At 66.3% G+C, this 456,466-nt stretch carries 430 protein-coding genes, 2 tRNA genes, 1 other RNA gene, 9 pseudogenes and 1 riboswitch (1 of these 443 cut by a window edge); of the genes and pseudogenes, 212 read left to right on the top strand and 230 right to left on the bottom strand.

Annotated features, from left to right (window positions below; all coding sequences use genetic code 11):
* Positions 1-18: 18 nt before the first annotated feature.
* The gene (locus ACQP0C_RS31700; RefSeq protein WP_433725918.1) at positions 19-1,011 is read left to right on the top strand and encodes a D-alanyl-D-alanine carboxypeptidase family protein; all 993 of its coding nucleotides are present in this window, start codon (positions 19-21) and stop codon (positions 1,009-1,011) included.
* Positions 1,012-1,175: 164 nt separating this feature from the next.
* Here the strand turns inward: ACQP0C_RS31700 and ACQP0C_RS31695 are convergent, their stop codons facing one another.
* On the bottom strand, positions 1,176-1,625 hold the full coding sequence (locus ACQP0C_RS31695; RefSeq protein WP_433725916.1) for a hypothetical protein: 450 nt from the start codon (positions 1,623-1,625) through the stop codon (positions 1,176-1,178).
* Positions 1,626-1,813: 188 nt separating this feature from the next.
* Complete coding sequence (locus ACQP0C_RS31690; protein ID WP_433725914.1) at positions 1,814-3,037, bottom strand: cytochrome P450; 1,224 nt, start codon at positions 3,035-3,037, stop codon at positions 1,814-1,816.
* A gap of 206 nt (positions 3,038-3,243) precedes the next feature.
* Between ACQP0C_RS31690 and ACQP0C_RS31685 the strand changes: the two genes are divergently transcribed.
* Both ACQP0C_RS31685 and ACQP0C_RS31680 read left to right on the top strand, forming a co-directional pair.
* Positions 3,244-3,939 carry a helix-turn-helix domain-containing protein gene (locus tag ACQP0C_RS31685; protein WP_433725912.1) on the top strand — a complete coding sequence of 232 codons (696 nt, stop codon included), beginning with the start codon at positions 3,244-3,246 and terminating at the stop codon, positions 3,937-3,939.
* A 173-nt stretch (positions 3,940-4,112) separates the two neighbouring features.
* Positions 4,113-5,498 carry a flavin monoamine oxidase family protein gene (locus ACQP0C_RS31680; RefSeq protein ID WP_433725910.1) on the top strand — a complete coding sequence of 462 codons (1,386 nt, stop codon included), beginning with the start codon at positions 4,113-4,115 and terminating at the stop codon, positions 5,496-5,498.
* A gap of 30 nt (positions 5,499-5,528) precedes the next feature.
* Here the strand turns inward: ACQP0C_RS31680 and ACQP0C_RS31675 are convergent, their stop codons facing one another.
* Together ACQP0C_RS31675 and ACQP0C_RS31670 are read right to left on the bottom strand one after the other, a co-directional pair.
* Entirely contained in the window at positions 5,529-5,975 is a 447-nt protein-coding gene (locus ACQP0C_RS31675; RefSeq protein ID WP_433725908.1) for a hypothetical protein, read from the bottom strand.
* A gap of 241 nt (positions 5,976-6,216) precedes the next feature.
* Entirely contained in the window at positions 6,217-6,897 is a 681-nt protein-coding gene (locus ACQP0C_RS31670) for a TetR/AcrR family transcriptional regulator (protein ID WP_433725906.1), read from the bottom strand.
* A gap of 67 nt (positions 6,898-6,964) precedes the next feature.
* Here ACQP0C_RS31670 and ACQP0C_RS31665 point away from each other — a divergent pair, with 67 nt between their 5' ends.
* Positions 6,965-8,074 (top strand): FAD-dependent oxidoreductase, encoded by a 1,110-nt coding sequence (locus ACQP0C_RS31665; RefSeq protein WP_433725904.1) that lies wholly within the window; start codon positions 6,965-6,967, stop codon positions 8,072-8,074.
* A gap of 30 nt (positions 8,075-8,104) precedes the next feature.
* On the opposite strand, the pseudogene ACQP0C_RS31660 reads toward ACQP0C_RS31665, so the two are convergent.
* Together ACQP0C_RS31660 and ACQP0C_RS31655 are read right to left on the bottom strand one after the other, a co-directional pair.
* Positions 8,105-8,234 (bottom strand): annotated as a pseudogene (locus tag ACQP0C_RS31660) (alpha/beta hydrolase family protein); the annotation flags it as partial.
* 30 nt (positions 8,235-8,264) lie between these two features.
* Complete coding sequence (locus tag ACQP0C_RS31655) at positions 8,265-8,846, bottom strand: helix-turn-helix domain-containing protein (protein ID WP_433725902.1); 582 nt, start codon at positions 8,844-8,846, stop codon at positions 8,265-8,267.
* Between the two features lie 138 nt (positions 8,847-8,984).
* Between ACQP0C_RS31655 and ACQP0C_RS31650 the strand changes: the two genes are divergently transcribed.
* Genes ACQP0C_RS31650 through ACQP0C_RS31640 form a run of 3 tightly spaced genes read left to right on the top strand, consistent with a single transcriptional unit; the run spans position 8,985 to position 11,159 of the window.
* Entirely contained in the window at positions 8,985-9,611 is a 627-nt protein-coding gene (locus tag ACQP0C_RS31650) for a class I SAM-dependent methyltransferase (RefSeq protein ID WP_433725900.1), read from the top strand.
* 24 nt (positions 9,612-9,635) lie between these two features.
* A complete protein-coding gene (locus tag ACQP0C_RS31645; protein ID WP_433725898.1) occupies positions 9,636-10,121 on the top strand; it encodes a DinB family protein in 486 nt (161 codons plus the stop codon).
* Positions 10,122-10,142: 21 nt separating this feature from the next.
* Positions 10,143-11,159, top strand: coding sequence for an alpha/beta fold hydrolase (locus tag ACQP0C_RS31640; protein WP_433725896.1), 1,017 nt, complete (start codon positions 10,143-10,145; stop codon positions 11,157-11,159).
* Between the two features lie 381 nt (positions 11,160-11,540).
* Here ACQP0C_RS31640 and ACQP0C_RS31635 read toward each other — a convergent pair whose 3' ends face one another.
* Positions 11,541-12,236, bottom strand: coding sequence for an SDR family NAD(P)-dependent oxidoreductase (locus tag ACQP0C_RS31635; protein ID WP_433725894.1), 696 nt, complete (start codon positions 12,234-12,236; stop codon positions 11,541-11,543).
* Positions 12,237-12,342: 106 nt separating this feature from the next.
* Between ACQP0C_RS31635 and ACQP0C_RS31630 the strand changes: the two genes are divergently transcribed.
* On the top strand, positions 12,343-12,951 hold the full coding sequence (locus tag ACQP0C_RS31630; RefSeq protein WP_433725892.1) for a TetR/AcrR family transcriptional regulator: 609 nt from the start codon (positions 12,343-12,345) through the stop codon (positions 12,949-12,951).
* A 271-nt stretch (positions 12,952-13,222) separates the two neighbouring features.
* Here ACQP0C_RS31630 and ACQP0C_RS31625 read toward each other — a convergent pair whose 3' ends face one another.
* On the bottom strand, positions 13,223-13,597 hold the full coding sequence (locus ACQP0C_RS31625) for a winged helix-turn-helix transcriptional regulator (protein WP_433725891.1): 375 nt from the start codon (positions 13,595-13,597) through the stop codon (positions 13,223-13,225).
* Between the two features lie 94 nt (positions 13,598-13,691).
* On the opposite strand from ACQP0C_RS31625, the gene ACQP0C_RS31620 reads away from it, so the two are divergent.
* A complete protein-coding gene (locus ACQP0C_RS31620; protein ID WP_433725889.1) occupies positions 13,692-14,039 on the top strand; it encodes a VOC family protein in 348 nt (115 codons plus the stop codon).
* Between the two features lie 25 nt (positions 14,040-14,064).
* Here the strand turns inward: ACQP0C_RS31620 and ACQP0C_RS31615 are convergent, their stop codons facing one another.
* Positions 14,065-14,784 (bottom strand): MerR family transcriptional regulator, encoded by a 720-nt coding sequence (locus tag ACQP0C_RS31615; RefSeq protein WP_433725887.1) that lies wholly within the window; start codon positions 14,782-14,784, stop codon positions 14,065-14,067.
* 28 nt (positions 14,785-14,812) lie between these two features.
* Entirely contained in the window at positions 14,813-16,240 is a 1,428-nt protein-coding gene (locus ACQP0C_RS31610; protein WP_433725885.1) for a serine hydrolase domain-containing protein, read from the bottom strand.
* A gap of 193 nt (positions 16,241-16,433) precedes the next feature.
* Here ACQP0C_RS31610 and ACQP0C_RS31605 point away from each other — a divergent pair, with 193 nt between their 5' ends.
* A complete protein-coding gene (locus ACQP0C_RS31605; RefSeq protein ID WP_433725883.1) occupies positions 16,434-17,132 on the top strand; it encodes an AIM24 family protein in 699 nt (232 codons plus the stop codon).
* Positions 17,133-17,203: 71 nt separating this feature from the next.
* Here the strand turns inward: ACQP0C_RS31605 and ACQP0C_RS31600 are convergent, their stop codons facing one another.
* Complete coding sequence (locus ACQP0C_RS31600; RefSeq protein ID WP_433725882.1) at positions 17,204-18,550, bottom strand: family 1 glycosylhydrolase; 1,347 nt, start codon at positions 18,548-18,550, stop codon at positions 17,204-17,206.
* A 308-nt stretch (positions 18,551-18,858) separates the two neighbouring features.
* Here ACQP0C_RS31600 and ACQP0C_RS31595 point away from each other — a divergent pair, with 308 nt between their 5' ends.
* Entirely contained in the window at positions 18,859-19,491 is a 633-nt protein-coding gene (locus ACQP0C_RS31595) for a glyoxalase (RefSeq protein ID WP_433725880.1), read from the top strand.
* Between the two features lie 35 nt (positions 19,492-19,526).
* Here the strand turns inward: ACQP0C_RS31595 and ACQP0C_RS31590 are convergent, their stop codons facing one another.
* Positions 19,527-21,185, bottom strand: a complete 1,659-nt coding sequence (locus ACQP0C_RS31590) for a bifunctional 3'-5' exonuclease/DNA polymerase (protein WP_433725878.1) — start codon at positions 21,183-21,185, stop codon at positions 19,527-19,529.
* 230 nt (positions 21,186-21,415) lie between these two features.
* Here ACQP0C_RS31590 and ACQP0C_RS31585 point away from each other — a divergent pair, with 230 nt between their 5' ends.
* Both ACQP0C_RS31585 and ACQP0C_RS31580 read left to right on the top strand, forming a co-directional pair.
* Positions 21,416-21,859, top strand: a complete 444-nt coding sequence (locus ACQP0C_RS31585) for a DUF6294 family protein (RefSeq protein WP_433725876.1) — start codon at positions 21,416-21,418, stop codon at positions 21,857-21,859.
* Between the two features lie 141 nt (positions 21,860-22,000).
* Positions 22,001-24,880: a BTAD domain-containing putative transcriptional regulator gene (locus ACQP0C_RS31580; RefSeq protein ID WP_433725875.1), complete on the top strand. Its 2,880-nt coding sequence runs from the start codon at positions 22,001-22,003 to the stop codon at positions 24,878-24,880.
* Here ACQP0C_RS31580 and ACQP0C_RS31575 read toward each other — a convergent pair.
* From ACQP0C_RS31575 to ACQP0C_RS31505, 15 genes are all read right to left on the bottom strand, one after another.
* Positions 24,798-25,337: a phage tail protein gene (locus tag ACQP0C_RS31575; protein ID WP_433725873.1), complete on the bottom strand. Its 540-nt coding sequence runs from the start codon at positions 25,335-25,337 to the stop codon at positions 24,798-24,800. The two genes, ACQP0C_RS31580 and ACQP0C_RS31575, sit on opposite strands and share 83 nt — an antisense overlap.
* Positions 25,334-27,310, bottom strand: a complete 1,977-nt coding sequence (locus tag ACQP0C_RS31570) for a putative baseplate assembly protein (protein ID WP_433725871.1) — start codon at positions 27,308-27,310, stop codon at positions 25,334-25,336. The genes ACQP0C_RS31575 and ACQP0C_RS31570 overlap by 4 nt, the downstream gene beginning before the upstream one ends.
* Entirely contained in the window at positions 27,307-27,729 is a 423-nt protein-coding gene (locus ACQP0C_RS31565; protein ID WP_433725869.1) for a GPW/gp25 family protein, read from the bottom strand. The genes ACQP0C_RS31570 and ACQP0C_RS31565 overlap by 4 nt, the downstream gene beginning before the upstream one ends.
* Before the next feature lie 5 nt (positions 27,730-27,734).
* Complete coding sequence (locus ACQP0C_RS31560) at positions 27,735-28,016, bottom strand: PAAR domain-containing protein (protein ID WP_063041004.1); 282 nt, start codon at positions 28,014-28,016, stop codon at positions 27,735-27,737.
* Positions 28,017-28,038: 22 nt separating this feature from the next.
* Positions 28,039-29,868 carry a VgrG-related protein gene (locus ACQP0C_RS31555; protein WP_433725867.1) on the bottom strand — a complete coding sequence of 610 codons (1,830 nt, stop codon included), beginning with the start codon at positions 29,866-29,868 and terminating at the stop codon, positions 28,039-28,041.
* A gap of 6 nt (positions 29,869-29,874) precedes the next feature.
* Complete coding sequence (locus ACQP0C_RS31550) at positions 29,875-30,624, bottom strand: LysM peptidoglycan-binding domain-containing protein (RefSeq protein WP_433725865.1); 750 nt, start codon at positions 30,622-30,624, stop codon at positions 29,875-29,877.
* A gap of 1 nt (position 30,625) precedes the next feature.
* Positions 30,626-31,063 (bottom strand): phage tail protein, encoded by a 438-nt coding sequence (locus ACQP0C_RS31545; RefSeq protein ID WP_063041010.1) that lies wholly within the window; start codon positions 31,061-31,063, stop codon positions 30,626-30,628.
* A gap of 27 nt (positions 31,064-31,090) precedes the next feature.
* Positions 31,091-31,762 (bottom strand): hypothetical protein, encoded by a 672-nt coding sequence (locus tag ACQP0C_RS31540; RefSeq protein WP_433725863.1) that lies wholly within the window; start codon positions 31,760-31,762, stop codon positions 31,091-31,093.
* Between the two features lie 1,755 nt (positions 31,763-33,517).
* Entirely contained in the window at positions 33,518-33,724 is a 207-nt protein-coding gene (locus ACQP0C_RS31535; RefSeq protein WP_433725861.1) for a DUF6760 family protein, read from the bottom strand.
* Entirely contained in the window at positions 33,673-34,119 is a 447-nt protein-coding gene (locus ACQP0C_RS31530) for a hypothetical protein (protein ID WP_433725860.1), read from the bottom strand. Before ACQP0C_RS31530 ends, ACQP0C_RS31535 begins: the two co-directional genes overlap by 52 nt.
* On the bottom strand, positions 34,119-34,562 hold the full coding sequence (locus ACQP0C_RS31525) for a phage tail protein (protein ID WP_433725858.1): 444 nt from the start codon (positions 34,560-34,562) through the stop codon (positions 34,119-34,121). The genes ACQP0C_RS31530 and ACQP0C_RS31525 overlap by 1 nt, the downstream gene beginning before the upstream one ends.
* Before the next feature lie 23 nt (positions 34,563-34,585).
* Complete coding sequence (locus ACQP0C_RS31520; protein WP_433725856.1) at positions 34,586-36,127, bottom strand: phage tail sheath family protein; 1,542 nt, start codon at positions 36,125-36,127, stop codon at positions 34,586-34,588.
* A gap of 257 nt (positions 36,128-36,384) precedes the next feature.
* Positions 36,385-36,888: a hypothetical protein gene (locus tag ACQP0C_RS31515; protein ID WP_433725854.1), complete on the bottom strand. Its 504-nt coding sequence runs from the start codon at positions 36,886-36,888 to the stop codon at positions 36,385-36,387.
* Between the two features lie 142 nt (positions 36,889-37,030).
* Positions 37,031-37,900 carry a helix-turn-helix domain-containing protein gene (locus ACQP0C_RS31510; protein WP_433725852.1) on the bottom strand — a complete coding sequence of 290 codons (870 nt, stop codon included), beginning with the start codon at positions 37,898-37,900 and terminating at the stop codon, positions 37,031-37,033.
* On the bottom strand, positions 37,897-38,424 hold the full coding sequence (locus tag ACQP0C_RS31505; protein ID WP_433725850.1) for a DUF6879 family protein: 528 nt from the start codon (positions 38,422-38,424) through the stop codon (positions 37,897-37,899). The genes ACQP0C_RS31510 and ACQP0C_RS31505 overlap by 4 nt, the downstream gene beginning before the upstream one ends.
* 506 nt (positions 38,425-38,930) lie before the next feature.
* Here ACQP0C_RS31505 and ACQP0C_RS31500 point away from each other — a divergent pair.
* Together ACQP0C_RS31500 and ACQP0C_RS31495 are read left to right on the top strand one after the other, a co-directional pair.
* Positions 38,931-39,221, top strand: a complete 291-nt coding sequence (locus ACQP0C_RS31500) for a hypothetical protein (RefSeq protein WP_433725848.1) — start codon at positions 38,931-38,933, stop codon at positions 39,219-39,221.
* Positions 39,222-39,907: 686 nt separating this feature from the next.
* Positions 39,908-40,834 (top strand): reverse transcriptase domain-containing protein, encoded by a 927-nt coding sequence (locus tag ACQP0C_RS31495; protein WP_433725846.1) that lies wholly within the window; start codon positions 39,908-39,910, stop codon positions 40,832-40,834.
* Between the two features lie 63 nt (positions 40,835-40,897).
* Here ACQP0C_RS31495 and ACQP0C_RS31490 read toward each other — a convergent pair whose 3' ends face one another.
* Genes ACQP0C_RS31490 through ACQP0C_RS31480 form a run of 3 tightly spaced genes read right to left on the bottom strand, consistent with a single transcriptional unit; the run spans position 40,898 to position 43,718 of the window.
* Positions 40,898-41,887 (bottom strand): tyrosine-type recombinase/integrase, encoded by a 990-nt coding sequence (locus tag ACQP0C_RS31490; protein WP_433722439.1) that lies wholly within the window; start codon positions 41,885-41,887, stop codon positions 40,898-40,900.
* Complete coding sequence (locus ACQP0C_RS31485; RefSeq protein ID WP_433722437.1) at positions 41,887-42,816, bottom strand: tyrosine-type recombinase/integrase; 930 nt, start codon at positions 42,814-42,816, stop codon at positions 41,887-41,889. The genes ACQP0C_RS31490 and ACQP0C_RS31485 overlap by 1 nt, the downstream gene beginning before the upstream one ends.
* Positions 42,813-43,718: a site-specific integrase gene (locus ACQP0C_RS31480; protein WP_433722436.1), complete on the bottom strand. Its 906-nt coding sequence runs from the start codon at positions 43,716-43,718 to the stop codon at positions 42,813-42,815. The genes ACQP0C_RS31485 and ACQP0C_RS31480 overlap by 4 nt, the downstream gene beginning before the upstream one ends.
* A gap of 170 nt (positions 43,719-43,888) precedes the next feature.
* On the opposite strand from ACQP0C_RS31480, the gene ACQP0C_RS31475 reads away from it, so the two are divergent.
* Together ACQP0C_RS31475 and ACQP0C_RS31470 are read left to right on the top strand one after the other, a co-directional pair.
* Positions 43,889-44,500: a group II intron maturase-specific domain-containing protein gene (locus ACQP0C_RS31475; protein WP_433725845.1), complete on the top strand. Its 612-nt coding sequence runs from the start codon at positions 43,889-43,891 to the stop codon at positions 44,498-44,500.
* Positions 44,501-44,517: 17 nt separating this feature from the next.
* Positions 44,518-44,874, top strand: a complete 357-nt coding sequence (locus tag ACQP0C_RS31470) for a hypothetical protein (RefSeq protein ID WP_433725843.1) — start codon at positions 44,518-44,520, stop codon at positions 44,872-44,874.
* A gap of 510 nt (positions 44,875-45,384) precedes the next feature.
* Here the strand turns inward: ACQP0C_RS31470 and ACQP0C_RS31465 are convergent.
* The 8 genes from ACQP0C_RS31465 to ACQP0C_RS31430 form a co-directional block, all read right to left on the bottom strand.
* Entirely contained in the window at positions 45,385-48,687 is a 3,303-nt protein-coding gene (locus ACQP0C_RS31465; protein ID WP_433725841.1) for a phage tail protein, read from the bottom strand.
* A gap of 26 nt (positions 48,688-48,713) precedes the next feature.
* Positions 48,714-49,427, bottom strand: coding sequence for an eCIS core domain-containing protein (locus ACQP0C_RS31460; protein ID WP_433725839.1), 714 nt, complete (start codon positions 49,425-49,427; stop codon positions 48,714-48,716).
* Between the two features lie 6 nt (positions 49,428-49,433).
* Positions 49,434-51,521 carry a PASTA domain-containing protein gene (locus tag ACQP0C_RS31455; protein ID WP_433725837.1) on the bottom strand — a complete coding sequence of 696 codons (2,088 nt, stop codon included), beginning with the start codon at positions 51,519-51,521 and terminating at the stop codon, positions 49,434-49,436.
* 112 nt (positions 51,522-51,633) lie between these two features.
* Positions 51,634-53,676 (bottom strand): ATP-binding protein, encoded by a 2,043-nt coding sequence (locus tag ACQP0C_RS31450; protein ID WP_433725835.1) that lies wholly within the window; start codon positions 53,674-53,676, stop codon positions 51,634-51,636.
* Entirely contained in the window at positions 53,673-54,296 is a 624-nt protein-coding gene (locus ACQP0C_RS31445; protein WP_433725833.1) for a DUF4255 domain-containing protein, read from the bottom strand. Before ACQP0C_RS31445 ends, ACQP0C_RS31450 begins: the two co-directional genes overlap by 4 nt.
* Before the next feature lie 13 nt (positions 54,297-54,309).
* Positions 54,310-54,924, bottom strand: a complete 615-nt coding sequence (locus tag ACQP0C_RS31440; protein ID WP_433725831.1) for a response regulator transcription factor — start codon at positions 54,922-54,924, stop codon at positions 54,310-54,312.
* A gap of 234 nt (positions 54,925-55,158) precedes the next feature.
* Positions 55,159-55,635, bottom strand: a complete 477-nt coding sequence (locus tag ACQP0C_RS31435; protein ID WP_433725830.1) for a hypothetical protein — start codon at positions 55,633-55,635, stop codon at positions 55,159-55,161.
* Positions 55,636-55,659: 24 nt separating this feature from the next.
* Positions 55,660-55,857 carry a hypothetical protein gene (locus ACQP0C_RS31430; RefSeq protein ID WP_433725828.1) on the bottom strand — a complete coding sequence of 66 codons (198 nt, stop codon included), beginning with the start codon at positions 55,855-55,857 and terminating at the stop codon, positions 55,660-55,662.
* Between ACQP0C_RS31430 and ACQP0C_RS31425 the strand changes: the two genes are divergently transcribed.
* From ACQP0C_RS31425 to ACQP0C_RS31395, 7 genes are all read left to right on the top strand, one after another.
* On the top strand, positions 55,841-57,325 hold the full coding sequence (locus ACQP0C_RS31425) for a peptidoglycan DD-metalloendopeptidase family protein (RefSeq protein WP_433725826.1): 1,485 nt from the start codon (positions 55,841-55,843) through the stop codon (positions 57,323-57,325). The genes ACQP0C_RS31430 and ACQP0C_RS31425 overlap by 17 nt on opposite strands.
* Positions 57,322-57,831 carry a hypothetical protein gene (locus tag ACQP0C_RS31420; RefSeq protein ID WP_433725824.1) on the top strand — a complete coding sequence of 170 codons (510 nt, stop codon included), beginning with the start codon at positions 57,322-57,324 and terminating at the stop codon, positions 57,829-57,831. The genes ACQP0C_RS31425 and ACQP0C_RS31420 overlap by 4 nt, the downstream gene beginning before the upstream one ends.
* Before the next feature lie 10 nt (positions 57,832-57,841).
* The gene (locus tag ACQP0C_RS31415; RefSeq protein WP_433725822.1) at positions 57,842-58,336 is read left to right on the top strand and encodes a hypothetical protein; all 495 of its coding nucleotides are present in this window, start codon (positions 57,842-57,844) and stop codon (positions 58,334-58,336) included.
* A gap of 163 nt (positions 58,337-58,499) precedes the next feature.
* Positions 58,500-59,747: a cytochrome P450 gene (locus tag ACQP0C_RS31410; RefSeq protein ID WP_433725820.1), complete on the top strand. Its 1,248-nt coding sequence runs from the start codon at positions 58,500-58,502 to the stop codon at positions 59,745-59,747.
* Between the two features lie 48 nt (positions 59,748-59,795).
* A complete protein-coding gene (locus ACQP0C_RS31405; protein WP_433725818.1) occupies positions 59,796-60,662 on the top strand; it encodes an LLM class F420-dependent oxidoreductase in 867 nt (288 codons plus the stop codon).
* Positions 60,663-60,928: 266 nt separating this feature from the next.
* Complete coding sequence (locus ACQP0C_RS31400; protein WP_433725816.1) at positions 60,929-61,864, top strand: LysR family transcriptional regulator; 936 nt, start codon at positions 60,929-60,931, stop codon at positions 61,862-61,864.
* 284 nt (positions 61,865-62,148) lie between these two features.
* Positions 62,149-62,745, top strand: a complete 597-nt coding sequence (locus ACQP0C_RS31395; protein ID WP_433725815.1) for a hypothetical protein — start codon at positions 62,149-62,151, stop codon at positions 62,743-62,745.
* A gap of 2 nt (positions 62,746-62,747) precedes the next feature.
* Here the strand turns inward: ACQP0C_RS31395 and ACQP0C_RS31390 are convergent, their stop codons facing one another.
* The 7 genes from ACQP0C_RS31390 to ACQP0C_RS31360 all read right to left on the bottom strand — a co-directional run bounded on the left by ACQP0C_RS31390 (position 62,748) and on the right by ACQP0C_RS31360 (position 70,560).
* A complete protein-coding gene (locus ACQP0C_RS31390) occupies positions 62,748-64,448 on the bottom strand; it encodes a hypothetical protein (RefSeq protein WP_433725813.1) in 1,701 nt (566 codons plus the stop codon).
* Between the two features lie 201 nt (positions 64,449-64,649).
* Positions 64,650-65,051, bottom strand: a complete 402-nt coding sequence (locus ACQP0C_RS31385) for a hypothetical protein (protein ID WP_433725811.1) — start codon at positions 65,049-65,051, stop codon at positions 64,650-64,652.
* 398 nt (positions 65,052-65,449) lie between these two features.
* Positions 65,450-66,262 (bottom strand): carbohydrate ABC transporter permease, encoded by an 813-nt coding sequence (locus ACQP0C_RS31380; protein WP_433725809.1) that lies wholly within the window; start codon positions 66,260-66,262, stop codon positions 65,450-65,452.
* Positions 66,252-67,193 carry a carbohydrate ABC transporter permease gene (locus ACQP0C_RS31375; protein WP_433725807.1) on the bottom strand — a complete coding sequence of 314 codons (942 nt, stop codon included), beginning with the start codon at positions 67,191-67,193 and terminating at the stop codon, positions 66,252-66,254. The genes ACQP0C_RS31380 and ACQP0C_RS31375 overlap by 11 nt, the downstream gene beginning before the upstream one ends.
* Positions 67,194-68,045: a metallophosphoesterase gene (locus tag ACQP0C_RS31370; protein ID WP_433725805.1), complete on the bottom strand. Its 852-nt coding sequence runs from the start codon at positions 68,043-68,045 to the stop codon at positions 67,194-67,196. It lies immediately after the preceding gene.
* Positions 68,042-69,415, bottom strand: coding sequence for an ABC transporter substrate-binding protein (locus ACQP0C_RS31365; protein ID WP_433725803.1), 1,374 nt, complete (start codon positions 69,413-69,415; stop codon positions 68,042-68,044). Before ACQP0C_RS31365 ends, ACQP0C_RS31370 begins: the two co-directional genes overlap by 4 nt.
* 38 nt (positions 69,416-69,453) lie before the next feature.
* Positions 69,454-70,560 (bottom strand): ABC transporter ATP-binding protein, encoded by a 1,107-nt coding sequence (locus ACQP0C_RS31360; protein ID WP_433725801.1) that lies wholly within the window; start codon positions 70,558-70,560, stop codon positions 69,454-69,456.
* A 305-nt stretch (positions 70,561-70,865) separates the two neighbouring features.
* On the opposite strand from ACQP0C_RS31360, the gene ACQP0C_RS31355 reads away from it, so the two are divergent.
* On the top strand, positions 70,866-71,558 hold the full coding sequence (locus tag ACQP0C_RS31355) for a hypothetical protein (protein WP_433725799.1): 693 nt from the start codon (positions 70,866-70,868) through the stop codon (positions 71,556-71,558).
* Positions 71,559-71,842: 284 nt separating this feature from the next.
* Here ACQP0C_RS31355 and ACQP0C_RS31350 read toward each other — a convergent pair whose 3' ends face one another.
* Positions 71,843-72,187 (bottom strand): winged helix-turn-helix transcriptional regulator, encoded by a 345-nt coding sequence (locus ACQP0C_RS31350; RefSeq protein ID WP_433725797.1) that lies wholly within the window; start codon positions 72,185-72,187, stop codon positions 71,843-71,845.
* 76 nt (positions 72,188-72,263) lie between these two features.
* Between ACQP0C_RS31350 and ACQP0C_RS31345 the strand changes: the two genes are divergently transcribed.
* Positions 72,264-72,614 carry a DoxX family protein gene (locus tag ACQP0C_RS31345; RefSeq protein ID WP_433725795.1) on the top strand — a complete coding sequence of 117 codons (351 nt, stop codon included), beginning with the start codon at positions 72,264-72,266 and terminating at the stop codon, positions 72,612-72,614.
* A gap of 449 nt (positions 72,615-73,063) precedes the next feature.
* Here the strand turns inward: ACQP0C_RS31345 and ACQP0C_RS31340 are convergent, their stop codons facing one another.
* Positions 73,064-73,891, bottom strand: a complete 828-nt coding sequence (locus ACQP0C_RS31340; protein WP_433725793.1) for a class I SAM-dependent methyltransferase — start codon at positions 73,889-73,891, stop codon at positions 73,064-73,066.
* 71 nt (positions 73,892-73,962) lie between these two features.
* Between ACQP0C_RS31340 and ACQP0C_RS31335 the strand changes: the two genes are divergently transcribed.
* Both ACQP0C_RS31335 and ACQP0C_RS31330 read left to right on the top strand, forming a co-directional pair.
* A complete protein-coding gene (locus tag ACQP0C_RS31335) occupies positions 73,963-74,565 on the top strand; it encodes a TetR/AcrR family transcriptional regulator (protein ID WP_433725791.1) in 603 nt (200 codons plus the stop codon).
* Between the two features lie 365 nt (positions 74,566-74,930).
* Entirely contained in the window at positions 74,931-75,299 is a 369-nt protein-coding gene (locus tag ACQP0C_RS31330; RefSeq protein WP_433725789.1) for a hypothetical protein, read from the top strand.
* 207 nt (positions 75,300-75,506) lie between these two features.
* Here the strand turns inward: ACQP0C_RS31330 and ACQP0C_RS31325 are convergent, their stop codons facing one another.
* Entirely contained in the window at positions 75,507-76,739 is a 1,233-nt protein-coding gene (locus ACQP0C_RS31325; RefSeq protein WP_433725787.1) for an ROK family protein, read from the bottom strand.
* Between the two features lie 147 nt (positions 76,740-76,886).
* Here ACQP0C_RS31325 and ACQP0C_RS31320 point away from each other — a divergent pair, with 147 nt between their 5' ends.
* The 10 genes from ACQP0C_RS31320 (at position 76,887) to ACQP0C_RS31275 (ending at position 87,915) form a co-directional block, all read left to right on the top strand.
* Positions 76,887-77,936 (top strand): substrate-binding domain-containing protein, encoded by a 1,050-nt coding sequence (locus tag ACQP0C_RS31320; protein ID WP_433725786.1) that lies wholly within the window; start codon positions 76,887-76,889, stop codon positions 77,934-77,936.
* Positions 77,927-79,447, top strand: coding sequence for a sugar ABC transporter ATP-binding protein (locus ACQP0C_RS31315; protein ID WP_433725784.1), 1,521 nt, complete (start codon positions 77,927-77,929; stop codon positions 79,445-79,447). The genes ACQP0C_RS31320 and ACQP0C_RS31315 overlap by 10 nt, the downstream gene beginning before the upstream one ends.
* Positions 79,444-80,502 carry an ABC transporter permease gene (locus ACQP0C_RS31310; RefSeq protein WP_433725782.1) on the top strand — a complete coding sequence of 353 codons (1,059 nt, stop codon included), beginning with the start codon at positions 79,444-79,446 and terminating at the stop codon, positions 80,500-80,502. Before ACQP0C_RS31315 ends, ACQP0C_RS31310 begins: the two co-directional genes overlap by 4 nt.
* A 33-nt stretch (positions 80,503-80,535) precedes the next feature.
* Positions 80,536-81,423 carry an SMP-30/gluconolactonase/LRE family protein gene (locus ACQP0C_RS31305; protein ID WP_433725780.1) on the top strand — a complete coding sequence of 296 codons (888 nt, stop codon included), beginning with the start codon at positions 80,536-80,538 and terminating at the stop codon, positions 81,421-81,423.
* The gene (locus ACQP0C_RS31300; RefSeq protein ID WP_433725778.1) at positions 81,420-82,034 is read left to right on the top strand and encodes a bifunctional 4-hydroxy-2-oxoglutarate aldolase/2-dehydro-3-deoxy-phosphogluconate aldolase; all 615 of its coding nucleotides are present in this window, start codon (positions 81,420-81,422) and stop codon (positions 82,032-82,034) included. The genes ACQP0C_RS31305 and ACQP0C_RS31300 overlap by 4 nt, the downstream gene beginning before the upstream one ends.
* Positions 82,035-82,110: 76 nt before the next feature.
* A complete protein-coding gene (locus tag ACQP0C_RS31295) occupies positions 82,111-83,040 on the top strand; it encodes a sugar kinase (RefSeq protein WP_433725776.1) in 930 nt (309 codons plus the stop codon).
* 10 nt (positions 83,041-83,050) lie between these two features.
* Positions 83,051-83,806 (top strand): SDR family NAD(P)-dependent oxidoreductase, encoded by a 756-nt coding sequence (locus ACQP0C_RS31290; protein ID WP_433725774.1) that lies wholly within the window; start codon positions 83,051-83,053, stop codon positions 83,804-83,806.
* Entirely contained in the window at positions 83,803-84,948 is a 1,146-nt protein-coding gene (gene dgoD, locus ACQP0C_RS31285; RefSeq protein WP_433725772.1) for a galactonate dehydratase, read from the top strand. The genes ACQP0C_RS31290 and dgoD overlap by 4 nt, the downstream gene beginning before the upstream one ends.
* A gap of 120 nt (positions 84,949-85,068) precedes the next feature.
* On the top strand, positions 85,069-87,024 hold the full coding sequence (locus tag ACQP0C_RS31280) for an amino acid transporter (RefSeq protein WP_433725770.1): 1,956 nt from the start codon (positions 85,069-85,071) through the stop codon (positions 87,022-87,024).
* A gap of 339 nt (positions 87,025-87,363) precedes the next feature.
* The gene (locus ACQP0C_RS31275; RefSeq protein ID WP_433725769.1) at positions 87,364-87,915 is read left to right on the top strand and encodes a hypothetical protein; all 552 of its coding nucleotides are present in this window, start codon (positions 87,364-87,366) and stop codon (positions 87,913-87,915) included.
* Positions 87,916-88,065: 150 nt separating this feature from the next.
* On the opposite strand, the gene ACQP0C_RS31270 is transcribed toward ACQP0C_RS31275, so the two are convergent.
* Positions 88,066-89,013, bottom strand: coding sequence for an alpha/beta hydrolase (locus ACQP0C_RS31270; RefSeq protein WP_433725767.1), 948 nt, complete (start codon positions 89,011-89,013; stop codon positions 88,066-88,068).
* Positions 89,014-89,876: 863 nt separating this feature from the next.
* Here ACQP0C_RS31270 and ACQP0C_RS31265 point away from each other — a divergent pair.
* On the top strand, positions 89,877-90,671 hold the full coding sequence (locus ACQP0C_RS31265) for an alpha/beta fold hydrolase (protein ID WP_433725765.1): 795 nt from the start codon (positions 89,877-89,879) through the stop codon (positions 90,669-90,671).
* Positions 90,672-90,755: 84 nt separating this feature from the next.
* On the opposite strand, the gene ACQP0C_RS31260 is transcribed toward ACQP0C_RS31265, so the two are convergent.
* Positions 90,756-91,379, bottom strand: coding sequence for a TetR/AcrR family transcriptional regulator (locus ACQP0C_RS31260; protein ID WP_433725763.1), 624 nt, complete (start codon positions 91,377-91,379; stop codon positions 90,756-90,758).
* Positions 91,380-91,495: 116 nt separating this feature from the next.
* Here ACQP0C_RS31260 and ACQP0C_RS31255 point away from each other — a divergent pair, with 116 nt between their 5' ends.
* Together ACQP0C_RS31255 and ACQP0C_RS31250 are read left to right on the top strand one after the other, a co-directional pair.
* Positions 91,496-92,548 carry an aldo/keto reductase gene (locus ACQP0C_RS31255; protein WP_433725761.1) on the top strand — a complete coding sequence of 351 codons (1,053 nt, stop codon included), beginning with the start codon at positions 91,496-91,498 and terminating at the stop codon, positions 92,546-92,548.
* 186 nt (positions 92,549-92,734) lie between these two features.
* Entirely contained in the window at positions 92,735-93,676 is a 942-nt protein-coding gene (locus ACQP0C_RS31250; protein WP_433734714.1) for an acyl-ACP desaturase, read from the top strand.
* Positions 93,677-93,803: 127 nt separating this feature from the next.
* On the opposite strand, the gene ACQP0C_RS31245 is transcribed toward ACQP0C_RS31250, so the two are convergent.
* Positions 93,804-94,838, bottom strand: coding sequence for a PucR family transcriptional regulator (locus ACQP0C_RS31245; protein ID WP_433725759.1), 1,035 nt, complete (start codon positions 94,836-94,838; stop codon positions 93,804-93,806).
* Positions 94,839-94,933: 95 nt separating this feature from the next.
* On the opposite strand from ACQP0C_RS31245, the gene ACQP0C_RS31240 reads away from it, so the two are divergent.
* Positions 94,934-95,830: an alpha/beta hydrolase gene (locus tag ACQP0C_RS31240; RefSeq protein ID WP_433725757.1), complete on the top strand. Its 897-nt coding sequence runs from the start codon at positions 94,934-94,936 to the stop codon at positions 95,828-95,830.
* 65 nt (positions 95,831-95,895) lie between these two features.
* Here the strand turns inward: ACQP0C_RS31240 and ACQP0C_RS31235 are convergent, their stop codons facing one another.
* Positions 95,896-96,840: an SDR family oxidoreductase gene (locus ACQP0C_RS31235; protein ID WP_433725755.1), complete on the bottom strand. Its 945-nt coding sequence runs from the start codon at positions 96,838-96,840 to the stop codon at positions 95,896-95,898.
* 101 nt (positions 96,841-96,941) lie between these two features.
* Between ACQP0C_RS31235 and ACQP0C_RS31230 the strand changes: the two genes are divergently transcribed.
* Positions 96,942-97,526, top strand: coding sequence for a TetR/AcrR family transcriptional regulator (locus tag ACQP0C_RS31230; RefSeq protein WP_433725752.1), 585 nt, complete (start codon positions 96,942-96,944; stop codon positions 97,524-97,526).
* A 99-nt stretch (positions 97,527-97,625) separates the two neighbouring features.
* Here ACQP0C_RS31230 and ACQP0C_RS31225 read toward each other — a convergent pair whose 3' ends face one another.
* From ACQP0C_RS31225 to ACQP0C_RS31215, 3 genes are read right to left on the bottom strand one after another with little or no spacing between them, the layout of a single operon-like run.
* Positions 97,626-98,069, bottom strand: coding sequence for an SRPBCC family protein (locus ACQP0C_RS31225; RefSeq protein ID WP_433725750.1), 444 nt, complete (start codon positions 98,067-98,069; stop codon positions 97,626-97,628).
* 31 nt (positions 98,070-98,100) lie between these two features.
* On the bottom strand, positions 98,101-98,442 hold the full coding sequence (locus ACQP0C_RS31220) for an ArsR/SmtB family transcription factor (RefSeq protein WP_433725748.1): 342 nt from the start codon (positions 98,440-98,442) through the stop codon (positions 98,101-98,103).
* Positions 98,439-98,891, bottom strand: coding sequence for an SRPBCC family protein (locus tag ACQP0C_RS31215; protein WP_433725746.1), 453 nt, complete (start codon positions 98,889-98,891; stop codon positions 98,439-98,441). Before ACQP0C_RS31215 ends, ACQP0C_RS31220 begins: the two co-directional genes overlap by 4 nt.
* 237 nt (positions 98,892-99,128) lie before the next feature.
* On the opposite strand from ACQP0C_RS31215, the gene ACQP0C_RS31210 reads away from it, so the two are divergent.
* The 4 genes from ACQP0C_RS31210 (at position 99,129) to ACQP0C_RS31195 (ending at position 102,774) form a co-directional block, all read left to right on the top strand.
* On the top strand, positions 99,129-99,590 hold the full coding sequence (locus ACQP0C_RS31210) for a hypothetical protein (RefSeq protein WP_433725744.1): 462 nt from the start codon (positions 99,129-99,131) through the stop codon (positions 99,588-99,590).
* A gap of 226 nt (positions 99,591-99,816) precedes the next feature.
* Positions 99,817-101,238 carry an amidase gene (locus ACQP0C_RS31205; protein ID WP_433725742.1) on the top strand — a complete coding sequence of 474 codons (1,422 nt, stop codon included), beginning with the start codon at positions 99,817-99,819 and terminating at the stop codon, positions 101,236-101,238.
* An 18-nt stretch (positions 101,239-101,256) separates the two neighbouring features.
* Positions 101,257-101,424, top strand: a complete 168-nt coding sequence (locus tag ACQP0C_RS31200; protein ID WP_433725740.1) for a hypothetical protein — start codon at positions 101,257-101,259, stop codon at positions 101,422-101,424.
* A 111-nt stretch (positions 101,425-101,535) separates the two neighbouring features.
* The gene (locus ACQP0C_RS31195) at positions 101,536-102,774 is read left to right on the top strand and encodes a cytochrome P450 (RefSeq protein ID WP_433725738.1); all 1,239 of its coding nucleotides are present in this window, start codon (positions 101,536-101,538) and stop codon (positions 102,772-102,774) included.
* Positions 102,775-102,784: 10 nt separating this feature from the next.
* On the opposite strand, the gene ACQP0C_RS31190 is transcribed toward ACQP0C_RS31195, so the two are convergent.
* Positions 102,785-103,672, bottom strand: coding sequence for a LysR family transcriptional regulator ArgP (locus ACQP0C_RS31190; RefSeq protein WP_433725736.1), 888 nt, complete (start codon positions 103,670-103,672; stop codon positions 102,785-102,787).
* Between the two features lie 65 nt (positions 103,673-103,737).
* Between ACQP0C_RS31190 and ACQP0C_RS31185 the strand changes: the two genes are divergently transcribed.
* The 5 genes from ACQP0C_RS31185 (at position 103,738) to ACQP0C_RS31165 (ending at position 109,251) form a co-directional block, all read left to right on the top strand.
* The gene (locus ACQP0C_RS31185; RefSeq protein ID WP_433725734.1) at positions 103,738-104,367 is read left to right on the top strand and encodes a LysE/ArgO family amino acid transporter; all 630 of its coding nucleotides are present in this window, start codon (positions 103,738-103,740) and stop codon (positions 104,365-104,367) included.
* A gap of 127 nt (positions 104,368-104,494) precedes the next feature.
* Positions 104,495-105,331, top strand: a complete 837-nt coding sequence (locus ACQP0C_RS31180) for a hypothetical protein (RefSeq protein WP_433725732.1) — start codon at positions 104,495-104,497, stop codon at positions 105,329-105,331.
* 101 nt (positions 105,332-105,432) lie between these two features.
* On the top strand, positions 105,433-106,194 hold the full coding sequence (locus tag ACQP0C_RS31175) for an N-acetylmuramoyl-L-alanine amidase (RefSeq protein WP_433734713.1): 762 nt from the start codon (positions 105,433-105,435) through the stop codon (positions 106,192-106,194).
* Positions 106,195-106,309: 115 nt separating this feature from the next.
* The gene (locus tag ACQP0C_RS31170) at positions 106,310-108,574 is read left to right on the top strand and encodes an MMPL family transporter (RefSeq protein ID WP_433725730.1); all 2,265 of its coding nucleotides are present in this window, start codon (positions 106,310-106,312) and stop codon (positions 108,572-108,574) included.
* Complete coding sequence (locus ACQP0C_RS31165) at positions 108,571-109,251, top strand: TetR/AcrR family transcriptional regulator (protein ID WP_433725728.1); 681 nt, start codon at positions 108,571-108,573, stop codon at positions 109,249-109,251. The genes ACQP0C_RS31170 and ACQP0C_RS31165 overlap by 4 nt, the downstream gene beginning before the upstream one ends.
* 24 nt (positions 109,252-109,275) lie before the next feature.
* On the opposite strand, the gene ACQP0C_RS31160 is transcribed toward ACQP0C_RS31165, so the two are convergent.
* The 4 genes from ACQP0C_RS31160 to ACQP0C_RS31145 all read right to left on the bottom strand — a co-directional run bounded on the left by ACQP0C_RS31160 (position 109,276) and on the right by ACQP0C_RS31145 (position 112,980).
* On the bottom strand, positions 109,276-110,682 hold the full coding sequence (locus ACQP0C_RS31160) for a DUF2252 domain-containing protein (RefSeq protein ID WP_433725726.1): 1,407 nt from the start codon (positions 110,680-110,682) through the stop codon (positions 109,276-109,278).
* Complete coding sequence (locus ACQP0C_RS31155; RefSeq protein WP_433725724.1) at positions 110,613-111,137, bottom strand: anthrone oxygenase family protein; 525 nt, start codon at positions 111,135-111,137, stop codon at positions 110,613-110,615. The genes ACQP0C_RS31160 and ACQP0C_RS31155 overlap by 70 nt, the downstream gene beginning before the upstream one ends.
* A 6-nt stretch (positions 111,138-111,143) precedes the next feature.
* Entirely contained in the window at positions 111,144-112,025 is an 882-nt protein-coding gene (locus ACQP0C_RS31150; RefSeq protein ID WP_433725722.1) for an SDR family oxidoreductase, read from the bottom strand.
* A gap of 211 nt (positions 112,026-112,236) precedes the next feature.
* Positions 112,237-112,980: a glucose 1-dehydrogenase gene (locus ACQP0C_RS31145; protein ID WP_433725720.1), complete on the bottom strand. Its 744-nt coding sequence runs from the start codon at positions 112,978-112,980 to the stop codon at positions 112,237-112,239.
* Positions 112,981-113,073: 93 nt separating this feature from the next.
* Here ACQP0C_RS31145 and ACQP0C_RS31140 point away from each other — a divergent pair, with 93 nt between their 5' ends.
* Both ACQP0C_RS31140 and ACQP0C_RS31135 read left to right on the top strand, forming a co-directional pair.
* A complete protein-coding gene (locus ACQP0C_RS31140) occupies positions 113,074-113,256 on the top strand; it encodes a hypothetical protein (protein WP_433725718.1) in 183 nt (60 codons plus the stop codon).
* 77 nt (positions 113,257-113,333) lie between these two features.
* Positions 113,334-114,302 carry an alpha/beta fold hydrolase gene (locus ACQP0C_RS31135; RefSeq protein WP_433725716.1) on the top strand — a complete coding sequence of 323 codons (969 nt, stop codon included), beginning with the start codon at positions 113,334-113,336 and terminating at the stop codon, positions 114,300-114,302.
* On the opposite strand, the gene ACQP0C_RS31130 is transcribed toward ACQP0C_RS31135, so the two are convergent.
* Entirely contained in the window at positions 114,299-115,696 is a 1,398-nt protein-coding gene (locus ACQP0C_RS31130) for a WS/DGAT/MGAT family O-acyltransferase (RefSeq protein WP_433725714.1), read from the bottom strand. The genes ACQP0C_RS31135 and ACQP0C_RS31130 overlap by 4 nt on opposite strands.
* A gap of 776 nt (positions 115,697-116,472) precedes the next feature.
* Between ACQP0C_RS31130 and ACQP0C_RS31125 the strand changes: the two genes are divergently transcribed.
* The 3 genes from ACQP0C_RS31125 to ACQP0C_RS31115 all read left to right on the top strand — a co-directional run bounded on the left by ACQP0C_RS31125 (position 116,473) and on the right by ACQP0C_RS31115 (position 120,315).
* Complete coding sequence (locus tag ACQP0C_RS31125; protein ID WP_433725712.1) at positions 116,473-117,375, top strand: metal-dependent hydrolase; 903 nt, start codon at positions 116,473-116,475, stop codon at positions 117,373-117,375.
* A gap of 11 nt (positions 117,376-117,386) precedes the next feature.
* On the top strand, positions 117,387-118,478 hold the full coding sequence (locus tag ACQP0C_RS31120; RefSeq protein WP_433725710.1) for a PDR/VanB family oxidoreductase: 1,092 nt from the start codon (positions 117,387-117,389) through the stop codon (positions 118,476-118,478).
* A 64-nt stretch (positions 118,479-118,542) separates the two neighbouring features.
* Positions 118,543-120,315, top strand: a complete 1,773-nt coding sequence (locus tag ACQP0C_RS31115; protein ID WP_433725708.1) for an SDR family oxidoreductase — start codon at positions 118,543-118,545, stop codon at positions 120,313-120,315.
* 6 nt (positions 120,316-120,321) lie between these two features.
* Here the strand turns inward: ACQP0C_RS31115 and ACQP0C_RS31110 are convergent, their stop codons facing one another.
* Positions 120,322-120,828 (bottom strand): hypothetical protein, encoded by a 507-nt coding sequence (locus ACQP0C_RS31110; protein WP_433725706.1) that lies wholly within the window; start codon positions 120,826-120,828, stop codon positions 120,322-120,324.
* 1,033 nt (positions 120,829-121,861) lie between these two features.
* Here ACQP0C_RS31110 and ACQP0C_RS31105 point away from each other — a divergent pair.
* Together ACQP0C_RS31105 and ACQP0C_RS31100 are read left to right on the top strand one after the other, a co-directional pair.
* Entirely contained in the window at positions 121,862-122,860 is a 999-nt protein-coding gene (locus ACQP0C_RS31105) for a zinc-binding dehydrogenase (protein WP_433725704.1), read from the top strand.
* 66 nt (positions 122,861-122,926) lie between these two features.
* Positions 122,927-123,076 (top strand): hypothetical protein, encoded by a 150-nt coding sequence (locus ACQP0C_RS31100; RefSeq protein ID WP_433725702.1) that lies wholly within the window; start codon positions 122,927-122,929, stop codon positions 123,074-123,076.
* Between the two features lie 2 nt (positions 123,077-123,078).
* Here the strand turns inward: ACQP0C_RS31100 and ACQP0C_RS31095 are convergent, their stop codons facing one another.
* Positions 123,079-123,510: a nitroreductase family deazaflavin-dependent oxidoreductase gene (locus ACQP0C_RS31095; RefSeq protein WP_433725700.1), complete on the bottom strand. Its 432-nt coding sequence runs from the start codon at positions 123,508-123,510 to the stop codon at positions 123,079-123,081.
* A gap of 303 nt (positions 123,511-123,813) precedes the next feature.
* Here ACQP0C_RS31095 and ACQP0C_RS31090 point away from each other — a divergent pair, with 303 nt between their 5' ends.
* Together ACQP0C_RS31090 and ACQP0C_RS31085 are read left to right on the top strand one after the other, a co-directional pair.
* Positions 123,814-125,028, top strand: coding sequence for an IS110 family transposase (locus ACQP0C_RS31090; protein ID WP_433725698.1), 1,215 nt, complete (start codon positions 123,814-123,816; stop codon positions 125,026-125,028).
* A 138-nt stretch (positions 125,029-125,166) separates the two neighbouring features.
* Positions 125,167-125,240, top strand: a tRNA-Ile gene (locus ACQP0C_RS31085).
* Positions 125,241-125,441: 201 nt separating this feature from the next.
* On the opposite strand, the gene ACQP0C_RS31080 is transcribed toward ACQP0C_RS31085, so the two are convergent.
* Entirely contained in the window at positions 125,442-126,239 is a 798-nt protein-coding gene (locus ACQP0C_RS31080) for a tyrosine-type recombinase/integrase (RefSeq protein ID WP_433725696.1), read from the bottom strand.
* Between the two features lie 836 nt (positions 126,240-127,075).
* On the opposite strand from ACQP0C_RS31080, the gene ACQP0C_RS31075 reads away from it, so the two are divergent.
* The 5 genes from ACQP0C_RS31075 to ACQP0C_RS31055 all read left to right on the top strand — a co-directional run bounded on the left by ACQP0C_RS31075 (position 127,076) and on the right by ACQP0C_RS31055 (position 132,386).
* Positions 127,076-127,420 (top strand): WXG100 family type VII secretion target, encoded by a 345-nt coding sequence (locus tag ACQP0C_RS31075; protein ID WP_433725694.1) that lies wholly within the window; start codon positions 127,076-127,078, stop codon positions 127,418-127,420.
* Positions 127,420-127,725: a WXG100 family type VII secretion target gene (locus ACQP0C_RS31070; protein WP_433725692.1), complete on the top strand. Its 306-nt coding sequence runs from the start codon at positions 127,420-127,422 to the stop codon at positions 127,723-127,725. Before ACQP0C_RS31075 ends, ACQP0C_RS31070 begins: the two co-directional genes overlap by 1 nt.
* A gap of 6 nt (positions 127,726-127,731) precedes the next feature.
* Positions 127,732-128,265, top strand: a complete 534-nt coding sequence (locus ACQP0C_RS31065) for a hypothetical protein (protein ID WP_433725690.1) — start codon at positions 127,732-127,734, stop codon at positions 128,263-128,265.
* A 514-nt stretch (positions 128,266-128,779) separates the two neighbouring features.
* Positions 128,780-131,479, top strand: coding sequence for a hypothetical protein (locus tag ACQP0C_RS31060; RefSeq protein WP_433725688.1), 2,700 nt, complete (start codon positions 128,780-128,782; stop codon positions 131,477-131,479).
* A 10-nt stretch (positions 131,480-131,489) separates the two neighbouring features.
* Positions 131,490-132,386, top strand: coding sequence for a phosphotransferase family protein (locus ACQP0C_RS31055; RefSeq protein ID WP_433725687.1), 897 nt, complete (start codon positions 131,490-131,492; stop codon positions 132,384-132,386).
* Positions 132,387-132,738: 352 nt separating this feature from the next.
* Here the strand turns inward: ACQP0C_RS31055 and ACQP0C_RS31050 are convergent, their stop codons facing one another.
* A complete protein-coding gene (locus tag ACQP0C_RS31050) occupies positions 132,739-135,804 on the bottom strand; it encodes a hypothetical protein (RefSeq protein WP_433725685.1) in 3,066 nt (1,021 codons plus the stop codon).
* Positions 135,805-135,943: 139 nt separating this feature from the next.
* On the opposite strand from ACQP0C_RS31050, the gene ACQP0C_RS31045 reads away from it, so the two are divergent.
* Positions 135,944-136,174, top strand: a complete 231-nt coding sequence (locus ACQP0C_RS31045) for a hypothetical protein (protein WP_433725683.1) — start codon at positions 135,944-135,946, stop codon at positions 136,172-136,174.
* Between the two features lie 824 nt (positions 136,175-136,998).
* Positions 136,999-137,595, top strand: coding sequence for a tyrosine-type recombinase/integrase (locus tag ACQP0C_RS31040; RefSeq protein WP_433725682.1), 597 nt, complete (start codon positions 136,999-137,001; stop codon positions 137,593-137,595).
* 37 nt (positions 137,596-137,632) lie between these two features.
* On the opposite strand, the gene ACQP0C_RS31035 is transcribed toward ACQP0C_RS31040, so the two are convergent.
* Positions 137,633-138,181 carry a hypothetical protein gene (locus ACQP0C_RS31035; RefSeq protein ID WP_433725680.1) on the bottom strand — a complete coding sequence of 183 codons (549 nt, stop codon included), beginning with the start codon at positions 138,179-138,181 and terminating at the stop codon, positions 137,633-137,635.
* Between the two features lie 519 nt (positions 138,182-138,700).
* Between ACQP0C_RS31035 and ACQP0C_RS31030 the strand changes: the two genes are divergently transcribed.
* Both ACQP0C_RS31030 and ACQP0C_RS31025 read left to right on the top strand, forming a co-directional pair.
* Positions 138,701-139,030 carry a hypothetical protein gene (locus ACQP0C_RS31030; RefSeq protein ID WP_433725678.1) on the top strand — a complete coding sequence of 110 codons (330 nt, stop codon included), beginning with the start codon at positions 138,701-138,703 and terminating at the stop codon, positions 139,028-139,030.
* A 505-nt stretch (positions 139,031-139,535) separates the two neighbouring features.
* Positions 139,536-140,321 carry a hypothetical protein gene (locus ACQP0C_RS31025; RefSeq protein ID WP_433725676.1) on the top strand — a complete coding sequence of 262 codons (786 nt, stop codon included), beginning with the start codon at positions 139,536-139,538 and terminating at the stop codon, positions 140,319-140,321.
* Positions 140,322-140,534: 213 nt separating this feature from the next.
* On the opposite strand, the gene ACQP0C_RS31020 is transcribed toward ACQP0C_RS31025, so the two are convergent.
* The 3 genes from ACQP0C_RS31020 to ACQP0C_RS31010 are packed head-to-tail and all read right to left on the bottom strand — an operon-like array spanning position 140,535 to position 143,772.
* Positions 140,535-141,773, bottom strand: coding sequence for an MFS transporter (locus ACQP0C_RS31020; protein ID WP_433725674.1), 1,239 nt, complete (start codon positions 141,771-141,773; stop codon positions 140,535-140,537).
* Positions 141,766-143,556, bottom strand: a complete 1,791-nt coding sequence (locus ACQP0C_RS31015) for an HEXXH motif domain-containing protein (protein WP_433725672.1) — start codon at positions 143,554-143,556, stop codon at positions 141,766-141,768. The genes ACQP0C_RS31020 and ACQP0C_RS31015 overlap by 8 nt, the downstream gene beginning before the upstream one ends.
* A gap of 15 nt (positions 143,557-143,571) precedes the next feature.
* Positions 143,572-143,772 (bottom strand): hypothetical protein, encoded by a 201-nt coding sequence (locus tag ACQP0C_RS31010; protein WP_433725670.1) that lies wholly within the window; start codon positions 143,770-143,772, stop codon positions 143,572-143,574.
* A 177-nt stretch (positions 143,773-143,949) separates the two neighbouring features.
* Here ACQP0C_RS31010 and ACQP0C_RS31005 point away from each other — a divergent pair, with 177 nt between their 5' ends.
* The 7 genes from ACQP0C_RS31005 (at position 143,950) to ACQP0C_RS30975 (ending at position 151,563) form a co-directional block, all read left to right on the top strand.
* A complete protein-coding gene (locus tag ACQP0C_RS31005) occupies positions 143,950-144,363 on the top strand; it encodes a hypothetical protein (protein ID WP_433725668.1) in 414 nt (137 codons plus the stop codon).
* Between the two features lie 164 nt (positions 144,364-144,527).
* Positions 144,528-144,683 (top strand): hypothetical protein, encoded by a 156-nt coding sequence (locus ACQP0C_RS31000; protein WP_433725666.1) that lies wholly within the window; start codon positions 144,528-144,530, stop codon positions 144,681-144,683.
* A 67-nt stretch (positions 144,684-144,750) separates the two neighbouring features.
* Positions 144,751-145,989 carry an FxsB family cyclophane-forming radical SAM/SPASM peptide maturase gene (locus ACQP0C_RS30995; RefSeq protein WP_433725664.1) on the top strand — a complete coding sequence of 413 codons (1,239 nt, stop codon included), beginning with the start codon at positions 144,751-144,753 and terminating at the stop codon, positions 145,987-145,989.
* Positions 145,990-146,005: 16 nt separating this feature from the next.
* The gene (locus ACQP0C_RS30990; protein WP_433725662.1) at positions 146,006-147,799 is read left to right on the top strand and encodes an HEXXH motif domain-containing protein; all 1,794 of its coding nucleotides are present in this window, start codon (positions 146,006-146,008) and stop codon (positions 147,797-147,799) included.
* 91 nt (positions 147,800-147,890) lie between these two features.
* Positions 147,891-149,057: an FxsB family cyclophane-forming radical SAM/SPASM peptide maturase gene (locus ACQP0C_RS30985; protein WP_433725660.1), complete on the top strand. Its 1,167-nt coding sequence runs from the start codon at positions 147,891-147,893 to the stop codon at positions 149,055-149,057.
* A gap of 77 nt (positions 149,058-149,134) precedes the next feature.
* Positions 149,135-150,442, top strand: coding sequence for an acyltransferase family protein (locus tag ACQP0C_RS30980; protein ID WP_433725658.1), 1,308 nt, complete (start codon positions 149,135-149,137; stop codon positions 150,440-150,442).
* A 248-nt stretch (positions 150,443-150,690) separates the two neighbouring features.
* Complete coding sequence (locus tag ACQP0C_RS30975; protein WP_433725656.1) at positions 150,691-151,563, top strand: SDR family oxidoreductase; 873 nt, start codon at positions 150,691-150,693, stop codon at positions 151,561-151,563.
* 214 nt (positions 151,564-151,777) lie between these two features.
* Here the strand turns inward: ACQP0C_RS30975 and ACQP0C_RS30970 are convergent.
* From ACQP0C_RS30970 to ACQP0C_RS30950, 5 genes and pseudogenes are all read right to left on the bottom strand, one after another.
* A pseudogene (locus ACQP0C_RS30970) lies at positions 151,778-151,873 on the bottom strand (YnfA family protein); the annotation flags it as partial.
* 26 nt (positions 151,874-151,899) lie between these two features.
* On the bottom strand, positions 151,900-152,211 hold the full coding sequence (locus ACQP0C_RS30965; RefSeq protein ID WP_433725654.1) for a hypothetical protein: 312 nt from the start codon (positions 152,209-152,211) through the stop codon (positions 151,900-151,902).
* Positions 152,201-152,653 carry a MerR family transcriptional regulator gene (locus ACQP0C_RS30960; RefSeq protein ID WP_433725652.1) on the bottom strand — a complete coding sequence of 151 codons (453 nt, stop codon included), beginning with the start codon at positions 152,651-152,653 and terminating at the stop codon, positions 152,201-152,203. The genes ACQP0C_RS30965 and ACQP0C_RS30960 overlap by 11 nt, the downstream gene beginning before the upstream one ends.
* Entirely contained in the window at positions 152,650-152,988 is a 339-nt protein-coding gene (locus ACQP0C_RS30955) for a hypothetical protein (RefSeq protein WP_433725650.1), read from the bottom strand. Before ACQP0C_RS30955 ends, ACQP0C_RS30960 begins: the two co-directional genes overlap by 4 nt.
* A 137-nt stretch (positions 152,989-153,125) precedes the next feature.
* On the bottom strand, positions 153,126-153,398 hold the full coding sequence (locus ACQP0C_RS30950; protein WP_433725648.1) for a hypothetical protein: 273 nt from the start codon (positions 153,396-153,398) through the stop codon (positions 153,126-153,128).
* An 841-nt stretch (positions 153,399-154,239) separates the two neighbouring features.
* On the opposite strand from ACQP0C_RS30950, the gene ACQP0C_RS30945 reads away from it, so the two are divergent.
* Both ACQP0C_RS30945 and ACQP0C_RS30940 read left to right on the top strand, forming a co-directional pair.
* Complete coding sequence (locus ACQP0C_RS30945) at positions 154,240-155,292, top strand: zinc-dependent alcohol dehydrogenase (RefSeq protein ID WP_433725646.1); 1,053 nt, start codon at positions 154,240-154,242, stop codon at positions 155,290-155,292.
* A gap of 41 nt (positions 155,293-155,333) precedes the next feature.
* Complete coding sequence (locus ACQP0C_RS30940) at positions 155,334-155,786, top strand: PaaI family thioesterase (RefSeq protein ID WP_433725644.1); 453 nt, start codon at positions 155,334-155,336, stop codon at positions 155,784-155,786.
* Positions 155,787-156,018: 232 nt separating this feature from the next.
* On the opposite strand, the pseudogene ACQP0C_RS30935 reads toward ACQP0C_RS30940, so the two are convergent.
* The 3 genes and pseudogenes from ACQP0C_RS30935 to ACQP0C_RS30925 form a co-directional block, all read right to left on the bottom strand.
* Positions 156,019-156,328, bottom strand: a pseudogene (locus tag ACQP0C_RS30935) (IMP dehydrogenase); the annotation flags it as partial.
* Between the two features lie 173 nt (positions 156,329-156,501).
* Positions 156,502-157,653: a lipocalin-like domain-containing protein gene (locus ACQP0C_RS30930; protein WP_433725642.1), complete on the bottom strand. Its 1,152-nt coding sequence runs from the start codon at positions 157,651-157,653 to the stop codon at positions 156,502-156,504.
* Positions 157,650-157,970, bottom strand: a complete 321-nt coding sequence (locus tag ACQP0C_RS30925; RefSeq protein ID WP_433725640.1) for a putative quinol monooxygenase — start codon at positions 157,968-157,970, stop codon at positions 157,650-157,652. Before ACQP0C_RS30925 ends, ACQP0C_RS30930 begins: the two co-directional genes overlap by 4 nt.
* A 60-nt stretch (positions 157,971-158,030) precedes the next feature.
* On the opposite strand from ACQP0C_RS30925, the gene ACQP0C_RS30920 reads away from it, so the two are divergent.
* The 10 genes from ACQP0C_RS30920 to ACQP0C_RS30875 all read left to right on the top strand — a co-directional run bounded on the left by ACQP0C_RS30920 (position 158,031) and on the right by ACQP0C_RS30875 (position 166,267).
* Positions 158,031-159,017: a GlxA family transcriptional regulator gene (locus ACQP0C_RS30920; protein ID WP_433725638.1), complete on the top strand. Its 987-nt coding sequence runs from the start codon at positions 158,031-158,033 to the stop codon at positions 159,015-159,017.
* 383 nt (positions 159,018-159,400) lie between these two features.
* On the top strand, positions 159,401-160,198 hold the full coding sequence (locus ACQP0C_RS30915; RefSeq protein WP_433725636.1) for a crotonase/enoyl-CoA hydratase family protein: 798 nt from the start codon (positions 159,401-159,403) through the stop codon (positions 160,196-160,198).
* Between the two features lie 247 nt (positions 160,199-160,445).
* The gene (locus ACQP0C_RS30910; RefSeq protein WP_433725634.1) at positions 160,446-160,613 is read left to right on the top strand and encodes a hypothetical protein; all 168 of its coding nucleotides are present in this window, start codon (positions 160,446-160,448) and stop codon (positions 160,611-160,613) included.
* Between the two features lie 95 nt (positions 160,614-160,708).
* A complete protein-coding gene (locus tag ACQP0C_RS30905) occupies positions 160,709-161,497 on the top strand; it encodes a hypothetical protein (protein WP_433725632.1) in 789 nt (262 codons plus the stop codon).
* A gap of 146 nt (positions 161,498-161,643) precedes the next feature.
* Positions 161,644-161,982, top strand: coding sequence for a hypothetical protein (locus ACQP0C_RS30900; RefSeq protein WP_433725630.1), 339 nt, complete (start codon positions 161,644-161,646; stop codon positions 161,980-161,982).
* Positions 161,983-162,389: 407 nt separating this feature from the next.
* Positions 162,390-162,518, top strand: coding sequence for a hypothetical protein (locus ACQP0C_RS30895; RefSeq protein ID WP_433725628.1), 129 nt, complete (start codon positions 162,390-162,392; stop codon positions 162,516-162,518).
* A gap of 48 nt (positions 162,519-162,566) precedes the next feature.
* On the top strand, positions 162,567-163,160 hold the full coding sequence (locus ACQP0C_RS30890) for a DUF3159 domain-containing protein (RefSeq protein ID WP_433725626.1): 594 nt from the start codon (positions 162,567-162,569) through the stop codon (positions 163,158-163,160).
* A gap of 221 nt (positions 163,161-163,381) precedes the next feature.
* Positions 163,382-164,008: a hypothetical protein gene (locus tag ACQP0C_RS30885; RefSeq protein ID WP_433725624.1), complete on the top strand. Its 627-nt coding sequence runs from the start codon at positions 163,382-163,384 to the stop codon at positions 164,006-164,008.
* Positions 163,999-165,540, top strand: a complete 1,542-nt coding sequence (locus ACQP0C_RS30880; protein WP_433725623.1) for a hypothetical protein — start codon at positions 163,999-164,001, stop codon at positions 165,538-165,540. The genes ACQP0C_RS30885 and ACQP0C_RS30880 overlap by 10 nt, the downstream gene beginning before the upstream one ends.
* A gap of 262 nt (positions 165,541-165,802) precedes the next feature.
* Positions 165,803-166,267 (top strand): hypothetical protein, encoded by a 465-nt coding sequence (locus ACQP0C_RS30875; RefSeq protein WP_433725621.1) that lies wholly within the window; start codon positions 165,803-165,805, stop codon positions 166,265-166,267.
* 143 nt (positions 166,268-166,410) lie between these two features.
* Here the strand turns inward: ACQP0C_RS30875 and ACQP0C_RS30870 are convergent, their stop codons facing one another.
* From ACQP0C_RS30870 to ACQP0C_RS30860, 3 genes are read right to left on the bottom strand one after another with little or no spacing between them, the layout of a single operon-like run.
* A complete protein-coding gene (locus tag ACQP0C_RS30870; protein ID WP_433725619.1) occupies positions 166,411-168,051 on the bottom strand; it encodes an AMP-binding protein in 1,641 nt (546 codons plus the stop codon).
* Complete coding sequence (locus ACQP0C_RS30865; protein WP_433725617.1) at positions 168,041-168,982, bottom strand: SDR family NAD(P)-dependent oxidoreductase; 942 nt, start codon at positions 168,980-168,982, stop codon at positions 168,041-168,043. The genes ACQP0C_RS30870 and ACQP0C_RS30865 overlap by 11 nt, the downstream gene beginning before the upstream one ends.
* Positions 168,979-170,280, bottom strand: a complete 1,302-nt coding sequence (locus ACQP0C_RS30860; protein WP_433725615.1) for a TetR/AcrR family transcriptional regulator — start codon at positions 170,278-170,280, stop codon at positions 168,979-168,981. The genes ACQP0C_RS30865 and ACQP0C_RS30860 overlap by 4 nt, the downstream gene beginning before the upstream one ends.
* Positions 170,281-170,359: 79 nt before the next feature.
* Here ACQP0C_RS30860 and ACQP0C_RS30855 point away from each other — a divergent pair, with 79 nt between their 5' ends.
* Positions 170,360-171,544 (top strand): lipase family protein, encoded by a 1,185-nt coding sequence (locus ACQP0C_RS30855; protein ID WP_433725613.1) that lies wholly within the window; start codon positions 170,360-170,362, stop codon positions 171,542-171,544.
* A 279-nt stretch (positions 171,545-171,823) separates the two neighbouring features.
* Positions 171,824-172,204: a phage tail protein gene (locus tag ACQP0C_RS30850; protein ID WP_433725611.1), complete on the top strand. Its 381-nt coding sequence runs from the start codon at positions 171,824-171,826 to the stop codon at positions 172,202-172,204.
* 75 nt (positions 172,205-172,279) lie between these two features.
* On the opposite strand, the gene ACQP0C_RS30845 is transcribed toward ACQP0C_RS30850, so the two are convergent.
* From ACQP0C_RS30845 to ACQP0C_RS30835, 3 genes are read right to left on the bottom strand one after another with little or no spacing between them, the layout of a single operon-like run.
* On the bottom strand, positions 172,280-172,960 hold the full coding sequence (locus tag ACQP0C_RS30845) for a GntR family transcriptional regulator (RefSeq protein WP_433725609.1): 681 nt from the start codon (positions 172,958-172,960) through the stop codon (positions 172,280-172,282).
* The gene (locus ACQP0C_RS30840) at positions 172,947-173,678 is read right to left on the bottom strand and encodes a maleate cis-trans isomerase family protein (protein WP_433725607.1); all 732 of its coding nucleotides are present in this window, start codon (positions 173,676-173,678) and stop codon (positions 172,947-172,949) included. The genes ACQP0C_RS30845 and ACQP0C_RS30840 overlap by 14 nt, the downstream gene beginning before the upstream one ends.
* A 14-nt stretch (positions 173,679-173,692) precedes the next feature.
* A complete protein-coding gene (locus tag ACQP0C_RS30835) occupies positions 173,693-174,433 on the bottom strand; it encodes a maleate cis-trans isomerase family protein (RefSeq protein WP_433725605.1) in 741 nt (246 codons plus the stop codon).
* An 85-nt stretch (positions 174,434-174,518) separates the two neighbouring features.
* Between ACQP0C_RS30835 and ACQP0C_RS30830 the strand changes: the two genes are divergently transcribed.
* Both ACQP0C_RS30830 and ACQP0C_RS30825 read left to right on the top strand, forming a co-directional pair.
* Entirely contained in the window at positions 174,519-175,484 is a 966-nt protein-coding gene (locus ACQP0C_RS30830) for a D-2-hydroxyacid dehydrogenase (RefSeq protein WP_433725603.1), read from the top strand.
* A 28-nt stretch (positions 175,485-175,512) separates the two neighbouring features.
* The gene (locus tag ACQP0C_RS30825) at positions 175,513-176,898 is read left to right on the top strand and encodes an amidase (protein ID WP_433734712.1); all 1,386 of its coding nucleotides are present in this window, start codon (positions 175,513-175,515) and stop codon (positions 176,896-176,898) included.
* A gap of 4 nt (positions 176,899-176,902) precedes the next feature.
* On the opposite strand, the gene ACQP0C_RS30820 is transcribed toward ACQP0C_RS30825, so the two are convergent.
* Positions 176,903-177,397: a DUF3830 family protein gene (locus ACQP0C_RS30820; RefSeq protein WP_433725601.1), complete on the bottom strand. Its 495-nt coding sequence runs from the start codon at positions 177,395-177,397 to the stop codon at positions 176,903-176,905.
* Positions 177,398-177,413: 16 nt separating this feature from the next.
* Entirely contained in the window at positions 177,414-178,661 is a 1,248-nt protein-coding gene (locus ACQP0C_RS30815; protein ID WP_433725599.1) for an aspartate aminotransferase family protein, read from the bottom strand.
* A gap of 128 nt (positions 178,662-178,789) precedes the next feature.
* Here ACQP0C_RS30815 and ACQP0C_RS30810 point away from each other — a divergent pair, with 128 nt between their 5' ends.
* From ACQP0C_RS30810 to ACQP0C_RS30780, 7 genes are all read left to right on the top strand, one after another.
* Positions 178,790-180,262: an NAD-dependent succinate-semialdehyde dehydrogenase gene (locus ACQP0C_RS30810; protein WP_433725597.1), complete on the top strand. Its 1,473-nt coding sequence runs from the start codon at positions 178,790-178,792 to the stop codon at positions 180,260-180,262.
* Entirely contained in the window at positions 180,259-181,368 is a 1,110-nt protein-coding gene (locus ACQP0C_RS30805; protein ID WP_433725595.1) for a tartrate dehydrogenase, read from the top strand. The genes ACQP0C_RS30810 and ACQP0C_RS30805 overlap by 4 nt, the downstream gene beginning before the upstream one ends.
* A 179-nt stretch (positions 181,369-181,547) precedes the next feature.
* Positions 181,548-182,435 (top strand): ectoine/hydroxyectoine ABC transporter substrate-binding protein EhuB, encoded by an 888-nt coding sequence (gene ehuB / locus ACQP0C_RS30800; RefSeq protein ID WP_433725593.1) that lies wholly within the window; start codon positions 181,548-181,550, stop codon positions 182,433-182,435.
* 4 nt (positions 182,436-182,439) lie between these two features.
* Entirely contained in the window at positions 182,440-183,165 is a 726-nt protein-coding gene (locus ACQP0C_RS30795) for an amino acid ABC transporter permease (RefSeq protein ID WP_433725591.1), read from the top strand.
* A complete protein-coding gene (ehuD, locus tag ACQP0C_RS30790; protein WP_433725589.1) occupies positions 183,165-183,833 on the top strand; it encodes an ectoine/hydroxyectoine ABC transporter permease subunit EhuD in 669 nt (222 codons plus the stop codon). Before ACQP0C_RS30795 ends, ehuD begins: the two co-directional genes overlap by 1 nt.
* Positions 183,834-183,837: 4 nt before the next feature.
* Positions 183,838-184,602, top strand: coding sequence for an ectoine/hydroxyectoine ABC transporter ATP-binding protein EhuA (gene ehuA, locus ACQP0C_RS30785; RefSeq protein WP_433734711.1), 765 nt, complete (start codon positions 183,838-183,840; stop codon positions 184,600-184,602).
* Between the two features lie 25 nt (positions 184,603-184,627).
* Entirely contained in the window at positions 184,628-185,365 is a 738-nt protein-coding gene (locus tag ACQP0C_RS30780) for a glutamine amidotransferase (RefSeq protein WP_433725587.1), read from the top strand.
* Here the strand turns inward: ACQP0C_RS30780 and ACQP0C_RS30775 are convergent.
* Positions 185,362-186,483, bottom strand: a complete 1,122-nt coding sequence (locus tag ACQP0C_RS30775; RefSeq protein WP_433725585.1) for a thioesterase domain-containing protein — start codon at positions 186,481-186,483, stop codon at positions 185,362-185,364. The two genes, ACQP0C_RS30780 and ACQP0C_RS30775, sit on opposite strands and share 4 nt — an antisense overlap.
* A gap of 312 nt (positions 186,484-186,795) precedes the next feature.
* A complete protein-coding gene (locus ACQP0C_RS30770) occupies positions 186,796-187,641 on the bottom strand; it encodes a helix-turn-helix domain-containing protein (protein WP_433725583.1) in 846 nt (281 codons plus the stop codon).
* A gap of 195 nt (positions 187,642-187,836) precedes the next feature.
* Here ACQP0C_RS30770 and ACQP0C_RS30765 point away from each other — a divergent pair, with 195 nt between their 5' ends.
* The 3 genes from ACQP0C_RS30765 to ACQP0C_RS30755 all read left to right on the top strand — a co-directional run bounded on the left by ACQP0C_RS30765 (position 187,837) and on the right by ACQP0C_RS30755 (position 191,497).
* Positions 187,837-188,583, top strand: coding sequence for an NADPH-dependent F420 reductase (locus tag ACQP0C_RS30765; protein ID WP_433725581.1), 747 nt, complete (start codon positions 187,837-187,839; stop codon positions 188,581-188,583).
* A 420-nt stretch (positions 188,584-189,003) separates the two neighbouring features.
* Positions 189,004-190,266 carry a cytochrome P450 gene (locus tag ACQP0C_RS30760; protein ID WP_433725579.1) on the top strand — a complete coding sequence of 421 codons (1,263 nt, stop codon included), beginning with the start codon at positions 189,004-189,006 and terminating at the stop codon, positions 190,264-190,266.
* Between the two features lie 10 nt (positions 190,267-190,276).
* Positions 190,277-191,497 carry a cytochrome P450 family protein gene (locus ACQP0C_RS30755; protein WP_433725577.1) on the top strand — a complete coding sequence of 407 codons (1,221 nt, stop codon included), beginning with the start codon at positions 190,277-190,279 and terminating at the stop codon, positions 191,495-191,497.
* Between the two features lie 82 nt (positions 191,498-191,579).
* On the opposite strand, the gene ACQP0C_RS30750 is transcribed toward ACQP0C_RS30755, so the two are convergent.
* The 5 genes from ACQP0C_RS30750 to ACQP0C_RS30730 form a co-directional block, all read right to left on the bottom strand.
* Positions 191,580-192,566: a potassium channel family protein gene (locus tag ACQP0C_RS30750; RefSeq protein WP_433725575.1), complete on the bottom strand. Its 987-nt coding sequence runs from the start codon at positions 192,564-192,566 to the stop codon at positions 191,580-191,582.
* Between the two features lie 57 nt (positions 192,567-192,623).
* Positions 192,624-193,382 (bottom strand): hypothetical protein, encoded by a 759-nt coding sequence (locus ACQP0C_RS30745; RefSeq protein ID WP_433725573.1) that lies wholly within the window; start codon positions 193,380-193,382, stop codon positions 192,624-192,626.
* Between the two features lie 180 nt (positions 193,383-193,562).
* Positions 193,563-195,242, bottom strand: a complete 1,680-nt coding sequence (gene glpD, locus ACQP0C_RS30740) for a glycerol-3-phosphate dehydrogenase (RefSeq protein ID WP_433725571.1) — start codon at positions 195,240-195,242, stop codon at positions 193,563-193,565.
* A 53-nt stretch (positions 195,243-195,295) separates the two neighbouring features.
* Positions 195,296-196,816 (bottom strand): glycerol kinase GlpK, encoded by a 1,521-nt coding sequence (gene glpK / locus ACQP0C_RS30735; protein WP_433725569.1) that lies wholly within the window; start codon positions 196,814-196,816, stop codon positions 195,296-195,298.
* Positions 196,817-196,850: 34 nt separating this feature from the next.
* Entirely contained in the window at positions 196,851-197,666 is an 816-nt protein-coding gene (locus tag ACQP0C_RS30730) for an MIP/aquaporin family protein (protein WP_433725567.1), read from the bottom strand.
* A gap of 257 nt (positions 197,667-197,923) precedes the next feature.
* On the opposite strand from ACQP0C_RS30730, the gene ACQP0C_RS30725 reads away from it, so the two are divergent.
* The 5 genes from ACQP0C_RS30725 (at position 197,924) to ACQP0C_RS30705 (ending at position 202,890) form a co-directional block, all read left to right on the top strand.
* The gene (locus ACQP0C_RS30725; RefSeq protein WP_433725565.1) at positions 197,924-198,688 is read left to right on the top strand and encodes an IclR family transcriptional regulator; all 765 of its coding nucleotides are present in this window, start codon (positions 197,924-197,926) and stop codon (positions 198,686-198,688) included.
* A gap of 66 nt (positions 198,689-198,754) precedes the next feature.
* Positions 198,755-200,278 carry a glycerol kinase GlpK gene (glpK, locus tag ACQP0C_RS30720; protein WP_433725563.1) on the top strand — a complete coding sequence of 508 codons (1,524 nt, stop codon included), beginning with the start codon at positions 198,755-198,757 and terminating at the stop codon, positions 200,276-200,278.
* A gap of 57 nt (positions 200,279-200,335) precedes the next feature.
* A complete protein-coding gene (locus ACQP0C_RS30715) occupies positions 200,336-200,572 on the top strand; it encodes a hypothetical protein (RefSeq protein ID WP_433725561.1) in 237 nt (78 codons plus the stop codon).
* Positions 200,573-200,677: 105 nt separating this feature from the next.
* Positions 200,678-201,526, top strand: coding sequence for a DUF5995 family protein (locus tag ACQP0C_RS30710; protein ID WP_433734710.1), 849 nt, complete (start codon positions 200,678-200,680; stop codon positions 201,524-201,526).
* Between the two features lie 44 nt (positions 201,527-201,570).
* Positions 201,571-202,890: a vWA domain-containing protein gene (locus ACQP0C_RS30705; protein ID WP_433725559.1), complete on the top strand. Its 1,320-nt coding sequence runs from the start codon at positions 201,571-201,573 to the stop codon at positions 202,888-202,890.
* Between the two features lie 48 nt (positions 202,891-202,938).
* Here ACQP0C_RS30705 and ACQP0C_RS30700 read toward each other — a convergent pair whose 3' ends face one another.
* Positions 202,939-203,214 carry a hypothetical protein gene (locus ACQP0C_RS30700; RefSeq protein ID WP_433685834.1) on the bottom strand — a complete coding sequence of 92 codons (276 nt, stop codon included), beginning with the start codon at positions 203,212-203,214 and terminating at the stop codon, positions 202,939-202,941.
* Positions 203,215-203,369: 155 nt separating this feature from the next.
* Here ACQP0C_RS30700 and ACQP0C_RS30695 point away from each other — a divergent pair, with 155 nt between their 5' ends.
* The 4 genes from ACQP0C_RS30695 to ACQP0C_RS30680 all read left to right on the top strand — a co-directional run bounded on the left by ACQP0C_RS30695 (position 203,370) and on the right by ACQP0C_RS30680 (position 207,354).
* Complete coding sequence (locus tag ACQP0C_RS30695; RefSeq protein WP_433725557.1) at positions 203,370-203,666, top strand: hypothetical protein; 297 nt, start codon at positions 203,370-203,372, stop codon at positions 203,664-203,666.
* Between the two features lie 111 nt (positions 203,667-203,777).
* Positions 203,778-205,181, top strand: coding sequence for a DUF1254 domain-containing protein (locus ACQP0C_RS30690; protein WP_433725555.1), 1,404 nt, complete (start codon positions 203,778-203,780; stop codon positions 205,179-205,181).
* Between the two features lie 12 nt (positions 205,182-205,193).
* A complete protein-coding gene (locus ACQP0C_RS30685) occupies positions 205,194-206,615 on the top strand; it encodes a DUF1254 domain-containing protein (protein ID WP_433725553.1) in 1,422 nt (473 codons plus the stop codon).
* Positions 206,616-206,628: 13 nt separating this feature from the next.
* On the top strand, positions 206,629-207,354 hold the full coding sequence (locus tag ACQP0C_RS30680) for a hypothetical protein (RefSeq protein ID WP_433725551.1): 726 nt from the start codon (positions 206,629-206,631) through the stop codon (positions 207,352-207,354).
* On the opposite strand, the gene ACQP0C_RS30675 is transcribed toward ACQP0C_RS30680, so the two are convergent.
* Positions 207,355-207,798: a group II truncated hemoglobin gene (locus ACQP0C_RS30675; RefSeq protein ID WP_433725549.1), complete on the bottom strand. Its 444-nt coding sequence runs from the start codon at positions 207,796-207,798 to the stop codon at positions 207,355-207,357.
* A 313-nt stretch (positions 207,799-208,111) separates the two neighbouring features.
* Here ACQP0C_RS30675 and ACQP0C_RS30670 point away from each other — a divergent pair, with 313 nt between their 5' ends.
* Positions 208,112-209,341: a cytochrome P450 gene (locus tag ACQP0C_RS30670; RefSeq protein ID WP_433725547.1), complete on the top strand. Its 1,230-nt coding sequence runs from the start codon at positions 208,112-208,114 to the stop codon at positions 209,339-209,341.
* Positions 209,342-209,349: 8 nt separating this feature from the next.
* Positions 209,350-210,075, top strand: a complete 726-nt coding sequence (locus ACQP0C_RS30665) for a TetR/AcrR family transcriptional regulator (protein WP_433725545.1) — start codon at positions 209,350-209,352, stop codon at positions 210,073-210,075.
* On the opposite strand, the gene ACQP0C_RS30660 is transcribed toward ACQP0C_RS30665, so the two are convergent.
* Together ACQP0C_RS30660 and ACQP0C_RS30655 are read right to left on the bottom strand one after the other, a co-directional pair.
* Positions 210,065-210,826 (bottom strand): SDR family oxidoreductase, encoded by a 762-nt coding sequence (locus ACQP0C_RS30660; RefSeq protein ID WP_433725543.1) that lies wholly within the window; start codon positions 210,824-210,826, stop codon positions 210,065-210,067. The genes ACQP0C_RS30665 and ACQP0C_RS30660 overlap by 11 nt on opposite strands.
* A 193-nt stretch (positions 210,827-211,019) precedes the next feature.
* Positions 211,020-212,819 (bottom strand): TerD family protein, encoded by a 1,800-nt coding sequence (locus tag ACQP0C_RS30655; protein ID WP_433725541.1) that lies wholly within the window; start codon positions 212,817-212,819, stop codon positions 211,020-211,022.
* A 655-nt stretch (positions 212,820-213,474) separates the two neighbouring features.
* Between ACQP0C_RS30655 and ACQP0C_RS30650 the strand changes: the two genes are divergently transcribed.
* The gene (locus tag ACQP0C_RS30650) at positions 213,475-213,966 is read left to right on the top strand and encodes a hypothetical protein (protein WP_433725539.1); all 492 of its coding nucleotides are present in this window, start codon (positions 213,475-213,477) and stop codon (positions 213,964-213,966) included.
* 240 nt (positions 213,967-214,206) lie between these two features.
* Here ACQP0C_RS30650 and pabB read toward each other — a convergent pair whose 3' ends face one another.
* Positions 214,207-216,294 (bottom strand): aminodeoxychorismate synthase component I, encoded by a 2,088-nt coding sequence (pabB, locus tag ACQP0C_RS30645; RefSeq protein WP_433725537.1) that lies wholly within the window; start codon positions 216,292-216,294, stop codon positions 214,207-214,209.
* Between the two features lie 89 nt (positions 216,295-216,383).
* Here pabB and ACQP0C_RS30640 point away from each other — a divergent pair, with 89 nt between their 5' ends.
* The 3 genes from ACQP0C_RS30640 to ACQP0C_RS30630 all read left to right on the top strand — a co-directional run bounded on the left by ACQP0C_RS30640 (position 216,384) and on the right by ACQP0C_RS30630 (position 219,423).
* Positions 216,384-217,439 (top strand): phosphotransferase family protein, encoded by a 1,056-nt coding sequence (locus tag ACQP0C_RS30640; RefSeq protein ID WP_433725535.1) that lies wholly within the window; start codon positions 216,384-216,386, stop codon positions 217,437-217,439.
* Positions 217,440-217,533: 94 nt separating this feature from the next.
* Complete coding sequence (locus ACQP0C_RS30635) at positions 217,534-218,118, top strand: DinB family protein (RefSeq protein WP_433725533.1); 585 nt, start codon at positions 217,534-217,536, stop codon at positions 218,116-218,118.
* A 174-nt stretch (positions 218,119-218,292) separates the two neighbouring features.
* The gene (locus tag ACQP0C_RS30630; protein ID WP_433679734.1) at positions 218,293-219,423 is read left to right on the top strand and encodes an NDMA-dependent alcohol dehydrogenase; all 1,131 of its coding nucleotides are present in this window, start codon (positions 218,293-218,295) and stop codon (positions 219,421-219,423) included.
* 191 nt (positions 219,424-219,614) lie between these two features.
* Here the strand turns inward: ACQP0C_RS30630 and ACQP0C_RS30625 are convergent, their stop codons facing one another.
* On the bottom strand, positions 219,615-220,805 hold the full coding sequence (locus ACQP0C_RS30625) for a serine hydrolase domain-containing protein (protein WP_433725531.1): 1,191 nt from the start codon (positions 220,803-220,805) through the stop codon (positions 219,615-219,617).
* Between the two features lie 85 nt (positions 220,806-220,890).
* Between ACQP0C_RS30625 and ACQP0C_RS30620 the strand changes: the two genes are divergently transcribed.
* Positions 220,891-221,721, top strand: coding sequence for a serine hydrolase domain-containing protein (locus tag ACQP0C_RS30620; protein ID WP_433725529.1), 831 nt, complete (start codon positions 220,891-220,893; stop codon positions 221,719-221,721).
* Positions 221,722-221,842: 121 nt separating this feature from the next.
* Positions 221,843-222,376 (top strand): DUF3145 domain-containing protein, encoded by a 534-nt coding sequence (locus ACQP0C_RS30615; protein ID WP_433725527.1) that lies wholly within the window; start codon positions 221,843-221,845, stop codon positions 222,374-222,376.
* A gap of 132 nt (positions 222,377-222,508) precedes the next feature.
* Here the strand turns inward: ACQP0C_RS30615 and ACQP0C_RS30610 are convergent, their stop codons facing one another.
* The 8 genes from ACQP0C_RS30610 to ACQP0C_RS30575 form a co-directional block, all read right to left on the bottom strand.
* Positions 222,509-222,982: an SRPBCC family protein gene (locus ACQP0C_RS30610; protein WP_433725525.1), complete on the bottom strand. Its 474-nt coding sequence runs from the start codon at positions 222,980-222,982 to the stop codon at positions 222,509-222,511.
* A gap of 492 nt (positions 222,983-223,474) precedes the next feature.
* Positions 223,475-224,416, bottom strand: a complete 942-nt coding sequence (locus ACQP0C_RS30605) for a sigma-70 family RNA polymerase sigma factor (protein ID WP_433725523.1) — start codon at positions 224,414-224,416, stop codon at positions 223,475-223,477.
* Positions 224,417-224,426: 10 nt separating this feature from the next.
* The gene (locus tag ACQP0C_RS30600) at positions 224,427-225,617 is read right to left on the bottom strand and encodes an NAD(P)/FAD-dependent oxidoreductase (protein WP_433725521.1); all 1,191 of its coding nucleotides are present in this window, start codon (positions 225,615-225,617) and stop codon (positions 224,427-224,429) included.
* Positions 225,618-225,788: 171 nt separating this feature from the next.
* Positions 225,789-226,598 carry an IclR family transcriptional regulator gene (locus tag ACQP0C_RS30595; RefSeq protein WP_433725519.1) on the bottom strand — a complete coding sequence of 270 codons (810 nt, stop codon included), beginning with the start codon at positions 226,596-226,598 and terminating at the stop codon, positions 225,789-225,791.
* 22 nt (positions 226,599-226,620) lie between these two features.
* The gene (gene pcaC, locus ACQP0C_RS30590; RefSeq protein ID WP_433725517.1) at positions 226,621-227,007 is read right to left on the bottom strand and encodes a 4-carboxymuconolactone decarboxylase; all 387 of its coding nucleotides are present in this window, start codon (positions 227,005-227,007) and stop codon (positions 226,621-226,623) included.
* Between the two features lie 69 nt (positions 227,008-227,076).
* Positions 227,077-228,258, bottom strand: a complete 1,182-nt coding sequence (locus tag ACQP0C_RS30585) for a thiolase family protein (protein ID WP_433725515.1) — start codon at positions 228,256-228,258, stop codon at positions 227,077-227,079.
* Positions 228,259-228,358: 100 nt separating this feature from the next.
* Entirely contained in the window at positions 228,359-228,733 is a 375-nt protein-coding gene (locus tag ACQP0C_RS30580) for a DoxX family protein (protein ID WP_433725513.1), read from the bottom strand.
* Positions 228,734-228,742: 9 nt separating this feature from the next.
* Positions 228,743-230,491: an FAD-dependent monooxygenase gene (locus ACQP0C_RS30575; RefSeq protein WP_433725511.1), complete on the bottom strand. Its 1,749-nt coding sequence runs from the start codon at positions 230,489-230,491 to the stop codon at positions 228,743-228,745.
* 138 nt (positions 230,492-230,629) lie between these two features.
* Between ACQP0C_RS30575 and ACQP0C_RS30570 the strand changes: the two genes are divergently transcribed.
* Positions 230,630-231,235, top strand: coding sequence for a TetR/AcrR family transcriptional regulator (locus ACQP0C_RS30570; protein WP_433725509.1), 606 nt, complete (start codon positions 230,630-230,632; stop codon positions 231,233-231,235).
* 86 nt (positions 231,236-231,321) lie between these two features.
* Here ACQP0C_RS30570 and ACQP0C_RS30565 read toward each other — a convergent pair whose 3' ends face one another.
* Together ACQP0C_RS30565 and ACQP0C_RS30560 are read right to left on the bottom strand one after the other, a co-directional pair.
* Positions 231,322-231,957 (bottom strand): TetR/AcrR family transcriptional regulator, encoded by a 636-nt coding sequence (locus ACQP0C_RS30565; protein ID WP_433725507.1) that lies wholly within the window; start codon positions 231,955-231,957, stop codon positions 231,322-231,324.
* A 77-nt stretch (positions 231,958-232,034) separates the two neighbouring features.
* Entirely contained in the window at positions 232,035-232,697 is a 663-nt protein-coding gene (locus tag ACQP0C_RS30560; protein ID WP_433725505.1) for a TetR/AcrR family transcriptional regulator, read from the bottom strand.
* A 124-nt stretch (positions 232,698-232,821) separates the two neighbouring features.
* On the opposite strand from ACQP0C_RS30560, the gene ACQP0C_RS30555 reads away from it, so the two are divergent.
* From ACQP0C_RS30555 to ACQP0C_RS30535, 5 genes are read left to right on the top strand one after another with little or no spacing between them, the layout of a single operon-like run.
* On the top strand, positions 232,822-233,955 hold the full coding sequence (locus tag ACQP0C_RS30555) for a VOC family protein (protein ID WP_433725503.1): 1,134 nt from the start codon (positions 232,822-232,824) through the stop codon (positions 233,953-233,955).
* Positions 233,952-234,890, top strand: coding sequence for a fumarylacetoacetate hydrolase family protein (locus ACQP0C_RS30550; RefSeq protein WP_433725501.1), 939 nt, complete (start codon positions 233,952-233,954; stop codon positions 234,888-234,890). Before ACQP0C_RS30555 ends, ACQP0C_RS30550 begins: the two co-directional genes overlap by 4 nt.
* Positions 234,887-236,788 carry an acyl-CoA synthetase gene (locus tag ACQP0C_RS30545; protein WP_433725499.1) on the top strand — a complete coding sequence of 634 codons (1,902 nt, stop codon included), beginning with the start codon at positions 234,887-234,889 and terminating at the stop codon, positions 236,786-236,788. The genes ACQP0C_RS30550 and ACQP0C_RS30545 overlap by 4 nt, the downstream gene beginning before the upstream one ends.
* A 52-nt stretch (positions 236,789-236,840) precedes the next feature.
* Positions 236,841-238,442: a bifunctional 3-(3-hydroxy-phenyl)propionate/3-hydroxycinnamic acid hydroxylase gene (locus ACQP0C_RS30540; protein WP_433725497.1), complete on the top strand. Its 1,602-nt coding sequence runs from the start codon at positions 236,841-236,843 to the stop codon at positions 238,440-238,442.
* Between the two features lie 21 nt (positions 238,443-238,463).
* Positions 238,464-239,396, top strand: coding sequence for an alpha/beta fold hydrolase (locus ACQP0C_RS30535; protein WP_433725495.1), 933 nt, complete (start codon positions 238,464-238,466; stop codon positions 239,394-239,396).
* 60 nt (positions 239,397-239,456) lie between these two features.
* Here the strand turns inward: ACQP0C_RS30535 and ACQP0C_RS30530 are convergent.
* A pseudogene (locus ACQP0C_RS30530) lies at positions 239,457-239,618 on the bottom strand (helix-turn-helix domain-containing protein); the annotation flags it as partial.
* Between the two features lie 45 nt (positions 239,619-239,663).
* Positions 239,664-241,166 (bottom strand): class I adenylate-forming enzyme family protein, encoded by a 1,503-nt coding sequence (locus ACQP0C_RS30525; RefSeq protein ID WP_433725493.1) that lies wholly within the window; start codon positions 241,164-241,166, stop codon positions 239,664-239,666.
* Between the two features lie 277 nt (positions 241,167-241,443).
* Between ACQP0C_RS30525 and ACQP0C_RS30520 the strand changes: the two genes are divergently transcribed.
* The 3 genes from ACQP0C_RS30520 (at position 241,444) to ACQP0C_RS30510 (ending at position 243,479) form a co-directional block, all read left to right on the top strand.
* Entirely contained in the window at positions 241,444-242,085 is a 642-nt protein-coding gene (locus ACQP0C_RS30520) for a TetR/AcrR family transcriptional regulator (protein ID WP_433725491.1), read from the top strand.
* A gap of 163 nt (positions 242,086-242,248) precedes the next feature.
* A complete protein-coding gene (gene fabG / locus ACQP0C_RS30515) occupies positions 242,249-243,010 on the top strand; it encodes a 3-oxoacyl-ACP reductase FabG (protein WP_433725489.1) in 762 nt (253 codons plus the stop codon).
* A gap of 16 nt (positions 243,011-243,026) precedes the next feature.
* Positions 243,027-243,479: a MaoC family dehydratase gene (locus tag ACQP0C_RS30510; protein WP_433725487.1), complete on the top strand. Its 453-nt coding sequence runs from the start codon at positions 243,027-243,029 to the stop codon at positions 243,477-243,479.
* A gap of 70 nt (positions 243,480-243,549) precedes the next feature.
* Here ACQP0C_RS30510 and ACQP0C_RS30505 read toward each other — a convergent pair whose 3' ends face one another.
* From ACQP0C_RS30505 to ACQP0C_RS30485, 5 genes are all read right to left on the bottom strand, one after another.
* Entirely contained in the window at positions 243,550-244,605 is a 1,056-nt protein-coding gene (locus ACQP0C_RS30505) for a phosphotransferase family protein (RefSeq protein WP_433725485.1), read from the bottom strand.
* Between the two features lie 15 nt (positions 244,606-244,620).
* The gene (locus ACQP0C_RS30500; RefSeq protein ID WP_433725483.1) at positions 244,621-245,850 is read right to left on the bottom strand and encodes an acyl-CoA dehydrogenase family protein; all 1,230 of its coding nucleotides are present in this window, start codon (positions 245,848-245,850) and stop codon (positions 244,621-244,623) included.
* Positions 245,851-245,908: 58 nt separating this feature from the next.
* Positions 245,909-246,541 carry an HAD family hydrolase gene (locus ACQP0C_RS30495; RefSeq protein ID WP_433725481.1) on the bottom strand — a complete coding sequence of 211 codons (633 nt, stop codon included), beginning with the start codon at positions 246,539-246,541 and terminating at the stop codon, positions 245,909-245,911.
* A complete protein-coding gene (locus ACQP0C_RS30490) occupies positions 246,538-247,347 on the bottom strand; it encodes an SDR family oxidoreductase (RefSeq protein ID WP_433725479.1) in 810 nt (269 codons plus the stop codon). The genes ACQP0C_RS30495 and ACQP0C_RS30490 overlap by 4 nt, the downstream gene beginning before the upstream one ends.
* Positions 247,348-247,579: 232 nt before the next feature.
* Positions 247,580-248,071, bottom strand: a complete 492-nt coding sequence (locus ACQP0C_RS30485; protein WP_433725477.1) for a MarR family winged helix-turn-helix transcriptional regulator — start codon at positions 248,069-248,071, stop codon at positions 247,580-247,582.
* 205 nt (positions 248,072-248,276) lie between these two features.
* Here ACQP0C_RS30485 and ACQP0C_RS30480 point away from each other — a divergent pair, with 205 nt between their 5' ends.
* Entirely contained in the window at positions 248,277-250,487 is a 2,211-nt protein-coding gene (locus tag ACQP0C_RS30480) for a hypothetical protein (protein ID WP_433734709.1), read from the top strand.
* Between the two features lie 235 nt (positions 250,488-250,722).
* Here ACQP0C_RS30480 and ACQP0C_RS30475 read toward each other — a convergent pair whose 3' ends face one another.
* Positions 250,723-254,148: a protein kinase domain-containing protein gene (locus ACQP0C_RS30475; RefSeq protein WP_433725475.1), complete on the bottom strand. Its 3,426-nt coding sequence runs from the start codon at positions 254,146-254,148 to the stop codon at positions 250,723-250,725.
* A 243-nt stretch (positions 254,149-254,391) separates the two neighbouring features.
* On the opposite strand from ACQP0C_RS30475, the gene ACQP0C_RS30470 reads away from it, so the two are divergent.
* The 3 genes from ACQP0C_RS30470 (at position 254,392) to ACQP0C_RS30460 (ending at position 258,133) form a co-directional block, all read left to right on the top strand.
* Positions 254,392-254,790 carry an EthD domain-containing protein gene (locus ACQP0C_RS30470; protein WP_433725473.1) on the top strand — a complete coding sequence of 133 codons (399 nt, stop codon included), beginning with the start codon at positions 254,392-254,394 and terminating at the stop codon, positions 254,788-254,790.
* A gap of 103 nt (positions 254,791-254,893) precedes the next feature.
* Positions 254,894-256,147, top strand: a complete 1,254-nt coding sequence (locus tag ACQP0C_RS30465; protein WP_433725472.1) for a TetR/AcrR family transcriptional regulator — start codon at positions 254,894-254,896, stop codon at positions 256,145-256,147.
* A gap of 156 nt (positions 256,148-256,303) precedes the next feature.
* Positions 256,304-258,133 (top strand): acyl-CoA dehydrogenase, encoded by a 1,830-nt coding sequence (locus tag ACQP0C_RS30460; RefSeq protein ID WP_433725470.1) that lies wholly within the window; start codon positions 256,304-256,306, stop codon positions 258,131-258,133.
* 174 nt (positions 258,134-258,307) lie between these two features.
* On the opposite strand, the gene ACQP0C_RS30455 is transcribed toward ACQP0C_RS30460, so the two are convergent.
* Positions 258,308-259,705, bottom strand: a complete 1,398-nt coding sequence (locus ACQP0C_RS30455; protein WP_433725468.1) for a wax ester/triacylglycerol synthase family O-acyltransferase — start codon at positions 259,703-259,705, stop codon at positions 258,308-258,310.
* Between the two features lie 266 nt (positions 259,706-259,971).
* Between ACQP0C_RS30455 and ACQP0C_RS30450 the strand changes: the two genes are divergently transcribed.
* Complete coding sequence (locus tag ACQP0C_RS30450) at positions 259,972-262,191, top strand: MMPL family transporter (protein ID WP_433725466.1); 2,220 nt, start codon at positions 259,972-259,974, stop codon at positions 262,189-262,191.
* Positions 262,192-262,407: 216 nt separating this feature from the next.
* Here the strand turns inward: ACQP0C_RS30450 and ACQP0C_RS30445 are convergent, their stop codons facing one another.
* The 7 genes from ACQP0C_RS30445 to ACQP0C_RS30415 form a co-directional block, all read right to left on the bottom strand.
* On the bottom strand, positions 262,408-263,793 hold the full coding sequence (locus ACQP0C_RS30445) for a C13 family peptidase (RefSeq protein WP_433725464.1): 1,386 nt from the start codon (positions 263,791-263,793) through the stop codon (positions 262,408-262,410).
* Positions 263,794-263,819: 26 nt separating this feature from the next.
* On the bottom strand, positions 263,820-264,173 hold the full coding sequence (locus ACQP0C_RS30440; RefSeq protein WP_433725462.1) for a hypothetical protein: 354 nt from the start codon (positions 264,171-264,173) through the stop codon (positions 263,820-263,822).
* 550 nt (positions 264,174-264,723) lie between these two features.
* Positions 264,724-266,433 carry a pentapeptide repeat-containing protein gene (locus ACQP0C_RS30435; RefSeq protein WP_433725460.1) on the bottom strand — a complete coding sequence of 570 codons (1,710 nt, stop codon included), beginning with the start codon at positions 266,431-266,433 and terminating at the stop codon, positions 264,724-264,726.
* 197 nt (positions 266,434-266,630) lie between these two features.
* A tRNA-Val gene (locus ACQP0C_RS30430) sits at positions 266,631-266,702 on the bottom strand.
* A 32-nt stretch (positions 266,703-266,734) separates the two neighbouring features.
* The gene (locus ACQP0C_RS30425) at positions 266,735-267,214 is read right to left on the bottom strand and encodes a peroxiredoxin (RefSeq protein ID WP_433679687.1); all 480 of its coding nucleotides are present in this window, start codon (positions 267,212-267,214) and stop codon (positions 266,735-266,737) included.
* A gap of 72 nt (positions 267,215-267,286) precedes the next feature.
* The gene (locus tag ACQP0C_RS30420; protein WP_040688342.1) at positions 267,287-267,709 is read right to left on the bottom strand and encodes a DUF3052 domain-containing protein; all 423 of its coding nucleotides are present in this window, start codon (positions 267,707-267,709) and stop codon (positions 267,287-267,289) included.
* A gap of 158 nt (positions 267,710-267,867) precedes the next feature.
* Positions 267,868-268,425: a hypothetical protein gene (locus tag ACQP0C_RS30415; protein ID WP_433725458.1), complete on the bottom strand. Its 558-nt coding sequence runs from the start codon at positions 268,423-268,425 to the stop codon at positions 267,868-267,870.
* 297 nt (positions 268,426-268,722) lie between these two features.
* Between ACQP0C_RS30415 and aceE the strand changes: the two genes are divergently transcribed.
* The 8 genes and pseudogenes from aceE to ACQP0C_RS30375 all read left to right on the top strand — a co-directional run bounded on the left by aceE (position 268,723) and on the right by ACQP0C_RS30375 (position 278,264).
* Positions 268,723-271,542, top strand: a complete 2,820-nt coding sequence (gene aceE, locus ACQP0C_RS30410) for a pyruvate dehydrogenase (acetyl-transferring), homodimeric type (protein WP_433734708.1) — start codon at positions 268,723-268,725, stop codon at positions 271,540-271,542.
* Between the two features lie 11 nt (positions 271,543-271,553).
* Positions 271,554-272,888 carry a PucR family transcriptional regulator gene (locus ACQP0C_RS30405; protein ID WP_433725456.1) on the top strand — a complete coding sequence of 445 codons (1,335 nt, stop codon included), beginning with the start codon at positions 271,554-271,556 and terminating at the stop codon, positions 272,886-272,888.
* A gap of 128 nt (positions 272,889-273,016) precedes the next feature.
* Positions 273,017-273,931, top strand: coding sequence for an ACP S-malonyltransferase (locus tag ACQP0C_RS30400; protein ID WP_433725454.1), 915 nt, complete (start codon positions 273,017-273,019; stop codon positions 273,929-273,931).
* Positions 273,932-274,055: 124 nt separating this feature from the next.
* Positions 274,056-274,355, top strand: coding sequence for a meromycolate extension acyl carrier protein AcpM (gene acpM, locus ACQP0C_RS30395; protein ID WP_040688302.1), 300 nt, complete (start codon positions 274,056-274,058; stop codon positions 274,353-274,355).
* A 10-nt stretch (positions 274,356-274,365) separates the two neighbouring features.
* A complete protein-coding gene (locus ACQP0C_RS30390; protein ID WP_433725452.1) occupies positions 274,366-275,616 on the top strand; it encodes a KasA/KasB family beta-ketoacyl-ACP synthase in 1,251 nt (416 codons plus the stop codon).
* Positions 275,617-275,748: 132 nt separating this feature from the next.
* A complete protein-coding gene (locus tag ACQP0C_RS30385) occupies positions 275,749-277,182 on the top strand; it encodes an acyl-CoA carboxylase subunit beta (protein ID WP_433725450.1) in 1,434 nt (477 codons plus the stop codon).
* Positions 277,183-277,331: 149 nt separating this feature from the next.
* Positions 277,332-277,607: pseudogene (locus ACQP0C_RS30380) on the top strand (cation:dicarboxylate symporter family transporter); the annotation flags it as partial.
* 186 nt (positions 277,608-277,793) lie between these two features.
* A complete protein-coding gene (locus ACQP0C_RS30375; protein ID WP_433725448.1) occupies positions 277,794-278,264 on the top strand; it encodes a winged helix-turn-helix transcriptional regulator in 471 nt (156 codons plus the stop codon).
* A 385-nt stretch (positions 278,265-278,649) separates the two neighbouring features.
* Here the strand turns inward: ACQP0C_RS30375 and ACQP0C_RS30370 are convergent, their stop codons facing one another.
* Together ACQP0C_RS30370 and ACQP0C_RS30365 are read right to left on the bottom strand one after the other, a co-directional pair.
* Complete coding sequence (locus ACQP0C_RS30370) at positions 278,650-279,345, bottom strand: nitroreductase (protein ID WP_433725446.1); 696 nt, start codon at positions 279,343-279,345, stop codon at positions 278,650-278,652.
* A gap of 376 nt (positions 279,346-279,721) precedes the next feature.
* Positions 279,722-279,946 carry a hypothetical protein gene (locus ACQP0C_RS30365; RefSeq protein WP_433725444.1) on the bottom strand — a complete coding sequence of 75 codons (225 nt, stop codon included), beginning with the start codon at positions 279,944-279,946 and terminating at the stop codon, positions 279,722-279,724.
* Positions 279,947-280,002: 56 nt separating this feature from the next.
* Here ACQP0C_RS30365 and ACQP0C_RS30360 point away from each other — a divergent pair, with 56 nt between their 5' ends.
* Genes ACQP0C_RS30360 through ACQP0C_RS30350 form a run of 3 tightly spaced genes read left to right on the top strand, consistent with a single transcriptional unit; the run spans position 280,003 to position 283,955 of the window.
* Positions 280,003-280,926 carry an SGNH/GDSL hydrolase family protein gene (locus tag ACQP0C_RS30360; protein ID WP_433725442.1) on the top strand — a complete coding sequence of 308 codons (924 nt, stop codon included), beginning with the start codon at positions 280,003-280,005 and terminating at the stop codon, positions 280,924-280,926.
* Positions 280,923-282,161 (top strand): acyltransferase family protein, encoded by a 1,239-nt coding sequence (locus tag ACQP0C_RS30355; RefSeq protein WP_433725440.1) that lies wholly within the window; start codon positions 280,923-280,925, stop codon positions 282,159-282,161. Before ACQP0C_RS30360 ends, ACQP0C_RS30355 begins: the two co-directional genes overlap by 4 nt.
* An 18-nt stretch (positions 282,162-282,179) precedes the next feature.
* Complete coding sequence (locus tag ACQP0C_RS30350) at positions 282,180-283,955, top strand: Eco57I restriction-modification methylase domain-containing protein (protein ID WP_433725438.1); 1,776 nt, start codon at positions 282,180-282,182, stop codon at positions 283,953-283,955.
* A gap of 30 nt (positions 283,956-283,985) precedes the next feature.
* Here ACQP0C_RS30350 and ACQP0C_RS30345 read toward each other — a convergent pair whose 3' ends face one another.
* The 4 genes from ACQP0C_RS30345 to ACQP0C_RS30330 form a co-directional block, all read right to left on the bottom strand.
* A complete protein-coding gene (locus tag ACQP0C_RS30345) occupies positions 283,986-284,606 on the bottom strand; it encodes a TetR/AcrR family transcriptional regulator (protein WP_433725436.1) in 621 nt (206 codons plus the stop codon).
* A gap of 168 nt (positions 284,607-284,774) precedes the next feature.
* Positions 284,775-284,951 carry a hypothetical protein gene (locus tag ACQP0C_RS30340; RefSeq protein ID WP_433725434.1) on the bottom strand — a complete coding sequence of 59 codons (177 nt, stop codon included), beginning with the start codon at positions 284,949-284,951 and terminating at the stop codon, positions 284,775-284,777.
* Positions 284,952-285,126: 175 nt separating this feature from the next.
* A complete protein-coding gene (locus ACQP0C_RS30335; RefSeq protein ID WP_433725432.1) occupies positions 285,127-285,642 on the bottom strand; it encodes a gamma carbonic anhydrase family protein in 516 nt (171 codons plus the stop codon).
* Entirely contained in the window at positions 285,639-286,622 is a 984-nt protein-coding gene (locus tag ACQP0C_RS30330; RefSeq protein ID WP_433725430.1) for a helix-turn-helix domain-containing protein, read from the bottom strand. The genes ACQP0C_RS30335 and ACQP0C_RS30330 overlap by 4 nt, the downstream gene beginning before the upstream one ends.
* Positions 286,623-286,694: 72 nt before the next feature.
* Here ACQP0C_RS30330 and ACQP0C_RS30325 point away from each other — a divergent pair, with 72 nt between their 5' ends.
* The 3 genes from ACQP0C_RS30325 to ACQP0C_RS30315 all read left to right on the top strand — a co-directional run bounded on the left by ACQP0C_RS30325 (position 286,695) and on the right by ACQP0C_RS30315 (position 290,209).
* Complete coding sequence (locus ACQP0C_RS30325; protein WP_433725428.1) at positions 286,695-287,462, top strand: MBL fold metallo-hydrolase; 768 nt, start codon at positions 286,695-286,697, stop codon at positions 287,460-287,462.
* A gap of 75 nt (positions 287,463-287,537) precedes the next feature.
* On the top strand, positions 287,538-288,653 hold the full coding sequence (gene ald / locus ACQP0C_RS30320) for an alanine dehydrogenase (RefSeq protein WP_433725426.1): 1,116 nt from the start codon (positions 287,538-287,540) through the stop codon (positions 288,651-288,653).
* A gap of 38 nt (positions 288,654-288,691) precedes the next feature.
* The gene (locus ACQP0C_RS30315) at positions 288,692-290,209 is read left to right on the top strand and encodes a serine hydrolase domain-containing protein (protein ID WP_433725424.1); all 1,518 of its coding nucleotides are present in this window, start codon (positions 288,692-288,694) and stop codon (positions 290,207-290,209) included.
* Positions 290,210-290,260: 51 nt separating this feature from the next.
* Here the strand turns inward: ACQP0C_RS30315 and sigJ are convergent, their stop codons facing one another.
* A complete protein-coding gene (gene sigJ / locus ACQP0C_RS30310; protein ID WP_433725422.1) occupies positions 290,261-291,211 on the bottom strand; it encodes an RNA polymerase sigma factor SigJ in 951 nt (316 codons plus the stop codon).
* 449 nt (positions 291,212-291,660) lie between these two features.
* On the opposite strand from sigJ, the gene ACQP0C_RS30305 reads away from it, so the two are divergent.
* Positions 291,661-292,572: a cobalamin biosynthesis protein gene (locus tag ACQP0C_RS30305; RefSeq protein ID WP_433734707.1), complete on the top strand. Its 912-nt coding sequence runs from the start codon at positions 291,661-291,663 to the stop codon at positions 292,570-292,572.
* A gap of 19 nt (positions 292,573-292,591) precedes the next feature.
* On the opposite strand, the gene ACQP0C_RS30300 is transcribed toward ACQP0C_RS30305, so the two are convergent.
* Both ACQP0C_RS30300 and ACQP0C_RS30295 read right to left on the bottom strand, forming a co-directional pair.
* Entirely contained in the window at positions 292,592-293,452 is an 861-nt protein-coding gene (locus ACQP0C_RS30300; protein ID WP_433725420.1) for an SURF1 family cytochrome oxidase biogenesis protein, read from the bottom strand.
* A 215-nt stretch (positions 293,453-293,667) separates the two neighbouring features.
* Positions 293,668-294,129: pseudogene (locus ACQP0C_RS30295) on the bottom strand (low molecular weight protein-tyrosine-phosphatase); the annotation flags it as partial.
* A 17-nt stretch (positions 294,130-294,146) separates the two neighbouring features.
* Here ACQP0C_RS30295 and cobC point away from each other — a divergent pair.
* From cobC to ACQP0C_RS30255, 8 genes are all read left to right on the top strand, one after another.
* A complete protein-coding gene (gene cobC, locus ACQP0C_RS30290; protein WP_433725418.1) occupies positions 294,147-295,211 on the top strand; it encodes an Rv2231c family pyridoxal phosphate-dependent protein CobC in 1,065 nt (354 codons plus the stop codon).
* Between the two features lie 342 nt (positions 295,212-295,553).
* Complete coding sequence (locus ACQP0C_RS30285; RefSeq protein WP_433725416.1) at positions 295,554-296,675, top strand: Nif3-like dinuclear metal center hexameric protein; 1,122 nt, start codon at positions 295,554-295,556, stop codon at positions 296,673-296,675.
* A 133-nt stretch (positions 296,676-296,808) separates the two neighbouring features.
* Entirely contained in the window at positions 296,809-297,453 is a 645-nt protein-coding gene (locus ACQP0C_RS30280; protein ID WP_433725414.1) for a hypothetical protein, read from the top strand.
* A 348-nt stretch (positions 297,454-297,801) separates the two neighbouring features.
* Positions 297,802-298,539, top strand: a complete 738-nt coding sequence (locus ACQP0C_RS30275; protein ID WP_433734706.1) for a zinc ribbon domain-containing protein — start codon at positions 297,802-297,804, stop codon at positions 298,537-298,539.
* A gap of 94 nt (positions 298,540-298,633) precedes the next feature.
* Complete coding sequence (locus ACQP0C_RS30270; protein ID WP_433725412.1) at positions 298,634-299,920, top strand: bifunctional RNase H/acid phosphatase; 1,287 nt, start codon at positions 298,634-298,636, stop codon at positions 299,918-299,920.
* 315 nt (positions 299,921-300,235) lie between these two features.
* On the top strand, positions 300,236-302,710 hold the full coding sequence (locus tag ACQP0C_RS30265; RefSeq protein ID WP_433725410.1) for an FAD-dependent monooxygenase: 2,475 nt from the start codon (positions 300,236-300,238) through the stop codon (positions 302,708-302,710).
* A 183-nt stretch (positions 302,711-302,893) separates the two neighbouring features.
* Entirely contained in the window at positions 302,894-310,132 is a 7,239-nt protein-coding gene (locus ACQP0C_RS30260) for an amino acid adenylation domain-containing protein (RefSeq protein WP_433725408.1), read from the top strand.
* A gap of 195 nt (positions 310,133-310,327) precedes the next feature.
* Positions 310,328-311,023: a S1 family peptidase gene (locus tag ACQP0C_RS30255; RefSeq protein WP_433725406.1), complete on the top strand. Its 696-nt coding sequence runs from the start codon at positions 310,328-310,330 to the stop codon at positions 311,021-311,023.
* Here the strand turns inward: ACQP0C_RS30255 and ACQP0C_RS30250 are convergent.
* Positions 310,963-311,844 carry a helix-turn-helix domain-containing protein gene (locus tag ACQP0C_RS30250; RefSeq protein ID WP_433725404.1) on the bottom strand — a complete coding sequence of 294 codons (882 nt, stop codon included), beginning with the start codon at positions 311,842-311,844 and terminating at the stop codon, positions 310,963-310,965. The genes ACQP0C_RS30255 and ACQP0C_RS30250 overlap by 61 nt on opposite strands.
* A gap of 130 nt (positions 311,845-311,974) precedes the next feature.
* On the opposite strand from ACQP0C_RS30250, the gene ACQP0C_RS30245 reads away from it, so the two are divergent.
* Positions 311,975-312,388, top strand: a complete 414-nt coding sequence (locus ACQP0C_RS30245; RefSeq protein WP_433725402.1) for a hypothetical protein — start codon at positions 311,975-311,977, stop codon at positions 312,386-312,388.
* An 8-nt stretch (positions 312,389-312,396) separates the two neighbouring features.
* Here the strand turns inward: ACQP0C_RS30245 and ACQP0C_RS30240 are convergent, their stop codons facing one another.
* Both ACQP0C_RS30240 and ACQP0C_RS30235 read right to left on the bottom strand, forming a co-directional pair.
* Positions 312,397-312,765: a GNAT family N-acetyltransferase gene (locus ACQP0C_RS30240; RefSeq protein WP_433725400.1), complete on the bottom strand. Its 369-nt coding sequence runs from the start codon at positions 312,763-312,765 to the stop codon at positions 312,397-312,399.
* 90 nt (positions 312,766-312,855) lie between these two features.
* Positions 312,856-313,281 carry a hypothetical protein gene (locus ACQP0C_RS30235; RefSeq protein WP_433725398.1) on the bottom strand — a complete coding sequence of 142 codons (426 nt, stop codon included), beginning with the start codon at positions 313,279-313,281 and terminating at the stop codon, positions 312,856-312,858.
* A gap of 275 nt (positions 313,282-313,556) precedes the next feature.
* On the opposite strand from ACQP0C_RS30235, the gene ACQP0C_RS30230 reads away from it, so the two are divergent.
* Entirely contained in the window at positions 313,557-313,976 is a 420-nt protein-coding gene (locus ACQP0C_RS30230) for a pyridoxamine 5'-phosphate oxidase family protein (RefSeq protein WP_433725396.1), read from the top strand.
* 3 nt (positions 313,977-313,979) lie between these two features.
* On the opposite strand, the gene ACQP0C_RS30225 is transcribed toward ACQP0C_RS30230, so the two are convergent.
* From ACQP0C_RS30225 to ACQP0C_RS30205, 5 genes are all read right to left on the bottom strand, one after another.
* Positions 313,980-314,558 carry an NUDIX hydrolase gene (locus tag ACQP0C_RS30225; RefSeq protein WP_433725394.1) on the bottom strand — a complete coding sequence of 193 codons (579 nt, stop codon included), beginning with the start codon at positions 314,556-314,558 and terminating at the stop codon, positions 313,980-313,982.
* A 47-nt stretch (positions 314,559-314,605) separates the two neighbouring features.
* Complete coding sequence (locus ACQP0C_RS30220) at positions 314,606-314,890, bottom strand: hypothetical protein (protein WP_433725392.1); 285 nt, start codon at positions 314,888-314,890, stop codon at positions 314,606-314,608.
* Positions 314,891-314,943: 53 nt separating this feature from the next.
* Positions 314,944-315,954 carry a YncE family protein gene (locus tag ACQP0C_RS30215; protein ID WP_433725390.1) on the bottom strand — a complete coding sequence of 337 codons (1,011 nt, stop codon included), beginning with the start codon at positions 315,952-315,954 and terminating at the stop codon, positions 314,944-314,946.
* A 95-nt stretch (positions 315,955-316,049) separates the two neighbouring features.
* A complete protein-coding gene (locus ACQP0C_RS30210) occupies positions 316,050-317,678 on the bottom strand; it encodes an RNB domain-containing ribonuclease (protein ID WP_433725389.1) in 1,629 nt (542 codons plus the stop codon).
* A gap of 18 nt (positions 317,679-317,696) precedes the next feature.
* The gene (locus ACQP0C_RS30205) at positions 317,697-318,029 is read right to left on the bottom strand and encodes a hypothetical protein (RefSeq protein ID WP_433725387.1); all 333 of its coding nucleotides are present in this window, start codon (positions 318,027-318,029) and stop codon (positions 317,697-317,699) included.
* A 431-nt stretch (positions 318,030-318,460) separates the two neighbouring features.
* Between ACQP0C_RS30205 and ACQP0C_RS30200 the strand changes: the two genes are divergently transcribed.
* On the top strand, positions 318,461-318,850 hold the full coding sequence (locus ACQP0C_RS30200; protein WP_433725385.1) for a hypothetical protein: 390 nt from the start codon (positions 318,461-318,463) through the stop codon (positions 318,848-318,850).
* Positions 318,851-319,053: 203 nt separating this feature from the next.
* Here the strand turns inward: ACQP0C_RS30200 and ACQP0C_RS30195 are convergent, their stop codons facing one another.
* The 4 genes from ACQP0C_RS30195 to ACQP0C_RS30180 all read right to left on the bottom strand — a co-directional run bounded on the left by ACQP0C_RS30195 (position 319,054) and on the right by ACQP0C_RS30180 (position 322,453).
* On the bottom strand, positions 319,054-319,971 hold the full coding sequence (locus ACQP0C_RS30195; RefSeq protein ID WP_433725383.1) for a slipin family protein: 918 nt from the start codon (positions 319,969-319,971) through the stop codon (positions 319,054-319,056).
* Between the two features lie 101 nt (positions 319,972-320,072).
* Positions 320,073-320,488: RNase P RNA component class A (gene rnpB / locus ACQP0C_RS30190), an RNA gene on the bottom strand.
* Positions 320,489-320,718: 230 nt separating this feature from the next.
* Complete coding sequence (locus tag ACQP0C_RS30185; RefSeq protein WP_433725382.1) at positions 320,719-321,642, bottom strand: NADP-dependent oxidoreductase; 924 nt, start codon at positions 321,640-321,642, stop codon at positions 320,719-320,721.
* 73 nt (positions 321,643-321,715) lie between these two features.
* A complete protein-coding gene (locus tag ACQP0C_RS30180; RefSeq protein WP_433725380.1) occupies positions 321,716-322,453 on the bottom strand; it encodes an SDR family oxidoreductase in 738 nt (245 codons plus the stop codon).
* Between the two features lie 105 nt (positions 322,454-322,558).
* Between ACQP0C_RS30180 and ACQP0C_RS30175 the strand changes: the two genes are divergently transcribed.
* Positions 322,559-323,398 (top strand): LysR family transcriptional regulator, encoded by an 840-nt coding sequence (locus ACQP0C_RS30175; RefSeq protein ID WP_433725378.1) that lies wholly within the window; start codon positions 322,559-322,561, stop codon positions 323,396-323,398.
* 43 nt (positions 323,399-323,441) lie between these two features.
* Here the strand turns inward: ACQP0C_RS30175 and ACQP0C_RS30170 are convergent, their stop codons facing one another.
* The gene (locus ACQP0C_RS30170; protein ID WP_433725376.1) at positions 323,442-323,636 is read right to left on the bottom strand and encodes an integrase core domain-containing protein; all 195 of its coding nucleotides are present in this window, start codon (positions 323,634-323,636) and stop codon (positions 323,442-323,444) included.
* A gap of 219 nt (positions 323,637-323,855) precedes the next feature.
* Between ACQP0C_RS30170 and ACQP0C_RS30165 the strand changes: the two genes are divergently transcribed.
* Together ACQP0C_RS30165 and ACQP0C_RS30160 are read left to right on the top strand one after the other, a co-directional pair.
* A complete protein-coding gene (locus ACQP0C_RS30165; protein ID WP_433725374.1) occupies positions 323,856-324,743 on the top strand; it encodes an alpha/beta hydrolase in 888 nt (295 codons plus the stop codon).
* A gap of 162 nt (positions 324,744-324,905) precedes the next feature.
* Positions 324,906-325,424 carry a TrmH family RNA methyltransferase gene (locus ACQP0C_RS30160; protein ID WP_433725372.1) on the top strand — a complete coding sequence of 173 codons (519 nt, stop codon included), beginning with the start codon at positions 324,906-324,908 and terminating at the stop codon, positions 325,422-325,424.
* 36 nt (positions 325,425-325,460) lie between these two features.
* Here the strand turns inward: ACQP0C_RS30160 and ACQP0C_RS30155 are convergent, their stop codons facing one another.
* Positions 325,461-325,772, bottom strand: a complete 312-nt coding sequence (locus ACQP0C_RS30155; protein WP_433725370.1) for a hypothetical protein — start codon at positions 325,770-325,772, stop codon at positions 325,461-325,463.
* A 686-nt stretch (positions 325,773-326,458) separates the two neighbouring features.
* On the opposite strand from ACQP0C_RS30155, the gene ACQP0C_RS30150 reads away from it, so the two are divergent.
* The 4 genes and pseudogenes from ACQP0C_RS30150 (at position 326,459) to ACQP0C_RS30135 (ending at position 328,180) form a co-directional block, all read left to right on the top strand.
* Complete coding sequence (locus ACQP0C_RS30150; protein ID WP_433725368.1) at positions 326,459-326,800, top strand: hypothetical protein; 342 nt, start codon at positions 326,459-326,461, stop codon at positions 326,798-326,800.
* Entirely contained in the window at positions 326,769-327,299 is a 531-nt protein-coding gene (locus tag ACQP0C_RS30145; RefSeq protein WP_433725366.1) for a DUF6879 family protein, read from the top strand. The genes ACQP0C_RS30150 and ACQP0C_RS30145 overlap by 32 nt, the downstream gene beginning before the upstream one ends.
* Positions 327,296-327,487: pseudogene (locus ACQP0C_RS30140) on the top strand (helix-turn-helix domain-containing protein); the annotation flags it as partial. The gene ACQP0C_RS30145 and the pseudogene ACQP0C_RS30140, both read left to right, overlap by 4 nt.
* A gap of 111 nt (positions 327,488-327,598) precedes the next feature.
* The gene (locus ACQP0C_RS30135) at positions 327,599-328,180 is read left to right on the top strand and encodes a DUF5753 domain-containing protein (protein ID WP_433734705.1); all 582 of its coding nucleotides are present in this window, start codon (positions 327,599-327,601) and stop codon (positions 328,178-328,180) included.
* Between the two features lie 11 nt (positions 328,181-328,191).
* Here the strand turns inward: ACQP0C_RS30135 and ACQP0C_RS30130 are convergent, their stop codons facing one another.
* The 5 genes from ACQP0C_RS30130 to panB form a co-directional block, all read right to left on the bottom strand.
* Positions 328,192-329,148 carry a CHAD domain-containing protein gene (locus tag ACQP0C_RS30130; protein WP_433725364.1) on the bottom strand — a complete coding sequence of 319 codons (957 nt, stop codon included), beginning with the start codon at positions 329,146-329,148 and terminating at the stop codon, positions 328,192-328,194.
* Positions 329,149-329,151: 3 nt separating this feature from the next.
* On the bottom strand, positions 329,152-330,114 hold the full coding sequence (pip, locus tag ACQP0C_RS30125) for a prolyl aminopeptidase (protein WP_433725362.1): 963 nt from the start codon (positions 330,112-330,114) through the stop codon (positions 329,152-329,154).
* Positions 330,114-330,572 (bottom strand): hypothetical protein, encoded by a 459-nt coding sequence (locus ACQP0C_RS30120; protein ID WP_433725360.1) that lies wholly within the window; start codon positions 330,570-330,572, stop codon positions 330,114-330,116. Before ACQP0C_RS30120 ends, pip begins: the two co-directional genes overlap by 1 nt.
* A 119-nt stretch (positions 330,573-330,691) precedes the next feature.
* Positions 330,692-331,552 (bottom strand): phosphotransferase, encoded by an 861-nt coding sequence (locus ACQP0C_RS30115; protein ID WP_433725358.1) that lies wholly within the window; start codon positions 331,550-331,552, stop codon positions 330,692-330,694.
* Between the two features lie 7 nt (positions 331,553-331,559).
* Entirely contained in the window at positions 331,560-332,417 is an 858-nt protein-coding gene (gene panB, locus ACQP0C_RS30110; RefSeq protein WP_433734704.1) for a 3-methyl-2-oxobutanoate hydroxymethyltransferase, read from the bottom strand.
* A gap of 286 nt (positions 332,418-332,703) precedes the next feature.
* On the opposite strand from panB, the gene ACQP0C_RS30105 reads away from it, so the two are divergent.
* The 3 genes from ACQP0C_RS30105 (at position 332,704) to ACQP0C_RS30095 (ending at position 338,834) form a co-directional block, all read left to right on the top strand.
* A complete protein-coding gene (locus ACQP0C_RS30105; protein ID WP_433725356.1) occupies positions 332,704-334,239 on the top strand; it encodes an alpha/beta hydrolase in 1,536 nt (511 codons plus the stop codon).
* 137 nt (positions 334,240-334,376) lie between these two features.
* Positions 334,377-335,717, top strand: coding sequence for a glutamine synthetase family protein (locus ACQP0C_RS30100; protein ID WP_433725354.1), 1,341 nt, complete (start codon positions 334,377-334,379; stop codon positions 335,715-335,717).
* A 105-nt stretch (positions 335,718-335,822) separates the two neighbouring features.
* Positions 335,823-338,834 carry a bifunctional [glutamine synthetase] adenylyltransferase/[glutamine synthetase]-adenylyl-L-tyrosine phosphorylase gene (locus ACQP0C_RS30095; protein WP_433725352.1) on the top strand — a complete coding sequence of 1,004 codons (3,012 nt, stop codon included), beginning with the start codon at positions 335,823-335,825 and terminating at the stop codon, positions 338,832-338,834.
* 31 nt (positions 338,835-338,865) lie between these two features.
* Here ACQP0C_RS30095 and ACQP0C_RS30090 read toward each other — a convergent pair whose 3' ends face one another.
* Positions 338,866-339,198, bottom strand: a complete 333-nt coding sequence (locus tag ACQP0C_RS30090) for a winged helix-turn-helix transcriptional regulator (protein WP_354952459.1) — start codon at positions 339,196-339,198, stop codon at positions 338,866-338,868.
* A gap of 121 nt (positions 339,199-339,319) precedes the next feature.
* On the opposite strand from ACQP0C_RS30090, the gene ACQP0C_RS30085 reads away from it, so the two are divergent.
* Together ACQP0C_RS30085 and ACQP0C_RS30080 are read left to right on the top strand one after the other, a co-directional pair.
* A complete protein-coding gene (locus ACQP0C_RS30085) occupies positions 339,320-339,658 on the top strand; it encodes a hypothetical protein (protein ID WP_433725350.1) in 339 nt (112 codons plus the stop codon).
* A complete protein-coding gene (locus ACQP0C_RS30080; RefSeq protein WP_433725348.1) occupies positions 339,658-340,299 on the top strand; it encodes a cysteine hydrolase family protein in 642 nt (213 codons plus the stop codon). Before ACQP0C_RS30085 ends, ACQP0C_RS30080 begins: the two co-directional genes overlap by 1 nt.
* Here ACQP0C_RS30080 and ACQP0C_RS30075 read toward each other — a convergent pair.
* Positions 340,253-340,594, bottom strand: a complete 342-nt coding sequence (locus ACQP0C_RS30075) for a hypothetical protein (protein ID WP_433725346.1) — start codon at positions 340,592-340,594, stop codon at positions 340,253-340,255. The genes ACQP0C_RS30080 and ACQP0C_RS30075 overlap by 47 nt on opposite strands.
* 120 nt (positions 340,595-340,714) lie before the next feature.
* A complete protein-coding gene (locus ACQP0C_RS30070; RefSeq protein WP_433725344.1) occupies positions 340,715-341,929 on the bottom strand; it encodes an IS110 family transposase in 1,215 nt (404 codons plus the stop codon).
* Between the two features lie 272 nt (positions 341,930-342,201).
* Here ACQP0C_RS30070 and ACQP0C_RS30065 point away from each other — a divergent pair, with 272 nt between their 5' ends.
* The gene (locus tag ACQP0C_RS30065; protein WP_433725342.1) at positions 342,202-343,146 is read left to right on the top strand and encodes an endonuclease/exonuclease/phosphatase family protein; all 945 of its coding nucleotides are present in this window, start codon (positions 342,202-342,204) and stop codon (positions 343,144-343,146) included.
* Positions 343,147-343,295: 149 nt separating this feature from the next.
* A complete protein-coding gene (locus tag ACQP0C_RS30060; RefSeq protein ID WP_433725340.1) occupies positions 343,296-344,738 on the top strand; it encodes a metallopeptidase in 1,443 nt (480 codons plus the stop codon).
* Here the strand turns inward: ACQP0C_RS30060 and ACQP0C_RS30055 are convergent.
* Genes ACQP0C_RS30055 through tsaA form a run of 5 tightly spaced genes read right to left on the bottom strand, consistent with a single transcriptional unit; the run spans position 344,735 to position 349,973 of the window.
* Entirely contained in the window at positions 344,735-345,184 is a 450-nt protein-coding gene (locus tag ACQP0C_RS30055) for a 6,7-dimethyl-8-ribityllumazine synthase (protein WP_433725338.1), read from the bottom strand. The genes ACQP0C_RS30060 and ACQP0C_RS30055 overlap by 4 nt on opposite strands.
* A gap of 9 nt (positions 345,185-345,193) precedes the next feature.
* Positions 345,194-346,081, bottom strand: a complete 888-nt coding sequence (locus tag ACQP0C_RS30050; protein WP_433725336.1) for an alpha/beta hydrolase — start codon at positions 346,079-346,081, stop codon at positions 345,194-345,196.
* Positions 346,078-347,838: a M20/M25/M40 family metallo-hydrolase gene (locus tag ACQP0C_RS30045; protein ID WP_433725334.1), complete on the bottom strand. Its 1,761-nt coding sequence runs from the start codon at positions 347,836-347,838 to the stop codon at positions 346,078-346,080. The genes ACQP0C_RS30050 and ACQP0C_RS30045 overlap by 4 nt, the downstream gene beginning before the upstream one ends.
* A complete protein-coding gene (locus ACQP0C_RS30040; protein ID WP_433725333.1) occupies positions 347,835-349,496 on the bottom strand; it encodes a CocE/NonD family hydrolase in 1,662 nt (553 codons plus the stop codon). The genes ACQP0C_RS30045 and ACQP0C_RS30040 overlap by 4 nt, the downstream gene beginning before the upstream one ends.
* 57 nt (positions 349,497-349,553) lie before the next feature.
* Entirely contained in the window at positions 349,554-349,973 is a 420-nt protein-coding gene (gene tsaA, locus ACQP0C_RS30035; protein ID WP_433725331.1) for a tRNA (N6-threonylcarbamoyladenosine(37)-N6)-methyltransferase TrmO, read from the bottom strand.
* Between tsaA and ACQP0C_RS30030 the strand changes: the two genes are divergently transcribed.
* The gene (locus ACQP0C_RS30030) at positions 349,972-350,235 is read left to right on the top strand and encodes a hypothetical protein (protein ID WP_433725329.1); all 264 of its coding nucleotides are present in this window, start codon (positions 349,972-349,974) and stop codon (positions 350,233-350,235) included. The two genes, tsaA and ACQP0C_RS30030, sit on opposite strands and share 2 nt — an antisense overlap.
* Here ACQP0C_RS30030 and ACQP0C_RS30025 read toward each other — a convergent pair.
* A complete protein-coding gene (locus tag ACQP0C_RS30025) occupies positions 350,205-350,546 on the bottom strand; it encodes a VOC family protein (RefSeq protein ID WP_433725327.1) in 342 nt (113 codons plus the stop codon). The two genes, ACQP0C_RS30030 and ACQP0C_RS30025, sit on opposite strands and share 31 nt — an antisense overlap.
* 87 nt (positions 350,547-350,633) lie before the next feature.
* Here ACQP0C_RS30025 and ACQP0C_RS30020 point away from each other — a divergent pair, with 87 nt between their 5' ends.
* The 4 genes from ACQP0C_RS30020 to ACQP0C_RS30005 all read left to right on the top strand — a co-directional run bounded on the left by ACQP0C_RS30020 (position 350,634) and on the right by ACQP0C_RS30005 (position 353,426).
* Positions 350,634-351,482 carry a sigma-70 family RNA polymerase sigma factor gene (locus ACQP0C_RS30020; RefSeq protein WP_433725325.1) on the top strand — a complete coding sequence of 283 codons (849 nt, stop codon included), beginning with the start codon at positions 350,634-350,636 and terminating at the stop codon, positions 351,480-351,482.
* A gap of 92 nt (positions 351,483-351,574) precedes the next feature.
* Positions 351,575-352,036 (top strand): DoxX family protein, encoded by a 462-nt coding sequence (locus ACQP0C_RS30015; RefSeq protein ID WP_433725323.1) that lies wholly within the window; start codon positions 351,575-351,577, stop codon positions 352,034-352,036.
* Between the two features lie 153 nt (positions 352,037-352,189).
* Positions 352,190-352,639, top strand: a complete 450-nt coding sequence (locus ACQP0C_RS30010; protein ID WP_433725321.1) for a TY-Chap domain-containing protein — start codon at positions 352,190-352,192, stop codon at positions 352,637-352,639.
* A 43-nt stretch (positions 352,640-352,682) separates the two neighbouring features.
* The gene (locus tag ACQP0C_RS30005; protein ID WP_433725319.1) at positions 352,683-353,426 is read left to right on the top strand and encodes a DUF4191 domain-containing protein; all 744 of its coding nucleotides are present in this window, start codon (positions 352,683-352,685) and stop codon (positions 353,424-353,426) included.
* A 50-nt stretch (positions 353,427-353,476) separates the two neighbouring features.
* Here ACQP0C_RS30005 and ACQP0C_RS30000 read toward each other — a convergent pair whose 3' ends face one another.
* Entirely contained in the window at positions 353,477-353,857 is a 381-nt protein-coding gene (locus ACQP0C_RS30000; protein WP_433725317.1) for a YrdB family protein, read from the bottom strand.
* 84 nt (positions 353,858-353,941) lie between these two features.
* Positions 353,942-354,472, bottom strand: a complete 531-nt coding sequence (locus ACQP0C_RS29995; RefSeq protein WP_433725315.1) for an RDD family protein — start codon at positions 354,470-354,472, stop codon at positions 353,942-353,944.
* Positions 354,473-354,725: 253 nt separating this feature from the next.
* Between ACQP0C_RS29995 and glnA the strand changes: the two genes are divergently transcribed.
* Positions 354,726-356,162 (top strand): type I glutamate--ammonia ligase, encoded by a 1,437-nt coding sequence (gene glnA / locus ACQP0C_RS29990; protein WP_433679614.1) that lies wholly within the window; start codon positions 354,726-354,728, stop codon positions 356,160-356,162.
* Between the two features lie 299 nt (positions 356,163-356,461).
* Here glnA and ACQP0C_RS29985 read toward each other — a convergent pair whose 3' ends face one another.
* The 4 genes from ACQP0C_RS29985 to ACQP0C_RS29970 form a co-directional block, all read right to left on the bottom strand.
* Entirely contained in the window at positions 356,462-357,073 is a 612-nt protein-coding gene (locus tag ACQP0C_RS29985) for a hypothetical protein (RefSeq protein ID WP_433725313.1), read from the bottom strand.
* A gap of 196 nt (positions 357,074-357,269) precedes the next feature.
* Positions 357,270-357,938 (bottom strand): class I SAM-dependent methyltransferase, encoded by a 669-nt coding sequence (locus ACQP0C_RS29980; protein WP_433725311.1) that lies wholly within the window; start codon positions 357,936-357,938, stop codon positions 357,270-357,272.
* 46 nt (positions 357,939-357,984) lie between these two features.
* The gene (locus ACQP0C_RS29975) at positions 357,985-358,194 is read right to left on the bottom strand and encodes a hypothetical protein (RefSeq protein WP_433734703.1); all 210 of its coding nucleotides are present in this window, start codon (positions 358,192-358,194) and stop codon (positions 357,985-357,987) included.
* A 497-nt stretch (positions 358,195-358,691) separates the two neighbouring features.
* Positions 358,692-361,490, bottom strand: coding sequence for a LuxR C-terminal-related transcriptional regulator (locus ACQP0C_RS29970; protein ID WP_433725309.1), 2,799 nt, complete (start codon positions 361,488-361,490; stop codon positions 358,692-358,694).
* 163 nt (positions 361,491-361,653) lie between these two features.
* Here ACQP0C_RS29970 and ACQP0C_RS29965 point away from each other — a divergent pair, with 163 nt between their 5' ends.
* The 3 genes from ACQP0C_RS29965 to ACQP0C_RS29955 all read left to right on the top strand — a co-directional run bounded on the left by ACQP0C_RS29965 (position 361,654) and on the right by ACQP0C_RS29955 (position 363,638).
* A complete protein-coding gene (locus tag ACQP0C_RS29965; protein WP_433725307.1) occupies positions 361,654-362,010 on the top strand; it encodes a VOC family protein in 357 nt (118 codons plus the stop codon).
* A gap of 61 nt (positions 362,011-362,071) precedes the next feature.
* A complete protein-coding gene (locus ACQP0C_RS29960) occupies positions 362,072-362,530 on the top strand; it encodes an iron chaperone (protein WP_433725305.1) in 459 nt (152 codons plus the stop codon).
* A 292-nt stretch (positions 362,531-362,822) separates the two neighbouring features.
* The gene (locus ACQP0C_RS29955; protein WP_433725303.1) at positions 362,823-363,638 is read left to right on the top strand and encodes a tyrosine-protein phosphatase; all 816 of its coding nucleotides are present in this window, start codon (positions 362,823-362,825) and stop codon (positions 363,636-363,638) included.
* 347 nt (positions 363,639-363,985) lie between these two features.
* Here ACQP0C_RS29955 and ACQP0C_RS29950 read toward each other — a convergent pair whose 3' ends face one another.
* The gene (locus tag ACQP0C_RS29950; RefSeq protein WP_433725301.1) at positions 363,986-364,525 is read right to left on the bottom strand and encodes a hypothetical protein; all 540 of its coding nucleotides are present in this window, start codon (positions 364,523-364,525) and stop codon (positions 363,986-363,988) included.
* A 44-nt stretch (positions 364,526-364,569) separates the two neighbouring features.
* Positions 364,570-366,777 (bottom strand): elongation factor G-like protein EF-G2, encoded by a 2,208-nt coding sequence (locus ACQP0C_RS29945; protein ID WP_433725299.1) that lies wholly within the window; start codon positions 366,775-366,777, stop codon positions 364,570-364,572.
* A gap of 147 nt (positions 366,778-366,924) precedes the next feature.
* Between ACQP0C_RS29945 and ACQP0C_RS29940 the strand changes: the two genes are divergently transcribed.
* The 4 genes from ACQP0C_RS29940 (at position 366,925) to ACQP0C_RS29925 (ending at position 368,162) form a co-directional block, all read left to right on the top strand.
* A complete protein-coding gene (locus ACQP0C_RS29940) occupies positions 366,925-367,260 on the top strand; it encodes a hypothetical protein (protein ID WP_433725298.1) in 336 nt (111 codons plus the stop codon).
* Positions 367,261-367,414: 154 nt separating this feature from the next.
* Entirely contained in the window at positions 367,415-367,621 is a 207-nt protein-coding gene (locus ACQP0C_RS29935; RefSeq protein ID WP_433725296.1) for a hypothetical protein, read from the top strand.
* A complete protein-coding gene (locus tag ACQP0C_RS29930) occupies positions 367,618-367,974 on the top strand; it encodes a hypothetical protein (RefSeq protein WP_433725294.1) in 357 nt (118 codons plus the stop codon). Before ACQP0C_RS29935 ends, ACQP0C_RS29930 begins: the two co-directional genes overlap by 4 nt.
* Complete coding sequence (locus ACQP0C_RS29925; RefSeq protein ID WP_433725292.1) at positions 367,971-368,162, top strand: hypothetical protein; 192 nt, start codon at positions 367,971-367,973, stop codon at positions 368,160-368,162. The genes ACQP0C_RS29930 and ACQP0C_RS29925 overlap by 4 nt, the downstream gene beginning before the upstream one ends.
* A gap of 140 nt (positions 368,163-368,302) precedes the next feature.
* Here the strand turns inward: ACQP0C_RS29925 and lipA are convergent, their stop codons facing one another.
* The 5 genes from lipA to sucB all read right to left on the bottom strand — a co-directional run bounded on the left by lipA (position 368,303) and on the right by sucB (position 373,742).
* Positions 368,303-369,319, bottom strand: coding sequence for a lipoyl synthase (gene lipA, locus ACQP0C_RS29920; protein WP_433725290.1), 1,017 nt, complete (start codon positions 369,317-369,319; stop codon positions 368,303-368,305).
* Between the two features lie 88 nt (positions 369,320-369,407).
* On the bottom strand, positions 369,408-370,142 hold the full coding sequence (gene lipB / locus ACQP0C_RS29915; protein ID WP_433725288.1) for a lipoyl(octanoyl) transferase LipB: 735 nt from the start codon (positions 370,140-370,142) through the stop codon (positions 369,408-369,410).
* Between the two features lie 213 nt (positions 370,143-370,355).
* The gene (locus ACQP0C_RS29910; RefSeq protein WP_433725286.1) at positions 370,356-370,889 is read right to left on the bottom strand and encodes an N-acetyltransferase family protein; all 534 of its coding nucleotides are present in this window, start codon (positions 370,887-370,889) and stop codon (positions 370,356-370,358) included.
* A 117-nt stretch (positions 370,890-371,006) separates the two neighbouring features.
* On the bottom strand, positions 371,007-371,912 hold the full coding sequence (locus ACQP0C_RS29905; RefSeq protein ID WP_433725284.1) for a TIGR01777 family oxidoreductase: 906 nt from the start codon (positions 371,910-371,912) through the stop codon (positions 371,007-371,009).
* Between the two features lie 21 nt (positions 371,913-371,933).
* Entirely contained in the window at positions 371,934-373,742 is a 1,809-nt protein-coding gene (sucB, locus tag ACQP0C_RS29900; RefSeq protein ID WP_433725282.1) for a 2-oxoglutarate dehydrogenase, E2 component, dihydrolipoamide succinyltransferase, read from the bottom strand.
* 259 nt (positions 373,743-374,001) lie between these two features.
* On the opposite strand from sucB, the gene ACQP0C_RS29895 reads away from it, so the two are divergent.
* On the top strand, positions 374,002-374,364 hold the full coding sequence (locus ACQP0C_RS29895) for an oxidoreductase (RefSeq protein ID WP_433725280.1): 363 nt from the start codon (positions 374,002-374,004) through the stop codon (positions 374,362-374,364).
* A 177-nt stretch (positions 374,365-374,541) separates the two neighbouring features.
* On the opposite strand, the gene ACQP0C_RS29890 is transcribed toward ACQP0C_RS29895, so the two are convergent.
* Complete coding sequence (locus ACQP0C_RS29890) at positions 374,542-376,089, bottom strand: leucyl aminopeptidase (protein ID WP_433725278.1); 1,548 nt, start codon at positions 376,087-376,089, stop codon at positions 374,542-374,544.
* A 203-nt stretch (positions 376,090-376,292) separates the two neighbouring features.
* Between ACQP0C_RS29890 and gcvT the strand changes: the two genes are divergently transcribed.
* Both gcvT and ACQP0C_RS29880 read left to right on the top strand, forming a co-directional pair.
* The gene (gcvT, locus tag ACQP0C_RS29885) at positions 376,293-377,393 is read left to right on the top strand and encodes a glycine cleavage system aminomethyltransferase GcvT (protein ID WP_433725276.1); all 1,101 of its coding nucleotides are present in this window, start codon (positions 376,293-376,295) and stop codon (positions 377,391-377,393) included.
* A gap of 57 nt (positions 377,394-377,450) precedes the next feature.
* On the top strand, positions 377,451-378,551 hold the full coding sequence (locus ACQP0C_RS29880; RefSeq protein WP_433725274.1) for a branched-chain amino acid aminotransferase: 1,101 nt from the start codon (positions 377,451-377,453) through the stop codon (positions 378,549-378,551).
* Between the two features lie 13 nt (positions 378,552-378,564).
* Here ACQP0C_RS29880 and ACQP0C_RS29875 read toward each other — a convergent pair whose 3' ends face one another.
* The 6 genes and pseudogenes from ACQP0C_RS29875 to ACQP0C_RS29850 form a co-directional block, all read right to left on the bottom strand.
* Positions 378,565-379,278 (bottom strand): MBL fold metallo-hydrolase, encoded by a 714-nt coding sequence (locus ACQP0C_RS29875; RefSeq protein WP_433725273.1) that lies wholly within the window; start codon positions 379,276-379,278, stop codon positions 378,565-378,567.
* A 130-nt stretch (positions 379,279-379,408) separates the two neighbouring features.
* Complete coding sequence (locus tag ACQP0C_RS29870) at positions 379,409-380,158, bottom strand: adenosylcobinamide-GDP ribazoletransferase (protein ID WP_433725271.1); 750 nt, start codon at positions 380,156-380,158, stop codon at positions 379,409-379,411.
* A 121-nt stretch (positions 380,159-380,279) separates the two neighbouring features.
* Positions 380,280-381,359, bottom strand: a pseudogene (cobT, locus tag ACQP0C_RS29865) (nicotinate-nucleotide--dimethylbenzimidazole phosphoribosyltransferase); the annotation flags it as partial.
* 325 nt (positions 381,360-381,684) lie between these two features.
* Positions 381,685-382,239: a bifunctional adenosylcobinamide kinase/adenosylcobinamide-phosphate guanylyltransferase gene (cobU, locus tag ACQP0C_RS29860; protein ID WP_433725269.1), complete on the bottom strand. Its 555-nt coding sequence runs from the start codon at positions 382,237-382,239 to the stop codon at positions 381,685-381,687.
* A 50-nt stretch (positions 382,240-382,289) separates the two neighbouring features.
* A pseudogene (locus tag ACQP0C_RS29855) lies at positions 382,290-382,424 on the bottom strand (NAD(P)-dependent oxidoreductase); the annotation flags it as partial.
* Between the two features lie 79 nt (positions 382,425-382,503).
* Positions 382,504-383,487 (bottom strand): helix-turn-helix domain-containing protein, encoded by a 984-nt coding sequence (locus ACQP0C_RS29850; protein WP_433725267.1) that lies wholly within the window; start codon positions 383,485-383,487, stop codon positions 382,504-382,506.
* A gap of 86 nt (positions 383,488-383,573) precedes the next feature.
* Between ACQP0C_RS29850 and ACQP0C_RS29845 the strand changes: the two genes are divergently transcribed.
* Positions 383,574-383,732, top strand: a complete 159-nt coding sequence (locus ACQP0C_RS29845) for a hypothetical protein (RefSeq protein WP_433679588.1) — start codon at positions 383,574-383,576, stop codon at positions 383,730-383,732.
* A 62-nt stretch (positions 383,733-383,794) separates the two neighbouring features.
* On the opposite strand, the gene ACQP0C_RS29840 is transcribed toward ACQP0C_RS29845, so the two are convergent.
* A complete protein-coding gene (locus tag ACQP0C_RS29840) occupies positions 383,795-384,466 on the bottom strand; it encodes a DUF3043 domain-containing protein (protein ID WP_433725265.1) in 672 nt (223 codons plus the stop codon).
* 173 nt (positions 384,467-384,639) lie between these two features.
* Here ACQP0C_RS29840 and ACQP0C_RS29835 point away from each other — a divergent pair, with 173 nt between their 5' ends.
* Together ACQP0C_RS29835 and ACQP0C_RS29830 are read left to right on the top strand one after the other, a co-directional pair.
* On the top strand, positions 384,640-384,990 hold the full coding sequence (locus ACQP0C_RS29835; protein WP_040688522.1) for a HesB/IscA family protein: 351 nt from the start codon (positions 384,640-384,642) through the stop codon (positions 384,988-384,990).
* A gap of 205 nt (positions 384,991-385,195) precedes the next feature.
* Complete coding sequence (locus tag ACQP0C_RS29830) at positions 385,196-386,164, top strand: carbohydrate kinase family protein (protein WP_433725263.1); 969 nt, start codon at positions 385,196-385,198, stop codon at positions 386,162-386,164.
* Between the two features lie 94 nt (positions 386,165-386,258).
* Here ACQP0C_RS29830 and asnB read toward each other — a convergent pair whose 3' ends face one another.
* Entirely contained in the window at positions 386,259-388,202 is a 1,944-nt protein-coding gene (asnB, locus tag ACQP0C_RS29825; RefSeq protein WP_433725261.1) for an asparagine synthase (glutamine-hydrolyzing), read from the bottom strand.
* Positions 388,203-388,731: 529 nt separating this feature from the next.
* On the opposite strand from asnB, the gene ctaC reads away from it, so the two are divergent.
* Together ctaC and ACQP0C_RS29815 are read left to right on the top strand one after the other, a co-directional pair.
* Positions 388,732-389,784, top strand: coding sequence for an aa3-type cytochrome oxidase subunit II (ctaC, locus tag ACQP0C_RS29820; protein WP_433734702.1), 1,053 nt, complete (start codon positions 388,732-388,734; stop codon positions 389,782-389,784).
* Between the two features lie 13 nt (positions 389,785-389,797).
* The gene (locus ACQP0C_RS29815; RefSeq protein ID WP_354961057.1) at positions 389,798-390,214 is read left to right on the top strand and encodes a cytochrome c oxidase subunit 4; all 417 of its coding nucleotides are present in this window, start codon (positions 389,798-389,800) and stop codon (positions 390,212-390,214) included.
* A 65-nt stretch (positions 390,215-390,279) separates the two neighbouring features.
* Here the strand turns inward: ACQP0C_RS29815 and ACQP0C_RS29810 are convergent, their stop codons facing one another.
* The 19 genes from ACQP0C_RS29810 to ACQP0C_RS29720 form a co-directional block, all read right to left on the bottom strand.
* Complete coding sequence (locus ACQP0C_RS29810; protein WP_433725259.1) at positions 390,280-391,005, bottom strand: SUKH-4 family immunity protein; 726 nt, start codon at positions 391,003-391,005, stop codon at positions 390,280-390,282.
* Between the two features lie 111 nt (positions 391,006-391,116).
* On the bottom strand, positions 391,117-391,941 hold the full coding sequence (locus ACQP0C_RS29805) for an SDR family NAD(P)-dependent oxidoreductase (protein ID WP_433725257.1): 825 nt from the start codon (positions 391,939-391,941) through the stop codon (positions 391,117-391,119).
* A gap of 146 nt (positions 391,942-392,087) precedes the next feature.
* Positions 392,088-393,365, bottom strand: a complete 1,278-nt coding sequence (locus ACQP0C_RS29800; protein ID WP_433725255.1) for an FAD-binding oxidoreductase — start codon at positions 393,363-393,365, stop codon at positions 392,088-392,090.
* Between the two features lie 52 nt (positions 393,366-393,417).
* The gene (locus ACQP0C_RS29795; RefSeq protein WP_433725253.1) at positions 393,418-394,977 is read right to left on the bottom strand and encodes an alkaline phosphatase D family protein; all 1,560 of its coding nucleotides are present in this window, start codon (positions 394,975-394,977) and stop codon (positions 393,418-393,420) included.
* A gap of 73 nt (positions 394,978-395,050) precedes the next feature.
* Positions 395,051-395,515: a nitroreductase/quinone reductase family protein gene (locus ACQP0C_RS29790; protein ID WP_433725251.1), complete on the bottom strand. Its 465-nt coding sequence runs from the start codon at positions 395,513-395,515 to the stop codon at positions 395,051-395,053.
* A gap of 162 nt (positions 395,516-395,677) precedes the next feature.
* Positions 395,678-395,917: a hypothetical protein gene (locus ACQP0C_RS29785; RefSeq protein ID WP_433725249.1), complete on the bottom strand. Its 240-nt coding sequence runs from the start codon at positions 395,915-395,917 to the stop codon at positions 395,678-395,680.
* On the bottom strand, positions 395,914-397,539 hold the full coding sequence (gene qcrB / locus ACQP0C_RS29780; protein ID WP_433725247.1) for a cytochrome bc1 complex cytochrome b subunit: 1,626 nt from the start codon (positions 397,537-397,539) through the stop codon (positions 395,914-395,916). The genes ACQP0C_RS29785 and qcrB (ACQP0C_RS29780) overlap by 4 nt, the downstream gene beginning before the upstream one ends.
* 297 nt (positions 397,540-397,836) lie before the next feature.
* Positions 397,837-398,706, bottom strand: a complete 870-nt coding sequence (locus tag ACQP0C_RS29775) for a hypothetical protein (protein WP_433725245.1) — start codon at positions 398,704-398,706, stop codon at positions 397,837-397,839.
* A gap of 182 nt (positions 398,707-398,888) precedes the next feature.
* Positions 398,889-399,563, bottom strand: coding sequence for a phosphoribosylanthranilate isomerase (locus tag ACQP0C_RS29770; protein ID WP_433725243.1), 675 nt, complete (start codon positions 399,561-399,563; stop codon positions 398,889-398,891).
* A 66-nt stretch (positions 399,564-399,629) separates the two neighbouring features.
* Positions 399,630-400,355, bottom strand: coding sequence for a lysophospholipid acyltransferase family protein (locus tag ACQP0C_RS29765; protein ID WP_433725241.1), 726 nt, complete (start codon positions 400,353-400,355; stop codon positions 399,630-399,632).
* Positions 400,356-400,568: 213 nt separating this feature from the next.
* Positions 400,569-401,582: an ROK family protein gene (locus tag ACQP0C_RS29760; protein ID WP_433725239.1), complete on the bottom strand. Its 1,014-nt coding sequence runs from the start codon at positions 401,580-401,582 to the stop codon at positions 400,569-400,571.
* Positions 401,579-402,046, bottom strand: coding sequence for a hypothetical protein (locus ACQP0C_RS29755; RefSeq protein WP_433725237.1), 468 nt, complete (start codon positions 402,044-402,046; stop codon positions 401,579-401,581). The genes ACQP0C_RS29760 and ACQP0C_RS29755 overlap by 4 nt, the downstream gene beginning before the upstream one ends.
* Entirely contained in the window at positions 402,043-403,296 is a 1,254-nt protein-coding gene (locus tag ACQP0C_RS29750) for an ArsA family ATPase (protein WP_433734701.1), read from the bottom strand. Before ACQP0C_RS29750 ends, ACQP0C_RS29755 begins: the two co-directional genes overlap by 4 nt.
* A gap of 38 nt (positions 403,297-403,334) precedes the next feature.
* Positions 403,335-403,772, bottom strand: a complete 438-nt coding sequence (locus tag ACQP0C_RS29745; RefSeq protein WP_433725235.1) for an SRPBCC family protein — start codon at positions 403,770-403,772, stop codon at positions 403,335-403,337.
* Positions 403,773-403,815: 43 nt separating this feature from the next.
* Positions 403,816-404,199: a polyketide cyclase / dehydrase and lipid transport gene (locus ACQP0C_RS29740; RefSeq protein ID WP_433725233.1), complete on the bottom strand. Its 384-nt coding sequence runs from the start codon at positions 404,197-404,199 to the stop codon at positions 403,816-403,818.
* A 196-nt stretch (positions 404,200-404,395) separates the two neighbouring features.
* A complete protein-coding gene (locus tag ACQP0C_RS29735) occupies positions 404,396-405,523 on the bottom strand; it encodes a glycosyltransferase family 4 protein (RefSeq protein ID WP_433725231.1) in 1,128 nt (375 codons plus the stop codon).
* A 62-nt stretch (positions 405,524-405,585) separates the two neighbouring features.
* A complete protein-coding gene (locus ACQP0C_RS29730; RefSeq protein WP_433725230.1) occupies positions 405,586-406,581 on the bottom strand; it encodes a hypothetical protein in 996 nt (331 codons plus the stop codon).
* A gap of 6 nt (positions 406,582-406,587) precedes the next feature.
* Complete coding sequence (locus tag ACQP0C_RS29725; RefSeq protein WP_433725228.1) at positions 406,588-407,613, bottom strand: NlpC/P60 family protein; 1,026 nt, start codon at positions 407,611-407,613, stop codon at positions 406,588-406,590.
* A gap of 243 nt (positions 407,614-407,856) precedes the next feature.
* Positions 407,857-408,432: a C40 family peptidase gene (locus tag ACQP0C_RS29720; protein WP_433725226.1), complete on the bottom strand. Its 576-nt coding sequence runs from the start codon at positions 408,430-408,432 to the stop codon at positions 407,857-407,859.
* Positions 408,433-409,035: 603 nt separating this feature from the next.
* Between ACQP0C_RS29720 and ACQP0C_RS29715 the strand changes: the two genes are divergently transcribed.
* Together ACQP0C_RS29715 and ACQP0C_RS29710 are read left to right on the top strand one after the other, a co-directional pair.
* Positions 409,036-410,802, top strand: a complete 1,767-nt coding sequence (locus ACQP0C_RS29715; RefSeq protein ID WP_433725224.1) for a DEDD exonuclease domain-containing protein — start codon at positions 409,036-409,038, stop codon at positions 410,800-410,802.
* A gap of 5 nt (positions 410,803-410,807) precedes the next feature.
* A complete protein-coding gene (locus ACQP0C_RS29710) occupies positions 410,808-411,083 on the top strand; it encodes an Lrp/AsnC family transcriptional regulator (protein WP_433679564.1) in 276 nt (91 codons plus the stop codon).
* An 81-nt stretch (positions 411,084-411,164) separates the two neighbouring features.
* Here ACQP0C_RS29710 and ACQP0C_RS29705 read toward each other — a convergent pair whose 3' ends face one another.
* From ACQP0C_RS29705 to ACQP0C_RS29695, 3 genes are all read right to left on the bottom strand, one after another.
* Positions 411,165-411,455 (bottom strand): hypothetical protein, encoded by a 291-nt coding sequence (locus tag ACQP0C_RS29705; protein WP_433725222.1) that lies wholly within the window; start codon positions 411,453-411,455, stop codon positions 411,165-411,167.
* Positions 411,456-411,606: 151 nt separating this feature from the next.
* The gene (gene trpD / locus ACQP0C_RS29700) at positions 411,607-412,668 is read right to left on the bottom strand and encodes an anthranilate phosphoribosyltransferase (RefSeq protein WP_433725220.1); all 1,062 of its coding nucleotides are present in this window, start codon (positions 412,666-412,668) and stop codon (positions 411,607-411,609) included.
* A 71-nt stretch (positions 412,669-412,739) separates the two neighbouring features.
* Positions 412,740-413,165, bottom strand: a complete 426-nt coding sequence (locus ACQP0C_RS29695) for a hypothetical protein (RefSeq protein WP_433725218.1) — start codon at positions 413,163-413,165, stop codon at positions 412,740-412,742.
* Between the two features lie 255 nt (positions 413,166-413,420).
* Here ACQP0C_RS29695 and ctaE point away from each other — a divergent pair, with 255 nt between their 5' ends.
* The 4 genes from ctaE to qcrB (ACQP0C_RS29675) all read left to right on the top strand — a co-directional run bounded on the left by ctaE (position 413,421) and on the right by qcrB (ACQP0C_RS29675) (position 417,801).
* Entirely contained in the window at positions 413,421-414,032 is a 612-nt protein-coding gene (ctaE, locus tag ACQP0C_RS29690) for an aa3-type cytochrome oxidase subunit III (protein ID WP_433725216.1), read from the top strand.
* 168 nt (positions 414,033-414,200) lie between these two features.
* Entirely contained in the window at positions 414,201-414,983 is a 783-nt protein-coding gene (gene qcrC, locus ACQP0C_RS29685) for a cytochrome bc1 complex diheme cytochrome c subunit (protein WP_354961034.1), read from the top strand.
* A gap of 23 nt (positions 414,984-415,006) precedes the next feature.
* Positions 415,007-416,182, top strand: a complete 1,176-nt coding sequence (gene qcrA / locus ACQP0C_RS29680) for a cytochrome bc1 complex Rieske iron-sulfur subunit (protein ID WP_433725215.1) — start codon at positions 415,007-415,009, stop codon at positions 416,180-416,182.
* Complete coding sequence (gene qcrB, locus ACQP0C_RS29675; RefSeq protein ID WP_433725213.1) at positions 416,179-417,801, top strand: cytochrome bc1 complex cytochrome b subunit; 1,623 nt, start codon at positions 416,179-416,181, stop codon at positions 417,799-417,801. The genes qcrA and qcrB (ACQP0C_RS29675) overlap by 4 nt, the downstream gene beginning before the upstream one ends.
* 63 nt (positions 417,802-417,864) lie before the next feature.
* On the opposite strand, the gene ACQP0C_RS29670 is transcribed toward qcrB (ACQP0C_RS29675), so the two are convergent.
* On the bottom strand, positions 417,865-418,374 hold the full coding sequence (locus tag ACQP0C_RS29670) for a polyadenylate-specific 3'-exoribonuclease AS (protein WP_433725211.1): 510 nt from the start codon (positions 418,372-418,374) through the stop codon (positions 417,865-417,867).
* Positions 418,375-418,481: 107 nt separating this feature from the next.
* Between ACQP0C_RS29670 and ACQP0C_RS29665 the strand changes: the two genes are divergently transcribed.
* Positions 418,482-419,867 (top strand): class II 3-deoxy-7-phosphoheptulonate synthase, encoded by a 1,386-nt coding sequence (locus tag ACQP0C_RS29665; RefSeq protein ID WP_433725209.1) that lies wholly within the window; start codon positions 418,482-418,484, stop codon positions 419,865-419,867.
* Between the two features lie 80 nt (positions 419,868-419,947).
* Here the strand turns inward: ACQP0C_RS29665 and pknB are convergent, their stop codons facing one another.
* Complete coding sequence (pknB, locus tag ACQP0C_RS29660) at positions 419,948-421,918, bottom strand: Stk1 family PASTA domain-containing Ser/Thr kinase (RefSeq protein WP_433725207.1); 1,971 nt, start codon at positions 421,916-421,918, stop codon at positions 419,948-419,950.
* Positions 421,919-422,069: 151 nt separating this feature from the next.
* On the opposite strand from pknB, the gene ACQP0C_RS29655 reads away from it, so the two are divergent.
* The gene (locus ACQP0C_RS29655; RefSeq protein ID WP_433725205.1) at positions 422,070-422,438 is read left to right on the top strand and encodes an Rv2175c family DNA-binding protein; all 369 of its coding nucleotides are present in this window, start codon (positions 422,070-422,072) and stop codon (positions 422,436-422,438) included.
* A 1-nt stretch (position 422,439) separates the two neighbouring features.
* Here the strand turns inward: ACQP0C_RS29655 and ACQP0C_RS29650 are convergent, their stop codons facing one another.
* The 4 genes from ACQP0C_RS29650 to ACQP0C_RS29635 form a co-directional block, all read right to left on the bottom strand.
* Positions 422,440-423,399, bottom strand: a complete 960-nt coding sequence (locus ACQP0C_RS29650; RefSeq protein ID WP_433725203.1) for a phytoene/squalene synthase family protein — start codon at positions 423,397-423,399, stop codon at positions 422,440-422,442.
* Entirely contained in the window at positions 423,396-424,979 is a 1,584-nt protein-coding gene (locus ACQP0C_RS29645) for an alpha-(1->6)-mannopyranosyltransferase A (protein WP_433734700.1), read from the bottom strand. Before ACQP0C_RS29645 ends, ACQP0C_RS29650 begins: the two co-directional genes overlap by 4 nt.
* A gap of 201 nt (positions 424,980-425,180) precedes the next feature.
* Entirely contained in the window at positions 425,181-426,764 is a 1,584-nt protein-coding gene (gene crtI / locus ACQP0C_RS29640) for a phytoene desaturase family protein (protein ID WP_433725201.1), read from the bottom strand.
* A 22-nt stretch (positions 426,765-426,786) separates the two neighbouring features.
* The gene (locus tag ACQP0C_RS29635; protein ID WP_433734699.1) at positions 426,787-427,935 is read right to left on the bottom strand and encodes a polyprenyl synthetase family protein; all 1,149 of its coding nucleotides are present in this window, start codon (positions 427,933-427,935) and stop codon (positions 426,787-426,789) included.
* Positions 427,936-428,109: 174 nt separating this feature from the next.
* Between ACQP0C_RS29635 and ACQP0C_RS29630 the strand changes: the two genes are divergently transcribed.
* Positions 428,110-429,171 (top strand): methylenetetrahydrofolate reductase, encoded by a 1,062-nt coding sequence (locus ACQP0C_RS29630; protein WP_433725199.1) that lies wholly within the window; start codon positions 428,110-428,112, stop codon positions 429,169-429,171.
* Between the two features lie 179 nt (positions 429,172-429,350).
* Here the strand turns inward: ACQP0C_RS29630 and ACQP0C_RS29625 are convergent, their stop codons facing one another.
* Both ACQP0C_RS29625 and ACQP0C_RS29620 read right to left on the bottom strand, forming a co-directional pair.
* Entirely contained in the window at positions 429,351-429,803 is a 453-nt protein-coding gene (locus tag ACQP0C_RS29625) for a hypothetical protein (RefSeq protein WP_433725197.1), read from the bottom strand.
* 37 nt (positions 429,804-429,840) lie between these two features.
* Positions 429,841-431,268: a helix-turn-helix domain-containing protein gene (locus tag ACQP0C_RS29620; RefSeq protein ID WP_433725195.1), complete on the bottom strand. Its 1,428-nt coding sequence runs from the start codon at positions 431,266-431,268 to the stop codon at positions 429,841-429,843.
* A 258-nt stretch (positions 431,269-431,526) separates the two neighbouring features.
* On the opposite strand from ACQP0C_RS29620, the gene ACQP0C_RS29615 reads away from it, so the two are divergent.
* The 3 genes from ACQP0C_RS29615 to ACQP0C_RS29605 all read left to right on the top strand — a co-directional run bounded on the left by ACQP0C_RS29615 (position 431,527) and on the right by ACQP0C_RS29605 (position 432,727).
* Positions 431,527-431,910, top strand: a complete 384-nt coding sequence (locus ACQP0C_RS29615) for a hypothetical protein (RefSeq protein ID WP_433725193.1) — start codon at positions 431,527-431,529, stop codon at positions 431,908-431,910.
* A gap of 17 nt (positions 431,911-431,927) precedes the next feature.
* Positions 431,928-432,305: a hypothetical protein gene (locus tag ACQP0C_RS29610; protein WP_433725191.1), complete on the top strand. Its 378-nt coding sequence runs from the start codon at positions 431,928-431,930 to the stop codon at positions 432,303-432,305.
* Between the two features lie 98 nt (positions 432,306-432,403).
* Positions 432,404-432,727: a hypothetical protein gene (locus ACQP0C_RS29605; protein WP_433725189.1), complete on the top strand. Its 324-nt coding sequence runs from the start codon at positions 432,404-432,406 to the stop codon at positions 432,725-432,727.
* A 217-nt stretch (positions 432,728-432,944) separates the two neighbouring features.
* Here the strand turns inward: ACQP0C_RS29605 and ACQP0C_RS29600 are convergent, their stop codons facing one another.
* From ACQP0C_RS29600 to ACQP0C_RS29545, 12 genes are all read right to left on the bottom strand, one after another.
* Positions 432,945-434,096, bottom strand: coding sequence for an LLM class flavin-dependent oxidoreductase (locus ACQP0C_RS29600; RefSeq protein WP_433725188.1), 1,152 nt, complete (start codon positions 434,094-434,096; stop codon positions 432,945-432,947).
* Complete coding sequence (locus tag ACQP0C_RS29595) at positions 434,093-434,899, bottom strand: DUF1684 domain-containing protein (RefSeq protein WP_433725186.1); 807 nt, start codon at positions 434,897-434,899, stop codon at positions 434,093-434,095. The genes ACQP0C_RS29600 and ACQP0C_RS29595 overlap by 4 nt, the downstream gene beginning before the upstream one ends.
* Complete coding sequence (locus tag ACQP0C_RS29590) at positions 434,896-436,263, bottom strand: NtaA/DmoA family FMN-dependent monooxygenase (RefSeq protein ID WP_433725184.1); 1,368 nt, start codon at positions 436,261-436,263, stop codon at positions 434,896-434,898. The genes ACQP0C_RS29595 and ACQP0C_RS29590 overlap by 4 nt, the downstream gene beginning before the upstream one ends.
* A 43-nt stretch (positions 436,264-436,306) precedes the next feature.
* A complete protein-coding gene (locus ACQP0C_RS29585; RefSeq protein WP_433725182.1) occupies positions 436,307-437,446 on the bottom strand; it encodes an LLM class flavin-dependent oxidoreductase in 1,140 nt (379 codons plus the stop codon).
* A 55-nt stretch (positions 437,447-437,501) separates the two neighbouring features.
* Positions 437,502-439,178: a dipeptide ABC transporter ATP-binding protein gene (locus ACQP0C_RS29580; RefSeq protein ID WP_433725180.1), complete on the bottom strand. Its 1,677-nt coding sequence runs from the start codon at positions 439,176-439,178 to the stop codon at positions 437,502-437,504.
* Entirely contained in the window at positions 439,175-440,047 is an 873-nt protein-coding gene (locus tag ACQP0C_RS29575) for an ABC transporter permease (protein WP_433734698.1), read from the bottom strand. Before ACQP0C_RS29575 ends, ACQP0C_RS29580 begins: the two co-directional genes overlap by 4 nt.
* Before the next feature lie 113 nt (positions 440,048-440,160).
* The gene (locus ACQP0C_RS29570; RefSeq protein WP_433725178.1) at positions 440,161-441,165 is read right to left on the bottom strand and encodes an ABC transporter permease; all 1,005 of its coding nucleotides are present in this window, start codon (positions 441,163-441,165) and stop codon (positions 440,161-440,163) included.
* A 2-nt stretch (positions 441,166-441,167) separates the two neighbouring features.
* A complete protein-coding gene (locus ACQP0C_RS29565) occupies positions 441,168-442,787 on the bottom strand; it encodes an ABC transporter substrate-binding protein (protein WP_433725176.1) in 1,620 nt (539 codons plus the stop codon).
* A complete protein-coding gene (locus ACQP0C_RS29560; RefSeq protein WP_433725174.1) occupies positions 442,784-443,935 on the bottom strand; it encodes an LLM class flavin-dependent oxidoreductase in 1,152 nt (383 codons plus the stop codon). The genes ACQP0C_RS29565 and ACQP0C_RS29560 overlap by 4 nt, the downstream gene beginning before the upstream one ends.
* 6 nt (positions 443,936-443,941) lie before the next feature.
* Positions 443,942-444,916, bottom strand: a complete 975-nt coding sequence (locus ACQP0C_RS29555) for an ABC transporter substrate-binding protein (protein WP_433725172.1) — start codon at positions 444,914-444,916, stop codon at positions 443,942-443,944.
* An 18-nt stretch (positions 444,917-444,934) separates the two neighbouring features.
* Entirely contained in the window at positions 444,935-445,738 is an 804-nt protein-coding gene (locus ACQP0C_RS29550; RefSeq protein ID WP_433725170.1) for an amino acid ABC transporter ATP-binding protein, read from the bottom strand.
* Positions 445,735-446,757 (bottom strand): amino acid ABC transporter permease, encoded by a 1,023-nt coding sequence (locus tag ACQP0C_RS29545; protein ID WP_433725168.1) that lies wholly within the window; start codon positions 446,755-446,757, stop codon positions 445,735-445,737. The genes ACQP0C_RS29550 and ACQP0C_RS29545 overlap by 4 nt, the downstream gene beginning before the upstream one ends.
* Before the next feature lie 10 nt (positions 446,758-446,767).
* A riboswitch (SAM riboswitch) is annotated at positions 446,768-446,861 on the bottom strand.
* A 326-nt stretch (positions 446,862-447,187) separates the two neighbouring features.
* On the opposite strand from ACQP0C_RS29545, the gene ACQP0C_RS29540 reads away from it, so the two are divergent.
* A complete protein-coding gene (locus tag ACQP0C_RS29540; RefSeq protein WP_433725166.1) occupies positions 447,188-447,901 on the top strand; it encodes a hypothetical protein in 714 nt (237 codons plus the stop codon).
* A gap of 180 nt (positions 447,902-448,081) precedes the next feature.
* Here ACQP0C_RS29540 and ACQP0C_RS29535 read toward each other — a convergent pair whose 3' ends face one another.
* The 5 genes from ACQP0C_RS29535 to ACQP0C_RS29515 form a co-directional block, all read right to left on the bottom strand.
* The gene (locus tag ACQP0C_RS29535) at positions 448,082-449,248 is read right to left on the bottom strand and encodes a glycosyltransferase (protein WP_433725164.1); all 1,167 of its coding nucleotides are present in this window, start codon (positions 449,246-449,248) and stop codon (positions 448,082-448,084) included.
* A gap of 219 nt (positions 449,249-449,467) precedes the next feature.
* Positions 449,468-450,133 (bottom strand): LppM family (lipo)protein, encoded by a 666-nt coding sequence (locus ACQP0C_RS29530; RefSeq protein WP_433734697.1) that lies wholly within the window; start codon positions 450,131-450,133, stop codon positions 449,468-449,470.
* A gap of 99 nt (positions 450,134-450,232) precedes the next feature.
* Entirely contained in the window at positions 450,233-451,144 is a 912-nt protein-coding gene (locus ACQP0C_RS29525) for a carotenoid biosynthesis protein (protein WP_433734696.1), read from the bottom strand.
* Positions 451,145-451,284: 140 nt separating this feature from the next.
* Entirely contained in the window at positions 451,285-452,853 is a 1,569-nt protein-coding gene (locus tag ACQP0C_RS29520) for a phytoene desaturase family protein (protein WP_433725162.1), read from the bottom strand.
* Positions 452,854-453,062: 209 nt separating this feature from the next.
* Positions 453,063-453,680, bottom strand: a complete 618-nt coding sequence (locus ACQP0C_RS29515; protein WP_433725160.1) for a GNAT family N-acetyltransferase — start codon at positions 453,678-453,680, stop codon at positions 453,063-453,065.
* Positions 453,681-453,851: 171 nt separating this feature from the next.
* Here ACQP0C_RS29515 and ACQP0C_RS29510 point away from each other — a divergent pair, with 171 nt between their 5' ends.
* The 4 genes from ACQP0C_RS29510 to rsmH form a co-directional block, all read left to right on the top strand.
* Positions 453,852-454,292: an SAV_6107 family HEPN domain-containing protein gene (locus ACQP0C_RS29510; RefSeq protein ID WP_433679528.1), complete on the top strand. Its 441-nt coding sequence runs from the start codon at positions 453,852-453,854 to the stop codon at positions 454,290-454,292.
* 122 nt (positions 454,293-454,414) lie between these two features.
* A complete protein-coding gene (locus ACQP0C_RS29505; protein ID WP_433725158.1) occupies positions 454,415-454,837 on the top strand; it encodes a DUF3040 domain-containing protein in 423 nt (140 codons plus the stop codon).
* A gap of 448 nt (positions 454,838-455,285) precedes the next feature.
* Positions 455,286-455,717, top strand: a complete 432-nt coding sequence (gene mraZ / locus ACQP0C_RS29500) for a division/cell wall cluster transcriptional repressor MraZ (protein WP_330253784.1) — start codon at positions 455,286-455,288, stop codon at positions 455,715-455,717.
* 216 nt (positions 455,718-455,933) lie between these two features.
* On the top strand, positions 455,934-456,466 hold the 5' portion of the coding sequence (gene rsmH / locus ACQP0C_RS29495; protein ID WP_433725156.1) for a 16S rRNA (cytosine(1402)-N(4))-methyltransferase RsmH. It continues 445 nt past the right edge of the window; 533 of the gene's 978 nt are visible here — the first part of the coding sequence; its start codon is at positions 455,934-455,936; its stop codon lies beyond the right edge, outside the window.

Raw genomic sequence — 456,466 nt, 5'->3', positions numbered from 1 at the left:
CCAGGATTAGCTGATTGCATGCTGCTGCCGAAGCGGCGCGGTAATTCGGTCGGTGAAATCCCGCTGATTGACAGGAGAGCACGGCAGAATGCGGCCATGCTGACATTTGCCCGATTGTTGCAGGTCGTCGTCACCGGGGCGCTGGTTGTGGTAGCCGGTCATGGCGTCACGGCCGCCCCCGCCGTGAGCGAGGCCCATATTCAGTTGCCTTGGCTGACTTCTGAGCCGGACGCAGTGCAGGCGTCGGGAGCGGCGCTGGCAGACGGAATCACCGGCACACTGCTGTGGTCGCGAGAGCCGAACACCCCGGTTCCGATAGCCAGCATCGCGAAGGTGATGACGGCACTGGTCGTGATCAATGCCGGCGACCTCGATCGAACCATTACCGTGCCGCAAGAAGTCATCGCCTACGACACCGAGTACGGCGGAAGCACCGCAGGCCTGGTCCCCGGCGAGGTGCTCACCGCGCGACAGCTCCTCTACGCGATGATGCTGCCGTCCGGCTGCGATGCCGCCTATACCCTTGCCGAGGCGTACGGGCCCGGCCAAGACGGTTTCATCGCCAAAATGAACGACACCGCGCGCCAAATGGGCCTGGCGGGAACATATTTCACCGACCCCAGCGGGCTGCCCGCCCCCACCGACTACTCCACCTACTCCACACCGGCGGACCTGGTGGCTCTGGGCCTGCGCGCGATGAGCCTGCCGGTGTTCCGCGACATCGTCAGGTCGCAGAGCTATCACCTGCCCGCCGGCCCTGGCAACCGCGATCACCTCTGGCAGACCACGAACAGGATGCTGCACGACTATCCCGGCACTATCGGCATCAAAACCGGATCCACCGACGCTGCGGGAACCTGCCTGCTGTTCGAGACGGTCAGGGCGGGAATACCGCTGATCGGTGTGGTCCTGCACAGCTCACCCGACAGCGCCGTCGCCGCAAAGAACGACGCCGAGCGCATGCTGAACTGGGCCTATAACCCGATCTTGAGCGCGCTGCCGATCGGTTAGCGCCGAATGCGGCTTCAACGCCTGTGGGCCCACATGACCTAGCGGCTCATGGGGCTCGTGTCCGATGAACATGCTGACCAAGCTGCAGCGGAAAGGCGTACACCTCACCCACCACCTGAGTTGTCGAGACAAGCGTGCCGGGTTATTGGCATGTCAACAACCTGCTACCTGTCGACGCTGTCGGCGAGACCGAGTCGAACGTCCATCAAGCGCTGCGGTTTCGCGGTCCCGAACGCGTAATACCGCAATCCGTTCGGAGTCTCGGCCGCCACCCGCACCGCTGCCCGGGTGATCGCGTTGATCTCCTCGGCCGCGGCGACACCCGGCGGAAAGTCACGAAACACTATCTCGCCACCCTCTATGGTCTCCACCCGGCTGCGCGTTGCCTCGAACCACCCCTGAGCGACGAAACCTTGCTCGTCCGCCGGAACGATCACCCACACGATGCCAGTCGCATGCGGATGCAGCATCGGCAAATCGGCAGCGAGTGAAGCGAACAGCCGCTGCACATTTCGATCGAAGGACTCCCAGTCGGTGGCCTTCGGATCCGACGGAAACCACATCCGTCGATATCGGCGCGACTCGTCGTGCCATCCGGGTGGATCCGCCAGCACTCCAACGGCTCCCAATCCACGTCCCACTTGGCGTTGAAACCGTCCTCGTTCTCCTTCGCCTCGGTCGGATACAGATCCATTTCCAGCAGACCTGTCCCCAACCGCGCACCCCGCGACAGCATCAGCGTCGTCGCGCTCCACCGCCGGGTGGCGAAGGCCTCGGGACCGCCGACATTCGGGCGATTCTCCTACCAGGTGACCGGAAGCCGTTGCACACCATGAACGCCGATGCCGTCCGGACGCATCCGGATCTCGTCCGCGGGCACTGCAAGCTGCAGGGTTGGAAGCCGGGATATCAAGGCGGGCAGTGCGGTTCGCATTTCGATCCGGGCCAGGTGCTGGCCCAGGCACTGATGGATGCCATATCCGAAACCCAGGTGTCCCACCACATTACGCCGCAGATCGAGACTGTTCGGATGGTCGAATTTGGCCGGATCGCGATTGGCTGCCTGCAGCGAGAGCGCCACTGTCTGACCGGCTCTGATCACCTGTCCACCCAGTTCGACATCCTCCAGGGCGGAACGGGTCAAGGTGTGGACGATAGCCAGGTAGCGCATCAGCTCCTCGACCGCTCGATCGGCGAGATCGGGATCGGCGCGCAGTGCGGCTAGCTGGTCGGGGTGGTGCAGCAGCGCAAAAGTGCCCATTGCCAACATATTCGAAGTTGTCTCGATTCCGCCGATCAGCAGCAGCACACCCACTCCGGTGAGCTCACGCCCCGCGAGATCGGTGCTGGTCAAATCGCTGAGCAGGTCATCGGTCGGTTCGGCGCGTTTGGCGGCGACCAAGTCCCGCATGTATTCCTGTGACTCCTCGATGGCGGCGATACCCTGTTCGAGAGGCACGTCCGGATCGCTCAGCTCGGCGACCAGATTGGCCACCAGATACTGGAACCGATCCCGATCGGCTTCGGGCACACCCAGTAGTTCACAGATCATCAGCGCCGGAACCGGATAGGTGAACGACTTCACCAGATCCACCGGACCACCGGTTCGTTCCATCGCGTCCAGGTATTCGGTGCTGATCTGTGCCACCCGCTCGGTGAGCAGTTGCATCCGTCGGGCGGTGAACTTGCTGGTCAACAGCTTTCGGTAGCGGGAGTGCTCGGGTGCGTCGAGATTGAGGAAGTCGCCGGGCGGTGCCGGGGGCAGTGGGCCGAGATCGGCCAGCGCAGAGTGCATGAGCTCGGATCGCGCACTGAAGCGCGGATCGGCCAGGATGGCGCGCACAACGGCATGCCCGGTCGCCAGCCAGCCGTGGTGGCCGTCCGGAAATATCATGCGGGTCAGCGGATTTCGCTCACGAAACTGCGCCAGTTCGGTGGGTGGATCGAGGGGCGGTCCGGGGGAGGGGTTGTAGGCAACGAGAAGGCGGTGGTCAACGACTCGGTCATCGGATTCCTTCTGGCGCACGAGTTTCAGTTTGAACCGAACGCTAGGCTGCATTCAGAGACTACTCAACATGGACCGCGCAGTAATTCATGATTACTGCAGATAGATGCGATTTCATCCGTGCAATGACCTTGCCGTCGAACGCAACATCGGGTACCCGACATGCAATGAGATGTCGCTGAACGCATACTGACACCGCGCGACGAACCCGAAGGAGTACTGCACCGATGCCAGGAGGCAGGCTCACCCTGCACGAGCGGGAATGCATCGCGGCCGGACTGGCCGATGGGCTGGGATATACCGAGATCGCGCGCCAGCTCGAGCGGCCGGCCTCCACGATCAGCCGAGAGGTGACACGCAACGGCGGCCCCGGCCGTTATCGCGCCGACCGAGCTCACCGGGCCACTGCGGTGCGGGCACGGCGAAGCAGAGCGACCACAGCGCAGCAATCGGGCCCAGCTTCAGCGGGACTCACGGTCGACAACGATGCGGTGCGCGATTTCGCGACACACTTCACCGAGTTGTTCGTGAACGACGGTATGCCTCGGATGCAAGCGCGGGTGCTGACTTGTCTGCATCTCACCGACTCCGGCAGTCTCACCGCCGCTGAATTAGCGCGTTGGCTCGAGGTGAGCCCGGCCTCCATCTCCACCGCCGTCGGCGCGCTGGAGAAACGGGATCTTATTCGCCGGGAACGTGATTCGCGACGCCGCGATCAATACTGTATCGACGACGACACCTGGTACCGCACCACGCTGAACCTGGCCCGCGCCACCGAAGAACGGGTCAAGGCGGCTCGTCGCGGGGCCGAAATACTCGGTGTGGCAACGCCTGCGGGCGCCCGGCTGAACGAGATAGGACGATACCTCGACTACGTCGGGCGGGAGATGGTCCTGGTCGTCGAACGCTGGCACCGCTCGTGAGCGAGGTTCGATGGTGGAATATTCTGTGTCGCCGCCGGGATTGCTATAGAATTGCTGGATAATTCGAGCCTGATCGAAGGCGATTTTGCACCTGTTGTGTCGAGGGTGCGGCAAGCAGTGCGCGTGGCCGCACGGCGGCTTTGCGCGGAACTTCAACACGAGGGCGGCGTTCCATGACAGACGTCGACTATTGCGTAGTTGGTGGGGGATTTGCGGGATTGACGGCCGCGCTGCGGCTGAAACAGGCGGGTCGTTCGGTGGCGCTGCTGGAAGCTCGCGACCGGCTCGGCGGGCGCACGTTCACCGAGGTGCGCGCGGACGGGTCCTGGATCGATCGTGGTGGCGCGTGGATAGGGCCGGGGCAGGACCGGATCTATGCATTGATGAACGAGTTCGGGGTCTCGAGTTACCAGCAGTACACCGACGGCGAGGCCATGATGATGGTCGACGGCAAGCAGCACCGCTATACGGGCACGATCCCGTGGACGATGAGCCCTTGGGCGGCGATGAACCTCGGTGCGGTACTTCTCGAGCTGGGACATATGTGCAAGTCGATTCCCCTCGAAGCTCCGTGGTCGGCGAAGAATGCCGACAAGTGGGATCGGATCAGTCTGGCGCATTGGCTGGACAGCAACACTCTGTCCAAGCCCGCCCATGACCTCCTCGAGACCGCGATCGCCGGCTGCTACACCTGCGACGCCTCGGAGGTGTCGTTGCTCTTTGTGCTGTACCAGATGGCATCGGGCGGCGGGCCCGGCTTCGTCCTGGGAGTCAAGGACAGCGCTCAGGATGCTCGACCGGTCGGAGGCATGGGTGCCATCTCGGGGCCGATGGCGGCCGAGATCAGCGATTCGATCCACCTGTTGCAGCCGGTCCGGCGCATCCGTCAGGACGTGGACGGGGTGACGGTACGCTCCGACGAGTTGACCGTGCGGGCACGCCGGGTGATCGTGGCGGTTCCCCTTGCGATTGCAAGCCAGATTCTTTACGAGCCGATGCTGCCGGTCGATCGTTCGTTCTTGCATCAGCGGATGCCGAGCGGCTCGATCTTCAAGATTGCGGCCGTGTATGACGAACCGTTCTGGCGTAGTGACGGGTTGTCGGGACAGTCGGTCGCCCCGGGGTCGCCGGCGACCATCACTATCGATGCCTGCACCGACGCCGCGCGACCCGGGATCCTGTGTGTGATCACCGAGGGGCCGATCGCGCGGCAGATCGGACAACTCGATGAGCCTGAGCGGAGGACGGCGATACTCGGTGCGCTCGTCGAGCGGTTCGGCGACAAGGCTCGCTCGCCCGTCGACTACATCGAGCAGAACTGGAGTGGCGAGCGCTACTCCGGTGGCGGGATGCTCAGTCACGCACCAACTGGTGTGCTGACACAGTTCGGCCATGCCCTGCGCAAACCGTGCGGCCGCGTCCACTGGGCCGGAACCGAGAGCTCTGCGGTCATGTGTGGTTGGGTCGATGGAGCCATTCGCTCGGGTGAGCGGGCAGCGAGCGAAGTAATGGAACACGACACCGTGACCGTGGCCGGAGGAAGGTCAACTGATCGTTGAAGCCCATGTGCGACAGGGCTGGTGCACGTTCTAGGCGAGCTTCGTGTAGGTCAGGTCGAAGTCCGTCTTCCAGGTCCTTCGGTCCTCGGCCAGCTCCCAGCGCCCCTGGATCGTGGTTCCGTCGTCGGAAAATCTGCCGGTGAATCGCTGTGCGAAGGGCTCGCCGTCGCGCTGCAGTGTCCAGATGCCGTCGGTCAGGGTCATTTCGTAGATGCGCTGAACGTCGCGGTCGTCGGTGTAGAGCTGGTAGTAGGTGTCGCTCATGCCATCGCAACCGATGATCGCGACACCGTCGGGAGCCTCGGGCAGGTCGATATGCCAGCGCTGGACCAACAGCGGTGTGCCCGTGAGCCATTCGAAGGTGACGCGGCCCGCACCCGGCCACGGCGGCCCGCCGGGAGGTCCGGCCTGCATCGTCCATTCCCCGACGAAGACCTCCAGACGCTTGCGTGCCGATTCGTTGGCGGACGGGTTCATCGCGCTCTCCTCTCGGATGGGTCACTGATATCGACGCCGCGAGACGATCGGACTCATCGGTGCCCAAGGTTGCAGCTGAAATCGAGATCGTAAAGGTGCGGTCGGAGAGGTCGCGGTTCGCGATCGGAGTCAGCTGTGTCCGGCGAGGTTCGGACGAAGTTGCCGAATCCGATTCTGGATGATGTTGGTGTGTCGCAGAATCGGCGGCGATGACGACCGGACTCCACGAATCCGGCGCGCGTCAGCCCGAGATGTGCGCCTCGATTCCGTCGAGGAGGAAGTCGAGGCCGGTCCGGAAGGTTTGGTCGGCGTCCAGATGGGCGCCGTCGCGTACGACCGTGGCCAGCGCGGGGAATCGGCCTGTTGCGAACGTCCGTTCCAGATAAGGCCCGAAGGTGGCCTGCCACTGCTGCTTGTCCATCCCGGTGGCCCGCTCGGCGCGCCGCTCGGTGCTCTCCCGGCGCACCGCGCCGATCACGTACGCATTGACCGCGTCGACCACCGGCATGACGGTGTCCACGTCGACGCCGCCCATTGCGGCCACCACAGCCTCGCCTCTGGCCAGCGCGTTCGGCCCGAGCTGGGGCCGCCCACCGATCAGGTCGGCAAGCCATTCGTGCTGGTGAGCGGCTTGTCGGGTGGTTTCGGCAAGGGAGCGCAGCACCTCTCGCCAACCGTGTCCGGCCGGCCGGATCTCGGCGTAGACCGCATCGACCATCAGGTCGAGCAGTTCGTCCTTGGTGGCGATGTAGCCGTACAGCCGCATCGGCCCAACGTCCAGCGCGGCGGCGACCTTGCGCAGTGACACCGCCTCCAGGCCGTCCGCGTCGGCCAGCCGGATCGCCGCTCCTACGATCCGCTCCCGGCTCAGCGGGGCCAGCACCGGTCGATTCGGTGGCTCTGGCCGCTCCCACACCAACATGCCGCTGACGATACATCGAATGGTGCGATACAGTGTATTGGAGAATACGCTGTATCGAAGGGGAATCATGACCATCGCCATCGTCGGAGCCGGACTGGGCGGCCTGACCCTCGCCAGGGTGTTGCACGTGAACGGCATCGACGCCGTCGTGTACGAGCGTGAACTCTCGCGCGTCGCACGTGGTCAGGGCGGCATGCTCGACATACATTCCGGGCAGCGAGCGCTGCGTGCGGCCGGCCTGATCGACCAGTTCCACGCGATCGCCCGCGGCGAAGGGCAGGACATGCGCCTGCTGGAGCCGGACGGCACCTTGCTGCTCCAGGAGGACACGCCCGACGACGCCCCGCTCGAGCGACCCGAGGTCGACCGCGCCGATCTGCGCAACCTGCTGCTGGATTCCCTCCCCGAAGACGTGGTGCGCTGGGGGCACGCATTCGAATCCGCCGACAGCGGCCTGCTGCACTTCGCCGACGGCAGCAGTGCGACGTATGGCCTGCTCGTCGGCGCGGACGGCGCGCAGTCCCGGGTCCGCGCGCTGCTCACCGACGCCCGCCCGACGCATATCGGCCAGAACGTCGTCGAGGTCGGCATTCCCGACATCGACCGCACGCACCCCGACCTCGCGGCGATGGTCGGGCGCGGCAACTACTGGGTGCTCGGCAACGGGCTATCCCTGGCGGCGCAACGCAACGGCGACGGCCGCGTTCGCATCGGCCTCAGCTTCTATAACACCGCCGAGGACTGGTTCGCTACCAGCGGGATCCCGTTCGACGACCCCGCCGCCGCCCGGGCGCGGCTGATCGACCTGCTGCCCGGCTGGGACGCACGGTTCACCGCGCTGATCGCGGCCTGCGACGACACGATCGTGCCGCGCTCGATCACCACGCTCCCGGTCGGCCTGACCTGGCCGTCGACGCCAGGCGTCACGCTGCTCGGCGATGCCGCGCACCTGATGCCGCCGGTGGGCGAGGGCGCCAACATGGCGCTGCTCGACGGCGCCCTGCTCGGCCTTGCGCTGGCCGCGCACTCGGACGACTTTCCCACCGCCGTCAAGGAATACGAACGCGAGATGTTCGAACGCACCAGCGCTGCCGCCCGGATGTCCGCACGCATGCAGGAAGTCCTGACATCGCCGGACGCCAGCCGGAGAATGCTCGCGTTCTTCCAGCCGAGCTGAAATGTAGCCGGTTACGGTCGGACCGTGGCGGGCTGCGACGAGGTTGTCGGACTCGGCGCGGACCACGCGAACGTCGTTGGCGCCCTGGATCACCAGCAGCGGGGTGCGGATTCGGTCCCGTGTGTGATGGTGAGCGGGCGAGCGTGTCGGCTTCCTGTTCGGTCGGGATCGAGCCGGCTCCCGGGGGAACTCACCGACGCGGGTCGGCGCGTACATGCGATCGCAGACCCTGCAAGCCGAACAGGATGAGCAGCTCGACCGTGGCGCCGTCGGCGCTGCCCAGCCAGTGGGGTACGGAGGTATCGAATTCCGCGGCCTCGCCGGGCGGCAAGGTCAGGTCGCGCTCGCCGACTACCAATCGGAGGCGGCCGTTGAGAACATACAGCCACTCGAAGCCGTCGTGCGTCTGCGGCGTCGGCTCCAGCGGTGCCGGACGCGCGGGAATGATCATCTTGAACGCGTGCACCCCGCCAGGCCGCCGGGACAGTGGCACGAAGATCATCCCGAACCGCCGGATCGGTTTCAGATGGATTCGGGGATCGCCGGTGCGGGGCGCACCGACGAGGTCGTCCAGCGGCACGTCGTAGGTGCGAGCGAGCGGCAGCAGCAACTCGAGGGTTGCCCGGCGCTGCCCGCTCTCCAGCCGGGACAGCGTGCTCTCGGAGACGCCGGTCGTCGTCGCGAGGTCGGCGAGGGTGATGCCGCGCTCGCGCCGTAACGCGCGCAGCCGCGGGCCCACCGCGTCGAGCACGTCATCGGTTTCGGGGTCCATGCGCCCATCTTGCCGGAACCGCAAGATTGCGTGCCAGATCGTGCTTTGCCGGATGAGACTGAGTCCTACCCACCCCGCCGTCTCCGCAAGCTCCGACGGCTTGCCATCCCCGAAGCCATTCCGACAGTAGGAGTCTCGATGACCACCGCCGATGCGGTCACATTCTGGAACGGCGTATATGCCGACCGGCCAGCACCCGCGGACCCGCGCCCGAATGTTCTTCTCGCCGAGACGGTTCCGGATGTGTCACCCGGGGACGCACTGGACCTCGGCTGCGGCGACGGCGGCGACGCGTTGTGGCTGGCCCAGCGCGGTTGGCGGGTGACCGCCGTCGACATCTCGGCCGTGGCGATCGAGCGGCTCGCCGGCCTCGCCCGCGCGCAGGGCTTGGACGACCGGATCGCCGGCGAGCGGCACGACCTGCGCGAGTCCTTTCCCGCGGGGCGGTTCGACCTGGTCTCCGCTCACTACCTGCACACCCCGTTCGACTTCGACAGAGTCGCCGTCCTGCGCCTGGCCGCCCACGCGTTGCGGCCGGGTGGGCGGCTGCTGGTCGTCGACCACGGCTCGACCGCGCCCTGGTCGTGGAATCAGGATCCCGATGTCCGGTATCCGTCCCCGCACGAGGTCGCGGCCGGAATCGACCTGGACCCTGCGACGTGGACGGTCGAGCGCGCCGACGCGCCCCGCCGTAGCGCGACGGGCCCGGACGGGCGCATCGCCCAGGTCACCGACCACGTCCTGCTCATCCGCCGCACCGCCTGACCCCCACCCGAGAAGGAGATCACCGTGCCGACCACCAAGCGCCGCAACGACACTCCGCCGCCCCAGACCGAAAGCAGCGAGGCCGAGGTGCTGCGCGGCTTTCTCGACTATCTGCGGGCCGCGATCGCCGCGAAGGTCGAGGGCGCCCCCGAACCGCAGGTGCGAACGGCCGCGGTGGCGTCGGGTACGAACCTGCTCGGCCTGCTCCGGCATCTCACCTTCGTCGAGCGCTCGATGTTCCTCGGGGACCGGGTCACCAACTGGCAGGCGACGTTTCAGGCCGCACCGACCGACACCGTGGCCGACGTCGTAGCCAGCTATCGCGAGGCGGTCGAGCGGGCCAACGAAATACTCGACGGCTGCACCGATCTCGGCGCACCGGTTCCGCGGCCGGGCCGTCCCGCTCCCAGCCTCCGCTGGGCGCTCACGCACATGATCGAGGAGACCGGCCGTCACGCGGGCCACGCGGACATCCTCCGCGAACTGATCGACGGCACGACCGGCCGCTGACACCACCCAGGACAGGACAACATGATCACCGCAACCCGGCCGCACGGCTTGCTCCGCGCCACGCGCGCGGTCGCCACCATCGCACTCGCGATCCTGCTCATGATGGGGACCGCGGCCTGCTCCACGACAATCCCCGCCGTCCCCTCCTACGCCGCCGCAACGCACGGGGATCCCAAGTTCGAGAACGCTTTTCAGCACAAGTTCGTCGACGTCGACGGCGTTCGTCTGCATTATGTGACCGGCGGTAGCGGCTCGCCGGTGGTGCTGATCCACGGCTGGCCACAGACCTGGTACGGCTGGTGGCCGATCATGCCCGCACTCGCCGAACACCACACCGTCTATGCCGTCGACCTCCCCGGGCTGGGCGACAGCACCGGCGCACCGACCGGCTACGACAAGGCCACCCTCGCGCGGTACGTGCACGCCCTGATCGCCGATCGGCTCGGCGTGCGAGATGCCCGCGTTGTCGGACACGACTTCGGGGCCGCCGTCGCCTTCGAGTACGCCGCCCAGTTCCCTGCCGATACCGCACGTCTCGGCTACCTCGACCTACCGCTGCCCGGCCCCGCGATCGATGCACGCACCTACCGCTCATTGAGCTGGCACATCGCCTTCCACTCCCAGCGGCGGGTGCCCGAAGCGGTCGTCGGCGACCACGTCCGCGAGTACCTGGCCATGTTCTACCCGCAGGTTTCCTTCGGCGGCACGGCATTCGGCGGCACCTCGCAGCGGTCCCCGTTCACCGACGCCGAGATCGATGAATTCGCACGCACTTACAGTCGGCCCGAGGCCCTGTCGGGCGGCTTCGAGCTCTACCGCGCCCTCGACACCGACGTCCGCGACACCGCAGCAGCAGCGCCGACACCTGTCCCGACCCTGCTCATGACCGCCCAGGGGCAACTCGACGCAGTCCGAGCCACCATCTCCCCGCGCCTGACCAACATCGCGCGAGCCGTGGACGTCCCGCACGCGGGGCACTGGCTCGTCGAGGAGAATCCCCAGTTCGTCACCGCGGAACTCGAGCACTTCCTCGACTGACGACGCCCGGTCCGGGTGGCAACTACGTCGCGTCAGCGGACAGATGTGGCGGCAGGGCCGCGCGAGCCACAGTGGAATCCGCGCAACATGCCCGGCCGTTCATCGAAAGGACCGTGACATGACCGACATCCGATGCCCCCGGATGCGCCACGCCGCCCGCGCGTTCGCAGCTATCACGGCCGAAGTCGCCGCCGGGCCCGAAGGAATTCGACTGCGGGGCGGGGTTTCCGCTGCCTCGCACCCGGCGACCAAAGGCTCGACAAGTCGATGACCGCCTGTCCGACAGCGTATCTCGCGTCACAGCCGGTGGTCGATAGTGCCGAATACGGGATACCGGTGCTCGGCGGATGGCTCGACAGCTCGATCAGCGCAGGTGTGGCTCTACCACGGGACGGTCCGGCCGTGCCGATCCAGGAACTGCAGGCCGGGTGCGCCGGCCTGGGTCTCGAGGACATCGGCGACGGCCGGGATGCTCTCCTGCGGGGTGAGAGGCGCGTCGGGTCCGCCGAGCCGGGTCCGGTTGTGGCCGGGGTCGATGAGCAGTTTGGTGTGTCCGTCGCCGGTATGGCGGGTGGCGTAGCTGCGCATCAGCTGGTTGAGCGCGGCCTTGCTGGCCTTGTAGAGCTCATAGCCGTCCTCGGTGTTCCGCGAGATGCTGCCCTGCTCGGAGGACATGACCGCGACGGTTCCGCCGGGCACGACGAGCCCGCGCAGGGCCTCGAGGACGCGCAACGGGCTCAGTGCGTTGGTGATCATCACTTCGGCGAACATGTCGGTGGGGACCTCATCGATCGGCAGATTGCCGCGGTCGATGGCGGCGTTGACGAAGAGTAGGTCGAGTCGGTGCCCGTCCAGTCGCTCGCGCAGCGCGGCCACCTGTTCGGAGCTGGTCATCTCCAGCGTTTCGATATGCAGCCGTCCATGGGAGGCGTCGGAATTCACTGGCAGCTCGCCGCCGCCGCGGCGCGTGGTGGCGATGACTCGCCAGCCGCGTCGAACGAGCTCGCCGGCCAGGACAAGGCCCAAGCCTCTGGAGGCCCCGATGACGAGCGCTTGACGGGGGGACGTGGTGGTCATTATCTGCTCCTACCTGAGGAAATATTAAATAGACGCAACGTTGCGTCTAGACAATATCATTACGCCGCTGACCGGTCGCGGCATCGCCGACCGGTAAGGTGACCCCATGCCCGCCCCGGACTCCCAGCCCAGGACGCGCTCGGGCAACCGTCGCGACGAGGCTGCGCGGCTGGCCGTGCTGCATGCCGCGGACGATCTGGTCGTCGAGCACGGCTTCGGCGCCCTGACCATCGAGGCGATTGCGCGTCGTGCCGGCGTCGCCAAGCAGACGATCTACCGCTGGTGGCCCTCGAAGGTCGAGATCCTGCTCGACACGCTCATCGAAGACAGCGACAAGCACCTCCCCGTCCCAACGGATAAGCCCACAGCAGAAAACATCCGCGCGTACATCCGCGGCTTCGCCCGATTCCTCACCCGCGAGCCTGCCGGCAAGGTCCTGCTCGCACTCATTGCCGAGGCGCAGCACAATCCCGGCACGGCCGAGAGCTTCCACACGCGCTATCTCGATCCGCGCCGCGCTCTAGAACGCGACATGCTCACGCGCGCAATCGCCGCCGGTGAGATCTCGCCCGAACTCGGCCTCGACGCCACTCTCGATGCCCTGCTCGGCCCGCTCGTCTATTGCGCTCTGACCGGGGCGAGCATCCCTCGTGCGCTCACCAGCCGCCTGGTCGAGGACCTGCTGAAACCCCTGCTTTCAGCTCCTCCCAAGTGAGACGGTGCCCTCTCGTTCCCATTGGCTATCGCGCTCGTACCGCACGTTATTCAGCTTCCAGCGCTTGCCGAAGTCGGCGCTTCGCTGTGCGCGTACAAGCCCATTGCATGCCTTGTCCACTGCGACACGGAACATCCGCACATGCCACGGGGCGCGCCGGTTAGCCGTGCGAGATGCGCTGCGGCACAAAAGATATCCGGTCATGGCTCGTAGCCGATTACCGCGCGTTGAACGGTGCTGGTGGCTGGCGCGGTCGAGGGACGCGGGTGGGTCAGTGAGTTGTTCGTGGACCGGCACGATTTGCGGGTGCATCGAGTAGTCGGTCCAGGTGGGTGCGCGACCAATCGCACAGCGCGTGGATCGCGTCCACAAGCCTTGTTCCGGCCTCGGTAAGGGAGTAATCGACGCGAGGATTGGCGGTACCGTGGTCGTATCGGGCTATGAGACCATGGTTTTCGAGCTCGCGCAGGGTCTGCGTGAGCATCTTGTAGCTGATGCCGTCGACTGCGCGATGCAGCTCACGGAAGCGGCGGCGGCCCGCACCGATCTCCTCCAAGACCTGTAGGCCCCACTTCGTCGACACCACGGCGAACACCCGCAGTGCGATATCGCGTGCGCGCTGCTCTTCGTCGTCGTCGCCGAGCATCGGGAACCACCGCTCACTTTCAAGTGCGTACTGCTGCCGCCGATAACTTCACCGTAGCGTCTCGGACATGCAGATCCTGAAGACCTAGGCCCGCTTGTTCGTCGCTGACCTCGACACTGCCCTGCCGATCTACGAGGGTATCGTCGGTGCCCCAACGGATCTGCGGTTCAGCTTCGAGCAGACGGAGATCGCGGCGGTCGGCGATTTTCTGCTGATCGCGGGCTCACCCGAACATATCGACCGCTATCGCTCGACAGTCGGGCCGGTGATCGTCGATGACCTCGACCAGTTGATCACTCAACTCACGGCATCAGAAGCCGCCGTGACCGGTGGGCCGTTCACCAGCGAAACCGGTCGATTCGCCTACCTTCGCCACCCTGATGGGACAGATGTCGAATACGTCGAATGGTCGCCGCAGGTGCGGACCCGCGTGCTCGGCTGAGCTCGGGGCGGCCGAGCAGGGGGACCTACTCCTTTATGAGTTGGTTGAGGCGGTCCCAGGCCGGGGAGGTGGCGCCGGGCTGGGACTGGGCGGCCAGCCGGGCGATGCTGGGATTGTGGACCGGGCGGGGTTCGGAGTTGGTTTGGTGGGTGGCGAACCAGGTTCGGGTGCGTTCGGCCAGGGCGGGGAGGCGGGGGTCGGTGGGGGACCAGTTGTAGGCGGCGTCGTAGTCGAGGTAGAGGGCGCGGACTTCGGGGTGGGTTATGAGTTCACGTTTTTCGGCGAGCCAGACCGTGGCGTCTTCGGGGGAGGCTGTTTGCATGAGGATCCAGCCGTCGCGTTCGAGCTGTATGCGGTGTTCGCTGATGCCGAGTTCGCGTAGGTCGTCGAGGTAGTCGGCGACTTCGGGGGAGACGAAAAGGCGGTCGCCGCCGCGCAGTTGGGTGAGGTGTTCGCGGGTTCGCCGCAGCTGCGCTATGCGGTCTTCGAGGTTGTGGTCGATTTCGGCGATGGCGGCGGTGAGCGCGTCCGGGTCGGCATCGAGGAGCTCTTTGATGCGGGCCAGTGGTACGCCCGCATCGGCGAGGGTTCTGATCTTGACGAGGTCGATGGCGTGCTGGGCGGTGTAGCGCCGGTAGCCGGACGAGTCGCGGTCGGGCTCGGCGAGCAGACCGCGCTCGTGATAGTGGCGGATGGTCTTGGTGGTCACTCCGGCGTAGTCCGCGAGCCGGCCGATCGTGATCATGCTGGATATCCTTGCACCGGCGGTTGGATCATTCCGAATGGTCGCGTCGGGTCAGGCGGCCGCCGCCGTTGCGCAAGCGCGCTCGGCCGTCGCGGATGTCGTGATAGGAGACGAGCAGTAGGCGCAGGTATCCGTCGAAGGTCTCCAGTGGGTATCCGGCGGGTGCGAAGAGACCGGGTCGGATCGGCACGTAGCGCTGCGGCGGGGCGGCGGTCGTACCGCCGGCGAACTCGGTGAAGATGTGCCGCTGCGATTCGTCGGCGGGTTCGTAGGTCATCCGTTCCTCGAGCTGGCCGTCGACAATGCTGACGTCGATGCGGAGCTGGTTGGAACGGTAGGTGCCCACATAGGGGGTGAGGTCGACGTCGGGCTCCGATTCGGTTATCAGAGTGGGGATCTGGATGCCGAGGTGCTCGCGCAGCAGCCACTGCAGGATCTGGTCCTGCAGCATGATCGCCCCGGAGGTATTGCCGAAGGCGGTGAAGACCAGGTCGTGTTCGGGCACGACACACAGGATGGACACGCCGCCCGGCGATGCGCCCGACATGGCCAGGACGGTGGTGTCGCCGAACGGATACCGCACCCAGCCCAGGCCCATCGGGGGGACGTTCGGGGTGGCCATATCGTGGGAGACCTGTTGCATCAGCGCGGCCGACTCCGATGACAGGACGCGCGTGCCGGATGGGGAAACGCCGCCCGCGAGGTGGGTGCGCCCGAAGGCGAGCAGGTCGGCGATGGTGCCGATTGGCGTGCCGCCCGCTGGTCCCCAGGTGTCGGGCAGCATGAACATGCGAGTCGGCCTGGCCGCCATGGTTTCCGGGTCCGGGAAGTGGCCGATCGCGGTGCTGCGCAGGATGGCCTGCTCGGCCGAGGTGCTGGAGTCCTTCATGCCGACGGGTGCGTAGATATCGCGCTCGAGCAGATCCGGGAAGGCCAGCCCGGTCACCACTTCGAGCAGACGGCCGGCAACGATCATGCCGCCATTGGAGTAGCTGAGCTGCTCGCCGGGTTCGAACAGGGTGCCGCAGTTGCTCGCGAGTCCGTTGACGTAGGTCCGCAGGGCGTCGCGGCCCTTGGCATCGGGGAAGAACAGATCCGCATCGATGCCATTGGTGTGCGAGATCAGGTGCCGGACCAGGATCTTGTCCGCGCCCGATGCGGTCAGGGCGAATTCGGGAAGGTACTGCACGACCGGAGTCTCGAGGTTCAAGAGCCCGCGCTCGACCTGCCGCAGGACCAGCGTGGTGGTGAGGACCTTGGTGACCGAGCCGAACAGGAATCCGGTGTGCTCGAGCATCGGTGCGCCGGTGGCAAGGTTCGCGGTGCCGTGCGCGATGACGATCTGCTGGTCGGCGTGGTAGACGCCAGCGACGAATCCGGGGATGCTATTGGATTCGCAGTAGGCGGCGGCCTGTTCGCGGATCCGGGCTTCGACGAGATGCAGTGCGTTGTTCATGCGAACCATCGTCGAACCTTGCCCCAGGGGCAAGGTCAAGCCTTAAGCCTCTGTTCATCCGGTACGGCGCCTCGCCGCCATCGGTAGCCCGGTATCCGGGCATGGGCCGACACGGTGGACGTTGAGCGCCTACGCTGGTGGATGTCGTTGTAGTCCAAGGCATCACGATGCCTCGCCGGAACCGGAGCGCCGGGTGGACGCAAGAATTATCGGCACCGTGATGCCGGTCCGCGAGGTTTTGCTCACCCCGGGTGAGGGGCTGGTCGCCGAGGCCGGGCAGTTGTCCTGGATGACCGACTCGATCCGGCTGCACACCTCATCTCGGCTGTCGAGTTCGGGCGGACTCTTGGGGGCGGTCAAACGCGCCGCCGCCGGGGCAGGCTGGTACATGACCGAATACACCGCGTCCAAGTATCCGGGCCGGGTCGCATTCGCGGCGAAACTGCCCGGCCAGATCCTGCCCATCGGACTGGAACCCGGCACCGAGTATCTGGTGCATCGACACGGATTCCTGTGCGGCACCGACGATGTGCGCGTCACGCTGAGCTTTCAACGCCGCCTCGGCGCCGGGATCTTCGGCGGCGCCGGGTTCACCCTGCAGCGCTCGAGCGGCACCGGGCACGCCTGGGTCGAGTTGTCCGGCGAAGTGGTGCAATACACTCTCGCACCCGGTGAAACGCTGCGCGTGCATCCCGGCCACGTCGGAATGTTCGACGCCACTGTGGGATTCGATATCACCCTGCTGCGCGGCATCCGCAATATTCTCTTCGGCGGTGATGGCCTGTTCCTTGCCGCGCTCACCGGCCCCGGACGCGTCTGGCTGCAATCACTGACCATCAGCAACCTCGCGCACGCCCTGACGCCATACCTCTCGCAGCCCAACGCGAACTGACCAGGGGGCGAACCGGAAAACGGATCTCGGGCCCGGTGGCCGCGCCGACAGCCGAGTCCGCAGTGTGCACGTTACGGGTTTGCGACCGGGGTCAGGCAGCTGGCCGGAGGGTCGACGAGCACGCAGATCGCTGGGCCGCGGGTGGGACGATAGTCGGCGGGCAGACCGCCCGCGGCAATGATCTGGGTGTAGGTGCCGACCGCATCGGTCGGGCGGCGAGTGAGAGTCGGGTCGGTGCGCACATCCACGGTGTAGAGGCCGAATCGTGGTGTGTAGCTGCCCCATTCGTAGTTGTCGGTGAGGCTCCAGTAGTTGTAGCCGATGACGTTCATGCCATCGGCAACAGCGCGCTGGATCCAGTAGATGGTGTCGCGAAGGTGATCGCTGCGGGTGTAGCCGTCGGCTCGGGGCATGCCGTTTTCGGTGGCCATACCGTTCTCGACGACGTAGAGCGGTTTGTTCGGAAAACGGCGCGAATAGTACTGCAGCGCATAGTAGATGCCCTCGGTGCGCACCGGCAGCTCCCAGATGCGCTGTCCGGGCAGCTCCGGCATCGCCGATCCGACGGCTCGGGTGATGGAACTCAGCAGCGACTGCACCGGATCGTAGGCGGAGTAGTAATCGACGCCCACGTAGTCGAGCCGGTCCGCGATGCGATCGATCAACCCGCCGTTGACCTGAGCCTCAGAGCCGGCCACATAGCCGACGTTGCTGGTCACCTGGGCGCCGGGCTGGATCCGGTGGATGTAGTCGTAGATGGCGTTGTGGGCCTGTGTGACCCGATCGAGCATCTCGTCCGCATTCGCGGCGCCCCGGCGGGTCTCGTGCACGATGTAGGCGACCGGCTCGTTCACGGTGACCCACAGTGGATTCCGGGATGCATAGCGATCGACGACCGTGCGCATATTGGCCAGCCAATCCCCGACCATGCCCGGGTTGCCCCAGCCGCCGCGGTCGGCGGCCCAACCGGGATAGACCCAGTGGTCCAGCGTGATCATCGGTCGCATCCCGGCCTGCACGATCTTTGCGATCACCGCGTCGTAGAAGCCGAACGCGGCGGCATCCCAGGCGCCCGGCGCGGGCTGCACACGAGCCCATTCGATCCCGATGCGGAACACCTTCACACCCAGCGCGGCCGCCGAGTCGATGTCGGCGGCGTATCGGTCGTAGAAGTCGACCGAATCGTGTAATTCGTCGGCGCCGGAGTTCGCGATGTACCGCGTCCAATTGCTGTCGGGCGCATGGCCTTCGGACTGGAATCCGGAGGACGCGACACCCCAGAGGAAATCCGGGTCCAACACCGGCAGGGCGGTGTTCGACCGGATCGGCGCGATGGCCGAGGAGTGCGTGCACAGCAACAATGTCGACGCGGCGGCGGCGAGCGCGGCCAGGACGTACCGATGGAACCGGGATCGCATCAACTCAGGTTAACTCGATCACCGTCAGCGATGGACAGATCATGAATGTTGGGCGACAAAACCCGGTGCGGCCATCCGTTTGCCTTTGATCCGTTGGGGTTTCGTATCGACGCGTTCGACCGGTCCGTTGTCCTTTGCCGGATGATGGCGCGGGAGAGAGTGATTCGCGCTGTCCCCGCCGACTCGGCCGGGGTCGTCGGTGGTTGCCTGGGGCGCCACGGGGATACGAACAGCGCCGTCGAGGGACAGATGAAAGCGATCAGGAATCGAGAAGCGCTGGCTATCGGGCGGAAAATAACGTTACTGCCATGAACATCACCATTGAACAGGCCGCTATCGAATCCGTCATCCTCGAGGCGCCCGACGCCGCGGCCGCCGCGGCTTTCTACGCCGCCGCATTCGGTCTCGGCGACAGGCTGCAGATGCGCAGTTCCGAGACGCCGACCAGCGGCTTTCGGGGCTTCATCCTGTCGCTCGTGGTATCGCAGCCGAGTACCGTCGACAGCCTCATCGGTACCGCTGTCGAGGCGGGTGCGACGACACTGAAGCAGGCCAAGAAGAGCTTCTGGGGGTATGGCGGCGTCGTGCAGGCTCCGGACGGGGCGATTTGGAAGATCGCGACGTCGGCCAAGAAGGACACCGGTCCGGCCACCCGCGAGATCGACGATTTCGTGGTCCTGCTCGGGGTCGACAATGTCAAGGCGACCAAGCAGTTCTACGTCGATCGCGGATTGACCGTTGCGAAGAGTTTCGGCAGCAAGTATGTCGAGTTCGATGCGGCGCCGTCGTCGGTCAAGTTGGCGCTGTACGGGCGGCGGGCCGCTGCCAAGGATGCGGGCGTTCCCGCGGAGGGCACCGGGGCGCACCGGATCGTCATCGGCGGTGGTATCGGGCCCTGCACCGACCCGGACGGGTTCGCATGGGAGGTCGCACCGGCCTGAGGCCGGTCGGGCGGGGAACGATTGCGCGCGCATCCTCACTTGGCGTCCCAATAGCACTGCACCACCGCTGTCGTGAACGGGAACCGCACCGGTGTCGGCCCGAAGGCGATTCGGCCCGCGTTCTGCGCTGCGGTTGCGATCATTTCGGCGACCGTCGCGGCTTCCTCGGCCGGGCAGTGCACGATTACCTCGTCGTGTTGGAAGAAGACCAGTTCGGCGCGGAGCCCGGCGCGAGTCATCGCATGACGCACACCCGCCAGTAGCAGCAGGGCCCAGTCGGCGGCGCTGCCCTGCACCACGAAATTACGGGTGAAGCGACCGCGGGCGCGCGTTGCGGAGGTGTTGCCATACTCGCCGAGCTGCTCCTCCTCGTGGGATGGGTCGGGCGATGCGACGGAGGCCGGCGGGCAGGTGCGCCCCAGCCAGGTACGCACCAGGCGGCCCTCCTCGCCGGCGCGAGCCGCGTCGTCGACATACGCCATCGCGGCCGGATAGCGTCGGCGGAGTTCGGCCATGTGGGTGCGGGCATCGCCGGAGGTCTGGCCGTAAATGGCGCCGAGCAGGGCGATTTTGGCCTGGGCGCGGTCGCCGCCGAAGACACTCTCCGCCAGCGCCGCATACAGGTCTTCGTCGCGACCGGCCACCTGCATCAATCCCGGGTCGCGGGAGATCGCGGCGAGTACTCGCGGTTCCATTTGGTCGGCGTCGGCGACTACCAGACGCCATCCCGGGTCCGCGCGTATCGCCTGGCGGATCACTTTGGGGATCTGCAGGGCGCCGCCGCCGTTGGTGGTCCAGCGGCCGGAAACCGTTGCGCCGGGCAGGTATTCGGGACGAAAGCGGCCGCCGTGTACCCACTGCTCGAGCCAGGACCAACCGTGGGCGGTGTACAAGCGGTACAGCGATTTGTAGGCGAGCAATGGCGCTACCGCGGGGTGATCGATCTGCTGGAGCTCCCATTTTCGGGTGGAGGACAATGAGATTCCGGTGCGGGCGAAGGCTCGAATGATGTCGTTGGGCAGGTCCGGCCGGACCCGCACACCTGCCCCGAAGGCGTGCGACACTTCGTCGGCCAACTCCGCCATCCGGCGCGGCTCCAGCCCGCCGGGAAAGCGTTCACCCAGTAGCTTGTCCAGCAACTCGCGATGGACGTCGGCGCGCCAGGGTATCCCGGCTCGGGACATCTCGGTGGCAACCAGCATGCCCGCCGATTCGGCGGCGAGCAGCAGCCGCATGCGTTCCGGATTTTCGGTCTTCGCCGTACGCGCCAGCTGGTCCGCGTAGACCTCGAGTAGGGCGTCGAACTCGTCCGTGCCGGGTGGCAGCGGTACCGGGCCGGAATCGAATAGTGACGGCTGGGTCTGCGCGGCGCGTGCGGGCGCATCCGGTGGGACGGGCAGGTTGTGCAGTCGCGCCCAGGCGGCCGCCAGCGAGTGGGCCTGGCCCGACTGGCCCTGCTCATGGCCGATCAGCAGAGCCTCCGCGGCCTGCACGTCGTAGCAGCGCTCGACCGGCACGCCGACCCCGAGCAACGGTCGATAGATCTCGGCCGTGGATCGCCAGACCCAGCGCTCGACTTCGGGGCGCGTGCGTACGGCCTCGGCCAGTGATGGCTCGTGTAGCACTGGTCCGGCGGGTCGACCGTCCTGATCGAGCGGACACAGACGGGCACCTCCGTCGTCTGTTTCCGTCACCGCCCATCGCACGTCCCCGAGTCTTGCATCGGCATCCGACATCCACCTCGAACCGACTCGGCAATCCCTCGGTCATCCTGTGTCGACGTCGATACGAAGCGCCGTGGACCCGAGGGCAGTGTGCATCGAAGTCCTTTGCGGTGCAACGCAATCGGCGTACCGACGGATGAGTAGGGGATTGAGTAGTTCGGTCGATGTCGAGGGTGCTGCCCGGCTCGTACCTTTTCGGCATGACTAATTCTCAGCGGGTGATCAGAGCAGTTTTCGCAGTGGTGATCGCGGCGGCCGTGCCCATGGGGTTCGCTGGATCGGCGCAGGCGGAGGAGTCGTTCACGTGGGAGTGGAAGCACGATCGGCACGCCGGAGACTGCACTATGTTCGCCGGAGCCAAGTGGACGTTGAACGATAAAGGGAAGGCCGAATTCGAGGCTGTCGTGACGAGCGGGAGCAATTTCGACGCCTGGCTGATGTGGGTGCAACTGCGGGACGAGCAGGGCAATGTGCTGGGGTGGATGCGCAACGCCGATCGGTTCCTGCCGGATCCGGGGGACCGCCGCAAGTTCGTGATGGGCCTGGACGATAAATCCCAGCGATACGTGTGGACCGCGCACGGCGAGTTCGACAGCGTGCTGTGGCCGAAGGTCAGCCAACTGCATCTCGACGATCGTTGCTGACCCATTCGACCACGGCACCGGGCGCAGGTAGATCCCCATCGATTCGCCTGGCAAATTGGCGTAGTCCATTACCCGTGTCCGCGTGCTCGACTCGGCGCAAACTCGGAGATAACACCGCGGCTGGCTGGGAGGAGGTGCCGCGTGCTCGACTCTGCTGCCACGGCATTGCCCGGGGGTCCTGGACTGCAGCGGCCCCGGTTGCTGCGCCGGATGGCGAACGCCGACGTCACGGTGGTCATTGCGCCAGCGGGTTCCGGTAAGACGCACCTGCTCCAGCAGTACGCCGCGGTCGGTGGTGAGCCGGTGGCCTGGTGTCGGGCCGATCCGGACGATGTCGACGCCGATCGCTTCCTGCGGCGGCTGCGAGCGGCGGCGGACAACGACCCGCGAACCCTGATCGTGGATGATTTCCACTTCGTCGTCGGCGGACCGGCCGAGTCGGCTTTCGAGCGGTTCGCATTGTCCGGCTCGCAACGCGTGCGCGTCGTGCTCGGCTCCCGGGTCCGTCCCAGCATCAATCTGATGCGCGCCGAAATCGGCCGGGTGACAGTTCTTTCCGGGGATGATCTGCGGTTCCGCTCCTGGGAGGTCGAGGAGCTGTTCGCGGATGTCTACGGCCGTCGCCTGCCGCCGGACGAGGCGGCGGCGCTGTCGCGGTTCACCGACGGCTGGGCGGCGGGGCTGCACCTGTTCCACCTCGGCACGCAGACGCTCGGCGCGGGTGCCCGGCGCGCGGCGATCCGCGCGCTGAGTGGTAGAGCGCGCTATCTACAGGGCTATCTCGCCCGCACCGTACTCGGTGAGCTGCCCGCCGAATTATGTGAATTCTTGCGGCGCACCCATGTTTTCGAGACGCTGACCGCCGAGCGCTGCGACCGCCTGCTCGGTCGAAGCGATTCCGCGGCGCTACTGGCCGAGCTGGAGCGGCGCCAGGCGCTGACCAGTTCGGACGATGACGGTCACAGTTTCCGCTACCACGAGGTGCTGCGTCAGCATCTGGCGTCGGCGCTGCGCGAGGAACTCGGCGCGGCCGAGGCGACCCGCTGGTGCCGGAAGGCCGCGACCCAACTCGAGGACGAGCACGCGTATCCGGAGGCGGCGCGGCTGTTCGCGCGCGCGGAACACTGGACCGAGGTGGTCAGGCTGCTGAATACCTATGGGGGACGGGTGGTCGGCGATCCGCAGAGCCCGGTGTGGTGTGCGGGGCTGCCGACATCGGTGGTCGAGCAGGATCCGTGGCTGTCGCTGGCGACCGCGCGTCGGGAGGTGGCGGCCGGAAGTCTGCGGCGGGGGTCGCAGCGGTATCGGCATGCCGAGCGGTTGTTCTCCGAGCCCGAGCTGCGTGCAGCGGCGGCACGGGAACGGCGGCTCGTCGATATCTGGCTGGCCGCCGCGCCCCAGGCCGAACTGCACTGGCTCGATCGGATTCGTGCGGCGTCGATGCGTCGTCCACTGGACTATGTCGACTATGACATCGGTTGTGCCGGTGATGCTTTCGCGCAGATCTGCGCGCTTGTGCTGGCCGGTCATGTGCGCCGGGCCGATCAGCGCGCCCAACTGTCGGTCGGCGACGCGGCGGACCCGATACTCGAGCTGTGGACGCAGTTCGTCGGCATGCTCGCGGCCATGGTCTGCGGTGAGAACATCGGCACGCGGATCGAGCAGCTGGCGGCCGAAGCCGAATGCCTCGGCGCGACCGTCGTGATGCGGCAGTGCCGTGTGTTGTCGCAGCTCGGCGCTGCTGCCAAGGTCATTGCGGAATGCGATGCCGCGGGCGATCAATGGGGAGCCGTGCTGGCGGCCGCGGTGGCCGCGTATGGGGCGCTGGTGGCGGGCGAGTCGTCCATGCCGCTGTGGCAGGCGGTTGCCGAACGGTGCGCCCGGCTGCGGGCCGATACGCCGAAGGCGTGGGCGCTGGCGTTCGAGGCATTGGCGGCCGCGGCCGAAGGCGCGGGTGCTGCCGAAAGCAAGGCGATCCGCGCCGAGGCATTCGCCCGGACGACCGGCGTCCCCGGTGCCCGCGCCATCGCCCTGCTCGCCAATGCCGCCCGGACCGATAATGTCGCCGCCACCCCATTCGCCGCCGCCCCATTCGCCGCCGCCCGCGCACTCGCCGCAGAGATCGGGATGCCGCTACCGCAGACACTCGTCGACCGCGTCAGCGATGCGGAGCCACCGACGAACCCTCCTGTGGTGCTGCCGATTTCGGACGGTGCGGTGCTGCGATTGCGCTGTCTGGGCACCTTCGTCATCGAGGTCGACGGCACCGAATTGGATCCGCGGACGCTGCGGCCACGGGCGGCAGCGACTCTGCGATATCTGTCGATGCGGGCCGGGCGGTGGGTGCATCGCGACGACCTGGCCGCGGCACTGTGGCCGGATCTTCCCGCGACGCAGGCACGGCAGAGCCTGCAGGTGAGCGTGTCGGCGGTGCGGGGCTTTCTCGAGCCCGGCACCGGCCGCGGCAAGTGGACGCTGCTGATGCGGCGGGACGAGACGTATTCGCTGGTCCTGCAGGGTCGTAGCGCCGCCGATGTGGTCACCTTCGAGACATCGCTCGAGACCGCCCGATGCGCACTGCAGGTCGGCGACGAGGACCGGGCATACAGTGCGCTCACGACGGCGCTGGCCGAATACCGCGGCGAACTCCTTCCTGCCGATGGGGCCGCCGAATGGGTGGTGGCCGAACGCGATCGACTTCGAACGCAGGCGTCCCTGGCCGGTGTCACCCTCGCCGAATTCGAATTGGGTCGCGGTCGGGCTGGCGCCGCGATCGATGCGCTGCGACACAGCCTCGGCATAGACCCCTATCTGGATCGCGCCTGGCGCCTGCTGATTTCGGCCTATCAGCGCGCGGACGATCTGGCCGCCGCGGAGCGCGCTCGCCGCGATTACGCCAAGATGCTCGCCGAATTGGGCGTCCACACCACGAATTCGGTCACCGTCCTTGCCGGGCCAGCTCGAACGGGATATGCGCCGGGCACATCGCCTCGACCGCGCGTGCGATCCGCTGCCGGGTGACCGTATCCCAGCGGTCGGCGGGTACCAGCACGACCAGGCGCGGCACCGGCTCACCCGGTGCGGTCGTATCGGGAGTGCGCGACCACCGCGCGCCACCGCTTTCCACCACCTCCACCTCGCAGTCGCAGACCCTGCGGATGTGCTCCCGCAACGCCGCGACACCGCCGCGGCGGGCGTGCAGGCCGACCGCGGCCGCGACAACGGCACGCAACCGATTCGGCGGCCACTGTTCATCGGTATCGGCATCGACCCAGCCCGCCAGCCAGCCGAGGAAGTCGGCGGGGGCGAGCGCGGGATCGATATAGGTGTAGAGGGCGTCGAGAGTGATGAAGACCGGGGCGAGGACATCGTCCATTCCGGCCGTCCACCGCTGGACGAACGGATCGTCCAGGTAGATGCCGGGCAGGAATTCGCCGAGCGGATGCGCCGACGGCAGTCCGGCGACGGTGCCTCTCATGACGTCACCTTGATCTGATGCTCGAAGGAGTACACCAACCCGTTGGGCGGCAAGGCGATTCGCTGAGTGGCCTCACCGCGCGTTCCATTGATCGGATCGGCGGGATAGAGCCGCAGGTCGTCGATCTGCTCGACGCCCTCGACTGCCTGCAGTACCGCGTACAGCTCGCCGGCCTGCACCGCTCTGCCGAGCGGCCAGCCCTGGCCGCTCGGGCCCGCTGTCACCGGGTGCAGATAGCTGTTGAGCGCTCGGATCGCACCGGCACGGACCCGGCCCGGATCGCTGGTCGCGCGGGCGCGCACCGCGCAGACCACGGTCACCCCGCGGTAGCGCGGCGGTTCGACGACCAGGCGGGCGCCGATCATCCGCCGTTCGTCCAGATACGAGACGACGCGCTGGAGCAGCTCATCGGAGGGCTGCAGCCGCTCGAACGGCACCGTCGCCGCCTCGTCGCTATCGATCTCCGGAACGATCAACACCCGAACCACCGCCGCGTCCTGACCTGTGCCCGCAAGGCAATGGGCGCGCGCGACGCGCGGTGAGGAAGCTAATGCGAGTAATTCGTAATCCCTTGTGGTGACGGCACGTTCGCGGGTGCGCAGCATCATCGGCGCGCGCAGTTTCGCATTCTCGACCGTCTCACCGTCCACACCGCCGGTGCCGGGTCGCCGGTTCTCGATGCGTGTCACGTAGGGCAGCGAGCTGCGCAGTGACCGGACGGCGCCGCGCGCCACATTGCCGCGACGTCCGCCGCCGGTCCGATAGACCGGCACCCGGATCGGTGCGCCCTTCGGCGGCACCGCACCATATCGGGTGATCGAGCCGTCCGGCTGGCGCACGGCGGGGCCGAAGACGATGGTGCCCGCGGCGGCGTCGAGGGTGAAGTGCCGGTCATCGGGTCGGCTCTCGCCGAAGTGTTCGACCCTGGTCCACCGTTGCCAACCATCGCCCGCGGCGACTTCGACGACGATATCCTCTTCGGGTTCGGCGACGACCGGGCGGTGCTCGAGCGGAAACTCCTGTGCCGCAACGCCTTCGGACATGCCGATGATCTCGTCGCGCACGACCTCGGCGTAGCGGGCATCGACCGTGCCGCCGATGGTGAAGGCGGAGGCGGCGAATACCCGCGGTGCGGCGGTGTACGGCGGCTGGCCGGGCCGTACCGGCACCACCCGGCAGCGCAGCCAGCCCGCCGTGCGCCGCTGAATCGGTGATGCCCGATGCGTGGGTGGCACATGCAGGACGATATCGCCGGGACGGTTGAGCCCGCCGGTCCCGTCGCGTTCGAGTTCGCAGCCGACCCAGTGGCGTCCGTCCCAGGCCTCCCACAGCAGCGGCGGTTGCCGCGGATCGACGCCGACACCCTCGACGCGGCAGTCGAATCGCAGGACAACCGCGCAGGAGGGCACCGGATTGGACAGGCCGAGGTACATCCTGTCGTCGGGGACGGGAGTGGGGGAGAAGCAGGCGAATTGCGCACCGGTGGTCAGCTCGTCGGTGCGGTCGAGCACCGGCCCGTCGGCTCCCCCGGTCGCGATCGCGGTCAGCGTGCACGGCACGATCGGCAGGTCGCGGCTGGTCGCGAAGACGACGGGTTCGATCGGCTCGCTGCGCCATTGGTCGGGTCTGCTGATGTTCTCGCGGTCGGTGGCGGTCTGCGTGCCGATGGGTACCAGCACGACCTCCTCGCGCGGTGCCGACAGCCAGAAGGTGACCGCGACGGTGGCGGCCGCCGGTGGGAACAGCCGGATCCCGAGCAACTCCAGAAACTTCAGATAGAGCCGGTCCGGCACCCGATTGAGCCGGTAGAGCAGTTGGTCGACCACCATGGCGTAGGTTTCCAGCAGGGTGACACCGGGATCGGAGACATTGTGATCGCTCCACTCCGGACAATGCTGCTGGACATAGCGTTTCGCGTCGTCCACCAGTGCCTGGAAGCTTCGGTCGTCGAGGTTGGGTGCGGGCAGCGTCATGACGCACCTTCCGACTGTTCGGCGTGCTGTGGGATGACATAGAACGGGAATACGAGGTTGCGCGGGTCGTTGCGGCCTCGGATGCTGTACCGGATATCGATGTAGAGCGTTCCGCTGTCCACATCGTCGAAGCGCACCTGCACGGTATCGATGTCGATGCGCGGCTCCCAGCGTTCCAATGCGGCCCGCACCTCGTAGACGATCTGCCCGGCGGTCGCGGCATCGGCCGGTGCGAAGGCGAATTCATGGATGGCGCAACCGAATTCGGGGCGCATCGGACGTTCGCCCGGTGCGGTGCCCAGGATCAGGCGGATGCTCTCCTTGATCTCCTGGTCCGCGCCGACCAGTGCGATGGCGCCGGTGTAGTCGGTCCGCATGGGGAAGAATGCCCATCCGGCGCCGATGAACTGTTCGGACATGGCGCTCATCCTCCGATCAGGACGGTCGGGCAGCCCATGGCGATCGGCGCGCCACACGCCGACAGATCGCCGACGCGGGCGGCGGGCATCCCGCCGATCAAAACCGTCGGGCAGCCGGGACCCGCGATCGCCGATGGTGGGTGCACGGCCGGTGGCGGAAATGAGCAGATATGCGGTGTGCCGACGGTGGCCGCGGGCATCCCGCCGATCAGCACCGTTGGCACACCGGGCGGTCCGATCACACCGGGATGCGCGGTCGGATCCGCGACGCGAGCGGCGGGTGGCATATCGACCACGTCCCTTCCGTCCTCAGTTGATCCGGACCATGGCCGCGCGCACGGTCGCGGTCGCTCCGGCGGTCAATTCCGCGGTGGCACTGCCGTTTACCGATACCGTCGCGCCCCGTACCTCGACCCCCGACGTGCTGGAGACCTTTACCGCACCGCCACCACCGTCGAGGGTGATCCCGGACTTCGCCCCGAGTGAAATGTCATTGCCGGTGAGTTTCAGTGTTCCGGTGCCCGCGTCGATCGTGACCCCCTTGCGGGCCGTGACGGTGACGGTTCCGTCGCTGTGCACGGTGATCGTCGTCTGCTGCTGGTCCAGGTCGAGCGTGAGTTTCTGATCGCCGGTCGCCACATGGACGCCCTGTGCGCCCGCCGACTGCTCACGGAATTCGACGCGGTGGCCGGTGCGGGAGACGATCGAGCGCCGGTTCACCGCGCCGCTGGTGCGGTCCACCAGATCGCCCGCACCGGACGGGGGTGTGTCGACGCCGTTGTACAGGCCGCCGATGACGTACGGACGTCGAAAGTCCCCGTGCTCGAAGGCGACGAGCACTTCGTCGCCGACCTCGGGCAGCAACAGCGCCCCGCGTTCGTGGCCCGCCCCATGCTGCACGGTCCGGGCCCACACGCTGACGAACCCTTCGGCCAGCCATGGAAAAGTGACTCGGACCCGGGCCATATTCGCCGGATCGTTGTTATCGCTGACCTGTCCGATCACCACGCCGGTGAAGGCCCCGCGCGTCGGATTCTGTGCCGCACCACTGACCAGCCCGGCGAGTGTGCGATCGCGACGGCCGCTGACAATGACGCTGGTCGTATATCCGGTCTCCGGATCGAAGGTGTGCCGGGACGCGGTCACGGTGTACTTGCCCTCGAACGGTTTACCGGCATTGGCCAGCGCGACGGCAGTCCCCGCGCGCACCTTCGGGTTGCCGCGCAGTACCGCCTCCAACTCCGTGAATCCACTCGCGACCTGTTCGGCCAATGCCTTGCAGGCGACGTCGACCTCGCCCTGGGTGCCATACGGTGCCTGCGCGCCAACAAGATTCGGTGCCTTGAACAGCTGCGCGAGCTCGTCCGGCCGCACGCCGTTCTCGGCCGTCACGGTTTTTGCCGGGGCCTCGGCGACGACGGCTCGCTTGCGCGTCACATCCCAGCCGCGCACCTGAACATTCGGCACTTGGTCGGCCGAGGTGACAATGGCCCGCAGCCGCAGGACATTCCGGCCCAGCTCCAAGACCAGCGGCTCCTCGGTCGCCTTGGCCTGGGTCCGCGGCGCGGTGCCGGCGGTGGTGGGTTTGCCGAAGTCGAGTTTGCCATCGGTGACCGCCACCTCGACGCCGGTATCGGCCGCGAGCTGGCGCAATAGCTCCCAGTCGCTGACATTGCCCTGCGAAATCTGTTCCAGGACTGGGCCACCCGCGTCGATCTTGCCGATACCGACACCGGCATTGCCCGCGATCCGGCGCGCGACATCCGCGGCCGACATGTGCTCGAAGCCGGTGACCCGGCGTCCCCGCTGCAGCCGATGCGATTTGTCGAGCCCGCGCACCGTGGTGAAGGTGCCGGTGCCGTCGAACTCCTTCTCGATCGCAGTGACCTCGGCCGAGAGCAGCGGCACCGGGGTGTTCGCCTCATTGGAGGCGACGCCGAGTTCGACCGGCGCGCCGATCGTGATATTCGCCTTCTCCAGCACAATGTTCTGCGGGTCGCGGAAGCGCAGTATGAAAAGATCTGGTGCGCTGCGATTGTCATCGACAATGCCCTGGGCGAGCAGTGCCGTGATTTCGGCGGGCAGTGGCGTTCCGGCGATGCGCACGAGGAGTTGGTTGGTGAAGTCCTTGGCGGGCATGGTCGACTACCCCAACTCTTCGGCGGCCGGGATGAGTAAGGCCGTGCCTGGCCGCAGCCGCATCGGATCATCGATATCGTTGGCCGCGGCGATGGCGCGCCAGCGGGCCGGATCGCCGTATTCGCGCCAGGCGATCGACGCGAGGGTATCGCCCGCGATGACGGTGTGCACCGTGCGTGCCGTCAGGGCGCCCGAGGTCGGATTCTGTTTGGGCTGATCGGCGGCGATCTCCTCGATGGTGACCGTCGCGGTGCCGCGAATCGGCAGGCCACCGGCGGTGAACAGGGTGTATTTCACGGCCACCGAACTCACATACGCCGTGAATCCGGTCAGCCCGCCCCAGTGGAAGATCACCCACGGCGGGCTCGACTTCTTCTTGTCGTGGCTCTCATCGGTCGGCACGCAGCAGGCGAACAGCCGCTCGACGGTATCGACCACCTTGGTGTCCTGCTGTGGGCCCGCGTCGAGAAACATTTCGAGAGTGAGTTTCGCGGGGTCGGCGCCCTTGAATTCGGGTACGCCGCTCTTCTTATTGCCCTTCTGCGCATCGCGATTCCACTTGGCGGACTTGGTGACCGACAATTCCTTGGGATTGAACTGGAAGTCGATCTGACCGCGTCGCGGGCCCGGTTGCAATGAACCCTTTTCCACCGGCGGGTCGCGCAACTCGAGAAATGCGTGCTGCAATTTCGGTCTGCCGCTACCGGATCGGGGATCACCGGTGCTGCTGGCCGCGAACGCGATGGGCGCGGGCATATCAGGCCTTTCCCGGTTCGACGAAGCCGTGGTGGGTGATCTCGATGGTCTCCACGGCGACCTTCGGTGATTCGGCGTTGAGCGAGGGACCGGTCCAGCGGACCGGCATCACGCCGAGCAGACCCCACTGCGCCACCACGGTGCCGTCGGCGGTCATGGCCCGGATCTGTCCCGTCTTCGCGCGCACACCCGTTGCGACACTGCCGAACCAGGCGGCGACCTTCGCGGTATCCGGGGTGACCGGGCGGCTCAGTTTGATGGTGGAGAACTTGATTCGGGTCGGCAGCTGCCAGACGTAGCCGTTATTGCCGCCCTCCTCGCGCTGTTCCATCACCACTTCGCAGCCGAGGCCCTCGCAGCTGTTGAACGCGCCGAGGCTCATATTGTCGATCGTCACGACGAAGCAGACGCTGACCGCGGGGTCGAGATCGGTTGGCATGACGGGTCTCCTCGGGTGTCAGCGGGTTCAGAGGGTGAGGTCGAGAGCCGTGCCCGCGCGCTCTCGGTCGAGGCGCAGTTCGGCCTTGAGTTTGCGGACGATCGGCTCGTACAGGCGGCCGACGAGAGCGTCGATATCGGTTGGCGAGGTTCCGGTTGGCGTGGCTGTCTCGTGGGTGGGAGTCGAGCCTGCGGACATGGAACCTGTCGATGCGTTGCTCGGTGGCTCAGCGGTGGGGGGTAGCAGGGACACGGTGGGTTCGGTGGTCTTCGGCGGTTCGGTGGTGGCGTCCTGCACGGATGCGGCGGCGGTCAGGGGTGGTGTCGACGCCGTTCGGTGCACTGTTCGCTGCAGTTGCATCACGGACCACACCGGCGCTTCCGGGACAGCACTCGGCATCGACCCCGGCGAGATACTGGGGAGTGTCGCGGGCGGACCACCGGCGGTAGCAGGCGCGTCGAACGGACCGGCCTCGGACGCGGTTGTGGTCGTGCGGCGAGAGAAAACGGTCGGGCTGCCGATATCGATGATGCGCTGAAGGCCGCGCGTCGTGTGTGACGGCTCCAGCGCGCCGGGACGCGGGCGAGATGCGCTGGTGCACGGTCCCGATGCGGGTGCGTTCGTCGCGGACAGGCGTTGTGCCATGGCCGGGGCGCCGACGGCGGTACTCGCACCTGCTACCGGCTGCCATTCCGCCATGCGCTGCACCATCGTGGGCAGGGCGAGCGTGCCGACTGTTCCGACAACGTGGGGGGTGGTTGTGCTCGAGGGTTCGGTGGGAGTGGGCTCCGACGCGGGGATCAGTAGAAGCGGAGCCGATGGGGTTGGCGAGTTCGTCTCGAACTTCGCTGAGCCGCCCCAGTATTCGGGGGCGACCGACTCGGTTGCGGTCCGCTGAACCGAGGTCCCGGCGCGGGGTGCGAGTGGATCTGCCGAAGGCGCAACCGGATGCCGAGTCTGGCGTTGCAGGGCGCGGGTCGCCAGTAATGGTGTGATGAAGGACGGTGACGTGGTGGATGTAACCGATTGGGCCGCACTTGATTCAAACCCGACCGTCGCGTCGGATCGCAAGCCGGACGCGAGGTGGGACTCATCCTGAGGTGTAGGCCCTTTGGCGGGTTCGGATGCGGTTCCAGGGCTTGTGTCGGGCCGGTCGGCGGACTCCCAAGCGGTGCCATGGCGTGTGGCTGCCGCAGACCATTCGGCGGACTCCGATACGGCTTGCGGGCGCGTGGTGGTCGTAGGCCATGGGGAGGGCTCGGGGGCGGCTTCAGGTCGCGGGGCGGAGCGAGGAGGTGCAGCGGGTGCTGGCATCGGGTGGCCCACCGAGATCGCCGGATCAGTTGTTCCGATGGTCGGTACCGATTGTCCGGACTCGCTTGGCGGCCCGACGATTTCGGCGAGATCGTCGCCAGCATCCGCGCGCTGGATCGTTGTCGACTCGGAGGCACCCGCGGCATCGGGCATCGTCGGCGGCAGGTCCGTCGCGGTTCGCGCGTCGGCGAATGGTTCGACTGCGCGATGGCTCGAATTCTGGGTGTCGCCGACGTGGCCGCGCTGGACAGCGGGCATTTCGGCAGGCGGCAAATATGCCCGGGCAGAATCGCTTTCGCCGGTGGACCGTTGGATGAAGGGAGCCGCTGGCGTCCAGTGCGCGGGTCCGTTGGCTTCCGGCAGAGGAGCGCCGAGTCCGAAGCGTCGCGGACGCGAGGCCGACTTCGAGGACGAGCGCTGTACCGGCATCGAGATCGAGCGCTGTACCGGCGATGACTCGGGACGCGGTGTCACCTGCGTGTGCTCAGGCGGCCGCATGTAGTCGGTCGCGGTGGGGACCGCTGGCCCATCACCGTCCGAAGTCGGCGGCAGCGACTCCGGCGATTCCGAATCATGTTGCGCCACTGACGTATCAGTGTCGGCAGTCCGATACTCCTGCGGTACGGCAGTGGCGGCCGGTGACTCCGACGTCGATGATGTCGCAGGCACAGCGGGAACCGACCGAATCTCCGGTTCGAACATCGGCCCGGCCGATACCAACTCGTTCGAAGGCTGCTCGATGCGGGCCACGGTCAGCGGATCTGCCGAGCCGGACGGTGTCGTAATGACGCGCTGCACCGGTTCGGGGGCCGCGAACTCGCGCCGCACCGGTTCAGAAGCCGCACGGTCCTGGTCCGAGTGGCGCTGCACCGCAACGGGATTGCGATCGAGACCGACCACAAGTCCGGACGGTGCCTGCGGGCTGACCGCATGCACCATCGGTCCCCGAAAGGATGGATCCTGGTGCGACACCAGTCCGTCCGCGAATCGGACCGGGCCGGTGACCAACGGTGGCGCGGCAACAACCCGCTGCACGGGCGGCATCGTCCGCCAATCACTCGGCCGCACAATAGGTTCCGGCTCACGCATCGGCTCGGCGCGCCGCCAGGGCAATAACCGTTCCCACCACCCCATCGCTGATCACCTCCCTCGGATTCGGCTATTGATGCGGTCGATCTCATCGGCGAAGCGGCGCCGATCCGGATGCTCCAGGTCGAGTATTTCGGCCAGCGGCCAATGGAAGTGGTAGGCGACGTACGAGATCTCCTGGAGCAGTGGGTCGACCCCGTACGTCGCTATTCCCCCACGCGGCTGCCCGCGAGGTCGATGGTGAATTCGTGCGCGCACTCCGGACAGGTGACCGCGGCCCGACTGTGTCCCTCGGCATTGATCCGCTGGTACAGATCCTGGAGGAAGGCCAGGTCGGAGGCGAACAGATCCTCGACAATGCCCGCGTGGATATCGGTGAGTGTGCCGAGCCGGGTGATCACCCGCGCGATCAGCACCACCGACAGATATGCGGGATTCTCCCGGACCCGATCGTCGCGCAGCGGCACCAATTCATCACGCGCGGTGGCCAATCGCATGGTGCCCGTGCGATGCACAGTCCCCGACGGATCCAGATAGCCGCGGGGCAGGACGAACGGGAATTCGGTGCGCATTGCCGGCTCCGGCGCGGACTCGGCCCGCGCGTCCACCGCCACCGCGCCGAGCCGCTCGACCCCACTGTGCACGCGCCGCATTACTCGACCTCGAGATTCTCGTAGGTAATGACCAATTTCTCGGTGAGCACGCTGGTATCGCCCGCCTTCAGCGAACCGATCTCGAGCGACTTCGGCCAGGCATTGGTCAGCTTGTAGCGCTTCAAGGCCTGACCCTCGTAGTCGTAGACGATGATCGCCCCGCCCTTGCGCGCGGCGCCCATTTTGCCGAATCGCGAATCCTTGACCCACTTTTCGAAGCTGTTGTCACCGGTGAGACCGCGCGTCAGGGTGACTTCACCGGCCTTGTACCGGCCGGGCAGCTTCTTGATGACGTACTTGCCGTCGGCGGTGTTCTGTTTGAGTTCGATGACGTCCTGTTCGAGTTTGAGGCCCGACACTTCCGAAATCTGTTTGATCACAACACCATCGATCTCCAATCCGAAGGAATGGCCGACCGACGTGTCGAGGTCTGGGAGCGCCATGGTGTCCTACTTTCTGTGGGTGGTCATTCGTTGACGAGGCTGGTGCCGCCGGAGATCTGCGCCAGGCGGAAGACGACGAATTCGGCGGGTTTGACCGGGGCGACACCGATTTCGCAGACCACCTGGCCCACATCGATCGCCTCGGCCGGATTGGTTTCGCGGTCGCATTTGACGTAGAACGCCTCGTCGGGTGTGAGACCGAACAGCGCACCCTTACGCCATTCGTTCACCAGGAAGGCGCTGATGGTGCGCCGGATACGCGCCCACAGCGCATCGTCATTGGGTTCGAATACCACCCACTGGGTGCCGTTCAGAATGGATTCCTCCATATAGTTGAACAGCCGCCGGACATTCAGGTACCGCCAGGCCGGATCCGAGGACAGCGTGCGCGCACCCCAAACCCGGATTCCGCGACCAGGGAATGTGCGAATGCAGTTGATGCCCAGTGGATTCAGCAGATCGTGTTCGGGCTTGGTGAGCTGTACACCGAGGGTCAGTGCGCCGCGGACGACCTCATTGGCCGGGGCCTTGTGCACACCCCTCGATTCGTCATTGCGCGCCCAGATCCCGGCGATATGGCCGCTGGGCGGAACGAAGCGACCGGTGCCCGCCGACGGATCGAAGACCTTGACCCATGGGTAGTACAGTGCCGCGTATTTCGAGTCGTACCCCGCCTTTTCGACGCGCCACTCCTTGACCTGTTGCGGACCGAGCGCGGGCGGCGGATCCAGGATCGCCACCCGATCACCCATCAGCTCACAGTGCGCGATCATGGCGAGCTGCACGGCCTGCACCGACTCGAGATCGATCGCGCCCCGCTCATAGGCGCTCATGAGATCGGGCACCGCGACCATCGTCACCTCATCGATCGCCGCCAGCCCGGAGAAGCCGGTCCGATCGCCGACATCACCGACGTAGTCCTCGGCGCAGACTCGATCCGGCGTCGGCGCGGGCGCCGGTGGCATCACGAGGGTCACGCTGCCGAAATCCGGACGGGCCAGTGCGCCACTGGAACTCAGTTCCTCGATCGTGATGAGCTTCGACTGTGCGCGCACGGCCGTCACCACATTGTCCTTACCGCGTTTGGTGGTGACCGGTCCGATGGTTTCCTCGACCTTCGCGCCGCGCTTGACCAGGATCGTGAACTGATCCTCCGGCGCGCCATCACCCGCCGCCGCGACCTCGACGCTGATATCGGGTTTCAGATCGCCGGGATCCAGGGCCGCGACCCGATACCCGCCGAGTTCTGCCTGACGCACATCAGCGGGAAGCTCCTTGTTTCCCTTGCCATTTCCGTTGCCGTCCACGCCGACCCGGATCACATAGCAGGCGCCACCCCCATTGGCGAAGAACCCGTACACCGCGTGCGCCAGATAGCTTCCATCGACGAAATCGCCGAACTGCTGACTGAACTGGCTCCAGTTGGTGATGAACGTCGGCTCGTTGAACGGCCCGCGCTCGGCGAACCCGACGAAGGCCGCCACCGCCGTACCGACCCCTTCGATCGGTCGCGACCCGGCCTCCACCTCCTCGACATACACGCCAGGCGACAGATAGGTGGGCATTGGGCCTCCTCGCTTCGGGGTGAACTATTCCCACCTAGCGTCGTACGACCGTCGCTTCCGCAGTACGCCCACGCGGCGAGCCGATGGGGAACGGCGGATTGCCCGATCGGGCAGTCAGATGCGGAGGCTCCTGTACGTCGATGGCCCGGCCGCCGCTGGAGTTGCAGGATCACTGGATACCGCCATACGCGTTGCGTCCCAGGGTGACTTGTCATGAGGCCGCAGGTAGTCAGCCTGGGAAAGGGGACCGTTCGCGGTCAGAGCCTTTGGGGCTCGTAATTGCCGTAGATGCCCCAGTCTTCGCCGCGCAGGTATGCCTGGTGTTGTGCGTCGGCTCGCGCAGCTGTTTCCTTGGCCACGTCGGCTTGTTTGTGCCGTCGCCACTTGATCAACAAATATGTGCACCACCCAGCGACGAGCAGGCCGAACAGCCCGGAGGGCGGATTCACCGCGATGTTGGCGATGAACGCGACGATACCGCTGGCTACACCGAGCCACGCCGCGCGCTTCGGGTACTGCTTCGCCAAGTTGATGAGTTGCTGCACGAAGACCGGCTGTGAGTCTGGTTTCAGCCACCAAATCAGCAGGCACAGCCACGGCGCGATGAGGAACAGCAGGATCCAGGCGCCGACGCGTTGGCGACCAGCTCGAGGTTGTTGACGTGGTCCGGGGTGGTGATCAACTGTGCGGCGGGGACTGCCCTTCCACGACTCTCCGATCGAGACATGACCGGCACCAACACTGTATTCGTGGGTGGACACCCGGACTCTCATGCCGCTTACGTGTCCATTGAGACCGACCCTCGCCATACAGGATGAGTCGCTCGAGAGCCTTGCTTTGTTGCAGTTCTCTGACTGCTTTGCCCTCCTTCCTACTTGCGCCCTTTCAGCGAGCTCGGTCCAGTCAAGGGCGCTCCGGCCCTTGACTGGACCGAGTGGAGCTGCGCCGTCGCTCCAGCGCGGCGGCGATCAGGGCGCGGGCTTGGTCGCCGTAGACTGCTTGTTGGTGGAGTCCGGCCCAAGCCTTCTCGTAGTACGAGAGTTCCGATGGTGTCGTGACCGTCAGTTCCGCGCTGATCGTCTCAACCAACGCCATGCGCGCGTCATAGATAACGAACCCGGTTGTCGTGTACAGGAATCTGTATCCGATCGGCACGATGCCGAGTATTAAGCGCGGATTGCCGAATCCGACGTCGAGCAAGTGCTGTAACTGGCTGGTCTGCACATTCTCATCGCCCACCTGCATGTACATCACTGGCTCATGAATCAGCATCGAGAACGTCGTGTTCCCCTCACACAACGCCTTCTGCCGTTCCAACCGCGCGGCGACCGCATCGTCCAGGTCGTCACGGGTGCCGAGGAAATCGATGCAGGTCGACAGAATCGCCCGCGCGTACGCCTCGGTCTGCACGAGCCCCGACATGACTACCGGAGAGTAGATGCGAACCGAGTGGGCGCGTGCGTCCAGCTCGACGCCGCGGCGTTGGCGGCGCGCATGACCGACCGCCGCTAACCGCTTCCACTCCGCCCACTGTGCCTGCACGTTGCGCAGGGATGCGATGAGATCCGGTAACGCTAGTTCGGCGTCGCAGAGCCGACACCATACTTCGAGATCGGCCTCGGATGGCTGGCGTTCGCCACGTTCGAGACGGCTGGTCTTGGACCAGTGCCAGCCTGCGGCCTCGGAAAGTTGCCGACCATTGAGCCCGGCGTCCTTGCGTAATTCGCGTAGTCGGGCGCCAAGGGCTTGCCGGGCTCGGTCGACCGAAGTCACTTGCTCACGTACTCCTCAAAGCGGGTTGCCGCCACCCACATCCGGTCACGAATCGACCGTGCATGAGCAACGATTTTCGGGTCGTCGGTCAGTGCCGATCCGACCCAATATTCGTTGTCATCGAACAGACTGAACGCAACTCGATCATCATCGAGTACCCAGAAGTCCTCGGACGCCGCGGCCTCTGGATCCGCAGCATGGCGCGCCAGATAGCGAATGTCCTCACCTGCGGCAGTGTTGTGTTTCGCCAGTGCCAGTAGATATCTGGTATAGAGGGTGTGCGGTTCGCTCACGATACGAACGCGCTGGACGGCGACGCCACGGCCCGTTGTGGAGCGAATGAGGTTGGACCAGTTGGCGAACCACTCTCCGCCCACGTCGGTTGTTTCGTCGGCACGAAAGCGGCTGAGCGATTCGGTTTCGCTCGCCGAGGCGTAGTCGTCGCGGGTCTCCAGATGGAACGCGCGAGATTTGACGGTGGCGAACAGGTCCGGGAACGCGGCGTTACCGGGGATCAGCCGCATCCGGGTACACCTCCTCGCGCACAGGGACCTCAACGGCGGTTTCGTGTCCGGGGATCGCCATGGCTGCTAGCACCTGAGGGTCGGTAACCGGGTCGCCGTTCAACCAGAAGGTACCTCGACCTGTATCGATGAGTCCGGTCAGACATGTCCCTGGCTCGGTCCATTGCAGTAGACGGTGAGGTATCTCGATGCGGTCCGGGGCTTCGGTCTTCCATCCCTGGACAAGAAGCGTGCGGCGATCGGTGCCGTAGAGGCGAGGTGAACCACCTTCGCCGGTCGGACCACCCAGAAGGCGAATGTCCATTGTGATCAGCTTTCGTTGACAAGTGGTGTCGAGCTACCTGTTGATAGTCGCACCTAACCTGTTGAAATACAGCAGAATCGGCACTCTTTGGCACTTTCATTGCTTGCGAAATGACCGGACTCTAACGTCCGAGGTGGGCGCTCGGGGCTGGTGCTGGTCGTCCTGGTCCTGAGTTGCCTCACCATCGACGACGGAGGGTGAGATGGCGCTCACTGAGACACAGGCCAAAGTGTTGGCCGCGCTGGCGATTCTGGACCCTGCGCGAGCGCTGACCGTGCGCGAACTGTGCGGGCACGCTGGCCGTGCCGAGGCTGCCACGCGTGCAGCGCTGCAAGGGCTCGCCGATTCCGGTCTCGCCCATGGTTCCCGCACGGTCCCGGTCGGGTGGCGGATCACCGATCGCGGGCGGTCGGTGATCAACGCACGGCCATACCGAGAATTCCTGCCGCGCAACAGCATTGCCACCGTGAGCACGAACGAGGCAAGCCGGTGAGGGCAACACCTACCGCGATCGGTTACCTGCGTAAGGATGTCTCGGGCGTCTCCCAGGAGTGGGATGAGATCCAGGTGCGCCGTGAGGCGCTGTTATCCATATTGGAGGTGCGATGACTCCGAAGTGATTGTGTCGCAGCATGATCGCTGTAGCTGAGGGCAGTCTGATCCGGGAGACGCCGGGGAGGATGGGAGCAGCCCTGACAACGCCGGGAGGTGTCAGCACTGCCGAATGGTGCCGGTCCGGCAAGCGTGGGACAAAGGTGGACGCAAGGAACCAGTGTGTTAAGCCCCTCAAGCGTCCCGTCAGCTCGAAACTCGGTGGATCTGGGCTGAATTGCGGTGCGCACCGTCGCTGGCGAATCGTTTGCGGCGGGAACTCCTGTGGCCGGCGTTTGGGTGTCGGCAGGGAGGTCACGGTGAAGGTCTGCGGCGTAGCCGTGACGATGCCGCAGGGGCATAGCTGGCCACCTCCTGTCCCGAATGGATAGCAGTGAACACGGGAACCACCCCGTTACGCCCGTGAACGGTCACGGCCAGTGATCGGTTACGGGCAGGCTCGTCGTCGGCAGAGGGAGCGTGGGTGGGGCGGAGGGGTCGTAGTAGTCCGAGGCCGGGAAAGCCGGTCACATGGCGAAGGACCCCAGTGGATGTCGCGGTGAGGAGCCGTAATGGACGGAGGCACTTGTGAATACGGGTGAGTCGTGGCCGGACTTCGACGAAGCCTGGTCTCGGGTACGTCGGATGCAGTCCAAGCTGCACTGGTGGTCGACCCGTGAGGCGGGTCGGCTGTTCGATGACCTGCACAACCTTGTGTATGACCCTGCGTTTCTGGTGCATGCCTGGGAAAGGGTTCACGGCAACAAGGGTGGACGAACAGCGGGTGTCGACGGGGTAGTTCCCCGCTCGATCCCGAAGGAGTCGATCGTATTGCTGTCGCAGCTGCGGACCTCGCTGAAGGAACGGACATTTCATCCGAACCTGGTGCGGGAGAAGCTGATCCCGAAACCGGGCAGTCCCACCAAGAAGCGCAGGCTGGGGATACCGACAACAGCGGACCGGATAGTACAGGCGTCGCTGAAGTTGGTGCTCGAGCCGATCTTCGAAGCCGATTTCCAGCCCAGCTCCTACGGGTTCCGGCCGAGAAGACGTGCTCAGGACGCGATCGCCGAGATTCACATGCTCGGCACCCATGGCTATCAGTGGGTGTTCGAGGCCGATATCGAGGCATGCTTCGACCGGATCGACCACACCGCTCTAGTGGATCGAATGCGTCACCGGATCGCGGACAAACGCGTTGTGGCCCTGGTCAAGTCTTTCCTCAAAGCGGGAATCCTGTCCGAGGACGGAATCGACCGGGACCCCCAGATGGGAACACCGCAGGGCGGGATCCTCTCGCCGCTGCTGGCCAATATCGCACTCTCGGTCCTCGACGACCACTTTCAACATAAGTGGGACGCCGCTGGCGGTGGAGTGCGATATCCAGAATCGCGGCGGGCGGCCCTGCGCAGGAAAGGATTCGCGACATACCGTCTCGTCCGTTACGCCGACTTATGCCGACGTCGGCATAAGTCGGCTTATGGGGACCGGTGGGTTATGCCGACCGTGGCGTGAGGGTGCTGGATAGGCGAGGTGGTGGGGCTGGTTGGTCGGCATAACCCGGCCCTTGTGATCGGGTCAGAGGTTGTCGAGGAATTCGAGCAGGGTGTCGGTGGCGTGGTAGCGGCCGGGGCTGGTGTTGGGTGGTGTGAGGCGGGCGAGGGCTTTCTCCTTGATGGTCATGTCGGCGTGCAGGTAGGTGTGGGTGGATCCGGGGTCTTCGTGGCCGAGCCAAAGCGCGATGACTGAGGTGTCGACCCCGGCGTGCAGCAGCGCCATGGCCGCGGAATGTCGCAGGGTGTGCGGGGTGACGGTCTTGCTGGTCAGGCTTGGGCAGCGGGCTGTGGCGCGGCGGGTGTGTTTGGTGACCAGCTTGGCTACTGCATCTCGCGAAAGCGGTCGGCCCTCGCGGGTGGTGAACAGCGGATCGGTGGGTGCGCCGTGGTGGTCGGCGAGCCAATCGTGCAGGGCGGCGATGGTGTGGCGGGTCAGCGGGGTGGCGCGGTCCTTGCGGCCTTTGCCATGGCAGCGGACATGAGCACCGTGGTTGAGGTGAATGTCGTTGCGTGTCAACCCGATCAGTTCGGAAACGCGTAGCCCGGTCTGGCAGGCCAGCACCAGCAAGGCGTGATCGCGGCGCCCGAGCGAGGTGTTGCGGTCGGGTGCGGCGATCAGGGCGTCGATCTCGTCGGTGGTGAGGTAGCAGAGGATGGGCCGGTCACGACGTTTGGGTGGGATGGCCAGCACTCGGGCGATGTCGGCGGCGTGTTCGGGCGCGTGCAAGGCGGCGTAACGGAATAGCGACCGGATCGCGGCCAGCCGTGTGTTGCGGGTCGCGGTGCTGTTGGACCGCTCCGTTTCGAGATGGGTCAGGAAAGCGGTGACCAGCGTGGCATCGAGCTGGCCCAGGTCCAGGCCGCTGGGTGCGGTTGCTGTTGCGCGGGAAGCGAATTGCAGCAACAGCCGCCATGCGTCGCGGTAGGCGGCGATGGTGTTTGGTCCGGCGCGGCGCTGCCGCAGGAGTTTGTCGGTGAAAAATGCTTGCAGGATCGGAGCCAGCGCGGTCATCACCGTTCATCCCCAACGGTTTCCAGGCGTTGCGCGGCCAGGGTGAGTAGTTCGGGTATCTGCTGCTGATACCAATAGGTCGATTTCGGGTCGACGTGGCCGAGCCAGGTCGACAGGATCGGCAACCGTGCTTGAACGTCGCCGCCGGCGCGGTAGAAACCGATCATCGTGGCGACGGTGAACGTGTGTCTCAGGTCGTGCAGCCGGGGCCGTCGCCCTCCGGGTGGCGCCGTGATGCCGGCTGCGTCGATCAGGCCGGTGAAGGTGCTGGGGATATTGTCGGCATCCAGGCGAGTGCCACGGGTGGACACGAAAAAGCAGGGGCCGGACCGGTTCGGGCACCACCGCTCGCGCTGCTGTCGGTAGTCCCGCAAAGCAATGACGGTGGAGTCGTGCAGGAACAGGCGCCGGGACTTGCCGAACTTGGAATCCAGGATCACCAATGCCGCTCGATCGAGGTCGACGTGTTCGTCGTCGAGGCGGCAGGCTTCGCGTTTGCGCATGCCGGTCACCGCGAGCAGGCCGATCAGTGTCTGCCAGGTCGCCGCGCGCAGCGGTGGCCGCAACTGCCCGGCGGCGTCGATGAGGGCTGCGATCTCAGCGGGTGAATACAGATACGGTGCAATCCGGCATTTGTGGTGCGGCAGAGCATCTTCGGGTGGGACCTCGCTGTCTGGGTCGAGGGTCTGGTAGTGGCGGGCGAAGATCCGCACCGTCATCAACCGGCGTGCCAGGTAGGCGTCGTGGCAGCTGCCGCTGCCGGTCGTGGTCGCCCATTCCAGCGCCAGCTCGCTGGTGATGCGATCACTTCCGGCCGACTCGCAGTAGCCGATGAACGACATCAATTGCACCGCTTGAGTTGTCAGCTTGAACCCCAGCGCCCGTCGCATGGCTAGATAGTCCTCGGCGGCTCGGCGCAACACGCTCATGACCGCACCTGGATCGGCCAGGGCTGCGCCAGCGGGCGCAGCGCATTCTCGTCGACCTTCGCGTAAATCGCCGTGGACAGGTCACTTCGGTGCCGCAGAACCTGCCCGACTTCCGGCAGCGACGCTCCCGCCCGGAGCATGTCGCTGGCCAGCGAATGACGCAGACGGTGCGCACCCACCCGCGCCATGCCCGCGTGCGCGCAGGCACGACCCATGATCGCCCGCACCGCCGCCGCGTTCAACGGCCGATAGGGTCTGCGGATCGTGCAAAACACCGTCGCCACCGCGCAGGCCGGTCGGCCGTCGGTCAGATACGCCACGATCGCCTCACCGACATCGACCGGCAAAGGCAGCCGGTCGATCCGGTTGCCCTTGCCACGGATGGTGACTTCTCCACTGCGCCAGTCGATATCGTCCAACTCCAAACCGGCGGCCTCGACCCCACGCAACCCCAACCGGGCCAGCATCGTCAAGATTGCGCGATCGCGTCGGCCCACCACCGTCGCCCGGTCACATCCGTCCAGCAACCGCGCCACCACCGGCGCGTCCAGACCGCGCGGCAGCGACGCCAACCGCCAGCCCGCCACCCCCGGAACCGCGCCCACCAGCGGCGCCGGGATCCGTCCGGACACGTGCAGGAACCGCAGCAGAGCGCGCAGCGAGGTCACCATCGCCTTCGCCGACCAGGTGTTGCAGTCGCGGCAATAATCGACCATAAATGTGGTGATCCGACCCGAATCCAGCTGCCGCACAGCAGCATCCACTGGCCCAGGCAAACCGGCCAGGAACTTACCCGCCTGAGTCCCATAACAACGGACCGACTCCCGCGACAGCCCCCGGTCCACCGCCAGCCACGAACGGAACTCCGCTACCAGCACATCCACCGACATCTCGGCACCCATGTGATCTCTCCCGTCTCGAGTGGTTGTCCTCCTCCAACCACTCGAAACCCGCCACCATCACGATCACAAGGCCCAGATTATGCCGACCAACCAGCCCCACCACCTCGCCTATCCAGCACCCTCACGCCACGGTCGGCATAACCCACCGGTCCCCATAAGCCGACGACTTCGTGGTCCTGATAAACGGGACAGAGCACCACGCCCACGAGATCAGGACCGAGGTCGCCGAGCTACTACGGCCGATGGGATTATCGCTGTCACCGGAGAAAACCCGTGTCGTGCACATGGATTCGGGGTTCGACTTCCTTGGCTGGCGCATCCAGCGCCGGAAGAAGGCGGGCACGAACCGCACGATGATCTACACATACCCCTCGAAGAAGTCGCTGCACTCGATCGTCGGGAAGGTCAGATTCATCACCCGCAGGCAAGGGTCACCCTACAAGACGCTCGAGGCGCTCCTCCAACACCTGAACACTGTCGTTCGGGGCTGGTGTCTCTATTTCCGACACGGGGTCTCCAAAGCCACCTTCAGCTACCTGGCCTACTACACGTGGTGGGCCGTGGCCCGATGGCTCAAGAAACGACACCCGCGCCTGGGTTGGCGAAAGATCAAACGCCGGTTCCTCACCGAGAAACCGGATCAACGCCCAGAAGAGAATGGGACCGTGCTCTATAACCCCAGCGATATCGCCATCGAGCGATACCGATACCGGGGCAACACGATTCCGACACCGTGGAGTGCCCGCGCCGAGCAACTCGAACAAGCAGCCACACCAGCATGATGTCCATGGAGAGCCGGATGCGGGGAAACTCGCACGTCCGGTTCGGAGGGCGGTCCTGGGAAACGGACCCGAGGCAACCCGGGCACCGCGCCCAGGGCCGACCCTACATCCGCAGCCGCGCACAGCGTCTCGGCTACGACCTCGCCAAGATCGTGACGTTCAGCGCACGAACCGTCGACCCAGAGGGACGGCTGGTGAACGTGGTCCAAGCGCTCGATGTCGACACGGTGATTGCGCCCAGCCTCGAACACTTCGACGGCCGAGTGCCCGAACGGCTCGTACGAGGGTGCGAGCTGAACACCGTGAACCCCGAGGCGACATATGCGCCGCACGCCCCGTTCCAGTTCGTCGACGCGGACGGCGACGGTGCATAACCCCTGCCAAAGCAACGACGCTTGAAGGGAGGTAACCAAAGATGGTGGCACGAGTGGAGGAACCAGGGCCTGACGACAACAACCACGACAACTGGCGATAACTGCCGCCGAGTCACACGTTGCAGCTCTGAAGAACAGAAGCGGCCCGGCCCTCACACACGAGGGTCGGCCGCTTTGGAATCCCTGATGGAGAAATACAAGTCAAGATCATCAGAGCCGTCCTCGCGGCGTGCGCTATCACCGTATCGATGTTCGGTGCGATCTCCCCGCCAGCCGACGCGACACCGGTCAACGGGTCAACGGTCGGTGTCTGCTCGGGCACGTCGACCCCAACAACGACAACAGCGCGTGCAAAGGCGGCGACTCCGCGAACTGGCCGGAGTCGGAGGCGAATCCGGACGGAAGCCCGAAACGGTTGTGTTCCCGGCTCAACAACGGTCTTGCGCAACGAGACTCGGCCCTTGTCGAGGCTCACGTTGGGGAAGTCAGGGCCGCCGAAGCGGCATCCGGTCATGCAATGCCACCGGCTGCCTTGATTTCCTTGTACAAAGTGATTGCGGCGTTCACCAGGCCTCCTTGCGACGACTGACAGCTCGCACAGTGGGGATAGGTGCGCGTCGCAATGTTGGCGTCATAGATACCAGCCTTGATCAGCAGATCTTTCGGGATTTCTTGTAGCAGCCTCGACGGTGGTATGTGATCTACTGTCCAATTCCCGGAGACGCGGGGAACCGGATTAGCACAGTGATGACAGATGACACCACCATGCATGGTGGCGAGGTTCTGCATCGCCCGTCTCTCACGCCGGTGCGGCGGATTGCTTCCGACCACATCTTGCTGACTGATCTCGGTCTCCTCGTCGGAATCCGAAATACGTAGCATTCGTTGCTGAGTCAGCGCGATCAAGGCCGGTCCAGCATGTGGCCCCGGTCTGAAGATCGGGTTATCGAGGCGCTTGATCAACTCGGCGATCTTCATTGACACAGGGTCCGCAAGTGTAACCACTTGTCCGGTTGCCGTCGGTGTGCTCTGCGACCGCTGCAGCCATGTGAACCGTTCGCGCGTGACAGCGGGTCCATGCACCGTCGGACTGTTCGCACCGACGATATGTACGGTCTCCGAAGTGGCGGTCCGCGAATCGATGGCGAGATCCAATGTCTTTACCTGCCGAGTCTTCTTTATAGCCGCCAACCGCGAGCGAATGGACTTTTCGTCGGCACCCTTCCCATGCAGGACTGCTTGGCCCTCTGCCATCGCCGCGTCCAATGCAGACTTCCGTTCCTCAGCCGATCGTGGATCCGACGCCTTCGAACCTTTCAGCTTCCCGAGGAACTGCTTGCCATACTTCACCGCGCCAGCAACGAGCTTGTCGACCACCGATCCGACCGGCTTCTGCACCGTCTCCAGGATCTTCTTGATCTTGTCGGCGATGCCGCCGAGGCCGAGCAGGCTGGCCAGGCCGCTGATGAGCATGGGGACGGTCTTGGAGAGGGTGCCTTCGATCAAGGCGGCTACCTTGCCGACGCCGCCGGAGGCGATGGATTCGACCGAATCCAGTACCGAGTCGACGAATTCCTTGAGGCGCTCGGCGTTGTCGACGAACCACATGACCGCGTCGTAGATCATCTTGCAGGCCTTGATGAAGGCGGCCGCGGGGTTGAGCAGTGAGATCAGCCAGGTGATTCCGGCGGTGATCACCTTGGTGATCACGAACTCTCGAATCTGGCCCATTACTTGCTCTTTGAGGTCGGTGATCTTCTGTGCGATCCACTTCCACAGTCCCGGAATGCCTTCGGTGACGATCGCCTTGACGAAATCGACGGCGCCCTCGATCTTCTGCATGGCGGGCTCGCCGACGACCTTCACGATGCGTGCGCGAATCGAGTTCCAGGTCAGGCCGAGCAAGGAAAGCAGCAGCGTAATAATGCCTTTGAGGTCGAACTTGGCCGGGATCTCGATGCCGGCCTCGGCGAGGGCACCGAACAGCCAGCCCTGCAAACCTTTCTTCAGGTGCGTTCCGATATTCGACATGAAGTTGCTGATCCCGGCCTTGACCGCGTTGACGAAGTTGCCGAGGAAGGCGATCGGATCCTTGATGATCTTCTCGACCGCACCCGCCGCCCGTGCCAGCACGCCGAGCAGCATGTCCTTCAGCTTCTTGATGGTCTCGATCGCGCCGCCGACCGCATCGATGGTCTTGCCGACCAACCCCTTGTTCTCGTCCTGGAGTTTCTTGATCTCCTCGTCGATCCCGTCGCGAGCCTCGGCGTAGCGGGTTGCCAGGTCGTCCACCAGCGACTGCTGCTTCTCGTCGACGGATTTCTCCAATTCGTCGAACTGCGAACCGATTTCGCCGACCGCCCGGCCCGCGAGCTTCTGCAGATTCGTCGGCTGCTCGGCGACGAACTTCTGGACCTGGGTGCGCCCCTGCGCGATCCGATCCTTGGCCCGGCCGAGTTCGGTGCCGACGGTGTCGGCGATATCGGCGATGACCGCCGACATCCTGGTCTCGTAGAGCTTCTTGGATTCCAGAAAGAGGTTGTTCGCCTCCGCGGGCATATCGAGGAGCAGATCCTTCACCCACAAGGTCGGTCCGAGCGGACCGCCGTAGCGGCGCAGCTTGTACTGCCACATCCGCTCCTTGTGGTCGGCGGTGAACGCCTCCTTGGCCTGTCGCTCGCCGTCCTCGAACTTTTTGGCCACCAAGCCGTCCAGGTCGGCGAGAATCTTCTCCACCTCGGTCTTGGTGGCGTCGAAGATCTTCTTGATCTCCCCGGTGATGCGCGCGCGTTCGGCTTCGTCCTCGGCCTTGGTGGCATCCTTGCCCGCCCCTGCGGCATGCAGCGTGGCGGCCTTGGCCGAACCCATCGCGGCCAGACCGCCTTTCGCGCTGGCACCCGCCTGATCCTTGGCCGCGGCGAGGGTCGCGGCTTCCTGCTGCCGGAATTGCGCGGGTGCGGTGGCGTCGTGGGCCCGCAAGTCCTGTTTGGCGGCGAGTGCGCCGGTGAGTTCGGGCTCATTGGATTTGGCGAGTTGTTCGTCGGTGACCCCGGCCTCGGCCATTTTCGCATCGGTTTCGCAGCTGCCCGCGCCGAGCCGGACCTGTTCGGCGGGTGCGGGTTTCGGTGCCGCCGCCGCGGGATCGGGTGCGACAGGCTGGCGGGTCGGCGGCGCGGCGGGCATCGCTGTGACCGGTTTGTCCTTGGCGATCGAGGTATCCGGCGTCGCCTTGGTGGTGTCGGCGACATTCTTCGCCGCGGCTTCCTTGCCCGCGCCGACCTTGCCGAGCACCTCGTTCTTGACCTGGTCGGCCTTGCCCGAGGCCGCGAATTTATCGGCCTCGTCCAGGTTCTTGGGCGCCTTGGCCGCGATGGCGGCCTTGACCGCGGCGATGAATCCGGCCTTGTCGAAACCGGCGGGTTTCGCCGCCGCCATGGTGGCGGTGTGTGCGGCCTCGGCCTGTGCCTGCTTATCGTCGGCCGGTGCCGTCGCGGCGTCCTGTGCCGCCTTGACCTCTTTTGCTGGGGCCGGATGTGCCTTAGCCGCAGCCGATTCCGCCGCGATGTGATCGACCGCCGCGGCGAATTTCGGATCCTGTCGTGGTGTCGTCGGTGTCGGAGCGACCGTGGGCGCAAGACATGCCGACGCGCCTTCGCCCGCGCTGAGCCGCTGGGCGAACAGGGCAGCGACGGCGCCGTTGCCTGCGGTGGCCTGTAGCCGCTGCATCGCGTTCGCGGTGCCGACCGACCGCACCGGAGTCGCCGGATTATGCGGGGGACGAGGCGGTTTCGGCTTGCGGGCGGGCTCGGGCATGATCTGACTCCGATCGAATCACCGGCCTACGCCGACTCCTGTTCCTCATCACTCTCGGCGCGCTGGACATACGTCTGCGCCGTCGGCTCCTCGTCCTCCTGTTCGGCGGGCGCTTCGGTCCGCTGGACTTGCGCGGATTCATCGGCACAGCGCTGCACCGCAGGCGCTGCCGATGGCGCGGACATGACCCGGTCGGCATTGGCGACGGCCTCGCGTTCGAATCGGTCCGACGGATCGCTGACCTTCACGCCGCCACCGGCGTCGGTGCCGTCGACCGGCCCGCTGCGCTGCTGCACCACGTGGGTGAGTTCATGGGCGAGGGTGTGCCGTCCGGCGGCCGAGGACGGATCGTAGGTGTCGCGCTGGAAGACGATATTGGACCCCACCGTGTAGGCGTGGGCATTGACGGATTTGGCCGACTGATGCGCGTGGTCGTCGGTATGCACCCGCACATCGCCGAAATCCTGACCGAATCGGGACTCCATATCGGTGCGCACCTCCGGCTCGAGCGGGGCGCCGCCGCCGGATCCGATGACACCGTGCACCGGCGACTGGTCCTCGAACAACGTTGTGGTACCGGCGTTTCCGGCAGTGCGCTGCAATCCCAGCAGTCCGCTCGGTGATACCGCCTCCAGGCGTCCCGACAGCGCCGCGCGCAGTTGCGCCGCGGTCGGGTCCTCGACGCGGCTCGACTTGGGGCGAACCGTTTCCTCGGCGGTCTCATGGTCGTGTGCGCGCATGATTCCTCACTTCACGTGTCGATCTTTGTCGGCTGTGTTATCCGTCGCGGCGTCGTTCCTGGATTGCGGTAGCACGCAGACGTGGTCGTCTTTCACCGCTTCCCGCCACACATAGCCCGAGATGCAGGTATCCGGACCGAAGGTGTGATCGGTGGTGCTGACCCGCGACGGCGCTTGACTGTTCTCGGTCTTGGTGCGGTCCGCGATCGTCTGGGTGACACATACGTGGTCTCCAGGGGTGGCGAGCCGGAAGACGAAGTTCGCCTTGCACGGCGGCCCCTGTGAGACGGTCACGGTGACCACGGTGCCCTTGGCGACCTCGGTCTGGGCGGCGGGGTCGGTCGATATCACGGCGCCATCGGCGATCTTGGCGTCGGGCCGTTCGACCACCTTGGTCTTCAGCCCGGCGGCGGTCAATGTGGACAGCGCGTCCGCCTGCGGCTTCTTGGTCACATCGGGGACCGGAATGGGCGCCGGACCGGTCGAAACGCTGACCTTGACCGTGGCTCCCTTGTCCGCCTTGGATTTCGCGGCGGGATCGGTGGCGATCACCTTGCCCGACGCGACGGTGGCGTTGGACTGTTCGACGAACTCGGGGGTCAAACCCGCGGCCTGGATCTTCTCGGTCGCTTCGGCTTTCGACTTTCCGACCACATCGGGTACCTCGATCTGTTCCTTGCCGCCGGTGTCACCCGTCCCGCCTTTCCCGCCGGTGGGCGGCGGTGTAGTCGGCGTGGGACCCGTCGACACCTGGATCACCACCTCGGTGCCGCTCTCCTTTTTCTGCCCGGCAGCCGGATTACTGGAGATCACCAATCCCTTTGCGATGGCCTGATTCGCCACGGGGAATGGCCGCGGCTTGAATTGCGCCGCTGTCAGCGCGGCCTCGGCATCGGCCTGCTTCAATCCCTCGACATTCGGCACCTCGATCAGGCATCCGCCGTCGCACGGCCCGATCGAGACGAACAACTGGACCGGCTCACCGTGTTTCAACTCGGCACCCGCATCCGGTTTCGATTCGATCACCTGACCCAGCGGCACCGTCGGATCGGTCCGCTGCACAATGACCGGTCGATATCCCGCGTTCTGCAGAGTCTGCTCGGCGGCGAGCTGGATCATGCCGGTGGTCCCCGGCACTGTGTCCTTGTGGTCGGGCCATATTGCGATCACAGCAATCGTCAGGGCGAGCAGTACGGCCGCCGCGGTCGGCACCCACCACGGCAAGATCGGAACCTGATTCCGCACACCGTTGAGCCCGATCGGGGGAGCGCCGTCGGCCGGGCTCACCTGGGCGGTGAAGGCGTGGGATTCGGTGCGGCCGAACCATTTGCGCGATCCACCGACGAGCACCGGCGTCTCGGCGCTCGCACCCGGTGGCAGGGTGGCGATGGCCTGGGGCGGTTGGAAGGTGAGCGCACCGGCCCGATCGGCGAGCACCACCTGTACACCGAGCGGCACATTGCCGAGATTCGTGGTCACCACGGTGTGCCGCGCGGGTTTGCGCCCGCGACTGGTTTCCGGTTGCAACGCCGCCTTCAACTCGGTGAACGAACCGATGCTCACCGTGCCGGAGACCTTGTCCTCGACCCTGGCGTTCACCCGGGACCGCGCGCCGAGGACGAACGGCGCCCGCCCGGCCTCGACTGCGGCATCGCGCGGCGGCGCGAACCGGAGCACGGCGGTGACCTTGGCGTCCGGAAATACGCTGAGCACAGCGGGTTCCAGATGCGCGAACGGCCGCAGCGGACCGGCGACACCCAGTTCGAATTCCTCCACCCGCGTCCCGGTGTTGTGCACGGTCACCGTGCTGACCACGGCCGCGCCCGGATCGACACTCAACTCGGTCGGCTCCATGGTCACCCGCACCCCGAACCGCTGCGGGCTCGACGGCGTCGCCGGACCGCTCGGTTGTGCGGGCGGTCCGGGCAAGACCCCGGCCGTCTGCGCCCCGACCCGCGTTCGGTTCGGCGGCTGGTGCGCCGCCGGATCCGAGAACGCCGATGTCGCCCAGCCCAGGTACGTGCGGCACTGCGGATTCACGCAGAATTCGGCATTCTCGGAGTTGGGCTGTCCGCAGTTCGAACATTCGCGCACGGCCTATCTCCTTCCGTCACGTGAATCGAGTATGCGTGGGGGCGCACCCGCGAACAGTTGACCGGCGTGACGGCGAAAGGGCAGCCAATGCTGCCCTTTCGGGCAATCGGCACTAGCGCAGCGCTTGGTGGTATTCGCCGAATTCCGTTGCGAGGGTTAGCCTTCCGAGCTTGCGATACTCCCGGTGCACACCGGCGACGAGGTCGGCGGTGCGCAGTTCCCGTCCGGCGTCCGCGGCCAGATAGGCGGCGGTGACGACCGCGGAGCGGATATTGCCGCCGGACAATTCGAAACCGCGGGCGCAGAAATCCAGGTCCAGATCGGCGGCCCGGGGAATCCGGGTGCCGATGCATCGCTCCCACAGGCTGCGTCGCGCGCTCTCATCGGGCAGCGTGTAGTTCACCACGACATCCAGCCGCCGGGTGAACGCGTCGTCCAGATTCGCCCGCAGATTCGTCGCGAGAATGGCGAGTCCGTCGAAGGATTCCATGCGCTGCAGCAGATAGGCGCTTTCGATATTCGCATAGCGGTCGTGGGAGTCGCGGACCTCGGTGCGACGGCCGAACAGGGCGTCGGCCTCGTCGAACAGCAGCACCGCGTTCACACCCGCCGCCGCGACGAAGATGCGCTCGAGGTTCTTCTCGGTCTCACCGATGTATTTGTCGACGACCGTCGCGAGATTCACGGTATAGAGGTCGAGTCCGAGATCCGCGGCGATCACCTCCGCCGACATCGTTTTGCCGGTGCCGGAGTCGCCCGCGAACAGCGCGGTGACACCCCGGCCGCGCCCGCCGCCCGGTCGCATCCGCCACTCGTCGAGTACGAGCGCGCGCTGCCGGGCGCGCAAGGCCACCTCGCGCAGTTGGTCGAGTACCGGCCCGGGCAGCACCAGATCCGGCCAGCCGACGCCCGGCTCGATCCGGCGGGCCAACCGCTCGAGGCCGGCTCCGTTCTGCGCGCGGGCGCCCCGGCGCAGATCCGCCGCCGTGACCGGCCGCCCGGACAGTTCGGCAAACGCCGCGGCCGCCGCGGCGGCCCGCGCGACCTGTTCGGGGGTGAGTACGAATTGCATGGTCGCGGCCGCCGGGTCGAGTCCGTCGGGCAGCCGGTCATCGAGGGTGCTGCGCCACATTCGGGTGCGGTCCTCGGCATCGGGCGGCTCGATATCGAAGGTCAGCGGCTGACGGGTCACCCATTCCGGATCCCACACCGCCGCGCCCACCAATACGACGCAGGTCGGCGCCTCTGCGATCGCCCGGATGAGTTCGGGTCGTTCGGCGAGGACATCGATACCGGCCGCGATCAGCACCGCTGCGGTCAGTCTGGCCTCCAGGACCGCCGCGGACAGCAACTCCGAATGTTCGGCGACCCGGTGCAGATCGATGATCAGTGCGGCGCGGCCGTGGTGTCGCGCGGCGGCGACAGCGGCGGCGACACCGCCCCCACCGGGACGTTCGCGCAGATAGAGCAGCGGTGTCCGGGTGCGCAGCGCCGCGACCAGGCGCGAATCCGCGGTATCGGGGCACGGCGGCGGTGCTGCGATCGCTCGGCGGAGTTCGGGTTCCGGTGTGTCGTCGCCGAGGAGGTACCCGACCACCCGGTCCGGTACCCGCAACGTCCGCGACAGCAATGGCCGGTCCGCGTCGTCGACCACGACCAGACCTCCGTGCACCAGCGCACCGGTCGCGGCGAATCTGGCGCGCCCTTCGGCCGCGCCGGCGGGTACACCGCAGAGCGAAAGGGCAAGGCCCACAGTCGCTCTGCGTCGGGTCACGTCATCATTGAGATAGCCGTAGAGCCATTCGAATCTGGCATCCACATCGGGAGCGAGCGCGACGAGCAGGATTTCGGTATCGAGGGCATCGAGTCCGAACGCGACGACCACCTGCGCGAGCCGCACGTCCTCGCCCTCGGCGCGCGCCGCCGCGGCCGCGGTCTCGGCGTCGGCGATTCGCTGTGATTCGGGTTGATCCGGTCCGACCGGCTCGTAGTGGGTCCGCAGCAGGCGCTCGACCGCGTCATCGGAGAGATACAGACCGCGAAAGGGGTCGTCCGGCTGCGGGTCGCCGATGCGACGCTGTGCCACCGCGCGGCGCACCCTGGCCTCGACAATTCCCAAGCGGGCGAGCAGATATCGCAGACCCGACGCGGTCACCGTGGCACCGCCCCTCGGGCGCGGCGTGGCGAATCCACGGTCGCGCCGTCGCGGTCCTGCATGCCGACGGTGACGCCGTCGGTGGCGGGCGGCGCGGCGGGCAGCCGTCGGCCGCCGTCCGCGGGTGCGGTGACGACCAGATCCAGTGAGGGCTTCAACTCCCCGCCGAGCGCCGACCAGACGTCGGCGAAGGAGCGGTCCTCCGGCGGTGGCAACGCGATATTCAATGCCACCGGCAATCCGATATCGGCCAGCGTCCCGGTCAGCGAGTCGGTGGGAATCCGGTCGTGGCGCAGGAAGCACCACAGCAGCGCCGAGAGCAGTCGGTGCTCATCCTCTGGGCGCTGGGTCCACGCCGTGATCAGATAGGAGAGTTTGAAATACCGGGGACCCTGATGCCGGTTCACCACGACGCCGTGATCGTCGTACTCGTTGATCAGGCCGCGCTGTCGCCGCCGCAGATCCTCGCGGATGTCATAGAGAAACATATTGACCGTCGGCGAATTGCGCCGTGCGGCCCAGTCTTTGGTCGGCGCGTCGAATACCACATCGACCTCGTTGCGATCGACGGCGTCGGCTCCGATCAGCATCCGCAGCGCCTCGTCCACCTCGACGAACATCGTGCCACCAGCCTTAGATCAGGCCCTGGCGCAGCGCGTAGGCCACGGCATGGGACCGGTTGCGCAACTGCAGGCGGCTGGTGATGTCGTGCAGCGCGTTCTTGATCGTGCGCTGCGAGTAGCACAGCTTGGCGGCGATCTCGGCCGTGTCATCGCCCTCGGCGACCAGGCGCAGAATCTCGATCTCCCGGTGCGATAAGCCGGTCAGGCTGAGCCCGCGCGGGTGCAGCACCTGGCGCTGCAATCGGCCGACCTGATCGAGCAACCGGCCGAGCAGATCGGGTGGCACCGTGCCTTCGCCGCGTGCCGCGGCACATGCCGCACGGGCCAGGCGCTCGGCCGATGCGTCCTGTCGGCGTACCAGTCCGGCGATCCCGGCTTCGACCGCCGCCGCCAACCCCTTTTCGTCGAAATCGGACGCCACCAGTACCGGACGGCAGCTGCCGCGTTGCAGTCGGCGCAGCGTCTGCAGGGTGGACTCGTCCACCGTATCCGCGACAACCAGGGCGACCACGGCCCGTGCCGGATCGTCGGCGACGAGTACCTCCGTCCGCGTCCGCAATTGGGCAATGAGACCGGCACGCGAGATCGGATCGCGCGCGTCGACGTAGACAGCGGTTCTGTCCATCGGAGCACACCTCTCGAAATGACTGGGCTTCGAGCGCTCTCGATGCCTGGAACTCGAGCATCCGCGGACTTCTAACCGTGCACTCATCAAGAACTAAACGTGCAGGTCGTTGCCCATTCGGGCACGGTATTCGAGGGCATCGGCGCAGGTCGGGGGCGGTGGGATCGGCCGCGCCGGCAGTCGGGGCCGTCGCATGGTGTCGGATCGGGCAGGTGCGCCAGCACGGACGCGCGGTCACTCTGATGTCCATTCCGCATTCGATAGCGCGGGGGACACCTGGATGAGACCGATTCGACATAACCGCGAGCCGCACCGCCGACCGGCGTGGCTCCTCGTCGTGGCGGCCACGACGGTCGTGGTCGCCATGATGGCGGCTGCGGGTCTGCTGTCCGGGAATCGGATCGGGTACGCCGGTGCCGCACCGGTCGGTACCACACCGCCCAGCGCGCCTCCGGTCACTGTGGTACCGGAAACCACTGTGGTACCGGAAACCACTGTGCCGCCGGTTGTTCCGTCGTCCGCCGGTAAGACCAGGCAGGTCGAACCGTCGACCGAGGAATCCACCGGGCCGACGGCCACAGCGCCGACCAGCACGACCACCGCACCGTCGAGAACGACGGCTGCCGCCACAACGCCATCGTCGTCGCAGACATCGTCCACCACCGCGACCAGCACACAGCAGACGACAACGACCACGACGTGCGTCAGCACGACCGGACCGCCCACGACGACCGGTCAGCCATGCGAAACCAAGGCATCGGCGTGCCCGACCACGCCGCCGCCGAGCGCCACCACCTCCGCCGCCCCGTGTGTGGACGGCCCATCGGCCGGTGCCTCCTCGACGACGTCCACCGTGGTGACCGCGACGGAGTCGGTTTCGACGACGACCACCACCACCACCACCGTCGACCGCCCGGTGGCAAAGGAGGCCATCGACCCGCAGATCCCGCCACCGCCGCCCAACCAGCCCGCACCCGAACGCACGGTCCCGGATGATCTGTCCCAATCGTCACCGTGTGCGGTGATCACCGGCCCGATGGCCAAGGGCCAGTACACGGTTTCGTCGCCGTTCGGTCCGCGCGGTGGTGAATTCCACCGCGGCATCGATCTGGCCGCGCCGGAAGGCACCCCGATCTACGCGGCGCTGGACGGGAAGGTGGTGGCGTCCGGACCGGCGACCGGATTCGGCAACTGGATCGTCATCGATTCGACGACAGCGACCGGTCAGGTCTCGACCGTCTACGGACACATGTACGACAACGGTCTGCACGTCCACACGGGCGACCTCGTCAAGTCGGGCCAGCACATCGCCGATGTCGGCAGCAATGGCCAAGCCTCCGGCCCGCATTTGCATTTCGAGCTGTACCAGGGTCTGCGGCTGGGTAATGGCAAGGCCGTCGATCCCGCGCCGATGCTCGACCAGGCCGCCCCCGCGGCGTCGCAGTCGGCGTTGAAGATAGCCCATGCGATCGCCGACTGTGCCGTGCGTCCCGGTTCCGGCCTCGCCCCCGGCAAGGTCCCACAGGAATTCGTGCCGTGGCTGCTCAAGGGTGCCGCCGAATGCCCCAACAGCGGCATCACCGCGCCGCTGCTGGCCGGACAGCTCAAGGCGGAGAACAACTTCAACTTCGGTGCGAACGCCCCGGTGTCGTCCACCGGTGCCAGGGGCCCCGCCCAGTTCATGCCGGGCACCTGGGAGACCTGGAAGGTCGACGCCGACAACAACGGTGTCGCCGATATCAACAGCATTGCCGATTCCGTTGTGGCACAGGCGCATTTCATGTGCAAGAACTGGCAGGACACCTCGGCCGGGGTGAACAGTGGCTCGCTGCACGGCGATGCGGTCGACCTCGCGCTGGCCGCGTACAACGCGGGTTTCGGTGCGGTCCAAGCCGCGGGCGGCATGCCCTCCGGTGGCGATTACACCACCCAGACCCGGCCGTACGTGCGCACCATCCGGGAGCTCGAACGCCAATTCGCGGCGACCGACTTCACCTCGATGAATACCGCGGATCAGCAGACCGACCTGGCGGCCAAGGCGGTGCAGGCGGCCAAGCAGTATCTCGGCACCGCGTACGCCTGGGGCGGCGGAAACACCAAGGGCCCCACCCGCGGTGGCTTCGACGCGCCCGGGCTGGCGAGCTACGTGACCTACGTCGCGACCAGCGGCGCCACCACGCTGGCGCGCACCGTCCAGCAGCAATGGGCCCAGGGCCACGAAATCGCCGTCGACCAGGCCAAGGCGGGCGATCTCGTATTCAGCGATTGGAATTCGAACGGAACACCGCGCCATGTCGGCATCGCGATCGGCGGCGGACGGATGGTGCACGCGTCGAGCACCGACGGCACGGTTGTCGAGGCCGCCATCGGCGCGGATGCCAAGGTACGGAGCGTGTCATGAGTATTCGCCGAATCCTGTTCGCCCTGCTGATCGCGGCCCTCGGTATCGTGGCGATCAGCGGATGCGGTGCGACGGTGCCCGGTCTGGCACTGCCGGCCCCGCTCGGTGCCGCCGATACCGCGGACCCGAATGCGGTGCTGCGTGACGGCTTTTCGACAATGTTCGGCTGGCGGCCGCAGACCGACAGTTCACCCGATGACGCCTACGCCCGTGCCCGTCCATATCTCACCGACCAGCTCGGCGCCCGCGCCCGCGACGCCACCTCGGGCGGGTCGAAGACCCAGTGGAAGGCATGGGCCGAGGCCAAGGCGAAGGTCAGGGTCACCGTGCAGATCACGACCGATGAGCATCCGCCGGATCAATCCGCCCGCATCGATCGCGTGCTGCTGATCGGCCAGGCGATTACCGACGCCGCGGCGAAATCCATAGAGAACATCGAAATCACGGTCTGGGCAACAGTAGTGCGGACCGAACAAGGCTGGCGCATCCATGAGATGCGCTTCTGAGGAGGCTGCCATGTCCATTCTGCGCTACGCATTCATGGTGCTCGCATCCCTGGCCGCGACACTGTGCGTCGCCTGTTCCTCGACCCAGACCGGGCACGATGTCGAACCCGCCGACAAGGCGGCGATCGAAACGATCACCTCCGGACTGCAGACCATGTTCACCTGGCACCCGGGCCCGGATACCAGCAGACGCGACGCCTTTCGACGCGCGGCGCCCTGGCTCTCGGACAATTTCGCGGGGACCGCGACCACCACATCCGAACGCGGACCCGGTGTGCAATGGGACGAGTGGGCGCGCATGCACGCAACCGTGGAAGCCACCGTGCTGATCCTCGGCACCGAGCACGGTGCGGACACCGACCAGCGGATCGACCGGCTCGCGATGATCACCCAGGATGTCAAGGCGCCCAACGGGACCGTCATCGACTCCATCGACCTCACCGCCAAGGTGACCCTGCGACGCTCGGACGGCGGCTGGCGCATCGACTCGATCGAATTCGTCTGAGGGTCAGAGCTACCGCATCGCCGGGCTTTCGAACGAATTCAGCGGTGCCGACGCCCTGCGGATGGGGCACGCGGGCCGAGGGTTTCGATATTCGGGGTGCACGCGCTGTGCCGGGTGCATAGGCTCACGAGGCTAATTGTTCGAAACGCCTGGAGTTTTCTCGATGACGATGCCGTCACCAGCGCACAGTCGCGCTCCGCTCACCTCGCCGATCGACACGGATGGACCCCGGGTGTCGCTGTACACGCCGGAGTTCGCGGCGGATCCGCACCGGGCGTATGGGGAGATGCGGCAGCGCTATGGGGCGCTGGTGCCGGTGGACCTGGCGCCGGGGGTGCCCGCGACGCTGGTGGTCGGCTATTACACGGCGTTGCGGATTTTCAATGATCCGGACCACTTTCCGGCGGATCCGCGCGCATGGCAGAAGAATGTGCCTGCGGAGTGTCCGGTATTGCCGATGATGCAGTGGCGGCCGAATGCGCTGCGCAATGCCGGTGACGCGCATGCCAGATATCGGCAGACCAATCTCGCGGGTCTGGAGAAGGTCGATCAGTACGGCCTGCACGATACGGTGGCCAGGCTGGCGGTGCCGCTGATCAATGAGTTCTGTGCCAACGGGTCCGCGGATCTGGTGCGCCAGTACGCATTTCCGCTCGCCTTCGCGGTGTTGAACGCCATGCTCGGGTGTCCCGCCGAGATCGCGCAGCAGGCCGCGACCGGGATGGCGGCGATCTTCGAGGGTGTCGACGCCGAACATGGCAATCAGTTGCTCGTCGACGCGATGTTGGAGTTGACCCAGCTCAAGAGGGTCGAGCCGGGCGACGACATCACCACACGGATGCTGCGACATCCGGCGGGGCTGAGCGATAACGAGATGGTGCACCAGTTGGGCACGCTGTACGGCGCGGGCATCGAGCCGCAGCAGAATCTGATCGTCAATACCCTGCTGTTGATCCTGACCGATGAGCGCTTCGGCGGCAGTGTGCTGGGCGGCACCCTATCCACCCGGGACGCGCTCGACGAGGTGTTGTTCAACGATCCGCCGATGGCGAATTTCTGTATCACCTTCCCGCGCCAGCCCATCCTGATCGACGATGTCTGGCTACCCGCGCACCAGCCCGTCGTCATCAGCATTGCCGCCTGCAATACCGATCCGGCGATTACCGGGAACCAGTACGCGGGCAATCGAGCCCATTTGGCCTTTGGCGCCGGACCGCATGTGTGTCCCGCGAATTCCATCGCGTATCTGATCGCCCAGGACGCCATCGACCAACTGCTCGACGCATTGCCCGAGATCCGCCTCGCGGTCCCGCCCGATGAACTGACCTGGCGACCGGGCCCGTTCCACCGGGCATTGACCGCGCTACCGATCGTTTTTCCCAAATCGCCGCCACTGCCGCAACCGTCCTAGGACCGACCGTGCCTCCCCGGCGCGCGCTGGTCGTGCCACGCTCGGCCTATGCGACTGAGTATTTCCCTCGCCGACTTCACCTGGCCGGATTCACCTGATGCGATCGGCCCGCGGGTCGACCGGATCGTGCGCGCCGCCGATCAGGCCGGGCTCGACTCGGTATTCGTCATGGATCACCTGTTCCAGATCGGTCCGAACGGCCCGGCCGAACACGACATGCTCGAGGCCTACGCCGCACTCGGCTATATCGCGGCTCGGACCGAACGAATTCGGTTCGGCGCCCTGGTCACCGCCGTCAGCTACCGGGATCCGGGTCTGCTGGTCAAGAGCGTCACGACCCTCGATGTGCTCTCCGGCGGTCGCGCCTGGCTCGGCATCGGCGCGGCATGGTATGCCGAGGAATCCGCGGGGCTCGGCCTGTTCTTTCCGCCGCGATCCGAGCGGTACGAACGACTGGAGGAGACCCTGCGGATCGCGAAGCAGATGTGGGCGGGTTCGGAAAAGCCGTTCCACGGAAAGCATTACACGCTCGAACGACCGCTGAACGTGCCCAATGCGCTGACCCGCCCGCATCCGCCGATCATGATCGGCGGCCAGGGCGAGCGCAAAACGCTGCGCCTGGTCGCGCAGTACGCCGACGCCTGCAATCTCTTCGGTCCATCCGCAGAGGTGGTCGCGGCCAAACTCGCCATCCTGCGAGGACATTGTGAGGCCGTCGGCCGACCGTACGAGGACATCGAGAAAACGATGGTCGCGTACTACTACCCGGATAAACCGATTGCGGAGCAAGCGGATTCGTTCGCCCAATTCGCCGAAGTCGGCATCCAGCACGTCGTACTCGGCCGCTCCGGCCCGTTCATGGACGAGGACATCGAGAAGATCTCCGAATTGGTGCGCGCGGTCAGCGACCTCTGACCCTCCGGACCCCGAAGCACCGACCGCAGCTCACCGATGTCCGGATGTCGAGCAGCGCCGCCGCCCGGCCGATCAGCGGTGCTGGCCATGACTTCGAGGCGGGCGAAGCGGTGGATGGTCGGGCACCGCATAGCACATCCGCGATCGCCACCAGGAGCAGTTCACTCGGCGGCAATGGTTGCGGTGATATCCGTGCGATCGCGGTTCATCCTCGGTTATCCGGCTCCGCTAGCGTTTTCGGGTACGCGGGATAAGGAGCCGGGCGCATGGAGTTCCGACATCTGGTTTCATTCATCACCATTGCCGAAGAGCTGCATTTCGGCCGTGCGGCGCAGCGCCTGCATCTCACGCAGCCCAGTCTCAGTGCCCAGCTGCAGAAGCTGGAGAAGTCGCTCGGCGTGCAACTGGTCGCGCGCAACTCCCATGAGGTCAAGCTGACCCCGGCGGGCCGGGAATTCGAGAGTCAGGCCCGCATCATCGTGGCCCAGATGGACCGGGCCGCCCAGGTCGCCAAGGCGACCGCCGAGGGGCGCGCGGGCACCCTCAATATCGGCTACAACCTTCCGGCCAGCAGACATGTCCTGCCGGACGCGCTCACGAGGATGACCGAACGGCATCCGGATATCGTGGTGTCGCTGTGGGAGAAGCGCACCGGCCCGCAGCTGGCTGCGCTGTCGGACGGCTCGCTCGATGTGGCGCTGGTCTACGGACATCCCAGCACCCCCGATTTCCGATATCGGCGACTGCTGCACCGGATTCCGCTGGTGGCGGTGGTCGGGCGCAGACATCGGTGGGCCGATCGCCCCGGGGTGCCCTTCGCCGAATTGGCAGGGCAGGAGTGTGTGCTGTTCGCTCGCGAACAGTGTCCGGCCATGTACGACGCCATCTTTCGGGCCGCCGCGGACACCAGGATCGCGCTGGCCGTCGCGCATACCGCCGATGATCCCGGCGCGACCGCACATACGGTCTCGGTGCGACCACTCGTCGGATTCGCCTCGCTGCCGCGCGCCATCTCGATGGGTATGGGTGCGCCGGAAAGCAGTTCGGTGGTGGCGGTCAAACTGTTCGATCCGGTGCCGACATTGGATCTGTACGCGGTGTGGCGTGCCGACGAGTCGAACCCGGCGGTCCCGTTCTTCCTGAACTGCATCGATTCCGCCGAACCGGCCCACCTGGATATTGCCGGCGCGCTATCGGCCTGAATCCTTCGATAGGCCATGGCCCGCCGTTTCATGGTCCGGCGCAGCAGCTTTCGGCGCGTCTCGGGACGGGCGGATGCCGGAATCCTTCCCGTAGACTCGTTGCCGGACTGGTATGAACCCGTAGCTGGCCACCAACTCTTCACCCAGGAGATTGCCCAGATGTCGCTGGATCCCAATGCCTCCGAGATCGCGCCCGATACCGCAGGCGCCGCGGCGGCTTCCCCACGGATGCCGGAACCCGGGCGCTCCCCGCAGCCGGTGCCGCCTATCGAAACGGAGGGGCTATGGACGCGTGGGGACGATTCGGACTTGGGACAGTTTTACGCTGGCCACTCCTGACGCCACAGTCACCCGCCATTGTCGCGGGACTCCAACCGAATGAGACCGTTCGGATCGTCGAACAAGACGATCTCGCGGCGATGTCGGATTACCTGGACAAAGAAATCGAGACCGCATGGCAGCGCAAGGCGGCTTTCGAGTCCAGGGCCTTCCCTCTGGTCACCATGAACGTCGGCCTGCTGACGATCTATCTGACCTTGATGAAGGTGCTCGACCTGAAGATCGTGACATCCGGGTTCTGGCCGACCATCTGCGCGGTGGGAGTTGTTGTCGCGGCGGCGGTTTCGATTCTCTGCGCCGCCTTCATCGCGATGCCCGCAAACTATCCGGGCTACACTCCGGTGGGCTTTCTCAAGCTCTACCGGGAAGTTCTGAACAACAAGCAGGCCAGTCATCCCCAGCGGGTGGTCGAGGCCAAGATCAAGACCTACGACATCATCTGCGCCGTGAATCAGAAGCGGGCGAAAATGGTGTTCACCTCATTCATTTCCATGTCCGTCCTGGCCTGCCTGTTGATAATTTCCGCGATCGTCGCCCTCTAGGCTCAGCCGGCGGAAAAGCTCATTGCCGACTTCCAATGCCAATGTCGGCGCGCGTAGTCGTGATTGTCGCTGTGTCGATTCCATCGGCCGGTGCGGTACGGCTCCAGTGCCGAGGGAAACCAGCCCTGGTTGACATCGCTCTGCGCATAGTCATCGTACTGCGTGCTGCAGACCGCCTGTCCGGGTATGTGCACGACCAGTGGCAGCAGACTCGTGGTATCCAATCGTCCGTCGATGGTCACCGCGGTCGAGTCGAAAGCAATCGTTGCCAACACACTTGGTTCGCGCTTATCGCGCAGCTTCCGGTCGATGGCCTCACTGACCCAGACGTACTTGGGCATCTGGGTGTAACCCAGGGCCCGCGCCAGTGCCTTCTCGCCGTTCAGCCGTCGGGCGATGCTCTCCTTGAACTCCGTGCCCGCGGTGATGTAGGTGCGTATCGCGAGCTCTCCGATGCGCTCACCGGAAATCTGATCGACAAAGGACTGCAGCCGTTCGCGATACAGGTTCGCATGGCCCGCCAGACGTCTGGGCAGCCGCCAGCTTGCCAAGGCCCCGAGCCGGTCCTCGGCGACGACCTTCAGCCAATCGGCGGCGGCCTGTTCGGCGGCGGTGCCGGAAAGCCAAATGGACCGCGGCAGCGGAACTACCACCGATGCCTGCCTGGATTTGTCGGGGTGGACGAATTCGTTGACCAACTCCTCGAGCATGACCACCTGGTAGGGCCCGGTCTGGTCGTCGCACACGATCAGCGCCACGACATCGGATGTCGCGTCGTCGAGGGCGTATTCCTCGCCGGACTTCGGTCGCTGCTGTGTCGGATCGAGATCCTGTCGGCGCAGGTAGCCGACGGCGACCTGGGCATGGGCGACGCCGCTGCGTTCCTCCGGTGCGCGCAGCAGAATCACCGGCAGCGCCGAATTGAGGTATCGGCATACGCACGTACCGAGATTCTCGCCGACCCAAAGGCGTTGCAGCGCAATGGCTACGCCTGCCCTCCTGACCCGGTTCGGATCGGTTTGGAGGCGGTTCGCTTCGGCTTCGAGCTGCCGCGTTTCGGCGGTGAAGCTCAGCCGATGACTCCAGTTCAGATTGATGCGTTTGCACAGTGAGTCGGCGTCCAGCACTTCGGGCGGGAGATCGACCGCGCGCAGCGTGGCGGTCAGCATATTTCGGTTGAGTCCCTGCGATGGATACGAGCGACTGAATGCCGCGGTCTTGTCGCTGATGCCATGGAACTGTGCCGATGCGCGCCGCGGGACGGCCCCACGCAGCACCGCCGAGTAGTGGCAGACCCACGCCGTAATGTGCGCGCAGGTCATCAGGTGTCCGTCCTGCTCCATGAACGGGACGCCGACCACCCGTTTGGCGACACCGAAGATCTGGACATCCTCGCCGACCGCGGTGCGGACCTTGTCGGCGAGCGTCCGGTCTCCCGCGATCTCGGCGACGGTGAGTTCCGAGGAGACCATCGACCGGCCGATCTTGCCGGGAAACTGCGGTCGCAGAACGGCGTATCCGTAGTAGATCGAACCCCGGCGCGCGACGAAGTCGCGCAGATGTGAGTTGCTTTTCGGTATCCGGCCGTTGAAGAAATGTACCCGTGCGGTGTCCGAGGAGCGCGAGCCGAAACGCGCATCGTGTACCTTGCTGAACTCGCTCCGGAAATCCAGGTCGAAGTATTCGTTTTCGACAATGACCACGTTCGATTTCGTGCAGAACACCTCTAGCAGTGTTCGCGCCGGTTGATCGTTCCCCTTGTACGCAGAGCCCGGTCTGAGCTGTAGCTGCTCCAGCAAATGATCGACCGGATCGCGGCACAGTTCATATATTTGCCCGAACGCGCACTCGTTGAGCTGCGTAACGTTCTCGCACAAGAATTTCCACCCCTGAGTAAATCTTGGTCAATAATCCGTTTCCGCATCATTGTCGACGGAAACCGGTGCGTGTGTGCCGATCGGCGAGTTCTGCTGGATCTCGGAGGTTCGGCGATAGGCTTCGTACACCCGGTCCAATACATTCTGGCCGAATTGCCGAACGACGCGCTCCTGGCGTCCCGCGGTCAATTGCATGGGAGTCATCGGCTTGTATCGGGTGTAGAACAGGTCGCTGTATTTCGGCAGCCGACCATCGGGCCCGAGGTTCATATGGATCTCTTCTTCTGCTGAGGCCTCCGATGAGCTCTCGGATGGATTTCCCTGGCGACCGTTCATGCCGCCCCCCTGGATCGAATAGCTACGAGCAATTTTGAAAGCATTTCGTTTCTCCTTACCTGACAGTGTAAATCGGGACACGTCGGCGTGCAAGGCGAAACATGCCTTCTAGCTGGACTTTTGCTCCCATCGCGCTCCTCCGTCCGGTGGCATCTCCTGCTGTATGTTCGATCCCGAACCGGTCCTGGACGGGGCCGTACTGATTACGCAGGCGAGTTGCTCGGGCCGCCTCGGAGGTACTCGGCTCGCAACGATGTCGCGGACCGAAAGCAGACCAAATGTTCTCTTTGCGGAGGGTGTGGGAGGCGTCACGACAATCTGCTCGTGCCGTAACCGGTGGGCTCCTGACGTTGCCGCCGAGCATGGGAGGGGAAACCCCGAATGCCGTCATGGACTACGAGTTTGCGCCGCCGCGCGCATATTCGTGGTCGTATCGACGAACAATTCCGCAAGTTGGTTTCTCACCCAAACCGACTGTTACGTGGGAAATGTTACTTCAGCCCCGACCGCACGAAGGCATTCACGATGTGACGCTGCAGGAGCAGGTACATCAACAGCACGGGCAGGCACGCCAGGCTGGCGAGGGCCATCATCGGGCCCCACTGATCGCCCTCGGTGCCCATGAAACTGCGCAGGCCGAGTTGGAGTACACCATTGGATCGGCGCAGTACGACCGCGGGCCAGAGGTATTCGTTCCAGGCATTGATGAACAGCAGGATGGCCAACGCGGCGAGGGCGGGGCGCAGATTGGGCACCACGACGGTCCAGAGGATGGACCAGGAGGAGCGGCCGTCGATTTTGGCGGCGGCGATGAGTTCCTTGGGGAAGCCGGCCATGTGCTGGCGCAGCAGCAGTACCGCGAGCGCCGAGCACAGGGTGGGCAGGACCACGCCGATCAGCGAGTCGACCAGGCCGAGCCGGGTGAGCAGCACATAATTCGGCAGCATCGTCACCTGGAACGGAACCAGCCAGGTACCGACGAACGCGAGGTACAGGATCCGTTGGCACGGAAAGGTATACATCGCGAACGCATAGGAGGCGAGCAGCGCGACCAGCAGCTGCCCGGCCGCGGACAATGCCGCCACGAAGAAGGTGTTGCCGATCAATCCGAGCACATCGACCTTTTCGGCGGCATCGGTGTAATTGGCGAACGAGATCGGCCATGGGAACGGCGAGAGTGAGCCGACATCCTCGGGGCGGCGCAGCGAGGTGGCGAACAGCCAGTAGATCGGGAATACGCACACCACCGCGGTGACCGCGAGCAGCGCATGGCTGCCCGCGGTACGCAGACGGTCAATCATCATGGAAGGCAACCTTTTCCGCGATCCACACCAGAATCCCGGCGAGCACACCGAATCCGGCGAACAAGAGCACTCCGGCCGCGGCGCTGAGCCCGGCGTCGAAGCTGTGGAAGGCGTAGTCCCACAGCAGGTAGTAGATATTGGTGGTGGCCTGCGCCGGCCCGCCCTGCGTCATCGAATCGATCAGCGGGAAGGTCAGCGTCGGACTGAGCAGAACGGTGGTCAGCACCAGGAACAGCAGGGTGGGGGAGAGCAGCGGCAAGGTGATCCAGCGCCGGATCTGGCCCGGGCTCGCACCGTCCACCTGCGCCGCCTCTTCGTAATCGCCGCTGATACCGGCCGATCCGGCCCACACCACCAGCACCGCGAAGCCGAGCAGCTGCCAGCCGGTGATCCCGATAATGACGGCGTGCGCGGTGCCCGCGTCGTACACCCAGTTCCGATCCGAGCCGAGTACCCGGTCGACGAAACCCGTGCCCGGATGCAGCAACCACCGCCACACCGCCGCCGCCGCAACGGGAGCCACCAGAAACGGCACGAATATGAAGGCGTGATAGATGGTCCGGCCGCGCACTCTTCTGCTGGCGAATGCGATGAACACCGGCAGCACCACGGTGAACGGCAGCATGCCCGCGATCAGTATGCCGGTCCTTTCGACCGAATCCCAGAAGGCCGGAAGTTGCACCAGCCGTTCGTAATTGCCGGTACCGACCGGCTTCATCGGCGCGGTCGGCAGCAGATTCCACGAGTAGGTGGACAACTCGAATGCCTGGACCAGCGGCCGGTAGGTCCACACCACCAACAGGAACAGGGCGGGCGCGAGATAGAGGTAGGGCACCAGCAGCCGCCTCGCCCGGCGACACCGGGCGGGGCGGCGGGATTGCGGAGCCGGTGCGATATCCGCTGCCGCGGTCGGTATTTCGACGACGAACATCTACCGGGCCTCGGCGGCCAGTGCCGCGAGCTGCTCGAGCACATCCGCTTCGGCTCTGTCGTAGACGGTTTCGGCGGGCGTCGCCTCGATCGCGGTGGCCACCAAGGTTGTACCGAGCACATCGATGCGGCTGTAGCCGAATCCGTTCAGGCCACGGTGGCGCCCGCGTGGCGCGATCGGATCGATCCGATACGCCATCGCTGGCCCGATCCACACCGGAATGCCGCCAAGGGCCGCCGCAGCGGTCACATGGTTGTGCCCGCAGATGATCAATCGCACATCCGATCCCGTGAGCACCTCGCCGAGCAGCTCCGGCTGCTCGAGCCGCAGATATTCGGTGGCGGCCACCGGGGACGGGATCGGCGGATGGTGCAGGACGAGCAGTGTGCCGCGCGGCGCGGGTTCGCGCAGCTGATCGGCCAGCCAGTCCAGCTGTTCGGGTTCGAGCCGTCCATCGTGCCGGCGCGGTGTACTGCTGTCCAGTGCGATGATCCGCAAACCGGCGATCTCGACCACCCGGTCATGGGTGGCATCCGGATCGACCGAATCCAGGCCGAGCAATTCGATCCCGAAGGCCACGCGCTCATCGTGATTGCCCATCACGTACACCGGCTGCGCGCCGAGTTCGGCGGCCGCCGGCTCCACCGCGTCGCGCAGCCGCCGATAGGCCTCCGGTGATCCGTTATCGGTCAGATCGCCCGACAACACCAGTGCGTCGATGCGTTGGCGCGAGTCCAGCAGCTGCTGCAGCACCTGGGTGAGGTTGGCATAGGTGTCCACCATGCCGTGCACCCGTTCACCGGCGGGCCGGATGTGGGTGTCGGTGAGCTGGACGACGGTCACCGAACTCATGACGCGGGCAGCAGTTCGGCGCCCTGTTCGCGGGCGGTGGCCAAGGTGGACTGCGGATCCTTGCCCTGGAAGACGATCGATTCGACCGCATCCATCATGCCGTCACGGATCTGCAGATAGTTGGTGCCCGGCATGGAGATCCACGGCTCCATATTCGCCAGCTGCGCGACATTCGGTGCCAGCAAGGGATTCTGCTCGGACCAGGTCTTCAGTCCGTTCGGATCGTCCAGCAAACCGGTACGCAGGGGCAGGTATCCGATGCCCTGCGAGATCTTGGTGTAGGCCTGCTCGCTGGTGAGGAATTCGATCAGCTTCCACGACGCTCGCTGCTTGGCCGGGTCATTGGACAGAATATGCAGCGACGCACCGGAATTCGTCGGCACGGTGGGTTTGCCGGCGAAGCTGGGCATGGGCGCGGACCGCAGGTCCCATTTGTCCTTGGCGCCGGTGATGAAGGTGCCCTGGATGGCGCTGGTCTCCAGGATCATGCCGATCTCGCCGCGCGCGAAGGCCTCATAACCCTGCTTCTGGTTGAGCTTCGGCATACTGCCCGCGTCGACGAGTTGCTTGCTCGTCCGCGTCACTTCGACCGCGGGGGCGTCGGCGAAGGACAGCGTCCTGCGGTCTTCGGAGATGACCCGACCGCCATTGGAGCGCACCAGCGACTGGAAGCACCAGTCCTTGGCGGTCTTGGTCAGACAATCGATGTACACGCCGCCCTTGCCGGTCTTCCCGGTGATCGCGGCGGCTGCCTCGGCGACCTGCTGCCAGGTGACGGGTGGTTTCGCCGGATCGAGCCCGGCCTCGGTGAACAACGAGGCGTTGAAGTACAGGACGGGCGTGGAGAAGACGAACGGGACGCCATAGGTGTGGCCGTTCCAGTCCGCCAGGGTCCGCGCTTTCGGGGCGTACGGGTACGTGGCCCCGTCGAAATTGTGCTGGACCTCCTGTGCGGAAACCAGGGTGTCCAACGGCTTGGCGCCGAGCTGGTGGATGGTGTAGTCCAGATCGCTGAAGCCGAGCTGCGCGACATCCGGCGGGGTGCCGGCCACCAGCTGGTTCTGAATGCTGGAGATGGTGTCGGTGGCCGGATTCGGGCTATTGCCCTGCGGCTTCTGCGCGGTGACCTTGATATTCGGGAACTTCTTGCCGAAATCGGCGAGCAGCGCGTTGAAGGTGTCGGTCCAGGCCCCGGCGAGTCCGTAGTTATAGGACTCGAACACGATGGACACCTGCTGATCCGGCTGCAGTTCCGGGATCTGGGCTGTATCGGCATTCGAATCGGTGGTGGTGCTCCCGAGGCCGCCGCAGGCGCTGAGCGCGACGGTGGTTGCAAACACCAGGCCCAGCACGGGCACGGTGCGTTTCACGGTGGTTCTCCTCATCGGTGACGGGTGGTTGTGAAGAATCAGGCTGCTACCGAATCCCGTTGTGGCTCTTGCCAAGTCAGGCGCAACCCGGACTCCGGGTGGAACAGGTGCAGGTGTGCGGGATCGACGCGCAGCCCGATGGACTCCTCGGCGCGCACTCCGGCCGGGCGCGGTGCGCGGGCGCACAGCGTGTGCGCACCTGTGCTGAAGTGGATCAGTTCCTCGCTGCCCAGGTTCTCGACCATCGTGACCCGGCCGCGAACGGTGGGGTCGGCGGGGTCCGGGCGTAGCTGCTCGGGGCGGATTCCGGCGACGACGTCGATGTCGTCGCCGAAATCCGCTGCGGTGATGGCCAATTCGGCATCGATGCCATCGGCCACCAGGTACAGGCGGTCTTCGCGCCGGGTGACGACCGCGGGAAACAGATTCATCGGCGGGGCGCCGAGGAATCCGGCGACGAAGGTCGAACGCGGCCGATCGTAGAGTTCGGTCGGCGTGCCGAGCTGCTCCAGCCGACCGTCGTTGAGCAGCGCGATCCGATCTGCCATTGTCATGGCCTCCACTTGGTCGTGGGTGACGTACAGGAACGTCGCGCCCAGCCCGCGATGCAGCGAAATCAGTTCGGCCCGGGTGGCACTGCGCAGTTTCGCGTCCAGATTCGACAGCGGTTCGTCCATCAGGAAGGCACCCGGATCGCGAACCATCGCGCGGGCCAGGGCAACTCGCTGCCGCTGCCCGCCGGACAGTGCGGCGGGTTTGCGACCCAACAGCTCGGCAAGTCCGAGCGTCGCCGCCACCGCCGAAACCCGCTCGGCGATCTGCGCGCGCGGTGTGCGCCGTGCCCGCAGCGGAAAGCCGATATTCTTCGCCACCGTCAGATGCGGATACAGCGCATAACTCTGGAACACCATGGCCAGGTCGCGCCGCTGCGGCGCTTGATCGGTGATATCGGTGTCGCCCAACAGGATTCGGCCGCTCGTCGGATCGTCCAAACCCGCGATCAGCCGCAGCAGGGTGGATTTGCCGCAGCCGCTCGGTCCGAGCAACACCATGAACTCACCGTCGGCGATATCGAGGCTCACCTCCCGCACCGCCCAGGTCGCGCCGAATTGTTTGGATACCTGATCGATACGCAGTCTCGCCACCGGATCTCCTCGGTCCACCAATCGCGCCGCAGTGGTCATGACGTCAGTTTCGGTGGCCGCGCCGTGTTCGAGTCGCGTCGATAGTCAATGTCGATTGTGCGAATCAACTGCACATTCGTCCGGTGCGGACCGGCTACATCTCGGCGACGGTAGTCGCGAAGTCGAGATAGCCGAGGGCACCGGGTGACCGAGCTTGCTCGCCCGCTGACCGGCGAACTCTGACCTGTCGGCGCGATCCGCGACCGGCATGCGGCGCGTGTTCGCGCGCGCGACCTCCGCTGGAAACCCGAGAGGAACAAATAAGGATGAGGAAAATCGTTGCGGCGGCCGCCGGATTGGTCGCCGCAGTCGGCATCGCCGCCGGTACCGCCGGTGCCCAGCCCGAAGGTGCGGACGCCGTCGGATTCATCGCTGCCACCACCGACACCCAGACCATCATCAATACCGACGCAGGGGCCATGGTCGTCGAGGACGGTGTCTTCGAGATCAAGGCCAGCAACGGAACCGTCCTCACCGGCATGCCGCTGAAGTTCCGCGTCGATGACTTCGAATTCCCGATCGCGGCCGATATCGCCGACCGCACAGCGACTCTCACCCCACAGTTCGATATGGCGCACGCGACCTACAAGCCGGTCGCGCTGCCTTTCGAGGACAAGGCCCCGTGGAAGAACGAATACGACCGTGAACAGGCCGCCTGGTCCCGCATGACCAGCACCATCACCATGGGCGCCACCATCGGCACCCTGGTCGGCGGTCTCGGCGGCGGCGCCGTCGGCTGCGTCCTCGGCGGTATCGCCGGTATGACCGTCGCCTCGGCCACCATCATCGGCCTGTTCGGTCCGTTCATCCCGGCCGCGGCCATCGGCTGCCTCGGCGGCATCATCGCCGTCGGCGCCCTCGGCACCCTCGCAGGCCAACTCCTGGTGACCGCCCCGGTAGCCATCGGCGCCGCCATCCAGTACTTCTCCACGGTCAATACGCCTTTCCAGGGTCATTGATCTGCCCTCCGGGCTGGCCGGTTCGGTCAGCCCGGTATGCGGCTACTTACAGGTCGGCCGATCGTGATTGCCGGACGTTCGGAACGGAACGAACGCGGTCGCTCACAATTTCGGCGCATACCGTGCACATCGCCGATGTTCCGGTTCATGCTCGCCAAAACCCCACGGTCCGTACAGTTTTCGCCACCGCGATACGACGCCGCAAGAGCGAGCTCCACACGCACTAGGAGATCACTCGGCCGCGCGGAAACGATCAGCGACACATGGTGTGGGCTGTGTGGAACCTAGTGCGTCTGGTTCGCGGCTGCCGATTCCTGGAAGTCGAGGAGTGCTTCTCCATGCGTCTGCGCCCACTCCGTCAGCATCGCTATCGGTTCCTGGAGCGTCCGGCCGAGCGGGGTCAGGCTGTATTCCACCCGTGGGGGCGCTTCGGCGTACCGCTGTCGATCGATGAGGCCGTTGCTCTGCAAGCGGCGCAGGGTCTGGGTCAGCACCTTCCGCGAGATACCGCCCGACAAAGCGACAAGTTCACTATGCCGCTTGGGGCCATCCGCGAGCGCGTACAGGGTGACTACGGACCACTTGTTCGCGACGATCTCGATTGCTGTGCGGGCGGGACAGTCGGACATGAACATGATTCCAGCAGGGGGCCTCACGGTCCGAAGGTTACCAAAGGGTACCTATCGGATTCCTAGCGTAGCCGTCATGCACATCGCAGCCCTGATCTTGTCTGTCCTGCTCGCTTTGGCCATGCTCCAGTCCGGAGCGATGAAGTTCTTGCGCCCCGCGTGGATACGCCAATTCGCCGAAGCGGTCCACCTCACCACCTCCCAGCTCACCGCGCTCGGGAGCCTGCAGATCGCCGCGACGGTCGGTCTCCTCTGGGGAATCTGGTTCCCGCCCTTCGCGATCGCCGCCGCGATCGGACTGGTGCTCTATTTCACCGGCGCGATCATCGCCCACCTCCGCAGCGGCGACCGGAACATGCTGGGAGCCTTGGTCTTCCTCGCGCTCTCGATCGCGACGTCAGTCGTGCTCGTTCTCAATGTCGCCTGAACTCTAGGAGCCCAACCTCGTAGTCTCGGTTGTCCGCCTTCAAGTCGCGCGCGATGTCCGAACACCCTGGAATCGGCATTACAGGGCGTTGGCAGAGGCGGTTAGCAGCCACACCTGGAGGGGCCAAGTGTGGCCGGTTAGGAGTGCGATTCCGGCGTCCACGTGGCTGGGAGGACATCTCACTCAGCACCAAGGGCCTTGGTCGTCGGTGGGACCGCTGGGTTCGATGGCAAGCCCCGCAGGGGTACGGCAGCACCCTGGAACCCATCATGGCTACGGCAATTGAACGTCCGGAAATGCCGATTTGCGTGCGTGATCGAGGGTGGAGATTCCAGGCGGTGCCGAGTGCTCGACTGCGTTTCGGTCACGGCGCGGTCGAGTGCGTCTGGTCACCGGGTTCGGCAAGCGAGGAGGCCGATTTCGGCCGCGCGGGGGCCAGATCGAGCTTGTCAGAAGGTGCCTGCGCGTACGGCGGTCGCGGCCAGAGTGGTGTAGTCCATCGTGAAGGATCCACCCAGGGCGTCGATGGCGTTGCCGGTCGCGTCCAGTATCTCGGCCAGCTGATCCGGACGGAGCCGGGTGAGACCGCCGGTGGTGGGGAGCAGTTCCAGCCATTGGTCGCGCGTATAGGACTGCTGCCAGTCGAATCGCCACTGTTCGGGATCTCCGAATTGTTCGGTCTCGCGGATCTGGTCGGCGAATTTCTCGTATCCCGCTGCGTAGAGTTCCAGGGGACGTCGAGCTGGTTGGCCGCTGAGCGGGGAGTCCGGCGCCACCCGCCGGTAGGCAGCGGCGAACGGTTCTGCCACCTCGACGGGTGGCTCGTACACGTGACCGAAGATCGCCAGTCGTCCCCCTGGGCGCAACACGGCGGCTGCCTTCGCGGCACCGGCAACCGGATCCACCCAATGCCACGACTGAGCGGCGATGACCGCATCGAAGATCCGGTCGCCCGGCTCCCACGCTTCGAAGGTCGCCACCTCGACCCGCAGGCCGCGGGCTCGCGCGAAGTCGGCCATTCGCGCATCGGGTTCGACGCCGAGCACCGTGCACCCTGCGGCCTGGAACTGGCGGGCCGCGAGGCCGGTACCGCAGCCGATGTCGAGCACGTCCGTCCCGGGGCTCCCGGCGAGGATCCGCGCCACCAATGCGTCGGGGTAGTCGGGTCTGGCCTGGTCATAGCGCTGTGCGTCCACGCCGAACGACGTGGCCATCGGCTGGGACTCCCCCGGCTGCGCTGCGGGCGGTGCTGGTTGCTCTCGCGGTATTATGGGCATTCGCCCACCTTAGTGGGCGCATGCCCACTGCGCAATAATGCCTCTGGATCGACGCACGAAAGGATCTGCGAGTGCCAACTGGGGTGCACCTTCGCGACGCGCGGCAGCAACTGTTCGACGCCGCCGAACGCGTGCTGCTGCGCGACGGGCCGAACGGACTGACCAGCCGGGCCGTCACCGACGAGGCGGGCTGCGCCAAAGGCGTTCTGCACCGGCACTTCACCGACTTCGACGCCTTCCTCACCGACCTCGTGCTCGACCGGGCCGCGCAGCTCGAGGCGCAGGCGAGTGCCTTGCGTGCCGCTGCCGGCACCGGCACGGTGACCGCCAATCTGACCGGCGCGCTGACCGTTGTGTTCGGGCCGGTTCCGGTGGCGATCATCCCGCTCATCACCTTCCGTGACGAGGTGCGCGCTCGACTACGGCGAGCGCGAAGCGGCGGCGGCATAGCGATCCTCGCCGAGGCGACAACCGCGATCTCCACCTATCTGACCGACGAGCGCGAGCTGGGCCGCATCGCCGCCGACGCCGACATCGACTCGCTCACTCTGTCCCTCGTCGGCGGCGGGCATCTGTTGTTCACAGACCGCGATTGCGGCCCGCCGACCACGGCGGCGGTCGACAAATTCGTGACAGCGGTCATCTCCGACGCCGTGCAACGACGACCGGCCTGAGCATCCACCAGCGTCGACAACAGGTGCCAACCAACTTGCCGACCACCAGCCCGCCAGCCAGGCAAGGTGTACGAGGCAGGACACGGGAACCTTTGCTGCTCAGAACATCCGGGAATGCCGCTGATCGCGTCGTCCGAAACTGCTAGAAGGACCTGAATTGCCCTGCGGGCCCGGAGCGCACCAAGCCGATGATGAAATCCACTGCTGCACAATCACTTCGGCTGAGCCGGCCACGCACGTGATGCGGCTCCCTTCGGGCCGAGTCAGGTTCGAGAGACAGCGTCGGGCTGCCGCCGAACCCGATGGCGGCCTAGGAAGTTCTGTTAGCCTCGAGGAAAGGGAGAACTTTCACGGGGGTGGAATCAATGATTCGTCTTACCGCACGCATGCTGGTATCGGCCGGAATGTGCTGTGCTGCAATGGGGGCGCTCGCGCCGCAGGCAATCGCACAAGATCTGGCGCCCGGCGTCCACTGTGACGGGCTCGCCTGCAACAACGACAACGACGAGGCCTACGTCATATTCGGCACGTTCACCTGTGTGACCACAATGTGGCCGCCCAATGGCACCGCGCCGGAGTACTACTACGAGAACACCCCCATCACCCAGGACATCGAACCGCATAGCGCCGTAACGATTCCGCTCGGCTGCGGCGGCGGTGCGGTGGTCGGTTGGGGCCTGACCAGCGCGGTCCCGCGCGCGAGCCTCCCGCGAACCGGCTCCGCGGGATTCTGACCGAAGGCCATGGCGCTGCCGCCGTTACGGCCGGACTCGGTCGGGACCTAGCCCACTCGGCGGTGTCGCGGGCCGGCTACGTCCTGTACCAGAACACGATCCGGCCGCGGGTGAGGTCGTAGGGGTTGCCGGGCCGCAGTAGAGCTGTCGACGGTCGTGGGCTCGAGGCCCGGCTGTCCGGAGACATTGCCGCGCCTGCGAATCGACCTACGTACTCGACGTGCGGATGGCGCGACGGGCGGCTATGGAGCCGAAGGTTTCGCGGTCGGCGAGGAAGCCTTCGAGGGCGAAGGTTGCGGCGCCGAGGCTGGAGGGGTTGTGGGGGAGGGTGCACAGTTGCAGGGTCACTGCGGCGAATGGATCGGACATGGCGTGGTGGGCGGCGACTCGTCGGGTTACTTCCAGTAGGCGTTCGCCGAGGACGTTGGCGACCAGGTCGCCGAAGACCATGGTGCGGGGGTTGAACAGATTCACCAGGTTGGCGACGGCGACACCGAGGTAGTGGCCGGTCTTTTCGATGACTTGGACGGCGGTGGCGTCATTGCGTGCGGCCGCGGCGGCGATGGCGGTGATGGTGGCCGCGTCGTCGGGGCCGAAAAGTGAGCTGGCCGGATCCGATTCGCGCAGGGTCTGCACGATGCCGGGGGCGCTTACGTACGCCTCGACACAGCCATGACGTCCGCAGCGGCATAAGCGTCCATCGAGGACGAGGTTGGTGTGGCCCCATTCGCCCGCGCTGTTGGTGACGCCGCGGTAGAGCGTGCCATCGATGACGACACCGATGCCGACACCTGCGCGCAGCGTCACGACGATCAGATCGTCCACATCGCGTCCGGCCCCGAACCAAAGATGCGCCGCCGTACTGGCTTTCAGCGGATTGTCCAGGTACAGCGGATGCGGCAGGCGCGGCGCGAGCAGTGACTTGAGCGAAACGTCGTGCCAGTGCCAGTACGGCGAGAACACCGAGACCCCGCCCTCTGGCTCGACCAGACCGGGCACGCTCAATCCGACGCCGAGTACCTTGTCGGCATCGTCGGCGGTCAGCTCGCGGATGCCGCGGATAATGAGTTCGGCGACATCGTCGGGCCGGGTGGCCTCGGGATCGACGGGTATCTCGACCGAGCGCAGCACGGTCATGGCCAGGTCGAAAAGGTCGAAGTGGATGCTGGTTTCGGCGATATCGACGCCGACGAGCATGCCGCGCTCCGGATTGATCGCCAGCTGGGCGCGCGGCCTGCCGACGCCCGGCGCGTCATAGCCGAGTTCGGCGAGCACCCCGACGTCCAATAGCTCGGCGATCATATTGCCCACCGTCGCGAACGAAAGCCCGGTCGCTCGGGCGATCTCCTGACGGCTGGTGTGGCCCTCAGCGGCGTATACCGCCTGCAGCACGTAGAAGCGGTTCCGGCGTCTGATGTCGCGCGCGGTCAGCTGGTACACGGTCGGGCCATCTCCTTCCGATTGATATTCGCAGACGCTACCCGAGCGCTTCGGCCAACAGTATTTACAACTATTAGTGGAAGTCTTACTGTAACCCAGGTCACCACCAGACGCCGAGTGCGCGGCAGATCACACAAGGAGCGCCCCATGTCCTGGACCCACCAAAGCCGTTGGACCAGAGCCGTTTTCTGCGGGGTATCGCTCGCACTAGCCGTGTCGGCCTGCTCATCCGGCAAGGACGACAACTCGAAGGCGACCGGGCCGCAACACACCAGCGGCCCGATCAGCCTGGTGTACGCCCAGAAGCAGGGCGATCAGGAGTACTTCATCGGCGAGGCCGATGGCGCCAAGGCCAAGGCCAAGGAGTTGGGCATCGATCTGAAGGTGGTCAATCTCGGCAATGACGCGAACAGGGCTGTCACCGAGGTACAAAACGCGGTCAACCAGAAGGCCAGCGGCGTGATCGTGGTGGTACCCGATCCGTCGGTCGGCCCGCAGGTCGCGCAGCTGGCGAAGGCCGGTGGCGTCGCGCTGCTGACCTCCGATGACCAGGTCTGTGCGAACGGTCCGGACCCGGCGTCCTGCGCCAAGGACAATCTCGTGCCCCGGGTCGGCTTCAGCGGCACCCAGATGGGCACCGAGGTCGGCACCCGCGCCGGTCAGGACTTCAAGAAGGCGGGATGGAAGCCGGAGGAGACCGCGATCATCGACGCCTGGAAGCAGGATGTGACCGTCTGCACCGACCGAGTGAAGGCCAATCAGAAGGCATTTCGGGAGGCCGCCGGTGTGGATGTCAAGGTGATCGAGGTCGGCACCGATAACACCCCATCGGATGCGCAGAACAAGATCTCGGCAACGGTGTCGGGCAACCGGTCGGTGAAGAACTGGATTGTCATGGGCTGCAATGACGAGAACGTCAGCGGCGGTGTCGCGGCCATCCAGAACGCCGGATACGCCGCCGACAATGTGCTCGGTGTCGGCCTCGGCGCCTATCTGGCCTGCAAGGAATGGCGCGGCGGTAAGCCGACCGGATTCAAGGCGGCGCTGTTCATCAATGGCAAAGACGTTGGCGCGCTGTCGGTTCAGACGATCTACGACTACCTGAAGAACGGCAAGCAGATGCCGCCCGAGGCGTACGCGCCGACCAAGATGGTCGATTCGACCAACTGGCAGCAGGCGGGCGTCACATGCAGCTGACCGGACTGCGGGTGTCCGGGCTGAGCAAGAGCTTCGCCGGGGTGCCGGCCCTGCGCGAAGTGAGCCTGGATTTTCCCGCTGGTGCGGTGACCGCGCTGATGGGTGAGAACGGGGCCGGTAAATCCACCCTGATCCGCATCCTCGGTGGCGATCACCGCCCGGACAGTGGCCATCTCGAGTTGGATGGTGTGCGACTCGAGATGGACACCCCGGCCGCCGCGCGGGCGGCCGGGATCCGGGTGATCGGCCAGGAGCCGGAGATCGTTCCGCATGTTTCGGTCGCCGAGAACGTCTACCTCGGTGCGCTGCCGCGGCGCCGGGGTCGCCTGCTCGACCGGGCGGCACTGCGCGAGCGCATGCGTGCCGACCTCACCCGACTGGGGTTCGATCGTGATCTCGATCCGGACACCGTCGGTTCGAAACTCACTGCCGCGCAACGTCAATTGGTGGAGATCATGCGGGCGCTGACCACCGACGCCAAGGTGATCGCATTCGACGAGCCGACCTCATCGCTGTCGGACCATGAGACCGAATCGCTGTTCGCGCTGATCGGCCGATTGCGGGAGCAGGGCCTCGCGGTCATCTATGTATCGCACCGGATGCGGGAGATCTTCCGGCTGGCCGACCGGGTCGCGGTGCTGCGCGATGGCGCGCTCGTCGGCGAGCGGGCGACCGGCGAGACCACCGATCGCGAGATCGTCCGGATGATGGTCGGCCGGGATCTGTCGACGTTGTTCGCGCGCAAGCACGCTACGCCGGGGCGGGTCGTCCTCGATGCGGATGCGGTCACGACCGACGATGTGTCGGAGGTGAGCCTGCGGGTGCGCGCCGGCGAGGTGGTCGCGCTGGCCGGACTGGTCGGCGCGGGCCGCTCGGAGCTGGCCGGTGCGCTCGCCGGTGATCTGCCGATCCACTCGGGGGAAGTGCGGGTGGACGGTAAGAAGCTGCGCCTACGGCAGCCGCGGGATGCGGTGCGGGCCGGATTGGGATACGCGCCGGAAGAGCGCAAGGCGCAGGCGCTGCTGCTGCATCGCGGCGTGCGCGACAATATTTCGCTCGCGATGCTCGACCGGTTGCGGCGGCTGCGGTTCGTCCGGCGCGGCGCGGAACGGCGGCTGGCACGGCAGTACGTCGAATCACTGAGGGTGCGAACACCTTCCATCGAGCAGGAGGTGCGCAAGCTCTCCGGCGGCAATCAGCAGAAGGTGGTGCTGGCCCGCTGGCTGGCGCGCAAACCCAAGGTGCTGATCCTCGACGAACCGACCCGCGGCGTCGATGTCGGGGCGAAGGTCGAGATCTATCACATCATCGAGGAACTGGCCGAATCCGGTGTCGCGGTGCTGGTGATCTCCTCCGAACTGCCCGAAGTGCTCGGCCTGGCCGACCGGATCGTCGTCATGCAGCACGGCCGGGTCACCGGCGAGCTGGACCGGGGCGAGGCCAGCGAGGAGGCGATTCTCGCGCTGGCCATGGCCGCAGACCTGTCGCATACATCTCGAGGAAACCCATGACAGACCAACAACTCTCACTCCCGGTGGAGACCGCCGCCGCCGCGCCGCCCTCGACCCTGGCGCGCGGTGCGGCCACACTCGCGCCGCGGCGTCTGGTGCAGGCGATCGGCAGCGGCAATCTCAGTCTGATCGGCGCGCTCGCTGTGGTCGTCGCGATCTTCGCCTGGCTCAACGACGGCTACCTCGATCCGGCGAATCTGGCCGGAATCGGCGAAGCGGTCACGGTTTTCGGTCTGCTCGCCGTGGTGCAGACCGTGGTGATCATCTGTGGCGCACTCGATATTTCGGTCGGCTCGCAGGCCGGTGTCGCGTCGGTGATCAGCGCGATGGCGTTCACCGCGACCGCCGACAATGCCTTCCTGGGCATTCTGGCGGCAATCGGTGTCGGGCTGGTGCTCGGGGCGATCAATGGGCTGATCATCGTCTACGGTCGCGTCAATCCGGTCATCGCGACGCTGGCCACACTGGCCGCGTTCAAGGGTGTCGCGCAGTTGATATCCGGCGGTAAGGCACAGGGTTTCGTGCTGGGCAATGATGTGTTCATCTTCATCGCCCGCGGCAAGATTCTCGGTTTACCGGTGCCGGTGGTCATCCTCGCGTTGGTCGCGACCGGCATGCATGTGCTGCTCAAATACACCGATATCGGCCGCAATATCTACGCCATCGGCGGAAATGACACGGCCGCACGGCTTTCCGGAATCAATATCAACAAGTACCTCATCGCGGTATTCGTGCTGGCCGGTGCGGTGGCGGCCATCGCAGGAATCATCCTGACCGCGCGGACCGGTTCCGGACAGCCGGTCTCGGGTAGTGAAGGGCTCGAGCTGAAGGCGATCACCGCGGCGGCATTGGGCGGATGTGCGTTGAAGGGCGGCAAGGGCACCATCGGCGGCACGCTGCTCGCGGTGGTGCTGCTCGGTGCCTTGGACAACGGGCTCAATGTGGTTGGGGTGAATACGTTCTGGCAGAACGTCGCTCAGGGTTCATTGCTGGTCGCCGCGGTCGTCATCCAGCAGCGGCGCAGCGGGGAACGCGCGGTCGGGCTCCCGACGTAGCCCGCCGTTGCCAACTCACACCAGGAGCAAACAATGATCGAACTGCAAGCCGAACGGTGCTCGCCGCGGCCGGGCCGGCTGTGTGAAGGACCGGTCTGGGATGACCGCACCAATGAGCTGCTGTGGGTGGACATTCCGGCCGGGCGCATCCATCGTGCCGTCCTGCGCGACGGCGACCTCGAACGCCGGTCCACCGTTGCGGTGGGCAGGCGGGTCAGCGCGGTGGTGCCGTGCGCATCGGGCGGGCTGATCGCGACCGCCGTCGATACCTTTCTGCACATCGCCGATGACGCAACGATCACCGAGGTCGCGGCACTTTCCCTGCCCCAGGACGGGGTGCGGCGACGCATGAACGACGCCAAGGCCGACCCGCGCGGTCGGCTGTTCGCCGGCACCATGTCCGAGGACGAAATCGTCGGCACCGCCGCGCTGTATCGTCTCGACCCCGATGCGACGGTGCGCATGGTGCGCGAGCAGGTGACGATCTCCAACGGCCTCGGCTGGAGTCCGGACGGCGCCACGCTGTACTACGCCGACAGCCCCACGCATCGGGTCGATGCCTTCGACTACGACATGGCCACCGGCACTTTCACCGGCGGCCGGACCTTCGCGGAATTCCCGGACGGTCTACCCGATGGTCTGACCGTGGACACCCGGGGATTCGTCTGGGTCGCGGTCTGGGGCGCCGGACAGGTGCGCGCGTTCGACCCCGCGGGCCGACCGCATGCGGTCATCGATATCGGCCCGGCGCAGGTCTCCAGTTGCGCCTTCGCCGGACCGGATCTGGATGTCCTCGTGATCACCACCGCCGCGGAAGGTTCCGCGGCTGCGGGTGCTGGCTCGCTGTTCACCTGCAGGCCCGATGCGACCGGACTCCCGACGAATACGTACTCCGACGCGAGGTTGGTGCGCAACCCATGACCATCGATCACGGCCTGCCCCTGGAGCCGCCGGTGATCGCGATCCTGCGTGCCCCGTCGGCCACCCGGTTCGCCGAGGTGACCGCCACCCTGCACGAGGCGGGCATTACCGCGGTGGAGTTCACGCTCAATACCCCCGGCGCCCTGGACGCATTGCGCGACAGCTCCGGATTCGCCCACCCGGTCGGCGCGGGCACGGTACTGACCGCCCTCGATGCCACACGAGCTGTGGACGCCGGTGCGGCATACCTGATCACGCCGACGGTATGTCCCGAGGTGATCGCCGAGGGCCGCCGCATGGGCGTCCCGGTGATCTGTGGTGCGTTCACACCCACCGAGATCCACAGCGCCTGGGCCGCGGGCGCCGCCATGGTCAAGGTGTTCCCGGCCTCGGTCGGCGGTCCCGGATATCTCGAGGCGATTCGGGGTCCGCTGCCGCAGATCCCGCTGGTGCCGACGGGCGGAATCGGGCTCGCCGATGCCAGAGCGTATCTGGATGCCGGTGCCAAGGCGCTCGGCATGGGCTCGCCGCTCGTCGGTGACGCGTGCACCAGCGGTGATCTGGATGCGTTGCGCGAGCGCGCGGCCGCTGTGCGGAAGGCGTTGCTATGAGGGCTGTTTCGCGCAATTCGATTGCGGTCATCGAAGCTGTCAGCGCGCGAAGGTCGCTGCTGTGACAGGAGGATTGGTGACACTCGGCGAAGCACTCGGTGTCGTCGCCGCCACCGAGTCCGGTCCGTTGGCCCCCGGTGCGGCACTGCGCATGGATTTCGCGGGCGCTGAAGCGACGGTTGCCATCGGCGTCCGCAGGTTGGGCCACGACAGCGCATGGGTGGGTAGTGTCGGTGCCGATGCCATCGGCACCATGGTGCTCGACCGGCTCCGCGCCGAACGCGTCGATACCTCGCGATGCCGGATCGATCCGGAACTGCCCAGCGGTCTGATGCTGCGCGAGCGCCGCACCGCCGACCACATCCGAGTCACCTACTACCGCAAGGGTCTCGCGGGTTCGCGACTGTCGGCAGCCGATATCGACCCCCTCCAGATCGCCGCCGCGCGCATACTGCACCTCACCGGAATCACCCCAGCCCTGAGCCCATCCGCCCGCGACGCCGTCCACACCGCACTCGACGCCGCCGTCGATGCCGGAGTGACCGTTTCACTGGATATCAACTATCGCCGCGCACTGTGGTCGCAAGCCGATGCCGCGGTGGAGCTTTCGAAGCTGGTCTCCCGAGCCGACATCGTCTTCGGTGGCACCGATGAAGCGGCCCTGCTCGTCCCGGCCGCGAGCCCGGCCGCCATGGCGGAATCCCTTGCCGCACTCGGCCCTGCGCAGGTCGTGATCAAACTCGGCGCCGAAGGCGCACTCGCACTGCACAATGGCGAGCTGATCCGGCAGCCCTCGGTGGCGGTACGCAGTGTCGACCCGGTCGGGGCGGGCGACGCATTCGTCGCGGGCTACCTCGCCGGAGTGCTCGACAATGGGTCCGCGCGACACCGCCTGCGATTGGCCGCCACCTGTGGCGCATTCGCCGTATCCGTACCCGGTGACTGGGCAGGACTGCCGTCGCGGCACGAACTCGGCCTGATCACCGGCGCCGACATCAACCGATGAGGGGAAGAGCATGAGTCGTCTGGCAGACCGGGTCGCGGTCGTCACCGGGGCCGCATCCGGCATCGGTGCGGCCACCGCCCACCGGCTCGCCGCCGATGGCGCCATGGTCGTCATCGCCGATATCGCCGAACCGGCGGGCCGCGAGGTTGCCTCGAAGATCCGCGCGGCGGGCCATCGGGCCGAATTCGTCAGCTGCGATGTGTCCTCGGAGGAGTCCTGGATCCAACTCCGGCATCGGGTCAACGCGTTGTTCGGACCGCTGGACTTCCTGTGCAGCAACGCATCCCAACAGGCCACCGTCGCGGCACACGAGCTGACCCGCCAGGCTTGGGATGACGGTCTCGCGGTCAATCTGACCCCGCTGTTCCTCGGCCTGCGCACCTTCATCGACGATCTGCGCGACCGCGGCGGCAATGTGGTCGCGATCTCCAGCGTGCACGCACAATTCGGTTTGCCCGGCTATCCGGTCTACGCCGCTGCCAAGGGCGGGTTGACCGCACTGGTCCGACAACTGGCCGTGGAGTACGGACGCGCCCGCGTCCGCGTCAATGCCGTGCTGCCCGGCCCGATCCTCACCCCGGTATGGGACGACGTCGACGAGGCGGGGCGGCGGCTGTCCGCCGCGGCCACCGCCCTGGACCGGATGGGCGCGCCCGAGGAGGTGGCCGCCGCCGTCGCCTTCCTCGCCTCCGACGACGCCTCCTTCATCACCGGCGCCAACCTGGTCGTCGACGGCGGCTGGAGCGTGCGAAAGGAGTCCCGGTGAAAATCACCGCACTCACCACCTACCTGGTCGCGCCGCGCTGGTGCTTTCTGAAGATCGAGACCGATGAGGGCATTACCGGCTGGGGTGAGCCGGTCATCGAGGGCCGCGCGCACACCGTCGCCGCCGCCGTCGACGAATTGGCCGACTATCTCATCGGCAAGGATCCGATGAGCATCGAGGCGCACTGGCAGGTCCTCACCAAGGGCGGCTTCTATCGGGGCGGGCCGATTCTGTCGAGTGCGGTGGCCGGCATCGACCAAGCGCTGTGGGATATCACCGGTAAGGCGCTCGGCGTGCCGGTGTGGCAGTTGCTCGGCGGCGCGGTCCGCGATCGGATCCGGGTGTACAGCTGGATCGGCGGCGACCGTCCCGACGATGTCGCCGAGGCCGCGCTGGAGCGAAAGGCGCAGGGCTTCACCGCGATCAAGATGAACGGCTCGGCCGAACTGGAGGCGATCGATACACCACGCGCGACCCGGGAGATCGTCGATCGGGTGGCCGCGGTGCGCGCGGCGACCGGTGACGAGTTCGATATCGCCGTCGATTTCCATGGCCGCCTATCGATTCCGATGGCGCGGCGGGTGCTGCCCCTGCTCGAGCCGTATCTCCCGTTCTTCGTGGAGGAACCACTGGTCCCGGAATGCAGTGCGCAGATCGGCGAGATCACCCGCGCGACGAGCATTCCCATCGCGACCGGCGAAAGACTGTATTCACGCTGGGATTTCAATGCTGTCCTCGATCAAGGCATTGCCGTCGTGCAACCCGATCTATCGCACGCCGGCGGCATTTCCGAGGTCCGGCGCATCGCCGCACTGGCCGAAAGCCGGGATGTCGCCTTGGCCCCGCATTGTCCGCTCGGCCCGATCGCCCTCGCCGCGAGCCTGCAGGTCGGCTTCACCACCCCGAATCTGCTCATCCAGGAACAAAGCCTCGGCATCCACTACAACACCGGCTCCGATCTCCTCGATTACCTGCTCGACCCAACCGTTTTCGCTTACCGCGACGGTTATGTCGACCTGCTGCGTGCCCCCGGCCTCGGCATCGAGATCGATGAGCAAGCGGTGGCGCGTGCCGCCGAGCGGGGCCATCGATGGCGCAACCCGATCTGGTATCGAAAGGACGGGTCATTCGCCGAATGGTGATGTGGCACTGGCGTGGCGTGGTATCGCACCGGGCCTCGTTGTCCGAGGCAGAGTTCCCGTAGATTTGCGCGGGGTCGGAGATCATCCGGCACAACCGGACGAATCTCGCAGGGGAATGTCATGACCACAACCCAGGAGCGAACGCGCTCGCCCTTCTCATCCTGGCTATTGCAGGGCGCGACCGACGAGCGGTATTCCCAGCATGCGGGTCCGATGCGCAAACCGGGCGATGCCGAACACGAGCGGTCCTGGTGGCAGGTGATGTGCCTGACCGGTGTCGACTACTTCTCGACCCTGGGCTATCAGCCCGGTATCGCGGCCGTCGCGGCCGGTGTGCTGTCACCGCTGGCCACGCTGGTGCTGGTCGCGCTGACGCTGTTCGGTGCGCTGCCGGTGTATCGGCGGGTGGCGCGGGAGAGTCCGCACGGCGGCGGCTCCCTGGCCATGTTCACCCAGCACCTGCCGCGCTGGACCGGCAAGATCTTCATCCTGGTGCTGCTCGGATTCGCGGCCACCGACTTCGTCATCACGATGACGCTGTCCGCCGCTGACGGTGCCGCGCATATCGTCGAAAACCCTTATGTCCCTGCGGCTCTGCGCGACCATAATCTGCTCATCACACTGGTCCTGCTGGCATTGCTCGCGGCGATCTTCCTGAAGGGCTTCGCGGAGGCCATCAAGATCGCGGTGGCACTGGTCGCGGCGTATCTATCGCTGAATGTTGTTGTCGCCGTTGTCGGTTTGTATCAGGTACTCACGGCGAGTGATCTGGTGGTGGACTGGACGCATGCGTTGACCGCCGAACACGGCAATATCGCGGCCATGATCGGCATCTCGCTGTTGGTGTTCCCGAAGCTGGCACTCGGGTTGTCCGGATTCGAGACCGGTGTCGCGGTAATGCCGCAGATCAAGGGCGCGCCAGGCGATTGCGATGACGATCCGGTCGCACGCATCGCCGGTGCGCGCCAGCTGCTGACGACCTCCGCCCTGATCATGAGCACCTTCCTCATCGTGACCAGCTTCATTACGGTCGTGCTGATTCCGGAGCAGGAGTTCGAAACCGGCGGATCCGCGAACGGTCGGGCATTGGCCTTCCTGGCGCACAAATACCTCGGCGATGTCTTCGGCACCGCCTATGACGTCAGCACCATCGCGATCCTGTGGTTCGCCGGTGCGTCGGCCATGGCCGGACTGCTGAATCTGGTGCCGCGCTACCTACCCCGGTACGGCATGGCGCCGGAATGGGCACGCGCGGTGCGGCCCCTGGTGCTGGTATTCGCGGTCATCGCCTTCGGTATCACGTGGTACTTCGACGCCGATGTCGACGCGCAGGGTGGTGCGTACGCGACCGGTGTGCTCGTGCTCATCACCTCCGCCGCCGTCGCGGTGACCCTGTCCGCGGCGCGAAAAGGCCAGCGCAACAAGGTGATCGGCTTCGGCGTGATATCGGCGGTCTTCGTCTATACCACCATCGCGAATATCTTCGAACGCCCCGAGGGTGTGCAGCTGGCATCGCTGTTCATCGTCACGATCATCGCGGTGTCCTTCATCTCGCGCGCCCGGCGCTCCTTCGAATTGCGTGCCATCGAGGTGACTTTCGACGAAACCGCCGCCGCGATGATCGATCGGGCCGCGGCCGAGGGCATGATCCGCATCGTCACCCACGATATCGACCAGCGTCGGCCCGAGGAGTACCGGGAAAAAGAGGCCGACCAGCGTCTGGAGAGCCACATTCCCGCCGACGCCCCCATCCTGTTCCTGGAGGTCATCGTCCGTGACGCCTCCGATTTCAGCACCGACCTGCGAGTGACGGGCCTCGAAGTGGCGGGCTATCGAATCCTGAGCGTCGAAGCCACCGCCGTCCCGAACTCCATCGCCGCGATCCTGCTCGCCATCCGCGACCGCACCGGCCTGGAACCACACGTGTATTTCGAATGGACAGAGGGCAATCCGCTGGTCAACCTGCTGAAATTCCTCTTCGTCGGTGAGGGTGAGGTCGCACCGGTGACCCGGGAGATCATCCGCCGAGCCGTGCCGAATCCGGCCGAACGCCCGCACGTCCACGTCGACAGCTAGCCCATCATTCAACCCGCTCAGTCAGCAGGGGAGCGTATTCGGCGCTCGGCAGCCTGATCACCTGGCTTGCGGCATCATTCCGCCTCGTCCCGCTCGCCGCCGTTATTGCAACGGATGAAAATCGGCGCCTGGGTAGCTCACGCGTCGATTCCGCATCGTTTTCCGCGACACGCGCGGAATACGGGAAATTCGGGCAAATCCCTAGGGGGAGAAAACAGACCAAAATTTGGAAATTTGGTACCCATCGACATTCGTTGATCATGCGGCGCATGATTGTACTTGTCTGGGTGTCATTTGTCGGGGGAAACGTTAAAGGAATCGGCAAGGATTGGAAGGCAGATGTTCATCAAGAAATTGCTCGCGACCGCGTTTATGGCCGTCGCGGCAACCAGCATAGCCACGGCCACCGCACATGGCGAGGCCGCGCTGGCGGATGTCAGCTTCACCGCTTCGGATGGCCCGATCGCCTACACGACGAGTCTCGCGGCCGATCACACCAGCGCTCTGGTGACCCTCGCCTCCGGCAGATTCGTCCTCGCGCCGGATGCGGTCAATGTGCTTGCGGACGACGGCGCGATAGTCGGCACCATCCCGACGACACTGCGCACCGACGCGGGGCAGGCGCTCGCGGTGACACCGGGGTTGGACAGCACCAGCACGCAACTGACCCTGACACCGGTCGGCGGGCCGTCCGATGAGGTCATCACGTCGCAGAATATGCCCGGTGTGCATCAGGCATGGGGACCGATTTCCATTGCCGTCGGTGCGACCATCGGCTGCCTGGTCGGCGTTGCGATCGGGATCTGGTTCTTCCTGGTCGGAGCCATCCCCGGATGCGCAATCGGCGCAGCCGTCGGCGCCGCGATCGGCTTCTTCTCACCGTTCCCGTGATCGGTGGATCAGCGCAGGTAATCGAACACAACGATCCGCGGCCGGGCGACCATTGGCCGCCCGGTCTGCTTCTGTCTGCGCCCGTCGAGGAAACCTGAGCGCGTCGTTAACCGACCGCGGGTTCCCCGGCTCGGCACTCGTGTGTGACCGTTACACGCCGAGCGCATCGAGAATCATCGGCCGCGCCGTCGCGAGCGCTTGCTGCCAGTAGGGCCAGGTGTGTGTTCCGTTGACGATGTCGATTCGGGCGGCAATTCCCAACGCCGCCACGCGATCGCGGAACATTTGGGCGGATATCTCTGTGATCGTCTCCAGGCCCATCGCGTTCATCGTATTGCCCACGCCATACGGAAGGTCGAGTGGACCCGGCATCCCGTTGCCCGTCCAGAGGTAAATCGGCATTCCGCGCAGCAATTCGGCCTGCTCGGTGGCATCATTTCGGTTCCATGCGGGATCGTCGACCGGGCCCCACATATCGTCGAGATTGAAGTTGCCCTCGTCCACCATGGCGGCGCGCATCGCCTCGTTCCAGAGCGGAAATGTCGGGTGCACGAATCCCGAAAAGGATCCGGCGAATTTGAACTGGTCGCGATGGTGACCGGCCAACGTCAGTGCGGCACTTCCGCCCATGGAGGCGCCGACAATGGCGTTGTTGGTACGTGACACACCGAATCCTTCCAGGAAGGCAGGCAGTTCCCGGGTGAGGAAGGTTTCCCACTTGTACGTGGTCGCTTGATTGTTGGTACTACTCGGTCGATACCAGTCGGTGTAGAAACTCGACCTACCGCCGACCGGAAACACCAACGTGATGTTGTCGCCCGCGAACTGGCGCAGCGCATCGGTGTCCGTCGTCCACTGACTGTGGTCGTTCGGCGCGCGCAGACCGTCGAGCACATAGAGTGCCGCGCTCCCGCCGCGCGCCGCCCACTGCACCTGGAGTTTGATCGGCCCCATACTGGACGGCGCGAAGAGTTCCTCGAAACTGCCTGCTGACGTGCGCACTATTTCTGTGTCCGGCGGCTCGGCGACAGCCGCTGCCGCACCGATCCATGACACCAGCACAGCCGTCGCCGTGACAATGCCGATTCTGCTCAGCAAACCATGAACTCCCCGCTCGCCCCTTGTTCGCGCTGCCACGTCCACTCGCACCTCCTGCTCGTTTTCTGACAAGTTGCCGAACGGACCCGAATTCCGCCGCCATCCAGGCCGGTTGCTTCGTGTGCCTGTACCCCCGTGCGCCCGGAATCGGGGAAAGCCATTATAGATTGTGCCCGCATTTGCTCTCGAGGCTGGGAAATCCGGATCAAATGACCTGGATCAGCGGCACATTCGTTACCATTCGGCGGCAGTTACGGATGGGATGCGGCAGCTGCCTGTATGCCGAATTGATCGCCAGAGAAATGGTTGGGCAGGATGACCGAACGAAATTCCGCTCTGGATGAAGTTCTCGGCCATCGACGCGCCCGGACACCGCGATCGGCCGCGATCGGTGCGAGACCGGCCGCGATCGGCCGCGATCGGTGCGAGACCAAGGGTGGGTCGACCGGCTGGCTCGAAAACGACGGTATGACACTGCGATACGCGCCGACACCCGGTTGAGCTATACGATCCCGGCGAGTCGGCTCGTGTGGCGGACGGTCGTCGGCGCGGTAACGCGGATCGGTCTCGAACGGGCCCGTCACGAAGGGCTGCCGTCGCTGCTCGCACGCCGGGTCCACCACGCTGCGGCCACGGACCTGCGCGCACACGTCGGTTAGCGCGCGAACTTCGCGTAGTAGCCGCCGGAGGCCGTCACGCCCTTGGGGACATGGTGCCGTGTGCGCGGAAGCCGACAACAGGCGGCTCTGACCAGCGAGAAAGATCGCGACAACCCAGCGTATCGCTGCTGTGTCGAACTAGGCCGAATGCCACGGATCCGACAAACAGCCCGCGCTGACAGCGATCTGAATAGACTTGGGCCCGTGCGGAAAACGGCGAAGGTCAACGATGACCAACTGGTGAGTTTTATCGATCACGGCGGCACCGGGCCTGCGGTGTTACTGCTGCACAGCTACCTCATGGACGCCGATATGTTCGCCCCGCAGGTGCGGGCATTCGGCGGGGCGTTCCGGCTCATCGCGATGGATGAGCGCGGCCACGGTGGTACTCCGGCCGAGGCTCCGTTCACCTATTGGGATGTGGCGCGCGACGCGCTCGGCCTGCTCGACGAACTCGGGGTGGCCCGGTGCGCCGTGATCGGCACGAGCCAGGGCGGGTTCATCGCCCTGCGCATGGCACTGCTGGCACCGGAGCGGGTGGCCGCACTCGCGCTGCTCGGCACCTCGGGCAGCGCCGAGGATCCGCAGGTGGCCGCCGGGTACCGCCAAGCGGCCGCCGCGTGGCGCGAAAACGGTCCGACCCAGGAACTGCTCGATCTCAATGCCGCGATCTGCCTGGGCCAGCACGACGCGACCGAGTGGCAGGCCAAGTGGCGGCGGTTGTCCGGGGACCACATCGACCGCGTGCTCACCCCACTGGTCGAGCGGGACAGCGTGCTCGACCGCGCGCCGGAGATCGCCTGCCCGGCACTGGTTCTGCACGGTTCGGCCGACGCCGCCTATTCCGTCGACCGCGCTCGTGAGCTGGCAGCGGCCCTGCCCAACGCCGAACCTCCAGTGATCATCGACGGCGGCGCGCATTTCCTGAGCCTCACCGACGCCGAAGCCGTCAACCCACACCTGCGGGCATTCCTCGACCAGGCACTGCACGTCGAATAGGGCGGCTCTGGGGTCCGCATCGTCGGTCAACTTCGGCAGCGCGAAAGGCGGTCGGCCGCTGGCACCCTTATCGGGGTAGCTGCCTCAGGTCGCTCGACCGCCAGGGGCGCCGTATCGCAACCCGTCGATGAGCAGGTCGACCATGCGCTGGGCGTGGTCGTTATCGGCGGGTAGGCACAGGTTGGCCACCGCTTGCAGCAGATCGTAGGGCTCGATATCGGCGCGGATCGCACCTGCGGCCGCCGCCGATTCGAGCAGCGACCCGAGAGCCGGCACCAGGTGCTGCTGGAAGTAGGCGGGTAGGGGCTCGAAGGCGGGATCTCCCGAGTGCAGCGCCGCGGCGAGTCCGCGTTTGGTCGCGATGAAGCTGGTGTACCGATGCAGCCAGCGCACCAGTGCCGCATCGGGCTCGTACTCGGCCGCCAGGGTGGGGGCCGCATCGGCGCAGGCGTCGACCTCCTGTTGAAAAACGGCCACGACCAGGTCGGAGCGCTGTGGGAAGTGGCGGTAGATGGTGCCGAGGCCAACGCCCGCCCTGGTGGCGATCTCGCGCACCGGGGCGTCCACGCCCGAGACGGCGAATACAGCCTTGGCCGCGTCCAGCACCGCGGTGATATTGCGCTGCGCATCGGCGCGTACCCGACGTCCCGACGCACTCCGCGCCGTACCGGGTGCGCCCGGGGTGTCGCCATGCTCGATCTCGCTCACTCCGCTCCTCCTCTTGCCATACCGGAACAATGTTCCGTATAGTTCTGGAACATCGTTCCGCTTGATTGATGATAGGGCACGCGGCGCCGACCGCCGACCCCGCCATGAGGAGAACCATGAACTACCGCACGCTGGGCCGAACCGGTATCAAGGTCAGCCCGTACTGCCTGGGCGCCATGATGTTCGGCGCCGTCGGCAACCCCGACCACGACGACTCGATCCGGATCATCCACAAGGCCCTGGACGCGGGCATCAACTTCATCGACACCGCCGATTTCTACTCACGCGGTGAGTCCGAGACGATCGTCGGCAAGGCCATCAAGGACCGCAGGGACAATGTCGTGCTCGCCACCAAGGCGCACCTCCCCATGGGAGACGATCCCAATCAGCAGGGGAATTCGCGGCGCTGGCTGGTGCGCGCACTCGACGATTCGCTGCGCCGACTGCAGACCGATCATGTCGACCTGTTCCAGGTCCACCGTCCGGATCCGTCGGTCGATGTGGAGGAAACGCTCTCGGCGCTATCCGATCTGGTCCGCAGCGGCAAGGTTCGGGCCGTCGGCGCGTCCACCTTTCCCGCATCGGACATCGTCGAGGCGCAGTGGGTCGCCGAGCGTCGTGGTCTGCAGCGCTTCCGCACCGAACAGCCGCCGTATTCGATCCTCAATCGCGGCATCGAGCGCGAGGTGCTGCCGGTCTGTCAGCGCTACGGAATGGGCACGCTGGTCTGGAGTCCGCTGGCCGGGGGCCTGCTCACCGGCCGCTACCGCAAGGGTCAGCAGTCCAACAGTCATCGGGCCAGCTTCGGCTTCCGACATCTGCGCGACGAGCGTCGGCTCGACGCTATCGAGCAACTCATCCCCGTCGCCGAGGCGGCCGGGATGTCGTTGACGCACCTGGCGACGGCATTCGTGATCACCCACCCGGGCGTGACCTCGGCGATCATCGGCCCGCGCACCATGGATCAGCTCGACGACCTGCTCGCCGGTGCCGAGACCATCCTGAGCGATGAAGTCCTCGACCGGATCGACGCCATCGTGCCGCCCGGCACCGATATCGGAATGCTCGACATGGCCTACAACCCGCCCGCCGTCGAACGGGCCCGCCTGCGCCGCCGCCCGACCGACGAGCGCGCCGCCAGCGCGGATATCGTCCCCAGCTACCAATGATCCCCAGCTACCGGTGATGCTCCCGCCACCGCACTTTCCTTCGGTCGGTCACCGGGTTGATCGACCGGACCCGTGTACCAACCCGATCGCGCTCGTCTAGGGTTGGGGGCGGTTAGCTCGCACAGTCAAAGATGCATGAACAGCGGTACGTTCCGTGGTCATTTCCACCGAATCGAAAGGCGCTGCATAGCAATGGATTTGACGCAGATCGAGTTACTCACCGAGTTGGAGCCGGTGGTCGCGACCAATGTCGACCGGCATTTGGCCACGGTCAAGGACTGGTGTCCGCACGATTACGTGCCCTGGGATGAGGGCCGCAACTTCGCGGCAATGGGTGGCCAGGATTGGGATCCTGAGCAGTCACGGCTCTCGGAGGTCGCCAAGGTCGCGATGGTCACGAATCTGCTGACCGAGGACAACCTGCCCTCCTACCACCGCGTGATCTCGGAGAACTTCTCGCAGACCGGTGCGTGGGGCACCTGGGTCGGCCGCTGGACCGCGGAGGAAAACCGCCACGCCATCGCCATGCGCGACTACCTGGTATGCACCCGCGCCGTCGATCCGGTCGCCTTGGAGAACGACCGGATGGTGCATCTGACTCGCGGTGTGCACGCGCCGCCCGGCTTCGGCGGGGTGCTCGATCAGGTCGCGTATGTGACGTTCCAGGAGCTGGCCACCCGGGTCAGCCATCGCACCACGGGCCGTGTCTGCGACGACCCGATCGCCGACCGGATGCTGCAGCGCATCGCGGCCGATGAGAACCTGCACATGATGTTCTATCGCAATATCACCGGCGCCGCGTTCGACATCGCTCCCGACCAGACGATGGAGGCCGTGACCGGCGTCGTGAAGACCTTCGCCATGCCGGGTACCGGCATGCCGAACTGGCGTCGCAATGGCGTGTTGATGGTCAAGCACGGGATCTACGATTTGCGCCAGCACTTGGACGAGGTGCTGTTGCCGGTCCTGCGAGTCTGGGATGTCTTCAAGCGAACCGATTTCACCGCGCGCGGCGAGCGCAGCCGCGAAGAACTCGGCGAATACATCGACAAACTCGGTTGCGATGTCATCCGCTTCGAAGAACAGCGCGACCGCATCCTCGCCCGCGAGGCGGCACGAGTCGGGTAACCCACCCTGGATGTCACGGTCACTCGCGACCGTTCCGATCCGGCCGCACAGCTGTCGGCGCGGAGCGTGGGCTGTGGCGGTCTCGATGGTGTCCGAGGACGCCCGCCGACCCGACAGTGTGCAGTGCTCAGTCGTCGAGCAGCCGCCATGCGGTGAGGGCGAGCCTGGCCCGTATCAGTCCGGTGGGGTCGGTGAGTTCGAAGCCGAGGGTCTTGCCGATCTGTTCGAGGCGGCGGGCGACGCTACTGTGGTGCAGGTGCAGCGCCTCAGCGGCCCGGCGTAGTGAGCCGGTTGCGCAGTAGGCGTCCAACGTATCGAGATCGTCCGGGCTGTCGGCCATTCGGGCGATCGCGGCCACGTCGGCGTTGTCGCGCGCGTCGTCTCGGGGGACCTGTGCGAGCAGCGCCAGCGCGCCCAGATGGTCGTAGTGGACGATCGGTTGGCGTGCGGTGCTGAAGCGCAGGGCGGTGCGGGCTTGCTGCCAGCAACGGTCGGGACCGGCGGTGGCGCCGATGCCCGCGCGGACACCGGCCGGAAACCGGGACGGATCCACGGTGGTGGCCAGGATGACGCCCACATCGGCAACGGGGGCCGCCTTGACCGGGCGGTTCGGGCAGATCAGGCCACCGATGCGGTCGAGCGGAAGCCGCGACCGTACGGCGATGACGCGGAGCGCAACATCGGCGGTGAAACCCAGGAGCCGCAGCGCTCGAGCCCTGGCCGCATCATCGCTGTCGGCGCTGATCACCAGTTCGACCAGGGCCGGGTCGGCCATGGTGGTGCGGGCCGGGCCGTAGCGCTCGACGACCGCCGCGACGGCGATGGCGAGCCGGTCCAGCAGCACGTCATCGAGCGACCCGGAAGGGCCGGTGCGCTCCAGCCACACCGTGCCGATCTCCTCCTCGTCCAGTGTGATCGGCGTCGTGGTGAACACGGGAGGCGGCGGCGCCGATGCTGCACGGCCGTCGGGCGAGAACCGGATCACCTGTCCCGTGCCGTGCAGCCGGACTCCGGCCACACATTCGGCCATGCCCGCCGAGGCTCGGGTGAGCGCGGGGAGATCCACCCGTCGGCGCATCAGCGTGTCGTAGAACATCACAACGCGAAGCGCGCCTTCGGCTTCGGTATCCAACTGCGACAGCCGACGGACCAAGGCATCCATCCCAGGAGGATATGCGGCGATTGTCGCGTGGCGGGGCCGGAATGCCCGACAGCTGGCGGATGATCCGGCGATAGCCGATCGCGAGGATAGTTGTCATGGATCCCGAACTCGAACCGTTCCTCCCACTGTTTCCTCCGGTCGACCTGACCGATCCGCCCACCGCGCGTAAGCATCTCGCCGAATTGGCCGCCGCGATCCCGGCGCCGGACACCATGCATATGGAGATCGAAAATCGCACTGTGCCAGCCGATTTCGATGTTCCTATCCGGATCTATCGGCCGCACGCGGCGCACGGCGCCATTATCTGGCTGCACGGCGGCGGATTCGTCATGGGTGATCTGGACACCGAACATCCGAGGGCCGGGCTGCTCGCGAACGGCTCCGGCGCGACGGTGATCGCGGTGGACTACCGGCTGGCTCCCGAAAACCCGTTCCCCGCCGCGCATGACGATATCTACGCGGTGCTGAACTGGACGGCTGAGCACGCGGCCGAACTCGGCATCGACCCGGCGCGGATCGCGATCGGCGGCCACAGCTCGGGCGCGGGCCTCGCGGCCGCGGTGGCATTGCGCGCACGTGACCAGCAGGGGCCGCCGATCCGCTTCCAACTGCTCAACCAGCCCGGCCTCGACGACCGGCAGCAGACGTGGTCGCAGCGGAACTTCACCGATACGCCCTTCGTAACTCGCGACAAAGTCACCCAAATGTGGGGGCACTACCTGGGCTCCCAACCCGCCACGCCGTACGCCGCCCCGGCACGGGCCACCGATCTGTCCGGCCTGCCACCCGCCTACATCGCCACCGCGGAGTTCTGCCCGAATCGCGACGAAGATATCGACTACGCGCTGCGCCTGCTGCAGGCGGGCGTGTCGGTCGAGCTGCACCAGTGGTCCGGCACCTTTCACGGGTCGCAGGCGATTCTGTCCGCGGAGGTGTCCCAGCGGCAGAACGCCGAACTGGCCGCAGCCCTGCGCCGAGCGTTGGCCGCGTGAGGTGATCGGCGACGTCACCAGCCACTTCGCCACGGCCATCGGTACTTCGGCGAGCGGCTGGTTCGTCAGATCTGCGCCGAGTGCGTGGTGAAGTAGTTGCCCTCGTCGAACTCGGCGAGGAGGCCGGGGTGGGTCGGTTCCCAGCCCAGGACGCGGCGGGTGGTGAGGCTGGACGTCGGGAGGTCGCGAGCGATCACCATCGTGAGGAATTCGCCGAAGTACGCCTGCAGCCGATCCGCCGGGACGCTCTCGGTGGGCAGGCCCAAATGGTCGCCGATGCTCTGCGCGATATCGCGCAGCGGTATGCCGTTGTCTGCGACCGCGTGCCATCGAGAGCCCGCCGGTGCTTTCTCCAGCGCCAGGCAGAACAGGTGGGCGGCGTCGAGCGTGTGCACCGCGGGCCACCGGTTCGCTCCATCTCCGGGGTATCCGGCGAAGCCCTTTTCCTTCGCGATGGCGATGAGCATCCTGGCGAGGCCGACACGGTCCAGCGTGCTGTGCGTGATGGGCGGGATCCGTACGACCGAGGACCGCACGTCCCGCTGCGCGAAGCCGACCACGGCGATCTCCGAGTCGATACGGCTTTGGGGCGTGCCCGCGTCCGCCGCCGTGCTGGGCGTACCCGCGTCCGCTTCCGTCAACGGACGGCCCAGCTCACCGAGCGTGCCCGTGCCCGACGCCGTGACCAGCGGTTTCCCGGTTCCCGCGAGTGCGTCGGCGAGTGCTTGCACGGTGGCGAGTTCCGTGGCGACCGCGGCGGCGACGTGGCCGGAGAGCATCTGATCGTGTTTGAACGCGACGTGGATGACGCCGTCGGAATCCGCGGCCGCAGCTTTGAGCCCGTCGAGATCGTCGAGGTCGCCTCGGCGCGCGGTCGCGCCGAGCGCGGCCACGGTCGCCGCGGCCGTATCCGATCGCGCGAGGCCGACGACCTTGTGTCCGGCGGCAATGAGTTCGGAGACGACGGCCGAGCCGATATGGCCGGACGCGCCGGTGACGAAAACACGCATGGGTGACTCCTGGGTGCGATGGCAGGCCGAGTCAGTGATGAGACTCGGTCCCATCACCCTAGCAAGTGATGCGACTTGGTGCCATCACTTAGGATGGCGCCATGGGCAGATGGGAACCGAATGCGCGGGAACGCCTGGAACGCGCCGCGCTGGACCTGTTCGTCGAGCGCGGGTACGACGCCACCACAGTCGCCGAGATCGCGGACCGTGCCGGTCTGACCAAGAGCACGTTCTTCCGTCACTTCGCCGATAAGCGTGAGGTGCTCTTCGGCGGACGGGACCAGATGGCCGATCGCTTCGCCGAAGCGATCCGAACCGCCGCGCCCGAGGTGACGACCGTCGGGTGTCTCGCCGCGGCATTGGAGTCCGTCGCCCACACGTTCACCGCGGACCGCCACGATCTCGCCCGGCAGCGGCAGGCGGTGATCGCGGCCAATAGTGAGTTGCGGGAACGCGAGTTGCTCAAGCGGGCCGGCCTGGGTTCGGCCATGGCCGACGCCCTGCGCGCACGCGGAGTCGACGATACGACCGCGCGCCTGGCCGCCGAGATGGGCGTGCTCGCGCTCGCCACCGCCTTCGCGCGCTGGACAGAGCCTGCCAATCGGGAGCCCTACACCGAGATCGCGCACTCGATATTGCGTGACTTGCAAACGCGCGCAACTACTCTCGGCTCGGAAGTTTCGTGACCAGCGTGAGAGGTCCGGTCGGGCAACCGATATCCGAGATGACCGGTTGTCCGCTGCCGCCCCTGCCGCGACGGAATTCCCTGCGGCAGGGGCGGAATGTCAGTTCCAGTTGTCGATCTTGACGTCGTGCGGATCCGGAGCGCCCTTCCCGGTTTCGACCAGTGACTTCAGGCTCATCAGGAAGACCGCCCACTTGGTGCTGCAGTGGTGCATGAATTCCACCGGCTCTTTCCAGCCTTCGTGCTTGAAGAGAATGACGGTGTAGTCGTCGACTTGCTCGAGATCCCAGCGAACGTGTGTGCCGATCCACTCCTGCGGTCCGTCGACTGCCTCCCACAGCACGCGCTTGCCCTGCTCGAGCTCGAGGACCTTCATATCGAATCCACCGGCGGCGAACCGGAATTGGAGCACGCCGCCGATATCGTTGCCCTTACCTTGGGTGTCGGTCGTCCACCAGGCGGAAAGTCCCTCGGGGGTGGTCAAGGCCGAATAGACCTCGGCCACCGGCGATTTGATTCCGACCTTGTGCAGGATGTCCACCATTTCGATACCTCTTTCCTTGGTTCACGTGAATTCACAGCTGTGTGTCTTTGCTGCGCTGAATGGCCTCGGCGATCTGCTCGATCCGCCGGAGTCTGGCGTCCCACGCCGCCCTCACCGAGGACAATTGCGCGACCGTGCGGGCAAGTTGCGCCTCGTCCACCCGGTACCTCCGTTCTCGCCCGGCGGGCGTGGCGTGCACTGAGCCGACCTGGTTGAGCACGCCGAGATGTTTCGCGATGGCTTGTCGTGTCACGGGCAGTTGCCTGCTGAGGCCGATGGCCGTGCCACCGCCATCGGCTAGATGCGGATCGAGTCGTCGACGGGGCGGATCTCCGACCGCGGACCACAGGTCGTCGTCGACGACGGTGGTCATCGGGTCGGCACCAGCCGCGCGAGGTACTCCCCTAGTCGGGGCACAAAGGTGTCCCAACCGCTGCTGTGGTCGCGGTACACGTCCTCCAGTTTCGCTGCCTCCCAGCCCATTTCGCGAAATCCGGTCTCGGTGAGCCGAATTCTGGTGCCCGTCCCCGACGGGGCGAGCTCGAAGGTGACCAGCAGCGTATCGGCGGAGTCGTCGACCTCGTCGCCGGGATAACACCAGCGGAACGAGAACAATCGAGGCGGCTCGGCCTCGAGGACGGTAATCGGGACGACCTGCGCCCTGTCACCCCAGATGAGCTTGCCGACCGCGCCGGGCCTGGCCTCGACCGAGGCATCGTCGGTCCACCATTCCGAGATGTGCTCGGGGCTGCTGACGACCTCGAAGACCACCTCGGGCGAGGCGTCGACGTGGATCTCTCGTTCGATGATTCCGTACTCCATACCTTCCTCCATGTGCAATGTTTGGTTGCGCATGACGGTAGTCCAGAATCTCCACATGCGCAACCATTGGTTGCGTATGTCCGGGGGGTGTGAAGTGTGCTCGGCCTTGATCAAAGATCGGAGACCGCTCCCGGCGTTAAACTGCTGATCGAGTCGGTGCGTGGCATCGCGAGTTCGACAACGTCGAGCGTGCCCGGCTATGTCGGTTTGCTGTCCCCGTCGCAGGGAGGTGGTGCCGTGTCAATTCGCGCGAGTGTGCTGGTGGCGGCGGTTCTGTGTGCGTTGCCGGTGCTGGGCGCGCCCCAGGGACATGCCTACCCGCCCAGCGAGGGCAGTGGGGGTTGTCGGCAAGGCGGCACGATGACCGGCCGGTTGGTGCCGGGCACCGGTAGCGCTGGACAGAATATTCGGCGCGAGGCCACCCTGTGGGAGTGTGTCAGTTCGCTGCTTCCGGGTATCGGGGCCGGACAGTTCAGTGTGACGATTCCGTGGAACGCACCCGGTGCGACCAGTGCGGCCACATTCGCATGGTCGGATGGCAGCGTCAGTGCGGCGACCGGTTTCGGCAATGGCTTGTGGTTGATCATCGACGGCCCGGCGAGTGGCCACGCGATCCAGGTGGATGTCGCCGACACTTGGAACGGCTGGTACTTCAGCTATGCCGATGTCGTCGTCACCTCGGCGACCTTCCTGTCCTGAATCTGGTCGCAGGCGGGTGCGGTGCGCTACGGTTCGGGGTGGGCCGAGGCTGGGTTGTGTTGCGGCAGGGGTGATTCGGGACGTACCCGCGGTGAATGTCCACTCTTCGAGAGCGCATCGGGGGGCAGGCAGTTGTGTCGGGAACTGTGAAGAGTGTGTATTCCGAATTCGCCCGCCGGGCGCAGCCGACGTGGCAGGATCGGCGTGGACGACGGATGGGGATGTGATGACTGAAACTGATTCGACGGCAACGGCATTCACAACGATCGCGGAGGCGGCGGCCCGGCTGCGGCGGGGCGAGGTGAGTGCGGCGGAGTTGGTGGAGGGCGCGCTGGCCGCCGCGGATGCACATGATGAGAAATTCGGGGTGTTCCTGGCTCGGTTCCAGGAGCGGGCTCGGGCGCGCGCCGCCGAGGTGGACCGGAAGATCGCGGCGGGGGAGCCGCTGGCGCCCTTGGACGGGATTCCATTGGGGGTCAAGGATATCTACGCGCACTCGGCGGGGCCGACCACGGCGCAGAGCCTGGTCTTGGATCCGGAGTGGGGGAAGTCGGTGGGGGATGCCACGGTGGTGCGGCGGCTCGAGCAGGCCGGTGGGATCGTGGTCGGGAAGACCACCACCATGGAGTTCGCGATCGGAGTCCCGGATCCGGAGAAGCCATTTCCGATACCGCGGAATCCGTGGGACGTGCAGCGCTGGGCGGGCGGGTCCAGTTCCGGATCTGCCAGTGGCCTCTTGACCGGGGCATTCCTGGGTGCGGTCGGCACCGATACCAGCGGCAGCCTCCGAATTCCCGCGGCCTTCTGCGGAATCACCGGATTCAAGCCGACATTCGGGCGGGTGCCGAAATCCGGTGTGGTGCCGCTGGCCTACACCCTCGACCACGCGGGGCCGTTGGCGCGCACGGCCGCCGACTGCGCCTTGCTGCTGGAGGTAATGGCCGGCCACGATGCCGACGATCCCTACAGTTCGAACGAACCCGTCGCCGACTACACGGCCGCGCTCACCGGTGACCTGCACGGCATCACCATCGGCGTGGACGACCTCGATCGCTTCGTCGGCGACGGACGGGATCCGCAACAGCCGCAACGGTTCTCGGCGGCCATCGATGCCCTGCGCGAAGCGGGCGCCACCATCGTGCCGATCGAAATACCCATGTACGTGGAAACGACGGCGACCGCCCTGGTCGTGCTGGCCGCCGAATCGGCCGCCTACCACCGGCCGACCCTGCGCTCCCGCTACCAGGACTACGCGCGCGGCAGTCGCGTGGTCTTCGCCGCGGGCAGTTCCGTCGGCGGCGCGGATTACGTTCAGGCCCAACGGGTTCGGCATGTCGCGCAGCGGCGGATGGCGGAGCTGTTCACGAAGGTGGATCTGGTGGTCACCCCGACCGGGCACCTCGGCGCCCCGCGCATCGACGCGATGGAGCAGCTGAACCCGGTGAGTGTGCTCGCGGGATTGCATACGCCGTACTGGAATTCGCTCGGCAATCCCACCATCGCGGTGCCGATCGGACCCACCGCCGACGGCGTGCCCTTGTCGATCTCGATCAGCGGCAAGCACTTCGACGAGGCGACGGTGCTGCGCGCGGGCGATGCCTATCAGCGGCGCACCGATCACCACCGCCGTACACCCACGCTGTCCTGAAGTGTGAAAGGTATTTCCATGAGTACCGATTCGACGTGGCCTGCCTCCGATGAGGAGAACGCGGCCATCGCCATGCTAGAGCAGCTCCTGCAGGGGATGGCGGGTCTGCTGCACTCGGTCGAGGACGCCCGATATATCGACCCCAGCGGCGGCTATGTGCCGTACCGGGGAGTGACGCCGAGCTGATTCGACATCCATACGCCGCAGGGGTGGGGCGGTGAATTCGGCTCTACCTCCGCGGTATTCGACGTAGACGGCATGCGCGTCGAATCTGTTCCACCGTTTGGAGTTAGTTTCGTGACCACCCCGCAGTCTCCCTCCTGTCCCGTTCCGCACGGCTCTCCGATCAATACCCACGGCGAACGCGCTCCGCTCTACACCCCGGAGTTCGCCGCCGATCCGCACCGCGCCTATCGGGAGATGCGCCGGAACTACGGTTCGCTGGTGCCGGTGGAGCTGGCTCCCGACATCCCCGCGACCCTGGTGGTCGGCTATCGCGTCGCGGTGCGCATCCTGCATGATCCCGAGCGCTTTCCGCGGGATCCGCGCACCTGGCAGCGCGATGTTCCGCCGGATTGTCCCGTCTTGCCCATGATGGACTGGCGCCCAACTCTTTTGCACAGCAATGGCGCGGTGCACGCCCGATACCGGGAAGCGGTGAACGCGGCCATCGAGGGGGTCGATCTGCACGCGCTGCACACCACGGTGGCGCAGATCGCCGTCCCGCTGATCAATGCCTTCTGCCGGACCGGGTCGGCGGATCTGATCGCCCAGTACGCACTTCCGCTCGCCTTCACCGCGATCAATGCCGTCCTCGGCTGTCCGCCCGAAATCGGCGGGCGCACCGCGCTCGGTTTGGCGGCGATGCTGGATACGGTCAATGCCGCCAAGGGAAACGAACTCGTACACGAGGCGCTGACCGAGCTGATCGCACTGAAGAAGGACGAGCCCGGTGACGACATCACCACGCGACTGCTGCGGCATCCGGTCGGCCTCGACGATCAGGAGGTACTCGAACATGTGATGCTGCTCTACGGCGCTGGCATCGAACCGGCACAGAATCTGATCGCCAATACGCTGCTGCTGATGCTCACCGACGACCGCGTCGCCGACAATATGCTCGGCGGCAGCTTGTCCACCCGTGACGCCCTGGACGAGGTGTTGTTCACCGATCCGCCGCTGGCGAACTACTGCATCACCTATCCGCGCCAGCCCATCCTGATCGACGAAATATGGCTGCCCGCACACCAGCCCGTCCTCATCAGCATGGCCGCCTGCAATAACGACCCCGTAATCGGTGGGGAGCACACCGGGAACCGCTCGCATCTGGCGTGGAGCGTGGGCCCGCACGCCTGCACCGCAAAGTCCATGGCTTACTTGATAGCTCAGGACGCCATCGATCAATTACTCGACGCAATACCGGAATTGCGACTGGCTACTCCGGCGGCCGAGCTCACCTGGCGGCCCGGCCCGTTTCACCGGGCGCTGACGGCACTTCCGGTGACATTCCCCAAAACGCCAGCGTGGAGCGTCTGAACCAGACGATTCAGCGCAGCGCATCGGCCGCGGCCGCCGCGATCGCCGCCGCGACCGCACTGAGCGCGGGAGAATCGACCTTCCACTGTTGCCAGTACAGCGGAACATCAATATAGGAATCCCCATCGATAGGCGCCAGGTCGCGCCCGGCCCGACCACCGCGAGTCTGCAGATCCGGCAACATCCCCCACCCGAGCCCGATCCGGATCGCCTCGGCGAACCCGGCCGATGAGGGCACATAGTGGCGTGGCGGATCGACCGGCTGCCTACACCGACGTCGCAGATGCCGGTCCTGCAGATCGTCCTTGCGATCGAAGAGCACCACCGGCGCGGCGGCATACGCCCGGGCGGTCGGCCCATCCGCGAACCAGGTCCGCGCGAACCGCGGATTCGCCATGGGCCGATACCGCATCGCACCGAGCTTGTCGACCCGGCAGCCCTGTACCGCCGCCGCGGTGGCGGTAATCGCCGCCATCACCGTCCCATCGCGCAGCAGCCGAGTCGTGTGCTCCTCGTCCTCGCGATGTATCTCGAAACACACACCGGCGGGTGCGCGTCGTAGCGCGGGCATCACCCACGTTTCCAGTGAGTCCGCATTGACGGCGATCGGCACCCGGATCGGCAGATCCGCGGGTCGATCGGCGTCCCCGAGTTCGCGTGCGGTGTCACCGGCGAGCAGTTCGATCTGCCGCGCCAGCCGCAGCACCGCGAGTCCGGATTCAGTGGGGCGCACCGGTTTTGTGCGCTGCAGCAGAATGCGACCGGCCGCATCCTCCAGCGCCTTGATGCGCTGGCTGACCGCCGATGGCGTCACGCGCAGGCTGCGCGCGGCCGCGTCGAAGGTGCCCTCGGTGACGGCCGCGTTGAGTGCGCGGAGCTGATCCAACTGCAGGTCCATTAAGAAATCGTAAAGGTACTTCAGAATCTTTAGCTGGTCTGGTGAACTGTGCGGATCTAGCGTCGATGTATGTGACGGCAGCATCGGCGGCCCTGGCGGCCATCTCGGGACTCGGCTTCGGACTTTCCTTGATCGTGGCGATCGGCGCACAGAACGCCTTCGTCCTGCGGCAGGGTCTGCGTGGGCAGCATGTGCTGGCGGTGGTCGCGGTCTGCACGGTGTCCGACGTGGTGCTGATCGCCGCCGGAGTCGGCGGGTTGGGAGTCGTCGTCCAGTCGGCCCCGGTGGCGCTGACGGTCATCCGCTACGCCGGTGCGGCCTTCCTGATGGGCTACGGGCTGCTCGCGGCGCGGCGCGCCGTCGCGGCCGCATCGCTGAGCACCGAAGCCACCGGCGCAACCGTCGCGCTCGGCGCGACCGTGCTCACCTGCCTGGCACTGACCTGGCTCAACCCGCACGTCTATCTGGATACGGTGCTGCTGCTCGGCTCCTTCGCCAACACCTACGCCAGCCCCGACCGCTGGTTCCTCGGGGCGGGCGCGATGCTCGCCAGCGTGCTCTGGTTCACCGCACTGGGCTACGGCGCCCGCAAGCTGGGCCCGCTGTTCGCCCGTCCGAGCGCGTGGCGAGTCCTGGATTCGGTGATCGCGGCGGTGATGTTCGCCCTTGCGCTGGGCCTATTGTTGACCAGCTAGGCCCGCTGTCCCGGGCTGAGCTTGCGGAAACGCTGCAACGCCGGGGGACCGGATCGCGATCAGTACGTGACTGGTTCGGCGGTGCGGGGTGGGGGTGGCCGCCCCAGGCGTGAGAGGTGGGCAGGCAGTGAGTTATCCGTACGGCTATGGGGAGCAGCCGCCACGGCAGGATCCGGCGGCGTGGGGGCAGCCGGTGGGCGATCCGACGCAAACGGGCTGGGATCACACCGGCTATCCGCTGGGGTATCCCGTCGCGCCGACGCCGGGCCAACCGCCGCGGCCTCCGAAGTCTGGGACCGGGGCGCTCGTGACGGTGGCGCTCGGGCTGGTCGCGGTGCTCGCCGTGGTCAGCGTCGTCCTGATCGTCTTCGTCGGCCGCGATAGGGGCCGACCACAGGCAGCCGATGCCTCCGTCACCGTCGTCCCGGCGACGAGTGCGCCGCGCTCGACCACCCAGCGCTCGACCACCCAGCGACCGACCACGACGACACCACGCTCCGGTCAGCCGTCCTCGGGCAAACTCACCTACAACGACTTCGCGAAGGACTGGAACTTCACATTCGACAATGTGGAATTGCACGCCGATTGGGTCGAGGGCCGCGATCACGCCAGCTGCCGGGATTTCGAGGTGGACGGCAAGCTCACCGGATTGGGCTGTCAATACGCCGCTGAACTGGTATATCGGGCCGAGGGCGGCGGACTGAAGATCACCGAGTTCCTCATCGCCATGTCGGATGAGGGACAGGCCGCCGCCGCGCTCGGCAAGTTCAGCGACGCGGATCTGCACCTGCGCTCGGGCACCTATATCGATCATTTCGTCACGGGCAAATGGCGCGATGGGAATGCGAAGCAGTTCGTCGTGGTCACCGTGGCCACGGCCACCGGGGCAGTCGATGTGGAGACGGTCAAGAAGTATCTGCAGTACCGACACGCCGATACGCTCGGCGCGCTGGCGTTGCGCTAGAGATCGCTGGGCTGATGAAGCGTTCGCAAGCCTGTGGCAGTGTCGAAGTCATGCGACTCCGAAGCTGGAACACGACCGCCGCGATCTGCGCGTGGGGCCTGCTGCTCGGCGGATGCGCACACAGCGCGCCCACGCCGAGCGGGGCATCGCGTACGACGTCTTCGGGAGCGACGCCTACGCAGGCGGGACCGATATCGACCCCCGCGCGCTTCATTTCCGATGACCGCGTTGTCGTCATCGACCCCGGACACAACGGTGGCAACGCCGCAAACTCCGGGGAGATCAACCAGCAGGTGCCCGATGGTCGCGGAAAGACCAAGGCGTGCAACACCACCGGCACCTCGGCCCTCGACGGATACGCCGAACACGAATTCACCTGGGATGTCGCCAATCGTGTTCGGGACGCATTGGCCGCCCGCGGTATTCGCGTCGTCATGACCCGAGACGACGATGCGAGTGTCGGCCCGTGTGTCGACGAACGCGCTGCCATCGGAAACCGCAGTGGCGCGGCGGCTGTCGTCTCGATCCATGCCGACGGCGCCGCCGCGGGCGCACACGGCTTCCACGTCGCCTATTCGTCGCCACCACTGAATTCCGCACAGGAACAGCCGTCCCAGCGACTGGCGACAACGTTGCGCGACACCATGCTTCGTTCCGGTTTCACCCCGTCCACCTATGTCGGGTCGGACGGTATGAACCCGCGCGCCGATCTGGCCGGACTCAATCTCTCCGAACGCCCGGTCGCGCTGGTCGAATGCGGAAATATGCGCGACCCCGGCGATGCCGCGCTGATCGAATCTCCCGACGGCCGGGCTCGCTACGCGGACGCCATCGCCACCGCCATCGCCGCCTTCCTCGGATAGGCCACTCTCGTGATCGGGATCACTATCCGTGCGGAGGTCGGCCCCTATACCTCTTGAGATAACGGCGTTACGCTAACGCTGTTACCTCGAGCGCAGTCGAACAGGGGAGTCGCTCATGCTCGTACGGATCGCCCATCTGGCCACCCGGCATCCACGCACGATCCTGCTCGCCGCCGCACTGTTGGCCGTGCTCTGCGGTGTATTCGGCGCATCGGTGACCTCGCATATGCAGACCGGCGGCTTCACCTCGAGCGATGCCGAATCGTCGCGGGCCGCCGAACTCATCGCCGATAACTTCGGCGGCGCCGAACCCAATCTCATCCTGCTCGTCCGCGACGATACGGGCGCGGACAGCCCGGCCGCCAAGGCCGCGGGCGCGAAGGTCGTCGATACGCTGCGCTCGCGCGGTGACGTGATCGGCATCCAGTCCTACTGGAGCACCCCGCAGCCGCTGTCCACCGCACTGCGCAGCGAGGACGGCAAGAGCGCGCTGGTGATCGGCTACATCACAGGAGGCGAGACCGCGGCGCAGAAGGTCGCCGGTGAGATCGCCGAACAAGTGGTCGGAACCGATGACGGCGTCAGGATCGATCAAGGCGGGCTCAGCTCGATCTACCACGACGTGAACGGGCAGATCACCCACGATCTCGCGGTTGCCGAGGCGGTGGCCATCCCGCTGTCGTTCATCGTGCTGATCCTGGTATTCGGCAGCGTTGTCGCGGCCTTCCTGCCGCTGGCCGTCGGCATTTTCGCGATCCTCACCACGTTGGCGATCTTGCGCACCCTCACGGTGTTCACCGATGTCTCGATCTTCGCGCTGAATATGACCACGGCACTCGGTCTCGCGCTCGCGATCGACTACAGCTTGTTCATCGTCAGCCGCTACCGTGAGGAACTCGGCAACGGCCTCGATGTCGAGGCGGCCGTGGTACGCGCGGTGCAGACCGCCGGACGCACCGTCCTCTACTCGGCGCTGACCGTCGCGCTGTCGGTGGCGGCGCTGGGCGTGTTCAATCTGTACTTCCTGAAATCCTTTGCCTACGCGGGCGTTGCGGTCGTCGCCGCGGCCGCTGCCGCCTCGATCCTGATCCTGCCCGCGGTCCTGATGCTGCTCGGACACCGCGTCAACGCGGGTGACCTGCGAAAGCCATTGGGACGCTTGCTCGGTCGGACGCCGCGCGCGGATCTCGCACCCGAGCAGACCTTCTGGTACCGCACGGTGCAGCGGGTGATGCGCAATGCCGCACCGGTCGCCATTGCGATCATCGTGCTGCTGCTCGCGGTCGGATCCCCATTCCTCGGCGTGAAATTCGGCTATCCGGACGATCGGGTGCTCAATGCCAGCGCGTCCGCCACCAGTCGCACGGTCGGCGACGCACTGCGCGGCGACTTCCGATCCAATGCCGCCACCAATGTCACCGTGGTGCTCGACGGTTTCCGCGGAAACTCCACCGCCATCGGTGATTACGCCGCTGCGCTGTCGAAGGTGCACGGCGTGACCGGAGTGCTCTCCGGTGCCGGCGTGTATTCGGGCGGGTCCAAGGTATCCGCCGGACCTGCGCAGATGACCAACGACACCGGCGCATTCCTCACCGTCGCGACCACAGTCGATCCCTTCACCGCCGCGGGTGAGACGCAATTGGCCCAACTGCGCGATGTGCCGAGTCCGGGGCCCGCCCTCTTCGGCGGGGCCGCCGCGGTCAATGGTGATGCCCTCGACGCACTGGGCGCGCGATTGCCGCTGGCCGGTGCGCTCATCGTGCTGGCCACCTTTGTCGTGCTGTTCTTGTTCACCGGGAGTGTGCTGCTGCCGCTGAAAGCCCTTGTCCTCAACACGCTTTCGCTGACCGCGGCGTTCGGTGCCATGGTATGGATCTTCCAGGAGGGGCATCTGTCCGGTCTGCTGGGCAGCGACGCGACGGGATATCTGGTCCCGACCATGCCGATCCTGATGTTCTGCCTCGCCTTCGGCATGTCGATGGACTACGAGGTGTTCCTGCTCTCGCGCATCCGCGAGGAGTGGTTGGCCTCCGGGCGTACGGCGGCGGACAGCAACCACGCTGTCGCGCTCGGTGTCGCGCGCACCGGCAAGATCTTCACCGCCGCCGCACTGTTGATGGCCATTGTGATGGCCGCCATGGTCACCTCGAAGGTATCGTTCATCCAGATGATGGGCCTCGGACTGACCTTGACGGTGCTCGCGGACGCCACGCTGATACGCGGCCTCCTGGCGCCCGCACTCATGCGAATGCTGGGCACCGCGAACTGGTGGGCGCCCGCGCCACTTGCCGAGTTGCACGCCAAGATCGGGTTGCGCGAGGACGAATCCGCGCCCAGCGCACCCGAATCCGACGAACACGAACTGGCCGGACGCACGTGAATTTCACCCGTCGGCAACGCTCCGCGCGCGGCACGGGTGAGGGGCTGCGCACCGAAATCATAGATGCCACAAAGGATTTGCTGGCTCACACCGGTCAGGTGGACGCGGTCTCCATCCGCGCCATCGCAAAGATCGTCGGTGTCACCCCGCCATCGATCTACCGCCATTTCGCGGATAAGGATCAGTTGATCGATGCGGTGGTGGCACAGGTATTCGAGGATCTGGACGCGGTGCTGTCGGCGGCAAGCGATCCGAACGAGTCGCCGATGGAGCGGCTGCGCCAGCAGGGACTGGCCTATGTGCGCTTCGCCAGAGAGCATCCCGAGCACTACCGGCTGGCGACGGCGCCCGGCGAGAGCGCTGGCGCGGTCGATCAGGTGTTGACCAGTAGTGCTTTCGGGCATTTCGCGGCGACCGTCACCGAATGCATGAACCTCGGCGTGATGACCCCCGGCGATCCGGTGCCGGTGGCACTGGAACTGTGGTCGAGCGCGCACGGAATCGCCTCGCTGCTGATCGCGAAACCGTATCTGCCGTGGGGCGATCTGGATGCGTTCACCGATCGCGTACTGCGCTCGGTCTGCGTCGGGCGGGCCGTCATCGATAACGTCCTCGGCGAAGACGTGACCCCTGATGGCGTCGCGCAGTGGCTCGAGGCGAACCGTCGGCAAGCCTGAAGCCCTTGGGAGATGCCGTTCTCCTCAGCCCTCGGCGGCCTCGATCCGCCCCGACGCGATCGCCGCGAGCAGCGCGTCATGGTCGGCAATCGTCTGATCCGCATATGCGATGGCGAATTCGCCCATCGCGCGTTCGAAGGCGTCGCTGGCACCGAGATATGCGGCGATCGCGACGCGGCCACCGGACCGTGCGTGCGCCCGAGCCAAGGTATGCCCGCACAGCGTGGCGTAACCGCGGAGTACGGCGCGGCTCATGTTCTCGACGACCGCCGAGCCCTTCATATCCCGCAGCTGGCGCAGGTAATAGCTGCGCTGATCCGACCCACTGGCCCAGCCGAGAAATATATCGCTCGCCGCCTGAATCAGCCTCTGCCCGTTGACAACCCGATGTCCGTGATGATGGAACTCGCTCGGCTTCAAATGCGGCGCGAGCACCGACTCCTCGGCCTCCTTCACCTGGATGAACAGCGGACTTCCATAGTGCTGCCCCGCGAGCAGCACAATGAAGCACCGCGTCCCGACGCTGCCGACACCGACGACCTTGCGCGCGATATCGAGTATCCGATGCCGTTCCAGCAGTACCCGCCGGTCCTCGCTGAGCGTTTCGCGATAGTCGGTGAAGAGTTGGTCGATGACCGCCGCGTCCGGCTTTTCGATCGGCACCAATAGCGGCGGCTGACTCCGAATGCGCGGCGTGCCATCCGGCCCCGGCTCGGTGAGCTTGTCGAGCGCCTGCAAACTGGTACTGGCCCGAGCCTTGCTGATCGCTTTCTCAACACCCTTGCGCCGCTTGCGCGCTCGCACCAAGGCCACCGCCGCCTCGGCTTCGACCCGCTCGTACCACACGCTCATCTCATCGAGTTCGGCCAGTCGACGCATGGTCACCCGGTATCTTCGAGCCGCCGCGAGTACCGCCGCCTGCGCATCGGAAGCACTGAACCCGTTCGCCCGCGCGGCCACCGCGACACTCGCGACCAGTCGCTTCACATCCCATTCGAATGGCCCGGGCAATGTCTCGTCGAAATCGTTCAGATCGAATACCAACACCCGCTCCGGCGAAGCGTACAACCCGAAATTCGACAAATGCGCATCCCCGCACAACTGCACGTCCAACCCGGTATTGGGCCAGGCGGCCAGGTCGGCCGCCATGATCGCGGGCGCACCCCGCAAGAACGCGAACGGCCCCGCCGCCATCCGCCCGTACCGAATGGGCACCAACTCCGGCACCCGACTCGCCGCCTGACGCTCGAGCACCCCGATCGGATCCCCCCGATCCGCCGCGGCCTCCCATACCCCCAGCGACGACCGAGAAACCCGGCGCCGAGCCGCCCGCCCAACCTCAATCGAGGCCCGCGCGGTCGTCACATTGCTCGGCTCCGCCACTTGCCCAGTCTCACCCCGGAACCCCGCCCACAGCAACCCCCCGGCCATCTCTGGAATGTCATCGCCGCCGTCAGGATGAAGGCGAGGGTGGCGGCGACGGTGCGGATGGCGTGGGAGAGCTGCCAGTGGTCGCGGATGGTCGCCCAGTCGGCGGGCGGGGTGGCGGGGATCCAGTCGCGTTGGTCGGCGTTGATGGGAAGGTTGACGATGATTGTCAGGATCAGTACCGCGGCAAGTAGGGCGAAGGCGATGATCGGTAGCCAACGGGTGCGGCCCGGCTCGCGGAAGCGGGTGGCGATGATCAGGGCAGTGGCGATGAGCGCGGGCAACAGGGTGACCGTGGCCAGGACATCGAGGCCTTCCAGTTCGATCTGGCGGACCTGGGTGTAGACGGTCGCGGTGGCGTCTCGCATGGATAGTTCGACGACCAGTACCGCGATCAGGAATCCGGCGAAGATGCCGCTGAATATCAGGGCGGTGAGGTGGGCGAGGCGAGGGATCATATTCGCTCAGTTCCGGAAGGCGGCCGTGTGATCGGCAGCCCAGTCGGCGAAGGTTCTTGTCTGGCCGAGGATTTTCTCGAGTTGGTCGGTGACAGGAGCGGGTTGGCCGACGCCGTTGGCGTAGCGGGTCAGCAAGGCGTCGACGAAGGCCTCGGGGAAGCCGCGCCCGAGCATGCCTTGCCGCACCACCGCGGCCGGGACTTCCTCGTAGTGCAACGGCCTGCCCAAGACGTCGCCGATGATGCGGACCATATCCGTGTGGGTAAGTGATCGGGGGCCGGTCAGTTCCTGCCGTTGGCCCAGCAGGTCATCGGTCAGGAACGCATGCGCCGCGGCGGCGGCGAGGTCGCGTTCGTGCAGCGGGCTCTCGGCGAAGTCCGCGTACGGTCCACGCACCACGTCACCGGCTCGAATCTGGGTATCCCATCCGCTCTGCAGGACATTGACCGCAAAGCTGCTGGCGCGCAAGCTGACCCACTCCAGACCGCTTGCGATGACCGCCTCCTCGGCCTCCTTGTTCCGGTCGCCGCGGTAGCGGGACGGCTGCGCACTGAGCGGGTCGTCGATATTGATGGCCGAGAGCGCGACGAGTCGCCGCACGCCATGTTCGCTGGCCAGTTCCGCGAAGTCGGCTGCCGCGTCGCCCACCGCGCGCGGGTGCAGGAACGCCGCCGAGACGCCGTCGAGGGCGCCGGCGAGTGTGTCAGGTCGGGCCGGATCACCCGCCACCACATCGACACCAGGGGGCAGCGCCGCCTTGTCGGGGGATCGGGTGACCGCTCGAACCCGCACCCCTTGTGCGGCGAGCAGTTCGACGAGTGGACGGCCTATGGTTCCGGTGGCTCCGGTGACAAGGATCATGACGCTCTCCAAATCTTCGAGTTCCATATCGTATGAATCTCATATTATATTACCTGGAGCATCATGAAATATGATTTCCGTAACATCTCGGTTCGGCCGTATCGGACCTCGGCGTCTATTGGGACGGGTGTGACAGTGGGTGCTATTGGGGCGAGGCGCGGACGCGCCGGTGAATGCAGACGGTTGGAAGGTTCGTCCGAGCGACGGCGACCGTGGGCGGCCGCGCCCACAGGACCGCTCAGGAGAAGGTCTTGTGCGGTACGCCCACGGTGAGGCCGCCATCGATGACGAATTCGGCGCCCGTCGAATAGGAGGATTCGTCGCTGGCCAGGTAGGTCACCAGGGCGGAGACCTCGGATGGGTCGGCGGCGCGGCCGAGCGGGATCTGCAGGAAGTCTTCCGGGATGCCCTCGGTCATCGGGGTGCGGATCAGGCCGGGATGGATCGAGTTCACGCGAATTCCATACTGCGCCAACTCGAGTGCGGTGGATTTGGTCAGGCCGCGGACGGCGAATTTGGTGGCGGTGTAGCCGTGTAGGCCCGGACTGCCGCGCATGCCCTCGACCGAGGAGATATTGATGACCGAACCGCCGCCCGCCTCGATCATCGCGGGTGTCGCGGCCTGCATGCCGAGGAAGGTGCCGGTGAGATTGATATCGACGATCTTCTGCCACTCGGCCAATTCGAAGTCGACGAGCAGGTTGCCATTGACGATGCCCGCATTGTTCACCAGGACGTTGAGCGAACCGAACCGCTGTACCGCCTCGGCGACCGCGTCCTGCCACTGCTGCTTTTCGCGCACATCGAGGTGTACGTAGGCGGCTTTGTCGCCGATTTCCTTGGCGAGTGCGGTGCCCTCGTCGTCGAGGAGGTCGCCGAGCACCACCCGTGCGTCCTCGGCCGCCAGTGCCCGCGCGTGCGCTGCGCCCATACCGCGCGCCCCGCCGCTGATCAATGCCACCTTGCCGGTCAACCGCCCCATCGCGGCCTCCTCTCGATTCCGTCAACTTACTGAAACACGTTACAGAGGATTGGCTGATCCGTTTCTGCATCGGTTCGGCCAGTGGAATCGGGGATGGTGTGCACCCTAAAGGTTCGCTTCCCGTCGCCGGTGCCCGCTGGTTCCCGCATCCGCGGCCGGGCCGAGACCGTGAGCGTCGACGAGGTTCGCGGCGGCCTGCGGATCGTCATCCGGGCGACCATCGAGCGCGAGGGCGGCTATAAGCCCGCATGCATCGCCGACCGCGCCCTGGCCTGAGTTCTGCCAGGTCCTGTGGCATCATCGATATAGAACGCGTTCTAGTAGTGCTGCGGACCGCGCCGAGGAGGCCGACGATGACGAATCCGAATCCGGACGCGGCGGTCGCGATGCGACGGTTCTCCCGGCGTTCGGGAGTGCCCGATATCGCGCAGGTGCCCGGCGGACGGCTCGTCGACTTGCCGGGCCGGGGCCGCACCTATGTCGTCGATATGCCAGGACCCGAAGGCGCGCCGACCCTGATCCTGCTGCACGCCACCGCCTGCACGGGCTACCTCACCTGGTTCCCCGCGCTCGACGCGCTGGCCGAGCGCTACCGGGTGATCGTCTTCGACCAGCGCTGGCACGGCCGCGGCATCCGCTCGGCGCGGTTCTCGGTGCGCGACTGCGCGGACGACGTCGTCGCCATTGCCGATGCGCTCGGCGTCGAGCGGGCCATGCTGGCCGGATATTCCCTCGGCGGTGTCGTCGCCTTGCTTGCCGCGCACCGGCATCCGGATCGGGTGAGCGGTCTGGTGTTGTGCGCGACACCGTATCGATTCCAGGAAAAGCTGCGCGAGCGCGCCTTTCACCTGACATTCGGCGCATTGGCCGCAGCCATCGGCCCGTATTCGTACCGTCGCGCCGAGGAGCATGCCGGTCAGCTACCCGATATGCCGGAACACACCTGGTCACCGGGAAAGCTGAATCGCTGGGCGCTCAATGAATTTCGCAGCAGCAGCGGCTGGGCGATGACACAGGTCATTGCCGAGGTCGGCCGATTCGATTCGACCGCTTGGCTTGCCACGCTGACCATGCCGACCGCGGTCGTGATCACGACGCGGGACCGGGCGATTCCGGTCTATCGGCAGTTGGAGATGGCGACCATGATTCCCGGGGCGAGCATTCATCTGGTCAAGGCCGGTCACGCGTCCTGCGTGCTCGAGGCCGACCGCTTCGTGCCGGTGCTGCTGGAGGCTTGTGCCGCTGTCGCCGCGAGACGGGCGAAGACTTCGAATGCGGCCCTGTTCGGCGGCGATGGCGAACAGGGCAGCGGTGTGGGTTAACCCAGATCGCGTGCCGCGGTCAGCAATTCATTGACGACGCCGGGGACCGCATCGGCGATCGTCTGCAGATCGGGCACCAGTTCCCGGCAGGCGATGAAGCCGAAGTCCAGATCGCCGTTATTGGACAGGACGGTGACCGTCAGTCCCGCGCCGTGGAAAACCGGCCCGAACGGATACATGGCCTCCACCTGGTGGCCGAGGAAGTACAGCGGCATCGGCGGGCCGGGAACATTCGATACCACCAGGTTGTGCACCACCGGGTGGCGCTCGGCCAGTTTCAACGACGAATAGACCCGTGCTGCCAGCTGAAAGGTGTTCGGCGGGGCGTACTTCGACCAGTCCATCAGGAAGTCCGCGCCGACCAGGGCGTGTTCTTCCTTGGCGTCGCGATTGGCCTCGGCCACGTGTCGCAGCCGCTGCACCGGATCGGCGATATCGGTGCCGAGGTGCGAGAACAGCGAGGAGACCTTATTGATGCCCGCGGTGTGCCGTGAGGTGTCGTGCACCGAAACCGGTACCGAGGCGATCAGGGATTTGTCGGGCAGCTCATCGTGCTTCTCCAAATAGGAGCGCAGTACGCCCGCGACGATGGTCAACACCACGTCGTTGACCTTCACATCGAAGGTGGTCTTGATCTCCTTGATCGCGCCGAGGTCGGTCTCGGTGAAGGCCACCGCGCGATCCGGGCTGATCGCGCCGTTGAAGGGGGTGCGCGGTGCGGTCAGCGGTAATGCCATGCCCGCCTGGTTGTTTCGGCGCCGCTGCGCGAAACTGGCGACCAGACCGAGGGTTTTCGGCACCATACCGACCAGACCGAGCTTATTCGGCAGATTCACGACCGCCTCGGCCGCCAGCTTCACATCGCTCGGCTGGGGTTCGGGCCGCCATTGCGCGGCCGGTTCGGGCTTGCTCAGGCCGGGCTCCAGATCGCACAGGTGCATCATCATGTTGGTGCCGGTGATGCCGTCGACGGCGGCGTGGTGGTACTTGCAGATGACCGCGATCTTGCCGTCTTCGAGTCGGTCCACCACATGCATCTGCCACAGCGGGCGACTGCGATCCATCGGCACACTCGCGATCTCGCCGACCAGGTCCGCAAGTTCGTGGCGTCCGAACGGGCGTGCGGTCTCGATCAGTCGAATGTGGTGGTCGAGGTCGAAGTCCGGGTCTTCCACCCAGACCGGATGATCGAGGTTGAACGGCACCTCGTGGATCCGCCGCCGCATCTGCGGTATCAGCGGCAGTCGGCGGCCGAGTTCTGCTTTGAATGTTTCGAAGGTGTACTGCGTGCCCCCTGCAGTGGGATCCAGGATCAGCAGCGCGCACACGTGCAAGTGCTGGGTCCCGGTCTCGAGGTACAGGAAGCTGGCATCCAATCCCGTTAGTCGCTCCATAGCAAAAGACTACTAGAACGTGTTCTAGCGCACCTGGCAAACGAAGGGATATCGGTCACAGTGAAGTCCTCTATTGTCAAGTGAGCTAGCGTCGTTGAACCAATTCGAGGTGTCATCACGGTGTCAGTGCGGATCCGTGCGATGTGGGCGCCGACACATATAGACCCTGCGCATCTCGCGATCCATACACCATCGTGATCCATCAGCACTGCCGTCCGCCGCGCGACACCCGAGGGCGCGCATGCTCCCCGTGGACGTGTGATCACCATGCGCTCATGCGGGTAAATGTCGAGAGTGCAACTGTGCCAGCGCATTCTCGCCTGATTGTCGGTGTGGGTGTGCGCGCTGGGGTGGTTTGTTGGTGGTGGGGGATTGTGTCGGGCGGTTTGTTGGGGTGGCGGGTCGGGTTGGTGGGGAAGTGGGCGGTGATGTTTCGGGGGTGATCGGCGGCGGTTCGATCGAGGGTCTTTTGGGGATGAAGGAGCTGCCTTGGTTGCTGACTGCGACTGGCTGTTGAGGGGAGGGTGCCCTTGGGTAGGTCCGCATCTGGTCGGGAGGGGCGGGGTGCCTGCACGGCTTGAACGGTGTTCAAGTTGGTTGCTATGGTGCGGCTATGGCGTTGGAAACCGGGCTGCGACGGCCGCTGCGTACATGTGTGTTACTAAAGGTTTCATATATGTGTATGATCATTGCTACGGCCATGCAGGAAGGTAGGCAACGTCGCGGTCGTGGCTCGTTGTGGGCTGTGGCGTGGCCGGTGAGATCGAGGAGTATCGATGAAGCTACTTCGTAGGGCGCAGCAGCGGGCGGACGTCGATCCTGGCGAGGTTGCCCTCAATGCGCGCAATGTGCGATTCGCCTGGGCGGATACTCCTTTGCACTGGATGTCCGCGGAACCCATTGCGTCACATCTGATCAACGCGCTGAACCTGTTGCTGCCCGAGGGCGAGCGCATGTTCTGCGCGGCATATTCCGAGGCGCTGCCGTATGTGAAGGACGAGAAGCTGCGTGCGGCCATGCTCGGCTTCATCGGCCAGGAGTCCATGCATGCCGAGACGCACGACAAGGTGCTGTACGAGGTGCTCGCCGCCAACGGTATCGATCCGGAACCCTATGTGCGGCAGGCGGAATACCTGTTCCGCAAATCGCTGGGGCCCAAGGATGTCGACGGGGTGGCGCAGCGGCAGGTGATGGTGGAGCGGCTGGCCTTCATCGCCTGTCTGGAACACTTCTTCGCCTACCTCGGGGACTGGGTGCTCAATGCCGACCTGGAGAAGTTCGGCGCCGATCCCCGGGTGGCGGACCTGTTCCGCTGGCACGGCGCCGAGGAGGTCGAGCACCGGCACGTAGCGCACGATGTGGCCGTCTACTTCGGCGTGGGCTATGTGCGGCGCGCGGCGATCATGATGATCGTCTTCCCGATCTTCATCACGCTGGTGGTTCGCGGCACCAAATTCATGGTGCATCAGGATCCCGCGCTGCCCGACCTCGGCTATCCGCGGTTGCTCACTCGGGTCTTCGGTTCGATGTGGCGTGGTGCGCTGCCCGGCGTGCCCTCACTGCTGTGGAGCGCGCTGACGACTTTCAAACCCGGCTACAACCCGGAATCGGTCGGATCGACGGCGCAGGCGGTGGCGTACCTGGCCAAATCCCCTGCGGCGCAGGCGGTCGCGTCTTGAACTGGCGGCCGATGCCGGAGCGAATACCCGTCGACCTGTTCGGTAGGCGCGATCAGGATCGGGCGGTCCGGGTGCTCGATGCGGTCGCCTCGGCGCGGCTGCGCTGGAGCACCATCATCAACCGCCGTGACCTGTCGCCGCGGGCCGATGATCACCGGCTGCCGCTGGTGGTGACCGGGCGCCGCATCGAGGCGCACGATCAGGATGTGGTGAGTCTGCGGCTGGAATCTCCTGACGCGCAGGAACTTCCGCCGTGGCGGCCGGGCGCGCATCTGGATCTGGAGCTGCCGTCGGGTCGGTTGCGGCAGTACTCGCTGTGCGGCGATCCGGCCGATACCCGTGCCTATCGCATTGCGGTGCGTCGCATTCCGGACGGTGGCGGTGGTTCGGTCGAGGTGCACGACGAGCTGCCCGTCGGCTCGCGGATCGTGGTGCGCGGTCCGCGCAATGCCTTTCCGTTCGCGGTGCCCGGTCACGGATCACCCGCCACCCGTTTGCATTTCATTGCGGGCGGCATCGGGATCACACCGATTCTGCCGATGGCCCGGCTGGCGCTGCGGCTCGGTATCGAGTGGTCGATGGTGTACACGGGGCGCAGCCGCGACACGATTCCGTTTCTCGACGAGATCGCGGGATTCGGGGATCGGGTCACGGTGCGCACCGACGATGAATACGGATTGCCCGATGCCGCTGCCTTGCTCGCCGGTGTCACCAGCGATACCGCGGTGTACTGCTGCGGACCGGTGCCGATGAACGCCGCGGTAGCCGCCGCGGTGCGCGAAATGCCCGGTGTGGAACTGCATTCCGAGCGTTTCTCGCCACCACCGATCGTGGACGGTGTCCCGTTCGAGATCGAGTTCGCCGCCACCGGTGCGGTTGTCGAGGTGCCCGCGGACAAGTCGGCGCTGGAGACCATTCTGGAGAGTCGCCCGGATCGGCCGTACTCCTGCCGCCAGGGCTTCTGCCGGACCTGCAAGGTGCGGGTGCTGTCCGGCGAACCCGAGCATCGCGAGACGGTGCTCACCGCGGCCGAGCACGAGGCGGGGGAGATGCTGGTCTGTGTATCGCGGGCGCGGGGTGGGCGCTTGGTGCTCGATCTGTAAGTGGCCGGAGCAAGCGAACCACGGGCACCGCGCCGGTGGCAGGAAACTTCGAGGAGATACGTCAATGACGACGACCGATCTGGCTTCGGCCGAGACGCGGCGAACGGTGCGCAGCGGCGAATTCGATATCGCCGTCTTCGAATACGGTGATCCGAGCGCGGAAACCATCGTGCTGGTGCATGGTTGGCCCGACACCCATCACCTCTGGGATGCGGTGGTGCCGCTGCTGGCCGGACGCTTCCATGTCGTCAGCTACGACACTCGAGGCCACGGGGATTCCACCCGCACCAGGCGCGCCGAGGACTTCCGCCTGGACGAGTTGGCCAGCGACTTCTTCGCCGTCGCCGATGCGGTCAGTCCGGACCGGCCGGTGCACGTGCTCGCGCACGACTGGGGTTCGGTGCAGGTGTGGGAGGCGGTATGCGAACCGCGGGCCGCCGCGCGAGTCGCCTCGTTCACCTCGGTCTCCGGGCCGAACCTCGACCACCTCGCGAAGTGGGTGCGCGCCAGGCTGTCCCGGCCGACCCCGCGCAATCTGTGGCAGCCGCTCACCCAGGCGCTGTCGTCGGGATACACGGTCTTCTCCATGACGCCCGGACTCGATCAGGTGTTCCGGGTGGTGGCGCACGAGAAGCGCTGGCAGCGCATCGTGTCGATCATGAACGACACCGCACCGTCGAATATCGTTCTCGGCCCGACCTTCCGCCGCGACGCGGTCGAGGGTCTGCTCATCTACCGGGCCAATATCCTGCCGCGGCTGCTCGCTCCGCGCGAGCGCCGCACCGAGGTGCCCGTGCAGTTGATCGTCGCCGGGCGCGATGTCGCGGTGCGGCCCGCGGGCTATGACGATCAGCACAAATGGGTTTCACGGCTGTGGCGGCGCGATGTACCCGCCGGGCACTGGATGCCCTTCTCCCATCCGGAACTGCTCGCCACCGCGACCACCGAACTCATCGATGCGGTCAACGGCGGTGCGGCACCGCGTGCGCTGCGCCGCGCCGAAGTCGGGCGCAGCCGAAGGCCATTCGAGGATCAGCTCGTGGTGATCACCGGCGGCGGCAGCGGCATCGGTCGTCAAACGGCGTTGGCGTTCGCGCGCCTCGGCGCGGAAATCGTGCTGTCGGATATCGATCTGGACGCCGCCAAGGAGACCGCGGAGCTGATCGGCGCGGAAAGCGGTGTGGCCCATGCCTATCGGCTCGACGTCGCCGATGCGGACGAGATGAACGCGCATGCGGCGGAGGTAATCGCCACGCACGGTGTGCCCGACATTCTGATCAATAACGCCGGAATCGGGCAGGCCGGTGGATTCTTCGATACGTCGGCGGCGGAGTTCGACCGGGTCATGCGGATCAATCTCGGCGGTGTGGTGAACGGCTGCCGTGCCTTCGGGGCGGCGATGGCCGAGCGCGGTCTCGGCGGGAATATCGTCAACCTGTCCAGCATGGCCGCCTACAGTCCGCAGCAGGGGTTCAGCGCGTACTCCACCAGCAAGTCGGCGGTGTTCATGTTCTCCGATTGCCTGCGTGCGGAACTGGCCGGGCGCGGCATCTCGGTGCACACCATCTGCCCCGGCATCGTGCACACCAATATCGTTTCCAACACCAGATTTTCGGGTGTCAGCGCGGAGGAGGAGAAGCGCAAGCAGGAGCGGTACGACAGGCTGTACCGGGCGCGGCGCTACGGGCCGGAGAAGGTGGCGGCGCAGATCGTGCGCGCGGTCGAACGCGACCGCAGCGTCGTTCCGGTCACCCCCGAGGCCCGGCTGCAGTACCAGTTCAACAAGTTCGCTCCGGCGATCGTGCGGTTCTTCGCCGCGCGGGTCAAGCTCACCTGAACCGAATTACGAAGGCGTCCTGGCGAGTTCGGCTTCGATGGCCGCTACTCGCTCGGCGCCGATTCCCCACGGATGCTCGACGCCGACAACGCTGTCGAGGTCCCAGAGCACACACTCCTCGACGGGCTCGGCGACAATCGACCAGGCGACCACCGTTCGGCCGAGTTGTTCTGCCATGGAGCCGTGTGAATTGCCCTGCGTCGGTACGCCTTCCGGAAAGTGATGCAGGAACCGGCCGTAGGCTGCGGAACAGAATGCGGCATACATCTGGGTGCACAGGATGAAGCCGTGCCAGGCCTCGTCGACCGCATGTGACGGCATTCCGATCACCTGACCGTCACGCATCGCGGCGCCGCAGCAACGCAACCACTGCCGCAAACCGGTCTCCACCAGCTCACGCGGTTGCCACGGGCTGGTCTTGAAGACCGCATCGGGGAACTCGAGTGCGGCCACCGCCTTGTCGACAGCACGGAGGTCTATCCGGCGGGCACGGTTTCTTGGACGCAAAAGCACCACGATTCACTGTACGGCGATGTGGGAATGCCGTGCGAGAGGGATCCGCATGGTGGAGATCGAACTTTTTCGCAGGCTTTGATGCAGGTGCAAGCGATACCATTCGGGAATGCTGGTCCTCTTCGTTGTGCTGCTGGCCATTCTCGTGATCGGAGGTGGCGTCGCGGCGTTGATCGCGGTCCTGATCACGCGAGCGACGAGAAGGCCATTGCCGCCGGGGCGGCGCGGGTACATGGGCCACGGCGGGAGCGATAGCTCGCCGTGGGAGTACGGAGCCGCCGGATTCGAGTCGGGGTCCTTCGGTGGCTATGACCCGGGCAGCGGTGGGCATGGACATGGACACGGGCATGGCCATGGGCACGGACATGACAGTGGCAGCGGTTGCGGCGGGGGCAGCAGCTGCAGCGGCGGTAGCAGCGGTTGCGGTGGTGGAGGCAGCAGCTGTGGCGGCGGGAGCAGTTGTGGCGGGGGAGGTTCCTGAATGACGGCGCTGGTTCTGGTCGTCCTGATCACGGTCGCAATCATGGGCGGTACCGCGACCTTCGTAGCACTGGCGTCCAACTGGTCGAGTCGCCCCCGCCGGGGAGCCGGGTGGCTCGGTGGATCCAGTTCGTCATGGTCAGCGGGGGATGCCGGTAGCGGTGAGTCGGGGAGCGGGGGTAGCTGCGGCGGCGGCGACGGGGGTAGCTCGTGCGGCGGCGGTAGCGGCAGCAGCTGTGGTGGTGGAAGCAGCTGCGGTGGCGGCGGAAGCAGTTGCGGCGGAGGCGGCTCCTGACCGGGTGGTGTCGTCGCGCACCATGATCCGCCGCTCCAGAGCCACATTCATGCGCACGCTCTGCTCTGGTACCCGGAGGAGGGGATCCGCAGATGGGTTGCGGGTCCTTGGTCTGCGGGTGTTGGCACGTCGGGCGAGTTCGATTCCCGGCTGGGCGCATCCGCCCATAGCGTAATCTTCGCGTTCCTCTTGACCTCAACTCTGCTTCAGGTTCCAGGCTGGTCGCTGTCGGATCGAGCGAAAATGTTGGAGGTTGTTATGCGCGCTGTGCACGCTGCGGAATTCGGTGGGCCCGAGGTGCTTTCGGTACGGGAGGTGCCCGGGCCGGTGGCCGGGCCGGGACAGGTGGTCGTCGACGTCGCGGCAGCCGATGTGATGTTCTTGGATGTCCAGCTCCGAAGTGGTTGGGGTACAGAGTTTTTCAAGATCGAACCGCCTTATGTGCCGGGTGGAGCCGTCGCCGGGGTCGTCGCTTCCGTGGGTGCGGACGTCGACCCGAGTTGGGTCGGCAGGCGCGTCACCACCCAGACCGCCGCGAGCGGCATCGGTGGTGGGCAGCCGATCGGCGGGTACGCGGAGCAGGCCCTTGCCAACGCCGAGACCCTGGTGCCGGTGCCCGATGGGTTGGGCCTTGCGCAGGCGGTGGCACTCGCCCATGACGGCAAGATGGCGCTCGCGGTCTTCGATCGGGCCGCCGTTCGGCCCGGCGAATGGGTGCTGATCACGGCGGCCGGTGGGGGATTGGGCACCCTGTTGATCCAACTCGCCCGCGCGGCCGGTGCGAATGTGGTGGCCGCGGCGCGCGGAAGCGCCAAACTCGAGCTCGCGTCGCGACTCGGCGCACATGCTGTCATCGATTACTCCGAGCCCGACTGGTCGGCCAAGGCGCGCGCCGCGACTGGCGGACAGGGTGCGAACGTCGTATTGGACGGGGCGGGAGCCGCACTGGGCGCGGGTGCGATCGAGGCGGCGGCGAACGGCGGGCGATTCCTCGGATATGGCGCTGCCGCAGGACAATTCGCCGACTTCGATCGAGAAGCGGTGGCAGCACGCGATATTGGCGTGCTCGGTCTGTTCGACCTGACCGCCAACGACGATATCGATTGGCACGTGTTGGCCGAACGTTCACTTGCCGAGGCGGTGGCGGGACGGCTGGAAGTTGTTATCGGCCAATCCTTCCCGCTTGAACAGGCTGATCGCGCCCACGCCGCGATCGAATCTCGAACGGCCATCGGACGCACGGTTCTCACTGTCTGAACAACCTTGCGTGACAACTTGTCTCACATATTGGCGGGCACCCTGGTTCGGCGCTAGGGTGCCCGCGTGGAAACACTGATTATCGTTGTTGTCATCTTTGCCGTGTTGGGTCTCGTCGCTTTCAGCGTGCAGTTGGCCAGCCGCCCGCCGCGCGACGAATTCCGCTGGGACCGTGGCGATGTCGACGATGACTACGACGGCTGGGAGAGCGACTGAACTCAGCCGACCGGAGTCAGTACCACTACCGCGATCGGCCGCTCGGTCATCTTCTGATACGCGCTGTAGCGCCCCTGATTGACCTTGTCGACAATCGCCCAACGTCGAGCGTAGTCCGGATCGTCGGGCAGCGTGGCCCGCGCAACCGCCGCCAGCTTGCGCCGCCCGACCTGAATCTCACACTCCGGCTTCGCTTTTACATTCGCCAACCAACCCGGTGGCCGCGGCGATCCCCCATTCGACGCGGTCACCAAATAATCCGCCCCATCCCGCCCGTAGGTCAGCGCCGAAGTCCGCGGCTGCCCGGTCTTGCGCCCCACCGTCCGCAACAGCAACGTCGGATTCCCGAACAGCAGCCGGTGCCCCACCACCCCACCGCTGTTCTCATAAACCCACTGATGCACCTTCAGCACATTCGCGAACACACTCGCCACAACCAACCCTCCAGCCTGGTTCCGGGGTTACACCCCCACCCTAATGGGAGTTGATCGGCGAGCCTACCGCCGGTAGTGGTCGGTGGTGGGCAAGCTGATCGCCCGAGCCGCTGGTCGGTGAGTACTTCCTCCACCAGGAACGAGTGTGGGATTCCTAGGGTTAGATCGTGCCCCGGCCGGTCGGTGAGGCTTCCTGAAGCGCTGATGGGATGTCGTGCAGAGTTGAGCACTGATCCATTAGGTCGCCGCCGGGTTGCCTTGGGCTCCAAAAGGTTCGAACGATCAGCGTTGAGGAGGTGATCGATGATCTTCGTAGGCGATGACTGGGCCGAAGATCATCACGACATCCATGTGATGGACCAAGACGGCAAAAAGCTGGCAGCACGCCGGCTACCCGAGGGATTGGCCGGTATCGGTGGGTTACATGACCTGCTCGCCACCCATGCCGCCGAACCCGGGCAGGTGGTGATCGGGATCGAAACAGATCGTGGCCTCTGGGTCGACGCACTGGTCGCGGCCGGTTACCAGGTGTATGCGATCAACCCTCTCGCGGTCACCCGCTACCGCGCCCGTCACCACGCCTCAGGCGCCAAGTCCGATGCCGGTGATGCGAAACTGCTCGCTGATCTGGTCCGCACCGACCGGCACAACCACCGCCCGGTCGCCGGGGACAGCCCCGTAGCCGAGGCCATCAAAGTCCTGGCCCGCGGGCACCAGAACCTGATCTGGGCCCGTAACCGGCACACCAACACACTGCGCTCGGCCTTACGCGAGTACTACCCCGCCGCCCTGGCAGCGTTCGACGACCTCGCCGACCGTGACGCCCTGGCAGTCCTCGCCCGCGCGGCCACTCCCGCCCAAGGCGCCAGATTGAGCCTGTCAGCGATCCGAGCCACACTCAAACGCGCAGGCCGCCAACGCAATATCGATACCCGCGCCGAGCAGATCCAGACCGCACTACGCACCGAACACCTGCACGCAACCGACGCGGTCACTACCGCGTTCGCCGCGACCACCCACGCCACAGTCGGCATCATCACCACGATCAACACCCAGATCCACGAGCTCGAAACCGTGCTCGCAACCCATTTTGAAACACACCCGGACGCCGGCATCTACCTCTCCCTGCCAGGACTCGGTGTCATCCTCGGCGCCCGGGTGCTCGGTGAGTTCGGGGACGACCCGAACCGCTACACCACCACCAAGTCTCGCAAAAACTACGCCGGAACCTCACCCTTGACCATCGCCTCCGGCCGAAAACGCGCCGTGCTGGCCCGACATGTCCGCAACCGACGCCTCTACGACGCCATCGACGCCTGGGCCTTCTGCGCCCTCACCCGAAGCCCCGGCGCCCGCGCCTACTACGACCAGCGACGCACCGCCGGAGACCTGCACCACCAAGCCCTGCGCGCCCTCGGAAACCGCCTCGTCGGCATCCTCCACGGATGCCTTCGCCACCACACCCCCTACAACGAACACACCGCCTGGGCACACCGGCAAAACACACAAGCCGCTTGACAACCTACGCACCTGGGATGTCTAACCGCGCCAGGGCCGTCCGCCCGTCACCCCGCCACCGCGTTCCGCAGTATCCGAGTGGTGCCCGCCCCCACCCACCCGGTAGCATCCCCAACGCTGTCGGTATCCACCGAGCACGGGGCGGTAGCTCAGTCGGTTAGAGCCGTGGACTCATAATCCATTGGTCGCGGGTTCGAGCCCCGCCCGCCCCACAAACCCCCAGGTCAGGGGCTTGCAGTCGATGCATGGGCGGTGCTTTGACCGCCCAGGTCACCACTTACTCACCTTTTTCAAAAAGCCGGCACATGCTGCTCCCTCCAGCTCCCGACACCCTATCCGGCCAGGGCATCGGGAGCTGGTTGTTTGCTATCCCGTGGTGACCGACGTCGGCATCGCCGGTCACTTCTCAAGGGTCACGTTCGGCTGATCGCGGCAGTCCCGTCTCGCTCATCCGGCAGAGCGAATGCAGCGAAGCGATTCCGGGCGTCCGGACCTTGATGGGTGCGCTGGACATAGTGCCTTCGTGTCACCGCCTCGGTGTTGCCGAGTTGGGCGGCCGCGACACCGATATCGGATTGCCCACCATCGGCGTCTTCGGCCAGATGCGTGCCGACAGTCTTGCGCGCCGCATGAGGGTTCTGGGGTATCCCCGTGACGCCAATACGGTCGAGTGCCCGCTGCAGTTGCTTGCGGGCATTGCGAGGATCGCGCAGCGTCCCTCGTTGGGATGGGAACACGAGATCTTCGGGCTCATGCGGCACCAGGTCGCGGCGGGCGGTCAGTCTCTCTACGGCCCATTCAGGCAGCAGCAGGCGGCGTTTGCCGTTCGGGCCGCCCTTGGGGTGCGGTTGGATGATCATCCCGCCGCCGCGTATACGGACGACGGTCCCTTCAACGAGCACCGTGGGCTTGTTGGGGTCGAGGTCGAGGTGCTTCCACTTGAACGCCATTGTCTCGCCGATCCGGCATCCGGTGGCCAAGAGGATATCGACCAGATCGGCGATACCGTTCGCGACGGCGAGTTTGTCGCTACGCAGCCCGCTTCGGATGCGTTGCACCTCGGTCAGCGACCACGCCACAACCGGTTTGTCGTCGACCTGGATCGGTGCGAGCAGTTTGATGATATTTCCGGCACTGGCGCCGTATCGGCTTGCCAGCGTCCACATTCCGGACAAGCAGGTCTTCGCGAGTTTCGCGGTCGGCCTGCCCACCTCATCTGCAATGTCTTCGAGTAGCCCTTCCAGCACCTGAGTGGAGCACTCGGCGATGGTCAGCTTGCCGAGTCTGGGGACGATGTGGAGGCATCAGGCATCTCGCCGTCGCGCGCGACAGCGCGATTATTCATTTGTACTCCCGTAGATATCAATTCCGGGTGCTAGCCCGACTTGTGCACTCCAATTCTACTGGGAGGCAGATAATTACGCGGTTTGTGACGCGCTCATACAGTGGAATAGGTTGTTAATGCTTGCAATCTGTGGATGTTGCGACCACCCCGATCGTCTGAATCTTCAATGGGGGCTGGGGATGTCGGTTCGTCGCGGCCGACGCGCGGATGAGATCGGACACGAGCTTGCGCTGTTCGCGGCCGAGGAGGGCGGCCTCTGGTGGTGCGACGAAGGCTCATCGATCTCGAGTGTGATACCGGACCAGTGCGCGTTATCGCGCATGTCCAATGATGCAGTTCGCGCGCCGTCGTCATGTGTGACCAGGCGCTGATCGGCGGAGCCGAAAGCTGAGGGCTGGCACAGAATCGGTCATGATCACCATAGCCGCAATAAGCAAGCTATGGGGGCGGAAACCGTGAGGTCATGCGCAATCGCACTACTCGGTATCGCCGCGACGCTAACAGTGATGGCCGGGATCTGGGGTCTGGTGGTTGGATACCACGATTTGACATCGAACCCGAACGCCACTCCGACATGTGACGACAAGGCTGCCCATTTCTACACCGTCCATAGTGTGAGCGAAGGCACATCCCGACCAGGGAGCCGACCAATACCCACTCGCGTCTAATCTGTTGATCCGCACCAATGTTCGAGGAGGTTGCATGACAGGCCAACCCGGCTCGACCCCCAACGATTTCGCGGTGGTCCCCGACGAAGTCGCCGACGCTGGCCGGTACGTCCAGCAGGTCGCTGAATCGCTCGTCAACGGCTTGAACTCGATCGATGCGGACATCACAGCACTGTTGTCCAATTGGCGCGGCACCTCCGCCGATTCGTTCAGCGCGGGGTGGACAGAAACCAAGCAGGGCGCCGACACCATCCTCGACGCTTTAGCCGGTATGGCCGAACTGCTCGGTGTCGCGAGCCGGACCCTGGACGATCAGGACAGGGCGCGGGCAGACACCACTCTCGCGTTCACCGGGTCGCTGGACCTTCCGGAGTTGTGATGGTCGAGAACGCACAGCCTTTCCGTGTCGATCTCGACGAGCTCGAGCAGATGGTCGCCCGGGTCTCGGGGTTCATCGGTTTCCTCAACGACAGTCTCGACGGGTTGCAGCAGCGCATTTCCACTGTGCAGCAGAACTGGAACGGTGCCGCCGCAGATGCGCAGGCCGAGGCTTTTCGCGAGTGGCACACCGGGGCGACCGATGTTTCCGAGGGTATCGACACGATGCGCCAAGCCGTCCGGGATGCGCATGACCGGTACACGGCCGCCATCGCCGCGAATCTTGCGATGCTGGGCAGGTCGTAGGACTCGATGACGACGTTGGTAGTCGATCCCGCGGTGTATTCCTCGGCTGGCAAGACACTGTATTCCTACGCCGCCGCGTGCCGGCGGATCTTCTCCACACAGATCGCCGCGCTGAGCGAAACCGCCAATATGGGCGGCAATGTGGGCGAATCCAAAGCGTGGGCCACGTCCTATGATTCGACCGTCACCACGGCGAGGAGTATGACCGAGCTGCTCGTCACCGCGATGGGCAACTACGCCGGGATACTGAACCAGCTCGGCTACAACCACGCCCTCGCGGATTACGTTGCGGGAACCGGCCGCCCGGAACCGACGAAACCAGCGGATTTGTTGCCGGCATGGTCGGTATGCGTTGCGCCGCCGCCCTCGGCAGGCGGGCCCGGTAGTGGCCCGCGCACGCGGGGGTGCGCCGTCCGAAATGACGACGACCTCCCCTCCGGCTTCGCGCAGATGTGCCTGAGGTCCTTGCTGAACAAATTCTCCTGCTGGATCTTTACTGGATCTTTTGGTCCGAATACACCCGAAGACGACGGCAGGTAGCTGCATGGTCAGGACTTGAGTCTGTGCAGGTAGATGTAGGAAACCGAAGCCATCCGAAGGTGGCTGTATCACTGTCTGTCACAACCCAGAGATCTCAGGTCCAGATTGCCTCAAGGAGCGAAGCCGCTGTGCCCTGCATACATGAAGCGAGGACCGTACGGAACTCCGTATTTACTCCTTACTTTCAGCCGAATTTGCCCTAATCCAATGCGGCGCAGCATGATTCGACAGGTAATGCCATTGAAATCTGTTGTATGTTAGTCGAATTAGGATCGGGAGCGGCCGATAGCGAACGGCAGCAGGCGAATCGTGAGTTCATCGTTGGCTTGACGCGGCCGATGGGTCGGCGGAAGTGCAAAGCGAAGCCACTGCTGACCAGGACAGGTGCATGCAACGGGTGCCGCCAAAATTGTTCGTACGCTACAGGATTCGTTGTCCAGCGATGGATGTGCATCTTACAATGCAGTGAGGCCGTCCAGGCGGTCCTGTAAGCACTGGTGTCAGGGGGTTCACGGTGTCACCGCAATCGGATCTGCGCTCGCTGTTCAGCCCGGGACGCGACGGCGTGGACGCGCAGGACGTTTTCGCCAATCGCCATGATGAGTGGCGGGCGACGACCGACAGTCTGCTGGCGCACTGGGCCGCGGTGCGAGCGCCGGGCTTCAGTGTGGAGGATTTCGCCACTCCGCGCCGCAATGTGCTCGTCTTCTACGGCGTCGGCGGCATCGGGAAAACCACTCTGTCCAAGCGGCTGGAAACGCACCTGAGGACTGGTTCGGAGTCCGTGGGCACGGAATGGGGGCCGGTACCCGCGGAGGTCGGCCGCGTGCTGCCGATCCGGATCGATCTGTCGCGGCAGGGCGGAGTCCAGTTCGAAGATGTCATCCTGGCCGTGCGGTTGGCGGTGGCGCGGGTGGGGCATCCTATGCGGGCGTTCGATCTTGCGTTGCGGCGGTATTGGGAGGTCAATCATCCTGGTGAGTCGTTGGAGGGATATCTGAGCCGCAACGGATTTCTGCGCCGGGCAGGTGAGGTGACCGATCTTCGGGAGCAGATGCGTTCGGTCGCTGAGGATGTCGTTCAGGCGTTGACGTTGCCGACCGTGGCCGGGGTGGCCGCGACTACCGCGGTGCGCGAAATCGTGCGGGCGTTGCGGCAGCGACGCAGTGCCGTGCGGGCCTTGGCGCGCTGCACCAGGTTGGCCGACCTGTTGGAAGCCGATCAGGATGCGGAGACTCTGAGCTATTTCCCGCATCTGCTCGCCTGGGATTTGGCGCAGGTGCCGGTCGATCGCTCTGGTGTGCTGGTGGTCCTGTTGGATACGTTCGAAGAGGTCGGGGACCGCGGTCACCGAGACCTCGAGCGGCTGTTCCAACGGATGGTGTGGCTGATGCCCAATGCCTTGTTCATCGTCACCGGCCGCAACCGACTGCAGTGGGACGACCCCTCGCTGGAGGGGCAACTCGACCAAGCCGGACCGTTCCCGTGGCCGCAGCTGGCACCGGCGGCGTCAGCGGATCCCCGCCAGCATCTGGTCGGTTTTTTGTCCGACGACGACCGGGAGCACTATCTGCGCACCCGGCTGACCCGCAACGACGAACCGGTTATCCCGCCACAGGTGCGGTCCGAGATCGCTTCTCGCTCTTACGGTCTGCCGCTGTTCCTCGACCTGGCCGTGATGCGGTTCCTCGACATCCTCAACCGCACCGGCACTGTGCCGGGACCAAATGAATTCGATCATGACTTTCCAGCATTGGTCGCCCGGATCGTGCGTGACCTGACCCAGGGAGAACGCACGGTCCTGCGGACGGTCACCCTGCTGGACTCGTTCACCGTCGACCTGGCCACCGCCGCAGCCGGACTCGACAGCGACGCCTCTGCCCTCAACCTCGTCGAAAGACCGTTCGTCGGTAACGATCCCGCCGCGCCGTGGCCGTATCGGCTGCACGATCTGATCAGGTCCGCGGTCCGCGAAGCCGACGCAACCAGCGAAGACCGCTGGTCGCCGAGCGACTGGCGCCGCGCCGCGCAACGCACCCTCGACGCGGTAGGCACCCAGATGCCCGCGCCGGGCGGCTACCAACATCGACGCCAGCTGATGGCCTGTCTGACACAGGGACTACGGATCGCCTGCGAGTTCCAACTCGAACCAGGCTGGATCGTCGACGCCGCGTGGCGGTACGTGATCGAGTCGGTCTGGGAGCCCATCGACACCCCAGACCCCCGCACTCGAACCGACAACGAGCCCGACACTCCTTGCGCCGCAGTCGCGTTGGCTCGGGTCCTGCATTCGGTGTCCCGGGGGCAACGCGCACACCGGCAAGACACCGCCGACGAACTCGAAGCCGTTCTGAGCCTCGGTGTCCTGCCAGAATCCGCCGAAGACATCGCGCACTACTTCCTGGGTGAAAGCCTGCGCCATCTCGGACGCTACGAAGCCTCGGCGCAGCACATGAGCCATGTCGCGGCCGGGCACAGTCCAATGGCCGGCGAAGCGCGCCGCGGACTCGCCCACATCGCCCGACACCTCGGAGAATTCCCGACCGCCCTCGACACCATCGAGGCACTCGACCACGACACCCATTACTACCGGGCACTCGGCCACCTGTGGTGGACACAAGGTGATCTCGCGCTGTCATGCTCCACCTACGGCACCGCACGCGAACTGGCACTCGCCGACCACAACCCCGGACATGCTGCGCTCGCCCAAGCCGGGCTCGCGTTCGCCGCGGCACTCGGTGACCGCACTCGCGCCGACCAGCAGATCGAGCTGGCCCGCAACCTGCTCGACAACGTCAAGCAGAACTGGTCGGAAACACAGGTTCATACCGCCCGCCTGCTACGAGACGCGGGCTCGGACGCACACGTGCCCGCCCGCGCCAGCGAGCTCGAACGCGACGCCACCGAGGCCGGTCTCGGGTCCGCGCTCGCATACATCCGGTTCGCCCGCTGCTTCCACCACGCTCTACGCGCAGAAAACGACCAACTCCACATAGCCCGCGATCAGCTCCAACTCAGCGTCGATCACGGCGAATACGCATACCTCGTCGAAATCACCCACTTCTTCGACGGCACCGAACCCGACCCGGAACTGCCGCGCGCAAACTGGATCGACGGACCCGACACCGTGGCAGGCCGATGGCAGAGACTGATCGCCGAACGACGCGCCGCACTCGGCTACGAACCCAATACCCTTCCACCCCAACCGAGTTAGACTCGCGCAGATGACCGTCGACCTCGACGCCCCCTTCTCCGACACCACAGCCCGCCGCGCCCTCGAACTAGCCGGTACCTGCCTCGGTGTAGCCACCGACGACGCACAGCTGATCCGGATGGGCGAGAACGCTATCTACGCGCTCCCGCACGTCGATGTCGTCGCCCGCATCGCCCGCGGCGAGCAACGCCGGGCGCGCGTGGAGAAGGAACTGGCCGTTGCACGGTGGCTCGCCCGACACGACTTCCCAGCCGTGCGGGTAGCCGAACAATTCGAACAGCTCATCCCCGCCGACGGCCGCCTGATCACGTTCTGGCAGCTGGTCGACATCACCGGCGAACCGACCGAGGTCGAGCTGGCGGTCCTGCTTCGTGACTTCCACACCCTCCCCGAACCCGGGTTTCCGCTACCGACATTCGACCCGTTCAGCGCCGTGCCGGCCCGGTTGGCCAATCCCGGGAACGCCGATCCCGCCGCGGTCGAGTTCCTCACCGAGCTCTACTACACACTCCGAACCCGTTATGCGGAACTGGAACTCACCACCCCGCACACGGTGATCCACGGAGACGCACACATAAACAACGTCATTCCCACTCCTTCGGGCCCGATACTGTCGGACTTCGAAGCCGTCGCCCGTGGTCCCCGGGAGTGGGACCTGACCACCGTCGCCATGACCGTCGACCGATTCGGTCTGCCCCGCACCACCTATCAGGCATTCGCCGACACCTACGGCTACGACGTGACCGGCATCCCCGGGTATCCCGTCCTATGCGCTGCCCGAGAACTCACCATGGTCACCTGGCTCATGCAGATCATCGACGTCAGCCCGCAACACGCTCAGGAGTTCGCCCACCGCGTCGACTCCCTGCGCAGCGGCGACCAACAACAGCGATGGCACATCTTCTAAGCCCCCGGCGACGCTAAGGAACAGTCTGCAGCCATCGGTGCAACCGGTCACGATTCCGGTGTCCCCGCGCACGCGGGGATGATCCCGGACCTTGAACGGACGGGTTGCCGAACCGCTCGTGCTCCCCGCGCACGCGGGGATGATCCGCACCAACGTCTTCAGCCGGGCCGCTGGCGCGAGTGCTCCCCGCGCACGCGGGGATGATCCGCCGAGTGCGGTTCCGAATGTCGGGTGGACAGGGTGCTCCCCGCGCACGCGGGGATGATCCCTCGTCAGTCGCCCCTGGACAATCACAGAAACTCCACACTTTGAATCAGATTCGCCCACATTCACCCGGATTCGGCGGCATGTCTCAGTAGGGAGAAATAGGCCTTGACCAGGTGATACGAGTTCGGTTGGTCGAGGTCAGCGAAATTTGAATATGGGTCAGGTCGTCCCATGTCCATGTTGCCGCTTCGGCGCCATCAGGCTCTCGTCCGAACCAGAACTTGCCCGGATCGTCCCCACGCATTCTCAGGAATTGCTGGAACATGCCAGCAGCGGGCAATCGGGCTGCGAGGGTTTCGAGTTGGTCGGTCAGTCCTGTGTCGCGCAACGTGTCCAGTAGCCGGGCCACGTCGCCGGCGTTGTCGAGCGGTATGTCGGTGGCGGTTCGGGTGGCGAGGGTTTCGAGTTGTTTGGTCAGTCCCATGTCCCGCAACGTGTCCAGCAGTTCGGCCACGCTGCCCGCGTTGTCGAAGAGTGCATCGGTGGCGGTTCGGGTGGCGAGGGTTTCGAACTGTCTGGTCAGTTCCGTGTCGCGCAACGTCTCCAGTAGCCGGGCCACGTCGCGGGCGTTGTCGAGGGGTGTATCGGTGGCGGTTCGGGTGGCGAGGGTTTCGAGTTGTTCGGTCAGTCCCGCATCCCGCAACACGTGCAGCAGCACGGCCACGCCGAACATGCTGTCGACGGGTGCGTTGGTGGCGGTTCGGGTCGCGAGGGTTTCGAGTTGTTCGGTCAGTCCCGTGTGCCGCAACGCGCGCAGTAGCTGGGCTACGCCTGACGGGTTGTCGAGGGGTGCGTTGGTGGCAGGTGATCGGGCTGCGAGGGTTTCGAGTTGTTCGGTCAGTCCCGTGTACCACAACGCGTCCAGCAGTTCGGCCACGCCGCCCGCGTAGTCGAGGGGTACTTTGGTGGCGGCTCGGGTCGCGAGGATTTCGAGTTGTCTGGTCAACCCTGTATCCCGCAACGCGCCCACCAGCGCGGCTACGCCGCCCGGGACGTCGACGGGTGCGTCGGTGATGGTTCGGGTCGCGAGGATTTCGAGTTGTCTGGTCAACCCTGTATCCCGCAACGCGTCCACCAGCGCGGCTACGCCGCCCGGGACATCGACGGGTGCGTCGATGGCGGTTCGGGTCGCGAGGGTTTCGAGTTGTTCGGTCAATCCCGCATCCCGCAACGCGTCCACCAGCACGGCGCCGTCGCCCGGGTCGTCGATGGGTGCGTCGGTGGCGGTTCGGGTGGCGAGGGTTTCGAGTTGTTCGGTCAGTCCCATGTCCCACAACGTGTCCAGCAGTTCGACCACGCCTAACGGGTCGTTGAGGGGGGTGTCGTTGCCGGTTCGGGTCGCGAGGGTTTCGAGTTGTTCGGTCAGTCCCATGTCCCGCAACACGTTCAGTAGCCGGGCCACGCCGCCCGCGTAGTCGAGGAGTGCATCGTTGGCGGTTCGGGTCGCGAGGGTTTCGAGTTGTTCGGTCAGTCCCGTGCCCCGCAACGTGTCCAGTAGCTGGGCCGCGCCGCCCGGGTCGTCGAGGGGGGTGCTGGTGGCGGTTCGGGTCGCGAGGGTTTCGAGTTGTTCGGTCAGTCCCATGTCCCGCAACGCTTCCACCAGCCCGGCCACGCCAGTGGGGTTGTCGAGGTGTGCGTGTGTGGCTGCCCAGGTCGCTGGTCGCTCGTCGCGAGCCTGCATGTACCTGAATGCGCGGATCAGTTGTGTGGCGGCGTCGATGTCACCGTGCTGGGTGGCGTTCTTCCACAACTGGGTGGCATCACGGTACAGGCCCCGGACCCACGCGGTGTTACCGAGGGCAGTCAGATCGCCGGGGTGGGCGTGGGTGGCGGCGGCCTCCCAGAACGGGATCGGAGGAATCTTCTCGGCGCGGGCGATGCGGCCGTGTTGTTCGAGGTAGTCGGCGAGCTGATAGAGCGGGCCGCTGCTGGCGGCGTCGTAGCCGGGCGTGCCGGTGCGGGAGGAGACGGGGCGGGGACGTATCCGGGTCAGCGGCCCGCGGGCTCCGCGGCATGGTTGGCTGGTTTCGGCGAGGGCTCTCTCGAACCAGTCCTCACCGAGTGCGTCCCAGTCGTCGCCGGCCATGTACGCGTGAGCGGCGGTCTCGAGGAGCGCGTGGGGCAGGGCGTTACGGTGGCCCATGCGGCGGGCGTCGATGGCGACCTCCACGATCGCCCTCGCCGCCGCCGATAACGAGAACCGGTAGCGTGCCACCAATTCCGGGCCACCGGCCAGATACTGGGTGACCCGCCCATCGCTGGAGCGCTCGAGCGCCATCGCCCACCGCGGATCACTCCCGGCGGCGGCACCCGCAGCGTCCAGATCAGCGCCGGTGAAGCAGTCCGCAACCTCGATCGCACGCTCTTGCAGGAGGGCTCGTGCCTGCGATCCTTGCACGCGGCACAGAGTGTCGTGGTGGAGCGGCCACAGGGTGCCTACGATCAGCACCGGTGCCCGATCACGGTCGGTGAGCAGATCACGCAACGCGGTCGCGGCCTGCTCGTCACCACCGCTGCCGTGGCCAAGGTATTCCTGGGTTTCGTTGAGCCACACCACTGTTCGTGGCCCCACCCGTCCCAACTCTGTTGCCAGCGCGTCACGACGTGTCGGGCTGGAGGGGTGCCACAACCGCCAACCACCCGCGGTGCGCAGCGGTGCCAGCGCCTCCCACAGCGCGCGGGTCTTGCCCGCCGAGGACCCCGCCACCAGGACCGCCATCGCACTCACACCGCTTCTCGCGTGCTCCACGACCTTCGCTAGCTTCCGGTCGTGAGCCCGGGGCACGTACGGCGGCAGGGGCGGCAGAACAGTCTTCGTGTCGAGGGTGATCGGGCGGTGCACCTCCAGCACGAACGGATCATCGATCTGCTCCAACGGCCAGCCGAGACCATGGGCGTTGTCGGATTTCGCGCGGGTGTGGGCGTGGCGCCACGGTTCCAGCGCGCTGGCGTGAATGCCGTAGGTGAGCAGGACCGCGCGCAGGGTCTTCCACTGTGGGAAGGATTTGCCGGCGGCCATGTCGTGGATCGTGGCCTGCCCCACCCCCGAAGCGGCAGCGAGATCTAGGTAGCTGCGTCCGTCGGCCTCGTACAGCGCGTGCAGGGCCGACGTCAGAGCGGCCCGGGTGCTGATACCCACTGGATCGACCATCGTCCCCTCGTGTCACTCCTGGCTGGCGGTGTTCGGTTCGTTCGGGCGACGGACCTGAATCCGCTCATCTTGCAGGTGATCCCGGTGGTTTGCCAACACCGGATGCACCGATCGGCCCCGCCCACCGATCGTTGCTGCCATGACCACCGACATCCTCACCGCCATCGGCGCACTCGTGGTGATCCTGCAAGCCGCCACCAGGATTCCTCGCGCACTGACCGAACTACTGCGCGACCTCGCGTCCGTCGTCGCCGCGGTCCGCGACCTGCACACCACCCTCACCACCCACCAACGCTACCCCTCGTCTCGCAACCGAACAGCACGCACCTCAGCCCGAATTCGGTCACGCACCAGCAAGAAACGAACCTGATCCGCTACAGCGGTGTAGTCGCGAGTACCGGAGTCGCCTATCGCCGCGTGATTCGGACATCCGAAATCGGCGGGGGAGCACCATCCACCCCAGATAGTCGTCCGCATTCGGTCCGCAGTTGACCCAACCTCAGCCAACCGGCCAACGCTCTATACCGCTATTTTCCCAGGTCGACTCACAGTGCCAATGTCAGCCAACAGTGACGGCGCGCTTGGTGTTGTGGTGGTACCTGGTTGCGCGGCGATGATACTCGCTATAGCTGCCAGCGCGATGAGCACGGCGACCAGCCCCCCGAGGATTCATCTCATGCGGCCGATTGTGTCACCAATCCGGGTCCACCACGCTGGGAATTACGTTGCGGCCCAGGCGGTATCCGGCTCGCCTATACGGAAGGCGCTGCGAGGGGCCGCTATCGGGGCTTGGGATTGATTGGATAGCACTTTGATTGCTCGTCTGCGCAGAGCTAGACCGAGGGCGGCGGCGGATTGAGGCTGCGAGCGGGCGGTCGCTCCACAGTTATCGCTCAGGTGGTCACCATTTACTCTCTATTTTAATCCGAATACGACCGAAATCGATCGAATGTCAACGCATTCCAGGTTCTCGCCCCCTTGGAATATTCGTGCAGCTAAACCGGTAGAATCGAACGTAGCCGAATTCGGTCGAATCAGATTGTGAGCCGTAGACTGCGAATCCATTGGTCGCGGGTTCGAGCCCCGCCCGCCCCACAAACCCCCTCTGACCAGGGGTTTTTTGTTTTTCATGAGAGGTTTCGATCTAGAACAGCGCTCGTCCACGAATAGATTATTGCGGCAGCATAGGACGGCATGGGGACCGTTTCGCTGGACGACATCCGCGAGTTGCGCGACGACTTCGCGACCGAGCTTCGGCGGAAGAACCGCGCCGAAAAGACGATCGACGTCTATGTGGTCCACATCGGCTACTTCGCCGATTACCTGACCTCCGAAACTCTGCCGACGAATGCACCCGAGATCACCCGTGACCACATCGGCGGGTACATCGAGACGCTGCTGTCAAGGACGAACCGCCGCACCGGTGAGCCGTTGTCCCCGCAGTACGCGCGCAGCCAGTATCGGAGCCTGCAGCAGTTCTTCAAATACCTTGCGGCCGAGGAGATCATCGATTCCAATCCGTTCGACAAGTTGAGTCTGCCGGACGCTCCGGACAAGCTCGTGCCGGCACCGAGTCTCGAATCCCTGCGCGCCCTGCTCGACCAGTGCGCCGGAACCGACTTCGATTCGCGGCGGGACAACGCGATCATCCGTCTGTTCGCGGACACCGGGTGTCGCTGCGGTGAAGTCGCCAACCTCGGTCTAGACGATCTCGACTTCGTGGAAGACAGCGCGCTGGTCGTTGGCAAGGGGGGCCGACCACGATCGTCGCCGTTCGGCGACAGCCGTTGAGCGGGGATCGGGTGATCGACGAGTGCGTGGCGACCGGCTAAGTGCCTTGAACAGCGCGTTCAGCAGCGTTCATGATCGCGGTGATCTTCTGCGGGATCGAGTCATCGAGCTCAACCAGCTTCGCGTGGCAGGCGGCTAGCACCGCGATTGCGCCGTCCCGGTCGCTTCGCAGGTCTCTGATCCCGTCGCAAACTGTGTCGTCGAGCCGTTGAAGCGACCGAGAGATGGGACGCAGTTCGTCGTAGACCGTTGCGTTGAGGCCGGCGACGATGGCCATCGCTGCCATCATCCGGGGATTGATCTCTGCGGTGACGTCGTGGTAGCGCTTGGTCCTGGCATCATCAACGACCGTGGGATCGTTCTTCGCGAAAAAGCAGACGTCTTCGATCGCGCCGAAGAACGCGTAGAACTCCACGAAGACTGCGGCGGCTTCCTTGCGGAGTGCGGCGATGTAGGTTGTGCGCCGGTTCTCCTCCTGCCGCGCGGCCTCATTGCGGACCGCAACAAGATTCGTGATGACCGATCCAGCTATCGCCGAGATTGCGCCAATAGCCGCTCCGAGTAGGGCAATGGTGGCCTGGTCCACTCGTGGATTCTACGTAAGCGGATTCGTCTCCTGGGCTGCTTCACCTCACCGTGTGTCGCAACTGTTTCCGGTGGCCAGACCGGGACTCGAACCCGTTGATCAAGAGTCAGCTGGCAGTAGCCGAGTTTCGTGGGGGACAGCGCGCCCGCGGTCGGCACCGGCGCGATGGAGGAGAACATCGAATTGCTCGCGCTCACAGTCTGAATCGCGGATCGTATCGGTCGGGTCTGGGATCATCGGGGTATGACGGCGGGGATCGGCGTGGGAGTTTGTGGTCGGCAGTCGTTCGCGAATTCTGGTGGCGTGTCGCTACCTGTCCGACGGTCGAGATGTTCGTGAATAACGACAGCGAAAGTGATAGACGCCTGGCCGAGCGTCTGTCGCCTTCGCAGACATCCGGTACGCCGAGTGTCGATACCGAATGCGCGACGTCCGGGTGTGGGGTGAGGTTCGACTGTGACATGATCCGAGGCATGACCGTACGTCGAAAGGCCGATGCCGCGTAGGCGTCCCGGCGCGATGCGCGCCGAATCCGGGTACATCGAGTGGGGCGTCCGATGGCCGTTTGTGCCCATTCCGGGCATGTCCGAGCGGGCGTTGTCAGATATCCGCTTCGCCGAAATACGCGGGAAACCTTGGTTGTGGGAGGGGATCACTGTTGCCGCGTTGCGGCAGTATCGGAAACTCCTGCGACGACCGGGCCGGATTCCGTTCCCCGACAGGACTTTCTGCCTGTGCCCAATCTGCACGATCGACGGTGCGCGCAGCGCAAGACAGGTGCTCGACGAAGTGCTGTCGCAGTTGCCGCCGCGCGCGGACCGAGTTGAGGCGGCAAGTAGCCGCTGTTGAGCGACGGTATCTGTACAGCATCGCCGATCACGACGATCACTCAGGCGGCACCACCGCAATCCATTCGGACCGTCAGGTTCGCTGACCGCCGTCGTAACTCCTGAACAACCGCTGCCCGGATTGGTGGACAGAGCCACCACCGCGGCCGCACCGGACCGATTCAACTCAGGCATGTAGCAGGCGGGCGACCGAGGCCACCGATTCGTCGGGCGGGCGAGTATCGCTCGGGGCTTGGCGGATCTGCTCGGCCGGCGGGCGGCCGGCCCAGGCGTTGCCCGCGGGCGCGTGCGGCGGCCAGGCCCTCGTTGGTGCCGTCGACGATGAGCCCGCCGGGCGAGGGCGCGACCAGGGCCTCGGCCCGCGCGGGGCCTGGTGTCGATAAAACGGTTTTCGACACCTGGGGCAACCACCCGTCGGTGGCCGACGGCACAATCGAGGAAAGCCGAAGGGGCGACCTCCGCCGTGTGAGTACATCGACACGGCGCCCGCGGATACCATGCGCGACGTGAGCACTCCCGAAAGACCGTCATCGGAGCACGTCAGCAGGTCCGCTGCGACCCACGCATACTGGACCGACGCTGCTATCGACCAGATGAGCGATCGTGAATGGATCGAAAAATATCCCGGAGTGGGTATTGACGCTCATCTTGGCTCCATGCCTGAACTTGAACGAGTAACTGACCTGCAATGGGGCATACGGCGATTGATTCTGGCGTGTGTCGGGTTTGCCGCAGCCGACGATCGAGAGATCGGATTTGTGACGACGCAAAGCCTCGAGTCCGGAGGGCGGACCGGCTTACGGGTTGTTACAGCAGAAACGATGGCGCGTCGGTCGTTGCGGATCTCCAGCAGTATTTCCGTAAATCCGTGGGTGGAGGTCATCTCACTAGCGGCTGCGGGCGGAACTGGTGCGCTCGCAGCCGCCGTTGCGCGAGGCTTCCGAATTATTCCCGCTATGATCGACCTGGGCTGCCGCATCTCGAACCTGGACCTCGAGCGCCGGGTTCAACGCGAGGAATTTCGGCGGCAGCATGATGAGCAACAAATACTGCGTGCGGAGTTGCGAAATCGTCGCGCTGAACTTGACGATGAGTTTCTCGAGATGCTCTTACACAACAACTTGCCCGCAGCGAGAAGGCTGATAGAGGCATTACTGGAAATCAGCCCCGATGCGGCTGGCGTCGCCACCTTTCCGCTGACTCCGGACGATATCGCGAGAATGCAGCGCCACGCGCTCCGAGCTACTGAGCATTCCGGAGAAATCGAAGGCGACCGCTTCGGGCATGCCTGAGACTTGTCTCCTGTCCTACGCCAACGGTTCCTCGGTCGCGTCCCCGGAACACGACTGCTTGATCGAGGTCCGACACGTCGATGACGATGTGGCACAGTCGACTTCGATGGCTCACGGCCCGAAGCGTAACGGGGCGAAGCTCGGTATCAAGCCGGTAGGAGAGCCGACCGGCGAGCGGCACTGCTGCGCCGCTGGGACGAGCGGGCTCTCGTCTCAGGAATCGGGTGATGTCAGCGCAAGCGGTAGATCGCGAGAGCGGGTGGTGCGAGTACTTGCGTATGCGGCGAGTGTGAACATGGCCGTGAGTGCTGACCATCGCGTGGCGACGGCGCCCACTGTCGACAACAGATAGCCCGCCCCGAGCGCGCCGAGCGCGACCGCGCCATTGCAGAACAGTGCCATCGTCGCGACCGCGCGACCGAGCGTCTGTTCGGGGATCACATCGAGCCGGGTTATCGTCAACGCGACGTTGCTGACGACCCCCACGCCGCCGATGCCACACCAACATGCGGCCAGCACAAAGGGATTGGCGCTGAACGCCATGGGAACGAGCAGCGCCGTCCATGCCCACAGCGCGCCCCGATAGACATTGCGGGGGGCGAAGCGAGCGGTGAGCCGTGATGCCGCGGTGGCGCCGAGTACTCCGCCGACGCCCGCGGCGCCGAGCACCACGCCGACGGTCCATGCGGGACCGTCGCCGTTCTTCAGTTCCACCAGTATCAGTAGCAAGACGAGCTGAATGACGATATTCGACAGTCCGATCATTGCCGTCGACGTCCGCAGGAAAGGTTCGGTCCATACGATACGGAAGCCGTCGGTGATGGTGCACCGGACCGAATGACGCTCGGACTCGGCGGCTTTCGGCGGTGCTGGCGAGTCCGGACGGATCAGCAACAGTGCGACGAGGCAGTAAAGATACGACACGGCGTCGGCGATGAACGGCAGCCAGCGGGCCACGCCGTAGACCGCCGCACCTGCTGCTCGTCCGACCAGGATGGCGATCGGTTGTTCGGCCTCGAGGAACGAGAACGCGGCGGGTCGCTGTGCGTGCGGCACCACGTCGCGGATCGCGCCCAGCTCACTGAGGCCGACGAAGACGTAGACACTGCCCTCGATGAACGCTGTGACACCGACTATCAGCGCGAGGCTCGGGAGCTGGGCAGCGACCGCTCCGGCAGCCAGGCAGGCCGCGATCAACCCGGTGATCTGGCATATCACCAGGGTCCGGATCCGGTTGGAATAGTCCGCGACGATGCCGGCCGCGATCTGGAAGATCAGACTCGACAGGCTCAACGCGAAACCGACCCATCCCGCCGCGGCGGGCGAGCCGGTCACCGCGAGAACCAGCATCGGGTAGGCGATTCGGACGCCGTGGAATCCCACCAGCGATGTCGCGTTTCCGGACCACAGCAGCAGGAAGTTGCGGTTGGTGTGGATTCCCGATCTACCCATGAGTGCGCGGATACCTCGACAACCACCGCACCAGATCGACGATCTCGACACCTTCGGCATCCGCCAGCAGTACCTGGCACAGGTGGGCGGCGACCTCGGCCCTGTCATCGAGAACGCTGAAGTCATCGTCCGGGTGCAGCTTCGGCAACGCCAGCGCCAAGCCCGCCCACAACTGTGGCCGCAGCGGGTCGACGTGCAGCTCCTCGGTGTACAGCGCGACCGCCGCAGCCAGGTCACCCGCCAGATAGGCCCGGTCGCCGCGCGGTTGCTCGGGGATCGACAGAGCTTCGGCCGCAGCGTCGTCCAGCAGCTTCAGTTGCGCTGGAAGGTGCAGGCGGCGATGGTCGTTCGGCACGGCCCGCTGATCCACCTGATCCGCGGGCGGCAGGCCGTCGGGCCGTGGCGCCTGCGCGATCCAGCACGCGGACAGCTCGGCGATGCCGCCGATGTCCGGTGTCAGGTTCCGCACCTGCCAGAACGTTCGATGCGCTATCGCCACCTCGGACGCGGCGACGCCGACCGCCGTGGGCACGTCCTCCTCGCCCCAGGGGCGCATTTCAGCACTGAGCGCGTTCAGGAAATGCGAACCCGCCTCGGTGAGCAGGCTCGAGGTCGATGCCTGCGCCACGGCACCTGCCACCTGCAGACGCCACAATTCGAAATCGACGTTCGCCTGCATCGACCGGTGGCAGTCGGCGTGACGATGTATTCGCCAGAAGTCGGTGACTCCGAAGAACGCGTAGATCCCGTGCAGCAGGCCCATGATCGGACGCGGGTCGTCGCGCCACGGCGCGTAGAACCGGCACACCGGATCGGGATCGAACAGCACGATCTGATCGGTCAGCAGCGTGAACTTCGTGTGCTGGACCTCATGGATCAGCGTGAGCGCCAGCTGGCATGGGTCCGCGGGGGCCGTGGTGTAGACGCAGCCGACTCCGTTGAATGCGGTGTGGCTCGTGCTCGCCGCGAGCGGTTGTGTGCTCAGCGGCGCCAAAGATTGCAAGCAACTGCGCATCGGCACGAGGTACCGGTCGAAGTCGCGGCGCAGTAGTTCCCAGGCCGCCGCGAAATCCTGCTGCCACGTGCTGGTTTGGGCGGTCGTGAGCCGGGGTGGCTGCTGACCGTCCAGCAAGTGTCGGAACGGGTCCAGGTCGTCCAGGAACACCTCCCGTTCCGCATCCGCCCCCCGCAATCGCCGCAGTGGCAGCCAGGCGGGATCGGACTCGTCATCCCGGGACGGGACGAGAACTGTGCTGGCGCCCCGGGTGAAGCGCAGTGCGCCGTCGCGTGTCCAGTGCAGTTCGCAGTGCCCGTTGTCCCCGGCAGGGCCGAGCTCGGCCCTGCCGATCCCGGGCAACATCACCACGCCGTTGCGCACTATGACGTTGATGGAACCTTCGGGTAGACAGGCGATGGCGCCTGCCGCGGCGAGCCAGCCCAGGTAGCCACAGTCGGCCCACAGTGGGGTCGGCGCGTCTTCGGGCTCGGCATCAAGGCGCTGCAGGACATGGGCGAGCCACGGGCCGACGTGCGGGTACGACAATAACGTCACGACCTCGGCCGGATGGGATCGTTGCAGTTCGGCCAGCGTCTGGTAGGCAAGGGAAAGTCCTGCGGCGTCGGCGATTTCGGGGCGCGACGTGGTTTCGGCGATGAGTGTGCGCAGCAGGATCAGCCGCATCAGTAGCGCGCCTTCGGTCAGCGTCGCGATGGCCGCCTCGGTTCCGTGGCCGGAACTCAAACTGGCCGTGACATCGTCGATCCCGGTGGCTGTCGTTGGCATGTGGGTGTCCCGTCGCTAGGTGTTGATGGCAGCGTCGATGTCTGCACGGACACGAGATTCGATGTGGTAGATCAACTTCTTCAGGTCGGCGCAATACACCGAGGGGTTGCGGAATCGGTCACACTCGCGATACCGATGCGCGTACTCCCATTCACGGATAGTGAAGTTGCCGATCGTGCAGTTGAATAGTCGACCGACAATTCCGGCTACAGCCATGGGAGATTACCTTCGCCGGACGACATGACGTCGACCCTGCTCGCTGAAGCCTATTGCAAGACAACGGGATTCCTGGCAGTCGCAACTCCCATGGTTGGGAATCGGGAGTTCTCGAGAGAGCATCAGCGAACGCGGGCACGGCAGCGGATGCCCTGATCCACGGGAGGGGATCTGGCTGTGGCAATAGAAATTCCGAGCGAAGTTGCGTTCTTCCTCAATATTTGTGGCGCGCTTGCCGACCGGTTCGGCGACCGCGTCGGTCCGGTCGCCGTGGGATCGGGAACTTTGTCCGACGGCACCGGCGGGCGGCCGAGGGGTGTCGGCTTCGTTGCGGCGCTGGCGGATTGGTTGCACGAGATGATCGAGGGCGCACCCGCGGACTTGGGCGGCACAGAGCTGGCGGCTGCTCATTGCCCTGCACACCGTGCCGCTGCGCTGACATGCGGCAGGCGCTACCGGCCGATTGGCGGATTGTCTGGCGGTATGCGACTTTCTGTCGAACTGGGCGGGTTCACCCTTGCAAGCCGAAATCCTTTGAAGCAAAGCAGGTTTAGTGCGAGATGCCCTTCCCAGCAGCGGGAACAGGCGTGAGCGATCGCACGTTTCGTGCGATTACGATCCCTCTCGGGACGACAACCGGTCACCCATTGGTAGATATCCCGTTTCACTTGTCGGCATTGTCGAGCCGATCAATTCTTGCAACGCCTGGCAATTTGCCGCGCCGGTACGGGAATACAGAAAAGGAGGTCCCATAAATGGGAAAACTCGATGAACTCGCCGCACTCGACCCGGAAGAGCTGGCCACCCGCTGCACTCCGGCCATGCGAGCCGCCCTCGAGCGCTACGCCAAGGGTTCGCGGGACAGGGCCCCTGGCGGGTTCAAGTCGTTCATCAACAACCCCACCAAGTGATCACGCGGCCACGGGCGACTCGGTAGCAGCGCGCCCGTGGCTGTTCCCGCAGCTCGAGGGAGCGAATATGGAGTCCGGCCCGGTGCCGTTGGGCGTTCCCGTGGTGCAAACGTCTTGGCCCGCACATGGATTGGATGTCGACGGGCTGCGCCGCAGTGGCTGGGAGCCGCTGCCGTTCACGGAATTCGTTGTCAAGATCCACAGCCGTTGCAACCTGGCCTGCGACTACTGCTACGTCTACGAGATGGCCGATCAGAGCTGGCGCGATCAGCCGAAGACCATGAGCCGCAGGGGTTTCGACGAGGCCGTTCGGATGATCGCCGATCATGCTCGCCGCTTCCAGCTGCCCGCGGTGGATCTTGTGTTCCATGGCGGTGAACCGCTGCTGGTCGGACATCGCGATCTCGAATACTTCGCCCGGTCGGCGCGCGAATCGCTGGAGCCGATCACCGAGGTGCGGCTGGGCGTGCAGACCAATGGCATGCTGCTCGACCTGGAGTTCTTGCGCATCTGCGCGCGTTGGAATGTTCGCGTCGGAGTCAGCCTCGACGGCGACGAGAGCGGTAACGACAGGCATCGCCGGGATCGGCGGGGCGCCGGGAGCTACACGCGCGTCGCGGCCGGGATCACGCAACTGACGGCGGACGAGAACCGGCACCTGTTCGCCGGCCTGCTCTGCACCATCGATGTGGCCAATGACCCGGTGCGGACCTACGAAGCGCTGCTGGCCTTTCGACCCCCGGCGGTCGATTTTCTGCTTCCGCACGGCAATTGGATGACGCCACCACCGGCGTCGACCGCCGACCACACCGCGACCCCCTACGCCGACTGGCTCATCCCGGTGTTCGATCGCTGGTTCCGGGCGCCGGAGTTGGAGACCCGGGTCAGGATCTTCGATGACATCATCGACCTGCTGCTGGGCGGCTCCGTGGCATCGGAATTACTCGGGCTGGCCCCCATTCAGCTGGCCGTGATCGAAACCGACGGCACTGTGGAGCAGGTCGACGAGTTGAAGTCGGCCTTCGCGGGGGCCACCAAGTTGCGCACCGCGAACGTGGGCAATCCACTCGACCTCGCACTGCTGGAACCCGCGATCGTCGCTCGTCAGATCGGCGCGGACGCCCTGAGTGAAACCTGCCGGGCATGCTCTGTCCACAGCGTCTGCGGCGGCGGACATTACGTGCACCGGTATCGCGCCGACAACGGCTTCCGCAATCCCTCCGTGTATTGCGCCGACCTGACGAAGCTGATCCACCACATCGGAGCACGGGTCCGCGCCGACCTCGCCACCGCCGCCGATCACTGACGACAGGAGTGCAACCATGTCCGCCCCGACCATCGGTACCGACGATGCAGCGGCCGAGCTGTTCACTGGTTACGGCACGGAGTCAGCCGTCGTCCGGATGACTTCGGACATGCTGACCGTACGACTCGTACTACTACGCGCGCTCATCACCGAAGTCACCGCTCACCAGCCGGAAATCGATGCCGCCGCCGGCCTTTCCGATGCCTATCGGGTCCTGACCGAGCTGGAGGAGTCACATCCGGCCGCGGTCGAGGCACTGCTGGTCTACCCGCACACCGGGGTTTGGCTCGGCCGCGTGCTCCAGCGCGTGCGCAACGCCTCCGACGATCGGGAACCGACTCCGTTGTGGGCCGACTGCGGCTACCTCGGCTGGTTGGCGGCGGCCGCCGTGGTCACGAATCTGCCCAGCGGATCGATGCGGGTTGTCGTACGCAACGGCGAAGTCATGCTGCCCGGGATCGGGATGGCGCGGGTTGGATCCGCGGGCGACTACGGCCACTGCAAGCTGACCTGGGTGGCTGGCGCGATACGCATCGTCGCTGACGGCAGCGCCCCGATCCGGGTGGCATCGCCGGCGGACGAGTCCGACCCGGCGTGGCTGCCGCTGCGGCGGGTGCACGGCGGCAACGGCGAACCGGAGGTCGTCCTCGATGATCTCGATCCGTTCCGCGACCTGCCCTCGGGTACGGCACCGCGGCTCACGACCGACGAATTCGGCACTTGGCAAAAGGATTTCGCGCAGGCCTGGCACCTGCTGCAACGAGACTTCCCCGGCTATCTGACGCCGATGCGTGCCTGCCTGCGGCTACTGACGCCGCTCACCGCGCGACCGGTGGCGGCGACCGTCGGCCACACCGCCTTCAGCGGGACCGGCTGTGTGTACATCACGGCCCCGAAGGACTCTTGCGAAATGGCGGTGTCGCTGATCCACGAGATCCAGCACAGCAAACTCGCCATGCTCGCCGATCAGGTGCTGATAGTGGATCCCGACCCGACGTGTCGCTTCTACGCGCCGTGGCGCGATGATCCACGGCCGATCCTCGGTCTGATGCACGGGATCTACGCCTTCTTCGGGGTCACCGACTTCTGGCGGGTACACCGGCACGCCGACTGCCACCGATCGATGCGGGCGCACATCGAATTCGAGCGCTGGCGTACACAACTGGCGACCGCGATGGTGGAGGCATCGGGTTCGGGCCTGTTGACCGAGCGTGGCGAGGAGTTCATGAGCGCGCTGACCGCAGGCGTCCGGCTGTGGGCCGACGAGGACGTGCCGGCTCAGGCGCGCGACGCGGTGGCCGAGATTCTGGTAGCACATCGCACTTCTTGGCAGGTCCGCAACCGTACATCCAACGACGCCGAGCTGGCCGAGCTGGCACAGCTGTGGGTCGCGCGAGCGGCACCTCCGGCGATACTGCCGTCCGTACGGTACGTGGATCAGGAGACGATCCCGGATCGCCACCGCGATCTGCATATTCCGGTGCGGCTGAGACTGCACGACCCGGCCGCCGTTTCGAGCGTCGCGCCCGCTGATCTGCCCCGCGGCACCCGCGCCTACCTGGCCGGCGAGCCAGCCGAGGCCGTCGAGTTGTACGCCCTGGAGCTGCGCGTCGACCCGCTGCTCCCGCAGCTCTGGGCCGGTATGGCCCTGAGCCTGCCGGAACTGTTCCCCGACAACGACTTCGGCGTTCTCGATGATCGGGCCGAGGTGGCGGCGCGCCTGTACCAGCGGCTGCTGTCCGAGGGCATCGAGACCGACGTGGTCGAGCTGGTGCGGTGGTTGTCCGACCGCCCACGCACCGATATCTGAAACCAGGAATCGAGAACACACAATGGAACCGACATCGGTGGCACTGGGGCTGCCCGCAGTGCGGAAGTCATGGCCCGAAACGGGACTCGACGTGGCCGCATTGCGGCGCAACGGATTCGAGCCCCTGCCGTTTACGGAATTTCTCCTCAAGATTCACAGCCGATGCAATCTGGCGTGCGATTACTGCTACATCTACGAAATGGCCGATCAGAGTTGGCGGGAGCAGCCGAAGGCGATGCGCCGGGAGGTTTTCGACGACGCCCTCCGAACAATCGCCGATCACGTTCGCAGGTTCGGCCCTCCCGCGGTGAGCCTCGTCTTCTTCGGCGGCGAGCCGCTCATGGCGGGTCATGCCGATCTCGAGTATTTCGCATCGCACGCGCGGGCGGCGCTGGAGCCGATTACCGCTGTCACCCTCACTCTGCAGACCAACGGCGTGCTGCTCGACGACGAGTTCCTGAGAATCTGCGACGACTGGGACATCAGCATTACCGTCAGTCTCGACGGTGATGAGCACAGTCACGACCGCCATCGCCGGGACCGCCGTGGCGCTGGGAGCTACTCTCGGGTCGCTGCCGCCCTCGAGAAATTCACGGCCGGCGATCGGCGGCATTTGCTCAACGGTCTGCTCTGCGTCATCGACCTCGCAAACGACCCCTTGCGGGCCTATGAAGGATTGCTCGCGTTTGCGCCCCCGGCAGTCAATTTCGAGATTCCACTGGGCAATTGGACGACGCCGCCCCCCGGGTTTTCCGCCGATCCCGGAGTCACTCCGTATGCGGACTGGCTGATCACGATCTTCGACCGCTGGTATGGCGCGCCGCAACTGGAGACGCGGATCCGAATGTTCGAGAACATCATGGACCTGCTGCTGGGCGGGACGGTGGAATCGGAGGTATGGGGCCTCGGTCCCACCCGCATAGCGGTGATCGAAACCGACGGCAGCGTAGCGCAGATCGACGACTTGAAGGCGACCTTCTCGGGTGCGACCAAACTGCCTGCCGGCCAATACAATCCGCTCGACCGGGCAATGCTGGAACCCGAGATCGTAGCGCGCCAGATCGGCGTGGACGCGCTCAGCGACACCTGCCGCGCCTGCTCGATACACACTGTGTGCGGCGGTGGACACTACGTCACGCGATACCGTGAGGGCGACGGCTTCCGAAATCCCTCGGTGTATTGCGCCGACCTGACCAAATTGATTCGCCACATCGAATCGCGGATGCGCGCCGACGTCGCCACGGCACTCCACGGGTGACCACTGCCAGGGATACGAGGCCGGTTTGCACGCCACATATTCACCACGCGTTCAGCCGGGGCGAGTAATCCGAAGTCATGGTGACCCAGCCCGACCGGGCGATGCGGTCCAATGTGCTCGAACGCGATTGGACCATCGATATTGTGCGCGTCTGCTCGATCACGGTGGTGGTTGTCGTGCACTGGATATCGATCAGGGTCACCGTGGTCGATGGCACCGTTCGCGGCGATCCGGCGCTGCACGGGCGACCCATCTGGGCACTGACCTGGCCGCTGCAGGTGATGCCGATGTTCTTCCTTGCGGGCGGATTCGCCAACACCGTGATCGTCGACCGATACCGTGCCCGAGCCCGAACCTATGGGGACTACCTCGGGTTGCGGGCGCGGCGGCTGACCACCCCGATGATCGCGCTGATCGCCTTCATCGTCGCACTCGATGTCGGCCTCGACGCCTTCTCCGAACGGGCCGCCGCGGCGACCGCCGATGTCGTTGCCAGCCCGCTGTGGTTTCTCGCGGTGTACCTGATCGCGGCCATGGTCGCGCCGTTTGCCGTTCGCGCACACGATATTTCGGCATTGCTGGCGCCGGTGGTGTTGCTGGGCTGCTCATTCGCGGTGGACGCGCTACGCTTCGGCGGGGTGGGCCGGTTCGCCGAATGGAATCTGATATTTGTCTGGCTGTTCTGCCATCAGCTCGGAATCCTCTACGCCCGTGGGACATTGGGTCCTATCGGGGACGGCCGTGTACTGCTGATAGCGGCGGCGGGTATCGGCGTGCTGATTGTCATGGTGGTGCCAGGACCGTACTTTCCGACGATGCTCGGGCTGGCCGATGCCCCGGTCTCCAATCTCGCACCGCCGACGACGGCGCTGTCGGTTCTCGCGGTGACGCAGTTCGCGGCGCTGACACTGGTATCCCGCCGGCTGACCGGCTGGGAGCCGCGCGGACGCGCCCGCCGTGTGATCACCACCGGGGCAACGCAGTTGATGAACATCTATCTCTGGCATATACCGGCAATGGCCATCGTGACAGGGGCAGCGTTTGCAGCTCCGATGTTGCTACCCAGCGATGCCGGCACCTGGTGGGCCGCACGCCCGCTGTGGATCGTCGCGGCCGCGGTCGTACTGTTCGGATTCGTCCGGATCACCGATCGGTGGGACGCGTTCTGTGCCCGATACGCCGCCCGCACCGCAACAGTTCCGGTCCTTGCAGGCTCATTGTTAGCGGTAGCGGGCATATTCGCGATCTGGCGCCACGGCCTTTCGCCATATGGGATGGCTGGTCTCGCCGCGCTCACCGTCGTCCTCGCCACCGCACTGCTCACCACGACCCGGCGAATCGCCCCGCCCGCTGGCTACCGCCCGTCATCCGCGCGGACCGGATAACGGCTTTCGGATGCGCGAGCCGAAGGAGATCTCGATGGGTCCAGCTGTGCGGCAGCCCCGAATGGCTCGCCGAACTCACGCCATCCCATCTTCGTGATTCAAGCGGGAGCAATGACTGATTCCTGGGGTGAGCATGAACGAGAGGCCGGTGCGGGCGGTGAGTCCGGCGGCCTCGTTGGTGTCGCCGAGGTCGAAATAACGAATTCTCGTGATGTGACGAGATGGTCTTTACCGGAAGTGTTCATGTCATGAGCAGCACAGAGATTCGCCCCGCCCGCCCGACCGTTCTCGTTACCGGCGCGACCGGCGCCGTCGGCCGCCACCTCGTCACCGCCCTCCTCGCCCGCGGTGCCGCAGTCCGCGCCCTGACCCGCAAGCCAGAGGACGCGAACTTGCCGGCGGCGGTCGAGGTCGTCGCGGGCGACCTCGCCGACGCCTCGACCCTGGGCCCGCAGGTGTTCGACGGCGTCGATCGCGCCTTCATCTTCCCGGCACGCGGCATCGACGTCTTTCTCGACGCGGCCGTCGCCGCCGGCGTGCACCGCTTCACGGTCCTGTCCTCGCTGGCCGCGGCGATGGAATTTCCCCGTGACCACGGCTCGGCAAGTCAGCTGCACCACAGCGCAGTCGAAGCCGCCGTCACCGATCGCACCGACGCGTGGACGATCCTGCGCCCCGGCACCTTCGCCAACAACCTGCTCGAATGGCGGTGGCAGATCAGCTCGGGCGCACCCATCCGCGCAGCGTACCTGGCATCCGCGCAGGCACCGGTGCACGAATACGACGTCGCCGAGGCCGCCGCCGAGACGCTGCTGTCCGACGACCACATCGGGCAGATCATCCCGATCACCGGCCCGCAGGCACTCACCCGCACCGAGCAGGTCGCCACGATCAGCGCCGCACTCGGACGACAGATCCCGCTGACCGAGATCACCCCGGACGAATTCCGTGCCGAGACAGCGCAATTCATCCCCCAGCCGATCATGAAGATGCTGCTCGACTACTGGAGCGACACTCTCACCACCCCCGACCAGGTACGTCCCGCCACCGCCGTGACCGGCAAGCCTGGACGCACCCTGGCGCAATGGGCCACCGATCACCGTGCCGACTTCGGCGCCTGACCACTGCACCGACCGTGCGGCCCGGCCACCCAGCCGGGCCGCACGGTGTAGTCATGCCGGGGGCCTACGACGGGAATCTGGACAACCGGACCTGTTCGTCCAGCAGATCACCGGTCAAATGATCGTCGCGACAGTGGGATAACTGCTGACGGAACCGGCCGCTGATCAGACACAACGATCGGCGGCCGGTCTTGTCCGGCACGCTGGACCGCCCGAGCCACGAATGTCGTTGTGCGCTATTCAGCCACGCGCCACCGATTTCGGCGACAGCGGCCAGAACGAACAGCAGGATCGAACGCGACACGGTCATAGCCGTCGAACCCTACGAAACCGTGGTCAGCGGGCCGCGGCGGTAGTGCATCCGCACCCTTCCGACTCGGAGCCCTCGGCGGCGGTGCCGCCGCAACCGCTATCGCTGCCGCATCCGGAGCGGCGACTGCGGGCACGGGCCCAGAACCATCCGGCAACCCCGCCGATGATCAAGGCGAATCCGAGAGGTTCGAGCCACGACAGGCTCAGCAACGCGATCCCGCCCGAGGCGAGGCCGGCCGCAGTGAGCAGCGGCGCCAGACAGCAGCCCACGCAGATCAGGGTGCCAAGCCCGATCGGCGCCCACCACCGGCGGGTCTTGGTGGTTTCAGCAGTCACAACGCCCTCCGCCGCCGGTGGTGGTGTCGTTCTCGCCGGTAAACGGGATTGGGCAGCACGGGCTTTCGCTGCACGCCAGGAGGTCGTCGCATCCGGCGGCCAGCGCTGCGACCAGGGTGTCGCGCACCGTGGCGAGCTCGGCGAGTTCGGCATCGACCTCGGCCAGCTTCGCGCTTGCCCGCGCGCGCAGGCCAGCGTCAGCGCGGCGCCCGGGCAGCTGGGTGGCCGCGATCAGGTCACCAACTTCGTCAAGGGTGAACCCGAGACGCTGAGCGGCCTTGATGATCCGCAACAGAGCAACCGTCTGCTCCGGGTAGAGCCGATGCCCGCCCAGGGAACGATCCGGCTCGCTGAGCAACCCGCGCCGTTCGTAGTAGCGCAGCGTCTGCACATTCACTCCGGCAGCCGCAGCGACCTGCCCGGTGCGCAACCCCGTGCTCATCGGCCCGCCAGCGCGGCTATACGCTGCTCGAAGGCATCGAGCACAGCGATGTAGGCCGGCGGTACCTCGACGCGCATCACCGGTCCGGCCTCGCCGGTGTCGAAGGTGAAGGAGAAGAACGAGCAGCATCCGGACTCCCGTGCGGCCAGATCCCGCCCCAGTGGTTCGGCGCCGCCTGCGAGGGCCAGCTCGAGCCGGGTCCGCTCCGGGCGCGTGGACCCGCGCACCGAGGAGGCGAAAAAGCTGTCGAACTCGGCCACCCTCATCGGCTGTTCGACGGTCGGCAGTGTGCACGAGTCCGGCACCCAGCCCTCGGAGTCGAGATTGATCGTCATAGCCCCACGGTAAACCTGTACCCAGGTACCGAATGCAAGCCCAAAACGGGGCAACGATGCATTATTGGGCGTCAGGTGGGCAGGCTGACACGGAACTGAACCCAACGCCGATCTCCAGCCCGCGCAGATCCGTTCGGTCAGTCACTGCCCCAATCACCACTGCCCCAATCGCCACTGCCCCAATCATCGATGCCCCAGTTATCGATGCCCCAATTGCCGATGCCCCAATCGCCACTGCCCCAATCGCCGCCGTCCCAAGGGGGATCAACCTGCATCGCACCGGGTACGTGCGTCGGCGCAGCCATGGTAGGAACCGCGGCCGCCGTCATCGGAACCGCTATGGCGGCTCCAACGAGTGCGACCTTCGCGAGCAGCAGGCACATGGCGGTTCGGTGCGTCTTGTTGGTCATCGTCATCACCTTCTTCCGGCGAGTTCGTCGCACGGACATGACCCGCCGATTTTCGATTTGCTAGACATTCGCCAATACGTCTGATGTTAGGCAGCCTGCACCGTCGTCGCCACCACGCGATAAGCCCGATTACACTCCTGGTGCGGTCGGGATTTGCGTCCCCCGGGATCAGTACACATGGTCTATCTGTGACCGGCCGGCTGTCCGACGCGGTGTGCACAGCGGCTTCGCGCTCGACTTCCCGCGCACGAAATCGCGTGCCGACTTGTCGAATGGGTTGACGTCGATGATGTCACCGAGGTGGGTTGGGGTGATGCCGGGTGCCGACGTAGGCAGCTGCCGCAATTCGAGGAACTCCGCTGCACACCTCGCCCTCTGACCGATCAGCTATGTGTAGCGGTCGTGGCGGAGCATCGCGCCATAGTCGATGCGATGCACTGCCCGGAAGCGCGGGACAGTGGTGAGGATTCCCGGCGGTCGGCCACGGCTCGGCTGGTACTCCGATATGGATCTGACACCGCCGCCGCAACGCTACGGTGGTGCAGCCGCCTACATTGTCGCAAACGTTAGCTCTTTTGTCGCAATCTCACTCATGCCATGGTTAGCGTCATGAGCGTGGAAGCGAAACACGAATAGTCAACTCGTTCAGCATCACTGCGGTGAACGTCGAGGCGTGCGACGGACACGGCACACGTCCATGCCGCGCATCCACCGATCAGCACTGATCGCGCGTGACCGAATGCCTTACCCCAACCGCAGTGTGCAGCCTCTATCCGAGGCTGCGCGCACTGCGGCCCACCAGTCCGGCAATGCCGCCGGACCGAGAAGAAAGCTGCGATGCATGCGAGCGCTCTACTACGACGGAGCCGGAGGCTTGGAATGGCGCGACGATCCCGAGCCGGTGATCCGAAGCCGGACCGACGCACTGATCCGGCCCATCGCGGTCTCGCCCTGTGATCTGGATCAGCGAGTGATCCGCGGGTCGGTGCCCCTGCCGGGCGTCGACGCTCCGTTCGCCATCGGCCATGAAGGTGTCGGGGAGGTCATCGATGTCGGGGACGCGCTTACCGGGATCGCCCCGGGTGACCTGGTCGCGATCCCGTATCACGTGTCCTGTGGGAACTGCGACCGGTGCCACGCAGGCCTGCCACTGTACTGCCGGGCAACCGCCGCCCACGGTGTGGCGGCGTACGGAATCCCGTTCGGCGGCGGATACGGCGGTTTGTTCTCCGAACTCGTGCGCATCCCGTTCGCGAACTATGCACTGCTCCCGCTGCCGCCGAACGTGTCTGCGCTGCACGCGGTTTCGGCGGGCGACAACCTCGCGGACGCATGGCGCTCGGTGGTTCCGCACCTGCGCCGCGATCCCAGCGCCGATGTCCTGGTGATGGGCTCCGGCGCCATCGGTCTCTACAGTGCCGATATCGCACGCGCCTGCGGCGCTCGCCTCGTGCACTATGTCGACCCCGACGAAGGGCGGCGCCGCACCGCCGCCGAGTTCGGCGCTCGGACCAGTGCGCCCGAAGAGTTCGATCCGAACGACCACGAATACCAGATCGCCCTCAATCACAGCGGCGGGTCACGCCGTGCCTTGCGCAACGCGATCTTGGCAACGGCGCCGGGCGGCTATGTCGAGAGCAGCTCGTTCTATTTCGCGGATATCGAACTGCCGGTACCGGCGATGCATATGAAGGGCATCCACTTCTGCAGCGCTCTCAGCAACGCCCGCGCACACATGCCCGAGGTGCTCAACCTGCTGTCCAGCGGCCGCTTGCATCCGGATCGGATCATCACCGATGTGATCGCGTTCGACAGCGCCGACGAGGCGATGCCGACTGCCGGGTTCAAACCCGTCTTCGTTCGTAGCTCCAGCACCGGCATCGAGGACATGTGAGCGCGCTCGAAGACCACCCCGACACCGACAGGACGACAAGCATGACCGCCGCCGACTTCACCGCCATGACCGGACTCGAACTGATGCGCTGGGCCCAGCGGGAGCGGCCTGCCGACATTCCGTCCATCGGCCGCCTTATCGGCATCACCATCGAGGAGGTCGAGGAGGGGCACGCGACGATGTCGGTACAAACCAAACCCGACTTCTCCAACCCCCTCGGCCAAGTCCACGGCGGCATCGCGGCCACTTTGCTCGATTCGGTCATGGCGTGTGCCGTGCACACCACCCTTCCGGCCGGAGCTCGGTACACCACCCTCGAGCTGAAGGTGAACTACATCCGCTCGGTCGCGCTCGATGCCGGTCGAATCACCGCTGAGGGCAGGGTGATTCACGTCGGGCGCACGGTGGCCACCGCCGAGAGCAAGGCCCTCGATGACAGCGGCAAGCTCGTCGCGCATGCCACCACGACCTGCATGATCTTCCGCTCCCAGTAGACCGGCCCGGGTGTGCGGCGACCGATCGCCGCGCACCCGGCAGGCCGTCTCCACGACTATCGCAGCGGCGCACGTCTCTGACGAATTCCGCTATGGCAGTGCCGATCTCATCAGTGCACGACAGTCTCCTCCGGCCCACAACGCCAACCGTCCGCCGATACCGCGATGACGGGCGGGTGGGAATCGGCGAACCCTCGGTGATGTCGCACCCGATCGTCGGACCCGGCATGAGTCAGGGGCGGATGAGGACTTTGAGTGCTGTGCGTGTGTCCATGGCGCGGTAGCCGTCGGCGATGTGGTCGAGGCCGGTCTCGTGGTCGAAGACTCTGCCGGGCTCGACGCTGCCGTCCAGTACGCCCGGCAGTAGGGTCTCGATGTAGGCGCGGACCGGCGCCGACCCTCCGGTCAGCGTGATGTTGGGGGCGAACAGGCTGGCGAAACCAATTGGGGCGCTCTTATATTGCGGAACGCCGACACGGCTGATCACGCCGCCGGGGGCGAACCACACCGACAGCCTGCTCGTAGGCGGCGTGGGCGATGGCCGCATTCGCCTACGACTTCGCCTGCGGCCGTGGCAATTTGGTCGCCGATGCGCGGTCTGCTGCGTTTCGTCGATTCTCCCGAGTTCGCCGCAGTAGGTGAGCGTGCGCGCCCACCTACTGCGGTGATGTCGCGCCGAGGCGGTGTTATCGCTGACCGCGGGTCGGTCTGCCGGTCAGGCTTGGTGGCCGATGATGAGGGGCCGCTCCTCGCTGACCGGTGTCACATCCACCGGTGGGTGGGAGCGTTCACCGAAATACAGCAGTTCCCACACGGTCTTCGCGCTGAGCGCTTCGGCGTGACCGTCGCGGGTTTGAATGAGATCGACATCGCCGAGGAATCGGTGGTATGCGCCGTGTTGGCCGAAATCGATCCGGAAGATGTCCGCGGTGTAGCGGAACGTGACGGTGTAGGTGGTGCCGGATTCCTCGATCGAGTACTGCACGCGCCTGTCGACCGGCACACCGCTGTCGGGATGGATCGACCGGTCGGCGGTGACCACCTCGACGCCGTCGCCCACTCTGGCCGCCACGATCTCGCTGCCTCTGGCGATCAGCAGCACGGGAACCGTTGTGCCGCCGTAGTTGTCGTTGACGACGAAGGTCAGTGACACGATAGTGTAGTCGCCCAGAAGCGCTCTGCCCCAATACCAATGATCGAGAACCTTGCGCGGAGCGATATTGCCCCAGTTGTGGTCGTGATAGCCGAGCCCACTCGATGCGGTGGTGCGACCGTCGACGGTCAGCGTGGCCTCGACCGCGCCGCGCGCCACGACCGGCAGCCACGCGATGTAATGCTCCTCGTCGGCGCCGAAGTACAGGAAACCCGACTCCGGCCGCCACGGCGGCACCTGTGGCGTGAGGGTGAGGTCCACGGTGAACTCGTCGAGCTCGACGTGGATCTCATAGTGCCGGTCCTCGATGCGAAACACGTTGGGGCCGATGCGCACATCGCAGGCGTCGGTCGCGGCGGAGAACTCCGTCGGCTTTCCGAGGTAGGTCTTCTCGAGCCGACTGCCGTCGGCGCGGGTCAATGTCACCAGCACGAACGGGGTCAGGGGCGCCTTTGGTGACACATAGGGGGGTTTGGTGTGGAACTCGATGGTCAGGACCGAACCATCGTCGAGGTGGCCATCGAAGTACCACCACTCGAAGGTCCCATCGGCCGCGCCGGTCCGCAGACCGTCTTCCCAGCCGTGGATCACTCCGGGAGTTTCGTTGGTTCGTTGATAGTGGCTTTCGGTCCGGCCGACAACGGCTTTCATCCCGCGCTCCTCATCTCGGGCGGCCACGTTCGGCGCGGCCGCGACGGCGACGGCGTCGATCACGCCGACTCGTTCTTGACCGCGATCACCGACAGTGGCGACACGACCGGAGGTTCGGCGAGCAGTTCGGCGCCCTCGCCGAGGATCAGCTTCGCGGCCTGACCGGCCATGTGGGCCTGCTGCGCCTCGGGTGAGACGAAGATATCGACCAGATGGAACGTCGACGGCTCGGTCGCCGATCGGCCCGCCAGCCACACCGTTGTCCCGGCTTCGGCTCGGATGTGCGGCAGGGCACGTTCGAGGACTTCCGCGAATGCGTCGGCCTTGTCGTCAGCGGTTGTGAAGGTGACCAGGATCGCTGTGTTGGTGCTCGTTGTCATGACCGTGACTCTAGGAGCGCGAATAGTCACGATTGCGACAAATCAGCTACTCTTTGCGACATGAGGATCGGCGTTGCCGCGATCATGGGCGGCTGGGACTCCGGCCTGACCACTGTGCTGGATGTGCTGCGGACCGCCGAGGCGGCCCGTGAACGCGTCGATCGCGACATTCCCGCAATCTCGGTACAGGTCGCCGCGGCCGTTCCGACGCCGGTGCCCACGCAGGGCGGGCTGCTGGTCCCGATCGACTTCACCTTCGACGATGCTCGGATGGATCAACTCGACGTGCTGGTGGTGCCCGCGATCGGCGCGAACAGTCCGCCCGGTGTGATCGATGCGTTGATGCGCCCCGACATCTCCGGTTTGCGCGCTCGACTGCGGGACTGGGCCGACGAAGGGCGTCAGCTCGCGGCCGCCTGTACCGGCACGCTGCTGCTCGCGGAGTCGGGGATCCTCAACGGGCGCCGGGCAACCACCAGTTGGTGGCTCAGCACCGAATTCCAGCGACGCTATCCGCGGGTTGAACTCGACATGTCCCGAATGGTGGTGCGGGACGGGCACATCACCACCGCGGGCGCGGCGTTCGCTCATATCGATCTGGCGATCAATCTCGTCGCCCGGGTCAGTTCGCAACTGGCCGAGTTCACGGCCGCGACACTGCTGATAGACCAGCGTCCGGCCCGCAGCGTCGACTCCGCGCTGGGTTACCTGTCGACTGCCGATCGGCTGATCACCGACTTCGAAACCTGGGCGCGGCTACACCTGGCCGAACCGATCTCGGTTGCCGATGGCGCGGCGGCCATCGGCACGACCCGCCGCACACTGGAACGTCATATCCGGCAGCGACTGGGCACCACCCCCAACGCGCTCGTCCAACAGATGCGCGCCGAACGGGCTCGACATCTGCAGCGCACCACCAACCTGACCCTCGCCAAGATCGCGCCGATGGTCGGGTATCAGAGCACCACCGCACTGCGCAAGGCGCTCAATGCCAGCCAAGGCCGCGACAACGCGGAAGCGCAACCGTCGGTCGTCTCCCACAACTGAGCGCGCAACTTCGCTGCCCGCCGAACCGGCCACCGCCGTGCGGCGACACCATGACCATCCGGGTAAGCCACTGTCGCATAGGGATATTCGAGCAACTGAACCGGCATCGATTGTCCAGGTGGACTTTTGGGAGTGCTGGCGCGGTCGCCGCGGCGTACTTCGCGCGATGGCACGAACGCGGTGAGGAATCCGCACACCGATATGTCGCAAACGTTGCTTGCCATGTCGCATCAGTGACCTTTGTGCTGCGTAGCGTCGACCGCGATGACGAGTGGGTGGGTGTCGCAGTGGCTGGACCACGCGCTCTTCTACTCGACCAGGAAACAACGGTGCGCGCCGGGCTACGGCGAACACCAACGACAGCACGGATCGGAGTTCAGGCATTGATCAAGAATTTGCGGCCCAGCGAGGTACTCAGCGTCGAGAAGTCGGGTCGCGTGCTGCTGATGGGCCTGAACCGGCCCGCCAAACGCAACGCGTTCAATATGGACCTGCTGCGGGCGCTCGCAAACGCGTACTACGTGCTCGACACCGACGAGGACCTGCGCTGCGGTGTCCTCTACGGCAACGGCGACAACTTCACCGGCGGACTCGATCTCGCCGATGTGCTGCCCCAGATCGTCGATGACAATGTCGATTGGGCCGAAGACGAACTCAACCCGGTCTCCACCACCGGCCCGGCACGAACAACTCCGGTCGTCGCCGCCGTGCACGGATGGTCCATGACCATCGGCATCGAACTGCTCCTGGCAGCCGACGTCCGAATCGCCGCCGCCAATGCCCAATTCGCCCAGATGGAGGTGCAACGCGGAATCTTCCCGCTCGGGGGCGCCACCTACCGGCTGCCGCGGGAAGCCGGGTGGGGCAACGCGATGCGCTGGCTGCTCACCGGAGATCCGTTCGACGCGAACGAAGCATTGCGTTTGGGGGTCGTCCAAGAGGTCGTCGACACCGGCCAACAGCTCAGCCGCGCAATCGAACTGGCGCAACGAATCAGCGAGCAAGCCCCTCTCGGAATCCGCGCGACCATGGCCTCGGCTCGGCTCGCACTCACCGACGGTGAAGTCGTCGCGGGCGACGCGATCCGAGATGAGCTGCGCCGCCTATCCACCAGCGACGACGCCAAAGAAGGCATGCTGTCATTCCTGGAGCGCCGTCCCGCCCAGTTCACCGGGCGTTAAGGGCTCGCGGCTGTCGGGTACTCGCGCGGCCGCCAAATCCCGCGCTCTCTCATTCGGGACAGGCAGCACATGCTGGACGTCCGGTTCGGTGCAGAATCTTGCCCGGTGCTGCCGCTGCATGTCCAGATCCTGCTCGCCCCGCGGATTCCGGGGTCAAAATTGGCACACGGTCGTTGTTCAGCATCATTCCCGCTATCAGGTCGCGTTTCATTGTCGATGACCGAGTTCGACCTGATGAGGAGTAGCTGTGCAGAGCGATGTGAAAGTGAAAGAAGCCAAAGGACGTTTCGTCGACATGTTCGACGCCGCAGTCACCGAATTGAAAGAAGACCGTGATGCGGTGACCGATGTGCGGGAACGGCGCCGCACTGGGCGTCCGATGATGCCGCGGATGACACCGGACAACAACTGGTGAGCAGAACACCTTCGGTGGGGCAGGGATTGCCTTTCACCGGCGCGACGATAGTTTCCTATCTGCAGAAGGAAGTTCATTCACTGTACGGTGCGGCGTTGCCCACCAGTCGAATCGAATTGTTCGGCGTGGAGAGTGGCTATTTCCTTCTTCCGATGCAGATGGCGGCTGAGCGTGGTGTCGGCGAGGCAACCCTGTTCGACATGGCAGTATGCGCCGGATATGGACACGCGTTCCACCGGTTGGTGGATTGGCATGTGGACGAGTTGGCGATGACCTCCGATGATGCGCTGCTCCTCGCGCCGCTGGCCGAGCAATACGAGGAACGGCTCGCACGGTTGGCCGGTCCGGCGCTGCGCACGTTGAACGGCTATCGGCAGGACTACTACCGGCGTTTCGTGGAGGCGCGTGAGCGCGAGCGCGAACGTGCGCGAAGCGGTCATGTCTTCGGTAGCGACGATATCTTGGCCTTGGGGGATAAGTCGGGCCCGCTGATGGTGTTGTTCGATCTGGCGGATGTGTTGTCGCCGGATGGGCCGACCTTCCACCGCCAAGAGTTCTATTGCAGCCTCCAATTGTTGGCGGTCGGACTCCAATTGGAGGACGATGTCCACGACTACGCCGAAGATTTCGCATCCGCGAACATCACCTATCCCATCGCCAGAGCGGCTGAACTCGCAGGAGTCGCACCGACCGCGCAGGATTTGACGGCGGACGACATCGGCGGACTCATTCGCCTACTGGAGGTCGATGCGCATTGCCACCGGTTGGCCGCGACCGCATTCCGAGAATCCGCGGAGCTAGCGGTCGGGGCAGGATGGAAACCGTTCGCCGATATAGCGTCGAGTTGCGCGGCGCGGGCGGCGGAGCTGAGCAGGTCGGATTGAGCACCTTCGCCACGGTCTTGCTCAGCCAGAGCCCGCGGCCCTGGAATCCGCGGCGTGTCAGCATTGTCAGCACGGCCTTCGCGACGATGTGCCGGACCCGATACTCCCATGCGTCCCTCGAGGTGGACGGCGTCACGTTCACATACATGACGTCGGGACTGAAGGTCCGGCCTCGGCCGGTTTTCGACAAGCGGATGTTCGAGGTATGTGAGATCGGTTGCGCACCAGTCGATATGCAGGTGGTTGCCGCGGCGGCGGGACCGGGTACGGCCTATGACTGGGGCGCGGTGTCGCGCGGTATTCCGTTCCTGTTGGCGGGGCGGGCACTGCCGTATCAGCCGATCCGCGGCGACCGGTATACGTGCACGTCGTTCGTTGCGTACGCGTGTGGGTTGCATCCGATAGGTGCGCGGCAGGTCAACAGGTTTACGACGACGGCGGATATCGAGGCCGCGTTGTGCGGCATCGGTAGGCCCGCCCCGTGACGATGCATCGGTCGAGCGGCGATCAACCAGCCACCTCGATACCGGATATCGTTGGATGGTTTCGGGGCAGGGTCGGCACGACGATGCTGCTGACTGCTACGCCGGCTCATCCGAATCGCCTGGTGCGCAGCGTGTCCGGTAGCCGGTACGGGCACGCTATCGCGGTTGTCGACGGTTGCGTCGATCGCGCGGCAGCGTTCGGTCCCGGCGGGTTCACCCTGGCCCCTGTCGAGGACTACTTGCATGCTTCCCTGTCCTGCGCGACAGTCGAATTGGACTGCCGCATGGATATTGGCGAACTTTCGGCATGCCGACGATACGACTACGCGACATGCCTGGTCGGCGGGCTCACTTACCGATGGGGTCGGGTGCCGCACTGGTCGCCGCGACGGGAACACTGGACATGTGTGACCGCGTTCGGACCGGCGCTGGGCATCGAACTGAACCGCTTCGCGGTGCCCGATGTCTTCCTGTCCCTCGGTATGCCGAGGCATTTCGTCCGGGTCGAGGGTGACCGCTTTCGTTCGGCGGGCTGATCGATGCAATCGCACCAGCGGAATGCACTCGCTCGCGTCTACGAGCGCATGGGAGGACTGGCGGGGCTGGTCTACTCCAGCCTCCCGACCATCGTCTTCATAGTCGTCAACCTGACGCTGGGCTTGGTGCCCGCCGTCGTGGTCGCGATTTCCGCAGCTACCCTGATCTTCCTGTGGCGAGTCCGTCTCCGGGATTCATGGCGGGGCGCCATGCTCGGCCTGATCGGGGTGGGCATCTGCGCCGCCACCGCCTACGTGACCGGTTCAGCCCGAGCCTATTTCCTGTACGGAATCTATGGCAGCCTCCTGTACTGCGCGATCTTCACCGTATCCATCCTGGTGCGACTCCCCATGGTCGGCATCATCTGGTCCGCCCTGGCCGGTGGCGGCATCGCTTGGCGCCGCAACAGCGCAATCATCCACCGATACGACATCGCCACCGCCGCATGGGCTCTCATCTACGGTGGACGCTTCACCGTCCAATCCCACTTCTACCGCACAGGCGCCGATCTTTGGCTCGCGATAGCCCGCCTGGCCATGGGTTGGCCGCTCGGCGCGGTCGGCATGTTCATCACCGTCCTCACCATCCGCCGCGTAGACCAACTCCTCGCCCCAGCCGACCCCGAACAGATAGTCGAGTAGAACTGCGCCGCAACACTATTGGACGGGACCGCCCCGCAGACTGGGCAACACCGCGAGCAGATCCTTGCCGCGGATGGCGGCTAACCGTGCGCTTGTCCGCACCCTGCAACTCGGGTTGCCGAGGGGTGTCAGTTGCGCTGGGTCGGCATTACAGGTTGACATTCCATGTCGAGTTGTAACATGCTTCGGGCGTTCGTGGTTCAGGAAGGGGACCGACGCTGATGACCGAGCATGCCCAAGCGGCGCTTCAGTTGGTTCGAGACAGCGGCCAGTTCAAGTGGTATGTCATTGCGCTGCTGCTCGTGGTGATCTACGTGTACGCCACCGAGGTCGAGCGGCGGAATTGGAATGTGTTCTTCGCCGGGCTCGCGCTGTGGGGTATGGACGGGTTCAACGAGATATGGAACTCCGTGGTCTTCCATGCCACCGGTCGCGCACCGGTCTGGGGCGCGACCGGGCCGACCGCTTATCAGCTGCTCATCGGCCTCAATATCGAGATCTGTTTTATGTTCGCGATCATGGGTGTGGCCGCGGCGAAGATGTTGCCCCCCAAGCAGACCCGCATTCTCGGAGTGCCGAACCGGCCGGTGCTCGTCGCGGTGAACTCGGCCGCGGCCGTGCTGGTCGAGGTGCTGCTCAATAAGATCGGTGTGCTCACCTGGGATTGGTCCTGGTGGCAGGCGAGCTTTCCGCTTCTCATCTTCTTGATCGGATACGTTCCGTTCTTCGCCGTCTGCTTCTGGGTCCACGACCTGGCCACGGTGCGCGCCAAAGTACTCGCCGTAGGCGCGATCCTGGGTGTGGATGCCACGGCGATCATCGTTTTCGGAGCACTGGGGTGGCTGTGAAGGTGCGCGCGAACAACAAGGCTGTTCTCGCTGCTGTTGCGGGACTGATCGTCGCGAGTCTCACGGCGAATCCTGGTGCGAGCGCCGATGCCGATAGTTGCACGCTGGTCGGCACGGTGGGGACACCCGAAGTGGCCGAGGACGACAGCAACGCCGGACTCGATGCGATGCCCGTCGCGGAGACCGCACCGCCCGCCGAGGTATACCTGCGCAGTTCCACCGAATCGTTCAATCGCCGTTGGTCTTTCGCGGCTCGCGATGGTCATATCTATGTCAAGGAAGCCGAGGTGAGTGGTGGGTGGCGGCACCTGCCGCTGCCCAGCTGCCTCGAGGGCCGAATCTCGGGCGTCTCCGCCGATGACGACGAGGTCATGGCCATCGATCGCGACGGCCGATTCTTCACCATGGACCACGCGCTGAGCGCACCGAACGACTGGAACTGGAGCAGCCGCTACGGCAACCCGCTGTGGACCGGCCCGGGCAACACATTGCCTGCGGGCACCCTCGACTGGAGTTGGTCGGTGCTGTCGCCGAACGAGGACCGGCACTGGCGCGACACCGCCGACAATGATCATTCCGTCGGCGGCGCGAAGGTCTCGCATGTCTTCGCACTGACCGATGGCGGCCGCCGGATCCGATACATCGACCCATGGCTGCCCGTCGACCACGGCTATGAAATGGCCACCCCGGCCCGCGGGCGATTCCGCGCCGTCGCGCTGTCCACGAGCGGATCAACGACATTGGTGGTCAACCGCTTCGGCGATCTCTACACCCGGCTGTACGACTTCGACATCTCCGGTGCGGACAAGGTCTTCTTCCGCTACTCCTACGACGATCAGCGGGGGCTGCCAGCGGCTGCGGACATGTTGTCCGAACGCATCGACACCCACTACGCCGCGATCCAGCTTCCGGCTCCCGAGTGGGTGCGCCAACCCAAGATCCCCGGCGATATCACCGACCGCGTCTCGGTACACAAAACCGGCATCGGATCGGACGCGCGTGAACTACGCGTGGAAGGAGTCAGCGGCAACCGCACGGGCTATTGGACGAAAACGCTCACCGCCTCCGCATGGACCTTCGTTCCCACCGATCAGCCGCTGACCGGGCATCGGCTCGACAATTCCGCCGCGGACCGAACCGTCGACGAGTCCGCCTCGCCCACAGGCGATTCGTATGCCGGAACGTCGGCGGCCGGGTGGACCGCACGCATCGAATCCTTCGATGTCGCGGTCACTCCCACGCCGCTGCGGCTGAGTTTCAGCGACGGTTCACACCTGGATCTCGTGCTGCACACCGTCGACGGGTTGCGGCAGTCACCGCGGCAATCGGGAATCAGCACGCAGTCGAGGCATTTCGACGGCACCATCGAAGTTCCCGACCAGGTACTGAATTCGCTCGCCACCGAACCTGCTTCGGTGCGCGAATTCCTGACGACCACACTGGGGGCGCGCCGCTTCACCGACACCGCCGTCGAGGTCACCACCGGTGAGTTCCGAATTAGCGAAATCGGTCTCACCATGGCCCACCAGTGATGCGCAATTGCGCGGTGGCCGCGCGGGCAGTCCCTTGCCCAGGTCGGTCTGAAGGTACGCCTCCAGCGCCGTTGTCGAGATAGATGAGCGCACAGCTGCTCGGGCAACCTGCGGCGAAGGGATATCCCGCAGTGGATCTGCATCCGCCCACAAGTTGCTCGCGGTGATCCTGCTTGTTGCCGCTCTTGCCGTCTCCGGAGCTGTGTCCGGCGATAGTGGGAAATCCGAATCGAGATCGGCAGCCGATCGCGAGAATTGAGTCATGTCGACAGGAGTCGTTTCAACGTTGGTTACGGGTCTGCTGCCGCTACTCGGCGCGGGGCTCGGCTCATCGGCAACGCTTATGGTGCAACGGAGTTCGGCGCGTGCCGCGAAGCTAAAGTTCCTCGCGGAGAGTCGCCTTGCCCGCAGAGAGGAGGTGAAGTCAGCGATCATCGACTACCTCGAGACAGCACAGCGACTGCAGGGCGAACTCGATATCCGAGAGCGCGGAGGTACCCCCGCCGATCTGAAGCGACTGATCGAAAGCGTGTGGCTGGCAGAGAAGCGGGTCGAGATCATATGCTCAGATGCTTTGCGGGACAGGGTAGTTGCCCATGCGCGGGGATTGCACGACGCCGTTCGCGACCCCGCGACATACCCCGACTGGTGGTCTCACTGCGCGTCCCTCCAATGCGACCTCCTCGCAGAAGCAAAGGCAGAGCTGATACCCGAACACGATTGGTGAATCCGTTCAGCAGACGAACAACGGCATCATCGACCAGCCGCGCTCACCAACCGCGCGCGGTTGCGGCTGGTGTTCGGGCAAGGCGACAGATGTGGGGGAGTAGCCGAGGATCGTGATGGTGCGATGTGGCCGCGCGCACACTGCTATCCAGCGATGGTTCTTCTGTGACTTTCCAGCTCGCGGCGCAGGATCTTGCCGCTCGGGTTGCGCGGAATCTGTTCGAGCGCAATGAATTCCTTGGGCACCTTGTAGCGTTCGAGTCGTTCGCGGATGTGCGTTTTGAGTTCGTCGGCGGTCGGTGGGGTGCGACCGGCGGCGGTGGCGAAGTAGGCGCGCAGCACTTGTCCGAATTCAGGGTGCGGCACGCCGATTACGACGACGTCGGTGACGGCGGGGTGTTCGGCGATGACATCCTCGACCTCCTTGGGGTAGATGTTCTCGCCGCCGGAGACGATCATGTCGTCGTCGCGGCCGTCGATGTAGATCCGGCCTCGGGCATCGAGATGTCCCATGTCCCCGGTGTTCACATAGCCGTCGACCACTTCCTTCGTGGGGGTCGTCGACGTTGCGTCGGATACATAGCCGTGGTAGCCGAGTCCGCCGCGCACGAAGATGCTGCCGGTCTCACCGATCGCGGCGGGGGTGCGGTCCGCGCGCAGGATGCGCACCGAGACGCCGATGGCCGGGCGTCCCGCGGTCTTCGGTGATTCGGCCAGATCCTCGGTGGTGGCGATCGAGACCATGCCGGCCTCGGTGGAGCCGTAACCGTTCACCAGGATGGGACCGAAGGCAGCGATGAACTGGCTGATCGTGGCAGGCGCGATCGGCGCCGCTCCGGTGACCGCCAAACGCAGTGAGCCGGTGCGGAATTCGCGACGCCGCTGTTCCGGTATCCCCACCAGGCGCTGCACCATCACCGGTACCCCGACGAACACCGTGGCGCGATGGTTCTGCACATCGGCGAGTGCCTGCTCGGCGTCGAAGCGCCGGTGCGTGATCACCGTCGTGCCGAGGGCCAGCGCGCCCATCATGATGGCCAGTCCGAAACCGTGGAAGAACGGTGGGGCCATCACTATCACGTCGCGGGAGTTGAATCGGGTGGCCGACATCGCGGTGGCTACCATCTCCAGCACCGTGCGCTGGCGCAGCGGCCGGGACACGCCTTTGGCGAGTCCGGTGGTGCCCGAGGTGAGCAGGGTGATCTTCACCGGATGACGCACCGGTGGTGCGGCCGGATGTGACTGTCGGGCAAGGGAATCCAGTGATAGCGGCGCCTCGGTGTCCTGCCAGGCCCGGACCCGGGTGCCAGGAAATCCGCAGGCGTCGATCGCTTCGTCGTACTCCTGGTCGTGCACCAGGATGTCGGGACGGTGCCGCTCGAGAATCTGGGCGAGCTGTGCCCGCGGTAGATCGGTATTGAGAAAGACGAGTTCGCAACCGAGTTGGGCGCCGACCACCGACGCCTCGATGAAGCCACGGTGGTTGCGGCACAGGATGGCCAACGTCGCCGCGCCCGGATGGCGGTTGTGCAATGCCGCGGCGATCGCGTCGGCGCGATGCTGCAACTGTCGATAGGTAATCGCACCATGCTCGTCGATGACGGCGCGGCGATCGCCGTAGCGGGCCGCCGATATGGCCATAACGGTGGCGATCGAGGGCCCGAATCGCCGGACCGCATCGGTGATCCGGACCGCCGTGGTGAGGCCGACCGGGCGCAACGCACCCGAAGTCGCCAGTGGGACAACCGCATTCCGCCATTGGAAGCCGGTGTGGTCAGGCGACATCGTCGTCTCCCTTCTCGACACTGGCCAGCGAGGCCGCGGTGTCGCCGAGGAAGCGGTAGATGAAAGTGGTGAGCAGTTCGATCGGGGTGCGCAGCAATGGCACCAGCACCGCGAGTGGCCAGCCATAGACCGGGGTCAGGGTGCGCGGCTTCTTGACGATCGCCTTGGCGATGACATGCCCCGCCTGGCGGGCGGACTGCCCGGGCAGTGCGGAAATCCAGCCGCTGGGTGCGCTCATTCGGGTGAACATCGAACCGGCGTAGAAGGTCGTCAGCGTGACGCCGTCGGGGCGGGCCTCCATCCCGACCGCCCGCATCCAGATGTCGAAGGCCGCCTTCGAGGACACATAGAACCCCCACTTCGGGGTGACCGGAAACATGACGGCCACGGTGGAGACGTTGACGATGTGGCCGGATCCGCGGGCCCGCATGCTCGGCAGCAGCGCCAGCGTCAGCCGCATCGGTCCGAGGTAGTTGGCCGAAGTTGTGGTGTTCAGATCCTTGGGTCGGTCATAGGACAGGTGGATCGACCGCCGCAGCGATTTGCCCGCGTTGTGCACGAGGTAGTCGACGTGGCCGAACTGGGTCAGCACCTCATCGGCGAAGGATTTGATGGAATCCTCGGATGCGAGATCGAGGGGGATGGCGACAGCGCTTCCGCCCGCGGCCTTGATCTCCGTCACGATGGTCTGCAGTTGTTCCGCCGACCGCGCGCCGAGGACGACGGTGGCGCCCGCAGCGCCGAGCATTCGAGCGGTGGCTTCGCCGAGACCGTAGGACGCGCCGGTCACCACCGCGATCTTGCCAGCGACCTCGCGGCGCAGCCGGCCCGGGTTGCGCAGCCCGCGCGGGCCTACCAGCCAGGCGACGCCGCGCCCTATCGGTCCGGCCGCGAGCCAGTTGTTCGGTCCGTTGTCCAGAGATGTGGTCACTCTTGGTGCTCCGTCTGCTTCGTGGGTTGGGCGTGCTCGAGGAGCGCGTTGATCGCGCGGGAGGAAAGTGGGGTGCCGGGGTCGAGCGTGAGGATCGACTGTCCGATGGTGTACAGGCTCGCGACCAGTAGCTCGCGCAGTTGCACGCGACTGATGTCGCGGGTGCGTAGCCAATCGGCAACGGCGCCTTCGACAAAGGCCATCCAACCTGCCATCGCGGTACGCGCGAGTGCGGTACCGGCACCGCCGGTGAGTTCCTGCATCATCGCCGTGACGAAGCGATCGATGTGCCGATGGTGCATCGCCCGCAGATCGTCGTCGGTCACCTGCGTCGACAGCGCGAGCGGTGAGCCTTGCCTGGCTTCGGCCTGATCGATGTAGAGGTCGAGACCGCGAATGAGCCGGGGAACGGCCGGACCGCGCAGCGCTTGGAGTTCATCCCAGAAGTCGCTGTAGACGGCGTCGGCCGCGGCGAGGTAGAGGCCGCGCTTGCCACCGAAGTGATAGTTGATCAGGCCTATCGCGGTGCCTGCCCGCTGCGCGATCTCGGTGGTCGATACCTCGTCGAAACGCTTCGAGCCGAATACTTCGATCGCGGCATCCAGCAGGGCCGAGCGTGATTCGTCGCTGCGTGCGGTTCCGCCGCGGCGCTTTGAACGTTTTTCAATATCGGTGGGCGACCGCTCGCTTGGTTGAACAGTTTTCAACTCGGTGGCGTTGGCCGCGGCGAGCAGAGCGGGCAGTAGCCTCGCGACGGGACCGGTCGAGATCGTCGGATCGATCGTCCGTTGGATGCTCAGCCCCAGACCCATGCTGAACACCGCCTGTGCGGCGTCGGCCGAGAAGTCGGACGAGCCGTTGCCGGTTACGGCGGCCAGCAGCTCGGCGATCGCCGACCGCAGCGCGGCCAGGTTCGCCGCGATCTGGTCGCGCAGCCGAGGATCAGCACGGCTGGTCAGCGTGAGTTCGAACGCGAGCTGGGTGAATCCGACATCGTCGATGCGCTTGCGCGCCCAGTGCGTCAATGCGGCGATGCGGTCCTCGGCCGAACCCCGCATCTCGGCCACGGCGGTGATCTCCGCGAGCGCCTCGGTATGGATCAGTTCGAGAACTTCCAGGCAGAGCTCGTTCTTATTGCGGAAGTTGGAATAGACCGCGCCCTTGGAGTAGCCCGCCGCCTCGGCGACCCGCGCCAGCGAGGTATTCGCCATGCCGTCGGCGATGAACAGATCGCGGGCGGTTCGGGCCAGGTCGGCGCGCGTTCGCGCCTGGCTTTCCGGTCGCGTCATTCTTGACATGAATTCAAGATACCACTGGTATCTGGATTCTGTTAGTCTGCTCAATACAATTCCAGCAGTCCCGATCGGAGGTGCAACGATGCGACTCTCGACGATCCCGAACCCGTTGAGCCTGCGAGGATCAGCGCGCAAGCACGAGGAGTTCTATCGCCCGCCGTCGTCGATCGATGGCGGGCCCGGTGACCTGCTTCGGGCCGAGCCCGTCCGAGTGAAATTGCTGCCGGGTGTGCGGCTGTGGGTGCGGGCTTGGCGAGTGCTGTATCGCAGCAGTTCGGCAACGGGTGCGCCGATCGTGGTGTCCGGAACCGTGCTCGTGCCGCACCGGCCGTACCAGGGGCCGCGACCGTTGATCGGCTATGCCATCGGCACTCAGGGACATGCGCAGCACTGTGCGCCGTCGCTGCAGCTCGTGGCCGGTCTGGAATACGAAACCCCGCTGATCACAAGGATATTGGGGCGCGGCTGGGCGGTCGCGCTGACAGACTACCCGGGGCTCGGTACGGGCGGCGGTCACCCCTACATCGTCGGCCGCGCCCTCGGTCCGGCGGTCCTCGATTCGATGCGGGCCGCGCGCAATCTCCCCGACACCGGACTTGCCGAGGACGGCCCTGCCGCGCTGTTCGGATACTCCGAGGGTGGCACCGCCGCCGCTTGGGCCGCGCAGTTACAGCCCGCCTACGCGCCCGATATTCCGCTGGTCGCGACCGCGGTGGGCGGTGTCTGCGCCGACCTCGAATACGCCGCCGACTTCCTGACCGGTGGCCGATTCGCCTGGCTGCAGGCGTATGCGGCGGTCGGTCTCGATATCGCCTATCCCGAGTTGCGGCTGGCCCGCTACCTCAACCAGCACGGCCATCGCATGTATCCGAAGCTGATCGACACCCATATCGTCGGACAGATAGTCGCCCGCATGCCATACAAATTCGACCGGGCGCGCTATGTGGTCACCGATCCGCTCAGCGAACCCGACTGGCTGGCCCGCATGCGCGAGAATCGGCTCGGTGCGCTGGCTCCGGCCGCGCCGGTGCTGCTCACCCACGGCCGTGCCGATCAGGCGGTCGGTTACGGGCAGGCGCCGCGGTTGCGTGAGGACTGGTCGCGCCTCGGCGTCGATGTGACCTTCCGTGGCTATCGCGGACTCGAACACCTCACTGCCGCGGTCGCGCACATCCGCACCGCGCTGCCATGGCTCACCGCGCACATCGCCGACCATCGCGCGACCGGCTTGGGGACGCCCCCGATTACGGGCTTCGAAACCGCATGACGATCGGGCGGGCGGGTTGGGCGGGGGCGCCGGACAGGATGTCGATCGCGCTCCGGTTCTCGAATATCTCGGCGCTACCTCTCTGGGGATATGTCCGTTCCGCTGCGGAGTCGCCAGTTATAGCCAGATGATATGCGAATGCGATATGGGCATCGCGCCCACGGTCCCGGCCGAGTTCGTTGTGTTCTCCATGACGTAGACGATGGCGCGACAGTAAATGCGGGTCTCGTCCTTCAGGTGACGAGGTCTGCTCAGCGCCCCGACAGACAAGGAGTTTCCATGGCTATCGGCGACACCATGAGTGGATCCACCTTCGTTATCGATCTGGGAATGTTCCCGGTGGAAACGGTTCAGCAGATCAGTGAGCTGGATTCGGCGCCGGTGCGCGGTGGTGCGATCACGATCATCCGCGGGTTGGACCGCAGCAAGGTGTTCACCGACTGGATCCACGCAACCTTCACCAAGGGTGGCGCGGATGGTGCGCGCCAGGACATCACGGTGACGGTGATGGACCCGAACAAGAATCCGGTCAAGCGGATTCGCCTCTCGGGCGCATGGGCGTCGGATTGGCATGGCCCGTCACGACGGGCCGGGGCGGACGAGTTGGCGACCGAAGAGGTGACGATCGCCTACGAGGGCGTCGAGGTCGAGAACGCCTGACTTTCGTTGCGCGCGGCTGACGAGGGCCGTGGTGCGCAATGACGCACCACCCTCGCCGGCTCGCGGCCATCTGGACTACGTAGCGGGCTCTCCGCCGGAGTGTTGACGGCGCAGCCGCTGGACCGCGTCGTCCATATGCTCGACCAGCAATGCGCGGGCGCGGGCCGCCGGTCCGGATCCGATCGCATCGCGCAACTCGACGTGCTCTTGGGCCTGCTCGCGCAGGTCTGGGTACGTTGTCTGCAAGGCGCCCAGGCACATTCGGGTCTCGATGAGCAGGGTGCGGGCGGCGCGGACGAGCCGTGGGCTGCCCGCGCTCTCGACGAGGGCCTCGTGGAAGGCTTGGTCGGCATCGGAAACTCCTGCGGTGTCGCCGGTTTCGGCGCATGCGCGCATGCTGGTCACACTGGGTTCGAGGGCGGTGTAGGCGATATCGCGGCGGCCGTCGAGGATCAGCGCGAGCGCGCCGCCTTCGAGGGCGGTTCTGGCTCGGTAGATGTCCACGACGTCGTCGATGGTGAGTTCGATGACGAAGATGCCGCGGTTGCGGATGCTGTAGAGCAGGCCCTCGGTGAGCAGTCGCTGCATCGCCTCGCGCACCGGACCGCGCGATACCCCGAATCGTGTTGCGAGATCGGCCTCCCCGAGCTGCGCGCCGGGCCCGAGGTTGCCGCGCATTATCGCCTCACGCAGCCGGTCGGCGATCATTTCCGCCGTCGACTGCCGGTTCACCGGCTCGAAATCAACGACCGACATAGGTGTGCCTTTCCGAGAAGAGGGAGCCGAGCGTCGCGGTGGTCGGCACTTCGCCGATGAGCCGCAGACCCTCCCAGATGGTGACCTGATTGGCGGTCAACACGGTCTTGCCGAGTGCGGCCTCGAGTTCCGGGAGCACCGCGATGGTGTGCATGGCGGTGTCGGGAATCAGCAGGGCCTGCGCGTCCGGGTGATCGTTGGCCAGCGTCAGTTCGCGCACCTGCGCGGCGCTCAGCGTGCCGACCTCGGCGGCGGTGTCGATCCCGGCGCTCGACTGTGCGACCACCTCGATTCCGGCGTCGGCCAGGAAGTCGACGAACAGTCGCGCGACATCGTCCGGATAGCTCGCGGCGACCGCGACGCGCCGCACGCCGAGCGCCCGCGCGGCCGCGACGAAGGCGAGGCTGGTGCTCGATGCCGGTACCCCCGCGGCCGCGGCCAGCGCCCGCACCTGATCGCGCGCGCCCTGCGGCCCGTACACGAAACTGCCCGAGGTGCAGGCCCACACGACCGCCGCGGGCCGTTCGGGCGCGAGCAGTTCGGCCCCGTGCCGCAGCTTGTCGGGACTGCCCAGATCGAGCAGTTCGGCAATGGCGTGCAGATCGGTGCCGTAGATATGGGCCACCGGCAGTCGGGTGCCGAGGACCGCGGCGGCCAGCGGGTAGTCGTCCTCGGCCGCATGGTCGGGATAGATGAAGCCGACGGTGGGTGCCTGCATGCCTGTTCTTCCGTTCAGAAAACGTTGAGTAGCCACTTTCCCGGACCCATCATCGGCAGCTTCATCCGGCCCAGGCAGGCCCACATGGTGAGCTGATTGGCGGTGAGCACGGGTTTGCCGAGCGCCCGTTCGAGTGGCTCGATGACGTCGTAGGTCGGCAGGTTGGTGCAGCTGACGAAGATGGCCTGGGCGCGCGGATCGTCCGCGCCGACAATGCGTTCGGCGATGGTGCGGTAGTTCACCTTCCAGATGCCGCCGCCCAATCCGAGGTGGTCGGACCGGATGACGGTGCAGCCCGCCTCGGCGAGGAAGTCGTGCAGTTTGCCGGTGAGTATTTCGTCGTAGGGGGTGATCACCGAAACCCTACTGAGGTCCAGATGCCGGATCGCCTCGACGAGCGCGCCGGAGGTGGTGACGGCCTCCTGTGCCCCCGCGCGACAGATGGTGTCGCGCAAGGACTTCTCGTAGGCTAGACCTCTGATGAAACTGCCCGAAGTGCACAGGTAGGCAACGACTTCCGGTTCCACGTGCAGCACGTCGCGGGTCGCGGCGGTCAGATGCACGGGATTGGAGACCAGTTCGGCCATCGCCATCGAAACCGGGACCGGTTCGTACGGGGTGCGGGCCAGATGCAGGCTGACGTCCAAGGGCGCCCAGCGCCAGAGCTCACGTTCGAGCGCGAGGTCGAACGGTGCGATGATCCCGATACCCCGTTGTGCTACGGGCCCTTCGATATCGGGAAAGCCGAGTTCCAATGCGGCCCCTCTCGCGCTCAGCCGTCAGACCTCCGAGAACGATCGGATTGTTGACAATCATACGATGCGATTTTAGTGTGTCAATGTGGAACAGGGCCCGATTGTCACCGTCCTGCACAGTGACAGTGTGCCCGACGCGGACCTCATGGCCGCCGTGGCCGAACGAGCCGAAGTGCGCTACACGGAGGCGTCCGGACTCGCCGACGCGCTGCGCGGCGCCGAGGTGCTGTTCGTCTACGACTTCCTGACTCGCGCGGTGCCCGGCGCCTGGCACGCGGCCGATCGGCTGCGCTGGCTGCACATGGGTTCGACCGGGGTGGACCCGGTGATGTTCCCGGAACTGCGGGAAAGCGCGGTCGTGGTCACCAATACCCGCAGCGTATTCGATACTGCCATAGCGGAATACGTGCTCGGTCAGATCCTCGGTTTCGCCAAGGATCTGACCGGATCGCTGCGGCTACAGCAACGGCAGCAATGGCGGCATCGGGAATCCGAACGCGTCGCGGGTGCCACCGTCGTGATCGTCGGTACCGGTTCGATCGGCCGAGCCATCGCGCGATTGCTGCGTGCCGCCGGGATGAACGTGCGGGCGGTGGGTCGGCGCGCGCGGGCCACCGACCCGGATTTCGGGGCCGTGGGCACCGATCTGATCGCGGAACTTCCCATTGCCGACTACGTCGTCGCGGTCGCACCGTTGACGCCGCGGACCCGGGGAATGTTCGACGCCAAGGCATTTGCCGCGATGAAACCGCATGCCAGGTTTGTCAATGTCGGCCGTGGGGAACTCGTTGTGACCGACGACCTCGTCGACGCGCTCCGTTCCGGATCGATCGCCGGGGCGGCACTCGACGTGGTGGATCCGGAGCCGCTACCGGCGCGGCATCCGCTCTGGGATCTGCCGAATGTGCTTATCACTCCGCACAATTCGGGTGACTTCAGCGGTTGGCGAACCGAGGTGGTCACCGCATTCACCGCCAACTTCGACAAATGGATCGCCGGTCGGCCGTTGGACAACGTGGTCGATAAAGCGCTGGGGTACGTGCCCGGCTGAAGGAGCCAATGCCATGAGTTACCCCCGTATCAACAGCAGCACCCAACCGGCCGAGATGACCGCCGTCGAGTTGGTCTCGGCCTATGCGGCCGGCACCCTCTCGCCGGTCGAGGCGACCGAGGCGATCCTGGAGGCGATCGCGGCGCGGGACGGCGAGTTGAATGCCTTCTGCCTGGTCGACCCCGATCGTGCGCTGGTACAGGCCAAAGATTCGCAGGCGCGGTGGAATTCGGGCTATGCCCGTGGGCTGCTCGACGGTGTGCCGATATCGATCAAGGACATCTTCCTGACCGAGGGCTGGCCCACCCGGCGCGGCAGCACATCGGTCGATCCGAGCGGTCCCTGGCAGGTGGACAGCCCGGTCGTGGCCCGGCTGCGCGAGGACGGCATGGTGTTCCTCGGGAAGACGACAACGCCCGAAATCGCTTGGAAGGCGGTCACCGACAGCCCGCTGACCGGTATCACCCGCAACCCGGCCGATCCCGCAACCACCTCGGGCGGCTCCTCGGGCGGCAGTGCGGCCGCGGTGGCGGCCGGCATGGGGCCGGTATCGGTCGGCACCGATGGCGGCGGCAGCATTCGCATTCCGGCCGCGTTCTGCGGCATTGTCGGCTTCAAGCCGACGCACGGCCGGGTGCCGCTGTATCCGGCGAGTCCGTTCGGTCCGCTCGCGCATGCGGGGCCGATGACCAGGACGGTCGAGGACGCGGCACTGCTGATGGACATTCTGTCGCTGCCCGATCCGCGCGATCCGAGCGCGCTGCCGCCCACGGTGACCACCTTCCGCGGCCAGATGTCGCGCGAGGTGCGGGGGCTCACCGTCGCCTATTCGCCGACCCTTGGTTATGCCGAGGTCGATCCGGAGGTTGCCGCGGTGGTGGACGCGGCGGTGCGGCGGTTGGCCGAGGCCGAGCTACGGGTCGTGGAGAAGGATCCGGGCTTCGCGGATCCGCGCGACGCATTCGAGGTGCTGTGGGCCGCCGGTGCGGCCACCATGCTGGCGAAGTTCCCGGACGATACGCGCGAACAGGTGGACCGAGGGCTGCGCGCGGTCTGGGAGCGCGGCGAATCCATCAGTGCCGTCGACTATCTCGACGCCCGCGACGTCGCCGCCCAGCTCGGCATTGCCATGGGCGCGTTCCACAGCACCTATGACGTGCTGATCACCCCGACAATGCCGATCACCGCATTCGAGGCGGGCCATGATGTCCCGCCCGACAGCGGGCTGGACGGTTGGCCGCGATGGACGCCGTTCACCTATCCGTTCAATATGACCCAGCAACCCGCGATCAGCATTCCCGCCGGCACCACCGCCGCCGGGATGCCGGTCGGACTGCAGATCGTCGGGCCGCGCCATTCCGATGATCTGGTCCTGGCCGTCGCCCGTTACGCCGAGTACGTCCTGGGGTCGTAGCCGGTCAGGCGCGGGTGAATGCGAGGGTTTCGCCCTGGACGCCGTGCAACCAGAGGGTGTTGCAGGCGTCCGCGATATCGGACAGCCCCGTCTCGATGGTGGCGAAGACATTTCCGGGCACCCAGCCCAGGTCGCCATTGATGAGCAGGTTGTTGCGGCCGTAGAACAGCGCGAGATCGGTGGCGCCCTGCTCGTGGTGCGCAGCGGTGCCGGGCTCGTAGCCGTAGGCCGGGTTGCCGATCTCCCACGGTTCGAAATCGAACAGGCAGACATCGCCCGGAATGGGTGTGACGGTCGGGTTTTCCCGATGTGGTGCCGCGGCGATCCGTGGCACCAGCGTGTACACCTCATTGCGGGCGTACTTGGCGTGGAACGCGTCGCCCTCCCGTGGCAGGGCATCCCACACCGCGGCACAGGTCTGTGGCGCCTCGGCGTCGAGCAGCCGGGCGCGGCAGCTCACGCCCGCCTTGGTCAGTGTGATGGTGATGTAGCGGGGCATCGGTCGGTCTCCTAGGTCATCCGGGGAGTTCGGCGAGAACGGTGGACCAGATCGCGAGCGCGTCGTCGACCTGGGTATCGGTCACGATCAGCGGTGGAATCATCCGCACCACGTTCATATGCGCACCGCAGGTGAGCAGCAGCAGGCCCTTGTCCACCGCGAGCCGCTGCGCCGCTGCGGCCGTCGCGGTATCGGGTTCGCCTGTCGCGGTGGTGAATTCGGTGCCGCAGAGCAGTCCGAGGCCGCGCACGTCTCCGATCGCCTTGGTGGCGCTGTCGCGCAGTCCGGCCAGCAGTTGCGCACCGCGCGCGGCGGCGTTGTCCACCAGACGCTCCGATTCGATCACCTCGAGGGTGGCGATCGCCGCCGCACACGACACCGCATTGCCGCCGTAGGTTCCGCCCTGGGATCCCGGCCATGCCTTGCTCATCAGCTCGCGTGACGCCGCGATACCGGATAGCGGGAATCCGCTGGCCAGGCCCTTCGCAATGGTGATGACATCGGGGCGGACGCCGAAGTGCTGATGTCCGAAGAACTTTCCGGTCCGGCCGAAACCGGTCTGGATCTCGTCGAAGACGAGCACGATGCCGTGCCGGTTCGCGCGCTCGCGCAGTCCGCGGAAGAACGTGCTGTTGCCGGGGACGTATCCGCCCTCGCCGAGCATCGGTTCGACGACGAACGCGGCGGTGTCGGCGGGGGAGGTGACGGTGGCGAAGAGGTAGTCCAGTTCGCGCAGCGCGAAGGCGGTGGCCTCGGCCTCGGTCCAGCCGTAGCGGAACGCGGTCGGGAACGGCGCGACGTGCACACCGGACATGAGCGGACTGAATCCGGCGGAGAAGCGGGTGCCCGAGGTGGTCATGGTCGCGGCCGCGACGGTGCGGCCGTGGAATCCACCATGGAAGACAATGACATTCGGCCGTCCGGTCGCCTGGCGGGCCAGGCGCAGCGCGGCCTCGACCGCCTCGCTGCCGGAGTTGGCGAAGAACAGCGTATCCAGGCCTTCCGGTAGCACGGTGGCGAGCCGCTCGGTGAGTTCGAGCAGCGGTCGGTGCATGACGGTGGTGTATTGGCCGTGGATCAGACTGGCGACCTGCGCCTGGGCCGCCGCGACCACATGGGGGTGGCAGTGCCCGGTGCTGGTCACGCCGATACCCGCGGTGAAGTCGAGATAGCGGCGGCCGTCGGTGCCGTAGAGGTAGCAGCCCGATCCGTGGTCGACGACTACCGGGGTGGCCTGCTTGAGAACGGGGGATAGCTCGGTCATGGTGGTCCGCCTCCCAGGCGTGCATCCGCTGATATCTATTGTCGGATTGTTGACAATATGCATAACATGGGCGCGGGGGTCGCAGCAATGGCCGGAGGCTGCGTCATGACGGAAAAGGAGTCCGCGCCATGCTCACCGAGACCACCCTGACCGCGGCCGAACGCGCCGCGATCGATTCGGTGCCGACAGATCTGTTCATCGACGGCCGATGGCGCGCCGCGACGGGCACGCTGCCGGTGACCGATCCGGCGACCGGGCAGTTGCTCTGTGCGGTGGCCGATGCCGATCCCGGCGACGGGCTGGACGCCCTGGCCGCGGCCGATCGGGCACAGGCGGACTGGGCGCGGACGTCGCCGAGGCAGCGCAGTGACATCCTCATGCGCGCGCACCGGGCACTGCTCGCCGATACCGAACGGCTCGCGCTGGTCATGACGCTGGAAATGGGTAAGCCGCTGGCCGAGGCGCGCGGCGAAATCGCCTATGCGGCAGAGTTTTTCCGCTGGTTCGCCGAGGAGGCGGTGCGCCTCGACGGCGGGTATATGCCCGCCCCGGCGGGCGATTCGCGCTTCCTGGTGACCAGACAGCCGGTCGGTCCCAGCCTGCTGATTACGCCGTGGAACTTCCCGCTGGCCATGGGCACCCGCAAGATCGGTCCCGCACTGGCGGCCGGATGCACCTGTGTGGTGAAACCCGCTGAGCAGACACCACTTTCGATGCTGGCGCTGACCGGCATCCTGGATCAGGTCGGTGTGCCCGCCGGTGTCGTCAATGTGCTCACCACCGCCGACCCGGGGGCGGTGATGACACCGTTGATCCTGGACAGCCGCTCGCGCAAGCTGTCGTTCACCGGTTCCACCGCCGTGGGCAAGCTGCTGCTCGAACAGTGCGCGCGGACGGTCATGCGCACGTCGATGGAACTCGGTGGCAACGCACCGTTCATCGTGTTCGATGACGCGGATCTCGACGAGGCCGTCGAGGGCGCGCTCGCCGCGAAGATGCGCAATATCGGGCAGGCGTGCACCGCCGCGAATCGAATCTTCGTGCAGCGCAGCATCGCTGATGAATTCGCCGCCCGGCTCGCCGACCGGCTCGCGCCGCTGCCGATGGGGCGGGGGACCGAGCCGGGAGTCGTCGTCGGTCCGCTGATCGATGCCGACGCGGTGGCGAAGGTGAAGCGATTGGTGGCCGATGCGGTCCGCCGCGGCGCCACGGTGCGCATCGGCGGTGAGCCGCTGGACGGGCCGGGGAACTTCTATCCCGCGACGGTCTTGACCGGTGTGCCGGATGACGCCGAGATGTGTCGGACCGAGATTTTCGGACCGGTCGCGGCGATCGGCGCCTTCGATACCGAGGCCGAGGTCATCGCGCGGGCCAACAACACACCGTATGGATTGGTCGGCTATGTCTTCACCGAGAATCTGCGGCGCGGACTGCGGGTGTGCGAGGCACTGGAAACCGGCATGGTCGGGCTGAATCAGGGAGTCGTGTCGAATCCCGCCGCGCCATTCGGCGGTGTGAAGGAATCGGGGCTGGGCCGGGAGGGCGGACGCACCGGAATCGATGAATTCCTGGAGACCAAGTACATCGGAGTGCGGCTGTGACGGCGGGGTCGCCGCCGAACGGCGGTGGGCGCTATCGCATCGCGACCATTCCCGGTGATGGCATCGGCGTCGATGTCACCGCCGAGGCCGTCGCGGTGCTCGACGCGGTGCTGGCGGGTATCGAATGGACCGAATTCGACTGGTCCTGTGCGAAGTACCTGCGCACCGGAACGATGATGCCCGCCGATGCGCCCGAGCGACTGGCCGGGTTCGACGCGATTCTGCTCGGTGCGGTCGGCTTTCCCGGTGTGCCCGACCATATTTCGCTGTGGGGATTGCTCATTCCGCTGCGCCGCGCCTTCGGCCAGTACGTCAACCTGCGCCCGGTGCGGCTGCTGCCGGGCACCGAATCGGCCTTGCGCGACCGTACCGCCGCGGATCTGGACATTCTGATCGTGCGCGAGAACTCGGAGGGCGAATACTCCGCGATCGGCGGCATGCACCATCCGGGTCGACCGGACGAATTCGTGCGGCAGGAAGCCATTTTCACGCGGGTCGGCTGTGAACGGATCATTCGCTACGCCTTCGAATGCGCTGCCGAGCGCGACGGCCGAGTGTGCTCGGCCACCAAATCGAATGGCCTACTGCACTCGATGCCCTACTGGGACAGCATATTCGAACGAATCGCCGCCGAATATCCGCAGGTGGAGACCAGGCAGATGCATGTCGATGCGCTGGCCGCCGAAATCGTGCTGCATCCGGATCGGCTCGATGTGATCGTGGGGTCGAATCTGTTCGGCGATATCCTGTCCGATCTCGCCGCCGCGGTGACCGGTGGGCTCGGCCTCGCGCCATCGGGCAATATCAATCCCGAGCGGACGGGGCCGTCGATGTTCGAGGCGGTGCACGGCAGCGCGCCCGATATCGCCGGGCAGGGCATTGCGAATCCGGTCGCGCAGATCCTTGCCGGGGCCATGCTGCTGGAGCATCTGGGTGAGCACAGTGCCGCCGCCGCGGTGGATCGCGCGGTCTGCGATGTCCTGCGCGAAGGTCGTATTCGCACACCGGATCTCGGGGGCACCGCGACGACGAGTGAGTTCGGCAGTGCCATCGCGCGGCGTGCGGCCGAATTGGTGAACAACGGTTCGGTGCTCGCGCAACGATAGATCGGCACTGCCGATATGGTGCTGTCCTGGTGTACGGCAACGGCTTTCGGAATGCCTCCCTTCGAAAGCAGGTAATGTTTCACCGGATTCGTCATGTGACCGCAAAGAATTCGACCGGACGATCGCAAAGTTCATTCGCAACCATGGGTCGACTCGTGTGTCTGCGGAAGGACGGGGTCATGAAGATCGAATTCGGGGGTGCGCGCAGTCGGTTGCGTCGCGCCGTGGCCGCCGCGGTGGCCGCGGCCAGCCTGGTGGTGGTAGCGGGCTGTGGCCTGGGCGGCGACGACGCGGCGGCGGTGACCTACGAGGACGCGAAATCGTCCGGCAAGATCAAGGTCGGCTTCGCCAATGAGGCGCCGTGGGCCTTCCTCGGCGCCGACGGTCAGCTGACCGGATATGCGCCGACCGTCGCCCGCGCGGTATTGCAGAAGCTCGGTATCAATGAAATCGAGGGTGTCGTCACCGATTTCGATGGACTGATCGACGGTGTCCGGGCGAAGAACTACGCATTCGTCGCGGCCGGGATGTTCATCAACCCGAAGCGGTGCCAGAGCTCGGCGTTCGCCACGCCCGACTACCAGGTGGGTTCGGCATTCCTGGTGCCGGAGGGCAACCCGCGCCATATCACCCGCTTCGAGGACATCACGCGGGAGAACGTCCGGATCGCCACCCTCGGTGGTGCGGTCGAGAACGGCTACGCCCAAACCTCCGGCGTGCCATCCCAACTCGTCGAGCCGATGGCCAAACAGGACGACATCCTGCGGGCCGTGCGCAATAAGGACGTCTACGGTGCGGCGATGCTCGATGTCACCGCCTCCTGGCTGGTGAAGAACAACGCGGACGCCAAATTGGAGGTCGGCCCCTCCTTCCGATTCGGCAACCGTCCGGATGTGGGCACCTTCAACTTCCGCATCGGCGACGATAAATTCCGCGAGGACTTCAACCGTGAGCTGCGCGCACTGCACGAAAGCGGCGAATGGCTGAAGCTGGTGGAGCCGTTCGGTCTGACCAAGGCGAACGAGGCGGACCCGGCGGCGACCGCCGAGCAGTACTGCACGGCTTGACCTCGTGTCCGCGCATTTCTCGACCTACCTCGAGCGGGTACTCCAGGGTCTTCCTTTCACGCTGTGGGCGGCGGTCGGCGGTATCACGCTGACCATCGTGCTGTCCTTCGCCGCCGGTATCGCGATGCTGTCGCCGTCTCTGCCGGTGCGATTCGTCACGCGCGTTTATGTCGAGGGATTCCGGGGCAGCTCGGAAGTGGTGCAGCTGTTTTTCTTCGCGGTGGCGATACCGATCTTCTTCGGGGTATCGCTGGGCGCGACGGCGAAGGGGCTGCTGGTCATCGGCATAATCGTGCTCGGTCTCAACCACGGCGCCTATGGCGCCGAAATTGTCAGGGGTGCCATCGGATCGGTGCCCAAGTCGCAGGTCGAGGCCGCGATCGCGCTGAATCTGTCACCGGCGCAACGCATGTGGCGGGTGATTCTGCCGCAGGCCGTGGTGGAGATGCTGCCGTCGTTCAATAATCTGTTCATCCAGCTGGTGAAAGCGACGGCGTTGCTGAGCTTCATCGCGGTGCCCGAGGTATTCAAAAAGGCCGATGAACTGCGTGCGGTGCCCGCATTCTCCCGTGAACTCGGTGTCATCTACGCGATCCAGTTGGTGGTGTATCTGCTCATCGCGGTGGTCGTCACGGTGATCATGCGAGTACTGGAGCGACTGGCGGCACGGCGGGTCGGGCGGCGGCCGAAGCGGTCGAGCGTCGGACTTTCGGCGCGGGTGGGGGTCTGATGGAGAAATGGCGGTGGGACCGCTTTTTCGATGCCTTTCCCTTCATCTGGGACGGGCTGCTCGTCACCATCGAGTACACCCTGCTCGGCTCACTCGTCGCCTATGTGCTCGGACTGGTTTTCGCGGTGGTCCGGCGGCTGCGGATTCCGGTGGTCGATCAGCTGCTGTGGGCGTTCATCGAATTCATTCGCAGCACACCGCTTCTGGTGCAGATCTTCGTGCTCTATTGGGTGGTGCGTCCGGATCTGCTCGGTGGTCTGGCCATCGACACCCAACGTCTGGTGGTCGGTGTGACCGCGCTCGGCGTGCACTACGCCTGCTATACCTCGGAGGTGTTCCGCGCGGGCATCGATGCGGTGCCCGCGGCGCAATGGGAGGCGGCCACGGCCCTGAATCTGCCGCGCACCCGCACCTGGATCGATGTGATTCTCCCGCAGGCGGTGCCGCGGGTGCTGCCCGCGCTCGGCAACTACACGATCGCCATGTTCAAAGAGGTGCCGCTGCTGTCCTCGATCGTCATCCTCGACATGGTCTATCAGGTCAAAACCGAATATGCCGCCGATACCGGTGGCGCCGGGCCAGAGGCCTGGTTCGCGGCCGGTCTGACCTTTCTCGCACTGAGCTATCCGTGCTCGATCCTGGTACGAAAGTTGGAACGACGTGTCTGAACCGATGATCCGGTTCACCGGTGTGGAAAAGCGCTATGGCGCGACGGTATGCCTGAACGAACTCGATTTCTCCATTGCGCCAGGCGAATTCGTCACCTTGATCGGACCGTCCGGCTCGGGCAAGACCACAATTCTGCGCCTGCTGATGGCGCTCGAACGAATAGACGCCGGGACCATCGAGGTCGGCGGAGAGTTCCTGAGCCACCAGCAGCGCGGCGGCAAACTGGTGCCCGCCGGTACGGCGCACCTGCGCCGGATGCGCCGCAAGATCGGCATGGTATTCCAGCAGTTCAATCTGTTTCCGAATATGACCGTGCTGCGCAATGTCACCGAGGGACCGATCCGCGGTCTCGGCGAATCGAAGGATGCCGCCGAGGAGCGGGCGCGGAAGTTACTCGAACTGGTCGGGCTCACCGACAAAATCGATGCCCGCCCGGCCCACCTGTCGGGCGGCCAGCAGCAGCGAGTGGCCATCGCGCGGGCGCTGGCCATGGAACCGGAAGTGCTGCTGCTCGATGAGGTGACCTCGGCGCTCGACCCGGAGCTGGTGACCGGAGTACTGCACCTGCTGGCCGATATCGCGGCCGATACCGAGATCACCTTCCTCTGCGTCACCCACGAAATGCGTTTCGCTCGCAGGGTTTCCGATCGGGTCATGATGTTCGACGCCGGTCGCGTACTCGAGGACGGTGACCCGGAGAAGATCTTCACCGATCCCGAGCAGGACCGAACCCGTGAATTCTTACAGGCGGTGTTGGATGAAAACTGACACCCGATCTTCCACAATTTGATGCATGACCAAGCCGTGTCTAGTCCTGCAGCTGCGACCCGAGCGAGCCGCCGCGGACGATGAATACCGTGCCATGCTGCGCGCCGCCGATCTCGATGCGGGCGACACGGTGCGGGTGCTGATGGATCAGGACTTGCCCGATATCGAGCTGGACGATTTCTCGGCGGTCATCGTCGGCGGCGGGCCGAGCAATGTCAGCAGCCCGGAATCCGAGAAATACGGGTACCAGCGGAAATTCGAGCCCAGGCTGAAGAAGCTGATGACCGAGATCGTCGGCCGGGATTTCCCGTATCTGGGCGCCTGCTATGGATTGGGCATCCTGGCGGATGTGCTCGGCGGCCGGGTGAGTGAGCAGCGATACGGTGAGGCGGTCGGGGCCCAGACCATCGAAGTGACCGAGCAGGGGCGCGTCGACCCGCTGCTACAGGATGTCGCGGAATCGTTCCGGGCGTTCGTCGGGCATAAGGAAGCCTGCCAGGACGTCCCACCCGGCGCGGTACTGCTGGCCGGATCGGCCGATTGCCCGGTGCAGATGATCCGCGTCGGCCAGCATGTGTACGCCACCCAATTCCATCCCGAGCTGGACGGTGACGGACTCGCGCTGCGCATCGAAATCTACCGGCACGCGGGCTATTTCGAACCGCATGAGGCCGAGGACCTGATCGCGCTCGGTCATCAGGAATCGGTCACCGTCCCGCGCGAGATCCTGCGCCGGTTCAGCGCGCGATACTGCCGCGGCTAGGGGCGCACCCGCTGCGCACCCGCATGCTGCTCCAGCACTCGTCCGATCTCGGGCAGCACCTCGGGCGCGGTCATCTGATCGTGGGTGGCGGCGAGTGGGTAGGTGGTGACGGTCCCGGTGACATACCGGCGCCAGCGGCGCGCCGCGGCTCGCGGATCGGCCTTCGCCACCCCATCGGATTCCTGTGCGGCGCAGAACAGGATCAGGTCGCCGTCGTATCGGGGAGCGCGATAGTCCGAGACCATCTGCACCGACGCGTTATAGGAGGCCGTCAGCCGCTCGAGATCGGTGCTGGTGACTTCGAGCGTGCCCGCCAGGCCGGCGCGCAGTTCGGCGACGGCCGCGTCGGAACTCGGCGCGGTCGAGTCGACGTGCACGCCGAATACCGGGCCGAATTGGTGCAGAAACTGTCCAGGGGTGAGTGGATCGGGCGGCTCGAGCCGCCGTATCCCCAAGTCGGTATCGAGCAGCACCAACTGCACGGGCTCGCCCGCCAGGCATAGTGTGGCCGCGATCTCGTGCGCGACGAAACCACCGAAGGACCAGCCGAGTAGGTGGTACGGGCCGCGCGGGGCGATCTTGCGGATCTCGCGCAGATAGTGCTGGGCGGAGCGGCGGATGGTCGCGGGGCCGGAATCGCCGGGCTCGCCCGCCAGATCCAGCGATTGCAGACCATAGATCGGGCGGTGCGGGTCGATATGCGCGCCGAGCCCGGCGTAGCACCAGGCCAGGCCGGAGGCTGGCGCCAGACAGAACAGTGGGGGCAGGTCGACCTCGTCCGTCCTGGCCCGGATGGGCAGCACCACCTCCAATGCCGTGCGCATCGCGACGCTCGGTTCCGGCGCACCCACGGTGCTGCCCGCGATGCGTTCGGCCAGCCCGGCGACGGTCGGATCGGCGAACATCGCAGGTACCGCGATATCGGCCGTCAGTGCCTCGCCGAGCAGCCGGACCACTCGCGCCGCACTGAGTGCGTTACCGCCGAGGGCGAAGAAGTCGTCGTTCAGGCCGATGTGATCGGTGGGCAGCCCGAGCACATCCGCGTAGGCGGCGGCCACGACTCGCTCGGTCCACGTCACTGCCGGACGGAACTTCGTCTGCACCGCACGCACCCGCATCGTGGGATCCGCACCCCCTGCCAGGTGATCTGTGCTTGCTATGTGGTCGGTGGCTGCCTGTGCAAATCGGTGGTCCTGCATTGTTCCTCGCTCGAGCTGTTCCCAGCCACAGACCACCGGGTGTGAACACCACACTCCCGTAATCGCGGCATTCAGTTCTCACGCGCATCGCATACCGACGCCGGTGTCGGCATGGTTGCTCCGAGGGGGTTGACGATCCCCGACCGGACCCAGGCGCCCGCCCTACGCGGACGGAGCCCCAACTTCGTTCAACTTTCGATCGGCCCATTACCGATCTTGTGTTACAGGTCACTAGATATTCAAGGGGCGATGTGTCCGCAGTCTCCGCAGTGCCTGCTCCGATGCCGACCCCGGCTCTGCCGCGAACAGGTCGAGTCCACAGCATGACGGTGCGTCGGGGAGTGCGATGAGTTCGCCGTGCAGGGTCAGTTCACCCACCAGCGGGTGGTGCAGCACGTACGTCCGGTCGCGGACCTGCGCCACCGGGTGTTGCGCCCACATCCGTGCGAAGTCCGCACTCAGCTCCCGCATCTGGTCTATGTGTGCCGTGAGTGCGGAGTGCCCGCGATGGCGTCCGAGCAGGACGCGCAGATGGGCCACCTGCTCGCGCGCCGTTCGCTCCCAACCGGTGCCGTGTAGTTCACGCTGATGGGGCTCGCAGAAGAGCAGGTGCGAGAGGGTGCGGCGGTCCTCGGGCAGCGCGGCGAACTCGCCGAATACGGCCGCGGCCAGATGATTCCAGCCGATGATCTGGGTGTGGCGACCGACCACGAGTGCCGGTGTCATGACGAATGAGTCCAGCAGATAGCGCAAGCTCGCCGGTACCTCCGCCGAGGCCGTGTCGTGCGCACATGGTGGTGGATGGCGTGCGATCCGCTGCAGATAAGCCGATTCGTCGGTGTCCAGGCGCAGTGCCGCCGCGATGGCGGACAACACCTCGTCCGAAACGCTATCGCTCTTACCCTGTTCCAGACGGGTGTAGTGAGCGATGCTCACACCCGCCAACCGGGCCAGTTCTTCGCGCCGCAGGCCCGCGACCCGGCGCACTCCGCCATAGTCGCGCAACCCGACGTCTTCGGGGCGCAGGCGGGCCCGGCGCGATTTGAGGAACCCACTCAGCTCGGTCCGGTCGTCCACTCGACAACTCTACGTCCGGGTGTGCGGTGGTCAGGTACGGCGATACCACGAAGCCATTGCCGTCGGGGCGAATTGGGTGATCACGCCGTGAGTACGCAGAACTCGGGCCTGGTCGGGCGGGACCCAGCAGTTCCAGGCTGTCAGGCGAGCCAACGGCTCGCATCGCGGCACCTACATCACGGAACGGAGACACCAGTGCCCCACACGCTCGGACTCATCGGCAGCGGAATGATCGGTTCTTCCATTGCGCGCCTGGCCATCTCAGCCGGGCTCGAGGTGGTGCTCAGCAATTCGCGAGGCCCCGAGACCCTCGCTGACCTCGTCGCCGACCTGGGCGGCGGGGCCCGGGCAGCCACACCGGCCGCAGCGGCACGTGCCGCGGACCTAGTGGTAGCGGCCATCCCGCTGACCGCCCACCAACAGCTCCCCACCGAAGCTCTGGCCGGAAAGACGGTCATCGACACCGCGAACTACTACCCCGAACGAGACGGCCACCTGCCCGAACTGGATACGGGCGCACTGACTTCCAGTGCCCTGCTCCAGCGCTACCTCGCGGATGCCCACGTCGTCAAGGCATTCAACAACATCACCCCACACCAACTGCGCTCCCTCGCCCGCCCCGTGGACGCACCGGACCGCAGCGGCCTGCCCATTGCCGCCGACAACGCCGAGGCCAGGGCCGAGGCCATCCGGCTGCTGGACGTCCTCGGTTACGACGCGGTCGATATCGGCACTCTTGCCGTTAGCTGGCGCAGTGAACCGAACACTCCGGTCTACATCCAGCCCTATCTCGGCGACATCCCAGCTATGGACGTCGAAGCATTCCTGCGCTGGACCGGCCGAACCCCCGGCATCGCCGTCCCCGCGACGCGAGTCGCCGAACTCATCGAAAGCGCAGTCCGTCGGCCCGCGGGCGAAGCCAGGCTCCCGAGCGCCGACTGACTCGGTAGCCCGCACCTGACTCCCATGCCGCGATGTGATCAATAGCGCCTCAACATATTTGCCGGTTGCGGCAAGTTCGCGGATGACGCCGGCCGATGCCGCGAGCATTGGTGGCCGATCGAGAGAGACTTTTAGTTGATACTGCTAACGTTGGCGGGTCGTCGAGTTCTGGGCGGCTGGTAGGCGTGGCGGTGATTGCGTGTCGAAATCGCCTGTCCTGCAGCGGCCGTGAGGTGACTCCAGTGACCTGCGTGGCCCGGTCAGGGTTCGGTTCTCGACGCGGACCTCATGGCCGGGGTCACTTATGGTCGGCGTCGCAAGGAGGGCTGAACTGAGTGCCGTGACCGCAGGCTGTGTTATCGCCGCGGTGCTTTCATCGACCCTGGCCCCCTTCCTGATTCAACGTCTGGAGTCCCGTCTTTGACCACGCCACCGTCTGTCCACACCACGGCGACCGGGGTCTGCCCCGTCCTGCAGGGTTCACCCATCGATGGCGGGGAACCGCGAGTGCTGTTGCACACTCCGGAGTTCGCCGCCGATCCGCACCGCGCCTACCGGGACGCGCGCAGTCAGTACGGATCGCTGGTTCCGATGGAGTTGGCGCCCGGGGTGTCGGCCACCCTGGTGGTCGGATATCAGACCGCGCTGCGAATTCTCAACGATCCAGAACACTTTCCGGCCGATCCGCGGCACTGGGAACAGGCGATTCCCGACGACTCGCCGGTCAAGCCGATGATGATGTGGTACCCGAACGCCCTGCGCAATGCCGGTGCGGCGCATGCACGCTATCGGCAGGCATACACCGGAAGTATCGACGGAATCGATCTGCACGCACTGCACTTCACGGTCGAGAAGATCGCCGTGCCGGTGATCAATTCCTTCTGTGCGTCCGGTGCTGCCGACCTGGTCACCCAGTACGCGCTGCCGGTCGTATTCGAGGTGCTCAATCAGATGGTCGGCTGCTCGGCGGAACTGGGGCAGCGGGTCGCGACCGGTATGGCGATGCTCTTCGATACCGTCGAGGCCGCCGCCGGTATGGAGATGCTCAGCGCCGCGCTGATGGAGCTGGTACAGCTGCGGCGGGACGAGCCCGGTGACGATGTCACCTCCAGGATGGCGCATCACTCGTCCAAGCTCGACGACACCGAAATGCTGTGCCAGCTGATCAGCTTCTACGGCGCCGGTATCGAACCGATGCAGAACCTGATCACCAACACCCTGCTGCTGATGCTCACCGACGACCGATTCGGTGGCGATATGCTCGGCGGCAGCCTATCGACCCGCGATGCGCTCGACGAGGTGCTTTTCAACGACCCGCCGATGGCGAACTTCAGCATCACCTACCCGCGCCAGCCGATCCTCATCGACAACACCTGGCTGCCAGCCCATCAGCCGGTTGTCGTCAGCCTATCCGGCTGCAATAACGATCCCGCGATCCGCGGCGGGGATCGCACCGGCAACCGCTCCCATCTGGCGTGGGGTGCCGGACCGCACGCCTGCCCCGCCAAATCCGTTGCCTACCTGGTGGTACAGGACGCCATCGATCAGCTGCTCGACGCGCTCCCCGAAATGCGACTGGCCGTGCCGGCGGACGAATTGACCTGGCGGCCCGGTCCATTCCACCGGGCCTTGGCGGCGCTGCCGGTCGAATTCCCGAAGTCCCCTCTGTTGCCAGTGTTCTAAGGAGATAACGATGGAGCATGAACCAATAGCTCTGGACCTGACCGGCGCCGATATCCAAGGCGAGAACGAGCGGATCAGGGCGCGTGGGCCGGTCGCGCTGGTCGCATTGCCGGGCGGCGTGCCCGCGTGGTCGGTGACCGATGCCGCCGTGCTCAAGAGCCTGCTCGCCGACCCCCGGGTGTCGAAAGACGCTCGACAGCACTGGACTTCGTTCATCAACGGCGAGATCGCCGAGGAGTGGCCGTTGCATCCGTGGGTTGCGGTGGACAATATGTTCACCGCCTACGGTGCCGACCACCGCCGCCTGCGCAGGCTGGTCTCGCCCGCGTTCACCCACCGGCGCACCACCGCACTGCGCCCGCGCATCGAGGCCATCGTCGAGGGGCTGCTCACTGCGCTCGCGGCCACTGCGCAGGGCGAAACCGCGGACCTGCGCGAGGGATTCGCGTATCCGGTGCCGATCGAGATCATTACCGAAATGATGGGCGTGCCGGAACATCTCGGCCCTGGCATGCGCACATGCGTCGACGGGTTCTTCGACACCTCGTTCGGGCCCGAGGAAGCACAGGCCAACTACCTCGAGATGTACCGTCTCGTCAGCGAACTCGTGGCCTACCGGCGCGAGACGCCCGGCGACGATGTGACCAGTGTGCTCATCGCCACCCGCGATGAGGACGACGGTTCGCAGCTGAGCGAGAAGGAACTCGTCGATACGCTGATGCTGGTCATCAATGCCGGGCACGAGACCACGGTCAACCTGCTCGACCAGGCGATCTTCGCACTGCTCACCCATCCGCAGCAGCGCGCGGACCTGGTCGAGGGCCGGGTGCCCTGGTCGGATCTGGTCGAGGAGACCCTGCGCTACCAGGCGCCGGTCGCGCATCTGCCGCTGCGCTATGCCGTCGACGATATCGAGATCGGCGATATCCGAATCCCCAAGGGTGAGGCCATTCTCGCCTCCTACGCCGCCGCGGGCCGCGACCCGAACCTGCACGGCGCCACCGCCGCCGCATTCGACGTGCACCGGGCCAATAAGGAACATCTGTCCTTCGGTCACGGCGCCCACCACTGCATCGGCGCGCCGCTCGCTCGGCTCGAGGCGACCATCGCGCTCCCGGCCATCTTCGAGCGCTTCCCGAATCTGCGCTTGGCCGTCGACCCGTCGGAATTGGCTCCGGTGGGCAGTTTCATCTCCAACGGACACCGCACACTGCCGGTATTCCTGAACTAGTTCCGTCGCCGACGTGGGGTGCCGCCGCACCGGCACCCCACGTCGGCAGCGCGGATCGAGTGCCGCTGTGCCGCAGCGCGAACTACTTGACGCTGAGTTCCCGGGTCGCGTCGAGCTGGGCCGGTGTGCCGAGGACGATCAGAATCGTATTGGCCTGCAGCGTGGTTTCGCCGGTGGGATTCGCGATGAACTGGCCGGTCGCTGTCCTAATGGCCAGCACCAGTGCGCCGGTTGTCTGGCGCAATGCCGAATCCTTCAGGGAACGGCCGACCAACGGCGATTCGGGGACGATCTCGACTTCCTCGATTCGGTAGTCGAGTGTTTCATCGTGCATTACGACGTCGAGGAATTCGGCCACATTGGGTTGCAGAGCGAATGCGGCCATCCGGCGGCCGCCGATCAGCTGCGGGTTCACGGCTCGATTCGCGCCGGCCCGCAGCAGTTTCGATTTCGAACCCTCGGTCCGGGCGCGGGCGATGATGACCAGATCCTGCCGCAGTGCGCGGCTCGACAAGGTCACGTAGACGTTGTCGGCGTCGCTGTCGAGGGCGGCGATCAAGGCTTGGGCGCGGCCGATTCCGGCGGCCCGCAGAGTGCTGTCGTCGGTGACATCGCCCAGCACATTCGGGTATTCGAGATCCGCTAGGCGTGCCGGGTCGCGATCGACGATGACGATCTGCTCACCGAGTCCGCTGAGGTACTGCACGCACGAGCGGCCGACGCGGCCCCAGCCACACACGATGATATGACCGGACATCCGGTCGATCCGGCGGTCCATGCGTCGCCTCTCCATATGTTGGCGCAGATGTCCCTCGATGAGCGCCTCGAGCACGACACCGAACAGATACAGCGCGGTGCCGGCGCCGACCACGATGAGCACCATCGTGAACACCATGCCTGCCGCGTTGAGCGGGTGGACCTCGCGAAAGCCGACGGTGGTTATCGTGGTCACCGTCTGATAGAGCGCATCGAGCAACCCGAAACCGAGCAGGCCATAGCCGATGGTTCCGGCCAGCACTATCAGCAAGAACGCCAAAAGCGCTCGGCCGATGCGTCGTAACGGGCTCACGCGAGGATTGTCCACCCGCGGCAACGCTCATTTCCGGCAATTGCCGCGCAACGCGCGCTATGCGATTGTCGGCTGCTCCTCGGTTGGTATCGGGGAGACCGAGCCCTCGACAACTCCGACGGCAGCGCCGACGGCGGCGCCGACGGCGGCGGCCGGGGCGGCGATCACCGCATAGCCGATGGCCGCGCCGATAATGGGGACGACCACCAGGCCCGCCGGGAGGAATGGGATTCCGGCGATGAAGCCCGCGACCGCGCCGACGGCGGCACTGGTGCTGGCGAGCGGGCTCGCCAGGGTGGAGCCCACCGACGCGCCGATGACCGCGTCACCCACGACAGCACTGGCGATCTGGTCGGAACGACCGCGTTCGACACCTCCCGACTGCAGGGCTTGGGACAGCGAGGATTCGGTGCCCTTGGAAGCGTCATTGATCTGGGCGGCCATTTCGGGCGGCAGAAAGTCCGGGCGATCGACCTGGATTTTGCCGATGCGGATCTGATTGGTGGAGGTAGCGAAGGGCGCCTGCGGGACCTGGTCCGGCACCACGGAGTCCGGGTCGGCCACGGGTGCGGCGGCGTAGTGCAGCGGCAAGGGGGTGAATGCGGCCGGGTCGTCGACCGGAGTTGACAGATCAGGGACGAGCGCCAGGCCGTATGGCGTCTGTGCGAGCGTCGAGGTGCCGAGTGGTTGCGACTCAGCGGTAGCGGATGCCGTGCTGGTCAGGGCGACGGACAGGGGAAGCGCACTGACCAGGATCAGTGCGGCTGTGCGTCGACGTATGGGATGAACCTGAACTGGGGGCTGATGTTGGCCCATGGGTTACCTCATTCCGAACATCGGTTGGCTTACTTACCTACATTCGGAACAGTCCGACTTTCGGATGAATACGAATTACGAGCTTGTGTGCGCTGGCTGATGGGCGGTTGGCGCTGACCGACGCCGAATACGACTCGGCCCTGTGCGGTGGCTACCGCACAGGGCCGATGTCGGTTCGGATCAGGCCACGGCGACCAAGCGGGCCGCATTGGCCGACTCGTCGTCGGCGGCCTTATTGGCCGCCAGTTCCGCCTGGACCCGCTCGCGGTAGCGGGTGATTTCGCGGTCTGTGGTCGCGGCGTCCCAGCCGAGCGGGGCGCCCATGAGATAGGCCACCGCGGGGGCGGCGGTCAGACCGCGGTCCGCGGCTTCGATGGAGATGCGGGTGCGGCGGGTCAGGACATCGTCGAGATGCAGTGCGCCCTCGTGGGTTACTGCGTAGACGACCTCGGCACCGAGGTACTTGTCAGCACCCGGGAGCGGTTCGGCCAACTCCGGTTCGGCGGCGATCAGGTCGAAAATCTCGGAGACGCCCGAACCGTAGCGGCCGAGCAGATGTTCGACGGTCGCGACGGGCAGGCCCGCGCGCTGTGCGACGCTGTGCACATCGGCGGTCAGTTCTTGATAGCCGACGGCGCCGAGCAGCGGCAGATGTTCGGTCACCGACGGGGCGGCGGCCCGGCCGAGGCCCTTGACGGCGGCATCGACCACATCGGCGGCCATCACCCGGTAGGTGGTGTACTTGCCGCCCGCGATCACGAACAGACCCGGAACCGGTTCCGCGACGGCGTGTTCGCGCGACAGCGATGCGGTATCGCTGGACGCGCCCGACAGCAGCGGCCGCAGACCGGCGTAGGTGCCGACAATATCGTTGCGGGTCAACGGCTCTCGCAGCACCGCGTTCATATGGTCGAGGATGTACTGCACATCGGCATCGCTGGCGACGGGATGATTCTTGTCCAGCGCCCAGTCGGTGTCGGTGGTGCCGATGATCCAGTGCCGAGCCCACGGGATCACGAACAGCACACTCTTCTCGGTGCGCATGATCAGGCCGGTATCCAGGTCGAGCCGATCGCGCGGGACCAGAATGTGCACGCCCTTGGACATGCGCACGTGGAACGGGAATTCCATGCCGGTCATCTGGTTCATCTCATCGGTCCAGACACCGGTCGCGCTGATCACCCGGCGGGCGCGCACGGTGTATTCGCGACCGGTCTCCAGATCGGTGACCTGCGCGCCGACGACGCGCTCGCCATCGCGCAGTAGTCCGGTGACCTTGGTGCGGGTGAGCACCGTCGCGCCGTGCTGGGCGGCGGTGCGGGCGATGGTCATGGTGTGACGGGCGTCGTCGACCTGCGCGTCGTAGTAGCGGATCGCGCCGATCATCGCGTCATCACGCAGCGCTGGCGCCAATGCCATTGCGCGTGTATGCGACAGGTGCCGGTGCATGGGCAGTGCCCTGGCTCCGCCGATGGTGTCGTAGAGCGCGACGCCCGCGCCGATGTAGGCGCGCTCCCATACCCGGTGCTGCAGCGGCAGCAGGAACGACACCGGACGCACCAGATGCGGGGCGAGCCGGTGCAGCAGCAGGCTGCGCTCCTTCAATGCCTCACGCACCAGCCAGAAGTCGAGCTGTTCCAGGTAGCGCAGGCCGCCGTGGATGAGCTTGCTCGAGCGGCTCGAGGTGCCCGCGGCGAAGTCCCTGGCCTCAACCATGGTGACCGTCAGGCCGCGCGACGCCGCGTCGAGGGCGGCACCGGCGCCGACCACGCCGCCACCGATAACCAGTACGTCGATTTCATTGTCGCCCAATGCGTTCAGCGCATCGGCGCGATAGTTCGGGTCCAAACGTGCGGACACGATATGTCTCCTTGTCTAAGTCTTCGGGTCCGGGCCGCGATGGTTTTCGAGGGTCATTCGTCCACATCGATCCAGTCGAGGGTGCGCGAGACCGCCTTCTTCCAACGGGCATAACCGCGTTCGCGCTGCTCCGCGGTCGAGGTGGGGGTCCAGCGCTTGTCCTCGTGCCAGTTCTGTACGAGTTCGTCGGTGTCGCTCCAGAATCCGACCGCCAGACCCGCCGCGTAGGCGGCGCCGAGCGCGGTGGTCTCGGCCACCACCGGTCGCGAGACCGGCACATCGAGGAAGTCGGCCTGCAACTGCATGCACAGTTCGTTGGCGGTGACGCCGCCGTCCACGCGCAGGGTGTCCAGACGCACACCGGAATCGGCCTCCATGGCCTCGACGACATCGCGGGTCTGGTAGCAGATCGATTCCAGCGTTGCCCGCGCGAGATGGGCATTGGTGCTGTAGCGGGACAGACCGACGATGACGCCGCGCGCATCCGAACGCCAATACGGTGCGAACAGTCCGGAGAACGCGGGTACGAAGTAGACCCCACCGTTGTCCTCGGCCTGCCGAGCCAACGATTCACTTTGTGCCGCACCGGAAATGACGCCGAGCTGATCGCGCAGCCATTGCACGGCCGAACCGGTGACCGCGATCGAACCCTCCAGCGCATACACCGGTTTGTCGTCGCCGAACTGGTAGGCGACGGTGGTGAGCAGGCCGTGCTGCGAGCGCACGATCTCGGTTCCGGTATTGAGCAGCAGGAAGTTTCCGGTGCCGTAGGTGTTCTTGGCCTCGCCCGGACGGAAACACACCTGACCGACGGTGGCGGCCTGCTGATCACCGAGCACACCCGCCAGCGGCACCTCGCCGCCGAACGGGCCGTCGGCCCTGGTCTTGCCGAACAGTTCCGGATTCGATGAGGGCGCGATGGTCGGCAGCATCGCGCGCGGAATCCCGAACAGCGACAGCAGTTCGTCGTCCCAGTCGCAGGTTTCCAGATCCATCAGCATGGTGCGACTGGCATTGGTCGGATCGGTGACATGCACGCCGCCGTCGATGCCGCCGGTGAGGTTCCACAGCAGCCACGTGTCGGTGGTGCCGAAGATCGCCTCGCCCCGCTCGGCATCGGCCGCGACGCCGGGAACGTTGTCCAGGATCCAGCGCAGTTTGCCGCCGGAGAAATAGGTGGCAGGCGGCAAACCGGCCTTGCGGCGAATGATTTCGCCATGGCCGGCCCGCTCCAGGTCGGCGGCGATCTTATCGGTCCTGGTGTCCTGCCACACAATGGCGTTGCAGTACGGACGTCCGGTCCGGCGATTCCACACCACGGTGGTTTCGCGCTGGTTGGTGACCCCGACCGCGGCCAGATCGCTCGCGACGAGATCGGCCTTGTTGAGCGTGGAGGCGATGACCGAGCGGGTGCGCTCCCAGATCTCGGTCGGATTGTGCTCCACCCAACCCGCGCGCGGGAGGATCTGCTCATGCTCGAGCTGGTGCCGGGCGATCTCGTTGCCGCCATGGTCGAACACCATGAACCGCGTGCTCGTGGTGCCCTGATCGATGGCGCCGACGTACTGGCTCATCGCTGTCCTTTCGAAAAACGTATGGGAAGAAGATTCAGAACAGGAACTGCGCGGCGAGTCCGGCGAGCACGCCGCCAGCCAGCGGGCCGAGTACGGGCACCCAGGCATAGGACCAGTCGGAGGTGCTGCGACGGGACTCGCTGGGGTGTTCGGGCAGCTGTTCGGCATATGCCGCACCCGCCGCGACCGGGATTCGCTCGGACTGCGCTGGCGCGGGCTTGCCGATCGGCAGCAGCGCGTGCGCGATGCGTGGCCCGAGGTCACGGGCCGGGTTGATGGCGTAACCGGTCGGGCCGCCGAGCGAGGCACCGATGCCGACGACCAGCAGTGCCGCGGCGAGCGGACCCAATCCGGTCGGGGTGTGGCCGAACGCGATGATCACCAGAACGAGGACGAAGGTGCCGATCACCTCGGTGGCCAGGTTCCACCGCAGGGCACGGATCGCGGGCCCGGTGGCGAAGACCGCCAGCTTCTTTTCCGCATCGGTCTCGGCGTCGAAGTGCCGTTTATAGGCCAGATAGGCCAGATTCGCGCCGAGGAAGGCGCCGACCATCTGCCCGCCGAGATAGGCGATGGTGTTGCCGACCGAGATGTCGACACCGGGCGCGTACTCGTGCGCACCGCTGAAGAGAATGCCGATGGTGACCGCGGGATTGAGGTGAGCGCCCGATTTATAGGCGACATACACCCCGGCCATGACGCCGAGACCCCATCCCATATTGATCAGCAGCCAGCCGCCGTCGTATCCCTTGGATTTGGTCAGCAACACATTCGCGACCACACCGACACCGAGTAGCAGCAGGATCCCTGTGCCGAGTGCCTCGCTTACGAATACCGAGCCGAAGTTCACCGTTGAGCCTCCGTTTGAAATGCCAGCCGCGGTTGCGGCCACTGGCGCAGACGCTACGACCGCTTTGTCGAACCGGACATAGCTCGCGTTCGACAATGCCGAACGGTTGTGGTGGCCATCGCTAGGTGTCGCCACTACTGTCCAGCGACCATGGAGGTCGCTATGGCGCAGGTCACATCGCATAGCGGATGTGTTGCTCGAGGGTTCGTGTGTATTCGACATTGTCGAACTCGCAGCTTCGGGATAGGTTTCGGCGTATGCCGGGTCCGATCCAATCGATCGAACGAGCGGCGGCCGTCCTGCAGCTGCTCGCTCGGGGTTCCGGCCGCCTCGGGGTCGGTGAGATCGCGGGTGCGCTCGATCTGGCCAAGCCGACCGCGCACGGCATTCTGCGTACGCTGCAGGGTGTCGGATTCGTCGAACAGGATCAGGCCAGCGGCAAGTACCAGCTCGGTGCGGCCGTCTTGCATCTCGGGACCAGCTATCTCGATAACAACGAGCTGCGCTCGCGGGCGATCAACTGGGCCGATGCCTTGGCCGCGCGCACGGGTGAGTCGGTGCGAATCGGCGCGGCGGCGGAAGCAGATGTGGTGGTCGTGCACCATGTCTTCCGCCCGGACAATACCGAGCAGGCGCTCGAGGTCGGGGAACTGCTCCCGCCGCATGCGACCGCGCTCGGCAAGGTGCTGCTCGCTTATGACGCCGAGCTGGCCGCCGCGGTCCGCGCCGGTGAGTTGGCGCGGCTCACCCGGCGCACGATCGTCGACCGGGCGGCGCTCACCCGGGCGCTCGCGGCGGTTCGGCAGGCCGGATGGGCCGGAGAGACCGAGGAGTTCCGGTCCGGCGTCGCCGCTATCGCGGCGCCGATCCGCGCGCACGGCGGGCTGGTGGTCGGCGCCATCGGGATCAGCGGGCGGGTCGACCGGCTCTGTGATCCGCAGCTGCGGCATCGGCCGACGCTGGTCGGCCTGGTGCGCGACGCCGCGTACGCGGTATCGCGCGATCTCGGTGCCGTGCACTGAGTTTCGCTGAACTCGATCCGAATCACGCTCCACCGAACCGAATTTTCATCCGATAGGAAGCAGGCGATGTCGCAACGCTATGTGCTGGCGATCGACCAGGGCACCACCTCGACCAGGTGCATCCTGTTCGATCAGCGTGCCCGCCTGGCCGGTGTCGCCCAGCGCGTACATCAGCAGTACTACCCGCGTCCGGGCTGGGTCGAACAGGACGCGATGGAGATCTGGCGCAATGTCGAGCGGATCGTCCCGCAGGCATTGCGGGATTCGGGTATCGCCGCCGAACAGGTTGTGGCCCTCGGCATCGCCAATCAGCGCGAAACCACGGTGGTCTGGGATCGGCGCACCGGCGTGCCGATCGGGCGAGCGATCGTCTGGCAGGATATGCGCTCCGATGACCTGGTGCGCGAATTCGCCAGTAGGCCGGGGGCGGACCGGATCCGCGAATTGTGCGGTCTGCCGCTTGCGGGTTATTTCGCCGCGCCGCGCCTGCGTTGGCTGCTGGATACCATTCCGGGACTGCGGGATCGGGCCGAGCGCGGCGACGTGCTGTTCGGCACCATGGAGACCTGGCTGATCTGGAATCTGACCGGCGGTGCGGACGCAGGTGTGCATCGCACCGACGTCACCAATGCCAGCCGCACATTGTTGATGAATCTCACCACGCTCGCCTGGGATCGGGAACTACTGGAATTCTTCGGAATTCCCGCCGCGATGCTGCCGACCATTCAGCCCTCGACCGCGTCCTACGGGACGACCAGCCGCGTGGTGCCCGGCATCCGGATCGCCGCCGCGCTCGGCGACCAGCACGCCGCGCTATTCGGCCAAACCTGTTTCGCCCGTGGGGAAACCAAATGCACCTACGGCACCGGCGGCTTTCTGATGATGAATACCGGGCGGGAACTGGTGCAGTCCTCGCACGGTCTGCTCACCACGATCGGCTATCAGATCGAGCCCGAACCGGTGTACGCGCTGGAGGGGCCGATCGCGGTCGCCGGATCGCTGGTGCAGTGGGTGCGCGACAATATCGGCCTGGTGTCGAGTGCGCCCGAAATCGAAACCCTCGCTCGCACAGTCGAAGACAATGGCGGCTGTTATATCGTGCCCGCCTTCTCCGGGCTGTACGCGCCGCATTGGCGCAGCGATGCGCGGGGGCTCGTCATCGGCCTTACTTCCTATATCACCAAGGGTCACCTCGCCCGCGCCGTGCTGGAGGCGACCGCCTGGCAGACCCGCGAAGTCGTCGACGCCATGAACGCCGACTCCGGCCTGCACGCCCGCACCTTGCGCGTCGACGGCGGCATGACCTCCGACAACCTGCTCATGCAGATAGTCGCCGACGTCCTCGACATCCCCGTCATGCGTCCCTTCGTCGCCGAAACCGTCTCCCTCGGAGCCGCTTACGCCGCCGGTCTCGCCGTCGGCTACTGGCCGGATCTGGAAGGTCTGCGCAGCAACTGGCGCCTGGCGGGCCAATGGGTCCCGCATATGGACCCGATCCACCGCGCCGATGAATACGACAACTGGAAGCGCGCGGTAGCCCTCACCTTCGGTTGGGCCCAGTCGAAACGAGCGGCGGGCCCCACTCACTGAATCTCGGGTCTCGGTGCGCCGTCGGGGTCGCATCCGAGTCCGGCCCGGTCGCGATAGGTGGACGCCTTCACCGTCGAGGTCGCTCGCATCGATGTCCGTCGTTTCCGCGACGCCCTGGTCGCGGATCAGCGAGTCCGCGAACACCTTGTCGGCGGATCTGTCACCGAATCCGGCACTCTGGTCTTGGTCGCCGATATCGCCGATATCGACCTGACCCAGCGCTTCGTCACCGCATTGGGCGGCACCTGGGACGCCGCCAGCATCCACTACGGTGACCGCGAGTTCGTCGGATAGCCCGGTCGGCACGCCCCGACGCAGTCGGCGCAAACCTGAATCGCGCTTTAGACTTCGGCGGTGCGAACTTCGGTGCGACCGGCCGTCCTGGGTCTGATCAGTGCGATGCTCGTGATGGCTGTCGGGTCGACCCCGGCGGCCGTCGCGCAAGCGGTCGACCCGGCGGTCTGTGGCACACCGCTCTCACCGGATGAGCTGGACACCATCGCCCGGCTCTCCGACACCGGCACGCTGGCCGGAGATGCGTTGCAGCGGTTGACGATCGCGGTGGCGCGCCATCATGAGATCACCGACATCCTGGTCGCGCACCGGGATCGGCGCGGGCTGTTCCCACTCGGGCTCGACGGTGTCGAGCAGTCGGCGGTGATGCCATTGCAGCGCGATCCCGCCGCCTTTCGGGATCGGGAGTACGCGCATGCGATCAGCCTCGAACTACTGGGGCGATTCCTGAAGAACCTGCACGCGGCCTTTACCGGCGCATCCGTAGAGCCGCACTGGGCGCGGTATTTCGAGCTGGCCCAACGGTGTGACGTATCGCCCGCCCGAGTCGCGATGGCAGGCTACAACGCGCATTTGACCGTGGATCTCGCGTATTCGGTGGCGTCGGTGGGCAGTAAGCCCGACAACGCGCCCGACTACTTCAAGATCGTCGATGCCATCGCGTCATCCGGTCAGGTGATCGTCGATCGGACCAAGGAGATCTACAACGGGGATCTCGGTCCGCTGTGGCGGTTCTATTTCGTCGGTGAGGGCCTGGACCTGCTGCTCGGTGCGGGGGTCGCGACCGGTCCGCTGCTGCGGGCCGCGGATCTCGGGTACAACGTGGTGATCTACGGCAACGGGCTGGCGCTGGAGGATCCCGGACTGCACGATGCGACCGCGGCGGAAATCGGGCTGCTCAGCGATTCCGTCGATGCCGCACTGGATGTGTTGACGCTGCTCAGAGGTTTGTGAGACACCTAGGCTGTACGGCACTGGTGGCAGGGCAAGGAGTCGCGGTGGGCACATCACTGGTCAAGGGACAGAACGGCCCGCTTGCGGTGTCGAATGTCGTTGTCTCGGTGCGATCGGCGGCAGCGGTCGATGTTTCGGCGCTATTGGTCAACGATGCGGGCCGGGTACGTACCGATGCCGACTTCGTCTTCTTCAACCAACCGTGTGCGCCGGGTGTCGAGTTGCGGTCGGGAACGCCTGCGGCGCTGGTCGTTTCCATGGCCGAGGTAGCGGCGGAAATCGATCGAATTCGGGTCGTCATCACGCTGGACGATGTCACGGCAACTTTCGGGCAATTCGCACCACCGGTTGCCACCATCGCCGCCGGATCCGGAAACATCCTGTACGAGTACGTGATCGATGGACTCGGCACCGAATCGGTCCTCATCGCAGTGGAACTCTATCGGCGTAATTCCGACTGGAAGATCCGCGCGGTCGGGCAGGGCTATGCGGGTGGGTTCGCCGCGCTGGTCACCGATCACGGGGTGAGCGTCGACGATGAACCCGCGCCGGTCGCATCCACAGCCGTTGCGCCGTCGGGATTTCCAGCGCCTCCTGCCCCGCTCGCGCCTCCCACACCTACGGCCACTACCCCCGAGGTCCGCACCGTACCCGGCGAGGCCGCACTCTCCTTCGACAAGCGCGCCACCCTCGACCTGCGCAAACGCGAAGTCGCCAAGGTCCTGATCACCAAGAACGCCTTCGGGATTCGTGCCCGAGTCGTTCTGGTCATCGATAAGACCCTCAGCATGAGCAGGCAATACAGCAGACAGGTCGTGCACCGCGTCGTGCAGCGGATGATCCCGGTGGCGACCCAACTCGACGAGGACGGCACTCTGGAGGCCTACCTCTACGCCCTGTCCTTCGTGAAACTGCCCGATATCACCGTCGAACACGGCGACGCATGGGCCCAGACCTTCCTGCACCTCACCGGCATCCACCAGGGCATCGACTACGCCCGAATCGGCGGCCGCAATGACGAACTGCCGATCATGGGCGACATCATCGCCTCACTGCGCCCTGGTGGCACCCCGACCCTGGTGCTGTTCTTCACCGACGGCGGCTTCGCCAAGAAACGCGAAATCACCGCACTCATGCGCGATGCGTCTCGGCTGCCCGCCTTCTGGCAGTTCGTCGGCCTCGGCAGGGCCAACTACGGCCTGCTGCGGACCCTCGACGAAATGTCGGATCGTGTCGTGGACAATGCGGGCTTCTTCGCCCTCGACGACATCGACCAGGTGGACGACGCACAGCTCTACGCCCGCTTGCTCGGTGAGTTCCCGGACTGGCTGCGCGCCGCAACTCGGGCGGGCATCATCGGCTGAGCCCTTCGGCGTACCGAAAGACGCTCGCGCGCAACTGTCGACGCGTGCTCAGCCGATAACGGCGTTCATGATGGTGCCGGCGCTGGTGGCGACCACGCCGCCGATCATGGCTCCGGCCACCATCTTCGGCGATTCGAGCCCGCCGCCGGTCCATTTCTCCCAGGCGAAGCGGCCACCGGCGTAGATGATGGCGGTGATGCCAGCGAGCAGCACGAACCAGGTCAGATAGCGGACCATCTGGAGGAACTTGTCGGACACCGGTGGGGCCTCGGGGGTGGGATTGCCGATCTGCGCCCAAGTGTCGTAAACGGTGGCCAGGATCATTTCGGATTGCTCATTCTGGATGCGGGACAAGGGTGTAATTCGCTCACCGAGGATGGTATCGGTTTCTCGGCGACCGCGCAGTCACGTCTTTCCGACCTTGCCAGACCACATCACGATGGGATGATGGAAAGTGCGTGATGGTCGAGGAGTACACGATGAGCATCATCCTGATGTCGATCGGCGACGCCTGTGCCACGCTCGCGCAGATCCAGAATCCCTCGCCGCAAGCTCCGCCCCTTTCGGACAAGGTGCTGCAGCTGGTGCGCTATCTGACCTGGTTCGCCGTGCTGTCCGGAATAGTGAGCATCATCTATGCCGGTGGCCGCTTCGCCTGGGAGAAATGGACCGGCGGCGCGTTGGAATCGCCGAAGATGGTGGCGGGAGCCATGATCGGCGGTGTGGTCGCCACCAGCGCGGGCACCATCATGAATTCGATTCTCGGCACCGGCTGATCGCGGCACGGCGCTGGACCGCCGCCTGCCCGATATATGGCAAATCTGTGGCTATACTCCGGCTGATCTCTCGAAGTTGTCCGACCTGATCGGGAAAGTAGGGAGAAGGCCATGACCCAGGTGTCGCGGCGATCTGTGCTGCTGGCCGGTGCCGTCGCGGGCACGGGCCTGGCCGCGTGCGGCAAATCGACCGATTCCGGGGGTGGCGGCGGCTCCGATGATGCGTCGCCGGCCGCTTCGCGTTCGATCGCGACCGCCGCCTATATCTTCGGCTATCCACTGATGCTCATCGATGCCACGCTGCAGACGAATACCGCGGCCGTGCCTGCGAATCGAATCGCCGCCTTCGGCTCGATCGATCCGACGATGAACTCGGTGGTCATGCCGAATGTCGACACCCTTTATGCGTCAGCCTGGCTCGATCTGCGTGCCGAACCGGTGGTGCTACAGGTTCCGGAGATGGACGGCGACCGGTACTGGCTGATGCAGATCATGGACGCCTGGACCAATACGACACACAATCCGAGCAGTGTGGCACCCCAGGCGAAGAATGGGCATACCGCGCCGTACACCTATGTGATCACCGGCCCCGATTGGTCGGGCCCGCTCCCGGACGACCTGACTCCGCTGGCGATGCCCACCGCGACCGCATGGTTGATCGGTCGCATCGAACTGCGCGATCAGGCCGATCTCGCCGCCGCCGAGAGATTGCAGCATCAGGTGTTCATGGCGCCGCTGAGCGCCTGGCAGCGCGGTGAACGACCGATCCCGGAGATCGATCCGAATATGGTGGCCCCGATCTCGGCGCCGCAGCAGGTCGCGCGGATGGACGGACGCGCCTTCTTCGATCGGCTCTGCGAACTGATGCGCACCAATCCGCCAGCTGCCGCCGATATCCCTGCCCTGCGGCGCTTTTCGACGATCGGCATCCGGCCCGGCGGCTCGCTGGACGGTACTGCGGCCGCGGATCTCGATGCCGCCGTCGCGGCGGGCCAATTGCAGATTCCGGACTACGCCAATCCCGAGGCCAGACATGAGAACGGTTGGGATATCGCGACCAACCTCGGTACCTATGGCACCGACTACGCGTTGCGCGCCTCCACCGCGTGGACCGCGCTCGGCGCGAATCTGCCCAAGGATGTCGTCTATCCGGAGATCAGCGCGAATGCGGGGGAGCAGGGCGCGCCGCGTCGGTACCGGCTGCACTTCGCCGCCGGGCAGACCCCGCCCGCGCGCGCCTTCTGGTCGCTGACCGCCTATACCGCGCAGCGCTTTCTGGTGCCGAATGCGGCGGGCATCTTCTCGGTCGGCCACCAGCGTCCGGTCGTCACGCTGCCCGACGGTGCGCTGGAACTGGCCATCCAGGCCGAGGATCCGGGAGATGAAGTGCCACATGGCAATTGGCTGCCGATTCCGGACTCAGGGACGTTTCGGCTCGCGCTGCGCCTCTATGTTCCCGAGGGCCGAGCGCTCGACGGCGGCTGGAAACCACCGAGTTTGACCCGAGTCGGATGACCGAGGAGAGCCATGGATAACTGCGGTGCCATCCTTGCCCCGGCGCAGATCTCGCGTCGGACGGTCCTCGGGCTCGCCGCCGGTATCGGACTGGCCGCCTGCGGGAAATCCTCGGACAAGTCCGAGTCGACCTCGCCGGCCTCCGGCGATGTCGAGGCCATCGCCAAGGACGCCTATGTCTTCGGCTATCCGCTGGTGGTGATGGACGTCACTCGGGCTGCGGCCGAAGCGATCGCCCCGGTCAATACCTTCCAGCACGCCACCGCGCTGCCGACACCGGAGCGCCGCGATGTGGTGCGACACAACCTGGATACCCTGTATTCGACGGCGTGGCTGGATGTTTCGGCGGAGCCGATGGTATTGCAGGTGCCCGCGATCGATCCGGGCCGCTACTGGCTGATGCAGGTGCTCGATGCCTGGTCGAATACCGTGCACGATCCGAGTAGTGTTCGGCCGCAGGTGACCTCGGGTGGCCCACCCTTCACCTATCTCCTCACCGGTCCGAAGTGGTTGGGCACGGTGCCCGATGCCATGATCGAGCTGTCGGTGCCGACACCGACAGCGTGGTTGCTCGGGCGGATTCAGGTCAACGGTTCCGATGACATCGCTGCCGTTACGGCACTACAGCAACAGCTGAGACTGGTGCCGCTCAGCGCATGGGCCTCAAGCAAGGACACGCCGTCGCGCTCGACCCCGACCCCGACGGGCCCCACAGTGGTCCCGCCGCCGAAGCAGGTGCTCGATATGGACGCGGCGACATTCTTCACCCGAATGTGCGCCGTCATGGCGGTGAATCCGCCACGTTCGGAGGATGAACCGGCGCTGCAACGCTTCGCCGCCATCGGCATTCGGCCGGGCGGCAGCGTCCACGGCATCTCGAACGATCAGCTGACCGCGGCGGCCGATGCGGCGAAGAAGGAGATTCCGGCCTACACCGACCCGACCATGGTGAACGAGAACGGATGGCGCTTCAATCCCGGAGTCGGCACCTACGGCACCGACTATCTGCTGCGGGCCAATATCGCGTGGGTCGGCTTGGGGGCCAACCTGTCGCGGGACGCGATCTACCCGGGCATGCTCGGCAAGGCCGACCGCAATGGCACGCCCACCAAATTTCGGCTGCACTTCCCACCGGGACAACTCCCACCGGTCGATGCGTTCTGGTCGCTGACCGCCTACGACGCCGACGGTTACCTGGTACCGAATGCGGCGAATATCTACGCGATCGGACATCGGGCTCCGGTGGTGGCCAATTCGGACGGTTCGGTCGATCTCGCTGTGCAGTATGAGGATCCGGGTGCCAGCGTGCCCACGGGCAACTGGCTGCCCATTCCGGCAGCGGGCCAGTTCTCGCTCGTCATGCGGCTCTATGCGCCGAGAGATGCTGCCATCAGCGCGCATTGGCGGCCGCCGGTGCTGACGGTCGCGGCGTAGGAGGCCAGACATCATGGGCCGCTTGGTTTTCCCGATTTCGGTCGCCGCCGTTGCGGTGCTGGTATTCGCCGCGCCGAGTGCTGTGGCGGATGCGATAGGTGATGAGACTTTGGGCGTGCCGCCGCGCACGTCATTCTCGTTCCGTTCGGTGGTTCCGGGTATCGAGTGGGGCACTGCGAACGAATACGAATCGCGCACGGGATTGTCGCTGGTCAAGCTCTATATGGTCGACTACGCGCTGCACCACGGCGACGGCAGCGTGGCGGATCTGGCATTGGCCGAGCGGATGATCCGCTACTCCGACGACTCGGCGGCCGATGCCATGGGCGCCAAGTATCCGCAGGCGATCGACGCCATCGCCGCGGAGTACCACTTGACCGGCACCAAATCGGGTGCCGTCTGGGGTATGTCGTACACCAGCACCGCCGATGTGGCCAGCTTCCTGGCGGCCAAACAGCGCACCGAACCCGGCTCCCCGATCTTCGATTGGATGGCCGCGGCGGGCGAGCAGGCCACCGACGGCACCTCCCAGGATTGGGGGACCGCGCGGCTGCCGGGGGTCATGGGCAGCAAATGGGGCTGGTCCGATAGCGGGCCGCTCGAGGTGGCCTCGGCGTCGTTCGGCGCGGGTTTCGCCGTCGCGGCCCATACCCGCGGCACACCCCAGGACCAGACGGCCGATCTCGAGGCGGTCGTGCCGCGGCTGCTACAGGATCTGCTCGCGCGCGTGTTCCGGTAGTCAGTCCTCGCCGTCCCAGGTCCAGTGCGGCACCGCGCGGATCGGGTGCAGTTCGTCATCGGATTTGGCGTGCGAATTCTGTTGTGCCACCTGCGCGCCGAACTCGGCATGTTCGCGCACCGCGTCCCGGAAGGCCGGATCATCGAGCAGGCCCGCCTCTTCGAACGCTGCCACGTACAGCTGGGCGAATCGGTCGCGTTGTTCGTCGGTGATCTCGAGGCCGCGATGCACGGCGATGATGTAGTCGAAGCCGAGGTCGCGGGTGAAACGGTCCGGCCCACCGAAGGATTCGGCGGTGAACCAGGTGAGGTGGTCGACGTGGGTCGGGCGGCGTTCGGTGAACTGGGTTTTCAGCACCGGATCGGCCAGCACCTTGTCGTAGAAGGCTGCTTCGACGCGATGCAATGGCTCGTCGCCACCGGCGTGCTCGTACAGGCTGGGCATGGGGACCTCCGAACAGGGAGTCGAACCGGTCGAGTCCCATTACAGGCCGTCCTCGGCGGCGCGTCCACCGTTTCGCGATAAGCGATCAAAGAGAGGGCTATAGCCGATTGCTATTTATATGTCGCGTGAATGGGTAGCAACCGCAGATTCAGTTAACAGGTTTTACTAAACACTGTTCACAAGGCCTGGTTGTGTGGTTCTATCTCCCCAGGAACCTGTTCCACACAGTTTTTGCCCGCCCCGCCGGCTCCGCCGGCTGCCATCCCGAGCGTTGTGAGGTCTGCACTCCACGTCAGACCGGTAGGAGATAGCCGTGACCACGCCAGCGATTCCCGCAGGATTCGACTTCACCGACCCCGATCTGCTCGCCACCCGCCTGCCCATCCGCGAATTCGCCGAGTTGCGTCGGACCGCGCCGGTCTGGTGGTGTGCGCAGTCGGGGCGGGCCAGCGGCTTCGACGACGGCGGCTACTGGGTGGTGTCCAAGCTCGACCACATCAAGGAGATCTCGAAGAATCCGGAGGTGTTCTCCTCGCACGAGAACACCGCGATCATCCGGTTCAACGAGGAAACCACCCGTGAGCAGATCGACATGCTCGGAAATATGCTGCTGCTGAACCAGGATCCGCCGCAGCACACCAAGACCCGCCGCATCATCTCTAAGGGCTTCACCCCGCGTGCGGTGGAGAGCCTGCGCGCGGCGCTCACCGAACGCGCGGCCCGAATTGTGCACGAGGCCAAACGGACCGGCCGCGGCGACTTCGTCGAACAGGTCGCCTGCGAACTGCCGCTACAGGCCATCGCGGAGCTCATCGGCGTGCCACAGGACGATCGCAAGAAGCTGTTCGACTGGACCAACCAGATGATCTCCTACGACGATCCGGAATTCGACGGCAACCACCACGCCGCGACCGCCGAAGTCATGGGCTACGCCTGGAATATGGCCGAGGAACGGCGCAAATGCCCGGCCGATGACATCGTCACCCAGCTGATCAACGCCGATATCAACGGCGAGAATCTGGGTTCGGACGAATTCGCGTTCTTCGTGATCCTGCTGTCGGTCGCGGGCAACGAGACCACCCGCAATTCGATCACCCACGGCATGAAGGCCTTCGTCGACAACCCCGAGCAGTGGGAGCTGTACAAACAACAGCGTCCGCGCACCGCGCCCGACGAGATCGTGCGCTGGGCCACCCCGGTGACCGCATTCCAGCGCACCGCCACCCAGGACACCGAAATCGGCGGGCAGCCGATCGAGCAGGGGCAGCGGGTCGGCCTGTTCTACAGCTCGGCCAATTTCGACGAGGACGGCTTCGAGGATCCGTTCACCTTCAATGTGCTGCGCAACCCCAACCCGCACGTCGGATTCGGCGGCACCGGCACGCATTACTGCGTCGGCGCCAATCTGGCCCGGCTGCAGATCGATCTGATGTTCAACGCCATTGCCGATGTCATGCCGAACCTGCGGCAGGTCTCCGATCCGGTGCGGCTGCGCTCGGGTTGGTTGAACGGGATCAAGCGCTGGGAAGTCGAATACGCTTGAATCCCCTTATGCACAGCTCGAAGCCGCGGGGGCGGGCGCCGGTGGTATCGGATGCGGATATCCGTCGGGTGGCCCGCGCCCTGCTGGTCGACCATGGCCCCGACGCGGTCACGCTGCGGGCCATCGCGCGCGAGCTCGGCATTACCGCGCCCGCGCTGTACCGGTATTACAACTCCCACGAGGACCTGCTGGAGAGCCTGCGCCTGGAGTTCTGTGCCGACCTTGCGTCCGAGCTGTCCGAGCAGATCGCGACGCTGCCCGATGACGGTGCGGTGCAGTTCTTCGCCATCTGCAAGGGTTTCCGGCGCTGGGCGCTGGCGCACACCAGGGAATTCACCCTGGTGTTCGCCTCGCCCGGAGCGGGCCGCGCGCGCATGCTGCGGCGGTTCAATGAGCCGTTCGGGCGGATCTTTCTGGCTGCGACCGGTCGGCTGCTGGCCACCTACGATGTCGTGACGCCGCCGACCGATGTGATTCCGGCCGAGCTGCGCGATGATCTGGTGCTGTTCCAAACCGAGCTGCTGGCAGCGCTTTCGGAGTCCGGGCAGAAATTTCCCGCCGAAAAACTCGATCTCGGCGTGACGTATCTGATGATCCAGATCTGGGCCCGGCTCTACGGGCACGTCACGCTCGAGGTCTTCGGGAACTATCCGATTCCGCTGTCGAATCCGGAGATTCTGTTCGATGCGATGCTGGCGGATCTGGGGCGGACCGCCGGATTGATCAGCGAGTGAGCCGGGACAGCCATTCGGCGTAGCCGATGCCGATCGCCTCGCCGTGCTCGTCGAGACAGAGGGCGCCGGAACGCAGCGCCCGCCCGATCCGGCCCGGGATGGGCACCGGCAGCGGAAACAGCGTGCGGCCGATGTGGTTTCGGTAGATATCGACCAGCTCGGTGATGGTGTGTACGGACGGCCCGGCGATATCGGGGATGCGTCCGGCCGGTCCGTTGTCCACCGCGTCGGCCAGCCGGGTCGCGACGGCGCTGACATCGATCGGCTGCACCTTCGCCGTCGTGTGCGGGGCGATCCGCCACCGTGCTGGCAGCGCCAAGATTTCGGTGACGAGCTCATGGAATTGGCTGGCGCGCAACAGCGTCCACGGAATCTCGCCCGTGGTGATCACCTGTTCCTGGGCCACCTTCGCCTGGTAGTAGGCAATGGGCACCTGATCGCAGCCGACAATGGAGATCTCGACGTGGTGGCCGATGCCCGTCTGCCGCTCGGCCTCGAGTAGCCGACGCACGCCGTCCACCATGACCGATCGGGTCCGGCGGCGGGCGCTCACCGCGTCGACGACGGTATCGCAGCCGTCCAATGCGGATTCCAGTCCGGATCCGGTGGCGAGATCGGCGGCCCGGTGCTCCGTCACGCCAGCTGCCGGTGCGGTCCGGCTCACCACCCGAACCTCATGTCCGCGGGTGCTGAGCTCCCGCACCACGGCGGTCCCCAACACCCCGGTTCCGCCGACTACCGCAACCCGCATGATCGCACTCCCTCCAAACGGCCTTGTTCGGTATGTCGCACGCTACGGCGACACGGTACGCGGCTCAACGTGCTTCATCGCATATGCCTGATTCGCCACACCGGTGTTCCGGTGCGCGCATGCGTGCGGTATCGGCCTGATGGCAGCAGATCCTGCCGGTTGCCCGCGATCGACCCGGATTGCGGCGGCGCGGTCAGATTCGCGCGCCTTTGGCTCGGTTGCAGGCGCGGCAGAGGATCTGCAGGTTGGTCGCGCTGGTCGCGCCGCCGCGGCTGAGCGGGATGATGTGGTCGAATTCGAGATAGTGGCCGTCGCCGCATTCGACGCATTTGCCGCCGTCGCGCTGCCACACTTCGGCCTTGACCTCCTGGGGGATGCTGCGGGTGTCGCGCTGGCCCGGGGTGAGGATCAGGCGTTTGGCGACCCGCAGCGCGCCCTCCAGGGCGGCCGCGACGTAATCCGGATCGTCCACATCGAAGGTGGCGCCACCGCGCGCCGAGGTCGCCGCGATGACCACCGTGCGCTGTTCGACCCGCACCGAAACCACCCGGTTCCACGGCAATTCGGTACCGGTGTCGGCGCCGACGAACCGCAGCTTCTTATTGCTGGCGATCAGCCTGCCATCGGTGAGCCTCGGCCCCCTGGCGAGCTGGCGGACGTGTACCGCGGGCAGATCCAAGTGCACCTTCTCCTCCGGATCCAGGTGCAGACCGGGCGTTCGGACCACCGGCAGATCTCCGCCGCGCAACCTGGACAGGGTGTGGCCGCGATGCATTCGCCTGCGCAGATCCTCGACCAGCGGTCCGCTGAGCGCCAACTCCTCGATCGTGTACTCGAATGCCTCGTATTCGGCCTGCGCTATCTCCCCATCCGCGTAGGCGAAGGCGACAAGTCGCTCCACATAGGTGAGCGCGACATCCCGCAGAGCCGCCCGCCCCAACCCCTCGTCGATCCGCTGATACCGCAGCGACGCCCACAGCTCCGCCCATTCCGCGCCACGCGGCCCGAACGTGGTGAGTACCCGCCAAGCCTGGGTGTGCCAGTGCGTCAGAAATTCATCGATTTCACTCTCGCAGCGTTCACACGGGGCCAGCCCGCCGAACAGCTTGCGCCGTCGGGGATTTCCGCACCGTGCACAGTCGCGTGGGCCGGGTTGCGGGCGCGCACGCATGGCGCTCGTCCATTCGGCTCCGTCCCACCAACGCATACGGGAGGGTTGCTCGGGATCGGAATGCCAGTCCGCGCGTTCGGGATTCGGCGGTGGTGGCAGCGGCGGATCGACTTCGTGGCGTCTGCGATCGAGGTCGACCGGCCGGCTTCGGCCGAGCTGGTCGTCCTGGTCCGAGGGCGTGGGGTGGTGGAGCTGCCGAGGGCGGGCGGCATCGGTCGGTCCGCCCACGGAAACACGATGCCGCGCTGGGGAGGTGGATGATCGGTGCTGCGGAAGGTCCGGCGGGGCCGAGCGCGGGCGGTCCGGTTCCGGCTCGGCGGGATCGTCGACGGTGACCCCGAATTCGGTGACCAGTCCGGGGAGTCCGCTGGCCCAGCCCTGTCCGATCGCGCGAAAGCGCCACTGGCCGTCGCGGCGGTAGAACTCGCCGAACATCATCGCGGCCACCGCATCGGTATCGGTGATATCGAACCGGGCGATCGGTCCGTCGGCAGCTTCGATGGTGAGGGTCAAACCCGTGATATCGCCGAAGGTTCCGTCGTCGATCGATCCCGCGACGACAATGCGCGCCACCTCCGCTTCGGTGCGCGGTAGCGAGACGCTCAGTCGCGCGGTACCCGGCGCGGGCTGCTGATCGAGCGTCACCGCCTGCGACATATGCCGGGGTGCATTGAAGAACACCAGATCCCGATCGGTGCGCACCGCCCCCGCCTCGGCCAGCAACAGCGCATGCGCATCCAACGCATGCTCCGACCGCCATGAAATGACCACGGCAAGAAGGGAAGTCGGTACCGGCGCATTGGCACCTTTGCTCAGTTTCATCGTGCTCGAACTATGCCACGAAGGTCCGACACGCCGAACGTGCCCATCCCTTGGTTCGGCGATGCGAGCGAATAGGCGACTCGGGCGCACCTGTACACAGCGAGCATGCCCGCCATGGCCGCAATACCGCGCCGCTACCCGACCAGCGCAAGCTCGTCGTCAGCAGGGCAATGCCGGGCTGTCGATGGTCGTCCCTTAGTGGTTGTGGAGGTAGCTGTGACGAGCATCGACAAAGGTGTCGGCATCGGACGGATGGTGCGATTCGGCGGACACGAAATCTGCGGTGCGGCCGGATCCGGTCCGGTAGTACCGATACCGACGACTGCTACTCCGGGCTGCACCGCAGCACTGCCATCGAGGCGTCGCGGGTACACCGGATCGACGACCGGCTCGGCCTGCACCCCGAACTCTAGCGGGTGGCTCGCCTCGTACGGCACCCACTGCGCCGCCTCGCCCGCAGCCCGCAGCCCGCAGCCCGCGAGGCAGCAAACCGGCTCGGCCCGTCGCCGGTGGCGTGCTCGTCCAGTAGTCGCGGGCTGGCGTGCCGATCGCACGGCGCGGACCAGCCGTGTGTTTTGCGGGCCGGGCGGCGACACAGACCGATCGGTTGGGGATTTGCGGTCGGAGGTAGTTCGGGTGCGGCAGAGTAGGGGGTATGACTACGCCGAAGCGAGCGGGTCGGAAGGGTTCGACTCCGAAAGTGCCGGTTGGGCGGGTGCCGAGTCCCAGCGACATTCTGGCTGCCGCGCAGTCCGCGGTGGAGACCGCGCAGTCGGCGGCGGTGCAGGCGTTGGATGCCGCGCAACTGACGGCCGGTCATGCTTTCGATGCCGCGGTGCGGCTGCCACCGGCCTCGGCGCAGTTGGCGGCCCAATTACCGGATCTGCTCGAGAACCTCTCGATCGCCGTCGACCGGCTCAATTCCACCATCGATCGCCTCGACCGCACCCTGGCGCTGGCCGACCCGGCCTTGGCCGCCTACGACCGACTGCTGCCCCGCTTGGAGGCAATGATCGGCCTCGGCGAAGACGTCTTCGCCACCCTTGCCAAGCTCCCCGGCGTCTCCCTCCTCGGCCGCCGCCTCACCGGCAGAACCCCCGAGCCCCCGCCCGCCCCCGAACCCCCGAAACGCGGCCGCCGCAGGTAACAGCAGAACCGTTCTCGGGATTCTGCACGCGCGGAGCGGGCGCGAAGCCCGAGCGGGCATGCGGATACGAGACGCCCGAGCCGACATCGTCAACACACCGAACGCAATCGTCCCCGCCGACAGCGCCGCCACCACATCCGGATACAACGGGGCAGGCGCCGCAGGCGCGCCCGGTGCCTGATTCGGCGCAGACTGTCCCGCCGGAGGGGACTGCCCGTCGCATTGCGGGCGCACGGGTGCTCACCGCGGGGTGGCGCGATATGTGGCGGCGGCTTTGAGGAGGGTTTCGTGGTATTCGTCCTCGGGATCCGAATCCAGGACGATGGCGCCACCAGCGCCGATGCGCCAGCGTCCGTCGTGGCGGACGGCGGTGCGGATGACGATATTGAGGTCGGCGGTGCCCGCCAGCCCGAGGAAGCCGATGGTGCCCGAATAGATTCCGCGCGCTTCGGTTTCCAGTTCGTCGATGATCTCCATGGTCCGCAATTTCGGCGCCCCGGTCATCGAGCCGCCGGGAAAACACGCACGGAGACAATCGATGACGTCGACATTCGGACGCAGCGTGCCGCGCACGGTGGAAACCAATTGGTGCATGGTCGTATACGTCTCGGTGGCCATCAATTTCGGCACGTGCACACTGCCGATCTGGCAGACCCGGCCGAGGTCATTGCGCAGCAGATCGACGATCATCAGGTTCTCGGCCCTGGTCTTGGGGCTATCGGCCAGTTCGCGGCGCAACCGCTCGTCCTCGGCGGGGGTGCACCCGCGCGGCGCGGTGCCCTTGATCGGCTTGCTTTCCACGGTCCGGGCCCGATCGACCTTGAGGAAGCGTTCCGGTGAGGAGCAGGCGATCTCGAGATCGTCGAAGCGCAGATATGCCGCGTACGGGGCTGGATTGCAGCGGCGCAGGGTGCGGTAGAAATCGAGGCCATCGGCTTCGGTCGCCACCATGGACGCGCTGTCGGTAATGCAGATTTCGTAGGATTCGCCCGCGTGCAGCCGCTCCTGACAGACGGCGATATCGGCGAGATACCGCTCCCGCCCACGGGTGAAAAGCGGTGCGACGGCGGCGGTATCGGAGAACACCTCGAGCGTCTGCGGATTCACCCACGTCGGCAGGGATTCCAGGATCTCGCGGGTATCGCGCAACCAATCCGCGCCCGCCCGAAGGGCTTCCGGCGCCGGATCGGTGAGCGCGAGCAGATGGGTCCGCCCGGCGACATGGTCGACCACCACGATCCGGTCGGCGAAGATCCACTGCGCGTCCGGCGTCGCGGCGCGATGCGCGGCATTCGCCCCGCAATCGGCCTTCACCTCATAACCCAGATACCCGACGTATCCGCACGCGAAATCGAAAGGGAGATCGGGTAATTCGGTATGCCGCAAATGCAACTGCCCGGCCAGATAGTCGAGAATCCCGCCGGGTACGGTTCGCCGATTGCCGTCCGAGGATTCGACCGTCACCACATTCTCGCCGACCCGATAGCGAATCGCCTCGGCCAGCGGCCCACTCGCATCACCGAGAAAGGAGAACCGATCCAGCCCCGGTTCGATGTGCTCGCTGTCGAGCCAGAATGCGGTGGGGGAGTCACCATATAGCCGAACGAACGCGGCCTCGGTATCGATCGCCCGCTCGATAACCGAATGCCGCAGCTGCCAGGACCGCCGCGATTCCCGGTACTCGTGTCTACCGCCCGACAACGGCTCGGCATGTTCGAACGGCGCGACGATGCTCGACCGAATGCGATGGCCCGCAGTGAGTTTCGCGAAATTGCCGAGCAATGCCGCACCGTATTCGCTGGCTATCGATTCGGGATGGAACTGCACCCCCCACTGCGGTTTGCTCCGATGCCGCACACCCATGATCACGCCATCGGCCGCGACGGCGGTGATCTCGAGACTGTCCGGCAGCGGTCGTTCGGCGGCCAGCGAGTGGTAGCGCACCGCGGTGAAACCTTCGGGGAGCCCGGCGAACAGGTCATTGCCGTCGTGCTCGATGTGATCGAGATATCCGTGCCGCGCGGCGGGCGCGGTGGTCACGATGCCGCCCTCCGCGACGACCAGCGCCTGATGTCCGAGACAGACGCCGAGCAATGGCAGTTCGGTCTCCCGGATCACCGCAGCCGAGATGCCGATATCCCGGGTGACGTCCGGGCGGCCCGGACCGGGGGAGATGACGACATTGTCGAAGCGCTCCAGCCGCAGCTGTCCGACATCGCCGACCTCGTCATTGCGCACGACCGTGGGCTCTTCCCCGTTCACCTCACTGATCAGCTGATACAGGTTGTAGGTGAACGAGTCGTAATTGTCGATCAAGAGCGTGCGCATCGTGCCCAGAACCCTACGCCGCGCCGGTCGAAGCAAACTGTTGTCATCTGCCGTCAGTTCGGCGGACCGTGTGGTGCACAATGTGGGGCATGTCTATTGCGCAACCGGTGGATGTGGATCGAGACGTCGTCGACTTCGCCGTCGTCGGTACCTGGATGGAGGAGCAGGGGCTGCCCGGTGGCGCATTCGAGAATGTGACCGCACTCGGCGGTGGCACGCAGAACATCATGCTGCACTTCGCCCGCGGCGGTCGGGACTATGTGCTGCGCCGCGGCCCGAAGCATCTGCGGGCCAAGAGCAATGACGTGATCCGCCGCGAGGCCAGACTGCTCGGCGCGCTCGATGGCACCGGCGTGCGCGCCCCGAAGGTGATCGCGGCCTGCCCGGACGAATCGGTGCTCGGCGCGGTCTTCTACCTCATGGAGCCCATTACCGGATTCAACCCGCAGAACGAATTGCCGCAATTGCATGCGGGCGATCCGGAGATCCGGCGGCAGATGGGCCTGTCCGCGGTGGAGGCCATCGCCCGTCTCGGCGCCCTCGACTATCAGGCGCTCGGCCTGCAGGATTACGGCAAACCCGACGGCTTCCTGGAACGTCAGGTGCCGCGCTGGCTCGGCGAACTCGAATCATATTCGGCCAATGCGGGTTATCCGGGTCCGGAGATTCCGGGCGTACAGCAGGTCGGGGACTGGCTGGATCGCAATCGCCCCGCACAATGGACGCCCGGCATCCTGCACGGCGACTGTCACCTGGCCAACATGATGTTCTCCTATGACGGTCCGGAAGTGGCCGCGATGGTCGACTGGGAGATGTCGACCATCGGCGACCCGCTGCTCGACCTCGGCTGGCAGATCGCCACCCGTCCGGAGCCCGGCACCACCGGCGCGGCGCTGGTCGGCAAGCTCGGCGCCGTCGGCGGTCTGCCGACACCGGAGGAGATGATCGCGCACTACGGCAAGTTCTCCGACCGCGACCTGAGCAATGCCACCTGGTACACGGTGCTGGCCTGCTTCAAGTTGGGAATCGTGTTGGAGGGCACGCATGCTCGCGCATTCGCGGGAAAGGCGCCCGAGCAGGTCGGTGACTTTCTGCATGCCATCACGCTGGAGCTGTTCGAGCGGGCGCATCGTCTGATGGAATGAGCGGACCGGTTCGCCGCGGTCACCTGTCGGAATCTTGTCGATGACTGGCTGGATTTCTGTCGCTGAAAATATCCAGCCAGCCTAGGGTTGCCGCATGCCTATCGTTCCCGACGTGAAGAACTGGACCTGGGTCCTCGAACGGCCCTGTCCCGAATGTGGATTCGACCCAGCGGCCATCACCTATGCGGCCGTGCCCGGGGTGGCCCGCGAATACGCGGGCCGCCTGGCGGCAACCCTCGAGCGGCCCGACGCCGCCGTGCGCCCGGACGACTCGACCTGGTCGGCGCTCGAATACGCCGCCCATGTTCGCGACGTCTGCCGCATCTTCGTCTACCGCGCGGCCATCGCGGCGCGCACCGAAGCGGTGGATCCGCAGGTCCCCGCCTTCGATGCGAAGGGGCTCGACGCCACCGAGACCGCCGACGGCATCCCGGTGTTCTCGAACTGGGATCAGGACGTGACGGCCATGGCCGATCGATACGACCAGCAGGATCCGAACAGGGTCGCCAGCGAACTGACCGATGCGGCCGATGCGGTCGCGCGCGCCTTCGAATCGGTGTCCGCCGCCGACCTCGACAAACCGGTGCGGCGCAGCGACGGCTCGGTCTTCACCGTCGAATCCCTGGCGTCCTACTTCGTGCACGACGTAATCCACCATGTGCACGACGTGCGCGGCTGAAGTCGGGCAATATCGGAACCGAGCAGCGGTAGGGCCGGATAGAACTGGAACTCGTTCGACGGTCTTGGCAACCCTTGTGGACGAATTTCCGATCCGGTACTAGAACGCGTTACAGTTTTCTCGTACTGTGGGTGCAGTCACATAGAAGCCCGTGCATGCGAGAGGTCGGCAGGAATGAAGACGAAAGGCGCGATCCTGTGGGGGATCGACCAGGAATGGTCGGTGGAGGAGATCGAGGTCGGCGATCCGGTATCCGGTGAGGTTCAGATCCGGATGGAAACCGCCGGTATGTGCCACTCGGATCACCACATCGTGACCGGTGCGACACCGATGCCGGCCTTCCCCGTCATGGGCGGCCACGAGGGCGCGGGCGTGATCACCAAGCTCGGGCCGAACTGCCCCGCCGATCTGCAGGTCGGCGATCACGTGATCCTGTCGTTCATTCCCGCGTGCGGACGCTGTCCGGCGTGTGTGAGCGGCAATATGGCACTGTGCGACCTGGGCGCCGGACTGCTGATGGGCCAGGCCATCAGCGACGGCACCTACCGTATCCAGGCGCGTGGCGAGAACGTCATCCCGATGTGCCTGCTGGGCACCTTCGCGCCGTATATGACGGTGCACCACACCTCGGTCGTCAAGATCGACCCGAGCATTCCCTTCGAGGTCGCCTGCCTCGTCGGCTGCGGTGTCCCCACCGGCTTCGGCTCCTCCACCCACGTCGCCGAGGTCAAGCCGGGCGAGACCGTGGTGATCGCGGGCATCGGCGGTGTCGGCATGAGCGCGCTGCAGGGCGCGGTGCTCTCCGGTGCGTCCAAGGTGGTCGCCATCGACCCGAACCCGTGGAAGCGCGAGCAGGCGCAGAAGTTCGGTGCGACGCACACCTACGAGAGCATGGCCGCCGCGATCATGCCGCTGATGGAGGCCACCGAGGGGCGGATGGCGCAGAAGGTCATCCTCACCATGGGTGAGATGCACGGCGAGTACATCGAGGAGGGGCTGATCCTCACCGCGAAGGCCGGCACCCTGGTCGTCACCTCCATGGGGCGCATGGACGAGAGCGACGTCAAGCTGAACAGCTTCCTGCTGTCCATGCTGCAGAAGACCGTCAAGGGCTGCATCTTCGGCGGTGGCAATGCCCGCCAGGACGCCCCGCACCTGCTTTCGCTGTACAAGTCGGGTCAGCTGAACCTCGACGATATGGTGACCCGCCAGTACTCCCTGGAGCAGATCAACCAGGGCTACCAGGACATGCTGGACGGCAAGAACATTCGCGGCATCATCAAGTACACCGAGGCCGACTGGTAACCGCCCGGGCACCGCTCGGCGAGCCTGGTCGCGACCTGCGTGATCAGCTCGCACGGAACCGGCTTGCCGAGCGGAAATCTCAACGTCCCCTTACCCGCCCGGTACGGCTCGATCGCCCGCTCGAATGCGGTGTCGCCGTCCGGGATCGGGTAGAGGCTGACGTGCCCCTTCCGCTCGGCATCACCCCGGTATCAGGCGGTGCAGCGCAGTAGCGCCTCGCGCAGGTTCCGGCTGCGGACATCGTCGAGGACGGCGAGGCCGAGGCGGTTCATCGCATAGCCGAAGCCGAATCCGGTTGTCGGATCGGCGAATCCGAAGGAGCCGCCGAGGCCGGTGGTGCCGTAGGCGTGCTGGTCGGAGCCGAAGCGGAACGAGCCGCGGGACTTGCGGAAGCCCAGGTGGTAGCGGGATTTGGTGTGCAGCACCAGGTCGTCGGCGGGTACGTCGTCGGCGGCCGGGGCGGCGAGTTGATCGAGCACGCTGTCGTCGATCGGGAGCGCGCCGGTCCGCGCGGCCGCCGCGCCGTACACCTTGGCCAGTGACCGGGCATTGCCGACACCATTGGAACCCGGCATCTCGAGTTCGAGGAGTTCGCGCCGGCTCGCGCGCGCCGGCGCGCCGATGCGCGGATTGGTCAGCGCCGCATGGGAAAGCCCGCGTTTGGCGAAGATCTCGGCACCGATCCGCACCGGAATATCGCGCTCGTAGCGCAGGATGTCCATGCCCTCGGTGGCCGACAGGGTGGCGATCCGGTCCATGCTCTGCTCGGCAGGCAGCCCGATGAAGAAATCCAGATCGAGCGGCGCGGCGATCTCCTCGGCGAAAATCCGCCCGAGCGTGCGGTGTTCGGGATCCACGCGCCGCACCAACTCGCCCTGGTACAGGCCGAGGGTGATCGCGTGATAGCCGTGTCGCGTCCCCGGCCGCCACGCGGGCCGCTGGGCGGCGAGAATCGTTGCGAGACCATCGAGATCGGCGATCTGGGGCAGTCGCACCACGCTGTCGAGCCCCGACAGTCCGGCCTGATGATCGATCAGCTGACGCACCGTGACCACGCCCTTGTCCTGCGCGGCGAACTCCGGCCAGTACTTCGCGACCGGCTCGTCGTAGTCCAGCAGCCCCTTCGATACCGCCCGGGCGACCACGAAGGCGGCCATGCCCTTGGTCGAGGAGAAGACCGGAACGATCGTGTCGCGCTCCCACGGCAGCGTCGCGTGTCGGTCGCGATGGCCCGCCCATAGATCCACCACGGGGCGCTCGCCCGCGTAAACGGCCACGGCGGCGCCGATTTCACCGTGCTGAGTGAAGTTGCGGCGGAAGGCGTCGGCGACGGGGCCGAATCCGGCCGCCACCTCGCCGTGGACGGTGGGCTGTGTGCTCATGATCAGTTGATGGTACCGGCGGTACCGAGTTTCGGGTGAGGAAGGTGCGGGGCCGCCCGGTCCCGGCGTCTCGTAGGCTCGATTCGTGCGTGCACTCGAGCAGATCAGGGATTGGCCGGTTCGGCATGCGGCGGCGGGTGTCGTCACCCGGGACGGCGAGCGGATGGCGGGCGATGTGGAGCGGGTTTTCCCGCTCGCCTCCGTGACCAAGCCGCTGGTCGCCTACGCGGTGCTGGTCGCGGTGGAGGAGGGGGCGATCGAACTCGATCAGCCCGCGGGCCCACCGGGAGCTACCGTCCGGCATCTGCTGGCGCACACCTCCGGCATCGCCTTCGATACCACCGATATCCTCGCCGCCCCCGGCACGCGACGGATCTACTCCAGTGCGGGTTTCGAAGTGCTCGCGGCTTTCGTCGCCGAGCAGACGGGTATCGCATTCCCGGACTACCTGCAGGAGGCGGTATTCGAGCCACTCGGAATGAAAGCCTCGGTGCTGACCGGTTCGGCCGGGCATGCGGGCCGGTCCACGGCGGCGGATCTGGCCCGCTTCGCCGCGGAACTGCTGGATCCCCAGCTGGTTTCGGCGCCGATGCACGCCGCGGCCACCTCGGTCCAGTTTCCCGGGCTCAACGGTGTGCTGCCCGGTTACGGATCGCAGCGTCCCAACGACTGGGGGCTGGGATTCGAGATTCGCGACGGGAAATCCCCGCATTGGACCGGCGGGGCGAATTCCGCAGGTACCTATGGCCATTTCGGGCAGTCCGGAACATTTCTGTGGATCGATCCCGAATTAGGGGTGGCGAGTATCGCTTTGAGCGACGAGAATTTCGGCGACTGGGCACGGGAGGCTTGGCCCGTCTTTTCCGATGCGGTGATCGCCGAGGTGATCCTCGCTCGGAACTCTGTTCCGAAGTAACAGATCGGATACGCCTCCGAAGTAACACGTGTAACTCGGGACACTCCAGTACACTCAGGCAACGCCAGGTTCGACGGGTCGTTGGGGAAGACGTTCCTCGTCGAAGCTGGAGGTGTCAGACGTGCGCGCATCGGGTCAGTTCGCGGACGCGACGGCGGGTGTGGTCTATATCCACTCATCGCCAGCCGCGCTGTGCCCGCATATCGAATGGGCACTCACCTCGGCACTGGGCTCACCCGCGAAACTGCGCTGGACCGCCCAGCCCGCCGACGGCCAGCTCCGTGCGACCACCGACTGGATCGGCCCGGTGGGTACCGCATCGCGAATTGCCCAATCCTTGCGGTCCTGGAATGTGCTGCGCTTCGAGGTCACCGAGGACCCCAGTGACGGTGTGGACGGCGAACGCTACAGCTTCGTCCCCACGCTCGGCCTCTGGCACGGTTCCACCTCGGCCAACGGCGATGTGACCATCGGCGAAATGCGCCTGCGCGCCATGCTGCAAGCCAACCGCGAACTCGGCAACTACACCGGCTACGACCTGGCTACCGAACTCGACCGAGCCCTTGGCACCGCCTGGGACGAAGATCTCGAAATCTACCGCTACGGAACCGAATCCGGTGCGGAGGTCACTTGGCTGCGCCGCGATGTCGGCTGATCAGCATCGCTGATCGCCGAGATGCCCGCGCTCTCCGGAGCGCGGGCATTCCGATCCGGAATCCGCCCGCGCTGCGGCCCGCGGCGCTCGAACCTGCCGGATACTGATCCGCTCGCATCCGTCGAGAACGGCCTATTGCGCCCGACGCAAGGCCGCCTCAACGGGGAACTCGCTCGGCTGGCCGGTACCGGTGGTGATCAGATCGCGCAGGCTTTCATTGATGTAGAAGCTCCAGCCGGTCGAGCAGGCGTCGAAGCATTCGAATTCCGGGACCAGACCGATATGGGTGAAGCGGAGTTCGGTCTTGCCGTCCTTGTCGGAGATGTCGAAGTGGATCTCGGTGCCGTTCCATTCGGTCTTGTCCTCGACGAATTCGAGGCGGTTGTCGACGGCGAGCCAGACGACCTTCTCATTCGGCACGACCTCGATCAACCGCATCTCGCTGCGGTGGACGCCGGGGACGGTGAAGATGAACTCGTCGCCGAACCGTTCGGTACCGCCTTCGACCGCCCGCGACCACCAGCCGCGGACATCGGTCACGGCATTGAAGACCTGCTCCGGTGTCCGGTCCACCGAAATCGTCGTGCTGAAGCTTTCGCCAGTCATCGTTTTCTCCTGCTTTCGCGTGTTGAGAGCTATATTCAACCAATCGGTTGAATGTTGTGGATCGACGGTAACACGCGCGGGCGCGATCCCGCTATAGCCACTTCCGCGCGCACCACGGCATCACGACGAATGTCCTCGCGTCCCGCCCGACGTCGTATGCGGTGGCTGTCTGTCGGACATCAGTAGCCCCACCTGCGGCGAAGTCCGCGTTCCGGCTGAAGGGCTGATCCATCCCGGTCCGGGCATGCCGCAGCTCGTATGTTGACGCGCGCGACGTAAGTGGTTCCAAACGGCGATGCTGGTGGCAGACTCCGCTGCGTGGGCGATGCCACGGCACCGGTTGTGTGGCAAGCGGATTCGAGTGCAGACCCCGAACGCCGTGGATGCGCACCGTACTCTGCCCTTCCTGACAGCTTCAGGATTCGTGGTCATGCCGCGGTTTTCGCCGAATGGTTCGACGGACGAACGTGAGATCGAGTGTCGGACGGCCGGTTACCACGATTCGATCAGTGGGACATTATGTTCGTGCCGCCGCCATTCCTCGGTGAGGCGACCGAGTCGGTCCGGGGCGGCGATGCCGCGTACGCCTGCGATCTTGTCGTCACGGATCTCCAGGATCACCACGCCGACGACCCGGTCGTCGAGCGTGGCGAGCATGGCCGGACAGCCGTTGACGACGACGGCATGGATCGTCGGCGAGCCACCGGCGAGTCTCCGCTTGGCCGGAGACGACTTGAAGCCGACCCGCACCGCGCTGGCGATCCGCTCCGGGGTCGAGTACCGGATCAGCTTCTCGGCCAGGCCCAGCCCGGCGCTGTCGGAGATGCCGGTCGCGTCGTCGGTCAGCAGTGCAACCAGCCGTTCGGTCCGGCCCGACGAGGCGGCAGCGACGAACGCCTCGACGATTCGACGCGCGGAGGAATGGTCGATGTCAGTGCCGTTGCCAGCGGCGGCGATTCGACGCCGGGCTCGGTGGGCGTGTTGCTGACTCCCGGACTCGGTGATGCCGAGGATCTCGGCTATCTCGGCGTGGCTGTAGGCGAAGGCCTCGCGCAGCACGTAAACGGCCCGTTCGACCGGCGACAGACGCTCCATGAGCGTCAGCACCGCCAGGGTCACCGATTCGCGCTGCTCGACGGTGTCGGCCGGGCCCAGCATCGGGTCGCCGTCGAGAAGCGGTTCGGGCATCCAGGCGCCGACCGCGCGTTCGCGTCGCACCTTCGCCGAACGGAGCCGGTCGAGCGCCAGGTTGGTGACGATCTTGGTCAGCCATGCCTCGGGCACCTCGACGTACTCCCGGTCGGCGGCCTGCCACCGCAGGAACGCGTCCTGCACCGTGTCCTCGGCGTCGGCGGCCGAGCCGAGCAGACGGTAGGCGAGCGAGGCCAGCCGATTCCGGCTGGCCTCGAACCGCGCCACGGTGGCGGTGTCCATGAGCACGACCCTATGCGCCGACCATGTCGGGCGAGTGCTCCCGGGTAGTGGCCGAGCGGTACTTGTGACTCGGCCTTCCGAAGGTCGGGCGGCTGACGGCCCAGCCGCTGGTGGCCACGATGGCCGACTTGACTCGCGCCGCCGACCGGCCGCAGAGGGCCCCGGACTTCGAGTGAGCGTCATCGTCGACCAGCTGGAAGATGCCGTCCTTGCGTCCGAGGCTGATGTGGTTGCCGAAATACGTCAGTGCGGTCGCCTTGATCTTGCGCCCGGTCAGGTCCCCGATGATCGCGGCCGTCGCCTGTATGCCGGTATATCCCGCGGAAGCGCAGGACATCGGCATCGGCCGACCGTTGTCGCCGATGACGAAGGCGCTGTCACCGGCAGCGTAGACATCCGGGTGCGAGACCGACCGCATCTGACGGTCGACCATGATCTGGCCGTTGGGTACCACCTCGAGGCCGCTGGCGGCGGCAATCGGGTGGACGGCGAAGCCGGCGGTCCACACGGTCGCGTCGGATGCGAAAGCGGTGCCGTCGGCAGCGACCGCCGCCGCCTCCTCGACGCGCTCGATGGTGGTGTACTCATGGACCGTGATACCGAACCGGTCGAAGGCGCGCAGCAGGTGTCGGCGGGCCTTCGTGCCCAGCCAGCCGCCCAGTTCGCCGCTGGTGGCGAGGCTGACCCGAAGTCCCGGACGGGCTTCGGCGATCTCGGTGGCGGTCTCGATCGCGGTCAGGTTGCCGCCGACTACCAGCACCTTCCCTTTCTCGCCCAGCTCGTCCAAGCGTGCGCGCAGGCGCAGCGCGAACGGCCGTCCGGCCACGTGGAAGGCGTGCTCGTCGACGCCCGCGACGCCGTGGTCGGCGGCGGTGCTGCCGAGCGCGTAAAGCAGGGTGTCGTATTCGAGCCGGTCGATGCCCTCGCCGTCCGCGACTGTGACGGTCCGGTGCTCGGGGTCGACGTTGGTTACCTGCGCCAGTCGTAGCCGGATGCCGGTGCCCGCGAACACCTCGGCCAGCGGCCGGTGGCGCAGATCGTGCCCGGCGGCGAGCTGATGCAGGCGCAGCCGCTCGACGAAATCGGGTTCGGCGTTGACGACGGTGATCTCGAAGTCGTCGCGGTGGAGTTGGCGGGCCAGGTATCCGGCGGAGAAGGCTCCGGCGTATCCGGCCCCGAGGACGACGATGCGGTGCTGCATGGTTCGCTCCTGTCTGGTTCGCGTGCTCCCTGAACGAGACAGCCCACGAATTCCTGACAGCATCAGCCAGTGACGTGGATCACCACCGAAGCTCGCTCAGCGGACGCGCCCTGCCCACCCGCGCTGAAGCGCGCCGCGGTCGAGTGGTTCGGAGTGACCATCGGCGTGCGGTCAGCCCAGGCGTGCGATCGGTTCGGCGGCGGTGAGGTCCTGTTCGATGCGTTGGGCGGCGGTCTGGAGGCGCGGAATCAGTTCGGCCCGAATGGATTCGATGCTGCGGCGGGAGGCGTGGGTCGAAATGTTGATTGCCGCGATCACTCCGGTGCGGTCGCGCACGGGGGCCGCGAGCGAACGCAGACCTTCCTCCAACTCCTGGTCGACGATGGAATAGCCCTGTGCGCGAACCTTTTCCAAGGTAGTCCGCAGGATGTTCGGGTCGGTGATGGTGTTCGCGGTCAGCCGGGTCAGCGGAGTGTGTGCCAGATACGCATCGAGTTCGGCCGTGGGAAGTCCGGCCAGCAGCACATGGCCCATGGAGGTGGCGTGGGCGGGGAAGCGCGTGCCGACATTGATGCTGACGGTCATGATCCTGGACGCTGCGACCCGGGCGACGTAGACGATATCGGGACCGTCGAGCACCGATATCGAGCTGGATTCGTGGACGTCGGCGCAGAGCTGTTCGAGGTGCGGCTGCGCCACCTCGGGCAGGGTCATGCTGGACAGATAGGAATAGCCGAGTTCGAGCACCTTGGCGGTGAGCGAGAAGCGTTTGCCGTCGGTGCGGACATAGCCGAGATCGGTGAGCGTCAACAGGAACCGGCGGGCGGCGGCGCGGGTGAGTCCGGTCCGGCGCGCGACATCGGAGAGCGTCAGCTGCGGGTTCTCGGCATCGAATGCCTTGATGACCGCGAGGCCGCGTTCGAGCGATTGGACGTAATGGGTGCCGCGCTGGCCGTCGCCATCGGTACCGCCGGTCGTCATCGTCGTCCTCCTCGACAGGGTGCTACAGCGCGGTGTCGTCCCCGAGTTCGGCGAGTACCTGCTGGGCGATCGCGAATGCGGCATTGGCGGCCGGCACACCCGCGTAGGCGCCGGTGTGCAGCAGTACCTCGGCGATCTCGGTGGCGGTGAGACCGTTGGTGATCGCGGCGCGGACATGCATCGCGATCTCCTCGTGCCGCCCGAGGGCGGTGAGCACCGCAAGGGTAACGCAGCTGCGAGTGCGCCGGTCCAGGCCCTCGCGGGTCCAGATCGAACCCCACACCGCCTCGGTGATGTAATCCTGGAACGGCCTGCTGAATTCGGTGGTCCTGGCAATCGCGCGATCGACGTGAGCGTCGCCGAGCACTTCGCGCCGGACCGCCATGCCGTTCTCGGCTCTGTCGTTCATGACCTTCTCCTTCGGTCAGTGAGAATCAGATCGTTGATCGCCTCCCGCACCTCGGCGCTGGCCGGAGATTCATGAGGTCGCCTCCAGAACAACCGCCAGCCCTTGGCCGACGCCGATACACAATGCGGCGAGTCCCCACCGACTGCCGCCGCGCCGCATTTCGCGGGCGAGCTGGTTGATGACGCGGCCACCCGACGCACCGAGCGGGTGGCCGATCGCGATCGCGCCGCCGTTGACATTGACAATGTCGGGATCCAGGTCCGGCCAGTCGGCAAGGCAGGCAAGCGATTGCGCGGCGAAGGCCTCGTTCAACTCGACCACGCCGAGATCGCCCCAGCCGATTCCGGCCCGCCGCAACGCGATTCGCGCGGCCTCGACCGGTCCGATGCCGAAGACGTCCGGATCCACCCCGGCCGCACCGCGTCCCGCGATCCGGGCCAGCGGCGCGCGGCCGAGCCGATCGGCCATGGCTTCCTCGCCGAGCAGCAGCGCCGAGGCGCCGTCGTTCAATGGTGAGGCGTTTCCGGCGGTGACGGTGCCGTCCGGACGGAACGACGGCTTCAGCCCGGCCAGTGCCTCGACCGAGGTCTGCGCCCGCAGCGATTCGTCGCGGGTGAGTTCGGTGCCGGGGACGGCGACGACATGATCGTCGTAGAACCCGCTGTCCCACGCCTTCGCGGTGAGCCGATGGCTGCGGGCGGCGAATTCGTCCTGCGCGGCGCGCTCGATGCCGTAACGGCCGGCGAGGATTTCGGTGCTCTCACCCAAGGACACCGTCCACTGCGCGGGCATCGCCGGATTCACCAGCCGCCAGCCCAAGGTGGTGGAGTGCAGCGTTTCGTTGCCGACGGGAAATGCCCTTCCCGGCTTCGGCATGACCATGGGCGCGCGGCTCATGGATTCGACGCCACCGACGACAACCGTTGCCGCATCACCGGTTTCGATCATCCGGGCGGCCTGCATCGCGGCGTCCATGCTCGACCCGCACAGCCGGTTCACGGTCGTGCCGGGCACCGAGGTGGGCCAATCGGCCAGCAGCGCCGCCATGCGTGCCACATTCCGATTATCCTCGCCCGCCTGGTTCGCGGCCCCGAAGATGATCTCGTCGACCGTCGTGGGGTCCAGGTCGGTGCGGTCGGCGAGCGCGCGCAGCAGGGATGCGGCGAGGTCATCGGGTCGGGTGCCGCTCAGTGCCCCGCCGTATCGGCCGAATGGGGTGCGAATGCCGTCGTAGAGAAAAGCGCCGCTCATGATGCCGCCCGCATAAATTCCTCCTGTGCGCAATGCGTACAAATGGTTGTTATGCGAACAGCGTAGGTCGAGCCTGGCGGCGGCTCAAATTCGCGCGCCGTCAGAAGGCATAGGGGCCGATGCGTCCCCAGACGACCACGGCGGCCAGCACGAGCAGGACGACGTTCACGCCGGTCGCTGGAAATTCGCGACGTCGCAGGTGCACGACGATGGCGCCGATCATGGCGAGGATCAGTCCGGCCGCCGCCACGGCGGTGAGCGCCGGGACGATATCGAGCGCGCCCGGTGCGATCAGGCCGACCGCCCCGGCGACTTCGACAGCGCCGATCAGGCGGATGGCGGGTGGCGGAAAGTCGTGCACCCAGTCCCCGAGCTTGTCGGCGAGCACATCGATGGGGCGGGTGAGCTTGAACAGTCCCGCGGCGGCGAAGATCGCGGCGAGCAGGGCCTGGAGGATCCAGAGGACGGCGTTCATGGCTGTTTCCTAGGTTGCGGGTTGTGCGCCGCGGATGCGGTCGATGACGTGCAGCGGGTGCTCGGGGGCGGTGTCGCCGCGCCAGACGACGTGCTGGTCGGGCCGGATGAGGACGAGGTCGCGCTGGTAGAGGGCGCGGGCATGGGGGTCGCGGACATCGACGACTTCGACCGGCACGCCCCGCTCGGCCGCGGCGTCCAGCAGCCCGGTGACGTCGTGGTCGTCGAACCGCACCAGGGTGAATCCGCGGCCGAAGAGGTCGAAGAGGGCATCGCCGTCCGCGAGCCGCACACTTGGTGGTCGCGCTCCCGGCCAGGTGCTCGGCGTGTATGCGTCCAACCGCTGCGGCGGGGCCTGCGCGCCGGATTCGTGGCACACCACGGGGGAGGTGTCGTAGCGGTAGCCGAGTTCGATCCCGAGGGCTTCGTTTTCCAGATTTCCCAGATCGCTGATCTCTCGGCCGAGCCGTCGCCGGACGCGGGCGCCGAACCAGCGTTCGCTGTGCATGGTGGCGCGGGAGGCGGCCATGACGGCTCCCCGGACGAGGCTGTGCCGACCGGCGGCCGTCCGGTTGCGCAGTGCCACCGCCCGCCGCTCCTGTTCATAGGCCCGCAGCAGTCCCGGCGTCCCCCAGCCGTCGAGCAGCGCGGCCAGCACCCAGCCGAGCCCGACCGCGTCACCGACTCCGGTGTTCATGCCGTAGCCGCCGGTCGGCGGCACCTGATGGACGGCGTCACCGGCGAGCCAGACCCGGCCGCGGCCGAACGAGTCCGCGACGGCGAGTCGGGGCGTCCAGGCATTGGCGACCAGCACATCCATCTCGAACCGGTGGCCGAGCCGCTGGTAGACGAATTCGCGCGGGTCGATCTTGTCGGCGTCTTCGCCGATACCGAGCGGTGCGTGCATAGTCCAGGTATCGCCGTCGTTCTGTGAGATAACGGTCCATCCCTCGGGCGACTGCAGATGCCACACGGTGCCGAATCGGCGGTGGATCTCGGTATCGCCGGTGCGGAAGTGCGCCAGGTAGAACCGCCCGTCCATGGGCCGCTGGCCGGTCGCCAGAAAGGACCGGGCAACCGACATCACGGTCCGCACGACGCCGAGTTCCTTGATGAACAGTCGGCGCAGATCGATGTCGTCGAGCCCGATACCGAGCTGTCGGCGGGTGCGGCTGGCCGCGCCGTCGCAACCGACGAGGTACTGAGCGCGGATAGTGCGGCGTTGTCCGCTCGCCCCGGATACCAGCTCGGCCGTCACACCGTGGGCATCCTCGGTGAAACTGTCCAGCGCCCATTCGTAATCGACCCGCACGTACTCGGATCGGGCCGCGAGTGCGTCCCGCAGGGCGGGTTCGAGAATCACCTGGGATACCCGCATGGCCGGTTCCAGCGGCAGGGTCCCGTCATTGCGTCGGTGGATCTGCTCATAGGCCTCGGCGACGCTGGGGTATTCGAAGGAGGCCAGCTCCCAGCCGGCCGCATTGGTCGCCCAGGTCACCTTCATCGGGTGATCGGCGGGGATGGCGACCTTGCGCAGTTCGTCGGCGATATCGAGTCGGCGATACAGCTCCATGCTGCGGCCATTGGTGATGTCCATCTTCGGATGCTGAGTCGTGGTGGCGTTGCGCTCGACGACCAGCGTGTCGACTCCGTGGCGGTCCAGCTCGAGGGCCAGCGTCAATCCGACCGGTCCCGCACCGATCACCAGCACCGATGTCGTCTCGGGCGCCGCGTTGCGCTCCGATGTCGACCTGCTCATTTCGTCGTCCTTTCCGCCGCCGTCGACTTCATATTGAACATAGCTGTTCAATAGATGTCAATAATGTTCCATATGGCGCGCGATTGACTCGCTATGAACACTCGCTTACGGTTTTGGTGAATCAGAAAGGGGATGTCGATGAGTGCGACCGAGCAGCGGATCAACGCGGCCGCGATCCGGCTCTTCGCGGAGCGGGGCAGCGCGGAATTGACCATGAGCGAGCTTGCCAACGAGGCGGGCGTGGCGCGCGGGACGCTCTATCGCAATGTCGAATCCATCGATCAGCTGTTCGACCAGGTGCGGGCGCAACTCGCCTTCGAGATCCACGACAGCAACGCCCGCGTCATGGATGCCCATGGCGAGCTCGATCCGCCGCTGCGGCTGGCCACCGGTATCCGCATGCTGGTGCGCCGGGCCCACGACAACCCGGCGATGGGCCTGTTCCTGGTCCGATTCGGGATGACCGACGAGTCATTGCGGGAGATGTTGAGCGGGCCGCCGATGCGGGATGTGGCGGCCGGCATGGCGGCGGGCCGCTACACCGTCGGTGCGGACATGGAGCTCGCCATCGCGTCCATGCTCATGGGGACCGTGATCAGCGCGATGTGGATGGTGCTCGAGGGACACCAGGGCTGGCGCGAGGCGGGAACCAGCGCCGCCGAACTCGTCCTGTGTGCACTGGGGGTGCCGCGCGAGGAGGCCGGGCAGATCGCCGTCGCACCGCTGCCCGCGGTCCATGGGTGACCTGAAACCACAAGCGGGACCGCTGATCTCGGGGTGGTTGCGGTAGATATGGCGGGCCGCTTTCGGTATCGAATCGGCCCGCGTGGTCAAAGCTGTGGTTGTGGCGGAAGCGCTTTGGTGGTCAGCTTCTCCGCCGCGCGCTTGTTCATGCCGAACATGCGCAGCACGTGGAAGGTCATCTCGTCGGTCAGTGCGCCCGCGTCGGCCTCGGGCTGGGCGTCCAGCAGTTGCAGCAGTCCCAGCAGTGCCCCGCCCGCGGCCATGATCGCCATATCCGGATCCATCGGATCGAACCGGCCCGCCTCTTGGGCGGCGATGATGTCGCGGCGGGCGCGCGGGGCCAGCCCCTCATCGCGCAGCAGCACCGAGGTGCCCGAATTCAGGATCACCCGAACGCCTTCGGGAATCTGTCGCTGTAGGCGACCGGTCATCCGGAAGCTCACCGCGAATACCTCGGCCGGATCGTCGTAGAGCGCCACGATATCGTCGCGCATCTCGCTGTAGACCTGTAGCACCGAGCGCACGGCCTCGTCGAACAGCTCGTCTTTCGAGCTGAAGTGGTTGTAGAAGGAGCCGAATCCCACATCGGCGGCGTCGGTGATCTCCTGAATGCTCACCGCGGAACGCCCCTCCGACAAGAACTTTCGTGCCGCGCCGAGCAGCGCGTTGCGGGTGCGCTCGCGGCGGCGATCGATGCGGTTGCGCGCTACGGGCTCGGCCATCGGCTCCCTCTTTCCGCTCACATTCGTTACCGGAATCGTATCTGAGGAAAGAATCAGTGGCGATTGCGAGTCAGTTGTCAGGCGGCGGTGTCGTTCTGCGAGAGTGCGTCGAGGGGTGGCAAGGGGCGCTGGCAGATCTCGTGGGCCTCGGCGGCCGGTAGGCCGAACATGCGCAGCAGATCCTCGGCGACCTGATCGGTGGCCGCGGCATCGTCGCGGTCGGCCTGGTCGTGCAGTAGCTGGCCGAGGCAGATGGCGGCGCCCGCGACAATGGTCATCGCCAACTCCACATCCTGAACCTGGAATCGGCCGGCACGGGTCGCGGCCTCGATATCGCGACTCGCCCGGGGGGCCAGGCCTCGGTCCGAGCGGATCAAGGCCAGTCCATTGCTGAGCAGCACCTTGGACAGCGTGGGATTGCGGCGGTGCAGCCGACCGGTGAGTCGGAAGCTCTGCGCGAAGACATGGGCGGGATCGTCCAGGTTCTCGCACAACAGATCCAGCGCGGCGCCGTGCCGGTCCAGTGCCTCCTCGACCGCGGCCCCGAACAGCTCCTCCCGGCTCTGGAAGTGGTTGTAGAACGAACCCATTCCGACATCGGCCACCTGGGTGATCTCCAGGATCGGCGCGTTCAGCTTCCCGGCCGCGATGAACGACTGCGCGGCGGTGACCAGCGCGGCGCGGGTCCGCGCTTTGCGCCGTTCCAAGCGGTTGGGTTCTTCGCGAGTCTTATCGGCCATCTCTCTCCCCGGATCTGCGGACGACCAGCATAGCTCGTCCGGTCAGTATTGACGAATTCTTCAGAATCTCTTGACTGACGTGATGTTCTTGAGTGACGATATCGTCAGTAGAAGGGAGGGTCCGATGACCGACCAGCACGACCCGCATGCGGGTCTGCACAGCGCGCAGGGCGCCCGGCCCGGTGAACATCCGGGGCGGGCGCGGAATCCGATCGTCAAGGTGCACGATCTGGCCTGGTTGGAGTTCGAGAAGCCGGACCTCGATGGTGCCGAAATATTCGCTCGCGCATTCGGATTCACGACATCTCTGCGCACTGCCGAGGAGTTGCAGCTGCGCGGCACCGATGCGGGGTCGCCCTGCGTGCGCATTCGCCGGGGTACCCGCTCGCGATTCCTCGGCCCGGCGTTCCGGGCGGCTGACGCCGCCGATCTGGTGCGCTTGGCGGAAGCGGCCGGTGCGAAGGTGCTGCCGCTGACCGACAGTCTGGGCGGACTGGTGGTGGATCTGACCGACCCCAGCGGCCTGCGAGTCCGGGTTGTCGCCGAGACGCGGGTACTGGATGCCTTGCCCGCCCAACAGCCGCACATCTTCAACTTCGGGCACAAGCTGGAGCGGGTGAACGGCACGCAGCGGCCGCCGCGCGAGCCCGCCCTGGTGCAGCGGCTCGGACACCTCGTCGTGCAGACGACCAGATATCGGGAAACGCTGGACTGGTATCTCGAGCACCTCGGTTTGATAGTCAGCGACTTCCTCTACTACGCGGGACAGCGCGAGCGCGGGCCGGTGATGAGCTTCATTCGCTGTGATCAGGGCACTGTGCCGACCGATCACCACACCCTGGCGCTGACGCTCGGCCCGTCCAACCGATATGTCCACTCGGCCTATCAGGTGACCGATCTGGACGCGCTCGCCGCCGGTGGCGAGTATCTGCGCGAGCACGGATACCACCGGTCGTGGGGGATCGGCCGCCATATCCAGGGCAGCCAGATCTTCGACTACTGGCGCGATCCGGATGGGTTCATGGTCGAGCATTTCAGTGACGGCGACATGTTCGACTGCACCCTCGAGCCGGGGTGGGCGCCGATGAGCGCGTCCGGACTTTCCCAGTGGGGGCCGCCGGTCACCAAGGACTTCCTCGGCATCACGCCCGGCCGGGAATCGGTGCGTGAGCTGCGCGCGATCGTCGACGCGCTGCGCGAGGACAACGAATTCGATATCCGCCGCCTGCGCGGCCTGCTGAAAGTAGCCAATTCATGACTGTTTCCATCCTTCGCACCGCCGACGCCTGGTGGGTGCGGACACCGGGCGGTGCCGCTCGCATCGACACCGCGGCGACCACGACCGGTGCGCTGCTGGCCGACCGTCAGGCGATCGCCGCCGCGGCCGCAAGCTCCGAACTTGTTGCCGTCGAAAGCCTTTCGCTGATTTCGCCGGTCACCGCTCCGTGTCGGGTGGTGGCGCAGATGACGAATTTCGTCTCGCACGTGACGGACTCGGGCATGGACCCGAAGACCGTGCCGCTGACCTTCTTCCGGAAGGCCTCCGGATCGATCAGTGGCCCATACGACGACGTGGTGCGGCCCGCGCATGTGAAGCTGCTGGACTACGAGGTGGAGATCGGGCTCGTCTTCGGCCGCGCGATGCCGGTCGGCACCGAGATCAGCGCCGACAACCTCGCCGACTACATCGCCGGACTCGTGGTCACCAACGATGTGTCCGCGCGTGATCTGCAGCTGCCGAAAACCCAGTTCTACGAGGCGAAGTCATATCCGACGTTCACCCCGGTCGGTCCGGCGCTGGTGCTGCTGGAGGCCGACGAGCTGAAGCGGTTCACCGATTTGCGGCTGCGGCTGTGGGTCAATGGCCAAGTGCGCCAGAATATGACGGTCGCGGACATGATCTACCGGCCGGTGCAAACCCTGCGGGAACTGACCCGATTCCAGCGCATGGACGCGGGCGATCTGCTGCTCACCGGAACCCCGGTCGGCACGGCGATCAGCGCCCCGCCCAAGCCGGTGCAGTTCATCGCCAACCTCCTGCCAGCGGCGGTGAAATGGAAGCTGTTCTTCGAGGGGCAGGCCAAGAATCCGAAGTATCTGCGGGCGGGTGACGTGGTGGAGGCCGCGATCGGCACCGATGACAGCACGATCGATCTGGGCCGCCAGCGCACCGTGGTGCGGTACGCCCGATGACCGAGCAGGTGGTGACCGAAAACCCGCTGTGGCCACGCTATGAGTCGCCGGGCGACCTGCCCGATATCGAATCCGTACCCCTGGCCGAGCGCGGCCTGCCGGAATCGACCTACGCCCTGCTGACGCGGGCCGCGAGTCGGTGGCCGGACCGTATCGCGCTGACGGTGCTGCCCGAGGCGGCGCGATGGCGGGAACCGGTGCGGTGCACCTACTCTCAGCTGCTCGCCGATGTCCACCGATATGCGAATCTGCTGCACGAACTCGGTGTTCGCCGCGGTTGCGCGGTCGCGCTGATCGCGCCCAACTGTGCCGAGTTGATCCCGGCGACGCTGGCCGCCCAAGTGGCCGGTGTCGCGGCGCCGATCAACGGCGGCCTGTCCCGCAAGCACATCGCCGAACTGCTGCGTCGCTCCGGTGCGCGGATCCTGATCGCCGCCGGATCCGAACTCGCCACTGCCACTTGGGAATCCGCGCGGGAACTGGCGGAAGACGGGTTGGTCGACGCGCTGCTGGTGCTGCGCCCGACCGCATCGGCCGCCGCCGACCCGCTGCCCCGGATCGACGGGGTTCGGATCGGCTATCTGGATGAGCTTGCGGCGCAACAGGATTCGACATCTTTCGCCGGACAGCCGCCGACGGCCACGGAGTTGGCGGCACTTTTCCACACCGGCGGTACCACCGGGACACCGAAGCTGGCCGCGCACACCCATGCGGGCGAGGTCGCCAATGCCTGGATGATCGCAGCCAATTCGCTGATCGACGAGGACGGGGTGGTATTCGCGGCGCTGCCGCTGTTCCACGTCAACGCGCTGATCGTCACGCTGCTCGCGCCATTGTTCAAGGGGCAGTCGGTGGTCTGGGCCGGACCGCTCGGCTACCGCGACTTCGCCCTGTACGGCGAGTTCTGGAAGATCGTCGAGCACTATCGAATCGCCGCGATGAGCGCGGTGCCCACCGTGTACGCGGTACTGGCCCAATGCCCGGTCGATGCCGATATCTCCAGCCTGCGCTATGCGATGGTCGGTGCGTCACCGCTGCCGTCGGCGGTGCGGGCGAGCTTCCAAACCCATACCGGAGTCACCCTGGTCGAGGGCTACGGCCTGACCGAAGCGACATGCGCGAGTGCGCGCAGCTTTCCCGATCGGCCGCGGCCGGGTGCGGTGGGGCAGCGCATGCCCTACCAGCACGTCAAGGTAGTCCGCATCCGCGAAGACGGTGGCTGGGACGAGCTGCCTTCCGGCGCGACCGGTGTGCTGGCCATCAGCGGCCCAACCGTTTTCGCCGGCTACGTGATCGGCCGCGCCGACGGCGACCATGTGCTGGACGGGCTCGGGAAGCTGGTCGACGGCTGGCTCGACACCGGGGATCTGGCCCGCATCGACGCCGACGGCTTCATCCACCTGCAGGGCCGTGCCAAGGATCTGATCATCCGCGGCGGGCACAATATCGATCCCGCGATCATCGAAGACGCACTGCTCGCACACCCCCAGGTGAGCGCCGCGGGCGCGGTCGGCCGCCCCGATGTGCACTCCGGCGAGGTGCCCGCGGCCTACGTCACCCTGGTCCCCGATGCCACCGCCACCGAGGCCGACCTATTGGTCTGGGCCAGCGAACAGGTACCCGAGCGGGCCGCCGCGCCGAAATCCGTTGTCGTGCTGGATGCGCTGCCGGTCACCGACGTCGGTAAACCGTACAAACTGGGGTTGCGCGCCGATGCGACCCGGCGTGAACTCCGCGATGCCCTGGACGGGGTTCCTGGTGTCCACAGCATTGCCGCGGTTGTCGACGATGGTTCGGTTCTGGCGACCGTCGAGCTGGACGCCGCCGCGGATGCGCGGGCGGTGGAGCAGATCCTCGGTCGCTATGCGATCGCGTCGAAAGTTGTTGTGCGTCAATGAGAATTGCGAACGCTGGACGGTCGGCGTCGGTCGGGTCGTGCGGAGCGGAATCATGAACGGCGAGGTCGTGCCGATCGTCATCGTCGGCGCGGGCCCGACCGGTCTCACCGCGGCTACCTTGCTGGCGGGCTACGGCATCGAATCGTTGGTGCTGGAACGCTGGGAAGGGGTCTTCCCGCAGCCGCGGGCGGTCCATCTCGACGGCGAAATTCGCCGGATCCTCACCCGGCTCGGGGTCGGTGCCGATTTCGACGCCATCACCAGAGCGGCTCTCGGCCTACGCTTGGTCGACCGGAAGATGCGGGTGCTCGCCCAATTCGATCGCGACCCGGCGGGCGGGCGCAACGGCTATCCGGAGGCGAATCTCTTCGATCAGCCGGAACTGGAAGCGATTCTGCGCGCCAACCTGGTCCGGCATCCGCAGGTCCGGCTCCGCGGCAATGTCGAGGTTATCCGCCTTGTCGAGGAAGCCGATTGCGTCCGAGTGGATTTCACCGACCGGATCACCGGCGCGGTGGAGGCGGTGCGGGCGCGGTACGTGCTCGGCTGCGATGGCGCCAATAGCCTCGTGCGCACCGCCATCGGCGCGCATATGCGGGATCTGAAGTTCGAACAGCGCTGGCTCGTCATCGATATCACCACCACCGCCGAACTCGACCAGTGGGAAGGTGTGCACCAGGTCTGCGATCCGGTGCGCGCGGCCACCTACATGCGCATCGGAAAGACCCGCTACCGCTGGGAATTCCGGCTCCGGCCGGGTGAAGCCGCCGCCGACTATCCGGATATCGCACGGCTGCACCCGCTGATCCGGCCGTGGACCGCCGATACCGCGGCCGACGACCTCGAACTCGTCCGGGTAGCCGAATACACCTTCCGCGCCCAACTCGCCGATCGCTGGCGGCAGCGGCGGATATTCATCCTGGGTGATGCCGCGCATCTGACCCCGCCGTTCATCGGCCAGGGCATGGGTGCCGGACTGCGTGATGCGGCCAACCTCACCTGGAAGCTCGCCGGTGTACTGCGCGGGGAACTATCCGACAGCGTGCTCGATAGCTACGAGTCCGAGCGAAAGCCCCATGCGCGAGCCATGATTCGCCTGGCCAAACTGATGGGCACGACCATGACGGACGGCGGCGAATTCGGCAATCGCCTGCGCCGCCTGCTCGCACCCCATCTGCACCGCGTTCCCGGCCTGACCGGCCTGGTCACCAGCGGGGAAACCCCACGGCTGCACCGCTCGGAACTGATCGCACCGGACCGCCTGTATCGCACATCCGCGGGCAGGTTGGTCCCGAACCCCACCCTCGAGGACGGCCGCCGACTCGACGACCACATCGCCGACCGCTTCGCGATCATCACCTCGACAACTCCGTCCCCGCAGCACCGCGCACTCATCGAACAGCGCGGCGCCGCCCTCGTGGTCAGCCACCCGGGCACCGACCTGCACCACTGGCTGCGCCGAACCCACAGTGGTGCTGTCCTCATTCGCCCCGACGGCACCGTACTGCGTGGTGCACGCACACTATCGGCCCTCTTTGCCGCACTGCCGCGACGACGCGAGCAGGTCTGGTCGTCCCTGCCTACCGCGCCCATTGCCACCGATATTGAACTTGACGTCAGAATTGAATACGGTGATGGGCGTCTGGTGCCGTGATATATGAGGTGACCTTCGAAGATGGACCCAAGCAATCTGGTGAATGAATGGCTGCGGCTCGGCAGCCGTCAGGTCGCGACGAATGGGATCGAGTTGCGCGTCGTCGACCACGGCGACGGTCCCGCCGTGGTGTTCTGCCATGGCTTTCCCGAACTCGGATTCTCCTGGCGCCACCAGGTTTTCGCACTCGCCGAGGCCGGATTCCGGACCCTGACCCCGGATATGCGCGGATACGGCGGCAGCTCGCGCCCCGACCGGATCGAGGACTACGACATCGCCACGCTGTGCGCTGATCTCGTCGGTGTGCTCGACGATGCCGGTATCGAGGACGCGATCTTCGTCGGCCATGACTGGGGCGCCTCGGTGGTCTGGCAGCTGGCCGTTCGGCATCCGGATCGAGTGCGGGCCGTCGCGGGGCTGAGTGTTCCGGCCACGCCGCGCTCGGCGGCGCCACCACTGCCGATACTGCGGTCCCGGCTGGGCGACGACTTCTACATGTGCTGGTTCCAGGAACCTGGCATCGCCGACGCGGCACTCGCATCGGACGTGCGCCGCACCTTGCTGCAGGACGATGTCGTCAGCGCCAGGGATATGCTGACCGGCAACGGTTCGGAGATGATCGCGCCGGCTTGGCTGAGTGAGGCCGAACTCGGCTACTACGTCGAAACTTTCACGACCACCGGATTCACCGGCGGGCTGAACTACTACCGCAACCTCGACCGCAACTGGGAGCTGGCCGCGCACCTGGCCGACGCGAAGATCCACCAGCCGACGCTGTTCATCGCCGGATCGCAGGACGCGGTCATCCGGTTCACTCCGACCAGCAAGATGACCTCCGTGCTATCCGACCTGCGGGCCTCGATCGTCCTGGACGGGGCGGGACACTGGATTCAACAGGAACGCGCGGCCGACGTCAGTGCCGCACTGATCGACTTCGCCCGCGGCCTCGACTGAGTCGTCGAGGTCTACCGCAGCGCGCCGACAGCACGGCCGGGAATCCCGGATCGGCCGCCATTACGCGGATGGCCAAGGCGCGGCGAGGGTAGGCAGGCGCGCGCATCCGGCTTCGCCGATCGCTTCGTACGGATGCACCGCGAGTTCATCGGTCCGGCTCTCGATCGCGCCGCGCCGCTCGGCGCCGTACTCGCTCAGAAGGGAATCATCGTCGACCAGCGGCCCAGTTCGCTCGCGTCGGCGGTGCCGGTCGCGGTGGTCCTGCTGTCAACAGGATGCCTTGTTTGTGAACAGGTTCGCATCGATAGCGCGCTTGAGAATCTTGCCGGTGGCGCCCTTGGGCAGCTGATCGGTGAAGGCGAATCGGTGTGGCACCTTGTAGGCCGACAGCCGCTCCTTGGCCCAGGACCGCAGTTGCTCGGGTTCGAGTTCGACGCCGGGTGTGGCGGCCACGACCGCGCAGACCTCCTCGCCGTATCGGTCGTCCGCAATGCCGATCACCGCCACTTCGACAATGTCCGGATGCTGGTACAGCACCTCCTCGACCTCGCGTGGGTACACGTTGTACCCACCGCGAATGATGAGATCCTTTGCGCGGTCGACGATGTAGACATAGCCCTCGGCGTCGACGCGGCCCAGATCGCCGGTCTTCAGCCAGCCGTCGGGCAATTCGGCGGCGGTGGCATCGGGCCGATTCCAGTAGCCCTTCATGATGCTCGGGCCGTGCACGAAGATTTCGCCGACGGTGTCGGCGGGCACCACCTTTCCGTCGGGGTCGCGAACCTCGATCGATGTCCCGGGCAGGGCGGCGCCCACCGATCCGACTCGCTGTTCGCGATCCGCAGGGTTGTACGTGGCCGCACCGGTGGATTCGGTGAGCCCGTAGCCCTCGAGGATGGTGGCGCCGAAGCGGTCCGAGAATGCCCGGATCACCTCACCGGGCAGTGACGCGCCGCCGGACGCTGCTAGCCGCAGGCTCGCGAAGTCCGCTGCGCTGTAGTCACCGGTGGCGTGCAGCATGGCATTCCACATGGTCGGAACTCCGGAGACGTGGGTGAGCCGTTGATCGCGGATCATCTCGATCATGGCCCGCGGTTCGAACGGGGTCACCATGGCGAAGGATGCGCCCGCGTGCAGCGTGGTCACCAGGCACACCGCCTGTCCGAAGACATGGAACAGCGGCAGCCCGGTGCCGAAGCGATCCTCCGGGCCGAGCTGCAGCTGATCGGTGAAGATTCGGGCGGTCTCGGTGAGATTGGCGACGGTGAGCTCGACGCCCTTCGGTTTGCCGGTGGTGCCCGAGGTGTAGAGCAGCACCGCGGTGTCGTCGGCGCTGCGGTGCACCGGTTCGGTCACGGGACTGTTCGGCTCGGCGTGCGCGCCGGGCTCGAGCACCAGAAAGGGCAGATTCCGTTCGGTGGCCGCCTGCTGGGCGGCATCGCGCGCGCTGTGCCATGCGATGGCCATCCGCGCGCCGGAATCGTCCAGTACGTAACCGATTTCGGGCACGGTGGCCATGGTGTTCATGGTGATGGCGATGGCGCCGATGAGCTGCGCGCCCAGATACGCGACGACGAATTCGGCGACGGTGGGCGCCACCAGCAGCACCCGGTCGCCGGTGGTGATACCGGCTTCGCGGAGCTGGCCGCCATACGCCGCGCTGCGGCGGGCCAGCTCGCCGTAGGAGATGTGGGCGTGCGCGGTCACCAGCGCGGTGGCCTCGGGGCGTTCGGTGGCATGTTGCCAGAAGCGGTCGGCGACATTGGTCACGGTGTCTCCCTGTCGGGTCGTTTCCGCTGATCCGATGCTGTCGGGGCAGCCGGATTCGCAGCATGGCTTTCTCCCGATCCAGAGATGGGAGAGCTCTGATGTGACACAGGCCACGTCAGTGCCGTCGGAAGGCTACTTGAATTCGGCGTCAGGTTCAATACTTGGTGCGTTGCTCCTGGTCGACCTCCCGTGCTTGCAGGGCGTCGCGGGGTCGGGCGAGCGGCGCACGCTGTTACGATCCACCACGTCAGCGAGCCCGACGACAGCGAGTGAGACGGTGAACGCCCAGGAAGCCATCGAGGACCAGTCCGGTCGAGTGCCTCCGCGCAGTAAGCGGGGCATGCGCACCCGGACCGCGCTGGTGATCGCGGCGCGCGAGGTGTTCGAACGGGACGGCTTCCTCGATGCCAGGATCAGTGACATTTCCAAGGAGGCCGGGGTCGCGTCCGGATCGTTCTACACCTACTTCGACAGCAAGGAAGAGATCTTCGCCGCGGTCGTCGAGCAGGTGCGCGAGGAGATGTTGCACCCGCACATTCGGGAGCGGGTCGGCATTGATGACCCGCGCGAGCTGATCGCCGCCGCCAATCGCGAATATCTGCAGTCGTATCGGCGCAATGCGCGGCTGATGGCCGTGCTCGAGCAGGTGTCGAAGATCGACGAGAAGTTCCGGGTGCTGCGATTCGAGCGTGCGATGGCGTTCGTCGAGCGCAATGCGGAGATGATCCGGAATCTGCAGGAGCGCGGTCTGGTCGATGCCGAACTGGATGCCGCGATCACCTCGCAGGCGCTGTCGAGCATGGTGAGCCGCATGGCCTATTTCGTATTCGTCGAGGGGCAGAAGATCTCCTTCGAAAAGCTGGTGAAAACGCTGAATCAACTGTGGTTCAACGCTCTTCAGTTGAAGGAAGTTCGCTGAGCCGGCGTCGGCTCGGCGCGGCTGGTGAAACCGCTGATCGGCGAGCGGCTGATGTTCGATGATGTGGCCGCCGGGCTGCAGCGCCTCGCAGGCGGCGAGACCGTCGGCCGCGTAGTTTTCGAAACTTAACGGTGCCAACCGCATTCGACAAGGGAGAACCGTAATGAGCAGTGAGACAACCCGTACTGCCATCGTGACTGGCGCCGCGCGCGGCATCGGCGCGGCCGCCGCACGGCGGCTGGCGGCCGATGGCTTCGCCGTCGCCGTCCTGGATCTCGAGGAAGAGGCGGGCAAAGCCGTTGTCGCCGAGATCGAATCGGCCGGCGGCCGGGCGCTCGCGGTGGGCGCGAACGTCGGCGACGAGCAGGCGGTCGCCGCGGCGGTGGAACGGGTCGCCGCCGAACTGGGCGCGCCGACCGTCCTGGTGAACAATGCGGGCATCATCCGCGACAACATGCTGTACAAGATGACCGTCGACGACTGGGACACGGTCATGAACGTGCACCTGCGCGGGTCATTCCTGATGAGCCGCGCGGTGCAGAAGTACATGACCGAGGCGCGCTGGGGCCGCATCGTCAATCTGTCCAGCACCTCCGCGCTCGGCAACCGCGGCCAGGCCAACTACGCCGCGGCCAAGGCCGGATTGCAAGGATTCACCAAGACTCTCGCGATCGAACTCGGCAAATTCGGGGTGACGGTCAATGCCATCGCGCCGGGCTTCATCGAGACCGAGATGACCGCCGCGACCGCCGAGCGCATGGGTGTTTCGTTCGAGGAGTTCAGCAAGACACTGGTGGCGCGGATTCCGGTGGGCCGCGTCGGCAAGCCCGAGGATATCGCGCATACGGTGTCGTTCTTCGTCAGCGAGGGCGCGTCGTACGTCACCGGGCAGGTGCTCTACGTCGCCGGCGCGCCGACGGTCTGAGGGTGGGTGCGAATATATGAAGGTATTCAATGGAATCGGCGAGCTCGAGCAGGCCGTCGGCACCCATCTCGGCTACAGCGAGTGGCACACCGTGACCCAGGAGCAGATCGACCTGTTCGCCGCGGCGACCGGTGATCACCAGTGGATCCATGTCGATCCGGAGCGGGCCGCGCAGGGGCCGTTCGGCACCACCATCGCGCACGGGTACTTGACGCTGTCGCTGTTGCCGCTGCTGGTCTCGCAGGTGTATCGCGTCGACGGGCTGAGGATGGGTATCAACTACGGCTGCAACAAGGTTCGCTTCCCGTCGCCGGTGCCCTCCGGCAGTCGGGTGCGGGCGGGAGTGGAGCTGGCGAAACTCGAGCCGACCAATGCGGGGTTTCAGGTGACGGCCCGGGTGACCATCGAACGCGAGGGTGGCGACAAGCCCGCCTGCGTCGCCGAGGCGCTGTCGGTTCTCGTGCCGTGAAGTACTGAACGAGTATGCGAACCTGCCTGTCCCCCTGACAATATGAGCAGGGGGACAGGCCCGGATCGGCTCAGAATCCGGCTTCGGTGGCGACCCGATCGGCGGTTTCGATCAGTCCGTCGATCAGATCGGTAGTCGGCGTACCCGCCATGGCACGGTTGCGGGGGTCATCGAGGGCGCGGCGGAACACGCCTTCGGCGATGATCGCGAGTTTCCACAGACCCAGCGCATGCCAGAAGCCGAGTGCCCGCCGGTCGCGTCCGGTGATCGCGAGATACTCCTCGACCAGGTCACTGCGTGACGGAAACCCTGGGAGCGTGCACATTTCCGTACCCGGAATCGACGCTTCGCCGGGCATGGGCCAGTATGCGAGCAGACTGCCGACATCGGCCAGCGGATCGCCGAGGGTGCACAGCTCCCAGTCGAGTACGGCGGCGACCGCACCGGTCTCCGGTGTGGTGATCACATTGCGGAGGTTGTAATCACCGTGCACGAGCGCGAGTTCACGCTGTTCGGGCACGGCGGCACGGAGCCGTTCGGTGAGGCGGTCCACCAACGGCAGGTCCCGTGTTTTCGACTTCTCCCACTGTGCTGACCACCGTTTGAGCTGTCGCTGCGCATACGGTTTATGACTGGCCAGATCGATCAGCTCGGTGGCTTCCAGATCGATGGCGTGGATTCGGGTCAGCGTCCGCACCAGTGACAGCCCCGCGCTGCGGCGAAGGTCGGGGGTGAGTCGTTCGGCGGTCTCGACCCCTTCGATGACCAGCCCGTCGACGAATTCCATGAGCACCAGCGCGATATCGCCCTCGTATCGAACATCGTGCACACGCGGCACCGGGACATCGGTGGGTGCCAGAGCCGAGATGACACGGGCCTCGCGCGCGACATCGTGCGCGGAGGCCAGCAGGTGGCCCAGCGGCGGACGGCGCAATACCCAACGTCGCCCGTCGGCGTCGGTGATCAGGAAGGTCAGATTGGACTGTCCGATGCCGACCCGTTCGGCCCGCACCGGTGCGGTACAGGCCGAACCCAGCGAGGACACCCAGTCCACGAACGCGGCCGCATCGATATCGAAGCCGGTCGCGTCCGCGTTGGGCTGAATGAGTTCGTTGGTTGTCCGCATTCGTTCCTATCCGTCCTAGGCCCCGGCTGCCGCGCTGGCCCTGAACTTACCGAGTTCGGCGTGCGCGATGGCCCGTTTGTGGACTTCGTCCGGTCCGTCGGCGAGACGCAGGGTGCGCAGGTGCGCGTACATGCTGGCGAGTGGGAAGTCATCGGTGACACCGGCCCCGCCGTGCACCTGGATCGCCCGGTCCACGATCCGCAGCGCCATCTCCGGCGCGGCGATCTTGATCGCGGCGATCTCGGTCCGGGCCGCCTTATTGCCCACCGTATCCATCATCCAGGCGGCCTTGAGGGTCAGCAGCCGGGCCTGTTCGATATCGATGCGGGCCTCGGCGATCCAGTCCTGGATATTGGCGCGCTCACTGAGCTTCTGCCCGAACGTGATTCGCGTTTCGGCGCGGGCGCACATCAGTTCCAGCGCGCGTTCGGCCATGCCGATGGCACGCATGCAGTGGTGGATGCGGCCCGGACCCAGCCGGGCCTGGCTGATGGCGAAACCCTCGCCCTCGCCCTTCAGCACATCGGTGACGGGGACCCGCACATCGGCGAAGTCGATCTCGGCGTGACCCTCGCGGTCGGCGTAGCCGAACACCGGAAGATTGCGCATCACCGTGACGCCGGGCGCGTCGATGGGCAGCACCATCATCGACTGCTGGCGGTGCTTGGGCCCGTCCGGATCGGTCTTGCCCATCACGATCAGCACCTTGCAGTTCTTGTGCAAGGCATTGGAGGCGAACCACTTGCGGCCGTTGAGCACGTAGTGGTCGCCGTCGCGCACCATGCTCAGCTGGATATTGGTGGCATCGGAGCTGGCCACGGCAGGCTCGGTCATGGCGAACGCGGAGCGGATGGTGCCCGCGAGCAGCGGTTCCAGCCAGCGCTCCCGGTGCTCCTGGGTGCCGAAGAGGGTGAACACCTCCATATTGCCGGTATCGGGGGCGGAGCAGTTGCACGCCTCCGGCGCCAGATGCGGGCTGCGGCCCATGATCTCGGCCAGCGGGGCGTACTCCAGGTTGGTCAGGCCCGGACCCCATTCGGGATGCGGGTGGAAGAGGTTCCACAGGCCGCGGCCACGGGCCTCGGCCTTGAGTTCCTCGATGATCTGCGGATGGTGGTGCGGATCGCCGGCCGCGGCCATCTGCTTCTCGTACACCGCCTCGGCGGGGTAGACGCATTCGTCCATGAAGGCGAGCAGATCGCGCTGATACTTCTGGGCGCGGTCGGATGTTGTGAACAGATCCATCGAGGCTCCGATCGTCGGTGCGAGCTGTCGAAAGCGACTGCGCCGCAAGGTGGGTGGGTCAGTTGAGGTTTTGTTCCCGCGGCTGCAGCGTGGGCCACAGCCGGGCGGCCGTCGATTCGGCGTCGCGGTGCACGATGCCGCCGAGTCCGAGCAGTTCGGCCGCGGTGATGTTCTGCTCGAGGTCGTCGACCATGATGGTCTGCTCCGGTGCGACGCCGAGTCGTTCGCAGCCGATGAGATAGGCCCGGCGGGACGGTTTGCGGAAGCCGATATCCGCGGAGATGGTCACCGCGTCGAACATGGTCGGCAGGTCGAAGCCCGCATAGCAGTCGTCGCCGAGTGAATTCGACAGCAGCCCAACGCGATAGCCTGCCGCGCGGACATCGGCGACCAGCCGGATCATCGCCGGGTCGGGATGCAGCCGGGACTGGATGCGATCGACCAGGCCAACGGCATCGATATCGGCGCCGTGCGCACGCAGTCGCCGCGCGAACCCCTCCTCGAACGCACGCTGACCGATGCGGCCCTCTTCGTGATCCACCAGCAGCGCACTGCTTTCCGCATCACCGGTGAGCAGCCGCAGCGGCAGCCGCGAATCGCCCAGCTCCGTGCCGAAATCGGCGAAGGCCGCGAGTACGGCCGTGGTGAGCACCCCGCCGAAATCGAACAGCACCGCGATGCGCCCGCTCATGCCAGCGACTTCCGGTAGCGCTGCATGCCCGCGATCCACCGATCGTGATCGGAAACCTTGCGGTGCAGGAATTCTCGGACCTCCGCATGCGGCAGTACGAGGAACTGTTCGGCCTCGACCGCCGCGATCACCCGATCGGCTACGTCGAGGGGACGCAGCACGGCCCCGGCTCCGGTGACGGCCCGGGTGGCGAGGTCGCCGACGGATCCGCTGTCGGCGCCCAGTCCGGTGAGCATGGCGGTATCGACCCCCATCGGGCACAGGCAGCTGACGCGTACCCCGCGGTCCCCATAGGTCACCGCCAGCCATTCAGCGAATCCGACCGCGCCGTGTTTGGAGACCGTGTAGGTGGCCGAACCGATTTGGGTGAGCAGTCCCGCCGCCGACGCGGTGCTCACGAAGTAGCCGCCGCCGCGCTCGAGCCAGTCGGGAACGAGCAACCGCGCCGCCCGCACATGGGCCATGACGTTCACCTGCAGCGCCTGCTCCCACTGCGCGTCGCTGGCGTCGAGTCCGGGGCCGCCGCCGACACCGGCATTGGCGAAGAACATGTCCACCGGACCGAATTCGCTGGTGGCTGTGCCGATGAGCTTGCGGAGATCGGATTCGGACGCGGCGTCAGCGGCCAGCCCGGACACCGCGCCCGCGAAGTCGGCGCTCAGGCGGCGTGTGGTCGCCGCGAGCCGATCGGCGTCGCGGTCGGTGATCAGGACCCGGGCGCCGTGTTCGAGCAGTCGTTGCGCGATGGCCGCGCCGATGCCGCCAGCGGCGCCGGTGACGATCGCGACCGCATTCCCTACCTCCATCAGTCCTCCTCAGCAGTCAGTCGGACCAGGTATACCGCTCGGCTCTTCACGGCCAGAAACCTCCATGCTCATGCGTGACGACCAGGGTGTCCGTCCGGAGCGGACCGAGCCCCGGTACTGCTCCGAGAATAATTGAAGTTGACGTCGGATTCAATTCTTGAGGCGTCGGCCAGTGAGTTTCCGCTGCGATCGGTGGGGTTCGCGAACTCGTATTACTAGGCTACGGACCGACCTACAGCTGATATCCCTCGACATCGATGATGCCGGAATGTTCCTCTCCGCCGGCGGCGCTGAAGGCGGTGAGGGCGCGGAGCATTCCGGAGCGGTCGGCGGCGGGCATCCGCGCCACGACGGCGGCGATCTCGCGGCGGCGGCGGGCAATGACCGCCGCGACGACTTCGCGGCCGCGGTCGGTCAGTTCGACGATCAGTTCGCGCCGGGAGTGCGGGTTGGTTTGGCGGTCGAGCAGTCCGGCGATGACGAGGCGGTCGACCATCCGGGTTGCGGTGGACGGCTGCACATTCAGCTGCCCCGCCAGGGTCGCGATCTTCGACGGGCCGCGCGTCGACAGGATCACCAGCGTGCGGAATTGCGGGATGGTGATCGTCTCGTCGACGTGGGCGATCGACCGCGCCGACATGGCGACGAGCAGTCGTGAGGCGGTCAGCAGGGCGTCGGTGATCTCGTCGACGGATTCCTCGGCCACCGCATCCCTTCGTGTCATGACTTCCTCCGTGGCTGCCGGTGCCGATATCCCTCCATCCTGCCGTCCACTCGAAACAATCGCGCATTCGCATCGCGGTCCCGGGGCGTTTCGCGGGAATTCATGTAGATGACAACTGTTGCAGACTGCTTGGATTTGGTAGTGTCCCGGACTCGTGGCGTCGGGTGCGGTGGTCGAATCCAACGGGAATGTGTTCAGGTGGGGGCTGGTGACGGCGCTCGGCGTGGTCGTGGGATACGCGTCGGTGCTGCTGGCCAACTCTCGCCACTTCTACACCGATGACACCGAATCCCAGTACGGGCCGATGTGGGTGATGCTCGGGCGGCATCTGCGGGAGGGCCGGTTCCCGGCGCTGGTGCCGTGGGAGTGGATGTCGGGCAACTATTCGCTGGAAGAAGCGGGACTGTACAACCCGCCACAACTCCTCGTCGATCTGATCGCCCCCTCGGTGGACAACCTCGCGCTGTACGTCACGGTGGTCAAGCTGATCTTCTCGATCATTGCCGCGCTCGGGGTGTTCCGGATCTGTCTCGGCTACGGCGCCCGCGGCTGGTGGGCGGCGCTGGCCGGGGTCGCGTTCCCGCTGTCGGGCTGGTTTCTGTTCTTCGACGAGGCCAGTTGGGCGACGTCGTTGACCGGCACCGCGTGGATGCTGCACGCGTGGGCGTCGGCGGTGCGCTATACCCGCGGGCGCAACGGGCCGATCGCCACTTTCGTCTTCCTGTATCTGGCGATTTCGGTCCAATATGTCTTTCCCGCGGTCGAATCCGCATTGATGATCGTCGCGGTCGCCATCGGGGAGATCGTCTATCAGCGCATCTGGCGGCCATCGCTGCGACTGCTCGCCGTCGCCGCCTGTGCCGGGCTGGCTGGTCTGGAGACCTATCTGCCCGGCATGCTGTCCTCGCCGGTGACCTGGCGCGGCAACGAACGCATTCTCAACGATCCGTTCCTGGACGTGCCATGGTCGGAATCATTGAATGCGAGCCTGCCGAGTACCGTCCCGGCATTCACCGGCTGGTGGGGTTACGTTCAGCCGCTGCCGATGGTTTACATCGCCTGGTTCGTGATTCCGCTGCTGGCCTTCATCGATTGGCGACGGGTCCGGGAATCGGCACGGGAGTTCACCGGCCCGGCGCTGTTCGCGACGGCGGTGCTGATGTGGACGGCGGGGCCGGGGCGGATCGGGCCGCTGCGCTGGCCCGCCCGCGTGCTGCCGATGCTCGCGGTGGCGCTGCTGGTGCTGGTATGCGTCCTGCTCAGCCGTTATGGCACATTCGACGATCGGCGGCGTCGCGGCGTCGCGGCCGCGGTGCTGCTCGGATTGCTCTTCGTCCGAACATTCTCCGCGGCACCGCATTTGGTCATCCGGCATCTGGTCGCGGTCGCAGTGGTCGTGGCTCTGGTGGTGGCGTTCGTGTGGTTGGCCCGGACCCGGGGTGCGGCAGTGGCGTGTGTGCTGGCGATCGTTGCGATGTTCCCGATCGCCTATGACCAGGTGCGCGCGCAATCGCCGACGCCGATGTCCTATCACTTCCCGCAGCGGCGCTCCCAGATGAAGGCGGCGTTCCCGCATTTCGACGGTGTCACGCTGCAATTGGCGGATCGCGCACTGGTGCCGCCGTCCGACCAGAGCCGCACCGGCGCCTGGGGTTCGCTGGCCTTCGGCAACTATGCCAAGAACATGCGCCTGAACTACGTCAATGCCTATACGCCGATCGGCTATGCGACCTTCAGCGCGATGCTGTGCATGGGCTGGGACGGCAGCACCTGCCCCGATGCCTACCATCGTGCGTTCGCCCTCGAATCCGCCACCGGCCGAACCATTGTCGATCTGATGAAGGTCGATCGCGTCGTGCTGCAACGGGCGCAGTATCCCGACGCGCGCGAGCGGCCCGCGCCACCGGGATGGCATTGGGTCGACTATCCCGGCCATGAGCGCTACATCTGGGTGCTCGAACGGATCGATGGCCCGATCTCGAATCGCAACGGTCTCATCGCCGATGCGAAAGACGTTGTCGCCACTTCGATTTCGAAGGACAGCGTGACGAGCCGCATCCAGGTGAGCTCGGCGCACGGCGGCCGGGTCGTACTGGCCCGCCTGGCCTGGCCCGGCTACCGAGCCACCATCGACGGCCGGGACGTACCGATCGCGGCCGTCGCGAAAACCTTTCTCGCCATTGATATTCCGCCTGGAACCCAGGGCGGTGAACTGGTCGTCACCTGGCGGCCGCCGGGCTGGAAGATCGGCATCGCGACGGCCCTGGCGGGCCTGCTCGGACTCGGCGCACTGCAGTGGTTGTGGATACGGCCACGGCGCCGCGACATGGTGACCCCTGGTGATCGAGGCCCGGAGCTACCCGACCCGGAGCCGGAGCGCCCGGAGCCGGAGCGCGTGGAGCCCGCCCTCATCTGAGCACACTGTCGGACAGGATCGGCTGCAGGACATCGACCTTGGACGGCAACCGCCGAGGTCGAGGAATCGGTCGCTGGCTGTCCGACCGAGGCGCTGCGCATAGCGGGCAAGTGCCCGATGCCTGCGCATGCGGAACCGTTTCGGCTAGACGTTCGCCGGTGACCGTACCGGGTCCCGGCCGTTCACTCCCGAGGGTGACATTGCGGCATTCGAGCCGCTGAGATCGGCTCCATGGTCAGGGGCGTTCTACCCGATACCCCGTTAGGACTTTCCGGAGGAACGGACGCGGAATATCGGGGGCCGACTCGGGGTCCGCGCACAGGGCCTCCAGGATGCGGCGCAGTGGCCGGCCCTCGTCGGCCACGAAGCGGATCAGGCCATGCTCGGCGCAGCGCGCGAGTGCCGGGGCCGCGGCGGCGATCGCCTCGTCCATCCGTCCTGCCTCGGAAAGGCTTGCCGCCCAGAGGAGTTCGGCTGTCGTAATGGCACGGGGCCGGTTATCGGAGGCGATTTCGCGCACCAGACCCTCGGCGCGTGTGCAGGCCTGCTCGGCCGCGGCGGGGGAGTGCGCGCCGAGCAATAGCCGAATCGCGGTGTCCTGCTGGAATTCCGCGGTGAGTGTGTGCACGGTGTTCGGCAGCCGGCGATACGGCGGCAGCTGGACCAGCTCCTCGCGGTCCTGTGGATCGATGGGCAGCCCGATGCGCACGCGTTCGTTCACGATCCGCGCGGCAAGCCGGGGCAGGGTGAGCTTCTTCGCCATCTCGGCGCCCTCGGCCAGCCGGGCTTCGACGACGCCCATATCGCCGCGCAGTGATTTGACCCGCGCCCCGATGGCGTAGGTGGCCATCATGAAGTCGACGAGGGTGAATTCCGTTCCCAGCGAAGCACTTTCGTCGAGCAGCGCCTCTGCCTCGGCGATATCGCCGACGTCGTATCGAAGCGCGCCGAGCAGAGCCGAAGCCAGCTGGGCGCTGTAGGAGTGCATTCCGATCGTCTGCGCCATCGCGAGCCCCGTGCGCAGCTCGGATTCGGCGGCCGCGATATCGAGCTGTTCACTCGCCGCCATACCGGACAGACAGTAGCCGTATACGATGCCGAAGGGGCCCTTGCGCTTCGGGTGATACGGCGCGGCCCACTGCTGCCACCGGCGTGCCTCGTCGAAGTCGAAGTTGTACAGCGCCCACATGGACGCGACGTTCGCGGCGATCAGGGCGTAGAACGAGTCGCTCGGCCCCGCCGAAGCGTCTTGCCGCAGGCGCTCCTGGACCAGCTCCGGCAGGCCGTCGAAGTCGTCGGCGAACAATCCCGATGAGGCGCGGATCAGGGCAGCCTCGGTCCGCATATCGGCGGTATCGGTCTCGTCCCGCATGCCCGAATCCAGCATCGCCTCGGCCATATCCAGTGCGATACGGGCGGGCTGGAGGCGTTGCAGCGCCACATTGGCCCAGGCCACCAGCAGTTGCAGCCGCGGGTCCGTATGTGCACAGGCCGGTGGCAGCTTCGCGATCAGCCCGAGCAGTGTCGCCATCTTCATCTGTTCCAGCAGCTCCAAGCCGCGTTCCTCGATGATGTGCACCGCTGCCGGGGCGTCGTCCGCGGCCAGGGCGTGGTCGACGGCTTCGTGCAACATCCTGTGGTCCGCGAACCAGGTCGAGGCGGCCGCGTGCAGCCGGCGCAGCCGCGTCGGGTCCTGACGAGCGAGTCGGTGCCGCATCAGATCCGCGAAGAGTTGGTCGAATCGGAACCATTCGGAGTCGTCATCGACGCGACGCAGGAACAGGTCCAGATGCTCGGCCTCCTCGAGCATTTCCTGTCCATACCTCACGTCGGCGAGTGTGTTGGCGAGGTCGCCGCAGATGGTGTCGGTCACCGAGATCGACAGCAGGAACTCGAGCAGGGCGGGGTCCAGTGTGTCCAGTACATTCGCCGCGACGTATTCGCTGATGGCGTAGCTGTGCCCGGACAGCCGTCCGATGTATTCGGCGGGATTGTCCTTGCCGCGCAATGACATCGACGCGAGTTGCAGCGCGGCCGCCCAGCCCTCGGTCGATTCCCGCAGCTGCGTGATATCGCGCGCGGTCAGTGGCAGCTGATTGACATCGAGGAGGAATGAACTGGTCTCCGCATCGTCGAATCGCAGATCTTCGGAATCGATTTCGACGAGTTCGTCGCGCACGCGCATCCGGCTGATCGGGAGTCCGGCGGTGCTGCGGCTGGTGACGATGAGGCGCAGATGGTGGCTGGCATTGTCGAGCAGGAATTCCATCGCCGCGAGCGCGCTGCGATTGGTGACCTTGTGCCAGTCATCGATGACCACCGCGAATGTTTCCCCGCTGGAGTGGATTTCATTGATCAGCGTGGTGATCACATAGCGGGTGGCGTCGGTCGCGCGTTCCTCCAGGATCTGGTTCAGTTCGCGGCCGAGTGCCGGTCGGGTCCGGCGGATCGCCTCGACCAGATGCGCCAGAAACCAGACGGCATTGTTGTCATCGCCATCGATGGTGAGCCAAGCTACCTGAACCCCCTCGGATTCCAGGGTGCTCGCCCATTGAGCGGCCAAGGTGCTCTTTCCGAATCCGGCCGGTGCGTGGATCACCGTGAGCCGACGCTGCTGGCCTTCGCGCAGTAGGCCCAGCAACCGGGAACGGTCCACGAGCGCGCGCGGCGGTGTCGGTGGCCGGAATTTGGTCAGCGCGGCCGGTGGGACCGCGGGCCCTGCCGGCTGGGGTGGAACATATTGCGGCGCGGCCGGTTCGGCGCGGACCGCGCGGGCGGGACCGACGGCCGGACTGTGGTTGCGCAGTGCGTCCCGTAATAGATGCTGGTAACCGGCAGCGGATTCCGGGCGTGCCGTCGGATCGATCGCCATGGCCGCTTCCACGGCGACGACGGCATCGGCCGGAATCGATGTGCCGCGCAGGTCCGGGATCGGCTCGGTCGCCATGCGCACGAATTGCGCCATAACGCTCTCGCCGGATCGGCGTTCGAAGGCCGCGTGCCCGGTCAACAGGCAGAACAGCGTCGCGCCGAGACTATAGATATCGGAGGCGGGGCTCGGCTGCGCACCACCGAGCACCTCGGGTGCGGTGAATGCCGGTGTGCCGGCGATGTGTCCGGTCGTCGTTTCGAAGCCGCCGCCGATGCGGGCGATGCCGAAGTCGGCCAGTTGTGCTTCGTCGTAGTCGGTGATCAGGATATTGGCGGGTTTCACATCGCGGTGGATGGTTCCGTCGGCATGTGCGGCGGCCAGCGCCCCGGCGATGCGTTCACCGATGGACAGCACCTCGTCCCACGGTATCGGTCCGGTCGTGCGCAACCGGTTCTCCAGCGAACCTCGGGAGTGGAACGGCATGACGATATAAGGCCGACCGGTGGCGGTGATATCGGCCTGCAGGATCTGCACGATGTTCGGGTGCCCGGACAGTCGACCCAGCGCATGCTGTTCGCGGATGAACCGTTCCCGGTCCTCGCCGCGGAATTCCGAGGTGAGGACCTTGACCGCGACGGCGCGGTCCAGCGATCGTTCGAAGCAGCGGTAGACGACACCGAATCCACCGCGACCGATCTCCTCCGCGTCGAAGAATCCGGCCGCGGCCAGTTCGGCAGCGAGACCGAGCTGCAGGTCACGCTGGGTTGCGGTGGGGTCGAATTCCGGCATGGCCGATCACCTCACCATGCCGAATTCCGGTGATACGGCATCGGCGGGATTCGCCGCTCGGCTTCGCACCGGCTGCGGAGGTAGCAAACCATACGATCACCTCACGAGGCAGAACATCGGCCCCGACTACTCGATCATAGCGAGCATGCCGGTTGCTGCGGCGTATCATTCGAGAACCGCTGTGTCGCAAGGATTTACGGGCTCAATGCCGCAGGATTTGCAAACGCGAGACGGCGAAAGTCGGTGTCGCGACCGCGGTGGACGGGACCGCAGGTGTGCTGTCCCGCGATCTGCCCGCGATTCTGCACGGACCTGTCGCCCGCCCAGTTCTCCGACTACTGGCTGAACCACCACGGGCCGTTTGCCGTCGAGCAGATCAAGGTGGTCGGTGGCTACCGCTACGTCCAGAGCCGCACAACGGATTCCGCCCAGAACCTCATCCTCACCACCGTGCGTGGCAGCGGCGAACCCTTCGACGGCATCGTCGAAGTCTGGTTCCCCTCGGAACAGGCGATGATCGCCGCGCTCGCCACCCCCGCCGGAATCCAGGCCAACCAACTGCTCACCGAGGACGAGACGAACTTCATCGACCTGCCCCGGTCGTCGTTCTTCCTGACCGAGGGGCACATGCTGCTCGGCTAAAAGGACCGTTCTGACCGGTCACCCGGATACTCGTCGAACAGTTGCGCCACGCTATCCGGGCGCGCTCGCTCGGAGGTTCGAGCGGTGCTGGACACTGGACGCGATGGACGGTGATGTGAGGCGCGGCGAAGTGGGATCAGTGCGGCGGCGACCCGCGGATAGGCGCGAATCGATACTGCGGGCGGCGACCGCTGCGTTCGCGCGGAATGGCTACCACGCGACCTCGATGGCCGATGTCGCCGCTGAGGTCGGGATTTCTTCGGCGGCGCTGTACCGCCATTTTCGCGGCAAGCAGGAGTTGCTGGGCCAGTCCTTGCTGTCCGGGCTCGAATCGGTGCTGTCCCGGTTGGCGATGGCGCAGGTCACCGGGTCGGATGCGGTGCTCAGCGCGTTGACAACGGCATGTTTGGAGCTGCGGGGGCTGCCGAGGCTGTGGCAGCTCGAGGTGCGCAATCTGGCTGCCGCGGATCGGATCGCGGTGCTGGCCCGAGTGGTGCGGCTGAACGGCTTCCTGCGTACGGCGATCCGGGACCGCCGACCAGATCTGGGCGCCGACGATATCGAGTTTCTGGGGTGGTGCGTGCTATCGGTCGCAGTGAGCCCCTCCTATCACCGGGTGCAGCTTCCGGAAACGACCTTCGTGCGAGTGCTGGACACCATCGTCGGTGCGGTCGTCGGCGCGGAGTTTCCGGCAGTCGGCGACCAGGTGACTGCCATTCCCGGCGGACCACGGCGGGATCGTCGGACCGTTGCCGACCCTGTCGACCCAACGCTGCGCACCGAGCGGATGATCAGCGCTGCGGCACGACTGTTCAACACCTACGGCTATGGGGCAGTCGGAATCGAGGACATCGGCGCCGCGGTCGGGGTCTCGGGTCCGGCTCTGTATCACCACTTCGCCAGCAAAGTAGATCTGCTGAACGAGATCGTCGATCGCAATGAACAGTGGATTCGCCTCTATACGTCGCGTGCGATGGCGGAAGCGGATACCCCGAGTGACGCGCTGCGCGGCCTGCTGCGGTATTTCGTGCGATTCGCCATCCGCGAGCCGGACCTGCTCGGGACCACGCTCAGCGAGGTCGGCCATCTTCCTCGCGAGCAGGCGAGCAGATACCGGCGCGCGCACCGCGGCGGCATCGCGGAGTGGGTGCGGATGCTGCAGGTCGTGCGGCCCGACATGTCGGCGGACGCGGCGCGGGTACAGATCCAGGCAATGACCTGCATCGTGATCGATGCCGTCCGCAACCCGCGTCTGACCGGCAGAAATGACCTGGCCACTGTCCTGGTCGAGGTCGGAGATCGTGTTGTGTTCGCCGACGCTTCGTCCGGCATCGATCAGCAGCTTAGTAGGCGTTAACTTCTATGCCGATCACGCCGGGAATGTGTTCAGCCTCGCCTTGCACGATCGTTTAGTCGCCGATAACTTATCCCTCGGTGGAGCGTGCCCGGTTCCCTCGGTTCACATCGGACTCGACGGAGCTGTTGGCGACTTACGGAGTGGAAAGGGCACCTGGTGGGGCACTACAAGAGCAATGTGCGTGATCTGGAGTTCAACCTGTTCGAGGTGCTCGGGTTGGACACGATCCTGGGGACGGGCGACTTCGGCGACCTGGACGGCGACACCGTCCGATCGATGTTGGCCGAGGCGGCACGGCAGGCCGAGGGTCCGCTGGCGGAATCATTCGCCGATGCCGACCGCAATCCGCCGACCTTCGATTCGGCGACACACTCTGTGCGGCTGCCGGATTCGCTGAAGCAGTCGATTCGCGCGTGGCGCGATGGCGAGTGGTTTCGGGTCGGACTCGATGAAGCCATCGGCGGGGTGCAGGCGCCGTCGGTGCTGAAATGGGCGATCAACGAGTTCGTGCTCGGTGCCCAACCCGCCGCCTACATGTACCTGTCGGGCCCGACGATGGCGCATATCGTCAACGCGATCGGAGACGATCAGCAGAAGCACTGGGCATCGATGGCGGTCGATCTGAACTGGGGAGCCACGATGGTGCTCACCGAGCCGGATGCCGGCTCGGATGTCGGATCGGGCCGCACCAGGGCCATCCAGCAAGCCGACGGCTCGTGGCATATCGAGGGTGTGAAGCGGTTCATCACATCCGCCGATTCCGACGACCTGTTCGACAACATCATCCACCAGGTGCTGGCCCGTCCCGAAGGTGCGGGACCGGGGACCAAGGGCTTGAGTCTGTTCCTGGTGCCCAAGTACCTGTTCGATCCGCAGACCGGCGAGCGGGGTGAACGCAACGGCGTCTTCGTGACGAACGTCGAGCACAAGATGGGCCTGAAAGCCTCCGCGACTTGTGAACTCACCTTTGGAGCCAATGGGACCGCGGCCAAGGGCTGGCTGGTGGGCGGTGTGCACAACGGTATTGCGCAGATGTTCAAGGTGATCGAGGAGGCCCGCATGATGGTGGGCACCAAAGCCATCGCGACGCTGTCGAGTGGATATCTCAATGCCCTGGACTATGCCAAGCAGCGGGTCCAAGGTGCGGACCTGGCGGCGATGGCCGATAAGAATGCTGCGCGCGTCACCATCACCCACCACCCGGACGTGCGACGCAGCCTGATGATGCAGAAGGCCTATGCGGAAGGCCTGCGTGCGGTCTACCTCTACACCGCGGCGCACCAAGACCTCGAAGTGGCTCGAGCGGTGTCCGGCTCCGACGCGGATCTGGCAGCACGAGTGAACGATCTGCTGCTTCCGATCGTGAAGGGTGTCGGGTCCGAGCGAGCCTACGAGATGCTCACCGAGTCGCTGCAGACATTGGGCGGATCCGGATACCTGCAGGACTACCCGCTCGAGCAATACATCCGCGACTCCAAGATCGACTCTCTCTACGAGGGCACAACGGCAATTCAGGCGCAGGACTTCTTCTTCCGTAAGATCGCCCGCGACCAAGGCGTCGCCCTCACTCACCTGTGCGCACAGATTCAGCAGACAATCGATGCCGACGCGGGCAATGGTCGCATGAAGGCCGAGAAGGCACTGCTCGCGACGGCACTCGAGGACGTACAGTCCATGGTCGCCAGCCTCACGCAATCGCTGTTCGCCGCGCAGCAGCAGCCCACCGAGCTCTACAAGATCGGTCTGGGTTCGGTGCGATTCCTGCTCGCGGTCGGCGACCTGCTGATCGCGTGGCGCCTGCTGGTCGGTGCTGAAACAGCCCTGGCGGCAATGGACTCCGGTAGCGCGGATACGGCGTTCTATCAGGGCAAGGTGGCCGTCGCATCGTTTTTCGCGGCGAATGTACTGCCGCGACTGAGCGCGGACCGCAGCGTGATCGCCGATCTCGACATCGACCTGATGCGGCTGGACGAAGCCGCCTTCTGACGTGTCATCGCCGATCGACCGCGCTCATGTTGATCGAGACCAGCGTGTCCAGGAGTCGCTGCGCCGGGACTGGTCCATCACCTGAGACCACAGTTCCTGGGACCGCGGCGCTGGTGTACAGCGCCGCGGCGCCAGCGGAGGCGGGAACGGGTTATGAGCTCTTCGACGCGACGGTCACGCGGAGCTGGGTAGGTCCGCAACCGCAGCGGCATGGCGGATCTCGAGTTCCTCGAACGCCTCTTCGACGTAGCGGGTCAGAAGCTGGACTCGGGGAAGGGCCGTGGGGCATGCGGTGAAGCCGAGGTTCAGCCGACCGGCGTACGACACCGCGGTGATATTGAGTGCATCGCCCTTGAACAGCAGCGACAGCGGGTAGAGCCCGACCATGCGTGCCCCGGCGAGATAGCGGGGCTCAGATGGTCCCGGCACATTCGAGATGATCAGGTTGAACATCGGCGCCGAGCGGTCGACGGCGCCGGAGACGACCTGCCGGATGGTGTGCGGTGCCATGGCGAGTACCGCATAGGGGACCAGGGCCGGATGCGGCAGGGCGGCCTGATGCTGCTTCGCCGCCGTCGTGGAGCGCGAGATCCTCAGCAGTCGAGCGCCGGGATCGGCTCGGTCGGTGGCCAGGTCGGCGAACATGATGCCAATCGAGCTGTCCGCCGACGAGCCGTCCGGTGCCGCGATCGAGACCGGGCAGCCTGCTATCAGCGGCTTATCGGGTAGCCCATCGATATCGAGCAGGTATCGGCGCAGTGCGGTGGAGCAGGCGGTCAACACGATGTCATTGCGGCTCGTTCCGCTGGCCTTCGAGAGATCCTCGATCGTGCCCAGGTCGATCGAAGCGGTGCAGACTTCCCGGCGCGGACCGACGCCGACATTGAGTGGGGATCGCGGTGCGGCAAAGGGGCTGGTCAGTGCCGAGTTCGTCGGACGCGCACAGAAGAGCGTGCCGACTGCACGCAAAGCGGCGAACAGCACTTTCGCCCGAATGGGCCGTGCTGCCCGTGCCCGGCCGTCGCTGGTGGTCGGCTGTGGTCGCGGACGGCCGATGGTCCATACCGGGGTCAGCGCGGTCGCGTCGGCATCGGTTGTCAGCGACCGGCCGAGCAGGCGGACCGCGTCGACCCCATTGATCAATGCGTGATGGGCCTTGAGGTAGACGGCGAATCGGTTGCCGGGCAGTCCTTCGATGACATGGACCTCCCATGGCGGCCGTCGCATATCGATTCGATTCGACTGCAAGCCTGAAATGAGTTGTGCCAGTTCGGTTTCGCCATCGGACCCGGATAGTGCGTGGTGTCGCAGGTGGCGGTCGACATCGATATCGTCGGCCGGTTCGCGCCGGGCGCGCCGCGGGAACCGGCGCATGCGGATCACCGACCGGAAGCGCGGATCGACATCGGTTCGCTTCCGGAAGCCCGCCACTACTCGTTGCGCTACCGCCGGGTCATCGTTCGGCTCGAAGATCGCCAGTGCCGCGACGTGCATCGGCGTCTCGGGTGAATCGAGCCAAACCCAGAACGAATCGTCGATCGGGAGATGCTTGCGTGTTTCCCTACGCCCCACAGTGTTCCCCTTTGTGCGCCCATGTGCTCGATGGTGAATTCGATGCGACGACGACGGCGCGTGATCGGATCGGTGGCGGGTGCACCGATCCGATCGGGTGATGATTTCATCATGTGTGATAGTTTCGGTCAAATTCGACTGTTGAACCGGTATTGCTGACCATTTCTACGTTTATGAGGAAATCATCATCTGCTGTGTTATCGTACCGGCGTAGTGCGTGCTCGCTTCGCTGATGTGTCGGTTGGTGTGTCGAGGAGAGGACCCGCGTGTCTCGGTATCTGTTCGCCCTTGGTCAGGTGGTGGCGCGTCGCCGCTGGTGGGTGCTGGCGGTGTGGATCGTGCTACTGGTGGGCGCGATCTGTTTCGCCGCGGGAACCGGTGGGAAGACGAACGACAATTTCACGGTCCCCGGTACCGAATCACAGGATGCCGTGTCATTGCTGAAGCAGCGGATGCCGACGTTCAGTGGTGCACAGATGCAAGTCGTGTTCGCTACGCCCGGTCTGGCCAAGGTGACCGACCAGCAGGTGCGGACCGAGATCGAACAGACGATGACCGGGTTCAAGGGACTCCCGCAGGTCGCAGTGGTCGTCGACCCGTTCCAGGCCAAGGCGGTGTCACCGGATCAGCGGGTGGCACTGGGCACCGTGCAATTCTCGGTGTCGGCCGGTGAGGTCGGCGCGGACACCCTCGACGGGGTGGACCGCATCGCGGCCCCCGCGCGCGAGGCCGGTCTCGATGTGCAGTTCTCCGGTGCGGTGTACCCGGGCTTCACGGCCGAGATCCCGCACACCCCAGAGCTTCTCGGCATCGTCGCGGCACTGGTCATCCTGCTGATCACCTTCGGCGCGGTGGTCGCCGCGGGGCTGCCCATCATTACGGCGTTGGTGGGTGTCGGTATCGGGCTCACCGGGATTCTGGGAGTGGCCGCCTTCGTCGACGTGCCCTCGGCCGCGACATCGCTGGCCCTGATGCTCGGTCTGTCCTGTGGCATCGATTACGCGCTGTTCATCCTGTCGCGGCATCGGCACCAAATCGTGCTGGGAATGGCTGCGGCGGAGGCGATTCCGCTTGCGGTCGGGACAGCGGGCAGTTCGGTGGTCTTCGCGGCGATAACGGTCATCATCGCGCTGTGCGGACTGACGGTGGCGGGCATCCCGTTCCTCACCGTCATGGGTCTGACGGCCGCGGGCGCGGTGCTGGTGGCCATGCTCGTCGCATTGACGCTGCTGCCCGCGCTGCTGGGTTTCGCCGGTGACACCGTCGCCAAGTTCATCTCACCGCCGCTGCATCCGGGCAAGCCGGAGGAGGTGGCGCGCATCGCCGCCTATGAGCCCGAGCGCACGGCCGGGCACGCGTGGGGACGTTTCGTCACCCGATTCCGAATTCCGGTGCTGGTCCTCGGCATCGCGATTCTCGTCGTCGCGGCCATTCCGGCCACTCGCATGGACCTCGGGCTGCCCAGCGGCGCCACCCAGCCGGAGAAGAGCACCGCCCGCAAGGCCTACGACCTGGTCAGCCGCTCCTTCGGACCCGGTTTCAACGGACCCCTGCTGGTGGTCACCGACCTGTCCAAGGCCACCGCCCCGGACGCCGCACAAACACTGATCGGTCGACTGCAGCAGGAACCCGATGTCGCCGCGGTACAGCCCGCGGCCTCCGGAAACGGATTGATGCTGATCCAGGTCATTCCCACAACCGGCCCCAACGACTCCGCGACGACCGATCTGGTGAACCGGTTGCGCGAGGACCGTCATCGCATCGAAAGCGGTACCGGTGCAACGTATCTGGTCGGCGGTACCACGGCGGCCAATATCGACACCTCGAAGCGGCTGGCCGGGGCGCTGCCCATCTTCCTCGCGGTCGTCGTGGGTCTGGCGCTGCTCTTGCTCACCATCGCCTTCCGCACGATTCTCGTCCCGCTGTCCTCGATCGTCGGCTTCATCCTCTCGGTGTTCGCGGCCCTCGGCGCACAGGTGGCGGTATTCCAATGGGGTTGGGGCGCAAGTCTTTTCGATGTCACCAAGGCCCAGACGCTGAGCTTCCTGCCGATCATCACATTGGCCATCATCTTCGGCCTGTCCAGCGACTATCAGATCTTCGTCGTCTCGCGGATCAAGGAGGAACACACCCGCACGGCCGATGCGATCGCCTCGGTGCACAACGGCGTCGCGCACTCCGCGCGCGTCGTCACCGCCGCCGCGCTGATCATGTTCGGGGTGTTCGTCGCATTCACCACCACCGATAATCCGATCGTCAAACCACTGGCATTCACCCTGGCGATCGGCGTCCTGTTCGATGCCTTCATCGTCCGGCTGACCCTGGTACCCGCGGTCATGGCCCTGATCGGCAACCGGATGTGGTACCACCCGCGCTGGTTCGCCCGCTACATCCCCGACCTCGATATCGAGGGCGCCGAACTCGAACGCCGATACGCCCACGACACCGAAGCCGAAGTGCCACAGGGTGTTACCGAACCGTCATGACGCTCGTTCGCACACGGCGACGATGCGGCGATCCTGAATCACCGGAACCGACCGCTCGACGGTATAGGCGTGTACCAATTCCACCACCTGGCTGACTGTTGAGGTCACGATCGTTCTGTTCTCGTTCGGGCGATCGGCCGACGCACCGGACTTGACGTTTCCGGCTCCCAGAAGGCCGGCGCAAAGCCGAGTGCGTTCGGTCGAACCCCTGGTCGGTTATCGTGCCGCCGCGCCTGCGGATTCTGAATGTTGGTCGCCGCGGGCCATTTGGAGTCGATGAGAGAGTGTATCGAGCAACTCCAGTGATGGAATGAGCTTCGCTGCCCAACCCGGATCAGGGTCCGGCAGCGGTGGCCCCTTGTGAATATGAGTGTCGATGGCGACAAGTCTGTCGGTGATCTCGGCGATGATGTCGGCCAAAGTGGGCCTGCGAGTCAAGTACACGAATCTGCCGCAGCCGGCCGGCGAGTCGCCGTATTGGGGGTCGTCGTAGGCGGCGGTGTCGTGGGCATCGGAGTAATCGAATGCCTCCCGCACGCTGATCAGCCCGTCGCGGTTGCCGTCCGGGTCCGCCGGCAGATCCCCGCCGTATGCCGTGGCGGAATTGAGGGCCTCGAACCATGTGCGTGCCCACGGGTCGAAGTGGGTGTCGCCCGCGCTCACTTTATCGGCGGGTACGGCGCTGGCGAAACAGGTCGCCGCAGCGGTGCTGTTGTCGAGGGTCGGTTGCAGGAACGCACCGGAATAGCACTGCTCCATCGTGACGACAAGGCGCCCGAACTCCGGGAGCGTCGTCAGCATCGTCCCCCAATCCGACGGCGTGAGAACAGTACTGTTGTCGATACACAGACCATTGGTCGAACCGTGGTTGTTGGTGTGGACGAAGAGCAGGCTGTCGGCGTCCATCCGACTGCCGATCGTCTCCATGGTGGCCCGCAGATGGTCCGTTGTCGCGGAATCGTGGATATGCATTTGATAAGGAGTGTCGTCCCCGACCCATTTGGCCAGCTCCGACGATGTCGCGTCGACCGCCCCGATAGTGCCGTCATAACACAGCACATAGATATTGCTTGCGGGGAATCCCAGCTGATTGCGCAGCACGCGCCAGCCCAGTTCCAAATCTTCAACGTGGCGGCGGTTGCTGATCCGGCTCGTGAACAAAACGGCGAAGCGATTGCCATCCTCGCGTAGCCACGGCCACACTCGAGGTTCGATCAGCGCCTGTAACAGCGGACGACCGGATGCCATGCGCCGCAACGGCGCATGGAACAATTCCGGCCGCAGGCCAGGGGCGGCGACCTCGGGAGGAAATTCAGCCGACACAGAATGCAGCAAGCTGCCGTCGGACGGCGAATGGAATCGGTATTGGCAGGGATGACCGTAGTTCGCGTCGGGCATTTGGTCGACGAACACCAGAACCGAGTCGTCGGGGACTACGATCGTCTGATCGACGAGCGAAAGACGGTGCCCCCTTTTGAGCAGTCGTGGAACGATGCTCAGGTGAGTGGTCGCCGCCGCGGTTGGTGTCAACGTCGCGAAAGCCTCCGCGCGGCACCGCCTCAGAACGCGTTCGGGCAGTAGGGAATAAGCGTCATCTATCATCGTCACACCTTGGGTTCACGGTGATCTCATTCGCCGACGCGGACGAGATCAGCCAACTTGTCCGGATCCGAGGCCACCACCCAGGTCTCGGGTAGAAGTCCGAATACAGGCGGCCGGTCATCGGCCCAACGCTGCCGCACAATCAACCGTTCGGGATCGACCAGCCCGTACGAGCACGCGTGCATCCAGTTCGCGCCCGGCTGCTCGTCACGAAAAACGATCACGCAAGGTCGGTCACAGTGAACGGTCCTGCTTCCGCACACGATCTCCCCCGGACCGCGTACGACACGGTCGACATAGACGACCATCCCCCGCACCGACGCAAACGCGAGTTCAGCGACCGCACGCGCGATGGTCCCGTCCAGCAGCTCACCGTCCACACGAAGCTCCGTTCCCGGTTTCGATCCTCCGCAAGTGTCGGCCACTGCACGCCGGGTCGCCTAGAGTAGGTGACTACTCACGTTCGCCCGCCCGGCGGCGCTTTGGTGGCGAGCAATGCATTCGCACAACCACGATCCGGGGTTCGGGATAGAACGGCGACACGTCACGGAGGTGCCCGCCTCTGCCAGGAAATGCCAAGTTTGTGAGAAGCCAGCTCTGACAGCGCTATAAGGCAGTGCAGTTGCTGCTACGGCTGCTCGATGTCCGGTCATCGACGGATCCTGTTCCAGTGCTGGTGGCTGCGAACGGTTGGGATACCGCCACCTATCCGCGGATGCAGGGCTGGCTGTCCTCCCAGCTGCTACTGCCTTGGCGGACACCCTGCCGTAGCTGACGAGCGCACCGCCCCCGCCGATCGGATCGAGATCATCGCCGTCGAGGACGAGCGCGGGCTGCCGGTCGAGGGTGTCGGGTCATATCCGGACGGTACGAGAAAGGTCCGACAAGACCTGTTGGACACCAAGGGTTTTCGATAGCCCGGCGGAGCGGCTACAGGCCCGGTACGACAGTCGGCGGCCAATCCTGCGGCTCGACATTGGCGGGTTTCCGGCTGACATCCTGGTCCCAGTCGAACACCGGTGCCGGAGGACCCCACTGCTTCGGTCTGACAAAAGAGATGGTCTCAGTACCGAAATCCACCTGCACGAACGAGGCGTAGCCGGAGAAGGTCGCGTCGCGGAACTCGGCGTAGCTGGAGAAGGTCGCGCTGCGGAACTCGGCGTCGCCGGAGAAGGTCGCGCCGCCGAACCAGGCGTCGCCGGAGAAGGTCGCGCCGCCGAACTCGGCGTCGCCGGAGCAGGTCGCGTCGCCGAACCAGGCGTCGCTGGAGAAGATCGTGTTGCGGAACTCGGCGTAGCTGGAGAAGATCGTGCTGCGGAACCCGGCGGTGCCGGTGAAGGTCGCGTCGCGGAACTCGGCGGTGCCGGTGAAGGTCGCGTCGCGGAACTCGGCGGTGCCGGTGAAGGTCGCGTCGCGGAACTCGGCGTAGCCGGTGAAGGTCACGCTGCGGAACTCGGCGTAGCCGGTGAAGGTCGTGCCGCGGAACCCGGCGGTGCCGGTGAAGGTCGCGCTGCGGAACCAGGCATCGCCGGAGCAGGTCGCGTCGCGGAACTCGGCGGTTCCGGAGAAGATCGCGTCGCGGAACTCGGCATCGCCGGAGCAGGTTACGTCACCGAACTCGGCGTCGCCGGAGAAGGTCGCACCGCGGAACTCTGCGTAGCTGGAGAAGGTTGCGCCGCGGAACCGGGCGTAGTTGGAGAAGGTCGCGCTGCGGAACCCGGCCGTGCCGGAGAAGGTCGCGCCACCGAACCCGGCGGTGCTGGTGAAGGTCGCGTCGCGGAACCCGGCGTCGCCGGAGAAGGTTACGTCACCGAACTCGGCGGTGCCGGAGAAGGTCGCGCCACCGAACCCGGCGGTGCCGGAGAAGGTCGCGCCACCGAACCGGGCAGCGCCCGAGAATTTCACATTGCTGAGGTCGACGTTCTCGAGATGTGCTGTGCGGAAGTCGAAGTCGCTTGTCGACCAGCTGTATTCGGCTGTGGGGCGGAGGTGGTCAGCGATAACGCGGACGATGGTGGCACGGACTTCTCGGTCGTTGTGCCGGTATTCGAGGTGGCGTTCCTGGTCGTCGGCGCGCGTGCCGTCGGCTGTCGCTCGGTGCTGTGTGAGGACCAGTTTGCTCTGGTGGTTGGCACCGAACTCGGGGCTGTAGGGCAGCCGCAGGTAGCCGCACAGCACGTCGATGCATTGCTGGCGGCGCAGGCCATCGGATTCGTCGGCGACACCGGCCATCGCGTAGACCCCGGCGATGCGGACCGCGACGTCGGTGGCACCGAGTTGGGCGGCCGCAGCGCCGAAACGTTCGACGAACCGGCTTTGCTCCAGGTCGCGTTGACGTCGGTAGGCGATCACCAGGGCGACGACACCGCCGACTCCGGCGACGACGGTCAACGCAACGCGGGTGACGTCGATCTCGGCAGCGGCCTTGCTCGCGTCGACCGGGGTGATCCACCGCAGGAAACCGTACGCGACGAACGCGACACCCAGCCCGGCGAGCAGGGCGACCGCGACCGCGGGGAACAACCGGATCCGTCCCGCGCGGCGGCCGAGCGCCGCGCGGGAGTCCCTGCTCAACCGCGCGCGCAGCGCGGTCGTTCTCGTACGTGCCTGTGCGCCATTGGCGCTCACCCTCCCGGACATCGCTCGATTCTGCTCGAAACCGTGCCCTATCGCTGAGATCTCAGTCGGTCGGACGCTTTGATGCCCTATGGCCTCGTGTCGTCTCGGGCTCGCTCGCACCGCTCACATCGGCCGCCCTCGTTCGCCTGCTCCACGGTGCGGGTGTGGAGCACGCTGCGGTAGCAACCGATACCCCTGTCTACCTGGTACTTCTTCGGTGGGCGCAGAGGGGTTCGAACCCCCGACCGCTGGTGTGTAAAACCAGAGCTCTACCACTGAGCTATACGCCCGGGATCCGTCGGTGGGTTACCGACGGGCCGGTCTAGGACTCTAGCGCGGCGAGCGCTTTCTCCCAAGCCGCCTGGTCACGGGGCTCGCCGGGGCCGTTCATTTCGGCGAAGCGGATGACGCCGTCGCGGTCTACGACGAAAGTGCCGCGGTTGGGGTAGCCGGATTTTTGGTTGAAGACGCCGTAGGACTGGGCGACGGCGCCGTGCGGCCAGAAGTCGGACAGCAGCGGGAAGATGTAGCCCTGTTCGGCGGCCCAGATCTTGTGGGTGGGCGGCGGGCCGACCGAGATGGCGAGTATCTCCGCGTCATCGTTCTGGAACTTGGGCAACTCGTCGCGCACCTTGCACAGCTCGCCCTGGCAAATCCCGGTGAAGGCGAGCGGATAGAACACGAGCAGCACGTTCTTCTTGCCGCGGTAATTCGAGAGCGTGACGTCTTGGTTGTTCTGGTCCTTGAGCGTGAAATCCGGCGCGACAGTGCCGATTTCCAGCGGGCCAACCTCGAGTGGCATCACTGATCCTCCATCGTGTCGGGCTGCACCGGGCGGTGGGAACACCGCCCGGCGAAACCATAGCGAAAGCGGTCAGCGCTGTTTCGAGGGTGCCTTGGGCTGCACGAGGCGGCTGCCGGACCAGGCACCGAGGCTGATCGCCGACGTCTGCGTCAGACCCGCGGTGGGCGCCGCTTCGGCGATATCGCTCGGATCGACATGACCAGGTTGCCCGGTCTTGGGGGTGAGTACCCAGATGAAGCCCTCGTCGGCCAGCGGGCTGATGACTTCCATCAGCTCATCCGCCAGATCGCCGTCGCCTTCACGCCACCACAGCAGTACGGCGTCGACGACCTCATCGGAGTCTTCGTCGACCATCTCCCCGCCGCTGGCCTCTTCGACGTCGGCCCGCAGGTCGTCATCGGTGTCCTCGTCCCAGCCCAGCTCCTGGACAACCATGCCGTGTGTAATGCCAAGCTTCTGAGCGTAATTCTGCGCGTCCGCCGCGGCGACCACGGTGGTGTCCTCCTCAACTCCAGACAATAGTTAGTTGCAAGCGAACATGGTTATCGCCTCGAGCGCAAGCTGATCGGAGGAAATACCCACGGAATGTCGCATGACAACCTCGTGTCATTGACCGATTATCGCCACCCGCGCTCGGTTCGTGGGATGAATCAGCGTTTCGGGCATGCGTCCTTGACCGCGTTGCGCGCGTCGTTGACCCGTTTGCTGGCCTCGTTGAGCGCGCCGACCGGCGCGGTGTAGGTCATTTTGCGGGTTTCGGCGGCCAGCTGCCGAGCGGCGGCGACGTATTCGGTGAATTTGGCCTGCAGGTCCGCCGGTAGCGCGCCGTTGGCACCGTTCACGCCGGTCTCGACCTTGGTCGCGGCGTCCTCGAGCGTCTTGGCTGCGGTATCGCGCTTGGCGTTGTAGTCCGGCGCGTTCGCATCGTGGGCATCTACGAACTCGTTGTACTTCGAGACGCCGACGCCTGTAGTTGTGGGGAATTGACCACAGTTGTCGTTGATCGCCTGTGCCTGTGCGGCGGCCTTGCGCGAGGAGGTGGCCGCCGCAGAGGACGAGGCCGCCTCGGTCTTGTAGGCGGCTAGGTCCGAGGCATTCGGATTGGCAACTCCGTCAACGTGTTTCGCACACCCGGCGACGGTAAGGCCGATCACGACCGCCGCGGCCGCGCACACCGCTCCGAACCCGCGTGGGTCCAGCACCTTCATCGTCCTCCCGGCTCCTCTTTATCGTCGGCGGTACTCGACTCACGTTCCCTGCGGAACCGTACTGTAGATGCCCCTGACATGATGACCTGGGCCACATCTTCGGCAAGGATGGAGGTGCGCCCGAACCTAACGTAGACGGGTGGTCCGCCAACCAAGCGTGCCCATCCGGGGATACAGACGCCTATCAGCTTGTCCACCCCTGTACGAGGAGCAGATTTGACCGACCTGATCCACTCTTCCGCACCAGCGAAATCCGCTGGCACCAACGCCGCGCCCGGCGATCCGAATGGATCGCACGTGCCGCCGACCGGCGGGCGGGTGCGGGTGATCCGCGAAGGGGTGGCGTCCTACCTACCGGACATCGACCCGGAGGAGACCTCCGAATGGCTCGAATCGTTCGATGACATGCTCGACCGGGAAGGTCCGGGCCGCGCGCGTTACCTCATGCTCCGGCTGTTGGAACGCGCCGGTGAGCGTAGGGTCGCCATTCCATCCCTGACCTCCACCGACTACGTCAACACCATCCCCACCGAGAACGAGCCGTGGTTCCCCGGCGACGAAGAGGTGGAGCGACGGTTCCGGGCCTGGATCCGCTGGAACGCGGCGATCATGGTGCATCGGGCGCAGCGTCCCGGAATCGGTGTCGGCGGCCACATTTCGACCTACGCGTCCTCGGCGGCGCTCTACGAGGTCGGCTTCAACCACTTCTTCCGCGGCAAGGACCATTCCGGCGGCGGCGATTCGATCTTCATCCAGGGACATGCCTCGCCGGGCATTTATGCCCGTGCGTTCCTCGAGGGCCGGTTGAGCACCGACCGGATGGACGGCTTCCGGCAGGAGTACAGCCACGGCGGTCCGGGCCACGGCCTGCCGTCGTACCCGCATCCGCGGTTGCTGAACGACTTCTGGGAGTTCCCGACGGTGTCCATGGGCCTGGGCCCGATGAACGCCATCTACCAGGCGCGGTTCAACCACTACCTGCACGACCGCGGCATCAAGGACACCTCCGACCAGCACGTCTGGGCCTTCCTCGGTGACGGCGAGATGGACGAGCCGGAGTCGCGTGGCCTGATCCAGGTGGCCGCGAACGAGGGCCTGGACAACCTCACCTTCGTGATCAACTGCAACCTGCAGCGTCTCGACGGCCCGGTGCGCGGCAACGGCAAGATCATCCAGGAACTGGAGTCGTTCTTCCGCGGCGCGGGTTGGAACGTCATCAAGGTCATCTGGGGTCGCGAGTGGGACGCGCTGCTCGGCGCCGACCGCGACGGCGCGCTGGTGAACCTGATGAACAGCACCCCCGACGGCGATTACCAGACCTACAAGGCCAATGACGGCGCCTACGTCCGCGACCACTTCTTCGGCCGCGACCCGCGCACCAAGGCCCTGGTCCAGGATCTCTCGGATCAGGAGATCTGGAACCTCAAGCGCGGCGGTCACGACTACCGCAAGGTCTACGCCGCCTACGCGGCCGCGATGGCGCACAAGGGTCAGCCGACGGTGATCCTGGCCAAGACCATCAAGGGCTACACCCTCGGCAAGCACTTCGAGGGCCGCAACGCCACGCACCAGATGAAGAAGCTGACCCTGCAGGACCTCAAGGACTTCCGCGACCTGCAGCGGATTCCGATCTCCGACGCCGAGTTGGAGAAGGATCCGTATCTGCCCCCGTACTACCACCCGGGTATGCAGGCGCGCGAAATCCAGTACATGCTCGATCGCCGCAAGGCGCTCGGCGGCTTCCTGCCCGAACGGCGCGCGGCGGCGAAGCCGCTGCAACTGCCGGGCGATGAGGCGTACCGGTCGGTGCGCAAGGGTTCCGGTAAGCAGAACGTGGCCACCACCATGGCCCTGGTTCGGCTCATGAAGGAGCTGCTGCGGGACAAGGAGATCGGCAAGCGGATCGTGCCGATCATTCCGGACGAGGCCCGCACCTTCGGTATGGACTCGTGGTTCCCTTCGTTGAAGATCTACAACCGCAACGGGCAGTTGTACACCTCCGTCGACGCGGAATTGATGCTTGCCTACAAAGAGAGTGCTGTCGGGCAGATTCTGCACGAGGGCATCAACGAGGCCGGTTCGACCGCGTCGTTCACCGCGGCGGGTACCTCCTACGCCACCCACGGCGAGCCGATGATCCCGCTCTACATCTTCTACTCGATGTTCGGCTTCCAGCGCACCGGCGATGGATTGTGGGCCGCCGCGGATCAATTGGCGCGCGGTTTCGTACTCGGCGCTACCGCGGGGCGAACCACGCTGACCGGTGAGGGTCTGCAGCACAACGACGGCCATTCGCTGCTGCTCGCCTCCACCAATCCGGCCGTGGTCACCTACGATCCCGCGTTCTCCTTCGAGATCGCGCATATCGTGCGTGACGGCCTGCGCCGGATGTACGGCGGCGGCACCGCGCAGCCCGGTCCTGGCGCACTGCCCGGCACGCATCCGCACGGGTCCGCGGGTGAGTTCGGCGGCGAGGACGTCTTCTACTACATCACCCTCTACAACGAGCCGTATGTACAGCCCGCCGAGCCCGACGATCTCGATATCGCCGGACTGCTCAAGGGCATCTATCTGTACAAGCGCGGCGGCGAGGGCAGTGTGCGCGCGCAGATCCTGGTCTCGGGCGTCACGGTGCCCGACGGCGTGCGGGCTCAGGCGCTGCTCGCCGAGGAATGGGGCGTGCAGGCCGATGTCTGGTCGGTGACCTCATGGGGTGAGCTCCGCAAGGAGGCCCTCGACAAGGAGATCGCCCAGCTGCGCAATCCGGGCACCGACGCCGGGGTTCCGTACGTCACCCAGGCGCTGGCCCGGGTCGATGGTCCGTATGTGGCCGCGACGGACTGGATGCGTGCGGTGCCGGACCAGGTCCGCAAGTGGGTGCCCGGCGACTTCACCACGCTCGGCACGGATGGCTTCGGTTTCTCCGATACCCGTCCCGCCGCGCGCCGGGTCTACAACGTCGACGCGCAATCGATCGTGGTCGCCGCGCTGGCCGCACTGGCACGGACCGGCAAGATCGATCCCACGAAGGCCACCGAGGCGGCGGCCAAGTACCGCATCGACGATGTCGACGCCGCGCCGAAGTCGGCTCCCGGCACCGAAGACGAACTCGCATAGCGGACGATTGGATGGTGGAACGTAAACCGCCGCGGCCGCGTCGGATCTCCGAAGGCTCCTCCGAGCACGAGGTGTATCTGCCGACGGGCGCACTCTCCCCGAACCGGCAAACCCGTGACCCGCTGCCGGACACGCTGCTCAAACGCGTGAAGCAGTTCTCCGGACGCCTCTCCACCGAGGCGGTCGGGTCCATGCAGGATCGGTTGCCGTTCTTCGCCGATCTGGACGCCGCGCAGCGCGCGGGCGTGCAGATGCTGGTGCAGACCGCGGTGGTGAACTTCCTGGAATGGCTGCAGGATCCGGAAAGCGATATCCGGTTCAGCCTGGATGCCTTCCAAGTGATCCCGCAGGATCTGGCGCGGCGGCTGACGCTGCGCCAGACCGTGGACATGGTCCGTGTGGCCATGGAGTTCTTCGAACAATGGCTGCCCGCGCTCGCGCGCAACGACCGGCAGCTGGTCGCGCTCACCGAGGCGGTGCTGCGATACGGGCGTGAGCTCGGCTTCGCGGCCGCCTCGGTGTACGCGAGCGCCGCGGAATCCCGCGGCGCGTGGGATACCCGACTGGAGGCGCTGGTCGTCGATGCCGTGGTGCGCGGCGATTCCGGCCCGGACATGCTCTCGCGGGCCGCGACATTGAACTGGGATGCCACCGCGCCGGCGACGGTGCTGGTGGGCACCCCGCCGGGGGATCAGGGCGTCTCGATGGTCGGTTCCGTGCACACCATCGCCGCGCGGCACGGCCGCGCGGCGCTGGCCGTCGTCCAGGGCTCGCGACTGGTCATGGTGGTCAGCGGAAATCTCGGCGACACCTCTTATGCCTCACCGTTTCTCGCGGATCTGCTGGCCGAGGTGTTCTCCGACGGTCCGGTGGTGATCGGCCCGACCATGCGGACCCTCGGCGCGGCGCATGCCAGCGCGGTGGAGGCACTGGCCGGAATGGAAGCGGTGGTCGGCTGGCGTGGGGCCCCGCGGCCGGTGCACGCGGCGGAATTGCTGCCCGAGCGTGCACTGCTGGGCGATCGAGCTGCGATCGATGCGTTGAACGAGTATCTTGTCCTTCCGTTGGCCGCCGCGGGCTCCTCGCTGGCGGACACACTCGAGGCCTATCTGGACTGTGGTGGCGCTGTCGAGACGTGTGCCCGGCAGCTGTACGTTCATCCAAATACGGTTCGCTATCGCCTCAAGCGGATAGCCGAGATCACGGGCCGCGATCCGATGAATCCGAGGGACGCCTATGTACTCCGGATCGCCGCAACAGTGGGTCGTTTGACACGAACCCGTAACGAACCATCAACACCTGTCCCAGAAGTCACTCAATTCTCGGTGGGTAACGAAGGGCTGTAACGGATCCGGCGAACCGGTCGATCGGGACGCCCCACATGGGATTTTGTGGGACCCCCACAAAAGCGAGCAAAAAGGTTCATTCGCGTCGACATCTCGTGCGGCGCACCTCACAGTGTTTTCTTAGAGGTGTGATCGCGTTGTTCGCCCCTGGACAGGGGTCCCAGACACCCGGCATGCTCGCGCCTTGGCTCGACCTTCCAGGCGCGACCGATCGCCTCGCCATCTGGTCCAAGGCCGCCGGCCTGGATCTGCTCCGTCTCGGCACCACCGCGACGGCGGAGGAGATCACCGACACCGCCGTGACCCAACCACTCGTCGTGGCCGCGGCCCTGCTGGCATATGCCGAAATCGAGCCGGAGTCGCTTCCGGCCACTACCATTGTCGCTGGACATTCGGTCGGTGAGCTCGCCGCCGCCGCGGTCGCCGGAGTCATCTCCGCCGACGAAGCGGTGACCTTGGCCGCCATCCGCGGTGCGGAAATGGCCAAGGCGTGCGCGCTGGAACCGACCGGCATGTCAGCGGTGCTCGGCGGCGATGAGGCCGCCGTGCTCGCACGGCTCGAAGAGCTCGACCTCGTCCCGGCCAACCGCAACGCCGCGGGGCAGATCGTGGCCGCCGGACGTTTGACCGCCCTGGCGGAACTCGCCGCGAACCCACCCGAGAAGGCGCGGGTGCGTGCGCTGCCGGTCGCGGGGGCTTTCCACACCGCGTTCATGGCCCCGGCCCAGGACGCTGTGACGGATGCCATAGCCAAGATCACGCCGAACGAGCCGACTCGGACCCTGCTTTCGAACTTCGACGGCAAGCCGGTCGCCTCGGGTGCCGATGCGGTCGCTAAGCTCGCGGCGCAGGTCACCCGGCCCGTCCGGTGGGATCTGTGCACCGAAACCGTGCGACAGGCGGCGGTTTCGGCCGTGGCGGAGCTGCCACCGGCGGGCACGCTCGTCGGTATCGCAAAACGGGAGATGAAGGGCACGCCAACCCTGGCCCTGAAGACCCCCGAAGACCTCCCCGCGTTGGCCGGGCTCACCACTTCCGGCTAGCTTTCCCCCCGGCGATTGTGTAACCAAATGCACGATCGTGACCGAGCAAGCGGTAACCATCGGCTCGCTCGATTCGAAAAACAACAGTGAAGCCCTACAAAGTAGATAAGAAGGGAGCCACGAAGTGGCCGCTCTGACCCAGGAACAAATCGTCGAGGAACTCGGCAAGATCATCGAAGAGGTGACCGGTATCGAGCCCTCCGAGGTGACGATCGAGAAGTCCTTTGTCGATGACCTGGACATCGACTCGCTGTCCATGGTCGAGATCGCGGTTCAGACCGAGGACAAGTACGGCGTGAAGATCCCGGACGAGGATCTGGCCAGCCTGAAGACGGTCGGCGACGCTGTCGCTTACATCCAGAAGCTCGAGGCCGAGAACGCTGAGGCGGCCGCTGAGCTCAAGGCCAAGTTCGACGCCGAGTAGGGCCGACACTGTGACCACTCCTTCCACCTTGAACGGGAACTTCCCCAACGTCGTCGTTACAAGCCTGGCGGCGACCACGTCGATCGCTGGTGATGTCGATGCGACGTGGAAGGGACTCCTCAACGGCGAGAGCGGTATCGACGTTCTCGAGGATTCCTTCGTCGAGGAGTACGACCTTCCGGTCCGCATCGGCGGTCACCTGAAGGTTAAGCCCGAGACCCTGCTGAGCCGTGTCGAATGTCGGCGCATGGCCTACGTCGAGCAGCTCGCGACCGTTCTCGGTCGTGAGGTCTGGCAGAACGCGGGCAGCCCCGAGGTCGACCCGGAGCGTCTGGGTGTGGCGATCGGTACCGGACTCGGTGGCGGTGACGCGCTCATCGACTCGGTCGACAAGCTGAAGAACGGCGGCTATCGCAAGATTTCGCCGCTGGCAGTTCAGATGGTCATGCCGAATGGTCCGTCGGCCGTCGTCGGCCTCGAATTGAAGGCCAGGGCAGGAGTGGTCACTCCGGTCTCGGCATGCTCGTCGGGCTCCGAGGCCATCGCCAATGCTTGGCGGATGATCGTCATGGGTGACGCCGATATGGTCGTTACCGGTGGCGTGGAGGGTTTCATCGACGCGGTGCCGATCGCGGCATTCACCATGATGCGCGCGATGAGCACCCGCAATGATGACCCGAAGGGTGCCTCGCGTCCGTTCGACTCCGATCGCGACGGTTTCGTCTTCGGTGAGGCCGGTGCGCTGATGGTCATCGAGACCGAAGAGCACGCCAAGGCACGTGGTGCGACGATCCACGCGCGGCTGCTCGGCGCCGGTATCACCTCCGACGGCTTCCACCTGGTCGCACCGGACCCCACGGGCGACGGTGCCGCACGGGCGATGACCAGGGCGATGCAGACCGCGGGTCTGACGCCCAAGGACATCACCCACATCAATGCCCACGCGACCGCGACGCCGATCGGCGATACCGCCGAGGCGAACGCGATCAACAAGGCGGTGGGCAACCACGCTTCGGTGTACGCGCCGAAGTCGGCACTCGGGCACTCGATCGGCGCCGTCGGCGCCCTCGAATCGGTGCTCACCGTGCTCAGCATCCGCGACGGCCTCGTCCCGCCGACGCTGAACCTGGAGAACCAGGATCCGGAGATCGATCTGGATGTGGTGCACGGCGAGGCTCGCCGCCAGGAGATCGAGTACGCGATCAACAACTCGTTCGGTTTCGGTGGGCACAATGTCGCGCTCGCCTTCGGTCGGGCATAGCCGCACAGACCGGGCAGACTGCACAACGAACCCCGGTGGGGTCGGCCATTCGACAGTGGCCCGACCCCACCGGTGTTTGCCATACGCAGCCGCTGGTAGCGGCGCACTTGCTTGAGGTGAGGAGAAAACGCGATGACGATCATGGCTCCCGCGTTTCAACCAGAAACTTCGACCGATCCGCGTGATCCACTCGGTCGACTCCAGCGCTTCTTCGACCCTGGAACCGTTCTGCCGCTGCACCCGCGGGACAAGTCCGGTGTGCTCGCCGCGATCGGCGAGGTCGACGGTGTTCGCACCGTTGCCTACTGCTCGGATGCGACCGTCATGGGCGGCGCGATGGGTGTGGAGGGCTGCAAGCACATCGTCGACGCGATCGACACCGCCATCGATTCCGCCATCCCGGTGGTCGGCATCTGGCATTCCGGCGGTGCTCGCCTGGCCGAGGGTGTCGAGGCGCTGCACGCGGTCGGCCTGGTCTTCGAGGCCATGGTCCGCGCGTCGGGTCTGGTGCCCCAGATTTCGGTGGTGCTCGGCTTCGCGGCCGGTGGCGCCGCCTACGGTCCCGCGCTGACCGACATCGTGATCATGGCGCCCGAGGGGCGGGTCTTCGTGACCGGTCCCGATGTGGTGCGCAGTGTGACCGGTGAGCAGGTCGATATGGCGACCCTCGGTGGTCCGGAGACGCACGGCAAGAAGTCCGGTGTCACCCACATCGTGGCCAATGACGAGGCCGATGCGCTGCACCGCGGTCGTCGCCTGGTGTCGATGTTCGCCGAGCAGGGTGAATTCGATCTGGTCGCCGCCGCGCACGGTGATGTCGACCTGAAGGCGATGATGCCGGAGTCGGCCAAGCGTGCCTACGACGTGAAGCCGATCGTCCACGAGCTGCTCGACAACGTCGACGGTGAGTCCTCGTTCGAGGAGCTGCAGGGTGGTTACGCGCGCAGCATCGTGACCGGTCTCGGGCGGCTCGGCGGGCGCACCGTGGGTGTGCTGGCCAATAACCCGATCCGCCTCGGTGGCTGCCTGAACTCCGAAAGTGCCGAGAAGGCCGCGCGTTTCGTGCGGTTGTGCGACGCGTTCGGTATTCCGCTGGTGGTGCTCACCGATGTGCCCGGATACCTGCCCGGTGTCAGCATGGAGTGGGAGGGTGTGGTGCGGCGCGGTGCGAAGCTGCTGCACGCCTTCGCCGAGGCCCGCGTCCCGCGCGTCACGCTGGTGACCCGCAAGATCTACGGTGGCGCCTATATCGCGATGAATGCCCGGTCGCTGGGCGCGACCGCGGTGTACGCGTGGCCCGGCTCCGAGGTCGCCGTCATGGGCGCCAAGGCCGCGGTTGGCATCCTGCACAAGAAGGCACTCGCGGCCGCGCCGGAGGACGAGCGTGAGGCGCTGCACGAGCGTCTGACGGTCGAGCACGAGCGCATCGCCGGTGGGGTCGAGCGAGCCATCGCGATCGGTGTGGTGGACGAGGTCATCGACCCGGCCAAGACGCGCAGCACCATTGCCGCGGCACTGGCGGCTGCGCCGGTGCGCAAGAGTCACCACAAGAACATTCCGCTGTAGATCCGGTAGCGGAAGCGGGCCTCGGGATTTTCCCGGGGCCCGCTTTTCGTTCCGCGTCCGACCTGGGGTGACGGGTATATATCGATCGGGATTCCGCTCAGCAATATTGTTGAAACTTTGGTGATACGCGTTGCTCGTTCGTTGCGCGCATGAGCGTGACGATCGAATCCACCGCATCGACGGACCCGGTGCGCAAATCGCCTTGGTCCCGTTCGTTATTCCTGCAACTGCTGGTGGCGATCGTGGCCGGAATTCTGGTCGGCAAACTGTGGCCCGACTTCGGCGCGGGTCTCGAACCGCTGGCCGATGGGTTCATCAAGCTGATCAAGATGGTGATCGCGCCGATCATCTTCTGCACGGTGGTACTCGGCATCGCCCATGTGGGGGATATGAAGGCGGTGGGGCGGATCGGGGTGAAGGCCCTGAGCTGAATATCATTCCGGCGTTTGTGATTTCGGCGTTCGCGGAGAGCGGATGCGTAAGGTGCTGGATGGGGAACAGGTGCCGCCGTTGCAAGACGCCGATCCGATGGTCGGGTATTCGGCGCAGGCGGGCTGAGCGGCGGCGGGGAAAGCCAGCGCCGGGCAACGACCGATCGGTAGCATCGACAGGTGCGCTACGAGGAACTTGCCGATGAGCCGTGCTCCATCACGCGGCCCCTGGTGATCCTGGGCGACCGCTGGACCCTGGTGATCCTGAAGTACGCGTTCGCGGGCGTCCGGCGCTTCAACGCGTTCCAGAGCGCGCTCGGTATCTCCCGGAGTCGGCTACAGGATCGCCTCGACCGCTTGATCGAACACGGAATCCTGGTCAAACAGAAGGCGGCCGTCGGTGCGCACGAGGAATACCGGCTGACGCCGAAGGGCCACGATATCTACCCGATCCTGATGGCGATCCGGGACTGGGGTGATGCGTACATGGCCCCCGACGGGCCGCCGGTCGCATACCGGCACCGCGGGTGCACCGGTGAAGCACATGTCTCCCTCCAATGCGATTGCTGCGGCAGCGAACTCACCGCCCGGGATATCACACCGGAACCGGGACCCGGTATGACGGAGTTCCCTGGACGTCAGGCGGGTTGACCGTCTCAGATTCGGCTCCCGCATACCGAATGAGCGCCTCGCACGGGTTGTGGAGCCTGTTGCCGAATACGCCGAACATGCGATTGTGCCGTCACACCGCCGTCACAGCGACAGACCAAATCACCTAGCGGCAGGCATGATTGCGCCTCAGCCGTCCACATAGGCACGTGATCTGCGTCACGGCCAAAAACCGCGCCAATTCGGCAACAGGCTCTGTGCCCTGTGCGTGGCGCTCAATTGGTATGCGGCAGCTCGATTACGAACTGAGGCAGGCCTTTTCGCGGAGTTGGCGCGGGTGTGGTGATCGGCGTGCTCTAGGGCTCGACCCTTTGTGTGGCTTGACGTCGAGGAGGGCTCTTCTCGGGTTCGTTGTGCGGCCCGGGGGTCAGGCGCTGTGCCAGGTGGCGACCTGGTCGAGGTCTTCGCGGGAAGTGCGGAAGGCGTTGACCGGGTGATTCGGATTCGGATAGCCGAAGGAGATGGCGGCGACCACTCGGCGGTGCTGCGGGAGATCGAAATAGGTGCGCAGGAAGGGGGAGTAGGAGGCGAGGGCGGCTTGCGGGGCGGCGCCGAGGCCGAGGCTCTGGGCGGCGAGTAGGAAGGTGCCGATATAGAGGCCGCAATCGACGGCGCCGTAGACGCCGAGGTCGGCCTCGGTGGTGATGATCGCGACGTGCGGGGCGTCGAAGAGTTCGAAGTTGCGCCGCGCCTGGCGCATGGTGCCCGCGTGATCGCCCTTCACGATGCCGACGCTGTCGTAGAGCCGCAGCCCGCATTCGCGTCGGCGATCGCGGTACACACCGGTGTACTGCGCGGGAAAGGCGAAATCCGGTTCCGGCGTCGCGGTTGCGATGTGTTCGAGAAGTTCCGCGCGGAAGCGGTCGGTGCCCGCGCCCTCGGTGACGACGACCTGCCACGGCTGGGTATTGCACCAGGAGGGGGTGCGCTGGGCGAGCCGCAGCATGGCCTCGATGGTGTCGCGGGGGATCTGGTCGGTCGTGAACTGTCGGCAGGTCCATCGGTCGTCGAGGATGCGGCTCAAGGCCGTGAACTCGTCGGTCTGCAGGCTGGTCGGGTTCATGCGGCACTCTCTCGAATCTGGTCTTATTTCGAGACTGAACGCTAGCAGCTATGGTCTCGTTTTGGAACTGGTAGTCGCGCGGACCTGGGCACGGGCGTGGAATGTGATGCGGTGCTGTCGCGAAATTGATTGGCTCACAGAGCGATACGCGCAGCGCCAGACAATGAAAATGGGGGCTCGGGCGGTGGGGCAATTCGATGAAAGATGCCGTACGGGTCCGACTCGACTTGTACGCTCCGGGCTGGACTGAAATGCTCCTACTCCTGATCTCTAGAACGGGGAACGTGTTGAAGGTTTGTCTCGCGGCCGTGTTCGCTTGCGGCGCGGTGCTTCTCGGCGCCACCGCATGCAGTAGCGGGACCGAATCGCACGGCGATCACACCCCGACCAGTGCGTCGACAACTGCGGTAGCGCCGACCAGTGCGGTCGCGCCGTCGAGTAGTGCGCCCGAGGCGCCGGCACCCGCTCCGCAAGCGGTACCCACGCCGGAAGCGACATCGATAGCGCCGCCCGCGCCGCAGCCGCAGGCGGTGCCGGCACCGCAAGCGCCGCCGGCGGCGCAGACGGCACCGCAGCCCGAACCGGCCAAGCCGGCACCCACTTTGACCGCACCCGGATTCGAACCGCGCGCGGGCTACTGATAGCGGAGTAATCGTTTTGACCAGCAAGCTCTCCCGCCGTTGTGCCCGTTGGCTCGGGGCGATTACGACGACCGTCGCGGCTGCGGCCTGGGTGCCCGCGGCAGCGCAGGCGGCCCCCGCCGCGGCACCGGGCAGTGCCCTGGTGGCGCTCGGGGATTCCTTCACCGCCAACGGTTTCCGATGGGAAGTGGATGCGAAGGAGTGTCTGCGCGGACCCGCCTCGTGGCCGACGCAGCTGAGCCGACTGATGGGTGTCGCGGGTACTTCCGACTTCGTGGACGCGTCGTGCTCCGGTGCGGCCATTCAGACCGCGCGGGGTTATTCGCTGGTTCAGGAGGCGATCAATGCCGATAAGGCGGGTGCGTTCGGTCCGCGAACCAAGCTGATCGCAGTGCAGTTCGGGCTCAACGACACCTGGGGCACGAGCGAGACCACGCTGTGGACCTCGCTGATCCCGTGCGTATTCAACCTCGCCGACGGATGTGGGCTGGAGGCGGCCGAACAGGGCCGGATCACCGACTATCGGGCCGTATCCGGCAGCGACTATGCCCAGCGCATCCGTGAGGTGGTCGAATATCTGCGCTATTACGCGCCGCAGGCGAAGATCGTGCTGGTCGGCTACCCCGAACTGTTCCCGGCCGGGCAGGATTTCGCGTGTATCAGCGTGCTCGGCGTGGGGCAGTACGTACAGCCGAGGGCCGCGGCACTGGTCCGGTATCTGGATCGCATCGACGCGGCGCAGCGGGACGCGGCGGCGCAGCTCGGGATCGAATTCTTCGATTCCAGGGCGGTGACCGCCGGGCACGGATTGTGTTCGGCGCAGCCATGGTTGAACGGTGCGCTCGATCCGCGTGCGGATCTGGTCGGGATTCCGTTTCACCCTTCCGCGCACGGTGATTCGATGATCGCGGGAGCGCTGTACGAGCGGTACGGCAAGTGACGCAGCAGCGGCCCGCCCTGCCGTCGCTGACCGGGGCGCGGTGGTGGGCCGCCTTCGCGGTATTCCTGTTGCACGCCTTGGTATTTCTGCCGGTCTATCCGTTTCAGAAGTCCGAGTTGTTCCGGCATATCCATCAGGTGATGCCGATGCAGTTGGGCGCGGCCGGGGTCACCTTCTTCTTCGTGCTCTCCGGATTCATCATCTATTGGTCGTTCCGGCCGGGGAATTCGGTACCGCGGTTCTACTGGCGGCGAGTATTGAAGATCTACCCGACGCATCTGGTCGCGACGGTGGCGTTCATCGTGGTCGCGAGTGTGCCGCTGTCCAGGTTGGTGGTCTGGGTGCCGAACGTATTGCTGATCCACACCTGGGTGCCGAAGTGGACGACCGTCGGTGGGCTCAATGTGCCCTCCTGGTCGCTGGGCGCGGAAATGCTGTTCTACCTGAGCTTTCCACTCGCACTGCCGGTGGTGCGCCGCATTCGCGGCGATCGGGTGTGGTGGGCGATGGCGGGGCTGCTCGTGGTGATCCTCGCGCTGCACACGGCATATTTCCTGTGGGTTCCCGGACCGAAGGGCATCGAGAATGCCTTTGCGCCACGGCTTGTTCCGGGGGACGTATCGCCATACTTCGAGCTGCACGCGTCACCGGCGTGGTTCGCCCAGCCGGATATCCCTGTCGCCCCGGCCTATTGGCTCAGTTACACGTTTCCACTGTCGCGGTTGCCCGAATTCTTTCTCGGAGTGTTCGCCGCGCGGCTGGTGGTGGAGGGGCGTTGGCGCAATACGCGGCTGACCTGGCCGCTGCTGGCATTGGCCGTCGCCTTCGCTGCCACCTGGGTGGTTCCGGTGAACTACAAAATGTCGGCGCTGCTGCTCGCGCCGATGACCGCGGTGGTCGCGACGCTGGCCGCGCGGGATCTGGCCGGTATGCGCGGGCTGAACGCCTCGCCCCGCATGGTGTGGTTCGGCAATATCTCCTTCGCCTTCTATCTGATCCAGTTCCCGGTGATGGTGCTGATCACTCGGCTGTTCATCGGCGGCAGGCAGTTCGGCCTGTTCGGCTGGCTGGGGTTCGCCGGATCGAGCCTGATCGTCGCGACGGCGGCGGCCGCGGCGATCTACCACTGGGTGGACGAACCACTCATGCGCCGCTTCTCGGGCCGCCGCGCCGCGGGTCCGCCCGCGACGACGACGGAGCCGGTCGACCGCGTTTCCGCCGTGGTTGGGTCATGACGAGGCAGAATCCCTGGCATGAATCCCGGGGACCCTGCCGCGCGCGACCGCAAACGGCACGGTAGGCACTACACGCCCCCTGCCCTGGCACGCTTTCTGGCACAGCGGCTGGTAGCGCATGTGCCGCGACCCGGGGTGCACGGCGGAGTATCGGGTGCTGGCGTGTTGCGGGTGCTCGACCCAGCTTGTGGCGACGGTGAACTGCTGCTCGCGCTGCACCGGGTGGCGGGTGAGGTGCTGCCGGGGGTGGCGGTGGAGTTGGTCGGGTATGACCTGGACCTGGCCGGGGTAGCGGTGGCGCGGGAGCGGGCGGGGGCGGCGGGGGTTGCGGTCGAGTGGCATATCGGGGATTTCCTGACCGCGTCGGCGCGGATCGCGGACGGATCGTTCGATGCGATCATCACCAATCCGCCGTACGTGCGGACCCAGCAGTTGGGTGGGCCGACCGCGCAGCTGCTCAGCAAGCAGTTCGGATTGCGCGGCCGGATCGATCTGACCCACCCGTTCGTCGCGATCGCGCCGCGGCTGCTGCGCCCGGACGGGGTGCTCGGATTGTTGTGCGCCAACCGGTTTCTCACCACCAAGGCGGGTGCGAATATTCGGAGTCTGCTGCTCACCGAGCTGTCTCCGGTCGAACTGTACGACCTCGGCGATACCAAACTTTTCGAGGCGGCGGTGCTGCCCGCGGTCACCATCGCCACCCGCACCGCGTCCCGTGGCCTCTGCCGCCACGTCTCGGCCTATGAGGTCGAAACCACCGAAACCGTCGATGGAGCAGATCTTTTCGAGGCACTGACCGCCGAAGGCAGCCACACCGTCACCCATGCCGGACGTACCTTCGCGGTCGAGGTCGGGGCGTTGGCAACCGGCGATCAGACGGTGATCAGCGATCAGGCATCAGGACAGCGGGGTGACGGTGCAGATGCGGGAACATTGGGGGCCGGTGACGGGGGTGGGAAAGGGGCGTGGCGGATGTCGCGGCCCGGAGTCGACGGATGGTTGGGGGAGGTGGAGGCAGGGACTTGGCGGACGTTCGGGGAGGTGGGGCGGATTCGGGTGGGGATCAAGACAACTGCGGATCGGGTGTTCATCTCCGAGCGATGGGGGGAGATGGAACTGCGGCCGGAAGGGGAGTTGCTATTCGAATTGATCACCCATCACGATGTCGAGCCATGGCGGATTTCGCGGGAGCGTGACACCAGGGTGCTGTATCCCTACGACACTTCCGAACCCACGCGTATGCCGGTCGACCTGCGGGAATTTCCCGGGGCCGCAGCGTATTTGGAGGCGAATCGGGAGACATTGGCCGCGCGGAAGTATCTGACCGATGGTGGCCGGGAGTGGTTCGAGATCTGGGTGCCGCAGCGGCCGCATCTGTGGCGGGTGCCGAAGGTGGTGTTTCCCGATATCAGTGAGCGGCCGCGGTTCGCCTTGGATCGGTCGGGGGCCGTGGTGAACGGGGACTGCTACTGGATATCGCTGGCCGATCTCGGGGTGGACGGTGCGGCCGAGCGGCTCGCGTATTTGCTGATGGGCGTGGCGAATTCGGCACTCGGGTTGCGGTTCTACGATGCGGTGTGCGGGAATCGGCTGTATTCGGGGCGGCGGCGGTGGATCACCCAGTATGTCTCCCGGCTGCCGCTGCCGGATCCGACGACGATGCGGGCGGGCGGGGTCGTCGAGCTGGTCAGGGATTTCGTCGACGGCGGGCGGGTACCGGACGCGAATTCGCTGGGTCTGCTCGATGAGTGGGTGGCGGCCGCATTCGGCCCGCGTGTGTACGAAATGCGTTGATTGCGTAGCACTTAGAGTACTGATGCCGCATCAGGCGGTGGTGCGGACACCGACCATCGGCAGCAGCGTGCGCCGCGCGAATTCGCGACCCGCCGTCACATCATCGATCGGAATGAGCCCGTCGGGCGTCAGTGCGAGTGAGAGCGCGAGCCGCGCCATGATCTCGGCAACGAGTTCGAAGTCGAAGTCGTCGTCGGCACCGCTGCGGAGTTCGCGTAACTTCTCCGCCAGATAGGTGCGCCCGACCGCGATGATCGGTCCGGCGTCGGTGGTGAGCCGGGGCAGGATGAGGTCGGGTTCGGTCCGTAGGAGCCTGCGCAACAGTTCGTTGCCGGCGATCTCGGTGATCACCGCGACGAAGATCTCCACCAGTTGTTCTTCGACGCCCTCGACCTTTTGCACTCGCTTATCGATTTCGGCGACGAAGCGCTGTGCCTCGCGCACGCTCACCGCCTCGACCAGGTCGTTCTTCGATTCGTACCGGCGATACAGCGTGGCCGGGCTGATTCCGGCGCGCCGGGCGATCTCGCCCATGCTGGTGCGTTTGATACCGAAGTCCAGGAATGCCGACAGCGCGCTCTCCAGCAGCTTCTCGCCATCACTGACGGGCTTTTCCAGTATGCGCTGGAGGATGGGCGGGACGGTCGGCATCGAGTCTCCAGTCGTATCGGCTCGGACGCCGATGGTGACTGGGCGTCGCGACGGTGCGGGTGATCGGTGTTCATTATTTCACCGGGTCGCGACGGTTCAGCCGGGGATCGGCACCAGAGGTCGACAGGAGTGCTATCGCTCGGCGGTTGGACGAGTGTGAGCGCGGGACTAGTGTCGCGGCAGGTCCAGCTCCGCCATTTCTTGTTCGATCGCATTGGCGGCGAAATCCACTCCGCTGGAGCGCAATTCGTGAACCCGTCGCTGTAGCGCCTCGATCCCGCCCGGTTGGGCCGCGATATCGGCCACGCTGATCCGCCCCGACGGTTGGTGCATGCTCTGCTGCATGTACGCCACCGTGATACCTCCTGCCTGCACGCTACGCAGCCACCATCCCGGCGGGCTCACCCTCCGCGTTACTGGCCACTCGACAGCTGCGTCGGCGGGAGATCCCGGGACACCGGGCACGCTGGCAAAATGTTATCAGCGATTCCGATCGGGCATTTGATCAGTGTGGTCTGTCTCACACTTGCTTGGCGACCCGGTGGTTGGCCATGTTGTGAAGGTACACAGCACCATTGAGCCGAATGCCGTCCTGTTCGGCCTCGCTCAATTGCCTGCGCACCTTGCCGGGTACGCCCGCGACCAGCGAGCCGGGCGGAATCTGCGCGCCCTCCGGTATCAGGGCGTTCGCGGCGATCAGACTGCCCGCGCCGATGACCGCGCCATTGAGCACCGTCGCGCCCATGCAGACGAGCACATCGTCACCGACGGTGCAGCCGTGCAGGATCGCGTTGTGCCCCACCGAAACTCCGGTACCGACGGTGAGCGGGAAGCCGGGGTCGGCGTGCAGTACGCAGCCGTCCTGAATATTGGTGCGCGCGCCGACGCTGATCGCCTCGAGATCGCCGCGCAGCACCGCGCTGTACCAAATGCTCACCTCGGCGGCCAGCCGCACGCGTCCGATCACGGTCGCATTCGGTGCGATCCACGCGGTGTCGTCGATCTCCGGGGTGTGTCCGCTTACCTCGATCCTCATGCCGAAAACCTAGACGACGAGATCGCCGGCATCGCGGGCGTCCCCGAGAACAGTGCGCGGTGCGCGGCCGGACTGGTACCGAGGATGCGGTGGAAGTGATGGCGCAGGCTGACGGCGGTGCCGAAGCCGGTCTCGGCCGCGATGCGGTCCATGGTGTCGGTGGTGGATTCGAGCAGCAGCCTGGCCCGATCGGCGCGCTGGTGCAGCAGCCACTGCTGCGGACTGCTGCCGGTGCGATCGCGGAAGCGGCGGGTGAAGGTGCGCCGCGACATGAGCGCGACGCGGGCCCAGCCGTCCAGATCGACCGGTTCGCCGAGATTGGTTCGCGCCCAGACCATTGCGCGTTCGATCGGATCGTCGTCGGCGGCGTCGGGCACGGCCACCGGAATGTATTGGGCCTGGGATCCGCTACGGTGCGGTGCGGTCACCAGCGCCCTGGCCAATTCGGTGGCCGCCCGGCTGCCCAGGTCGCCGCGCACCAGGTGCAGGCAGCAGTCGAGTGCGGCGGCGACGCCCGCGGAGGTGATGATGTCACCGAGGTCCGACCAGAGGGTATCGGCGCGGACTCGGACCGCGGGGTAGGCGGCGGCGAGGTCGTCGGCCGCGGCCCAGTGGGTGGTGATCTCGCGGCCGTCCGCCAGGCCGCTCGCCGCCACCGCGAAGGCGCCGAGGCACAGGCCGACGATGCGGGCGCCCCGGGCGTGGGCGCGATGCAGTGCGTCGCGCAGGCCGTCCGAAATGGCCTTATCGCGGCGCCAGCTCGGGATCACCACCAGATCGGCGCGCTCGAACGCGTCGAGTCCGGTGTCGACGACGATGTCGAATCCGGCGGGTGTCCGCAGGGTGCCGGGGTGCTCTGCGCACACCTCGACGCGGTAGTCGGCGCTGCCCTCGGCGCCGACACGGCCGAAGACCAGCGTCGGCACGGACAGGTGGAAGGGGATGACGCCATCGAAGGCGAGGACGGCGACGGTACGCATGGCCCGATCTTATCGCTGGCGGGCTCGCGGGCCACTTTTGATTGCTCCGGGCGGTCGGCAAGTATTGATCGCATGACCGAGACGATCGAACGCACCACCGTCGAAGCCCTGCACATCGGCGGGCCCACCCTGCGCTTCCGGTACGGCAATCTGACCTGGCTCACCGACCCCACCTTCGATGCTCCCGGCGACTACCCCGGTCCGATCACGCTGCACAAGCTGACCGGCCCGGCGGTATCCGCCGATGAGGTGGGGCCGGTGGATGTGGTGCTGCTCTCGCATGATCAGCACGCGGACAATCTCGACACCTCGGGCCGTGAGTTCTTGACGAGGGTGCCGACCGTGCTCTCGACCACGGATGCGGCCGGACGCATCAACGGTGTTCGGGGACTGGAGAACTGGGAGACCGTCACGGTGGGTGACGTGCGCGTGACGGGTGTGCCCGCACTGCACGGGCCCGAGGGGTGCGAACCATTCAGCGGGATGGTCACCGGATTCGTACTGCAAGCCGATGATCAGCCGACCGTGTACGTCTCCGGGGACAATGCCTCGGTCGCGCTGGTCGAGCAGATCGGGCAGCGGATCGGGCGGATCGATATCGCAGTCCTCAATGTCGGGGGCGCGAATGTCGGACGGTTCGGCGACGCCGATGTGACGCTGAACGGGCGCACCGCACTCGCGGCTGCCGAGTTGCTCGGCGATGCGGTGATCGTCGCCGTGCACGGCGAGGGGTGGCACCACTTCAGCGAGCCGCTGGATTACCTGGCCCGCAACTTCGAATACGCCGGACGGGCCGCTCAGCTGCGGATCCCGCGCTTGGGGCAGCCGTTCGAGGTATAGCCGCATGGTGGCGGACTGCCTCGGTAGCGCGCGGCGTTCATGGCGAAGCTCCGATCCGTGGTCCACGATGGCGATATGAGGATCGCAGTTCCGCGGGAGGTCAAGGAACAGGAGTTTCGGGTGGCGCTGACCCCGGCCGGTGCCGGGGAACTGGTGCGGCACGGGCACGAGGTGCTGATCGAGACCGGCGCGGGGGTGGGGTCGGGTTTTCCGGATGCGGAGTACGTCGCCGCGGGTGCCCGGACGGTGCCCGGCGCCGATCAGGTGTGGCGGGAGGGCGAGCTGGTACTGAAGGTCAAGGAGCCGATCGCCCAGGAGTATCCGCGGATGCGGCGCGAGCAGGTGCTGTTCACCTACCTGCATCTGGCCGCCTCGCGGGAGTGCACCGAGGCGATTCTGCGGTCGGGTATCACCGCGATCGCGTATGAGATGGTGCGGGCGGCGGACGGGTCGCTGCCGCTGCTCGCGCCGATGAGTGAGGTTGCGGGCAAGCTCGGGCCCCAGGTCGGCGCGTATCACCTGATGGCGCCGCTCGGGGGTGCCGGGCTGCTGATCGGCGGGGTGCCCGGGGTGCCCCCGGCCGATGTGGTGGTGCTCGGCGGTGGTGTCGCCGGGACGAACGCGGCCACCGTCGCGGCCGGGATGGGTGCGAAAGTCACTGTGCTGGACACGAATCTGACGCGCCTGCGCGAGCTGGACGCGCTGTTCCAGGGGCGGGTCTCGACGGTGGCTTCGAATGCGGTCGAGATCGAACGGGCGGTGCTCGGCGCGGATCTGGTGATCGGATCGGTGCTGGTGCCCGGTGCGCGGGCGCCGAAATTGGTGTCCGAGGAGCTGGTCCACGGTATGCGTCCCGGCTCCGTGCTGGTGGACATCGCCATCGATCAGGGCGGATGCTTTGCCGATTCGCATCCGACCACGCACGCGGATCCCACCTTCCGCGTGGCGAATTCGCTGTTCTACTGCGTGGCGAATATGCCGGGCGCGGTGCCGCATACCGCGACCCTCGCGCTCATCAATGCCACCATGCCGTATGTGCGCGCCATCGCCGATCACGGGTGGCGCGAGGCGTGCACCGCGCATCCTGAACTCGCGCACGGGGTTGCCGCGGATAAAGGGCGGATGCTATCGGCGGAGGTCGCGGCGGCGCACGGGTATTCGATATCCGAACCGGTGGGGTTGGCGGGCTGACGGCTCGACGCGGACCGAGAATGATGAGGGCGAGATCGGTGACGGTGGAATACCTGCGACGGGCCTGGGTATTGGTGATCACCTTGCTGCTGGTGCTGCTGCCGTACTCCGGGGCGGCGGTCGCGGCGCCGGCGGGCGTCGATTCGGCCGCGGTGGACCGGTATATGTCCGAATACCTTTCGCGGACCCGGTTACCGGGTGCTTCGATCGCCATTACGCACGGGGATCAGGTGGTGTATGTCGCGGGGTACGGTCACGATTCCACCGGTTCGGCCATTACCGCGACGACGAGAATGCCGATCGCTTCGGTGAGCAAATCCATGACGGCGTTGGCCGTGATGCAATTGGTCGACGCGGGGCTGGTGCGTCTGGATGCGCCGGTGCGTCAGTACCTCACGGACTTTCGGCTGGCCGATCCGCGCGGTGAGCGGATCACGGTGCGGCAGTTGCTGAACCAGACCTCCGGCATGTCGGATACCGCATTTCCCGATCTGCGGCAGCCGCAGGCCGATTCGCTGGCGGGGGCGGTCGAGCGATTGCGGACGGCGAAATTGGCCGCCGATCCGGGGACGCGATTCAACTATCACAATCCGAATTATCAGGTGGCCGCTCGGTTGGTCGAGGTGGTCAGTGGGCAACCGTTCGCCGACTATCTGCGGCGGAATGTGTTCGGGCCCATCGGGATGCGCGACAGTAGGACCGTGGATACCGCGCGTGCGGCCGATGATGTGACGCACGGATACATTCGGGCGTACGGGTTCGCGATACCGGTGGCGGAGCCCGATTGGTTCGTCGGTGGTAGCCATGGTGTGGTCACCACGGCCGCCGATCTGGCCAGGTGGCTGATCACTCAGAACGATGGCGGTCTCGCGCCGGACGGGCAGCGGGTGGTATCCGCGGCATCGGTTGCCGAGATGCACACACCGTCCGGGGTGGGCGATGACGACTACGGAATGGGTTGGCGGCGCGCGCGATCCGATCATGGAGTGCAGCTCTCGCACAATGGCGATTGGTTCACCTATACCGCTGAACAGGTGCTGTTGCCCGACACCGGGTACGGGATCGCCGTGATCGCCGATACCGGGATGTCGCTCGAGGACGATCCCGGGATCATCGCCCAGGGGCTGGTCGAGCTGACCTGGGGCGCGACGCCGGATGTGCACCGCCCGTGGAGTATCTGGGCGGACTGGGGGATGGCGCTGTTGACGCTCGCGACGGTCGGCCTCGGTGTGTTCTGCCTGGTGCGATCGCGCCGGTGGGTCGACCGCCAGACCGTCCGACCTGCGTGGTTGATCGCACTGCGGCAGTTGCCGTATCTGGCTCCGATTGTGATCTTGGCGGTGCTGCCGCAGCTCGCGGGGCTCGTCTTCAGGGGGCGAGCCGGAACCTTCCTGCAGGTCACCTATGTGTGGCCGGCTCTTGTCGTGTTTCTCGGCATCGCCGCGTTGGCGGGCGTGAGTGTTCTGCTCGCGCGCGGGGTGTGGCTCATTGTGTCGCGGCGCAAGCGATCTGACGGAGATGCGCAGCAGGAAGCGCCGGTCGAGGCGTCTGCCTGAGCGTGGGCGTCGGATGGCGGCCCGCACAGGGGAATGTGCGGGCCGCGTGGACTAGTCGGCGTTCGGGCCGAGGTACCAGTCGGGGGCGCCCTCGGTGGGGAGGTCGTGCAACTTGTCCGGATTGCGGACGACATTGATGGCGGTAATGCGGCCGCTGTCGATGGTGAAGGCGAAGACGCCGACGTGGGTGCCGTCGAAGACGACCAGACCGGGCGCGCCGTTGACCAGGACCGCGCGGCCCCAGGCGCCGGACGCGGACGGTGCGTGGTACCAGCCGAGCAGCATCTTCGCGATGAGTTCGGCGCCGTGCACCGGCTGGCGGATCGCGGGGACCTTACCGCCGCCGTCGGCGGTGAGGCTGACATTGGCGTCGAGTACGCCGAGCAGTGCGCTGAGATCACCGGAGCGCCAGGCGACCGCGAAGGCCGAGACGACCTTCTCCTGCTCGTCGGCCGAGGCGGGGAAACGGGGTGTGCCGTCCTCGACGCGCTTGCGAGCGCGCGACGCGAGTTGCCGCACGGCCGCCGGGGTGCGGCCGACGACCTCGGCGACCTCGGGACCGCTCATGCCGAACACATCCTGCAGCACGAATGCGGTGCGTTCGGCGGGCGAAAGGGATTCCAGTACGACCAGCAGCGCCGTGGTGACGCGCTCGTCCTGGGTGATCCGGTCGGCCGGATCGTCCCAGCTGGTGACCTCCGGCTCCGGCAGCCATTCGCCGACATACTGTTCGCGGCGGGCGCGGGCCGAGCCGAGCTGATCGAGGGCCAGCCGGCCGGTGACGGTGGACAGCCAGGCGCGCAGATTCTCGATCTCGCCCACGGTCCCGGCCTCGTACTGGCGCTGCAGCCGCAGCCACGCGTCCTGCACCACATCATCGGCATCGGTGAGACTGCCGAGCGTGCTGTAGGCGAGCCTGCGCAGATACGGCCGGTGCTCCTCGAAACGCCGAGCCAATTCGGCCTGGTCGATCGGTTCGGAGGCTGGCTGGTCTGCGGTCACTGTTCTCGCCGTTCGTTGGTCCGGCCCCCTCAGGGGCGAGTGTAGGAGTCGTCATCACGATGACGAAACAGGGCTAGCGAGTGTGACATCTGAGTCGCGGTGGCGCACCGCGGAGGCTGCGCGGGTACTGGGAACTCGGCTGTTCTGGGTGCTTGCTACCTGGGATCTCGAGGATCCGAACTCGACAGCGTGATGGGCAGCATCGAGATAGGGCGCGATCGCCGTCGGGCCATCAGGGATATTGCTCGGGAGCACGCGTGCGGCGGGCGCGTTGTCGAGAGTGCGGAACCGGATGTCGGCTGGAACTCGGCCCTCGTCGTGGCGAGCCGGCGGTGTCTCGCGAAGTAATGAGGGCCGATCGCCGATGGGGCCTGCGCGGGTGTCGGAGAGTTCGGCTGGGGCACGTGGGTTGTCGGGAGGTGGGGACCGGCTACCCTCGCCGGGTGCGAATGGGGACCTCGACGGCTGTTGGGCTGGTGCTGGGCTTCGCGCTCGACCGCGCGTTCGGTGATCCGCGGCGGTGGCATCCGGTGGCCGGATTCGGTTCGGCGGCCAGTGCGCTGGAGCGGGCGACCTATGCCGATCGGCGGTCCGCGGGGGTGGTGCACGAGGTGTTGCTGGTCGGTGCGGTGACGGCGCTCGGGATCGGGTTGCGTCGTGGCGGGGTGGTGGCGACCGCGCTGGCGACCTGGACGGTGCTCGGTGGACGCAGCCTGACGCGCACCGGGCGGGATATGGCCGATCGGCTCGAGTCCGGTGATCTGACGGGTGCGCGGGCATTGCTGCCATCGCTGTGCGGGCGCGATCCCGAGGCGCTCGATGCGGACGGCTTGGCCCGTGCCGCAGTGGAATCCATCGCGGAGAACACCTCCGACGCCACGGTGGCCCCACTGCTGTGGGGTGCGGTCGCCGGAACGCCCGGGCTGCTCGGATACCGCGCGGTCAATACGCTCGATGCGATGATCGGCTACCGCGACGAGCGCTACCTGCGCTTCGGCTGGGCCGCCGCGCGCGTGGACGATCTCGCGAACCTATTGCCCGCCCGCATTACCGGCATGCTCACCGCCGCCTTGGCCCCCCTGGTCGGCGGACATCCGGCCGATGCGCTGCGCGCCTGGCAACGCGACGCATCCGCGCACCCGAGCCCCAATGCGGGGGTCGTCGAGGCATCCATGGCGGGTGCGCTCGGCGTCCGCCTCGGCGGCCGCACCCAATACCGCTACGGCATCGAACTGCGACCCACCCTCGGCGACGGCCCCGCACCTCGGGTCGCGGATCTGCGTCGAGCCGTCCACATGTCGGAAGCAGTCCAACTGGGCGCTGTTCTCACGGCCGCCCTCTGGTCTGTCCTGCGGCGCTGACGCCGAGGTCGCGCCCGGCTCAGCGGGTGCCGCCGTAGCGGTCGGCCAGGCGTTGTTCGTTGGTGGAAGTCGGTGCGGGGGTTGGTGTTTCGGTCGGTGTGGGTTCCGGGGCCGCTGGCGTCTTTTCCTTGCGGCGTTCGCGGATTTCGGCGTAGACGAAGTAGCCGAGGCCGAGGGGAGCCATGATGCCGAAGGCCAGCCATTGCAGGCCGTAGGAGAGGTACGGGCCCGCGTCGAGTTGGGGGAGGGGGGTGGGGGTGAAGGCGCCGGGCTGGTTTTCGCCGAGTTGCAGATAGCCGCCGCGTTCGCCGGTGGGGATCGCGGTCAGTGGCTCCTGCAGGACGGCCATTTCCTGGGTGGTGTCCACCGAGTACACCTGGCGATAGCCGTCCTGGACCATCGGGTCCTTGCCGGGGGTGACCCCCTCGGACATCCGGATTCGGGCCTCGATGCGCTGCGGTCCGGTCGGCGGGTCCGGAATCTGCGGTGGGCGGGATCCGTCGACGGCGGCGACCAGGCCGCGGTCGATGAGCAGGATGCGGCCGTCGTCGAGTTTGAAGGTGGCCAGCACCGAGTAGCCGGGGGCGCCGTCGAGGTGGCGCAGGCGGACCAGCGCCGTCGAATTCGGCATATAGCTGCCGGTCGCGACGACGCGACGCCATTCGGCGTGCGAATCGGTGCCCTGGTCGTCCAGGACGGTGGTGATATCGATCGGGGCGGCGTCCACCGAATCGGCGATCAGCTGGTTGCGGTGCGAGGTGGTGGTGTTCTTGCCGAGCTGCCACGGTGCGAGCACGGTGAAGCAGAGGTAGGCGAAGGCCGCCACGAGAACGGCCAGGATCAGCCAGCTCGGACGCAGGAGGAAGGTCAGTCGGCGCATCACGCGTGTCCGTCGTGGACGGGACCGTAGGAGACCGGCCGGTCTGATTCATGGGCGGCGAGATCTGCTCCGTGGACCGTGCTCGGCTGGGCGGCGATCTGGGTCCGCGTGTCGTTACCGGACCGGGCTGCTCCTCGGCCCTGGATCACGGCGCCCTTGGTCGCATCGGCTTCGAAGTCAGGGGTGGACGTGCCGTTGCGAGCGGCGAGGGTGCCTCGGACCCAGTCCAATAATCCCGGGATGGCGGCGGCTATCTGGTCGTGGACGAGGTCGAAGTCGGCGGTGTCGCCGTAGTAGGGGTCTGGGACGTCGAGGGAGTCGGCGTTCGGGTCGAAGCTGCGCAGCAGACGGCGGCGCTGCGACGGGATGCCGAGCATGGCCAGTCGGCGTTCGTGGCCGGAGTCCAGCGCGATCAGCAGGTCGGCGTCGCGGTGCTGGCTGCCGAATTTCGCGGCCACGTGACCGGTCGGATAGCCGTGGCGGCGCAGTGTCGCATTGGTGCGGGCGTCGGCGTCCTCGCCGACGTGCCAGCCGTCGGTGCCCGCGCTGCTGACCCGCACGCGGTCCGCGAGCCCCTCGCGGTACAGGTGTACCGCGAACATCTTCTCCGCCATCGGCGATCGGCAGATGTTGCCGGTACAGACGAACGACACGTGCAACTCACCCACGACAGCCATTCTGGCCGGTCGCCCCGATGAGCCGCCACGTAGGGTGTTTTCTCGTGCCGGATGAACAGGTCGATCACGCGAAACTGCGTCACCACGGTGACGTCGACGCGCGTCCCGGCATGCTCGATTTCGCGGTGAATGTGCAGGGCAGTGCGCCGCCGGACTGGCTGCGCAACCGGCTGGCCGCCCGACTCGACGACCTCGGCCGCTATCCGAGTGCGGCCGCTGAATCCGCCGCGCGCACCGCGGTGGCGGCCCGACACGGCCGCGCCGCCGAGGAGGTGCTGTTGCTGGCCGGTGCGGCCGAGGGTTTCGCGCTGCTGCCCCGGCTCGCACCCCGGCTGGCCGCGGTGTTGCATCCGTCGTTCACCGAACCCGAACTGGCACTGCGCGCGGCCGATATTCCGGTCGCCCGCGTCGTCCTCGAACCGCCGTACACGCTGGATCCGGCCCTGGTGCCCGCCGCGGCCGATCTGGTGGTGCTCGGCAACCCGACCAATCCGACCTCGGTCCTGCACCTCGCCGACACCATCCGCGCGCTGCGCAGGCCCGGCCGGATCATTGTGGTCGACGAGGCCTTCGCCGATGCGGTCCGTGGTGAGCCACAGTCGTTGGCCGCCGCGGCCGACCCGGACATCCTCGTCCTGCGCAGCCTGACCAAAACCTGGGCGTTGGCCGGCCTGCGCTGCGGCTACTTGCTCGGCGCACCCGATCTGCTCGCGCGGCTGAACCACGGTCGCGCGCACTGGCCGCTCGGGACACTGCAACTCGAGGCGATCATCGCGACCGCCGAGCCGAATGCGGTCGCCGCCGCCCAACAGCGTGCGCGCACGATCGCCGTCGAGCGGGATTCGATGGTCGAACGACTGACCGCGCTGGGTGTGCACGTCCACACGCCCGCCGACGCACCATTCCTGCTGCTGCGCGTGTCCGATGGTGAACTCCTGCGGAAACACTTGGCGGACCGGGGAATTGCGGTCCGCCGCGCAGATACCTTCCCCGGACTCGGACCCGACTACATCCGTGTTGCCGTCCGCGGCGCCGCCGAGGTCGATCGGCTCGTCGCCGGTATTCGCGCGGCGGGGGTTTGATGTCGGCCCGGATGGGGTGTTGTTGCGGGGGCGATTGCCCGGCTTGTGGCTTTGTGCCGCGGAGGTCGATCGGCTCGTCGTCGGGTCTTTGTATGGAGGGGTTGATGCCGGCCCGGACAGCTCGTCGTTGCGCGCCGAGCATCGCGGGGCTGGTGGGTGGGCGCGGTGGCCCAGGTCGACCGGGTGAACGCCGGTTTCAGTGTGGCGCTTGTGGCCGATTGGAAGGATTGCGCGGTTCGGCAGGTGCGCGGTGCGACTCAGGGGCTCTGTGCGGATGATGGCCGATGGGCGCGGTGCGGTTGAAAGTTGTTGGGGCATCGATGGAGTGGAGGTAGGCCGATCGTGACGACGCTGGCGGAACTTATCGGGGCGCTCGACGCGGCTTATCCGCCGAAGTTGGCGGAGTCGTGGGATTCGGTGGGGCTGGTGTGCGGGGATCCGGGGGATGCGGTGACGCGGGTGCTGTTCGCCGTGGATGCCACGGCGGCGGTGGTCGATGAGGCGATCGATTGGCGGGCGCAGGCTTTGGTGGTGCACCATCCGTTGCTGTTGCGCGGGGTCGACAGCGTCGCGGCCGATACGCCCAAGGGTGCGCTGGTGCATCGGCTCATCCGGTCCGGATGTGCGCTGTTCGCGGCGCATACCAATGCCGACTCCGCTGATCCGGGGGTTTCCGATGCGCTCGCGGCGGCGCTCGGGCTCACTGTCACCGGGCCATTGGATTCGAAACCGCAAGCCGCCGTGGATAATTGGGTGGTGCAGGTGCCGCGCTCGGAGGCCGATGCGGTGCTGGCTGCGCTGTTCGCGGCCGGTGCGGGTGGCAGCGGAACCTATCGTGACTGTGCTCTGCGAGTGCCGGGAGTCGGGCAGTTCCGTCCGGTTGCGGGGGCGAATCCGGCGGTCGGCGCGATCGGGGAATTGCAGCGGGTCGATGAGGATCGCCTCGAGGTGGTCGCGCCACCCTCGGCGCGTGCGGCCGTGCTGGCGGCATTGCGGGACGCCCATCCCTATGAAGATCCCGCCTACCACGTCACCGAGCGTGCCGCGCTGCCGTCGGGGCTCGGCATCGGTCGGGTCGGCGTACTGCCCGAACCGGAGTCCTTGCGCGAGTTCACCGTTCGGGTTGCCGCCGCCTTGCCCGCGACGACCTGGGGTGTTCGCGCGGCCGGTGACCCGGATCGCATGGTCCGAACCGTCGCCGTCTGCGGCGGCGCGGGTGACTCCTACCTGGATGCGGCGACGCGCCTCGGTGTGGACGCCTACGTCACCTCGGATCTGCGCCACCACCCGGTCGACGAACACCTGCGCCGCGGTGGCCCGGCCGTGATCGATGCGGCCCACTGGGCGACCGAATTCCCTTGGTGCGCACAGGCGCAGACGGTGGTGCAATCCGCGCTGCCGGACCTCGAAACCCGCGTGTCCACGCTGCGCACCGATCCCTGGACGGTCAGCGCGACCGTGTGACGCACTCTGATCAACTCGCACGAGCGCCCGAACTATCCAGTGCGGCGGCGTGTTCGGGGCGTGTCGTGACTGTTGCCGGGAGTGGTATGCCGTTCAGCTGAGTCGACGCGCCGGTACGGGGTACAACTACCGCATGAATTTCCCGGTGGACTTCGGGATCGTGCAGATCGGGCTGATGCTGGTCATCCTGGTCGCGGTCGCGTTGCTGATATCGGCGCTCGTGATGGTGCGCAAGGTCGGTTTGCGGGTTTTGATCGGGCGCGGGGCGGGCGGACTGGTGCTGCTGGTCGTCGCCGTTGTCCTGTTGTGGGTGGTGACGCTCATGCAGACCTTCCTCGGGTTGAGCGGGGAGATCAAGGCGGCACATGTGGTGGTGAGTCAGGTTGCGGGCCAAAACCATCGGCTCGAGGTCGAGCTCACCCTCTACGGCGACGAGGACCATCCCGACAAGCACGAGAAATATCAGGTCGAGGGCGATCTGTGGGTGCTGCAGGCCAATATCGTCGAACTGAAGCCCTGGGTGAACGCCCTCGGCTTCCACTCCGGCTACAAGGTCACCCGCCTCTACGGCCAGCGCCTCGACGGCGTCGCCACCACGCAGAACCAGATCTTCGTCAATGGCGATGATCAAGACTTCTTCAACGATATGAGCAACCACAAATGGTGGACCGACCCCTTCGTCCGCTCCGCCTACGGCAATGCCGTCATCGCCACACCCGGCACCTACGACGTCTTCATCTCCCGCGACGCCATCAAAACCCGAGCCCCTGGCAGCTGAGCAAATCTCGTTGTCGGGGCGGTGGTGCGGCCGCCGTTTGCGGGTCACCGCGGGCGGGCAGCCGCGGCTGTCGATGACCGGTCAGGTGAGGGTCGCGTGGTCACCGGAATTGCCGTCCGAGCCTTCGAGCGGGGATCGAACACCCGTGCGATGGCTCGGATCGAGGTCGCCATGGCTCACGCCACGGTGGGCCGATGCGCGCCGCGACTTCGTGCATGAACACCCACGCCGATGACGTGGCCTCGGACCGAATCACCCACCATTCGGGGTACGGTTGAAGACTGGTATCGCCGCATCCCGCGGTTCGCGTGCCCCCATCCGTCCATAGCGTCCAGGAGTTTGTCCGCGTTGAATGTCGAACCACCTGTCCAGGCCAAGCTGCTCCAGCTCGCCGCCGTCGACGCCGAACTGACGCGGATCGCGCATCGGCGCACCGTGCTGCCCGAGCAGCAGGAGGTGGCGCGGCTGGAGACCGAGCGGAATGCGCACAAGGATGCGGCGGTGGCGGTCGAGATCCTGCTCGACGATCTCGACCGCGATATTCGCAAGCTCGAGGGTGAGGTCGAGGCGGTGCGCAAGCGCGAAGAGCGCGACCGCGGCATGTTGACCGCTGGTTCGGTGGGTGCCAAACAGCTTTCGGAGATCCAACACGAGCTGGGCAGTCTGGAGCGGCGCCGTTCGGTGCTCGAGGATGAACTGCTCGAGGTGATGGAGCGTCGCGAGGCGTCGGCATCCGATCACGATCACGCGGGTGCGCGGCTTACCAAGACCGAACAGGATCTGGCCGACGCGCAGCGGCTGCGCGATGAGGCGCTGGCGGATCTGGATGTGGCGCAGGGGCGTTGCGATGCCGATCGCAAGGATTTGTTCGCACTGTTCCCGGCCGACCTGCTGAGCATCTACGACCGCCAGCGCGGCCAGCACGGGGTGGGCGCGGCGCTGTTGCAGGCGCGTCGGTGTGGTGCCTGCCGGATCGAACTGGACCGCGGCGAGATCGCCCGAATCGCCAAAACCGAGCCGGATGTGATCGTCCGGTGCCCGGAATGCGGTGCGATTCTGGTACGTACCAAAGAGTCGGGTTTGTGACGTTACCGGTGCGGGTATCAGTACCCGCGTCGGTTCCACACCCGGCGGTGGGCGGTCCAACGAGGCCGGGTTGTCGAAGAGGACAAGGGGAACAATGACCCAGCGCGAGGTGATCGTCGAGGCCGACGGCGGTTCCCGGGGCAATCCGGGCCCGGCCGGTTACGGTGCGGTCGTCTTCGATGGCGATCACATCCGGATCCTCGCCGAGCGCAGGGAATACGTCGGCATCACCACCAACAATGTCGCCGAATACCGTGGACTCATCGCGGGTTTGGAGGCGGCGGCCGAACTGGGCGCTCGGGTGGTGTCGGTGCGGATGGACTCCAAGCTGGTCGTCGAGCAGATGTCCGGGCGCTGGAAGGTCAAGCATCCGGCCATGATTCCGCTGGCGGACCGGGCACGCAGGCTGGTCGCCGGATTCGACACGGTCACCTTCACCTGGATTCCGCGCGCCGAGAACTCCCATGCCGACCGGCTGGCGAACGAGGCGATGGATGACGGCACGCTGATCGGTGAGGTGCATGCCGCCGAACGGCAGCTGCTCGATGCCGGGGCGGTCGCCGCCACGGTGGCCGAGGAGGTGCGCGATGCCGAAGAGCAACTGCTGAGCTGGACCGATGAAACATCCGCACACGGCGCCGAAGAGCACATGCCGAGCTGGATCGACGAAGCCAGGGACGCGCAGTCGACCGCGGCCGATGCCCGAGACGCCGAGGGGGACACGCCGCCGACCGCCGCGGAAAAGGCACCCGGCTGGACCGGCGCGACCGGCCGCCCGACCCGCTTTCTGCTGCTGCGCCACGGCCAGACCGCGCTCTCGCTCGAGCGCCGCTACTCCGGCCGCGGCAATCCGCCGCTCACCGACCTCGGCCGCGAACAGGCAGCCCGCGCCGCGAAAATGCTCGCCGCGAAGGGCGGTATCGCGGCAGTGGTCACCTCGCCGCTCGGCCGCGCCAGGGACACCGCCGAAGCCGCCGCTACCGCACTCGATGTGCCCGTGCGCGTCCTCGACGGCCTCATCGAAACCGACTTCGGCGACTGGGAGGGCCTCACCTTCCTCGAGGCCGCACAACGAGATCCGCAGCTACACGCCCGCTGGCTCGGCGATCCCTCGACGCCGGCGCCGAATGGCGAGAGCTTCGACCAGGTCCGCGAACGCGTGGAGGCGGCCCGCCGCGATCTGGTCGCCTTGTATCCGGGCCAGAACATCGTGGTGGTGAGTCACGTGACCCCCATCAAGACCCTGTTGCAACTCGCGCTCGGCGTCGGCCCGTCGCTGCTGTACCGGCTGCATCTGGACCTGGCATCGCTGTCGATCGCCGAGTTCTATCCGGACGGCGGATCCTCGGTTCGATTGGTCAACGACACGTCCTACCTCTGAGGGGTTTGGGCAGCTGACCAATCCGCGCCTGTTGGCAAAGCGTGAATTATGGCGCATGGCAACGGATTCGGCCTGTCGAATCGGCCCCTTTGGGGCGAATCTCACACGGTAACGTTTCAGACACGCTTATAGCGGTAGGCTTCGGGTCGGTCAGGCACAGGCATCCAGCCCCGCCGGTCTGGTCGGGGATTACATCGGTCTTCGAACAGTGCTGCTCGGGGGGATGAGAACTGACGAGCAACGTGGCTCGGTGGTCGCTTCGAAAAGTGAAGGCGTCCTGTGCTGTCCAGTGGGTCGAGGGAAGCGCAGGTTCGAATGAGTAGTCCGGTCAAGGTTGTCGTGCTCGGTGCGGGGATCGGAGGGCTCACCACGGCCGCCGCATTGCGACAGGCGGGCTTCGCGGTCGAACTGTATGAAGCGGCCCCCGAACTGCGCGGCCAGGGATTCGGACTTTCGGTGCAGGCCAACGGCATCCACGCGCTGCGCGCGATCGGTCTCGGCATCGAGGAGGAACTGTTCGAGCGCGGCGGCAAGGTCGAGACCTTCCGCTTCAACAACCCGGATGGCACGCCCATCCGCGTGCTCCCGGTGCATCGCCAGGACGAGCGCCTCGGTGCGGCAAGTGTCGCGCTGCATCGCAAGGACCTGCACGCGGTGCTGTTGCGTGCGATCGGCGACACCCCGACTCATGTTGGCGCACAGGCGACTCGGTTCATCGATGACGGTGACCACGTGCGCGTCGAATTCGCCGACGGCCGCGTCGCCGAGGGCGATCTGCTGATCGGCGCCGACGGCATCCACTCCGTGGTACGCGCCCAGCTGCACGGCCGCGCCGAACCGCGCCCCGGCGATTTCGTCGCCTGGCTGGCCTGCATCCCATTCGAACATCCGGCCGTGCCGCGCGGCTACTCCGCCCACTACTGGGGCACCGGAATGCGTTTCGGCATCCACGACATCGGCCACGGCCGGGTCTACTGGTGGGGCACCATGACCATGCCCGGCGATGAGGCCGCCGATTGGCAGGGGACCAAGGAAGATCTGCAGCGGCTCTACGCCGACTGGGCGCCCGAGGTGCGCGCCTGCATCGAGCAGACCGACTGGGCCGATGTGCTCGCCGTGCCCTGCCAGGACCGTCCGCCGCTCGCGGGTTGGGGCCGCGGCCGGGTCACCCTGCTCGGTGACGCCGCGCATCCCATGCTGCCCAGCCTCGGTCAGGGCGCCAACTCGGCCATCGAGGACGCGGTCGTGCTGGCTCACTCGCTGAAGACCTCGCTGGATCCCGTTGCGGGCCTGCGACGTTACGAGCAGGTGCGCGCCGAACGCACCGCCATGTTCGTCAATGGCTCGTGGTCGCTCGGCAAGATCGAGCAGACGACCGATCCCAAGCTGGTGAAGGTGCGCGACACCTACTTCCGGCACGCGCCGACGGAATTCTTCCTGCGCGAATTGGCCAAGCCGATGTCGTTCCCGCCGCTGGCCGGTCCGACCGCGCGGCTGCCGCGCCAGCTGTCCCCGGTGGAGCGCTGGCACTGGATCGCCGATCAGCTCGCCCCGCTGCACATTCTGGCCCGGGTGCGGGTGCACGGGTCGATCACCGCCGAGCAGGTCCGGACCGGACTCGATGCGGTGCAGCACCGACATCCGCTGCTCGGTGTCGCGGTGGCGGCCGAACCCGATGGCACCGCACCGCGTTTCGTCCCGGTGCCGACACCGATTCCCTTGCGCGTTGTCGAATCCGCGGATGCGCAGACCTGGCTGACCGAGGTGGACGAGGTCGAACTGCGCGAGCCGTTCGACTGGCAGGGCGGACCGCTCGCACGCGCCGTGCTGATCACCGATTCGACCGGCGAGACCAGCGATCTGGTCATCACCCTGCACTACGCGATCGCCGACGGCGAGAGCGCGATGTCGGTGGCCAAGCAGGTGTTGCAAGTTGCCGCCGGTGAGGGCCCTGAACTCGAGCCCGCCCCGGTTCGGCCGGGGCCGGAGGCGCTGTTTCCGGCGAAGTTCCAGGGCGCCAAGGGCTTCGGTCGCACCGTGGGATCGCTCCTGCGCGACCAGAAGTCGCAGCTCAAGCGTCCGCGCCGACTGGAGCCGACCGAATTGGCCGCGCCCGCGCAGCGGCGCAGCCGGGTCGTGCACCGCAGCCTCAACGCCGATCAACTCGACGCGCTGAGTGCCGGTTGCGAGCGCAATGGCGTCGGTCTGCAGGCCGCGCTCTCCGCGGCGCTGCTCATCGCGGCGGCCCGAGAGTCGGGCACCTATAAGGAATCTTGGTACACGGTCGGCAGTTCGGTGAATTTCCGCGACCATCTCGACGGTGCGGTCGCCGATACCGAGGTCGGGACCTACCAGGGCATGATCGCGACCCCGGCGAAGTACGCGCCGTGGTCCTCGCTGTGGCAGATCGCCGGTGAGATCGAGCGCGAGTACGGCGCGCGGATGGATCGTCGCGATCACCTCGCGGCACTGAACCTGTTGCAGGTCGCCGCTCCGAAGTCGGTGGCCGCCAGCGCATCCACGGTCAAGCTGATGGACACCCGCGGTCCGGGTCACCTGTGTATGACCTACCTGGGCCGCTACTCGTTCCCGGACAAGGTCGGCTCCTGGCGGCTGTCGGGCGCGCAATTCGTCTCCGGCATGTCGGTGAGCGGGTTCACCATGGCCACCGCGAATGCCACGCACGGCGAATTGTCGTTCAACCTCGGCTATGTCGAGCCCGCGGTATCTCGCGAGCGCGCGGAGCGGCTCGCCGATGAGAGTGTGCGCGCACTGCTGTCGGTGATCTGACAATGCGGGCCGTCCGCGCCCGCCCATAGACCGCGAATCCCGGTATCGAGGACGATGCCGGTAATTCGCGCTATCTGAAAACTGGATACAAGTGGTAACTGCTTTGCGTTCGGCGTCGACAGGGGTGGGTCCTGGACAGGTTTGCGCACGGTATGTGCCGCGATCGTCGCGATAGGAGTGACTGTGACGTCCGAAATCAGCGCAACCCCTGAAAGATCCACCGAGGCCTGGCCGGTCAGCGCGTATCAGCGCGATGTCCTCGGCCTGGCATTCCGGTTGGCGCCCGAACCCGTTGCCCAACAGACCTATAGCCTGCGCATGGATGAGCCGCTGGATATCGAGCGGCTGCAGGCGTGCTGGCAGCGGACCCTGATGAGCGATGTCGCGCTGCGGCTGCGCTTCGCATTCGACAACGGCGAATTCCGCCAAGGGATTTCCGATGATATTCCGCAGGTCGAGGTCATCGATCTGACCGGTGCGCCGGATCCCGAGACCGCGGCTCAGGAGTGGCTGTGGCGCGAGGTCGGCGCACCGGAGCGGCCGGAGCGGCCCGCCCGGCTGGCCGCGGTGGTGGACCGGCCGGACCGGTTCTTCCTCTACATCTCGGTCCATCACGCGCTGGCCGACGGCTATGGCATGAATCCGGTCATTGCCATGCTCGATACCAGCTACAAGATGAAAGACGTTCCGCTCGACCAGCTCGCGGTACCGGAACCGGCCAATGAGCACACCGATCGCTCGGTGGCCACCTACCGGCGGATCGTCGAGGACGACGAGGCATACCGGGCCTCCGAGCAGTACCAGGCCGACCGCGACGGACTGCTCGCCGCGCTCGACGGCGTCGAGCCAGCGCTGTTCGGCAACCGGACCAACTCGCCGAGAATCGCACGCGGGCACTACAGCACGATGATTTCGGGGGAGTACCTCGACCGTGTCCGCGCCACCGGTGTCACCGTCTTCGCCTACTTGACCGCGGCGGTGGCGACCTATCTCGCGACGATCCACCGCACCGACCAGGTGGTGATCGGCTGCCCGATGCTGAACCGGCATTCCGCGGAGACGTACCGCACACAGGGGCACCGAGCCAATGTCGTCCCGCTGCCGGTGCGCGTCGATCGGGATGTGCCGCTCGCGGCAATCGCGGAGCAGGTGACCCAGCAGATTCGGAAGCTGAAGAAGCATCAGCGATTCCCCTACGGTGAGCTGACCCGCGCGCTGAATCCGGATCCGGCCGCGCCGCCGTTGTACGACGTGGCCTTCTCCCACACCAAACTGCCCGATGCCGACTACGTCCACGAGCTGCTCTCGAAGTGGACGGTACACAACCCGGGTTCGGTGACCAACGCGCTCACCATCGTCACCGCGGAGAACGGCAGGGACGGCTCGATCAGCCTCCAGTTGTTCTACGACCGCGACGTTTTCGACGCGAGCTTCCCGATCGAATCGGCGCTGCGCGGCGTCGGCGAGCTGGTCAGCGCATCGCTGGACCGGCCGGAGACCCCGGTGGGCGCGCTGCCGTTGCTGTCGGAGCGGATGCGTGCCGACGTGACCGCCTTGGAGGCGGGGCCGCGCAACGAGTTCCCGTACACCACCATCGATCGGCTCTTCACCGAACAGGCCGCCGAGCATCCGGAGCGGGTGGCCATCGTGCCCGCCGCCGGTTCCGGTGAACGGCGGCTGACCTACGCCCAATTGTCCGGTCTGGTGGATGGTTTCGCGGCCCGGCTGCACGAGCTCGGCGCCACCGGCAACGAATGCATTCCGGTGGTCCTGCCCCGTTCCACGGATATGTTGATCGCGGTGCTCGGCATCCTGCGCGCCGGTTGCGCCTATGTGCCGCTCGATCCGGAATATCCGGCGGCGCGCATCCAGACGGTGCTCGCGGACTGCGATGCGCGGTTCGTGGTCGCCGGACACGAGCACGCGCGGGTCTACGCCGACCTCGGCGTCACCCGCGTCACGGTGTCCGACACCGTGCCGGGCACCGTCGAAAACGTCTCGCATCCCCACGATCTGAGCTATCTGATCTACACCTCGGGCTCGACCGGCGTGCCCAAGGGCGTGATGATCGAACACCGCTCGGTGGTCAACCGGCTGACCTGGATGCAGCGCCGCTATCCGCTGACCGCCGACGATGTCATCTTGCAGAAGACGCCGGTCACCTTCGATGTCTCGGTGTGGGAATTGTTCTGGTGGGCCATTACCGGGGCCGAGGTCGCACTGCTCGAGGTCGGCGGCGAGCGCGACCCGCGCCGCATCGCCGAGGCCATCGAGGCGCATGGGGTGACCGTCATGCATTTCGTGCCGTCGATGTTGGCGGCCTTCGTGGACGAGCTGACGGCCGATCGCACGATCGTGCCGCGCATCGCCGGTCTGCGCCGGGTGTTCTGCAGTGGTGAGGCGCTGCCGCCCGCCCTGGTCCGCCGCTTTCACGCGGCCTTCACCGCGGTCGGCCAGCGGCCGCCGCAGCTGGTGAACCTCTACGGTCCGACCGAAGCCACCGTCGATGTCTCGTATTTCGATATCCCGGACACCGGCGATGCACTCGATCTGGTGCCCATCGGCCGCCCGATCGACAATATCGATCTGCTGGTCCTGGATGAATCCGGTCGCCGGATGCCCATCGGGGTGCCCGGTGAACTCAATATCGCCGGTGTCGGCCTCGCCCGCGGCTATCGCGGCCGCCCCGAGCTGACCGCCGCCGCCTTCGTCGACGATCTGTCCGTGCCCGGCCGCCGCCGCTACCGCACCGGCGATCTGGCGCGCTGGCTGGCCGATGGCAGCCTGGAGTTCCTGGGCCGCTTCGACGATCAGGTGAAGATCCGCGGCAACCGGATCACCCTCGGCGAGGTGCACAACGCGATCCTGGGCTGCCGGGGCGTACGCGCCGCGGCTGTCGTGGACGAGCAGTCCGACACCCACGGACTGCATCTGGTCGGCTACTTCGTCGGCGATGCGGTGACCGGCGAGGAGATCGCCGAACAGATCGCGACCCGCCTGCCCCGCTACCTGATTCCGACCCGGCTGCTGCGGGTGGACCGGATTCCGTTGACCCGCAACGGCAAGGCCGATCGCAAGGCGCTGGCCCGCGAGGCGGCGACCGCCGAGCAGGTGGGCGTCGGCGGCGCGGTCGAACCGCGCACACCGGTCGAGGCCGAGCTGGCAGAGGTCTGGCGGACCGTGCTCGGTATCGGCTCCATCGGTGTACACGACAACTTCTTTACCCACGGCGGCGACTCGATACTCGCGCTATCTGTGCGCACCGCCGCCGAGCGGGCCGGTATGTATTTCGATGTGGACGCCTTCTACCAGCATCCGACCATCGCCGAGCTGGCCGAGATCGTCTCGGATGGTCCGGACGGCAACCGGATTCGGATCGCGACGGCGCTGGAGACGGTACCGCTGATCGACCGCGCTGCCCTGCACCAGGCCGAGGACGCCTTCCCGGCCACCGCCCTACAGCTGGGCATGCTCTTCCACAGCATCGAGCGCGCCGATTCGGTGACCTACAAGGACGTGTTCCGCTACCGGTTCGAAATGCCATGGGATGGCGCGCGATTCCGCGCCGCATTCGACCGGCTGGTGCGCCGTCAGCCCGCTTTGCGTTCATCGTTCGAGCTCAGCAAGTATTCGGTGCCACTGCAGGTCGTGCACACCGCGGTCGAATACGAGCTGGAGATCGTGGATGTCTCCGATCTCGATCCGGTACTCGCCGATCAAGAGGTCGAGGACTACACCCAGGAGCGCAGGCACGCCCACTACGACCTCGACCGCGCACCGCTGTACGCCGTGCGGGTGTTCCTGCGTCCATCCGAAAGCGCTGGCCAGACTGTCGATCTGGTGCTCAGTTTCCATCACGCGATCCTCGATGGGTGGAGCGTCGCGACAGCGGTGCTCGAGCTGTTGCTCGACTACCTGAACACGTTGGGGTTGATCGAAACCGCTGTCGCTGACACCTCGCATGCGACCACCGTGCTCGCCGAATACGCACAGGCCGAAATCGCCGCGGCACATGATGATTCGGCCCGTGCGTTCTGGCGGGACGCGCTGGCGGGCGCCGAACCGACCGCGCTGACCGCATTGGGTGTGCACGAGGGCGCCGGGGCGGAGGAACCGCGGGCCAGTGCGGTGGTGCCGCGTCGGCTCGCCGAGCGGGTGACCGCCTTCGCCGCCCGGCACCAGGTGCCGGAGAAGGCCGTCTACCTGGCGGCGCACTGCCTGACGCTGCGCACGGTGACCGGCCGCGCCGATATCACCACCGGCGTCGTCAGCCACGGCCGTCCGGACCGGGCGGGCGCGGAAAGCATTGCGGGCCTGTTCCTCAACACCCTGCCGATGCGGCTCGACGATACCGCGACGACCTGGCGCGCGGCCGTCGACCAGATCGCGCGTCGGGAGCGTGAGGCGTATCCGCACCGGCGCTATCCGCTGCGATCGATGCTGGCCGATGGCGCCCCGGCCTTCGAGACCGCGTTCAACTTCATCAACTATCACCTCTTCGCGCCGATCGTCGGCGCGGACGGCGTCGCACTGCGCGACTTCGACGTTCGCGAGGACACCAACTTCCAGCTGCTGGTGACCGTGGCCAACGATCCGCGCGATGGCCGAATGTGGGTGCGGGTCAACGGTGATCACACGCTGACCCGGGATCAGTGCGAAACCGTCGCGGTCACCCAGCTGCGCATGCTGGCGGGCATCGTCGCCGATCCCGATGCCGCGATCGATCGCAGCACCGGTCCGGCGACGGCGCGCGATATCGGCACGCTGGTCGCCGACGCGGCCGCGCTCAATCCGGATACCGTCGCCGTCCAGGGCGACGAATCCGGTATCACCTACGACGAACTGATCGAGCGCAGTGATCAGCTTGTCCGGCGGCTCAGCGGTTTCGGCATTCGGACCGGCGATCGCATCGGCATTCTGATGGGCCGTCGCCCGGAGTTGGTGCTGCTGGTGCTCGCGCTCATGCGGCTCGGCGCGGCCTGCGTGCCGCTCGATGTCAGCTATCCGCGCTCCCGGCTGAACCTGATGATCGACCGCGCCGACCCGCACCGGGTGATCGCCGACGCCGACTACGCCGATATCGTCGACGATGCCGCGCTGGTGCTGGACACCGCCGAACTGTTCGACCCGGCAGGCGCCGACAGTCATGCCGAGGCCGCAGTCCCGGAACATATCTCACCCGATGCGGTCGCCTATGTGCTGTTCACCTCCGGCTCCACCGGCGAACCCAAGGGCGTCGCCATGCCGCATCGCGGGCTGACCACACTGGTGGACTGGCAGAACCGCAGTGCATCGGGCATGGATCTGGCCAGCACACTGCAATTGGCGCCCTTGAGCTTCGACGTGTCGTTCCAGGAGATCTTCACCACCTTGGCCGCGGGTTCCACACTGCGGGTCAGTTCGGTGGACCTGCGCTCCAATGTCGAGGAACTGCTGAATACCGTTGTCGCGGAGGGCATCGAGCGACTGTTCCTGCCCTACGTCGCATTGCAGGCCTTCGCCGAGGCCGTGGTGGCCCGGCGGATGTTCCCGGTCAGCCTGAAGGTGCTCGCCTCCTCCGGTGAGCAGCTGCGCATCACCGACGAGATCCGCGCGCTGTGCAAGGTGGTACCGGGCCTGCTGCTGGAAAACCAGTACGGTCCAACGGAATCCCATGTCGCGACCACCTGCGCGCTCACCGGCTCGCCCGATGACTATCCGCCGCTGCCGCCCATCGGCCGTCCGGTCGACGGCGATACCGTCGAATTGCTCGACGGCGCACTGCGTCCCGTGGCCGACGGCGTGATCGGTGAGATCTACCTGGGTGGCCGTTCTCTCGCGCTCGGCTACCAGGGCCGGGCGGGATTGACCGCGCAGCGTTTCGTGGCCGCCCACGGCGGCGCGATCCTCTACCGCACCGGCGATCTCGGTGTCCGGCTGGCCTCCGGTGATCTGGTCTGCCTCGGTCGCAGTGACAGTCAGGTGAAGATCCGCGGCTTCCGCGTGGAGCCCGCCGAGGTGGAGCTGTGCATTCTCGGGCTGGTCGAGAAGTACCCGACCATCACCGAGACCGCCGTGGTGGCACGGGGTTTCGGTGGAATCGATGGTGCCCTGATCGCATTCCTGGTCGGCGACGCCGAGCAGACCGATCTGGCCGCGCTGCGCCACGATCTGCGCGGGGTACTGCCCGCGCATATGGTGCCGTCCCGGTTCGTCTTCCTCGACGAACTGCCCCGCACGCCCAGTGGTAAGCGCGACGACGGCGCATTGCGCTCGATCATCGATGTCGTGCCGGAATCGGTTGCCGCACAGCGGGAACCGGCCGATGAATACGAACGCGCTGCCGTCGAACTGCTGGCCGAATACGCCGGTCTGCGCTCGATCGGACTCGACGACGATTTCTTCGCCTCCGGCGGCACCTCCATCGGCGCCATGCGGGTGGTGATGGGGCTGTCCCGGCGCTTCGGCGTCGAGTTGCCGCTGGATTCGTTCATCGGTGCGCCCACGGCCACCGAACTCGCGGCGCTGATCCGCTCCGGCAATGCCCAGCGCACCTTCGACCCCTTGGTGTCGATCAGCGTCGGCGGTCATAAGCCGCCGCTGTTCCTGGTGCATCCGATCGGCGGAAATGTGCTGTGCTACTTGGCCCTTTCCCGCTATCTCGATCCGGATCGGCCGATCTATGGCCTGCAGGCCGCGGGGGCGGACCCGGGCAGTACGCCGGAGAAGTCGATCGTCGCGATGGCGCAGTCCTATCTTGCGGCGGTGCGCCGAGTGCACCCCGAGGGGCCCTACCATCTGGCGGGCTGGTCCTTCGGCGGCAATGTGGCACTCGAAATGGCGCGTCAACTGCCCGAGCACGAAGTGGCCAGCGTGACCTTGCTCGACACCATGGCGCTGCGGCAGCAGGCCCGCGAACCGATCGCCGAGGAACAGCTCATCCGCTGGTTCTTCCTCGAATTGCTGTGGTACGCCCGCGGAAACCAGGCCGCGCTCGTCGATTTCGAACCCGATGTGCACGGTTCCGAGGAACTGTTCGAGGCGATGCTCGCCGAGGCGATCCGGTCCGCGATCCTGCCCGCCGACAGCTCACCGCAGGCGATCCGCAGGCTCTACGAGGTGTTCTACGCCAATTACACGGCGCTGCTGGAATACCGGCTCGAACCCTACGACCGCGATATCACCCTGCTGCGGGCCGAACAGGGGCTGCCGCCCGGTGTCGATATCGCGCACCAGGCGGTGGGCAGCATGTTCGACAGCGCGAACAACGGGTGGCAGCAGTACGCGGCCCGGCGCTTCACGCTGGTGCCGGTGCCGGGCGATCACCTGCACATGATGACCGAACCGCATGTCGGTGAGGTCGCCGTGCAGTTGGACGCCGCGCTGGCGGCGGCGGATCCGGATCTGGATCGGGAGCTGGGCGCCGAAATGCTCGACGCCTGACCGATGCGACTAGACCGTTATGCGCGACGACCCGCATAACGGTCGGGTTCGGCGCAGTGGCAGGCGTGGTTCCCGTCATGGTGAACTACAGTTTCGAGGTGGCCGCAGCCATCGGGGTGGCGCTTCATCGCGTGTGCGGTCGGCCGACGCCTGAGTCGATTCCGATGTCGGCCAGCGCTTTTCGAGAGAGAGTAGTTGCCATTGAAGTTCGCAATGCTCGCACTGGCCACGGCCGCGGTGGGTTTCGCGGGGGCCGGTACCGCGCAAGCGGCGGGAAATGTCGTGGTCGGCGGAGGTACCGGTCTGGTCTTCGATAGCAATGCGGTGTGTTCGCTGACCGCCATCGGCTACGACAGCGCCGGGCGACTGGTCGGGCTGACCGCCGGACACTGCGCCCCGACCGGCGCGCGACTGGGCGCCGAGCAGTTCCTGGACACCGGGGTGATCGGCACCGTCGCGTACTCCGATGAGGGCGCGGGCCTGGACTTCGCGGTGCTGGAATTCGATCCGGCGAAGGTCACGCCCGCGCGCAATATCGGCCCGACCACCATCGCCGGGTTCGGCGCCGCGCCCGCCCCCGGTGAACCGGTGTGTACGAGCGGGCGCACCGGCGGAATCGACTGCGGCATCGTGTGGGGCACGCTGGAGGGCAGCGTTATCAACCAGTCCTGTTCCAGGCCCGGCGATTCCGGTGGTCCGGTCACGGTGGGTGATCGACTGGTCGGTATGAATCAGGGGCGGCTGACCAGCCTCGGCGGCCTCGGATTCAATATTCCGTGCACCTTGGGCGCGAATCCCGTTCACTCACCGGCATTTTTCGCGCCGATCGATCAGATCCTCCAGGCCGTGGACGCCACCGGTGGTGTCGGCAGCGGATTCCAGCCCATCTGACCCGATGTGGAGTTCACCGCCGCGAGCCCGCGCAGGGCGTCGGCGGTGAATGCGTCCAGGGGATAGAACAATTCGATCGCGAGCTCGGAGAGCGTGATATCGGCGGGCGCGCCGAAGGTGGCCATGGTGCTGAACATGCGCAGTTCGCCCAACGGCGTCCGGATGCGCAGCGGAACCTCGAACGGACTCGGTTGTGCCGCATCGTTATCCGGGTCTTCGTGGTAGTCCGGCGGCAGGGGATAGGCGACGACCTCGTCGTACAGTGCCCGCAGCTCGGCGTCGCCGGTCGCATTGACCTGGCGGGACAGTCGCTCCAGGAACAACTCCCGCACCTGGGTCAGGTTGGCGAGTCGGCCCGAGAGGCCATCGGGATGCAGCACCAGCCGATAGACATTGGGCCGCGGCAGCAGCAGTTCGTCGGGGATGCCGGTCATGAACAGGCCCATCGCGGCGTTTTCACCGACCACATGCCACAGCCGGTCCACCACGACCGCCGGATAGGGCTCGTGCGCGGTGAGCATGATGTCGAGCGCGGAACGGACCGAGGCCAGGCCCGCGTCATCGAGACTGCTCTCCCGGTACGCGGGCGCGTAGTCGGCGGCCAGCAGCAGGGTATTGCGCTCGCGCAGCGGCACCTCCAGTGCATCGCAGAGCCGCAGGATCATGGCCCGACTCGGTGTGGCCCGTCCGGTCTCCACGTAGGAGATGTGCCGCGCGGAACTGTCCGCCGATAGCGCCAGGTCGAGCTGACTGAGCCTGCGTCGCTGCCGCCAGTCGCGCAGCAGTGCGCCGACACGTGTGTTCGTCCGAGTTGATGCCACCCGAGCAGGCTAGTCAGCGTCGCCTGCGCTCGGCCATGACCTCGGAGGTTATTGAGACCTGTACCTCGCACCGGGCATGGTCGGTGCCGGGAGCCGATCGGCTGCCAGGGATCGACCTCAGGAGAAGGATATGAGCGCGTCGACACGCAGCGCCCGGCCCGCGTCGGACACCGATTTCTTGCGGACGGTGCTGTGCCTGGACGGATGGGGAACCGGGGCCTTCGGCGTCGTCATGCTGGCCGGTGCGGCGGCGCTGAGCGGACCGCTCGGGCTGCCGACGGCCTGGTCCATTCCATTCGCTGTCGCGATGATCGGCGGCGGGCTCGCGCTGCTGCTCATTGCCGGATATCCGGAGCTGGTGCCGGGCCACGCGAGTGCGGTCATCGGCGTCAACGCGGTATCGGCGGTAACGCTGGTGGTGTCGGCATTCTCCGGTGTGCTGGAGCTGACCGCGCTCGGGATGGTGTTCCTGCTGATCGGAGCGCTGTGGGTTGCGCTATTCGCGGGGCTGCAGGCCCATGGGGTGCGCCGGGCCGGGCTGTGAGTGCGACGTCAACCTCGACCTTGATGGGGTGTTGGGTGCGGTGGTTCGGAAGCCAGTGCGATGACCATTTCGCGCTCCATGCGCGGATCGTCATCGGCGCAACGCTGTTCGCATCCGGTGAAGGTGAAACCTGTTCGCAGGTATAGGCGTTCGGCGTGCTGATTGCCGACGATGACGCAGAGTCGCAGGTGGTGATGACCGAGTTCGCGAGCCCAATTGATCGTGGCGGCCAGCAGGAGATCCGATGTACCCCGACCGCGCGCACAGGGATTCACCCAGACCGATACCACCGTGGGCGGCTCGGTCTCGGTGATGATGCCCGCGCAGCCGACGACGCGATCACCGTGCTCGGCGACGAACAGCAGTCGCGTGCCCATCCAACGGTGCCCATGCTGAGCGATAGGCGCGGGCTCATGTCGAGTCGTCGGCAGCGCGACATCGGGCCGTCGGCCTGAGCAGCGGCGGATTCAACGCAGTCGTCCGGTGCGGTTGGTCATCCGGTCGTCGCGCGTCGTTTCGGTGTGGGGCTGATGTGGTGGCTCCGCATGTCGTTCACGGGCGAGTTCGAGCATGGCCAGTCCGGTTTCGCGGATGAGGCTGTCCAGATCGTCGAGCATTTCGGCGATGGCATCGCTGGTCGTCTGCAATTCGGCTGAGCTCGGATCGCGCCGATCGAAGACGACGCGGAGCTTATGTAGTCGGAGTCCGACATCGAAGAGGCGACGCACCAGCCGATCGCTGGAATCGGCGAATGCGCTCGCACCTGCGGAGAGTTCGCTGGCGGGGACGAAGGATCGTCGCGGCTTGCGTCGGGGGCCTCTACTGATGCCCATGCGGCTGCCGGGAAGTCGACGGGTGTCGCTCTGCGCGCTCGACCGCGCATTGTCGGGCATAACATTCCTCCTGAGTCATCTGATCGTTTTGGTGGCCACGCTTCGGGACCCGGAGACGTGGGTATTCTAATGCGCACGATACTGCGGCAAGGATCGGCTCTCCGGGGAATTCCATACTTCTGTACCACTTTTCGTTGTACCCATACGGTAATCGCTTGGTACACAACAGGATCTAGAACCCATTGATTCCGCATTCATCGCGCCCGAGCTCCGCATGTGGTGTGCTGATCGATTAGGGGGCTGCTTCGCGTGGCGAACGGGTGGACAATGGAGGGATGACAGTAAACGGTGTGCGGGAGTCACGCGAACTGTCGGTCGATGCGTCGCTGCATCTGCTCGGCACGATCGGATTCGGTCGTGTTGCGTTCTCGCGCTACGCCTTACCCGCTATTCGGCCGGTCAGCCATGCGGTTGTCGATGACCAACTGGTGCTCTACGCCGACTCCGCGACAACCAGTTCGCTCGATCGCCAGGTGGTCGCCTATGAGGTGGACACGATCGATCACGAAACCTCCCTTGGCTGGTGTGTGATCGTGACCGGCATTGCCGACACCGTCCGCGACCAACACGAAATCTTGCACTATCAGCAGTTCTTGCCCGAGCGCACGGTCGGGGCGGGCGATCGGGTGACCAGAATCCTGCCCGATATCGTCACCGGCATCGAATACGTCGGGCCCGAGGACATCGAACGGTAGTGCCTACCGGTCCGGCATCGGTTCGGGGAGTACGGGTTCGAGCTTCGCCAGGAAGCGGGTGAAGTGCGGGTCGGCGTCGGTGCGGTCGAAGGTATCGATCTCCCACCAGCGTGACGCGCTGAATTCGCCCGGGTCCAGGGTGTATTCGCGGGTACGGTCGCCGCGGATGACATACCAGAGGCTGACATCCTCATGGCCGCTGTCGATTCCGATGGTGGTGGTCACGGTGAGGAACAGTGGTTCGGTTCCGGTGACGGTGAACTCGGCATCGATACCCAGCTCTTCGGCCGCCTCGCGTCCGGCGGCGGTCAGGGGGTGTTCGCCCGGCGAGATATGACCGCCGGTCGGCAGCCACAGTCCGGCCAGCCGATGGCGGCCGAGCAGGACGCTACGGGTTTGTGGGTCGACGAGCACGACGTAGGAGACCAGATGCCGCGGGGGCGTATCGGGTTCGACTCGACGGAATACGTCGTCGGTGGCGGCGAGCCAGGCCAGCGTTTCCGCGATGTGCTGGCGTTCGAGCTCGTCGAGCGGATCGATGGCGTCGACGATATCGGCGACGGCGGCGGTCGCGAGGTTCATGGCAGGTGACGATAGTGGCAGGCACCGACAGGTTCGCCCGCCGCGAATCAGTCCAGGACGACCGGACGCAATCTGGTGGTGTAGACCCCCGCGCGATCGAGCGCATCGGCCGCTGCGTCGAGCTCGATCGAGACCTCCTCGAACACTTCCCGCGCCCCCGCGATGCAGTAGGCCGGGGTGGTGAGCGCCCCGATGCCCTCGGTATCGACCAGCATCCCGGAGGTTTGCAATGATCCGTAATCCGCATCCAACTCGGCCAGTTCCCCGCGAAGTTCGCGCAGCCGATCGAACAACCGCTGCCGTCGAATCTCCAGTGCCAGTGGATCGGTCATCGCACGCTCCCCAGGTCGGCTATATCGCACGCTGCCCGCAATCTACCGCCGATCTATGTCGACGGCTCGAACTCCAACAGCACCGGTCCACCACCCCGGCCCTTCGGAAGTGGGAAGAAACTGTGGTGAGTATCCGGATCGACGGCGACCGTATGAGCGCCCTCGGCAAGGTGAGCGGATGCCAGGGCGACGGTGTGGCCGTCGCGCTGGTCGAACAGGCTCACCCACCCGCTCTCGGCGGCCACATACAGCCGATGGGCCGAATCGTCGTAGACCAGCACATCGGGAGTCCGGCCGACGCTGTTCGCATCGATCACGGTGCGACCGGTGAGATCGACGGTGACCAGGCGGGCATTGTCCTCGCATCCGACGAACATCAGCCGGTCGGCCGCATCCAGTGCCTGACCGTGTGGTCCGGCGCAGCCGGGTACCGGAATCCGGTCGGTCACCCTCAGCGTCTGCGGATCGATGACGGCGAGATCGGTCCTGCCCTGCACCGCCACGATCATTCGGTCGGCATCGGCGTCATAGACGACATTGCCGACCTCACCACCCAATGGCACCGTGCCACGGACGGTTCCGGTTTCGGCGTCGACAACCGTTTCGGTTCCGGCGCGCTGGTCGGTGGTCCACACCGCGCCGCGGCGCGGATCGTAGGCGAGTCCGTCCGGATAGTCACCGGTCGGCGAGGTGCGCAGGATGGTGCCGCTATCGGAGTCGATGGTCGCGAGTTGGTTGCGTCCGGTCGCGGTCGCGAAGATTCGATGCCGCTGCGCAACCGCGAGCACGCCGTGCACGTCGGGCAGGTCGGCAATCGTGCGCACCACGCGATGGGCGCGGATATCGATCTCGACGACCGCACCCGCACCCATATGCGCCACCCACAGCAAGCCGGATGCGGCGTCGAGGCTCATGTAGTCGAATCGCACGGCCGCGCCGGGCAGGTCGAGCTGCCCGAGTTGATGTAAGGGCAATCGGCCCGGTTCGGGCGGCGACGAGGTGCCGCACCCGGTCGCCACCATGACGACCGCGCAGGTCAAGGCCATCGGCCAGGTAGGTCGCATCGAGCCTCCCGTCGAAGGCAACCGTGGGTTCAGACTAATCCGGGAGCGAACGGGGGTCGTGGATTCGGGCAGCGCACGGGCTTCAGTCGGCGCGGTCAGGCCGGGAAGGTGAAACCGACCTTGCGGGTCGCGGGGTCGGCGGCGATCAGGCGCACCTGGACCTTCGAACCCTCGGGTGGCGCGCCCAGGCAGGGGCCGACCACGGGTGGATCGGCGACGAAGACTTCGGCCGCGCGGCTGCCATTGGCCTCGCGCACCACTACGGCATCGAAGACCGTGCCGCCGCGTTCGGCGAGCAGGGTGGCCTCGGTCAGGTCGATGCAGGCCCGTTCCACCTTGCCCGCGATGCTGTCGCTGCGCTTCATCGATTCGGCGGTGGGGACCAGGCCGTCGCGAACCCATTGCGGCACTTCGGTTCCGGCGCAGCGGGCCAGACAGATCTCGGTGGCGAACCGATCCGCGAGGCGGCGCAGCGGCGCGGTCACGTGTGCGTACGGCGCGCCGATCGCGCTGTGCTGCAGATTGTAGGGCGCATTGTTCCCGGATCGAGCGCCGTTCGTCGATCGCGGGCCGACGGTCGCCTGGCCGCTCCCGGCCTCCTGCTCGCTGCCGGTCGATCCACCGCCAACCGATTGCCCGCCACCGGTAGCCGCCGCGCCGCCGGTTGTCTGCCCACCGTCGATCGGCGAACCACCCGCCGCTTCGTCTATGCCGCCGTCGAGCACGGTATAGGCGGCACCCCGCAAGAGCCCGGTCGCTTCCGACATCAGCACCAGCGTCGCGGGCGCCTTCGGATCCAACCGCGCCAACAGCCGCCCGACGGACTCGTCCGCGGACCATTCGACCTTTAGCGCCGCGGCAGTCCTGCGCATCGAATCGATCGCCGATTCGATGGGCGGCGGCACGGTCCGCAAGAGCGCGATGCGCGCACCGGCATCGGGTGCGCCATCGGATCCACTGCCGTTCAACATGATTCGCGCCGCGCACATGCCGGTGAGCAGCGAAACCTGCTCGTTCCAGTCATCGGCCGCGGTGCGCGGTTCGACGACGAGACGCCAGTGCCCGTCGGCGTTGTTGTCGCGGATAATGCTCTGGGCGGGCAATCGCAGCCCGATCGCGCCGCGTGCCAGCCCGGCCTCGATGCGCCGCGTGCCGAATTCCGGCAGGGCCGCGATCGAGGGATGCAGGCGGTTCGCGTCGGCGTCGGCCTGGACGCTCGCGTAGTCGAGCCGGGCCCGGGAGCGCACGGTCGCCCGGACCACGGAGAATCGGTGCGGTTCGGCGTTCGCATCGCATTCGATGGTCCACAGGGCGGCGGGCCTGGTCTGTTCGGGGAGCAGGCTTGCGGAGTTCTCCGACAGGATCGTCGGATGCAGCGGCACGGTGCCGTCGGGGAGATAGAAGGTCTGGCCGCGCATACCCGCTTCTCTGGCCAGTGGGCCAGCCGGGTCGATGACGGCGCCGACATCGGCGATCGCGTAGTGCACGGTGAAGCCGGACGCGGTGCGTTCGATATGCACCGCCTGGTCCAGATCCATGGCGCCGGGCGGGTCGATCGTGACGAACGGGATATCGGTGCGATCACTGCGATGGCCCGCGAACGCGTCGATTGCGTCGCGGGCCGCCGCGGTGGCCTCGGCGGGATACGCCGAGGCCAATCCGAATTCGGATCGAATGGCACCGAAATCGACCGGTGCCGAGACGATCCGCTGGTGGAGTTCCACGGTTTCGCAGTCGTGCTGCTACTGCAGTGCCAGCATGGTGCCGTTCAATTCATTGAGCGGACCGTACACAGTAAAGGTCACCCGTCCGCCCGGGACACTGGCCGAGACGTCCGCCGCGGCGTCGAGCGCCTCGCCGAACGACGCCGCCGACGGATGTGGCAGACCGGCGATGGCCTGCCCGATGTGATTCTGGTGCACCCAGGCGGTGTCGGCCGGGTTGAGGTCGACCTGGACCCCACCCGCCAGCGGGGTGACCGCTACCGCCGAGGCGGATCCGGTGCCCAGCATGGCGAAAGCCGATGCGGCCCCGGCAATCAACGCACCGGCGACCAGTGAACGAACAATCCGCATAGAGGTTCAGACCTGCTTCCATGATCGAAGAATGGGGAGGGTTCGTGGCGGCCCGGCTACGGGGCTTACCAACGGCGCCTACTCTATGACGTCGATCACGTTCAAGGCCAGTTCCCGCCGAATCGCAATTCCGAACGCGTCGAGCCGGGCGTCGCCACACGGTGGCTGCTAGGGTTCCCCGGCGTGGCGGGGTTTGCCTTTCTCCGCACATTCGCAAGCGTCCCTACGTCGACAATTGGGAGTTATCCACTGATGTCAACGATTGTTTTCGATTACCTGATGCCGCTGCTCGGTCCCGAGCAGGCATCGTATTGGGCTCAGGTGTTGATGGTCGGCCCGCTCTGACCTCACAGTCACCGATGCGGTGTTCGTCGCCTTCCGTTAACCACACGGGAGGCGGCGTTTCCCGAGGGCCGCTAGCATCCCGCTCCGTGACCAGAACTACCGCCGCGATCGCGGCCAGCTCCGCCGTCTTCGCCCTGCTCATCGCTGGTTGCAGCGATGACAAAGCCTCCTCCACCGCCGCCTCTTCATCCGGCGCCGCAACCACTTCGGCGGCCAACGCGGTCGGCTCCGAATCCCTGGACAGTGTCAAGGCGGGGACGTTCGTCGTCAGCTACCGCAGCGCCTTCCCCAAGCTCGCCGATGGCAAAGACGACGCCAAGATCCGCAACGTCCTGGCCGACACCTGCAAGGACATCAAGGGCGGCAAGAGCGAGGACGAGATCGTCCAAAACGTCATCAAGCGCACGAAGGGCAGCGCCGAGGCCTCCAAGGAAGAGGCCCAGGCGATCTACCAGATGGCGAAGATGCTCTGCTGATCAGCTTTTCGGGCTGATCAATCCTTCAGCCACGGCAGGTAATTGGGCAGGTATTTCAACACGTATCCGACGGTGATCATGACAATGATCGAGATCACGGGAATCAGTATGGACATCGGCCCGGTTTCCTTACGTTGAGCTACCGATGCGGGCTGTACGGTGCTGGACCGTCGCCGTACCCGTATCGGTATACGCCCGTTGTGTTACGAGCGGATACCATCCTGGCTCGTCGCGCGCGTGTTGCTCGGACCGAGCGCCGGGGCCGGTTCGGGTGGGGCGATCTCCGGTGCCGTCGATTCCGGTGCGGCCGGGGTGGGCTCGGACTCTGCCTGCGTGGTGCCGGTGGCGGTCGACTCCTGCTGGGTGCCGCGCTCCAGGAAGCGCAGCAGTTCCACCGGGAACGGCAGCACCAATGTCGAATTCTTCTCCGCCGCAACCTGAACCACTGTCTCCAACAGCCGCAGTTGTAGCGATGCCGGCGACTCCGCCATCTGGGCGCCCGCCTGCGCCAACTTCTTCGACGCCTGCAACTCGCCCTCGGCGGAGATGACCCGCGCCCGCCGTTCCCGCTCCGCCTCGGCCTGCCGCGACATCGAGCGTTTCAGCGAATCCGGGATGGAGACATCCTTGATCTCCACTCGATCTATGTGGATGCCCCAGCTCAGTGCCGGGCTATCGATCATGATCTCCAGACCCTTGTTCAACTCCTCGCGGTTGGACAACAGGCTGTCCAGATCGCTCTTGCCGATGATCGACCGCAGCGATGTCTGGGCCACCTGTCCCACCGCGAACAGATAGTTCTGCACCTCCACCACCGCGCAGACCGGGTCGATCACCCGGAAATAGACCACCGCGTCGACCCGGACGGTCACGTTGTCGCGGGTGATGCCGTCCTGCGCGGGCACCGGCATGGTGACGATCTGCGTGGAGATCTTGCGCATCCGGTCGACGAAGGGAATCAGCATGCGCAGTCCGGGATCTCGGGTGCCGACCACCCGGCCGAACCGGAATACCAGCCCCTTCTCGTATTGGGCGACCACGCGCGCGCTCATCGCGGTGAGCACCCCGCCCGCGATCGCCCCGGCCCCGAAGATCGCCCCGATAATGGCAAGAATATCCATGGTTACACCCCGCACGAAGTGTCCGACCGCGCCGAATACCGGCTCCACGGTCCACTTCCATCATGGCACCGAATGCCCCGGTGAGCACTGGATTACGGGGGCGGACGAGTTGGCCTGTAAGCCGGATCCTGTCCCCGGTTCGCACCGGGTGACGGCCATCCATCTGGACACACCGTTGCCGGGTGCCTCGAGCGGTCCACCCGCAGGCTCGGGCGAGCAACCCTCGAACACCTGCGCAGCCGCATCGCGAGCGATGCGACCTTCGACCTTGCTCCGGGCGGGGTTTACCTAGCCGCCCCGGTCACCCGGGGCGCTGGTGCGCTCTTACCGCACCGTTTCACCCTCACCGCACGATCCCGGAGGATCGTGGGCGGTCTGTTTTCTGTGGCACTGTCCCGCGGGTCACCCCGGGTTGCCGTTAGCAACCGCCCTGCTCTGTGGAGTCCGGACTTTCCTCGGTGCCGGGCGGCGGCACTCGCGTGCCCGTTCCCGTCACCGCGGCCGCCCGGCCAACTCGTCCGCAGCGTTCAGCCTACTTTGATCACGGGGTACCGCGAAATGCGACCCGACCATAGCCGGACACCCGCCGGTAAGCGAATCGCATATCCTCGAATGTCTTGCGTAGCAACGGCGACGACACGCCTACAGCGAGTTGACCAGCCGCGACACCGCGACCCTCGGTGCAGAGTTGACCGGCACTGCGGTTGAGCAGTGCCGTTGGGAGCGGGCTGCATTGTGTTGGTGCGGTTAGGGCTCGAGCACGATTTTGCCGTGGGTGTGTCGGCGTTCGAGTTCGGTATAGGCTTGGCGGACGTGTGTCAACGGGTAGACGTTGGCGATCGGGACTTCGAGGTGTCCCTCGGCGATCAGGGCGGCCAGTTCGGCGAGTACCTCGGCGCCCGGCCTGGCGTTGGTTCCGGGTTCGGTCATGACTCCGTACTTCGCGGCTGCTGCGAAATCGGCGATGGTGTCGATCCGCTCGACCGCGACGCCGAGAGCGAGGGCCAGTTCGACGTACCCGCCGCCGTGGGTGTCGATGAAGGCATCGATACCGCCCGGTGCGGCGGCCTTGATCCGGTCGATGACGCCGTCACCGTATACGACCGGGATCACACCGTGGCTGTGCAGCCACTTGTGGTTGTACTGGCTCGCCAGGCCGATGACCGTGGCTCCGGCACGGCGCGCGAGCTGAACAGCGAGCGAGCCGACTCCTCCGGCCGCGGCGGAGACGACAACGGTCTCCGCCTTGTCGAGTTGCACGGAATGTACTGCGCCCCATGCCGTCACGCCGGCGACGTACAGACTGCCCGCCACCTCCCATGAGACGTTGCGCGGTTTGGGTGTGAGGTTGTCGACGTCGACCAGGACCAACTCGGCCTGGGCGGCCCGCTTCTCGGAGAACCCGATCACCTCGTCGCCGACCGAGAATCGGTCGACTCCGACGCCGACTTCCGCGACAACCCCGGCGAGATCACTGCCCTGCCCGGACGGAAAGGTCGAGGGAAAGATGTCAGCCATCGCGCCGGTTCGGATGGCTGCCTCACCGGGGTTGATGCCTGCCGCTTCGACCCGCACGAGGACCTGCTCGTCCCCGGGCACAGGGCGGTCGATCTCGTCGACCCGCAAGACCTCGATTCCGCCGAACTCGTCGTATCTGACTGCCTTTGTCATTGTCGTGCTTTTCCTCCGACGAGCGACGCGCGGCTGACTTCGAGAACGGGAATGGTGGCCACCGGTGCGCCCGTCACCAGGGCACCGTTCCGGCGTCGTCGAAGAATCCTCCGGTCGGGCCGTCGTCGGGCAGGGTCGCGAGGCGAATCGCGATGGCCGCACCCTGTTGCGGTGTACGGACGCCGCGAAAACCGTTGAGGTCGGTGGCGGTGAAACCCGGGCAACCGCTGTTGATCAAGATATTGGTGTCGCTCAGCTCTTTGACGTATTGGATCGTGACGGCGTTGAGAAACGTCTTCGATGCCATGTATGCGGTGATGGCAAAGGAACCGACCTCGGTACTGGGCAGACTGGGCGTGGCTTGCAGGGTGAGAGAACCGACGCTACTGGACATGTTTACGATGCGCGCAGATGCGGAATCGCGCAGCATCGGCAACATCGCGTTGGTAACGCGAATGACACCGATCACATTGGTTTCCACGACGGTCCGCAGGGTCGCGGGATCGACCGTGGTGGGTGTCTGAGGATGATCGCCGACGATTGCCGCGTTATTGACCAGGACATCCAGACCTCCGGCGTATTCGGCGATGAAACCGGCCGCCTCGGTCACACTCGTATCGTCGGTCACGTCCAGCGGCACACCGAACGCATCGGTCCCGGCCGCGCGCAGCTTCTCCACCGCGGTGTCGCGGCGTTGCCGATCACGCGCGCCCACACCGATTCGCCAGCCGAGCGCGCCCAGGCCAGCGGCGATCTCGTATCCGATTCCCTTGTTCGCGCCGGTCACCAGCGCGATCGTCTGTTCACTCACACCGACGATCCTGCTGCGGTTCCGGTTGCGGCGTCCAAGACCGATCGGGTGGGTGGCGATACCGCACGGGTATCGGTCGTGGTGAGAGCCAGATACCATGACCTGGTGGAGACGCGGGAGATGCGATACTTCGTCGCAGTCGCCGAGGAGTTGCACTTCGGGCGGGCGGCACAACGGCTCGCGATCGCGCAACCACCGCTGTCGCGGGCGATCCAGCAGCTCGAACGGCGGCTCGGAGTCGTTCTGCTGCACCGCACTTCGCGCGCAATCACTTTGACCGAGGCCGGGTCGGTGCTGCTGCGGGAGGCCCGGCTCGCCCTCGAAGCGGTCGAAGCCGCCGAGCGCCGCACCCGCCGCGCCGCCGCCGACCGGCCCGGTGCGGTGCTGGCCACCAAGGCAGGAGCGTCCAGAGAACTGTTGTCGAAGCTGCTGGACGCCTATGCCGCCGACCCCTGCGCTGTCGCAGTCGAGGTGATGCTCTGCGGGCCCGGCGAACCGGAAGGCCTGCTGCGCAACGGGCGTGCCGACGTTGCTCTGCTCTACCGGCCCTACGACACGACAGCCGGATTCGACACCGAGGATCTGCACACCGAACAGCAGGTCCTGGTCCTGCCCGCGGGGCATCCCCTCGCCAACCGACCCCACATGTCGATGGCCGAGGTCAACGCCCTGACGGACCTGCCCCTGCCACGCTGGCCTCGACGGGATGGGAGTTATCCCGACGGCCCCGGCCCGCAGGTTCGCGACCATACCCAGTTGACCCAGCTCATCGCGCTCGGACGGGCCTGCGCGCTCATGCCCGAGTCGCTGCGAGCCCAGCTGCGCGACGATCACGCCATCGTGCCCGTGCCGGACGCACCGGCCGTCACGACCGTCATCGCCTGGCCACCACACAGCAGATCCAAAGCCGTCGCCGACCTTGTCCGTACGGCGATACGCCTCTAGCCGATAACATCCGCAAATGCCGCTTATCTCGCGGTTTTGCTGATCATGAGCGGGTGTAGGCCGCGCTGGGTGTTCGATCGTCTAGCGGCTGGTGCGGCCTGATCGTGTGGTAGATGAGTCGGAACCGGTGGACCTCCATGTCCAGGGCATCGCCGTCGGCGATCACGCCACGGAACAGGTGCTCGTATTTCAAGGTGCCGAACCACCTTTCGATCACGCCGTTCGTACCTGCGGACACACCTGCTCCAGGGACAAGAACTCCGCACATGTGATGTTGAACAGGGCTGGTTTCGCCCCTGCTGGTATTGATTGCGCAAGACCCGACCGCTCGCCGAGCGATCAGGCAGCATGAGCCAGAAAGCCCCGCCCTTCAGGGCGGGGCGGAACCAATGGCCTGACCTGGTGACCACCGGTCGGAGCGCAACAGTTCGGACCGAAAACAGTACGGTGAGTTGCTATGGAACGTGTCGAGGTCAGTTTTCCCTCGGGTAGTGAGCATTGCGCTGCCTGGCTGTATCCCCCCGACGGCATCCCCAAGCCCCGCCCGCTCGTGGTGATGGGGCACGGTCTGGGGGGCAATCGAGAGATGGGTCTGGATCGGTACGCCCGCCGGTTCGCCGCCGCGGGCATGGGCGTACTGGTCTTCGACTACCGGCATTTCGGGGCCAGCCAGGGTGCGCCGCGCCAGCTACTACATATCGCCCGGCAGCGTGAGGACTGGCGCTCGGCCATCGCGTACGCGCGGACGCTGCGCGGCTTCGACGCCACTCGAATCGCCCTGTGGGGCACCTCGTTCGGTGGGGGCCATGTGCTGGCCGTCGCGCCCGACGACGACTACATCGCGGCCGTGGTCGCCCAGGTTCCGTTCACCAGCGGCTGGGCCTCGGCTATGGCGAAGGGGCCGACCAGCCTGACCAAGGTCGCAACCATCGCGGCAACGGATCTGCTCATCGGCCCGATTCGGCGCAAGCCGGTTCGTATCCGGCTGGCCGGTCGCAAGCGCGCGGCGGCGCTGATGAGCGCGCCGGATGTGCCGGAGGGTTACGGCAGGCTCGCCGAGGAGAGCGAGACCTACGAACCGAAAGTCGCCGCCCGCGTGGCGTTATCGACACTGTTCGACTCCCCCGGCCGCCGGGCCAAGGCGCTGAAGATGCCGGTGTTCTACGCGATCGCCGACAACGACAGCATCGCACCGCCCAAGCCGACGCTGCGCGCGGCCGAACGCACCAAGCACGCGATCGTCAAGCGTTATCCGGTGGGGCATTTCGATGTCTACTTCGATGATGTCTTCGAGCAGACCGTGTACGACCAGACCGAATTCCTGGTATCGGTGCTGCGGCCCTGAGTTAGCCGTCGCGGTGATGCGGACGGTACCCTTGGGCCACCCGGCTCGGTCGATCATGACCGGCCACGTCGATGGCCCGGATGCGCCGCGAAGCATCACCGCGATGAGAATCGTTGTCTCCCAAGTCTTTGGCTCCCCCGGGAAGGGCATTCCCGCGCGCCCGTGACGGCCGCGCGGGTGCGCACCCGCCCCGAACTCCGCCGCCAGCGCCGTCCGCGTGCGCACGGCTGCTGGAACCATCTCCTCGCGGCGCCGCTGTGGCCCAAACACAGCGCCAATCTCGGTACCCTGCTGCGCACCTGCGATGCGGTCGGCGCGTGCATGGCGGTGCCCCGGCGACCATGGGTGCCGGACGCACTGAACCACGGGAATACATTGCGGCACCGGCAATGTGTGCATTGGATCGACGGGCGCGTCGACCGCTGGCTGGCCCGGCAGCGCACTGGCGGTTCGGCAATCGTCGGCGTGGAACTCACCGACGAATCCATCCGCCTCGCCGACCTCCCCGTCGCCCGCAAACGCACCATCGTCGTCCTCGGCCACGAATCCACCGGCATCCCACCCGAAGCCCTGGAACTCCTCGACACCGCCGTCGAAATCCCCATGGTCGGCACCGGCCACAGCCTCAACGTCGCGGTTGCGGGCTCGCTGGTGCTCTACAAACTCGCGGGACTGTGTTGATCCGCGTTAGTTCACGCCGCAACGCCCTTACCAACCCTACGGGTGGATCACATCGTCCGCCCGATCTTCGCGCGGGCCTTGATTCCACATATCGTGGTTGTTGCCGTCCGGTCCAGGTCCTGCTTCCGTTCCGATCATTGTGTACATGTCCTTGCGGCCTCGTTTCTGCAAGGACTCCAAGCTCGGCTCGGCATCGATCACGCCGGTCCGGATGAGATCCAAGAGAGCCGCCGAGAACGGCTTGCTCACGGTTGCGTCTTCGAAAACCGCTGCCCACGAACCGTCGTCGTACTGCAGCCATCCCACTGGCCGCTCCGCGCCGACGACGGACAGGAAATCAGCGTTCATCGAAGTCGCCCCGAATCGGGTACCAATCGCTTGGCATCGGTCAGCTTGCGGTGTGCCGCGGTCTTGGCGGCACATTCTCCGACTGCGCATTCCAGATGCATCTGCATCGCGTTGTGCGCGTTGGCGATACTCGTTTCCGCCCACGCCGTGTTCCGGCAATCGATTCGCTGGAGCAGCGGGTCATCCCACGCCATGGCTGGTCCCGTTCGTGTTGGTCGGGTGTCGGAGAAGGTCGCGGTACGGCGGAGTTTCGAAAAGCGCTCGGCCGTGAGTAGTGATCCGCCACTTCACCGGACTCCTGCGGGAGCAAGAGGCAAACCCGTCGTACGAATGCGAGTCGAGCGCAGCGCGCACCGTCGATGGCACGAAACCTGTTCTGCTGCCAAGCTGTTCAACGGTTAGCGCCGCTTTGGACGCCTCGGCCAGCGCGGCCGGAACCTTGGCTTGTGTTTCGGTTAGTGGCACTGCGACCCCCTGGTGTCGGCGTTGGCAGGCGCTTGGGGCCGGGTCGATTGGCACCGGCCCCCAAGCGCCGTCTATGACGCTACGAACCAGAAGGCCGTGTGGGCCATGGACTTGCCAGTATTTGCCAGAATGAACCGGGTTTGTATCGAAACATGCCGACTCGAGAGAACATATGAGCAGTGCCTGCCGAATGCGGCACCCGGCAAGAGAGGATCGCGACCATGCGCTTACAGTTCCTCGGCAAAGGCGGCTCGGATAGAAACGGATGCCCGTCGCTTTACGCCACCGACCAACACACATACGTAGTACAAGGCTGGCGCACCGATCAGCTTGGAACGGTCGAAATCCCCCATTTGCTAACTGGTTTCGCTGAGCGGGATACGTTCATTGGGGCGACGATGACAGACACTGGGCGCGGAACCTTCACCCTCACCGGTCAACCGATCACCGATCCAGGAACGCTCGGCGAACTGGATCTGGCCGACGATGAGACCGCTATTGAAACCCCGAAGACAGAGAGGACGTTTTACGGTGCTACTGCGGCAAGGCGACCCTTGGCCTGATCTGTTCCGCCAATGCCAGCTCGAAGCGTTCCACCTCGAGCTCAAGGACACCTACGCGGAGCCTCACGAAACCGAGCCTCTGCGCCGATTCTTGCATGGTGAGCCCGAGGAATCCGACCCATCGCCGGAATGGCGGGCGCTCGTGCGGGAGACAACCGGGCGGGGCGTGGCGATGAGTCGGGTTCGTGTGGTCACGGTCCCGCTGACCGACTACCAACGTTGGTTGTTGTCGGTGACCCACTACAACGTCGACGCTGGCGACGACATTCGGTATGTACCTCGGCATCTCGTCGCGGCAGACGAGATGCCGACCGATGACTGGTGGCTGTTCGATGGCCGACTCGTCGTTTTCAACGTGTCCGATGAAGACGGCAAGCCCACGGACCCGGTCAGTACCACTGATCCCGGTATCGCGGGATACTGTCGAGCCGTGAAACGGCGGCTTTGGGAATTGGCAATACCGTATGCAGAGTTCAGTAGCGTGCACGCTGGACAGTGACCGATAGCGTCCACGAAGCACGGGAATCACTCGGTCAGCGGCTTCGTGAAATCCGCCGACATGCTGGACTGACCGCGCGCCAGCTCGCCTCCCTGGCGGGCTGGCACGAGTCGAAGGTATCGCGATTCGAGCGTGGCGTGCGGAGCCCGTCAGAGGCCGATCTCCGGGTCTACTGCGAGCACGCGGGCGCGAACGATCAACTGGGCGATCTCATTGCCACCCTGAACGCCGTTGATGTTGCGTATGTCGAATGGCGGCGCCTACTGAGTTCGGGAACCAAACGGCGGCAACAGGTCTCGGTGAAGCTTGCCGAGAAAGCGACGTTGACGCGGATGTATCAGCCGACCATCGTTCCCGGCATCCTGCAAACCGCAGAGTATGCGGAAGCGATCCTGCGGGATGTGGTCGAGTTCGAGCGAATACCCGATGACGTGGAGGCGGGCGTAGCGCAGCGGCTGGAGCGGCAGCAGTTTCTCTATAAGGGGAAACGCAGGTTCCGGATAGTCATCGCTGAGCAAGTCCTCTGGACCACGGTGGGCGACGACGAGGTAATGGCGGGTCAGTTGGACCGGCTACTCGCGGTCATGGGATTGCCGCGGGTGGCGTTCGGAATCATCCCGGCACGTGCTATGCCGCCGCTGACGGCCCCGAACTTCATTATGTTCGATGACCGAGTTGTGATGGTCGAGGGCATCAGTGCCGAACAGACCATCACTCAGCCACGTGAGGTTGCGGTCTACTCCCGAACGTTCGAGAGACTGGCCCGGCAATCCGTGACAGGAGAATCGGCTCGAGCGTTGATCGGAAACGCGCTCGAAGAGCGACGCGCTCGGCGGGGCAAGCCATCTTCCGAAATACAAGGTCGACCGCCAGAGCTCTGAATCCGGATGACTCACCCGGAAACGAACGCCGCTGCGGCGGGGTATTTGGCCAGGGCTTCGCCCGCGGCGATCTCCTCGGCGTCGGCGAGGAGTTCATAGATCGTCGCGTTGACCCCGGTGGCGTGGGTTGCGGTGGCTCGGGCCAGGATCGCGGCGCGGGAATCGACGGCGTCACGGTGGTCGCCGAGTACGGTTTGCAGGCGTTTTGCCTCGGTGCCGAGATCCTTTGCGGCACTACCGAGTACGTCGACGGCGCCCTCGCAGCAGTAGCGGAGGCGTTTGGCGCTCTTTCGGATATCGTGCAGTAGTTCGATGCGTTCCTCGGCCGAGACGGCGGGTTCGGCGTAGACCAGTCGCCGTAAGCGCTTGCGATCCTTGCGCAGGATGCGTTCGAAGACCTCGGCGGCGGGCGTTTCGGCCCGGTGTAGGTCGAGGGGTGGATGTGTGCGCCATACCGAAAGCTCTTGGCGCAGTGCGTCATAGCGCTTGCCGTCGAGGGCGGTGAGGATTTCGGCGTGCGCGCTGGCGTATCGGGCCTTCTCGGCGTCGACCAGTTCGGTTCGGACGTATTCGGTGGTGCCGGGGACGTATCCGTCTCCGGCGGAGCGCGCTACGGTCACGCCCGCCGCGGCCTCGGCCGCCCTGGACTCCATTGCCAGCCGGGCGAATTCATCCTGTGGCGCATGTGCGGCGAGCAGTGCCGCGAACCGTTCCGCGCGCACCTCGGCGTCCCTGGCGACGCCGAGCAGATCCGCCAGCCACTTCAGCTCCTGCTGCATGGCGGCGACCGGCGCGGACTCGAAAAGACCGCGATACGAGCGCAGTACGCTGCGCAGCCTGCGCGTCGCGACGCGCATCTGGTGTACCGAATCCCAGGCGTCGGCACGGACTTCCGGTTCGGCGGCCAGCAGCCGGTCGACATCGTCGCGTAGCGCCGCGATGATGGCGTTTCCGGCTGTGACCCGCATCGCTCAGCTCACTTTCGCGAATCCGTCGGTTGCCTCGACGAGATGGTGGGTAATGCCGGGTTCGGCGGCGGCGTGTCCGGCGTCGTCGACGATGTGCAGTACCGAACCGGGCCAAGCGCGGTGCAATTCCCAGGCGCTGGTGGCCGGGCACACGACATCGTGGCGGCCCTGCACAATGACGGCTGGGATGTGTGCAATGGTACCGATATCGCGCAGCAGCTGCCCCTCGTCGAGGAATCCGCCGTTGACGAAGTAGTGGTTCTCGATCCTGGCGAATGCCAGGGCGAACCGCGGTTCGGCGCTCTCCTGCACCCGATCCGGGTGCGGCAGTAGCGAACTCGTCGCGCCCTCCCAGGTGGACCAGGCGACGGCGGCCGCGAGCGCGACCTGTTCGTCGGGGGAGTGCAGCAGCCGGTGGTACACCTGCACCAGATCGCCGTCGCGCTCATCCTCGGGTACTGGGGCCAGGAACTTCTCCCACTCGTCCGGGTAGATGTTGCCCGCCGCGCCGTTGTAGTACCAGTCGATTTCCTTGCGCCGCAACAGGAAGATCCCGCGCAACACCAGCTCGGTGACCCGCTGTGGAAACCGCTGCGCGTAGGCCAGTGCGAGGGTGGAACCCCAGGAGCCGCCGAATACCTGCCAGCGGTCGATGCCGAGATGAGTGCGCAGTGCCTCGATATCGGCGACCAGATGTGCGGTGGTATTGGTCTCCAGACTCGCCCCGTCGGCGATGTGCGGTGTCGACCGGCCGCAGCCGCGCTGATCGAGCAGCACGATCTGGTAGGCCGCCGGATCGAAGAACTGCCGGTGGAACGGTTCGGTGCCGCCGCCGGGTCCGCCGTGCAGGAATACCACCGGTTTGCCGTCGGGGTTCCCGCTGACCTCCCAGTACACCGATTGCCCCGCGCCGACGTCGAGCATGCCGGTGTCGTAGGGCTCGATCGGAGGGTAGAGGGTACGCATCAGAAGGCGAGTCCCGAAGCCAGATCGGTCAGTTCCAGCGCCTCTAGCGCCTGCTGGCGCACATCGGCGCAGCTCTTGGTGGTGATCCGGTCGATCATCGCCTTATCGGCGAGCACATGGCCGTTGATGCCGCCATTGCGCAGCGCCCATTCGTGCACCAGCGCGTTGTAGCCGATCCGGCCGAGCGTCGGCCCCTGCACCCGCCAGTTCGACAGCTCGGGACGGATCATGTCGCACAGCTGGGCGGCCGAGGCGTCGGAGATCTCCAAGGTCGTCGGGGCCGCGCCGGTGGTCTTGCCCGGCGCGGCGGTGGCGCTGGCCGTCGCCGATCCGGTGGTCGAGCTCGAGCTGCCGGTCGGCGCCGGGTTCGAGCCGCTTCCGCAGGCGGTCAGGGCCGCGGCGGCGAAAACACCCGCCACCACCAGCGTGCTGCGTGAAATCCAACCGGGTTGCGCCATCGGTACCTCTGCTCGTGTCGATATTGTCGGCTTCGAGTCTGCCATTATTTGCCCCGGGTGGCCCGCGCGAGTTTGCTGGGCACCGCCGTGCGTTTGCGGATCGGCCCTGCTCATGGTGGTCAGCGAAACCTTGTGCGCAGATCGTCGAGCAACCCCTGTAGGAAGCGCGCGAAGCGGGGTGACGAGGCGTCGATGGTGCGCCACGGATGCAGGGCGACCAGCGGGGCCAATCGGTCGGCGAGTGCGATCTCGGTGTCGGAGATGATGCCTGCTCGCCGCCACCGGTCGAAGTATTCGGTGCGGTGCGGGCCGCGCAGCACACGCCAGGACAGGAGGGGGTGGGTGAGCACCGCGTCGCCCCAGTCGAACAGCATGCCGGTCGCCGCGGCCGAACCGGTGAAGACATTGCCGGGGTGCAGATCGTTGTGTTCGATGCTCAGCCTGCCGAATTCGGCGAGCGCCGTCGCGGCCTCGGTGATCGCGGCGCCGAGGCCGGGGATACGCGGCTCGAAGTGGCGGTAGACCGTGATCAGTTGGGGCGGTGGCAGATACGGCGTGCCGGTGGCGCGCAGGTCATCGATATGGTCGGCCATCGCCAGCTGGAGATCGGCGTAGGAGCGGACCAGCTCGGTCCACACGTCCGCGGAGTCGCGCGCGGTGGCACCGCCGTCCGGGCTGAGCAGCCAGCCGTGATCGGCTTGCACCGCAATGGGTTCGAGCACGCTGCCGGGCCGCAACCGGGACAATGTCTGCAACAGCGGACCTTCGTGCGCGCAGGCGCGCGAGTTGGCCTTCAACCACACCGGACCCGCGTCGGTCGGCATGCGAACGATCAGCGACCAGGCGCGACGTCGCGTTTCCTCCGGTGCGCCAACGATTTTCACACCGCGTGCGGTGAGGATTCCGATGGCCCAATCGAGCATCGGCCGCACGGGCTGGCCGAGCAGTGCCGCGGGTGCGTGCAATGCCCGGCCGGTCATCGTGAACTCAGAAGCTGTGCTCGGGGCCGGGGAAGGTCCCGCGACGCACCTCGTCGGCGTAAGCGGCTGCGGCGGAACGCAATTCATCGCCGATACGGCCGAAACGCTTGACGAACTTGGCGGTCTTGCCCGAGGTATAGCCCGCCATATCCTGCCAGACCAACACCTGCGCATCGCATTCCACGCCGGCGCCGATGCCGATGGTCGGGATGGTCAGCTTGCGGGTGACCTGTCCGGCCAATTCGGCGGGCACCATCTCCATCACCACGGAGAACGCACCGGCCTCCTGCACCGCGATGGCATCGGCGATGAGCTGTTCGGCACCGTCGCCGCGCCCCTGCACCCGGAAGCCGCCGAGGGTGTTGACGCTCTGCGGGGTGAAGCCGATATGCGCCATGACCGGAATACCGGCCGAGGTGATCAGCGCGATCTGTTCGACGACCCGCTCACCGCCCTCCAACTTCACCGCGTGCGCACCGCCCTCCTTCATGAACCGGGTGGCGGTGGCCAGGGCCTGCTGCGGCGAGGTCTCGTAGGTGCCGAACGGCAGATCGGCCACCACCAGCGCGTGCGGTGCGCCGCGGACCACACCGCGCACCAGCGGAATGAGCTCGTCGACGGTGATCGGCACGGTGGTGTCGTAGCCGTAGACGACATTGGCCGCGGAGTCGCCGACCAGCAGTACCGGAATTCCCGCCTCTTCGAAGATGCGCGCGGAAGAAAAGTCGTAGGCGGTCAGCATGGACCAGCGCTCGCCCTCGGCCTTCATCTGCTGCAGATGATGCACCCGCGTCTTGCGCTTGGCCGCCTTGGTAGTGGCCCGGGCAGCGCCGTAGGCAGGGGTTTCCGAATCGGATACGGACATCATCGTCCCTTTCGTGGTTGTCGCCTCGAGGCCCGTGCGGGTCCCCGGGTTTGTATGACGAATCCAGTCTGCACCCTCTGGGCGGCGCGCTTAAGGCCATGGGCGGTGCAATTGGTCACACCGCAATCCCCAGCACAACGACTGATTTCGCACGGACATCGGTTACATGTCGGGTCCGCCCAGAATTTGTCGCACTTTCCAACCGTCGGCCCGGTGACCAAGCTCCAGGCACTGACGACCGGCCAAAGTTTCGGGGAGGCGGGGGAGCCGTGCCAGGATCTTTGATATGTCTTTGGTGCGTAGTGGGCGTGGTGTGCTGATCGCGGTGGCGTTGACGGTGGTGGCGGCCGGGTGCGCCGCCTCCAAGGACGAGCCGGGCCAGGCGCTACCCACACCGCCCGCGGGCCTGGAGAAGTTCTACAGCCAGACCGTGAACTGGGGCTCCTGCGACGACTTCGGCTCCGCGGACGATCGCCCCGCGCCGAAGTCCGAGTGCGCGCGCATCACCGTGCCCGTCGACTACGCCAAGCCCGACGGCGCGACCGCATCGCTGGCGCTGGCTCGAATCCCGGCCAGCGGCAAGCGAATCGGCTCGCTGCTGCTCAATCCGGGCGGGCCCGGGGTATCGGGGCTGTCGATATCGGGTATCGCGGGCAAGACACCACTGGCCGAGCGCTTCGACCGGGTCGGCTTCGATCCGCGCGGGGTCGGCTCCTCGACCCCGAGCATCGCCTGTCTGACCCCGCAGCAGAACGACGCGGAACGGGCCGAACTGCCGACCGACAACACCCCGGACGGCATCGCCAAGGCCGAGGACGAGAACCGGCAGTTCGTCGGCCACTGTGTCGAGCGCACCGGCACAGAGTTCCTGTCCCATGTCGGCACCCGCGAGGTGGTGCAGGATATGGACGTCATCCGGGCCGCGCTCGGCGATCCGAAACTCACCTATCTCGGGTACTCCTACGGCACCAAACTCGGCTCGGCCTACGCCGAGAAGTTCCCGAACAATGTGCGCGCGCTGGTACTCGACGGCGCCGTGGACTCCTCGCAGAATCCGGTGCAGGAATCGCTGCGGCAGGCGGCCGGATTCCAGAAGGCCTTCGACGCCTATGCCGCCGACTGCGCCAAGCAGGCTGACTGCCCGGTCGGCACCGATCCGGCCCAGGCGGTCGCGAAGTTCCGCGCGCTGGTGAATCCACTGGAGACCAAATCCGCCTCGACCACCGATTCGCGCGGGCTCAGCTACAGCGATGCCATCACCGGGGTGCAGCAGGCGCTCTACTCCGACGATTACTGGCGGGTGCTCACCGTCGGCCTGTCCGAATTGCGGGACGGGCGCGGCGACACGCTGTTGAAGCTCGCCGATCTGTACGACGGCCGCCGCGACGACGGCTCGTACGACAACACGCAGGAGGCCTTCAACGCGATCCGCTGTGTCGATGATCCGCGCATCGACGATCGCGCGGTGGCGGGCCGCCAGGACGCCGAATACCGCAAGGCGGCGCCGTTCCTGGACGACGGCCGCGGCACCGGTGCGGTACCGCTGGAACTGTGCGCCATCTGGCCGGTGCCGAATACCAGCACACCGCACAAGATCTCGGCACCCGGTCTGCCGAAGACGGTGGTGGTGTCGACCACCGAAGATCCGGCGACGCCGTATCAGGCCGGTGTCGACCTGGCGGATCAGCTCGGCGCCGCGCTGATCACCTATCAGGGCACCAGACACACCGCGGCCTTGGTTGCGGGCAATCAGTGTCTGGACGACGCGGTAATCGCCTACCTGACCGATCTGACGATTCCGCCAGCGGGTCTGACCTGCTGATTTCGCGCACCGCGCCCATCGCCGCCGCGCTCACGACGCGATCTTGGGCGCGGTGCGATTCATTCCGAATGATGGGATTGCAATCCCTAAGCGTGTATGTAACACGGATTTAACGCCAGATGCTTACGCTCGGCGACATGGATCGCCAGAAGGAATTCGTGCTGCGGACGCTCGAAGAACGGGATATCCGCTTCGTGCGTCTCTGGTTCACCGATGTGCTGGGCTATCTGAAGTCCGTCGCCATCGCACCGGCGGAGCTAGAGGGTGCCTTCGAGGAGGGCATCGGCTTCGACGGCTCGGCCATCGAGGGCTTCGCCCGCGTATCCGAGGCCGATATGGTGGCGCGGCCGGATCCGTCCACCTTCCAGGTGCTGCCGTGGTCGACCAGCAAGGGCCACCAGCACTCCGCGCGCATGTTCTGCGATATCACCATGCCCGACGGTTCGCCGTCCTGGGCCGACCCGCGCCATGTCCTGCGGCGTCAACTCAACAAGGCCGGTGACGTCGGCTTCAGCTGCTACGTACATCCCGAGATCGAATTCTTCCTCCTGGAGAACGGCCCGCACGACGGCTCCATGCCGACCCCGGCCGATACCGGCGGCTTCTTCGACCAAGCCGTGCACGACTCCGCGCCCAACTTCCGCCGCCACGCCATCGACGCACTGGAGTCCATGGGCATCTCGGTGGAGTTCAGCCACCACGAGGGCGCGCCGGGTCAGCAGGAGATCGACCTGCGCTACGCCGATGCGCTGTCCATGGCCGACAACGTGATGACCTTCCGCTACCTGATCAAGGAAGTGGCCATCGACGAGGGCGTGCGCGCGACCTTCATGCCCAAGCCGTTCGCCCAGTACCCGGGTTCGGCCATGCACACCCATATGAGCCTGTTCGAGGGTGAAGCCAACGCCTTCCATGATCCGGACGATCCGATCAACCTCTCGGAGACCGCGCGGGCGTTCATCGCGGGCATTCTCGAACACGCCCCGGAGATCAGCGCGATCACCAACCAGTGGGTGAACTCCTACAAGCGGCTCATCCACGGTGGCGAGGCGCCGACCGCCGCCTCCTGGGGCCGGTCCAACCGCTCCGCGCTGGTGCGCGTGCCGATGTATACGCCGAACAAGGCGTCCTCGCGTCGCGTCGAGATCCGCAGCCCAGATTCGGCCTGCAACCCCTACCTGACCTTCGCGGTGCTGCTCGCCGCCGGTCTGCGCGGCATCGAGAAGGGCTACACGCTGCCGCCGGAGGCCGAGGACGACGTGTGGTCGCTGACCGCCGCCGAACGGCGTGCCATGGGCTTCCGCGAGCTGCCCGGCACCCTGGACGAGGCGCTGCAGGCGATGGAGCGTTCGGAGCTGGTCGCCGAGACGCTCGGCGAGCACGTGTTCGACTTCTTCCTGCGCAACAAGCGCCGGGAGTGGGCGGACTACCGCAGCCAGGTGACGCCGTACGAGCTCAAGGAGTACCTCGGCCTGTAGGAGTACCTCCTCCGGCAGGCGCTAAAACCGGCATCGTCGGCTACGTTTACGAATCTTTCCACCGTGCTTTGTGGAAACAGATAATCGGGCAACTAAGTTGGACTTATGGTCCGGCCGCCGTCTGCTCGTTCAGCTGTCCCCGGTGTCGGTCGGCTCGGCTTACTCGAGCCGACCGCCGCCGCCTCGTTACGAGAGTTGGCGTGGGACAACATCGACAGCATTCCGGTGCTGTGGGCGCTGTCCCGTGCGCCGGATGCCGATCTCGCGCTGCTGACGCTGACGCGGCTGCGGGCCGCGCTCGGCGACCAGTGGCCCGAGCTCGATGCCGTGCTGCGGGCCGATAATGCGTTGCGCGGTCGGCTTTTCGCGCTGATCGGATCGTCGAGCGCCTTCGCCGATCATCTGGTCGCCGATCCGGCCGCATGGCGAATTCTGCGGCGGGACAAGCTCCCCGCGCGCGAGGAGTTGATCGCGGACATGCTGGCCTCGGTGCAGGCCGTGCCCGCGGAAAGTCCGAATGCGGACGCGCAGCTGTACTCGGCCGAAATCTCGGGCCCGGAGGCAATCTCGCTGCTGCGCAAGCGATATCGCGATCAGCTCATGCTGCTGGCCGCGCTGGATCTGGCGGCCACCGTCGAGAACGAACCGGTGCTGCCATATCAGGTGGTCGGCCGTCATCTCACCGACCTCGCCGATGCCGCGTTGACCGCCGCCCTCGCGGTGGCGGTGGCGCGGGTCTGCAAGGACGCGCCGGTTCCGGTGCGACTGGGCGTGATCGCCATGGGTAAGAGCGGTGCGCGCGAACTCAACTATGTCAGCGACGTCGATATCGTGTTCGTCGCCGAACCCGCCGATGCCACCGCCACGCGATTGGCCGCCGAGCTGATGAGCGTGGGCAGCGCGGCATTCTTCGAGGTCGATGCGGCGCTGCGGCCGGAGGGCAAGGCGGGCGCGCTGGTGCGCACCCTGGACTCGCATATCGCGTACTACAAGCGGTGGGCCAGGACCTGGGAGTTCCAGGCATTGCTCAAGGCCCGGCCGATGACCGGCGATCTGGCGCTGGGGGAGCGGTACCGCGATGCCCTGATGCCGATGGTGTGGACTGCCTCCGAACGCCCCGACTTCGTCGCCGATGTGCAGGCGATGCGGCGCCGGGTGGAGGATCTGGTCCCCGCCGATCTGCGCGAACGCGAACTCAAACTCGGCCACGGCAGCCTGCGCGATGTCGAATTCGCCGTGCAGCTACTGCAATTGGTGCACGGACGGGTGGATGAGACCCTGCACGTGCAGGGCACCGTCGAGGCGCTGACGGCCTTGGCCGCCGGCGGCTACATCGGCCGCGACGATGCCGCGAATCTCACGGCCTCCTATGAATTCCTGCGACTGCTCGAGCACCGGCTGCAATTGCAGCGGCTCAAGCGCACCCACACCCTGCCCGCCGCCGATGACGAGGAGGGCATGCGCTGGCTGGCCCGCGCCGCCCATATCCGGCCCGACGGCCGACAGGACGCGGTGGGTGTGCTCGGCAATGAGATTCGGCGTAATGCGGTGCGGGTGCGGCGATTGCACGCCAAGCTCTTCTATCGGCCGCTGCTCGAATCGGTGGTCAAGATGGAGCCCGCCGCCCTGCGGCTGAGTCCGGACGCGGCGATCCGGCAGCTGGCCGCGCTCGGCTACGCGGCGCCGGAAAACGCACTGGGACATCTGAAGGCGCTCACCGGCGGGGTGTCACGCAAGGGCCGGATTCAGGCGCTGCTGTTGCCGACGCTGCTCGAATGGCTCGGGGACACACCGAATCCCGATGCCGGACTGCTCGCCTACCGGCGGGTGTCGGAGGGGCTCGACGATCAGATCTGGTTCCTGCGCGAGTTGCGCGATGAGGGCGCGATCGCGCAGCGGTTGATGATCGTGCTCGGCTCCTCGGAATATCTGCCGGATCTGCTGATCAATGCGCCGGATACCATCCGGATGTACGCCGATGGCCCGGTCGGGCCGCTGCTGCTCAGCCCGCAGCCCGAAGACGTCGCGCGCGGGATCCTGACCGCTTCGGCGCGCTACGACGATCCGAAACGTGCGGTGGCGGCGGCTCGTTCGCTGCGTCGGCACGAATTGGCGCGGGTCGCCTCGGCCGATCTGCTCGGCATGCTGGACGTACCGCAGGTGTGCCGGGCGCTGTCCTCGGTCTGGGTCGCGGTGCTGGAAGCCGCACTGCGCGCGGTGATTCGGGGCAGCGAGGCCGAACTCGGCGCACCGGCACCGGCCGATATCGCGGTGATCGGCATGGGTCGTCTCGGCGGTATGGAACTGGGCTACGGTTCCGACGCCGATGTGCTCTTCGTCTGTGATCCGCGGCCAGGGCAGGACGAAACCAGGGCCGTCAAGTGGGCGATCGGCATCGCGGAGAAGGTGCAGCGGCTGCTCGGCGCGCCGAGCACCGATCCGCCACTGCAGGTCGATGCCGGACTGCGCCCTGAGGGGCGCAACGGGGCGTTGGTGCGCACGCTGGCCGCCTACGCCGCCTATTACCAGCAGTGGGCCCAGCCGTGGGAGGTGCAGGCGCTGCTGCGCGCCCATCAGGTGGCCGGGGACCAGGACCTCGGTGTCCGGTTCCTGCACATCATCGACAAGGTGCGTTATCCGGACGGCGGGGTGTCGGCCGAGGCGGTGCGCGAGATCCGCCGGATCAAGGCCCGGGTGGACGCCGAACGCCTGCCGCGCGGCGCCAACCCCGCGACCCACACCAAACTCGGTCGCGGCGGCCTTGCCGATGTCGAATGGACCGTGCAGCTGATGCAGCTGCGCTACGCCCACGATGTGCTCGGACTGCACAACACCTCGACGCTGCAATCGCTGGATATCATCCAGGAAACCAAACTGCTTGCCGCCGAGGATGTTTCACTGCTGCGCGAGGCCTGGCTCACGGCCACCAAGGCACGCAACGCCCTCGTGCTGGTGCGCGGCAAGCCCGCAGATCAACTCCCCGGCCCGGGCCGTCTACTATCGGCCGTCGCGCGCGTGGCGGGCTGGCCCAATGATGACGGCAGCGAATTCCTCGACAACTACATGCGCGTGACCCGGCGGGCAAAGGCGGTGGTGGAGCGCGTCTTCGGCGGCTGAGGCCGCGGCCGGATCCGACGGCTGGCGGTGTTCAGGGCAGGGTGATACCGACGCGGTCGGCGCGTTTCTGCCCCCATTCGTACAGGGCGGTGAGGACCGGGACCAAACTCCAGCCCTCCTCTGTCAGGTCGTACTCGACCTGGGGTGGCACGGTGTCGAAAATGGTGCGGCGGATGAGTCCGTCGGTCTCCAGATCGCGCAGTTGCTGCACGAGCATCTTCTCGCTGGTGCTCGGCATCAGTCGGCGGAGTTCGCCGTATCGGCGCACGCCCTCTTTGAGGTGGGCCAGGATGACCGGCTTCCATTTGCCGTCGATCAGGTCGACGGTCACCTCCACCGCGCAGTAGTAGCGCTTGTCCGGCATTGCTCGCCTCCCGGTACTCACCAAAAAGTGCGTTCTTGTAACACTGTAATCATCGGGCTTTCATGGAACTCGCCCTGCGGCGCGGCCGCACCACATTCTGCAGACATGGAGCGCGATTCCCATGAAAGTCATCGTTTTCGACAACTTCAAGCCCGGCGTGACAATGGAGACCATCACCCCGTATCTCCCCGAAGAGGTCGCCAATGTGTGGCGGCTGTGGAAGGCGGGCATCGTCCGGGAGAACTACGCGCGCGCCGATGAGCCCGGCGTGGTGATCGTCTTCGAGGTCGACAGCGTCGAGGAGGCCAAACGCTATGTAGCCGACTTCCCGCTGACCAAGGCCGGTCACCTGGAATGGACCTATGTTCCGGTGCAGGCGCCGCTGCCGCTCGAGGCGCTGATGGATCCGTCCGTCGATGTCGCCGAGCCCTACGACCGGACGAAGGTGGGGTCGGCCTGATGCAATACGCGTACGGTCTCAGCATTGCGCAGACCCTCGCGGATGCCTGCGACCCGACCAGGATGGCGCTGATCATCTACGACATGCAGGTCGGTATCGTGCGGCAACTGCCCGACGGTGGCAAGATCGTCAAAGCCTGCCTGCGACTGCGGGATGCGGCGCGGGAGAACGGATTTCGCGTCTTCTATACCCGGCATATGTCGCTGCCGCCCGCGGCCTCCGGTGTCTCCCAACTGCGCACGGCCATGGAGTGGCAGCGGGTCGACAATCCGAACGAGGTGCACTCCAGCTTCCCGCAGGGCTCGCCCCAGTACGAGCTCGTCCCCGAGTTGACGCCGGGGCCGAATGAGGTGGTCATCGACAAGATCACCATGTCCGCCTTCGCGGCCACCCCGCTGGATTTCGCGTTGCGCGACCTGGGCATCGACACCTACGCCATTGCGGGCATTGCCCTGGAGGTCGGCATCGAACCCACCGTCCGGCACAGCCTGGACCTGGGCTATCTGCCCATCCTGGTGACCGACGCGTGCGGCGCGGGCCACCCCGCCGCGGCCGAACGCTCCCTGGCCACACTGGCTTTCGCGGGTGGTTCGCTCACCACGGACGCCGCCGCCCTCGCCGAGCAGATGAACCGCCACTGAGGACGAGCCGCGCCGGACCGACCGCGGTCAGCACCTGGAAGCGCCGTACGAATTCGCGCAGTGCAATGCGGTCCTCATCGCCGGGCGGGCGGTATCCCCGCTCGGCGGTGACGGATACGGTGCTCCCGTTGCGCACCCGCAACCGGTCCCAACACCACGGCAGCACCGGTGTCAGCACGGTGTGCCCATTGCAGGTCACGGTGATCCGCGAGGTGAACCGGCCCGCGGTGTCGGCAAGATCTTCGGCCGCGTCGGCAGTGAGCGCACCGGTCGCCGTGAACTCCTCGACATACATCGCGACCACCTCACTCTCTGCTGGCGAGTGTAGGAGGGGCACGGCGTCCGCACGAGATCTCCACAATCGCCGCACCTCGTCTCCATGCCCGCCGGTTAGACATCCCAGGTGCGTAAGTTGTCAAGCGGCTTGGGTGTTTTGTTGGTGTGCCCAGGCGGTGTGTTCGTTGTAGGGGGTGTGGTGGTGCAGGCAGCCGTGGAGGATGCCGACGAGGCGGTTGCCGAGGGCGCGTAGGGCTTGGTGGTGTAGGTCGCCGGCGGTGCGGTGGTGGTCGTAGTAGGCGCGGGCGCCGGGGCTTTGGGTGAGGGTGCAGAAGGCCCATTGGTCGATGGCGTCGTAGAGGCGTCGGTTGCGGACGTGGCGGGCCAGTACGGCGCGTTTGCGCCCGGACGCGATGGTCAGGGGTGAGGTTCCGGCGTAGTTTTTGCGAGACTTGGTGGTGGTGTATCGGTTCGGGTCGTCGCCGAACTCGCCGAGCACCCGGGCGCCGAGGATGACACCGAGTCCTGGCAGGGAGAGGTAGATGTCGGCGTCCGGGTGTTTCTCAAAATGGTTCGCGAGTTCGGCTTCGAGGTCGTGGATCTGGGTGTTGATCGCGGTGATGATGGCGACCGCGGCGCGGGTGGTCGTGGCGAACGCGGTGGTGACCGCGTCGGTGGCGTGCAGGTGTTCGGCACGCAGCGCGGTCTGGATCTGTGTGGCTCGGGTGTCGAGATTGCGTTGGCGCCCAGCGCGTTTGATCGTGGCAGTGATCGCGGACAGGCTCAACCGGGCGCCCTCGGCGGGGGTGGCGGCGCGGGCGAGCACGGCCAGGGCGTCGCGGTCGGCGAGGTCGTCGAAGGCGGCCAGGGCTGCGGGGTAGTACTCGCGCAGCGCCGAGCGCAAGGCGTTGGTGTGGCGGTTGCGGGTCCAGATCAGGTTCTGGTGTCCGCGGGCGAGGACTTTGATCGCTTCGGCTTGGGGGCTGTCACCGGCGATCGGGCGGTGGTTGTGCCGGTCGGTGCGCACCAGATCGGCGAGTAGCTTCGCGTCACCAGCGTCGGACTTCGCGCCCGAGACGTGGTGTCGGTCGCGGTAGCGGGTGACCGCGAGCGGGTTGATCGCATACACCTGATATCCGGCCGCGACCAGCGCGTCGACCCACAGGCCACGATCGGTTTCGATGCCGATCACCACTTGGTCCGGCTCGGCGGCGTGCGTGGCGAGTAGGTCGTGGAACCCGCTGATCCCGGCCAGCCCTTCGGGTAGGCGCCGCGCAGTAAGCTTCTTGCCGTTTTCGTCCATCACATGGACATCGTGATGATCCTCGGCCCAGTCATCGCCGACGAAGATCATCGATCACCTCCTCAGGCGCGAATAGACCGAAAATGTTGGAGCCCAAGGCGACCCGGCGGCGACCTAATGGATCAGTGCTCAACTCGGCACGACACCCCATCAGCGCTACAGGCAGCCTCACCGACCGGCCGGGGCACGATCTAACCCTAGGAATCGACACTCGTTCCTGGTGGGGGGAGTGCTCACCGACCGGCGGCTCGGGCGATCAGCTTGCCTACCACCGACCACTACCGGCGGTAGGCTCGCCGATCAACTCCCATTAGGGTCGGAGCATGCGGAAATGGGTGGATCGGGTGCTGCTCGGGCTGGGGTGGTGCGCCCTCGGGGCGGGAGTTCTCGGGGTCGTATTGCATTTCGGGACGTGGCGGCGGCAGGTCTTGGTGCTGTTGGCGGCGGGGGCGTCGTATTTGATGCTCGGTGCGGTGCTGGGGCTGGTGTTTCTCCTGATCGCGCGGGGGTGGAAGAGTGCGGCGGCGGCCGGGGTGCTCGTCGCGGCGGTGTTGTGGACGCAGGTGCCGATGTTCGTGCCGCAGGGACGGGCGGCGAGTGGGCCGGAAGTTTCGGTCATGCAGTCGAATCTGTTGTTCGGGAAGGCGGACGCGGCGACGGTGGTTCGGGCGGTGCGGGAGAACCGGGTCGAGGTGCTCACCGTCGACGAGCTGACAGCGGAGATGGCGCAGCGGCTCGCGGCTGCCGGAATCGAGGAGTTGCTGCCACATCAGTTCCTACAGCCCCGTGGGGGCGGTAACGGCACCGGGATCTACAGCCGATATCCGTTGCGGGACACCAAGAAATACGACGACTTCTGGATGAACAATCTGTCCGCCACCATGGAACATCCACAGCGCGGGCCGGTCGCGGTGTACGCATTTCATCCGGTGCCGCCGTCGGTCGACTTCCCGGCGTGGAGTTCGGAGCTCGACCGGATTCGCGAAATACTGGACGCGCAACAGGGTCCCGCGATCGTCGGCGCGGATTTCAATGCCACCCGTGATCATTCGGCCTTCCGTGATCTGCTGCGCGGACGGTTCGTCGCGGCGGCGGACCAGGCAGGGGCCGGGCCGCTGCTGACCTATCCGGCCGACCGCCGGTGGGGTCCGGTGATCGGCATCGACCACATCCTGGTCGCCGACGGCACCGCAGCGGAGGTCCGCTCGCTCACCATTCCCGGATCGGATCATCGCGCGTTACTGGCGCAGGTGCAGTTGAACGCCTGACGGACGATTGCGCCCAGACGTATACGCGCGCAGCGGTTTCTGCGATTACCATGTGATCGCTCGACGGGCCGGCGAATGCGTCGCCGACGCCATCGGGTCAGGGGGCCGCTGAGGACGGGCCCGCGGTGAGTTCGGGGAGGAAAGACCTGATGAGGACTAGACGGCTGCGGTTCGGGGTGGTCGCGGCATTGCTATTGGTCGGCGCCGCGCTGGTCGGATGCGACAGCAAGGCGGGCCAGCAAGGGGCCAGCGCGGTGGCCGCGGACAATCCGTGGGATCTGACCGGTGCGGTCTCCAACAATGGGCCGAGCGGTCCGCGCAAGGGTGTGCCGGATGCCGCGCTCACCGCGGAGAACGGTGACGGTGGTGCGGTCGACAAACTCGCGCTCAACACCATCGCCGATCTCGAGGATTTCTGGAAGACCGAGTACGGCAAGAACTTTCCCGGCACCTTCAAGCCGGTGAGCCGCTATATCTCCTGGAATGCCAAGGCGCCCAAGGAGCAGGCGATCACGTTCTGCAAGTCCAGTACATATCACCTGGTCAACGCGGCCTATTGCAGTCTGGACCACACCATCGGCTGGGATCGCGGGGTGCTGCTGCCGCTGCTGCAGGAGAAGTACAGCGATATGGCGATCGTGATGGTGCTCGCACACGAGTACGGTCACTCCATCCAGGGACAGGCCAAGATCGCCGGATTCTTCAGCGGTGCGCTGGTGAAGGAACAGCAGGCCGACTGCCTGGCCGGAGTCTTCCTTCGGCATGTGGCGGAAGGGAATTCGGCGCATTTCACCTTGAATATGACCGACGGGCTCAACGCGGTGCTCGGCGCGACCATCGCCGTGCGCGATTCCGATCCGGACAACCCGAAGAATGTGCACGGTTCCGCCTTCGAGCGGACGACCGCGGTGCAGATCGGCTATACCGACGGCGCACAGGGCTGCAAGAAGATCAACAAGAAGGAGATCGAGCAGCGCAGGGGCACCCTGCCCACGACATACGAGGACGGCGAACAGGATGCCCAGCTGCCGGTCGACGTGCCCTCGCTGACCAGCCTGAGCAAGGCGCTGGCGAAGATCTTCCCGCTGCGCCAGGCGCCGCAGTACGACTACACCGGGATCGTCGCGAACTGCGCCAAGGTGAGCGCCACCGAGCCGGTCTCCTACTGCCCGAGTTCGAACAAGATCGGCACCGATGTGCCGGAACTCGCCAAGCGCGGCGGGAAGATGAAGGGCGATGACGATCCGCTCTCGGCGGTGGTGGACGGCGATTACAACGCCTTCGCCGTCTTCATCTCCCGCTATGTGCTCGCGGTGCAGCAGGAACGCAAGCTCTCTATAACCGGAGCCGAAACCGCCGGACTGCGCACCGCATGCCTCACCGGAGTCGTGACGACCAAGCTCAGCGAGCCGGGCAGCGATCCGCGGCTATCGGCCAATGACCTCGACGAGGCGGTCTCGGGACTGCTCGCCGACGGTTTGGTCGCCAGCGATGTGGACGGCAAGGTGGTGGCGAGCGGCTTCCAGCGGTTGGAGGCGTTCCGCACCGGTGTACTCGACGGCGAGCAGACCTGTCTGGCGAACTACCGCTAGTTCACCGGCAGTGAGCGCAGGGAGCTGAGCGTGGTCGCCAACGCGCGGGCCGCCTCGGCTCCCTTCGTCACGAAGTGCTCGGTGAAGAAGGTGACGTGCTCGCTGTGCTCGTGGAAGTGATGCGGGGTGAGCACCACCGAGAACACCGGCACATCGGTATCGAGCTGTACCCGCATCAGACCGTCGATCACCGCGGACGCGACGAAATCGTGCCGGTAGATGCCGCCGTCGACGACCAGCGCGGCCGCGACGATCGCCGAGTACTCGCCGCTGCGCGCCAATCGCTTGGCGTGCAGCGGGATCTCGAATGCGCCGGGCACCTCGAAGACGTCGACGGTGGTCGGGTCGAAGCCGAGCCCGGCGTATTCGGCGGTGAAGCCCGCATACGCCTTGCCGACGATGGAGCTGTGCCAGGTGGCGCGAATGAATGCGACTCTGTCTCCCATGGTCCGAGCCTACTTGCCGGTGTCGGCGGTGATGTGGGTGTCCAGCCACGCCACCACGTCGGAGAGCACCTTGTCCTGTTCGGGTTCGTTGAAGACCTCGTGATAGAGACCCTCATAGCGGATCACCGTGAGATCCTTCGCGGCCGCGGACCGCTCGATCAGATCGGTGCTCGACGGTGCGGCGATGACGTCGGCGGTGCCGTGCAGCACCAGCAGCGGCACGGTGAGCTTGTCCAGGCGGCTCTTGACGAACTCGGTGGCGTTCAGCATCTCCACGCCGGTGCGGGCCGGGAGTTTGCCGCGGAAGACCAGTGGATCGTCGTCATAGGCGCGAACCACCTCGGGATCGCGGCTGATCATCGACGAATCCAGTTTCAGCACACCGAGATTCGGGGCGAACCGGGACACCAGCGGGCCGAGCAGGCGCTGTAGCGGATTGCCGACGGCGATGTCCAGCGGCGGCGCCGAGACCACGATGCCATCGACATCGATCGGTGCGCGGGTGGCCAGATACAGCGTGATCAGGCTGCCCATCGAATGCGCGACCAGGAACCGCGGCACATCCGGATGTTCGCGGCTGGCGATCTTCAGCATCTCCGCGACATTGTCGGCGGCGCCCGCCATGGAGCCGATATTGGCGTTATTGCCCGCGGACTTGCCGTGGCCGATGTGGTCGAGTGCGTAGACGGCGAAACCGCTATCCACCAGGCGCTTTCCGACATGGGTGTAGCGGCCCGAATGCTCCGCGACGCCGTGCACGAGCACGATCACCGCGCGCGCCGAGGTCTCGGGAAGCCATGCGCGCCAAGCGATCCGGCTGCCGATGCCGTCGAATTCGCCGGTCTCGGTGCCCGGTACCGGCTCGGGGGACTCGCTGGCCTGCGGATCGGTTGTCATGCATCGGCTCCTGGGGTCGGTGGCGGCGCAGCGAGCTGATCGATCAGCCGCCGGTTGAACTCGATGAGCCGAGCGTAGTTCACCAGCGAGATGCGCTCATCGGTTCCGTGGATCGTTTCCACATCCGCCTGGGTCAGCACGATGGGCGCGAAGTTGCACCGAGTCGTCGCGAGGTCGTCGTAATGTCGCGAATCGGTGGCGCCCGGAACGATTCCGCTGGTCACGGCGATATCGGGGACGACGGCCTCGGCGAGGTCGGCGATCAGGTCGAAGGCGGGACCGGGCGGACGGTCCGCGGACGGCTCCGAGGTCATGCCGACGAGTTCGATCCGCACCCCCGCGTCCCGCACCACCTTGCGGCAGTGTTCGAGCACCGCCGCGACCGAATCGCCGGGCAGGATGCGGAAATTCACCAGGGCCTCGGCCTGCTGCGGCAGCACATTGGGTTTGACGCCGCCGCGGATGACCGTCGGCGCGGTCGTCGTGCGCACCAGCGCCTCCGTCTGGGGACGGGCCGCCAGCACCCTGGTGATCACGGGGGCGGCCACCCCGGCGAATGCGAGCAGGCGGCGGCGATAGTCGGGCATGACGCGGCGCAGTCGCGCGACCATATCCGCCACGACCGGTGTCATGCGCAGCGGCATCGGATGGTCCTGGACCCGGCCCACCGCGCGGGCGATCCGGCCGACGGCGGTCTGCGCACCGGGCATGGACGAATGCCCGCCCACCGCCGATACCGAAAGCCGAACGGTCGCATAGCCTTTCTCGCCCACCATGATCGAGGCGACCGGCCGGTCGACGCCGTCCGCGACGCCGTCGAGAATTACCCCGCCCTCATCGAGCAGCAGATCCGCGTGCACACCGGATTCCCGCAGCCACTGCGCCATCCGGACCGCACCGTCATCGCCGAACACCTCCTCGTCGTGCCCGAAGGCCAGATAGATGGTGTGCCGCGGTCGAAGTCCGGCCGCCAGCGCGGATTCGACCGCCTCCAAAATGGCGATCAGCCGACTCTTGTCATCGATCGCTCCACGGCCCCAGATGAATTCGTCGTCCACCACGCCCGCGAACGGCGGATGTGTCCACCGCCGTGGCTCATCGACCGGCACCACGTCCTGATGTGCGAGCAGAATCGCCGACACCTTATCCGGCTCGACGCCCGGCCAGCGGTACAGCCTGCTGTGCCCGAACCGCCGCAGCTCCAGTTCAGCGTGCACCAGCGGGAACGACCGCTCGAGGTGCGCGGCGAGACGAATGAACTCGGCGTCGCTGTCGTCGGTAACGAGAGTGCCGTACCGCTCGGTGGATTCCGCTGGCTCGGCACCGCGCCGCGCGATGGATTCGGCAGCTCGGTCGGGGGACACGGGTGCCCGGTCGAGGGACACGGGTGCCCGGTCGGGGGACACGGGTGCCCGGTCGGGGGACACGGGTGCCCGGTCGGGGGACACGGGTGCCCGGTCGGGGGACACGGGTGCCCGGTCGGGGGACACGGCAGCCCGGTCGGGGGACACGGCAATCCGGTCGGGGGACACGGCAACCCAGTCGGGAGACACGGCACCGTTCCGTGCGGCGTCGGCCGGTTTGCCGGAGCCGGTATCCGCCGATCCTTCGGACCCGGCACCCTGCCGCGTTGTCGACGCGATATCCGGCGGCTCGTGCGAAATCGTCGCGCATCGCAGGGCGTAGGCGAGACGTTCGGCGATCTGGGCGTCGACAACCACGGCGGTCGGTCGGGTCTGCGCGGCGCTACCTGTCATCGAGGGCCGGACTCGTTCGGCAAATTCATGGGCATCACTGCATTCTTCAACACATCGGCGCCGAGGGTGCGAACCTTCTGGTCGCGCCATTTCGCCCAGGCCTCACTGGTACCGCCGGTGAGGTCGGGGGTGCGCGGGGTGCCGAGTAGCGGCAGCTCCAGGCGGGCCGCGAGCACGGTGACCTGGCTGTTGGCGGCGGCATGAGACCAGACATCGTCGACGACGTCGGTGATGCGGACACCGAGGCGGTCCCCGGCGCGCAGGGGCCAGTCCTGAGCCAGGAGTCTGATATCGGCGGTGTCGGCGACGGGGGCTATGCCGCGGGTGATAACGGTGGCGCGGCCGTCGGGCGCGATATCGAACAGTTCGACCGCGACCGTCGCGGCGGGCGGACCGGACAGTTGCAGCGCTGCCGTCGGGATGCCGGAGATGTGCTGGTCGGTGGTCAGCGGTTCGGAAATGGACCAGATTTCGCGGTCGGGTCCGGGGAGCAGGCCGCGGTCGGTGTAGACACCGGTCCGCAGGTCGATCGGGACCCGACGCGCATCCGCGGGCGGCCAGGCGGTCTCGGAGCGCCAGCCACCATCGAATTGGCCGACGGTGATGCGTGGCCCCGGCACCTGGACATCGCGCCCGGCGACGTGCTTGTCGAAGAAGGCGAGCAGCTCGGTATCGAAATCCGGTGTGCCGCATTTGGTGTCGCAGTCGCTGTGGCCCCATTCGCCGAAGAAGGCGCGGTGATCGCCGGGGCCGAGCGCGTTCCAGACGTCGAATACCCGGTAGGCGCGGGTGTTGTAGTCGAGAAAGCCCTGGCCGAGGAACAGCGGAATCGTATTGCCGCGCAACTGTTCCACCAGATCGCGTGCGCGCCAGAACGCGGTGCCGCCATCGTGATTCGTGGTGTTCGCCGCGAATTGCGCGTAGCACTCGGGGGATATCTGGACGGCATTGGACTGGTATTCGGGGGGGTCGTCGGGTCGGCCCGGTGTGGAGGCGATGAGCAGATGCTCCATACCTGTCGTATCCGATGGCCGAATGCCCTGCTCGGTCACCGGCTTACCGGAGAACTTCCAGGAAACGCCCTGCATGTACACATAGGAATACGGGTCGACGACCGGTCCGAACGATGCGACGGCGGCCAGGCCCGCTGGCTTGGTCGCCAAGCCCATCATCCCGGTCCAGCCCTCGTAGGAGGTGCCGATCATGCCCACCCGGCCGGTCGACCACGGTTGTTCCGCCGCCCACGTCACCGCGGTGGCCACATCCGAACGTTCGCCCGGCCCACCGAAATCCGGGCAGCCGGAGGAGCCGCCGTATCCGCGCAGGTCGACGATGACATAGGTGTAGCCCGCGTTCAGGAACATCGCCACATGCAGGTCGTCGGTAGACGGACCGCCCTGCAGCCGCGGCACGCTCAGATAGGCGGCATGCGAGCGATACGGGCTGACGGTGAGCACCACCGGCGTGCGGGTGTCCGCGGCGATACCCTCCGGCCGCAGGATATCGGCGTGCAGCCGAGTGCCGTCGGCAGCGGTGATATAGCTCTGCGACCACTCATACGGCACGCCGACCGGCTCCGCCGCCGTCACCGGTGCCAGCACGCCGAGTATCAACAGAATCCCGGCCAACCCGCGCCACCACATCGAACCCACGATCACCCGAGAACTATCGACCGCTGCTGGTCGATAGTCCAGCCCCCGGAACGGGGGTGGCGCTCAGCGCTCCCCGGCCGGACCGAGGAGCGGCTTCAAGTCCAGCACCGGGGTGCCATCGATCGCTTCCAGACCGTGCACGGTGAGGATGCGCCCGTCGCTCTCGGCGATCGTGACCCGATGCAGTCCAATGGGATTCGGCCGATCGGGTGAGCGCGTCGCGAACACTCCGGTCTCCGGACGTGCGCGATCCCCGCGCGGATGCACCGCGAGCACCGTCCGATCCGCCTGATGCAGCCAGGTGAGCACAATCACCTCATCGCCGGGGCGCAGGTCCTTTGCCGCCGCGACTACCTCCGAGTTCAGGACGATCTCCGCTGGCGGAGCTCCTTCGTCACCTTGTCGGGGCGCATCCGCCCGATTGCTCAGCGGCGAACGCACCCAGCCGATGGGGCGCACTTGATACTGCTCGGACGAATTCATGCCTGCCTCTCGGCTCTCGCGTCGGCATGCGATTCCGTTCGCCCACGCATCGATCCCTCCTTCTTACCGTGCTGCGGCACGGCAACTGCTGGCCGCGAGGGTCGCGGTGCTCGACCGCAAGGCACTCGATGTCGCGGCCCGCCCGCCCGAACTGTCCTGGACGGCCGATCACCATGCGCTCGGGTTGGTCCGAGTGCACGGTGATCAGCGGCCAGGTTCCGACCGGGCGGACTACGGCTGGAGCAGGCCGATGAGGTTGTGATCGGCGTCGGTGAGGGTGGCGATCAGTTTGCCGCCGCCCACGTCGCGGGGCTCGTCCTGCACGGTGGCGCCCGCTTCGACCATGGCGGCGATCTGCTTGGTGATGTCCTCGACGTGCCAGTATCCGACCGGGCCGGTCATGCCCTTCTTCGCGCCGTTCGGGTCGAGGCCGATGTCCTGACCCGCCACGCGGTAGCCGACGTAGTACGGGGTGTCCGCGGTCGGCTCCGAGTCGAACAGCGCGCCGTACACGCTCTTCGCCTTGACCAGGTCGGTCACGGGGTACACGATGGTCTGCAGTCCAGCGGTCATGATTCGCTCCTCGTTCGCGGTGATTGTCGTTCCGGTTCTGGCTTCCGGTTCATGTACATGACCAGCCCCATCGGGAGAATGTGACAAATGGACGAGAATTTCCTTGCCGAGCGCTTCGAGGAGCACCGCACGCATCTGCTCGCGGTCGCGTATCGCATCCTGGGCTCCGGCAGCGAGGCCGATGACGCCGTCCAAGAGGCCTGGCTGCGACTCAGCCGCTCCGACAGCGACGAGATCGAGAATCTGGGTGGCTGGCTGACCACCGTGGTCGCCCGGGTCTGCCTGAATATGCTGCAGTCGCGCAAGACGCGACGCGAGGAACCGCTCGACGATGTCGAACCGCTGCCCGAGCCCGACGGTCCGGAACAGCAAGCGGTACTCGGCGATTCGATCGGGCTGGCATTGCTCGTCGTACTCGATACCCTGGCACCGCCGGAGCGGCTGTCATTCGTACTGCACGATATGTTCGCCGTGCCATTCGATGAGATCGCCCCGATCGTCGGCAAAACCCCAGCAGCCGCACGGCAATTGGCCAGCCGGGCGCGGCGTCGGGTACAGGGGGTCAGGGCCGCCGCCGACCGCGACCGCCAGCGCGAGGTCGTCGACGCATTCCTCGCCGCATCGCGCGGCGGTGAATTCGAGGCATTGCTGACCCTGCTCGATCCGGATGTGGTGCTGCGCGTCGATGCCGCGGCGCTGGCCACCGGCGCCGCCGCCGCGCAGGGTCCGAACGCCGTCGCGCAGACGTTCTCCGGCCGGGCCAGGGCGGCGCAACTCGCGCTCGTCGACGGGCGCGCCGGCCTGGTATGGGCCGTCGGCGGCACCCCGCGCGTGGTCTTCGATTTCACGGTCTCCGAGGGCCGCATCGTCGCCATCGACCTGCTCGCCGACCCGCAGACCCTGGAGCTCATGGACCTCGAGCTGCTGGCGGGCTGAGTCTCGTCTGTCACATCCGGATCGCCGCGCCGGTCAGGGGTGTGACGGCGCGCGAGCAGAGCGCGCCGCGGGCACGAGGCAGGAGAGCCACGATGAGCAATACCCGATCGATCGCCTATTGGGTCACCACTGGGCTGTTGATTTTCGTACTCGCGACGGGCGGCGTCGCCGACCTGACCCACCGCGGCGGCACCGCGGCGGGCATGACGGAATTGGGTTATCCGACCTATGTCATGACCATCCTCGGATTCTGGAAAGTGCTCGGCGCCATGGCCATTGCCGCACCCCGTTTTCCGCTGGTGAAGGAATGGGCCTATGCCGGTGCGTTTTTCGATCTGACCGGTGGACTCGCATCGCATATCGGACACCATTCCGCGGTGAATCACCTGATCTACACCGGCTTTTTCGCGATATGTGTGGTGGCGTCGTGGGTATTGCGGCCCGCGAGCCGCAAACTCGCAGTGCCGGTTTTCCGTGGGCTCGGCCGTGCTCCGGAATCGGCCGGGCGCCAGCACCGGACGATGCCATCGGGATCGGTCGGCGCCGCCGCATGATCCCCGGTCGTGAGTGGCCCGTCGTTCGAGCAAACGACGGGCCATTCGCTTTTGCTATCGCAGATGTGAAGGCCGCACCCGGTCAACAAGATTCGGCTGGTGTCTCAGGCAGTGCGGCGTAAGATCGGGCCGGTGCGCGTCCCCGGGGGAAGTATGAGTGAGCCGGTGACCACGGATTGGGACAGATTCGTGCGGGCACTGGCGCAATGCCTATCCGAACTACCTTCCCGAGCAACGCTGATCATCGCCGCGCCCGGCAATAAATACGTCCAATTCGTGCAATACGACATCAAGCTGTCCGTCGAACTGGCCGGCAATTCCTATCTCACCCAGCCCATCTCGCCGACCGCTGAGCACACCCTGCGCGATCTCGGCTGGCACGAACCGGTCGCGCGGCGCGGGATCGACAACTGGACCCGCACCCTGCTGTGGCCCCTTTCGATGGACACCCTGGTCGGACTCGCCGGCTCGGTCGCCATCGGCCTGCGCGACGCGCTCGGCGTCGGCACCCCGGTGGAGCTGCGCGCCATGGGCTGGACCGAGACCTCCGGTGATCTGGACCTCACCGCACTGGGGCCGATCGCGCACCGCGGCGTGCACTGACGCGGTGGGGAGACCCGCCCGACGTGGCACTATCCTGTGAACCATGGCAGTAGGCAAGGGCGGCACGCCGTCGAAGGAAGCGAAGGCCGCGGCTAAGGCGGCGCGCAAGCAGCAGTCGAAAGAACGCCGCCAGCAGCTCTGGCAGGCCTTCCAGATGCAGCGCAAGGAAGACAAGCTGCTGCTGCCTTTGATGATCGGCGCCGTCGTCGGCATCACCGCCGTTTTCCTGGTGATCGGCCTGTTCTTCGGGCTGCAGTGGTTCCTACTGCCGCTCGGTCTGCTGCTCGGCGTGCTGGTCGCGTTCATCATCTTCGGGCGTCGGGTGCAACGCAACGTCTATGCCAAGGCCGAGGGCCAAGCGGGCGCGGCGGCGTGGGTGCTGGAGAATCTGCAGGGCAAGTGGCGGGTCAGCAATGGCGTCGCCGCGACCACCCAGCTCGACGCGGTGCACCGGGTGATCGGCCTGCCGGGCGTCATCCTGATCGGCGAGGGTGCCCCGCAGCGGCTGAAATCGCTGCTGGCCCAGGAGAAGAAGCGCACCGCCCGGCTCATCGGCGACACCCCGATCTACGACATCATCATCGGCAATGACGAGGGCCAGATCCCGCTCAAGGAGTTGCAGAAGCACCTCACCAAGCTGCCCCGCAATATCGACACCAAGCGCATGGACCTCATCGAGGGCCGCCTCACCGCGCTGAGCTCGCGCAGCGGCCCCGCACTGCCCAAGGGCCCGATGCCCGCCGGCGCCAAGATGCGCGGTGTGCAACGCACCATCCGTCGGCGCTGATTCGATGCCACAGGCCCGCATCCCTCGACTTGGGATGCGGGCCTTTTCCGTCAGGCCGCCGGGGCGGTGGTGAGCAGCCAGGCGATCCTGTCGTACGCGAGTGCGTGGTAGATCACCAGCACCGCGGTGCAGATCAGCGCCCACTGGGGCAGCCCGGCGATCCACAGCGCGGCCGCCGCGCCGAACAGGACGATCAGTTCGACCACCAGCCGCACCGGTCCCGGCACCGCGACCGGTGCCGCACCGCTGCGGCTCGGATCGCCGGGAACGGCGAAGGTTCCCCACAGCGCGGCGGCGGCGACCGGCAGCACCACCACCAGGATGAAGCGCCATGGTGAGTCGAATGCCCGCCATCCGCAGATTCCGAAGGAGGAAATGGCGGTGAGTTCGAGCAGTAGGCGCAGCGCCAGCATGGCCGGATTCAGAGACACCGCCGGAGCCTAACGGGCAGTGCCCCAGCCGTCGTCCCGATGAAAGTCGGGTCTTTTTGCTGTCGGAAGGTTCGTGCGGGCGGGCTATCGCGAGCGGACGACGGCGGTACCGGTGGCGCGGTCGTGCATACCGCGGCCGTCGCCGTCGGTGAACAGGGCCGGGACCACGAAGACCAGCAGCACCTGCCGGGCCAGCGCCCGCACGAAACCGACGGCCACCGGGGCATCGACGCGGATCACCCGCAGGCGCAGGAAGTACTGACCGGGGGTGAAGCCGAACAACGACACCGCGACGACGCCGATGACGAACCACACGAGCAGGTTCGGCGTGGTGAGCGCGCTCACGATCACTTCGAAGTCGGTGGGGCGCGGCTTCCCGGCGGGGATATCCATTCCGGCGATGATCTTGTCCGGATTGGGCCGGACGATGATCGCGGTGATGCCGAGCGCGATGAACCAGTCCACCACCAGCGCGACGATGCGCCGCAACATGCCGACGAGCGAACCCGCGCCCGCGCGCGGCAGGCCGAGATTCTGGCCGGGGAACTCGGGGGTTGCCGGATCGCCCGGGTCCGCCGAAGGTCCGGAGAGCCAGGATCCGCTGATGCGTGCCATGCACCCCAGAATAGGCCCCTACGACCGGTTGTAGGACACCGCATTAATCGGAGCTGACCTCGGTGAGCAGCGCCGATGATGGCAGGACTACCATGCTGTTCGAGCCCGGTTGGCTTTCACCACCTGTCCAGCCGCACGTGTAACACTGGCGAAACACAGCCTTGATTACTGGGAAACACCGCGTCCATACCGTCTGGACGCGACGAACCCATGCAATCGACACTGGCTGGGAACCGATCCGTAAGGAGAACAAGTGACGTTCAGCACGGCCGACGAGGTCATCAAGTACATCAAGGAAGAGGAAGTCGAATACGTCGACATCCGCTTCAGTGATCTTCCGGGTGTGCAGCAGCACTTCTCGATCCCCGCGAAGGCTTTCACCGCTGACCTCGCTGAGGAAGGGCTAGCGTTCGACGGCTCCTCCGTCCGTGGCTTCCAGTCCATCGACGAGTCGGACATGCTGCTGCTCCCCGACTACAGCACCGCGCGTCTGGACCCGTTCCGCGCCGCCAAGACGCTGAACCTCAACTTCTTCGTGCACGATCCGTTCACCCGCGAGGCCTACAGCCGTGACCCGCGTAACGTCGCGCGCAAGGCGGAGGAGTACCTGCGGTCGACCGGCATCGCCGACACCGCGTACTTCGGCCCCGAGGCGGAGTTCTACATCTTCGACTCGATCCGCTACGACTCGGGCATGAACGGCGCCTTCTACGAGATCGAGTCGATCTCGGGCTCCTGGAACACCGGTAAGGAGTTCAACCCGGACGGCACCCGCAACCGCGGCTACAAGGTCCGCAACAAGGGTGGTTACTTCCCGGTCGCCCCGTACGACCACTACGTCGACCTGCGCGACAAGATCTCGACCAACCTGCAGAACGCGGGCTTCGAGCTCGAGCGCGGCCACCACGAGGTCGGCACCGCGGGCCAGGCCGAGATCAACTACCGGTTCAACACCCTGCTGCACGCGGCCGACGATCTGCAGCTGTTCAAGTACATCGTCAAGAACACCGCGTGGGCCGAGGGCAAGACCGTCACCTTCATGCCGAAGCCGCTCTTCGGTGACAACGGCTCGGGCATGCACGTGCACCAGTCGCTGTGGAAGGACGGCAAGCCGCTGTTCCACGATGAGTCCGGTTACGCGGGCCTGTCGGATCTGGCGCGTCACTACATCGGCGGCATCCTGCACCACGCGCCGTCGCTGCTGGCGTTCACCAACCCGACCGTGAACTCCTACCACCGCCTGGTTCCGGGCTACGAGGCGCCGATCAACCTGGTGTACTCGCAGCGCAACCGCTCCGCCGCGGTCCGCATCCCGGTCACCGGCAACAACCCGAAGGCCAAGCGCATCGAGTTCCGCGCTCCCGACTCCTCGGGTAACCCGTACCTGGCCTTCGCCGCCATGATGATGGCCGGTCTGGACGGCATCAAGAAGAAGATCGAGCCGAAGGCCCCGGTCGACAAGGACCTCTACGAGCTCCCGCCGGAGGAGGCCAAGGGCATCCCGCAGGCCCCCACCAGCCTGGCCTCGGTCATCGACCGCCTCGAGCAGGATCACGACTACCTGACCGAAGGCAACGTCTTCACCCCGGACCTCATCGAGACCTGGATCAGCCTCAAGCGCGAAAACGAAATCGCGCCCGTGAACCTGCGTCCGCACCCGTACGAGTTCGAGCTCTACTTCGACGTGTAAGCCTGACCTGCGTGTTCAGGTCTGATTCGGGCCTGGCGCACGCAGTGGGTACGCAGTAGACGGAATCGAGTCCATCCGCTCAGTGATCACAGCCGCGATCACCGGGCGGGTGGACTCGTCCGTATCCGGCCACCGGTGCCGTAGGTGTCCAAGGTGGTGGCGTTGCCGTCCGCTGACACCAATCTCATGAGATGGCACATCTAGCTGTGCCATCTCATGAGATTGGTTACACGGCCTCGTCGAGGTCGAACAGCTCCTCGACCCCCCGACCAGTCGGCCGCTATTTCACCTGCCCGTGCTCACGGCTGGCCGGTGGCGACCGCCTGTACGGCTTCGAAAAACTCCGGGCCGCCCATGACGTATCCGCCGACGGTTCCACCGATCAGCGCACCCACGGGAATGCTGATCCCCCATATCAGGGGCAGACACGCCCCGAGGATGCCGCCCACGATGGCACCGCCGACGACGCCGGGCAGGTTCTTGTTGATCTGCTCCTTGAGCCGGTCGTAGGAGCTGATGTCCTTCAGCTGGGCAATATCTTCTGCCGTCGGGGTCGATGTCAGGGTGCGGCCGTCCGCGCCGACGTGCTGCGCAATCGCGATCGAACGCCCGTCGACGGCGTACGATTCCGGCACTTCGGTCAGCGCCGCTCCGTCGCCGGACTCGAGCACCACCGCACCGTTCTGCGCGATCTCGAACTTGCCATTCTCGACGGTGGTGGTAACGACCCTGTCGACCGGCGAAATGGTGATCTGGTAGTTGATTCCGTGATCCACACCGGAAGTCGTGCCCTCCGCAGTCACCACGGTCGGCTGCTCCGTTACGGCCGGCTCTGCATGGGCGGTTGCCGCAGTGACACCCACGGCCGAGATGACGATGAAAACGGCAGCAGTGATTTTCTCGAACTTCATCCTTCGAATCCCTCCACTCAACTGCCCCTGATGGGCGGACCGAGTCAGACCTTAAGCGGTGTCGAATTCAATGGCGTGTAGCGCGCCACACGCAGTTCGAAGTCACTGCATTCCTGTTTCCCGTGTCTGCGGTGCAGGCCGGGTCGCCGAGTCCGATCAGTTGGCCTTCGAGATCATTACCGTGGAACCAAGGTCCTCAGATACCGCTTTTGGTCGCCGCACCCATGATCAGCGGTCGAACAATCGGGGGCTCTCCCCGCCACGACGCTTCCTGTACGTCTTCGAGCTTCAGCCCGCACGCCCGGATCAGCTCGAGGGTGGCACGGTTGCAGTGGCAGCCCTCCGCGAATCGGCGCCACGGGCCGGCGAGGCGGTCTTGCCAAGAGGCGAGTCGCGGCGACTCGGAACGCACATGCTCGAGAAACAGCAGCTGGCCGCGGGGGCGCAACACGCGCCCGATCTCCCGCAACACCCGATCAGGGTCGTCGACTGTACACAACACGAGCGTTGAGACGACCGTATCCACGGTTTCATCCGCGAACGGCAGTCGTTCCGCCGATGCGTCGAGCACACGCGCCCTACGTCGACTGCGACGCAGCCTCCGCGCCAAGCGCTCACGCATCGCGGGCTCCGGTTCGGTCAGGATCAGCTCGTCGAGACCGTCAGGGTAGTACTCCAGGTTGAGACCGGTACCACTGCCGAGTTCGACAGTCCGTCCCCTCGCACGGCCGAGCAAATTCCGTCGGCGAGCGCCCATACCCGCCCTCTCGCCCATCCACAGCAGGGGGTCATACAGCGCCGCGAATACCCGGGCCCACAGATCCGAGCCCTCCACCGCTGCCGCCGGCATGGCGCCACTGCTCACAAACTCGACGGTACGCCGGGCTCACCGACCTTGTACATGTGCGTTTTCATTGCGGTCCGTGGGTTTGGACCGGATTGTTCTCGGCGATTCCTGGAAACTCATCAAGGTCGCTGATCTGCCAGTCCGACAGCTCAGCGACCTCTGGCTCGTCCCGGTGGATCCAACCCCAAGGGCCGCGGCGCAGATAGGCGGTCCGCATTCCAACGTGCTCGGCCGGAGCCACGTCGTTGTCGATCCGATCGCCGACGTAAACGATCTCCGAGCCGGACCGGCGTACTGGCTATAGCGGGAATACCGGGGCTGGCGGCCTACAATGCCTATTTGCCGAGCCTGGAGGGCACGACCGATATCGCTGCGGATCGGACAATATCGCGCCCAGACGCCCCTGAGGCGGCCTCGCTCGTTTCCGCATTTACCGCGGTGTCCCTTTGGTCCTTGGATCGAGGAGGTACAGTCGCGGCCCCGCTACCGAGCAATCGGTCGCAAAAATGAACGAGCGACTTTCCAGCGGCTCAACGAATTCCATGTGGCGAAGGATTCTGGATGTAAGCGTCCAATTCGATCGGTGTATCTACTGCGGGTTGAGGTGCTGTCCGGTAATCGGTTTCGAGTGTCTTATATTGGCAGGCGTCGATCGGTACGTCGATAGCCGACCGGCCCTCTTATCGAGCGCGCGGCAGTCCCGCAAACCGCACGCCAAGCGAGAGCTATTGCGACGCAAAGTGTCCTGATGTGTACGGGTTCACGCAACCGCTACGGCGTCGGCGCGGTGAGGCCGAGGTTCGTGAGGGCGGCCGCGGCGGAGTGGTCGCCCATGAGGCTCAGGGTTCGGGCTCGCTGGTAGGGGCAGTGAGCGGTTTCGAATGCACTCGCGGTGGCGGAAAGGCGTTCGGGGGCGTTGTCGAGCAGGGCTGCGGCTCGGTCGACCAGGGCGGTGGCGATCGGGTTGCCGGACACTGCGGTTCGAGCCGTGGTGAGGTAGTCGCGGGCATTCGGATGAGCGGCGCGGACGGCTGCTTCGGCACGGAGTGCGAGGTACCAGTGGCGCCAGATCCAGATGACCTGCACGTCCATCTCGTCGGGGTCGGCCGCGAGGCCCGCCAGGGCACGATCGGGTTGTCCGTGGTGGAGCAGGACGATGGCGTCGAAAACGGCGCTGTAGGCAGCCTTCTGGTCGGGCGCCACACCGAGGTCGTCGATGATGGCCAGCCATTCGGCTCGCGCGTCGTCGTCACCGCGCAGGCCGTGGATCATGGCCACCGCGGCCGCCGCCATGCCGAGGTTGGGTGCGTGCAGGCGACCGGAGAGCTGCCACGCGTCGAGGAATCGCCTACTGCCGGCGAGGACGTTGTCGGCATAGCCAGCGAGTGCATCGGCCACCACCAGCCGCGAGGTGGCGAAGTCACCTCGTTCGGCCAGCAAGGGCAGGTCGCGAAGTTGTTCGGCCCAACGGCGGGCCCCAGCCAGGTCGCCCACGCCGATACCGGTATCGGATGCCTCGGCGAGCGCATTGACCCGTTCGAGCGCGCTGGCCGGCGTCACCGGAATCGCGGCGAGCAACTCGACGCGCCGCTGGGTCGTCGCCGCGGTGGCGAAGGTATCGCCCGCCCAGCACTGGGCGGCGGCGAGCGCGTCCAGCGCCGCGCTCTTGGCCAGCGGATCGCCGGTTCGGTAGGCCAGGTCGACCGCCCGCTCGGCGAGCGTAATCGGCTCGGGCACAAGAGCTTCCGGCGCGGAATCGGCAGTCTGGGCGAGCACTCCGCACTCGGCAAGGGCGATCGCGGCCAGGGCGGCCGGGTCGTCGTCGGCCAACTCGCGGGCCTCGGACAGCAGCGCCGCGGCCGCATTCGACGGCGGCGGTTCGGGGAAGGCCTCCGACATCCGGTATACGGTGATAGCGGCCGTGGCGAGGTCGCGGGCGGCCCTTGCGGTGTCACCGGCGCTGCGTGCGATGTCTGCGGCGCTGCGGTAAAGGCGATACATGTCCGCACCGCGCATCCGACATCCGGCGACCTCGGCGGCGTGCCGCAGCGCGGATGCGGCGGCGAGCGGGTCATCGGCTAGCGCTGCCGCCTGCTCGTATCGCTGCTGGGACTCGCCGACCAGATTCCGGGTGAAGGTCAGTCGGGCCAGGGACAAGGCCAGATCGTGTGCGGCGGCACGAAATTCGGATTGTTCGGCCGCCCAGGCCAGGGCTGCCCGGATATCGTCGACGGCCGCGTCGAATTGGGTGCGCCAGTCGGTGGCGGTCGTCAGGTCCCCGGTCAGCGCCGCGGCGGTCTTCGAGCACCAATGCAGGTGGCGCGCGAGCACTTCGGACAGCTCGCCGGTCTCGAGGAGTTGCTCCGTCTCGTACTGGCGGATCGTCTCCAGGGCCCGGTAGCGGGTGCCGCCCGCGGACGGCGCGGCGGTGAGCAGGCTCTGCTCGGCGAGCCGGGCCAGACCGTCGGCGACCGCGTTCGCTGCCAGCGGCGGATACCCGGCCACCTCGGCGGCGTCGGCGGCGGTGAACGGTGCGACGAAGACCGAGACGCGTCGGAGCAGGCACCGGTCCGAGGTGGTCAGCAGGGCCTGGCTCCAGTCGAGCATGGCCCGCACGGATCGGTGCCGGTCGTCGGCACGGCGTCCACCGACCAGGAGCCGCAGCGGATCGGCGAGACTCGCGGTGAGACCGTCGAGTCCGAGGGTGGGCAGCCGGGCAGCCGCGAGTTCGATCGGCAGCGCCAGACCGTCGAGCCGCTGGCAGACCTCGGTGACCTGATCCAATTGCTCCGATTCGATGGGCCAGCCAAGGGCGGCCGCTCGGTCCAGGAACAACGCGATCGCATCCGCGGTGGCGGCATCGTCGCCGAGAGATAGCGGTGGCACGGCATAGACCTGCTCGAAGGGCACCATGAGCCGAGCCCGGCTGGTCGCCAGTACGGTCACGCGCGGGCAGTGCGCGAGCAGGCGCTCGATGAACGGTGCCGCGCCCTCGCGCAGGTGCTCACAGTTGTCCAGGATGAGCAGGGTGTGGCGATCGGCGAGGGCGGTCAGCACCGAGTCGTCGAGGCTGCGGCCCTGTTGTTCGCCGAGGCCGAGCGCACGGGCCACCGCAGATCCGGTCATCGCCGGATCGGTCACCGGCACCAGGTCGACGAACCATGCGCCGTCGGCGAATTCACCCGCCAGATCCGCGGCAACGGCCAAGGCCAGCCGGGTTTTGCCGACACCGCCGGGGCCGAGTGCGGTCACGTGGCGCTGCGCCGCGACGGCCTGACGCAGTGCGGCCCGCTCCCGTGCCCGGCCGACGAACGATGTCAATGGCGAGGGGAGGACGGCCACCGCCTCGCTGCGCTCGGCCCGGGTGAGCTCGGCCGCGCGCTGGGCGAGCGCCCGGCGGTCGGGGACGCCGACCTTGCGCAGCAGCGAGGACACATGGGTCTCCACGGTGCGCACCGAGATGTAGAGCTGCGCGCCGATCTCGGCATTGCTTCGATGTTGCCCGATCAGGGTCAGAACTTCGGACTCGCGGTCGGAGATCCCGGCGGCAGCCACCTTCTGCTTTGACACGTCCCCATTCTCACGCACCGGTCCCGTTGCCCGTGCGGGCATCGACCCGTGCTCACTCAGTGGTGCTTTCCGTGTTCGGCACGGATGTCGTGCCTGCGCGCGCTGCCTACCGTAATTCTCATCGCCGCAAGACGATCCGGACCACATCGCAGAAGGAGTACATATGACCGCCGCCGAGGCCCGGGGAATCAAGACCGTCCTGCATCCCGTCTCCGACCTGGCGACGGCCAAGGAGGTCTACACCGCCCTGATCGGTGCACCACCGCAGATCGACGGAACCTTCTACGTCGGTTTCGACGTCGCGGGTCAGCACATCGGGCTGGTGCCGGGCGGTGGACCGCAGGGCATGACCGCACCGGTGGCGTACTGGCACGTGCCCGATATCGAGGCGAAGCTGGCCGAGGTCACCGCCGCGGGCGCCACCGTGCGGGAGCCGGTGCGCGATGTCGGTGAAGGCCGCCTGGTCGCCACCGTCACCGATCCCGACGGCAATGTCCTGGGGCTGCTTCAGGACCGGTGAGCCCTCACCAACGTTTCAGCCGATCCGACATCACGATCAACACCACAACGGAGGAACCGCAATGGCCACAACCCGCACCACGAAGAGCAAGTCCACGGTGGGATTCTCGGAAGAAGAGCGCGCCGCGATGAAGGAGCACGCTCAGGAGCTCAAGACGGCCGCACGCCGCGGCGCCCGCGCAACCAAGGCGGACGGCGAGTCCGATGTGCTCGCGAAAATCGCCGAAATGGCGGATTCGGATCGCGTCATGGCCGAACGGATCCACGCCATCGTCAAGGCCAACGCACCCGAACTCAGCCCGAAGCTCTGGTACGGCATGCCCTCCTACGCCAGGGACGGCAAGGTCGTCTGCTTCTTTCAGTCGGCGGAGAAGTTCAAGGCGCGGTACGCCACCTTCGGCTTCAACGACTCGGCGAGCCTCGACGACGGCGCCATGTGGCCGACCGCCTTTGCTCTCACCACATTGACCGCCGCCGCGGAGACCCGGATCGGGGAGCTCGTCAAGAAAGCGGCGAGCTGAAAAACACGGCCTGCCACCGCATCTGGTGGCAGGCCGTCCGGTGCTATTCGAACCGCCCGATCGGCCGTCGAGGAGAGATCCTTCGCCCCGTCGATAGCCGAGGGGAGTAGCGGAAGTCTCGGTGGGCGGTATCCGGGTCTCGGTGAGCGGGGTAGTAGCGGCGGGATCGGTGGGAAAGTCAGCAGGGGGCGGGGAGACGGCTCTACTGTCCCGCGCCATGAAGAATTCAGTAATTGCTCTAATTGGTTCTGTCCTAGCGACATTCGCGTTGACGGCCACCGGTGCGCCGCCGATGGCGACTGCCGAGCCGACGGTGGACAGTGTCGCGGCGCGGATCGAGTTGCAGGGCGCGGTCAATGTTCGGGATATCGGCGGATATCGGACGTATGACGGTGCGAAGGTCAAGTCCGGCAAGGCCATTCGATCGGATTCGTTGGAGAAATTGACCGACTCCGATGTGCAGAAGCTCGGTGGATTGAATCTGAAGGCGGTCGTCGATCTGCGGACGCCCGCGGAAGTGCAGTTCATGGGCGCCGATAAGGTGCCCGCCGGGGTGCAGACGGTGGCCCGGCCGATCGATGACACCGGGTTGTTCCAGCAGATGATGGCGGCCATTCAGTCACGGGACCCGCAGAAGCAGGAGCAGCTGCTGGGCAACGGGAAGGCCGAGGAGATCATGGGCCGCGTCTATACGAGCTTCCTCAGTGCGGATTCGCGCGCGAAGTTCGGGCAGACGATTCGGGATCTGGCAGCCACCGACCGCGCGACGCTGTACCACTGCACCTCGGGTAAGGATCGAACCGGCTGGCTCACCTATGTCGTGCTGCGGGCGGTAGGAGTACCGGAATCAACTGCGCGACAGGACTATCTGCTGTCGAATCAATATCGGGCCGCCGCCGATGCCAAGCTGCGCGACCAGGTGAAGCAGGCCGGCCTGATGCAGAATCCCGATCTGCTCATCCCCCTGCAAGAGGTTCGTGACCAGTACCTGGATACCGCGATCGATGCAATGGAACAGGCCTACGGCGACTTCGGAAAGTTCCTGACCCAGGGCCTCGGCCTCGATGGCGGCACCCTCGTACAGCTCAGAAAGAACCTGGTCAGCTAGCGAAAACAGCTCGGGCCCACCCCATTCCACGAGGTGGGCCCGAACCACGCCCAGCTCCAGATCAACTCAGCCACAGGTAAGCATCGAGAGCGCACAACCTTGGCGCTGCCGCATATCGAGTCACGATCGCGCACAACGTATAGAGGCTGTTGCCGAATTCGCCGAACATGCGATTGTGCCGTCACACCGCCGTCACAGCGACAGACCAAATCACCTAGCGGCAGGCATGATTGCGCCTCAGCCGTCCACATAGGCACGTGATCTGCGTCACGGCCAAAAACCGCGCCAATTCGGCAACAGGCTCTATAGCCTGTGCGAGCTCACCACATCCTATGCAGCGTTGAGGTTCAGATCGGGAGCAGCATGTGGACGAGTTCTGATAGGGAGACGCCGCCGGTGCCGAAGGCTGCTACCAGGGCGTAGGCGATGAGTGCGTCCTCTACGGTGGGGTGGTGAACCGGGGGTGGTGTCGTACGAGGCGCCCATGTCACGTCGATGTGGTGTGTTCCGGTCAGTGTGAAGTCGCCCAGGGCATGATGGCCCTGGTCCTTTTGTTCGAGGACCAATGTGCTGGAGTGCAGGTTTGTCGGCAGGAGCCGCAGAACCTTGCCGTCGAGTTCGGCGATTGCTCGGTAGGTCGATCGGCGGTAGAAGAGTCCGGGGCCGACGATCAATCGGATGGGGCGATCGTTGAGCGATGCCCGTAGCCGTTTGGCGTTGCGCGTGCCGATGGGAACGCGCTCGCGAGTGCGTGGGCCGATGCGCTCGATGGTCACCATGGTGGCATCGTCGAATACCGGTGTGGTGACCACTCTTTCGTCGGTCCGCGTGATCACGATCTTGCCGAAATGCTCGGTGTCGACAACGAAACGCTCTGGACTGATCAACAGGCTCCTTCGACGGTAACGAAATATCCTGTGGCGCTGGGGGATCAGCCCGTCTTCTTGGCCTGCTCGCGAACCGAACCCGCCAACGCATTGGGCATCGGTTCGTGCCGCGCGTACGAGCGGGTGAAGTCACCAGCGCCGTGCGAGAGCGAGCGCAGATCTATGGCGTAGCGGGTGAGTTCGAGTTCGGGCACCTCGGCATGGATGCGGGTGCGGCCGGTGCCGTGCGGTTCGGTGCCCAGTACGCGTCCGCGGCGTCCGGACAGATCGCTGAGCACCGGACCGACGTAATCGTCGGTGACCACCACCCACACCTCGGCGATCGGCTCGAGCAGGTCGATACCCGCGGCAGCGGCGGCCTCACGCAGGGCGAGCGCGCCAGCGGTCTGGAACGCGGCATCGGAAGAGTCGACCGAATGCGCCTTGCCGTCGAAGAGGGTGACGCGCATATCGACCAGCGGGTAACCGGCCGCCACCCCGCGCGCGGCCTGGGCGCGCACACCCTTCTCCACCGACGGAATGAATTGCCGCGGAACGACTCCGCCCACCACGCGGTCGACGAATTCGATGCCCGACCCGCCCGGCAGCGGCTCCACTTCGATCTCGCAGACCGCGTACTGCCCGTGCCCGCCGGACTGTTTGACGTGCCTGCCCTTGCCGGTTGCCTTGCCCGCGAACGTTTCCCGCAGTGCGACCTTGTGATCGATCACGTCGACCTGCACGCCGAACCTGGTGCGCAACCGCTCCAGCGCGACATCGCGGTGCGCCTCGCCCAGACACCACAGCACGATCTGATGGGTATCGGGATTCTGTTCCAGCCGCACCGCTGGATCCTCGGCCGCCAGCCGGGACAGACCACTGGAGAGTTTGTCCTCATCCGCCTTGCTGCGCGCGCGAATGGCGATGGGCAGCAGGGGATCCGGCATCCGCCAGGGTTCGATCAGCAGCGGCGCGGCGGTGGCGGACAGGGTGTCGCCGGTTTCCGCGCGACTCAGCTTGGTGACGTACGCGATATCACCGGCGATGGCCTGGCCGAGCGGGCGCTGCTGTTTGCCGAACGGCGCGGTGATGGCGCCGATGCGCTCGTCCACGTCATGGCTTTCATGGCCGCGGTCCTCGAGTCCGTGACCGCAGACGTGCACCGTATCGTCGGGGTGCAGGGTGCCGGAGAAGACGCGAACCAGCGAGACGCGCCCGACATACGGATCCGACGCCGTGCGGATCACCTCGGCCGCCAGCGCGCCGTCGGGATCGCAGTGCAGGGGGGTCGGTGCGGAACCGTCGGTGGTAGTGATCGCCGAAACCGCGTGCTCGGACGGGGTGGGGAAGCCGCCGATGATCAGCTCCAGCAGTTCGACAGTGCCGAGGCCCTGCTTGGCGCCCTCCGGGGCGGGCGCGGCGAACAGCACGGGATGGAAGCTGCCCCGGGCGACCGCGCGTTCGAGGTCCGCGACCACCGCGGCCAGCTCGATCTCCTCGCCGCCGAGGTAGCGCTCCATCAGGGTTTCGTCTTCACTCTCGGCGATAATGCCCTCGATGAGCCGGTTGCGCGCCTCCTCGAGCAGCGGCAGCTGATCCGAAGACGGCTCGCACTCGACCTCCTCCCCGGAGGAGTAGTCCGCCACGCAGTGCGGCAGCAGCTCGGCCAGACCGGTGACCGGGCGGTGCCCGTCCGGCCCCTTCGGCCCGTACACCGGAAGGTGCAGCGGAAGGATATTTTCCGAGGAGCCGCCGCCGAGCACGATGCGACAGGTCTCGGTCATCTCGTCGAAGTCGGCGCGCGCGGTATCGAGGTGGGTGATCACGATCGCCCGCGGCATCCCGACCGCCGCGCATTCCTCCCACAGTGCGCGCGTCGCGCCGCTCACACCCTCCGCGCCCTCCGCCGCCGAGATGACGAACAGGGCCGCATCCGCCGCCCGCAGACCCGCCCGCAGCTCACCGACGAAATCGGCGTATCCGGGGGTATCCAGCAGGTTGACCTTGATTCCGCGCCACGCCATCGGCACCACCGACAGTTGCACCGATCGGTGCTGGCGATGCTCGATCTCGTCGTAATCCGATAGCGATGTCCCGTCCTCCACCCGGCCCGCGCGATTGACCGCGCCCGCCGTCAGCGCCATCGCCTCTACCAACGTGGTCTTACCCGACCCGCTGTGTCCGACCAGCACCACATTCCGGATGTCCTCCGGCCGCTGCGCCGCCACAGCCTTACCGTTGGTCCCTGCGGACGCACTCGCTTTCTCGACCATGTGTCTCGCTTTCTCGGTCGACACCTACGGTCCTTCGAGCTTCCCACCAGCGGTCGCCTCGCGTGCACAGATCGGGCGATCCGGTGTGTTCAGGTGCGCGTCGAGCGGCGTGCATGCCCGGTTCAGGTCGGGTTCGCACATCCTCTTTTGTCGATCGGTACCAAGGGCATGGATCCGGCGACGGTATCGGCCGAGATCATGTCGTGTATGCGGCGGGCGCAGGCGAAGCTGCGCACCGATGTCGCCGAGCTCGTTCGGGACACGGTGGGCGACGATCCGGCAGGTGCCGCGATCGTCGCGGGCTTTACCCGCCGCTTTCCCGAGCCGAGCGAGACCGCGAGAATTACCCGCCGCCCGCCGCCACCCCGTCGCCGCGCGATTCTCGGCGCAACCGGGGCCGACGCCACCGGCCCCAGGGGAGTCGCCAGCGCCACCGTCGCGCAATCGCAAACCCGACCGCGACCAGATCGTCACCCCGGATGAACCGGACCCGGACGACGGCACAACCTCGGGGTGTCCAGCGCGACGGTCCGCACTACAACCGGAAATCTTGGCTGGTGTAACCATGGGCAACCCTGACGCTGTTTCGGTAGATCCAGACGAGGTTCGGGCACACGCCGAGAAGGTGAAAACACTCATGGAGAGTTCGACCTTGTCGCTCGAGGCGGCCACCTATCTCGGCAGCGCGGATGACGGCTTCGGCGCGATTCCGCGGCCGTTCGTGAAGATGGTGCTCGACGACAACCGTACCGGCCCGCCGAGGCCATGCCGCACAATGCATTCCAGCCGAATGCGGCGCCCGCGCCGCAGCATTTCGCTGCCGTACCGCAGCAATACGGGATGACGCCACCGTACGCAACGCCGTCGCCGGATACGGTTGGCCCGCACGGTTTTCTGCTGAAATACGGAACCGCGCACGATCCGGTGGAGGCCTATTGTCCGGGGTCGGGCGAGCAGGGGATCCTCGTCCACGCCGAGTACTACCGATGGTGGATCGTCGGGCCCGGCTTCACGACGGCCCGACCGCGAATCTTGGTGAACGGCAACGAAATACCGGATACCTCATGGGGCCGGACGCATCTGCCCGCGGCGGCCGGTCTCTATCATGTCGAAGTCCGCACGCGCCGACCCAACTTCTTCTTCCGGCACTTCGTCTACCGTGGTGGACCTCCGACATCCAACCTGCGGACACCGTGATTCCGGTAGCCGCGGGACAGCAGACTCCGGTCTACTACCGCCCGGGCGCGACAGGCCGGATGCTCGGGGCGATCGGCCCGACACCCCCGCGGTGGCCCGGACTGGTCTGGATGCGGATCACCTCGGTGATCACCACCGCACTCATCGCATGGGCGCTGTTCGCCGTGCTGATAACCATCCTCGACTGATTCATCGGCGGGCTTCCCCGACTGGTCACAAGCGCGGGTCAGATTGTGACCGCTGGCTAGCGAGACTGCCTCTGGCGATCGCCGTCGAACAACGCGGGTCCTCGCACATGTGCGAGGACCCGAGTCGTTTTGTGATCGAGCTAGCTGCCGTAGCGTGCCAGGACGGAGCTGGCTTCTTGGGAGGCGGTGCCTTCGGCGGCGAGATGGGCCATGGCGGGCGAGATTTCGCGGCCGTGGTGGGCCATGGCCTGGGCGTAGAGGCGGCCCGCTCGGTAGGACGAGCGGACCAGCGGTCCGGCCATGACGCCGGCGAAGCCGATTTCCTCGGCCATCCGGGAGTGCTCGACGAACTCCTCCGGCTTGACCCAGCGGTCGACCGGGTGGTGGCGGGGGGAGGGGCGCAGGTATTGGGTGATGGTGAGGATGTCGCAGCCCGCCTCGTGCAGGTCGCGCATTGCCTGGGTGACCTCTTCGGGGGTTTCGCCCATGCCGAGGATCAGGTTGGACTTGGTGACCAGGCCGTCTTCGCGGGCCGCGGTGAGTACGGCGAGGGAGCGCTCGTAGCGGAACGCCGGACGGATCCGCTTGAAGATGCGGGGCACCGTCTCCAGATTGTGCGCGAGTACCTCCGGACGTGCGGAGAAGACCTCGGCCAGCTGCTCGGGGACCGCGTTGAAGTCCGGGATGAGCAGTTCGACGCCGGTGTTCGGGTTCAAAGCCTTGATGGCACGGACGGTTTCGGCGTAGAGCCAGGCACCGCCGTCGTCGAGATCGTCGCGGGCGACGCCGGTGATGGTGGAGTAGCGCAGGCCCATTGCCTGGACGCTCTCGGCGACCCTGCGCGGCTCGTCCCGATCGAGTGCGGCGGGTTTGCCGGTGTCGATCTGGCAGAAGTCGCAGCGGCGGGTGCACTGCTCGCCACCGATCAGGAAGGTGGCCTCACGGTCTTCCCAGCATTCGAAGATATTGGGACAGCCCGCCTCCTCACACACCGTGTGCAGGCCCTCGCGTTTCACCAAGCCCTTGAGTTCGGTGTACTCGGGGCCCATCTTCGCTCGGGTCCGAATCCATTGAGGCTTGCGCTCGATCGGGGTCTCCGCGTTGCGCGCCTCGATGCGTAGCAGTTTGCGTCCTGCCGGTGCTGAAGCTGAGGTCACTCGATCGACCTTACGCCTGCCGTGCGCGGCCGTCGGATGCAGTCCGTCACTGTCGCGCGCACGGTCGGGCAATGTGACAGCAGCCAACTCATTCGGCGGTCGCGGGCTCCACAACCGGTGCGGCGCGGACGATATCGCGCGCGGTCACCGGGAGTTCGCCATTGAGCGCACGCGTGATCGCAGCGGCGACGAGCGGCTTGACTTCGGCCACCGTGACCTCACGACCGAGTTCGCGCGTCAGCGTGGTGACGCCGGCGTCGCGGATGCCGCACGGAACGATCGCCTGGAAGCCGTCGAGCGCGGAATTGCAGTTGAGCGAGATGCCGTGCAGTGCGACGCCCTGCTGTACCCGGACGCCGATCTGGGCGACCTTGCGCTCGGAGTAGAGCTCGGTGGCGGGCAGCCAGACCCCGGAGCGGCCCTCGACCCGGCCGCAGTCGAGCCCGAGATCCGTACACACGGTGATCAGAGCTTCTTCGAGCCTGCGCACGTACTGGACCACATCCACCGGCTCGGCCAGCCGCACGATCGGATAGCCGACGAGCTGGCCCGGCCCATGCCAGGTGATCTTGCCGCCGCGATCGACCTGCACCACCGGACTGCCATCGATCGGCAGATCTTCGGCCTCGGTGCGGCGGCCCGCCGTGTAGACCGATGGATGCTCGAGCAGGAGCAGGTGGTCTGCTCCTTGGCCTTGGGCCCGCTGCGCGGCGATCGACCGCTGCAGTTCCCAGGCGCTGTGGTAATCGATGAGTCCGAGATCCTCGACCACGATCGGGGTCGTATCGAATCTGGCGGACCAGGTGGTGCGCGTGTCGTTCACGTCCTTGACGGTACGCCGAGTGTGTCGATTCGATAAACCAACCTGGTGTGGGCGATGCCACAGGGTTGCCAGGTTTGGCATGAGGTGCGATTGTCGCGCCTCTGCATGAGATGCGGCCCAGGTAGACGGCGGCGTCTCTCGTAAGCAGGGCACCAGACCTGTAAACCGCATGCAACCATTCGATAACTGCGGGCGATCAGGCCCGGGGCGCTGTTAGTCGCCCTCGACCGGCAGTGTCAGCTGCATCAGGGTCAGATCCATCCAGCGGCCGAATTTGCGGCCCACTTCCGGCAGTTCGCCGACCGTGCGGAAATCGAAGCGCTCGTGCAGTGCGATCGAACCGGTATTGCTGGATTCGATGGCGGCGACCATGGCGTGCACCGTGCCCGTCCGGCGGGCGCGCTCGATCAATTCGGTGAGCAAGGCGCTGGCAATGCCGCGGCGGTGGAAACGATCGGCGACATAGACCGAATTCTCCACGGTGAAGCGGTAGCCCGAGCGGGTCCGCCACGGACCGTAGCTGGCGTAACCGGCGACCGCACCCTCGATTTCGGCGACCAGGATGGGTAATCCGGCGGCCGTGCGCTCGCGGAACCAGGCGAGTCGATCGTCGAGATCGACCTGCTCGTGGTCCCAGATGGCGGTGGAGGTGGCGATATTCGCGTTGTGGATGTCGAGGAGCTCCGGCAGATCGCCTTCGTGCGCGTCACGAATGACTATGGCAGGCCGGGTTTCCAGCTCGGTCATCGATCTACTCCATTACGGCGCTGGGTCATTGAGGGCGCTGGATCGAGGGCGCATCGGATCAGCGTGGCCGGTGATTGCACGGTCGACACCGTGTCGCACCTGTTGCGGCCCCCGGCCTCATCGGTCGCCATCGTGCCCGAGGGTGGCCGCGAGCGCGGCACCGATGGTCTGATGCTGGAACGGATAACCCGCTTCCTCCAGCACAGTCGGAATCGCCCGCGGCCCGTGCAGGATCGCCTCGTCGGCGAATTCGCCGATCAGCGCGCGCAATGCGAACGCGGGCACCACAAATGGGGTCGGCCGGTGCAGAACGCGGCCGAGCGCGCGATTGAATTCGGCATTGGTGACCGGTGCCGGGCCGACCGCGTTGACCGGCCCGGAAATGCTGTCGTTGGTGATCGCGAAGACGATCGCGCCGATCTCGTCGGCCATCGAGATCCACGGCGTGTACTGGCGGCCGTTACCCAATCGGCCGCCGAGACCGAGCGAGTACAGCGGCTGCAGCATGCCGAGCATGCCGCCGCCGTGGGACAGCACCACGGCACTGCGCAGCAATACCGTGCGCGCGCCCGCGTCGACGGCGGGTTTGGTGGCGGCCTCCCAATCCCGGCACAGGGTGGCGAGGAAACCCGTTCCCGCCGGGGCGGTTTCGTCGACCACCCGATTGCCGGTCGCGCCGCCGTAGTAGTGCACGCCGCTGGCATTCACCAGCACCGGCACGCCCGCGGCGGCGACCGCGTTGGACAGTACGTCGGTCGGGGTGATTCGGCTGTCGCGCAGCTCCTGTTTGTAGCTGCCGTTCCAGCGTCGTCGTCCGATGCTCGCCCCACAGAGGTTGACCACCGCGTCGGCGCCCCGCAGGGCCCGCTCGTCCAGATCGGCGCGAGCGGGATCCCAGCGGTATTCGTCCGGCGCGTTGGGGGAACGGCGTACCAATCGGGCGACGTCGTGCCCGTCGCGGCGCAATGCCGCGACGAGTGCCGTTCCGATCAGCCCGGACGAACCGGCGAGCACCACCTTCATACGGGACAGAAGACCTTCCGATTACAGGCCGAGATCAGCGTCGAACGCCGCTTCCTCGAGCCGGTGCCGGATCGTGGTCAGGAAGCGACCGGCGTCCGCGCCGTCGATGAGGCGGTGATCGTAGGTGAGCGGCAGGTAGCACATCGACCGGACGCCGATGGACTCGTTGCCGGTCTCATCGGTGACCACCACCGGACGCTTGACGATCGCACCCGTGCCGAGCATGCCCGCCTGCGGCGGAACCAGGATCGGGGTGTCGAACAGCGCGCCCTGGCTGCCGATATTGGTAATGGTGAAGGTGCCACCGGCCAGCTCGTCCGGCTTGAGGCCGCCGGTGCGGGCGCGGTTGGCGATATCGGCGATGGCGCGGGCCAGTCCGGCCAGCGACAGATCGCTGGCGTTGTGGATCACCGGGGAGAGCAGACCCTGCTCGGTGTCGACGGCGATGCCGAGGTGCACCGAGGCGTGGTAGGTGATCTCCTTGGTGGCCTCGTCGTAGCTGGCGTTCACATTCGGGTGCACGCCGAGCGCCTCGACGACCGCCTTGGCGAAGAACGGCAGGAACGTCAGGTTGACGCCCTCGCGGTCCTTGAACGCGGCCTTGGCCTGGCTGCGCAGGGCCGCGATCTTGGTGACATCCGCCTCGTGCACCTGGGTCAGCTGCGCGGTGGTCTGCAGCGATTCCCTGGTCTTGGTCGCGGTGATCTGCCGGATGCGGCTCGCCTTCTGCACGGTGCCGCGCAGATGCGCGAGCTGCGACGGGACGGCGGGCGCGGGAGCCTTCGCGGCCGGTGCGGCGGCCGCGGCAGGGGCGGGTGCGGCGGCGGGGGCCTGCCTGGCCTCCACGGCGGCGAGCACGTCCTGCTTGCGGATGCGCCCACCGACACCGGATCCGGTGATGGTGGCGAGGTTGACGCTGTTCTCCTCGGCCAACTTGCGAACCAGCGGAGTGACGTACGGGGTCGCGCCGTTGCCGGAGGGCTCCTGAGCCGGAGCGGTCGCGACCGGAGCCGGAGCCGGAGCGGGCTTGGGCGCGGGGGCAGGTGCCGGTGCGGCGGGAGCGGGAGCCGGTGCGGCGGCCGCGGGTGCCGGAGCAGGTGCGGCGGGCGCCGGGGCCGGTGCGGGAGCGGGCGCCGGGGCGGGAGCTGCCGGCGCCGGGGCCGCGGGGGCGGGGGCCGGTGCGGCGGCCGCGGGGGCGCCACTGCCGATCACGCCGAGCTGTCCACCCACGGCGACGACATCGTCTTCCTGCGCGGAGATCTCCAGCAGGGTGCCCGCGACGGGCGAGGGGATCTCGGTGTCGACCTTGTCGGTGGAGACCTCGAGCAGCGGCTCGTCGACGGCGACCTGGTCACCGACCTGCTTGAGCCAGCGGGTGACGGTGCCCTCGGTGACCGACTCACCGAGTTCCGGCATCTTGACCGGGGTGCCGGACGCGGCGGCGGGGGCGGGTGCGGCAGGCGCCGCGGGTGCGGGTGCAGGGGCCGCGGCGGCGACCGGCGCGGGAGCCGGTTCCGGGGCGGGCGCGGGGGCCGGTGCGGGTGCAGGCGCGGCTGCCGGTGCGGGTGCGGCGGCGGGCGCGGGCGCCTCACCGGCTTCGCTGATCACACCGAGCTCACCACCGACCTCGACGACATCGTCTTCCTGCGCGACGATCTTCGACAACACACCCGCCGCCGGGGACGGGATCTCGGTGTCGACCTTGTCGGTGGAGACCTCGAGCAGTGGCTCGTCGACCTCGACCGTGTCTCCTTCCTGCTTCAGCCACCTGGTCACCGTTCCCTCGGTGACGCTCTCACCAAGAGCGGGCATCTGGACGGAGAAGGCCATGTCCGTTGACTCCTCTGACTGCTCGACGGGTTCTACAACAGTTGATCTCACTGCGGGCGCTCACCACGGGTCGCGGCGAAAGCCCGAAAGCCACCGATCATTGTGCGTGGCACCGGAGATCTGTGCGGTTCTTGTACCGCGATCCATCCTTGCACTCGCTCGCGAGACGTGTAGCACAGGGCAGCGAACTGCGGTGGGCTGGCAAGATGGAATGACGGGCGCCGAGCGCCCGATCGAAGGTGAAAGGAGGTCGGCGCCGTTGGGTTTGCTGGATCGTTTCCGGGGCGGCGCGGCCCGGGGTGGCAGCGGTTTACGTGGGGGAATGGGTAGTGGTGCGGATGCCCGCTATCTCGCCGAGTGGGTGCGCACCCATATCGGGGTCGAAGGCTATGTAGAACCCAAAACGACGGTGACCGATGTCACTGTCGTTTTGGTCGCGGCCGACGGCGAATGGACGCGCCGGGTCGTCGGCGAGCGCGGAGCGCAGCGACTAGCCGGTGATTTGCGGATCCCCGTCTACGACGTCCGCAAAACCGGATATCCACAACGGATGCGAGATTACGACGCTCGCAAGCGGATCGAGCGCCAGCGGGCGCTGGAACGCGATCTGGGCGACCTCTAGCTGCTGTTCGTTTCGTTCAATTTGTTCTCGGCGCGAAGACCGCCGTGACGCAACCGGCTCCCCCGCAGTGGAGTTCGAGGCTCCGGCGTCCGGCGACGCGCAGCCCGTCGCGGCGACGCGCAGCCCGTCGCGGCGATCCGCGACGGGCGTTGCATTCGTGGTCGGGCCTCGCGGTGGTTACTCCGATGCGTCCGACAGAGCCTCGGCAGCGATGTCCTCGATCACCGATACCAGCGTGCGCACCGGAACCCCGGTGCCGCCCTTGCCGATATAGCCGAAGGGGCCGCCGGTGTTGTAGGCCGGGCCCGCGACGTCCAGATGCGCCCACTGCACGTCTTCCGGGACGAACTCCTTGAGGAAGATGGCCGCCGAGAGCATGCCGCCCCAGCGGTGCGGTGCGACATTGGCGAGATCGGCGACCTTCGAATTCAGATCGGCCCGCAGTTCGGTGGGAAGCGGCATGGCCCAGCCGTTTTCGCCCGCCAGCCGGGAGATGCGGGCGACGCGGTCGCGGAAATCGTCGGTGCCCATGACTCCGGGAGTGCGGGTGCCGAGCGCGACCATCTGGGCGCCGGTCAGGGTGGCGACGTCGATGAGGTAGTCCGGCTCGTCCTCGCTCGCGCGCACGATCGCGTCGGCCAGGATGAGGCGGCCCTCGGCATCGGTGTTCAGCACCTCGACGGTCTTGCCGCCGTATTGGGTGAGCACATCGCCGGGGCGCTGGGCGGTGGCCGATGGCATGTTCTCCGCCATCGGGACGGTCGCGATCACGGTGACCGGCAGCTCCAGCTTGGCCGCGGCGACGGTAGCCGCGATGACCGCGGCGGCGCCCGCCATGTCCGAGGTCATGTTCTCCATATTCGCGGCGGGCTTGATGGAGATGCCGCCGGTGTCGAAGGTGATGCCCTTGCCGATCAGCGCGACCTTCTTCCTATCGCCGCCGCGGTAGGTCAGGCGGACCAGTCGGGGCGGGCGCGAGGAGCCCTTGCCGACGCCGAGCACACCGCCGTAGCCGCCGTCGGCGAGCGCCTGATCGTCGAGCACCTCCACCTGCAGTCCGGCGGACTCGCCGAGAGTCTTTGCGCGGGCGGCGAATTCGGCCGGGTACAGGTGGCTGGGCGGGGTGTTGACGAATTCGCGTGCGGTGGCGATCGATTCGGCGACCACCCAGTCGTGCTCGAAACCCTTGCGATAGGACGCGCTCGGATCACCGACCAGGAGCTCGACCTTGCGCACCGGCTGCTCATCCGGTTTGCCGTTGGCGTTCTCGGATTTGAACGCGGTGAATGTGTACGCGCCGAGGAAGAAACCCTCGGCGGTCGGGCCGATACCGCCCTCCAGACCCGACAGCGTCGTCACGACCCGGCCGACACCGGTCAGCGAGCGCGCGGCCACGCCGGCCGAGCGGCGGATCTGCTCGGCATCGATCTTGTCCGGGGCGCCCAGTCCGACGGCGAGCACACTCTTCGCACCCAGACCTGCGGGCGCCGGAATCCGGGTCAGTTCCTCGGCCTTGCCCTTCGCGCCGACGGCGCGCAGCTGTTCCTGAAGCGCGGCGCGTACCTCCGCGGTGAGGATGTTGTCGACGAAGTCGTCCTCCAGGGTGGCGATCGTCGGGCCATCGTCACCGGACACCAATCCGATCACCAGGACGTCGGTGTCGGGGCCGATGGTATCGACCAGGTCCAGTTCCGGTCCGAGCGAGCGATCTGCAACAGCGGTCATGGGCACAGGCTATTAGGTCGACGCTCGGTGGCGCACTGCGACATCACCGGATCGGGGTTCGTACCTGCGATTGTGGCAGTGCCGGAAGCCGACGGCCCGGCGCACGCCGTGCCCGAGGACGGTCCGACTCTGCTGTCCATGTGGTTCCGGGCCGATCCACGGCGCGGGCGCGGGCGAGCCGCAGGCGGCGTTAAGCTCGCCGGGTGACCGAGACGAATCTGCTGCAAGGCCCGATCCATGACGTCCACGTCGAGCTCGGGGCGAAGTTCGCGCCGTTCGGCGGGTGGCAGATGCCGGTGTCCTACGCGGGGACGGTCGGCGAGCATCAGGCGGTGCGCACGACCGTCGGCCTGTTCGATGTGAGCCATCTCGGCAAGGCGACGGTGCGCGGTGCGGGTGCGGCGGCTTTCGTGAATTCGGCGCTCACCAATGATCTCGGCCGGATCCGGCCGGGCAAGGCGCAGTACACACTGTGCTGCGCGCCCGACGGTGGCGTGATCGACGATCTGATCGCCTACTACGTCAGCGATGACGAGATCTTCCTGGTGCCCAATGCCGCCAACACCGCGGCGGTCGTCGCCGAGTTGCAGAAGGTCGCGCCCGAGGGCATCACGGTGACCGATGAGCACCGCGACTACGGTGTGTTCGCGGTGCAGGGGCCGCGTTCGACGCAGGTGCTCACCGCGCTCGGGCTGCCGACCGATATGGCGTACATGGCCTACGCCGACGCCGATTGGGGCGGGCGGCGGGTGCGGGTCTGCCGAACCGGATACACCGGTGAACACGGTTATGAGCTGCTGCCGCGTTGGGCCGATGCCGAGCCGTTGTTCCGCGCGCTCGTCGAGCAGGTCCGCGCACAGGATGGACAGCCAGCCGGTCTCGGCGCACGCGATACCTTGCGCACCGAAATGGGTTACCCGCTGCACGGACATGAACTGTCCCCGGAGATTTCGCCGGTGCAGGCGCGCTGCGGGTGGGCGGTCGGCTGGAACAAGCCCGAGTTCTGGGGCAAGGACGCGCTGGAGCAGGAGAAATCGGCCGGGCCGCGGCGAATCCTGTTGGGGCTGAGGGCACTCGATCGAGGTGTGCTGCGGCAGGGACAGTCGGTATTGCGCGACGGCGTACCCGTCGGCGAAACGACCTCCGGCACCTTCTCGCCCACGCTGCAGATCGGCATCGCCCTGGCCCTGCTCGATACCGAGGCGGGCATCGAACCGGGTGCGCAGGTCGAGGTCGACGTCCGCGGTCGTCGGCTGCGCTGTCAGGTCATCCGTCCGCCGTTCGTCCAGGTCCGCACCTCCTGATCGGGGGTTGCCGAACACGCGCGCCGCGGCGCGACGGCGCCGGATAGGATCAGGCGCATGACCGTCGCCGCACAGTTCACCCGTATTCCGCATCCCGCGCCCACCCCGGCGCAGCGGATAGAGGAGATCCTGGCGGCACCCGGTTTCGGTCGCTTCTTCACTGACCACATGGTTTCCATCGACTACACCGAGGGCGAAGGGTGGGGCAATGCCCGCGTCGAGCCGTACGGGCCGCTGGCATTGGATCCGGCGACCATGGTGTTCCACTACGGCCAGGCCATCTTCGAGGGACTGAAGGCCTACCGTCAGCACGATGGCAGCATCTCCTGTTTCCGCATCGACGCGAATGCCGCGCGCTTCCGCAAGTCCGCGCGCCGGATGGCGATGGCGGAACTGCCGGAGGAACTGTTCATCGAATCCGTACGCCAACTGCTCGAGGTCGACGGCGGCTGGGTGCCCGCGGCCGGGGGTGAGGAGTCGCTGTACCTGCGGCCGTTCATGTTCGCCACCGAGGCCGGGCTCGGCGTGAAGCCCGCCTCCGCCTACAAGTACCTGCTGCTGGGTTCGCCTGCGGGCGCGTACTTCCCGCGCGGTGTGAAGCCGGTGCGGGTCTGGCTGTCCACCGAATACGTGCGCGCGGCACCGGGCGGCACCGGCGAGGCGAAGGTCGCCGGTAACTACGCGGCCTCGCTGCTCGCCCAGGCGCAGGCCTCGGAGAAGGGCTGTGATCAGGTCGTCTGGCTCGACGCCTGCGAGCGCCGCTACGTCGAGGAGATGGGCACCAACAATCTGTTCTTCGTCTTCGGTTCCGGCTCCGAGGCGCGCCTGGTGACCCCCGAACTGTCCGGTTCGCTGTTGCCCGGCATCACCCGTGACTCGCTGCTCACCCTCGCCGCCGATTCGGGCTATCTGGTCGAGGAGCGCAAGGTCTCGGTCGAGGAGTGGCGCAGGGGCGCCGAATCCGGTGAGATCACTGAGGTTTTCGCGTGCGGGACCGCCGCGGTGATCACCCCCGTCGGCTGGGTTCGCTCCGCCGAGGGCGAATTCTCCGTCGGCGGTGGCGAACCCGGTGAGGTCACCATGGCGCTGCGCGATACGTTGACCGGCATCCAGCGCGGCACCTTCGCCGACATCCACGGGTGGATGCGCGGCATGTAGGTGGCCTCGGCGTTCAGCTGGGCATGAACATGCGCCACTCCTCCAGGGTTTGCGGCCGCATGACATAGTTGCTCTCCCTGACCGAGGAGAGGGTCGCGGAGGGTTCCTCGGAGTACCAGTGGCCCGGGTAGACGACCGGGTCACCGGACAGATTCGCGAGATAGCGCAGGCTGCGGAACATTTCGTCGGAGTCACCGCCGGGGAAGTCGGTGCGGCCGCAGCCGTCGACGAAGAGCGTGTCGCCCGCGATGAGGCGATTATCGAACAGGAAGCACTGGCTGCCCGGTGTATGGCCCGGGGTGTGCAGCAGTTCGATATCGAAGGCGCCGACGCCGACCTTGTCGCCGTGCTCGTGTCCGGTGAGTTCACTCGGCGCGATGCCGGTGACATTGGCGACCCACGACAGTTCCTGGGCATTGACGTGCACCGCAACGCTGGTCTTCTCGAGCAGCTCCCGAACTCCGCGCAGGGTGAATCCGAGCATGGTCCCGCCGACATGATCCGGATGGTGATGGGTGGCGAGCACTCCCGTCAGCCGCAGTCCGTCGCCCTCGGCGATATCGACCAGATCTCCCGCCGCATACGCCGGGTCTACCACCACACACTCTCCGGTCTCCCGGTCGCCGATCAAATAGGCGAAGTTCCGCATCTGAGTCGCGATCGGATCACCCACGGCGAAGTCCCGACCGGATAACAGCTGACGAAAGTAGAGGCGTTCGGAAGACATACGCCCACCTTATTGCCCGACCCAGACAATGCGCGCACCATGCCAGCTATCTCCTGGTGCGGAGCGCACCGGGCGACCCGACCGGGCCGCTGGCCGAGTGGCCGGTTGGCGCTGGGATGCGGCGGGTGGGTCAGGCGCCCAGGGATAGTCCGGCGGCGCTGATGGCTACGGAAATCTCGAGTGTCGCGCCGAGGATATCGCCGGAGAGGCCGCCGAAGCGGCGCGTGGAATGTCGGACCAGCTGGGCCGAAATGCCCAGGGCGACAAGGACAACGAGCGGACCGAGCCAGCGGTGCTCCGGGACTGTGCAGGCGCTGGCGACAAGGGCGAGCGCCACCCAGAGCGCGATGGTGATCGGGCGCTGGGTGCCGGCGACCAGTGCGCCGAAGCCGGTGTCGGGGGCGGCCTCGAGGCCGCGGCGACAGGCGAGCACCACCGCCACCCGGCCGACGGCCACCGCGAGCACCACCGCGGACCAGCGGTCGGCCTGCGCCAGCCCGGCGAACGAAAACGCCTGGATCCCAACGGCGAATACGATCGCGGCCACCCCGAACGGCCCGGCCCCACCGCTCTTCATCACCTGCCTGGCGCGCTCGGGCGAGCCATAGGACCCCAACCCGTCCATCGTGTCGGCCAGCCCATCTAGATGCATCCCTCGAGTGATCAGCGCCAACCCGGCAACCACGACCAGTCCCGCGAGCGGTGCCCCCGCCCCGGCCCACACCAGCATCCACAGCATTCCGGCAGCAGCCCCGCCCAACCCGGCCCCCACGAACGGCGCCAGTGCGATCGCCCGCCCGGCCGCCCCACGATCGACACGGTCCGGCCCCCGCACCGGCAGCACCGTCAGCCAGGACACCGCAAGCCGCAAACCGGCCACCCGCCTATTTCCGCAGGTCCGGCTGTACGGTCGCGTCAGGGGCGATGCTGGTCCCGGCTTCGGCTTCGGCTTCGGCTTCGGCTTCGGCTTCGGCTTCGGCTTCGGCTTCGGCTTCGGCTTCGGCTTCGGCTTCGGCTTCGGCTTCGGCTTCGGCGGCCGAATCGGCCGTGCTCACACCGGCTTCCGCGAAGGTCGCCATGTCGGCGAGAGTGGCGACGGCGGCGCGGAGGATGGGGAGGGCGGTGAGGGCGCCGGAGCCTTCGCCGAGGCGCATATCGAGGTCGAGGAGCGGGTCGAGGCGCAGGTGGCGTAGCGCGAGGGTGTGGGCGGGTTCGGTGGAGCGGTGGCCCGCGAGCCACCAGGCGCTGGCGCCCGCCGCCAGGTCCTCCGCGACCAGGGCGGCCGCGGTGACCACCACACCGTCGAGGATGACGGGGGTGCGGCGGATCGCGGCTTGGGCGAGGAAACCCGCCATGGCGGCGAAATCGGCGCCCGCGGCCACGCGCAGCAGCTCCACCGGATCCTTGGCGACCGGGCGGGCGCGGCGCATGGCATCGCGGATCGCGGCCACCTTGCGGACCCAGCCCGCATCGTCCACGCCGGTGCCGCGGCCGACGGCGGCGATCGGCTCGGTATCGGTGAGGGTCGCGATGAGGACGGTCGCCGGAGTGGTGTTGCCGATCCCCATATCGCCCGCGATCAGTAGGTCGGCGCCCCCGTCGATCTCCTCGTCGGCGATTGCCTTGCCCGCCGCGAGTGCCGCCTGGATCTCCTCGTCGCTGAGCGCGTCCTCACGGTCGATCGCCCCGCTGGACCGGCGCACCTTGTGCGTGTCGACGCGCGCATCGGTATCGGCGTCGACGGAGATATCGACGACGCGGACGGTCGCGTCAGCCACCCCGGCCAGCGTATTCACTGCCGCTCCGCCGCCGAGGAAATTGGCGACCATCTGCGCGGTCACCTCACTCGGATATGCCGAAACACCATGGCGCGCAACGCCGTGATCCCCGGCGAACACCACCACCCGCGCCCGCTCGAACTGCTTCGGCGGACATACCCCTTGGCACGCCGACACCCAATTCCCCAGTGTTTCCAGCCGCCCGAGCGCGCCACCGGGTTTGGTCAGCTGCGCCTGCCGCTGCTCGGCCGCCGCCCGAATTCCCGCGTCGGGTGGCGTAACCGGTCCGAATCCGTCTGTCACTGTCGAGCCTTTCCGGGTCGGGGCAGTTCATTCCTACACCGCGCAGTCCTTATCCGGCCCAATCTTGCCGCGACCCCCGTCCGCCGTCTCGACCCACCCCGCACGCGCGCTCGCCGTCAGCACAGAGTCGCCCCCTCCGCCCGGATCCGGGCACCTCCTCCGGCGCCCGCGCCTGTCGCCAGCAAACGGTCACACACTTCGTTGAGATTCGGGCGCCGCAACCCCTCGTGCCACACCTGCCGTCAGCAGACAGTCGCCCCCTTCGTCGGATCCTGGCGCCCACAAGAATGTGGATCCCGAGCGGAGGCGGCTATTTCGCGCTGCCTTACTTCAGGCGCAGCGGCAGGCCCGCGACGATGAAGAAGGCCTCATCGCAGGATTGCGCGAGGCGCTGGTTGAGGGTGCCGATTTCATCGCGGAACAGGCGCCCGGAGCGGGTGGCCGGGATGACGCCCATACCGACCTCGGGGGTCACGATCACCAGGCGGCCCGGATATGCGGCGACGGCGGTGACCAGGGCGTCCGTGTCAGGGGCGATGGTGCCGCGCGGGGCGTCCCAGGCGGCGCGGGCATCGATGCGGGCGGTGAGCCAGGTGCCGATATCGTCGATCAGTGTGGTTCCGGCCGGGGGAGCGGCGCTCAGCACCGCTGCCGGATCGGCGCTTTCGAGTACGGTCCAATCCGCGGGCCTGCGGTCGCGGTGGCGGGCGATGCGTTCGGCGAAGTCGAGATCGGCCGGATCGGGAATCGCGGTGGCGATATAACGCACCGGGCCGCCTTCGGCCGCCAGCACTTCCGCGAACGCGGATTTGCCCGATCGCGCGCCGCCGACTACCAGAATGCGGTGCGGGCGGTTGCTGGCAGGTGAGCTGTCCGACACCGCAGCACCGTATCAATTCCGTCCTTTACACCCGCGTCGCGCTGATCGGCGGCGATGGCTTCCTGGCCGATGATGCCCTTGGTCTCGGGGGTCTTCGGCAGGTGCACCGAGATCAGGTCGGCGCGCTCGAGCAGTTCGTCCAGGCTCAGCACTTCGATGCCGGGCAGGGCGGCGGCTCGGATCGGTACGCTCCCTGCGGTCGGGCGCCCGGTCTCGATCTGCAGGAGGAACGACGATTCCGCGCGGAACGCCCCATTGGCGCGCTCAGGAGCGTTGTTCGGTTGCCTCCGCGGCCCCGAAGCGGCGGCGGTACTCGGTCGGCGCGATGCCGACGACCTTCTGGAAGTGATGCCGCAGCAGCGCGCCGGAACCGAAACCGGCTTGTGCGGCAATCTGTTCCAGACCCTCGTCGGTGTCCTCGAGCAGGTGCTTGGCGTAGAGCACGCGCTGGTTGGTCAGCCATTTCACCGGGGTGGTCCCGGTTTCGGCGGCGAAGCGGCGGGCGAAGGTGCGGGTGGACATCACCGAGCGGGCGGCGAGATCGTCGATCGTGTGCGGCAGCGCGAGGTTTTCGCTCATCCACTGCAGGGTGGAGCTGAGGCTGTCGGAGGTGCATTCGGGGACCGGGCGCTCGATGAATTGGCGCTGTCCGCCATCGCGCTGCGGCGGCACCACCATGCGCCGGGCGATCGCGTTCGCGACCGAGCTGCCGATCTCCCGGCGCACCAGGTGCAGGCAGGCGTCGATGCCCGCCGCCGTGCCGGCGGAGGTGATCAGATTGCCTTCGTCGACGAACAGCACATCGGGATCGACGGTCGCCTCCGGGAACTGCGCGGCCAACTGGTCCACATAACGCCAGTGCGTCGTGCATTTGCGACCGTCGAGCAGTCCGGCCGCCCCGGCCAGGAACGCCCCGGAACACACGGTGAGCACGATCGCCCCGGCATCCGAGGCCGCGCGGATCGCGCCGACGACGCGCGGGTCGAGCCCGTTTTCGAACGCGGAAGCGGGAAAGGCCGGAATCGCCACGAGATCGGCCTTCGTCAACTCCTCCAGCCCGTACTCCGGCGTAACGGTGATGCCCGGCGTGGTGGACGGCAGCGGCTTGCCCGGTTCGGCACCGCACACCTTGAAATCGAATCCGGGCAGTCCGTCCGCGGTGCGATCGAGCCCGAAAACCTCACAGACCACGCCGAATTCGAACATGGCCAAGCGCTCCGAGAGCACAACGGCGACCTTGGACAGCATCGCTACAGAGTACCTGGCTGAATCTTTGCGAACAATGTCAGTACAGCCACTTTCGGCGGTAAATCATCGAGCGCAAAATTACTGCCATGATTACTTTTCTCGTAAGCATGGCGGTCGTGGTGGGCTTCGCGGTCCTCATCACACGAGGAGGCGCCCGCGCTGGATCGGCGAATGTCATCGATCGTGACGCCCAGCGTCTGCAGTCCGATCTGTCCGCGATCCTCGCCCGCTCGCACCACCACTGACCCGGAAACGCCGACAGCCGCACACCTCCTCGAAGGTGTGCGGCTGTCGGGGCGTGATGGATCTAGACCGCGTCGCCTGGGCCGACGCGCGGCTTGGGTGCCCGCATCTTGCGAATCTGTGAGGCGCGGACAAAGGCATACCAACCCAGCTTGTACCCGGTATCGGTGCTGTCCGGGAAGCGCTCGCGCACCCGCCCGTTGACGATCCGGCCGAGCAGGAACCCCTCGGCGGTCATGAACACCATCATCACCAGCATGGCCAACGTCACAATGGTCTGCAGCGCGGGCGCCACGAACATCGACAGGATCAGTACCAGCGCCATCGGCATGAACAGCCCGACCAGGTTGCGCCGGGCGTCGACGATGTCGCGCACGTACGCCCGCACCGGACCCTGATCGCGCGGCAGTAGGTACTTGTCCTCGCCGGCGAGCATCCTGGCGCGCCGATCCTGGGCGGCCAAACGACGCTCGGCCGAGGCCGCCTTGCGCTCCTCGCGGTTGCCGCGCGTGGCCTTGCGGCGGGCGCGCGCCTCCTTGGCGGTGAGTGGTGCCGGGGCCACCGGGCCGCGCCGCTTGCCTTGGGCGTCACGACGTTTCGGAGTGGGGCGGCCCTTGCCTTCGGTGGCGATGGCCGCTTTCGAGATCGAGACTGCGGTCGAGCCGCCGTCCGAGCCCGCCGTCTGGTCGGCGCTCTCGTCGGTGGTGCTGGACTCGCCGCGACGGAACAATTTCACGCGACCAGGCTATTCGATGCATTACGCAGCCGGAAATGTGGTCGGTGGGAGGTTGTGTCCACGGTCGGGGCCGGTGGTGGCAAGATGGGGGAATAACAGCCCGCTGAGTGGTGTTGACAGCCACGAGCCGTGCGCTGTTCACGGGTTGAACACAGCTGTCCTGAGGAGAGTTCATGACTGTGCAAGACGAGACGACCACCCACGGTGTGACTCTGACCGACGCCGCCGCCAGCAAGGCGAAGGCGCTGCTGGACCAGGAGGGTCGCGACGACCTGGCCCTGCGTATCGCCGTGCAGCCGGGCGGCTGTGCCGGCCTGCGTTATCAGCTCTTCTTCGACGACCGCTCGCTCGACGGTGACCTGACCGTCGACTTCGGCGGGGTCAAGCTGGCCGTCGACCGGATGAGCGCGCCGTATGTGCAGGGCGCCTCGATCGACTTCGTCGACACCATCGAGAAGCAGGGCTTCACGATCGACAACCCGAATGCGACGGGTTCCTGCGCCTGCGGCGACTCGTTCAACTGATCTCCGAAGTCTGTCGCCGGGTCCATCCGAGACCCGGCGATTTGCTGACCGTTCGTCCACGCTGAGAATCGGGCGGCACTCGCTGATCGGCTGAATATTGCCGCGGCGGGAAGGCGTATCCGGGCAGACGGGAAGGTACGGTAAAGACGGGGACCTAGTTTTCCGAGTCTTCACCGTCCAGCCGCCTACCGAAGGGCTCAGCTTCGTGTCTATCGCCGTGTCCGCGTCCATTGCGACCGACCACCTCATGCGTTTCCCTGGCCGGTTCTCCGACGCGCTGCTCGCCGATCAACTCGATCATGTGTCGGTGAGTTTTCTCGTCGACGATCTGCAGATCCGAAAGGGCGGTGTCGGGGGCAATATCGCCTACGCCATGGGCGTTTTGAACCGCACACCGCTGCTCGTCGGCGCGGTCGGCGCGGATTTCGGGGAGTACCGCGCCTGGCTGGAGAAGAACGGCGTCGACTGCTCCACCGTCCGGATCTCGGAGCGGGCGCATACCGCACGCTTCGTCTGCACGACCGATGACGATATGGCCCAGATCGCCTCCTTCTACCCGGGGGCGATGAGCGAGGCCCGCGATATCTCGATCGGTGAACTCGCCGAGGATCACACCCTCGACCTGGTGCTCATCGGCGCCAATGATCCCGAGGCCATGCTGCGGCACACCGCCGAATGCCGCGAACTCGGCATCCCGTTCGCCGCCGACCCGTCCCAGCAGCTGGCCCGCCTCGACGGCGACCAGGCCGTCCAGCTGATCGACGGCGCCGCATACCTTTTCACCAATAAGTACGAGTGGGCGCTGCTGCTGCAGAAGACCGGTCTGAGCGAGGAGGAGATCGCGCGCAAGGTCGGTGTCCGCGTCACCACCCTCGGCAAGGACGGCGTGCAGATCGTCGACCGCGACGGCACCGAGGTGACCGTCGGCGTGGTCCCCGAGGTGAACAAGGTCGAGCCGACCGGCGTCGGCGACGCCTTCCGCGCGGGCTTCCTCACCGGCCACACCGCCGGACTCTCCCTGGAGCGCTCCGCCCAATTGGGTTCTCTCATCGCGGTTCTCGTCCTCGAGACCATGGGCACCCAGGAGTGGACCCTCAGCAAGGACGGTGCCCTCGAACGCCTGACCACCGCCTATGGCCCCGAGGCCGCCGACGATATCAAGCCCCTCCTCTGACCTTCCTGGACCGCTCACAAAACGGCCGCATCTACCACGTAGGTAGGTGCGGCCGTTTGCGTTGCGCCGCGCGCCGATTCGCGCGCGGCAGTGACTACAGCGAAACGGGGTAGACCGGCTCCTGGATGTCAGGGGTGATGCGGTGTTCGACGAAGATGCCGTGCCAGACCATGAAGACGAGCAGGGTCCACAGGCGGCGGCTGTGGTCGCCGCGGCCTGCGCGGTGGTCTTCGAGCATGCTCTTGATCGCGCCCTTGTCGAGCAGGTGATCGGTCTGCGATTCGGCGATCTGCAGGTGGGCCCAGTCGTAGAGTTCGGTGCCGCGCAGCCAGTGCCGCAGCGGGACCGGGAAACCCAGCTTCGCGCGGTGCAGCACATGCGGCGGGACGATGCCCTCCAGCGCCTGGCGCAATGCGTATTTGGTGGTCTCCTTGGTGATCTTCTGCTCGTAGGGCAGCTGTTCGGCCACCTTCAGCACCTCGGAGTCCAGGAACGGCACCCGCAGCTCGAGCGAATTCGCCATGGTCATCTTGTCGGCCTTGACCAGGATGTCGCCGCGCAGCCAGGTGTAGAGATCCAGATGCTGCATGCGCGCCACCGGATCCCAGCCGCGCGACTGCGCGTAAATCGGCGCGGTGACGTCCTGATGGGTCCACTCCGGCCGGAATTCCCGCAGCACCGCACGCAACTGCGCGTCGCTGAAGCTGCGCGCGTTGCCGTAGTAGCGCTCCTCGAGGGGGAGTGAGCCGCGGTGCAGCAGGCTCTTACCGCGCGTACCGTCCGGAATCCGCTCCGACAGCCTGCCCGCCAGCTTGCGGACCCCGCGCGGCAGATATTCGAAGGGCCTGAGCGACAAGGGTTCCCGGTAGATCGTGTACCCGCCGAACAGCTCGTCCGCGCCCTCACCCGAGAGCACCACCTTGACGTGCTTGCGCGCCTCCTTGGCCACGAAGTACAGCGGCACCAGCGCCGGGTCGGCCACCGGATCGTCGAGGTACCAGACGATTTCGGGGATCGCCGCGGCGAATTCGGCGGGGGAGACGACCTTCACGATATGCCGCGCGCCGATCGCCTCCGCGCTCTCGGCCGCCACGTCGACCTCGGAGTAGCCCTCACGTTCGAAGCCGGTGGTGAAGGTGATCAGCTTCGGGTTGTGCCGCATGGCCAGCGCCGCGACCGCGGTGGAGTCGATACCGCCGGACAGGAATGAGCCGACGGTCACATCCGCGCGCATGTGCTTGGCGACGGAGTCCTCCAGTGCCTCGGCGATCTCCCGGTAGCGGGCGCCCTCCGAGCCGGGAGCGAAGGCCCGCACCTTGAACTGCGGGTTGAAGTAGCGGGTGATCTTCGGCGCTCCGCCCGCCCGCACGGTGGCGTAGTGCCCGGATTCCAGGCGGCGGATGTCCTTGTGCAGCGTCTCCGGCTCCGGCACGTACTGCAGCACGGTGTAGTGCTCCAGCGCCCGTGGATCCAGCGCATCGGCGAGCCCGAGCGCGGGCAGCAGCTCCAACAGGCTCTTCTTCTCACTGCCGAACGCGGTCCCGCCGGGACCGGTCGCCAGGAACAGCGGCTTGATGCCGAACGGATCGCGCGCCAGGAACAACTCCTGGGTCTCGGTATCCCAGACCGCGAACGCGAACATGCCGCGCAGCTTGCGCACCGCCTCCGGACCCCAGTAGTGGAACGCCGCGACGATGGCCTCGCCGTCGCCCTCGGTCTCGAAGATCTTGCCGTCGGGGAACTCCTCGGCATGCGCCTTCGCGAGCTCCGCGCGGATCTCGATGTAGTTGTAGATCTCGCCGTTGAAGGTCAGCGCGTAGCGCTCCCGATTCTCGGCCGGACCCCAGCGCAGCGGCTGGTGCGAATGCTCGATATCGATGATCGACAGGCGGTTGAAGCCGTAGATCACATGATCGTCGTGCCAGGTGCCGCGCTCGTCCGGGCCGCGATGGCGCACGCAGTGCAGGGCGTTGTACACCTGCTCTACGACGTCATCGGTTGCCGCATCAGATGTCAGAAATCCGAGCAGTCCACACACGGCGTCGGCAACCTCGTTTCCTACTTGGTACGGGCACTGGCCCGAATCACTGGGTGACTGCGCCCGATAGTGGTGGGCGCACAGGGCGAAATCTCGTGTCCGAGTATGCCGCACCGGGCGGATTCGTGTATCGCGCCACCGGATCGTGCGCGAATGCCGGTCCGGGAGTCGCCATCGCATGCGGCATCCGAAATGTTGTGTCCGCCTACGTCGCACGTGCCGAATCCGGTCGCGGCGCACGCGCTGTACTGGGACGATGTCCGGGTGACCGGACCCGCCCCGGGACCGGCGGAGTGTCGAATCCGACCCGACGTCAAAGGGGGCGCCGGTTTGGTCTACGCTGCGTAGTACTCAGGACATTCTCAGTTGGATCGCGCCCGGACGGGCAGGCCGACCGGAATGCCCTGAAACGTGCTTAAGACGTACCGCCAGGCGATCGCAACCCGGGCGGTGCACTGTCGGAATGTGTGGCGACCAGGAAGGCGTGAGCGTGGCGCACAAGGCGAGCGACGAGATCGGGGCACGCCCCGTGAAGGGTCGGCAGGGCCGTCTCCTCAGGCGGGCCGGGCTGGCGGTGTCCCTGGGGATCACCGCGATGCTCGTCTCGGGCTGCTCGATCGACAATGTTTGGCTGCGATTCGGCTGGCCCTCGGGTGTCACGCCGCAGGCGACCCGGATGCGGGAGCTGTGGACATGGTCGGTCATCGCGGCATTGTTGATGGGTGTGCTGGTGTGGGGTCTGACCTTCTGGACCGTCACCTTCCACCGCAAGAAGAAGGACTCCCCGGAGTTCCCGCGCCAGACCGGTTACAACGTGCCGCTGGAGCTGACCTACACCGCCGTGCCGTTCGTCATCATCGCGGTGCTGTTCTACTTCACCGTGGTCGTGCAGAACTACGTGCACGAGAAGGTCGCCAACCCGGACGTGACCGTCGACGTGACCGCCTTCCAGTGGAACTGGAAGTTCGGCTACCGCAATGTCGACTTCAAGGACGGCTTCCGCTTCGACGGCATCGATAAGGCCCGCGAGGACGCCAACCAGGAGCAGCTCGAGGAGTACAAGGAGCGGACCAAGGACGGTCACCCGCAGCCGGGCCCGGTGCACGGCAAGCCGGAGAACGACATCCTGTCCTACCTGCACTACGACAAGGTCGAGACCGTCGGCTCCAGCTCCGAGATTCCGGTGCTCGTGCTGCCGACCGGCAAGATCATCGAGTTCCAGCTGGCCGCCGCCGACGTGGTGCACGCCTTCTGGGTGCCGGAGTTCTTGTTCAAGCGCGACGTGATGCCGAACCCGAAGGAAAACCACTCCGATAACGTCTTCCAGATCACCAAGATCGAGAAGGAAGGCGCGTTCGTCGGCCGCTGCGCCGAGATGTGCGGCACCTTCCACTCGATGATGAACTTCGAGGTCCGTGCGGTGTCGCCGGAGAAGTTCACCAAGTACATTGATGCGCGCAAGGCGGGTAAGACCAACGCCGAGGCGCTCGAGTCCATCAATGAATCCCCGGTCGCCACCTCGACCCAGCCGTTCAACACCAAGCGCGACACCAAGAGCGCGGCCGCGGCAGAGAGCAAGTGAGGACTGATCTGATATGAAGATCGAAGCGCGGATTTTCGAACTGCTCACGGTGTTCTTCGTGATCGTGGCGATCGTGTACGGCTACTTCACCGGCCAGTCGCGCACCGGTGTCGAATGGGCCGGCACCACCGCGACGGTGCTGACCGCCGGTCTGTCGCTGATCATCGGCACCTACTTCCGGTTCGTCGCACGTCGTCTCGACCTGCGTCCGGAGGACTACGAGGACGCCGAGATCGTGGACGGCGCAGGCGATCTGGGCTTCTTCTCGCCCGGCAGCTTCTGGCCCATCACGCTGGCCGCAGCGGGCTCGATCACCGCACTCGGCCTGGCCTTCTTCCAGTTCTGGCTGATCGGCATCGGCGTGGTCTGCATCCTCGGTGCGGCCGCCGGTCTGGTCTTCGAGTACTACCTCGGCCCGGAGAAGCACTGAGCGAGTAGCTCTTTCCGAAGCGCCCTGCCGGATTCCGGTGGGGCGCTTCGGCGTTTCCGGGCGGGTCAGCTGGGGAAGCTGTTGATCAGTTCCACCCAGAGCGATTCCCGGCCATCGGGTCCGGTCAAATTGTCGATCTCCGCCATGGCGGCCAGCACCGCCGCTATATCGACGTCGGTACGTTCCCACACCTGCTCGCATTGCTCGAGGTACGCCGCGTGGATGGCATCGGCGTCCTCGCCCCGTTCGGTCAGCGCGACGCGGGTTCCCGGGAATGGCGGTTCGGTCTCGGTCACTTCCCGCAGGATCCGGCTGGCGGCTCGCCACCGCCAGGCGACCTCCAGGAACTGGGCGACCGAGGAGTTGAGATAGGTGACGGCGGAGTTGGACAGGTCCGGGTATCGGTCCTGCATCACCGGCGGCAAGTCGGGGTTCGTGAGTGGCGCCTCCCTCAGCCCGAACACCGTCCCGTCACCGGCGAGCGCCGCGATCATCGGGGTGAGCGGGTGCCGCCCCCACCGGCCCAGCCGATAGAGCCGTCGATCTGCGGTGAGCAACCGGCGCTCCTGGTCGCTCGCGATGGCCGGGATCAATTCCGGCTCGACCCCGAGCTGTGGATCGGCCGCCATGGGCATATCGCTCGGCATTCCCCAGGCCCGCAACGCGGCCCGATCGCGCTCCGGCAGGTTCCACTTGGCAACGCTGTCCGGCATCCGCACGCAATCGTCGGTAACCAGCGAGTCGACCGGTGCCCGAAGTACGAGCCCCAATCGCCTCTCAACAGTGTCCACGACATATGTCTACCCGTTTGCCCAGCAATTCCGGCTGCTCCTGAGCCGCAGGCGTGGGTTACGAGGAGGCCGGGCTGTTGCGGTGGGGCGGGCCAGTCCACGCAGCACGAGCTACAACGAGGCGAGGCGCGAGAGGAGGCGGTTGGTGGAGCGGGGCGCTACCCCGGCCAGCCCGCGCAGCGTGCGGGCGAAGCGGGGTTCGAGATGGGCCGGGCGGGTGCGGATGGCCGTTTCGATGAGCCGGGCGGCATCGCTGGGCTCCAGCGCGGGTTCGGCGACGAAGTGCGCGATGGTTCCGGATTCGGGTTGGACGGCCGGATACCGGACACTGGTCACCTGGATGCCCCGGGGCGACAATTCGGCGTCCACGCACTGCCCGAAGGTGGTCCAGGCCGCCTGGGAACTGGCGTAGGAGGCGAAATTCGGTGCGGCGCCGGTATTCAGGCTCCACGGGCCGACATTGATCACGTGGCCGGAACCGGATTCCAGCATGGCTGGCAGCAGACCGAGGGTCAGGCGCAGCGGGCCGAAGTAGTTGGTGGCCATCATGCGCTGGTAGTCGCGGAAGCGGTCCAGCGATTGGGATACGGGTCGACGCACCGGGCGGCCCGCATTGTTGATCAGCACGTCCACGGTGCCGAATTCGGTCAGCACCCAGTGCACGAGTTCGTCGACATCGCCGAGTGCCGAGATATCACAGCGGAACCACCCGGCATGACCGCCCGCGTCGACGATCTCATTGCAGGCGGCCACGAGCCGGTCCCCGCGCCGGGCCACGAGCAGCAGCTGAGCGCCGTGTTCGGCCAGTAGGTCGGCGGTGGCGCGGCCGATATCGGAACAGGCGTCGGTCACGAGCACCCGCAGGCCCTCGATGGATTCGGGACGTTGCCGCTTACGGTCGGGCAGCCGGGCCGGGGCGGGGCGGAATTCGAGCATCAGAGCAACCTTCATTCAGATGGGCTGAACCAACGCATCGACACCCCGCCGACAGTGCCGAAGTCGACCGCTGACGCCAGCAGATAACTGTGCCACCGATGGACGGTGAAGCTATTTGCTGGCGACTATGTGCGGCGCGACACAGTCTAATCCGCGGAGTCGTACCGCAGGGCGCGTTCGGAAACGCAGATCTCATCGATTCCGGTGACGATGTCGCGCAACAGTTCTGAGGGCAACGCCGATGGCCGCAAACGACAGGTGAAGGTGATCAGTCCGTGGTCTTCGACCGACAGCCCGCGCGCCTGTGCCTCCTCGCGCAGGTACTTCGAGCGCACGCCGTAGGTCATCGCGGAGATGACGGTGAAGCAGCCGGTCCGTTCCCGGTGTCCGGCAAACAGGTCGTGCAGTCGGTAGAAGACCGAGGTGTAGGTCGACAGCGGCGCGAAGATCGCGACCCGGTAGGCCGGGCCGCGCTCCGAGGAGCTGATCACGGTATCGGCCAGGTACTCCGCATCGCGCAGCGTCAGCACCTTCGGGGCGAACATGAGTGCGCCGGCGGCGGCATTGCGCACGGGTGCGCCCGCGCGTCCACCCGCCGCGGAGGCGATGGCGCCCAACGACTTCCTCGTCTTGGAGCCGACCTCGCGACGCGCACGCAGCGATCGGGTCGGGGTGGTCGGATACAGGCTCGACCACTGACCGAAGCGCACGGTCCCCAACTGCACATGTCCGGTGCCGACCGGTCGTGACACCTTCAGCGGCGCGGTATCGACCCAGCGACCGACCTGCAGTGCGGCATTGCCCGGCCGGGTGATTTCGGCGTAGGCGTGTTCGACGAAGGAGTCGAAGTCGAGAAACCGGTCGGCGTCGGTGGTGAGCCAGGTGTGGTCCTTATCGATATCGATCGCATCCAGGGTGAGCGCGGTGATGATGCCGGCGCGCCCGCCCGCGCCGAGGATCCGGTGGAAGCGCTCGGTGTGGTGGTTGCGCCCACAGGTGCCGATGCGTCCGTCCGGATCGACGTACTCGAGATCCACGATCTGATCGATGAACATGCCGTACTTGTGCGATGCCGTGCTCACGCCGCCGACAGAGGCGAAACCGCCAGCGGTGATATCGCGGTGGTCGCCGATGATCGGCAGACCGAGCCCGTGCGCGCCGAGGCGGCGATCGATATCGGACAATTTGGCACCGGCCTGCACGCGCACGGTGCGTCTGCCGAGGTTGATATCGAGCACCGCGTTCATCTTTCGCAGCGACACCACCGTGCGCGGATCGGGTAACGAAAGACCGTCGTCGATCGGTTCGCCGCCGCGCACCATGAGGTTTTCCGCTCGACCGCGTGAATTCCGCACAGTACGAACGACATCCGCGGTGTCACGAGGTAGATATTCTTCGGCGGCGACAGTGTGCGGCGTGCTCATGGATCGAAAGCTAACCACAGCGCGGGCTCCGATGCTCGTTCGATCTCGACGGTTAGCGAATCGGCGGCGCGAGCCGCTGGCTGAACAGGACAGATCCGGCCGCATCGCAGAGGTTGACCGTCAGTTCCCTTGACTTGCCGTCGATCAGTACCTCACCGAAATGTTGGTAGCTGTCCAGTGGTGAGGCGTTCTGGACGTCGGGGGCGTGTACGAATACCGCCTCCGGACCGAAGGTGCCGTCCAGCGGATTCGGGCCGAACGCACCGGCATTCAGCGGTCCGGAGACGAACTCCCAGAATTCGTCGAAGTCGGTGAACGCGGCGCGCTCCGGAGCGTAGTGGTGGGCCGCGGTGTAGTGCACATCGGCGGTCAGCCAGACGACGCCGCCGACCTTGTTCGCTTTGATGGCCGAAAGCACTTGGGCGATCTCGGTTTCCCGGCCGGACGGTGCGCCATTGTCACCGTTGGCGGGACCCTCATAGGCCGTCACCTTCTGTTCACCGTCCTTGACGACCAAGCCGAGCGGCAGGTCATTGGCGATGATCTTCCAGGTGGCCTTGGCATCGCGCAGACCCTCGATCAGCCACTTCGTCTGTTCCGGACCGAAGATGCGACCGTTGGGTCCGTTGTTGATGTCGTTGGTGTCCTTATAGGTCCGCATATCCAGCACGAAGACGTCCAGCAGCGGGCCGTAGGAGATTTTTCGGTAGAGGCGTCCGTCCACCGCCTCCTTGGGCTCCAACGGCATCCACTCGTGGAAGGCCTGCCAGGAGCGGGTCGCGAGGGTGTCCATGCTGCGCTCGGTATAGCCCTTGGTCTCGGCGACCAGGCCGCCGTGGTACCAGTTGTTGACGGTCTCGTGGTCGTCCCACTGGACCACCTGGGCGACCGCGGAGTTGAAGCGGCGGTAGTTCTGGTCGGTCAGGTTGTAGGCGTAGTTGCCGCGGAACTGCTCGAGCGTCTGAGCGACAGCGCTTTTCGCCTCGGAGACGATATTGCGCCAGATCCGCCCGTCGGGCAGTGTCACCGATTCCCGCAACGGCACATCGGCATAGATCGAATCACCGGAGTGGATGAACAGGTGCGGATCGCGCGCGGCCATGGCCGAGAAGATCTTCATGCCGCCGAGTTCGGGATTGATGCCGTAGCCCTGGCCGACCACATCGCCGGACCACTGCAGTTTGATATCGGCCGCGCCCGTTGGCACCGTGCGGAATACGCCCGTGATCGGTTCGGAAGTGGCGCCGTCCTCGCCTTCGAGGGTCACCCGGTAGTGCACCTGCTGACCCGCGGGCAGGCCGTTGACGCGCACCCGCCCGGTGCCGTCGGCGTCCGGGGTCAGCAGTGGGCCGGTGAATCGTTTGGCGTCGGTGAAGGATTCGGTGGCCGCGGTCTCCACGATCAACTTCGCGGGCTGATCCGAGCGCGCCCAGATCAGTGCGCCGTCGGTGCGCGGGTCGCCGACCGCGACGCCGTGCGTGAGATTCGGGCGCCGACGGACCAGTGCGGGACCATCATTCGAACAAGCGGCCAGTGCCGGGGCCGCGACGAGACCGAGGGCGGAGGTGCGCAACAGCGTCCGTCGGGAGATGTCGAAGTCCGAACCAGTCACTCGCCCACCTTGGCGCAGGGAGTCCAACACCGTGTGAACTCCTATCGTCTGCTCGGCCAACAGGCGCGCGTAGTCAGCCGCGCGGTCGAAGTTCGATGATCGGGATGAGCCGGTCGGTCTTCTTCTGGTAGCCGAGATAGCGCGGTTGCTCGGCGGTGATCTGCTGCCAGGCCCGCTCGCGCCGCTCGCCGTCCAACTGTTCGGCCGTTACGTGGAATTTCCTGCCGCCCACCTCGGCCCACACCTGATCGGGATGTGCGGCGATATTGTGATACCAGCCCGGATGTTGGATGGCGCCACCCATGGAGGCGACGATGAGCCAGCCGCCGTCGTCGGCCGGAAAGCGGCTGACCGTCACCCGACGTTCCGCACCGCTCTTCGCGCCGACCGTGGTCAGATACACCAGGTCCATGCCGAGGAATCGATCGTGGCGCAACCGGTGGTATCGCTCCATGGCCCGGATCAGGAAACGAGATACCGGATTGGATGAGGGCGGCCGGGACCCGGTGGTCCCCGCCGGAATCTTATGAAAGCTCATGATCCGCTCCCTTTGCGGCTCGGAACTGTGTGCACCTCCCAGCATGGCACGTGGTGATCAATTCCGAGGTCGAGCTCGACCGATCGCCGCGCCAATGCACGAAGGCCCCGAACCGGGTCGGTTCGGGGCCTTGGTCCGGGCCGTGGTGTGTGCCCGAGGTCCTCAGACGGTGTTGTCGCAGAGGATTTCGTAGGCGCGCACGGCATCCTCAGGGAAGACGAGCACGCGGTGGCGGTCGGGCTGGCGGGTGGCATGCGCCGGACCGGTGGTGGCCCGGATTCCGTGGTAGCGCAAAAGGTCACGCACCGCGTGTGCGGTGGTCGCACTGGTCACCGTCGCGGCCGCGACGAGCAGTCCGTAGTCCTCGGTGTCGGGCTCATGCGAGCGCTCGAGCCACATCATGGTGCGTGCCTTTCACCGTCGGCGGAGATTCGGTCCTGATACTTCTGTAGCACGGCGAGCTGTTTGCGTTCCTCTGCGTGCTCGATCTCGAAGTATCGCGCGGATTCCGCCGCCGGATCGGGTCGCAGGAAGCTGCCGGTGTCCGGTTTGCCCGCCGAACCCAACTTGTTCATCTTCTTCGGTACCACGGCGCCCTGGTACGGCAGGGGTACCGGATGGCCGTGCTCGTCGACCGGTCCGAGCGACTGGTGCACCTCGATGTACTCACCATGCGGCAGTCGCTTGATCACACCGGTCTCGATGCCGTGCTCGAGCACCGCCCGGTCACTGCGCTGCAGACCGATGCAGAACCGGTACGCCAGGTAATACGCGATGGGTGGCGCGGTCAGCAGACCGATACGGAAGATCCACGTCGTCGTATTCAGCGAGATGTTGAACTTCAGCGCGATGATGTCGTTGACACACGCCAAAGTCAGCACCAGATAGAACGCGATCGCCATGGCGCCGATCCCCGTGCGCACCGGCACATCACGCGGCCGCTGCAGCAGATTGTGGTGGGCGGTGTCGCCGCTGAGCCTCTTCTCGATCCACGGGTAGACGTAGAGCATCGCGAACACCAGCCCCATGATCACCGCGACCCAGAACACCGCGGGGACCGTGTAGCCGCCGATGTAGATCTCCCATGGCGGCATCAAGCGCACCAGGCCGTCGGTCCACATCATGTAGAAGTCGGGTTGCGAACCCGCCGACACCTGAGAGGGGTTGTAGGGGCCCAGGTTCCAGATCGGGTTGATCTGCAGCACACCACCGAGAAGCGCGACCGTTCCCAGGGTGAACATGAAGAACGCGCCCTGGTCCAGCGAGAACACCGGCACGATCCGGGCGCCGACGACGTTGCGCTCGGTGCGCGCCGGCCCGGGGAACTGCGTGTGCTTCTGGTACCACACCAAACCGATGTGCGCGGCGATCAACGCCAGCATGATGCCCGGAAACAACAGCACGTGCGTGATGTACATCCGCGGGATGATGACCGTGCCCGGGAAGTCACCGCCGAACATCAGCCAGTGCAGCCAAGTGCCGATCACGGGGATGCTCATGGTGATACCGCTGAACGCGGCGCGCAGACCGGTTCCGGAGAGCAGATCGTCCGGCAGCGAGTATCCGAAGAATCCCTCGAACATCGCCAGGATCAACAGCGTCACGCCGATCAGCCAGGTGGCCTCGCGCGGCTTGCGGAAGGCACCGGTGAAGAAGATCCGGAACATGTGAACGATCATCGACGCCGTGAAAAGCAAAGCGGCCCAATGGTGTACCTGCCGCACGAACAGCCCGCCGCGCACGTCGAAGGAGATATCCAGCGCGCTACGGTACGCAGCCGACATCTGCACTCCCCGCAACGGCTGGTAGGCGCCGTCGTAGACAACCTCGGTCATCGACGGTTCGAAGAACAACGTCAGATATACGCCCGACAGCAGCAGGATGATGAAGCTGTACAGCGCGATCTCGCCGAGCAGGAACGACCAGTGCGTCGGAAAGACCTTATTGATCGAGCGTTTCACGAAGGCGGCGGCGCGGTACCGCTCGTCGGCCGCATCGGCCTGGTGCGCCACCTTCGAGCTCATCGCGCGATCCCGTACGAGCCGAGTAGGCCGAACGGCGGTGTGGGCGCCTGCGCCGCGAATGCCGCCGCGGCGTTGCCCTCGTCCGCCACCTCATGACCTATGAGCAGCACAGGCATGGTTCATCTCCTTCTCCGCCGGAAGCTGTCTACGCATAAGACGCATTGGTGGCGCAAAACGTGACAGCCCTGGATGCGAGAAATGGGGATGCGGGGGTGTCGGGCGAATGCCCTACATAAAGGGCCTGCTAGGAGGGCGCTTCGATGGGCGGGGAGTGACGCAGATCTCGGCGTCAGCGGCTCAGGGGAGTTCGTTCAGCGCGGACAGGAAGTTGTCCGAGGGGTAGATGCAGAGTGCCTCACCGGTGTGCTCGGTGGTGGCGGCCAGTTCGATGGTGCGGTCGTGCCACCAGTAGACGTCCTGGCTGACCGGCCACGGCCGCTGGGCGTAGTCGAGCACCGCGACCTGGGCGAGCACCGTGGTGGCCCGCACGACGTCGAGATTCGCCACCGGATGCGCGTAGATCTGGCGCTGGGACGGCACCGCGAATACCGACCCCGCCGGTCCGACCACCGGATACTCGTCCAGCCAGCGCGCGTGCGCGGTGATGTAGTCGGAGATGCCGCTCAGCATGGTGATCTCGACACCGTCGGACATCGGCGCATCGATCCGATGGGTGATCGCCTCCAGCGGACCGTCCGCGCGGGTGTTGTGTTCGGCGAGGATGAACAGGTCGCATTCGTCGATCGGCCACTGCCGCAGCATCGGATAGGTGACCGGCGCCATGGTGTGCACCTGATCGATCAGCACTCGCTGGACCAGTCCGGGCGCGACCTCGCGGTGCACCACATCCGGTGCCCCACCCTGCCCGGAGTACAGCCGAGTCCGGATCAGCCCCCGCATCATCGCGAAATTGCCGGTATCGAGCGGATCGCGATCGACCTCCAGATCGACCAGGCCGGTACTGAGATAGTCCGCCACCAACGCGGGCCACTGATCCGGCGGCTCATCGGCCGCCATCCGCCGCAAATTCGACAACCCGACCATGACATCCCCGGCGGGCCCGGACAACATCACGTCATCCGCATTCGCCGCCCGGCAGGAATACCCGAGCTGATGTGCCGCGGCCACCGCGAGCGATAACAACAGATCCGTCCCTGCCTCGGACATTCGCGGCCCCTAGCTCGTCTTGCGAAGTCGCTGCCACCGCCCGACCCCGCACCTACCGCACCCGGAACACCTACCCCGCTGATTGTGCCCCGACAGCTCGCCCCCCGCTCGAATGTTGCCGAGATCCTCCCCCCCACCGAATCCACTGCGCCCCAACACCCCACGAACCGCGACCTCCCACGTCACGATGGCCGGCACCACAATGTCCGGTGTGCCGCCGTCACGAAGGCCGCGCACGCATCGGGTTGCTTATCACCGGTGGCTGTTTCGACCCCGCTGTTGACGTCCACCGCGAAGGGGTGCACGCGCGCGATGGCGTCGGCGACATTGTCCGGGCCGAGCCCACCGGCGAGCACGACCGGGCAGCCGAGTTCGTGCAGTGCGGTCACCACGGCCGCGCTCACCGACCAGTCGTGGGTCAGTCCGGTACCGCCGAGACGGTCCGCGGTGCGCGAATCGAGCAGCACCGCATCACAATCCGGTGCGACCGAACGCGCGATATCGACCGCTTCGGGGCCGGTGACATGCACCGCCTTGATGATCTTGCGCCCGCCCGAGGTCTTGCGAACCTCGCGAACCGTGTCCATCGAGACCAGCCCGTGCACCTGGATCGCGTCCACACCCACCCGGTCGGCGAGGTCGACGATCGCGGCGGCGTCTTCCAGATGGGTGACAAGGACCCGAGTGACGTACGGCGGAGCCAGGCGCGACAACTCGGCGGCGCGCTCGGCGTCGAGAGCATCCTCGCTGAAATGGGTGATCCCCGAGATGAATCCGATGGCGTCGGCACCGGCGGCCAGCGCAACCCGCAGATCGCGCTCGGACCTGATACCGCAAATTTTTGCGCGCACCGTCACGACTCAACGATATCCGTCGAGTGGCCGTATCGATGCGCGCTCGAACCGAATCCGGTTGGCCCGAAACTAGCTGGCCGCGGTCTCCGGGATGCGGGTGGCGTCGGGGGCGGAGCCGGAGGGGACGCCCTTCTTCAGGCTGGCGGCGTAGACGTCGACGTACTCCTGGCCGCCGAGTTGCATGAGTTCGTACATGACCTCGTCGGTGACGGCACGTTCGACGAAGCGGTTGCCGCCCATGCCCTCGTAGCGGGAGAAGTCGATGGGGGCACCGAATTTCACGGTGACCTGGTGGCGGCGCCAGCGGAAGGGGCCGGGCGGGCTGACCTCGAAGGTGCCGATGACGGCGACCGGAATGACGGGGACACCGGTTTCGAGAGCGAGGCGGGCCAGACCGGTCTTGCCCTTGTAGAGGCGGCCGTCGGGGGAGCGGGTGCCCTCCGGGTAGAGGCCGACGAGGTGGCCCTTGTCGAGGAGTTTGCGGGCGGCGATGAGAGCGTCCTCGGCCGCAGTGGCACCGCTGCGGTCGATCGGGTACTGGCCGGTGGCGCTGAAGAAGAACTTCTGCAGCCGACCCTTGAAGCCGGGGGTATTGAAGTACTCGGCCTTGGCCAGATAGCTGATGCGGCGCGGGCTCATCAGTGGCGCGAACAACCAGTCCGAGAACGACAGGTGGTTACCGGCCAGGATGGCGGGCCCGTCGGCGGGAATGTGTTCCACGCCTTCGACTGTCGGACGGTTGTAGAGGTGCATGAACGGTCCTGGGAACAGGTACTTCAGCATCCAGTAGAGCATGGCGTCCTAACCCCCGCGGCCGGGATCGTTTACGGGTACAACCGTCAGTTGCCGACTTTACCGTCGGTTACAGATCACATCCAAGCGGAGCGGTGTATCTCACCACATGTTCTCGAGTGCTGATATATCCGACCGCCCGCGGCGTGAGCGACGGGCCCGCAGGCGGTAGTGGAGCGTGACTCACGGAGGGCCCCGCGAGCGCCGCAATCGAACTCAGTGCGAGGAACGCGCGACCCACGATCGGCCGCGCCCGGTGTCGACGAGGGTGGCTCTGGCGAGTTCCGCCGCGCCGATCATGCCCGCCGCCTCACCGAGTTGGGTGGTGCGGATCCGGGCCAGCGGCCGATGGCCGGCGCCGGTGATCGCCCGCGCGTATTCCTCGCGGGCCTCGTCCAGGAACAGACCCGCCGAACTGCTGACGCCACCGGCGATCACGATCAGTCCGGGATCGAAAATATCGCTGACGAAGGCCAGCCCGAGCCCGAGCCAGCGCGCGAAATCGGCCATGACCGCCACGGCAAGGGGGTCGCCGTCCTGTGCCGCCCCGGCCACCCGGCGTCCGGTCAGCGAGCCGGGATCGCGCAGCACCTCGCGCGCCAGCACCGTCGAATGCACCGGATCGGTGGCCAGCATCTCGATCGCGGTATCGACCAGAGCCGTTCCGCTGCAATACCTTTCCCAGCAGCCGCGCTTACCGCACGGACAGGCCCGGCCCTGCGGCACCACCTGCAGATGTCCGAGTTCGGGTGCGACGCCATGGGTGCCCCGATACAGTTCGCCGTCGATCAGCAGCGCCGCGCCGATCCCGGTGCCGATCGCCACCAGCACCGAATTGTGTCCGCCCGCCGCCGCGCCGAACCGGTACTCGGCCCACATGGCGGCATTGGCGTCGTGCTCCAGGATCACCGGCAGTTCGAGACGTTCGGTGAGCCGCTGTGCGACCGGGGTGTCCTGCCACGGTAGGTGCGGTGCGAAGCGCACCGTCGAGCGATCGCCGTTGATGAACCCGGCCACCGCCAGACCGACCGCGCCGATCGGGTGTCTGCGACATAGCTCGCGGACCGCGCGGTCCAGCGCGTTCTCCAGTGCCCGTGCCGAATGCGGCGTCGGGGCGACAACGGTGTCGAGCACCTCGCCGTCGCCGTCAACCACCGATGCGCGAATGTTGGTGCCGCCGACGTCGATTCCGACGGTCAGCGGTCGCGCATGTGCTACTCGCGCGGTCATGCCTTGATCGTTACGGGGATGCCGACATAGCGGGCCCGCTCGCGCGCGCCCGGGGTCGAGTGCTGTGCGCGGGGATTCGCCTCGGCCGCCGCCGGTGCGTCCCCGTTCTGCTCGACGAAGGCCGAATGATCGTGCGGTACACCGTCATCGGGCATGACCGGATCGACCGGCACCCCGGCCAGCGCCTCGCGCAGCACCGTGACGATCGCGGTGCCGTGATCGGCCACCACCGCGAGCACATCGTGGTGCTCACCGCGTACCAGTGCGGCCGCCGCGCACACGGGGCACCAACTGCAGCTCGACCAGTCCGGCTGTCCGTCGGCGGCTCGGCGCAGCGCCGGCTCGACCCGCTCCAGCACCGCCTCCGCGAGCAGCTTCAACTCCGCGGCGAATTCGCCGAAGCCGTCATCGGGATCGACATTGCCTGGCCAGCCATCCGCTCGGCCGCCGCTCGTATCGGTCATACCGGCCACGCCTCCGGGTCCGGACGGAAACGCACGACCAGATAGTCGTGATCGAGTTCGGCGCCATCGACCGTGCACCGCCGCAATACCGGAGCCAGGCGCACCCGGCGCCGGACCCCGTCCGCTCCCACGATCAAATCGTCCTCCACTCGTCCCAGTCGCAGCGTCGCCGCATCGACGACGGGCAGGTGCATCCGCATCGCGTACACCGAATGCAAACCGGTGCCCGACTCCAATCGAACCACCGGCTGGCCGGAACTTGTGCGAACCTCCGCCGGATTGTCGCGCAGCGCGGGGTCGGTGTCTAACCGCTCGCCCGAGTCCATCGCGTACGACAGGGCGGACAGTGAGGTGAGCCCGACCGGTTCGGGCCCGGTGTGCTGGGCGATCAGCACCCGTGTTCCATTCATACCCCGTTGCAGCCGGTTCACCACGTCCAACTGTTCGGCACGCCGATTCAGATACCACTGCACCGCCGGATGGGATGCGACCTCCAGCGCGGTCGGCGGCGGCGCGGCGGGCAGCACCTTGTTCACCACCACCGCGTCCAAGCGCAGGCCGAGCAGCGCCGCGGCCGAACGCACCCGCTCCGATTCGGCGATGGCCACCTGTTCGGCGACGGTGATCAGCCGCGCGCCGGTGCGGGCGTGATCGGCGAGCAGATCGCGCACCTCGGTCACCGCCTTGACGATTCGTTCGACCGTGGTGGCGAGCACCGCGCGGCGCAGATCGGTGCCGACCGCACTCAGAGCCCTCGCGTGCTGTGGCCACACCCGCTCCGTATAGCCGAGCAGGGTTTCCGGTGCGGTGATGATGCGCAGCATATCCGCCGACGGCGGGCAGTCGACGACGATCACATCCCAGTCGTTCTCCTGGACGAACTGGGTGATCTCCACCAGCATCAGCAATTCCTGCACGCCGGGCAGTCCGGTCAGTTCGGCCGGATCCAGCGCGGCCAGGTCGATGCCGTGCTCATGGCCGGTTCCGGTGGCCAGCATCCGCACCACCTCGCGGAACCGATCCTCCAGCAGTGCAAGGGAATCGACCTCGATCACATCGAGTCCGGGGAGCACGCCGGCGATTCCGGCCACGGTGCCGGGATCGTGCGGAAATCGGAAGCCGAGCGCGTCGCCGAGCGAATGCGCCTGATCCAACGAGGCCACCAGCACTCGCTGACCACCCCGTGCGTAGGCCATGGCGGTGGCGCAGGCCAATGTCGTCTTGCCGACCCCGCCCTTGCCGATGAACAGTTCGACCCGGGTCCCGGCTGCCTCGGGCGTGTGCGTGATCAGCCTTCGACCCGTTTCTTCAGTTCCTTGAGTGCGGTATCGGTGATCACCTTCTCCGCCTTGCGCTTGAACATGCCGATCATCGGGATGTTCAGGTCGACGGTGAGCTCGTAGGTCACCTCGGTGGTGCCGTCGGGCTGGTCGATGAGTTCGTAGGTGCCGTCCTGCGCCTTCTGCAGATCGCCGCTGACCAGCGTCCAGCTGACCGATTTGTTGTCCGGCCGCCAGGTATAGGACAACACGTAGGTGTCCTTGACGACTCCGGCGTCCAGCACGAAGCGGGCGGTACGCGCCCGGCCGTCGGCGCTTTTCTCCAGTACCTCAACCGATTTCGCCGCCGAGACCCACTCCGGGTAGGACTCCAGATCGGCGATGACGGACATCACCCGCTGCGACGGTGCGTCGATGATGATCGACCTCTGAGTCCTGTCGGCCATGGCGGACAACGATTCCTTTCAGCTGCGCTGCTGTAGTTGTGTGTCAGCGGGCGGTGGTGTGGGCCGGTGCGACACCCGCCGCGCGGCCCGCCTCCAGCCTGGCCTTGATCTCGAACGACATCGTCTTGCCCGCCACCCGGCGGGCCCGATTGGCGGCGGCCAGATCGCGGGTCGGCGCCTTCGGTTCGGCATGCAGGAAGTAGTGCAGGATCACCCCGTCCAGTGCGGGCTCCAGCCATACTTCCATGGTTCCGGTCAGCGCACCGGTGACCGTCCAGCGAATCCCCTTGTCGGCCCGGTCTTCCCGGACCTCGAGGTCGAGGTCCGGCCACCAGCGGCGCCAATTGTTCATGCCCGACAGGATCTCGGCGACCGCGGCACCCGGGGCGGCGACGAACGTCTGATCCGCGATTTGAATGCTGCTCACGGCTGCGCCTCGCTGACGCTCGGCTCCGCTGTGCGCAGAGCGCGCTGGCACATGGTTCGTTCGCTGCGCTCTCTCACAGCTGCGCCTCGCTGACGCTCGGCTCCGCCGTGCGCAGGGCACGCATGGTTCGCTCGCTTCGCTCACTCACAGCCCGACTGTAATAGATAACAGCGCTGGACCGTACGCCGCCGCCACCTTATTGCAGCAGCTGACGCAACCGCGCGCCCAGGCTGTCCCAGCGCCACTGCTCCTCGACCCATTGGCGCCCCGCCGCACCCATCTGCGCGGCGGCGTCGCGATCGGACAGGATGTCGACGATGGCATTGGCGATCTCAGTGGTGTTGCGTCCATCGACAACGCGGCCGGTCTTGCCCTCCAGCACGGTCTCCGGCGCACCGCCCGAACGCCCGGCGACCACCGGGACGCCGGATGCCGACGCCTCCAGGTACACGATGCCGAGACCCTCGACATCGAGTCCGGCCCCTCGGGTCCGGCTCGGCATCGCGAACACATCGGCCAGCGTGTGGTGGGCGGCCAGTTCGCTGGACGGGACCCGGCCGGTGAAGACCACGTCCTCGGCGACACCGAGAGCCACAGCGAGGGCGTGCAACTTGTCCTCGTACGGTCCGCCGCCCGCGACCACCAGCACCGCACCGGGAATGCGGTCGCGGATCTCGCGCATGGCGACGATCAACGCGTCCTGTCCCTTGCGCGGAACCAGTCGGGACAGGCACAGGATGGTCGGCCGATCGCCGAGGCCGTAGCGCTCGCGCAGCTCCGCGCGCGCGGCCGGATCCGGCCGGAACACCTCGGTATCCACACCCGGCGGCAGATATTCGAGCGCGGCATCGGGTCCGAACGCCGAGGCGAACCGGCCGCGGGTATACCGGCTGACATAGGTGACGACATCGGTGTGCTCGCCGATCACGCGCAGCGCCTGCCGCGCGCCCGGCAGCATCGACCAGCCGACCTCGTGTCCGTGGGTACTGGCCAGAATCCGGGTCGCGCCCGCGCGCCGCAGCATCGGCGAGAGCAAGGCCAGCGGCGCCGCCGCACCGAACCACACGGTGTCGCAGTTCTCACCGCGCAGCAGTCGCGCCGCGCGCCGCAGCACCAGCGGGGTCGGCAGCATCAGCGTGGTGGGGTGGCGAACCACCTGGAACTTCTGCTTAGCATCGAATTTCAGATGACTATCACCGCGCCACCGCGGAGCATAGACAACCAGATCATCGGGCGGCAGCTCACCGGCCAGCGCCTGCAGATACGACTGGATACCGCCCGGCCGCGGCGGGAAATCATTGGTAACCAGCAGAGTTCGGGCCATGCGAACAAACTACTGTGTGGGATTTGCCGCGCCTTCGGCGCTCTGTCCATTTGCAGCGCGACTCAAGCGGCGTGTGCCGACAACCAGTTTCGCCAGTCGGCGACCAGATCGGTGCGGCTGGTGCCGAGGACTTCGCGCATGATGCGGTCCTCGCCGGCCGGGTCCTGTTTGCCTGCGGCGATGCGACGGTAGAGCTCTACCACGCGCGGTTGGTCGAACTTGTCGGCCACGAATGCGCAGACCGACCAGCCCAGCTCATAGGCGGCGACGGCGCCGGTTCCGGCGAAATCGGCGTCGGCCGGGAGATCGGGCGGGATATCGCCGGCGCGGACCCGGGTGGACACCGTCGGCGCGATATCGGCGAAGCGATGTCCGGTGCCGAGGTGGGCCACGAATTCGGCGAAGCCCTCGAGCATCCACTGCGGTGCGCCGTCCACGGTCTGGGCGCGGGTCGCGATGTGGGTGAGTTCGTGACGCAGCAGGGTCCGCAGTCCGTCGCTGTCGAGACGGCGTCCGGCGTCGGCGCTGAAGACGACGCGCTGTCCGGTCGGCTGGGTGCCCGGCACGAACGGGTCGGCGACCGAGGCCGCGGCGACATCGGCGGGCATATTCGTCGAACGCACCAGCGCGGCGAACTCCGACGGATTCGATGCGACCACCACCAGCGCGGACTGGGCCCAGCCCGCACCCCAGAGGTCGGTGACGGCCGTGGTCGCGGTGGCGAGTTCGCCGGCGAGGATATCGATTTCGGCCCGTTGCGCGGGATGACCGACGACCAGTGACTGCTGGTCGTTCCCGGTCGGCACCTGTTCGGTGACGAGCTGTCCGAAGGGTTCGAGAGTCCGGCGGATCGCGGTCAGGCGCGCATCGTCAGCGGCGGCATGCAGACTGCCGACCGAAGTCGGCTGGGCCGCATGCAATTTCGGCAGTACCCAATTCGGCACCATCAGCAGCGCGCCACAGGTGCCGGTCAGCACGATCACCATCGCGACAGTGGCCACGAACTGGAAGCGTCGCCGCACGAACAACCACGTACGAGCGCGCCGCAAGCTACTCATAGCTGATCAGTATCGCCGAGCCGAGTGATAAGGCGTCGACCCCAGGGGTGCGACGGCCACCGGAACGCCGAACGTCGACGCGTGCAGCATGAGTCCATTGCCCGCGTAGATGCCGACATGGGAGATATCGGAGTAGAAGAACACGACATCGCCGGGCTGCAGATCGTTCTTGTCCACCGGGGTGCCGTAGGTGGCCTGCTGGGAACTGGTCCGCGGCACATCCTTGCCGACCTGTTTGAAGGCCCACTGCACGAGTCCGGAGCAGTCGAACTGGTGTGGTCCGGTCGCGCCCCAGACGTACGGGTCACCGATGCGGGTGAGTCCGGCGGCCAGCGCGCTGGTGCCACTGCCGGGAACCAGGCCGCGCAGCAGGGTGTCGGTATCGAATCCGGGTGGGAAGGGCGATCCGGCCAAGGCCGATTTGTCCTTGGTGGACAACTGACCCCACGCCTCGACCACCTGCGCGATCGACCCCGACAGGAAGGAACGCTTGCGCTCGAGATCGGCGCGCACCTGGTCGGCCTTATCGGAAGCGGCGCGGGCGGTGTCGGCGGCGGTGCGCGCGGACTTCTCGGCCTCGGTCGCGGCGGCGGTGGCGCGCCTATAGAGATTGAGCTGCTCGGAGTTCTTCGCCGAGATGACGTCGATGGTGGACATCTGGTCGAGCAGACGCTGCGGTGAATCGCTCAGCAGAACAGCGGAGAGCCGGTTGGTGCGTGCGCCCTGATAGGCGGCGATCACGGTGCGATCGATGATCGGCTGGAACTTGCGGACTTCGTCGCGGGCCGCATCGGCGGTCTCGGTGGCCGCCGCGAGTTTGGCGTCGGCGTCGTGCAGGACGGCGAGTTTGGTGTCCAGATCGGCCTGCGCGCCGAGCGCCTGTTGATTGAGCTGTTCGGATTCGCGCGACAGGTCGATCATGCGCTGCACGGCCTCGCTGGCCGTGGTCGGCAGGGCGGCCGGATCGGCCCCGGCCGGACTGCCGCTGTGGAGTGTTGCGGCCAGGACTCCCGCCGCTAATGCCCCTCCCACCAGACGTTTCGTGCGATGTCTCCGGTGATGTGTCACAGCGCGCCAAGCCCCGTTTCTCTCGTGAAGCGACTTCTCGCCTCCGTGAGCTGCGGCAACGTCTGCCGCGGACGCCGCAACCCGGGAAGGTCTCGATTAGGTTACGGAATGGCGTAGGTCCGTGTCCAGTGGGGCACAAAACGATCACCTATGCCATCCGGACGCCCGGCCGTCGGGACGGCCGGGCGCAGAGATCGGAAGGGTCGCTCAGAAGCGGCGAGCACCCGCGATCGGCATCGAGGAGATCGGCGCGAGCTTCACCGGGGTGCCGGAGGTGGAGGCGTGGACGACATTGCCGTCACCGGCGTACAGGCCGGAGTGGCTGCCGCCGTAGAACGACACCAGGTCGCCGGGCTGCAGATCGTCGAGGGAGACCGGGGCGCCGGCGGCGAGCTGCTCACCGCTGGTGCGCGGCAGCTCCAGGCCGGCCTGCTCGTAGGACCACTTGACGAGGCCGGAGCAGTCGAAGGCGTTCGGGCCCGCGGCGCCGTAGACGTACGGGGCGCCGAGCTTGCTCATCGCGGCGTCGAGGGCGACATCGCCGAGGGTCTTCTTGGGAGCCAGGAAGGGCAGCGGCGCCGGGGCGCCGGGCACCTCGATGCCCGGGATACCCTGCGGGATCGGGATCTCGTTCGGAACATCGAACGTGCCGACGCCGGGGATGGTGACCGGCTGGGCCGATGCGGGCGCGGCGGGCAGCAGGAGGGCGCCGAGCGTGGCAGCTCCGACGGCTCCGGCCGCGACGGCACGCTGTGCATGTCGCTTGACGGTGTTGGTCGCCATGGTGCGTTCTCCCAATCTGCCCCACGACGCCGCACCCGGTGGTGCAGCGGACTTCTGTTCGGACACCGTCGGGTGGTGCGCCGGACTCCGTGAGGTCTCGAAAAGGTTACGAACACATCACGGTGGTTTGTAAAGTCGAAGAGATCCGAAATGGCGATACTCAACAAATTTGCCGCGGATTATGTGCGAGATTTGTCACAGCAATCACAAAACAATAACGACCGGCGATTATCCGAGAGTGTCGGTCTTGCTATCCAGGTGGTCGCCAAGTGACGGCAGCGTGTCCCAGACGCGGTGTTTGCCGGGATTTGCCCAGGTCGGAAAGGTATATCGAGCTGCTATCGGTCGGGTATGTCGAACTAGTCGGTCTCCTTGCCGGTTCCGACGGCAGCGCGCCGAGGGTGCCGACATCGAACACCCGGGCGTGTCCGCCGGATTGATGTCATTTTGGAAACAATGTGACCTGCATCACTTTTTGGTGTTCTAGATCATTTTGTGGGAATCGGAGCGAAATCCTCGTCGTGTAATTCGGGTATTTCCATGGCGAAATCCGAGGTGGCTTCCCGGGCGTTCCTGTCGTACCGAGGCCCTACGCTGCACGCCGTGCCCGATCCGACGCCGCGCCAGGCCACCGCACGGCAGCTGGCCTTCGACGAGCTCGAGACGCCGCTCTACGACACCACCTTCGTGGTCGTCGACCTGGAAACCACGGGCACCAGCCCGGACGGCGATGCCATCACCGAGATCGGCGCGGTGAAGGTACGCGGCGGCGAGGTGTTGGGGGAGTTCGCGACGCTGGTGAACCCGGGGCGGGCCATCCCGCCCGCGATCGTCCAGATCACCGGGATCACCACGGCGATGGTCTACGAGGCGCCCCGGATCGAGGCGGTGCTGCCGGGTTTTCTCGAGTTCGCCAATGGCGCGGTGCTCGTCGCGCACAACGCTCGCTTCGATATGGCGTTCCTGCGCGCCGCCGCGGCCCGGATGGACACGCCGTGGCCGAGCGGGCCCGTGGTGTGCACGGTGAAGCTGGCGCGGCGTGTGCTCGCCCGCGACGAGGCGCCCTCGGTCCGGCTGGGCGCGCTCGCGCCGCTGCTCGGTGCGGCCACGCAGCCGAACCACCGCGCCCTCGACGATGCGAGGGCCACCGTGGACGTGCTGCACGCCCTCATCGGCCGGGTCGGAAATCTGGGCGTGCACAGCCTGACCGAACTGCTCGACTATCTGCCGAATGTCACACCGCGCCAACGTGCCAAACGGGTCCTCGCCAATGATCTGCCGTCGAGTCCCGGCGTCTATCTCTTCCGCGGGCCCTCGGACGAAGTCCTCTATATAGGGACGGCGGTGAATTTGCGCCGCCGGGTGCGCAACTACTTCACCGGATCCGAGACCAGGGGGCGGATGAAAGAGATGGTGTCGCTTGCCATTCGGGTCGACCATGTGGTGTGCGCGCACGGGCTGGAGGCCGGGGTGCGTGAACTGCGACTCATCGTCGCGCATACCCCGCCCTATAACCGGCGCTCGAAATTTCCCAAGCGCGGTTGGTGGATCACGCTGACCGAGGAACCGTTCCCCAGATTCGCGATCGCGCGCACACCGACCGCGGAGGCGTTGGGGCCCTTCTCTTCTCGGACCGATGCCAACGATGTCGCGCTCACCATCGCCGAGCACAGCGGCCTGCGCACCTGCACGACGCGACTGCCGCGCGACGGTCGCCACGAGTGCCCGCCCGCGGTGGTCGGCGGGTGTCCAGCGGCCCTCGGTGGCTCTCCTATATATAGAGAGGAATACGAACCCGCCGCGGCAGGTGTTCGGGCGCTGTTCGCCGGGCATTCGGACGCGCCACTGCGTGCCATGTTCGACCGTATCGAAACCCATTCGCACGCCGAACATTTCGAGGCCGCCGCGCGGTTGCGCGACCGGACCGTCGCGGTGGTTCGCGCCCTGCAGCGCACCCAGCGACTGTCCGCGGTGGCGCGGATCGCCGAATTGATCGCGGCGCATCCCGATAGTGCGGGCGGGTGGGAGTACGCGGTGATCCGGTATGGGCGGCTCGCCGGTGCGGGGACCTCGGTGCGGGGTGTGCCGCCCATGCCGGTGATCGAACGCATTGTCGCGGCGGCGCAGACCGTGCTGCCGGAGCCGGCGCCGCCGCTGCGCGGTGCCGCACCGGAGGAGGTCGGTCTGGTCGCGCGATGGCTGGGGCGTCCGGGCGTCCGGATCGTGCGCACCAGTGCGGGATACGGCGAACCGATCCGTGGTGCCGGGCGCTGGGCGGGGTGGGCCGAGCTCGCCGATGCGGCTCGCGCCCGACTCCCGGAGTCCGACGCCGAACTCGCGGAGTACCGGCGCGGCGAGCGCCTAGGCTGACAGCCATGATTACCGCGATCGTGATGATCCAGGCCCAGAACGCCCGCATTCCCGAGACCGCGCAGGCGGTCGCGGATACCGAGGGCGTCACCGAGGTCTATTCGTGCGCGGGCGATGTCGACCTGATCGCGATCGTGCGGGTGCGCGACCACGAGCAGATCGCCGAGGTCGTGACCGGCCGCATCGACAAAACCCCCGGTGTCGCGCGGACAACCACCCACATTGCCTTCAAGTCCTACTCCAGCGCCGATATCGAAGCGGGCTTCTCGCTGGGCGAATGAGTGCGGCGGCCGAGGTCGGGAACCGCACTTCTCGTGGGCATCCCTGGTATGCGGATCCGAGGAGTCCGCGTACGAGCGGGCTCAGGGAACCAGGATGGAGGAGCCGGAGAAGGTCCCGGAAGCACCGGAGAGCAGCACGGCGCTCGCTTCGCCCTTGCATCCGACCAGGGGGTAAACGGTGACGGCGGCGTCGGTGTGGTTCTCGATGGCCAAGGGGGAGGCGCTGCCGCCGATCTGCACACAGCCGGACGGCTCGTGGTACACGGTGCCGTTGACGACCAGGCTGCCCTGCGCCGCGTTCGCGGCGGGTCCGTTGGCAACCGTCGCCGCGATCGCCGGCACGCCCAGTAGCGCGTAAACGCCCCACTTCATATCTGTGCTCCTAGCCGCTAGAGACGGGCGGCGCAGGCCCGACGTCGAGCACGAGGGCAACGCCGGATGCCGCCGTCACTGTAACCGCTGCGGCCAGGTAGTGCTGACCTGCGACGCACGATATGCGCCGCGCATCTGTGTCCGGCGCGGGTCAGTTGTCGCCGAGGGTGTTGGTGAGTTTGGCCCAGCGGTCGAGGAGGGCAGCGGATTTGCCCGTGTCAATGGCCTCTGCGGCGCGTTCGATGCCCGCCGCCAGTGCGTCGTGCACATCGGCGTCGGGATCGCCGGTGCCGCGAGACAGCTCGTAGGCGACGATAGCGGCGGCGGAGTTGAGCAGCACCGCATCGCGCACCGGGCCCGCGGTACCCGCGAATACGCTGCGCGCGACACCCGCATTGACCTGGGCGTCGCCGCCGCGCAGCGCGTCCAGATGCACGCGGGCGATACCGATGCGGGTCGGGTCGATGGTCGTCTCCCACAGTTCGCCGCCCGACACCACCCAGGCGGCGGTGGTGTCGGAGGTGGTGATCTCGTCGAGGCCGTCGTTGCCGCGCACCACGATGGCGCTCGCGCCGCGTTCGGCGAAGACCCCGGCGATCACCGGAAGCAGATCGGGAAATGCGCAGCCGACCAGCCCGGCCCGCGGTTGCGCCGGGTTGGTGAGCGGGCCGAGGACATTGAAAACGGTGGGGATGCCGATCTCCTTGCGGGCCGGACCGGCGAAGCGCAGCGCGGGGTGGAACAGCGGCGCGAAACAGAAGCCGATGCCGACCTCGCGCACGCAGCGAGCCACGGCCTCGGGTCCGAGCGCCAGCTTCACGCCCAACGCCTCGAGCACATCGGCGCCGCCGCTCTTCGAGGAGGCCGCGCGGTTGCCGTGCTTGACCACCGGGACTCCGGTCGAGGCGACCACGATCGAGGACATCGTCGAGATGTTCACCGAACCGGAGCGGTCGCCGCCGGTTCCGACGATGTCCACCGCATCGCCGTCGACATGGACCAGGCGGGCGTGGCCGAGCATGCCGGCGGCCATTCCGGACAGTTCCGTGGGAGTCGGGCCCTTGATCTTCATCGCGACACCGAATGCGGCGATCTGAGCCTGCGTGGCATTGTCGGTGAAGATCTCATTGATCACCCATGCCGTATCGTCCGCCGCCAGATCGCCACCTTCGGCGATGGTCCCGAGCACCTGGGGCCAGCTGCGCACCCTCATATCCGCTTCTCCCGTCACCACCGGTTCGCGCACCAGTTTGTCGCGCTTAAAGCCTAGTTGGCGAGACGTTGTTACTGCTGCGCGGTCGCGGAACCGGGTTGCAGCGCATCCCAGCCATCCGCGACGCCGTCGTGGCGCTGTGCGAGACCGACCATCCTGGATCGTTCCTGCGAACAATGCAGTGCGTCGAGCAGTTGGACCCGTTGCAGGATCAGCGATTCCAGTTCGTGCGGACTCGGATTCGCGGTGCGTGGGGCCGCGGCGTATCCGTCCTGGGCGGCGATGCCGCACACCTCGGCGACCTGTTCGGGTGGCAGCCGCAGGTGGTGGCGCAGCAGTGCGGGTGCGTCCGGATTGAGAGCCGAGGCGCGCGCGAGTGTCGTCGAACACGCCTCGGAGTCATCGAAGCACTCCGCGACGACTACTAGATCGGAACGGGTCGGATCGAGCGATTCGGGTTCGTTCCCGCCGAATAGCCGTTGCCACCAGCGCGTCACATCCGCCTCCTGATCTCAGCTTTTACTTACCAACGTCTGTCATGCTCGCCCACGGCGCAACGCAGCTCGGCCGAGTCCCACAGCGCGGCGAGTCCCTACCGCTCGGACGTGGACCTTCGGGGCCGCCGACACGCCCCGCCGTGGGCCCGGCAAAGTGAACGCGAGACCCCGTCTGTCCGTGCGTTTTCCGACACGGGAGGACAAGTTTCGCACCCGGGTACTTGTGTCGTACTACGACGAGTCATACTTACCCCCGTGACGACCGCAGTAGGGACCCCAGGATCGGCCATTACTCAGCGTGTGCATTCGCTGAACCGGCCAAACATGGTGAGCGTCGGTACCATCATCTGGCTGTCCAGCGAGCTGATGTTCTTTGCCGGGCTCTTCGCGATGTACTTCGTCGCGCGCGCCCAGGCCCACGGCAACTGGCCGCCGGAACCGACCGAGCTGAACCTGAAGCTTGCCGTGCCGGTCACCACCGTGCTGGTCGCCTCCTCGTTCACCTGCCAGATGGGTGTGTTCGCGGCGGAGAAGGGTGACGTGTTCGGCCTGCGCCGCTGGTACGTCATCACCCTCATCATGGGTGCGCTATTCGTGTCCGGTCAGGGCTACGAGTACTCCAACCTGGTTCGGGAAGGCACCTCGATCTCCAGCAGCGCCTACGGCTCGGTGTTCTACATCACCACCGGTTTCCACGGTCTGCACGTCATCGGCGGTCTGATCGCCTTCGTGTTCCTGCTGGTCCGCACCAAGGTCAGTAAGTTCACCCCCGCACAGGCCACCGCCGCGATCGTCGTCTCGTACTACTGGCACTTCGTCGACATCGTATGGATCGGGCTGTTCGCCACGATCTACTTCGTCCGCTGAGCGGCCAGTACCCCCAAATCTTTTGCACAAGTCGGTTCCGTCTACTCCAAAGGGACACAGATGAGTTCATCTCCCCCGTCAGCGCCAGAGCCCGCCAGCCCCAGCGCGGCGATCAGCCGCCAAGACGTCGCGGCCGGCCAGGCCAGCAGGACGCGTAAGCAGCGCCGCATGCGGCGTCGCATCGCGGGCGGGCTTGCGCTGCTGGTGGGCCTCGTCGGAGCCGGATTCCTTGCCACCGCGATCACGCCGGACCCGCAGGTCGCGACCGCGCACGAGGACCAGTCCGCGCTGATCCGCGACGGCAAGCAGCTCTACGAGACCTCCTGCATCACCTGCCACGGCGCCAACCTGCAGGGTGTGCCCGACCGTGGTCCGAGCCTGATCGGCGTCGGCGAGGCCGCCGTCTACTTCCAGGTCTCCTCCGGTCGCATGCCGATGGCGCGCAACGAGGCCCAGGCCCAGCGCAAGCCACCGAAGTTCGACGCCCATCAGATCGACGCGCTCAGCGCGTACGTCGCCTCCAACGGCGGCGGCCCGAGCGTGGTGCGCGATGCCAACGGCGAGATCGCCCAGGAATCGCTGCGCGGTCCCGATATCGCCCGCGGTTCGGAGCTGTTCCGGATGAACTGCGCGTCCTGCCACAACTTCACCGGCCGCGGCGGCGCGCTGTCCTCCGGTAAGTTCGCCCCGCCGCTGGAACCGGCGAGTGAGCAGCAGATCTACGACGCGATGCTCACCGGCCCGCAGAACATGCCGAAGTTCTCCGACCGGCAGCTGAGCCCGGAAGAGAAGCGCGACATCGTCGCCTACGTCAAGAACGCGACCGAGGAGAAGAGCCCCGGTGGCTGGGACCTCGGCGGGTTCGGTCCCGCGACCGAGGGTCTGGCCATGTGGGTGGTCGGCATCACGCTCGTCGTGGGTGCCGCGATGTGGATCGGATCCCGTTCATGAGCGAAAACAAGGAGCCAAACGACATGGGTCGGCCGGATGAGGGCCACGACGGTGTGGAGCCGTCGAACGAGCAGGTGAATTCCACACCGGCTGAGCCCACCGAGGAAGAACTCGACGCGATGACTCGCGACGAGCTGGTCAAGCTCGGCACCGAGCGCGACGACGTCGACGTCGCCTACCGGCGTGAGCGGTTCCCGGTGCCGGGCACGCGCGCCGAGAAGCGCGCCGAGCGGCAGGTCTCGTTCTGGTTCGCGGTGTCCGGTATCGCCGCCGCGGTTCTGGTCGGGGTGTTCCTGTTCTGGCCCTGGGAGTTCAAGGGCACGAACGAGGAGGGCCACACCGCCTACTCGCTGTTCACCCCGCTGGTCGGCCTCAGCTTCGGTATCGCGGTGCTGGTCATCGGTATCGCGGTGGTGCTGATCCGCAAGAAGTTCATCCCCGCCGAGCTGTCCATCCAGCAACGCCACGACGGGCCCTCGCCCGAGGTCGAGCGCCGCACCCTGGTCGCCGAGCTGCAGGACGCGCTCGAGACCTCCACGCTGGGTCGCCGCAAGATGATCACCCGGACCGCGGGCGCCGGTGTCGGCGTGCTCGGTATCGGCGCGCTGCTGGTCTTCGTCGGCGGCATGATCAAGAACCCGTGGGCCAAGGGCGACAAGTCGCCGCTGTGGGTCTCGGGCTGGACCCCGGACTTCCCGGGCGAGACGATCTACATCCGTCGCGACACCGGTCGCCCGGAGGACGTGATGCTGGTGCGTCCGGAGGATCTGGACGCCGGCGCCATGGAGACGGTGTTCCCGTGGAAGGAGAAGTGGCGCGGCGACGAGCACGCGACGCTGCAGTCCCTGCGCGGTATCCGCAATGCCGTCATGCTGATCCGGCTGCGCACCGAAGATGCGCAGAAGGCCGTCAAGCGTAAGGGGCAGGAGAGCTTCAACTACGGCGACTACTTCGCCTACTCGAAGATCTGCACCCACCTCGGTTGCCCGACATCGCTGTTCGAGTCGCAGACCAACAAGATCCTGTGCCCCTGCCATCAGTCGCAGTTCCTGGCGACCGAATGGGCCAAGCCGGTCTTCGGTCCCGCCGCTCGCGCACTGCCGCAGCTGCCGATCACCGTCAACTCCGAGGGCTACCTGGTCGCCGCTGGCGACTTCATCGAGCCGCTCGGACCGGCCTACTGGGAGCGTCGTTCATGAGTCGGGTTGCAGCCCAAGCCCACGCCGCGGACGAGCGGTACCGCGCCGCCGCGTTCATGAAGCGGTCGATCAACAAGGTCTTCCCGACCCACTGGTCGTTCCTGCTCGGCGAGATCGCGCTCTACAGCTTCATCATTCTGCTGCTGTCGGGTGTGTATCTGACCCTGTTCTTCGATCCGTCGATGAGCGAGGTCGTCTACAACGGCGCCTACCAGCCGCTGCGTGGTGTGACCATGTCGCGGGCCTACGAGACGGCGCTGAACATCACCTTCGAGGTGCGCGGTGGTCTGTTCGTGCGCCAGGTGCACCACTGGGCCGCGCTGCTGTTCGCGGCGTCGATCATCGTGCACCTGTTCCGCATCTTCTTCACCGGTGCGTTCCGCAAGCCGCGTGAGGCGAACTGGGTCATCGGCTGCCTGCTGCTGATCCTGGCGATGTTCGAGGGCTTCTTCGGTTACTCGCTGCCCGACGACCTGCTCTCGGGTACCGGTCTGCGGGCCGCGTTCGGCGGTATCACGATGAGTATCCCGATCATCGGCACCTGGATGCACTGGCTGATCTTCGGCGGTGACTTCCCGGGCGACATCATCATCCCGCGCCTGTACATCGCGCACGTGCTGCTGTTCCCCGGCATCATCCTGGCGCTGATCGCCGCGCACGTCGCGCTGGTCTGGTACCAGAAGCACACGCAGTTCCCCGGCCCCGGCCGCACCGAGAACAATGTCGTCGGCGCGCGCATCGTGCCGGTGTTCGCCTCGGATCAGGGTGCGTTCTTCGCCTTCACCCTCGGCATCGTGGCGATCCTGGCCGGTGTGCTGCAGATCAACCCGATCTGGAACCTGGGTCCCTACAACCCCTCGCAGGTGTCGGCGGGTTCGCAGCCCGACTTCTACATGATGTGGACCGACGGTCTGGCGCGTCTGATGCCGCCGTGGGAGCTCTACCTGGGTCGCTACACGGTGCCCGCCGTGTTCTGGGTGGCGCTGATCATGGGTCTGGTGTTCACGGTGCTGATCCTGTACCCGTGGATCGAGCAGCGCCTCACCGGCGACAAGGTGCACCACAACCTGCTGCAGCGCCCGCGCGACGTGCCGGTGCGCACGGCGATCGGTGCGATGTCGATCGGTTTCTACGTGGTGCTGACGCTCTCGTGCGTCAACGACATCCTGGCGCTGAAGTTCGACATCTCGTTGAACGCCACCACCTGGATGGGCCGCATCGGCCTGCTGGTTGTGCCGCCGGTCGCGTACTTCATCGCCTACCGGTTCTGCCTCGGTCTGCAGCGCAGTGACCGCGCGGTGCTCGAGCACGGCATCGAGACCGGTGTGATCAAGCGACTGCCGCACGGTGAGTACATCGAGGTGCACCAGCCGCTCGGCCCGGTCGACGACCACGGCCACCCGATCCCGCTGGAGTACCAGGGCGCGACGGTGCCCAAGAAGATGAACAAGCTGGGTTCGGCCGGTCAGCCGGGCACCGGTAGCTTCCTGCGCGCCGACCCCGCGCACGAGATCGAGCAGGCCTTCGAGGCCGAGCACGCGGAGGAGCACAAGCAACTCGCCGTGCTGCAGCGGGTCCAGGAAGAGGCGAACGGTCGGAACGGCAACCACGGCCACTGATCTGTAGCTCGAAAGCAGAAGGCCCCGAGTCGATCGACTCGGGGCCTTTCGCTTTCCGCTGCGTCAGCGGCGGCGGGCGGCCTCGATGGCCTCGAATTTGGCGAGGTTGTGGCGGGCGTCGGCGAGGGCGTCGTGGGCGTCCGGTGGGACCGGCGGGAGTTCGGGACGGCCGTGCGCCTCCCAGTGCTGGCGCAGCTCGTTGGTGTAGCGGGGCAGGGCGTTGGGTAGGTCGACCATGGAGCCCCAGAGTTGGCACAGGGCGACGTGATCGTAGGCGGCGACCCAGGCCCACAGTTCCGGGGTGACGCTGGGGCGCGGAACCAGGAATTCGTAGAGATCTTTGCGGATCTGTTCGCGGGTGCGCCACCGCGGCGAGGACGGTGACGGGAGCTGCGGCAGCACGTAGCGGCGCACCCAGGGGCCCGCCCGCTCGGCATCGAATTCGGTTGAGACCGCATAGTATTCGCGGCCGTCCTCGCAGACGACACCGATCGATATCAGGTCGATCGTCGCACCGTCCTCGATGAATTCGCAGTCATAAAAATATCGAAGCGAGATCGGTCTCTCCTCCAAAGATCGGTACGGTGCGGCGATAATGCCCGGCTATTCACCCTAGGTGGGCAGAATCCACCCCTTATACCGGGTACCTGCGCAGGCCCGAGGGTCCGTATTCTGTACGGGTGAACTGGACCGTCGACGTACCGATCGATCGCCTGCCGGAGCTGCCGCCGCTGCCAGCAGAGTTGCGTAGGCGGCTGGACGATGCTCTGGCGCGTCCGGCGCTGCAGCAGCCGTCGTGGGATGCGGAGCAGGCGGCGATGATCCGCACCGTGCTCGAGAGCGTCCCGCCGATCTGCGTGCCCGCCGAGGTGGAGGAGCTGCGCACGCAACTCGCGCAGGTCGCACGCGGTGAGGCCTTCCTGATGCAGGGCGGTGACTGCGCGGAGACGTTCGCCGACAACACCGAACCGCATATCCGCGGCAATATCCGGACCCTGCTGCAGATGGCGGTCGTGCTCACCTATGGCGCCAGCCTGCCGGTGGTCAAGGTCGCGCGCATCGCGGGACAGTACGCGAAGCCGCGTTCGTCCGATACCGATGCGCTCGGCCTCAAGTCCTATCGCGGCGACATGGTGAACTCGCTGGTCGCCGATGCCAAGGTGCGTGAGCACGATCCGTCGCGGCTGGTGCGTGCCTACGCCAACGCCAGCGCGGCGATGAATCTGGTGCGCGCGCTGACCGGTGCGGGCATGGCGGATCTGCATCGGGTACACGACTGGAACCGCGATTTCGTGGCCAAGTCGCCCGCGGGTGCGCGCTATGAGGCGCTGGCCGAGGAAATCGACCGCGGCCTGGCCTTCATGACCGCCTGTCGGGTGAACGACCCCAGCCTGCAGTCGGCCCGCATCTACGCCAGCCACGAGGCGCTGGTGCTCGACTACGAGCGCGCCATGCTGCGCCTCGGCGAGAACCCGGCGGGCGAGCCGGTGCTCTACGACCTGTCCGCGCACTTCCTGTGGATCGGCGAGCGCACCCGTCAGCTCGACGGCGCGCATATCGCGTTCGCGGAACTGCTCGCCAATCCGATCGGCCTGAAGATCGGCCCGACCACCACGCCGGATCAGGCCGTGGAGTATGTCGAGCGGCTCGATCCCAATAATGAGCCGGGCCGGTTGACCATCGTTTCCCGCATGGGCAACACCAAGGTCCGCGACGTGCTGCCGCCCATTATCGAGAAGGTGCAGGCGACCGGGCACCAGGTGATCTGGCAGTGCGACCCCATGCACGGCAACACCCACGAGGCCTCCACCGGCTACAAGACCCGGCACTTCGACCGGATCATCGATGAGGTGCAGGGCTTCTTCGAGGTGCACCATGCGCTGGGTACCCACCCCGGCGGTCTGCACATCGAGCTGACCGGCGAGGACGTCACCGAATGCCTCGGCGGCGCACAGGACATCTCCGATATGGACCTGTCCGGTCGCTACGAGACCGCGTGCGATCCGCGGCTGAATACTCAGCAGTCGTTGGAGCTGGCCTTCCTCGTCGCCGAAATGCTGCGCTGAACAAGGCTTTTCGATCGAGAGGCAGCGGCGCCGCACCGAGTGCGGCGCCACTGTCGTCTTCGGGGTGCGGGCTACCGCGGTCAGGGCAGTGCGGTCAGGGCGACCGTCGCGCCCGCCTCGACATTGGCGCCCCCGCCGGGGTTCTGGCCGATCACCACGGAGCTGTCGGACTGGGTGAGCTGACGCACCGTCACCTGCAGGCCGAGGGCCTGTAGCTTCGAGCGGGCGTCGCCGACGCTCTCGCCCACCAGCATGGGCACCTTCACGGCATTGGAGACGATCAAGGTGACGCCGTCACCGGACTGGATCGTGGTGCCCGCGGCGGGATCGGTGCCGATCACCTTATCCGCCTCGATGCTTCGATCGAACTGAGTTCTGGTCTCGCGCACCGTGATTCCGGCGGCGGTGAGCACCTTATTGGCTTCCTCGGTGGTCTTGCCGCGCACATCGGGCATCTTGACCGGCTGGGATCCCTTGCTGCGGTACACCTTCACCTGCGCGGCCAGCGGAAGTACCGTTCCCGGAGCCGGGTCCACCTTGGCCAAGGTGCCCTTGGGCGCCGAACTGCCGGTTTCGCCCGCGTCCACCGGTTGCAGTCCGGCATCGCGGATCAGCTGGTTGACCTTCGAAATCTGATCGCCCGCCTTGATATCGGGCACCCGCGGTTTGCCGCTGGAGATCAGCACGGCCACCGTCGAACCCTTGGTGACCTTGGATCCCGCCGAGGGGTCGGTGCCGACCACGCCGCCGACCGGAATGGTGTCGGAGGTCTTCTGTCGGAGTTCGGTGGCGAAGCCCGCGTTCTCCAGAGCCGTGACTGCGCTGGCCTGATCCTTTCCGGCCACCGACGGAACCGCCGAATAGCGGCCGAAGCCCAGGTACCAGCCGCCGATCCCGACCAGCAAGGTCAGGGCCGCGACGATGGCGACCCACAGCAGTACCGTGCGGCGCGATTTCATGCGGTCGTCCGCGAAGGGCGACGGCTGCGGCGATTGCGACGGCGGATACTGATCGCGCGGGCCGTAGGTGTTCGGCGGCCCGTAGTTGTCGGGCGGGCCGTAATCGGGGACTCGGGGCCGTGGCGCGGTGACCACCTTGGTGTGCTGCATCGACTGCGGTGCCGGCGGTGCCGCGGCCCTGGCCTGCTGCTGATTCGGCGCCGCGACCTGGTAGCTGGCGCTGAGATGTTCGGCCGAATCGTGCGGTGCCGGCACCCGATACGGCGGCAGATTCAGTGCGCCGCCGATCGAATGCAGTTCGGCCGCCATCTCGTTCGCGTCGGCGAAGCGGTGCGCGGGTTCGCGGTTGGTGGCGCGCGCGATCAGCTCATCGAACTCCGGCGGTATTCCGGCGATGAATTCGCTCGGGCTCGGCACATCGTTCTCGATGCGCTGATATGCCACCGATAACGAGGTGTCGCCGGTGAACGGGACCTGCCCGGTGAGCAGTTCGAAGATCAAGATGCCGAAGGAGTAGACATCGCTGCGGGAGTCGGCGGTACCCGTGGTCACCTGTTCGGGGGCCAGGTAGGCCGCGGTGCCGAGTATCACGCTCGCCGAGGTCGTCTTCGCGGCCGCGACGGCGCGCACCAGGCCGAAGTCGGCGATTTTGACCTCGCCGGAATCGGAGATCAGCACATTCTCCGGTTTGATATCGCGATGGATCAGCCCCGCCGAATGCGCGACACCGATCGCGGCCAGTACCGGCTCGGCGACCGCGCGCACCGCGTGCGGCGGCATCGGACCGCGCTCGCGCAGGAGTTCGCGCAGCGTGCCGCCCTCGACCAACTCCATGATCAGGAACGGGTGTTCGCCGTCCACACCCTGGTCGTAGACCGCGACCAGGGATGGATGCTTGAGCTTGGCGACCGCGCGCGCCTCGAATTCGAACCGGGACAGGAACTGCGGATCGGCGGCGAACTTCGGGTCCATCACCTTGATGGCGACCGGGCGGTCCAGTCGGGTGTCCACCCCTCGGAAGACCATCGACATCCCGCCCCGCGCGATCGGCGCGTCGATGCGGTAGCGCCCCTCCAGGATTTGCCCGATCAAGTGATGTCCTCCGGCTTTCACAAAGTTCTCACCCCTCGCTGTGTACGCGACAAGCGATCGACCGCCTCATGCGGCCCGCCCACGATGGTATCGGCGATCGCCGCCCGGGTGTCTCACGCCGTGCGGCGCGGGACCGTCTACCGTTATCCGCGTGAGTGCATTTCCTTGCAGTGATGATGTTCTTCCTGAGTCGGTGGCGGTGATCCCGCTGCCCGAGGTGGCCGACAAACTCGGGCTCGTGGTGACCCGGGTGCATCAGATGCTGCGCGACCATCAGCTGCTCGCGGTGCGCCGCGACGGCGTTGCGGGCGTGCCCGAGCGATTCTTCGACGATACCGGTGCGATCGTAAAGCCGCTGCCGGGCCTGATCACCGTCATGAAAGACGCCAAGTACACCGACGAGGAGATCCTGGAGTGGATCTTCACCGACGACGACAGCCTGCCGGGTAAGCCCGTCGACGCATTGCACGGCCCGCTGGCGCGCGAGGTGCTGCGCCGCGCCGCGGCGGAGCCCTTCTGAGTTATGACCGATGCAGCGCGGCGGTGGTGAACTCCACCGCCGCGACGCGCAACCGATGATGGCGGGGGACCACCGCGCGCCCCGCGAAAACCGCGTAATCGGCGTCCTCGATGCGTTCCAGGATGCCCGAGTAGAGGGTGCTGGCGGTGCGGATGGCGGGGCGGACTCGGGGGTCGAGCAGGTCGATGCCCGGGTTGGCGATGCGGTAGAGGTCACGGTTGATCGCGATGAGATGTGCCAGTGCGCGGCGGACCCGTTGATCGGTGTGCCCGGTGCGGTGGCAGTGGGCCAGCAGGTCCGCGTCGACGCCGAAGGCGGCGAGTTCGTCGGCGGGGAGGTAGATCCGTCCGCGGTCCAGGTCCTCGGCGATATCACGCAGGAAGTTGGTGAGCTGGAATGCCTCGCCGAGCGCCGCGGCGGCGGGTTCGGCCTCGGCGACCGGTACGACCGTGCCGAGTACCGGCAGCAGCTGCAATCCGATCGCGGCCGCGGATCCGCGCATGTACTCGCGGAGGTCGGTCATGGTGGCGTAGCTGGCGTGGAAGCGCGCGGTACCCGGCACATCCATTCGCATGGAATCCAGGAAGGTCCAGAAGTGCTGGGGCGCAATGTCATAGCGCCGAATGGTGTCGGCCAGCGCGATCAGTACGTCGGTGCGTTCGGCGGGGCCGTGCACTGCCCGCACATCCTGCTCCAGCGCCACGCGGAGCTGTTTCTCGACCAGATCCAGTTCGCCCGCCGGGCCGTGCTCGGCGTCGAGCGTCGGGTGATCGACGATATCGTCGACGATCCGCGCGAACGCGTACAGCGCGTGTACGGCGGGTCTTCGCCGCGCGGCGAGCAATCGGGTGGCCAGGAAGTACGTGCGGCCGTGCGCGGCGGCGATTTCGCGGCAGACGCGATAGGCCGCGGCCAGTTCCGCGTCACGCGCGATACCGGCGGCTAGCTCGACCTCGGTCATGACGGGGTGACGGCGACCGGATTGTTTTCCGGTGGGGTGGCGCGCAATCGCAATGGGTCGACCGTCCGCAGCGACAGCGCCGCCACCACGGCGGCGAAGGTGGCCGCGGTGACATGCCAGAAGCTGTAGAGCCCGATCGAGCCGTCCGGTTGGAATACCAGCATCAACCAGGTGCACAGCCCGACCAGCACCATCAGCGTGGTGGTCGAAAGGGCGAATCCGGCGGCCAGCGCCAGCGGCCAGGAGTAATACCAGGGCAGTGCGGCGGGCGAGAGGATGACGATGGCGACGAAGGCGATGAGGATGCCGAAGACCGCCTCGCGTTCGCTGTGCCGGAATCGCCACCAGGTCCAGGCCAGCACGGCGACCAGCGCCACCGCGCAGAGCGCACGGGTCACCACCAGGACCGGATCCATCGCGAACGGCGTCACCCAGCGCACCATATGCGCCATGATCGTCGGCAGCGAGAGCCAGTTGATGATCTTCTTCGAGCCGGACAGCGCGGTCAGCCAGCCGATGCCGACCCCGGCGATGGCCGATGCGGCCACGAAGACCGCCGCGAAGACGCTCAATCCGAGACCGGCGATCCTGGCGAACATCAGTGCCGGATGCGGCACTTCCGCGCTCGGTCGCGCGGGTTCGGCCGTGTCGCTGACGTGCTGGGTGGCACCCGGTGATTGCGCGGCGCGTTGCAGCGCGCGGCGTTCGCGTTCGTGCAGCATCCAGATCCACACCAGGAACGGCAGCGCGACGCCCGCGGTCGCCTTGATGGCGACGCCGATCGCGACGACCACGATGCCAGCCACGTGATGGCGCTCGAGCACCAGCGCGATACCCGCGCACATCAGCCCGACCATGAGCATTTCGTTGTGCACGCCGCCGATGAGGTGGATCAGCACCAGCGGATTGAGCACCGCCAGCCACAGCGCGACGGTCGGCTTACCGCCGAGATGTTTGGTCAGATACGGCACCGCCCACATCATCAGCGCCAGCCCGGGCAGCATGACCAGCCGCAGCGCGATGGTGCCGGCGACCACGTTGTCGCCGGTGATCGCGGTGATGGCGCGGCCGAGCAGCAGGAAGATCGGGCCGTAGGGCGCGGTCGTGGCGGTCCAGACCGGGCTCACATTGTCCAGCAGCACACCGGGATTGGCGACCGGCGGGGATACATAGGGATCGAAGCCGTCGCGCAGCAGCGCGCCCTGGGCCAGATACGAATACGCGTCGCGGCTGAACATCGGCACCGCGAACAACAGCGGGAAGATCCAGATACCCACGATCGCGCGCAGTTCGTTCAGCGTGACCCCGGCATCGGGCCGGTCGCCGAATCCGATCGTGGTGCGGCCCAACCGCACCCACGCGGTGATCATCAGCAGCACCCCGACCCAGATGACCATGGTCGACAGCACGTAGCCGTGCCCGAAGCGCAGCCAGGACAGATGCATCGACTCGAGCAGCGGATCGCGTTTGCGGACGCTGCCGGCGCCGAATCCGCCGAAGGTGATCATCAGCGCGCCGAAGAAGCCGAGCAGCGCCGAATGGCCCTCGGGGCTGCGGGCGAAATCTGCGGCGGTCCGCATCCAGGTGCGGAATCCGGGCTCGGCGGTGGGCGGGGTGGCGCGGCGCACCGGAGTGCTCGATGGGCGCGCGTCGGCCGCGGTCGCGGTGCTCGCGTTGTCGGTGGGCGCGGGAGCCGTCGTCTCAGGGGGATGCATGTGGTGTCGGTCCCCCCGGGGTGTGGTCGGCGGTCGCAACCGCTGGTGATCAGGTCGGCCGTTAGTTTATCGGCTTGCCGGGAACACTATCCCGCTGGTGCTCGGGGATTCATCCCGAGCGGGCCGGGCGGCACCGGTGATCCGGTTTGCCGCCAGTTTTCCGGACAGCAGCGTGGTCGGCACGCCGACACCCGGAGTGGTGCCACAACCAGCGATAACCACATTGTCGCTGTCGCCGGAGAAATTGCGTGGCCGAAACGGTCCGGTCTGCCGGAACAGATGTGCGGCGGAGAAGGGTGTGCCCGCCAACATGCCTCGGTCGCGCCAGGTGCCGGGTGTGTCGAGGTGGTCGACTGTGAAATGTTCGGCGATGCCGTGATAGCCGCGCGCTTCCAGGACGTCGAGGAGTTCACGCAGGTACAGGGGGCCGAGTCGGTCCCAGTCCAGCGGTGCGGCATCGAGGTTCGGGCAGGGGGCGAGCAGGGAGAACGGTTCGCATCGGCCGTCTTCGCGGTCGATGTAGAGGGTCGGATCGGTGAGTGCGGGCCGGGTGAGCAGCAGCGATGGGTCGCTCATCAGACGACCCCGACCCGGCCGCGCCGCGATCTCGTCGAAGGTGCGATCCCAGGCGTCGCCGAAATCGATGGTGTGGTGGGCCTGGATCGGCCAGGTCGCCGCGACCGCCGCGGGGATGGTGCCGTGCGCGACGACGGCCGACGGGGCGGCGCGCAGTCGGCGGCGACGGCGCACGCCGAATTTGTCGAGTGAGCCGAGGTCGGCGGTGAGAACCACGGCGTCGCAGTCGAAGCCGCGGCCGTCGGCGGTATGGATCTTGCTGGCTCGGCGGTTCGCGTACTCGATGCCGGTGACCTCGGTGTTCAGCTCCAATGTGCCGCCCGCCGCGGTGAAGGCGTCGGCGAGCGCGGCGGTAATGGCGCGCATACCGCCTTCGGGGAAGTAGACGCCGAGCGAGGTGTCCATATGCGGGATCGCGCCGTAGACCGCGAGCGCCTTCGCGGGAGCCATGCCCGCGTACAGGGCCTGGAAGGTGAACAGCCGGGCCAGGCGCGCATCGCGTAGGAACCGGCCGACGCGCGGGCCGAGCCTGCCGAATCCGCCCAGGCGAACGAGTGCGGCGAGGGCGCGGCGTTTGGCCGGGTAGCGGACCATATCGAGCGGCGAATCGAAGTTCGTATCCATGAACTCGCCGAATTCGGCCTCGTAGATCCGCGCCAGCCAGGCCCGCAGCCGTCGGTAGCGCAGCGCCTCGTCATCGCCGCAGACGCGAGCCACCTCGATTGCCATCGCCTCGGGATCGGCGAAGACCCGCAGCGTGGAGTCGTCGGCGAAGCGGGCGTGATAGCTGGGTGCGAGTTGGTGGATGCGCAGCGGCGGGGTGCAGGTTTCGCGGCTCTTGCCGACGGCCGCGAGTGCATCGTCGATCAGCTCCGGCAAAGTGAGTACCGTTGCGCCGGAGTCGATTTCGTAGTCGGGGCCGCGATACAGCCCGACTCGGCCGCCCGGATGGTCGGCGCGCTCGAGCAGGGTGACGGTGTGCCCCGCCCCGGTCAGATACAGCGCCGCGGCGAGTCCGGACAGGCCAGCGCCCACCACCACGACGCGATCGGTCTGTCCCACAACGGTTTTCATGAAATCTCCTCGCGATTCGTCGCTAGTGCGTGCGACTCGTCGCGGCCAGGGCCATGGCGCGCAACCGCTCCTTGGCGGCGGGCGTCGCGGTGCTGGATGCCAGTGCGGCCAAGCCCTGTTCGGTGAGTTCGGTGATGCGGCGCTCCACCTCGTCGACCGCGCCGAGGTCGGTGATCACCCCGCGTAGGTGTTCGACCTGGTCCGCGGTCAGATCGGTGCCGATGCTGGTGCGCAGCAGCGCGGCGGCGGCCGGGTCGGTGGCGTCGGCCCGATGCAGCGCCTCGGCGACCAGCACGGTGCGCTTGCCCTCGCGCAGGTCGTCGCCGGATGGTTTGCCGGTGACCGCCGGATCGCCGAAGACGCCGAGCAGATCGTCGCGCAATTGGAAGGCGATACCGATATCGGTGCCGAAGGTGCGGTAGGCCTCGATCAGCCGGGGATCGGCATCCGCGAGTGTGGCACCCAGGTGCAGCGGGCGCTCCACGGTGTAGGCGGCCGTCTTGTACCGGTTGATGCGCAGCGCCGCCGTGACCGATTCGTCGCCCGCCGATTCGCCGTGGATATCGAGCAGTTGCCCGCCGAGCACCTCGGTGCGCATGAGCGCCCAGACCGGCGCGAACCGGGCGAGTCCCGCGGCGTCGAGTCCGGCGGCGTGCACCATGTCATCGGCCCAGGCCAGCGCCAGATCGCCGATCAGGATGGCGACGCTGGTGCCGAAGTGTTCGGAATCACCGACCCATCCGCGATCGCGGTGGCGCTGTTCGAAGTCGACGTGCACGGTGGGGAAGCGGCGGCGGGTTCGCGACGAGTCGATGATGTCGTCGTGGATCAGCGCGCAGGCCTGCACCAATTCGAGTGCGGCAGCGGCGTTCAGTACCGCGGCGGCGGTCGGGCCGGAGGGGTCGCCGCCCGCGCCGAGCCAGCCGGTCCAGGCGAAGGCGGGTCTGGTCCGCTTGCCGCCGCGCAGCACGAAGAGCTCGAGCGCGTCCGCGGCCTGAACGAAGACCGGGCCGAGCGGTTCGACGGCAGGGCGCCGGGTCAGGAAGAAAGCCTTCAGGGCGTCCTCCACCGCCGCGACGAATCCGGGGGTGCCCGGCGTCGGCGGCAGGTTCGCGGGCGGGGTGCTCCGAGGCGTCTGGATACCGGTTCCGGCGGACAGGGGAGCCTCCAAGGTCGTGCGGGTGCTGGGCGCGCGGTGGATCATGGCGCTATAGGTGCTTCGGTGCCGGGCGCGGGCGGTCGCGCGTGTCGCCCGGCGATGGCGAACGTGTCGCCTGGTCGCAGAATACGCGTTCGGTCACGACGACCCGACAGGGCCGTGACCGGCCACCACTACACTGAACCGGTGACTTTCGATAACGTGCGGGGACGTTCGACCCCAGGCCGACCGTCCCCGACGCCACCGATCGTCTCGGGAACACCCTCGGTCGTACAGAGTCTGCGGACCCACTCGGGGGGTTCCGTGCCCTTCTCGGTGGAGTTCAATCCGCCGCGTGACGCCGCGGGCGAGGCGCGGCTGTGGCGGGCCGCGCGCACCTTCGAACGCATGCATCCGGCCTTCGTCTCGATGACCTACGGTGCGGGCGGCAGCACCCGCGACCGCACCGTGCGGATCACCGGCGCACTGGCCCAGGAGACCACCCTGCTGCCGGTGGCGCATCTGACCGCCGTCGAACACAGCGTCGCCGAACTGCGCTCGCTGGTCGGCGCGTACGCCGATTCGGGTATCCGCAATATCCTGGTGCTGCGCGGCGATCCGCCCGGTGATCCGCTCGGTGAATGGCGCAAACATCCCGAGGGTGTCGCCTATGCCGAGGAGCTGGTGCGCATCGTCCGCGATCTCGGCGACTTCCATGTCGGCGTCGCCTCGTTCCCGCAGGGGCACCACCGGTCGCCGGATCTGGAGCACGACACCGCGTATCTGGCCGCGAAACTGCGTGCGGGCGCGGAGTATTCGATCACCCAGATGTTCTTCGACGTCGAACACTACCTGCGCCTGCGCGATCGCCTCGCGGCCTTCGATCCGATCGAGGGCGCGAAGCCGATCATTCCGGAGCTGATGCCGATCACCTCGCTGCGCACCGTCGCGCGGGCCGAGGAATTGTGCGGGCGTCCGCTGCCGCCTGCGGTCATGGAGCGTTTGCGCGAGGCCGCGGGCGAGGGCCCGGAGGAGAATGCGGCCGCGGTTCGCGAGGTCGGCATCGAAATCGCGACGGAGATGGGCCAGCGGCTCATCGATGAGGGCGCACCGTGCCTGCACTTCATCACGCTGAACTTCGCCAAGGCCACCGGTGAGGTCCTCACCAACCTCGGCTACGGCGTAACCGCCGCGCCCAGCACCTCCGCCGCCCCGAGTCTTGTGCCGGTCGTGGGTGCCGCACCTGTGGCGTCGCGGGCCGACAGCTAGATGAGCGGTCGGGTACTGGGCGCGCCCGCGCCGTGTGCGACGAGGTGACCCGCCCACCGTAGCGGGAACAAGTCGAGCAAGTGCTCGAGGTACTGCAAAACCCTGGGCTTCGGTACGCGCCGGGAAATGTCGGCTGGGCCGTCGTTCTGCGCCTGCGCGATCTCGAATACCTCGTGGCCTTATTCCCGCGCAGCGCCGTCCGGCCAGACGATCTCGACCGGCACACCACGCTCACGGGCAAGCTCGACCACCGTGCCGGTACCGCCCGGCTGACTTGCATCCCCATCCCATACCGCGACAAGACGCGTACACGATGACAGCATGGCTTCGTTCGCGGCTTCGTAAGCCTGTCTGCCTGCGTCGTCGAAGTCCATCACGTGCACCTTCGACGCGCTGCTGAGCAGCTTGTCGAAGAGTTCGGCATGGTCCGGTTTGACCTTGCGCTCGCGGTAGTTCCGCGATGGCAGCACTACCTCGAGCGATCCGCCAGCATCGAGCACTGCCCGCGCGAACACCGAGTCGGCGCCGCGTGCAATGCAACTGACGCCAACCAGCTCGGAGACCGTGTCGCCCCCGAGGATCTTGCTGATCGCTTCGTACACGAGCGGCACGGTGGCCTCGGTAATGTTCATGTGCCCAGTTACCCCGATCCGCACCGCTCAACTCCTCCTACGCCGTCGCAATCAGCAACGGTTTCATCCGACCACGAAGTTCGGCCACCCGGCCGACTTGCACGAACTGTTCTGTCGCCCGATAGACCTTGATCAGCTTCTTCTGAACGCGATCCGAGGCTGTTTTCCCGACCGCTTCAATCGCAGTCTCGCCGATCCTGCAGGCTTCTTCCACTTCGCCCCCGATGAGTCGGGCCTCGAGCATTCCCAACTGGTCCAGCGCAGCACTGCGCCGCCGATTCGGACGGCGCAGCTCGATGGCCTGGCCGATCTGCTCCGCTGCCGCTGCTGCAAACACAGGCTCTCGCCGCGCCATCTCCAATAGTCGCCCGCCGACCGTTCCCACCAGCTCCGCAGCATCGAAGTAGTTGATCCAATACGGATCGGTGCTGGGGTCCGAAGAGGTGAGTGCTTCGTGGGCTCGGTCGCACGCTCGGCGAAACGCTGAGGGCCGACCCAACTTTCCGTATGCCCACGCCTCCCGGGTGTGCAGCATCGCGCGAACGGTCGCTGTGAGTCGGTTGCCGAAATGGTCCTGCGCGATGCGGATCAGCTCGAGCGCGTCAGTGGCTCGCTCCCGTTCTACGCTCTCGCGTCGCGCATCTAGTCCGTAGTGATCCAGCGCTAGCAGCTGGCGCGCCATACCGGCCAGCGCGTTTGCGCACAGCGCCGGGTCATCTGCTTCCTTGGCTGCCCGGACTGCGAGAGCGTAGTACTGTTGCGCTTTGCTCTGGCGGCCGGAGTCCCACGACATCGTTGCGGCGGTTTCAGCCAGCAATGCTTTGGTCCTCGTCAGTCGCCGCTTGATCTCGGGTGGATGGGAATCGCGCAGCATCTCGTTTACCTCGCTGAGCTGACCAATGACGGCCTTGCGGCGCAGCCCACCGCCGAACTGGTCGTCCCACTCGCGGAAGATCCGAGCCGAGTTCTCGAGCTCGAGCGCCTCTTGGAGACCGACACCCACTGCGGTGATCCTCGATGGGATCTCCTCCGAAGAGGAAAGCCACCGTTCCAGCGGCTCGAGGAGATGGGTGCCCACTACCAGGCCGAGTAGGGCGCGGCCGACTTGGCGGCGATCCAAGAGAAGATCCTCCCTGATAAGGCCGTCTGCGACCGAGGTAGGTTCCCCGGTCCATATGCCGGGAACCCACTGGACGACAACGGATTCCGTCGAATGCTCGGCAAGTTGGCTCGCAACTTCCGCTGCGAAGCGGGCACGCTGCTCGGGTGTGGCGCGGGCGAGCATCGTGTCCAGGATCCCGGCGCACTTGTCGCCCAGAATGATTGCGTCGCCCAGGTGACGCCACTTTGTCACTGTGCTTTTCGCGATACCGGCCCGGTTCGCGAACCGAATCTGAGTGAGCCCCAACGCTTCCCGCAAAGCGGTGGCTTCGGCACCGGTCCATTTGACCTGCATACCCAACATTCGCCCCCTGATGTGAGCGCGTATACCGCAAGTAGACCGAAGTAGACCGCCAGTTAGACCAGCGTAGACCGCGGCGACCTTCCGACGTGCCTGAACAGGCGCGATGGTTTGTACAGCACCCGGCGCCGGGTCGATGCAGCCCATGCTCCCTCCCCCGGGGGAGCGCTCACCGATCTTGTGTCCCGCAAACGGGATTGGTGAGCTGATTTCCCCGGCGCCTGGTGCCCCCAACCGGAACAGCGCTGAGGGGTGTCACCCATGCCAGCAGAACTCAAAGTCGCCATCGTCGTAGCGGCGGTCCTCGTCATGGTGGGGATCACAACCTTCGCCCTAGTGCAGATATTCGGCCCGAGAGCAAGGCCCGAGAACGCGGTCCCTGCAAGAGAAATCCTGGAGCGCTTGAAGTCCGACCACTCGACTTGTCACAGCGCTCCGGCGATCTCCCATACGGTGGAGGAAGCGGACGATGATGATCGCATCGGCTGGATCCAATTCGTCGACGGATCATGGGCCGCTGTCGATGGGCACGGAAATCTCGGCGATGAGTTCACCATCCCGGTCGACGACCTGCCCGCACTGCACGCCGATGTTGTAATCGCCGTCGAACCGGCATCCGTCGTCGACATCGAGGTCGCCCAGTGAGGCCCCCGATCGCCGAAATGCCAGGCCCCCACACGTATCAGCCCGGCCCGCACGACGCCGGGGTCCGCCGCTATTTCGGTCTCGGCCAGTTCGCACTACTGAGCAACGCCACCTATCAGCAGCTCTGCAAGTGGCGGCACAGCGCTGTGACGTGGGTGCCCTCACCGGACGTCGTAGTTGGAGACCACCCAGGCTGGTCGCTTGCGTGCATTCGCTCCTGGTCGCAGGGCGGCCCGCCCTTCGCCCGGCCACGCACCGTCATGTTCGCCGACCAAGCCGCTATGAGAGCGCGCTACCACGGCATGCCGACTAACACCCTGTGGGCGTGCATCGGCGACGGCACCATTCCCCGCCCGGTGGTCTGGATCGACGACCGTCCCGGCTGGCTGTTGTGACGCCGTGTCCGTCACAACACCCGTCCCTGGCTATGCGTTGCCGGGGACGGTTCTGATCTTTCCGTGGGGTACGGGAGTAGTAGGTAATGGAGGATTCCATGGGATTCAACGCGATTTGGGCAGCCGTCACGGTTGTCGCCATCGGCGTCGCATTACTCGGCGGGCAGACGCTCATCACCGCGCCGGTCGCGCAGGCCGCTGGCGGTGTCTGCACCTTCGCCTTCAACAAGAACCCGTACGTGCTGCACGAGGCCGTCGTCGTGGGCGGAATAGTGGAATGCAATCCCGCCCCTATCGCGTTCCGCATCGAGTTGCAGCTGTGGCATCGGTCGGGCACCAGCAACCCACAGCCGAAGGGGGAACCCGCCGTTTCCACGCAAATCCCCAACCCGCACCTCAACGTCGCCGCGAACCACCGGTGAGGTCCTCACCAACCTCGGCTACGGCGTAACCGCCGCGCCCAGCACCGCTTCCCCGAATCTTGTGTCGGTCGTGGGTGCCGCACCTGTGGCGTCGCGGGCCGACAGCTAAGTGGGCGGTCGGGTGTTGGCTGTGCCCGACGAATTACGCATGTTCTCGGTGCACGGGTATACCCGTGCAACAGCCCCGGTGCTCGAGGACCGGGGCTGCCGCACGGGGTCAGGCGGCTCGCGCCGACCGTAAGCCCCAAGCATCGGCGAGGAGCCGATGGGATTCGAGGCGGTCCTCGTGGCGGTGGGTGACGCTGGTGACGAGGAGTTCATCGGCCCCGGTGACTCGTTGCAGGGCCTGCAGGCGTTCCACGACGGTGCCCGGGCCGCCGACGAACTGGGTGGCGATGCGGTCGTCGACCAGACGGCGCTGTTCCGCGGTCAGCGGGGTGGCGGTGTCGGGGTCGAGGAAGTCGGCCGCGCCGGTGCCGCTGCGGATGCTGTGTACCCAGTGGCCGTAGGTGGCGGCCAGATGCTGGGCGCGGGCGTCATCGGGGGCGACGACCACATCCGCGGAGATCACCACATAGGGCTCGGCGAGATCGGCCGAGGGCCGGAAGGCCGCTCGGTAGGCAGCCACCGCGTCGAGCGCGGTGCCGGGGGAGACGTGGTAGGCCGCGGCGAACGGGAGGCCGAGTTTGCCTGCCAGTTCGGCGCTTTCGCTGGCCGAACTGCCGAACAGCCACAGCTCGACCTGGGCGCCCTCGCCCGGGACCGCGTGCAGCGCAATGCCTTCGGTGCTCCGGTAGGTGCCGTTGAGGAGCGCCCGCACCTCATCGACCTGGTCCGGGAAGTCCAGTGCCTGTGCGCCCTGCTGTTGCAGTGCGCCGAGCGCGGCGATGAACCTCGACTTATCGGTGATCCGGCCCGGATCGAAGGGCGGCGGAACCACCACGCCGTCGCGGACCTCGGTGCGACCGGTCACGGTATCGACGACCGGATGACCGCCCTTCTGATGGGCGGTTTGTGCGCCGAATTGGGTGCGGCGATGTCCGGATCGGCCGAGGCCGAGATCGAGTCGGCCCGGATGGATGGCATCGATGGTGCCGAACGCCTCCACGATCGATGCCGAGGTGTGATGGCCGACCTGGACCGCCGCCGAGCCGACCCGAATGCGCGTGGTGGCCGCGGCGACCAGACCGATCAGCGTGATCGAGGACGAACTCGCCACCGAGACGAAATGATGTTCGGCCAGCCAATAGCGGTGGTAGCCCCACTGTTCGGCGTGCTGGGCCAGATCGATGGTGTTGCGCAGGGCCTGCTGCGCGGTCGATCCGGCGCTGATCGGGGCGAGGTCGAGGATGGAAAGGGGGATCGTCATGCGGACCGTCCTAGGCGCGGATGCTGTTCTCCCGCTTCGATGGCGACCCGCAGCCGGTTCTCGGCGGGGGCCAGCGGGCAGGTGGCGAAATCGGTGAAGGCGCACGGCAGATTGGCCGCTCGGTTGAAGTCGAGGCGTACGCTGCCGTCCGCATCGGGTGCTGCCACCGCGAGCGAGCGAGCCGCGGGATAGGTGGTGACGCCGCTGGTGGCGTCGGTGAACAGCACCCGCAGACCGGTCGGCGCACCGAAGGCGATGACGCGCTCGGTGGACGCGCCGATGGTGAATTCGATGGTGCCCGATGCGGTGTGGTGATGTTCGAGACCGTCGACGACGGCGCCGGTGGTGATCGTGCGCTCCTCGTCGAACGGTTCGAAGCGCCCCTCGACCACCCAGTGCGGGTCGGGGGCGTAGGTGGGAATGCCCTCGAAGCTCAGCAGCGTCGGCGCGGCCGGATCGTGCACGCGCACGGCGTAGCGGCCGGTGCGGCGGATCACCTCGAGCACCCGATGCTCGTGCAGCACGCTGAGTCCCGGCGCGCCCTCGACCGGTGCGATGATCTGCACGCCCGCGATACCGGTGCCTTCGAACTCCAGCCGGTCGGCGGGTTGGGCGGTGATGAACACCTTGTCGTCGGTGACCCACCAGGTGCCGGGCACATCCGGTAGGCGCTCGGGTTGGTCGGTGAGCCAATGCAATCCGGTCAGGCTCAGGAAGCCGAGCGGATCGCGCACCTGATCCTCCCTGGCGGTGTGCCAATGCGCCCATTCGGTTTCGAAAAGACTGGTGATGCTGGTCGTCATGACGCGCTGGCTCCTTCGAGTATGCGATTGCGATGGGGATGACGTAGGCCGAGGTGGTCGCGCAGGGTGGTGCCGGAGTATTCGGTCCGGAAACTGCCGCGCTCCTGCAACTCCGGAATGACGCGGTCGACGAATTCGTCGAGTCCGCCGGGGGTGAGGTGCGGGACGAGGATGAAGCCATCGCTGGCGTCGGCCTGCACATAGGTGTCGATCTGCTCGGCGACCGCGGCCGTGGTGCCGACGAACTGTTGCCGCGCGGTCACCTCGATGATCAGCTCGCGAATGCTGAGCTTGTCCGCCTCGGCCCTGGCCCGCCATTCCTCGGCGACCGCGCGCGGATCCTTGGCGTGCCGCACCCGGCCGCGGGTGATGGTCACATCGGCCTGCGGTTCGATATCGGGCAGCGGGCCGTCCGGGTCGTAGTCGGAAAGATCACGGCCCCAGACCTGTTCGAGGAAGGCGATGGCGGTCTGCGGGCCGACCTGCTGCAGGCGGATATGTCTGGCGCGCTCCTCGGCCTCGGTCGCGGTATCGCCGAGTACGAAGGTCGCGGCGGGCAGGATCTTCAATTCCTCCGGCGTGCGACCGTATTTCGCGAGTCGGCCCTTGATATCGGCGTAGAAGCGCTGTCCCGCTTCCAGGGAGCCGTATCCGGTGAAGATGGCGTCGGCGGTGGCGGCGCCGAATTCGCGACCGTCATCGGAATCGCCCGCCTGCAGTAGCACCGGATGTCCCTGCGGGCTCGGTGGCAGCGGGAATCGTCCGGCGATATCGAATTGGGTATTGCGGTAACGGGTTTGCGGGATCTCCCGGGCGAAGACGCCGGCGGTGCGGTCGACCACGAGTGCGTCGGTGGGCCAGCTGTCCCATAGTGCGCGCGTCGCCTCGATGACCTCGGCGGCCCTGCGGTAGCGCTGACTGTGCTCCAGATAGCCGCCGCGGCGGAAGTTTTCGCCGGTGAACGCGTCGGAGGAGGTGACGACATTCCAGGCGGCCCGGCCGCCGGAGAGGTGGTCGAGCGAGGCGAACTGCTTGGCCAGCTCGAACGGTTCGTTGTAGGTGCTGTTGATCGTGCCCGCCAGGCCGAGCTTGTCGGTGACCGCGGCCAGCGCGTTGAGCACGGTGAAGGTGTCCGGTCTGCCGACCACGTCGAGATCGTGGATGCGGCCGCGATGTTCGCGCAGCCGCAACCCCTCGGCGAGGAAGAAGAAATCGAACAGCCCGCGTTCGGCGGTTTTCGCCAGGTGCACAAAGGATTCGAAGTCGACCTGACTCTGGGACGCCGGATCGCTCCACACAGTCGTGTTGTTCACGCCGGGGAAATGGGCGCCCAGATGGACCGGCTTGCGGGGCTTTTCGGTCATGACGGCATTCCTTCCTCGACGGTGGTCACGGGCGGCGGGGCGGTCATGCCGGGGCTCCGTTTCGGGCGGCGTAGCGGCTGGCGGGGCGGGGCAGGCCGAGCCGGGTGCGCAGGGTTGGGCGGGGATCGGCACCCGTTCGGGCCGCGGGGGCGCCGATCCCGAGCAGGGGTGTGGCGCTGAGGTGCCCGAGGGTGGCGGGCGCGGCGAGGGGGCGAAGCACGACTCCGTCGGCGGCGTCCGCGACGGCGGAGAGCAATTCGCGCAGTGACTCCGCGGTACCGATATGCCGCAAGCGCGGCGTCGGGCCGGGTGGGGCCCACCGGTCGAGTTGCGCCAGCTCGGCCTGCGCCGCTGCCGCGGAGTCGGCGAGGTGAATATCGATGTCCAGCAACACGCGGACCGCATCCGGGTCGCGGTCGGCCGCGCGGATCGCGGTGCGCAGTGCGCTACGTCGCGCCTGTGCGCTGTCGAGATCTGTTGCGGCGATGCGGATCAAGTCGGCGTGGCGGGTGGCGATGGCACTGCCCGCGGCCGCGTCCGCGCGGATCGCGATGATCGGCTGGCCCTGGGGGGAGCGCGGAGTGATGGAGGGCCCCTTCACCGAGAAGTGCTCGCCGGTGAAGTCGATGTAGTGCAGTTTGTCGCGATCGATGAAGCGGCCGGTGGCGACGTCGCGGATCTCGGCGTCGTCCTCCCAGCTGTCCCACAGCCTGGTGACCACCTCGATCGCCTCATCGGCCTCCTGCCACAGCGAGGCGAGATCCTGGGCCGGCTTGCGCCCGAAGGCCGCCGCCTGTTCGGCGCCCTCGGACACGGTGACCTCCCAGCCTGCGCGGCCGAGAGCGGCGAAGTCCAGGCTCTGGATCGCCTTGGCCAGGTGGAAGGGTTCGGTGTGGGTGACCGGTGCCTGGGGGAGCAGACCGATGCGATGTGTGGCGGCGGCGACCCGCGCGCCGATCGCGATCGCGTCGAGTACACCGCGCGTCACCTCGTGGCCGCCGGGCTGCAGGGCGAAGGAATCGGGCAGGAATACCGCGTCGATACCGGCCTTTTCGGCGGCCGTGATCGCATCGACCCAGTAACCACCGGTGAACAGATCCTCGGCGCGGGAATCCGCGCGCCGCCACGACGCGGGATGTACGCCGGTTCCGTCGAGTTCGATGGCGAGGAAGAGCTCGGTCATCGGTACCGTCCTTTCCAGTCGGTGCCCAGCGCGGCAGCGGCTTCGTCGGCGCACGTCATCGGGCCGCCTCCGATGCGCAGGCGTGCGGTGTGGGAATGGCCGACAGCAGTTCACGGGTGTACTCGTGCTGTGGGTTGTCGAAAATATCGGCGGTGGAACCGGATTCGACGATGCGGCCGTGGCGCATCACCGCGACGCGGTCGCTGATGCGGCGCACCACGGCGAGGTCGTGGGAGATGAACAGATAGCTCAGTCCGAGTTCGGTTTGCAGACGGTCGAGCAGTTCCAGGATCTGGGCCTGCACCGAGGCATCGAGCGCGGAGACCGGTTCGTCGAGCACCAGCAGATCGGGGTGCAGGGCGAGGGCGCGGGCGATGGCGACGCGTTGGCGTTGTCCGCCGGATAGTTCCGCGGGGCGGCGCTGCGCGAAGTGCTCCGGCAGCGCGACCTGGTCGAGCAGTTCGCGGACCCGTGCCTGCCTGGCCGTGCGATCACCGACCGCATACGCCCGCAGTGGTTCCTCGATGATCGAGCCGATCCGCCAGCGCGGATCGAGCGAGCCGTAGGGATTCTGGTAGACCACCTGGAAGCGTTGGCGCAGCGCGCGCAGTCGCCCGCCCTTCACGGAGGTCAGATCGTGTCCGTCGAAGGTGACCGCACCGCTGTCGGGTTCGGTGAGCCGCAGGGCGATTCGCGCGGTGGTCGACTTGCCGGAGCCGGATTCGCCGACCAGCGAGAGGGTTTCGCCGCGCCCGAGTTCGAATCCGACGCCCGCGACCGCGGTCACCGCATCACCGGCCTGCGCGCGAAAGCGCTTGTGCACATCGCGAACCGTCAGCAGCGGTGGACCGGCACTGACCCGTGGTGTGCGGAAACCGTCGAACGGAGCCAGGCTGGGCGAGGCCGCGAGCAGCCGTTTCGTATACGGATGCCTGGGTTCGGCGAGCACCGTCGCCGTCGGACCGGTTTCGACGATCTCCCCGCCGCTGAGTACCACGAGGCGATCGGCCCGTTCGGCGGCGATCGCGAGATCGTGGGTGATCAGCAGCACCGCGGTGCCCCTGGCCGCGGTCTGGGCGGCGAGTTTGTCCAGCACCCGCCGCGCCACCGTGGCGTCGAGCGCGCTGGTCGGCTCATCGGCGATGACCAACTCCGGTCCGGCGATCAGCGCCGCCGCGATCAGTACCCGTTGCCGCTGGCCGCCGGACAATTCGTGCGGATACTGCACGGCCCGCAATTCCGGTCGGTCCAGTCCGGCCTCGGCGAGCAGTTCGACTGCCTGCGCGGCCGCGTCGCGCCGATCGGCCAGCCCGTGGACCAGCAGCGATTCGGCGACCTGATCACCCACGCGGCGCACCGGATTGAGTGAGAGCCCGGGATCCTGGGGCACGAATCCGATACGGGCACCGCGAATGCGCCGCAGCGCGCGCTCGGATCCGGTGTCCACCTTTTCCCCGTCGAAAGTGATGGTCCCGCCGGTGATCTCGGCATTCGGCCCGAGCAGACCGATCACCGATTGGGCGAGCGTCGACTTGCCGGAACCGGATTCGCCGACCAGCGCCACGACCTCGCCGCGGGCAACGGTGAGGGAAACGTCGGCCAGTGCGGTGACGGCGCCGCTGTCGGAGCGATAGCGAACGTACAGGCCCTCGATGCCGAGTAAGGCCGTCCGAGAGTCCGTGGTGGTATCCGCTCGGTCCGCGACCTCGGCGGCTGTGCTGCGCTCACTCATGCGCGGTGACTCCTTCCTACGGCGCGGCCGAGGCGTTGGGCCGAGACAACGACGGCGATGATCACCAGGCCGGGCAGGGTGGTCAGCCACCAGGCGGTGGCGAGGAAGTTGCGGCCCTCGGAGATCAGCGAGCCCCATTCGGGTGTCGGCGGTTTCGCGCCGTAGCCGAGGAAGCTCAGTGCGGACACGGCCAGCACCGCCATGCCGAATTCGACCGCGGCCAGGGCGAGGACGGGCTGATAGGAGTTCGGCAGGACGTGGCGGGCGAGCACCGTGTACCAGCGAACGCCGCAGGCGTGTGCGGCCTCAACATAGGGTGCCTGGCGCACGCGCAGCACCTCCGAACGCATCACCCTGGCGAAGTTGGCGATCAGCGAAACACCCACCGCGACGGCCACATTCCGAGTGCCGAAGCCGAGCGCGGTGACCAGGGCGAGCGATAGCAACAGCGACGGTATCGACAGCAGCACATCGACGAATCGCATGATGACGGTGTCGACGATGCCGCCGATCGACCCGGACAGCAGCCCGAGAATCGAGCCGGCGACCAGTGCGATGGCGACCGCCGAGAGGGTGGCGGTGAGCGAGAGTCCTGCGCCGTGCACCATCCGGGTGTACAGATCGCGCCCGAGATTGTCGGTGCCGAACCAGTGCTCGGCACTGGGCCCGTGGAATTTCTGTGCGGGTACGCCGGTCAGCGGGTCACCGCTGGCGAATACCGAAGGGAACAGCGCCCAACCGAGTGCCAGCGTTGCGACGGCACCGGACAGCACGACTACGGCATTGCCGCGCAGCGACTTCCACCGCGGCAAAGGCCGCCGTAGCCCCGGTAGCGCGACGCGCCTCGGCTCATCGAGTACGTCAACGATGATCGGCCACCTGATGTCGAAGGTCGGCGGGCTGCCACCAGTCGAGCGCGAGGAGTACGGTGCCATGGCGCACTGCGGTGGTTCGGTCGCGCGGCACGTGGCGAACGGATGCCTCAGGCATGCACGACCACCTCCTGCGCGGTATCGATATCGGCGGCCTCGGAATCGGTTGTCACACTGCGCGAGCGTCCGGCTATGCGCGGATCGAGTAGCGGATACAGCAGGTCCACCGCCAGATTCACGGTGACGAATACGGTCGAGGTGAGCAGCACGATGCCCTGCACGACCGGAATGTCCTGGGCGAGTACCGAGGTCTGGGTGAGCCGCCCGACGCCCTGGCGGGCGAAGACGGTCTCGACCACTACCGAACCGGCGAGCATATTGCCGACCAGCACCCCGGCGATGGTGAAGGTGGGCACGCTGGCGGGCCGCAGCACGTGTTTGCGCAGCACCCAGGCGCGCGAACCGCCCTTGGCCAGCGCCACATCGACGAACGGCTGTCGCCAGGTCGATTCGAGTCCGGCCGTCAGCACCTGCGCGATGACCGCGCCGATCGGGATCGCGAGGGTCAGCGCGGGCAGCACCGTGCCCTTGAACCCGTGACCGCCGAATGCCGGGGCGAGGTGCCAGCGGAACGAGAACAGCTGCAGCAAGAGCAGTCCTGTCCAGAATGTCGGCACCGAAACCCCGAGCGAGGGGACCGAACTCAGCGCGTTGCGCAACCACGGGCGACGGGTGTAGGTCGCCGCGAAGGCCAGGCCGACCCCGCCGATCACGGCGAAGAACAGGGCGAGCCCGGCCAATCCGAGGGTATTGGGCACCGCATCACCGAGGGCGCGGGTCACCGGCTGGCCGGTGCTGATGGAGTGGCCGAGGTCGCCGGTCGCCGCATTCGTCAGCGCGGTCCAGTACTGCTCCCACAGTGGGCGATCCAGTCCATAGCGCGCCTGCAGTTCGGCGATCGCGGCCTTATCGATCGGGGTGCCGGCACCCGCACCGTCGGCCGCAATGGAGACCGGATCGGCGGGCAGCAGGTACAGCACCACGAACGAGATGGTGAAGGCCGCCCACAGCACCCATATCGCCTGCAGTACCCGCACGATCACATACCGAGCCATGACTACCGCCCGCTCAACCAGGTATCGAAGAACTGCAGCCGGGCCGAGGCCTCGAACTTCAGATCCCGCACGCTCTGCGCCGCGCCGATGGCCTGGGACAGTTCGACCGTCGGAATCCACAGCCCCGCGTCGAGCACCGCCTGTTGCGCGGTGCGGATCAGTGCGGTGCGGGCGGCGGCATCCGAGGCGCTGAGCTGACCGTCGAGCACGTCGTCCAGCGCCGGGATGCGTTCGCGGGCATTGAGATTGCGGCCGTCGACGCTGAAGGAGGTGCGCAGGATGTCACCGTCGGCGCGGGTGGTGTTGTAGTAGGTGGTGTCGAAATCCTTGGTGTTCTGTCGGGCCGTGCTCTCCGGGCCCGACACCAGATCCAGCTTCAGCTCGACACCGATCTGGCGCAGCTGCTGCTGCACCAGCTCCAGAATCGACTGGTTGCCCGCGAACACCTGACTGAACAGCACCGAGAAGGACAGGCGTTCACCATTTTTCGTGCGAATGCCGTCACCGCCGGGTGTCCAGCCCGCCTGGTCCAGGATGCCGCGCGCCTTGGCCGGGTCATAGGCCAGCCGCGCCGAAAGATCCTGGTAGCCGGGCGTGCTGCTGGCCAGTGTGCTGGTGGCGGGTTTGAACTGCGGGCCGAGTACGGTGTCCACCAGTTGTTTCCGGTCGATCGCTGGCAGCAGTGCCTGGCGCACCGCGGCATCGCGCAGCGGGCCCCTGGTCACATTGGTCTGGAAGCCGAATGGCACACCGGGATTCGCGGTGCTCAGCACCCGACCGCTCGCGGCCTCGATCTGCGGCGCGTCCTGCGGCAGCGCATCGCTGACCGCGTCGAGCTGGCCCGAGATGAGACTGCCGGTGCGGACACCGGATTCGGGCACGACCGTGAATTCGATCTTGTCGAGGTAGGCCTCGCCCTGATGGGCGAAGACCGCCGAACCCCAGTTGTACCCGCCGCGTTTGGCCAGGGTCGCCGAGGCATCCTGCCGCCAGGACGCATAGGTGAACGGGCCGCTGCCGATATTGTCGCCCAGGCAGCGCTGATCGGCGGGTTTGGCGGTGGTGGCATCGCCTTGAATGCCGAGTTGAGCCGTCGAGGACGCCTGCAGGAACTGGGCATTGGGCTTGCTGAACTCGACCCGGGCCGTCAGCTTGTCGACCGCGGTCGTGCCGAGGTAGTTGGTGAGATAGCTGGAGCCGAGCGGCGTCTTCGCCGCGCCCAGCTTGATCACCGAATCGAAGGTGTTGCGCACCGAATCCGCGGTGAGCGGTGTGCCATCGCTGAAGGTGATGCCGTCGACCAGGTGGAAAGTGAATACCTTGGCATCGGCTGAGATCTCCCAGCTCTTGGCCAGCCAGGGCTTGATCTCACCGGTCTTGGGATCCTGATCGGTCAGCGAATCCACGATCTGACGGGTCACGTAGAGCGTCTGGTTGGTGCCGGCCTGTGCCGGATCCGAGCAGGTCGGCGCCTGGGAGAGGCCATAACGCAAGGTCCCGCCCGGCTTCGGCGGGCCCGCGTCAGCGCCGCCCGAGGCCGAATCAGTGCCGCAGGCGGCCAGACTCGCGGCCGCGGTGACAGCGGCGGCCACGGCCGCGATGCGATGGCGGGGACGGATCACTGTGGTACTCCAGATGTTTCGGTGCGGACGAGTTCGCCGCGGGAATCGATGTCGTATTCGGTGCTGGGACGCCCGGCACCACGGCTGTTTGCGGCGGCGTCGCGGTTGCCGGCCAGCGGCCTACTGCGAATGCGGCGGCGCAGTTCCGGCGCCACCTCGGCCTGGAAGAGTTCGAGACCGTCGCGATGTTCGGCCTCGGTGCGGCCGTCGCGCTCGGCGGATAGATGGATCACCTCGTGCCCGAAGGCCTCGTGCTGGCGGCCCACCTTGTCGATCACCTGCTCGGGACTGCCGACCAATGCCGAACTGCGTGCCACGAAATCGTCGAGGGTCTCGAAGACGATCGGCAGGCCGAGCTTGCGCGCCAGCGCCAGCCGCGCCTCGAAGATCGGCCGGTACCCGTCGAGGGCCTGCTGGGACGTGCGTGCCACGTGGAATCCGGCGGTACCCGCGCCGACCAGGGCCTCGGCCGGGTCATGCCCGTAGTGCTCCCAACGCTCCCGATAGTGGCGCACCAGTTCGGCATACGGTTCGATCGGATTGGTGACATTGGCCGAGAACAGTGGATCACCGTGGCGCGCGGCGAGTTCCACCGAATCGCGGCTGGTCGCGCTGCCGTGCCAGATCCGGATGCGCGGCTGCCACGGCCGCGGCAGGGCCTTGGCCTCGACCAATTCCGGACGGAACCGACCCGACCAGGTCACGCTGTCGCTGTCCCATAGCGCCCGAAACAGTTCGTAGCCTTCGCGATTGCGATCCCACTGGTCCTCGGTGGTGACGTGGTACAGCTTCGCCTGTGCCGCGCCATTGCCCTTGCCGATGATCAGTTCGAGGCGGCCGCCGCAGAGGTTGTCCAGAGTCGAGTAGTCCTCGAACGCGCGCACCGGATCCAGCAGACTCAGCGTGGTGACGGCGGTGAACAGGCTGATCCGGGAGGTGACCGCCGCGATATGGGACAGGATCACCGGCGGCGCGGCCGAGAGGAACGGATCCTCGTGCCGCTCACCGACGGCGAACCCGTCGTAGCCGAGTTCCTCGGCGAGACGAGCCTGGTCGATGACATCGGTGAGTCGCTGCCTGGTCCCCGGCAGCCGTCCGGTGCTCGGGTCGGGCACCCGGGTGACGAGGGTGAACAACAGGAATTTCATGTGCGATCACGACTTCTTCGGTAGGCCGGGCGGATTGATCCGCGAGCTCGGCACGGTCTCGGTCTTCAGCCCCCACCGGTCGATGACCTGCTGGTAGGTGCCGGTCTGGATGGCGTTGTTGATGGCCTTGTTGATGGCGCCGATCAGACCGTTGTCCTTCTTGGTGAGCACACCGATTTCGCCCTGCAGCGTGTCACCGGCGCCGGAGAAGGTCGCGACGATCTTGGTCTGGTTCGCGGTGGTGCTGTGATAGATCGCGGACGGATTGGGGCCGATGTAGCCGTCGAGGCGCTGTGAGGCCAGCGCCAGGTAGTAGTCGGTGATCTGCTGGAAGTAGGCGATATCGATCGCGGGCAGGCCCTCGGCGACGTTCTGCTCGTTCCACTTGACCAGCAGCTGTTCCTGATTGGTGCCGCTGCCGACGCCGATCCGCTTGCCCGCCAGGCTCTTGCGATCCTTGTAGTCGAGCGTGCTCTGCTTGGGGATCTCCAATGCGACGGTGTCGTTGCGATAGGTGGCGAAGTCGTATTTCTCCTTGCGCTCCTCGGTCACGGTGACGTTGGAGATGAACACATCCGCCTCGCCGGAGTCGACCCGCACGAAGTTCTGCGACCAATCGGCCACCTGCGCAACGAGTTTCAGGCCGAGAACGTCGGCGATCAGTGCGGCGAAATCGACCTCGGACCCGACGATGGTCTTATCGTCGGTGGCGTAGAACCGCAGCGGGGGTGCGGCGCCGCCCGATCCGGTGACCACCAGCGTGCCGCGGTCGCGAATGGCCTGCGGCAGTTCGGCGGCGATGGCATCGACCTTGGGCGCGTGGATCCGGCCGGACTGGCCGGGGGACAGATCGAAGGTGATCGAACCGGCGGGCTGCGCGGAGTTTTCCGCATCGGGGTCGGTGCCGCAGCCGGTGGCCAGCAACGCGACCGTGGCGGCCAGGCCGACCAGGGCGGAGAGCTTCATTGAATACCTGTTCATCGGGAGCGCGCACCGCGCTCAGCGGACTCGGGACAGAAATGCGCGGGTGCGCGGATGCTGAGGGTTATCGAGTACGGCGGCGGGCGGCCCCTGCTCGACGATTACGCCGCCGTCGAGAAAGACGACGGTGTCGGCCACCTCACGGGCGAAACCGATTTCGTGGGTGACGATCACCAGCGCGGTGCCGCCGTCGGCGAGATCGCGGATCACGTCCAGGACTTCGCCGACGAGTTCCGGATCCAGTGCCGAGGTCGGTTCGTCGAACAGGATCACCGGCGGTCGCAGCGCCAATGCCCTGGCAATGGCGACCCGCTGCTGCTGTCCGCCGGACAGCCGCCGCGGATAGGCGTCGGCCAGTTCGCCGATGCCGACACGGTCCAGCAGTTGCTCGGCCTCGCGCTCGATTTCCCGGCGCGGGCGACCCTGTGCGGAAATCGGTGCGAGCGTGACATTGTCGAGCACCGTCAGATGCGGGAACAGGTTGAACTGCTGGAAGACGAAGCCGATATGCGAGCGCTGCTTGCGCACCTCGCGATCCGACAGCGCGTGCAACTTATTGCGGCGCAGCCGATATCCGATCAGCTCGCCGTCGATGTGCACGGTGCCCGCGTCCAGCGACTCCAGATGGTTGATCACCCGCAGCAGCGTCGACTTGCCGGAGCCGGACGGGCCGATCACGGTGACCACCTCGCCCGCATGGACCGTCAGATCGATGCCGCGCAGCACCTCGGTGGTGCCGTAGGACTTTCGCACGCCGCGAACCGCTACCGCGGCGGCGTGGTCGACGGTGATGCCGACCGTCTCGGTGACCGGCGCGCTCATCGGGTGGCTCCGCGCGGTGCGGCGGAACCGCTTTCGGCGATTTCGCGCAGCTTGTGCCACACCTGCTGGATCGGAGTCGGTGGCGGTGTGCGGTGCGCGCCCTTGGCGTAGTGCCGTTCGATGTAGTACTGCGCCACCGAGGCAATCGTGGTCAGCACGATGTACCAGACCGTCGCGACCATGAGCAGCGGCACCACCCGGCCATTGCGTCCGTAGATCACCTGGACCTGGTAGAACAGTTCCGCGATCGCCATTACCGAGACGATCGAGGTGCCCTTGAACAGGCTGATCACCTCATTGGTCGCATTCGGCAGGATCGAGCGCATCGCCTGCGGGACGATGACGGTGCGGAACTGTCGCAGCCGCGGAATCCCGAGCGCGGCGGCGGCTTCCAGCTGTCCGGGATCGACCGAGATGAACCCGGCCCGGATGATCTCGGCCGAATACGCGGCCTGATGCAACGCGAGGCCGATGACCGCCGCGGTGAACCCGCTGATCACCCCGTTCACCTCGAAGGTGAGAAATCCGGGGCCGAACGGGATGCCGAGCGACAGCGTTTTGTAGAGGTAGGCGATGTTGAACCAGAACAGCAGCTGCACGATCAGCGGAATCGAGCGGAACGCCCAGATATAGACCCACGAAATCACGCGCAGCACCGGATTGTTCGACAACCGGGCGATTGCCAGTGCGGTGCCGATCAGGAATCCGAGTGTCGTACCCCACAGGGTCAGCTCCAGGGTGACCTTCAGCGCCGATAGCACCGACTTCGCGGTGAAGTACTTGGCGAAGGTCGACCAATCCCAGCCCGGATTGGTGACCAGTCCATGGATGAACTGCGCGAGCAGTACCAGCGCGATGGCGCCGATCACCCAGCGCCACGGATGCCAGGTCCTGGCGATCGGCGGTGCGCCGGTGGTGGTTACGGCAGCGCCGGGTGCACCCGATGCCCTGGCATCGGATGTGTGGGCACCCGGTATCGGAACATCCGACAGGGCATCGGATGCGACGGACGCGCTCATGATTTCGGTTCCTCCATCGTTCCCGGCGGAAGCACCCGCACCCGGTGACCGGGGGGTTGCTGCGACGTCGATGAGCCAGGTCTCTCGGTCGCTCTGGATGGTGTGTCCGACGCCGAGCACGGGTCGGTCGGTCTAGCCGAAATATCATGCGAAGCAGGCGAAGTCCGGCACAAGGGTACGAATCAGCGTGAGCGCAGACCTTGTCCGAACGGTCGTGAACAGGGATTATCGACCGGGTCGTGCGATGGATCGCGAGGCTTCGGGTGTGGTCCGTCCGGCGTATTTCGCCTAAATGTGGACCCGGCGTTCCGTCGTGACGGTCGGGTGGGGTGCGCGACGCGACGGCGTTGCCGGTCGAAATCAACCCGGTTCCGGTGGTTTGCTGGAGTACTCTCTGACCTCATTCGTGCCCGACGATGAGGAGGTTCATGTGACCCTGCTGCGCCGTCTGACCACGCTTACCGCGATCGCGACCGGTGCGGCCGCGCTGACGCTCGCCGCCCCCGGCCTCGCCGCCGCGATACCGGCGCCGATACCCGGACCCGCAATCCCGGCGGCGACCGCGCCGTCCGTCCAAGCCGCACCCGGAGACGCGTTCGGTGCCTACCAAACCACCGTCGAGGCGCTGCGCGCCTTGGGCATCGACCCGTTCCTGTATCCGGCAGCCGCGGCGTTGTGCTCCAGCGGCAACTCCCTCGGCCTGGTCCCCGCCGTCGCGGGTGCTGTCCCCGGGCCGTGGCCCAAGACCACCGTGGCCATTCCGGGACTGGACCTGTCCGCGGTCAAGACGGGCCAAACCCTGTTCACCTTCATGCCCTACGGCGTAGCCCCGGACAGCTCGAATGTCTCCGGCATGAACGTCGCCTGGCTGAACCTGGCCAATGGCCGCAGCGGCGTCACCGCCATGGGCCCGCTCTCCGACGTCGTCCGAACCATGGTGCCCGCCGAAATCCCCGCCGAAATACGACCACTCGCCGAACGCGCCGTCGAGAACTTCTTCGCCACCTTCCCCACCGGCGGCATCCGCGCCGTCCCCGTCGAGACCGGTTCCGGCACCGTCCTGGCCGCGGTGTTCGGCACCGTCGACAACGCCGGCAAGCCCTGCTTCTTCCTTCCGACCGTCGGCATCACCTCGGTGCGCTGAGCCCGGCGAGCGTCCGAGAGCGCCGGGCCTCGTTCGGGGCCGGGCCGCCGGATCCCGGCCCGGATATCGCGCCAGCTGGTTTCGGGCGTGCGGTTGCCTGATGTCGAGGTCGATCAGGATCTGGTGGAACTGATGGCAGGGTCGTCGGGCATTGCCGCCATGGATTCGGCCTGATCGCGGTCAGTGGGTCGTGTCGAGGTGGCGAGACTTCCAGGTCAAGGTGTTCGCGCGATGGGCTCGGCGCGAGCGGGACCACAGGCGTAGATAAGCGGCGATGGAGACCGGGTGTGCCAGGGCGGCAAGGATATCGGCACCGGTCAGGGGGCCGCTTTCCAATGAGCGGGCGAGTAAGCGGCCGGTGACCGCGGCGGTGTAGCCGAGAAGACCGGTGGCGCGCAGCCGGCCGCGACCGGCGACGGCGGCCAGCGGCGGTATCCAATAGGCCAGTGCCGCAATGGCTCCCACGGCCGCGCCGCCGACGGTCGTGCCGCCGTAGGCCGACCACAGCCAGCGGGTATAGCCCGCCTCGAGTTCGGTCGCGTCCCCGTACATTCGGGTGCGCGCGGCACGACCTGCCGAGACCACTGCGGTGCGGCGACCGGAACGGCGCAGGGCGCGAGCGATATCCAGATCCTCGGTGGGGCTGGCGGCCACCGCCGCGTGACCACCGATGGCGTAATAGGCGGTGGCATCGAAGACGAGGAATTGGCCGCAGGCGACCGCTGTCGACGGTCTGCGGCTGCGATTGGCGATCTCGATCGGCAGGCTCGCCGCCCACGACCAGCACAGCAGTGGCTGTACCAGTGCCTCGGCAACCGATTCGGCAACCTGGTACGGCCAAGGCGATAACAATGCGGCCCGGCTCCGCCGCAATTCGGCGACCGCCGCGGCGATCGCGCGCGGGGCCAGCCGCACATCGGCATCGAGGAAGATCAGCACCGCCGCATCCGCCAGCTCGGCCAGCCGGGCACAGGCCGCGGCCTTCCCGGTCCAACCCGGTGCGGGTTCGGCCTCGGATCGGATCACCGTGAATCGCCGATCACGCGCGATCGCCTCCGCCGCCGCCGCTTCGGTCCCGTCGCTGGACGCGTCATCGAGAATCAGCACCCGCAGCCGGGGCACCCCCACCTGAACCCGCAGATCATCGATCAGCTCGGGCAGTCGCCGCGCCTCGTCGCGCGCCGGAATACAGATCGTCACGGGTTCGAGAACCGGCGTCGGCACAACCGGCAGCCTGCGCACCGTCGCCCGATTGAACAGCGCGATCCCACAACCGATCAGCGCGACTGCCGCACCATACGGCGTCGCGATCGCCAAGCCCGCCTGCAGCGCCTTCGCTCTCGTCACGGCATCGCTGCCAAGGCGCGTCGAATGACGCCGTCGTCGGGCCGATTATGCGCGCGCCACGTACTCGCGTTTCGTATCGACGCGATCCAGGCGTCCGGCGGCGTCATGATTCTCGCCCCGTGTGCCCTGGCCACGGTCACAATCGTGCCGCCGTGGCGCTCAGGATCGACGGGGTGTTGGCCGTTGCGCATCGAAACAATTGGGGTGCGGGGTGGAGAATCAGCGGCGTACGAGCGAACGCCAGAGGCTGCTCATGGAGAAGCTGAATTCGGGGGCGCCGGGGGGCGCGGGGTTTCGGTTCATGTAGGCGATGGCGGCGACAATGGCGGCCACGGCGAGGGTGATGCCGCCGACGATGCCGGCCCAGCCCGCGAAGGAGCGGGTATTCGGGTCGGCGTAGCTGACTTCGGCGCGCAGCGTGGAGACATCGCCGGGCGGGAGTTTCCAGGAGACGGTGGAGTCGTCCTCGCGGTTGCCATTGGTTTTGGCGACGCGGGCCGGGAAGGCCACCGTGAACTGCACGTCCGAGCCGTGCGGCGGAACGGATTTCAGGTCGACTCGGCCGTTGAGGCTGACCAGGTCGCCGGTGCGTTGGAACGACAGATTGAACATGCCCTGGGTCTGGTCGGAGAGTCCGCCGAGCTGGCCGACCTCGCCGAAGGACAGATCCTCGAAGAACACCTTGCTGCCGACGTAGCCGTCCTGGCTGTACGGCTCGACCCGTACCTTGGCAGCCAGCGAATCGGGCGCCTTGAGCTGCGGGCCCTTGTCATTGGCGTCCGCGGGCACGACCGCGGCCACGATCCGACCGGAGACCCGGTCATTGGACGACACACCCATCGAAACCTGCACCCGTAAGCAGCCCGCGAGCATGGGCACCAGCATTGCGGCCAGCAGTACTGCCGCCGCTACCCGCACCCCGGGCCGGGGCGAACGTAGAACCGGGGCATCGGGGATCGCGGTGAGAGGACTCGGCTGCACGGCTCACATCGTGCCAGGCCCACGCCTCGGATTGCCACGCGACGGGCGGAACGCGCGTCGGCCGCAGCTTCCGACCCAGGCCGTGCGCACCGTTTCGTTCCCCCGAGCCCTGATCAACCGCACCAGCAGCGGCACACCGAGCACTCCCGACCCGACACATCCGTACCATGCCGAATACGGCAGATCGAGGAACACCGCATGCGCGAGCGTCGAGCCGAGCCACATCCACAGAAATACCGCGACCGGCACCAGCACCTCGGTCGGAATCGGAATCCTGCGTCCCGTGCCCACAGTGCGTGTCCCCGCCCCGCGATCCAAGGCGGTCATCAGCCCCGCCATTACCAGCGCCACCGCGAACCAACCCAGATAGTTCGTATAGGGAATCTCATCGAGTCCGGGCAAACCCCAACCGGTGGCACACCAACTCCACTGACCATCCGCCACCATCTGCGGATCCAGGAACAGATCCCACCCCACCGCGCCGACCGCCGTCAGCGCAATCCGCCCGGCCGTCCGCCTTGTCAGCAGCCCGGCCACGACCCACACCGGGTACAGCCCGCCGGTCCAGGCCAGCGCGACCACCAATGGCACACCTGCCACCGCTGGCCCCAACCTGCCGACGGCGTAGTCATAGCAACCGAAGGGGAATCCTGACGCGGTACCGATGATCTCGGCGAGCAGTCCGAGCCCGGAGACGATCGCCAGAAGTCCCGTGGCATATCGAAACCCGCGCGTCGCGGCCGCGTGCACCAATGCCGTCCCCGCTGAAAGCAGTACGACCACCACGGTCACCCGATCGCGAGCGACACCCGAGGACAGCGGATAACCGATCTGCACGAGCACCAGCAGCACCGCGAAACCCGCAGGCACAATCAGTCGTGGCGTCCATTGCCAGGACGCCCGCAAACGCGGCATCCGGAGCGCACCGGGCCGGTTCTCGTCGAAGCGGCACCCACCAGAATCCGCGCCGGAGACCCGGTGGGTGATCTCCAGATCCGCCGGGCCGGGCACCTGCACTTCGGGACGCTCGATCGGCTCCGGTTCGCGGGACTCGGTCATCGCCTGCGCAGCAAGGGAAGCCGGTTACGGCGTCGATCATGCAGCACCAACCGCGCCGCACTGCGTCCACTGGCTCCGGACACCCCACCACCCGGATGCGTAGAGGCCCCGGTCAGATACAACCCTGGCGCCCCTGGCACCCGCTGCCCGGACAGCTCCGGCAGCGGCCGCCACAGCATCATCTGATCCAGGGACATCTCCACGTGCATCACATTCCCGCCCCGCAGCCCGAGTTCGCGCTCCAGATCGACGGGCGTCTGCACATGCCGCCGCAGCACACTCGCCGCGAAACCCGGTGCGTAGGAATCGACTTCGGCGATAATCCGATCGGCCTCCGGCTCGGCGTGCACGGCCCAGTCGCTCCCGTCGGCCAGCTCGTAGGGATGCCACTGCGCCCAGAGCGAGAGCTGATGTTCACCGGCGGGGGCGATGCTCGGGTCCAGCGCGCTGAAGCTCATCGCGAGTACCACCGGGCGCGGCGGCAGATCCCCGGCCGACGCCGCACCGTGCGCCCGGCGCAGCTGTCGCCGATCCGATACGAGAAACTGCAGGCCGTTGGCGGATTCGGCGGTCGCGCTTCCGGGATAGCGCGGCAGCGCGCTGGTCGCGAGTCGCACGACCATGCCGATGCCCGGACCGACCCGGATCCGCCGTTGCCAATCGTCGAGCACCGCACCGTCGAATCCGCCGTCGCGCAGCAGATCCAGCGTGGTCAGCACGTGCGTGCCCGCGATCACGGTGTCCGCGTCCAGATTTCGGCCCGAGGCGGTCGAAACCCGCCAACCCGTACCGACCTGGCGCAGGGCGGTGACCGCATCGCCGCTCGACACCACGCCACCGTCGGCACGCAACCGCGCGACCAATGCCGCTGTCAGCGCCCCACTTCCGCCCACGGCCCGGCCCGGCGGCAGCGTATGCATCAGCGCGGCGAATCCGACCATCGGCGCGGTCCCCGGTTCCGACATCGGCGGCCCGGACTGCGCCCCGAACCAGGCCAGCGACGCCTTGAGCCGCTCGTCGTCGAAATAGGCGTCCAGCAGCGCATCCCCGGTCTGCAGAAACTCCCGCGACAGCGCACTCCCGCCGTCGCGCGCGTCGAGCCCCCAGAACGAGCGCAGCAGCCTGCCCGGCGTCGGCGTGCCGGCGAATGCGCGCATTACCCGCGCCGAGCGCGGTCCCCAGATCTCGACGAAACGCCGATACGCCGCCGCGTCTCGCGCACCGCAGACTTCCGCGATTCCCGCGCAGGTGCGATCGAGATCGCGATGAAATACGATCGGCGCGCCGCCATCCGGTCCGCCGGGCGTGAAACCCCAAGGATCACAGTCGATATAACGCAGCCCGAAGCGCGACAGCCGCAATTCCTCGATGATCCCGGTATGGCGCACCATGATGTGCGCCGACGAGCCGCGATCGACCAGATGGCCGGGAAAGCGTTCGACCGTCGATACCGCGCCGCCGAGCACCTCGTCGCGTTCGAGCACCGTCACCTGCTCACCGGCGCGCGCCAGATAGCACGCGGCGACGAGTGCGTTGTGGCCCGAGCCGACGACTACGACGGTCACAGCTGCGCCTCGCTGGCGCTCGGCTCCGCTGCGACCGTTGGTGCTGTGTCCTTGGTGCCCTCGCTACGCTCGGTCACAGCTGCGCCTCGCTGGCGCTCGGCTCCGCTGCGACCGTTGGTGCTGTGTCCTTGGTGCCCTCGCTACGCTCGGTCACAGCTGCGCCTCGCTAGCGCTCGGCTCCGCTGCGACCGTTGGTGCGGTGTCTTCGGTCACAAGGGCAGCCGCCGCCCCAGGATCGCGAACGGCCTGGTATCACCCGCGAAGACGAAATTCCGGATCACATCGGTGAATCCGAGTCGCCGATACAGCCGCCACGCGCGATTGGCCTCGCGCGCCACCTCCGGTGTGGACAGCAGTACCGCGCTCTCGGTGCGGTTCGCGAGCAGTCGCGTCAGCAGCGCACCACCGATGCCCCGGCCCTGCGCCGAGGGATGCACATGCAGTTCGGTCAATTCGAAATAGTCCGAAAGCAGTTCGCGCGCAGAGTGTTCCGGCCAGCCCGAGCGCCGCATTCCGCTGTGCACCTGCTGATGCCACCACTGGTGGGCCGCGCCGTGATAGCCGTAGGCGATGGCCACGATCGGCGCGGTCCGCAGGTCGATCTGTCCGGAATCATCGGGGACGACGGCGGCGACGGCCTGCCAGCCGGGCCGGGTGGTGTGTTCGGTCCACATCGGCGCGCGATGGTGTTCGGTGCCATGCGGATATTCCATCGCCGCGACGTACACCGCCAGCGCATCGTGCAGCCGGGAGCGTAGCGCCGTGATCGGGAGATCGATGACGACGGGTGCGTTGGCGGGGGTGTGTTTGGGCTTGACGGCGGTCATGGCTCTCGTCGGTCCGCGGAAAGTTGTCGGTGGGTGTCCCTATATTCAATCTCAATTCAAACGTTCGAATACCTGTTCGATCCGCGCGGTGCTGGGAACTCGGCGTTCGCGCCCACGATAGGCCAGGTGAGCGGCGTTGAACGACTCTGAACGAACTCGGAGGGACGGCTGATGTCCGGTCGGATCGAACACCGGGGGCAACCCGGCAAGGCGGGCAAGCTGCTGCAGCGGGCGGACGGCCTGCTGATGCAGGCGGCGGGGGAGCGCGATCCGCGCGAACGTTTCCGGACCGCGTATCTCGCCGCATTGCGCGGTGCTGGTGCGGTGCTCGCGTATACCGGGGCGGACGCCGCGCCGCGGGCGCGTTCGCGCAACGCCTGGGTGCTGTTGCAGCGCGCCGCGCCCGAATTCGTCATGTGGGCCGACTACTTCAGTGCCCGTTCGGAGATCAGGGCGGCGCTGGAGGCGGGGTTGGATCGCAATATCGATGATCAGCAGGCCGACGAGTTCTATTCGCGGGTGGGCGCATTCCTGCACGACGTCGAAGATCTGCTGAACACCGGTGCTCGTTTGCGTCCCGCGCCGGGGTGGTCGGGCGGTATGACCGCTTAGTTATCGGCGAGTAGGTGGTACGGCACTGATCGAACTCGTATCATTGGTGGCAGATAGCCGACCTTGGCTATCTGTCGCCTACCCGGAGGCGACAGCCACGTCCTAGTGCCGGGGGAGGTACCGTGCCACTCTCCGAGCACGAGCAGCGCATGCTCGAACAGATCGAGAGCGCGCTCTATGCTGAGGATCCGAAGTTCGCGTCGTCCGTCCGCGGCGGACGCCTTCGCTCGACCTCGAGTCGCCGCAGACTCCAGGCCGCGGCCCTGTTCGCCCTTGGTCTGTTTCTACTGGTCGCTGGGATCGCCGCTCCGGTGAAGCTCGGCGACTTTCCGATCATCAGCCTGATCGGATTCATCGTGATGTTCGCCGCAGGCGTGCTGTTGCTGCTCGGCAGCTCCAAGGGCATGGCCAAGGGCGACCGGTCGGGCAATGCCCAATCCGGTGGCGCGAGCGGCGGATCGAGCGGACGTGGGCGACAGCGCAAGTCCGGTGGTTTCTCCGAACGCATGGAAGATCGGTTCCGGCGCCGCTTCGATCAGGAGTAGCGCGCTCGTAGCCGACATCTACATATCGAACGCGCCGCCGCACCGAAAAGGTGCGGCGGCGCGTTCTCATGCGTGAGCCACCCGGCTGCTGGATGATCCCCGCGGGCGGTTCCCCACAACGCCCCACGATCTTCCCCCACCATGCCCCATCGGCCACCCATGTGGCGGTCCATGATCGGCCGAAATGAGGTGCACCAGGGCGTTTGCTGGTTGTTGTCGGGCGATCGTCTCGTCGTGTGGCGCGTGTCGCCAGAACACGGAAAAAGTTCTCCACCACCGTGATAGCTGGGATGACCTGCGCAATCGACGACGCGGGGAGCCAGATCACCCTGAGTTTCGATTGAAAGTGGGGGAAAGTGGGGTAATGTGGAGCGCGCACTAGAGGAAGGGCATACATCCGAGGTGATCGTGCTCCCCGCGCGGCGGGGTTCATCCAGGAGGTAGCGGGATGTTTCTCGGTACCTACACACCTCGGTTGGATGACAAGGGGCGACTGACGTTGCCTGCGAAGTTTCGAGACGATCTGGCGGGAGGGTTGATGGTCACGAAGGGTCAGGACCACAGCCTTGCCGTATATCCCAAGGAAGAGTTCACCGCGCTCGCTCGGCGAGCCGCGGCGGCGTCTCGAAGTAATCCGCAGGCGCGCGCGTTCGTCCGGGCACTCGCGGCCGGAACGGATGAACAGCGTCCGGACGCCCAAGGCCGGATCGTGTTGTCGGCCGATCACCGTCGCTACGCAAACCTTTCGCGGGACTGCGTGGTGATCGGATCGGTCGACTTCCTCGAAATATGGGATAAGCAGGCGTGGGAGTCCTACCTCGCCGAGCACGAGGAGGACTACGCCGAAGCGAGAGACGAGTCGCTGGGCGGCATCTTCTAGCCCTGAGCGAACGAGTGCCACGCGGCCTCTGCCCGGACGCGCGGACCCTGACGTACTTCCCCGACGCCAGGTGCCGAGGCTCCGGTCAGAGACCCCGCGGCATTCGTATTTTCCAAAGCAGCTGTCTAACAAGACGACCCGTGAGCGGGCGTAACGAGTGACCCATCGGCACCGCTCGGTGCGCGACGACGCGAGGCACGATTCCGGGAGGACGAGGTGAACCGTGAACAGGACGGCCCTCGCCATGTTCCGGTTCTGCTCCAGCGGGCCGACGCGTTGCTCGGCCCGGCATTGTCCGAACCCGGCGCCGTCTATGTAGACGCGACACTGGGTTTGGGCGGCCACGCCGAACATTTTCTACGGACGTATTCGAACATGCGTCTCGTCGGACTCGACCGTGACACCCACGCGTTGGCGCTGGCGGGTGCACGACTGGCCCCGTTCGCGGATCGAATCACCTTGGTGCACATCCGATATGACGGAATCGCGGCTGCCCTGACGCAGGCCGGACTGCCGACCACCGGTTCGGTCAGCGCCATCCTGATGGATCTCGGTGTCTCCTCGATGCAGCTCGACGAGGCCGAGCGCGGATTCGCCTACTCCGTCGACGCGCCGCTGGATATGCGGATGGACCCGACCACCGGCATCACCGCCGCGGATGTGCTCAATACCTACAGCCACGGCGATTTGGCGCGCGTACTGAAAACCTATGGCGAGGAACGCTTCGCGGGCAAGATCGCCGCCGAGGT

This window comes from Nocardia sp. CA-129566 (assembly GCF_050956075.1).
GTDB lineage: Bacteria > Actinomycetota > Actinomycetes > Mycobacteriales > Mycobacteriaceae > Nocardia.
This window is presented reverse-complemented; position numbering and strand designations above follow the sequence as displayed.

What these genes read in the sequence shown, in the direction of transcription:
- ACQP0C_RS29905 (WP_433725284.1), bottom strand. Translation starts at nt 371,912, where the DNA reads ATGAAGGTGGTGCTCGCCGGTTCGTCCGGGCTGATCGGAACGGCACTC.
- ACQP0C_RS29625 (WP_433725197.1), bottom strand. Translation starts at nt 429,803, where the DNA reads ATGAACATTACCGAGGCCACCGTGCCGCTCGTGTACGAAGCGATCAGC.
- qcrC (WP_354961034.1), top strand. Translation starts at nt 414,201, where the DNA reads ATGCGGCGTCGCATCGCGGGCGGGCTTGCGCTGCTGGTGGGCCTCGTC.
- tsaA (WP_433725331.1), bottom strand. Translation starts at nt 349,973, where the DNA reads ATGAATTCGTCCGAGCAGTATCAAGTGCGCCCCATCGGCTGGGTGCGT.
- ACQP0C_RS31280 (WP_433725770.1), top strand. Translation starts at nt 85,069, where the DNA reads ATGACCACAACCCAGGAGCGAACGCGCTCGCCCTTCTCATCCTGGCTA.
- ACQP0C_RS29960 (WP_433725305.1), top strand. Translation starts at nt 362,072, where the DNA reads ATGGCCACAACCCGCACCACGAAGAGCAAGTCCACGGTGGGATTCTCG.
- ACQP0C_RS30885 (WP_433725624.1), top strand. Translation starts at nt 163,382, where the DNA reads ATGACCGAGCATGCCCAAGCGGCGCTTCAGTTGGTTCGAGACAGCGGC.
- ACQP0C_RS30815 (WP_433725599.1), bottom strand. Translation starts at nt 178,661, where the DNA reads ATGACCGAGCTATCCCCCGTTCTCAAGCAGGCCACCCCGGTAGTCGTC.
- ACQP0C_RS30960 (WP_433725652.1), bottom strand. Translation starts at nt 152,653, where the DNA reads ATGAGCACGGGGTTGCGCACCGGGCAGGTCGCTGCGGCTGCCGGAGTG.
- ACQP0C_RS30990 (WP_433725662.1), top strand. Translation starts at nt 146,006, where the DNA reads ATGTCCGCCCCGACCATCGGTACCGACGATGCAGCGGCCGAGCTGTTC.
- ACQP0C_RS30940 (WP_433725644.1), top strand. Translation starts at nt 155,334, where the DNA reads ATGACCGCCGCCGACTTCACCGCCATGACCGGACTCGAACTGATGCGC.
- glpK (WP_433725563.1), top strand. Translation starts at nt 198,755, where the DNA reads ATGTCGCAACGCTATGTGCTGGCGATCGACCAGGGCACCACCTCGACC.
- ACQP0C_RS30955 (WP_433725650.1), bottom strand. Translation starts at nt 152,988, where the DNA reads ATGACGATCAATCTCGACTCCGAGGGCTGGGTGCCGGACTCGTGCACA.
- ACQP0C_RS30680 (WP_433725551.1), top strand. Translation starts at nt 206,629, where the DNA reads ATGGGCCGCTTGGTTTTCCCGATTTCGGTCGCCGCCGTTGCGGTGCTG.
- ACQP0C_RS30595 (WP_433725519.1), bottom strand. Translation starts at nt 226,598, where the DNA reads ATGACGACCGGCGGTACCGATGGCGACGGCCAGCGCGGCACCCATTAC.
- ACQP0C_RS30270 (WP_433725412.1), top strand. Translation starts at nt 298,634, where the DNA reads ATGACCCAGCGCGAGGTGATCGTCGAGGCCGACGGCGGTTCCCGGGGC.
- ACQP0C_RS30505 (WP_433725485.1), bottom strand. Translation starts at nt 244,605, where the DNA reads ATGCGGACAACCAACGAACTCATTCAGCCCAACGCGGACGCGACCGGC.
- ACQP0C_RS29785 (WP_433725249.1), bottom strand. Translation starts at nt 395,917, where the DNA reads ATGATGTGGCTCGAGCGCTCGCATGAGCCCGACACCGAGGACTACGGA.
- ACQP0C_RS30085 (WP_433725350.1), top strand. Translation starts at nt 339,320, where the DNA reads ATGAAAGTCATCGTTTTCGACAACTTCAAGCCCGGCGTGACAATGGAG.
- ald (WP_433725426.1), top strand. Translation starts at nt 287,538, where the DNA reads ATGAGGATCGCAGTTCCGCGGGAGGTCAAGGAACAGGAGTTTCGGGTG.
- ACQP0C_RS31315 (WP_433725784.1), top strand. Translation starts at nt 77,927, where the DNA reads ATGCAGCTGACCGGACTGCGGGTGTCCGGGCTGAGCAAGAGCTTCGCC.
- ACQP0C_RS31470 (WP_433725843.1), top strand. Translation starts at nt 44,518, where the DNA reads ATGCGGGGAAACTCGCACGTCCGGTTCGGAGGGCGGTCCTGGGAAACG.
- ACQP0C_RS30490 (WP_433725479.1), bottom strand. Translation starts at nt 247,347, where the DNA reads ATGGAGGTAGGGAATGCGGTCGCGATCGTCACCGGCGCCGCTGGCGGC.
- ACQP0C_RS30195 (WP_433725383.1), bottom strand. Translation starts at nt 319,971, where the DNA reads ATGGATATTCTTGCCATTATCGGGGCGATCTTCGGGGCCGGGGCGATC.
- ACQP0C_RS30010 (WP_433725321.1), top strand. Translation starts at nt 352,190, where the DNA reads ATGAGTGAGCCGGTGACCACGGATTGGGACAGATTCGTGCGGGCACTG.
- ACQP0C_RS30640 (WP_433725535.1), top strand. Translation starts at nt 216,384, where the DNA reads ATGTCTATTGCGCAACCGGTGGATGTGGATCGAGACGTCGTCGACTTC.
- ACQP0C_RS30860 (WP_433725615.1), bottom strand. Translation starts at nt 170,280, where the DNA reads ATGTCAAGAATGACGCGACCGGAAAGCCAGGCGCGAACGCGCGCCGAC.
- ACQP0C_RS31650 (WP_433725900.1), top strand. Translation starts at nt 8,985, where the DNA reads ATGACCACCGCCGATGCGGTCACATTCTGGAACGGCGTATATGCCGAC.
- ACQP0C_RS31130 (WP_433725714.1), bottom strand. Translation starts at nt 115,696, where the DNA reads ATGGAGCGACTAACGGGATTGGATGCCAGCTTCCTGTACCTCGAGACC.
- ACQP0C_RS31400 (WP_433725816.1), top strand. Translation starts at nt 60,929, where the DNA reads ATGGAGTTCCGACATCTGGTTTCATTCATCACCATTGCCGAAGAGCTG.
- ACQP0C_RS31685 (WP_433725912.1), top strand. Translation starts at nt 3,244, where the DNA reads ATGCCAGGAGGCAGGCTCACCCTGCACGAGCGGGAATGCATCGCGGCC.
- ACQP0C_RS29790 (WP_433725251.1), bottom strand. Translation starts at nt 395,515, where the DNA reads ATGAGCTTTCATAAGATTCCGGCGGGGACCACCGGGTCCCGGCCGCCC.
- ACQP0C_RS30015 (WP_433725323.1), top strand. Translation starts at nt 351,575, where the DNA reads ATGAGCAATACCCGATCGATCGCCTATTGGGTCACCACTGGGCTGTTG.
- ACQP0C_RS29815 (WP_354961057.1), top strand. Translation starts at nt 389,798, where the DNA reads ATGAAGATCGAAGCGCGGATTTTCGAACTGCTCACGGTGTTCTTCGTG.
- ACQP0C_RS30675 (WP_433725549.1), bottom strand. Translation starts at nt 207,798, where the DNA reads ATGCCCAGCCTGTACGAGCACGCCGGTGGCGACGAGCCATTGCATCGC.
- trpD (WP_433725220.1), bottom strand. Translation starts at nt 412,668, where the DNA reads ATGAGGGTGCGCAGCTGGCCCCAGGTGCTCGGGACCATCGCCGAAGGT.
- ACQP0C_RS30245 (WP_433725402.1), top strand. Translation starts at nt 311,975, where the DNA reads ATGAGCGCGTCGACACGCAGCGCCCGGCCCGCGTCGGACACCGATTTC.
- ACQP0C_RS31600 (WP_433725882.1), bottom strand. Translation starts at nt 18,550, where the DNA reads ATGCGATCCCGGTTCCATCGGTACGTCCTGGCCGCGCTCGCCGCCGCC.
- ACQP0C_RS30325 (WP_433725428.1), top strand. Translation starts at nt 286,695, where the DNA reads ATGACCGAGACGATCGAACGCACCACCGTCGAAGCCCTGCACATCGGC.
- ACQP0C_RS29615 (WP_433725193.1), top strand. Translation starts at nt 431,527, where the DNA reads ATGCCAGCAGAACTCAAAGTCGCCATCGTCGTAGCGGCGGTCCTCGTC.
- ACQP0C_RS30070 (WP_433725344.1), bottom strand. Translation starts at nt 341,929, where the DNA reads ATGATCTTCGTCGGCGATGACTGGGCCGAGGATCATCACGATGTCCAT.
- ACQP0C_RS30875 (WP_433725621.1), top strand. Translation starts at nt 165,803, where the DNA reads ATGTCGACAGGAGTCGTTTCAACGTTGGTTACGGGTCTGCTGCCGCTA.
- ACQP0C_RS31235 (WP_433725755.1), bottom strand. Translation starts at nt 96,840, where the DNA reads ATGCGTGTTTTCGTCACCGGCGCGTCCGGCCATATCGGCTCGGCCGTC.
- ACQP0C_RS31065 (WP_433725690.1), top strand. Translation starts at nt 127,732, where the DNA reads ATGACGACGTTGGTAGTCGATCCCGCGGTGTATTCCTCGGCTGGCAAG.
- ACQP0C_RS31155 (WP_433725724.1), bottom strand. Translation starts at nt 111,137, where the DNA reads ATGATCCCTCGCCTCGCCCACCTCACCGCCCTGATATTCAGCGGCATC.
- ACQP0C_RS30920 (WP_433725638.1), top strand. Translation starts at nt 158,031, where the DNA reads ATGAGGATCGGCGTTGCCGCGATCATGGGCGGCTGGGACTCCGGCCTG.
- ACQP0C_RS29620 (WP_433725195.1), bottom strand. Translation starts at nt 431,268, where the DNA reads ATGTTGGGTATGCAGGTCAAATGGACCGGTGCCGAAGCCACCGCTTTG.
- ACQP0C_RS29515 (WP_433725160.1), bottom strand. Translation starts at nt 453,680, where the DNA reads ATGACCGCCGTCAAGCCCAAACACACCCCCGCCAACGCACCCGTCGTC.
- ACQP0C_RS29965 (WP_433725307.1), top strand. Translation starts at nt 361,654, where the DNA reads ATGACCGCCGCCGAGGCCCGGGGAATCAAGACCGTCCTGCATCCCGTC.
- ACQP0C_RS30330 (WP_433725430.1), bottom strand. Translation starts at nt 286,622, where the DNA reads ATGCGTACCGTCGCCGTCCTCGCCTTCGATGGCGTCATCCCCTTCCAC.
- ACQP0C_RS30020 (WP_433725325.1), top strand. Translation starts at nt 350,634, where the DNA reads ATGGACGAGAATTTCCTTGCCGAGCGCTTCGAGGAGCACCGCACGCAT.
- fabG (WP_433725489.1), top strand. Translation starts at nt 242,249, where the DNA reads ATGAGCAGTGAGACAACCCGTACTGCCATCGTGACTGGCGCCGCGCGC.
- ACQP0C_RS30130 (WP_433725364.1), bottom strand. Translation starts at nt 329,148, where the DNA reads ATGCGGGTCACAGCCGGAAACGCCATCATCGCGGCGCTACGCGACGAT.
- glpK (WP_433725569.1), bottom strand. Translation starts at nt 196,816, where the DNA reads ATGAGCCAGTACGTCGGCGCCATCGATCAGGGCACCACGAGCACGCGG.
- ACQP0C_RS31050 (WP_433725685.1), bottom strand. Translation starts at nt 135,804, where the DNA reads ATGGTCGATCCAGTGGGTATCAGCACCCGGGCCGCTCTGACGTCGGCC.
- ACQP0C_RS31430 (WP_433725828.1), bottom strand. Translation starts at nt 55,857, where the DNA reads ATGGCCTCCTTTGCCACCGGGCGGTCGACGGTGGTGGTGGTGGTGGTC.
- ACQP0C_RS30405 (WP_433725456.1), top strand. Translation starts at nt 271,554, where the DNA reads ATGGTGGAACGTAAACCGCCGCGGCCGCGTCGGATCTCCGAAGGCTCC.
- ACQP0C_RS30075 (WP_433725346.1), bottom strand. Translation starts at nt 340,594, where the DNA reads ATGTATGTCGAGGAGTTCACGGCGACCGGTGCGCTCACTGCCGACGCG.
- ACQP0C_RS29510 (WP_433679528.1), top strand. Translation starts at nt 453,852, where the DNA reads ATGTCCGGTCGGATCGAACACCGGGGGCAACCCGGCAAGGCGGGCAAG.
- ACQP0C_RS30500 (WP_433725483.1), bottom strand. Translation starts at nt 245,850, where the DNA reads ATGGATCTGTTCACAACATCCGACCGCGCCCAGAAGTATCAGCGCGAT.
- qcrB (WP_433725213.1), top strand. Translation starts at nt 416,179, where the DNA reads ATGAGTCGGGTTGCAGCCCAAGCCCACGCCGCGGACGAGCGGTACCGC.
- ACQP0C_RS30185 (WP_433725382.1), bottom strand. Translation starts at nt 321,642, where the DNA reads ATGACAAAGGCAGTCAGATACGACGAGTTCGGCGGAATCGAGGTCTTG.
- ACQP0C_RS29850 (WP_433725267.1), bottom strand. Translation starts at nt 383,487, where the DNA reads ATGCTGTCCAAGGTCGCCGTTGTGCTCTCGGAGCGCTTGGCCATGTTC.
- ACQP0C_RS29760 (WP_433725239.1), bottom strand. Translation starts at nt 401,582, where the DNA reads ATGACCGCGCGAGTAGCACATGCGCGACCGCTGACCGTCGGAATCGAC.
- ACQP0C_RS29955 (WP_433725303.1), top strand. Translation starts at nt 362,823, where the DNA reads ATGGCGACTGCCGAGCCGACGGTGGACAGTGTCGCGGCGCGGATCGAG.
- ACQP0C_RS29555 (WP_433725172.1), bottom strand. Translation starts at nt 444,916, where the DNA reads ATGAACAGGTATTCAATGAAGCTCTCCGCCCTGGTCGGCCTGGCCGCC.
- ACQP0C_RS31520 (WP_433725856.1), bottom strand. Translation starts at nt 36,127, where the DNA reads ATGCCCACCTATCTGTCGCCTGGCGTGTATGTCGAGGAGGTGGAGGCC.
- ACQP0C_RS29765 (WP_433725241.1), bottom strand. Translation starts at nt 400,355, where the DNA reads ATGCTCTACTGGATGCTGAAGTACCTGTTCCCAGGACCGTTCATGCAC.
- ACQP0C_RS31550 (WP_433725865.1), bottom strand. Translation starts at nt 30,624, where the DNA reads ATGCCCGCGCCCATCGCGTTCGCGGCCAGCAGCACCGGTGATCCCCGA.
- ACQP0C_RS30545 (WP_433725499.1), top strand. Translation starts at nt 234,887, where the DNA reads ATGACCGAGCAGGTGGTGACCGAAAACCCGCTGTGGCCACGCTATGAG.
- ACQP0C_RS30570 (WP_433725509.1), top strand. Translation starts at nt 230,630, where the DNA reads ATGAGTGCGACCGAGCAGCGGATCAACGCGGCCGCGATCCGGCTCTTC.
- ACQP0C_RS30280 (WP_433725414.1), top strand. Translation starts at nt 296,809, where the DNA reads ATGAATTTCCCGGTGGACTTCGGGATCGTGCAGATCGGGCTGATGCTG.
- ACQP0C_RS31140 (WP_433725718.1), top strand. Translation starts at nt 113,074, where the DNA reads ATGGTGTGCACCCTAAAGGTTCGCTTCCCGTCGCCGGTGCCCGCTGGT.
- ACQP0C_RS31090 (WP_433725698.1), top strand. Translation starts at nt 123,814, where the DNA reads ATGATCTTCGTAGGCGATGACTGGGCCGAAGATCATCACGACATCCAT.
- ACQP0C_RS31375 (WP_433725807.1), bottom strand. Translation starts at nt 67,193, where the DNA reads ATGTTCGTCGTCGAAATACCGACCGCGGCAGCGGATATCGCACCGGCT.
- ACQP0C_RS30690 (WP_433725555.1), top strand. Translation starts at nt 203,778, where the DNA reads ATGACCCAGGTGTCGCGGCGATCTGTGCTGCTGGCCGGTGCCGTCGCG.
- ACQP0C_RS30585 (WP_433725515.1), bottom strand. Translation starts at nt 228,258, where the DNA reads ATGAGCGGCGCTTTTCTCTACGACGGCATTCGCACCCCATTCGGCCGA.
- ehuA (WP_433734711.1), top strand. Translation starts at nt 183,838, where the DNA reads ATGATCCGGTTCACCGGTGTGGAAAAGCGCTATGGCGCGACGGTATGC.
- ACQP0C_RS30080 (WP_433725348.1), top strand. Translation starts at nt 339,658, where the DNA reads ATGCAATACGCGTACGGTCTCAGCATTGCGCAGACCCTCGCGGATGCC.
- ACQP0C_RS31410 (WP_433725820.1), top strand. Translation starts at nt 58,500, where the DNA reads ATGACGATGCCGTCACCAGCGCACAGTCGCGCTCCGCTCACCTCGCCG.
- qcrB (WP_433725247.1), bottom strand. Translation starts at nt 397,539, where the DNA reads ATGAGCTCGAAGGTGGCGCACCAGGCCGATGCGGCCGACGAGCGGTAC.
- ACQP0C_RS30655 (WP_433725541.1), bottom strand. Translation starts at nt 212,819, where the DNA reads ATGAAACTGAGCAAAGGTGCCAATGCGCCGGTACCGACTTCCCTTCTT.
- ehuB (WP_433725593.1), top strand. Translation starts at nt 181,548, where the DNA reads ATGAAGATCGAATTCGGGGGTGCGCGCAGTCGGTTGCGTCGCGCCGTG.
- ACQP0C_RS31215 (WP_433725746.1), bottom strand. Translation starts at nt 98,891, where the DNA reads ATGGAGTACGGAATCATCGAACGAGAGATCCACGTCGACGCCTCGCCC.
- ACQP0C_RS30030 (WP_433725329.1), top strand. Translation starts at nt 349,972, where the DNA reads ATGCCTGCCTCTCGGCTCTCGCGTCGGCATGCGATTCCGTTCGCCCAC.
- ACQP0C_RS31070 (WP_433725692.1), top strand. Translation starts at nt 127,420, where the DNA reads ATGGTCGAGAACGCACAGCCTTTCCGTGTCGATCTCGACGAGCTCGAG.
- ACQP0C_RS30710 (WP_433734710.1), top strand. Translation starts at nt 200,678, where the DNA reads ATGCTCGTGATGGCTGTCGGGTCGACCCCGGCGGCCGTCGCGCAAGCG.
- ACQP0C_RS30230 (WP_433725396.1), top strand. Translation starts at nt 313,557, where the DNA reads ATGACAGTAAACGGTGTGCGGGAGTCACGCGAACTGTCGGTCGATGCG.
- ACQP0C_RS30580 (WP_433725513.1), bottom strand. Translation starts at nt 228,733, where the DNA reads ATGAACGCCGTCCTCTGGATCCTCCAGGCCCTGCTCGCCGCGATCTTC.
- ACQP0C_RS29525 (WP_433734696.1), bottom strand. Translation starts at nt 451,144, where the DNA reads ATGCCGCGTTTGCGGGCGTCCTGGCAATGGACGCCACGACTGATTGTG.
- ACQP0C_RS31145 (WP_433725720.1), bottom strand. Translation starts at nt 112,980, where the DNA reads ATGGGGCGGTTGACCGGCAAGGTGGCATTGATCAGCGGCGGGGCGCGC.
- ACQP0C_RS31240 (WP_433725757.1), top strand. Translation starts at nt 94,934, where the DNA reads ATGGATCCCGAACTCGAACCGTTCCTCCCACTGTTTCCTCCGGTCGAC.
- ACQP0C_RS29600 (WP_433725188.1), bottom strand. Translation starts at nt 434,096, where the DNA reads ATGACGATCCCCCTTTCCATCCTCGACCTCGCCCCGATCAGCGCCGGA.
- ACQP0C_RS31230 (WP_433725752.1), top strand. Translation starts at nt 96,942, where the DNA reads ATGGGCAGATGGGAACCGAATGCGCGGGAACGCCTGGAACGCGCCGCG.
- ACQP0C_RS31255 (WP_433725761.1), top strand. Translation starts at nt 91,496, where the DNA reads ATGAACTACCGCACGCTGGGCCGAACCGGTATCAAGGTCAGCCCGTAC.
- ACQP0C_RS30385 (WP_433725450.1), top strand. Translation starts at nt 275,749, where the DNA reads ATGACGATCATGGCTCCCGCGTTTCAACCAGAAACTTCGACCGATCCG.
- ACQP0C_RS30565 (WP_433725507.1), bottom strand. Translation starts at nt 231,957, where the DNA reads ATGGCCGAGCCCGTAGCGCGCAACCGCATCGATCGCCGCCGCGAGCGC.
- ACQP0C_RS30925 (WP_433725640.1), bottom strand. Translation starts at nt 157,970, where the DNA reads ATGACAACGAGCACCAACACAGCGATCCTGGTCACCTTCACAACCGCT.
- ACQP0C_RS31700 (WP_433725918.1), top strand. Translation starts at nt 19, where the DNA reads ATGCTGCTGCCGAAGCGGCGCGGTAATTCGGTCGGTGAAATCCCGCTG.
- ACQP0C_RS31575 (WP_433725873.1), bottom strand. Translation starts at nt 25,337, where the DNA reads ATGAGAGGCACCGTCGCCGGACTGCCGTCGGCGCATCCGCTCGGCGAA.
- ACQP0C_RS30220 (WP_433725392.1), bottom strand. Translation starts at nt 314,890, where the DNA reads ATGACCGATCCACTGGCACTGGAGATTCGACGGCAGCGGTTGTTCGAT.
- ACQP0C_RS31625 (WP_433725891.1), bottom strand. Translation starts at nt 13,597, where the DNA reads ATGCTCGGCGACGACGACGAAGAGCAGCGCGCACGCGATATCGCACTG.
- ACQP0C_RS29835 (WP_040688522.1), top strand. Translation starts at nt 384,640, where the DNA reads ATGACTGTGCAAGACGAGACGACCACCCACGGTGTGACTCTGACCGAC.
- ACQP0C_RS31185 (WP_433725734.1), top strand. Translation starts at nt 103,738, where the DNA reads ATGTATGTGACGGCAGCATCGGCGGCCCTGGCGGCCATCTCGGGACTC.
- ACQP0C_RS30475 (WP_433725475.1), bottom strand. Translation starts at nt 254,148, where the DNA reads ATGCCGGAATTCGACCCCACCGCAACCCAGCGTGACCTGCAGCTCGGT.
- ACQP0C_RS29610 (WP_433725191.1), top strand. Translation starts at nt 431,928, where the DNA reads ATGCCAGGCCCCCACACGTATCAGCCCGGCCCGCACGACGCCGGGGTC.
- ACQP0C_RS31565 (WP_433725869.1), bottom strand. Translation starts at nt 27,729, where the DNA reads ATGTCCGAACAGTTCATCGGCGCCGGATGGGCATTCTTCCCCATGCGG.
- ACQP0C_RS30240 (WP_433725400.1), bottom strand. Translation starts at nt 312,765, where the DNA reads ATGGGCACGCGACTGCTGTTCGTCGCCGAGCACGGTGATCGCGTCGTC.
- ACQP0C_RS30005 (WP_433725319.1), top strand. Translation starts at nt 352,683, where the DNA reads ATGGCAGTAGGCAAGGGCGGCACGCCGTCGAAGGAAGCGAAGGCCGCG.
- ACQP0C_RS31105 (WP_433725704.1), top strand. Translation starts at nt 121,862, where the DNA reads ATGCGCGCTGTGCACGCTGCGGAATTCGGTGGGCCCGAGGTGCTTTCG.
- pip (WP_433725362.1), bottom strand. Translation starts at nt 330,114, where the DNA reads ATGCGTACCCTCTACCCTCCGATCGAGCCCTACGACACCGGCATGCTC.
- ACQP0C_RS31205 (WP_433725742.1), top strand. Translation starts at nt 99,817, where the DNA reads ATGACTGAAACTGATTCGACGGCAACGGCATTCACAACGATCGCGGAG.
- ACQP0C_RS30890 (WP_433725626.1), top strand. Translation starts at nt 162,567, where the DNA reads ATGGGAGGACTGGCGGGGCTGGTCTACTCCAGCCTCCCGACCATCGTC.
- ACQP0C_RS31610 (WP_433725885.1), bottom strand. Translation starts at nt 16,240, where the DNA reads ATGAACAACGCACTGCATCTCGTCGAAGCCCGGATCCGCGAACAGGCC.
- ACQP0C_RS30225 (WP_433725394.1), bottom strand. Translation starts at nt 314,558, where the DNA reads ATGAACCTCGCGACCGCCGCCGTCGCCGATATCGTCGACGCCATCGAT.
- ACQP0C_RS30305 (WP_433734707.1), top strand. Translation starts at nt 291,661, where the DNA reads ATGGGGACCTCGACGGCTGTTGGGCTGGTGCTGGGCTTCGCGCTCGAC.
- ACQP0C_RS31020 (WP_433725674.1), bottom strand. Translation starts at nt 141,773, where the DNA reads ATGGGTAGATCGGGAATCCACACCAACCGCAACTTCCTGCTGCTGTGG.
- ACQP0C_RS30625 (WP_433725531.1), bottom strand. Translation starts at nt 220,805, where the DNA reads ATGAGCACACAGCCCACCGTCCACGGCGAGGTGGCGGCCGGATTCGGC.
- ACQP0C_RS31200 (WP_433725740.1), top strand. Translation starts at nt 101,257, where the DNA reads ATGAGTACCGATTCGACGTGGCCTGCCTCCGATGAGGAGAACGCGGCC.
- ACQP0C_RS29645 (WP_433734700.1), bottom strand. Translation starts at nt 424,979, where the DNA reads ATGCGGACCGCCGCAGATTTCGCCCGCAGCCCCGAGGGCCATTCGGCG.
- ACQP0C_RS31615 (WP_433725887.1), bottom strand. Translation starts at nt 14,784, where the DNA reads ATGATCACGATCGGCCGGCTCGCGGACTACGCCGGAGTGACCACCAAG.
- ACQP0C_RS31525 (WP_433725858.1), bottom strand. Translation starts at nt 34,562, where the DNA reads ATGGCGCTCCCAGACCTCGACACGTCGGTCGGCCATTCCTTCGGATTG.
- ACQP0C_RS31125 (WP_433725712.1), top strand. Translation starts at nt 116,473, where the DNA reads ATGAAGCTACTTCGTAGGGCGCAGCAGCGGGCGGACGTCGATCCTGGC.
- ACQP0C_RS30045 (WP_433725334.1), bottom strand. Translation starts at nt 347,838, where the DNA reads ATGACAGGTAGCGCCGCGCAGACCCGACCGACCGCCGTGGTTGTCGAC.
- ACQP0C_RS29580 (WP_433725180.1), bottom strand. Translation starts at nt 439,178, where the DNA reads ATGAGTGAGCGCAGCACAGCCGCCGAGGTCGCGGACCGAGCGGATACC.
- ACQP0C_RS30605 (WP_433725523.1), bottom strand. Translation starts at nt 224,416, where the DNA reads ATGGACACCGCCACCGTGGCGCGGTTCGAGGCCAGCCGGAATCGGCTG.
- ACQP0C_RS31555 (WP_433725867.1), bottom strand. Translation starts at nt 29,868, where the DNA reads ATGCCCGCCAAGGACTTCACCAACCAACTCCTCGTGCGCATCGCCGGA.
- ACQP0C_RS31045 (WP_433725683.1), top strand. Translation starts at nt 135,944, where the DNA reads ATGACCACCGACATCCTCACCGCCATCGGCGCACTCGTGGTGATCCTG.
- ACQP0C_RS30855 (WP_433725613.1), top strand. Translation starts at nt 170,360, where the DNA reads ATGCGACTCTCGACGATCCCGAACCCGTTGAGCCTGCGAGGATCAGCG.
- ACQP0C_RS30575 (WP_433725511.1), bottom strand. Translation starts at nt 230,491, where the DNA reads ATGAGCAGGTCGACATCGGAGCGCAACGCGGCGCCCGAGACGACATCG.
- ACQP0C_RS30535 (WP_433725495.1), top strand. Translation starts at nt 238,464, where the DNA reads ATGGACCCAAGCAATCTGGTGAATGAATGGCTGCGGCTCGGCAGCCGT.
- ACQP0C_RS31675 (WP_433725908.1), bottom strand. Translation starts at nt 5,975, where the DNA reads ATGAACCCGTCCGCCAACGAATCGGCACGCAAGCGTCTGGAGGTCTTC.
- ACQP0C_RS30725 (WP_433725565.1), top strand. Translation starts at nt 197,924, where the DNA reads ATGCCGGGTCCGATCCAATCGATCGAACGAGCGGCGGCCGTCCTGCAG.
- ACQP0C_RS29745 (WP_433725235.1), bottom strand. Translation starts at nt 403,772, where the DNA reads ATGGCCGACAGGACTCAGAGGTCGATCATCATCGACGCACCGTCGCAG.
- ACQP0C_RS31560 (WP_063041004.1), bottom strand. Translation starts at nt 28,016, where the DNA reads ATGCCACCCGCCGCTCGCGTCGCGGATCCGACCGCGCATCCCGGTGTG.
- pabB (WP_433725537.1), bottom strand. Translation starts at nt 216,294, where the DNA reads ATGCGCACGCTCTTGATCGACAATTACGACTCGTTCACCTACAACCTG.
- ACQP0C_RS29550 (WP_433725170.1), bottom strand. Translation starts at nt 445,738, where the DNA reads ATGAGCGCGCCGGTCACCGAGACGGTCGGCATCACCGTCGACCACGCC.
- ACQP0C_RS29985 (WP_433725313.1), bottom strand. Translation starts at nt 357,073, where the DNA reads ATGAAGTTCGAGAAAATCACTGCTGCCGTTTTCATCGTCATCTCGGCC.
- ACQP0C_RS31190 (WP_433725736.1), bottom strand. Translation starts at nt 103,672, where the DNA reads ATGGACCTGCAGTTGGATCAGCTCCGCGCACTCAACGCGGCCGTCACC.
- ACQP0C_RS31680 (WP_433725910.1), top strand. Translation starts at nt 4,113, where the DNA reads ATGACAGACGTCGACTATTGCGTAGTTGGTGGGGGATTTGCGGGATTG.
- ACQP0C_RS29730 (WP_433725230.1), bottom strand. Translation starts at nt 406,581, where the DNA reads ATGAGTAGCTTGCGGCGCGCTCGTACGTGGTTGTTCGTGCGGCGACGC.
- ACQP0C_RS31040 (WP_433725682.1), top strand. Translation starts at nt 136,999, where the DNA reads ATGGGGACCGTTTCGCTGGACGACATCCGCGAGTTGCGCGACGACTTC.
- ACQP0C_RS30950 (WP_433725648.1), bottom strand. Translation starts at nt 153,398, where the DNA reads ATGACCAACAAGACGCACCGAACCGCCATGTGCCTGCTGCTCGCGAAG.
- ACQP0C_RS31370 (WP_433725805.1), bottom strand. Translation starts at nt 68,045, where the DNA reads ATGAGTTCGGTGACCGTCGTCCAGCTCACCGACACCCACATCCGGCCC.
- ACQP0C_RS30205 (WP_433725387.1), bottom strand. Translation starts at nt 318,029, where the DNA reads ATGCGGATTGTTCGTTCACTGGTCGCCGGTGCGTTGATTGCCGGGGCC.
- ACQP0C_RS30850 (WP_433725611.1), top strand. Translation starts at nt 171,824, where the DNA reads ATGGCTATCGGCGACACCATGAGTGGATCCACCTTCGTTATCGATCTG.
- ACQP0C_RS29530 (WP_433734697.1), bottom strand. Translation starts at nt 450,133, where the DNA reads ATGCTGGTGCCCATGCTCGCGGGCTGCTTACGGGTGCAGGTTTCGATG.
- ACQP0C_RS30100 (WP_433725354.1), top strand. Translation starts at nt 334,377, where the DNA reads ATGGATCGCCAGAAGGAATTCGTGCTGCGGACGCTCGAAGAACGGGAT.
- ACQP0C_RS30845 (WP_433725609.1), bottom strand. Translation starts at nt 172,960, where the DNA reads ATGTCGGTCGTTGATTTCGAGCCGGTGAACCGGCAGTCGACGGCGGAA.
- ACQP0C_RS30445 (WP_433725464.1), bottom strand. Translation starts at nt 263,793, where the DNA reads ATGATAGATGACGCTTATTCCCTACTGCCCGAACGCGTTCTGAGGCGG.
- ACQP0C_RS30665 (WP_433725545.1), top strand. Translation starts at nt 209,350, where the DNA reads ATGCACAGCTCGAAGCCGCGGGGGCGGGCGCCGGTGGTATCGGATGCG.
- ACQP0C_RS30635 (WP_433725533.1), top strand. Translation starts at nt 217,534, where the DNA reads ATGCCTATCGTTCCCGACGTGAAGAACTGGACCTGGGTCCTCGAACGG.
- ACQP0C_RS30600 (WP_433725521.1), bottom strand. Translation starts at nt 225,617, where the DNA reads ATGCAGCACCGCATCGTCGTCCTCGGGGCCGGATACGCCGGAGCCTTC.
- ACQP0C_RS31655 (WP_433725902.1), bottom strand. Translation starts at nt 8,846, where the DNA reads ATGGACCCCGAAACCGATGACGTGCTCGACGCGGTGGGCCCGCGGCTG.
- ACQP0C_RS29570 (WP_433725178.1), bottom strand. Translation starts at nt 441,165, where the DNA reads ATGGCTCGGTATGTGATCGTGCGGGTACTGCAGGCGATATGGGTGCTG.
- ACQP0C_RS31330 (WP_433725789.1), top strand. Translation starts at nt 74,931, where the DNA reads ATGATTCGTCTTACCGCACGCATGCTGGTATCGGCCGGAATGTGCTGT.
- ACQP0C_RS30700 (WP_433685834.1), bottom strand. Translation starts at nt 203,214, where the DNA reads ATGATCCTGGCCACCGTTTACGACACTTGGGCGCAGATCGGCAATCCC.
- ACQP0C_RS30510 (WP_433725487.1), top strand. Translation starts at nt 243,027, where the DNA reads ATGAAGGTATTCAATGGAATCGGCGAGCTCGAGCAGGCCGTCGGCACC.
- ACQP0C_RS31460 (WP_433725839.1), bottom strand. Translation starts at nt 49,427, where the DNA reads ATGCGCGCACACGACCATGAGACCGCCGAGGAAACGGTTCGCCCCAAG.
- ACQP0C_RS30820 (WP_433725601.1), bottom strand. Translation starts at nt 177,397, where the DNA reads ATGCCCCGCTACATCACCATCACACTGACCAAGGCGGGCGTGAGCTGC.
- ACQP0C_RS31480 (WP_433722436.1), bottom strand. Translation starts at nt 43,718, where the DNA reads ATGGGTGCCGAGATGTCGGTGGATGTGCTGGTAGCGGAGTTCCGTTCG.
- ACQP0C_RS30090 (WP_354952459.1), bottom strand. Translation starts at nt 339,198, where the DNA reads ATGCCGGACAAGCGCTACTACTGCGCGGTGGAGGTGACCGTCGACCTG.
- ACQP0C_RS31465 (WP_433725841.1), bottom strand. Translation starts at nt 48,687, where the DNA reads ATGCCCGAGCCCGCCCGCAAGCCGAAACCGCCTCGTCCCCCGCATAAT.
- ACQP0C_RS30115 (WP_433725358.1), bottom strand. Translation starts at nt 331,552, where the DNA reads ATGACCGGCCGGGCATTGCACGCACCCGCGGCACTGCTCGGCCAGCCC.
- ACQP0C_RS30065 (WP_433725342.1), top strand. Translation starts at nt 342,202, where the DNA reads ATGCGGAAATGGGTGGATCGGGTGCTGCTCGGGCTGGGGTGGTGCGCC.
- ACQP0C_RS30055 (WP_433725338.1), bottom strand. Translation starts at nt 345,184, where the DNA reads ATGGGAGACAGAGTCGCATTCATTCGCGCCACCTGGCACAGCTCCATC.
- ACQP0C_RS30840 (WP_433725607.1), bottom strand. Translation starts at nt 173,678, where the DNA reads ATGCAGGCACCCACCGTCGGCTTCATCTATCCCGACCATGCGGCCGAG.
- ACQP0C_RS31345 (WP_433725795.1), top strand. Translation starts at nt 72,264, where the DNA reads ATGCACATCGCAGCCCTGATCTTGTCTGTCCTGCTCGCTTTGGCCATG.
- ACQP0C_RS31275 (WP_433725769.1), top strand. Translation starts at nt 87,364, where the DNA reads ATGTTCATCAAGAAATTGCTCGCGACCGCGTTTATGGCCGTCGCGGCA.
- ACQP0C_RS30435 (WP_433725460.1), bottom strand. Translation starts at nt 266,433, where the DNA reads ATGTCCGGGAGGGTGAGCGCCAATGGCGCACAGGCACGTACGAGAACG.
- sucB (WP_433725282.1), bottom strand. Translation starts at nt 373,742, where the DNA reads ATGGCCTTCTCCGTCCAGATGCCCGCTCTTGGTGAGAGCGTCACCGAG.
- ACQP0C_RS30485 (WP_433725477.1), bottom strand. Translation starts at nt 248,071, where the DNA reads ATGACACGAAGGGATGCGGTGGCCGAGGAATCCGTCGACGAGATCACC.
- ACQP0C_RS31055 (WP_433725687.1), top strand. Translation starts at nt 131,490, where the DNA reads ATGACCGTCGACCTCGACGCCCCCTTCTCCGACACCACAGCCCGCCGC.
- ACQP0C_RS31075 (WP_433725694.1), top strand. Translation starts at nt 127,076, where the DNA reads ATGACAGGCCAACCCGGCTCGACCCCCAACGATTTCGCGGTGGTCCCC.
- ACQP0C_RS30350 (WP_433725438.1), top strand. Translation starts at nt 282,180, where the DNA reads ATGAATCCCGGGGACCCTGCCGCGCGCGACCGCAAACGGCACGGTAGG.
- ACQP0C_RS30995 (WP_433725664.1), top strand. Translation starts at nt 144,751, where the DNA reads ATGGAGTCCGGCCCGGTGCCGTTGGGCGTTCCCGTGGTGCAAACGTCT.
- ACQP0C_RS30340 (WP_433725434.1), bottom strand. Translation starts at nt 284,951, where the DNA reads ATGCAGCAGAGCATGCACCAACCGTCGGGGCGGATCAGCGTGGCCGAT.
- ACQP0C_RS31010 (WP_433725670.1), bottom strand. Translation starts at nt 143,772, where the DNA reads ATGGCTGTAGCCGGAATTGTCGGTCGACTATTCAACTGCACGATCGGC.
- ACQP0C_RS31225 (WP_433725750.1), bottom strand. Translation starts at nt 98,069, where the DNA reads ATGGTGGACATCCTGCACAAGGTCGGAATCAAATCGCCGGTGGCCGAG.
- ACQP0C_RS30975 (WP_433725656.1), top strand. Translation starts at nt 150,691, where the DNA reads ATGAGCAGCACAGAGATTCGCCCCGCCCGCCCGACCGTTCTCGTTACC.
- ACQP0C_RS30900 (WP_433725630.1), top strand. Translation starts at nt 161,644, where the DNA reads ATGACGTCGGGACTGAAGGTCCGGCCTCGGCCGGTTTTCGACAAGCGG.
- mraZ (WP_330253784.1), top strand. Translation starts at nt 455,286, where the DNA reads ATGTTTCTCGGTACCTACACACCTCGGTTGGATGACAAGGGGCGACTG.
- ACQP0C_RS31350 (WP_433725797.1), bottom strand. Translation starts at nt 72,187, where the DNA reads ATGTCCGACTGTCCCGCCCGCACAGCAATCGAGATCGTCGCGAACAAG.
- ACQP0C_RS29720 (WP_433725226.1), bottom strand. Translation starts at nt 408,432, where the DNA reads ATGGCGACCAACACCGTCAAGCGACATGCACAGCGTGCCGTCGCGGCC.
- ACQP0C_RS30165 (WP_433725374.1), top strand. Translation starts at nt 323,856, where the DNA reads ATGGAACGTGTCGAGGTCAGTTTTCCCTCGGGTAGTGAGCATTGCGCT.
- ACQP0C_RS29805 (WP_433725257.1), bottom strand. Translation starts at nt 391,941, where the DNA reads ATGCTCGAATTCCGCCCCGCCCCGGCCCGGCTGCCCGACCGTAAGCGG.
- ACQP0C_RS30775 (WP_433725585.1), bottom strand. Translation starts at nt 186,483, where the DNA reads ATGCGGGTGCGTGCGGTGCAGACGAAGTTCCGTCCGGCAGTGACGTGG.
- ACQP0C_RS29910 (WP_433725286.1), bottom strand. Translation starts at nt 370,889, where the DNA reads ATGACCGAGCTGGAAACCCGGCCTGCCATAGTCATTCGTGACGCGCAC.
- ACQP0C_RS30630 (WP_433679734.1), top strand. Translation starts at nt 218,293, where the DNA reads ATGAAGACGAAAGGCGCGATCCTGTGGGGGATCGACCAGGAATGGTCG.
- ACQP0C_RS29585 (WP_433725182.1), bottom strand. Translation starts at nt 437,446, where the DNA reads ATGACCGAGCTCTTCCTCGCCATCGAACTCGACGGAACCGGCGTACAT.
- ACQP0C_RS29545 (WP_433725168.1), bottom strand. Translation starts at nt 446,757, where the DNA reads ATGAGCGCGTCCGTCGCATCCGATGCCCTGTCGGATGTTCCGATACCG.
- ACQP0C_RS29880 (WP_433725274.1), top strand. Translation starts at nt 377,451, where the DNA reads ATGACCGTCGCCGCACAGTTCACCCGTATTCCGCATCCCGCGCCCACC.
- ACQP0C_RS31340 (WP_433725793.1), bottom strand. Translation starts at nt 73,891, where the DNA reads ATGCCCATAATACCGCGAGAGCAACCAGCACCGCCCGCAGCGCAGCCG.
- ACQP0C_RS30370 (WP_433725446.1), bottom strand. Translation starts at nt 279,345, where the DNA reads ATGAACCCGACCAGCCTGCAGACCGACGAGTTCACGGCCTTGAGCCGC.
- ACQP0C_RS31160 (WP_433725726.1), bottom strand. Translation starts at nt 110,682, where the DNA reads ATGGCCGGGGGGTTGCTGTGGGCGGGGTTCCGGGGTGAGACTGGGCAA.
- ACQP0C_RS30345 (WP_433725436.1), bottom strand. Translation starts at nt 284,606, where the DNA reads ATGCCGACCGTCCCGCCCATCCTCCAGCGCATACTGGAAAAGCCCGTC.
- ACQP0C_RS30025 (WP_433725327.1), bottom strand. Translation starts at nt 350,546, where the DNA reads ATGACCGCTGGACTGCAGACCATCGTGTACCCCGTGACCGACCTGGTC.
- ACQP0C_RS31395 (WP_433725815.1), top strand. Translation starts at nt 62,149, where the DNA reads ATGGACGCGTGGGGACGATTCGGACTTGGGACAGTTTTACGCTGGCCA.
- ACQP0C_RS31445 (WP_433725833.1), bottom strand. Translation starts at nt 54,296, where the DNA reads ATGTTCGTCGAGGTGGACGAGGCGCTGCGGATGCTGATCGGAGCCGAC.
- ACQP0C_RS30235 (WP_433725398.1), bottom strand. Translation starts at nt 313,281, where the DNA reads ATGCCCGACAATGCGCGGTCGAGCGCGCAGAGCGACACCCGTCGACTT.
- ACQP0C_RS31015 (WP_433725672.1), bottom strand. Translation starts at nt 143,556, where the DNA reads ATGCCAACGACAGCCACCGGGATCGACGATGTCACGGCCAGTTTGAGT.
- ACQP0C_RS30425 (WP_433679687.1), bottom strand. Translation starts at nt 267,214, where the DNA reads ATGCCACTCGAGGTTGGCCCGCTGGAAATCGGCACTGTCGCGCCGGAT.
- ACQP0C_RS31380 (WP_433725809.1), bottom strand. Translation starts at nt 66,262, where the DNA reads ATGATGATTGACCGTCTGCGTACCGCGGGCAGCCATGCGCTGCTCGCG.
- ACQP0C_RS31320 (WP_433725786.1), top strand. Translation starts at nt 76,887, where the DNA reads ATGTCCTGGACCCACCAAAGCCGTTGGACCAGAGCCGTTTTCTGCGGG.
- ACQP0C_RS31585 (WP_433725876.1), top strand. Translation starts at nt 21,416, where the DNA reads ATGACTAATTCTCAGCGGGTGATCAGAGCAGTTTTCGCAGTGGTGATC.
- cobC (WP_433725418.1), top strand. Translation starts at nt 294,147, where the DNA reads ATGAGCCGCCACGTAGGGTGTTTTCTCGTGCCGGATGAACAGGTCGAT.
- ACQP0C_RS29935 (WP_433725296.1), top strand. Translation starts at nt 367,415, where the DNA reads ATGGAGAGTTCGACCTTGTCGCTCGAGGCGGCCACCTATCTCGGCAGC.
- ACQP0C_RS31630 (WP_433725892.1), top strand. Translation starts at nt 12,343, where the DNA reads ATGCCCGCCCCGGACTCCCAGCCCAGGACGCGCTCGGGCAACCGTCGC.
- ACQP0C_RS31115 (WP_433725708.1), top strand. Translation starts at nt 118,543, where the DNA reads ATGACGACGACCGATCTGGCTTCGGCCGAGACGCGGCGAACGGTGCGC.
- ACQP0C_RS30650 (WP_433725539.1), top strand. Translation starts at nt 213,475, where the DNA reads ATGACTACGCCGAAGCGAGCGGGTCGGAAGGGTTCGACTCCGAAAGTG.
- ACQP0C_RS31310 (WP_433725782.1), top strand. Translation starts at nt 79,444, where the DNA reads ATGACAGACCAACAACTCTCACTCCCGGTGGAGACCGCCGCCGCCGCG.
- ACQP0C_RS31355 (WP_433725799.1), top strand. Translation starts at nt 70,866, where the DNA reads ATGAGGAAAATCGTTGCGGCGGCCGCCGGATTGGTCGCCGCAGTCGGC.
- ACQP0C_RS29590 (WP_433725184.1), bottom strand. Translation starts at nt 436,263, where the DNA reads ATGACCGAAAAGCCCCGCAAGCCGGTCCATCTGGGCGCCCATTTCCCC.
- ACQP0C_RS30745 (WP_433725573.1), bottom strand. Translation starts at nt 193,382, where the DNA reads ATGGGCCAACATCAGCCCCCAGTTCAGGTTCATCCCATACGTCGACGC.
- ACQP0C_RS30265 (WP_433725410.1), top strand. Translation starts at nt 300,236, where the DNA reads ATGAGTAGTCCGGTCAAGGTTGTCGTGCTCGGTGCGGGGATCGGAGGG.
- ACQP0C_RS31305 (WP_433725780.1), top strand. Translation starts at nt 80,536, where the DNA reads ATGATCGAACTGCAAGCCGAACGGTGCTCGCCGCGGCCGGGCCGGCTG.
- ACQP0C_RS30550 (WP_433725501.1), top strand. Translation starts at nt 233,952, where the DNA reads ATGACTGTTTCCATCCTTCGCACCGCCGACGCCTGGTGGGTGCGGACA.
- ACQP0C_RS31220 (WP_433725748.1), bottom strand. Translation starts at nt 98,442, where the DNA reads ATGACCACCGTCGTCGACGACGACCTGTGGTCCGCGGTCGGAGATCCG.
- ACQP0C_RS29945 (WP_433725299.1), bottom strand. Translation starts at nt 366,777, where the DNA reads ATGGTCGAGAAAGCGAGTGCGTCCGCAGGGACCAACGGTAAGGCTGTG.
- ACQP0C_RS30810 (WP_433725597.1), top strand. Translation starts at nt 178,790, where the DNA reads ATGCTCACCGAGACCACCCTGACCGCGGCCGAACGCGCCGCGATCGAT.
- ACQP0C_RS31540 (WP_433725863.1), bottom strand. Translation starts at nt 31,762, where the DNA reads ATGGCGGAATGGCAGCCGGTAGCAGGTGCGAGTACCGCCGTCGGCGCC.
- ACQP0C_RS30050 (WP_433725336.1), bottom strand. Translation starts at nt 346,081, where the DNA reads ATGACAACCGATCCGCAGGCCAGCGAGTCCCCCGAGCCGGTACCGGGC.
- ACQP0C_RS30335 (WP_433725432.1), bottom strand. Translation starts at nt 285,642, where the DNA reads ATGAGGATCGAGGTAAGCGGACACACCCCGGAGATCGACGACACCGCG.
- ACQP0C_RS30215 (WP_433725390.1), bottom strand. Translation starts at nt 315,954, where the DNA reads ATGCGACCTACCTGGCCGATGGCCTTGACCTGCGCGGTCGTCATGGTG.
- ACQP0C_RS31670 (WP_433725906.1), bottom strand. Translation starts at nt 6,897, where the DNA reads ATGTTGGTGTGGGAGCGGCCAGAGCCACCGAATCGACCGGTGCTGGCC.
- ACQP0C_RS31635 (WP_433725894.1), bottom strand. Translation starts at nt 12,236, where the DNA reads ATGACCACCACGTCCCCCCGTCAAGCGCTCGTCATCGGGGCCTCCAGA.
- ACQP0C_RS30095 (WP_433725352.1), top strand. Translation starts at nt 335,823, where the DNA reads ATGGTCCGGCCGCCGTCTGCTCGTTCAGCTGTCCCCGGTGTCGGTCGG.
- panB (WP_433734704.1), bottom strand. Translation starts at nt 332,417, where the DNA reads ATGTCCGTATCCGATTCGGAAACCCCTGCCTACGGCGCTGCCCGGGCC.
- ACQP0C_RS30695 (WP_433725557.1), top strand. Translation starts at nt 203,370, where the DNA reads ATGAGCATCATCCTGATGTCGATCGGCGACGCCTGTGCCACGCTCGCG.
- ACQP0C_RS31150 (WP_433725722.1), bottom strand. Translation starts at nt 112,025, where the DNA reads ATGGAACTCGAAGATTTGGAGAGCGTCATGATCCTTGTCACCGGAGCC.
- ACQP0C_RS29930 (WP_433725294.1), top strand. Translation starts at nt 367,618, where the DNA reads ATGACGCCACCGTACGCAACGCCGTCGCCGGATACGGTTGGCCCGCAC.
- ACQP0C_RS31505 (WP_433725850.1), bottom strand. Translation starts at nt 38,424, where the DNA reads ATGCGGCTGATCCCCGGTAACGCCGCGTTCCCGGACCTGTTCGCCACC.
- ACQP0C_RS30755 (WP_433725577.1), top strand. Translation starts at nt 190,277, where the DNA reads ATGGAGCATGAACCAATAGCTCTGGACCTGACCGGCGCCGATATCCAA.
- ACQP0C_RS31440 (WP_433725831.1), bottom strand. Translation starts at nt 54,924, where the DNA reads ATGGACAGAACCGCTGTCTACGTCGACGCGCGCGATCCGATCTCGCGT.
- ACQP0C_RS31665 (WP_433725904.1), top strand. Translation starts at nt 6,965, where the DNA reads ATGACCATCGCCATCGTCGGAGCCGGACTGGGCGGCCTGACCCTCGCC.
- ACQP0C_RS29890 (WP_433725278.1), bottom strand. Translation starts at nt 376,089, where the DNA reads ATGACCGCTGTTGCAGATCGCTCGCTCGGACCGGAACTGGACCTGGTC.
- ACQP0C_RS31485 (WP_433722437.1), bottom strand. Translation starts at nt 42,816, where the DNA reads ATGAGCGTGTTGCGCCGAGCCGCCGAGGACTATCTAGCCATGCGACGG.
- ACQP0C_RS31530 (WP_433725860.1), bottom strand. Translation starts at nt 34,119, where the DNA reads ATGCGGCGCGTGCACAGTGGGGTCGAGCGGCTCGGCGCGGTGGCGGTG.
- ACQP0C_RS31245 (WP_433725759.1), bottom strand. Translation starts at nt 94,838, where the DNA reads ATGGATGCCTTGGTCCGTCGGCTGTCGCAGTTGGATACCGAAGCCGAA.
- ACQP0C_RS31300 (WP_433725778.1), top strand. Translation starts at nt 81,420, where the DNA reads ATGACCATCGATCACGGCCTGCCCCTGGAGCCGCCGGTGATCGCGATC.
- ACQP0C_RS31595 (WP_433725880.1), top strand. Translation starts at nt 18,859, where the DNA reads ATGAACATCACCATTGAACAGGCCGCTATCGAATCCGTCATCCTCGAG.
- ACQP0C_RS29735 (WP_433725231.1), bottom strand. Translation starts at nt 405,523, where the DNA reads ATGGCCCGAACTCTGCTGGTTACCAATGATTTCCCGCCGCGGCCGGGC.
- ACQP0C_RS29650 (WP_433725203.1), bottom strand. Translation starts at nt 423,399, where the DNA reads ATGACCGAGGTCGAGCTAGCCGCCGGTATCGCGCGTGACGCGGAACTG.
- ACQP0C_RS30685 (WP_433725553.1), top strand. Translation starts at nt 205,194, where the DNA reads ATGGATAACTGCGGTGCCATCCTTGCCCCGGCGCAGATCTCGCGTCGG.
- ACQP0C_RS30660 (WP_433725543.1), bottom strand. Translation starts at nt 210,826, where the DNA reads ATGCGGGTTGCGGTAGTCGGCGGAACCGGGGTGTTGGGGACCGCCGTG.
- ACQP0C_RS30610 (WP_433725525.1), bottom strand. Translation starts at nt 222,982, where the DNA reads ATGACTGGCGAAAGCTTCAGCACGACGATTTCGGTGGACCGGACACCG.
- ACQP0C_RS29755 (WP_433725237.1), bottom strand. Translation starts at nt 402,046, where the DNA reads ATGACCGATACGAGCGGCGGCCGAGCGGATGGCTGGCCAGGCAATGTC.
- ACQP0C_RS29595 (WP_433725186.1), bottom strand. Translation starts at nt 434,899, where the DNA reads ATGACGACCAGCATCACCAGTCTTTTCGAAACCGAATGGGCGCATTGG.
- ACQP0C_RS31420 (WP_433725824.1), top strand. Translation starts at nt 57,322, where the DNA reads ATGAGTATTCGCCGAATCCTGTTCGCCCTGCTGATCGCGGCCCTCGGT.
- ACQP0C_RS30300 (WP_433725420.1), bottom strand. Translation starts at nt 293,452, where the DNA reads ATGCGCCGACTGACCTTCCTCCTGCGTCCGAGCTGGCTGATCCTGGCC.
- qcrA (WP_433725215.1), top strand. Translation starts at nt 415,007, where the DNA reads ATGGGTCGGCCGGATGAGGGCCACGACGGTGTGGAGCCGTCGAACGAG.
- ACQP0C_RS29875 (WP_433725273.1), bottom strand. Translation starts at nt 379,278, where the DNA reads ATGTCTTCCGAACGCCTCTACTTTCGTCAGCTGTTATCCGGTCGGGAC.
- ACQP0C_RS29710 (WP_433679564.1), top strand. Translation starts at nt 410,808, where the DNA reads ATGATTACCGCGATCGTGATGATCCAGGCCCAGAACGCCCGCATTCCC.
- ACQP0C_RS31000 (WP_433725666.1), top strand. Translation starts at nt 144,528, where the DNA reads ATGGGAAAACTCGATGAACTCGCCGCACTCGACCCGGAAGAGCTGGCC.
- ACQP0C_RS31290 (WP_433725774.1), top strand. Translation starts at nt 83,051, where the DNA reads ATGAGTCGTCTGGCAGACCGGGTCGCGGTCGTCACCGGGGCCGCATCC.
- crtI (WP_433725201.1), bottom strand. Translation starts at nt 426,764, where the DNA reads ATGAAAACCGTTGTGGGACAGACCGATCGCGTCGTGGTGGTGGGCGCT.
- ACQP0C_RS30780 (WP_433725587.1), top strand. Translation starts at nt 184,628, where the DNA reads ATGACCAAGCCGTGTCTAGTCCTGCAGCTGCGACCCGAGCGAGCCGCC.
- ACQP0C_RS29800 (WP_433725255.1), bottom strand. Translation starts at nt 393,365, where the DNA reads ATGAGCACGCCGCACACTGTCGCCGCCGAAGAATATCTACCTCGTGAC.
- ACQP0C_RS30560 (WP_433725505.1), bottom strand. Translation starts at nt 232,697, where the DNA reads ATGGCCGATAAGACTCGCGAAGAACCCAACCGCTTGGAACGGCGCAAA.
- ACQP0C_RS30120 (WP_433725360.1), bottom strand. Translation starts at nt 330,572, where the DNA reads ATGGCGCAACCCGGTTGGATTTCACGCAGCACGCTGGTGGTGGCGGGT.
- ACQP0C_RS31415 (WP_433725822.1), top strand. Translation starts at nt 57,842, where the DNA reads ATGTCCATTCTGCGCTACGCATTCATGGTGCTCGCATCCCTGGCCGCG.
- ACQP0C_RS31405 (WP_433725818.1), top strand. Translation starts at nt 59,796, where the DNA reads ATGCGACTGAGTATTTCCCTCGCCGACTTCACCTGGCCGGATTCACCT.
- ACQP0C_RS30540 (WP_433725497.1), top strand. Translation starts at nt 236,841, where the DNA reads ATGAACGGCGAGGTCGTGCCGATCGTCATCGTCGGCGCGGGCCCGACC.
- ACQP0C_RS29845 (WP_433679588.1), top strand. Translation starts at nt 383,574, where the DNA reads ATGATTACTTTTCTCGTAAGCATGGCGGTCGTGGTGGGCTTCGCGGTC.
- ACQP0C_RS30980 (WP_433725658.1), top strand. Translation starts at nt 149,135, where the DNA reads ATGGTGACCCAGCCCGACCGGGCGATGCGGTCCAATGTGCTCGAACGC.
- ACQP0C_RS31490 (WP_433722439.1), bottom strand. Translation starts at nt 41,887, where the DNA reads ATGACCGCGCTGGCTCCGATCCTGCAAGCATTTTTCACCGACAAACTC.
- ACQP0C_RS29775 (WP_433725245.1), bottom strand. Translation starts at nt 398,706, where the DNA reads ATGTCCGAGGCAGGGACGGATCTGTTGTTATCGCTCGCGGTGGCCGCG.
- ACQP0C_RS30945 (WP_433725646.1), top strand. Translation starts at nt 154,240, where the DNA reads ATGCGAGCGCTCTACTACGACGGAGCCGGAGGCTTGGAATGGCGCGAC.
- ACQP0C_RS30415 (WP_433725458.1), bottom strand. Translation starts at nt 268,425, where the DNA reads ATGAAGGTGCTGGACCCACGCGGGTTCGGAGCGGTGTGCGCGGCCGCG.
- ACQP0C_RS29605 (WP_433725189.1), top strand. Translation starts at nt 432,404, where the DNA reads ATGGGATTCAACGCGATTTGGGCAGCCGTCACGGTTGTCGCCATCGGC.
- ACQP0C_RS30155 (WP_433725370.1), bottom strand. Translation starts at nt 325,772, where the DNA reads ATGAACGCTGATTTCCTGTCCGTCGTCGGCGCGGAGCGGCCAGTGGGA.
- ACQP0C_RS31135 (WP_433725716.1), top strand. Translation starts at nt 113,334, where the DNA reads ATGACGAATCCGAATCCGGACGCGGCGGTCGCGATGCGACGGTTCTCC.
- ACQP0C_RS31570 (WP_433725871.1), bottom strand. Translation starts at nt 27,310, where the DNA reads ATGACGCTGCCCGCACCCAACCTCGACGACCGAAGCTTCCAGGCACTG.
- ehuD (WP_433725589.1), top strand. Translation starts at nt 183,165, where the DNA reads ATGGAGAAATGGCGGTGGGACCGCTTTTTCGATGCCTTTCCCTTCATC.
- ACQP0C_RS30060 (WP_433725340.1), top strand. Translation starts at nt 343,296, where the DNA reads ATGAGGACTAGACGGCTGCGGTTCGGGGTGGTCGCGGCATTGCTATTG.
- ACQP0C_RS29560 (WP_433725174.1), bottom strand. Translation starts at nt 443,935, where the DNA reads ATGAAATTCCTGTTGTTCACCCTCGTCACCCGGGTGCCCGACCCGAGC.
- ACQP0C_RS31120 (WP_433725710.1), top strand. Translation starts at nt 117,387, where the DNA reads ATGCCGGAGCGAATACCCGTCGACCTGTTCGGTAGGCGCGATCAGGAT.
- ACQP0C_RS31030 (WP_433725678.1), top strand. Translation starts at nt 138,701, where the DNA reads ATGCGCGCCGAATCCGGGTACATCGAGTGGGGCGTCCGATGGCCGTTT.
- ACQP0C_RS31500 (WP_433725848.1), top strand. Translation starts at nt 38,931, where the DNA reads ATGGCGCTCACTGAGACACAGGCCAAAGTGTTGGCCGCGCTGGCGATT.
- ACQP0C_RS30150 (WP_433725368.1), top strand. Translation starts at nt 326,459, where the DNA reads ATGCGCTTACAGTTCCTCGGCAAAGGCGGCTCGGATAGAAACGGATGC.
- ACQP0C_RS30105 (WP_433725356.1), top strand. Translation starts at nt 332,704, where the DNA reads ATGTCTTTGGTGCGTAGTGGGCGTGGTGTGCTGATCGCGGTGGCGTTG.
- ACQP0C_RS31640 (WP_433725896.1), top strand. Translation starts at nt 10,143, where the DNA reads ATGATCACCGCAACCCGGCCGCACGGCTTGCTCCGCGCCACGCGCGCG.
- ACQP0C_RS30465 (WP_433725472.1), top strand. Translation starts at nt 254,894, where the DNA reads ATGGACGGTGATGTGAGGCGCGGCGAAGTGGGATCAGTGCGGCGGCGA.
- ACQP0C_RS30870 (WP_433725619.1), bottom strand. Translation starts at nt 168,051, where the DNA reads ATGTCGCCTGACCACACCGGCTTCCAATGGCGGAATGCGGTTGTCCCA.
- ACQP0C_RS30555 (WP_433725503.1), top strand. Translation starts at nt 232,822, where the DNA reads ATGACCGACCAGCACGACCCGCATGCGGGTCTGCACAGCGCGCAGGGC.
- ACQP0C_RS31170 (WP_433725730.1), top strand. Translation starts at nt 106,310, where the DNA reads ATGCTCGTACGGATCGCCCATCTGGCCACCCGGCATCCACGCACGATC.
- ACQP0C_RS29995 (WP_433725315.1), bottom strand. Translation starts at nt 354,472, where the DNA reads ATGGCACGCATCAGCGGATCCTGGCTCTCCGGACCTTCGGCGGACCCG.
- pcaC (WP_433725517.1), bottom strand. Translation starts at nt 227,007, where the DNA reads ATGAACGACAGAGCCGAGAACGGCATGGCGGTCCGGCGCGAAGTGCTC.
- ACQP0C_RS30495 (WP_433725481.1), bottom strand. Translation starts at nt 246,541, where the DNA reads ATGAGCGGGCGCATCGCGGTGCTGTTCGATTTCGGCGGGGTGCTCACC.
- ACQP0C_RS31545 (WP_063041010.1), bottom strand. Translation starts at nt 31,063, where the DNA reads ATGCCAACCGATCTCGACCCCGCGGTCAGCGTCTGCTTCGTCGTGACG.
- ACQP0C_RS29705 (WP_433725222.1), bottom strand. Translation starts at nt 411,455, where the DNA reads ATGAAGTGGGGCGTTTACGCGCTACTGGGCGTGCCGGCGATCGCGGCG.